Origin of the sequence: Lujinxingia litoralis (assembly GCF_003260125.1) — a bacterium.
GTDB lineage: Bacteria > Myxococcota_A > Bradymonadia > Bradymonadales > Bradymonadaceae > Lujinxingia > Lujinxingia litoralis.
Map to the genome: position 1 here is coordinate 1 of NZ_QHKO01000003.1, position 372,832 is coordinate 372,832.

265 protein-coding genes and 5 tRNA genes are annotated in these 372,832 nt (G+C 64.7%); 124 read left to right on the forward strand and 146 right to left on the reverse strand.

The annotated features are described in order from the left end of the window. Nucleotides 1-62: 62 nt before the first annotated feature. The 10 genes from DL240_RS07485 to DL240_RS07530 all read right to left on the reverse strand — a co-directional run bounded on the left by DL240_RS07485 (nt 63) and on the right by DL240_RS07530 (nt 13,437). Nucleotides 63-896, reverse strand: coding sequence for an AAC(3) family N-acetyltransferase (locus DL240_RS07485; protein ID WP_111729263.1), 834 nt, complete (start codon nt 894-896; stop codon nt 63-65). An 18-nt stretch (nt 897-914) separates the two neighbouring features. After that, nucleotides 915-3,407: a replication restart helicase PriA gene (gene priA / locus DL240_RS07490; protein WP_111729264.1), complete on the reverse strand. Its 2,493-nt coding sequence runs from the start codon at nt 3,405-3,407 to the stop codon at nt 915-917. Beyond that, complete coding sequence (gene recG, locus DL240_RS07495; RefSeq protein WP_111729265.1) at nt 3,404-5,482, reverse strand: ATP-dependent DNA helicase RecG; 2,079 nt, start codon at nt 5,480-5,482, stop codon at nt 3,404-3,406. The genes priA and recG overlap by 4 nt, the downstream gene beginning before the upstream one ends. Nucleotides 5,483-5,510: 28 nt before the next feature. Beyond that, nucleotides 5,511-6,554: a hypothetical protein gene (locus DL240_RS07500; protein WP_111729266.1), complete on the reverse strand. Its 1,044-nt coding sequence runs from the start codon at nt 6,552-6,554 to the stop codon at nt 5,511-5,513. A 15-nt stretch (nt 6,555-6,569) separates the two neighbouring features. After that, nucleotides 6,570-7,385: a hypothetical protein gene (locus DL240_RS07505; RefSeq protein ID WP_146618165.1), complete on the reverse strand. Its 816-nt coding sequence runs from the start codon at nt 7,383-7,385 to the stop codon at nt 6,570-6,572. Nucleotides 7,386-7,413: 28 nt separating this feature from the next. After that, entirely contained in the window at nt 7,414-9,063 is a 1,650-nt protein-coding gene (locus DL240_RS07510; RefSeq protein WP_111729268.1) for a serine/threonine protein kinase, read from the reverse strand. A 102-nt stretch (nt 9,064-9,165) separates the two neighbouring features. Next, complete coding sequence (gene tsaB, locus DL240_RS07515; protein WP_111729269.1) at nt 9,166-9,888, reverse strand: tRNA (adenosine(37)-N6)-threonylcarbamoyltransferase complex dimerization subunit type 1 TsaB; 723 nt, start codon at nt 9,886-9,888, stop codon at nt 9,166-9,168. A gap of 7 nt (nt 9,889-9,895) precedes the next feature. Next, complete coding sequence (locus DL240_RS07520; protein ID WP_111729270.1) at nt 9,896-11,614, reverse strand: site-2 protease family protein; 1,719 nt, start codon at nt 11,612-11,614, stop codon at nt 9,896-9,898. 45 nt (nt 11,615-11,659) lie between these two features. Next, complete coding sequence (locus tag DL240_RS07525) at nt 11,660-12,508, reverse strand: phosphatidate cytidylyltransferase (RefSeq protein ID WP_111729271.1); 849 nt, start codon at nt 12,506-12,508, stop codon at nt 11,660-11,662. 47 nt (nt 12,509-12,555) lie between these two features. Then, nucleotides 12,556-13,437: a DnaJ domain-containing protein gene (locus DL240_RS07530; protein ID WP_111729272.1), complete on the reverse strand. Its 882-nt coding sequence runs from the start codon at nt 13,435-13,437 to the stop codon at nt 12,556-12,558. Nucleotides 13,438-13,719: 282 nt separating this feature from the next. Between DL240_RS07530 and galU the strand changes: the two genes are divergently transcribed. Together galU and DL240_RS07540 are read left to right on the forward strand one after the other, a co-directional pair. Continuing rightward, a complete protein-coding gene (gene galU / locus DL240_RS07535) occupies nt 13,720-14,625 on the forward strand; it encodes a UTP--glucose-1-phosphate uridylyltransferase GalU (protein WP_111729273.1) in 906 nt (301 codons plus the stop codon). Then, nucleotides 14,609-15,184 carry a hypothetical protein gene (locus DL240_RS07540; protein ID WP_146618166.1) on the forward strand — a complete coding sequence of 192 codons (576 nt, stop codon included), beginning with the start codon at nt 14,609-14,611 and terminating at the stop codon, nt 15,182-15,184. The genes galU and DL240_RS07540 overlap by 17 nt, the downstream gene beginning before the upstream one ends. Here DL240_RS07540 and DL240_RS07545 read toward each other — a convergent pair. The 4 genes from DL240_RS07545 to DL240_RS07560 form a co-directional block, all read right to left on the reverse strand. Further along, nucleotides 15,181-18,024, reverse strand: a complete 2,844-nt coding sequence (locus DL240_RS07545; protein WP_111729275.1) for a heavy metal translocating P-type ATPase — start codon at nt 18,022-18,024, stop codon at nt 15,181-15,183. The genes DL240_RS07540 and DL240_RS07545 overlap by 4 nt on opposite strands. Before the next feature lie 47 nt (nt 18,025-18,071). Next, nucleotides 18,072-19,004: a prolipoprotein diacylglyceryl transferase gene (locus DL240_RS07550; RefSeq protein ID WP_111729276.1), complete on the reverse strand. Its 933-nt coding sequence runs from the start codon at nt 19,002-19,004 to the stop codon at nt 18,072-18,074. Nucleotides 19,005-19,462: 458 nt separating this feature from the next. Continuing rightward, nucleotides 19,463-20,497, reverse strand: coding sequence for a chorismate synthase (gene aroC, locus DL240_RS07555; protein WP_111729277.1), 1,035 nt, complete (start codon nt 20,495-20,497; stop codon nt 19,463-19,465). 3 nt (nt 20,498-20,500) lie between these two features. Then, nucleotides 20,501-22,357 carry a shikimate kinase gene (locus DL240_RS07560; protein ID WP_111729278.1) on the reverse strand — a complete coding sequence of 619 codons (1,857 nt, stop codon included), beginning with the start codon at nt 22,355-22,357 and terminating at the stop codon, nt 20,501-20,503. A 164-nt stretch (nt 22,358-22,521) separates the two neighbouring features. On the opposite strand from DL240_RS07560, the gene DL240_RS07565 reads away from it, so the two are divergent. Next, on the forward strand, nt 22,522-24,684 hold the full coding sequence (locus tag DL240_RS07565) for an OmpA family protein (RefSeq protein ID WP_158542426.1): 2,163 nt from the start codon (nt 22,522-22,524) through the stop codon (nt 24,682-24,684). Between the two features lie 9 nt (nt 24,685-24,693). Continuing rightward, complete coding sequence (gene radA, locus DL240_RS07570; RefSeq protein ID WP_111729280.1) at nt 24,694-26,124, forward strand: DNA repair protein RadA; 1,431 nt, start codon at nt 24,694-24,696, stop codon at nt 26,122-26,124. Between the two features lie 7 nt (nt 26,125-26,131). Here radA and DL240_RS07575 read toward each other — a convergent pair whose 3' ends face one another. The 3 genes from DL240_RS07575 to DL240_RS07585 all read right to left on the reverse strand — a co-directional run bounded on the left by DL240_RS07575 (nt 26,132) and on the right by DL240_RS07585 (nt 28,524). Then, nucleotides 26,132-26,530 (reverse strand): high-potential iron-sulfur protein, encoded by a 399-nt coding sequence (locus DL240_RS07575; protein ID WP_111729281.1) that lies wholly within the window; start codon nt 26,528-26,530, stop codon nt 26,132-26,134. 109 nt (nt 26,531-26,639) lie between these two features. Further along, nucleotides 26,640-27,182, reverse strand: coding sequence for a response regulator transcription factor (locus tag DL240_RS07580; protein WP_111729282.1), 543 nt, complete (start codon nt 27,180-27,182; stop codon nt 26,640-26,642). Continuing rightward, nucleotides 27,175-28,524 (reverse strand): ATP-binding protein, encoded by a 1,350-nt coding sequence (locus DL240_RS07585; RefSeq protein ID WP_111729283.1) that lies wholly within the window; start codon nt 28,522-28,524, stop codon nt 27,175-27,177. The genes DL240_RS07580 and DL240_RS07585 overlap by 8 nt, the downstream gene beginning before the upstream one ends. Nucleotides 28,525-28,726: 202 nt before the next feature. Here DL240_RS07585 and DL240_RS07590 point away from each other — a divergent pair, with 202 nt between their 5' ends. After that, the gene (locus DL240_RS07590; RefSeq protein WP_111729284.1) at nt 28,727-30,709 is read left to right on the forward strand and encodes an HD domain-containing phosphohydrolase; all 1,983 of its coding nucleotides are present in this window, start codon (nt 28,727-28,729) and stop codon (nt 30,707-30,709) included. Nucleotides 30,710-30,741: 32 nt separating this feature from the next. Here the strand turns inward: DL240_RS07590 and DL240_RS07595 are convergent, their stop codons facing one another. Together DL240_RS07595 and DL240_RS07600 are read right to left on the reverse strand one after the other, a co-directional pair. After that, complete coding sequence (locus tag DL240_RS07595) at nt 30,742-31,584, reverse strand: phosphotransferase family protein (RefSeq protein ID WP_111729285.1); 843 nt, start codon at nt 31,582-31,584, stop codon at nt 30,742-30,744. A gap of 35 nt (nt 31,585-31,619) precedes the next feature. Then, nucleotides 31,620-31,880, reverse strand: a complete 261-nt coding sequence (locus DL240_RS07600) for a hypothetical protein (RefSeq protein ID WP_111729286.1) — start codon at nt 31,878-31,880, stop codon at nt 31,620-31,622. Nucleotides 31,881-32,077: 197 nt separating this feature from the next. On the opposite strand from DL240_RS07600, the gene DL240_RS07605 reads away from it, so the two are divergent. After that, nucleotides 32,078-34,285 (forward strand): serine/threonine-protein kinase, encoded by a 2,208-nt coding sequence (locus tag DL240_RS07605; RefSeq protein ID WP_146618168.1) that lies wholly within the window; start codon nt 32,078-32,080, stop codon nt 34,283-34,285. 90 nt (nt 34,286-34,375) lie between these two features. Here the strand turns inward: DL240_RS07605 and DL240_RS07610 are convergent, their stop codons facing one another. Further along, entirely contained in the window at nt 34,376-35,857 is a 1,482-nt protein-coding gene (locus DL240_RS07610) for a caspase family protein (RefSeq protein WP_111729288.1), read from the reverse strand. Next, nucleotides 35,854-37,107: a hypothetical protein gene (locus tag DL240_RS07615; RefSeq protein WP_111729289.1), complete on the reverse strand. Its 1,254-nt coding sequence runs from the start codon at nt 37,105-37,107 to the stop codon at nt 35,854-35,856. Before DL240_RS07615 ends, DL240_RS07610 begins: the two co-directional genes overlap by 4 nt. 332 nt (nt 37,108-37,439) lie before the next feature. On the opposite strand from DL240_RS07615, the gene DL240_RS07620 reads away from it, so the two are divergent. Beyond that, nucleotides 37,440-38,723 carry a hypothetical protein gene (locus tag DL240_RS07620; RefSeq protein WP_111729290.1) on the forward strand — a complete coding sequence of 428 codons (1,284 nt, stop codon included), beginning with the start codon at nt 37,440-37,442 and terminating at the stop codon, nt 38,721-38,723. A gap of 64 nt (nt 38,724-38,787) precedes the next feature. Here the strand turns inward: DL240_RS07620 and DL240_RS07625 are convergent, their stop codons facing one another. From DL240_RS07625 to DL240_RS07635, 3 genes are all read right to left on the reverse strand, one after another. Next, nucleotides 38,788-40,005, reverse strand: a complete 1,218-nt coding sequence (locus DL240_RS07625) for a molybdopterin molybdotransferase MoeA (protein WP_158542427.1) — start codon at nt 40,003-40,005, stop codon at nt 38,788-38,790. Nucleotides 40,006-40,106: 101 nt separating this feature from the next. Beyond that, complete coding sequence (locus tag DL240_RS07630; protein ID WP_111729292.1) at nt 40,107-40,403, reverse strand: hypothetical protein; 297 nt, start codon at nt 40,401-40,403, stop codon at nt 40,107-40,109. A gap of 11 nt (nt 40,404-40,414) precedes the next feature. Further along, the gene (locus DL240_RS07635) at nt 40,415-42,148 is read right to left on the reverse strand and encodes an Ig-like domain-containing domain (RefSeq protein WP_158542428.1); all 1,734 of its coding nucleotides are present in this window, start codon (nt 42,146-42,148) and stop codon (nt 40,415-40,417) included. A 246-nt stretch (nt 42,149-42,394) separates the two neighbouring features. Between DL240_RS07635 and DL240_RS07640 the strand changes: the two genes are divergently transcribed. Beyond that, nucleotides 42,395-43,654 carry an ABC transporter permease gene (locus tag DL240_RS07640; RefSeq protein ID WP_111729294.1) on the forward strand — a complete coding sequence of 420 codons (1,260 nt, stop codon included), beginning with the start codon at nt 42,395-42,397 and terminating at the stop codon, nt 43,652-43,654. Between the two features lie 449 nt (nt 43,655-44,103). Here the strand turns inward: DL240_RS07640 and DL240_RS07645 are convergent, their stop codons facing one another. Beyond that, nucleotides 44,104-47,331 carry a protein kinase domain-containing protein gene (locus tag DL240_RS07645; RefSeq protein WP_111729295.1) on the reverse strand — a complete coding sequence of 1,076 codons (3,228 nt, stop codon included), beginning with the start codon at nt 47,329-47,331 and terminating at the stop codon, nt 44,104-44,106. Between the two features lie 257 nt (nt 47,332-47,588). Here DL240_RS07645 and DL240_RS07650 point away from each other — a divergent pair, with 257 nt between their 5' ends. From DL240_RS07650 to DL240_RS07660, 3 genes are all read left to right on the forward strand, one after another. Further along, the gene (locus DL240_RS07650) at nt 47,589-48,221 is read left to right on the forward strand and encodes a hypothetical protein (RefSeq protein ID WP_146618169.1); all 633 of its coding nucleotides are present in this window, start codon (nt 47,589-47,591) and stop codon (nt 48,219-48,221) included. 84 nt (nt 48,222-48,305) lie between these two features. After that, nucleotides 48,306-49,067 (forward strand): class I SAM-dependent methyltransferase, encoded by a 762-nt coding sequence (locus DL240_RS07655; protein ID WP_111729297.1) that lies wholly within the window; start codon nt 48,306-48,308, stop codon nt 49,065-49,067. 54 nt (nt 49,068-49,121) lie between these two features. Continuing rightward, nucleotides 49,122-51,854 (forward strand): AAA family ATPase, encoded by a 2,733-nt coding sequence (locus tag DL240_RS07660; RefSeq protein WP_111729298.1) that lies wholly within the window; start codon nt 49,122-49,124, stop codon nt 51,852-51,854. Between the two features lie 56 nt (nt 51,855-51,910). Here the strand turns inward: DL240_RS07660 and DL240_RS07665 are convergent, their stop codons facing one another. From DL240_RS07665 to DL240_RS07675, 3 genes are all read right to left on the reverse strand, one after another. Further along, nucleotides 51,911-52,162, reverse strand: coding sequence for a hypothetical protein (locus DL240_RS07665; protein ID WP_111729299.1), 252 nt, complete (start codon nt 52,160-52,162; stop codon nt 51,911-51,913). A gap of 96 nt (nt 52,163-52,258) precedes the next feature. Next, the gene (locus DL240_RS07670; RefSeq protein ID WP_158542429.1) at nt 52,259-53,251 is read right to left on the reverse strand and encodes a hypothetical protein; all 993 of its coding nucleotides are present in this window, start codon (nt 53,249-53,251) and stop codon (nt 52,259-52,261) included. A gap of 63 nt (nt 53,252-53,314) precedes the next feature. After that, entirely contained in the window at nt 53,315-53,803 is a 489-nt protein-coding gene (locus DL240_RS07675; RefSeq protein ID WP_199589765.1) for a septal ring lytic transglycosylase RlpA family protein, read from the reverse strand. Nucleotides 53,804-54,252: 449 nt separating this feature from the next. On the opposite strand from DL240_RS07675, the gene DL240_RS07680 reads away from it, so the two are divergent. Continuing rightward, nucleotides 54,253-58,440, forward strand: a complete 4,188-nt coding sequence (locus tag DL240_RS07680) for a zinc-dependent metalloprotease (protein WP_111729301.1) — start codon at nt 54,253-54,255, stop codon at nt 58,438-58,440. A 134-nt stretch (nt 58,441-58,574) separates the two neighbouring features. Here DL240_RS07680 and DL240_RS07685 read toward each other — a convergent pair whose 3' ends face one another. The 11 genes from DL240_RS07685 to pilB form a co-directional block, all read right to left on the reverse strand. Next, nucleotides 58,575-59,096, reverse strand: coding sequence for a hypothetical protein (locus tag DL240_RS07685; RefSeq protein ID WP_111729302.1), 522 nt, complete (start codon nt 59,094-59,096; stop codon nt 58,575-58,577). An 81-nt stretch (nt 59,097-59,177) separates the two neighbouring features. Further along, nucleotides 59,178-59,963 carry an ABC transporter permease gene (locus DL240_RS07690; RefSeq protein WP_111729303.1) on the reverse strand — a complete coding sequence of 262 codons (786 nt, stop codon included), beginning with the start codon at nt 59,961-59,963 and terminating at the stop codon, nt 59,178-59,180. Further along, nucleotides 59,960-60,907 carry an ABC transporter ATP-binding protein gene (locus DL240_RS07695; protein WP_111729304.1) on the reverse strand — a complete coding sequence of 316 codons (948 nt, stop codon included), beginning with the start codon at nt 60,905-60,907 and terminating at the stop codon, nt 59,960-59,962. Before DL240_RS07695 ends, DL240_RS07690 begins: the two co-directional genes overlap by 4 nt. A gap of 17 nt (nt 60,908-60,924) precedes the next feature. Beyond that, entirely contained in the window at nt 60,925-61,842 is a 918-nt protein-coding gene (locus DL240_RS07700) for a hypothetical protein (protein ID WP_146618171.1), read from the reverse strand. A 97-nt stretch (nt 61,843-61,939) separates the two neighbouring features. Continuing rightward, nucleotides 61,940-62,614, reverse strand: coding sequence for a type IV pilin protein (locus tag DL240_RS20685; protein WP_283808353.1), 675 nt, complete (start codon nt 62,612-62,614; stop codon nt 61,940-61,942). 245 nt (nt 62,615-62,859) lie between these two features. Beyond that, nucleotides 62,860-63,384, reverse strand: a complete 525-nt coding sequence (locus DL240_RS07710) for a type IV pilin protein (protein ID WP_111729306.1) — start codon at nt 63,382-63,384, stop codon at nt 62,860-62,862. A gap of 35 nt (nt 63,385-63,419) precedes the next feature. Next, a complete protein-coding gene (locus DL240_RS07715) occupies nt 63,420-64,832 on the reverse strand; it encodes a sigma-54-dependent transcriptional regulator (protein WP_111729307.1) in 1,413 nt (470 codons plus the stop codon). Between the two features lie 44 nt (nt 64,833-64,876). Then, entirely contained in the window at nt 64,877-66,598 is a 1,722-nt protein-coding gene (locus DL240_RS07720; protein ID WP_111729308.1) for a two-component system sensor histidine kinase NtrB, read from the reverse strand. Between the two features lie 28 nt (nt 66,599-66,626). Next, nucleotides 66,627-67,838 (reverse strand): type II secretion system F family protein, encoded by a 1,212-nt coding sequence (locus DL240_RS07725; RefSeq protein ID WP_111729309.1) that lies wholly within the window; start codon nt 67,836-67,838, stop codon nt 66,627-66,629. 68 nt (nt 67,839-67,906) lie between these two features. Next, on the reverse strand, nt 67,907-69,037 hold the full coding sequence (locus tag DL240_RS07730) for a type IV pilus twitching motility protein PilT (RefSeq protein ID WP_111729310.1): 1,131 nt from the start codon (nt 69,035-69,037) through the stop codon (nt 67,907-67,909). 84 nt (nt 69,038-69,121) lie between these two features. Continuing rightward, nucleotides 69,122-70,831 (reverse strand): type IV-A pilus assembly ATPase PilB, encoded by a 1,710-nt coding sequence (gene pilB / locus DL240_RS07735; RefSeq protein ID WP_111729311.1) that lies wholly within the window; start codon nt 70,829-70,831, stop codon nt 69,122-69,124. Between the two features lie 302 nt (nt 70,832-71,133). Between pilB and DL240_RS07740 the strand changes: the two genes are divergently transcribed. Continuing rightward, nucleotides 71,134-72,099: an ABC transporter ATP-binding protein gene (locus DL240_RS07740; RefSeq protein ID WP_199589766.1), complete on the forward strand. Its 966-nt coding sequence runs from the start codon at nt 71,134-71,136 to the stop codon at nt 72,097-72,099. Continuing rightward, nucleotides 72,096-72,941, forward strand: coding sequence for an ABC transporter permease (locus DL240_RS07745; RefSeq protein ID WP_111729312.1), 846 nt, complete (start codon nt 72,096-72,098; stop codon nt 72,939-72,941). The genes DL240_RS07740 and DL240_RS07745 overlap by 4 nt, the downstream gene beginning before the upstream one ends. A gap of 58 nt (nt 72,942-72,999) precedes the next feature. Here DL240_RS07745 and DL240_RS07750 read toward each other — a convergent pair. The 10 genes from DL240_RS07750 to DL240_RS07795 all read right to left on the reverse strand — a co-directional run bounded on the left by DL240_RS07750 (nt 73,000) and on the right by DL240_RS07795 (nt 79,854). Next, nucleotides 73,000-73,073, reverse strand: a tRNA-Met gene (locus tag DL240_RS07750). 42 nt (nt 73,074-73,115) lie between these two features. Then, nucleotides 73,116-73,189: transfer RNA gene (locus DL240_RS07755), tRNA-Met, on the reverse strand. Nucleotides 73,190-73,227: 38 nt separating this feature from the next. Further along, nucleotides 73,228-73,301, reverse strand: a tRNA-Met gene (locus tag DL240_RS07760). A gap of 38 nt (nt 73,302-73,339) precedes the next feature. After that, nucleotides 73,340-73,413 (reverse strand) — tRNA-Met (locus tag DL240_RS07765). 42 nt (nt 73,414-73,455) lie between these two features. Beyond that, nucleotides 73,456-73,529, reverse strand: a tRNA-Met gene (locus DL240_RS07770). A 105-nt stretch (nt 73,530-73,634) separates the two neighbouring features. Continuing rightward, nucleotides 73,635-74,486 carry a pseudouridine synthase gene (locus DL240_RS07775; protein ID WP_111729313.1) on the reverse strand — a complete coding sequence of 284 codons (852 nt, stop codon included), beginning with the start codon at nt 74,484-74,486 and terminating at the stop codon, nt 73,635-73,637. Between the two features lie 94 nt (nt 74,487-74,580). After that, the gene (scpB, locus tag DL240_RS07780; RefSeq protein ID WP_111729314.1) at nt 74,581-75,240 is read right to left on the reverse strand and encodes an SMC-Scp complex subunit ScpB; all 660 of its coding nucleotides are present in this window, start codon (nt 75,238-75,240) and stop codon (nt 74,581-74,583) included. Next, entirely contained in the window at nt 75,237-76,106 is an 870-nt protein-coding gene (locus tag DL240_RS07785; RefSeq protein WP_111729315.1) for a segregation and condensation protein A, read from the reverse strand. Before DL240_RS07785 ends, scpB begins: the two co-directional genes overlap by 4 nt. Continuing rightward, nucleotides 76,084-77,007, reverse strand: coding sequence for a site-specific tyrosine recombinase XerD (gene xerD, locus DL240_RS07790; RefSeq protein ID WP_111729316.1), 924 nt, complete (start codon nt 77,005-77,007; stop codon nt 76,084-76,086). Before xerD ends, DL240_RS07785 begins: the two co-directional genes overlap by 23 nt. 81 nt (nt 77,008-77,088) lie before the next feature. Continuing rightward, nucleotides 77,089-79,854, reverse strand: a complete 2,766-nt coding sequence (locus DL240_RS07795) for a [protein-PII] uridylyltransferase family protein (protein ID WP_111729317.1) — start codon at nt 79,852-79,854, stop codon at nt 77,089-77,091. 106 nt (nt 79,855-79,960) lie between these two features. On the opposite strand from DL240_RS07795, the gene truD reads away from it, so the two are divergent. The 4 genes from truD to DL240_RS07815 all read left to right on the forward strand — a co-directional run bounded on the left by truD (nt 79,961) and on the right by DL240_RS07815 (nt 86,481). Further along, nucleotides 79,961-81,085: a tRNA pseudouridine(13) synthase TruD gene (truD, locus tag DL240_RS07800; protein WP_111729318.1), complete on the forward strand. Its 1,125-nt coding sequence runs from the start codon at nt 79,961-79,963 to the stop codon at nt 81,083-81,085. Nucleotides 81,086-81,149: 64 nt separating this feature from the next. Further along, a complete protein-coding gene (locus DL240_RS07805; protein ID WP_111729319.1) occupies nt 81,150-82,898 on the forward strand; it encodes a hypothetical protein in 1,749 nt (582 codons plus the stop codon). Between the two features lie 206 nt (nt 82,899-83,104). Beyond that, nucleotides 83,105-85,150 carry a hypothetical protein gene (locus DL240_RS07810; protein ID WP_111729320.1) on the forward strand — a complete coding sequence of 682 codons (2,046 nt, stop codon included), beginning with the start codon at nt 83,105-83,107 and terminating at the stop codon, nt 85,148-85,150. Between the two features lie 83 nt (nt 85,151-85,233). Then, entirely contained in the window at nt 85,234-86,481 is a 1,248-nt protein-coding gene (locus DL240_RS07815) for an aspartate kinase (protein WP_199589767.1), read from the forward strand. A 40-nt stretch (nt 86,482-86,521) separates the two neighbouring features. Here the strand turns inward: DL240_RS07815 and DL240_RS07820 are convergent, their stop codons facing one another. The 3 genes from DL240_RS07820 to ggt form a co-directional block, all read right to left on the reverse strand. Further along, nucleotides 86,522-87,178, reverse strand: a complete 657-nt coding sequence (locus DL240_RS07820) for a hypothetical protein (RefSeq protein ID WP_111729322.1) — start codon at nt 87,176-87,178, stop codon at nt 86,522-86,524. A 538-nt stretch (nt 87,179-87,716) separates the two neighbouring features. After that, nucleotides 87,717-89,084 carry a serine/threonine protein kinase gene (locus DL240_RS07825; protein ID WP_111729323.1) on the reverse strand — a complete coding sequence of 456 codons (1,368 nt, stop codon included), beginning with the start codon at nt 89,082-89,084 and terminating at the stop codon, nt 87,717-87,719. Between the two features lie 3 nt (nt 89,085-89,087). Continuing rightward, on the reverse strand, nt 89,088-90,857 hold the full coding sequence (ggt, locus tag DL240_RS07830) for a gamma-glutamyltransferase (RefSeq protein ID WP_111729324.1): 1,770 nt from the start codon (nt 90,855-90,857) through the stop codon (nt 89,088-89,090). 152 nt (nt 90,858-91,009) lie between these two features. Between ggt and DL240_RS07835 the strand changes: the two genes are divergently transcribed. Together DL240_RS07835 and DL240_RS07840 are read left to right on the forward strand one after the other, a co-directional pair. Then, the gene (locus DL240_RS07835; protein ID WP_158542430.1) at nt 91,010-91,684 is read left to right on the forward strand and encodes a TIGR00153 family protein; all 675 of its coding nucleotides are present in this window, start codon (nt 91,010-91,012) and stop codon (nt 91,682-91,684) included. A gap of 125 nt (nt 91,685-91,809) precedes the next feature. Continuing rightward, nucleotides 91,810-93,108: an inorganic phosphate transporter gene (locus DL240_RS07840; protein WP_111729326.1), complete on the forward strand. Its 1,299-nt coding sequence runs from the start codon at nt 91,810-91,812 to the stop codon at nt 93,106-93,108. Nucleotides 93,109-93,133: 25 nt separating this feature from the next. Here the strand turns inward: DL240_RS07840 and DL240_RS07845 are convergent, their stop codons facing one another. The 3 genes from DL240_RS07845 to DL240_RS07855 form a co-directional block, all read right to left on the reverse strand. Continuing rightward, a complete protein-coding gene (locus DL240_RS07845; RefSeq protein WP_111729327.1) occupies nt 93,134-94,072 on the reverse strand; it encodes a hypothetical protein in 939 nt (312 codons plus the stop codon). A 138-nt stretch (nt 94,073-94,210) separates the two neighbouring features. Further along, the gene (locus DL240_RS07850; protein WP_146618172.1) at nt 94,211-94,975 is read right to left on the reverse strand and encodes a hypothetical protein; all 765 of its coding nucleotides are present in this window, start codon (nt 94,973-94,975) and stop codon (nt 94,211-94,213) included. Further along, entirely contained in the window at nt 94,963-97,053 is a 2,091-nt protein-coding gene (locus DL240_RS07855; RefSeq protein WP_146618173.1) for a hypothetical protein, read from the reverse strand. Before DL240_RS07855 ends, DL240_RS07850 begins: the two co-directional genes overlap by 13 nt. 179 nt (nt 97,054-97,232) lie before the next feature. Here DL240_RS07855 and DL240_RS07860 point away from each other — a divergent pair, with 179 nt between their 5' ends. Next, nucleotides 97,233-97,715, forward strand: a complete 483-nt coding sequence (locus DL240_RS07860; protein WP_111729330.1) for a hypothetical protein — start codon at nt 97,233-97,235, stop codon at nt 97,713-97,715. A 30-nt stretch (nt 97,716-97,745) separates the two neighbouring features. Here the strand turns inward: DL240_RS07860 and DL240_RS07865 are convergent, their stop codons facing one another. Further along, nucleotides 97,746-98,333 (reverse strand): LOG family protein, encoded by a 588-nt coding sequence (locus DL240_RS07865; protein ID WP_111729331.1) that lies wholly within the window; start codon nt 98,331-98,333, stop codon nt 97,746-97,748. A 330-nt stretch (nt 98,334-98,663) separates the two neighbouring features. Here DL240_RS07865 and DL240_RS07870 point away from each other — a divergent pair, with 330 nt between their 5' ends. From DL240_RS07870 to DL240_RS07880, 3 genes are all read left to right on the forward strand, one after another. Then, nucleotides 98,664-99,158: a Fur family transcriptional regulator gene (locus tag DL240_RS07870; protein ID WP_146618174.1), complete on the forward strand. Its 495-nt coding sequence runs from the start codon at nt 98,664-98,666 to the stop codon at nt 99,156-99,158. A gap of 149 nt (nt 99,159-99,307) precedes the next feature. Continuing rightward, nucleotides 99,308-100,525 carry an Mrp/NBP35 family ATP-binding protein gene (locus tag DL240_RS07875; protein WP_111729333.1) on the forward strand — a complete coding sequence of 406 codons (1,218 nt, stop codon included), beginning with the start codon at nt 99,308-99,310 and terminating at the stop codon, nt 100,523-100,525. 158 nt (nt 100,526-100,683) lie between these two features. Then, nucleotides 100,684-102,117 carry a patatin-like phospholipase family protein gene (locus DL240_RS07880; RefSeq protein WP_146618175.1) on the forward strand — a complete coding sequence of 478 codons (1,434 nt, stop codon included), beginning with the start codon at nt 100,684-100,686 and terminating at the stop codon, nt 102,115-102,117. On the opposite strand, the gene DL240_RS07885 is transcribed toward DL240_RS07880, so the two are convergent. The 4 genes from DL240_RS07885 to DL240_RS07900 all read right to left on the reverse strand — a co-directional run bounded on the left by DL240_RS07885 (nt 102,114) and on the right by DL240_RS07900 (nt 108,861). Further along, complete coding sequence (locus tag DL240_RS07885; RefSeq protein ID WP_111729335.1) at nt 102,114-104,243, reverse strand: glycoside hydrolase family 57 protein; 2,130 nt, start codon at nt 104,241-104,243, stop codon at nt 102,114-102,116. The two genes, DL240_RS07880 and DL240_RS07885, sit on opposite strands and share 4 nt — an antisense overlap. Continuing rightward, complete coding sequence (glgC, locus tag DL240_RS07890; protein ID WP_111729336.1) at nt 104,240-105,478, reverse strand: glucose-1-phosphate adenylyltransferase; 1,239 nt, start codon at nt 105,476-105,478, stop codon at nt 104,240-104,242. The genes DL240_RS07885 and glgC overlap by 4 nt, the downstream gene beginning before the upstream one ends. Before the next feature lie 91 nt (nt 105,479-105,569). Continuing rightward, the gene (locus tag DL240_RS07895) at nt 105,570-107,123 is read right to left on the reverse strand and encodes a serine/threonine-protein kinase (protein ID WP_146618176.1); all 1,554 of its coding nucleotides are present in this window, start codon (nt 107,121-107,123) and stop codon (nt 105,570-105,572) included. Nucleotides 107,124-107,238: 115 nt separating this feature from the next. Continuing rightward, nucleotides 107,239-108,861, reverse strand: coding sequence for an adenylate/guanylate cyclase domain-containing protein (locus tag DL240_RS07900; protein WP_111729338.1), 1,623 nt, complete (start codon nt 108,859-108,861; stop codon nt 107,239-107,241). A 201-nt stretch (nt 108,862-109,062) separates the two neighbouring features. Here DL240_RS07900 and DL240_RS07905 point away from each other — a divergent pair, with 201 nt between their 5' ends. The 18 genes from DL240_RS07905 to DL240_RS07990 all read left to right on the forward strand — a co-directional run bounded on the left by DL240_RS07905 (nt 109,063) and on the right by DL240_RS07990 (nt 132,328). Beyond that, on the forward strand, nt 109,063-110,403 hold the full coding sequence (locus DL240_RS07905; RefSeq protein WP_111729339.1) for a sigma-54-dependent transcriptional regulator: 1,341 nt from the start codon (nt 109,063-109,065) through the stop codon (nt 110,401-110,403). 293 nt (nt 110,404-110,696) lie between these two features. Continuing rightward, the gene (gene gspC, locus DL240_RS07910) at nt 110,697-111,722 is read left to right on the forward strand and encodes a type II secretion system protein GspC (RefSeq protein WP_111729340.1); all 1,026 of its coding nucleotides are present in this window, start codon (nt 110,697-110,699) and stop codon (nt 111,720-111,722) included. Between the two features lie 80 nt (nt 111,723-111,802). Then, nucleotides 111,803-114,436: a type II secretion system secretin GspD gene (gspD, locus tag DL240_RS07915; RefSeq protein WP_158542431.1), complete on the forward strand. Its 2,634-nt coding sequence runs from the start codon at nt 111,803-111,805 to the stop codon at nt 114,434-114,436. Nucleotides 114,437-114,439: 3 nt separating this feature from the next. Beyond that, on the forward strand, nt 114,440-116,176 hold the full coding sequence (gspE, locus tag DL240_RS07920; RefSeq protein WP_111729342.1) for a type II secretion system ATPase GspE: 1,737 nt from the start codon (nt 114,440-114,442) through the stop codon (nt 116,174-116,176). 24 nt (nt 116,177-116,200) lie between these two features. Further along, nucleotides 116,201-117,427, forward strand: coding sequence for a type II secretion system inner membrane protein GspF (gspF, locus tag DL240_RS07925; protein WP_111729343.1), 1,227 nt, complete (start codon nt 116,201-116,203; stop codon nt 117,425-117,427). A gap of 98 nt (nt 117,428-117,525) precedes the next feature. Beyond that, nucleotides 117,526-117,942 carry a type II secretion system protein GspG gene (locus DL240_RS07930; RefSeq protein WP_111729344.1) on the forward strand — a complete coding sequence of 139 codons (417 nt, stop codon included), beginning with the start codon at nt 117,526-117,528 and terminating at the stop codon, nt 117,940-117,942. 22 nt (nt 117,943-117,964) lie between these two features. Next, nucleotides 117,965-118,696 carry a pilus assembly FimT family protein gene (locus DL240_RS07935; RefSeq protein WP_111729345.1) on the forward strand — a complete coding sequence of 244 codons (732 nt, stop codon included), beginning with the start codon at nt 117,965-117,967 and terminating at the stop codon, nt 118,694-118,696. Next, nucleotides 118,689-119,300, forward strand: coding sequence for a type IV pilus modification PilV family protein (locus DL240_RS07940; protein WP_111729346.1), 612 nt, complete (start codon nt 118,689-118,691; stop codon nt 119,298-119,300). The genes DL240_RS07935 and DL240_RS07940 overlap by 8 nt, the downstream gene beginning before the upstream one ends. Next, nucleotides 119,297-120,073: a type II secretion system protein GspJ gene (locus DL240_RS07945; protein WP_111729665.1), complete on the forward strand. Its 777-nt coding sequence runs from the start codon at nt 119,297-119,299 to the stop codon at nt 120,071-120,073. Before DL240_RS07940 ends, DL240_RS07945 begins: the two co-directional genes overlap by 4 nt. Continuing rightward, nucleotides 120,073-121,665 (forward strand): type II secretion system protein GspK, encoded by a 1,593-nt coding sequence (locus tag DL240_RS07950; RefSeq protein ID WP_158542432.1) that lies wholly within the window; start codon nt 120,073-120,075, stop codon nt 121,663-121,665. The genes DL240_RS07945 and DL240_RS07950 overlap by 1 nt, the downstream gene beginning before the upstream one ends. Nucleotides 121,666-121,721: 56 nt before the next feature. Then, nucleotides 121,722-123,452 (forward strand): pilus assembly protein PilM, encoded by a 1,731-nt coding sequence (gene pilM, locus DL240_RS07955; protein WP_111729348.1) that lies wholly within the window; start codon nt 121,722-121,724, stop codon nt 123,450-123,452. Between the two features lie 17 nt (nt 123,453-123,469). Then, a complete protein-coding gene (locus tag DL240_RS07960) occupies nt 123,470-124,084 on the forward strand; it encodes a hypothetical protein (RefSeq protein WP_111729349.1) in 615 nt (204 codons plus the stop codon). Further along, on the forward strand, nt 124,084-125,118 hold the full coding sequence (gene gspN, locus DL240_RS07965; RefSeq protein WP_111729350.1) for a type II secretion system protein GspN: 1,035 nt from the start codon (nt 124,084-124,086) through the stop codon (nt 125,116-125,118). Before DL240_RS07960 ends, gspN begins: the two co-directional genes overlap by 1 nt. Nucleotides 125,119-125,259: 141 nt before the next feature. After that, nucleotides 125,260-128,145, forward strand: coding sequence for an excinuclease ABC subunit UvrA (gene uvrA, locus DL240_RS07970; protein ID WP_111729351.1), 2,886 nt, complete (start codon nt 125,260-125,262; stop codon nt 128,143-128,145). A gap of 21 nt (nt 128,146-128,166) precedes the next feature. Beyond that, nucleotides 128,167-128,910 (forward strand): tRNA (5-methylaminomethyl-2-thiouridine)(34)-methyltransferase MnmC2, encoded by a 744-nt coding sequence (gene mnmC2, locus DL240_RS07975; protein WP_111729352.1) that lies wholly within the window; start codon nt 128,167-128,169, stop codon nt 128,908-128,910. Further along, nucleotides 128,907-130,025 carry an NAD(P)/FAD-dependent oxidoreductase gene (locus DL240_RS07980; RefSeq protein WP_111729353.1) on the forward strand — a complete coding sequence of 373 codons (1,119 nt, stop codon included), beginning with the start codon at nt 128,907-128,909 and terminating at the stop codon, nt 130,023-130,025. Before mnmC2 ends, DL240_RS07980 begins: the two co-directional genes overlap by 4 nt. Before the next feature lie 126 nt (nt 130,026-130,151). After that, nucleotides 130,152-131,768: a serine/threonine-protein kinase gene (locus DL240_RS07985; RefSeq protein ID WP_111729354.1), complete on the forward strand. Its 1,617-nt coding sequence runs from the start codon at nt 130,152-130,154 to the stop codon at nt 131,766-131,768. Continuing rightward, nucleotides 131,768-132,328: a gamma carbonic anhydrase family protein gene (locus DL240_RS07990; RefSeq protein ID WP_111729355.1), complete on the forward strand. Its 561-nt coding sequence runs from the start codon at nt 131,768-131,770 to the stop codon at nt 132,326-132,328. Before DL240_RS07985 ends, DL240_RS07990 begins: the two co-directional genes overlap by 1 nt. Nucleotides 132,329-132,350: 22 nt before the next feature. Here DL240_RS07990 and DL240_RS07995 read toward each other — a convergent pair whose 3' ends face one another. From DL240_RS07995 to DL240_RS08010, 4 genes are all read right to left on the reverse strand, one after another. Beyond that, nucleotides 132,351-134,141, reverse strand: a complete 1,791-nt coding sequence (locus DL240_RS07995) for a DOMON domain-containing protein (RefSeq protein WP_158542433.1) — start codon at nt 134,139-134,141, stop codon at nt 132,351-132,353. Between the two features lie 96 nt (nt 134,142-134,237). Continuing rightward, complete coding sequence (gene mutS / locus DL240_RS08000) at nt 134,238-136,961, reverse strand: DNA mismatch repair protein MutS (protein ID WP_111729357.1); 2,724 nt, start codon at nt 136,959-136,961, stop codon at nt 134,238-134,240. Between the two features lie 384 nt (nt 136,962-137,345). Beyond that, on the reverse strand, nt 137,346-140,453 hold the full coding sequence (locus DL240_RS20690; RefSeq protein ID WP_146618177.1) for an IPT/TIG domain-containing protein: 3,108 nt from the start codon (nt 140,451-140,453) through the stop codon (nt 137,346-137,348). A 99-nt stretch (nt 140,454-140,552) separates the two neighbouring features. Beyond that, the gene (locus DL240_RS08010; protein WP_111729359.1) at nt 140,553-143,693 is read right to left on the reverse strand and encodes an IPT/TIG domain-containing protein; all 3,141 of its coding nucleotides are present in this window, start codon (nt 143,691-143,693) and stop codon (nt 140,553-140,555) included. A 214-nt stretch (nt 143,694-143,907) separates the two neighbouring features. On the opposite strand from DL240_RS08010, the gene DL240_RS08015 reads away from it, so the two are divergent. From DL240_RS08015 to DL240_RS08030, 4 genes are all read left to right on the forward strand, one after another. Then, nucleotides 143,908-145,455, forward strand: a complete 1,548-nt coding sequence (locus tag DL240_RS08015) for a hypothetical protein (RefSeq protein WP_146618178.1) — start codon at nt 143,908-143,910, stop codon at nt 145,453-145,455. 188 nt (nt 145,456-145,643) lie between these two features. Next, nucleotides 145,644-146,636 (forward strand): TadE/TadG family type IV pilus assembly protein, encoded by a 993-nt coding sequence (locus DL240_RS08020; RefSeq protein WP_111729361.1) that lies wholly within the window; start codon nt 145,644-145,646, stop codon nt 146,634-146,636. Between the two features lie 67 nt (nt 146,637-146,703). Continuing rightward, the gene (locus DL240_RS08025; RefSeq protein WP_158542434.1) at nt 146,704-147,987 is read left to right on the forward strand and encodes a Tad domain-containing protein; all 1,284 of its coding nucleotides are present in this window, start codon (nt 146,704-146,706) and stop codon (nt 147,985-147,987) included. Between the two features lie 2 nt (nt 147,988-147,989). Further along, entirely contained in the window at nt 147,990-148,853 is an 864-nt protein-coding gene (locus tag DL240_RS08030) for a TadE/TadG family type IV pilus assembly protein (RefSeq protein ID WP_111729363.1), read from the forward strand. Between the two features lie 41 nt (nt 148,854-148,894). Here the strand turns inward: DL240_RS08030 and DL240_RS08035 are convergent, their stop codons facing one another. Beyond that, on the reverse strand, nt 148,895-149,977 hold the full coding sequence (locus tag DL240_RS08035) for an SDR family oxidoreductase (RefSeq protein WP_111729364.1): 1,083 nt from the start codon (nt 149,975-149,977) through the stop codon (nt 148,895-148,897). Nucleotides 149,978-150,338: 361 nt separating this feature from the next. On the opposite strand from DL240_RS08035, the gene DL240_RS08040 reads away from it, so the two are divergent. The 4 genes from DL240_RS08040 to DL240_RS08055 all read left to right on the forward strand — a co-directional run bounded on the left by DL240_RS08040 (nt 150,339) and on the right by DL240_RS08055 (nt 156,036). After that, nucleotides 150,339-152,990 carry an N-acetylmuramoyl-L-alanine amidase gene (locus DL240_RS08040; RefSeq protein ID WP_158542435.1) on the forward strand — a complete coding sequence of 884 codons (2,652 nt, stop codon included), beginning with the start codon at nt 150,339-150,341 and terminating at the stop codon, nt 152,988-152,990. Nucleotides 152,991-153,009: 19 nt separating this feature from the next. Then, nucleotides 153,010-153,627, forward strand: coding sequence for a hypothetical protein (locus DL240_RS08045; RefSeq protein WP_111729366.1), 618 nt, complete (start codon nt 153,010-153,012; stop codon nt 153,625-153,627). A 130-nt stretch (nt 153,628-153,757) separates the two neighbouring features. Then, nucleotides 153,758-155,527: a M61 family metallopeptidase gene (locus DL240_RS08050; protein ID WP_111729367.1), complete on the forward strand. Its 1,770-nt coding sequence runs from the start codon at nt 153,758-153,760 to the stop codon at nt 155,525-155,527. Continuing rightward, nucleotides 155,524-156,036, forward strand: coding sequence for a cytochrome c-type biogenesis protein CcmH (locus DL240_RS08055; protein ID WP_111729368.1), 513 nt, complete (start codon nt 155,524-155,526; stop codon nt 156,034-156,036). The genes DL240_RS08050 and DL240_RS08055 overlap by 4 nt, the downstream gene beginning before the upstream one ends. Nucleotides 156,037-156,406: 370 nt before the next feature. Here DL240_RS08055 and DL240_RS08060 read toward each other — a convergent pair whose 3' ends face one another. From DL240_RS08060 to DL240_RS08070, 3 genes are all read right to left on the reverse strand, one after another. Then, on the reverse strand, nt 156,407-158,233 hold the full coding sequence (locus DL240_RS08060) for a 30S ribosomal protein S1 (protein WP_111729369.1): 1,827 nt from the start codon (nt 158,231-158,233) through the stop codon (nt 156,407-156,409). A 106-nt stretch (nt 158,234-158,339) separates the two neighbouring features. Beyond that, complete coding sequence (locus DL240_RS08065) at nt 158,340-158,870, reverse strand: hypothetical protein (protein ID WP_111729370.1); 531 nt, start codon at nt 158,868-158,870, stop codon at nt 158,340-158,342. 452 nt (nt 158,871-159,322) lie between these two features. After that, nucleotides 159,323-160,504 carry a PQQ-dependent sugar dehydrogenase gene (locus DL240_RS08070; protein ID WP_111729371.1) on the reverse strand — a complete coding sequence of 394 codons (1,182 nt, stop codon included), beginning with the start codon at nt 160,502-160,504 and terminating at the stop codon, nt 159,323-159,325. Between the two features lie 125 nt (nt 160,505-160,629). Between DL240_RS08070 and DL240_RS08075 the strand changes: the two genes are divergently transcribed. From DL240_RS08075 to DL240_RS08085, 3 genes are all read left to right on the forward strand, one after another. Continuing rightward, nucleotides 160,630-161,367 (forward strand): NRDE family protein, encoded by a 738-nt coding sequence (locus DL240_RS08075; RefSeq protein ID WP_111729372.1) that lies wholly within the window; start codon nt 160,630-160,632, stop codon nt 161,365-161,367. Nucleotides 161,368-162,145: 778 nt separating this feature from the next. Then, a complete protein-coding gene (locus DL240_RS08080) occupies nt 162,146-164,242 on the forward strand; it encodes a hybrid sensor histidine kinase/response regulator (protein WP_158542436.1) in 2,097 nt (698 codons plus the stop codon). Between the two features lie 95 nt (nt 164,243-164,337). Further along, nucleotides 164,338-164,895, forward strand: a complete 558-nt coding sequence (locus DL240_RS08085) for a ClpXP protease specificity-enhancing factor SspB (RefSeq protein ID WP_158542437.1) — start codon at nt 164,338-164,340, stop codon at nt 164,893-164,895. 425 nt (nt 164,896-165,320) lie between these two features. Here DL240_RS08085 and DL240_RS08090 read toward each other — a convergent pair whose 3' ends face one another. The 7 genes from DL240_RS08090 to DL240_RS08120 all read right to left on the reverse strand — a co-directional run bounded on the left by DL240_RS08090 (nt 165,321) and on the right by DL240_RS08120 (nt 174,301). Then, nucleotides 165,321-165,905 carry a hypothetical protein gene (locus DL240_RS08090; RefSeq protein WP_111729375.1) on the reverse strand — a complete coding sequence of 195 codons (585 nt, stop codon included), beginning with the start codon at nt 165,903-165,905 and terminating at the stop codon, nt 165,321-165,323. A gap of 29 nt (nt 165,906-165,934) precedes the next feature. Then, nucleotides 165,935-166,714, reverse strand: a complete 780-nt coding sequence (locus tag DL240_RS08095) for a type 1 glutamine amidotransferase (RefSeq protein ID WP_158542438.1) — start codon at nt 166,712-166,714, stop codon at nt 165,935-165,937. Between the two features lie 305 nt (nt 166,715-167,019). Further along, a complete protein-coding gene (locus DL240_RS08100; protein ID WP_199589768.1) occupies nt 167,020-168,402 on the reverse strand; it encodes a c-type cytochrome domain-containing protein in 1,383 nt (460 codons plus the stop codon). Nucleotides 168,403-168,411: 9 nt separating this feature from the next. Next, nucleotides 168,412-169,824 (reverse strand): DUF1501 domain-containing protein, encoded by a 1,413-nt coding sequence (locus tag DL240_RS08105; protein WP_111729377.1) that lies wholly within the window; start codon nt 169,822-169,824, stop codon nt 168,412-168,414. Nucleotides 169,825-169,853: 29 nt separating this feature from the next. Beyond that, nucleotides 169,854-171,674, reverse strand: coding sequence for a hypothetical protein (locus DL240_RS08110; protein WP_199589769.1), 1,821 nt, complete (start codon nt 171,672-171,674; stop codon nt 169,854-169,856). Nucleotides 171,675-171,775: 101 nt separating this feature from the next. After that, complete coding sequence (locus DL240_RS08115; protein ID WP_146618180.1) at nt 171,776-172,510, reverse strand: hypothetical protein; 735 nt, start codon at nt 172,508-172,510, stop codon at nt 171,776-171,778. Between the two features lie 72 nt (nt 172,511-172,582). Beyond that, nucleotides 172,583-174,301 (reverse strand): serine/threonine-protein kinase, encoded by a 1,719-nt coding sequence (locus tag DL240_RS08120; protein ID WP_111729379.1) that lies wholly within the window; start codon nt 174,299-174,301, stop codon nt 172,583-172,585. A gap of 212 nt (nt 174,302-174,513) precedes the next feature. On the opposite strand from DL240_RS08120, the gene DL240_RS08125 reads away from it, so the two are divergent. Further along, nucleotides 174,514-176,313, forward strand: coding sequence for an SEL1-like repeat protein (locus DL240_RS08125; RefSeq protein WP_146618181.1), 1,800 nt, complete (start codon nt 174,514-174,516; stop codon nt 176,311-176,313). On the opposite strand, the gene DL240_RS08130 is transcribed toward DL240_RS08125, so the two are convergent. Continuing rightward, the gene (locus DL240_RS08130) at nt 176,310-176,912 is read right to left on the reverse strand and encodes a DUF938 domain-containing protein (protein ID WP_111729381.1); all 603 of its coding nucleotides are present in this window, start codon (nt 176,910-176,912) and stop codon (nt 176,310-176,312) included. The two genes, DL240_RS08125 and DL240_RS08130, sit on opposite strands and share 4 nt — an antisense overlap. Before the next feature lie 129 nt (nt 176,913-177,041). On the opposite strand from DL240_RS08130, the gene DL240_RS08135 reads away from it, so the two are divergent. Next, on the forward strand, nt 177,042-178,430 hold the full coding sequence (locus DL240_RS08135) for an NAD(P)/FAD-dependent oxidoreductase (protein WP_111729382.1): 1,389 nt from the start codon (nt 177,042-177,044) through the stop codon (nt 178,428-178,430). A gap of 32 nt (nt 178,431-178,462) precedes the next feature. Then, complete coding sequence (gene otsB, locus DL240_RS08140) at nt 178,463-179,269, forward strand: trehalose-phosphatase (RefSeq protein ID WP_111729383.1); 807 nt, start codon at nt 178,463-178,465, stop codon at nt 179,267-179,269. 155 nt (nt 179,270-179,424) lie between these two features. On the opposite strand, the gene DL240_RS19600 is transcribed toward otsB, so the two are convergent. Beyond that, nucleotides 179,425-179,673: a hypothetical protein gene (locus DL240_RS19600; RefSeq protein WP_146618182.1), complete on the reverse strand. Its 249-nt coding sequence runs from the start codon at nt 179,671-179,673 to the stop codon at nt 179,425-179,427. A gap of 161 nt (nt 179,674-179,834) precedes the next feature. On the opposite strand from DL240_RS19600, the gene DL240_RS08145 reads away from it, so the two are divergent. Both DL240_RS08145 and DL240_RS08150 read left to right on the forward strand, forming a co-directional pair. After that, entirely contained in the window at nt 179,835-180,944 is a 1,110-nt protein-coding gene (locus tag DL240_RS08145; RefSeq protein WP_111729384.1) for a 6-phosphofructokinase, read from the forward strand. A 112-nt stretch (nt 180,945-181,056) separates the two neighbouring features. Beyond that, nucleotides 181,057-182,304, forward strand: coding sequence for a metallophosphoesterase (locus DL240_RS08150; protein WP_158542439.1), 1,248 nt, complete (start codon nt 181,057-181,059; stop codon nt 182,302-182,304). Here the strand turns inward: DL240_RS08150 and DL240_RS08155 are convergent. The 4 genes from DL240_RS08155 to DL240_RS08170 all read right to left on the reverse strand — a co-directional run bounded on the left by DL240_RS08155 (nt 182,295) and on the right by DL240_RS08170 (nt 187,494). Beyond that, on the reverse strand, nt 182,295-183,155 hold the full coding sequence (locus DL240_RS08155; protein WP_111729386.1) for an Hsp33 family molecular chaperone HslO: 861 nt from the start codon (nt 183,153-183,155) through the stop codon (nt 182,295-182,297). The genes DL240_RS08150 and DL240_RS08155 overlap by 10 nt on opposite strands. 681 nt (nt 183,156-183,836) lie before the next feature. Continuing rightward, nucleotides 183,837-185,024, reverse strand: a complete 1,188-nt coding sequence (locus DL240_RS08160; RefSeq protein WP_111729387.1) for a lipid-transfer protein — start codon at nt 185,022-185,024, stop codon at nt 183,837-183,839. A 56-nt stretch (nt 185,025-185,080) separates the two neighbouring features. Beyond that, nucleotides 185,081-186,640 (reverse strand): 1-acyl-sn-glycerol-3-phosphate acyltransferase, encoded by a 1,560-nt coding sequence (locus tag DL240_RS08165; RefSeq protein WP_111729388.1) that lies wholly within the window; start codon nt 186,638-186,640, stop codon nt 185,081-185,083. Nucleotides 186,641-186,660: 20 nt separating this feature from the next. After that, nucleotides 186,661-187,494, reverse strand: a complete 834-nt coding sequence (locus DL240_RS08170; RefSeq protein ID WP_111729389.1) for a hypothetical protein — start codon at nt 187,492-187,494, stop codon at nt 186,661-186,663. A gap of 300 nt (nt 187,495-187,794) precedes the next feature. On the opposite strand from DL240_RS08170, the gene DL240_RS08175 reads away from it, so the two are divergent. From DL240_RS08175 to DL240_RS08195, 5 genes are all read left to right on the forward strand, one after another. Further along, nucleotides 187,795-189,474, forward strand: coding sequence for a hypothetical protein (locus DL240_RS08175; RefSeq protein ID WP_146618183.1), 1,680 nt, complete (start codon nt 187,795-187,797; stop codon nt 189,472-189,474). Between the two features lie 459 nt (nt 189,475-189,933). Beyond that, nucleotides 189,934-191,883, forward strand: coding sequence for a hypothetical protein (locus DL240_RS08180; RefSeq protein ID WP_111729391.1), 1,950 nt, complete (start codon nt 189,934-189,936; stop codon nt 191,881-191,883). 455 nt (nt 191,884-192,338) lie between these two features. Next, nucleotides 192,339-193,310, forward strand: coding sequence for a hypothetical protein (locus DL240_RS08185; RefSeq protein WP_111729392.1), 972 nt, complete (start codon nt 192,339-192,341; stop codon nt 193,308-193,310). A gap of 153 nt (nt 193,311-193,463) precedes the next feature. Beyond that, nucleotides 193,464-194,417: a hypothetical protein gene (locus DL240_RS08190; protein ID WP_146618184.1), complete on the forward strand. Its 954-nt coding sequence runs from the start codon at nt 193,464-193,466 to the stop codon at nt 194,415-194,417. A gap of 233 nt (nt 194,418-194,650) precedes the next feature. Continuing rightward, complete coding sequence (locus DL240_RS08195; RefSeq protein WP_146618185.1) at nt 194,651-196,747, forward strand: hypothetical protein; 2,097 nt, start codon at nt 194,651-194,653, stop codon at nt 196,745-196,747. 244 nt (nt 196,748-196,991) lie between these two features. Here DL240_RS08195 and DL240_RS08200 read toward each other — a convergent pair whose 3' ends face one another. Then, entirely contained in the window at nt 196,992-197,294 is a 303-nt protein-coding gene (locus DL240_RS08200) for a hypothetical protein (RefSeq protein WP_111729395.1), read from the reverse strand. Nucleotides 197,295-197,486: 192 nt separating this feature from the next. Beyond that, the gene (locus tag DL240_RS08205; protein WP_111729396.1) at nt 197,487-197,951 is read right to left on the reverse strand and encodes a ferritin-like domain-containing protein; all 465 of its coding nucleotides are present in this window, start codon (nt 197,949-197,951) and stop codon (nt 197,487-197,489) included. 362 nt (nt 197,952-198,313) lie between these two features. On the opposite strand from DL240_RS08205, the gene DL240_RS08210 reads away from it, so the two are divergent. Beyond that, complete coding sequence (locus DL240_RS08210; protein ID WP_111729397.1) at nt 198,314-201,472, forward strand: ATP-binding protein; 3,159 nt, start codon at nt 198,314-198,316, stop codon at nt 201,470-201,472. A gap of 21 nt (nt 201,473-201,493) precedes the next feature. Here the strand turns inward: DL240_RS08210 and DL240_RS08215 are convergent, their stop codons facing one another. Continuing rightward, nucleotides 201,494-202,249 carry an RCC1 domain-containing protein gene (locus DL240_RS08215; protein ID WP_111729398.1) on the reverse strand — a complete coding sequence of 252 codons (756 nt, stop codon included), beginning with the start codon at nt 202,247-202,249 and terminating at the stop codon, nt 201,494-201,496. Nucleotides 202,250-202,359: 110 nt separating this feature from the next. Between DL240_RS08215 and DL240_RS08220 the strand changes: the two genes are divergently transcribed. After that, complete coding sequence (locus DL240_RS08220) at nt 202,360-203,112, forward strand: hypothetical protein (RefSeq protein ID WP_111729399.1); 753 nt, start codon at nt 202,360-202,362, stop codon at nt 203,110-203,112. A 28-nt stretch (nt 203,113-203,140) separates the two neighbouring features. Here the strand turns inward: DL240_RS08220 and DL240_RS08225 are convergent, their stop codons facing one another. Continuing rightward, on the reverse strand, nt 203,141-203,764 hold the full coding sequence (locus tag DL240_RS08225) for a DUF924 family protein (protein ID WP_111729400.1): 624 nt from the start codon (nt 203,762-203,764) through the stop codon (nt 203,141-203,143). Between the two features lie 127 nt (nt 203,765-203,891). Here DL240_RS08225 and DL240_RS08230 point away from each other — a divergent pair, with 127 nt between their 5' ends. Then, nucleotides 203,892-204,809, forward strand: a complete 918-nt coding sequence (locus DL240_RS08230; protein WP_146618186.1) for a class I SAM-dependent methyltransferase — start codon at nt 203,892-203,894, stop codon at nt 204,807-204,809. Between the two features lie 110 nt (nt 204,810-204,919). Here DL240_RS08230 and DL240_RS08235 read toward each other — a convergent pair whose 3' ends face one another. Together DL240_RS08235 and DL240_RS08240 are read right to left on the reverse strand one after the other, a co-directional pair. Continuing rightward, the gene (locus DL240_RS08235; protein ID WP_111729402.1) at nt 204,920-205,585 is read right to left on the reverse strand and encodes an O-methyltransferase; all 666 of its coding nucleotides are present in this window, start codon (nt 205,583-205,585) and stop codon (nt 204,920-204,922) included. Between the two features lie 92 nt (nt 205,586-205,677). Further along, nucleotides 205,678-206,664: a hypothetical protein gene (locus DL240_RS08240; RefSeq protein WP_111729403.1), complete on the reverse strand. Its 987-nt coding sequence runs from the start codon at nt 206,662-206,664 to the stop codon at nt 205,678-205,680. A gap of 132 nt (nt 206,665-206,796) precedes the next feature. Between DL240_RS08240 and DL240_RS08245 the strand changes: the two genes are divergently transcribed. Beyond that, on the forward strand, nt 206,797-207,810 hold the full coding sequence (locus tag DL240_RS08245) for a zinc-dependent alcohol dehydrogenase family protein (RefSeq protein WP_111729404.1): 1,014 nt from the start codon (nt 206,797-206,799) through the stop codon (nt 207,808-207,810). A 207-nt stretch (nt 207,811-208,017) separates the two neighbouring features. On the opposite strand, the gene DL240_RS08250 is transcribed toward DL240_RS08245, so the two are convergent. Beyond that, nucleotides 208,018-209,781: an SLC13 family permease gene (locus DL240_RS08250; protein WP_111729405.1), complete on the reverse strand. Its 1,764-nt coding sequence runs from the start codon at nt 209,779-209,781 to the stop codon at nt 208,018-208,020. A 142-nt stretch (nt 209,782-209,923) separates the two neighbouring features. Here DL240_RS08250 and DL240_RS08255 point away from each other — a divergent pair, with 142 nt between their 5' ends. The 7 genes from DL240_RS08255 (at nt 209,924) to DL240_RS08285 (ending at nt 217,810) form a co-directional block, all read left to right on the forward strand. Further along, nucleotides 209,924-211,174 carry a saccharopine dehydrogenase family protein gene (locus DL240_RS08255; RefSeq protein ID WP_199589770.1) on the forward strand — a complete coding sequence of 417 codons (1,251 nt, stop codon included), beginning with the start codon at nt 209,924-209,926 and terminating at the stop codon, nt 211,172-211,174. Between the two features lie 394 nt (nt 211,175-211,568). After that, entirely contained in the window at nt 211,569-212,387 is an 819-nt protein-coding gene (locus DL240_RS08260) for an outer membrane lipoprotein-sorting protein (RefSeq protein WP_111729407.1), read from the forward strand. Next, the gene (locus DL240_RS08265; RefSeq protein ID WP_111729408.1) at nt 212,384-213,643 is read left to right on the forward strand and encodes an ABC transporter permease; all 1,260 of its coding nucleotides are present in this window, start codon (nt 212,384-212,386) and stop codon (nt 213,641-213,643) included. Before DL240_RS08260 ends, DL240_RS08265 begins: the two co-directional genes overlap by 4 nt. 2 nt (nt 213,644-213,645) lie before the next feature. Next, nucleotides 213,646-214,878, forward strand: a complete 1,233-nt coding sequence (locus tag DL240_RS08270) for an ABC transporter permease (protein WP_111729409.1) — start codon at nt 213,646-213,648, stop codon at nt 214,876-214,878. Continuing rightward, nucleotides 214,875-215,588 carry an ABC transporter ATP-binding protein gene (locus DL240_RS08275; protein ID WP_111729410.1) on the forward strand — a complete coding sequence of 238 codons (714 nt, stop codon included), beginning with the start codon at nt 214,875-214,877 and terminating at the stop codon, nt 215,586-215,588. Before DL240_RS08270 ends, DL240_RS08275 begins: the two co-directional genes overlap by 4 nt. A gap of 152 nt (nt 215,589-215,740) precedes the next feature. Next, a complete protein-coding gene (locus DL240_RS08280; protein ID WP_111729411.1) occupies nt 215,741-216,994 on the forward strand; it encodes a hypothetical protein in 1,254 nt (417 codons plus the stop codon). A gap of 426 nt (nt 216,995-217,420) precedes the next feature. Beyond that, nucleotides 217,421-217,810 (forward strand): SpoIIAA family protein, encoded by a 390-nt coding sequence (locus tag DL240_RS08285; RefSeq protein ID WP_111729412.1) that lies wholly within the window; start codon nt 217,421-217,423, stop codon nt 217,808-217,810. 1,934 nt (nt 217,811-219,744) lie between these two features. On the opposite strand, the gene argH is transcribed toward DL240_RS08285, so the two are convergent. The 14 genes from argH to DL240_RS08355 all read right to left on the reverse strand — a co-directional run bounded on the left by argH (nt 219,745) and on the right by DL240_RS08355 (nt 240,305). Continuing rightward, a complete protein-coding gene (gene argH, locus DL240_RS08290) occupies nt 219,745-221,046 on the reverse strand; it encodes an argininosuccinate lyase (RefSeq protein WP_111729413.1) in 1,302 nt (433 codons plus the stop codon). Then, entirely contained in the window at nt 221,043-222,041 is a 999-nt protein-coding gene (locus tag DL240_RS08295) for an N-acetyl-gamma-glutamyl-phosphate reductase (protein WP_111729414.1), read from the reverse strand. The genes argH and DL240_RS08295 overlap by 4 nt, the downstream gene beginning before the upstream one ends. A 539-nt stretch (nt 222,042-222,580) precedes the next feature. Continuing rightward, on the reverse strand, nt 222,581-223,906 hold the full coding sequence (locus DL240_RS08300) for an acetylglutamate kinase (protein ID WP_111729415.1): 1,326 nt from the start codon (nt 223,904-223,906) through the stop codon (nt 222,581-222,583). A 526-nt stretch (nt 223,907-224,432) separates the two neighbouring features. Next, a complete protein-coding gene (locus DL240_RS08305; protein WP_158542440.1) occupies nt 224,433-225,812 on the reverse strand; it encodes a hypothetical protein in 1,380 nt (459 codons plus the stop codon). Nucleotides 225,813-225,910: 98 nt separating this feature from the next. Next, nucleotides 225,911-227,092 (reverse strand): M20/M25/M40 family metallo-hydrolase, encoded by a 1,182-nt coding sequence (locus DL240_RS08310; protein WP_111729417.1) that lies wholly within the window; start codon nt 227,090-227,092, stop codon nt 225,911-225,913. 4 nt (nt 227,093-227,096) lie between these two features. Further along, nucleotides 227,097-228,296: an argininosuccinate synthase gene (locus DL240_RS08315; RefSeq protein WP_111729418.1), complete on the reverse strand. Its 1,200-nt coding sequence runs from the start codon at nt 228,294-228,296 to the stop codon at nt 227,097-227,099. 46 nt (nt 228,297-228,342) lie between these two features. Further along, the gene (locus DL240_RS08320; RefSeq protein ID WP_111729419.1) at nt 228,343-229,341 is read right to left on the reverse strand and encodes an N-acetylornithine carbamoyltransferase; all 999 of its coding nucleotides are present in this window, start codon (nt 229,339-229,341) and stop codon (nt 228,343-228,345) included. A gap of 79 nt (nt 229,342-229,420) precedes the next feature. Then, a complete protein-coding gene (locus DL240_RS08325; RefSeq protein ID WP_158542441.1) occupies nt 229,421-230,254 on the reverse strand; it encodes a PP2C family protein-serine/threonine phosphatase in 834 nt (277 codons plus the stop codon). 934 nt (nt 230,255-231,188) lie between these two features. Beyond that, the gene (locus DL240_RS08330; protein ID WP_111729421.1) at nt 231,189-232,175 is read right to left on the reverse strand and encodes a malate dehydrogenase; all 987 of its coding nucleotides are present in this window, start codon (nt 232,173-232,175) and stop codon (nt 231,189-231,191) included. A gap of 346 nt (nt 232,176-232,521) precedes the next feature. Beyond that, the gene (locus tag DL240_RS08335) at nt 232,522-233,601 is read right to left on the reverse strand and encodes a peptidylprolyl isomerase (RefSeq protein ID WP_158542442.1); all 1,080 of its coding nucleotides are present in this window, start codon (nt 233,599-233,601) and stop codon (nt 232,522-232,524) included. Between the two features lie 660 nt (nt 233,602-234,261). After that, the gene (gene uvrC / locus DL240_RS08340) at nt 234,262-236,172 is read right to left on the reverse strand and encodes an excinuclease ABC subunit UvrC (RefSeq protein WP_111729423.1); all 1,911 of its coding nucleotides are present in this window, start codon (nt 236,170-236,172) and stop codon (nt 234,262-234,264) included. Between the two features lie 43 nt (nt 236,173-236,215). Beyond that, complete coding sequence (locus tag DL240_RS08345; protein ID WP_111729424.1) at nt 236,216-236,815, reverse strand: hypothetical protein; 600 nt, start codon at nt 236,813-236,815, stop codon at nt 236,216-236,218. A gap of 94 nt (nt 236,816-236,909) precedes the next feature. Beyond that, on the reverse strand, nt 236,910-238,664 hold the full coding sequence (locus DL240_RS08350; RefSeq protein ID WP_111729425.1) for an ArnT family glycosyltransferase: 1,755 nt from the start codon (nt 238,662-238,664) through the stop codon (nt 236,910-236,912). A gap of 21 nt (nt 238,665-238,685) precedes the next feature. Beyond that, nucleotides 238,686-240,305: a hypothetical protein gene (locus DL240_RS08355; protein WP_111729426.1), complete on the reverse strand. Its 1,620-nt coding sequence runs from the start codon at nt 240,303-240,305 to the stop codon at nt 238,686-238,688. A gap of 263 nt (nt 240,306-240,568) precedes the next feature. Between DL240_RS08355 and DL240_RS08360 the strand changes: the two genes are divergently transcribed. After that, on the forward strand, nt 240,569-240,841 hold the full coding sequence (locus DL240_RS08360; protein ID WP_111729427.1) for a hypothetical protein: 273 nt from the start codon (nt 240,569-240,571) through the stop codon (nt 240,839-240,841). A gap of 540 nt (nt 240,842-241,381) precedes the next feature. On the opposite strand, the gene fghA is transcribed toward DL240_RS08360, so the two are convergent. The 9 genes from fghA to DL240_RS08405 form a co-directional block, all read right to left on the reverse strand. Then, entirely contained in the window at nt 241,382-242,215 is an 834-nt protein-coding gene (gene fghA, locus DL240_RS08365) for an S-formylglutathione hydrolase (RefSeq protein ID WP_111729428.1), read from the reverse strand. Nucleotides 242,216-242,323: 108 nt separating this feature from the next. Continuing rightward, nucleotides 242,324-243,433 (reverse strand): S-(hydroxymethyl)glutathione dehydrogenase/class III alcohol dehydrogenase, encoded by a 1,110-nt coding sequence (locus tag DL240_RS08370; protein WP_111729429.1) that lies wholly within the window; start codon nt 243,431-243,433, stop codon nt 242,324-242,326. Between the two features lie 50 nt (nt 243,434-243,483). Further along, the gene (locus DL240_RS08375) at nt 243,484-243,762 is read right to left on the reverse strand and encodes a metal/formaldehyde-sensitive transcriptional repressor (RefSeq protein WP_111729430.1); all 279 of its coding nucleotides are present in this window, start codon (nt 243,760-243,762) and stop codon (nt 243,484-243,486) included. A gap of 531 nt (nt 243,763-244,293) precedes the next feature. Then, complete coding sequence (gene trmD, locus DL240_RS08380) at nt 244,294-245,007, reverse strand: tRNA (guanosine(37)-N1)-methyltransferase TrmD (RefSeq protein WP_111729668.1); 714 nt, start codon at nt 245,005-245,007, stop codon at nt 244,294-244,296. 7 nt (nt 245,008-245,014) lie between these two features. Then, on the reverse strand, nt 245,015-245,572 hold the full coding sequence (gene rimM / locus DL240_RS08385; protein WP_111729431.1) for a ribosome maturation factor RimM: 558 nt from the start codon (nt 245,570-245,572) through the stop codon (nt 245,015-245,017). A gap of 35 nt (nt 245,573-245,607) precedes the next feature. After that, nucleotides 245,608-245,874: a KH domain-containing protein gene (locus DL240_RS08390; RefSeq protein WP_111729432.1), complete on the reverse strand. Its 267-nt coding sequence runs from the start codon at nt 245,872-245,874 to the stop codon at nt 245,608-245,610. 83 nt (nt 245,875-245,957) lie between these two features. Further along, nucleotides 245,958-246,470 carry a 30S ribosomal protein S16 gene (gene rpsP, locus DL240_RS20880; protein ID WP_111729433.1) on the reverse strand — a complete coding sequence of 171 codons (513 nt, stop codon included), beginning with the start codon at nt 246,468-246,470 and terminating at the stop codon, nt 245,958-245,960. 178 nt (nt 246,471-246,648) lie between these two features. Further along, nucleotides 246,649-247,056, reverse strand: coding sequence for a Grx4 family monothiol glutaredoxin (gene grxD, locus DL240_RS08400; protein ID WP_111729434.1), 408 nt, complete (start codon nt 247,054-247,056; stop codon nt 246,649-246,651). A 107-nt stretch (nt 247,057-247,163) separates the two neighbouring features. Further along, nucleotides 247,164-247,412, reverse strand: coding sequence for a BolA family protein (locus tag DL240_RS08405; RefSeq protein WP_111729435.1), 249 nt, complete (start codon nt 247,410-247,412; stop codon nt 247,164-247,166). A gap of 314 nt (nt 247,413-247,726) precedes the next feature. Here DL240_RS08405 and DL240_RS08410 point away from each other — a divergent pair, with 314 nt between their 5' ends. From DL240_RS08410 to DL240_RS08430, 5 genes are all read left to right on the forward strand, one after another. Next, nucleotides 247,727-250,108, forward strand: a complete 2,382-nt coding sequence (locus DL240_RS08410) for a 3-hydroxyacyl-CoA dehydrogenase/enoyl-CoA hydratase family protein (RefSeq protein WP_111729436.1) — start codon at nt 247,727-247,729, stop codon at nt 250,106-250,108. A 115-nt stretch (nt 250,109-250,223) separates the two neighbouring features. Then, nucleotides 250,224-251,405 (forward strand): thiolase family protein, encoded by a 1,182-nt coding sequence (locus DL240_RS08415; protein ID WP_111729437.1) that lies wholly within the window; start codon nt 250,224-250,226, stop codon nt 251,403-251,405. A 1,122-nt stretch (nt 251,406-252,527) separates the two neighbouring features. Further along, a complete protein-coding gene (locus DL240_RS08420) occupies nt 252,528-253,001 on the forward strand; it encodes a septal ring lytic transglycosylase RlpA family protein (RefSeq protein ID WP_199589772.1) in 474 nt (157 codons plus the stop codon). Between the two features lie 35 nt (nt 253,002-253,036). Next, on the forward strand, nt 253,037-253,570 hold the full coding sequence (locus DL240_RS08425; protein ID WP_146618187.1) for a hypothetical protein: 534 nt from the start codon (nt 253,037-253,039) through the stop codon (nt 253,568-253,570). Beyond that, entirely contained in the window at nt 253,567-255,129 is a 1,563-nt protein-coding gene (locus tag DL240_RS08430) for a GMC family oxidoreductase N-terminal domain-containing protein (protein WP_111729439.1), read from the forward strand. The genes DL240_RS08425 and DL240_RS08430 overlap by 4 nt, the downstream gene beginning before the upstream one ends. Before the next feature lie 577 nt (nt 255,130-255,706). Here the strand turns inward: DL240_RS08430 and DL240_RS08435 are convergent. After that, nucleotides 255,707-256,486, reverse strand: coding sequence for a lysophospholipid acyltransferase family protein (locus tag DL240_RS08435; protein WP_111729440.1), 780 nt, complete (start codon nt 256,484-256,486; stop codon nt 255,707-255,709). Between the two features lie 155 nt (nt 256,487-256,641). On the opposite strand from DL240_RS08435, the gene DL240_RS08440 reads away from it, so the two are divergent. Further along, on the forward strand, nt 256,642-257,766 hold the full coding sequence (locus DL240_RS08440) for an alpha/beta hydrolase (RefSeq protein ID WP_111729441.1): 1,125 nt from the start codon (nt 256,642-256,644) through the stop codon (nt 257,764-257,766). Here DL240_RS08440 and DL240_RS08445 read toward each other — a convergent pair. Together DL240_RS08445 and DL240_RS08450 are read right to left on the reverse strand one after the other, a co-directional pair. Beyond that, a complete protein-coding gene (locus tag DL240_RS08445; RefSeq protein ID WP_199589773.1) occupies nt 257,670-258,875 on the reverse strand; it encodes a KamA family radical SAM protein in 1,206 nt (401 codons plus the stop codon). The two genes, DL240_RS08440 and DL240_RS08445, sit on opposite strands and share 97 nt — an antisense overlap. Beyond that, on the reverse strand, nt 258,872-260,440 hold the full coding sequence (locus DL240_RS08450; protein WP_158542443.1) for an NAD-dependent epimerase/dehydratase family protein: 1,569 nt from the start codon (nt 260,438-260,440) through the stop codon (nt 258,872-258,874). Before DL240_RS08450 ends, DL240_RS08445 begins: the two co-directional genes overlap by 4 nt. Nucleotides 260,441-260,752: 312 nt before the next feature. Between DL240_RS08450 and rplS the strand changes: the two genes are divergently transcribed. The 4 genes from rplS (at nt 260,753) to DL240_RS08470 (ending at nt 264,261) form a co-directional block, all read left to right on the forward strand. Continuing rightward, nucleotides 260,753-261,112 (forward strand): 50S ribosomal protein L19, encoded by a 360-nt coding sequence (gene rplS / locus DL240_RS08455; protein WP_111729444.1) that lies wholly within the window; start codon nt 260,753-260,755, stop codon nt 261,110-261,112. A gap of 196 nt (nt 261,113-261,308) precedes the next feature. Further along, entirely contained in the window at nt 261,309-263,072 is a 1,764-nt protein-coding gene (locus DL240_RS08460) for a coiled-coil domain-containing protein (protein ID WP_111729445.1), read from the forward strand. Continuing rightward, entirely contained in the window at nt 263,069-263,746 is a 678-nt protein-coding gene (gene rnhB / locus DL240_RS08465; protein WP_111729446.1) for a ribonuclease HII, read from the forward strand. The genes DL240_RS08460 and rnhB overlap by 4 nt, the downstream gene beginning before the upstream one ends. 95 nt (nt 263,747-263,841) lie before the next feature. Continuing rightward, a complete protein-coding gene (locus tag DL240_RS08470) occupies nt 263,842-264,261 on the forward strand; it encodes a YraN family protein (RefSeq protein WP_111729447.1) in 420 nt (139 codons plus the stop codon). Nucleotides 264,262-264,282: 21 nt separating this feature from the next. On the opposite strand, the gene DL240_RS08475 is transcribed toward DL240_RS08470, so the two are convergent. After that, entirely contained in the window at nt 264,283-265,857 is a 1,575-nt protein-coding gene (locus tag DL240_RS08475; protein WP_146618188.1) for a hypothetical protein, read from the reverse strand. 322 nt (nt 265,858-266,179) lie between these two features. Between DL240_RS08475 and DL240_RS08480 the strand changes: the two genes are divergently transcribed. The 11 genes from DL240_RS08480 to rsmI all read left to right on the forward strand — a co-directional run bounded on the left by DL240_RS08480 (nt 266,180) and on the right by rsmI (nt 291,902). Beyond that, on the forward strand, nt 266,180-266,461 hold the full coding sequence (locus DL240_RS08480; RefSeq protein WP_111729449.1) for a hypothetical protein: 282 nt from the start codon (nt 266,180-266,182) through the stop codon (nt 266,459-266,461). A gap of 192 nt (nt 266,462-266,653) precedes the next feature. Then, nucleotides 266,654-266,995 carry a hypothetical protein gene (locus tag DL240_RS08485; protein WP_146618189.1) on the forward strand — a complete coding sequence of 114 codons (342 nt, stop codon included), beginning with the start codon at nt 266,654-266,656 and terminating at the stop codon, nt 266,993-266,995. A 66-nt stretch (nt 266,996-267,061) separates the two neighbouring features. Then, nucleotides 267,062-268,666: a hypothetical protein gene (locus DL240_RS08490; protein ID WP_111729451.1), complete on the forward strand. Its 1,605-nt coding sequence runs from the start codon at nt 267,062-267,064 to the stop codon at nt 268,664-268,666. A gap of 88 nt (nt 268,667-268,754) precedes the next feature. Continuing rightward, nucleotides 268,755-272,072, forward strand: coding sequence for a tetratricopeptide repeat protein (locus tag DL240_RS08495; protein WP_111729452.1), 3,318 nt, complete (start codon nt 268,755-268,757; stop codon nt 272,070-272,072). Nucleotides 272,073-272,169: 97 nt separating this feature from the next. Then, nucleotides 272,170-273,582, forward strand: a complete 1,413-nt coding sequence (locus DL240_RS08500; protein WP_111729453.1) for a tetratricopeptide repeat protein — start codon at nt 272,170-272,172, stop codon at nt 273,580-273,582. Between the two features lie 144 nt (nt 273,583-273,726). Beyond that, complete coding sequence (locus DL240_RS08505) at nt 273,727-274,017, forward strand: hypothetical protein (RefSeq protein WP_111729454.1); 291 nt, start codon at nt 273,727-273,729, stop codon at nt 274,015-274,017. Nucleotides 274,018-274,074: 57 nt separating this feature from the next. After that, nucleotides 274,075-276,069: an AgmX/PglI C-terminal domain-containing protein gene (locus DL240_RS20695; protein ID WP_111729455.1), complete on the forward strand. Its 1,995-nt coding sequence runs from the start codon at nt 274,075-274,077 to the stop codon at nt 276,067-276,069. A 198-nt stretch (nt 276,070-276,267) separates the two neighbouring features. Continuing rightward, nucleotides 276,268-277,083: an AgmX/PglI C-terminal domain-containing protein gene (locus DL240_RS08515; protein WP_111729456.1), complete on the forward strand. Its 816-nt coding sequence runs from the start codon at nt 276,268-276,270 to the stop codon at nt 277,081-277,083. A gap of 313 nt (nt 277,084-277,396) precedes the next feature. Beyond that, nucleotides 277,397-278,326, forward strand: coding sequence for a tetratricopeptide repeat protein (locus DL240_RS08520; RefSeq protein WP_111729457.1), 930 nt, complete (start codon nt 277,397-277,399; stop codon nt 278,324-278,326). Between the two features lie 278 nt (nt 278,327-278,604). Then, nucleotides 278,605-290,934, forward strand: coding sequence for a tetratricopeptide repeat protein (locus DL240_RS08525; RefSeq protein ID WP_111729458.1), 12,330 nt, complete (start codon nt 278,605-278,607; stop codon nt 290,932-290,934). A gap of 116 nt (nt 290,935-291,050) precedes the next feature. Continuing rightward, the gene (gene rsmI, locus DL240_RS08530; RefSeq protein WP_111729459.1) at nt 291,051-291,902 is read left to right on the forward strand and encodes a 16S rRNA (cytidine(1402)-2'-O)-methyltransferase; all 852 of its coding nucleotides are present in this window, start codon (nt 291,051-291,053) and stop codon (nt 291,900-291,902) included. 528 nt (nt 291,903-292,430) lie between these two features. On the opposite strand, the gene DL240_RS08535 is transcribed toward rsmI, so the two are convergent. After that, a complete protein-coding gene (locus DL240_RS08535) occupies nt 292,431-294,035 on the reverse strand; it encodes a hypothetical protein (RefSeq protein ID WP_111729460.1) in 1,605 nt (534 codons plus the stop codon). A gap of 517 nt (nt 294,036-294,552) precedes the next feature. Here DL240_RS08535 and DL240_RS08540 point away from each other — a divergent pair. After that, nucleotides 294,553-295,134: a helix-turn-helix domain-containing protein gene (locus DL240_RS08540; protein ID WP_111729461.1), complete on the forward strand. Its 582-nt coding sequence runs from the start codon at nt 294,553-294,555 to the stop codon at nt 295,132-295,134. 87 nt (nt 295,135-295,221) lie between these two features. On the opposite strand, the gene DL240_RS08545 is transcribed toward DL240_RS08540, so the two are convergent. The 3 genes from DL240_RS08545 to DL240_RS08555 all read right to left on the reverse strand — a co-directional run bounded on the left by DL240_RS08545 (nt 295,222) and on the right by DL240_RS08555 (nt 299,254). After that, a complete protein-coding gene (locus DL240_RS08545) occupies nt 295,222-296,508 on the reverse strand; it encodes a protoporphyrinogen/coproporphyrinogen oxidase (RefSeq protein WP_111729462.1) in 1,287 nt (428 codons plus the stop codon). A 232-nt stretch (nt 296,509-296,740) separates the two neighbouring features. Continuing rightward, nucleotides 296,741-297,619 (reverse strand): hypothetical protein, encoded by an 879-nt coding sequence (locus tag DL240_RS08550; RefSeq protein ID WP_111729463.1) that lies wholly within the window; start codon nt 297,617-297,619, stop codon nt 296,741-296,743. 24 nt (nt 297,620-297,643) lie between these two features. Continuing rightward, entirely contained in the window at nt 297,644-299,254 is a 1,611-nt protein-coding gene (locus tag DL240_RS08555) for a serine/threonine-protein kinase (protein ID WP_158542444.1), read from the reverse strand. Between the two features lie 254 nt (nt 299,255-299,508). Here DL240_RS08555 and DL240_RS08560 point away from each other — a divergent pair, with 254 nt between their 5' ends. Both DL240_RS08560 and mutY read left to right on the forward strand, forming a co-directional pair. Continuing rightward, nucleotides 299,509-299,802, forward strand: a complete 294-nt coding sequence (locus DL240_RS08560) for a hypothetical protein (protein WP_111729465.1) — start codon at nt 299,509-299,511, stop codon at nt 299,800-299,802. Continuing rightward, on the forward strand, nt 299,799-300,908 hold the full coding sequence (gene mutY / locus DL240_RS08565) for an A/G-specific adenine glycosylase (protein WP_158542445.1): 1,110 nt from the start codon (nt 299,799-299,801) through the stop codon (nt 300,906-300,908). Before DL240_RS08560 ends, mutY begins: the two co-directional genes overlap by 4 nt. Nucleotides 300,909-300,917: 9 nt before the next feature. Here mutY and cls read toward each other — a convergent pair whose 3' ends face one another. The 5 genes from cls to DL240_RS08590 form a co-directional block, all read right to left on the reverse strand. After that, nucleotides 300,918-302,393: a cardiolipin synthase gene (gene cls, locus DL240_RS08570; protein ID WP_199589774.1), complete on the reverse strand. Its 1,476-nt coding sequence runs from the start codon at nt 302,391-302,393 to the stop codon at nt 300,918-300,920. 96 nt (nt 302,394-302,489) lie between these two features. Beyond that, the gene (locus DL240_RS08575) at nt 302,490-304,553 is read right to left on the reverse strand and encodes a DEAD/DEAH box helicase (RefSeq protein WP_111729467.1); all 2,064 of its coding nucleotides are present in this window, start codon (nt 304,551-304,553) and stop codon (nt 302,490-302,492) included. Between the two features lie 2 nt (nt 304,554-304,555). Further along, complete coding sequence (locus DL240_RS08580) at nt 304,556-306,064, reverse strand: BREX system ATP-binding domain-containing protein (protein ID WP_111729468.1); 1,509 nt, start codon at nt 306,062-306,064, stop codon at nt 304,556-304,558. 24 nt (nt 306,065-306,088) lie between these two features. Continuing rightward, nucleotides 306,089-307,411: a BREX system ATP-binding domain-containing protein gene (locus DL240_RS08585; RefSeq protein ID WP_111729469.1), complete on the reverse strand. Its 1,323-nt coding sequence runs from the start codon at nt 307,409-307,411 to the stop codon at nt 306,089-306,091. Nucleotides 307,412-307,551: 140 nt separating this feature from the next. Next, complete coding sequence (locus DL240_RS08590; RefSeq protein WP_111729470.1) at nt 307,552-308,418, reverse strand: hypothetical protein; 867 nt, start codon at nt 308,416-308,418, stop codon at nt 307,552-307,554. A gap of 220 nt (nt 308,419-308,638) precedes the next feature. Between DL240_RS08590 and DL240_RS08595 the strand changes: the two genes are divergently transcribed. Genes DL240_RS08595 through DL240_RS08620 form a run of 6 tightly spaced genes read left to right on the forward strand, consistent with a single transcriptional unit; the run spans nt 308,639 to nt 314,523 of the window. Next, nucleotides 308,639-310,459 (forward strand): M3 family oligoendopeptidase, encoded by a 1,821-nt coding sequence (locus DL240_RS08595; protein ID WP_111729471.1) that lies wholly within the window; start codon nt 308,639-308,641, stop codon nt 310,457-310,459. A gap of 21 nt (nt 310,460-310,480) precedes the next feature. Next, nucleotides 310,481-311,863, forward strand: coding sequence for an FAD-dependent oxidoreductase (locus DL240_RS08600; protein ID WP_111729472.1), 1,383 nt, complete (start codon nt 310,481-310,483; stop codon nt 311,861-311,863). Beyond that, nucleotides 311,860-312,423, forward strand: a complete 564-nt coding sequence (locus DL240_RS08605; protein WP_111729473.1) for a hypothetical protein — start codon at nt 311,860-311,862, stop codon at nt 312,421-312,423. The genes DL240_RS08600 and DL240_RS08605 overlap by 4 nt, the downstream gene beginning before the upstream one ends. A gap of 35 nt (nt 312,424-312,458) precedes the next feature. Continuing rightward, nucleotides 312,459-313,253 (forward strand): hypothetical protein, encoded by a 795-nt coding sequence (locus tag DL240_RS08610; protein WP_146618190.1) that lies wholly within the window; start codon nt 312,459-312,461, stop codon nt 313,251-313,253. A gap of 50 nt (nt 313,254-313,303) precedes the next feature. Next, entirely contained in the window at nt 313,304-313,498 is a 195-nt protein-coding gene (locus DL240_RS08615) for a hypothetical protein (protein ID WP_111729475.1), read from the forward strand. Continuing rightward, nucleotides 313,498-314,523, forward strand: a complete 1,026-nt coding sequence (locus DL240_RS08620; RefSeq protein WP_146618191.1) for a peptidylprolyl isomerase — start codon at nt 313,498-313,500, stop codon at nt 314,521-314,523. The genes DL240_RS08615 and DL240_RS08620 overlap by 1 nt, the downstream gene beginning before the upstream one ends. A gap of 22 nt (nt 314,524-314,545) precedes the next feature. On the opposite strand, the gene DL240_RS08625 is transcribed toward DL240_RS08620, so the two are convergent. Continuing rightward, complete coding sequence (locus DL240_RS08625; protein WP_111729477.1) at nt 314,546-315,100, reverse strand: nitroreductase family protein; 555 nt, start codon at nt 315,098-315,100, stop codon at nt 314,546-314,548. Between the two features lie 227 nt (nt 315,101-315,327). Between DL240_RS08625 and ald the strand changes: the two genes are divergently transcribed. The 8 genes from ald (at nt 315,328) to DL240_RS08665 (ending at nt 325,411) form a co-directional block, all read left to right on the forward strand. Next, nucleotides 315,328-316,440 (forward strand): alanine dehydrogenase, encoded by a 1,113-nt coding sequence (ald, locus tag DL240_RS08630; protein ID WP_111729478.1) that lies wholly within the window; start codon nt 315,328-315,330, stop codon nt 316,438-316,440. 274 nt (nt 316,441-316,714) lie between these two features. Then, nucleotides 316,715-317,389, forward strand: a complete 675-nt coding sequence (locus DL240_RS08635; protein ID WP_199589775.1) for a sigma-70 family RNA polymerase sigma factor — start codon at nt 316,715-316,717, stop codon at nt 317,387-317,389. A 47-nt stretch (nt 317,390-317,436) separates the two neighbouring features. Then, a complete protein-coding gene (locus tag DL240_RS08640; protein WP_146618192.1) occupies nt 317,437-318,255 on the forward strand; it encodes an anti-sigma factor family protein in 819 nt (272 codons plus the stop codon). Nucleotides 318,256-318,299: 44 nt separating this feature from the next. Continuing rightward, on the forward strand, nt 318,300-319,235 hold the full coding sequence (locus tag DL240_RS08645) for a hypothetical protein (protein ID WP_111729480.1): 936 nt from the start codon (nt 318,300-318,302) through the stop codon (nt 319,233-319,235). A gap of 94 nt (nt 319,236-319,329) precedes the next feature. After that, nucleotides 319,330-320,277 (forward strand): hypothetical protein, encoded by a 948-nt coding sequence (locus tag DL240_RS08650; protein WP_111729481.1) that lies wholly within the window; start codon nt 319,330-319,332, stop codon nt 320,275-320,277. 174 nt (nt 320,278-320,451) lie between these two features. Beyond that, on the forward strand, nt 320,452-321,789 hold the full coding sequence (locus DL240_RS08655) for a Glu/Leu/Phe/Val family dehydrogenase (RefSeq protein WP_111729482.1): 1,338 nt from the start codon (nt 320,452-320,454) through the stop codon (nt 321,787-321,789). A gap of 26 nt (nt 321,790-321,815) precedes the next feature. Beyond that, nucleotides 321,816-323,843: a hydantoinase/oxoprolinase family protein gene (locus tag DL240_RS08660; protein WP_146618193.1), complete on the forward strand. Its 2,028-nt coding sequence runs from the start codon at nt 321,816-321,818 to the stop codon at nt 323,841-323,843. Next, nucleotides 323,843-325,411, forward strand: coding sequence for a hydantoinase B/oxoprolinase family protein (locus DL240_RS08665; protein ID WP_111729484.1), 1,569 nt, complete (start codon nt 323,843-323,845; stop codon nt 325,409-325,411). The genes DL240_RS08660 and DL240_RS08665 overlap by 1 nt, the downstream gene beginning before the upstream one ends. A gap of 280 nt (nt 325,412-325,691) precedes the next feature. Here DL240_RS08665 and DL240_RS08670 read toward each other — a convergent pair whose 3' ends face one another. Further along, on the reverse strand, nt 325,692-326,666 hold the full coding sequence (locus tag DL240_RS08670; RefSeq protein WP_158542446.1) for a PEGA domain-containing protein: 975 nt from the start codon (nt 326,664-326,666) through the stop codon (nt 325,692-325,694). Between the two features lie 280 nt (nt 326,667-326,946). Here DL240_RS08670 and DL240_RS08675 point away from each other — a divergent pair, with 280 nt between their 5' ends. Both DL240_RS08675 and DL240_RS08680 read left to right on the forward strand, forming a co-directional pair. Next, nucleotides 326,947-328,704, forward strand: coding sequence for a serine/threonine protein kinase (locus tag DL240_RS08675; protein ID WP_111729486.1), 1,758 nt, complete (start codon nt 326,947-326,949; stop codon nt 328,702-328,704). Between the two features lie 132 nt (nt 328,705-328,836). Further along, nucleotides 328,837-330,147 carry a class I SAM-dependent RNA methyltransferase gene (locus tag DL240_RS08680; protein WP_111729487.1) on the forward strand — a complete coding sequence of 437 codons (1,311 nt, stop codon included), beginning with the start codon at nt 328,837-328,839 and terminating at the stop codon, nt 330,145-330,147. A 9-nt stretch (nt 330,148-330,156) separates the two neighbouring features. Here DL240_RS08680 and DL240_RS08685 read toward each other — a convergent pair whose 3' ends face one another. The 3 genes from DL240_RS08685 to DL240_RS08695 form a co-directional block, all read right to left on the reverse strand. Next, a complete protein-coding gene (locus DL240_RS08685; RefSeq protein WP_111729488.1) occupies nt 330,157-330,417 on the reverse strand; it encodes a hypothetical protein in 261 nt (86 codons plus the stop codon). Beyond that, nucleotides 330,417-330,899, reverse strand: a complete 483-nt coding sequence (locus DL240_RS08690; protein ID WP_111729489.1) for a hypothetical protein — start codon at nt 330,897-330,899, stop codon at nt 330,417-330,419. Before DL240_RS08690 ends, DL240_RS08685 begins: the two co-directional genes overlap by 1 nt. A gap of 113 nt (nt 330,900-331,012) precedes the next feature. After that, nucleotides 331,013-334,363 carry a PD40 domain-containing protein gene (locus DL240_RS08695; RefSeq protein ID WP_111729490.1) on the reverse strand — a complete coding sequence of 1,117 codons (3,351 nt, stop codon included), beginning with the start codon at nt 334,361-334,363 and terminating at the stop codon, nt 331,013-331,015. Between the two features lie 336 nt (nt 334,364-334,699). Between DL240_RS08695 and DL240_RS08700 the strand changes: the two genes are divergently transcribed. Beyond that, nucleotides 334,700-335,590 carry a ribose-phosphate pyrophosphokinase gene (locus DL240_RS08700; protein ID WP_111729491.1) on the forward strand — a complete coding sequence of 297 codons (891 nt, stop codon included), beginning with the start codon at nt 334,700-334,702 and terminating at the stop codon, nt 335,588-335,590. A gap of 16 nt (nt 335,591-335,606) precedes the next feature. On the opposite strand, the gene DL240_RS08705 is transcribed toward DL240_RS08700, so the two are convergent. The 6 genes from DL240_RS08705 to DL240_RS08725 form a co-directional block, all read right to left on the reverse strand. After that, a complete protein-coding gene (locus DL240_RS08705) occupies nt 335,607-336,395 on the reverse strand; it encodes a 16S rRNA (uracil(1498)-N(3))-methyltransferase (protein WP_111729492.1) in 789 nt (262 codons plus the stop codon). Further along, entirely contained in the window at nt 336,395-337,291 is an 897-nt protein-coding gene (prmA, locus tag DL240_RS08710; RefSeq protein WP_111729493.1) for a 50S ribosomal protein L11 methyltransferase, read from the reverse strand. The genes DL240_RS08705 and prmA overlap by 1 nt, the downstream gene beginning before the upstream one ends. A 254-nt stretch (nt 337,292-337,545) precedes the next feature. Further along, nucleotides 337,546-338,340, reverse strand: a complete 795-nt coding sequence (gene dapB / locus DL240_RS08715; protein WP_111729494.1) for a 4-hydroxy-tetrahydrodipicolinate reductase — start codon at nt 338,338-338,340, stop codon at nt 337,546-337,548. Beyond that, on the reverse strand, nt 338,337-339,236 hold the full coding sequence (gene dapA, locus DL240_RS08720) for a 4-hydroxy-tetrahydrodipicolinate synthase (RefSeq protein ID WP_111729495.1): 900 nt from the start codon (nt 339,234-339,236) through the stop codon (nt 338,337-338,339). The genes dapB and dapA overlap by 4 nt, the downstream gene beginning before the upstream one ends. Nucleotides 339,237-339,270: 34 nt before the next feature. Then, entirely contained in the window at nt 339,271-339,417 is a 147-nt protein-coding gene (locus DL240_RS19945; RefSeq protein WP_158542447.1) for a hypothetical protein, read from the reverse strand. A 106-nt stretch (nt 339,418-339,523) separates the two neighbouring features. Further along, the gene (locus DL240_RS08725; RefSeq protein ID WP_158542448.1) at nt 339,524-341,518 is read right to left on the reverse strand and encodes an ATP-dependent helicase; all 1,995 of its coding nucleotides are present in this window, start codon (nt 341,516-341,518) and stop codon (nt 339,524-339,526) included. Nucleotides 341,519-341,768: 250 nt separating this feature from the next. Here DL240_RS08725 and DL240_RS08730 point away from each other — a divergent pair, with 250 nt between their 5' ends. The 4 genes from DL240_RS08730 (at nt 341,769) to DL240_RS08745 (ending at nt 347,749) form a co-directional block, all read left to right on the forward strand. Beyond that, nucleotides 341,769-342,626, forward strand: a complete 858-nt coding sequence (locus DL240_RS08730; protein WP_111729497.1) for a hypothetical protein — start codon at nt 341,769-341,771, stop codon at nt 342,624-342,626. A gap of 72 nt (nt 342,627-342,698) precedes the next feature. Next, the gene (locus DL240_RS08735; protein ID WP_111729498.1) at nt 342,699-343,220 is read left to right on the forward strand and encodes a tetratricopeptide repeat protein; all 522 of its coding nucleotides are present in this window, start codon (nt 342,699-342,701) and stop codon (nt 343,218-343,220) included. A gap of 188 nt (nt 343,221-343,408) precedes the next feature. Then, entirely contained in the window at nt 343,409-345,493 is a 2,085-nt protein-coding gene (locus DL240_RS08740; RefSeq protein WP_158542449.1) for a choice-of-anchor D domain-containing protein, read from the forward strand. A 105-nt stretch (nt 345,494-345,598) separates the two neighbouring features. Next, nucleotides 345,599-347,749 (forward strand): bifunctional protein-serine/threonine kinase/phosphatase, encoded by a 2,151-nt coding sequence (locus DL240_RS08745; protein ID WP_111729500.1) that lies wholly within the window; start codon nt 345,599-345,601, stop codon nt 347,747-347,749. Between the two features lie 109 nt (nt 347,750-347,858). Here DL240_RS08745 and DL240_RS08750 read toward each other — a convergent pair whose 3' ends face one another. The 5 genes from DL240_RS08750 to DL240_RS08770 form a co-directional block, all read right to left on the reverse strand. After that, a complete protein-coding gene (locus tag DL240_RS08750; protein WP_111729501.1) occupies nt 347,859-348,956 on the reverse strand; it encodes an NAD-dependent epimerase/dehydratase family protein in 1,098 nt (365 codons plus the stop codon). 88 nt (nt 348,957-349,044) lie between these two features. Continuing rightward, a complete protein-coding gene (locus tag DL240_RS08755) occupies nt 349,045-353,913 on the reverse strand; it encodes an AMP-binding protein (protein WP_111729502.1) in 4,869 nt (1,622 codons plus the stop codon). A 92-nt stretch (nt 353,914-354,005) separates the two neighbouring features. Beyond that, nucleotides 354,006-355,601: an NPN-dependent hydroxyacid isomerase, LarAH14/15/16 family gene (gene larAH / locus DL240_RS08760; protein ID WP_111729503.1), complete on the reverse strand. Its 1,596-nt coding sequence runs from the start codon at nt 355,599-355,601 to the stop codon at nt 354,006-354,008. 78 nt (nt 355,602-355,679) lie between these two features. Next, nucleotides 355,680-356,363, reverse strand: coding sequence for an HAD family hydrolase (locus DL240_RS08765; RefSeq protein WP_111729504.1), 684 nt, complete (start codon nt 356,361-356,363; stop codon nt 355,680-355,682). Between the two features lie 206 nt (nt 356,364-356,569). Then, complete coding sequence (locus DL240_RS08770) at nt 356,570-357,265, reverse strand: PTS sugar transporter subunit IIA (protein ID WP_111729505.1); 696 nt, start codon at nt 357,263-357,265, stop codon at nt 356,570-356,572. Nucleotides 357,266-357,416: 151 nt separating this feature from the next. Here DL240_RS08770 and dauA point away from each other — a divergent pair, with 151 nt between their 5' ends. Beyond that, the gene (gene dauA / locus DL240_RS08775; RefSeq protein ID WP_111729506.1) at nt 357,417-359,177 is read left to right on the forward strand and encodes a C4-dicarboxylic acid transporter DauA; all 1,761 of its coding nucleotides are present in this window, start codon (nt 357,417-357,419) and stop codon (nt 359,175-359,177) included. Between the two features lie 134 nt (nt 359,178-359,311). Here the strand turns inward: dauA and DL240_RS08780 are convergent, their stop codons facing one another. The 5 genes from DL240_RS08780 to DL240_RS08800 all read right to left on the reverse strand — a co-directional run bounded on the left by DL240_RS08780 (nt 359,312) and on the right by DL240_RS08800 (nt 366,581). Further along, on the reverse strand, nt 359,312-360,610 hold the full coding sequence (locus DL240_RS08780) for a nitrilase-related carbon-nitrogen hydrolase (RefSeq protein ID WP_111729507.1): 1,299 nt from the start codon (nt 360,608-360,610) through the stop codon (nt 359,312-359,314). 323 nt (nt 360,611-360,933) lie between these two features. After that, nucleotides 360,934-361,302 (reverse strand): hypothetical protein, encoded by a 369-nt coding sequence (locus DL240_RS08785; RefSeq protein WP_111729508.1) that lies wholly within the window; start codon nt 361,300-361,302, stop codon nt 360,934-360,936. Nucleotides 361,303-362,071: 769 nt separating this feature from the next. Further along, nucleotides 362,072-362,788: a roadblock/LC7 domain-containing protein gene (locus DL240_RS20225; protein ID WP_199589776.1), complete on the reverse strand. Its 717-nt coding sequence runs from the start codon at nt 362,786-362,788 to the stop codon at nt 362,072-362,074. A gap of 460 nt (nt 362,789-363,248) precedes the next feature. Further along, nucleotides 363,249-364,790, reverse strand: coding sequence for an RCC1 domain-containing protein (locus DL240_RS08795; RefSeq protein ID WP_158542450.1), 1,542 nt, complete (start codon nt 364,788-364,790; stop codon nt 363,249-363,251). 165 nt (nt 364,791-364,955) lie between these two features. Then, on the reverse strand, nt 364,956-366,581 hold the full coding sequence (locus DL240_RS08800) for an RCC1 domain-containing protein (protein WP_111729510.1): 1,626 nt from the start codon (nt 366,579-366,581) through the stop codon (nt 364,956-364,958). A gap of 346 nt (nt 366,582-366,927) precedes the next feature. Between DL240_RS08800 and DL240_RS08805 the strand changes: the two genes are divergently transcribed. Both DL240_RS08805 and DL240_RS19950 read left to right on the forward strand, forming a co-directional pair. Beyond that, nucleotides 366,928-368,100 (forward strand): winged helix-turn-helix domain-containing protein, encoded by a 1,173-nt coding sequence (locus DL240_RS08805; protein WP_111729511.1) that lies wholly within the window; start codon nt 366,928-366,930, stop codon nt 368,098-368,100. 98 nt (nt 368,101-368,198) lie between these two features. Further along, entirely contained in the window at nt 368,199-369,620 is a 1,422-nt protein-coding gene (locus DL240_RS19950) for a hypothetical protein (protein ID WP_158542451.1), read from the forward strand. A 122-nt stretch (nt 369,621-369,742) separates the two neighbouring features. Here the strand turns inward: DL240_RS19950 and DL240_RS08820 are convergent, their stop codons facing one another. Further along, a complete protein-coding gene (locus DL240_RS08820; RefSeq protein WP_111729513.1) occupies nt 369,743-370,945 on the reverse strand; it encodes a right-handed parallel beta-helix repeat-containing protein in 1,203 nt (400 codons plus the stop codon). Between the two features lie 613 nt (nt 370,946-371,558). Between DL240_RS08820 and DL240_RS08825 the strand changes: the two genes are divergently transcribed. Continuing rightward, nucleotides 371,559-372,653 (forward strand): tetratricopeptide repeat protein, encoded by a 1,095-nt coding sequence (locus tag DL240_RS08825; RefSeq protein WP_146618196.1) that lies wholly within the window; start codon nt 371,559-371,561, stop codon nt 372,651-372,653. Nucleotides 372,654-372,832 lie beyond the last annotated feature (179 nt).

Below are 372,832 nucleotides of genomic sequence, written 5' to 3' on the forward strand. Positions count from 1 at the left end.
TTGGGGTATGTTGATTGGTAGAACCTGGTGAGGAGTGCGGCGGGAGGGAGAGGCGCCGGGGCTCAGTCCTCGTCGGGGTGACGGTGGAGCTCCATCCAGTCGGTGGCGAAGTCGACCAGGGTGGGTTGGTGGATGAGGCGCGCGGTGGCGCCGCCGATCGTCGCGATGTGGAGGGTAGGGGAGGCGTGGGCGGCTTCGAAGTCGCGGCCCAGACGCGGGAAGTCGTCGGTGTCCAGGGCCAGCATCGGGTAGGAGACCCAGGCGCGCTGGCCGTCGACGAGCATGGCGCAGCCCTCGGAGATGGTGGATTTGGCGGGGAAGTCGGCGCGGTGTTCGGCCAGGTGCAGCGAGGTGTTGCGCTCGTGGCCAACGCCCAGCAGGAGCACGTGGCCGTCGAGATCGTAGTGGCGAGCCAGGGGGGAGGTTTCGCCGAACTCGTGGAGGAGGGGGTGGTGGTCGACGAGCGTGGCGGCGGCCGGGCCCAGCGCGGCAAAGGAGCCCACCGGGTGGGGGCTGCGGCGGGCGTCGGGGCAGGTGCGTACCAGTTCGGCGAGCTGGCCCATGAGGTTGGAGGGGGTGCGTTGGGGGTCGAAAGCGGGGGTGTGGTCGCGGATGGTTTGAACCCAGTCGGCGGGGACGGGAGGGTTTTCCCAGCGGGCCGGGTCGGTGTTGAAGGAGGTGTGGGTGGGGACCATCAGGGTGCCCTGAGGGCCGATGGCGTCGAGGAGGGCCAGGAGCAGGGTCTGGGCGCCGCCGACGATGAAGCCGATGCGGCGCATGGAGCAGTGCACCAAGAGGTTCATGCCCGGGGTCAGGCCGAGGGCGCGCAGCTCGCTGGCGAGGGAGTCGCGGGTATGAGGGTGAGGGGTGCGACGGATGAGGGCGGCCTGGGACATCGCGGGGCTCGGGGTGGCTCAGAGCATGTTGAGGGGGTCGACGTCGATGATGATGCGGACGTTTCGGTGGTGGGGCTGTCCGGCGTCGAAGTGGCCGGCCAGCTCCAGGGTGCGGATGGTGAAGCGGCGCAGTAGGGCGCGGTCGGCGGCTTTGAGCAGGAGCTGCCAGCGGGATCGGTTTTTGATGCGGGCGATCGGGGCCATGGCCGGGCCGAGCATGGAGACGGCGTCTCCGAAGGCGCGCTCGGTGCGCAGGAGACGGCGGGCGGCGGTGGCGTAGTTGCGGGTGGCCTGGACGGTGGCGCCTTCGTTGGCGCCTTCGAATTTCAGGGCGATGAGGTGTCCGAAGGGCGGGTAGCCCATGGCCTGGCGCTGGGCGAGTTCGCGCTCGGCGAAGCTCTCAAAGTCGTGTTCGCGGGCGGTGAGCAGGCTGTAGTGCTCCGGGGTGTAGGTCTGGATGATGACCTTTCCGGGGCTGTCGGCGCGTCCGGCGCGTCCGGCGACCTGGGTCAAGAGCTGGAAGGTGCGCTCGGCGGCGCGGAAGTCGGGGAAGTTTAAGCTCATGTCGGCCAGGACCACGCCGACCAGGGTGACGTCGGGGAAGTCGTGGCCTTTGGTGACCATCTGGGTGCCGACCAGGATGTCGATCTCGCGGCGGCGGAAGCTGGTCAGGAGCTGTTGGAGTCGGGGGCCGGCGCCGGTGTCGCGGTCCAGGCGGGCGACGCGGGCGCGGGGGTAGAGTTCGCGCAGGTGGGCTTCGAGCTGCTCGGTGCCCACGCCCTTGCGGTCGATGCCGGTGTGCAGGCATTCGGGGCAGGATTCGGGCATGCGCAGCGAGAAGTCGCAGTGGTGGCAGCGCAGGGCCTCCATGCGGCGATGGTAGGTCAGGGAGACGTCGCAGTGGGGGCAGTGAAAGACGTGGCCGCAGGCCTCGCAGACGACGCAGGGGGAGAAGCCGCGGCGGTTGAGAAAGAGGATGGCCTGCTTCTGGTCGTGGAGGGTGTCGTCCAGGGCGCCGAGCAGGCGAGTGGAGAGCAGGGAGGAGGGGCCGGCGGTGGGGTTGTGGGGGCCGCGGCGCATGTCGACGATATCGACCGGGGGGAGCGCGCGGGCGGCCACGCGCTCGGGCATTGCCAGGTAGGTCAGGCGGCCCTGGCGAGCGTTGTAGAAGGACTCCAGGATGGGGGTGGCGCTGCCCAGGATGACCTGGGCCCTGGCGAGTTTGCCGCGCACCAGGGCCATGTCGCGGGCGTTGTAGCGGGTGCCCTCTTCCTGCTTGAAGCTGGGGTCGTGTTCTTCGTCGACGACGATGACGCCCAGGTCGTTGATGGGGGCAAAGAGCGCGGAGCGGGCGCCGATGACGATGTCGACCTCATCGCGGCGGATCTGGCGCCATTGATCGAATTTCTGGGCGGCGGTCAGGCCGGAGTGGAGCACGGCGATGCGCTCTCCGAAGTGGGAGCGGAAGACGCCGACGAACTGTGGGGTCAGGGCGATTTCGGGGAGGAGCACCAGGGCGCGGCGGCCGGCGGCCAGGGTGTCGCGGATGATGCGGACGTAGGTTTCGGTTTTGCCGCTGCCGGTGACCCCGTGGAGGACGAAGCCCTCGAAGCGGCCGGCCTGGCGGGCGCGGGCCACGGCGTCGACGGCGCGTTGCTGGGGCAGGGTGAGTTCGAACGAGGGGGCGGGCTCCACCGGGGCGTCGGCGAAGGGATCGCGGTAGACCTCTTCTTCCCAGGATTCGATCAGGCCGCGCTCCTCCAGGGCCTTGAGGCTGGAGTAGGGGCTGGCGATATGCTCGCGGATCTCGGGTAGGGAGAGCGAGGGCATGCCGTCGAGAAGTTTGAGGATCTGGAGTTGGTTGGCGCCCAGACGGCCGGTGAGGGTGCCCCGGGGGCGAGGGAGGAGCTTGAAGTAGCGCTCGGTTTTGGGCTTGAGGGAGGCCGATTCCTGGTAGGTGACCTCGACCAGGCCGCGGAGTTCGAGTTCGGCGAGGCGGTGGTAGGTGAGTTCGGCGTGGGACTCGCGCAGGGCGGCCACCGGGGTGGGCTCGGTGTCGCTTAAGGAGGCCAGGGCTCCGGCCAGCTCCAGGGAGAGCGGGGTCTGGGGGGCGTTGGGGGCCGGGGTGCGCTGATCTTCGGGCAGGCGGCGGTAGTGCTTAATGCCCTCCACGCGCACCGCCGAGGGAATTGCCAGGCGGACGACTTCGCCGATTGGCGAGAGGTAGTAGTCGGCGACAAAGGAGAGGAAGCGCACGTCGTGGGGGGAGAGCAGGGGCTCGGGGTCGACCAGGTCGTAGAGGTCGCGGATTTTGGGGGCCAGCGTCGGGTCGTCGAGCTCGGTGCTCAGGGCGACGATGAGGCCGGTTTTGGAGCGGTTGCGGAAGGGGACCTGGACGAGCTGGCCCGGCGCGATGTGGTCGCGCAGGTGCTCGGGCACGCGGTAGGAGAGCGCGGTGAAGAGGGGCACATCCAGGGCCACCTGGGCGTAGAGCGGGGAGGAGGAAGTCATCGGGAGGCGTCTCCCAGGAGCAGGCGTCGGGCGTCCTGACGGGCGGCCTGGAGCCAGTGCGCGTCGCGGAGCACATCACCGAAGCGAAATTCGGGGAGGCCGGCCTGTTTGACGCCCAGAAATTCGCCGGGGCCGCGGATGGAGAGGTCGGTTTCGGCGAGTTCGAAGCCGTCGTCGGTCTGGACAAAGGCGGCCAGGCGGCGTTCGGCGTCTTCGGTCAGGGTGAATCCGGCGATGAGGATGCACATGGAGTCGGCCGATCCGCGGCCGACGCGGCCGCGCAGCTGGTGGAGCTGGCTGAGGCCAAAGACTTCCGGGTTTTCGATGATCATCAAGGTGGCGTTGGGGACGTCGACGCCGACCTCGACCACGGTGGTGGCGCAGAGGACATCGATGTCGGCGTTGGCAAAGCGTTGCATCACGGCGTCTTTGGCGGCGCCGTCCATGCGGCCGTGGAGCACGCCCAGGCGCAGGCCTTTGAGGGGGCCGTTGGCCAGGCGTTCGGCCTCTTCGGTGACGGAGCGACGGTTTGCGGCGGCCTCGCTGGCTTCGACCAGGGGGTAGACGAAGTAGGCCTGTTCGCCGGTCTGCTGGATGCGCTCTTTGACGTAGTCGTAGATTTTGGGGGCGCGGGAGCGGTCGCGCAGTTCGGTGCGCACGGGTTTGCGGCCCGGGGGCTTTTCGCGGATGAGGGTCAGGTCGAGATCGCCGAAGACCGCGTGGGCCAGGGAGCGGGGGATGGGGGTGGCGGTCATGGCCAGGAGGTGCGGGTCCTGGCCTTTGGCCAGGAGGGAGTCGCGCTGGTCGACGCCGAATTTATGTTGTTCGTCGACGATGACGAGTGCCAGGGACTGGAAGCGGACCTCGTTTTGGAAGAGGGCGTGGGTGCCGATGACCAGGGGGAGATCTCCCTGGGCCAGGCGGGCCAGGGTGTCGCGGCGCTCGGCGGCCGGCTGGGAGCCGACCAGGAGCGCGTGGGGGATGTCCAGGGCTTCAAAGAGGGCGTGGGCGTTGCGGGCGTGCTGGCGGGCCAGGATCTCGGTGGGGGCGAGGATGGCGACCTGGTGGCCGTTGGCGATGGCGATGGCGGCGGAGAGCAGGGCGACGACGGTTTTTCCGCTGCCGACATCACCCTGGAGGAGGCGTCGCATGGGGACGCGGGTGGAGAGGTCGTCGGCGATGGTGGCGATGGCCTTTTTCTGGTCGCCGGTGAGTTCGAAGGGGATCTTTTTGAGGAGTTCTCGGCCCAGCGTGCGTTCGGTGAGGCGGGGGGCCTGGGCGGCACGGCGCTGGGCGATGTAGCGCTCGGTGAGCGCGAGTTGAAGGTCGAAGAACTCCTGGTAGATCAGGCGGTTGCGGGCGGTGATGAGCTCTTGGCGGAAGCGCTCCAGATCGTCGTAGGGGCGCAGCACATGGATCACGCGCAGGGCATCGGCCAGGGTGGGGAGTTGGTGCTCCTGGAGGAGGTGGGCGGGGAGTCCTTCCTGGAGGTCGGCGTGGAGGAGCTCGAAGGCCTGGGTGATGGCCGGGGGTAGCAGGGAGTCGCGGACCTCTTCCATGGAGCTGTAGATGGGGACGACTTCGGTGCGGGGGGCGCGGGTTTCTTCGCCGCGGAGGATCTCGAAGTTGGGGTGCACCATCTGGGGCGGGTCGCGCTCATGGTCGAGCTTGCCTTCGACGCGCATCCAGTCGCCGGGGCGGAAGCGTTTGACGAAGCCGGGGAAGGCCAGGTTGAACCAGATCAGCTTGAATTCGGCGTCGTCGACCTGGAGGCGCACCTCCAGGGGGGCGCGGCTGTGGCGCGCGGGCGGGAGGACGTGGGAGATCTGGCCGATGACCTCCACAAAGGAGGCGCGGCGTTCGAGCAAGGCCTGACCGGGCCAGAAGCGGTAGGTGGGCCGGTACTTGCGGGGCATGTGCAGCAGGAGGTGGAGCTGGTCGAGGATGCCCCGCTCGCGCATGCGGGCGGCGGTTTTGGGGCCGATGCCTTTGAGGCGCTCCAGCCCCAGGGGGTGCGGGTGCGCCAGGTGCAGGGTGAGACGGCCGGCGATGGCAGGGGGGGATGAGTCAGTCATGGGAGCGGCCGGTAGTGGCCCGGGGGAATCAGGAAGGCTGGCAGAAGCGCAGGTGGCTGTAGGGGGCCGGGGCTGGCAGGCAGGCGCGGCCCTGGCAGTCGGCCGGGGTGTCGCAGGGTTTGAGGCAGAGCTGGTTGTTCTGGGCGTCGGGGATGCAGCGCAGCTCGGCCGGGCAGCCGTTGGTGTGGAGGTTGGCCACCGCGCAGGGGCTGAACTCGGATTTGGAGGCGAAGCCGCCGTTGATCAGGCAGCGCGTGGCGGGCTGGCAGCTGAGTTGGGGGTAGTCTTTGTTGGGGGCGCAGGCCTGTCCGGCGGGGCAGGCGTTGCTGGCGAGGATGTCGCAGGTTGGCGAGCAGAAGCCCACGCCGTAGTAGTTGGCATCGCTGTCGTCGTTGACGCAGATTTCGTCTTCGGCGCAGCCCTGGCCCGTGGCGAGTTCGCACATGTTGACGCAGCGGGCCTGGCGCGGGTCGGGGGCTGCAAAGGAGTGGCAGTGCAGGCCGGGGCCGCAGCTGCTGGCGCCGCCCTCGGCGCAGCTATCGCCGAGCTGGCCGGTGCCCAGGGTCTCGGGGGCGGCGCAGGAGGGGGAGAATTCCACCGCGCCGGGCGGGGGGATAAAGCGCAGGTAGCAGGCCTGGTTGTCGGTGCAGCCGGTCTGGTCGACCGGGTTGCAGTCGCCGGAGAGCGGCGGCACGTCATCGGGGCAGCTCAGCGGAACGCACTGGCTGGCCACACAGGTCTCGGTGGTCTCGCAGGCGTTGTTGCAGGTGCCGCAGTGCTGCGGGTCGAGGTTGGTGTCGACGCAGCGCTGGTCGCAGCTCACCAGGCCGAGTTCGGCGCAGGTGGGGGGCTCCAGGGCATCGGCGTCGTTCGCATCGGCGTCGGGACCTTCGACATCGGCGTCGGATGGGTCGGCATCGGCATCGTGGACGTTGGAGGCGTCGCCGGCGTCGGGATCGACCTGGTCGACCGGGGCCGGGACCGAGTCGAGGTCGAAGTGAAGGTTGCAGCCGGCCGTGGCAAAGAGTGCCAGGCTGAGCGCGAAGAGGAGCGAGCGCGTAGAGGAGGTCATCGTGAGTATCAGGGCTTAAAAGGTGGAGGAGAAGCGGACCATGCCGGAGCCGTCGGGGGAGAAGGCCAGGTCGATTTCGGCGGGGCCCTCAGCGGCGGTGACACCGAAGACCCACATGCCCAGACCCAGGACGGCCGCGCCGGCCCCGGAGTAGAGCAGGATGCGCCCGGTGCTGGCGCGGCTCTCAATGTCGGAGCGCAGGCGGCGGTAGTCGTCGAGGCGGCCCTGGTCGGCGGCTTGCTGGTAGGCCTCCAAATCGGAGCTGAGGCCGCGGTCGATGAGGAGTGCGCCGGTGAGGAGGCCGGCGCCGACCACGGTGGTGCCGACACCGGCCCATCCCACCAGTCCCATGCCGGCGTTGGCGTGCTGGAGAGGGGGAGGTGCGGGCAGGGCGGCGCGCGCCTCTTCCGAGTGCTGGTCGGCCTCGGCTTTGCGGGCAAGGGCTTCGGCCATCTCCGGGGCGAGGGCTTCGGCGGTGACGACCACGTGGAGGGCGTCGACGCGGGCGTCGACCCGCACGCGGGCCTGGTCGGGGAGTCCCTCCATGCGCTGGGTGGCCAGGATGGTCTGGTAGGCCTCGCGGTGGTTGCCCAGGCGAGAGTGGGCCAGCGACATGTTGTAGAGGATCATGGGGTCGGGGCGCTGCTCGTAGGCCCGACGGAAGGAGAGGATCGCGCGCGCGTAGTTGCCCTCGATGAAGAAGCCGGCGCCCTCATCGAAGTACTGCTGGGCGAGTTCATCGGGGGTGTTCTGGGCTGCGGCGGGGCTGGCCAGGAGGCCGCAGAGCAGCAGGACGCTCAGGGGGATGAGGCGTCGGCGGAGCAAAGGCATGGTGCGATCCATCGTAGGTGAAAGCGGCTCAGTAAAGGGTGTCGAGCGCGGGGAAGCTGGGCTCGGCGGATTTGTGGGGCGCGGGTTCGGGCTCGGGCGCCGGCCCGGGCTCAGATTTCGGCGTGGGCGCGGGGTCGGCGCGTCGTGGCGCGGGTTTGGACGGCGTGGTCGCGGCCCGGCGCGGGGGTTCGGGCCGGGCTTCGGGTTCGGGGAGCGTCAGGTGCACGGGCTCGCTCAGGTCGACGAGCTCCGTGGAGACCTCGCGTCCGTCGGGGTGGCGCGCGCTGAGGGTCTGCGGCAGATTAAGGTCTTCGACAGGCAGACTCAGAGGTGCGTCGCCCAGGGGGCGGCCGTCGAGAAAGAGCGCCAGGCCGGCTGGTGAGGTGTCAATCTGGAGCGGAGGTTGCACCGCTGGCTCGGGGGCCACCTCGGGGGCGCTTTCCACCTCAAAGGTTAGTTCCGGGGCGCGCGCGACTTCCGGCTGCGGGGCCGTCTCCACCGAGGGCGCCGGCTGCGGGGCCGTCTCCACCGAGGACGCGGGGGAGGAGGTCAGGGCGAAGATACTCGCACCGATGGCGATGAGCATCACGAGGATGGCGATCAGCGGGGCGGCGATGCCTCGGCGGCGCGCCGGGGGCGGAGCGCCGGTGTCGCTCGGCGAATCGGGGGCCGCCAGCGCTGGCGAGTTTTCGTTAGCGGGGGCGTGGGGTGCCGGCTCGGGAGTGAGGGGGGCGGGCTCGGGAGTGTGGTCGGCCGGCGCCGGGCTCTGGGGGAGGGCGACCAGCGGGTGCTCGGCGTCCCAGTACTGAAGGTGTGCCACGATCTGGGAGGCGCTGTTTAAACGGGTGGCCAGATCCTTGGCGAGCATGCCCTGGATGATCGAGCGCAGGCCGATCGGGATGTTGAGTTCAGTGGGGAGAGTAAAATTCTGGGGCCCGAGCTGATGGGCGATGATGGTCATGGTGGTGGAGCCGGCCGCGGCCTTGGTGCCGGTGAGCAGCTCAAAGGCGACCAGCCCCATGCTGTAGATGTCGCAGGCCGGTCCGATGCTTTCGCCCATGAGCTGTTCGGGGGCCATGTAGCGGGGAGTGCCCACGAGCATGCCGGCCTGCGTGAGATCGGCGGAGGTCAGGTCGCCGGCTTCGGCCAGGGGTTTGGCGATGCCGAAGTCGAGCACCTTGACCCGGTCGGCTTTCCCCATGTGCTCGTAGAGCAGGATGTTGGCCGGTTTGATGTCGCGGTGAAGGACGCCGTACTGGTGGGCTTCGGCCAGGCTCTCCAGGGCCTGCGAGAGGATGGTGGCGACGCGGTGCGGGGCCAGCGGCCCCTCTTGCTTGAGGACCACATCCAGGGAGTTGCCGGAGACGAACTCAAAGGCCATGTAGGACATGCCCTGCGCGGTCCGGCCGTACTCGTACATGGTGATGGTGTGCGGGTCGCGCAGCTGGGCGACCAGGCGGGCCTCGCGCTGGAAGCGTTTGACCCAGATGGCTTCGGCGCCCTCAGTGTCGCTGGAGCTCGTGGACGCAAAGGGCTTGAGGACTTTGAGGGCGACCGGACGTCCCAGCTCGATCTGGGTGGCGCGGTACACGTGCGCAAACCCACCCACTCCAAGGACCGCGTCGATGCGGTACTTGCCTTCGAAGAGCTCGCCGGGTTGTGGCGGGTTCCAATCCATGAGGGGGCGTTCCAGACAGCAAAACCAGCGTTGAAGGGGCGCCTGCTCCTGGCGAAAGGAGCAGCCGAGGCAACCTAACAGGAGGGGGCCCGGGGCGCCAATTCAAGTCGTTGGGAGGCGTGCGTCGGAGGGGCGAATGTAGTTGGGTTCGAGCTGGACGAGGTCGTGGGGCCCGTGGGTGGCCAGATGCTGACGGGCCAGCAGAGCGACGCCCACCGCCGAGGGGGGGGCCAGGGGCGCCGGGGGGCGCAGGACGAGGTCGGCTGGAAGCTCCTGGAGGGCCGGGTAAGCCCGGATGCCGTCGCCGATGAGCGCGATGGGGTGGGGCGCGTCGAGTGTTTGGAGTTCGTCGGCCAGGAGCTCGGGGGCGCGGGTGTCTTCGGGGAGAAGCGTGAGGAGCCGGCCCTCCCGGGCGACGTAGGCCCCGGCGTAGACCTCGTGGCGGCGAGCGTCGAAGGCCACGCAGACCGGTTGACCGGGTGAGCTCAGCGCCAGGGGGAGGGCGGCGGCCGCCAGGCTGGAGACCCCGACGATCGGGCGTTGGTGGGCGCGCGCCAGGGCCTTGGACGCGGCCAGGGCTACCCGCAGGCCGGTGAAGGAGCCCGGACCCAGCCCCACGGCGAAGAGCTCCACCTGGGAGAGGTCCAGGCTCTGGGCGTTGAAGAGGGCCTCGATGTTGGCGAGCAGGGCGCTGCCGTGGTTGTAGCGCACCCGCTGGGCGCGGGTCTCCAGGAGCTGGTCGCCGTCGAGCAGCGCCAGCGCCTGGGTGCGGGTGGCGGCGTCGATGGCCAGCACCTTATCGGAGGGCAGGGAGGTCAGGGTCATGGCGGGCTCAGCGGGTTTCGAAGAATTCGACGGCTCGGTGCCAGTTGCGCTCAATGTCGTTCTTAAATGCCAGAATCATCAGCATCAAGATCAGCGTAAAGCCGATGTAGGCCGCGATCTGACGGGTGCGGAAGCTCAGCGGGCCGCGCTTGATGGCTTCCAGGGCAAAGAGCATCAGCTGCCCGCCGTCGAGCACCGGAATGGGCAGGAGGTTGAGGATGGCCAGGTTGATACTGATCAGGGCCATCATCTCCAGAAAAGGCTCCCAGCCGGCGCGTCCGGCCTCGGCGGCCAGCTCGCCGATCATGATCGGACCACCGATGCTCTTGGTGGAGACGCGCCCCTCGGCCATCCGCACCAGCCCCAGGGTGAGCATGCGGGAGAACTTCCAGGTCTGACTAAAGGCCTCGGAGGTGGCGTAGCCCAGGCGGCTGAAGAAGGGGTGGGGGATGTTCTCCGGGGTGACCGAGTTCCGCAGGGAGTCCCAGCCGTTGTAGATGCGGTAGCGGGTCTGCTCGGTGGCGTCGCTGTAGGCGGTGACCGAGGTGGTCAGGGTGGTGGTCAACGGCTTTCCGTCGCGCTCAAAGGCGATCTTAAAATCGGTCTGGAGCGGGGGGGCGTCTTCGCCGGCGGCGTCGCGATCGACGATGCGCTGGTTGATGGTGTTGTGAATGTGGCTGAGCATCAAGGACCAGCTGGAGAAGGCGCGGTCGTCGACGGAGAGGATGCGGTCGCCGGGCTTGAGGCCGGCTTCGGCCACCGGGCTCTCGGGTTTGACCTGGGCGATGACCATCTCGGCCGGCGTGATGCCGATGGCGTACTCCCCATCGACGAGCTCGGGGGTGACGTCGAGCTCGATGAGGCGCTGTTTGTAGAAGGTGCCGTAGTCGACGTGTACCGGATAGCGGCGCAGCGCCTTGATATGCAGGGGCTCTCCCTGGCTCTCGCGCACCAGCGATTCCACCTCGTGGAAGCGGGAGACCGGGGTCTCATCGACGGCGATGATGCGGTCGAAATAGGCCAGGCCGGCGCGGGCGGCCGGGCCCTGGTGGTCGGTCAGAGCGATGGTGGAGCCGGCGGTGCCCAGGTGGATACCGATGAGCCCGTAGGTGCGGCGGTCCAGCCCCAGGTGGTCGGTAGCCTCAAAGCGGGCCGGGGTCAGGTGGGTGGTGAAGCGCTCGCCATCGCGCTCGTAGACGACCTCCAGCTCCTGATCGTAGGCCGGGCGGGTGTAGTGGGCGACGTCGTGAAAGAAGCGTACCGGATGGCCCTCGATCTCCACGATGCGGTCGCCGGCCTGGATGCCGGCCTGGGCGGCCGGGGCCTCCGGGTAGGCCTGGCCGACCACCGCCGGCGGGGCGGTGGTCTGGAGCATGGCGAAGACGAAGTAGATGGCCACCGGGAGGATGAAGTTGGCCAGGGGGCCGGCCAGAATCACCAGGGAGCGCTGCCAGATGGGTTTGGCCATCAGCGCCCGCTTTTGCTCCTCTTCGGGCAGGTCTTCAATGGATTCCAGATCGGCGCCGAACAACTGCACGTACCCCCCCAGGGGGAGCGCGCAGAGGGCGAACTCGGTTTCACCGCGCTGGTAGGTGGCGATGGCCGGTCCAAAACCCAGCGCAAAGCGCAGGACTTTGACGTCGAAGAGGCGAGCGACCAGGTAGTGGCCGAGCTCATGGACGAAGACCAGGACGCCGATGAGGATGATGAAGTAGATGAGGCTCATGGGTGCCTGCGGGCGAGGGGCCAGGGGAGCGTCGAGGGATCGGGCTTAGAAGCCCCGGGTGGTGAAAATCATGAAGTAATAGACCCAGGGAGAGGCAAAAAACAACGCGTCGATGCGGTCGAGGATTCCACCGTGTCCGTAGATGATGGTCCCGCTATCTTTGACATCGTGCGCGCGTTTGACCAGGGATTCGGCCAGGTCACCGGTCTGCCCCAGGAGGTTCGCCGGGATGGCCAGTGCCAGGATCTGGAGGAACGAGAGGTCGGTCCAGGCCTCGGGGGCCAGCGCGACGAAGAGAGCGTTGAAGGCCATGGCAAAGAGCACGCTGGCGACCACGCCGCCGAGCGCGCCTTCGACCGATTTGTTGGGGCTGACCGAGGGGTAGAGCTTGTGCTTGCCCAGGGCCCGGCCGCTGAAATAGGCGCCGGTGTCCGAGGCCCAGACGATGGCCAGGGTCATCAGGATCCACATCGGGCCGGCCTGCTCACCATCGCGGCCCAGCAGGGCAATGAAGGTGATGAGGATGCCGCCGTAGAGGATCGCGGTGATGGCCGAGCCTATCTGGTGGGTGACGCGGCTCTGATCTTTGAAGGCAAAGAGAAAGTAGAGGAACACCGCCAGCGTGGTGCCGGCCAGCGCCGGCACAAAGAAGGCCGGGGCGAAGTAGAGCACGTTCATCAGGCCCACACCCAGGATCATGGCGACGACGCGCCCGCCGGGGTGCTCGGAGCTGAAGGTGATGCCGCAGAACTCCCAGATGGAGATCGCGCCCACCAGGGCGATGAAGGCAAAGAAGAGCCAGGCCGGGGCGTAGAGGATCAGCGCGATGAGCAGGGGCAACGCCACGATCGCGGTGATCAGGCGTGGTATCAGGTCAGATTTTTTCTTGGACATCGTCGGGGAGGGGTGCGGGCAAGCCCGGGCAGCGCCGGGAAGGGGATTCAGGAGCGCTGGAGCTCGGCGATTTTTTGCTCGATGGCCGAGTTATCGGGTTCCATGCTCAGGGCGAATTGGAGGTTCTGCAGGGCGGCGGCCGGGTTGCCGATGGCCAGATCGCGTTGGGCGAGCTTGAGAAAGCGGCGGGCCTGGGGGCCCCTGGCGAGCTCGTCGAGGGTGCGGGGACCGCGCTCGGCCATGTTGGTGGCCTCCGGGTCCAGGCGGAGCTGCCCCTGCTGGAGGGCGTCTTCGTAGATGGCGCGCAGCCGGCGGTCGGAGATGGCGGCGTAGGCCTCGGTTAACAACTTATAAAAGGTATTTACCTGGTCGTAGAGCGCCTTACCCCAACGCTCGCCGGTGTATTGCTCGTAGCGATCGGGGTGAAAGCGCAGGCTCAAGACGTCGAAGGCCTTGACGATGCGATGGTGAGGCGCGCCGTTGTTGAGGCCCAACAGCTGGAAGTAGCTCTGTTTGTCGGCCAGTTCGAGGCGCTTTTTGGTTTCGTTGTAAAAGGCGCGCCACTGCTCCAGGTCGGCGCTGGAGCGCTGCGGGGGGACCAGGGCCTGCAGGGCGTTGCGAAAGACCGGCCCGGGCACCGGGTAGCGTAGGACTCGGGTGACCGGGGCGCCGGCCGGGGCCTGGTCCGGGTAGAGGAGAAGGATGGGGAGCTCGGGCAGGTGCGTCTGCAGCTCACGTAAGAGCTGCCCGGTGGCCTGATCGGCCAGGTGGACGTGCACGATGGCCGCGGCCACCGGGCGTCCGACGAGCTTCTGGGCGATGCCGGCGCCTTTTTTGGTGGCGACCGGTTTGAAGTGCCCCGGAGGCAGGTCTGCCAGGATGCGTTTGAGAAGCCCGACATCACCGCAGGCCACAAGGAGCTGTTTCATGGGATACGTCCCTCTGGGAGCACGGATGAGCGGGGAGCAGCGTTACAGGGCGTGCCGGGGTCAAGGTACAGGTTGTGAGTACAAGATTTTGGGGGAAACGGAAAGCAGGGGCGGGCGCGGCGCCGGGCGCGACCCGTGCCCCGAAGGGCTAAGAGGCCGGGCTGGTTGACAGAAAAAGGGCGCGCGCGATAATCGCGGGCTGCGCGACGGCTGCGGCACGCGGGGTGAGGATGATGCGTGTGCCGTGGACACTTCCCCCCTTTTGATTTGAGGCGATGAGAGATGGTTCCGAACCCCGAGAAGAAGCAGGTTCGCAAGGCGGTGATCCCGGTGGCCGGGTTTGGTACGCGGCTCCTGCCGGTGACCAAGTCGGTGCCCAAGGAGTTGTTGCCGGTGGTCGATGTGCCGGCGATTCAGGTGGTGGTGGAAGAGTGCGTGGCCGCGGGGATCGAAGAGGTGATTTTGATCACCGGCCGGGGCAAGGGCGGGGTCGAGGATCATTTCGACTATAACTTCGAGCTTGAGAACATCCTGGAAGTACGCGGCAAGATCGAGGAGCTGGAGCGGGTGCGCTCGATCAGCCAGATGATCCGCACGATCGCGATTCGCCAGAAGAAGCCCCTGGGGCTGGGACACGCGATCCTGTGCGCGCGTGACGTGGTGGGGGATGAGCCCTTTTTGGTGGTGTTGCCCGACGACCTGATCGGCTCCAACCCGCCGGTGACCCGTCAGTTAATCGATGTGTACGAGCGCTACGGTCAGGCGGTGGTCAGCGTGATGCCGGTGAGCGACGAGGAGGTCTCGCGCTACGGAATCATCACCGGGGAGAACTGGGCGCCGGGGCTGCACCGGGTGCGGGGCATCGTGGAAAAACCCACGGTGGAACTGGCCCCCTCCAACCTGGCGGTGATCGGGCGTTATCTGCTGCCGCCGGTGATTTTTGACATGCTGGCCGAGGTGGAGCCGGACGCCTCTGGTGAGATTCAGCTCACCGATGCCCTGAGCCGCCTGAGCCGGGAGCGCGCGCTGGTGGGCTATGAGTTTAAGGGGCGTCGCCACGACATCGGCGATAAGCTGGGCTTTCTGACGGCGAACATCTCCTACGGGCTGCGCCATCCGGAGATGGGACCGCGGTTGCTGGAGTACCTGCGGCGCAAGGTTCGGGAGGCCGATGAGGCGGGCAAGTAAAGGGGCGGCGCGCGGGTGCGCGGCGGTGGCGGTGGCGGTGGTAGGGCTGGTCGGGAGGCCGGCGCCGGCCTCGCCGCCGCCTTTTTTGTGGGCGCTGGAGGGCGCCGGCCAGCGCGCCGGAGAGGGGGCGGCCGCCCCCTGGATGGTGCGCACGGTGGCGCCCACGCTGCGGGAGTACTGCGGGCAGCGGGTGCTGCGCGATGAGCGGGGGCGGCGCATCACCCTGAGCGAGCGCGCCGACTGGCCCTGGGGGATGGTGCATGCGCTGTGGTGGTCGACGGACGTGGCCGAGGCGCTCAGGGGCCAGGGCGTGCGGGTGGACAGCGCGCAGCGCGGGGTGGAAGTGGTGGAGGGGGCCCTGGCGTACTGCTATGGCGCGGAGGAGGCCCGGATCTGCGTGGACTCGCGGGTGGAGGCCCTGGTGTACGCCCGGGTGGAGCGCGCCGGGGAGCGCTGGGAGTTCTGGATGGAGCCCGCAGCGCAGGCCGCGCGGGTGAGTCGCGGGGGACAGCTGTGGGCGCGCCTGGAGCGCGCGACCTGCGGCGAGGATGAGGGCTAGTCCTTTGAGAAGTCTCGGCGTTTGAGGAGCAGGGCGTTGGTGACTACGCTGACGCTGGAGAAGGCCATGGCCATGGCCGCAAAGGCCGGGCGGAGCAGGCCCAGGGCGGCCACCGGGATGAGCACCGTGTTGTAGACAAAGGCCCAGAAGAGGTTCTGGCGGATCTTGGTGTAGGTGGCCGCCGAGAGCGAGATGGCTCGTCGCACCCCGTCGAGGGAGCTGGAGATCAGGGTGATGTCGGCCGACTCAATGGCCACGTCGGTGCCCGAGCCGATGGCGATGCCCAGGTCGGCCTGGGCCAGCGCCGGGGCGTCGTTGACGCCGTCGCCGATCATGGCGACTACGCGGCGTCCCTCCTGCTGGATCTCGCGCACCGCCGCGGCCTTATCGCCGGGGCGCACCTCGGCTTTGACGCGCTCGGGGGGGATGCCCACGCGCTCGGCCACCACGCGGGCGGTCTGGGGGTTGTCGCCGGTGATGAGCCAGGTCTCGGTGTCGCGGCCGTGGAGCCACGCGATCAGCTCGGTGGCGTCGTCGCGCAGGGTGTCTTCCAGGGCAAAGAGGGCCAGGGGCCGGCCGGTGGCAGCCATGGCGACCACGGTTTTTCCCTGGCTGCGTAGCGCGTCGATGGTGTCGGTGGGCAGCGTCACGCCGGCGAATTCGGCCAGCCAGGAGGGCTTGCCAATGGCCAGGGACTCGCCATCGATGGTGGCGGTGACGCCGTCGCCGGCGATGGTGTTGAACTCGCGGATCGCCGGCAGCGTGAGCTCGCGGCTGCGGGCGGCCCGGATGATGGCCAGGCCGATGGGGTGCTGGCCGGCCTCTTCGATGGCGGCGGCCCGGGCCAGCAGGTCGTCTTCGGCGCCGTGGAGGCTAACCACGTCGGTCAGGGCCATTTCGCCGTGGGTGAGCGTGCCGGTCTTATCAAAGACCACCGCGTGCAGGGCCCGGGCGCGCTCCAGGGCCTGGGCGTTGCGGATGAGCACGCCCATGGTGGCCCCTTTGCCCGAGCCCACCATCATGGCCGTGGGGGTGGCCAGGCCCAGGGCGCAGGGGCAGGCGATGACCAGCACGGCGACCGCCGGGAGGATGGCGTCGGCCGGGGACTCCACCAGGGCCCAGACGACGAAGGTGGCCATCGCGATGAGGATCACCGCCGGCACAAAGATCGAGGAGACCCGGTCGACCAGGCGCTGAATGTTGGCCCGGGATTCCTGGGCTTCTTCGACCTGGCGGGCGATGTGGGCCAGGGCCGTGTCGGCGCCCACGCGGGTGGCCTGCAAGATGAGCTGGCCGTCGGTGTTGATGGTGCCGCCGATGACCGTGTCGCCGGGGCCCCGGGTGACCGGGACGGATTCGCCGGTGATCATCGACTCGTTGACGTCGGAGCGCCCCTGAAGGACCCGGGCATCGGTGGGGATCTTTTCGCCGGCGCGGACCCGCAGAACATCGCCGGGCTGAAGCTCGGCGACGTCGACGGCGACCCATTGTTCGTCGCGGCGGACCTGGGCCTGTTTGGCTCCCAGGTCGAGCAGGGCCTCGATGGCTTCGCCGGCTTTGCCCTTGGCGCGGGCCTCCAGCCATTTGCCCAGGCCGATCAGCGTCAGGATCATCGCCGCGCTCTCATAATAGGTGTGCGCGTGCTCGACGACGCCCCCGATGAAGAGCAGACCCAACACGGTGGAGAAGATGTAGGCCGTGCCGGCACCCAGGGCCACCAGGGTATCCATGTTGACCGAGCGATGGCGCGCGGCGTTGAAGGCGCCCCTAAAGAAGCCCTGGCCGACGTAGGCCATGACCACGCCGGTGAGGTAGATCAGGGTGAGCTGGCGGGTGGCTTCGGCGTGGTAGTTGGCCTGCCAGTCGAGCCACATCGGCCCCATGTCCAGGAGCATGATCGGGAGGGTGAGGATGGCGCCGGCGATCCAGCGTTTTTGCCAGAACTCGGCCTCGGCCCGGCGGCGCTCACTGATGCGGGAGCCGGTGCGGGGCTCGGCGCCGGCGGTGGCGGTGGGGGCCGGGGGCTCCTCGATCTCGTAGCCGGCGCGGTGCACGGCGTCGATGAGGCGTTGGTGATCGCGGGGGGCGTCGGGCTTCCAGATCACCCGGGCCTGTTCGGTGGCGAAGTTGACGCGGGCCTCGGCCACGCCTTCGACCCTGCTTAGGGCGTCTTCCACGCGGGCCACGCACGAGGCGCAGGTCATGCCCCGGACCTCCAGGAGCTCGGAGGGGATGTCGATGGCGGGCAGCGCGTGGTCTGGCGGCTCCTCATCGCCTTGCGGTGCCCGGGGGGCTTCCTGAGGCTTTAGGGGCGCGCGATGGTCGGCGCCGGGGGCGCTATCCCCGTCGCCTTTCTCCGTAGTGGTCTCGCCACCCTCCTGAAGGAGGGTGGCGGGGTATCCGGCCTCGGAGATGGCGTGGGCGATGGTGTCGGCGTCGGGCCCCTCGGGGGCGGTGGTGACCCGGGCGCGGGCGTCGTCGCGATCGACCGTGTGGTCGAGCACGCCGGGGAGGGCGTTGAGGGCTTTTTCGACCCGCGCGACGCATTTGCCACAGGTCATGCCCTGGACCTCAAAGGTCCTGGCGAGCGGCTGACCCGCCTCGCCGGCCTCGCCAGCGCCACCCTCCTGAAGGAGGGTGGCGGGGTATCCGGCCTCGGAGATGGCGTGGGCGATGGTGTCGGCGTCGGGCCCCTCGGGGGCGGTGGTGACCCGGGCGCGGGCGTCGTCGCGATCGACCGTGTGGTCGAGCACGCCGGGGAGGTTGTTGAGGGCTTTTTCGACCCGCGCGACGCATTTGCCACAGGTCATGCCTTCGACGTTAAAGTGAACTACAGGCATGGAATCTCTCCCCGGTGTGGGTGGTGGATGGAGCTATGTCGTGCGTGTCATGAGGCCGGCGGCGCGGCGTCGTCCTTGCCCGCGCTCTCTTTGCCCGCGTCGTCGCTCTTCTGGCCTTCGACGCCTTTCCAGGTTTCCAGGGGCTCGTTGCGGAACTTCTGCCAGAGGTAGAGCCCCAGCACGAACATCCCGATGGCCACCCACTGGGCAGGGGTCAGGGCCAGGTAGCGGGTGTCGCCGTGCAGGCCGGCTTCGCCCGGGGCGACGCGCAAAAAGTCGAACAGGAAGCGGAAGGGGGCGTAGAGCAGCGGCAGCGTCCACAGGTAGAAGCCGCGGCGTCGGGGCTTGCGCCCGGTGGTGTAGACGAAGATGACCAGAAAGAACCAGACGATGGCCTCGTAGAAGCCCAGGTCGTGGCGCGGCACCCCGTCGGGGTACTGCAGAGCCAGGGGCCAGATCTCGGGCAGCGACTCCCCGAAGACCGAGCGGATGCCATCCCACAACGCGAAATGGGTCGCGTCGGCGCCGGGGTGGTCGTGAACCAGCGCGCAGCCGATGCGGCCAAAGAAAAACGCGATCGGGAGGCTGAACGCCGCCGCATTGGACCAGCCCACGTGGTCTTCATAGGGGTTGCGCGCGCGCCAGATCAAAAAGGCGATCACACCACCGATCAGACCACCCACGCTGGAGATGGAGCCCCAGACCTTAAAAAGGACCAGGGGGTCTTCCAGAATCAGGTGGGGCTGGTAGGCCACGACCTCAAACACGTGGGAGAAGCACCATCCGAAGATGAGCAGCCACATGCCGAAGTTCTGCATCCGGTCGCCGGAGACGCCCAGAATCTTCTGTCCGCGACTCCCCAGCGTGGAGAGGGCCAGGGCGACGCCGATGGCCACCGAGAGGCCGAAGGAGTGGAGGGTAAGCGGACCCAGCTCCCAGGGGCCGAGCTGCCAGTAGGGTAAGACCCCGAGCAGGTTCATGGTGAAACTCCAGTCATCCGGTGGCGGACCGGGGCCCGTCCACAAGAGTGTTCAGTCAATTAGAAATGGCAGAAACGGCGGGCCAACACTCGCCGGCCGGCATGCGTACCGCATAAATGGCAGGGGTTCAATTCGCGCCGGGGCACTCCCATTCCTGCTATTTTGATGTGCCGGAATGCCCCGATCTTGCACCCTTTTTCAAAGGGGGGCGGCGCCCGGGCGAACTCCGGGCCCGAGACTCGCCAGTGGAGGGCTTAAGTCGGGCTTCTACCGTCGACAGAACGCGAGGTGGAGGGCTCAAGTGGTGGATCTGGGCGTACAGAACGGGAGGTGGAGGGCTCAAGTGGCGGATCTGGGCGTGCAGAACGGGAGGTGGAGGGCTCAAGTGGTCGATCTGGGGGTGCAGAACGGGAGGTGGAGGGCTCAAGTGGTGGATCTGTACGTGCAGAACGCGCAACTCAGGGGAGTTGGTTGAGGCGTCTGGCGAGGAGGAGGTCGGCCAGGACCAGGTTGGCCATGGCTTCGACGACGGGGACGGCGCGGGGGACGATGCAGGGGTCGTGGCGGCCTTCGCGAGCCATGGAGCCGATGGTGGAGGCGGGTTTAAAGGCCACGCGCAGGGTGATGGGTTCTCCGTTGGAGATGCCCCCCTGGATGCCCTGGGCGGCCGGGGAGATGCCGGCGGCCGGGCCCTGGCCGTCGATGCCGGTGTGGAAGTCGATGCCGCAGGTGGTGGCATCGTGGAACCCGTCGCCCAGGCTGACGCCGACCACCGCGCCGATGCCCATCATCGCGTCGGCCAGGCGAGCCTTGAGCTTGGCGAAGACGGGCTCTCCGAGGCCGATGGGGCAGTTCAGGATGTGGAGCTCGATGATGCCGCCGCGGGAGTCGCCGCGGGCTTTGCATTCCAGCAGTTCTTGAGAGATGCGCTCGGCCACCGCCAGGTCGGGGCAGCGGGTGGGGTGGCGGTCGATGAGCTCGGTGGAGAGATCGCCGGGGACGTCCAGGGCGCGGTGTTCGCCAATCTGGCGGGTGAAGGCGACCACGCGGGTCTGCGGCGGGAGCAGGCGCGCGGCGAAGGCGCCCCCGATGACCCGGGCCAGGGTTTCGCGGCCGGAGGCGCGGCCGCCGCCGCGGTGGTCGCGGTGCCCGAATTTTTCCTGCCAGGTGCGGTCGGCGTGGCCCGGGCGGTAGTAGTCGGGGCGGTAATCGCTGGAGCGGGCGTTGGTGTTGCGTACGACTACGCAGATGGGGGTGCCCAGGGTTTTGCCATCAAAGACGCCGCTGAGGATTTCGGCGGCGTCGGCCTCGTTGCGGGCGGTGGTGATGGCGGACTGGCCCGGGCGGCGGCGGTTGAGCGAGGGCTGGATGTGGGTGGCCAGGTCGATGGCCACGCCGGCGGGCATGCCGTCGATCACAGCGCCCATGGCCGGGCCGTGGGATTCGCCAAAGGTGGTAAGGCGCAGGTGGGTACCAAAGGTGTTTGCAAACATCGCTTAACTCCAGAAGGTGCGTTGAGCGCGGGCCTGGGCTTCAAAGAAGGCGTCGCCGCCCTGGTGAATGCGGCCGGAAAGCGGGGGCTCGACGTTTTGGTAGTGGAGGTCGAGCCAGGCCAGGCATGGGGGCGGGGTGCCCGGGGCCTGGTGTGCGTAGGAGGATGCCGCGTTGATGATCAGCGTCAAGGGGGGCAGATCGTCGGGGGCCGAGTTCCAGCCCTGACGCGCGGAGAGGTGGGCGACGAGCTCAAAGGGCGACTCCTTAAGGGCTCTGAGCAGCGCCGGGCTGACGCCGCCCTGGCCAAAGATGAGCGTGGGACCGGGCATCACGCCCTGCTCCATGAGGGCGTCGAGGCTGGCGAGCAGGCCCAGGTGGTCGGTGTCAGTGCCGGTCCAGCCTGTGGGGGTGCGGCGCAGGGTGTTGAGGGCGTCGGCCGCGGGCTGGCCCGCGGGGGCGGCACTCAAGGCGGCGCGGCGCTTATGTGGCGAGGTCACCGAGAGGCCGCGGATGTGCAGGTCGTGGAGCAGGGAGAGGGTGGCCTCAAAATCGTCGTCGGGGGTGGGGATTTTGAGGTAGCCCCGCTCGGGCTCCTCGCTCAAGGCGGCGCGACGGTGCCAGAGGTCGCCCCGGGAGTGCTGGACCGGGTCGCCGATCAGGGCATCGAAGCGCGTGGGTGCTGGCGAGGTGAGGGCCGGGAGGAAGTTCTGAAGGTCGAGGGCCGAGGGGTGGTCGGGGTCGCGGCTGCCCAGGCCCACCGGCAGGTAGTGCAGGGCGTTGGTGGCCGCCAGGTAATGGCGCGTCCAGGCGGCGCGGTGGCCCTGGGGGATGAGCGCCACCGGGTGGCCGGTGCGTGCCAGGTGGGGCCGGGCGTCAAAGGCCGCGCGGAGCGCGCGGGCGTCGGGGGCCGGGGGGGCGTATTTGAGGGTGAGGCGCTCGGGGGGGAGGTCGAGGGCCCGGCAGAGGTCGTCGGCGCCCTGGATCATGGCGAGTAGGCCGGCCGGGGCGGGCTGACCGGGGTGGGCCGAGAGGATCAGCCGCGGGGGCCGAGCGTCCTTGAGGCGTGCGGCGGCCTGGAGGGCGTCGGGGAGGTGGTCGAGGTCGATGTCCCAGGCGCCGGCGCCAGGAAGCCCCAGCAGCCAGGTGGGGTCGGGGTGTCGCAGGGCGAGCAGGAGATGGTCGGCGTGGGGGCCCAGGTGTGGGAGGTCGGGGAGGTGGTCGAAGCGATCGCTGCGGATCTCCACGCGGCCCAGGCCCAGCAGGGCGCGGTCGCGCAGCGCGCGGGGGAGGTCGTCGGCCCGCAGCGGGACCAGCGCGGTGTGGGCGGCCTGTGGGGCGTGGGGGACCCGGGCGGCCCAGTCGAGCAGGGTGCTCAGGTCGTCGGCGGCGCGCGCCACGGTGCGGGTTCGGGGGATCGAGAGGTGCAGGTGGGCGCCGGCTCGCCAGCGGGGCTCACGGGTCTGGATCATCCAGCGGTGTTCGGCGTCGAGGGAGAGCTCGGGGCGCACGCGGGGGCGATCGCTCTGGGCCACGCTCTCTTGCCAGCCTTCGCGGTGCACCCAGACGATGAGGGCGTTGTCGGGGAGGCGCTCCAGGCCGGCGCCGGCGGCGATGATCGGGGCGTCGTCGCGCGCGGTGAGCTCGGCCAGGGTAGCGACTTCGCGGGCGCGGAATACCGGCAGGTCGCGGCGTACCAGCTCGGCGACGGGGGCGCCGGCGCCGGTGGCGATGGCCTCGTCGAGGTCGACGAAGGGGCGGCCGAGCGCGGCGGCGACCCGGCGGCCCAGGGTGGATTTGCCGACGCCGCGATGGCCGACCAGCAGGACCGCCGGCGAGGAAAAGGGGGCAGAGGGGCTCATGAGGGCTCAGATTGCCAGGAAACTTGCGGGGGAGACGATGGTGCGCGATGGTGAGCGCGCTACTACTTTCGCAAACCGGGTCTGGCGTGCCATACTTCGCCGCCTTAGGACAACCTAGAAGACCGTCGAGACGACGTTGGCGGCGTCACCCACGGGGTATCCCAGTGAAGAATACGAATAGAGAACGCGCGTTAGTTGCGCTTATTGCGATGGCGATGATGGTGTCGAGCCCGGCGGCTGCGCAGGGGCTCCCGAGCGCCGATGATGTGTGGGACCAGGCGCCGCCAAGCGCTCCCGAGCAGAGGGCGCCCCAGGCCGAGGTGGCTGCGGAGCCCGAGGCGGTGGTCGCCGAAGAGGTCGTCGCCGAAGAGGCGGTGGGCGCGCCGGAGGAAGAGCCCCAAGAGGGCGCGGAGGTGGCCGAGGCCGAGGCGTCTGCCGATGGAGACGACACCGAAGCGGAGTCGGTCGAGGCGCCGGTGGTGCGCGAGCGCATCTCGCCGGTGATGAACCTGGAGGGGGCGCCGGGCTTCCACGGGATCGCCTCAGCGATTAGCCCCGGGGCGCTGCAGTTCCAGGTGGGATTTCTGGGAGAGGCGTCGGGCGGCACCAACGTGATTCGCCTCAACGATGAGAACCGCAGCCTCACGGGTAACGTGGCGGTGAACGGGCAGTTCCTGGAGTATTTCGGATTCAACTTCCGGATGCAGGCGCGCAACAACGTCAACACCTACGGTCGACCGCAGGCGATGTTGTCGCAGGGCGACATGACCGCCGGTCTGATCGGGCGCTACGAGGTGTCGCCGGGGGTATGGTTGGGCGGAGACCTTAACTTCTTTTTGCCCTCGGGCTTTGGCGGGGTGGGCCTCTCGGGCTCGGCGCTGAGCCTGCGCCCCAGGCTGCTGGCGAGCTTCGATATCGAGGAGATGGCCGCGCAGTCGAGCGATGCCTGGGTGCCGGTGGTGGCGCACCTTAACGTGGGCTACCGCTTTGATCAGAGTGAGAACCTGGTTCCGGAGGGCGTGCAGCTCGACCGGATCGAGCGCTTCGCCTACGGCATCTCGGCCTACGACCTGGTGGAGTTCGGGGTGGGCGCGGAGGTGCCCCTTCCCTACGTGACGCCCTTTGTGGGCTGGAAGCTGGGCGTGCCGGTCAACGGGCGAGGCGGGGTCTGCGATGAGGATCGGGCGCTGCGCTGCGTGTCGGATATCGGCGGTGGAGCTTTCCCTCAGACCTTTAGTCTGGGGGCGAAGGCCGAGCCGCTGGAGAACCTGGGCCTGCACCTGGGTGTGGACCTGGGGCTGACGAGCTCCGATGCCGAGGGGCTCGGGGTGACGCTTCCCTACAATGTGATCTTTGGGATGAGCTGGAACATCGATGCCAGCGGTCCGAAGGTCATCATTGAAGAGCGCGAAGTGGAGACGATCGTGGAGGTGGAGCCGACCCTGGGCTATCTGGTGGGCCAGGTGGTCGATGCCGAGAGTGGCGAGCCGGTCGGTGGGGCGCAGATCTTCTACGAAGGGCGTGAACTCGCCGGTCAGATCAGCGACGGGGAAGGCGGCGCGTGGCGCTCGTACGGATTTGAGCCCGGGGAGGCTCTGGAGCTGCGCGTGGAGCACCCGCACTACGAGGCGGCCCTGGCGAGCTACACGGTGAGCGAAGGGGAGGGGACCCTGGAGGTGCAGCTGACCCCGCTGCCCCGGGAGGCCTGGGTGCGCGGTCAGGTGACCGACGCCGAGGGTAACGCGCTGGCCGATGCCCTGGTGCGTGTGAGCGGTCAGGATGGGCCGGTGGAGGTGCGCACCGATGAAGATGGTCGGTTTGAGGCTCAGGTGTCCGCGGGCGACTACACGGTGGCGGCGTCGGCCGAGGGCTTTTTGACCGCCGGTCAAGACGTGAGCCTGGAGCCCGACGGGGAGCTTCAGATGGTGCTCTCACTTTCGGAGGCCGGGGAGCAGCTGGTTGAGATCGATGAGGAGCGGATTCGCATCAACGAGCGGATCTACTTTGAGACCGGCGCAGCCACGATTCTGGACCGTTCGTTCAACGTGCTCAATCAGGTCGCGGCGGTGTTGCTGGAGAATCCGCAGGTGGAACGCCTGCAGATCGAAGGGCATACCGACGATGTGGGCAACGCCGATTTCAACATGGAGTTGTCGCAGGCCCGGGCCGAAGAGGTGCGGAATTATCTGGTCGAACGTGGTATTCGAAGCGAACGTCTGAGCGCGAAGGGATTCGGCTCGGAGCTTCCGTTGGTCCCGAATACATCAAATCGAAACCGCAGCCTGAATCGGCGAGTGGAGTTTAAGATCCTCGGTGAAGAGGAGTAAGGAGTAGGGATGGCAAAAGCGCGCACCCTCTACGTCTGCAGCAGCTGCGGGCATGAGTCACCCCGATGGATGGGGAAATGCCCAGGCTGCGAGGAGTGGAACACCCTGGAGGAGGAGGTGCGCGAGCGGCCTTCGGCCAGCGAGCAGGCCGCGGCCGCCAAGCGTGCCGGCTACGGGGCCGAAGGGGGCTCCAAGCCGGTGCGCCTCTCGTCGGTGGTCACCGAGCGCGGGGAGCGTGTTTTAAGCGGGGTGGAGGAGCTGGACCGCGTGCTGGGCGGGGGCTTTGTGCGGGGGGGCGTGGTGTTGCTGGGGGGCGATCCGGGGATCGGCAAGTCGACCCTTTCGCTGCAGGTGGCCGGAATTCTGGCCGAGCAGGGTAAGGAGGTGCTCTACGTCTCGGGCGAAGAGAGCATGGGACAGCTCAAGATGCGGGGGGCGCGTCTCAACGTGGAGGTGGGGCAGGTTCAGGTGGTCGGGGAGACGAGCCTGGAGCGGGTGGAGGCGCTTATCGAAGAGCATACGCCGGATTTGCTGGTGCTGGATTCGATCCAGACGCTGGCCACCGGGAGACTGACCTCATCGCCCGGGAGCGTGGCTCAGCTCAGGGAAGTGACCGGGGCGCTGACCCAGTTGGCCAAGGGGTTGCAGATGCCCACGATTCTGGTGGGTCATGTGACCAAGGAAGGGGCGATCGCCGGGCCCAAGGTGCTCGAGCATATGGTCGATACGGTGCTCTACTTTGAGGGGCAGGCCGGGTTGAACTTCCGGATCTTGAGGGCGGTGAAGAACCGCTACGGCTCGACCAATGAGATCGGGGTGTTCGAGATGCGGGGAGACGGTCTGCACGGGGTGGAGAACCCCTCGGCGATGTTTTTGGCCGAGCGACCGATGGGGGCGCCGGGAAGCGCCGTGGTGCCGGTGGTGGAGGGAACGCGGCCCCTGCTGGTGGAGGTGCAGGCGCTGGTGAGCGCGAATAATTATGGTCCGCCGCGCATCACCGCGATCGGGGTGGATCAGGGGCGAGTGATGCTGCTGCTCAACATTATCGAGAAGCGCGCCGGGCTGAAGGTGGGCGGCCATGATGTGTTTGTGAACGTGGCCGGCGGGGTCAAGGTGGTGGAGCCGGCCGCCGATTTGGGGATCGCCCTGGCGATCGTGTCGAGCTTTCGCAACCGGGCTCTGCCGCAGGATGCGGTGTACTTTGGGGAGCTGGGGTTGACCGGGGAGGTGCGCGCGGTCAGCCAGGCCGTGGGGCGCCTGGTGGAGGCGAAGAAGCTCGGCTTTATGCGGGCGCTCTCGCCCCGGGGCAACGCCCCGGGGATCGAGACTTTTGTCGACGCCCACGCCGATGCCCTGGGGGAGCTACGGGTGGAGACGGCGCGCACGCTGGGAGATGCGTTGAGAAGCACGCGTCTGGTGGAGGCGGTGGACGCCGAGTGATGCGCGATCAGGCCTTCTTGGCCCAGATGCGGCACCAGCCACCCGGGTTGATCGGGCCGGCGACGACCGTGCAGCCGCCGCAGGAGGCGCCGGCTTCCGGAGCGGTGTAGAGCGCGCAGTTGTCGCAGCGCTGGTCAGGCTTGGGCGTTTGCTCGACGTAGCCGTTGGCGGTGCGGGTGGCCACCTGAGCTTCGGAGAGGCCGGAGGTGTCGTCGCAGTTAACCTGCTGGGCCTGGCCTCCTTCCTGGGCGCCGGTGGCCTGGCCTTTGGGCTTGGAGCCGGAGGGCTGGCCCGAGCCGGAGGGCTGGCAGGCGGCCAGCAGGGAGACGCCCCCGGTGGCCAGGGCGCCCAGGAGCGCGGCGCGTTCAAGGAATTGACGGCGGTTCAACAGGGTCTTCTCATTCATCGGACACTCCTGGTGAAAAAAGGTAAAGGCCCCCACGCCACATGCGTATGGGGACCCGGTAATACTAAGCACCGAAGTGTACAGAGAATGGGGCAGAATGTCGCGGGGGCTATTCGCGCGGGGGGTATTTATCGAGTTTGCGCTGGAGGGTGCGCCGGTGGATGTCCAGGCGGCGTGCGGCCTCAGAGATGTTTCCCCCGCAGTCGGCCAGCACCCGCTGGATGTGCTCCCACTCGGCCCGGGCCAGGGAGGGGGCCTGGTAGTCGTGGTCGGCGCCGCTCATCGGGGGCTGTTCGCCGCGCTCGAAGGCGGCGATGATATCGTCGGCGTCGGCGGGCTTTTGCAGGTAGTTGATCGCGCCCAGGCGTACCGCGTCGATGGCCGTGGCGATGGAGCCGTAGCCGGTGAGCACCACGATTTTGGTGAGGGGATCGATGCCCTTGAGGTCGCGGACGACTTCCAGGCCGCTTTTGCCGGGCATTTTCATATCGACGATGGCCCATTCCGGGCTCTCGTCGCTGGCGAGTTCGATGGCCGCGGCGTGGCCCTCGGCGACGCGAACCTCGAAGCGACGGTCGCGGAAGGCGCGGGCCAGGCGTTCGCGAAAGATCTCGTTATCGTCGACGATCAGCAGGGTACGCTCTTCAGACATCTTCAGGCTCCCTGAGAGGAGGTGAGGTGGGCGTGGGGGAATGGACCGGGGTGTTGGCGCCCGGCGGCAAGAGCACCGTGATGACGGTGCCCCGGTGGAGCTCGGAGTCGATGAAGAGCTCGCCGCCGATTTTCTCGACCAGGGTGCGGGCCAAAAAGACGCCCAGGCCCATGCCTTTGCCGGTGGGCTTGGTGGTGAAGAAGGGCTCGCCGACGCGGGCAAGGATTTCGGGGGGCATGCCCGGACCGTGGTCCTGGATGCGCAGGCGCAGGTGGTCGCCGTCGTCGTAGGCGCTGAGCTCGACCGGTTGTGTGGGCGGCGAGGCGTCGAGCGCGTTGTTGAGCAGGCCACGCAGGGCCTGGGCCAGCGCGCTCACCGGCGCCCGCAGCGAGGCGGGGCGCTCGGTGTGGATGTGGACTTCGACCCGCTCCGGGGCCCTGCACCCATCGAGCATCAGAGCGACGAGCTCCTCGAGTTGGGCCGGGCGCGCCAGCTCGCCCATCGACTCGCCGGCGTCGGCGGACATCTGCTGAAGGATCTCGCGACAGCGTTCGACCTGTTCGCGGATCAGGCGAGCGTCGTCGAGGAAGTGGTCGGGGACGTCCTGGGATTCCAGGCCGCGGTGGAGTTCGCTGGCCACCAGCGCGATGGTCGAAAGCGGCGTGGAGAACTCGTGGGCGGCGCCGGCGGCCAGGGTGGCCAGCGAGGCCAGGCGCTCATTGCGCAACTCGGCTTCGCGGGCGCGGCGGAGCTCGTCTTCGCGGCGGTTGAGCGTCTGCTGGATCATGTTGATGAAGAAGGCCAGCACCACCGAGGAGACGACGAAGGCGGCCCATTTGCCCTGGATTTCCATTGAGCCGATGTCGGCGCGTAGCGCCCAGGGGAGGTGTTGGGAGGAGTAGAAAAAGTAGAGCCCGATGTAGCAGGCCACCGAGACGGCGGTCACCGCCCAGGTCCAGAGCGGACGCAGGAGCAGGGCGGCCAGGGCCACGTGAATGAAGTAGAGGAGGCTAAAGGGGTTATGAGCGCCCCCCGTCAAGAAGAGCAGGCCTGTGAGAAAGGCGATGTCGGCCAGGAGCACCAGCGTTACCAGGGCTTTGTGGCGTGGGCGGCCGGTGCGGGCCCAGGCGATGAGCGCCAGGTTAGAGAGGACCTCGAAAAAGAGGACCAGTGAGAGCATCGGGTAGGGGAATTCGACATCGAGAAAGGCGTTTGTGACCAGGACCACGGCGGTCTGGCCGATGATGGCCACCCAGCGCAGGCGAATGAGCCAGGCGAAGTTGATCCGGTGAACGTCTTCGACGCCAGCGGTGCGGGGGAGTGGGATGTCGGTGGCGCTCATCGCAGGCGTGCTCTCTGAGGGGGACTGGCCGGAAGAGGTACAGCGCGTCGTGCGTGGGTATTCCGTCTAAGGGCAACGTGTACAATGGTAAAGAGCTATGCGACAATGCGGCAACGCGTCGCGCTCTGGGGAGCCGGGGCGCGGTCTCGGGGGGCATGCGGCGCGCGCGAAGAACCATTTTTTGTGATCATGCAGGAAGGCGATGCAGCCCGGATCTCACTCCTTGAGCCCCCACATCTTGAGCCTGACCGTGTTGACCGGCCCCGACGCCGGGTTGACGCGTAACTTTCAGCAGGAACGCGTGCAGCTGGGGCGGGATCAGCGCAACGATTTCGTGCTGACCGATGGGTTTATCTCCAACCGTCATGGGGAACTCTGTGTGGAGGCCGGGCATCTGGTCTACCGGGACCTGTGCAGCCGTCACGGCTCGACGGTGATCGTCGATCAGGTCTCGATGCGCCTTCATGACAAGGAGCGCCAGACCCAGGTGCGCCTGCAGAGCGGGGCGGAGGTGCAGCTGGGCTCCAGCGTGATCCAGGTGACGATGCAGCGGGTTGGCGGTGGGGCGCAGGGGGAGACTGATGTCCGGCCGGAGGCCGAGTTTCTGGACGCGCCGAACGCCAGTGGGGAGCGTTTTATCACCACGGCGCATCAGCCGATGAAGACGATCGACCGACGGCTGCAGAGCGCCGACCAGCGGATGGCGGTGCTCTTTCGGCTGGCCGGTCAGCTCAACGGGCTGACGGCGCTCGATGAGGTGCTCAACCTGCTTGTGGAAGCGGTCTTCGACGCGTTTCCGGCGGCGAACTTCTTTGCGGTGACCCTGGCCAGCGATCCAGAGTCGGTGGTCAAGACCGAACCGATGATGACCAGGGTCCGCGGCGAGCAGGCGCTTCCGGGGGATGAAGAGGCGCCGATCTTGAGTAGCAGTATTCTCAAACGCGTGGCGCAGACGCGGGAGAGTGTGTTGTTTGTCAAAGATTCGCTGGGGGCGGAGGTCTCCCAGAGCATCATTGATGCGCAGATCACCGCCTGCCTGTGCGCGCCCCTGGTGGGGCAGCATGCGCTGCTGGGGGTGATGCAGGTGGATACGCGGGGACGAGGCAGCCTCTTCTCGCGCCACGACCTGGAACTCTTCAACATTCTGGCGTCCAACGCGGCCTTTGCCATTGAGCGGGCGCGGCTGACCGAGAGCATCGTGGAGATGTTCGAGGGGTTTGTGGCGGCGAGCGTCGACGCCATCGAAGCCCGTGACCCGATCACGGCCGGGCACTCCGAGCGGGTGGCGAGTTACACGCTGGCGTTGGCCGAGACGGTCAATGAGATCGAGACGGGGCGCTTGCGCGAGATTCATTTTGAGCCGACCGAACTCACCGAGTTGCGTTACGCCGCGCTGCTGCATGATTTTGGTAAGATCGCCGTCAGTGAGTCGGTGTTGCAGAAAGGGGCGCGCCTGCCGCCGGAGCAGATGCGGCTGATCGGTCAGCGTTTTGCCACGATCCGCGAGCTGGGCTACCGGCAGTGGTTGCGGGCGTATGTCCGGGAGTTGGAGTCTGGCCAGGCACGCCCCGATGGTCGGGGACTGGCCCGAATCGACGCGCAATTTGAGGCGTTTAGCGCCGAGCTCGAAGAGACCTTTGAGTGGCTGGGGTATGTGGCCACCAAGGGGTTTGTGGAGCCCGACGAGATGGCGCGGGTGCGGGCGCTGGGGGAACGCAGCTTTGTGGATCATCTCGGTCAGGCGCAGCCCTACCTGACGCGCTTTGAGGTGGAGAACCTCTGCATTCAGAAGGGCACGCTCAATGAGGCGGAGTGGATCGAGATGCGCAGCCACGCCGCGCTCAGCGAGAAGTATCTGGCGCGGATTCCGTGGAGCGCGGAGCTGCAGCGAGTGCCCTGCATTGCCGGGGCACACCACGAGAAGCTCGATGGGAGCGGCTATCCCAAGGGGCTGGGCGCCCGGGAGATCTTGCCCCAGGTGCGGATGTTGACGATCGCCGACATCTTCGATGCGCTCACCGCCAGCGACCGGCCTTATCGCAAGGCGGCGTCGGTGGAGCGAGCGTTGCAGATTCTGGAGATGGAAGCCGCCGAAGAGAAGTTGGACCGCGAGCTGGTCGAGCTCTTCGGCCAGCAGGTGGTGCGGCGCATCGCGCATATCATCCCGGGTGGTGGGCGGAGCTGAGCGGCGGCCGCCCGGGCCGGGCAGGTTCACGTTTAAGGGGAGGGGAGTTCGGCTTCGAGTTGGGCCAGGGTGCTGAAGAAGTGCACGCGTCGGCGTAGATCCATGGTGGGGGCGGCGCCGTAGCCGCTCCAGAAGGCGCGTTCGGTCCGGGGGCTGGCCGTGGCCAGTTCGGGGCGAAGGGCGTGGGCGAGGTCGTGTTCCGGGGGGCGAAGCGCGCAGTGGGAGAAGTCGAGGAAGGCCACGATCCGGTTGTGGTCGGCGCTGACCAGGATGCGTCCCGGGCTGAGCTGTCCCAGGGTCCAGACGCTGCGCGTCCGCGGGTGAAAGGCGCTCAGGCTCTGGCGAAGCCAGGCGAAGCGCTCGGTGAAGCGGGCGTGCGCTTCGGGGGCGTGGACGGCGTCAAGACGGCCGGCCAGGCGATCGAGGTGCGCGGCCATGGCGGCGTTGAAGGTCTGGAAGTACGAGGTCTGGGGCAGGTGGAGGCGTTCGGGGACGCCGAATCCGTCGGGGCAGGGGTGGTTGTGCAGCTGACGCAGGGCCTGGCCCAGCGAGCGCATCAGCGCCGGGGTATGCTCGGGCGTGGGGGCTTGAGCGAAGGGCGCGCCGTCGCGGGCGTCGGCCCAGTGGGCGGCGCTGAAGCGGGAAGGGGCTTCGGTGGGGATGGCGAGCGCGCCCCTGGCGAGCTCGTGGAGCAGGGTGTGATGACGGGAGGCCAGGGCCGCGCTCGGCCATCGAAAGTGCCATCTGGGAGTGGCGTCGACGCTGACCTCATCCCAGACCCAGCCGGGCTCGTCGGCCAGTCGGCGGGTGGTCTCGGGCAGGGGAGGAGACGCCTGCGCGCGGGGAGAGGTCTGGGGTTTGGAGTCGAGGCTCATGAGGCGGGTCCTGGGGGCGGGGCGCGACGAAGGGATCAGGGGCGCTGGCAGACCGCGGGGATCTCGGCGCCGCGATCTTCCAGCATGTAGCGCACCGTGCGGGTGACGGTGCGACAGGTCTGCGGGTCACGGGTGTCCATGGCCAGGCCTTTGCAGCTGGCGCCAACGCCCGGGAGGTCGGCGACCTCCTTGCAGCAGTCGACCATCTGGGTGCATTCGGCGGCTTTGCAGCCCAGCTGCGTCGTCGCGAGCGTCAGGGTGGTCAAGAGCATCAAGCAGGTGGCGAGTCGTTTCATCGAGAACTCCGGGTCAGGCAGTGGCAGCGGACGATCTCGGCGATCGTCGCGGAGGGCAGGATAAATGCATATGGATCCGGGGTAAACCTGGCAAGAGCGCCGCGATGTTACCGGGGCGTCACATCGGGGAGGATGGCGAGAGGTGACGCCGGGCGTAAAGCGCGTACAATGGGGGCGACTTTTTCTTAGAGGCGAATGTGCCCACGACTGACACTCCTCCGAAGATGATTGGACGCTATGAGCTTCTGACCCGGTTGGCCACCGGCGGCATGGCGGAGTTGTTTCTGGCGCGCGAGCGGGGGCTGGCCGGGCTGGAACGCCTGGTGGTGATCAAGCGGATCTTGCCGCATCTGGCCGACCAGGCCTCGTTTGTGGAGATGTTTTTGAGGGAGGCCCGCATTGTGGCGCGCCTCTCACACCCCAATGTGGTGCAGATCTACGAGTTGGGGCACGAGGAGCAGACCTACCATATTGCCATGGAGTACATTCATGGCTCGACGGTGCGGGAGCTCTTGTTGATGAGCCAGTCGGGGCGGGTGCAGGTGCCCTTTGAGGTGGTGGCCTCCATCGGAGAGCAGGCGTTGCGGGGGTTGCATGCCGCTCACGAGCTCCGCGATCTGGACGGGCAGGCGCTGGGGCTGGTGCACCGTGATATTTCGCCGCACAACCTGATGTGCACCAGTGACGGGCACGTGAAGTTGTTGGACTTCGGGGTGGCAAAGACCACAACGGCCACGGTGGAGGCGACGTATTCGGGGAACCTGAAGGGGAAGTTTGCGTACCTCTCGCCGGAGCAGTGCCTGCATGAGGATCTGGACCGGCGCTCGGATGTGTTTGCGATGGGCATTGTGCTCTGGGAGATGAGCGCGATGCGTCGGCTCTTTAAGAGGCGCACCGAGCTGGAGATGATGCAGGCGATCATCGGCGGGGATGTGCCTCGGCCCTCGCGTTTTCGGCCGGAGGTTCCCGCTGCGTTGGAGGCGGTGATCCTGCGTGCGCTCTCCGTCGATCGTGGCGAGCGTTACGAGAGCGCCGAGACGATGCGTCAGGCGCTGCAGGAGGCCGCCCGGGTCGAGGGGCTGGGGCTGGGGGAGCGCCCGGTGGCGGAGTATTTAAAGGAGGTCGCCGGGGAGAAGCTCGAAGAGCGCCGGGCGACGGTGGCTCAGGCCTTTGAGCGGGCGCTGACCCATGATGAGCGTCGACGGCTCTTGCATATGACCGGGTCGAGTTCGCGCTCGAAGTCGATGCTGGGCCACGACGATGATGATCTGCCCACGGTGGTGGAGCGTCCCACCGGGGTGAGTCGCTCCAGCGGGGGGCCGGGGCAGTCTTCCCGGGACTTCGGGCTGTCGGGCTCACTGGATTTATCGCTGGATCTGGACCGGGGCAGAGAGTTTCCGGCGTCGACGCCGGTGACTCCAGAAACGCCGACGAACGCTCCGGTCGCGGCCGAGGGGGGCGTGGAGGCGGCGAGGGCGCCCCGGGCTGGCCGCCGACGTCTGGGGGTGGCGCTGATGACGGTGGCTGGCGTGATGACGGCCGCGTCGTTGTGGTGGGTCTGGCAACGCCCGGAGGCGGTGGCCGTGAGCGGCGCGCCCCTGGCGATCGGGTGGGCACCGACGGTGGACCCGGAGGTGCTGCACGCAGAGCTTCTGCCGCTGCATCGCGAGTTGGAGCGGGCCACCGGCCGGCCGGTGCCCCTGGTGATCACCCGGGATTATGCCGACCTGGCCGATCGCCTCACCCGCGGGGAGGTGGCCGCGGCGGTGTTGCCGCCGATGCTCTACGTGGAGACCCAGCGCCGGGAGCCGGAGATCGCGTTGCTGGCGCTCAAGGAGTTCGACGGCGGAACTTCGTCGGATGCGCTGCTGCTGGTGCGGATGAATGCTCAGATCACGAAGATCGCGGATCTGGAGGGCAGGACCTTCTGCCTGGTGGATCGCTACTCGACGTCCGGCAACTTCCTGCCGCGCCATTACCTGCGCTCCCAGGGGCATGAGCCCGATCGCTTTATCGGGCAGATTCACTGGAGCGGGGATCATTTCCAGGGGATGCGCGATCTGATCGACGGCAAGTGTGATGCGGCGGCGACCTACTCCGGGGCTTTTTTGTCGGGCGCGGAGTACGACATTCCGACCGGTCAGATTCGCACCCTGGCGATCACCGGGCATATCCCGCAGGACACGGTGACGGCCGGTGCGGAGGTCTCGCCAGAGGATCGGGAGCTGTTGAGGCGGAGTCTGCTGGAGTTTGACCCTCGGGAGAGCATGGGGGTGCCGAGTCTGGGAGATAATCAGCGGATTACCGGGTTTTCGCCGGCCAGCGATCAGGCCTTTGAGACGCTGCGCGGGGTGATCGAGGCCGAGCGTCTGGAGGCCGGTCAGGCGTCGCCGGACGCGGAGTAGCGCTTCCGGGAAAAAGGAAGCGTCAACAAAGCGAAGCCCGCAGGCCTTAAGGCCTGCGGGCTTCGCTTTGTTTCGGGTGTGACCGCGGGCTTAATCCTGGTCGGAGTCCAGATCGACCAGGCGAAGCTCGGAGATGGATTGCGGCTCAAAGTGCGCGGTCGGGGTCTGGTCGCGGTTATCGCGGCGGGCTTCGTCGGGGACGCGCTCAGACACAAAGGTTGCGAGCTCCCCCAGGGCGATGTGGCCGTCGGTATTGGCGTCGGCCTGACCGCGAAGCCCCTCCAGCACGAAGTAGGAGAAGAGCCCGTGATCGGTGCCCTGCATCGTGCCGGTGACCTCGTCGGCGGCCGCGGCGCTTAAGAGCGCAAAGCGCGTGGGCTGGTCGTCGCGGGGGACGACCTCCAGGTCTTTGACCGGGACCAGGGGCCGGGTGCCCTCGGCCAGGACGCTGCGGCCTCCGGAGCCCGAGAAACAGGCATCGAGCATGACGATGACTTCCGCCGCATTAAGGTCGCGCAGACCTTCGGTGAGCGCGTCGATGCCCATGCCCTGGCGGTTGATGAAGCGGGGGTCGCCATCCCAGGGGACCAGGTAGCTGTCGCCGGTCTGGGGATCGGGGGCGCCGTGTCCGGCAAAAAAGACGTAGACCCGTCCGGTGGCGCGGGCGTTTTTGGGGAGCCACTCCTGGAGGTAGGCCTCCAGCGAGGAGCTGGTGGCCTGGTCATCGAGCAGGGTGATGATGTTGCGCCGCGACAGTCCCAGATGGGTCTCCGCCAGGTCGGCGAAGGCCTGGGCGTCGGCGCGGGCGCCGGTGGAGGCCGGAAGCCCGGAGCGGTAGTCCTCCACGCCGATAACCAGCGCGATATCGTCGGGGCGAGACGCCGGCGTGACCGGGCGCGGGGTCGGGCGCTCCGCGGTTGGCGGCGCGTCGGGGGCGGTCTCCCGCTGCGCGCCCAGGGAGAGGAACGCGCGCTGCGCGGCATCCTGCACCGCGGGGTTGGCATCGCTTTCGGCGACGCTCTGCAGGGCCAGGAGCACCTTGGCGTCGGGGACGGCGATGTTGCGCAGCGCGTCAATCGAGGCGCGGCGCACGGTGGGGAACTCCGAGCCCAGCGCCGAAACCAGGGTGGTGAGCCCGCCGGACCCCTGTGCCCCCAGCGCCCCCAGCCCCAGGGAGGCCGCGTAGGGGTTGGTTTTGGTCAGCGCCGGAACCGCGTCCCGGCCGAATTTGGTGGCCGTGGAGACCAGGGGCTCGCAGGTGGCGTCGCTTACCCACTCTTCGCTGTCTTCGGTGATGCCCTCTTCCACCATGCAGCCGGAGGCGTAGAGGGCGATCAGCTCCGCCATGACCGGGGCGGTGACCTCGGCATCGGCGTTGACCAGGTACATGGAGGCGGAGCGGGCGTCGGGCCCGCCCTGCTTAACGATCTCGACCATGCGGGCCTGGCCCTCGGGGGTGTAGAGGGCGTCGCGGGTCTCAAAGCCCTGTTTGACGTGCCAGGGGGTGCAGGCGCTCAAGCCCAGGCTCAGGCTCATGGCGAGCCCCAGGCCGCTGAGGTAAGAGGCCTTCATGGTGCGACCTCCTCACCGGTGGCGCCTTCTTCACCGGTGGCGTCGGCGCTTTCATCGGTGGCGTCGGCGGCGAGTTCGTCTTCCAGGGCCTGGACCTCCTGGTCACCGGTCTGGTCGGCGATGGATTTGACCATCTCGCGGCGCGCGCGCTCTTCTTCGCCGTAGGGGAAGAAGGCCAGCACGCGGGCGATGTATTTGAGCCCTTCGGGGCTTTCGACGGTTTCGGCCGGGCAGTAGCGCTCGTCTTTGACCCGGGAGGCGATGCCTTCGGCGGCGGTGGCCACGACCTGCTCGTCTTCCAGGTAACCCTGGAGGCTGGCGCGGGTGATCGATTCGCTGACGATGGCCTCTCCCAGGTACTGAACGACCTGCGTGCGGGCGTTGCGCATGGCCATGGTGCGGGCCATATCGCCGGTGGCCGCCGGCGGGCTGATGCCTACGAAGTACTGACCCTCATCGCTCTGCGGGGGACGATCCACCCAACCACAGCCGGTGATCTCGGCGTCGACGACGCGGAAGGCGAAGTACACATCTTCAAAGGTGATGGCGCGGCGCCAGGCCCAGCCGTCGGCGATCTCGACATCGCCGCCGACCTGATAGGCGGTGCCGCCGAGTTCCGGCCCGCCCTTGGCGCTGACGTCCACATCGGTGGAACGGCCGGTGTTCTGGAACAGGGTGCCCTCCCCGGACCAGAATTCACCGATGTACTGACCGGAGCAGGCGTCGGCGGAGGATTCACAGCAGGTGTTGTAGGCGTCGAAGTCTTCGATGTGGGCGACGAGCTTTTTCTTGAGGTTGTAGCGCACGCGCACGTTGGTGGTGCGCTCATTGCCCACCGAAGCGTCGCCGGAGGGCGCCGCGCTGATCGCGGGGGCCTGCAGGCCCAGGGAGGCTTTCACCGAGCTGGAGCTCTGGTAGTACTCATCGAACTGCCCGGCGGCGTTGACCTCGCGGTAGGTGATGTACTGGCTGCAGGAGGTCTGCACGCCGCGGTTCTCATCGATCTCGTCGGGGGAGACGCCCGGGCTGATGAAGCGACCGATGTACATGGAGGGGTCGGAGTCGAAGGAGGCGCGCAGGTAGACCCCTTCGCGGGCGCCGGCGACGTAGGGCCCCTGGGCCATGGCGCTGACATCGGGCTTGTCGGCGTGGGAGCTGCAGCCGGTGCCCAGCGAGGGGAGCAGCAGGGCGACCATTCCCAGAGCGGTCAGCGGACGATAAGCATTAAAGCAAGCGGGAAAAGATTTCATCGGGGGGGCTCCGTAAACAAGGTCGTACAAGTGAACACTTCGGGTCATCACCGGGTAGAGCACCGCGGCTTTGTAGGGTGGGCGGCAGACGGCCCTGTGACGAGCAATATTCATCGACGGATGGAACTTGCCACAAGTCAGCCCTCCTTGTCATGGTGCGGGCCCGGTGAAGAAGAGATGCAGCGTTTGAATGGTCCGGGGGCCGGCGGCGTCCGAAGCCCGCGACGAGCCTGGCCGCGAAGCCGGGGCGGCTCATAAAAAGTGAGATGAGAAGCGTTTGGATGGAATGTGAGGGAGCGCCGGGGCGGCCACCCTCCTCAGGAGCAGATGTGATGAGACGAGTAGCGACGTGGACCAAGTGGGCGGGGTGTCTGGCGGCGGCCGGGCTGTGGGGATGTGCGACACCGGCGGGTTCGGCCTCCACGCCGGGGCAGGCGCAGCAGGCCCAGGCCCCGGCCGACCCCCAGGCGTGCAGCGGCAACCTGGTGCCGCCTTCGGGCTATCATCAGGAGACGGCCTTTGCCGCGCTGAGTGTGGCCAACGCGCGGCAGGAGGCCTCCGAGAGTGCGCGCACGCGTTTGCGCGAACGCCTGTGTCAGGGGTATCGCTGCGGGCAGATCGAGGAGTTGATCTCGGTGTGGAAGAGCGCCGATGACGGGCGCCAGGCCTGTGTGATGGCGGTGGCCTCCCGCGAGAAGGTCGCGGCGGTGTACGCCGAGCCGCGGCGGGCGTTGGAGGCGGCGCTGGTGGAGGTGGCTGAGGCGATCGCCCGGGAGTCTCACGCTGAGGAGAGCGAGGAGCGTGCCGTGGCGCTCGATACGTTGAACGACGAAGGCGTCAACGGCGGGCCGCGCGCGGAGTGGCTCTTCGATCAGCTGCTCACCGCGTTGAGCACCACCGAGGTGCAGACCCGCACCCTGCCCGGGAAGTGGTCCGGGCTGGGGTTGCCGCCCTCGACCGCCGCGGTGGTGCGGGGCACGATTCGCCGACTGCCGGGGCAGGAGACGATGCTGGAGGCCAGTTTTCGGGTGGAGCGCGGCGACCAGATCCGGGGCGTGGGCACGGTGAGCTTTCCGCAGGCGATTGCGCCCCAGATCGATCCGAACACCTACATGCCCCCCCTGCCCACCGGCAATGGCAAGGTCGCTCTGCACCTGGACGCTCGCCCCGGTGGTGGTCTTTGCGACGGGCAGGAAACCGAGGTCTGGCTGGAGACGGCCGAGCCGCTGCATGTGCGGGTGATCAATCTCTACGGCAATGGAGAGGGCGGGCTGATGGTGTATTCCTCCGGGGCGGATCGTTTGCCGCCGCACCATCCGGTGAGCCTGGGCGAGTTTAAGGCCGTGCGCGCCAGTGACGTGCCGGTGGAGCGTTTTCTGGTGATCGCCGCGCCGACCGAAGAGGGGCTGGGGCGCTTTGGCGCCCTGGGAGAGGTGTGCCGGTTGCCGACGACGATGGCCCGGGCGCTCAATCAGGGCGACCAGGTGCCGGGCTCGGCGGCGACGTGGACGACCGGTCAGGATTTTCGGCTGATGTCTGGAGAGGCCTGTGAGGATGTGACGCCCGCCCCGGCGCAGGATCTGGCGATGCTTGAGCAGCTTCCCGGATGCTGGTGAGGTGAGCGTCGGCCCCGGCCTCCCGGCGTCTGGGAGCCCGGGGCCGACTCTTAAAGCGCGTGTTTTAGCTGCCCGGGAGCAGGAGCATGGGCAGGGAGGCACCGGCGCTCAGGCTATCGATGCCTTCCTCGACGATGCCCAGGGCGGTGGCGCCCGCAAAGAGCGCGGGGTTGCCGCTGCTCTGATCGCTTAAGGGCGCAAAGTGCATTACCCCGCGCTGCGCGTACCATTGACCGGCCAGGTAGGTGCGCCGCCGGCCGGCGCCCTGGACCGGGGCATCAAGCACCGCGTTGACTCGGGGCAGGCTGGCCTGGTCGCGGGGAACGCCCTGGGCGCAGGCCAGCAGCGGGCGCACAAAGAGTTGAAACCCCACAAAGCTCGATGCCGGGTTGCCCGGCAGCCCCACCAGGGCAGTGCCGCCTTCGGTGGTGCCAAAGGCCAGGGGCTTGCCCGGCTTCATGCGAATTTTCCAGAAGGTCATGCCGCTACTCCTCTCATCGAGGACCCGGCGCACGTGGTCGTGCTCGCCAACGGAGACGCCGCCGATGCTCAACACGAGATCGCTGGTGGCGCAGGCCTCTTCAAAGGCAGCCCGGACCGCTTCGTAGCGGTCCGGGGTGATGGGGAGCACCCGAGTGGTCGCGCCGCAGCGTTTGGCCAGGGCCTCGATCATATAAGCGTTGGAGTTGACGAGCTGGCCGGGCCCGGGCTCTTGACCGAGCTCCACAAGCTCGTCGCCGGTGGCGATGATGGTGACCCGGGGACGGCGCACCACGCTGAGGGCGGCGATGTTGAAGCTGGCCAGCAGCCCGATCGAGGCCGCGTCCAGGCGCTGGCCCGGGAAGAGCGCCGGCCGCCCCTGGCTCAGATAGTCTCCGGCGCGACGGATGTGGTCATGTGCGGGGAGCTCCCGCACGGTGACTTCGCCATCGCCAAAGTCGCAGAGCTCGCGGGGGATGACCTGGTCGGCGTGTTGGGGAATACGGGCGCCGGTGGAGATGCGCATGGCCTGGGCCGGGCCCAGCTCCCGGTCGGCCGGGTGGCCGGCGGCCGACTCCCCGACCAGCGGGAGGGTCCGGGGCAGAGCGGTGAGGTCGTCCCGGCGCACGACGATGCCGTCCATCGCCGAATTGTCAAACGCGGGCACGTCGGCCGGGGCGTTGATCGGTGCGGCCAGGTAGCGGCCCGGGGCGTCGCTCAGGCCGACGCGTTCGGTGCCCTGGCGAGGCGCGGCGTCGAGGATGTGGAGGAGGGCGTCTTCGACGCTGATGAAGTGACTCATGCTCATGTGTGGGTAAGGGGAGATATGACGATGGGCCGCCCTTAAGGAGCGGCCCATCTGGTGAGGCTCAAAAACGGAGGGGGCCGTCCCCCCCCCGGTGTTCAGGGCGCGAGATCCTGGCGCCGGGCCGGCTCCTCTTCCTTGCGGGGAGGCGCGGTCGGCTCGGCGTCGGAGAGCTGACCGACTTCCGGCGGGAGCTTCGCCCAGTCGGGGTTACCGCAGGGGTTACCCTCCAGCTCTTCGGCCGAGGGCTTCTCCATGGGGGACGCCGTCTGGAGGATGCGTCGCTCGCCAGAGCGCTGTTCATTGGACTCGGGGGCCGAGCGGCAGCCAACCGAGGCGACGCATAAGGTCGCGATGGTGAGGAGCGCCAGGTTCCGAACGTTCGCCAGGGTCATCTCAAAACTCCTTATTCGGCCGCGCACGCCGCCTCAGCGCGGCGGTCGACGTCGAAGTAGCGGTTGTAGCAGTAGTCCATGCTGAAGCCTTCCCCGAAGTTAAAGCGGGTGCTCAGCGCGAAGGCCGGATCCATGAACCAGGCCCCACCGCTGTAGGAGCTGCCCGAGAACCAGGAGAAGGGCGTTCTGCCGAAGGATTGCTCCGCCTCGCTGCACAGGGCCACCGGCAGGTAGAGCGGATTGTTGACCGTCGGACCGACCGGGCGGGGGTTGGAGGGGAGCTCTTCGGGGTTGTAGGAGAATCCCACGCCATCGAAGACGCCGCAGCTGAAGTCGGCGCGGCGAGACCAGATCTCGTTGACGAAGGGAACCAGCTCGTAGGTGAACTCACGCAGGCCGGTCTCCGGATTCTCGGTAGCCTGATCGAAGGTCTGGCCCTGGTCGCCCGGGCGCAGGATAAAGCCGGCGTCGATGCCGGTGGTGGCGAAGGACGCGTTGCCGTAGGGACATTCGGTGGTCCAACCCGAGGGGCGCACATACCAGTTGCAACCGGCGTGTTCCCCGCTGGGGACAAAGAGCGGGTAGCGCGCGCCCTCTTCCAACAGGGCGTCGGCGAAGGTGTCGGCGCTGTTGGTTCCTCGCCCCCGGACCGGCGAGCTGTCGGGGCGGTAGCTCAGGTGCTTGTCGTTGCTGGCGGCCGATTCGGCTTTGAGGCCTTCGACGAAATCCACGTCGCCGCTGGCACGGTTGACCGCCACGACCATGCTGGTGAAGTCGTGTTCGTAGTACCGTTGGCTCCCGTCGACCACGCGGCGGCGGGCCGGGTAGTAGAGGGAGTAGTGGATGTAGTGATGGGACTCGGTCTGGGTCACCGAGTAGTAGACCGAGGCGACCGGGCGTGTGGCCGAGGCCCGGGCGTTGGTCAGGTTGTTGTCGGTGTCGAAGTCCCCGTCGAAGTCGATGCGGGTGGGGATATCGATGTTGATCTCCGAGCCCTCCACCAGGCGGGTGTCCTGGTAGATGATCGGCGCGTAGGTGGCGGCGAGCTCGGTCAACTCGGCGGGTTCGCTGGAGTTGGTGACGAAGGTGCTCTCAAATCGGCGGAAGAGCGGATTGGAGGGCTGGGCCTGATCCTGGACGCCGGTGGTCACGATGATGGTGTATTGCGTGGCCGGGCGCAGGGGCTGACGAGGGGTGAGCACGGCCTGGCGTTCGTCTTCCAGGTACTCGATGTCGACCGGAATGGCACCCAGGCGGCTGTCCAGCGCGTCGGGGTCGGCGATGAAAAAGGACTGGATATTGAGCGTGCGGAACGCATCGATCGCTTTGCTGAAGGTCACCCGGACTTCGGTGTCGGTGGGGACATTGCGCGCGCCGTCGATGGGGATGACGTGGGTGACCCGGGGCTGTTCGGTGTCGGGGTCTTCGACGTCGGGATCGGTGTTGGTGTCGGGAACAAAGGCGTCGGGCTCTTCGTCGGCGTCGGGGGTGCCCGTGTCTTCGTCGGTGATGTCGGCGCGCTCACAGATGGAGGCCACGCACACAAAGCCCGGATCGCAGTCGCTCTCCGACGAGCAGGTGGGCTGGCTGACCATAGTGCAGGCGCCAGCGCGGCAGATCTGACCTTCTTCGGGGCAATCTTCGGTGGTGCCGCAGGCGGGACGTTCGTTACTGGCGCAGCCGCCCAGGGCCAGAGCCAGGGTGGCGCAGGCGACTAAGAGCTGCTGTCGGATTGAGGCGGGCATGAGAGACTCCATAAAATTCGGTGTTGTCGCAGTATCGGCGGGAAGTTAGCAAAAAGTCTGGCGAGTTTCTATCACGACGAAGGCCCGCGCGCGCAAGGCGCGCCCGGGGAATCTGCCGGGTGCGCCGGCCGGTTGTCACCGGTGGCGGGCTGGGCTAGTTGTGAGGCTGGCCCGTGCCGGGCGCCGCCGAAGTGGAGCGGCGCGCCGGCGGTGCGCCCGCTGACGACCACCGATCGACGAGCTCCGATGTCTTACGAACGCTTTATCGCCTGGCGCCACCTGCGCTCCAAGCGCACCTCGTTTTTGTCGACAATTACCCTGATCGCGATTCTCGGCGTCTTTCTGGGCGTGACCGCGCTGACCAGCGTGGTGGCGGTGACCGGCGGGTTTGAGGAGGCGTTCCGGGAGCGGGTGCTCGGGGTTAACAGCCACCTGATGGTGATCAAATACGGCGTGGATTTTCGCGACTATCGCGAGATTCAGGAAGAGATCGATGAGATCGAGGGGGTCAGCGCGACCAGCCCCTTTATTCTGCACGAGATGATTGCCACGCATGGCAATCTGAGCGCGGGTATTTTGATCAAGGGCATCGACCCGGCTACCGCCCAGAGTGTGAGCGATCTGCCCAAATACACGCTGGAGCCCGGGGTGGTCTCGGAGCTGGAGTTTGAGCGCTTCCCGGCCGACGGACAGGTCAAGCAGCCGCGCATCCTGATCGGTCACACCCTGGCCGAGCGCCTGGGCGCGGAGCGCGGCGATGTCATCCAGGTGACTAGCCCGCTGGAGAGCCTGGATCCGGGGAAGTGGAGCTCCAAATCGAGTGCCCCCTCCAGCCGTCAGTTTGAGGTGGCCGGGATCTATCGCAGCGGATTTCATCAGTACGACAACCGCATGGTGATGGTCGACTACCAGGCGCTGCAGGACTTTTTTAATCAGGGCGACACCGTCACCGGGGTCGACGTACGTGTCGATGACGTGTTCGGCGTGGGGGCGATCGCCAGCCAGCTGCGCCGGGATCTTCCCGAGGGGCGCTTTCGGGTGATGGACTGGCGTCAGCTCAATCACAACCTCTTTACCAGCCTGGGGCTGCAGCGCCTGGTACTGGCGGTGCTCTTCTGCTTCATCGTGCTGGTGGCCAGCTTCAACATCGTCTGCACGCTCATCATGATCGTGCTCGAGAAGAATAAGGATATCGCGATCCTCAAGTCGATGGGGGCCACGAACTGGGGCGTGATGAAGACCTTTATCTATCAGGGCGCGGTGGTCGGGTTTGTGGGTACGGCCAGCGGTCTGGTGGGCGGGCTGGCGGTCTGCTTGACGATCAAGCACACGAGCTTCGGGCTGGATCCCTCGATCTACATGATCGACCACCTGCCGGTGCGCATGCTGCCCCTGGAGTTCGCGATGGTGGGGCTGGTGTCGATGGCCATCAGCCTGCTGGCCACGGTGGGGCCCTCGTGGTGGGCGTCGCGGCTGAACCCGGTCGACGGGCTGCGCTACGACTGATCTGACAAAGCGGCGCGCGTTCCGAGTGGTTGCTCCAGGCGTCCAGAAGGGCAGCTAAGGGGGCTTAGTGGTTGCTCCAGGCGTCCAGAAGGGCAGCTAAGGGGGCTTAGTGGTTGCTCCAGGCGTCCAGAAGGGCAGCTAAGGGGGCTTAGTGGTTGCTCCAGGCGTCCAGAAGGGCAGCTAAGGGGGCTTAGTGGTTGATCTAGGCGTCCAGAAGGACAACTAAGGGGGGCTTAGTGGTTGCTCTAGGCGTCCAGAAGGGCAGCTAAGGGGGCTTAGCCGCGTCGCTCGGGGGGTGAGCGCGGCAGCTCGGGGAGCTAAGTCGTGTTACTCAGGCGGAGAGCCTGCGAACTCAGCGGGCCTGGCTGCGGCTCTCAGGGGGGAAGGGGCGCTTGCGGGAGGGGCCGACCTGAGGAAGGGCGGATCCACAGGTCGGCCTCCGAGGCGTTTTAGAGGGCCCGTGCCGGGCGAACGGAGCGGGCCAGGTCGAGGGCGTGGTGCTGATGGTGGGCGGCTTCGGCGTCGCGGCCCAGCGCGCTGAGTGCCTGCGCCAGAAAATCGTGGCCGCGGTAGACGTCTTTGGGGACCCCGCGCTCGGTGGCGCGTCGCAGGCTCTGGCGCAGCAGGGTCACGGCCTCGTCGGGCTCCTGGCCCAGGTAGCACATGGCCAGGGCGCGCAGGTCGTGGGCGCGCTGCTCGCTGTAGCGATCGTCATGGCGACCGGCCAGGCGGGCCGCTTCATCGGCCCAGTGCATGGCCAGCGCGTAGTCTCCGGCGTGGAGTTCCACCGAGATACGAATGCGTCGAATCTCGATGACGAGCGCCTGCAGGCCGTGGGCGGCGGCGAAGGAGAGGGCCTGATCCAGGAGCTCGCGCGCCGAGTCGATCTGCCCCTGAAAGCCGGCCAGGCGCCCCCGGGCGATCAGCGCCCGGCACCGGATCGCGGGCAGGGTGTGGGCGCGGGCCAGCTCATCGAGGTCCTGGAGCGGTGCCAGGGCCCGGCGGTTCATGCCGCGTTCGCCCCACATCTGGGCGCTGCGCTGGAGGAGGGCGGCGCGGGCGCGGGGCTCGGTGCGTCCGGCGTCCCAGCGGGCGTAGAGGTTTACCGCGCTCTCCACGCGCTCCAGCGCCGCGGCCGGGTCGCCGAAGCGCTCGTACCATCCGGCCATCGCAAGCGACGCGCGGGCGATGAGCTCGGGGTGTTCCAGACCGCAGGCGGTGCGCCAGGCGCGGTTGAAGTGGCCGCGAGCCTCGTCGAGGTCGTCCTGCTGCATGGCGAGCTGGCCCAGCAGGAGCTGGCTGCGGGCAAAGCCGCTCTCGTAGCGCGTGGCCTCGGTCAGCGCGCTGAGGGGATTGAGGATGTCGCGGCACTCCTCGATCATGGCGAGCTCCAGAGCGAGCTCGGCGGCCTGCAGGAGCAGATCCACGCGGGTCTGGGGCACGCCCAGGGCGTGGGCTCCCAGCAGGCCGGCCAGGTGGCGGTAGTAGCCCAGGGCCGTGCGCTGCCAGGCGTGTCGCTGGAGCCAGTCGCCAAACCGGGCGGCCAACGCCAGGAGGGCGCGGCGGTCCTGAGCAAAGGCGTAGAGGCGGATCAGCGTGGGGGTGATCCCGCCCTGCTCGCCAGGGGCGACGCGCTGGCAGAGGTAGCGGGCCAGGGCGGCGGCCCGGCGGTCGATGTCGCGGGAGCCCTGCTCGCCAAGACGCCAGGTCAGCCAGTTGGGGACGGCCAGGTGGTAGTGATCGGGCAGGGGCTGGCGCAGCGCACCGAGCTCCAGGAGCGAGGCCGCGGCCTGCTCGATGTCCCGGGCCGGCATTGCGGTGATGCCCGGCAGATCCGCGGCGGGCAGCGGGCGCTCGGCCAGCGCCAGAACGCTCATCAGGGCATCGGCCGCCGGGTTCGCCTGGCTGAGTTCTTCGGGGGAGAGGGGGCCGGGCCCGCGCACCCGGACCGCCTCCAAATTCTCGGGGGGGCCGGCGTTGAAGTGCGAGCGCATCGTGTCTTCGGAGGCCGTGCCCATGATCAGCAGCACGGGCCAGGCGCCGATGGAGGCAACCAGGTCGCGGAGCACGTCGAGCGAGGGGAGATCGAGGGCTTCGATGTGGTCGATGAGCCAGACGAAGGTGCCGCCGGCGGCCTGGTGCCCGATGAAGGCCGTGAGAATCTCGACCAGGTGGGCGCGCCGGGTTTCCCAGCCGGAGTCGGTGCCCTGGCCAAGCTGCCAGAGGCGCTGGAGGGTTTCAGTGGCGGCCCGGGAGACGCCCAGGTCGCGTAGGGTGTCGATGGCGATCCGGCGGCGCTCGGGGGCTCCGGCCGCGGGGGGGCCGGCCAAACACGCCAGAAGCATCTCGCTGAGCGCGCCGAAGGGGCGCAGGCGGTCGTCGTCGCCGATCACGAGCAGGTACGACGTGGTCTCGGAGCGCCGGGCCGTGGCCTGGGCCAGACGGTCGAGCAGGTGCTGGGGGCCGCGGCCCAGGCCGCCGGCCAGGAGCGCGGCTTTGCCGCGGCCGCGGTGCGCGGAACGCAGCAGCGACTCCAGCGCGCCGGGCAGCGGCGGGGCCTGGTGAGCTGCGTCGCGCCCGCCGAGGCGGCTGGTCGGCAGCCCCTGGGCGGCTCGCTCCAGGGGCGCGCTCGGGTGGAAGGCCCCCCCGCGGGCAAAGGCCGACTCCAGCTCATGAACACTGATCTCTTCGAGGCCCACTTCCTGGATGGGTTCGTCCGTGGCGCTTTCCTGCTCCCGACGCCGCAGCTCCTGCATGGCCATGGAGAGCAGGCGGTTGTCGGCCTGAAGGTTGTTGCCAAAGAGGTAGCCGATCAGCTCCTCGTAGAGTTGACCGGCGCTCTGGGCGCGACCGCTCGGATCGGGCACGAGCATCGACTCCAGGATCTGCTGGAGAGGGCGCGGGAGCTCAAGGCTCTCCGAGACCGCAGGAATCTGAGCGGCCCTGGCCCGGCGCCGGACCTCCTCGATGTCCGGGTGGGCGTAGGGGTGGGCCCCGGCGAGCATCTCGTAGAGCATCAACCCCAGTCCGAAGATGTCGCTCTGGCGGGTGTGGGGCTCGCCGCGCATTACCTCTGGCGAGGCGTAGAGCACGCGCTTGAGGACGTCGTGATCGTCGATGGGCTCGATCAACGCCATGGCTCGGGAGAGGCCGAAGTCGGTGATTTTGACCTCGCCATCGTAGGAGAGCATCACGTTTTCGGGGCGCAGCGAGCGGTGGAGGATGTTGAGGTTGTTGAAGTTGAAGTCTTTGCGTCGGTGCGCGTAGTCGAGCCCCTTGGCGACCTCGCTGGCGATGAAGACCGACATCTCCTGGGACCAGCGCTGCCCGCTGGCGCGCGAGAGCTTGAGCGCGCGGGCCAGGTCCATGCCGTTGATGTACTCGACGGCCACGTAGAACTGCTGGCGCTGCTCTTCGCGGCCGAGGTCCAGGACCTGGGCGATGTTGGCGTGGCTGAGCGCAACGGCGCGCTTGGCCTCCTCGATGAGGATGTTGACAAAGTCCGGGGCCGCGGCAAAGCCGGGGTGAATGACCTTGACGCACAAGATCTTCTCGAAGCCTTCGACACCAAGGCTTTTTGCTTTGTAGACGTCGCCCATATGGCCGTGGGCCAGGCGAGCGACGAGCTGATATTTGGCAAAGGCTTCGGGTTGAGCCAGGCGCTGGGTGCGTCCCATGAAGACCTCGGGCACGGGGGGGAGCGGGCGAGACGTGAACTGCCGGCGCGACGATAGCGCAAGGCCGTCGGGTTGTCATCGCGATGGGGAGACTTTTGGAGGCGGGTGTGTAGCTTTGAGTGCAGAGGTGTCGCGCCCGGTGTGCGGGGGCGTGGTCCGGCCGGGGCAGGGGAGCCCGGCTGCTCCCGGCGATGGTCCGGGAGCGGACCTACGAATCACGACATGGACGAGGGGGGGAAGCCATGCCAGAGGCGCGTGTGCTGAGGATGGTCATCGGCCTGGGGTTGGTGGCGTGCGTGGGGTGCCAGAGTGGTCCGCGGGGCGGCTACGGTGGTGGTCCGCCGCCGGGGAGCTCCGCGCAGGTGGTCGACGAGGAGTTTGGGCCCTTAAGCCAGGAGCAGATCGAGGGGTTTCATCGCGAGTTAATGAGCCAGTACTCGCAACTCGACCTCCAGTATGAGCGCTACGATGAGGCGATGGCCCGGGCCCAGCGCGACGGATTGATCGCGATGCCCGCCGAAATCGCCGAGCAACACGAGCGCCTGGGGCGGCGACATCTGGGGCTGGCGCGTCATCACGAAGATCGCCTGCTCCTGGAGCTGGGCGACGACGAGGCGCGCGGGGTGGACCGGGAGCTGGCCGAGATCAACCGGGCGCTGGGCAGCTGGCACCAGGGGCGAAGTACCGCCGCGCAGATCCCGACCGAAGAGGAGAGCGACCAGCTCTGGTTGCTGCGCGAGGAGTTGCTCTCGGCCCGGGATCGGATGCTCCAATTTTACACCCCCGGCGATGAGCTTGATGACACCCTCGACGATATCCCGCCTCAGGCGCCCGGTGAGCCGGCCGGGGACCCCTGGAGAGAGAGCCCGCCGCCGCCCGAGGAGTACTGAGGGCTCCGGCGTGTTGCATCGGCGTCTTCGTGCGTTTAAGACAGGGGCGACTTTGAACCAACGCCTCGACGCGCAGGAGACGCCATGGGCCGCAAAGATAACCAGAGTTACTACGACGAGTTCGCCGCCTGGTACGAGCGCGAGCGCCACGACGGTTACCACCGTCTCATCGACGACCTGGAGGTTGACCTGGTCAGCCGCTACGGCCGGGGCAAAGATTGCCTGGAGGTCGGCTGTGGCACCGGGTTGATTCTGGAGCGCGTCTCCCGCGTGGCCCGTCGGGCGGCCGGAATCGATCTGAGCCCCGGGATGCTGGAGCAGGCCCGGGCCCGCGGGCTGGAAGTGTCCGAAGGCTGCGCCACCGAACTCCCCTTCGAAGACGCCTCTTTCGATGTCGTCTACAGCTTTAAGGTGCTGGCGCACGTCGAAGATATTCGCAAGGCCGTGGCCGAGGCCGCTCGGGTGGTGCGCCCCGGCGGCGTGCTCCTGCTGGAGTTCTATAACCCCAAGAGCATCCGCTACCTGGCCAAGAATCTGGGCGGCCCGCAGAAAATCTCCGAAGAGACCCGGGAGTCGGCGGTCTACACCCGCTGGGATGACCCGGAGACGATCGCCGGTTACCTGCCCGAAGATGTCGAGTTGATGGAGTGGGCCGGGGTGCGTGTGTTTACCCCGGCGGCCTTCCTGCACAAGGTGCCGGTGGTGGGCTCCACGTTGCGCAAACTCGAATTTGTAGCGCGCGACAGTCCGCTGAGCCGCTTTGGTGGCTTCCTGGTGGCCGTGGCCCGTCGCAAGGCCGACGCCGAAGCCGACATTTCCTTTCGCAACGCCGAGGCAATCGGCTAAGCTCGGGGCGGAAGTCGTTCGCAGCCGGTAATCCCTGGCCAGGAACTCCGCCCGATGAAGACCCTCTATAAAGAGCCGCTCTTTGGCAGCGATGGGCTGCTGCGCATGGAGCGCTTCGCTCACGATAGCACGGAGCTCTTCGCGAGCCTGCTCGCTCATCTGGAGCGCCTGGGCCGGCGGATGTTTCTGCCGCTCGATCTGCTCATCGTCCTCATTGAGGCCGGGCAGCAGGAGCTGGCCCAGGCCGTAGTCGAGGGCGCCGAGGGCGCGCTTGCTCTCCCGGAGGTGTTGCCGCGCCTCAGGGTGCTCGCCGGGGAGTTGGATGAAGACGCCGACGGACAGGCCTGCTTTGATCAGGCCTGTTTTTCGCGCGGCTTTACCCGAATCCTGGAAGAAGCCTGGGAACTCGCCCTGGGGCGCGGGGCGACCACGATCTGCACCGCCGATCTGGCGCGCTGCGTAAGCTGGCGGGCCGAGGTGGTGGAGTCGGCGTCCATCCGGTGGGCGATCCGGAGGCTCGGCGAAGGCCACGGTGACGAGCTCTTTGATGAGCGCGGCCTTCTTCGCCTGGAATTCTTCGATGACGCCAGCCGGGGCATTCTCGAAGGGGCGATGAAGATCGCCGCCTCGCATGGAACGTCTTTTCTGGGGACCCCTCATCTGGTGGCCGTGCTCTGCTCGGTGCGTGAGTCCGTGCTCTGGCGTTCGGCTCACGCCCGGGGCATGGAGCCCTCGCGACTTCGCCAGGAGTTGTTGCGGTTGATCGGGAGTAAGCCCGAGGAGCTTCCGGTCTTCCTGATCGGTCGCAAAACCCTGACCCCGCGCATGATTCGGATGCTGCAGTACGCCCGTCAGCAGGGCAGCGAGCGCGTCAGCGAACACGATCTGGTGACGGCGTTTCTCACCGATGGCGGCTCCTCCCTGGAGCTGGTGCAGGCGCTGGGGCTGGAAGAGGAGATCCGCAGCGCGTTGGGGGAGCCGCGGGTGCTCGCCGGGGTGGCGCCGGTGGAAGCCGCGGTGCGCCTGGCCGCCCGACGGCACGCTTCGCCGACGCTCGATACCCTGGGCCGCGATCTGACGCAGGCCGCCAGCGAAGGGCGTCTGCCCGAAATCGTAGGGCGCGAGCGGGAGCTGGAGCGGGTGTTTCATGTGCTGATGCGGCGAGAGCAGCGCAACCCGCTTTTGACCGGCGAGGCCGGGGTCGGAAAAACCGCCCTGGCCACCGCACTTGCGCAGGCAATCGCCGAGGGCAAGGCCCCGCGCAGGCTCCGGGGCTGCCGTGTGGTCGAGATCAATGGTGCCAGCCTGATGAGCGGCACCAGTTACCGCGGCGATCTGGAGGCGCGCATCACAAGTTTGCTGGAGGAGGCCAGCCGGGATGTGATCCTCTTCATCGACGAGGCACACGCCGTCTTTGCTCCGCGCTCCGGGAGTAACGCCCCGGCAGAAGTTCCCAATCACTTTAAGAGCGCGCTGGCCAACGGCTCGATCGCCGTGGTCGGGGCGACCACCGAGGCGGAGTACCATCGCTGGTTTGAGCAGGACCCGGCACTCAAGCGGCGTTTTGAGCGCGTGGAGGTCGGGGAGCCCGATGCGGCGCTGGTGCGTGCGATTCTCGAGGCGCTGGTACCAACGCTTGAGGCAGACTACGACGTCGTCGTATCGCCCGCGGCGGTGGAGGCCGCCATCGAACTCTCGACGCGCTACATCCCCGAGCAGCGTCTGCCGGATAAGGCCAAGAAAATCTTGATGGACGCGGCGATCTCGTTGGCCACGCGTAGAAGCGAGGCTGCGGAGCTCACGCCGGAGGTCGGGCGTGCGGAGGTGGCCGAGCAGATCCACGTGAAAACCGGCGTGCCTACCGAGCGTCTCCTCTGTGGTGAGCGCCCCTGGTGGGTGGGTCTGGAGGAGCGGCTGGGCGAAGCAATTGTAGGCCAGGAGGGCGCGGTCGCGCAGATCGCGCGCGCGCTGGTTGGGAGCCGGCTAAAACACGCCCATCAGCGCCGTCCCCTGGCCACGCTGGCCTTTGTGGGCCCTGCGGGTGTCGGTAAATCGACGGCCGCCCGCGCCCTGGCACGGGAGATGGTCGCCGACGAGCGGGCGTTTATTCGTATCGATCTGGGAGACTTTCAGGAGCCTCATTCGCTGAGTCGGCTGATCGGCTCACCGCCGGGCTATGTGGGCTACGAAGACGCCGACGTCCTCGTTACGCCTCTGCGCCGACGTCCCAGCAGCGTGGTGCTCCTCGATGATTTTGATAAGGCCCACCCGCGCATCCAGGAGCGCCTGCTCCGCGTGATCGCTGAGGGCGAACTGGTCGATACGCGGGGGCGTAGTGCCGATGTCACCCAGGCGATCTTTGTGCTGAGCGTGTGCGTCAGTCCGGTCGCCGCCCGGCCGATTGGCTTTTCTCAGCGCTCCCCAGGGGCCCTGACCGGCATCGACGCGGAGCTCGCTGCGCGGATCGTCCATCGGGTCGATGCCGTCGCTCACTTTCTGGAGCTGTCGGGAGATGGAGCCACCGGGGCCCGGCGTTTACTCGCGCATCTGCTCAAACGCTTTTGTGCGCACGCCGCCAGCGAGTATCAGCTGGAGGTGGCGCTTGACGAGGACCTTCGCCAGATCCTGGAGCGTCGGGTGAGCTCGCTGGGAAGCGCCCGCGCCATCGAAGAGGCGGTGGATGAGGTGGTGTACCGGCCGCTCACCGAGCTTTTGCTACGAGGAGCCTCGGGCAGGCAGGTGACCCTGTGCTGGGACGCGGAGCAGGGCCGAGCGGTGGTGCGTTAGACGCGTCGCGCTTCTAAAACCAGGGGAGGGCGCACGGAGAACAGGCGGGAGCCAGATCAGCTACTGGTCGACGCCGTGTCGGATGCTTCGGTCTCCTCGGCGCCAATCGGGTGCAACGAGGTCGACGTGATCTGGCGTTCGCGATGGGAGGCTTGCTTGCGTTTTTGCGCCTCTTCTTCCATCGCCATCACCTCGGCCAGGAGGTTGGTATTGCAGCTGTGGCAGCGTGCGTGAATGATTGCGCGGCCTCCGAGAACCAGCCGCACATCGGGCGCCCCACACTTATAACAGCGAACATTAAATACCACGCTGGCCTCCGAGCCTGACGGTGCTCTCTGCTGAGCACCGGTTACGAATGTTAAAACTAGCGCAGAGCAAAGCGTCAGGGCAAGGCAGCGCTGTACTCAGGAGCGGGGGCGCGGCGCCGTGGGCGGAGGCACAGGTACGCGGAAGACGCCTTCCCAGTGATTCCATTGCAGCACTTCGGGCTCGGCGGTGTCGCCGTCAGCGGCGCTAAGCGGGGCCCAGCTGATCGCCGGGTGTTCATCGCCGTGCAAGAAGGTGATCGCGCCCAGTATCTGAACGTCCGCATCGGCGCTGGGTTGATGGGCAATGCGCTGTTCGAAGATCTTTCCGACGAAGTCTCCGATCACCTTGTAGATGCCCACATAATAGTCGCGTCCGCCCTCATCGCCCCGACTTACGGCGTAGGGGAGAAGGATCTGAAGCGTTCCGTCGTTGACGACGCGCAGCGCTCCGGCACGAAGCTCGGTAATGCCTTCCCAATCCACCTCCTCGCTCAGGGTATGATCGAGGTTGAGTCGGGCGTGAACGCGCCCCTCTTTGTAGAACTTCAGGTCTTGCCCCGGGGTGTAGATGGCGGCGCCACCTTCCTGATCGCGCACAAAAGACCCGGTAAAGGCCAGGGCCTCGGCATCTGGTGAGGTGCCGTACTGGGATGCAAAGCGCGAGCGTTCGGCGTCGCTTTCAAGATCGACGCGGGCCTGAGCCACGAAAGGGTCGATGGGCTCGCGTTCCCGGAGCGATGCCTGGGCATCGGGCTGCGGGGCTTTTCGCTCCAGACGACGGGTCTGAGCACTGGCCACGGCCTCGGGCTCCGCGGCCTCTTCACTCGCGTCGCCGACAGCTTCGTCGCCGACGACTTCCTCGTCGGTGCGCTCTTCGGGGAGGGTGTCCTCACTCTCGTGCATCGCCCAGAATTCATGGGCATCAAGCTCGGCCAGCGTGAGCGCCCGTTGGAGCTCATGCTCGACAATGATCTGCGCGCGCAGCTCGTTGGTGAGTGTAGGGGACGACTCGCAGACCATGGGACGCAGGGCGTCGCGGGTCATCGAGCAGCCGCTCGCTGACCACAGCGCGGCGCTGCTCACCAACACCAGGAGCGCTCGTCGGGTTCGCTTTGAAGACATAAGCAAAGGGGGCAAGAGGGGCGGATTGAGTCAGGGATTGAGCCCGGCCAGATGAAAGTTGGGCCGGCTGTTGCGGGTCCAGTAGCGCAGGTACACGTGTTGGAGGCCGACCTCGGTGGTGCCCAGCGCGCGAGCCGTTGCGATCGACATGTCGAGGATGCCGCGCCAATTTTTGTCGGGAGAGCTCGAGACTACAAAGTCCCATTCCCCATCGTCATTCACAAAGCCGTAGGGGCCACGATCGTTGATGCGGCACCAGACACGTCGTCGGTTCGCGCGGTTTTCGATGAGGACCATCGTATTAAAGGGCAGCGAACGATGAGCGCAGGTGTACTGCCACGGATCAAAGGGCTCGCCATTGGCGGTGACCTCACCGTGCCAGGCTCCATCACCGTACCAGGAGGCCAGTCCGGCCTGCTGCACCGGCGGCAGCTCTACTTCGCTCCACTCCATCGTTTCGCCGGAAGCGGCGAACTGCGAGTACATCGCGACAAGAACAAGCCAGTTGATCAGGGACATAAAAACGCTCTCGTAGAGGCAGTTTGCGTGCGTAGGCGACAAACATTTCGTTACGCACCCGGCGATGGCTCTAGTCGAAATGCAAGGGCTAGGCAAGCGTGGAACATTAGGCACCGGCGTGTGGTGCTCAACCCCGGTGGCGCCCGTAAGGTTGTTAACACCGGCGCCGCCCCGCGCCCGGGGGGGCGTGGCGTGTCCCCCGGCTGCGGAGCCGAACGGGAAGACGCAGGGAGACCTGCCTCTATAAAGGGGAAGCACGGGGTTAAGGGGGATTTCACCTTGACAGCAGGCGGGCGTTTTTGTGTTTTAGTCCACTACCTTATCGGCGCTGATGGAGGGGGTCGGCACGGATATTGAATAAAAACCCGTCAGTGTTAGCAGGTGAACGCTTGATAACATCAACTGACGGTTTGGTTCGGTGCTTCACCGAGATCTGACGGAGGACGGTAATGAGATTAGGAACGACCTGGCGACTGATGGCCGGGGCCGTAGCGACAGTAGCGGTTAGCAGCGCGGTGGGATGCGTCGAGCAAGTCGGCGATATCAACCGCGTGCAGCCCAATGTCGTGGAAAAGGCCCTCTTTCAAAACGACGACGAATGGTACATGCGCCAGACGGTGACCGACACCGACATGCAGGCGTCTGTGGTGTTCGCCGCCATGGAGAGCTCGCTGAAGCGGGTTCGCTGGACGGTGACCGAAAACGTCCTCTACGCCCACTCCACGGTGGAGCTGGCCGAAGGGCTGAATGACGGCCTTGATGAGGAAGAGTCGCGTCGTCTGGGAGTGGTCGCGGCCTATCCGATCCGGGGGCACTTCGACATCCAGCGCTCGTACAACCCCTCGACCGGGGAGCCGAACAACCAGATCGTCGAGAACGCCAGTGACCGTCCCTGGTACGAGCGCAAGTACATGCGCGTGGACTGGTCCAACAACAAGCTCGACGGTTTTGGGATGTTCCAGAACCAGCTGGGGCGTTTTGCCTCCGCCAGCTGGTCGGTGCCCCAGGATGACGGCAAGATCGATAAGGATCGCACCCGGATCTCGGAAGACTACATCGACACGGTCGCCGAGTACTCCTATGAGCCCGACCTCTACGCCTGTTACGGCGCGTACGGCTATGACACCATCTTCAACTGCGAAGGTGGTCGTGTTCGCGTGCGCTCCTCCTTCTTGAAGGTTCCCGAAGAGGAAACCTTCATTCCGATGCAGTACACCGACAACATGCAGCTCACTCGCGATGGCAGCGAGATGGGTGATCCGATGTTGGTGGCGTCGATCTACGACCAGGACCTCGGCTACGAGGTTGAGGTTGAGTGTAACGACCAGGTCAAGGGCTGGATGCTCCAGCGCTACGGCTATGAGTGGGAGCGTCTCTGCGCGCCGGCGACCTTCGATTACCACCAGCGCTACGGGTATTTCCGCACCGAGCGCGTAGCCTGGGATCGTTTCGTGGGCGCGGCCGACGATTCGCGCCTTTACTACGCGAACCGCTGGAACATCTGGCAGACGATGCTTGATGAGAGCGGCAACGAGCTTCCCTTTGAAGAGCGTACGCCGCAGCCGATCACCTACCACCTGAACGCGGAGTACCCCGAGTTCATGTTTGAGGCGGCTCAGGTCACCGCCGAAGAGTGGAACAAAGCCTTCCGTCACGCGGTCAAGGTTGCGCAGGGGATCGACGACGAAGCGCTCGACGCTGTTCTGATGGACGAGTACGGTCACACCCAGATGTACCGTATCGTCGAGAACAGCTGTCACCCGGGTCCGCTGGTCGAGTGGAAGAACACCTACGGCGCCGGGAAGGCCGCCGACCGCACCAGCCCCACGCAGCTCTTCCGCGAGTTCGTCGGGAACCCCGGCAGTGATGAGGCGCTGGAAGCTGCGCTGTGGGAGCTGCCCAACGCTTCGCGCGTTCAGCTCTGTGCCGAGCTGGAGTACGCCACCGAGGTGCGCGACGACGTAGACGCTCGCTTCAGCTGGGAGCGTGTCGGTGACCTGCGCTACAGCTTCTTCAACTGGGTGGAAACGGATGTGCCCTGGGCCGGTTATGGTCCTTCGGCGGCCGACCCGATCACCGGTCAAATCATCAGCGGTAACGCCAACTTTGCCGGCGGTTACATCCGTCGCTCGGCGCTCTACGCCGCGGACCTGATGCAGTACTTCAACGGTGAGCTCTCGGATACCGACATCATGTACGGGACCCAGATCCGCCGTGACCTGTTCCACAATAGCGACACCGCCAGCAACCGCTTCGGGTTGAGCCCGGAGGTCAAGAATGAGGTGGCACGTCGTTCCGGCGTCAGCCCCAACTCGACCAGCAAGGTCGGGCTGAGTGAGCGTCCCGAGTACCACGAGCTTCACGACTTCATTCTGGCGCACGGCAAAGATCGCATTCAGCGCGAAGCCGATATCGTCTCGATGGCCAGCGATAAGCTCGCCGCGCGCGACGAGCGGATGGTCGAGTTCCTTCAGAACCCCGACGTCAAGAACTTCCTGATGCGCGACGTGGAGACGGCCATGGCGATTGAAGCCACCGCCCGCGAGCGCTTCGGTCCGCAGTTCGGCGATGAGCAGCTGCACCAGGCCTACCTCGACGTGCACACTCCGCGTCAAACCTTCGCGCGCACGGAGCAGCGTGATCGTATGCTGGCAGAGCGCAGCATCATGACCTACGACACGCTGAACCGTTCGGCGGAAGTGCTGGTCACCTACCAGGGCGCCGCGGATTACTTCAAAGGCAAGAGTCGCACCGATATTATTGAGTACTTCATGAACAAAATGTTCATCGGTACTCAGCTCCACGAGATCGGTCACACGGTGGGTCTGCGCCACAACTTCGCGGCCAGCACCGATGCGCTGAACTTCCACGACGAGTACTGGCACATCGAGCAGGCGGTCGTCGACGGCACGATCACCCGCGAAGAGGCCTACAGCCTGCAGGGCGCGCTTGCCGAGCAGATCACCGGCAAAGAGATCGATTACGCCAGCCAGGCCGAGTACCAGCTTGCCAGCGTGATGGACTACACCGGCGATCTCACCGGCCGATTCAAGGGGCTGGGTAAGTACGACTATGCCGCGATCGCGTTTGCCTACGGCGAAGCCGTGGAAACCTGGGATGATTCGGTTCAGCTTCCCAACCTCCTGGAGCAGGACTCCTGGTTGAGTGACTACAAGCAGATGCCGCGCATCCTGGCCGGTGCTCCGGCCAGCGCGGAAATCGACCCGGCGACCTACGCGCAGGGGATCGACATCCTGATCAACGGCCGTACCTACAAGCCGATTCGGGAGGTGAAAGAGCGCCGTCGTCAGGGCATTCAGGCCAACACGGTCAACTGGGCCAACTTCGACCTGAGTGCTGAGAACCAGCCGAACCTGGATCGCACGGTCTCCTACGAGTTCTGCTCCGATGAGTACCGCGGCGGTATCCTGAACTGCTCGATCTGGGACTTCGGTGCGAACCAGCGCGAGATCGTCAACCACAGCTTCAACACCTATCGCGCGCTGCAGACCTTCTGGCGCTACCGCCGTCACCACATCAGCCGTGGCTACGAAAACTACGGCAACTACATCAACCGCGTGTACTCGACCTTCCAGATGGCGCAGGAACCCTTCCGTTACTACGGGCTCTACCGCTTCTATAACCTGGGCGACTACACCGATGACCTGCTGGCGGCGTCCATCGATACCTTCAACTTCTACAACGAAGTTATGGCGATGGCCGAGCCGGGCCGCTTCTGCAAGTACGAGCCGGCCAACTCGCGCGTCGATGAGGGATGGTACTTCGATCTGAACAACACCTACCTGCCGGCCGACTACCACGTCGACCTGGGTGAGTGTGATGACTACATCGACATCCCCAAAGGTATCGGTAATCACTACAACTTCTCGTTCACCGACGAGTACGAGTACCGCATTGACCGCGTGGGTACCTACATCGACAAGATGGTCGCTTCGCAGTCGATTTTCGACATCAACGCGAACTTCGCGCAGAGCACCTTCTTCACGGACTTCCGCGCCACGAACCTCTCGTTCTGGACGGTGTTCAAGGATGAGATGCTGGCGATGCTCGAAGGCGTGCTGCTCGGCGACTACAGCGAGTACGGCGGTGTGGTTTCCAACGGCAAGTACCAGGATCCGGTGCCGGTTAGTGCGGAAACCTTCGGTCTTGGCCTGAGCCACCCGCAGGAAGGGATGCCGCGCATCTTCACCCCGCAGTCCATCAACCATGAGTTCAACATGATGGTCGGCGGTCTGATCTACAACTCGACCTGGGAAGACCGTTACGTGGACTTCTCGCATTACCTGAAGATCGGTGTGACCAACGGTCAGAACCAGGCCTTCGGTGATGAAGTTGTGGTCAAAGAGTTCGTGCACCCGGTGACCGGCCAGATCTACCAGTCGGCCGATGTTGAGGGTCGCTCGGTGGCGGGACGGATGATCGATCGCGCCAACGAACTCAAGGCTGAGTACTACTACGGCCAGGAGCTTCTGGAAGGTGCGACCCCCGGGACGCCCTACTATGAAGATGCCCGTGAGTACTTTGAGACGCGTAACGAGCAGCTTCAGAACGTCGTGGCCAAGATGGACATGAGCCGCTTCGTGTTTGATGCCCTGGGTGCCAGCATCCAGCGCTGATTCTGGCATCCGCGACCGGGAAACCGGTCGCGGAGATAGCTGACGACGCAACAAAAAGCCCCGGCCGAGCGATGCTCGGCCGGGGCTTTTTGTTGTGTGGCCGTCGGCGGGAGGGGCCGGGGTGGAGGCCGCGCTCAGTCGCTCGTGGTGAAGTGCTCGCGAAGCACCTGGGCCTGGACTTCGAAGATGGTCTCGAGTTCGGAGCGGATGGCACGCGTGATGAACATCGAGAGCCCCGGCACCGAGATGGAGAACTCCATGGTCTGCACCACGCGGCTTGTCTGTCCGGTGGCCTCAGCGATGATCTTGAGCTCGCCGTGGTTGGAGTACACCTGATTCCAGCGCTCGGGTATCTCGGGCACGATCTGATAGGTCAGGCGATGGCCCGTGACATCCACCAGGGCGCGTTCTTCCCAGTGGACAAACTCAGGGGCCTTATCTTCAAAGCGCTTAAGAAAGCGGGGCAGCCGGGGGCGAGCGGTGTAGCGGGCGATGCGCTCGGTGCTGTGCGCGTCGAGCTCCCGGATGGTGAGCACCTCTACGTCGACCACCTGATCGAGGCGCGGCACCAGATCCTGGTAGTAGGTGGGATCTAAGATGTAGCTGAGGATGGCCTGGGGGAGGGCCGGAACAATGCTCTGATGTTCAACGTGCATGGTGGCCTTTCGTCGTAGGGGAGCAGTGAGCACACGTTAAGCACCACTTCGATGAGCGCAATATCTAGGAGGGCGTCGCGCTCAGGCAAAATCTCGGCGGGAGAAGATCAGGTAGGCCAGGCTCAGCAGCAGTGTGACGCAGACCCCGGTGTAGAGCAGGGCCTGGAGAAGGTAGGTAGAGCCGACCGCCATTGCGTTGGCGAGTTCGTAGGAGAGGTTGAGTTTTTCCAGGTCCGGGATCACCAGCAGAGCGGCCTGGAGAATCAGGTGAACCGGGTTGCCCTCCTGGGAGAACTGGCGTGCGGCATCGGCGAGTTGAGGCGTAAGACTGCCCAGTACAAAGAGCCCGAAGGTAAAGAGCGCACTGAGGAGGGGGCCAGAGAACGCGCTGAAGAAGAAGGCGGTGGCCAGCACGATCATCAGCTGCATCCAGGAGCCCAGGTACGTGGCCAGATGAAGTGCCCCGACGTCATAGCCCAGGGCGAGGGCGGCCAGGGCTTTGGCCCCAAACATCAACGCCCAGCAGAGGGTGAGGATGGCAGCGCTGGCCGCGTACTTTCCGACGAGAAAGGCGCCGCGGGTCACCGGTTTGGAGAGCACGGTGAAGATCGTTTTAGAGTCGATCTCGCGCCACAGCGCGTTGACGCCCTGGTAGATCGCCAGCGCTACCAGAAAGAGGTGTCCGATGACGAAGACTAGATTGTTGAAGAGGCGCTCTTCCTGATGGAGGCTCAAGGCACCAAACGCGCTGGCTGCACCCAGCGCTCCCAGGGCGGCCAGCAGAACGGCGTAGAGGACTTTGTTTCGCAAGCCTTCGAGGAGGGTGTTGAGCGAGAACGCGCTGATCTGTCGCAGAGTTCGCATCATGGCTGCGCCTCCCCGGCGTCGTTGGTATCGCGAATAAAGACGTCTTCCAGGCGCTGTTTCTGCGGTTGGAGGCTCTCGACGCGGGCGCCGGCCCGGGCGATGAGTTGCAGTGTCTCTTCGAGGTCGATGTCGCCCCGAAGATCGACACGAGCCACGTCACCGACGTCAAAGTGGTGGAGCAGGCGCGGGCCAAGCTGCTGGTTGAGTTCGTCGGACCAGCCCCGGGCGAAGAGTTCATAGCGCAGGATCTTCGGATCGAGGAGCTCGTGAATGAAGCCCGTTTCGCGCACCCGGCCGCGGTGGACCAGAGCGACGCGGTCGCAGATCTCTTCGACGTCGGGGAGGATGTGGCTGCAGAAGAGAATCGTCTTCCCACGGCGCCGAAGCTCGACCACCAGATCGCGGATCTCTCGCCGCCCGATGGGGTCCAGGCCGGACTGAGGCTCATCGAGTACCACAAATTCCGGGTCTCCCAGGAGGGCCTGGGCAATGCCGGCACGCTGCTTCATCCCCTTGGAGAACTTCGAGATCGGGCGGTCCAGGGCGTGGCTCAGGCCCACCTGGCCGAGGAGCTGTTCGGCGCGGCGGTCGCTCTCGGCCAGGCTCAATCCGAGGAGGCCGCCGTAGTAGCGCATCAGCTCGCGGGCTTTGAGGTGGGGATAGAGGTTGGGGTTTTCGGGCAAAAAGCCCATGCGCGCGCGGGCGGCCGTGTGGGTGACCGGCATCCCGAAGAGGCGCACCTGCCCCCGATCCGGACGCACCAGGCCGGTGATCATCTTGATGGTCGTGGACTTGCCGGCGCCGTTGGGGCCGACCAGCCCGAAGATTTCGCCGCGGCGGATCTGAAAACTCACGGAGCGCACGGCCTCGACCCGTTTACGAAAGAAGCCTACGCGGTAGGTTTTGGCGACGTCCTGAACATCGAGGACGAGATCTTCAGTCATAGGAACTGCTCGGTCGATCAGAGGGAGGTGTCTGGCGTAAGTCCGATGTCGTCGGGACGATACAGTCCGGGATCGCTGAGCGCAAAGACGTCGGGCGGCAGGTAGTCGCGGCGGCGATGATCGCGCTCAAAGGCCTGTTGGTAGGCTTCGATGCGGGCGACTAGCTCGCGTCCAGCGCCCAGCTCGTAGAGGCGCCGAAGTAAAAAGTTCTGCTGGTCGGGGTCGCCGGCGGCAAAATAGGCCTTCATTAAAAAAGCGATCTCTTCGGGCGAAGCCTGCAGCTCATGCTCTTCGAGGTCTCGGCCCTCGACCCGGGCTCGAGCTCGCACCACGCGGCGCTGGAAGCTGGTGGCCAGCAGGAGCATCTCCGGGGGGGCCTCGGGGATTTCGCTGGCCATTTTGGCATAGGTGTAGGCCTCTTCCATATCGGCCAGGTGCTCTTCGGGGGGGCGCTCGTAGGTATGGCCGATGTGATTGGCGGCGATGGCCCGGGCGAACTCCCACTCGTCGGGGAAGGTCTTCAGGCCGCGCTGGAGGATGACGTTTGCCTGGGCGATGTCGTCGGGTGTGACGCTGGGCGTGGAGAGCGTGCGGGCGGCGTTATGCCAGGTGTAGACCGGCTGAAAGCGTGGATCGAGATCGATGATTGTGTGGGCGAAGTCGGTGGCTTCGCTTGCGCTGCGCCGGCTGAGGTAGCGACTGGCGCCGTACTGAATGGCGTTGACCCAGATAAGGTCGGCGGCAGCGGCCCGGTGGTTGAGTGAGGCGACCGCGATGGTGGAAGCCGGCGGGAGCACGTAGCTCGCGGAGTGGGTGACCCGTCGAGTGGTGCTCTCGAGGGTGAGCGTCAGACCGAGATGCAAGAAGGCGAGGAGTGTCAGGACCAGAGCAGAGAGCCCGAGTGCTCGTCGAATTGGGGGGGAAAGGCGAGGCATGAGCGGAGGCCGGCGAAGGAGCAAAATAAAGAGAGCCACAGCTCCTTAAAGGAGCTGTGGCTCTCAGTCTAGCCTACATCAGGTCCAACGAGACATCTTAAAGGAACTCGTTGAGGGTGTAGGGGGGGAAGCAGGTGGCGCCCAGGTTGGTGCCATCTTCGATGTCGGCTTCGCAGTCCAGGATGACGGCGTGCGAGTCGGTGATGGCTTCGGTGCAGGTGGTGGTCGCAGCGGCGGTGCCCGTGAAGTCGTGGCAGGCGGCGACCTGGAAGGTCGCGGCGCCGCCGGTGCCGGTGCTCTGAATGTGGTAGCCGAAGTAGGTGGGCTCTTCGAGGACCAGATTCAGCTTATGCAGCGCCGCGGTGTTGAGGGCGGCGGAGTTGTCGGTATCCGGGACACCTTTGGCACCACCGACCGGGAAGTTGACGTGGGTCGTGAAGCTGCCAGCGTCGCCGCCGGGGAAGACCTTGTCCGTAAGCGGCACGGGCATGCCCGGGCGCTCCGCGCGAGCGGTGACTGCACCCGACACGTCAGCGAGGTGCCAGGGCTGGTCGCCGGTAGGAGGCGAGAAGACCTGGTCCCCTTCGAAGTAGCCTTTGGCCGCACCGGAGACGTTGGAGAGGATGTTGGAAGCCTCAGCCGTCTTGGAGCGGTTGATGTACTTGATGAAGGCCGGGATGGCCAGGGCGGCGAGGATACCGATGATCGCGACGACGATCATCAGCTCAACGAGGGTGAAGCCTTTTTTGTTGGTGCGGAGTTTCATCAACATGGTCGCTCCTTCGTAGCGTGGGGTTGGGGGTGCTGCTTGATGACGACACCAGGGTAGAGCAAGGACCCTGCCACTGCTTCACAAAAAGTAAAATAAAGTTCAGAAATCGCGTTTCTGCCCGTCAGCCGTGGCGATCCCGGAGGGGGATGTGCGGGAGGGTGGCGAGGCGATGCGGGCGGGCAGGGGCGGGGGGTGACGCTCTACGGCAGTCGGGGTGACAAAAATTGTCACCCCGGTTGGGTGCTTCAGGGGAGGATCTCGATGGGTTCGGGCATGTCGTTGGCAAAGAAGACCATCAGGGCGTCGTTGCCCAGCTCGGATTGGGTGACGAGCACGCCAAACCAGGGAGCGTTCTCGGCGCCGGCGCCGGTCGGGGTGACGCCGGCCGGGCAGATGGTGCAGGCGCCGCCGACGTTGGCTTCCACTTCGATGGTGACGCCGTGGCCGACGGTGGAGCTAAACTCCAGCAGGTTGGTCCATTCGGGGCGCTGGGCTTCGGCGAGCGAGGCCGAGTACATCGTCGTCGGCTCGTAGTAGCGGTTGTTGCGCGCGCGGAACTGCTCCTGCCCGCGGGCGATGTCCATGGCGTACTGTTTGAGCTGGGTGACTTTGCCTTTTTGAATGTATTTGCTGTAGCTCATGCCGCCCAGGGCAGCGAGCACCCCGACGATGGCCACAACGATCATCAACTCGACCAGAGTCATGCCGCGGCGATCGACGCGGGCGGCAGCGGGCAACAGGGAGGCGATGCGTAGAGCGAGCGTGTTCATGGGGGTCTCTCCTCGGTAGGGCGGGAAGTGGCGAATCAGTCGTCGTTAAGGCCGTACTTGTCCAGGCGGTAGCGCAGCGCCCGGAAGCTGATGTTGAGCAGGCGAGCGGCTTCGGTCTTGACGCCGCCGGCGCGTTCCAGGGCGCGGGTGATGAGGTTGCGCTCGAGTTCTTCGACGAGCTTTTCCAGGTCGACGCCGGCCTCGGGGACCTCGATCTCGCGGGCGACCCGGGAAAAGTTCTCCTCCTGGAGGTGGTAGGGGAGGCTCTCGGTGGAGACCAGGGAGCCGGTCTCCAGGGTGACGGCGCGCTCCATGATGTTTTGCAGCTCGCGCACGTTGCCCGGGTAGTCGTAGGTGGTGAGGATGCGCAGGGCGGGGGCGTCGATGCCCTCGATGGGGTTGCCGATCTCGGTGGCGTAGCGCTGCAGGAAGTGTTCCAGCAGGAGCTGCACATCGGAGCTGCGCTCACGAAGGGGGGGAACCTCAATGGGGATGACGCTGAGGCGGTAGTAGAGGTCTTCGCGAAAGCGTCCCTGGCGCACTTCGTCTCGGAGGTCGCGGTTGGTGGCAGCGACGATGCGGCAGTGAACGGGAAGCTCGCGGGATTCACCGACCGGGCGCACCTTTCGCTCCTGCAGAACGCGCAGCAGTTTGACCTGCACCGAGGGGGGGAGCTCGCCGATCTCATCGAGGAAGACGGTGCCCTGGCCGGCGGCGACGAAGAGCCCCTCTTTATCGGCCATGGCGCCGGTGAAGGCGCCTTTTCGGTGCCCGAAGAGTTCGCTTTCGATGAGATTTTCGGGGATGGCGCCGCAGTTGATGGGCAAAAAGGGCCCCTCGGCGTGCGCGCTGTGGGTGTGGATGGCCCGGGCGACGAGTTCTTTGCCCGTGCCCGATTCTCCGTGAATGAGCACGGTGGTGCGGGTGGGGGCGACGCGGGCGATCATCTGGAAGACGCGCTGCATGGCCGGAGAGCGGCCGATGAGCTCGCCCATGCCCTGGCGGTGGTCGAGGGCGTCGCGCAGGTAGAGGTTTTCGCTCAGAAGCAAGAACTTCTCGAGCGCGCGGTTCACGGCCGCGCGGGCCTGATCGAGCTTGAAGGGTTTTGTGATGTAGTCGTAGGCGCCCAGCTTGATGGCGGAGAGGGCGGTCTCGGCGGTGGCGTAGGCGGTCATCACGATGACCTGGCAGGCCGGCTGGTCGCGTTTGACGGCCTCGAGCACATCCAGGCCGCCGATGCCGGGCATCTTCAGGTCGGTCATCACCAGCTTGAAGCGCTCCCCGGCTTTCAGGCGTGCCAGTGCGTCTTCGCCGGTGGAAGCGACTTCGACGAGGTGGCCATCTTTGCGCAGCATGACCCCTAAGAACTCGCGCATGCTGCGCTCATCGTCGACCACAAGCACCGCGAGATCGGGGCGTGGCGAGGTGTCTGGTGTGGGATCGCTCATCGTAGAAGAGGTCCATTTTGTAAAAGTTCGAAGCGAAGCTGGCTCTAGGATGCCTCTTCCGCCGGCTCAGGGGAAGAGGCCGCGGGAGTGGGAGGCAGATCCTCGGCGGCAAGAGCCGGGAGCAGGAGCTCGAAGCGGGCGCCCTTCAGGTGTGCGGGGGGCTCCACCGCGATGCGGCCTTCGTGGGCTTCGGCCAGGCGAAAGTTCGTGGCCAAGCCAAGTCCGGTGCCCGTTTCTTTGGTGGTGAAAAAGGGATCGAAGATGCGTTCGCGCAGCTCGGGGGCGACGCCGGGACCGTTGTCTTCGACCGCGAAGCGCCAGGCGGGGGCGTTGCGAAGTCGGGCCGGGGAGAGCTCCAGGCGCAGGATGCGTTCGCCTTCTGGGAGGTTGGAGATGGCGTCGCCGGCGTTGATCAGCAGGTTCCAGACGATCTGGCGCAGGGCCTCGGCATCGATGGGCGCGAGCATCTGAGGATGGGCGGGATCGAAGTCCCGGATGAGGGAGAGGCGATCGCGTTCTGCCTGGGGGCAGTAGAGTTGCAGGAGTTCTTCGATGAGGGCGCGCAGATCGCGAGTCTCGGTACGCAGGGGGCGCGGCTGACTGTAGGCCAGAAAGTCAGTGATCAGCGCGTTGAGGCGGTCGACCTCCCGCAGGACGATGTCCATCAGGACTTGATTCTCCTGATCGATGGTCTCATCGGTCCGGAGCATCTCGACCGAACCGCTGATTGCGGCCAGGGGGTTGCGGATTTCGTGGGCGATGGCCGCGGAGAGTTGGCCGATGGCGGCCAGTCGCTCGGAGCGTTTCATTTGCGCTTCGAGTTTTCGGATCTCGCTTAAGTCCTGGAAGATGATGATCTTTCCCACCTCGTCAGACTCGGAGTTTCGCAGGGGAGAGATCGAGAACCCCAGGTGGAGTACGCGGCCATCGGGGCGGGTGAAGGGGCCTTCTAAGCGGGGGTTTTGGGAGGCGTCCGAGCGAAGCGCAGCGCTGGCCAGGCCGGGGAAGAGCTCGCGGAGCGAGCGTCCGAGCACCCGGGAGGCGGGCCAGGCGGTGATCTCTTCGGCGGCGCGGTTGATAAAGATCACGCGTCCGTCAGGCGCAATGGTCAGCAGCCCGCTGGAGAGGCTGGCGAGGATATGTTCGTTGAGTGCGCGAAGTTCTTGAAGATCGACGTGGCGTCGCGCGAGTTCTTCGGTGGCCTCTCCCAGGCGCCCGGCCAGGTGGCCGGCGAGCAGCGCGATCATGATGCCGCCCACGCTGTTGATGATGACCTCGTAGGCCAGCGTGCTCCAGGGCTGCGGGGAGAAGGGCGAGGGGAGGATGGGGTGGGGCAGGACTCCGGCGGTGATCAGCGCCAGGTATCCCAGGGAGATCACGGTCACCAGCGAGGCTACCAGCGCACCGGCGCGCCCTAGAACGATCGCGGCGTTGATGGTCGTCAGGTGAAAGAAGAAGAGAAAGAGGCTCTCAAACCCGCCGGAGACCAGTGCCAGGATGGCGGTGACCGCCAGATCTCCGGCGATCTGAGCCCAGGCCAGCCGCTGGGTGCGCGTTTGACGTCGCAGGGCCAGGGCATGGGCGATGGTGAGCAGGTAGGTGCCGACGATCAGCCCGAGCAGCGTCAGGTTGCGGGGCTCGGAGACGCTGGCGAAGGTGCGGACATCCAGGGCGACCGCGCTGCCCAGAAAGATGGTGACCAGGACCACCCGAAAGACCAGTAGGCCTTTGAGGCGGTCGCGCTGTCGGTCGCGCGATAACAACATAAGGAGAGGAGGGTCGCTTTAAGCGGGCTCAGGCGGAGATATTACCGGCCATTTCGAAGATCGGCAGGTACATGGAGATGAGCATCCCGCCGACGATGCCGCCCAGGCCGACCATCATGATGGGCTCAATCAGCGCGGTCATGCTCTCAACGGCCACGTCGACCTCGTCTTCGTAGAAGTCGGCGATCTTGTTGAGCATGGTATCGAGGGCGCCGGTGGCTTCACCGACGCCGATCATCTGCACGACCATTTTGGGGAAGATGCCGGTTTCCATCAGCGGGTCGACCATGTTCTGGCCTTCGCTGATGCGCTCGCGCACATAGTAGATGGCCTTCTGGATGGTCATGTTGCCGGCGGTCTTGGCCACGATATCCAGGCTGTCGACGATGGGCACGCCGGAGGAGACCATGGTGCCCAGGGTGCGGGTGAAGCGGGCCACGGCAGATTTTTGGAGGAGGTCGCCGATGACGGGGACTTTAAGCGCGACATCGTCGATGATGGCCCGGGTGGGCTTGTAATTCATCAGGGTGGAGACGGTGAAGCCAATGGCGACCATGCCGCCGGCGATGTAGAGGAAGTTGCCCTGGACGAACTCCGAGAGCGCCATCACAAAACGGGTCGGCGCCGGAAGTTGGGCACCGCCGCCCATATCGGCGAACATCGCGGCGAAGGTCGGGATGATCTTGTAGAGCATGCCGATGACGATCACGATCGCGATGACGATGACGATGGTCGGGTAGGTGAAGGCCCCTTTAATGCGCCGGCGCAGTTTCTGGGACTTCTCAATCTGCATCGCCAGGCGGTTCATGACGGCATCAAGGATACCGGCGACCTCGCCGGCGGCGACCAGGCTGACGTAGAGGTTGTCAAAGGCGCCCGGGTGCTTGGCCATGGCATCGGAGAGGGTGGACCCGGATTCGATGTCTTTGCGGATGTCGCCGATGATGCGCTGGAAGCCCTTATGAGGCTCGTTGCTGCCCAGGAGTTCCAGGCATTGCACCAGGGGAAGCCCGGCATCGATCATGGTGGCGAACTGCCGGGTGAAGATCACCAGGTTGTCATTGGGGACGCGGCTGCCGCCTTTGAAGCTGAAGCTCTTGGTGGCCTTCTTCTTTACCCTGGAGACATTGATCTCTTGCTGACGAAGCCGCTGCTCCACCTCTTCGGCGTTGCTGGCGTTCATCTGACCCTTGCGGGCCTCGCCGGAGCGGTTGGTTCCTTCCCAGACAAAGACAGGCATTGCTCACCTCAGACGCATATGAAGGGGCGGGCGGCACCCCAGGCCCCCCCGGGGAGGGGGGCGGAGGATCAGGTGTATCGAATGGACGAGCTTCGGTTGCGGGGGCCGGAGCCCTTGCCGGAGCTTCCCGGGCCGCCGCCTTGCTCGAGCATGGTGCGAAGTTCTTCGGGATCGTTGGAGCGGGCCAGGCCGTCTTCCACTGTGATCTGCCGGTCGCGGATAAGCAAGAAAAGAGACTGATTCATCGTCTGCATAAAGCTGCGCGACTGTCCGACCTGCATGGAGCTGTAGATCTGGTGAATCTTGTCTTCGCGGATCAGGTTGCGGATGGCCGGGGTGGGCACGAGCACCTCGGTGGCCAGCGCGCGTCCACGTCCGGAGGCATGGGGGATGAGCTGCTGGCTGATGATGCCTTCGAGCACGAAGGAGAGCTGCGCGCGAATCTGGGACTGCTGGTGGGCCGGGAAGACGTCGATGATGCGGTTGATGGTCTGCACGCAACCGTTGGTGTGCAGCGTGCCCAGCGCCAGGTGGCCGGTCTCGCTGATGGTGAGGGCGGCTTCGATCGTTTCGAGGTCGCGGAGCTCGCCGATGAGCACCACGTCGGGGTCCTGGCGCAGGACGTAGCGCAGAGCGCTCTTGAATCCGCCGGTGTCGGCGCCAACTTCACGCTGGTTGACCAGGCAGTTTTTGTGCGGGTGGAGGTACTCGATCGGGTCTTCGATCGTGAGGATGTGCATGCGCTTCTCGACGTTGATCTTGTCGATAAGCGCGGCCAGCGAGGTGGACTTTCCGCTGCCGGTGGGTCCGGTAACCAGCACCAGCCCGCGGGGTTTTTCGGCAAAGGAGCCGATGACCGGGGGAAGGCCCAGCTCTTTGAAGCTCAGGATCTCAAAGGGGATCTTGCGGAAGACGCCGGCCACCGCGCCGCGCTGCATGAAGACGTTTCCACGAAAGCGGCTCAGGCCTTTGACGCCAAAGGAGAGGTCGAGCTCGTTATCGGTTTCAAAGGCCTGCTTCTGCTTGTCGGTGAGCACGCTGTAGCAGAGCTGACGGGTCTCGGTTGGCGAGAGCCGGGAGGTCTTTAATGGGACCAGCGAACCGTCGATGCGCAGCTGGGGCGGAGCACCCACGGTGATATGAAGATCGCTGGCGTTTTTATCGACCATGATCTTGAGCAGCTGATGCAGATTAGCCATAGAGCTCTCGGAACAGAGGAGGGGAAACCAGTCATTGGGAAGGGTAGCCGGGCCGGGGCGGCCCGGCTACCGGAGCATTCAGGTTCAGCGGTCCGGGGCGCTGTTGCGCACGACCTCTTCGGGGGTGGTCACGCCTTCGAACATTTTGAGGATGCCGGCTCGGCGCAGGGTGTTCATCCCCAGGCGAATGGCTTCGGCTTTGAGTTCGGCGGTGGAGTAGCCCTGGAGGATGTAGTCCTTGATGGCGTCGTTCATCCCCAGGACCTCGTAGAGCGCGACGCGGCCGCGATACCCGGTGTCGCCACACGCGGAGCAGCCCTTGCCGTGGTAGACCGGTCGATCCAGCCACTCTTCGGGGACCTCCATCTCAATGAGAGTCTCCCGCGGGACGTTGTAGACCTCTTTGCAGTCGGGGCAGATGCGTCGTGCCAGGCGCTGAGCAACGACCACGTTGAGTGAGGCGGTGACCAGGAAGGGCTCAATGCCCATGTTGAGCAGGCGGCTGATGGTGCTGGGAGCGTCGTTGGTGTGCAGCGTGCTCAGCACCATGTGACCGGTAAGCGCGGCTTTGATGGCGATTTCGGCCGTTTCAAAGTCGCGGATCTCGCCGACCATGATGATGTCGGGGTCCTGACGCAAAAAGGAGCGCAGGGCGGCGGCGAAGTTCAGGCCGATCGATTCGTGCATCTGGCACTGGTTGATGCCGGCCAGGTTGAACTCCACCGGATCTTCGGCCGTGGAGATGTTTTCGCTGGTTTTGTTCAGGTCGCTGAGCGCGGAGTACAGCGTGGTGGTCTTCCCCGAACCGGTGGGGCCGGTGACCAGGCACATGCCGTAGGGGCGGTGAATGGCGTCGAGGAAGGTTTTGAGGGCGCCGGGGTCAAAGCCCAGCTTGGTCATGTCGAGCTGGAGGTTGGACTGATCGAGCAGACGCAGGACGACCTTCTCGCCAAAGAGCGTGGGGAGGACGCTGACGCGGAAGTCCATCTCTTTGTTACGTCCCATCTTCAGCTTGATGCGACCATCCTGGGGCAGGCGCCGCTCGGCGATATCCAGGTTGCTCATGATCTTGAGACGGGAGGTGATGGCGTTTTTGAGTTTGAGCGGCGGCCGCATCACTTCCTGGAGCACGCCATCGACGCGGAAGCGTACCCGGAACTCCTTTTCGTAGGGCTCGATGTGAATGTCGCTGGCGCCGCGTTTGATGGCATCGACCAGGATGTGGTTGACCAGGCGGATGACCGGGGCGTCTTCACTGGCGCGGGCCAGATCGTTGATGTCGGCGGCGTCCTCTTCGTCGACGTAGTCCACATCGTCGAGATCGAGTTCGCCGAGGATGGCGTCGTAGTCGACGCCGGCGCTGTCATCGCCGCCGTAGTAGCGGTAGATGGCCTGCTCAATGGCGGACTCACTGGCGACGACCACCTCGATGTTGTAGCCGGTCATGAACTTCAGGTCGTCGATGGCGTAGATGTTCGACGGGTCGGCCATGGCGACCACCAGGGTGGCGCCGCTGCGGTTGATCGGCAGGCATTGGTGGCGCACCGCGACTTCTTTGCGGATGAGCTCAATGATGGGGGCAGGGACCTCAATCTCGGCCAGGCTGACCGAGGGCACCCCGAAGTGTCGGCTCAGAAAGGAGGTGAGTTCGCCTTCTTCGACAAAGCCCAGGCGAGTGAGCTCGTAGCCCAGGCGGCTGCCATCGCGTCGCGAGCGATCCTGGGCCTGCTTGAGTTGGGATGGCGAGACGAGGTTCTCGCGGACGAGCAGCTCTCCGATACGTTCTTTGGACATGTGTCTTTGCCGTGCAGAGGGGGGTCTACCACCATCGGGGGGGGCAGCGGTGGCCTGCTGCCCGAATCGATCGCTGGTGCGCAAGACCCGGGGTATGAGGTCGGGCGATTGTCGTACGCCGGATTGTGGGAAGCAAATTCTCCGGAGGAGGGTACCAAGGAGGTCAAAATACTGTCAATTTGGCCAGCGAGCTTGCGTGGTTGGCGATGGTGAACACGATCGGCCGGGCGCCGCGCCGCGCAATTGAGATGCTAACACGAAGTGACGCGGGGGCCGACCCCGTGCGATGCCATGGTGATGATGTGACCAGCAAGGGTGCTTTGGAGGCGGTGGTTGAGCTCAAAGGGCTGACCAAGCGTTATGGTGAGTTAAAGGCGGTGGATGATGTGAGTCTGGCCATTGAGCCTGGCGAGATTTTTGCGTTGCTGGGGCCCAACGGGGCGGGCAAAACCACGATGATCGGGTGCGTGACCGGGATGATCACCGGATTTGAAGGCCGAGCGGCGGTGGCCGGGCTGGATGTGGTGGAGAATTACCGGGTCACCCGACGCATGGTGGGGCTGGTGCCCCAGGAGTTGAATTGGGACGCGTTTTTTACGGTGCGGCAGGTCTTGGAGTTTCAGGCTGGCTACTTCGGGGTCAAGCCCACCCGTGGTGAGATCGACGCGCTTCTGGACCAGTTCTCGTTGCTGGAGAAGGCCGATGCGAACACCCGTTGGCTTTCGGGAGGGATGAAGCGCCGGCTGATGATCTGCAAGGCGCTGATGCATGACCCGGTGGTCCTCTTCCTGGACGAGCCCACCGCCGGGGTGGATGTGGAGCTGCGCGATGAGCTCTGGGGGTATGTGGAGGCGTTGCGCGAGCGGGGGACCACGATCGTGCTGACCACGCACTACCTGGAGGAGGCCGAGAAGTTGGCCGACCGGGTGGGGATCATCAATCAGGGGAGGTTGTTAAGGGTAGATGATCGGGAGGCCTTGCTGGAGGCCTTCGGCCGCCGCCACGTCTCGGTGACCCTCTCGGAGATTCCCTCGCCCCAGGTGCTTGAGGCGCTGGGCCCGCATCAGGTGGAGGTAGAGGGGCGCACGCTCACCCTGAGTTACGGGCAGACCGAGGGTGACGAGGGGGGAGAGGTGGACTTCTTTCTGCGCGCGATCGTGGGGGCCGGCGCCCGGGTTGAGTCGGTGGAAGGAGGACGTAGTTCGCTGGAGACGATCTTCAGGGAGGTGCTCCACGGCGACCTCGCACAGAAGGAGGCGATGCGATGAGGACGTCGGAGGAGACACGCGCGAAAGCCCGAGAAGCCGCACTGGCCAAGATCGCGCGCTCCCGGGAGGTTGCCCGGGAGAAGCAGTACCTGGGGGTGTGGACGCTCTTTTATAAGGAGATTCTGCGCTTCTGGACGATCGCCGGGCAGACCGTGATCAGCCCGGTGATCACCACGATGCTCTACTTTCTGGTCTTCGGGTATTCGCTGGGCGATCGCCTGCAGGAGATTCAGGGGGTGCCTTATATGGACTTTCTGGTGCCGGGGCTGGTGATGTTGGCGCTGATTACCAACGCATATATCAACTCGGCGTTCAGTCTGTTTATCACCAAGGTGCACGGCACGATTGTCGATCTCCTGGTCACGCCGCTGACCTACGTGCAGTTTTTGAGTGCGTATGTGGCCGCGGCGGTGGTGCGGGCGATGCTCATCGGCACGATCATCTGGCTGGTCGCCTGGTTGATGGGGGCCTCTCCTTTTTACTCGGTGCCGATTGCGTTGGCCTTTATGATGTTGACCTCAACGGCCTTTGCGTTTGGCGGCGTCGTGGTGGCGATCCTGGCCGAGGATTTTGACCATATTAACCTCTTTCCGAGCTTCTTGATCACGCCGCTGACCTTTTTAGGCGGGGTGTTTTACTCGATCGGGATGTTGCCCGACTTCTGGCGTAGCGTGTCGCTCTTCAACCCGGTGCTCTACATGGTGAACGGGGTACGCTACGGGATGGTAGGCGTCTCGGATGTGCCGCTGTGGCAGGGGGCGCTGTTGCTGGTGGGGTTGAATGTGCTCTTCGGGGCGCTGGCGCTGTGGTTGCTCAAGACCGGCAAAAAGCTGCGCGACTGAGGGCGAAGAGGGGGGCATAAAAAAAGCGCGTCTCGAATGAGACGCGCTTTTTTTTGAGTAGCGGGGGCAGGATTCGAACCTGCGACCTTCGGGTTATGAGCCCGACGAGCTACCTGGCTGCTCCACCCCGCATCAAGGTCGATGCCCCGCGGCATCGACGACTAAATTGTAAAGTAGCGGGGGCAGGATTCGAACCTGCGACCTTCGGGTTATGAGCCCGACGAGCTACCTGGCTGCTCCACCCCGCAATAAGACTGACAAAGCATCTGTCAGTGTGCGTTTCGAGTAGCGGGGGCAGGATTCGAACCTGCGGCCTTCGGGTTATGAGCCCGACGAGCTACCTGGCTGCTCCACCCCGCAATAAGGCTGACAAAATGTCTGTCAGCGTGCGTTTTGAGTAGCGGGGGCAGGATTCGAACCTGCGACCTTCGGGTTATGAGCCCGACGAGCTACCTGGCTGCTCCACCCCGCATCAAGGTCGATGCCCCGCGGCATCGACGACTAAATTGTAAAGTAGCGGGGGCAGGATTCGAACCTGCGACCTTCGGGTTATGAGCCCGACGAGCTACCTGGCTGCTCCACCCCGCATCAATCGCGGCGGGCTGTGTTGCGCCGCTGCGTCTCAGGGAAGCGGAAGGTAGGGGGGGCGCCCGAAGGTGTCAAGGGGGTTCTAAGAACTTCTTAACAAAAGCGTTATTTCGAGCGATTTCGGCGCTTTTTCGCTCGATGATCGGGGAGAGCACCGCGATCGATGGCTTCGCGCTCTCGTTTCTGGGCGCGTTTGGAGAGTCGGGCGCGCTCGGGCATCACGGCTTCGACTTCTCCGTAGAGGTCGAGGACTTCGGCCTGGGTCAGGGAGCGGAAGGTGCCCGAGGCGATGCCATCGATGGTGAGCGGTCCGATGGAGATGCGGCGCAGCTTCATGACCGGTCGTTCGATGGCCTCGAGCATGCGGCGAATCTGGCGGTTTTTCCCCTCGCTGATCACGATCTCCAGCCAGGTGTTGCGGCCGTTGTCGCGAATCAGGCGGACTTGAGCCGGCGCGGTGACCTCGTCGGGGCCGATCTCCACGCCCTTGCGCAGCATCTCGAGCTCGGGGCTGGATTCGTTAAGCAGCCCGCGCACTTTGACGGCGTAGGTCTTGGGGACCTCGTGGGAGGGGTGGGTCAAAAGGTTGGTGAGCTTGCCGTCGTTGGTCATCAGCAAGAGGCCCTCAGAGTCCCAGTCCAGGCGTCCCACCGGCCAGATGCGGGGCATGCTCTCGGGGAGCAGGTCGACGACTACCGGGCGGCCCTCCGGATCGTTGAGCGAGGTGATGTAGTTGGTGGGTTTGTTGAGGAGCAGGTAGACGTAGCTCTCGGGCAGGCGGACGAGCGAGCCCTGGAACTCGACGGTGTCGCGAGCGGGGTCGATCTGGGTGCCGAGTTCTTTGCAGACTTTTCCGTTGATCTTGATGTGTCCGGCGAGCATGTGCTCCTCGGCCTTGCGCCGGGAGCAGACGCCGGCTTTGGAGAGGAACTTCTGGACGCGCATTTCCTGGGCCATGATAGGGATTCCGGTGTGGCAGGTCGTGTGAAACGAAGCGGTTAAATGGGGAGTGCGAGATTCGGGTGAGGGCGACGGGCGTCAGGCTCGCGCGTTAGGACGCGCCCGGGGAGTCGTCGGAGGAGGCGCTTGCCAGGCTGGCCTGTGTGCTCGGAGCCTGGTCTTGCTCATCGGCCGCTGGCGAGTCCTCGGGTTGGTCGAGCCCGGCGTGCATCTCAATGAGGGCGTGGAGCTCGCTGGCTTCCAGGGTGGGAAGTTCGGCGATGCTCTCCAGGCCGAAGAAATCCAAGAAGCGCGGAGTGGTGCCGTAGAGGTTGGGTTTACCGATGTCATCAAGGCGTCCGACCACCTCGATGAGTTGGACCTCCTGGAGGGTTTGGAGCACGCCGGAGGAGTTGACGCCGCGGATTTCGTCGATTTCGGCGCGGGTCAGGGGCTGTCGGTAGGCGATGATGGCCAGAGCCTCCATCGCGGCGCGGGAGATGCGTACGGGGCGGGTTTCAAAGAGCTTGCGAATGGCCTGGCCGATCTCGGGATCGGGGTTGGTGCGCAGCTGGTAGCCGCCGGACATGCGCACCAGGTGGATGCCGCGGGCCGGGCCGGCGTATTCGAGTTCCAGAGCGCGCAGGACCGTGTGCAGCGTTTCGGCGCTGGCCTCGGGCAGGGCGTCGCGGAAGCGATCCAGGGAGAGGGGCTCCTCGGCGGCCAGCAAGAGCGCCTCAACCCGGGCGCGGATGGTCTGTTCGTCGTTCATGGCGTGTCGTAGAACTCCAGGGTCTGGCTGACCTCGACGATGTCGATGACGGCGCGCTCAATGATGAGGGTATCCGGGCCGCCGAGCCGCTGTTGGAAGAGCTTGATCATGCGCAACTTGGTCATTTCCAAAAGCGCCAGAAAGGTTGTGACGACTCGGTGGCGGGTGATGCGACTCTCGCCGAAGAGCGACTCGAAGGGGATGCGCGGCTCGTCGCGCAGGATTGTGGAGATGTCCAGGATCATGCCGCGCAGGGTGAGTTTCTCCCGGGTGATTTCGTAGGCCCAGTGGGGCTCTTCGCGTTGCTTTTCGATCACGCGGCGCAGCGCGGCGACCAGATCGCTGATGTCGGCCTCGCGCAGCTTGGGGGGGCCAACCTGTTGGCGTTCTTCCTGGGCGCGGGGCGCCGGCAGGAAGAAGTCGCGCTGGAGCTGGGGGCGATCGTCGAGCTGTTCGGCGGCCCACTTAAAGACCTGATATTCGATCAGGCGGCGGACGAGTTCTTCGCGGGGATCGGGGCCGAGTTCATCGTCGTGTTCTTCGGGGTCGGGAGGCAGGAGGGTGCGCGACTTGATGTAGACCAGGGTCGCGGCCATCTCCAGCCATTCGCCGCCGACGGTGAGGTCGAGCGCCTGGAGCTGGTCGAGGTAGCGCAGGTACTCGGCGGTGATCAGAGCGATGGGGATGTCGAAGATGTCGACTTCGTGCTCGCGGATCAGATCGAGCAGAAGATCCATGGGGCCCTGATAGGTCGGCAGATCGAGGTTGAGCTCGGCGGGGACCTGGGCGTTGTCGACCGCGTGGCGGTCTTGGGAGGCGCTCTTCATGGGCGTAGGTGGCGAGTCATGCTCGCGGGTGGTGGTCATCGTAGAGGCGCTTGAGGCGCTCTCGGGCCACGTGGGTGTAGATCTGGGTGGTGTTGATGTCGGCGTGGCCCAGCAGTGCCTGGACGATGCGCAGGTCGGCACCGCGCTCTAAAAGGTGCGTGGCGAAGCTGTGGCGCAGCTTATGGGGACTGATGGGTTTATCGATGCCGGCGCGTTCGGCGTAGCGTTTGATGTTTTTCCAGAAAGCCTGGCGGGTCATCGCACCACCGCGGCGGGTGACAAAGAGCGCCGGTGAGGCGCCGGGACCGCCGGCGTTGGCCAGGAGTTGGCCGCGTGCCTGGTCCTCATACTCAGCGAGCGCGTCGATTGCAACCTCACCCAGGGGGACGACTCGCTGTTTGGATCCTTTGCCGACCACGCGCACGTATCCGGCGTGGAGATCGACCTCTTTGATGAGCAGGGTCACCAGCTCGGTGACGCGCAGGCCGGTGGCGTAGAGGACCTCCAGCATGGCCCAGTCGCGTAGCCCCTCGGGGCTGGAGCGGTCGGGGGCGTCCAGCAGCGATTCAACTTCGTCGAGGGAGAGCACGGTGGGCACGCGGGTGCCGTAGCCGGGGGCGTCGACGTGGGCGGTGGGATCGCGCTCGATGGTGTGGCTGCGGCGTAAAAACTTAAAGAGCCCGCGCACGCTGGAGAGTTTGCGGGAAATCGTGCGTGTTTTGACCGACTCGCCGAGTTGGTGGGCGAGAAAGGCGCTGATATCGGCGTCGGAGATGGCCTCAATCGCCGGGCTGGGGCGGGGGGTGTCGCTGTGGGCGTCGGTGAGGAAGTCGCTGAACTGGCTCAAGTCGTTGCTGTAGGCCAGGAGGGTGTTTTCGGCCAGGTGTCGCTCGACTTTGAGATGAAAGAGGTAGGCGTCGATGGCTTCGTCGAGCTTCATGGGGGCTCCGTGACAAAGGGAGTGGCCTGGCCGAGCCTAAGGGGGGGCGAGCCATAGAACAAGGTGCAGTCGGTGTGGGGATCAGCTCTCGGGGAGGCGGGCCAGGGCCTGGCTGATGGCGTCGATGACCTGGCCGGTGCGCCGGGCGTCGAGTTTACCACCGTGGGCTTCTTCGACGTAGAAGTTGTCGATGGCCTGGCTTCCCAGCGAGTCGATGCGGCTGACACGGGTTTCCACGCCGGCTTCCCAGAGGGCGCGGGTGATCTGGTAGAGGAGGCCCAGGCGATCGGGGGCGCGGACTTCGATGACGGTGAAGTGTTCGCTGGCGTGGTCGACCTCGCGCACTTCGGTGGGCATCTGGGGGATCGGTCGGGGCGAGAGGCGACTCTCCTCGAAGCGTTGCTGGAGGAGTTCATCGACGTTGAGGCGCTCTTCGAGGACGTCGACGATGCGGGAGGTGATCTTCTCGATGCGGCGGGGATCGTCGACGGCGCGGGGCTCGGCGACGGGCAGGGCGGCGGGGTTGAAGTGGGCGATGTGGAAGATGTCCAGGGTGCGGCCGCTGGCGGTGGAGACGATGTCGGCAGACATGATGTTGACCCCGGCGCTGGAGAGGGCGCCGGCGATGCGGGCCAGGGTGCCGGGGGTGTCGACGGTGGAGACGATGATCTCGGTGATGCCGCGATCGGGCAAGGGGGCGACCTCGACGGCGACGCCTTCGATGCGGGTTTCGACATCGTTGCGGCGGGCCCGGGTGTAAGCGGCGAGCTGGCGGGCCAGGGCGTCGGGCTCGGCGTGGAGCAGGTGTTCCTGGGGGAGATCGTGGAGGAAGGTGTCGATGTCGCGGGGTTCGACCGGCGCGTCGCTGAGATCGAGGACGCGGCGCTCCAGGCGCTGGCGGATTCGGCGCAGGCCGCGCGGGTCGGCCAGGTGGCGTAAATCCCCCTGTTCAAGCGCCTCGCGCACCCGGCGGTAGAGTTCCATGAGCAGCGTGGCGTTCCAGTCGTTCATCACGTCGGGGGCGACGGTGCTCATGTCGCAGAAGGTCAGGGCGGTCAGCAGGTTGAGGGTGGGGACGTCGCCCAGGCGTTCGGCCAGGTCGTCGATGACGTGGGGATCGGAGAGGTCTCGGCGGCGGGAGGTCAGGCTCAGGGCCAGGTGTTCGCGGACCAGCATCGCCAGCAGATCGACCTGGGGAGGCTCTAGTCCCAGGCGGGGGCCGATGGATTCCATGAGCAGGGCGCCCTTGCGGCTGTGGTCGCCGCCGCGGTTCTTGCCGATGTCGTGGAGGAGGCAGGCCAGCAGGAAGACTTCGCGTTCGGTGATGGTGCCGGCCACGTGTGCAAAGAAGGGCCAGCGCCCGGCGGCGTGCGGGTCACCGGCGAGGAGAGCGCGGCCCAGCTCCAGGCACTTCAGGGAGTGAACGTCGGTGGTGTAGACGTGGTAGACGTCGTGCTGGACGTGGCAGATCAGCGGGTCGAACTCGGGGAGGGTGCGAGTGAGCACGCCCAGGTCCAGGAGGCGCTGCGCGGTGCGGGCCGAGGTGGTGGGGGAGGTTAAGAGGGCGCGCAGGCGGGCGGCGCGTCGGGGGGAGGTTTCGTCGCCCATCGGCCAGGTGCCCACGGCGGCTTCGATGGCGGCTTCCAGGCGCGGGTCGAGCAGGGCGTCGTGATGACTGGCCAGGCTCAGCGCATCGAAGACCTCGTCGGCGTTGAGCACGTCGCTGTGTTCGGCGGGAAGTTGAAGTTGGTCCCCGAGCAACTCAAAACTTCCCAGAGACTGCACCGATGCCGGAGGGGTGGTAGTGGCCCAGCGGCGGAGCATGCGTTCACAGGACACGCTGACCGAGCGGGCCTGCCAGTAGTAGGCACGCATCAGCGACTCGACCTGGGGGGTGAGGCGCTGGCGATCCTGTTCGTCGCGGGGGCGAAAGCGCGCGACGATCTCGTCGGGATGGGTCTCTTCGAGGGCGTGTGGGGTCTGCAGGCGAAGTTCGTTGAGACGAACCAGAAGTTCCTGGTCGGCGAAGGTGAGGCGGTCGCTTTTGCGGCCGTGGATTAGGTGGAGGGTGTTGCGGGTGGCCAAGATGGCGTCGAGGCGCTCGACGTAGCGTCGGCGTTGCTCGGCGTCCCAGCCCACCTCGGCCCGGGTCTGGGTGCGGGCATCGAGTCGCCAACGCGTGCGGGCGGCCCAGCTGATGCAGTTGAGATCGCGCAGGCCGCCTTCGCCGTTTTTGGCGTCGGGCTCCAGCAGGTAGACGGTCTGGCCGTGGCGCGCCACGCGCTGGCGGTGTCCCTCGAAGAGTTGTTCGACGAAGGAGGCGCCCTGATCCCGGGCGCGCAGGTGGTCGATGGCGGCGTCGCGGTCGGCGGCCGCCGAAGGTGGGCCGCATAGGGGGCGCAGGTCGATCAGGGCGATGGCCGTGCGCGGATCTTCGGCCAGGGCTTCCGGGGTCTGCGCCGGGGTGCGCACCGCGTGGCTCAGGCGCAGTCGGGGGACCCGGGACCAGGCCATCAGGCGCTCGACGGCCAGGGCCAGCTCCGGGCGTTGGAGCCAGGCCTCGTCGTTGAGGGCGATGAGCACGTCGATGTCGCTGTGGTAGGCGAGCTCATCGCGCCCGTAGCCGCCGGTGGCGTGGAGTGAGGCGACCTCGCGCAGCTGGTCGCTGGAGGCGTGTCGCCACAGGGTGATCAGCCAGCGGTCGGTGACCCGTCGCAGACGGCGGGCGATGTTGAGGCCACCGGCGCCCATAACGATGGCGCGAGCGATGTTGTGGCGCGAGGCCATGACTTCGGCGTTGGCCTGAGCCACCGCCTCGGGTATGGCGAGGGGGCCGGGGTCGGTCACTATAGGTCTCCAGCAACGTTTGGCGTTTAAGACGCGGCGCGCACCCACCGGGCGCGCTGAAGTCTCGCTCCTAACACTCCCTATCCGTCGCACCCAGAGGAAGATGATGCCAGAGAGCCCCGCTGATCAAGCCGAAGTGCCCGTGGAATGTCTGCGGCTGACCCGAGATCTGCCCGGAGTCTCCGGGACGCTGAAGACGGTGCCCGAGGACTTCGTGGTGGAAGAGATTCCGGCGTATGAGCCCTGTGGAGAGGGAGATCATCTCTTTTTGTGGGTCGAGTCGCGTGATGTGGACGGCCGCAGCCTGCTGCGCAGGCTGGCGGCTGCCTTTGAGGTGGATGAGGGCGAGGTGGCCAGCGCCGGCACCAAGGATCGCTTCGCGATTACCCGCCAGTGGTTCTCGGTGCCGGCCTCGGCGCTTGGTGGGCGTGCGCCGGCGGAGGTGGTGGGGGAGATCGACGCGAAGGTGGCGATTTTAGATGCCCGGCGCCATACCAACAAACTTCGCACGGGGCATCTTCGCGGCAACCGCTTCGAGCTGCGGGTTCGGGAGCTGGCGGTCCTCGATGACGATCAGCCCGGGGATGTGGCCGCGCGCATCGAGGCGATCGCCGCCCGACTGCGGGATCAGGGGGTGCCCAACTACTATGGCGAGCAGCGCTTTGGGCGCGAGGGGCAGAACTTAAGCCGGGGGCTTGCCTGGCTCAAAGGGGGGCGCGGGCCCCGGGGGCGTTTTCAGCGTAAGATGGCTGTGAGCGCGGTGCAGAGTGAGGTCTTTAACCGCGTGCTGCGCCGGCGCCTGGAAGATGGAAGCTGGCGGCGAGCGCTGGCGGGCGATGTGTTTGAGAAGCTCGAGAGCGGTGGGCGCTTCTGGGTGACTCCCGAAGAACTGGCGGAGATTCAGGAGCGGATCGACGCCGGCGAGCTGGTGATCACCGGGCCGATGCCCGGCTATAAAGAGGGCCTGGTCGAGGGGGCGGCCGGGCAGATCGAGCAGGCCGTGCTCTCGGAGCTGGGGCTGACCTGTGAGATGTTTCGTACGGCCGGTAAAATGGGGCGCGGCGCCCGGCGCGCGCTCACCATCGCGATGCCTGAACTCCGGGTGACGCACGAAGAAGAGGGAAGCGCACGGGTGGCCTTTGAGCTGCCCTCGGGCTCGTATGCCACGGTGGTGATGCGCGAGTTTCTGGGAGGCAAAGAGGACTTGGACGACGCGCCCCCCGTGGTATGATGTCAACGGTCCAGAGCGCATCTTTTGCGCCCTTTAGGGGCGATTGCAGACGACGAGGAATGCGGTGATCCGAAGAGAACTTCAGGCGCTGTCGAGTCCGAACTTCCAACAACTGGCGGTCCATTGTGGGCTGGACATCAGCGAGCTCGATCTCTCGCAGCTCTCCCGGCGGCGGCTGGTGGCGCCGCTGGAGGTCAGTGGGGAGGTGGAGGGAGGGTACACTCGGCTGCATCTCTTTGTGCTGGCGCGTTATCTGGAGGCGGTGCGCCCGGTGCGTCACCCCTGGGGCTCGCGAGCGGCCGGGCATACGCTGGATGAGGTCGCGGAGCTGGGGCGCGAACTCGAGGCGATCTTTGAGGGGCTGGGGCAAGGGCGTGTGGGAGAAGATTTGCTCTCCCGGGCCGACCGGGTGCTGCGCGAGCTGGAGCGTTTTCTGGCCGGTTGCGATCCCTTCGGCCCGCTGGGAGAGGTGATCGATCTGCTGAATCCGGAGTTTGTCGCGCGCCTTCGCAACCAGGGCCGCCTCTACGCGGAACTTCGCGGGGCGTCGCGGGCGCTGGCCGACGCGCTTCAGGTCGGCGAATCCCGGCCGGCGCGGGAGCCGATGACGCGCCCGATGTTCCAGTTCGACGTCGAGGCTGCTGCTCGCCAGACGCCCACCGATGAGCTGCGCTCCACGCAGGTGATCGATGAGCCGATGGAGACCTCGGCCCGGGCGCGCGAGGCGATCGATGAGGTGTTTTCGGCGGCCTCCGAGGTCTCGGAGAGTGCCGAGGAGGAGCGAGTTCTGCCCCGTCAGGCGCGCCAGACTCCGGCGTCGATGACCCGCGATGAGCTGCGCTCCACGGCGGTGATCGAGGTCTCGCTGGAGGATATCGATGTGCTCGACGAAGATTCCTTCTCGGAGCCTGCGCCGGCGGAGGCATCGGCGCCCGAGGAGCTTCACGAGCAGGTGACGCAGGGCGATGAGGCTTGCGAGAAGGGGCAGCTGGCCGAGGAGAGCTCCGATCCGATCTTGCTCACCGAGGAGAAGCCGGAGGTGGAGGCGTCTCGGACGTTTCGCCGGGCCTCGCAGCCTACCGAGCGCACCCTGGAGCTCAATGAACGTCTGGCACGGCTGCGCGCCGATGACGGGGAGCGCAATCCGCCCACCGCGATTCAAGCCGATGCGACCGATGAGCCCACGGCGCCCACCCAGGATTTGAGTGCTCGCATCGAAGAGCTTAATCGCCGCCGGGAGACCTATCTCAAAGAACAGGCCTGGGAACCCCTGGCCGAGTTGTATGAGAGTGGCATTGAGCTCTTTGCCGATGCTGGCGAGCGTCAGCAGGTCTTTTTGGTGTTGGCGATGCTCTACGAGGTGAAGCTGCGCCAGAAAGAGAAAGCCTTTGACGCCTTTGCCCGGGCCTTTGGTGAGCGTCAGGCTCTGGCCGGCCGGGGCAAGGCGCTGGAAGGGCTGCAGCGTCTGGGACGTGCAGCGAGTCTGCATCAGGGCTACGTGGAGTGGCTGCAGATGCAGCTCTCCACGCCGCTGGACGAACAGGAGCGTGAAGGGATGCAAAAAGAGCTCGCTCTGGCCCTCTTCTCGGACCGTCAGTACCAGAAGGCGTTTCTGTGCTACGCTTCTTTTCTGGCCGATGCTCCGGAGCGCAACGTCACGGCAGAGAGTCTGGCTCAGCTGGCGCGCCTCGGGGAGTACATCGAGGCCGAAGAGGTGCAGAGCTTCTACGACGATCTGCTGGAACAGGAGCTTAGCCCTTCGATTGCCGGGTTGATTCGCGAGCAGATCGTCCAGGGCGAGCAGGCGCCCTGACCCGTTCAGGGGAGAGGGTTCAGGCTTTCTCTGGGAGGGGGCGCTGTGCTAACAATTCGATACTTGACAGGTGGGTTTAGGTCCTTTGGTTGTGCACGGGCTGGAGCCTGCGGAAGGAACCTCGGCCCCTGTCGTGTTTGTGACGTGCGGTGCACATCGGTAGGCCGCGCACAGCTTAACGCTCTGGCAACGCCCAGGAGATCCCGGTGAAGATCTGCCCCTCATGCAACGCACGTGTTCAGGAGCACGAGAGAACCTGTCCGAGTTGTGACCGGGTCTTTGAAGCGCTCGTTCCCCGGCAGACGATGATGGGGATTCCCGCCTTCGTCGATGAAGAGTCGGACGCTGCGGTAGGTCAGGGGCGCACTGTCGCGGCACCGCGGAGCACGCTCTTCGGGCTTCCGGCGATCACCGCCGAAGAGGGGGCGGGCGATGAGTACGACGCGCGCACGGCGATGGTTTCGGCAGCCGATCTTCCCTTCGGAATGCCGGAAGAATCCCTGGAAGAGGATGATTCGACGCGCCAGGTCGACGCCGCGAAGCTGCAGGCGGCGTTTCAGGCACAAAAGGGTGGTGCGAAAGCCACCGCGTTTGGTTTGCCCTCTCCGGTGCCGGCGCGGAGTCCCGCCCAGACCCCGGTGGCGTTTGAGCAGCCCGATGATCAGAGTGACGTGCTCTCGGCCTGGGGGCTTGCCGAGGAGAGCAGCGAGGAGCTGGCGACTCAGGTGATCTCGCCGGCAGATTTTTCAGATCCGGGAGCGGGTGGTGGCGACATGTCCGTCAAGGGGGCCGGTGCCCCACGTGGCGAGTCCCGGCGTCTGCATACGTTGATGGGGATGTCGCTCGAAGAGGAGAGCGATCTGATGGGTGGGGGCGCCATGCGGATGGGCGGTGCCCAGGCCGACGCCGACGGCGCCCCGACGCAGGCGATGAGCCTTCAGGAGCTGCGGGCCGGCGCTGAGAAGTTACAGAAAGGTAAGAGCCTGCGCGATCGTCTCAAAAAGGGCATGGAGAAAGCGCAGCGGGAACCCTTGCCCACGCCGAGCGATCTTCGCACCGATGTGATGCCCGGGCACGTGGTTGAGCCGCTGGTCGAAGAGCAAGTGACGAATCCCTTTGAGCGTTCTTCCAATCGCGACACCCCGCGCAGCGGGGTGTATCGCGTGGCGAGGCGCGCGCGCTCGGCGGGCACTTCGGAGGACGCATCGGCGGGGATGGCCGAGGACTCCGGGGTGCTGGGAAGTGCGGGGCCCTATCAGGTGGGCAGTCATACCAGCGAGGCGCCTTTTGGACAGCACGAGGCGTCGCGCACGGCGTTTCCGGCCGGTCCTGCGGGGGCTACGCCGCAGGGGGAGCGCAAGGACTTGACGCCGGGCTCGGGGGCGTCGGCGAGTAGCCCCTGGGAGAGGACCTCCGGTGGCACCGGACCCCGCTTTGGTATCACCCTGCCGGAACCGGGAAGCGTTGGAGATGTTGCCGGGCCGACAACGCCCGAGACGCCTGTGGCACCGGCGAGCCCCTCGTGGGGGGGCGGAGCGCCCGCGCCCGGCGCCGCTGCCTCCGGCACGTCGCCGCTGGCGAGCGCGCCCCACCAGGAGACGTCGAATACATCGGGCTTGGGTTCGCCATCGCACCATAGAGCGTCCCAGCCGCCGTCGGCTGCTGGCTTCGGGGAGACGGCCTCACCAGGTACGCAGCCCGCTGCGAATGCGCCGTTGGGCGGGGCGTTCGGGGCTCCTTCGACGGCGCCGGGAGGCCACCAGCCCTTCGGGGCGATGCCCGCCGGCGGTGCGCCGCCGATGGCGGCCCAGCCCCAACGGCTCACCACGCCCCGGCAGACCGAAGATTTTGGGCCGTCTCCGCAGGTCGCCCCTGTGGCGCCGGCGGCGGCCGGCGGCGCTGAGGCGCTGGTGGCGACCCTTCAAAAAGTCTGCGGCGTGATGGCCGGGCTCACGCTGGTGCTGGCCACGGGGATGGGCGTGATGGGAGGAGCGGCGCTCACCGGGCTGGCACTTGTGCCGGTGGTCATGGGGCTGGTGGCGTTGCTGCTGCCCTTCTTGCCGGTGTCGCGGCGTATCGCCTCGGTGGGTTTTGCGCTGGTGGCCTTGGGAAGCCTGAGCGTGGTTGTGACCAGCGTGATGGCCGGCGCCGCCGAACTGGCGCTCTTTGTGCAGTTTGGCGGCGGGTTGCTGGCGGCGTTTGCCGCGGCCTTTCCCCTGGTGCTTAAACTGGTCAAGCCCTCGAATGCGTGACGCGCTGCGGCGATCGCCGTGCAAGGCGTTAAAAACCTGCTAAAGTGGGTGCGCGCCGGCGCGTCGCGCCGGCTTGAGTTGAGGTGCGCCCCTGGCGAGCAGTCGTGGCTCGCCAGGGGCGCCAGCAGGCTGAGGTATGCGCTGTGAAGGTGATCGTTCAGAAGTTTGGGGGGTCGTCGCTGTCCGACCTCTCCCGGATCCGTAAGGTGGCCGAGGCTATCGTCGCCACCCGTGAGCGCGGCTACCAGGTGGTGGTCGTCGTCTCGGCCATGGGGGATACCACCGATGAGTTGCTGGGGATGGCCAATGAGCTCGCCCCCAGTCCGTCGCGTCGGGAGCTGGATATGCTCCTCTCGGTGGGGGAGCGCATTTCGATGGCGCTGATGTCCATTGCCATTCAGGCTCGGGGCCACGAGGCCGTGAGTTTGACCGGATCCCAGTGCGGTATCATCACCACGGCCAGCCATTCCAATGCCCGGATCATCGATGTGCGCCCTTTCCGGGTGCAGGACGAGCTCGCTCAGGGGCGGATTGTGATCGTGGCGGGATTTCAGGGCACCAGCTATCGCCGCGATGTGACGACCCTGGGACGAGGGGGCAGCGACACCACCGCGGTGGCGTTGGCCGCGGCGCTGAATGCCGAGGCCTGCGAGATCTACAGCGATGTCGATGGGGTGTTCAGCGCCGATCCTCGGGTGGTCTTAAGTGCCGCGCAGCTCGCCAGCCTGAGCTACGAAGAGATGCAGGAGATGGCACGCGCCGGCGCCCGGGTTCTTAACGAACAAGCCGTCGAGTTCGCTCGCCGCGCGCAGATCGCGCTCTACGCCCGCAGCACCGAGAAGCGGGGAGAGGGAGGCACGGTGGTGCGCGTGGATCTGCCGCAGGACGAACTCAAGCGTCTGGAGGATGGTCGCCCGGCGGTGGCGGTCAGCCACATTCGCAGCGGGCTCTGGCTGCGTGCTCAGGCCAGCGCCGATCGGGTGGCCGAGGCCATTGAGCGCCTGGCGGTGGTGACCTACGACTGGCAGGCCGGTCGGAGGTTAGAGGCATTTGTAGCGCTGGATGATGTGCACGGCGTCGATGCGCTGGAGCGCCGGCTCCGCGATCTGGGAGCCGATGTGGAGGTGGGGCGCCAGGGGCTGGTCAGCGTGGTGGGGCTGGGCGTCGGGGGCCAGGCGCGCTGGAGCCGCATGGGCCAGGCGGCGCTTAAAGAAGCCGGTGTGGTAACCCTGGCGATGAACGCCAGCCTGGCGCGCTTGAGCTGGGTGCTTCCGCAGGAAGCGGTCGAGGAGGGGGCCCGGGCGCTGCACCAGGCCTTTGTCGACGCTTAAAGGGCGTGAACGTTCGCAGGCGCCTGGCGTCCAGGGGGGATCAAGCCTGGTCGGCAGGCTCCAGCCAGTGGCTGAGCTCGGGCACCACCAGTTGTGACCAGCTCTCCAGAGCGTCGAAGTCTGCCTGAAGCTGCTCCAGGTTCACCCACTCGCCGGCCATTTTATCGGTTTCGCGCACGCGAATCTCGTCGGGAGCGCCCCGATGTCGGGCGCTGAAGACCACGCCCAGGTGCACCTGGCCGACCTCATTGGTGTCGTCGTTGATGAGGCCGCGGTAGGTCAGTTCCAGCGGATGAGCGATGTGCAACTCCTCGTAGAGCTCTTCGAGCATTCCCTGCCAGAGAGCGTCGCCGGGGCGGGCAGCCTCGGGAGGCGCATCGCCGGTTTTGCCCTGCGCGATGTGTCCGCCCACTCCGAGTGAGAGCTTGTCGTGGAGGCGTGCCTCTCCCTGGGTGCGCAGGCGTCGGAGCCGAAAGAGATGACGATCGTCGTGCACGATCACATAGGGGATGAGCTGCTTGTTGGTGGGGTCATGCTCCAGCGGTGCGCGCTGGCCAAACTGAGCGCTGCGGGCGATCGCGCTGTAGAGCTCGGCCTGGCGGTCGGGATAGAAGCCGTGGTGCAGTGCCCCCAGCGTCTCCAGGTGCTCTCGTGTCACATAGGCGATGATTTCGTCTTTGTACTGCGGGGCGCTCATGCTCTGTTCCTGCGTTCGAAAGCCAAATACTAAGGGGAGGGGAAGCGCGTGCCTGGAAGGGGCGCGCCGGCGGGGGCATGCTCCGGGGGAGGAGCGCTTCGGGCAAGAAAAAACCGAGGCCCCATTAAGGGGCCTCGGTTTAATGCCGCGTGTGCTCTCGTGTGCGAAGTAAGTAGGAGGGATTTTGGTAGGATTTCCAGGAAGGAAATGGGGTGGGATATCAGGAAGATATGGGGAAGGATGCAACCTACCTCGCACACGACAGAACACGCGGATTTTCAAAGAGCCTTCGTGCCGTACTCGATGCTTATAACCGGAGGTGCCGAACTTCTATTCCGTAGTGACTGTAAAGTATCAGTGCTACTGGAACTTGTCACGCAAAGTTGCTGCACTTCCTGCATCACGACCCTTAAATTACAGCGATATTGGAAAATGTCAACCACACTGTAATAATTTTTGTAAAAAAAGGCCGATTGCAGCCATTCAGGGGGCGTTATCGCCCCTGAATAGGCCGCGATCGGCGGATCGTCCGGTGGGGTTAGCGATCGCTGGGATGCAGAGTGACGTGAAGATCCTGGCCGGTGATCGACTCCTGCACCCGGAGGGACTGATCCTGGTAGCCTTCCAGGCGCAACACAAAGTCCACGCCGTGATCGCCTTCAAACACAAAATCGGTCAGCGATTGCGGGGTGGCGCCGAGCAGACGTTCCTCGTCGCTGTCGGGCACGCGGGTAAAGAGGCGCGCGCCCGGCGGATCGGAGTGAATCTGCAGCCCGGCGGAGAGGACCTGAGGGGCGGGGCTGGTCGCGGCGGGATCCTCGGAGGTGGCGAGCCGGTCCATGGTGAAGAAGAACCACCCCAGGTTGGAAAGGACCAGGATGGCCAGCGCCAGGGTGAGGAGGTAGCCGCTGGGGCGGGGGGGGATCGGTGCAGCCTGCGGTGGGACGGGCGGCCCTTCGTTGCGCGGCGCGATCGCCGGCGCGTCGGCCGGCTGGCTCGCGGGCAGCGGGGTGGGCAGGCTGGCGATCGGCTCCTCGTCGCGTTCGCCGTGTACCGCTACAGAGAGGGCCCGGGCGAAGTCGCCTGGCGAGGGGTAGCGCGCGCGGGGATCGCGCTCCAGGGCGCGCTCAATGGCCTGGGAGATGGCCTCTTCGACGCCGAGCTCGCGTAGCGTCGGCGCGGGCTGCGTCTTGATGCGCATCAGCCCTTCGCTGGCGTCGATGGGATCGTCAAAGTAGGGGTGCACACCGCTCAGGGCACGAAAGGCCAGGGCGCCCAGTGCCCACTGATCGGCGGCTGCCGGATCGCCGCCGAGCTCGGGGTCGAAGGCCTCCGGGGGGAAGGCGTCGACCAGATCGGTGGTCAGTGCAGCGTGGGGCAGGGCGAGGAGCTCTTCCAGGCTCAGCGAGACCCCGAAGAAGGAGAGGTGGGCCCGGGCAAAGGCGTCTTTCCCCTCGGGGAGGCGGACCCAGCGGGCGCTCAGGGCGCCGTGGTAGAGCTCGCGCGCGTGGGCGCGCTCCAGTACGTCGGCCAGGCGCTCCACCAGCGCGGCGACTTCCCCGGGGGGGAGGGTGCCGCGTCGCTCCAGGACCGCGGACAGGGAGGTGCCCGCCTGGCTCTGCTCGATCACAAAGGGAACGCCGCGATCGAGTTCGCCGAAGTCGACCACCGAGAGCACGCCGTCGAGGCGTCGGTGGCTGGCACGCTCGGCGCTGCTGCGGATGCGTTCCACAAGCGCGTCTTCGGCGCCGGCCTCCGGGAGGCCTTCGAAAATCACCACCTGGACCGGTAGCCCGAAGGGCTCCTGGGTGGCTGCGTAGCGAGAGAGCAGGCTGTCGGCGCTGATGCGTCGATCCAGATGGTAGCGATGCTCCAGCGCCAGGGTGCCGCCTTGAAGGTTCTCCACGCTTTACTCCGCTGCGGGCTGTTGGGGTGAGGTAGGGGCTTTGACCGGGGGCGCGGCGGGGATGCCGCCTTTACGCGGGTCGCTGACCGCGGCCCAGCTCCCATCGGGCTGGCGTTGAATGGCCTGTATCGCGTTGTAGGCGCGACGGGTCTGCAACTGATGGCCGCGCTCGTCGAGCCCGGGGGCGAAGCGAAGGTTATCAAACTCAATGAAGAGCTGCTCGGGCAGCCACTGGTGATGCAAACGGGGCTGAGCGACGGCTTCGAGCACGTCCATCCCGAAGATCAGGGTGCCCACCAGCGTGAAGTAGGTGCCGGTGATGATGGTGGGACCGCCGCTGCCGCCCACGCTCATGTAGGGCTCTCCGCGGCGCAACACAAGGGTGGGACTCATCGAACTTAAGGGACGCTTATCGGGCGCTACGGCGTTTTGCTCATTGCCCATCAGACCATAGAGGTTGGGCTGGCCGGGGGCGATGTTAAAGTCGGCCATCTCGTTGTTGAGGATCAGGCCGAAGCTCGGGTCGTAGACCATTGAGCCAAAGCGGGTGTTGATGGTGGTGGTGCAGGCGAGCATGTTGCCGGCGGCATCGACCACGCTTAAGTGCGAGGTGCCCGGGGGATCTTCGGAGGGCGCGGTGGAGCCGTAGGCTTCGGTGGGTTTCACGCTGTTGAGCTCGATGGTCTCTCGGAGCTCGGCGGCATAGGCCTTGGAGATCAGGCGCTCGACCGGGACGTCGACAAAGTCGGTATCGCCCAGGTACGTGGCGCGGTCGGCAAAGGCGTGTTTAATGGCCTCGACCACCAGGTGAATGGCCGGGGCGTCCCAGGCCTGAGATTCGAGTTCAAATCCCTCCAGGATGTTGAAGGCCTCGATCAAGGCCACGCCTCCGGAGGAGGGCGGGGGCATCGAGATGAGCTCGAAGTCCTGATAGGTGCCGGTCAGCGGCTCTCGCAGGCTGACCTGGTAGCGGCGCAGATCCTCCATCGTCAGGATGCCGCCGGCGGCCTGGACGCTTTCCACCATCGCCTCGGCCACCTCACCGCTATAGAAGGGCGCGACGCCCTCGTCGCGAAGAAGGGTCAGCGCCCGGGCCAGGTCCTCGCGCACCATCAGATCGCCTTCCTGAAGAAGGTTCCCCTCCGCGTCGCTGAAGACGGCCTTGAGTGCGGGCCACTCCTCCAGGGTGGGGGCCAGCGTCTGGAGGTGGCGAGCCAGGGTCGCGCCTACCGGGAACCCCTGCTCGGCCAGTCCGAGAGCGGGGGTGACGACCTGGTCCCAGGCGAGCTGGCCGAAGCGACCATGCAAGGACCAGATGCCGGCGGCCTCCCCGGGCACGCCCACCGCCAGGCCGCCGTGGCGAGCCAGGCCCGGCTGGACCTCGCCATCGACCACGTACATGTCGCGGTGGGCCGCGCTCGGGGCGCGCTCCCGGTAGTCGAGCACGGTGGTTTTGCCCTTTTCAACCTCGCGGTAGAGGCAAAATCCGCCGCCCCCCAGCCCCGAGGCAAAAGGATGGACCAGCCCCAGGGTCAGCATGGCGGCCGCGCCGGCGTCGGCTGCGTTGCCGCCGGCGGCCAGCACCGCGGCGCCGGCCTCCGAGGCCAGCTGATGATCGGCGGCGACCACCCCGTCAAACGACTGCACCCGGTGGGCCTGGTAAGTCGCGGACTCCGGCGGGGAATTCGGGGCTTGCTGGGCGTACGCCGGCAGGCCCAGTCCGGTGACCAGGGCGAATGTGACGGTGCTGAAACAATCAAGAGTTCGAGCCATGATCCATCCATGAGCTTGTTGACAGTAAGAGGCGACGCTCTATGCTTCGCCGCATCGCCTCCTGGCGAATTCACGGTTTTCAACGATGATCGCCAAGTGACGCGCACATAAGCGTTTTCGCCTGGTGAACCTCCCACCACAGGTCGTTCATGATGGTCCGTTCAATCTTTGGTCTCTTCGCCAAAAGTCCCTTCCCGTATATCCGAGAGATGGCCCACAAGGTCAAGGAGTGCGCCGACGAGATACCGGTGCTCTTCGACGCGGTCTTTGAGGGCGACCAGGACAAGGTCAAGGCCATCGCCGAGAACATCAGCCATCTGGAGCATGAGGTGGATGTGGTCAAGACCCGCATCCGCGACAGTCTGCCCAAGACGATCTTTATGTCGGTGGACCGTCGTGACCTCCTCGACGTGTTGGCCTCGCTCGACGCGATTGCCGACAACGCCGAAGACGTCGGCATTCTCTTTACGCTGCGTAAGATGGAGCCCCACCCCGAGCTTGTGCCGCAGCTCAAAAAGCTGGTGCGTCGGGTGATGACCACGGTGGATAAGGCCGTGGAGATCGTCGATGCGCTGGAGGTTTTGGCCGACGTCAGCTTCACCGGTCCGGAGGCCGAGCGGGTGCTCTTGATGATCGATGAGCTCAACCGCCTGGAGCACGAGGCGGACCTGGTGCAGGACGCCCTGGCCCGGCTGCTCTTTGCGATGGAGGATGACATCAAGCCGGGCAGCCTGATGCTGTGGAACAAGATCTTTAACAAGGTCGGCGACATGGCCAACGCCGCCGAGAAGATGGGCAACCGCCTGCGCCTGTTCATGTCGAAGTAAAGCCTGGAAGCATTGAGAACTGCCGTGCCCGTTTTCCGGGTGCGGCCCGCTGTCGCGCATCGGGTCTGCAGAAGGCCGAGCTGGCGGCAGTGATCAGCGAACCGTAGTACCGGGAGCATATCTCCATGGGTGTGGAACTGATCCTCTGGGTGGCCATCGCGTTTGGCTTTTATATGGCGTGGAGTATTGGCGCCAACGACGCGGCCAACGCCATGGGCACCAGCGTTGGCTCCAAGGCCATCTCGTTTAAAGAAGCGGTGATCATCGCCGCGATTTTTGAGTTCTCCGGCGCGTTCATCGCCGGCTCCTCGGTGACCGATACGATGCGCCGGGGCATCATCGATCCTCTTCTCTTCAACGATCCGGCGGTGGTGGGGACCACCGAGGGGTCCACGCTCTTTATGCTGGGGATGCTGGCGGCCTTGATCTCGGCGGCGCTCTGGCTGCACCTGGCGGCGATGCTGGGGTGGCCGGTCTCGACCACGCACTCCATCGTGGGCGCCATCACCGGGTTTGGGGTGGTGGCTGTGGGGCCCTCCTACATTCAGTGGGGCACGCTGGCCAAGATCGTGAGCAGCTGGGCGGTGAGCCCGCTGACGGGAGGGATTCTGGCCTTCCTGGTCTTTACCGTGGTGCGCAAAATGATCTTCGATGCGCCCAATCCGGTGGCGGCCGTCAAGCGCTGGAGTCCGGTGCTGGTCTTTCCGGTCTTTGTGGTGCTGGCGCTGGTGATCTTCCTTAAGGGAATGCCCGGCGTCGATCTGGAGTCCTACGGCATTGGCAACACCGAGATCTGGATGCTTTCGGCCCTGGTCGGGGTGGTGGGCTCGGCGATCAGTGCGTTCTTTGTGCGCAAGATCGATCCGCCCGAGGGCGATGACCCGCAGCTGCACGTGGCCAAAGTTGAGCGGGTCTTCCGCTACCTGCAGATCGCCACGGCCTGTTTTGTGGCCTTTGCTCACGGTTCCAACGACGTGGCCAACTCCATCGGACCGCTGGCCGCGATTGTGGGCACCTTCAATGAGGGCGCCATCACCGCGAAGGTGCCCGTGCCCACCTGGGTGCTCCTGCTGGGTGGCGCCGGCATCGTGGTGGGTCTGGCGACCTACGGTTACAAGGTCATCGAGACCATCGGGACGAAGATCACCGAGATCACGCCTTCGCGTGGGTTCGCCGCGGAGTTCGGGGCGGCGTCCACGATTTTGATGGGGAGTCAGCTGGGCCTGCCGATCTCGACCACGCATACGGTGGTCGGGGCGGTGATCGGCGTGGGTTTTGCCCGCGGGATGACGGCGCTCAACCTGGGCATCATCTGGAACATCGTGAAGTCGTGGGTCTACACCCTGCCGGTGGCCGCGGGCTCGACCATCGCCATCTACTTTGTCATGAAGACGGCCTGGTCGGCGTTTATCTCGCCGCTCTAAAGCTCTTACCGGACGGCGGCGTCGCTCAGACGTCGTCGATCCAGTCTTGAATGCGCTCGAGGTTCAGGGGAGAGATCCCCCGGGCCTCGAGCGTTTGTTTTAGGGGGCGAGTGTGCAGCTGAAACTCATGGTCGCTCAGCCCCTGTTGGACCTCTCGCTGGTAGTCCTGGGTTTCGAAGTAGTGCCGCAGGCGCTCGGAGATCGGGTAGACCATCAGCTGCTGAAACCACTGGAAAGGCTCTTTTCGGGGGGCGTTTTTGTTTTCGATCATCTCCCAGTAGAGCCCCCAGGAGGCGGCGGCCACCGAGGTTTCGGTCAGGGGGAGGACATCGCGGCATAACGCCAGAAACGCACCCTGCCAGTAGGGGTCGAAGTGGCGAAACTCCTCGCTGTAGAAGATCGCGTTGTGGAAGTAGGAGGGCACGGTGACCATGGCGGCCATGCCCAGACGCTGGCAGACGTTTCGCAGCAGCTCCAGTACCTGGGGGCCGACGCCCAGCCCGGGGTAGCGCTGGCCGGGCAGGGGCGGGCGCTCGGGGCTGAAGTCGGCGGCCGGGTTCTGCAGTTGCAGCCACTCGATGTTGAGCACGGGCACATGGGTGGTGGGTTGGTCGCCCAGGCCCGGGGCCTGGAGGAAGTCGCGCCGTACCAGCAACTCGACCAGGGGGGCCTCGCACTCGGGCTTCCCGCTCCAGATGCGCAGGAGGTGCTCGTCCGGATCGTCGGTGCGCAGCTCCAGGCGCTGATCGATAAAGCCGATGCGCTCTAAGTCGCGGATAAAGCCGTACTTCTCCAGCGCGATGCGCAGCCCCTCTTCGGTGTAGAATCCCAGCCAGAGCGACTCATCCTGGCCGAAGAGATCCGTGAGCAACGAGATGTCTTCGAGGCTTTCGCTGCCCTGCTGAAGCTCGCCGCGGGTGAGCAGCGTGTAGATCTCTTCATACCGTTCTCGAAAACGCGTCATCGTCGGGGCGCTCCGCGGCGGAGGGGGTCGGGTAGGGAAAGGCGCCAAAGTGCGCCCGGCGGGGAGACCCGGGGGCCAGAGGGAGTGAGGGCTGGCCGCAAGTATAGGTGCGCCCCGACGCGGTGCCAAGCCGGATGCTCAGGGGGCCGGGGGCTCGGATTGGGGCGGGGCGACGGCGTAGGTCGGGGGGCCGAAGGGGCCAAAATGAGGGGCGGGCGCGCGGTCATCGACGTGTTGAGCGATGTAGGCGTAGGCCTGTCCGGGCCGGGCGCTGCGATCGAGAAAGCGGGCGCCGGCCGCGGGCTCCAGGTCGGCCAGGGGCTCCCAGGGGGCGTCGCCTTCTGCGGGGTCAGCCGGGAGCGCCCGGCGCATCAGGCGAGTGCGCTGAGCGGGTCTGGCCTGCCAGTGGAGGAGGAGGCCTTCCGGGGTGCTGGTGACGTCGAATGTGGAGGGGGGAGCGGGGAGCGCTCGCGAAGACGTCTCCAGGGAAGCGGAGAGCTCCCAGCCCTCTGCGGAGGCATCCTGCGGGGAGGTCAGCAGGGTGTAGCGCAGGTTCTGGCGAGCGACGCCCTGCGGGTCCAGGAGCTCCAACGCGCCTTGTCGCCAGGCGTGTTGCTGCGGCTCGGAGAGGACCAGATCGTAGAGAGGGGTGGCCGGCTCGTCTCCCTGCTGGCGTTCCAGGCGCAGGCGTGCGGGGGCGGCGGTGGGGGAGGGGGGGATGCGCAGGTAGAGGCCGCGCTCACTGACGCGGCTGACCTCCAGGCGGGTCGCCGCGGCCGGGGCAGGTGCCACCACCGGCGGGCGCAGCGCCGGGCAGGCGCTCAGAAAGAGCGCCACGCCCGGGCCGAGGCAGAACATCAGCAGCGCGCGCCGGGCGCCGCTTATCGGCTTTAGAACTTCCACATCAGGCGGCCCTGCAGGGTCCAGGCCAGTTCGGCGTTGACCGAGTCTCCAAAGGGACCCAGGTCACCGTAGTGGTTAAAGCGGGGGCGATCGGGGCGCGCGCCCATGCCGGCGAAGGGGAAGAGCACACCGGCGTCGACGGCGGCCAGGAAGGTGTCGGTGGAGATGTAGCGCAGCGATGCGTCGAACTCCAGGCCCAGCCAGGGCTCTCCGGAGGGGGTGCCGGCGGCGTTGAGGGCCCGCGAGGCGATGGCGTCGAGCTGAAACTCCATGCGCTGGCTGTTGTTATCCAAAAAGCGGGCCACCGCGTAGGGGTTGGCGTAGGCGGCGTTGCTCACCGTGCCGATGACCTCGCGGAAGAGGATCAGGTCGACGTGGTAGTCGGGGCTAAAGCGCATGAAGTCGAGCTGGTCAGCGGCGCTGGCGCCCCAGCCCCAGTTGGGCGTCTCGCCACCGGAGGCCAGGCCGGCGTTGAGGCCAAAGCTGACCGGTCCGCCCAGATCGAACTCCGACTCCAGGGCCAGGCCGTACTGCAACACCGACTTGGAGGTGGGGTTGCCGTCGGCGTCGGTGGAGCAGGCCGAGGCGTTGTTGTCGCGCTGGGAGTCGTCGAAGCAGTTGGTCTGGCCGCCACGATCGGCATCAAAGCCCACCGCGCCGGCGGTGGTGTTATCCACGTTGCCAAAGGTGCCCAGCGCTTCGAGTTCCAGGCGGATCTTGCGGTCCTCGGCGGGCTCCCAGAGCATCTGGGCCCAGACGTCGGCGGTGTAGATGTTGAGGCCGCGGTAAATCAGGGTCGGGGCCGCCTCGGTGCTCAGCCCGCTCTCGTCGATGAGCGTCGTGGCGCGGTTGTGGCGGCCGGTGACGTAGAGGCCGCCGTTGAAGACCGGCCGGCGCGAATGGTGGAGGGCGTGGGCCTGACGCTCGCGGTCGGCGCGACTCAGCGGGCTGCGCCAGACCTGAGCCGTCCACTGGTGCGTGCCGTCCAGGCGGCTGAGTTCGTGGGGCGTGCCGTGATCATAGCCCAGACGATCGCTGACCACACCGGCGGAGGCGAAGTCGTAGGCGGCCATGATGTTGAAGTCCCAGGCCCGGGTACGCAGCGAGATGCGATCGACCTGGTCGCCGAAGTCGCAGTCATCGCAGGCGCCGTCGTTGGCCAGGATGCCCAGGCCCCAGTCGTTGAGCATGCGCCCGGCCGAGAGCGTTCCGAAGAAGGCGTCGACTTCGCCGTAGGCGCGGCGCAGGCGCAGCACCGGGGCGCCGGTGCTGGAGGTGTCCAGGAGCCGGCGGTCAGCAGCCGGCATGCCCGGCTCAAAGAAGCTGTGGCGAGGATCGGCGCCCAGGGCGACGTTGTCCAAAAGGTCGACCTCGGTGATCACCCGCAGGTTTTCTTTGATGTGGAAGGTCGGGGCGATGCGCAGGCGCAGGTCGCTGGTCCAGAGGTTTTTGGCCTCGGGGTTGGCCGGGGCGTCGCTCGGGCTGACCGTCTCCAGGGGCGGAAGCACCGCGGAGGTGCCCCCGGTGCCCAGGTCAAATCCGACCCGGGCCCGGCTGCGTACGCGCAGGTAGCCCTCAAGCTCCACGAAGGGGAAGTTCGAGAGGGGCGTCAGTCGGTCGAGCAGCGTGTCGTCAATGGCTGCAGCCGGTACAAAGTCGATGTCTTCGGCCAGATCGTCGAAGTCGGAGAAGTCATCCTGGGGCCAGTCGTCCTCGGCGGGCTCGGTGCTCTCGGGCGGGGCCTGCTGCACGAGCTGCGGGGCCGCCTCGGCGGGGGCCGGTGGCGGGAGGGGCTGACCCTCCTGGGCGGTGGTTTCCGCGTTCGGGTCGGCTTCCGCATCCCCATCTTCGGCGGGGGCCGCTGCTTCGGAGGTTTCGGAAGTCTCGGAAGTTTCGGCGACTTCGGCGGCTCCGAGTTCTTCGGAGGCCTGGGGTTGAGAGGCCTCGGGTTCCGGGGCCGAAGGTTCGGCTGAGGAGTCAGCAGCACCGGACGCGTTCTGGTCTTGAGCCAGGGCGTGGGTGGGGAGCGCCAGAGCCAGCACCAGGAGGACGCCAAACACAGAAGAAGAGCATTTCATGGGGAGCCTATCGAGCCGGGCGTAGAAAAATTCCACACAAAGGGGGGCGGACGCTAACACGCACCCCGGGGGGGGTCAAGGTGGCCGCTGGAGCGCCAAATTGAAGGTCGAAGTGCGGTGGTTACCTTTGTTTAGACGGTGCCACGCGATGGGGTTGTAACGCGACGACGAGGTGCGCGATGGAGATCTTCTGGAGGCAGGCCGTATTGGCCGGGGTGATGGGGGTGGCCCTGATGACCATGGCGATGGTCGCGGGCAGGGTCATGGGCCTGTCGACGGATATGGTGCGGGCGATCGGGTTGGTGGTGGTGCCGGATCGGGACCGACACCTGGTGTACCTGGTCGGGGGGATTGCGCACCTGATTATGGGGGCGCTCTTTGGCGTGGGATACGCGGTGCTGCTCACCCTGGTCGGGGCGGCGGCGATCCCGGGGGTGGCCGCGGCCTGGGGTGCGCTCTTTGGGGCGTTGCACGGCGTGGCGGTCGGGGCGGCGCTGGGCGCGCTACCGGCGGTGCACCCGCGGATGGGACCGGGGGAGGTGCTCAGTGCGCCGGGCTTCTTCGGGCGTTACATCGGGGTCGGGATGCCGGTGTTTCTGATCATTTTGCACGTGATCTACGGCGTGGTCGTGGCCGTGGTGTACAGCGCCGGGTTTGGGTGAGTTCGCCCCCCCGGGCGAGTCGCCTCGGGCTCAGATCTCGTCGCGGGCCATCCAGATTTGGGTGAGCGGCCAGGTAAAGCCCTCCATCCGGTCTAGGAGGCGCTCGGGATCATCTTCGACCAGCAGGAGTTCGCGGTGGGAGCGCTTGAGAAAGCCGCTCTCCACGGCGTGATCGAGGAAGGTCAAAAAGGGATCGAAGTAGCCGAGCAGGTTGTAGATGCCGATGGGGCGCTGGTGAATGCCGAGTTGAGACCAGGTCACCACCTCGCAGAGTTCCTCAAAGGTGCCCATGCCCCCGGGCATGGCGACAAAGCCCTGGCTCTTTTCGATCATCAGCGCTTTGCGCTGGTGCATGCTATCGACCATGTGCAGCTCATCGAGCCCCGGATGGCCGGCTTCTTTGGTGGAGAGACCGTGGGGGAGGATACCGATGGCGCGGCCACCGGCCTCCAGGACCGAGTCGGCGATTGCCCCCATCATTCCGAAGCGCGAACCTCCGTAGACCAGCGCACACTGGCGCCGGGCCATGGCGTTGCCCAGCGCGCGGGCCCCGTCGACGAAGCGAGGGTCATTTCCGGGGCTGGATCCGCAATACACACAGAGGGAGGCGAGGCTCATCGGGTACTCCTGGAGGTCTTAAGGGGGGGAGGGCATGGTGTGGGCGCGCGTTGATCGCGATCCACGGGGCCATTGAACTCTCTAGTAACGCGCCCTCTTAGAGGTGTCGAGGCTCGGGAGGAGCGCGTCGGGAAATGGGCGCCGGGGGATGTGTGTTGTCACCGTGGCCTGCATTGCGTAGATTGCGCGGGCAGACCGGCCGGCGCCGCGCCCATAAAGGGCTAAGTGCCCTCAGCGCCTTGAGGAATCTTCCCGGATGTCGGGGGAACCAGGGCCGCGCCTTCAACGGGGCGTCTGAATTCATATGGTCATTAACCCAGGCAGAGTATCGTGGCGGAACAGTCGTTAGAGGAGCGAGAGACACGCGTGGCCGAGGCCATGGAGGCCTTCTCCGAGCGCCTGCAGGAGGCCGGGCTGAAGTCGACCAAACAGCGCGACGTGATCGTCGAGCGCTTCTTCTGGCTCGACAAGCACATCAGCGCCGATGAGCTGCTGGAGGACGTGCGCGAGCATCAGCCGCGCATTGGCTACGCCACGGTCTACCGCACGCTGAAGCTGCTGGTGGAGCAGGGGTTTGCGCTGCCCAAGGATTTTGGCGACGGGCAAACGCGCTACGATCCGATTCACAACCAGGATCCCCAGCATGATCACCTGATCTGTGTGGACTGCCGCAAGATCATCGAGTTTAACGACGAGGGGCTCAACGAGCGCATCCAGGCCATTGCCGAGAAGATGCAGTATCAGGTGCGCCGAAAGAAGATCGAACTCTACGCCGAGTGTCAGATCCCGGCGTGCCCGAGTCACCCCGATCACCAGGGCGCGTAAGCGCTCTTTCACTTCCATGTATGGATAGCGGGCCGGCGATGGATGGTGTCATCGCGCAGCGCCTGTGTTGCGGCGTCTCTGGTGCTCTGACCTCACGGGGGAAGGGCGCCGGAGTAGGCCCCGGAACTACTTAACCGATTGAGGCACGCATGAAGGACGACTTTTCGATCAAGGGCGAGGTGATCGCGGCGCTGGAGGGCGTCGAGGATCCGGGCCAGGGCGGCAAAAACATTGTCGATACTCACCTGGTGGAGCAGGTCGAGGTAAAGGGCGGTGTGGCGGATATTACGCTGGTGATGCCGAAGGGGCGCGATCGCCAGGAGCGCTTTGCCATTGAAGATGCGGTGTACGACCGGGTCGAGAGCATCGACGGGGTGCTCGAGGTGAAGGTCAAGACGATGACGCCTCAGGCGCTGGAGCGTGAGCGCAATGGCGAGCCGGCGCCGGCCGTGCAACCCGGCCCGAGTGCCGGGGCGGCCCGGCCGGCGGGGCCGAAAGCGGCCCCGGCGTCGCCGGCGGCCGCAGCTCCCTCGGCTCCGATTGAGGGCGTGGGCAAGGTGATCGCGGTGTCCTCCGGTAAGGGAGGCGTGGGTAAATCCACGGTGGCGGTGAACCTGGCGCTGGCGCTTCAGAAGATCGGCCACCGCGTGGGCCTGCTGGACGTCGATATCTACGGACCCTCGTTGCCGACGCTGCTGGGGATCTCCGGGCGTCCGGCGGTCAGCAATCGCCGCATCCTCCCGATGGAGGCCGACGGGCTGCGGGTGATGAGCCTGGGGTTCTTGATGGATGAAGACACCCCGGTGATCTGGCGCGGGCCGATCGTCACCGGGATCATCCGCCAGTTCCTGCGTGACGTGGACTGGAGCGGGCTGGATTACCTGATCGTCGACATGCCTCCGGGCACCGGTGATGCTCAGCTGGCGCTGGCGCAGACGGTTCCGGTCGACGGGGCGGTGATCGTGACCACGCCTTCGGATCTCTCGCTGATCGATGCGGCCCGCGGGTTGCAGATGTTCAAGACGCTCAATGTCGAGGTGATGGGCATTGTGACCAACATGTCCAAGTTCATCGTGCCCTCGACCAAAGAGGAGTTCTTCATCTTTGGGAACCCCGCCGAGGTGGTCAAAGAAGCCGGGCGTCTGGAGACGCCGGTGCTCGGTGAGATTCCGCTCGACCTCAGCGTGCGCGAGGGCGGCGACGCCGGGCGACCGGTGGTTGTCAGCCAGCCGGAAAGCCCGGTGACGGCGGCGTTTGTGGAGCTGGCCAAAGCGGTCGCCGCACAGAAGCCGCCGCACGCCGAAGGCGCCACCGGAGAGCAGGATGCTCAACCGAAGAAGGGCCTCTTCTCCTTCTTGAAGAGTTGATCGACGCGTCGCGCTCGTCTCAGGGAGCTCCTGGCGAGCGCGACGCGTAAAATTACTTTGCCAGCATCGGTGTCAGCGCCGATAATCGGGCGCCGGTGTTTCGCACCGGCGCCGGGTTCGTTTAGGACCTGTGCATCACGAGCAGCAGCGAGTGGCGTTTGAGTCGATACGGCCGACATTTTGTGCGGGTGCGAGAGCTCAAGGATTTTGAGCAGCGTTTTATTCGACTGATCGTCGATGAACCCAACGTGTTGCATGCGCGCCATCAGGCGCTCTTTCGCTATGCGTCGGCGCTCGGGCAGATGAATCTCTTTCGGGCTCCCGAGGGGAACGACGTCTCGTTGAGTGAGGACGTCGACAGCCTGCGGCGGTGGATGGTCGAGTCGCTGGTGCCGCTCTTGCCCGAAAACGGGCAGGCCAGGGTGGACTCCCTGCGTGAAATCGCTCCGGTGCTGGCCATGCGGGTCGAGCAGACCCGCTCCCAACTTCTGACTCGCCACCTCAACAGTTTCGGGGCCGAACATCTCGACGCTGAATTGCGGCAGAAGCGCCTGGTTCTGGTGCTTGGTGGCGGAGGCGGCGCGGGGCTTGTGCACCTGGGGACCTTCGCCATGCTCAAGGAGCTGGGGCTGACCCCGGAGCTGATTGTGGGCAGCTCCATGGGGAGCTTGCTGGGATTGGTGCGCGCCATTGATCGCAGCTACGATCCGATTTCGGTCGCGCTGGCGATGCCCAGAAACCTCGACTACAACACGCTCTTTCGGCCCTTTACCGGGTATTCACGCTTTGGGTTTCCGGGGGCGTTCCACCTGAATATCATGCGCCTGGCGCGGGAGATGTTTCAGCAGCTTCTGGGCAGCGGGATGCCGCGTTTTGACGAGCTCCCGATCAAGCTGGAGATCGTGGCCACCGGGGTGCGCAAAGGCTTTCATTTTGACGACCGGGAGTACGAGCAGTCGAGCGACGAGGGGATGACCCCGCTGGCGCTCCGGCGCAAACTTAAGCTCTTCTTCGGAGCGGTGCGTCAGCTCTCCAAGAATCCACGTCTTCTCACGCAGGTGGTCTTCGGCGCGGAGCCCGGCACGGAACACTTCCCGGTGATCGAGGCAGCCGGGTTTAGCTGCTCGGTACCGGGGCTTTTGCATTTCGATGTGTTTCATGACGATCCGGAGACCATCGCACCGCTGGAGAGCGTGTTTTCCCGTCATCAACTCCTGCGCCTCTGCGATGGCGGCGTGGTCAACAACGTGCCCTCGAAAGTGGCCTGGGAGTCAGTGCAACGAGGTTCGGTGGGATCGCGTAACGCGCAGATTCTGTCGTATGACGCGTTTGCGCCGCTCTCCACCGGACGCAACCTTATCTGGATCCCGATTCAGCAGATTGCACGGCCGGCGGTGGTGGCGAATATGCCCTACGCCTCCTACCACAAGACGTTCCGCACGCCGCCCAGTCCTTTGCAGATCATCGTCAACAGCTACTCCAAGCTCAAACGCATCATTCAGTCGGCGCGCGATGAGCTGGAATCCGATGTGCCCTACATCCGCGAGTCGATGAAGGAACTCCCCCCGTACGGGACCTGGGAGATCGACTAGACGAGCCAGTCGGTGTTGCCCGGATCTTCGGCGGGCAGATGCAGCCTCAGCGGCCCGTCCACCGGCAGCGTGCGCAGCAGGCGCTCCCCCTCCAAAACCTTTACCTGAAGTTCAATCTCCGACTCGCCGGCGGCCTGGAGAGCTGCGCGATCCGTGGCCAACTCCCAGCACTGCGCGTAGGCGTGGTTTACAAGGATAGCCGGGGGCTCGGCGCTGGCAGCGTTGCCCGGGGAGGCGCCGGCGTGCAGGTGGATCCGGTGGAGGTGCGCGGTGTTGCTCAGCCCCAACTCCAGGCGATGCGCCGGAGTGAGGTCGGGGCCCGGGTCCAGACGCAGGTAGAGGTGTTGGGCGTCGCAGCCATACAGGAGCTGGTCGAGGTAGCGGGTGGTTTCAAACATCGAGCCGTAGCCGCTCTTGGGCAGGTAGCGGCCGGCGCCCTCCCAGTCAAAGAAGCCTCCGCGGCGCCCGTCGATGCGTGGCGAGATGAAGTGCTGTGGGAGGCGGTGAACAGCCTCCGCGTCGCCGTGTTTCCCGGTGTGGATGGGGCGGCGTAGCGCGTCGGGTGGGCGTTCTCCGAAGACCTCCCAGACGCGCCGAAGCAGGGCCCGGAAGAGGTCATCGAAGAGCGCGTCCTGCTCGGAGCTGAAGTCGTCGCCGTACCACCAGAACCAGTCGGAGCCCTGGGCCATCATCAGCGACTGGTGTGCCGCGCTGGCCGCGCGTTGCTCCGCTTCGTCGACGGGGGCCGGGCGGCGGCGAAGAAAGTCGCGGGCCTGTGCGAGGAGGGTCCAGGCCAGGTTGGTTTCCGGGTGGCCGATCCAGATCTGATAGTTCCCCAGGATCCAGGAGCCCGAGTGCAGTGTTTCGAGCGTTCCGGGCTGACCTCCCTCCTGGAGGTGCGTGCTGGGCGTGGTCGGGCGAAGCACGGGATGAGCGACCAGGCGCGTGTAGAGGGCCTCCAGAAAGGGGCGGCCGTCGTCGGGATAGTGCTCCCAGGGGTTCTCACCATCGAGGATGATCGCGACCACCGGGTGAGGGCAGCTCGCCGCGCGGGCGATGCCTTCAAGCGAGGAGACCAGGTCGTCGGCGGCCTCGGCCGCCGGGCGGCGAGCGTAGTCAAAGCCAATGCGATCGCTGAGACCGTGGTCTCGAAAGAAGATCGCCGGACCGAGTTCGGTCAAGCGCCAGGAGCGCCAGAGGTCGCGGTCGCGCTCAAACTCCAGGGAGTTCGCCAGGATGGCTTCATCGGTGGCGACCCAGCTCAGGTTGGCCTCCTCAAAAAGCGCCAGGGCTTCCGGAGACACCGAGCCCTCGGCGGGCCAGAGGCCGGTGGCACGTCGGCCAAAGATATGTTCGCCGAGTTCCAGAGCGCGATCGATATGCCAGCGGGCGTCGTCTGGTGCCTGAAGGCGCTCGGGGGTGGGGCGCTCAGGCGTGGCGCGTCGGGCGGAGTCGGTGTCGATCAGCAGGGGCATGATCGGATGGTACATCGGGGTGATGCTCACCTCGATCTGCTCGCGCTCCCAGAGGCGACGGTAGAGTGGGAGGACGCGCGCCATGATCGTGAGGTGCAACTCCAGGAGTTCCTGGCGATCGTTGAGGGAGAAGCCCCGTCCCTGGGCACGCCAGCGTCGGATGGCCTCATAGTCCCGGGTTGCCGCAAAGCCACACCAGGCCAGGTTAAAGAGCATCTGAAGATCGCCAAACTCCTCCTCGCCCCAGGTTTGGGCGCAGGCCTCCTCCCCGTGTTCAGTGCGCCTGGCGAGCAGCTCGGCGTAGCGCGGCAGCGACGCCACGCCATGGGTGTGATCGAGGCTGAAGAAGTGATGCACCAGCGCCTGGCGAGTCTCATCATCGAGGTCTTCGGGGGGCGTCAGCGACCAGCGCCACCAGCGATCGCGACGCCCTCCTTCGACCCACTCCTGGAGCTGGCGCAGCAGGCTGCCGGAGAAGTTAAAGGTGGCCCGCATCTGCGGGTGCCGCTCCATGAGCCAGGCCATGTCGAAGTAGGATTTGACCGCATGGAGTCGCACCCAGGGCAGCTCAAAGTCGCCCGCTTCGCCCGCGCCGTAGTAGGGCTGATGGAGGTGCCAGAGAAAGAGCACATCGAGTGGTGAGGAGCTCATTGCTCGAACTCGTAGCCTTTGGGAACCACCACCACGCCCTTATCGCTGACCGGGAAGCGGGCGCGATCCAACTCCTCGTCGTAGCCGATGACGGTGTCGGGCGGGATGACCACATCTTTTTCGATGATCGCCTTGCGAATGCGCGCGCGTCGCCCGACTTCGACCTGCTCAAAAAGCACGGAGTCTTCGATGGACGAGTAGGAGTTGACGCGCACGCGCTGAAAGAGCACCGAGTTGCGGATGGTGCCCCCCGAGACGATGCATCCCTCGGCCACACTGGAGTTGATGGCCTGACCGACGCGGTTGGTGGCCGGGTCGTCGTGCACGAACTTCGCCGGCGGGTAGTGCTGGTAGTGGGTGCGGATGGGCCAGCGTCGGTTGTAGAGATCGAACTGGGGCTCGGCGCTGATCAGATCCATCGATGCCTCCCAGTAGCTGTCGATGGTGCCCACGTCGCGCCAGTAGCTGCGTTCGCGCTCGGACTGCCCCGGGATGTCGTTGGTGGAAAAGTCGTATACGAAGCAGGCCTGGTGGCCGGAGCGCACCATGTTGGTGATGATGTTTTTGCCAAAATCGTGCGCGCTCTCATTATCGTGCGCGTCGCGGATGATCTCCTCGACCAGACCGGGGGTCTTGAAGATGTAATTGCCCATGCTCGCCAGGCACCACCCGGGACGGTTGGGAATGGGTTTGGGATGGGTAGGTTTTTCGGCAAAGCCGACGATGCGTTGCTCGTCGTCGATTTCCAGGATGCCAAAGGCCGAGCCCTGCTCCAGAGGCACCGGGATGGCGGCCACGCTCAGGTCGGCGTCGCGTTCCCGGTGTGTGGCAAGCATCTGGCCCACATCCATCTTGTAGATATTATCGCCCCCGAAGACGCAGACATCGCGGGGCTCCTCGTCGTAGATGAGGTTGAGATTCTGGAAGATGGCATCGGCGCTGCCCTGGAACCATTGCGGACCACGGCGCTGCTGGGCCGGCACCGGATCGATGTAGTGATCGATGAACTGCGCCAGATGCCAGCCGCGGCTGATGTGGTTTAACAGGGAGTCGCTCTTGTACTGGGTAAGCACTTTGATCTTGTAAAAGCCGCTGTTCACAAAGTTCGACAGCACAAAATCAATGATGCGGTAGCGCCCTCCGAAGGGTACCGCGGGTTTGGCGCGGTCGAGGGTCAGAGGTCGCAGGCGCTTACCTTCGCCGCCTGCCAGAATCATGACGAGAACGTCATTCATAGCGTGGTCCACCGGGTCAAAAGAGAGACGAGTGGAGCGAGACGGCGGCTCCGCGAGTAAAGGGTACGGCGCGGGACTGCGAATTGTAGGGCTAGCCGGGCGGAATCAAGCCCAAAAAGTAAGCGGCGCCGGCTCCCAGGAGGACGACGAGCAGGGCCACGATGAGTGCGGTTTTACCAACGCCTCCGGAAGCCGGGGCGGCGCCCGGACGATGTGCCGGAGGCTGAGGTTCCATAGGTGCCGGCGGGGCCGGTTGCGACGAAGGCATCGGCCCGGGTTGACCGGGCTGGACCACCGCATCAGCCGGCGAGGCCTGCGGCGCGCGCGCTGACCCGGGCAGGGTTGGCGGGCGTCCCTGGGAATGGGGCTTGCGGGACGCAGCAGTGCCCGGGCCTTTGATGGCCTGGAGGGCCGAGGTGGAGCGGCCCAGATCGGCCAGCCCGGCTTCCTGCCAGGAGCCTGACTCCCCGGAGGAGGGCTGCTCCGGAGGCGCGGCGACCTCGCCAACGCTGGTTTCGTTGCCAAATCCCAGATCGGCCCACATGCGCGGATCTTCAAACTCGCCGGTGCCACTACCCGGCTGGGAGGCTTCGCCCTGGTCGGGCAGGGAGTCGTAGTGCTGGGTGAGGTAGAGGTCGAGGTCCTGAATCTCTTCGAGGCTCTTGAGCTGGTTGAGCTGCTGCTGGATGGCCATATCCACGGCCATGTCCTGCACGGTGCGCGCGCGTTTGGGGCGCTTTTCAATCACGGCGCTGACCAGGTCGGAGAGGTCGTAGCTCGTTACCACCTGGCCATGAGCAAAGAGGAAGGTGGCCAGCTGACGACCGAGCTCCTCGGCGCTCTGAATGCGCCTGGCCGGATCGCGCTCCAGCGCCCGGGCCAGTACGGCTTCGAGTTCTGCCGGAACGTCGGGGCGCAGCTTGCGGATCGAGGGGATCTGAGCCTTGCGTACCAGCTGGAGCGTGCCGTAGTCCGATTCTCCCAAAAAGAGTCGGCGCCCGGCGAGCATCTCCCAGAGCAGGATGCCGACGGCGAAGATGTCGGTGCGCGCGTCGACTTCCTCGCCATGCGCGGCTTCGGGGGAGAGGTAGCCGAATTTGCCTTTGACGACGCCGGGGTCGGTGATTTCGGCCTGACTCTTGGCTTTGGCCAGACCGAAGTCGGTGATTTTGACCTCGCCGGCGCGCGAGATCAGCACGTTGGGCGGACTGATGTCGCGGTGCACGATCCCCAGGGGGCGGCCGCTCTGGTCGACCTTCTCGTGGGCGTGCGTGAGGCCTTTGCAGATCTCAATGGCCATGTGCACGGCCTGAGCCACGCTGATGCCCTGCCCCTGGCGGGCGATAAATTCGATGAGCTTTTTGAGGTTGGTGCCGTCGACGAACTCCATGACGATGAAGTAGGTGCCGTCGGCAATCCCCAGGTCGAAGACCTGCACACAGTTGGTGTGGTTGAGGTGCAGGCTGACCTTGGCCTCGTCCAGGAACATGCGCACAAAGCGCTCGTTCTGGGTGAGGTTGGGCAGGATGCGCTTGATCGCGACGAGCTTTTCAAAGCCCTGCAAGCTGGTGGAGTTGGCCTTGAAGACCTCGGCCATACCGCCGGCGTCGATGCGCTCGATGACTTGATATCTGGGTTGCGCCATGAAGGGCCACACGTCGCGTTCGAGGTAAAGTCGGAAAGGGAGGCGTGCGGAGTATAGCCCAGGGATCGCGCCGGGCCAACCGCATCTCGGGGGAGCAGGCGTCCGGGGGCAAAAATCAGGTCAGGTTACGCAGCGTGGGGTGGACCGGGCGAGTGCGAAGGCCGCGCAGCCGGTAGAGATCGACGTGTTCACGCTTACCCTTGAGGCGCGTTGGGGGCAGTTTCTCGCTGGTTACCAGGTTGGTGACTTCGGCAAAGGTCGATTGCCCCACGACCACCTCGCCGGGCCCGGCCGATGCGCAGATGCGGCTGGCGGTGTTCACCGCGTCGCCCATTACCGTGTAGTTCATGCTCTTGGTCGAGCCCATGTAGCCGGCGACGACCTCGCCGGTGTTGAGGCCGATGCCGATCGAGAGGGTATGCCCCTGGGCGTCCTGGCGGTTGGCGTTGAAGGTGTGCAGGATCTGCTGCATCTCCAGCGCGCAGCGCACCGCCCGCTCGGTGTCATCGGGGTGTGAGATGGGTGCGCCCCAGACGGCCATGATCTCATCGCCGATGAACTTATCGAGCGTGCCCTCGTATTTGAAGATCACATCGACCATCAGCTCAAAGTACTCGTTGAGCAGCTCGACGACCTGCTGGGGCTCGTGACGCTCGCTGTACGAGGTAAAGTTGCGGATGTCGGCGAACATCACCGTGGCCCGGCGCAGCTCGCCACCTTTTTTGAGTTCCAGGCGGCCGCTGACCACCTCCTCGACGAGCTGGGGAGAGAGCAGGCGATGGAGCTTCTCGCGGGCGAGGATCTCGCTCTCCATCTGCTTGAGCAGGCGGTGATGCTCAATGAGCATGGCAGCCTGACGGGCAAAGCCACTTAAGATCTCCAGATCCTTCTCGGTAAAGGCGCCGCTGGCCACCTTGGAGTCCAGATGGATCACGCCCAGGATCTGCTCATCCAGCAGCAGGGGCACGCTCATCGTGGAGCGGATGTTACCCAGGATGATGGAGTGCGCCCCGGAGAAGCGGCTGTCCATCATCGCGTCCGAGGAGAGCACGGCCTGCTTCTCTTCGATGACCTCGTTGAGGATGGTGCGCGAGATCCGGACATCGCCCACGTGGACCTGCTCGGTACGTCCGCGCACGACCATGGGGACCAGGCGATCGGTGCCCTCCAGGCGCAGCAAGATCACGCCGTGATCGGCCGGGAAGATCTCAAAGGCCTTCTCCAGGATCTTCTCGAGCAGGATGTCGAGATCGGTCTCCACGCCGATGGACTGGCCGAGCTCGTGGGCGATGCGCAGCTTCTCGTAATCCTGGCGCAGGGCGGTGGTGTCGCTGATCTGGCTCTCGGGCAAGAAGCGCGCGCTGATATTCTGGGCGATGCGGTTGCGTACGTGGCTCTCCAGCTCGTCGGTGTGAATCGTGACTTTGTTCTGGGAGCGACGGTCGGTGGGATCTTCCTGAAAGATCAGATCGGTGGCGCCCACGCTGATGGCGTCGCCGTTGTGCAGGAGCTGCGGCGCATCGAGAAGCTGGCCGTTGAGGTAGGTGCCGTTGCGGCTGCCGCCATCGCGCACCACAAAATGGCCCTCGATGTTGCGTTCGATCAGGGCGTGCTCTTTGGAAACCACCCGGTCGAGGATTTGAATATCCTGCTCGGGGTGGCGACCAATGCGCGTGATGTTGTTGAGGACCTGCGTGCGCTGAATGCCACGCGTGTCGCGATAGATGACCTTCGCCATAGCCGAGCTCGGTAAGAGGCAGTGCGTCAGATTTTCTATCGAAGTTTGCCTTCCCTTTCAACGCGCGTTCGCGTTACAAGCCGGCGCTCTCACGCCGAGCTAAGGGGTGGCGAGCGGGCGGCTCGCGGGGAATGTGGCCCGGGCTGCCAGCCGTTGTTTGCGCCCGGAGTCCTGCCGGCTGAGCCCACCTGTGGAGAAGAGATGGAGTCTGACGAAGCGCGGATCTTGTTGGTCGACGATGAGGTCGCCCACTTAAAGACCCTGGAGCGCCTGTTTAAGAAGGAGGGCTACCAGGTGGCCACGGCCGAGGGCGGTCAGCAGGCCCTGGATCTCTTGCGGGAGCAGCGTTTTGAGCTGGTGCTCACCGATCTGATGATGCCCGACATCGACGGCATGGATCTGCTCAAGCTGGTGCAGGCGCTTCAGCCCCAGGCCGAGGTCATTTTAATGACTGCGTTTGGCACCGTGGAGCGCGCGGTGCAGGGGATGAAAGAGGGGGCCTACGACTTTGTGGCCAAGCCGATCAAGCGGGCCACGATCTTAAAAGCGGTGCGTCAGGCCCTGGAGCGGCAGGCGCTGGTCGAGGAGAACCGTGAGCTCAAGGCCCGGCTGGCCGAGGTCGAGGAAGAGCGCAGCGTGGTCGGCCAGGCCCCGTTGATGCGTGAGGCCGTCGATCGGGTGCGTCAGGTAGCCCCCAGTGATGCCACCGTGCTGATTACCGGGGAGAGCGGCACCGGAAAGGAGCTCTTTGCCCGGATGATCGGAAGGCTCAGTCAGCGGGCCGACAAACCTTTTGTGGCCATTAACTGCGCAGCGCTGCCGGAGTCGATCCTGGAGAGCGAGCTCTTTGGCTACGAAAAGGGCGCGTTTACCGGCGCCACCCAGCGCAAGATCGGTCGCTTTGAGGCCGCCCACGGTGGGACCCTCTTTTTGGATGAAATCGGCGAGCTTTCGCCCCAGGTCCAGGTCAAGCTCCTGCGTGTGTTGCAGGAGGGGGCCTTTGAACGCCTGGGGTCGAATACGCCCACCGAGGTCGATGTGCGGGTGGTCGCTGCAACTCACAAAGATCTGGAGGCGGAGCTGCAGAAGGGCACGTTTCGCGAGGATCTTTATTACCGACTAAATGTCATCGACATCAAAATCCCCCCGTTGCGCCATCGGATCGAGGATGTGCCGCTGTTAAGTGAGCATTTTCTGAGGCGCTATAACTCCAAAAACCGGCGCGATATCAGCGGGTTTAGCACCGAGGCTCGGCGCGCCCTGGAGGGGTATCACTGGCCGGGGAACGTGCGGGAGTTGGAGAATGTCGTGGAGCGCGCGGTGGTGCTCGACCGCGATGGCCGTATCGATGTCGACGACCTTCCCTCACAGCTGGTAGAGCGTCCGGCGAAATCGCGTCACATCACCATCCCGCTGGGGACGTCGCTTGAAGAGATCGAAAAGCGCGTGCTGCACGAGACGCTGAAGATGACCCAGGGAGATAAAAAACTCGCGGCCAAGCTGCTGGGCATCGCCACGCGTACCGTGTACCGGAAGCTTTGAGCCAATCGAGATGACAAAATGTCATCGGGTGGGCGCAGATCCGGGGTCGATTGACAAAATGTCAATTTCGGGGGGCGGGCCGCCGAAGTTCGGCGGCGGGATACAAAAAGATGCGTCAAAAAAAGATGAAGAAAGGTCGCATAAATAAAGGTCGTGACGGTGTTGTGAAGCGTGGAGTGTGCCGGGTTGGGATGATGTGGCGTGGTTTTTGCATTTTGTTCGGCTGAAGTGCCGCTGAAAGACCTCCGCGGTGCGATGACGCCCTGCGGATAAGCCGCGACGAGACGAGAGCTATGGAAGCGTTTTTTCGAAAATATCAGACCGCCATTATTCTGGCCGTGCTCGGAACGGGCTCGCTGCTGTCGGCGCTGATGGTCAATAACTTCGTGGCCGCTCAGCTCGCGCCTTTTACGGTGCCCGAGGCTCCGGATTACGAGGCGATGCGGGAGCAGGGGGAGCGCCAGAGCGCGCGCCCTCGTCAGGAGAAAGGGTGGAAGAGCGCCATCACGGAACGCTGCCTGTTCGGGTGTGCCGAAGAGGTCGACCCCAACGTCTGTCCGGAAGGCTGCGGCGATGGCGAGGTCTGCGAGGCCGGGCAGTGTGTGCCGGCACCGGAGGACGGGGCCGGGGGCGATGATGTGCCCACGCTCAGCGACCTGAATCTGGTGCTGAGCGGGGTGATGGTGGCCCGCAACCCACGGTGGTCGATGGCCATGATCAAAGACAACACCCAGAACAAGACTTTGATGGTCGGGGTGGGTGACCTGGTGGCCGAGGGGGCCGAGATCGTGGAGATTCGTCGAGATCGGATTTTTGTGGAGCGCAACGGCAAGCTCGAATTTATCCGGATGGAGGGGGCCATTGGTGGCGACCCGAGTGCATCCGGGGCTCCGGCAAGCCGGGAAGGGGGCAGCGCCCGGGCTCGACGGGCTCCGGGGCAGGAGAAGGCGGCTAAGAGCGAGGCTGCGTCGGCCGCCGGCGGTGTGCAGCAGCAGGGGCCCAATGCCTACAAGGTGGATCGGGCCATGATCGAGCGTCAGCTGGCCGATCCCACCGCGTTGACGCGGCAGGCCCGGGTGATGCCGAACTACCGTGACGGGGAGCCCAGCGGGCTGCGTATGGTAGGCGTGACGCCGAGCAGCTTTTACTCCCAGATGGGCATCCGCAGTGGGGATATCCTCCAGTCGGTAAATGGCTCGGCGATCACCAACCAGCGTCAGGCCCTGGAGCTGCTCGAGAAGTTGCGCAACGAGAAGAAAGTGGTCATCGAAGTCGAGCGCCGTGGGCGGGTTGAGAAGCTCGAATACACCATTGAATGAACCCGGTGAGTTTGGTGGTGCGGTGGCGCCGCTGTGAGACCGGTTGTGATAGCCCGCGCAGGCGGGCGATTGAGAACACGATGCGAATGAACGTTTTGAACTCCCAACAGCAAGAGACGATCGTGACGAAGGCAGTCAATAAGAGCGCACGCCGGCAGCGGCGAGCTGCGGTGGTGGGCGCGTTGATATCGGCGATGTTTCTGGGCGCGGCGCCCTCGGCATTTGCGCAGGGAGCGGCCAGTTCGGATGAGCCGGCGGTGCTGAAGCGTGGGCAGCGCAGTCCGTCGGCCCAGAGCGACCAGGCGCAGGGCCAGCAGGACGCCCAGGGTGGCGAGCGCTCCGAGACGACCTGGCAGGAGCAGTTCAACCTGCCGCCGAACTTCGATCCCGGCTTTCGCGCGCGTCGCACTCCGGCGAACACCCGGGTGACACTCGACTTCCGGCAGTCCAGCCTGGAAGACGTGGTGAAGTTCTTTTCGGGGACGATGAACATTAACTTCATCATCGCCGACAGCCTTCAGGCCAATAAGACCATCACGATCATGGCGCCCGAGGAGGTCACGCTGGCCGAGGGGTATCGGGCCTTTTTGGCGGCGCTCAACATGAACGGTCTGACGGTGGTGCCGATGGGCAACTTCCTCAAGATCGTGGAGTCGGGTCAGGCCATCACCGAGCCGCAGCGGGCGTATGAGGCCGGCGATGCGATCCCCAATGAGGCCCGCATGGTCACCGCGATCGTGCCGGTGGAGCGCGGGGATGTGGCCGAGATTCAGGAGGTGATTTCTAACTTCCTCTCCTCCAGCGCCTCGGTGGTGCCCTACGGTTCCAGCCTGATCATTACCGAAAACGCGTCGAACCTGCGCCGGGTGCAGTCGCTGGTGGAGCGTCTGGATCAGGGGGAGTCGGCTTCAAACCTCTACGTGTATCGAGTGCTGCACGCCGATGCCACGGAGGTCTCGGAGCGACTTAAGGAGATCTTCGATACGAAAGATGGCACCACCAGCGCGGCGGCGCCGCAGACCGCGGCCCAGCGTCGGGCGGCGGCGCGGGCACGGCGCTCGGGGAGTCAGCCGGCCGAGGCCGAGAGTTCGGCCGAGAGCGGAACGCTGGATGTGCAGATCACCGAGATCATTGCCGATGAGCGCACCAACCAGCTGATCATCGTCTCCAATCAGCGCTCCTTTGAGCGTATCCGCGAGATGATCGAGATCCTGGATGTGCCGACTGCCGTGGGCGGTCAGGTGCATGTGAAGTTTCTGGAGTACGCTAACGCCGACGAGCTCTCCCAGACCCTGAGTCAGCTGGCCAGTGGAGTGCAGTCGCAGCAGGGGCGCGCTCAGGGGCAGCCGCGCGCCCAGACCACCGGCTCGGAGGGGGTGGGCTCGATTCTGCAGGGCGAAGTTCAGATCACCGCCTACAAGCCGACCAACGCGCTGGTGGTCGTGGCCTCGCCGCGGGACTACGTGGCGCTGGAGCGGGTCATCGACCAGCTCGATGCGCCGCGTCGTCAGGTGTATGTCGAGGCCGTGATCATGGAGATCGGTCTGGATATCGATCGCAAACTCCAGATCGGTGCCAATAGCCTGCTGACCCAGGATATGGCCTTCCTGCTTCCAGATGAGCTTGTAAGCTCGGGAGCGGTAGAGGACACCCGAGGTTATGGTACCTGGCAATCGAACTTTAGTGGGTCTACTGAGATGGATGGGCCGGGAGGAGGTTTGGGGTTGGTGGGGCCGATGTTGTCGGTACCCGGGACGTCGATCTCGCTGCCGACGTTCGCGCTCCTTTTGCAGGCCTCTCAGACCGATGATTCGGTGAACATCCTCTCGACCCCCTCGATCCTGACGATGGACAACGAAGAGGCCGAGATCGAGGTTGGGGAGCGCGTCCCGATCGCGCGCACGCTGGGAGTGGGTGGTGGCCTGGGGAGTAGCCTGTTGAACGCGGGAGTCGCGGCGGCCGGAGGGGCCAGCGGTGCGCTGAGTGGCCTGGGAAGTGCGGCCGGCTTGCTCGGTGGCGTGGGTGGCCTGTTGGGGGGGGGGACTCAGTTCGACTACGAAGATGTGGGCATTACGCTGCGCATTGTCCCCCAGGTAAATGAGAGCGACTACGTGCGTTTGGAAGTCGACCAGGAAGTCAGTGAGCTTAAGGGCGCCGGTGGCTTGAGCGCGGCCACGCCTACCCGGACTCGCCGCAACATCAGCACGACGGTGTTGGTGCGAGATCAGTCGACCATTGTGATCGGTGGTCTGATGCGGGACGTCGAAAACGAGACCATTAATAAGGTGCCCTTCCTGGGAGATATCCCGGTGGTCGGGCTGCTCTTCCGCAATACCAGCGTGCTGACCTTCAAGCAGAACCTGGTGTTGATGCTCACGCCCTACATCATCGAGAGCGAGGAAGACATGCAGAAGATCTACGAGCGCAAGATGGAAGAGCGCCGGGAACTGATGCGTCTCTTTGCCAGTCGCGACATGGAGTACATGGCGACGGTGAACTTCCAGAAGAAGAGCGGCCTGCTGGAGCGTATGCGCCAGCGTCTGAGCAGCGTGGTGACCGAGGAGGAGGCGCGTCGTCAGGCACTTGAGCAGTTCGATGACGAGGGGCCGCGTTATCGCATTCTGGGCGGTTCGGAGGCTGAGAGCGCCGAGCCGGCCGGTGAGCCGAGCGAGCAGCCCGCCCCCGAGGGTGCGCAGCCGCAGGGCGAGGAGTAAGGCATGTATAACCGTCAGCCTCTGGGCGAGATTCTGATGCAGATGGGCAAGCTGGAGCCTTCCGGGCTGCAGCGGGGCCTGAAGACGCAGGCCGAGAAGGGGGGGCGTATCGGCGAGCTGCTCGTGGAGATGGAGCTGGTCAGCGATGAGGATGTCGCGCTGGCGCTCTCCCGGCAGCTGGACTACCCCTTCGAGCCCAAGATCGAGGCGGATGCCATCGACCTGAGCCTGTTGGAGCGCCTGCAGCTGGGCTGGGCGCGCGACAACGGCGTGCTGCCCTTTGACGTGCGTCGCGGCTTTGTGATGGTGGCCACCGACGATCCGTTGGCGGTCGAGGTGCTCGATGAGGTGCGTTTTTTAAGCGGCATGGAGGCGATGCCGGTGGTGGTCCCCACCACGGCTTTGCAGGAAGCGATCAACAAGGCGTTTGATCGCAAGAGCCGTCAGCTGGGCGCCGGGCTCGATGAGCTCGACGAGGCCGAGAACCCACACGCCGAAGAGGCCAGCCTGGACATCAATGACCTGCTCGACGCAGGGGATGATGACGAGGCGCCGGTCATTCGCTTTGTGAACAGCCTCTTTGTGCAGTCGGTGCGAGAGCGGGCCAGTGATATTCATATCGAGGCGGGCGACAAAGAGATCACGGTGCGTTTCCGCATCGATGGGGTGCTCAAAGAGGTGGCCAGTCCGCCCAAGCGTTTTCACTCCTCGATCATCACGCGCATCAAGATCATGGCCGGGCTCAACATCGCCGAGAAGCGCCTGCCGCAGGATGGTCGTATCCGCATCAAGATGGCGGGCAAAGACATCGACATCCGTGTGGCGACGGCGCCGGCGGTGCACGGGGAGCGCATCACGATGCGTCTGCTCGACAAGTCGGCGGTGCTTTTGAACCTGCGCGACATCGGTATGGCTGAGGATCATCTGCGCGACATGATGCGGCTGATCTTCCGCCCGCACGGCATCATTCTGGTCACCGGTCCCACCGGTAGCGGTAAGACGACCACGCTCTACAGCGCGCTCAGCGAGATCAACAGCCCGGATAAGAACATCCTGACGATTGAGGACCCGGTCGAGTACCAGCTCGAGGGGATCAGTCAGATGCAGGTCAATCCCAAGATTCAGCTGACCTTTGCCGCGGGGCTCCGTAGCTATCTGCGCCACGACCCGGACGTGATCATGGTCGGGGAAATCCGCGATGTGGAGACGGCGGAGATGGCCATTCAGGCCTCCTTGACCGGTCACCTGGTGTTTTCGACGCTGCACACCAACGATGCGGCCGGGGCGTTCACTCGCCTGACGGACATGGGCGTGGAGCCTTTCCTGGTGAGTTCGACGGTGATCTGCTCGCTTGCCCAGCGCCTGGTGCGGCGGCTGTGCAGCGAGTGCAAGGTGGCGTATCAGCCGACCGCCGAGGAGCTGATGGAGGTGGGGCTGACGCCGGCGGTGGTGGCCGAGCGCACCGGTGGGCACCTGTTTAAGGCTGGTGAGGACTCCAGCTGCCCGAACTGTCTGGGGCTGGGCTACAAGGGCCGGATGGGCATCTACGAAATCATGCGGGTGGAGGATGAGGTGCGGCGGCTGGTGATGAACCGCGCTGACGCTTCGACCATCAAGCGGGAGGCCGGCCGTCAGGGCATGCGCAGCCTGCGGGATGATGGCGCGCTCAAGATTCTGGCCGGCAGCACCACGATTGAAGAGGTGATGCGGGTCACGCAAGAAGACTTTGTTGAGGCGTAAGCCCGGGCTTAAAGGCACAAAGGTATGCCGGTTTACGAATACAAAGGCCTGAATAAGGCCGGAAAGACGGTGAAGGGGATTCTCGACGCCGAGAGCCAGAACGCGCTGCGTCAGTCGCTCAAGGCCAAGGGGATCTTTGTGACCGAGGTCTTCGAGGGGCGCGGAGGGCGCGCCGGCGGAGGCAGCGGAGATGTGGAGCTGGGCAAGCTGCTGGAGCGGGTCTCACTGAGCGATATCGCGGTGCTCACCCGCCAGATGGCCACCCTGATCCGTGCGGGGATCCCGCTGGTCGAGGCGCTTAACGCGCTGACCGAGCAGGCGGAGAAGGAAGAGCTCAAGCGCACGCTCAGCGATGTGCGGCGCAAGGTCAACGAGGGTTCCAGTCTGGCCAATGCGTTGAGCGATCACCCCAAGCACTTCAGCAATCTCTACGTCAACATGGTCAAGGCCGGGGAGAGCTCGGGCAATCTTGATATGGTGTTGAGTCGCCTGACGGACTTTCTGGATGCGCAGATCGAACTGCGCGGCAAGGTCATCGGCGCCATGATTTACCCGCTCTTGATGATGGTGGTGGGGATCGTGGTGCTCGGGCTGATCTTCACGTTTGTGATTCCCAAGGTCACCGCGATTTTTGAGGACCAGGGCGCGGCGTTGCCCTGGATCACGTCGGTGCTCATCGGGATCAGCAATATGCTCAGCAGTTACTGGTTCATCGTGTTGCCGCTGATTGTGGGGGCGGTGGTGGGCTTTGTGCAGTGGAAGCGCACCGAGAAGGGCACGCGGACCTGGGATCGCTTTATTTTGAAGACGCCGGTGGTGGGGCCGCTGGTGCGGATGATCGCCATCTCGCGCTTTGCCAGCACGCTGGGCACCTTGCTGGCCAGCGGGGTGCCGCTGCTGACGGCGATGGACATCGTCAAAAACATCCTGGGGAACACCCGGCTGGTCGAGGTGATTGAAGATGCGCGGGTCAACATCCGCGAGGGTGAGAGCATTGCGCAGCCGCTGAAGCGCTCCGGGGAGTTTCCGCCCCTGGTCACCCATATGATCGCGGTGGGTGAGGCCTCCGGGCAGCTGGAGGAGATGCTGGAGAACGTGTCGATCAGCTACACCCAGCAGACCGACATCCGCATTCAGGCAATGACCAAGATTCTGGAGCCCTTGATGATCGTGGGGCTCGGTGTGGCGGTGGCGGTGATCGTGTTTGCCGTCATGATGCCGATTTTGAAGCTCAACCAGACGGTGATGTGACACGCTCTGGCCGAGAAAAGTCCACCTTTAGACGCGACACCTGTGTGGCGTCATCTGCACGCGAGGCCGCGTGCTTCAACAGCAAGAGGAGCAAGAAGATGAAGATGATGAAGCGACGCGAAGCGATGGTTCGGGCAGCGGCTAACATGAAGTCGGCCCGCGGGATGACGCTGGTGGAGATCATGATCGTGATCACGATCATGGCCTCGATCATGGGTGTGGTTGGCGTCTTTGTGTTCGGGGCGATTGACCGGGCCAACGAGCGCACCGCCACCATCGAGATTCAGCAGCTCAACCAGCTGGTGAACTCCTTTTACCTGACGACCTCGCCCAACCGCCTGCCCAACGAGCTGGAGGAGATGACTCAGGGGGCGGCGCCCTTGACCAAGGACATCCCCAGCGATCCCTGGGGCAGCCCCTACGTGTATGTCAAGAATGGCAACCGCGACTTTGAGATCTTCAGCGTGGGCCCGGATGGCAGCGAGGGCACCGAAGATGACGTGCGCCCCGAGTAAGGGCTGAGAGGCGGGAGACGCTATGAAGACTCTGCGAGCACGGCTGAAGCTGTGGCGCGCCTTACCAGGGCGCGGACGGCATCGGTGCGCGCGGGGGATGACCCTGATCGAGATCCTGGTGGTGCTGGTGATCGTCGCCGGGCTGATGGGCGCCGGGATCTCGATGATGGGCGTGCTCACCAAGAGCAAGCTTCGCGATGAGGCGATGCGACTGACCTCGGTGATCAAGTACGCGTACAACCAGGCCGCCTTAAACAACACGCAGTATCGTCTGGTGCTCAACCTGGAGACTGGCGAGTACTTCACCGAGATGAGCGAGGCGCCGGTGGTCGCGCCACAGCCCGATGATGACTTCGCCGAGGGGTTGCTCCCGGAGGAGGCGCGGGCGTTGGAGGAGGAGCATCGGCAGAACAAGCGCTCGCTTTTTGATGAGAGCGAGGACGATCCCTTCGGCGTGAGCCGCCGGGTGGGATACGAGCGGGCCGAGGAGGCGGTGGTCAAGCTCACCAGTCTGCGCAACGGCATCGAATTTGAGAGCGTGCGCCTGGCCGGGCGAGAGCTGCCCTTGACCCGGGGACGCGCGGCGTTGCGCTTTTTTCCCAACGGATTTCAGCAGGAGGCCGTGATCGTGCTGCGCGATGAGAGCGGCGGTCGCTACAGCCTGGTGACCGAGCCCTTGACCGGGCGGGTGCGTATCTACAGCGGCGACTGGGAGCCGGAGGGCGACTTCGGAGAGGTGGAGCGTGATGATTAACAGGCGTCGCACATCCCGGGGGTTTACGCTGGTGGAGGTGTTGATCGCGCTGGCGATTCTGGCCTCCGCCCTGACGATTCTGATGGGCACGGTCTCTCAGAGCGGTCAGCAGTCGGTGTATGCCAGTCGCCTGACCACCGCGAGCCTGCTGGCGCGCGGAAAGATGGTGGACCTGGAGTACGTGCTCAAAGAGGAGGGTTTCAACGCCAGTCAGCGGCAGTTCTCCGGGGACTTCTCGAGGGAGGGCTACCCGGATTTGCGCTGGGAGGCGACCGTGGACCCGGTGGAGATTCCGCCGGAGGTTGAAGAGACCTTCATGGCGCAGGTCAACAGCCAGCTCTTTGGCGGCGTGGACTCTCAGGGGGCGATGCAGGGCAACGCCGCGTTCAGCGCGGCGTTGCCGGTGTTGATGGCGCAGATTCCGGTCTTCGTTAACCAGGTTGGCGAGCGGGTGCGCCGGATCAATTTGAAAGTGTACTTCGACTACCTGGGGCGTGAGCAGCATATCGAGGTCGCCCAGTACGTGGCGGACCTGGAAAACAGCGAATTCCAGATGTTTGGCAGCCCGGATGAGTTCTCCAGCGAGGCGGAGGACCTGCGATGAGACCGGGCGCGCGCGCAGCCAGCGGGGCACGAGGCTTTACGCTCATTGAGGTGATGATCGCGATGGCGATCATGGCCGGTCTCACCGGGATCGTGTGGGTGAGCGTGTCGCAGATGTTTCAAACCCGCGATGCGGTCGACGCGCGCTTTGAGCGTTACCAGCTGGTGCGCCTGGCGATGAACCGCATGGCCAACGAGATCGCCATGGCCTACGTGGCCGGACCGCAACACGGCGGTGAGATCGTACCGGGGGAGGAGGCTCTTTATGAGAGTGAGGAAGAGCAGCTGAGCATGCAGCTTCGCGAGCCGGTGCAGTTCGGGATGATCGGTGGCGAGGACGAGATCAGTTTTACCGCCTTCGCCCATGTGCGGGTGCTCGAAGACGAGCGCGCCAGTCATCACACTCAGATCGGCTATGAGGTGCGCCGCGAGATCAACGAGGCAGGCGATGTGGTCAACCGTCTGGTGCGCCGCTCGCACGCGAACTACGTCGATGACATCACCCGTGGCGGGGTGGTGCACACGATGATCCCGGAGGTGGAGTCGCTGGAGTTTGAGTACTGGGATCCGGGTCCGGTGGATATCGGAAGCGAGCGTGAGATCGCCCAGGGGCGCTGGGTCAGCGAATGGGATACCACTCGCCGGGAGCACGCCGGGCGCCTGCCTACCCGGGTGCGTATCACTCTGGTGATGCCTGCCCAGGGCCCCCGCGGAGAGTCGGAGGTCTTCACGACTCAGACCACGTTGGGGATGACCGAGCTGCTGGAGTACTGATGCTACGTCTGATCGCAAAGAGTACACACCGGCTACTGCGGGTGATGGATCGCCCGGTGCCCACGCCTTTTGATGGACGCCCGCGGGGCGTGGCGTTGATGTTGGCGCTGGTCACGCTGGCGATCCTCTCCACGGCGGTGGTGGAGTTTGCCTACACCGCCCGGGTCAACACGGCGATGTCCACCAACGAGCGCGACAAGCTCAAAAGCTACTACCTGGCCAAGAGCGGGGTGAACCTCTCGCGCCTGCTCTTGAGCCTGCAGTACGCGCTCCAGGATGAGTCGCGCCAGACCGACGATGAGACCGGCCGGATGATCGGCCGAGCGATGCGGCGCAGCAACTTCCAGCTCTACCAGTACATGGACATTTTGCTCGGGCCCTTTAACTCCGGGAAGGTCGAGATTCCCCTGGCGAGCATCGATTTGAGTTCGATGGGCGTGAGCGGGTTCGGGGAGTTTACCGGCACCTTTGATGTGGATGTGGTCCCGGAGGAGGGACGTATCAACCTCAACCAGTTCGCCGGTGAAGAGCTCAACGAGGGCGATCTGCTGATGCTCTGCTCCATGATGCTCGATTCGCGCTACGACTCGATCTTTGAAGTGAAAGATGTGAACGGCGACACGATGAACCGGGCCCGGATGATGGAGCGCATCATCGACTTTGTGGACCTGGATCAGGAGCAGGTCACCCTGGGAGATGATTGCACCATTCGCGGCAGTGGGGGCGACGAACAACGCGTCTACGAGCGGGATGAGGCCAAGGTGGAGCCGCGTAACGCGCGCCTCACACATCTTGAGGATATTCACCGGGTGATGGGGGTGAGCGAAGCGTTTATGGAGGTGTTTGGCGACGCTTTTACCGTCTATGACGTCGACCGGCCGAATCCCAACGTGGCGAGCTTCCCGGTGTTTTACGCGATCCTCTGCCAGAACCTGGAGCTCGAAGGCGTGGACAGCGGCGGGCAGGGGCTGGGCAGCTTGTGCGCCAACAACCCGCAGGTGGGCCTTCAGGTGATGTATTTTGCGATGGCGCTTGACGGGGTGCGGGCCTTCTTTGAGAACCCGCTCTCGATGTTTATGGCCTACGTCGGTTCGAGCGAGAGTCGACTGCTGCCGGGGGCCGAGGTCGGCCAGCCGGTGGCGTTTTTGAGGCGGAGTCAGCTGCCGGAGTACATCGAGGGCTTTAAGACGAATCCGCAGCTGATGGCGCAGTTTATTAACTACTCGCCGGCCTATCAGGTCATGGCGATGGAGAACCCGCAGCTGGTGGTCGATCCGCTGGTGCCGGCGTTTCCGCAGTGGGCGGTGTCGTTTAATCGTTCGGGGTTGTTGCGTTCGATCAGCACCAGTCAGTCGTCGATTTATCGGATTAAAAGTACCGGGACTTATGGAAGTTCGAAGGCCGAGATCGAGGCGGTGGTGGACTTTGGTAAAACGCAGCGTCGCTTGCCCGACGAGCGTCTCTTTGAGGCGCTGCAAGGGGAGGAAGACGACGAGGAGGCCAACGAGGAGGTGGAGGAGCTTCGCTCGGCGTTGAAGTCCTCTCGTGAGGAGATGGCCAAGGGGCGCGTGTTGTATTGGCGGGTGCAATAAGGCAGTTAGCGAGGTGCTTCGGGGATAAGGCCCGGGCGCTTTCGGGAGATGGATAGATGGCAAATCGAATTGTAGGACTGGACATCGGGGCGTGGTCGCTCAAGGCGGTGGCGCTCGATGTGCTCCAGCGCCCGGTGGAGGTGGTGGGCTTTGCCGAGGTGGCGCTGGCGGCGCTGGCCGAGGAAGGTGCGCCGGTCTCCGAGGTGGAGCAGGCCGAGCTCGAAGGGGCTGGGTCTGAGGCTCCTGAGGATGCGGAAGCGGCCGGGGCTGAAGACGCGTCGCCCAAAGAGGGCGAGGAGGAAGAGCTGGAGGCGGTGGTCCCGCAAGCGCAGCCTTTGCAGGCCCCGTGGGTGCGGGCGCTTAAAGGGCTTATCGACCAGGGCTTCTTCGAAGGGGTGAGTCGGGTGGTGGCCACCATGCCCAACGGCGATGCGCTCACCCTGCGCCTGGAGGTGCCCTTTGAGGGCAAGGCGCAGGTGAGCTCGGTCTTGCCGCACCTTTTGATGGGCAGCCTGCCGATGCCGCTGCAGCGGGTCACCTACGACTTTGAGGTGATGGCGGGCAAGGGCGACGAGGAGTGGGAAGCGCTGGTGGCGTTTGTGGAGAGCGAGCGCCTGGGGGCGCTGCTCTCTCAGATGCAGTCGGTGGGGGTGGACCCGGCGATGATCGGCATTCCGGAGCTGGCGCTGCGCCTGGCTGCGGAGCGGGCGATGATGCTCGACGCGAGTGCCTACGCCGTGATCGATTTTGGTCATGCGCATACGCGTTTGCTCATTCAGGATGGCGAGCGCACGGTGGTCGCCCGCACCATCAAACAGGGCGGGGAGCACCTCAGTCAGGGGCTGTCCGAGGCGTTTAACCTGAGCCTGAGTGAGGCCGAGCGCCTCAAGCATCAGCGCGCGATGTTGGACGTGGATGCCACAGAGGCCGACGAGGCCCTGGTTCGGATCAGCCAGGTGTGCGGCGATGTGGTGGGACCGCTGGTCCGCGATCTGCGCAGAACGTTTCAGTCAGCCTACGCCCGGGATCGGGTGCAGGTTGAGGCGATCTTTATGTGCGGCGGCGCCAGCAGGCTCAAGGGACTCAAACCCCACCTGGAGCGCGAGTTTGGCGTGGCGGTCAGCCCCTTGAGTGTGGAGCTGGCGGTGGCCGAGGAGGCCGCGGTGGCGTTTGGGGGCCGCCAGCCAGAGGCGGCCCTGGCGCTGGGCGCGGCGCTGATGAGCGTGCGCGAGAAGGGGCAGCCCGAGCCCATCAACCTGCGCCAGGGGGCGTTTGAGTTCCGGGGCAAGTCGAGCTACGTGCGCGCGCAGTTCACACGGCTGGGAATCGCCGCCGCGGTGCTGGTGGTGCTGGGGCTGGGCGTGCTCTTGATGCAGCGCCTCGATCAGCGGGCTCAGCTCGACGCGATGAAAGACGCCGTCGCCGAACAGACCCAGGCCCTCTTTGGTGAACGCCTGACCTCACCGGCGGCCATTCGCGCGCGTCTGGGAGGGGCGGCGGGCCCGGAGCGGGGGTTTGTGCCTCTGATGAGCGCCTACGAGCTTCTGCACCTAATCACGCGTGGGACCGCGAGCGCCGGGGAACTCCAGCTGGATCGCATCGATATTGATACCGACCGTCAGCTGATTCAGATGGTCGGTGTGACCGACAGTCCGCAGTCGGTCGACCAGATCGCCGCCCAGCTGGAGCAAGAGGAATGCCTGCGCGATGCCCGCAAAGAGAAGGTGACCGTGCAGGGTGATAACCGCGTCCAGTTTGAAATTCACGTCACCAGTGATTGCTCCTGAAAGGCCTGAGACCGACGATGAGTGAAGAGCAAAAAGAATCCGGAAAAAAAGGTCTGGCCGAGTCGATCGCCAACCTCTCAGATCGGGAGCGCAAGCTTCTGGGGCTGATGTTTGCGACCTTTGCGGTGCTGGGCATCTTTGTGACCGTGATGTTGGTGCAGCGCTCGCTGGCCGATATTGAATCTGAGACCCAGACCTACGAAGACGTCCTGAACCTGTTGGCCACCGCCGCGCCGGATTACCTGGCGCAGGAGGCCGGCGGGGCGGTCGACCCGCGGGTGGAGCGCTTTAGCGACGAGGTGCTCGACAACAACACCGTGCAGCTGACCAGTCTGGTGGCCACGCACGCCACCGCCGCCAATATCTCGGTATCGAGCTACGATGAGGATCAGTCGCCGCTGGGTTCGACGCGCGGCAGCAAGGATGGGCCGATCATCGTCGAACGCACCCTGAGGGTGGACATCCGGCGCGCCGAGATGAACGCGCTGATCGATCTGCTCGATCGCATTGAGACGAGCGGCGATCCGGTGATCATCAAGCGTGTGGATGTCCGTTCGGTGGGCGGCGAAGGCATGGTGCGTGCGCAGGTGGTGGTGTCCACCTTCCAGCGTCGCGCACAGGAGGAGAGCTGATGCGAGAGCGACTGGCAGAACTGTGGGAACGCCCGGGCATTCGCCTGCTGGCTTACGTGGTCTTTGCGGTGTCGATGTTCGCCCTCTTCTTGCTGCTGACCTTTCCGGAGCGGCGAGTGCGCCAGATCGTGACGGTGCAGCTGGAGAAGGCGCTGGGGCATCAATATGATGTGACGATCGCCGAGCTGGGGATGTGGCGTCTGACCGGGGCGAAATTCGAAGGCGTGCAGCTCAAGGAGCGCGTCTCGGCCACCGAGCGCGTGGGCGTGGAAGGGGGACTGGCCAAGCAGATCTACATTGAGCGGATTTCGGCGCGTTTTGCTCCCCTGGGCAGCTTGCTGCGCCGGGGGGCCACGGTGAACTATCAAGTCGACATCGGTGGCGGAGTGCTCGAGGGCAGCTTCACGCAGTCGAGCAGCCGGAGGCTGGTCACCGTGCAGAGCGACGAGCTGGATCTGCGCCAGTCGACGTTGCTGGCCTCGTTGCTGGGCATCCCGGTCTTCGGGCAGCTCGATACCGACATTGAGCTGGAGCTCCATCCGAGCCGCCCGGTGCTGACCGGGGGAGAGATCGCGTTGACCGGGCGTCAGTTCACGGTGGGCCCGACCACGCTCAACGCCGATAGCCTTCCGGTGGCGCTGGATGTGCCGATGACCAACTTTGGCAACATCGTGGTTCGAGCGCATGTCGAGAGCGACGAGGGCGGGAAGGATCCTCGCCTGGTCATCGATGAGTTCCAGACTCGGGGGCGTGATATCAACACCGAGATCTGGGGTCATGTGGAGCTGGGCGCGCAGATGGGTCGGAGCCGCCCCCGCCTGGAGATGCGCCTTCAGGTCAACGAGGAGTACGTCACGGCCAACAGCCTGGGCGTGGTCTTTAACATGGCCGAGTTCCGCAAAGGGCGTCATCAGGACTGGTACGGTTTTACGCTCGGTGGCACCTTCCAGGACCTGGCGTTTCGGGGCGCGGCGACCGCCGCCCGCGGGCCTACGGAGCAGGCTGCCGAGCCGGCCGAAGAAGCCCAGGACTGACCCTCATAACGCTCGCCTGGCACGGGCCGGAATGTACGGGCAAAGCGCGGCGTTGGCCGCCCGTAGCCCGTGCTCTGGTATGGCCTGTGCCGGGCCACGAGCGTACTCAGGTATAACCTCTGCCCCCACGAAGTAGGTGCCATGGCGCAGTCCGCATCTCCGGGCATCAAACTGCCCCTGATCAGCCGGGACCGCGGTGAAATCGCGGTCAACGGTGCTCGCGAACACAACCTCAAAAACCTCGATTTGACGCTGCCCAAGCGCAAGCTGGTGGTGTTTACCGGCCCCAGTGGCTCGGGCAAGTCGTCGATGGCCTTTGATACGCTCTACGCCGAGGGGCGTCGCCGCTATGTGGAGAGCCTCTCGACCTATGCGCGGCAGTTTCTCGGGCAGATCGAAAAGCCCGACTTCGACCAGATCACCGGGTTGAGCCCGACGATCTCGATCGAGCAGAAGACCACCGGGAGCAATCCGCGCTCGACGGTGGGCACGATCACCGAGGTGCACGATCACCTGCGGGTGCTCTGGGCGCGTCTGGGCGAGCAGCGCTGCCATACCTGCGATGAGCCGGTGAGCGCGACCAGTGCCCAGGCCGTGGCCACCCAGCTGCTGGAGTTGCCGCGGGGCACCAAATTCATGTTGCTCGCCCCGCTGGTGCGAAACCGCAAGGGGGAGTACCGCGACCTCTTTGATGCGCTACGCAAGCAGGGGTTTGTGCGGGCGCGCATCGATGGCGAGTTCGTGGAGCTGGAGGGGTTGGAGAAGCTCAAAAAGAGCTACCGTCACGACATCGACGTGGTGGTCGACCGGCTCGTGGCCAAGCCGGAGGCGGCCTCCCGGGTGCAGGATAGCGTGGACCGCGCGCTGCATGTCGGCGAGGGCAAGTGCCTGGCGCTGGCGCCGGCCGGCCAGGACGTGGACTGGGAGGAGCGTCTCTTTAGCACCGAACGGGCCTGTGCCAGCTGCGGGACGGCCTTTCCGGAGCTGACCCACCAGAGCTTCTCGTTCAACAGCCCCCTGGGCATGTGTCCGGGGTGTCAGGGGATCGGCGCCACGCCGCAGGTGGACCGCGGGTTGCTGGTGGTCGATGAGGCGAAGAGCCTGGGCGAGGGAGCCATCGAGGCCATCGGCCCTCTGCCGGCGCCCGGTGGGCGCAAGTGGCGCTGGCATGCCGAGGTGGCAGACCTCTGGGAGAAGCTCCAGACGTCGGCGCAGGCTCAAAAGATCCCGCTGGACCGCCCCTGGGCAAAGCTAAGCGAGTCGGCCCGTCAGTACGTGTTAGAGGGGCCACAGGATGTAAAGCGGGGCTACAAAGGCTTTCGAGGGGTGGTGCCCTTTATTGAAAAGGCCCATGAAGGCGCGTCGAGCAAGGGGGCGCGAGACTTTTTCACCGAGTTCATGGGCTCGCGCACCTGCCCCGAGTGCGAGGGGCGCCGGCTGCGCCCGGAGAGCCGCGCGGTGGTGTTCCGTGGGGAGTCGCTGGCCGAGATCAATCAGCTCGATATCGATCAGGCCCGCGCTTTCTTTGAGCAGGTGGAGCTTCAGGGGCGCGAGGTGTTGATCGCCGAGGAGTTGCTCGCGGAGATCCGGCGCCGGTTGCGTTTTCTGAAAGACGTGGGGCTCTCCTACCTGACCTTGAATCGCGCGGCCGGGAGCCTGTCGGGCGGTGAGAGCCAGCGCATTCGCCTGGCCAGCCAGCTGGGCAGCGAACTCAGCGGGGTGCTCTACGTGCTGGACGAGCCCAGCATCGGGTTGCATCAGCGCGACCATAACCGGCTCTTGAGCACGCTGGAGGAGCTGCGCGACGCGGGCAACTCAGTGATCGTGGTTGAGCATGACCGCGAGACGATGGAGCGCGCCGATCTCCTGGTCGACTTCGGTCCGGGCGCCGGGCGCCTGGGGGGTGAGATCGTCGCGGTGGGCACCCCGGACGAGGTCTGCCAGGTCGAGGGCAGCGTGACCGGCGATTACCTCTCCGGGCGCCGGCGTCTGGGCTGGCCCGAGACGCGGCGAGCGCCCGCCGAGGGCGTCTGGATCCGCGGGGCGCGTGAGAACAATCTCAAAGATGTGGACGTGCACATCCCCTCGCGGGCCTTTGTGTGCGTGACCGGGGTGTCGGGGGCCGGAAAGAGTACCCTGGTCAACGACATTCTGTACCCGGCGATCGCCCGCAAGGTGTACTTCAAGCATCGCTCGGTGGGCGAGCATGACGCCATCGAGGGGCTGGAGCGCTACGATAAGGTCATCGAGATCGATCAGAGCCCGATCGGGCGCACCCCGCGCAGCAATCCGGCCACCTACACCAAGGTCTTCGATCATATTCGGGGGTTCTTTGCCGAGCTGCCCGAGTCGAAGATGTACGGCTTTGAGGCCGGGCGCTTCTCGTTCAACGTGGCCGGCGGGCGCTGCGAGGCCTGCAAGGGGGCGGGCGTCAACCGCGTGGAGATGAGCTTTCTGGCCGACGTGTACGTGCCCTGCAACCTGTGTCTGGGCAATCGTTTTAACGCCTCCACGCTGCGGGTGCGCTACCGGGGGCATTCGATCGCCGATGTGCTGGAGATGACGATTGCCGAGGCGGCCGATCTCTTTGAGGCCCACCCCAAGATCCGCCGCATCCTGCAGACCCTGCTCGATGTGGGGCTGGATTACATGAAGCTCGGGCAGGCCTCACCCACGCTCTCCGGCGGGGAGGCCCAGCGGGTGAAGCTGAGCCGGGAGCTGGCGAAGCTGGCCACTGGAGATACGCTCTACATTTTGGATGAGCCCAGCACCGGGCTGCACTTTGAGGACATTCGCAAGCTGCTCAAGGTCGTCGATCAGCTGGTCGATGCGGGCAATACGGTCGTGATGATCGAGCATAACACCGACATCATCGCCTATGCCGACCACGTGATTGACGTGGGGCCGGAGGGTGGCGTTGAGGGCGGCCATATCGTGGCGCAGGGGACACCCGAGGAGGTGGCTCAGGTGGAGGGGTCGTACACGGGCACATTTTTGCGCGAGCTCTTTGAGGCGGCTGCGGAGTGATTGGTTCGGGAGGATTCTGTCATGACATCAAAGGGTTGCGATGAGGGGGGGCTCCAGGGGGTGGTGCCCTTTGAGACTTCTGATGGTTCGCTGACGCTCTACGACCAGGAGCGTGACGTGCACTACCGTTCGCGCCACGGGGCGGTGAGTGAGTCGCGTCACGTGTTTTTGGAGGGGAGCGGGTTGGTGAGCCGCCCGGGTGAATGGCGCGTGTTGGAGCTGGGCTTCGGCGCGGCGGTCAACCTCACGCAGTGCGTGCAGGCGTTTCGCCAGAGCCCGAGGGCCACGCGTCTGATCTATCATACGGTGGACTGGCGGCCGGTGAGCGCTGAGCATCTGGCCTTTCATGAAGGGGAGGGCGGTGAGTTGGCCCGGGCGGTGGCGGACGCCGCGCAGGCCTGTGCCGGGGAGGCGGTGCGGGCGCTCTCGGAGGACGGGGCGATTGAGGTCGTGCTGCACGCCGCGCCCTGGCAGCAGGTGCGTCTGCCCGAAGGTTTCTGCGTCGATGCGGTGTTTCATGACCCCTTTGCCAAGGAGGTCAACCCGGAGGCCTGGAGTCCGGCGTGTTTTGCGTGGTCGCTGCGAGCCAGCAGTCCCGACGCGCGCCTGGCGACCTATTCGGCGGCGACGGCCGTACGTCAGGCGATGGTCGAGGCCGGCTGGGTGGTGGCTCGGGCCAGGGGGCCGGGGCGCAAGCGGGAGATGACGGTGGCCGCGCCCGCGGCTCCGGGGCTTGGCGAGTTGAAGATCTGGGGCGGGGCATGAGCGAGCGTGGTCTCCTGGTCGTCGGTGGCGGGCTCGCCGGGCTCTCGCTGATCGATGCGCTGCTGGCGCAGGGCGCCGATCCCGGCACTCTCACCCTGGTGGACGCTGCGCACCCGGAGCGCGGCTCCAGCTCGCCGGCTACCGTGTTGCACCCCTTTGCCGGGCGCACGATGGCGCCGGGCCGGGCGCACTGGCGGGCGTTTTTGATGAGCTGGTCGATCCTGCAAGGGTGGTGTGAGCGCCACGGCCAGGGTCTGTGGCGTCAGGCGCCGATGATGCGCCTGCTCTCCGGCGATAAGCTCAGCCACAAACTTGAGGAAAGCTGGGACGAGGGGCGCGCGGCGTATCCCGAAGGCGTGCAGGTGGAGCGGGTGCAGGGAGAGCGCAGCCGGGAGCTCCTGCCGAGCTGGGAGGGGCTCCCGGCGCTGCTCTATGAGCACGCCGCCGCGGTGGACTTGCCCGGCCTCTGCGAGGCCTTGCTCGCGCATGCGCTGGCCCGGGGCGTGCGTCTGGTGTCGGGTCAGGTGCAGGCCTTGCGAAAGGGCGATGAGGGGTGGGTGGCCGAGGTCTCAGGCCAGGCGCAGGCGCCTGGAGGCGCCCGGGTGGTGCTGGCCACCGGGGCGTTGCTCCCCGAGCTGATGACCGGCGCCGACCTGCGTGAGCGTCCTGGCGAGGTCGGGGTCTGGCCGGCGAGTGCCCCGCTCCACGACCTGAAGGTGATGATCAACAGCCACGCCAATATCTTCGAGCTCCCCGGGGGCCAGGTGGGCGTGGGGTCCACCTACCTGCGTGGTCCGGCCTGGCGAGCGCGCGACGCGGCGCAGGCTGCCGACGACCTGCGGGAGAAGATGGACGACGCGCTCGGCGGGCAGCGCCCGGGCCTGGCGAGCGCGATCTGGCGCGGGGTGCGCGGGGTGTACGGAAGCGATCATCGCCCCCTGGTCGGGGCGGTAGCCCGGGAGCCGGGGCTCTACGTGATGGCCGGGTTTGGCTCCAAGGGCCTGACCTGGGCCCCGGCGATGGGGCGCGTGTTGGCCGCCCATCTGCTGGCGGATGCGCCCCTCTGGGAGGTGATCGACGCGCGGCGAGCGGGGCGGCTGGAACTTCGCCGCTGAGGCCCACCTCCCACCTTGCGCCCTGGTTTCGCGCTGCGTTAAGCTCGCGGCGACCGTACCTTAAGCCCGCCTTTGCGGTCGTAGCGCCCTGTGCGCGCGATCGGCGACCTCTGTATCAGGAGCATCATGAGCGGTGATGAAACGCTAACGCTGGACGATGTGCTCGACGATATCGTGCTCATTCTGAGGACGGTGTGCGAGCGGGTCGAGCTGACCACAAGCGCGAGCTACGACGAGGTGCAACACGCACTCGGATCGCGTTTGAGTCTGCACCTGCTCAGCTACGTGCGACATCTCGAGCAGACCGGCAGTCTCACCTACGACCGTATCAGCGATGAGCTCCGGGTGAGCGAGGCTGGTCAGGCGATTCTCGACGACCCGAGCGAGTCGGCCTGGCGAGCGGACGCGCGTCAGGCCTTTGGAGAGCACTTCCCGGAGGAGGTGGAGGACTCGGCCGCCGATGCGTTGGACGACGCCGCTCAACCCCTGGAGGGCGCCTCGTTGGAGGCGAACTCCGCGCCCGAGGTCCTGGCAACGGAGCCAGGTGCATCTGAGCCGGCGGCGCCGGCCGTCGAAACGAACCCCCCGAACATCTCGAACATCCCTGCAGGTGGAGGATCTGTGAGTCAGGCCTATGAGCGACACGACGAGCTGGGCAGCGGCGGCATTGGTACGGTCTACCGGGGCACGCAGTCCCGGTTGAAGCGGGCGGTGGCCATCAAAGAGGTCCGCGAGATCTTTAATGTGTTTGCCGGTGTGCAGCGCGACGACATCCTGCGCCGCTTTGAGCAGATCGTGCAGACGCAGGCCGCGTTGATGCACCCCAACATCGTGCAAATCGTCGATATCTCCACCGATGGCGAGTATCCCTTTGTGGTGATGCAGCTGGCCCCGGGCGGCAACCTGCGCCGGTTGATCGAGGTGGAGAATCGCCCGCCCCTGGCGGTGGCGCTGAAGTACTTTTTCCAGATTTTGCACGCCCTTAACGCCGCGCACGACCAGGGCGTGGTGCACGGCTCGATCAAGCCGGAGAACGTGGTGCTGGACCATGCCGGCAACGCGCTGGTGACCGACTTCGGCATCTCGCGCGTGGTGGAGCGCGAGGGCGGACGTGGCAATCAGGTCTACGTGGGCGTGGGCACCGTGGCCTACATGAGCCCGGAGCAGTTCCAGGACCCCAACCGGGCCACCGTGCGCAGCGACATCTACTCGCTGGGCATCATGTTCTACGAGATGCTCACCGGCAAAGTGCCCGGTCGTCGGTCGCCGATGCCCTCGAGCTTCTTCCCCGACATTCCGCGGGCCCTCGACGATATCTTCGACCGCATGTCGATGGATCGGGAAGAAGATCGTTACGAGAGCGTCGACCAGATCATTGCCGACCTCTACGCGGCCGAAGATGTGATGGCGATCCTGGATAAGCGCAGCGGCGTGCTCTTTTTGCGCGACCCGCTGTTGCACGGCGAAGTGGGCATCGCCGGGGTGCCGGCGGCCGAGCCGGGGGCCAGCAGCGCGCCGGTGGCCTCCGTGTCGGTGGCGGCCTCGGGGCTGAGCGCGGCCATCAGCGATGCGATCGAAGAGGAGGTCCTGGGCCTTGGCGAGGACTCCTCCAGTGTGGGCGAAGACGACTCCAGCGTGGAGGAAGAGATCCCCGAAGAGCTGGCGTTCGATTCGGAGGTTGAAGACCCCTCCGACGTCCTCGGCAAACTCGACAAGTATGGCGAACTCTTTGAGGACGATTAATGACATCGCCCCGGCTGATCGACTTTGAGGGGACCTTTCCCAGGCTGGAGCCTTCGGTGTTTGTGGCACCGGGGGCCAAGGTCATCGGGGAGGTGAGTCTGGGGGGGGACTCCAGCGTCTGGTACAACGCGGTGGTGCGCGGAGATGTCTGCCCGATCACGATCGGGGCACGCACCAACCTTCAGGACCTGGCCATGGTGCACGTGACCGGGGGGAAGTTTGCCACGGTGATCGGCGACGATGTCACCGTGGGACACCGGGCCGTGATCCATGGTTGCACCATCGGCGACCGGGTGCTGGTAGGGATGGGGGCGATCATCCTGGACGGGGCGGTGATCGAGGATGAGTGCATCATCGCGGCCGGAGCGCTGGTGACACCGGGCACGCGCGTGCCCGGCGGCAGCATGGTGATGGGAGCGCCGGGCAAGGTGGTGCGCCCCTTGACCCAGGCCGAGCGCGCCGACCTCCTGCGCTCGGCTGCGCACTACGTGCAGATGGCTCGCCGACACGGCGGACCCACCACCGCGATGGGTGGGGGCGGCGTCGGCGGGTTGCCTTAAGAGCAGGGCAAGAGCGTGAGCTTCAGGGGGATTTCGGGGTCGGGAGGAGTCCCAGGCGGTTGCCAACCTGCAGGATCTTGAAGCCCTCGATGGTGTCGAAGCCGGTGGAGGCGCGGCAGTTGGGGTGATTGGTCAGCAGGTAGCGCTCAAAGCGGTGCGCCTCCGGGGCCCAGGTCTTGACGTGCGGGATGCGCTCGGAGCCGCGCGCGGTGGTCTCACAGCCCTGCTGGAATCCCTGGCATTGCTGATTGTCGAGCTCTTCGATCTCGCAGATGTCGTAGCCCTCAACGTCGTCGAGGTTGGCCAGGTACACGCGGCTGGAGGCCAGGGTGCGCGCGGTGTTGGCCGCGTCGACGCGCGCCAGCTGCACGTTGCCCACGTTGGGGGAGGAGGCCCGGGAGTCGATAAAGACGATGCCGGACTCGTGGCGCAGCTGCCGGGGTAGGTCGTGGCGCATCTGCCAGCCCACGGCCCACATGGCGGCGTCGATCACATTGAGGGGCAAGAGGGAGAAGTTGCTGTAGAGGGGGCCGTCACCCGCGCGCTCAAAGGGGCATTGGTTCAGCGGTGTCTCGAAGACCTCGAAGCTGCGGTCGATGCGCCACATCTGGTCGTCTTCGGGGCGCATATGCGCCCAGACCAGCTGGGTGGTGGCGTCGTTCGGGCAGCGCGCGTTGGTGGCCGCGGAGCCGCAGAGCACGAGGGCGATGCGGTTGTTGCGGGCGCGATCCTCGTAGACCTCGACCAGCCACATCTCGCGGTCGGCGGCGGTGCAGATGCGCGGGAGGGGATCTTTGTCGATGACCTGGCCGGCGACCTGGCGCAGATCCTCGATCACGCGCCAGGTCTGGGGGATGTACTCAAAGGGCTGAAAGCGCCAGCCCTGGTCGCCGCGGTGCCAGGCTCCCAGCGCGTCAAAGCGCGGGGGGCCCGCCTGAGGTGCCTCCCGGGGCAGGAGTCCGCCGGTATCAAAGACGGCAAAGAGGGGCGCCTGGTCGTCGCCCGAGGGGAACATGCTCAGGTGCTTCTCCGGGCGCGTGGCCCGGGCATCGTCGGTGTCGAGAACCTCGATGCGAAACGCGATGTCGCCCAGGGGCATGGCCGCGATGTAGGGAAGCGCGCCCATTCCCAGGGCGACTTCCAGTACGTAGCCGCCCTCGGTCTGGCGCGTGGCGGCCTGAACGTCGCGCGCGTCCAGGGGATGCGACGAGCGATAGCGGGCAATCTGGCCCGAGGGGGTGATGGCGAACGCGGCGTCGGCGCGGGCCTCCAGGGTGTTGCGCAGGGTGGCCGGCAAGGAGTTTAAGAGGGTGTCCAGCTGGGGATCGCGCAGCGAGATCACCACCCCGTCGAGAAGATCCTGGGGATGGGAGTCGACCAAGACGTCATCGCTGACCTCGACCCAGAAGTAGATAAAGCCCTCGTCGGCGTCGACGGTGGCCTTGAAGCTGGCGTCCTCGGGGCCGGTCCAGCGTCCGGAGCCGGCGATGAGGTTTGTGCGGGTGTCGAAGGCGCGCAGCTTGCTCAGATCCCAGCCTTCGGGCACCGCGTCGATGGTGCGGGAGGTCTGCGCCGAGGCCTCGGGGATCATGTAGAGCTCATCGGGCTCCGCGGTGGGGCGCTCCACGGCTCGACGGGGGGCCTGGGTGGGGGCATCGAGGATATCGGTGCGCTGGCGCTCGGACTCGGCGATCGCGAAGGGATCCACGCTCACCGGCGGCGCGCCGCCACAGGCGTTGAGAAGGGTGAGCGCGCCGGCGGCGAGGAGCAGCGCGCCGGTGGGGCGCAACGAGGAGACAGGCAGCGGATTCATCAAAGGGCCTCGGGGCCAGAGAGCCGGGAACACCCCTGAAACACGGGGAAAGCACGTCATGGTGGCGTCGACCTTAGCAGTCCGGAGCGCGCTGCTTCAACGCGCGCCTTCGGAGAGGGTTTGCACCAGGGCGTGCAGCGTGTTGAGGGCCTCCAGGGGGGTCAGGGCGTTGGTGTCGAGCTCGCGCAGGCGCTCCAGGGTCTGGCGCTCTTCGGGGCTCAACTCCGGGCCGGAGCCGGCGTGGAAGAGGGTCATCTGGTCGGGGTTATGGCGGCGAGTGGGGCGCGGGGAACTCTCGGGATCTCGCCCCGGGGTGGGGAGTCCCATCTCGTCGAACTGGCCAGCCTCCAGATTCTCCAGCACGCGGGTGGCGCGCTCCACAACCGCGGGGGGCAGGCCCGCCAGGCGGCCGACCTGCACGCCGTAGGAGCGGTTGGCCTGCCCCTCGACGAGTTTGCGCAGGAAGATGATGTCCTCCTGCCACTCTTTGACGGCGACGCTTAAGTTGACGACCCCGTCCAGGGTGCGCACCAGCTCGGTGAGCTCGTGGTAGTGGGTGGCAAACATGGTGCGGGCGCGGATGGTGTCGTGCAGATGTTCGGCCACCGCCCAGGCGATCGAGAGGCCATCGAAGGTGGCAGTTCCCCGGCCGATTTCATCGAGGATGATCAGCGAGCGCTCGGTGGCGTTGTTGAGGATGTGGGCGGTTTCGGTCATCTCCACCATGAAGGTGGACTGCCCGCGGGCCAGGTTGTCGCTGGCTCCCACCCGGCTAAAGAGCTTGTCGACCACGCCGATGTGCGCGCGCTTCGCCGGCACAAAACTGCCCATCTGGGCGAGCAGGGTGATGAGCGCGACCTGGCGGATGATGGTGGACTTGCCGGCCATGTTGGGGCCGGTGATCAGCAGCAGACGTCCCCCGGCGCTGTCGATGGTGACCGAGTTGGGCACAAAGCGCTCGCCAGCTTCCAGGGTCGTCTCGACCACCGGGTGCCGACCGTCTTCGATCTGAAGCAGGGTGCCGTGGTCCAGGGTCGGGCGCGTGTAGTCGCGGCGCTGCGCCAGCTCGGCCAGCCCGCTGAGCACGTCGAGGTCGGCCAGCATGTCGGCGCTCTTGAGCAGACGGCCCAGGTGGGTGCCGACCTCGTGGCGCAGGCGTTCAAAGAGCTGATACTCCAGCGTTTTACGGCGGTCGTTGGCGCCCAGGATGCGCTCTTCCTGCTCCTTGAGTTCGGGCACGAAGTAGCGCTCGGCGTTGGCCAGGGTCTGCTTGCGGATGTAGCGTTCGGGTACCAGGTCGAGGTTCGCCCGGGTGACCTCGATGTAGTAGCCGAAGACTTTGTTGTACTTGATCTTGAGGCTGGAGATGCCGGTGCGCTCGCGCTCCTCGCGCTCAAAGCGCAGCATCCAGTCTTTGCCGTTGTTGGAGAGATCGAGGAGCTCGTCGAGCTCGGCGTGATACCCCTTTTTGAAGAGGCCGCCCTCGGTGAGCTGGGTGGGAGGCTCGTCGACGAGCGCCCGGGCGATATGGGCGCAGAGCTCGGTGCAGGGATCAAGGCGGGTGGCCAGCGCTTGAATCAGGGGGGCCGGGGTGCCGGTGAGGAGTCGGGCGATGCCCGGGATCAGGGCCAGGGTGGCGTGGAGGCTCTTTAAGTCGCGGGCGTTGGCGGTGCCGGCGCTGACGCGGCCGCAGAGGCGCTCAATGTCATAGACCTCGTCGAGGGCCTGGCGCAGGTCGGCGCGCAGCGCCGGGCTGCGCACCAGGTGCTCGACCGCGTCCAGGCGCTCACCGATGCGCTTCGGGTCGACCAGGGGATAGTTCAGCCAGTGGCGCAGGCGCCGCCCGCCCATCGCGGTCATGGTGCGATCGATGATGCTGAGCAGGCTGCCGGTGCGCTTGCCGCCCATCAGGGTCTGGGTCAACTCCAGGTTGGCCTTGGTCGACTCGTCGATGACCAGAAAGGAGTGGGCCCGATAGGGGGAGAGGCGCTGGATGATCGAGCTGACGCCGCGCTGGGTGTCGATCAGGTAGTTGAGCAGGGCGCTGATCGCGCCCTCGATCAGGCCGGGGCTCATGAAGCCGAAGTCCCGCGCGCTTTTAAAGAAGACGTCGATGTCGTCGGCTGAGAGGAAGTAGCCGTCGGCGGCCAGATCGTCGGCCAGGCGCACGCCGGCGCCCAGGCGCTCTCGCAGGGCGTCGAGGGCGAAGGCGTCCGGGGTGCGGGGGCGCAGGAACACGCCTCCCAGGCGCTCGACGTGGGGGAGAAGGAGCGCGTGCCCGCTCTCGGGCACCAAGAGCTCCCGGGCCTCGGCGCGATCGAGCTCCGAGAGGAGCTCGCCGAGGTCTCGAAGCTCGGTGGCGCGAAAGTCCCCGGTGGTCACGTCGAGGTAGGCCAGGCCCACCGGTGAGGAGGCCGTGGCCTCGGGCGAAAAGAAGGCCGCCGCCAGGTAGTTGGGGGCGCGGGCGTCCAGGTTCTCCGAGTCGTGCTGCACGCCCGGGGTGACCACGCGGACCACGTCGCGTTTGACGATGCCGGAGGCGTCCTTCGGATCCTCGATCTGCTCGCAGATGGCCACCGAGAACCCCTTCTCGATGAGCTGCGTGATGTAGGTCTGCGAGGAGTGGTAGGGCATGCCGGCCATGGGCACGGCGTCGGGGCCCTTGGAGCGCGCGGTCAGCGTCAGACCGACCTCGCGGGCCACGACCTGGGCGTCTTCAAAAAACATCTCGTAGAAGTCGCCCAGCCTGAAAAAGAGGATCGCGTCAGGGTATCGGGCTTTGACGTCGAGATATTGTTGCAGCATCGGCGTCAGCTTCATCGGGTACTCTCATCCAGGGAAATCAGGGGTTCGCCAGCGGCGCGGACCATAGCAAGGCGCTCGCCAGACTCACAACCCGGACGATGGGAGATCGTGGCGATCACGTCGCGCGGGGGCTCAAAGCCCTCCCGAGCCCGGGCGAAGCGCCTTGGGAGCGTCGGGGGCCCTCATCGCATACCCCGAACGGGGCGTCGAGGGGGTCGAAAGCCTTTCGCGAAGGGCCCGGGGAGGGGGTCGAGGGGGTCGGAAGCGTTTCGCGAAGGGCCCGGGGAGGGGGTCGAGGGGGGCGGAAGCCTTTCGCGAAGGGCCCGGGGAGGGGGTCGAGGGGGTCGAAAGCCTTTCGCGAAGGGCCCGGGGAGGGGGTCGAGGGGGGCGGGAGGACTCTTAGTCGTCGCTCAGACGCATCTCCCAGGTGCTCACCGAGAAAGCCTTCCAGCGCTCGGAGCTGAAGTCGCGGTAGCTGAACTGATCGAAGTCAAAGCTCTGGGTACGAATGCCGTAGGCGACCACGTAGAGCGGCCCGGGCTGGTAGGGCTCGGGACGCTCCTCGGCCGGAAGGTCCGAGAAGTCGGGAAGCTGCGGCAGGCGCACCACCCGCTCGTGGCCGGGGACCACGAAGGTCCAGACCGGCAGGCCCAGGGCGTTGCGGGCCACGATGTAGAAGAAGTCCGGCGGGTTGACCCCGTCGAGGCCCAGGCGCAGCTCTCCGTTGGTGACCACCCCGCCGGGCGCTGGCGAGACGGGACGGGGCACGGCCACCAGGGGTTCGGTTGAGATGCTTCGCGCTTCGGGAGAGATGTCCTCGATGGCGGTCTGGGTGTAGGGCACGCCGCTGCTGCGGTAGGAGCCGGCGAGTACCGCGTAGGTGGCGTCGCTTAAGACGCCTTCGGCCGGCGGGAGGGCGCCCAGGGTGATGAAGTGATCGAGGGAGTACACGGGGTTGGGCATCTGAATAAAGCCCTCAAAGCCCAGATTGACGTAGCCCACGACGCGATTCTCGTTGGGACCGTCCGGGGCAAAGACCGGGTCGATCAGGTTCACGCCGAGTTCTTTGTTGAGGGGGATGTTGCACTCCAGGTCGACCTCCAGCGCGTCGCCGTCGGCCACAAAGAGGTAGCGCTCAATGCCCATGAAGAGGGGGGTGAAGATCTCGGCATCGGCGTCCCAGTGCCCGCAGAAGGCCACCAGCGCCATGTCTCCGGTGCGGGTGCGGATCTCGTAGCGTCCCTCGCCGCCGGTGATGGAGGCGAAGAGCCCGGGGTTGATCGTGGCGCCGGTCAGGGCGTTGCGGGTGGTGCGCACGCGGGTGAGGTTGACCTGGAGCGAGGCGTCGAGGTCGGAGTCTTTGCCGGTCACGCTCACCCGGCCCTTGATGTACCCCAGGGGCGGGAAAATGCCGCCCCCTTCGCCCTCGCCGGGGTCGATGGGGTTGAGGATCAGGGTGAGGTTCTCGGCGTCGACCTGGTGGACGGTGGTGGTGGAGAAGGTGGGCGCGGTGGCCGTGACGACCTGGGCGCCGAGCACGTCGGGGCCCGAGAGGGTGACCTGGCCGTTGGCGTTGGTGCGTCCGGAGTAGGGGGTGTCGGCGCGGGTGGAGAGCATCACAAAGGCGCCCGGGATCGGGTCGCCGCCCTGGGTGAGGACGGTGACGTTGACCGCGCCCTGGATCTCCGCCCCGCTGGCGCCACCGAAGTTGCTCAGGGGGTTGAAGTACCCAAAGGGGTAGGGGGCCGCGACGTTTTGACCGGCGGCGCGGAGCTCGATCGGGTGGGGGCCCGCGGCGTTGGGAGGCGTGCGGAAGGTCAGGGTGTTGGGGCCGACGCGTTGCAGGTCGAGGGCTTCGGCGTTGCCCACCCGCAGGGTGAGGTCCCCGTCGAAGCCCTGGCCCTGAAGGGTGACGAAGGTGCCGCCGGCGATGGCGCCACGGGCTGGCGAGAAGGACCAGATCTGGGGCTCACCCACAAAGGTGTAGGCGTCGGGCATCATGGCGCGGGTCTGCCCGTAGCGCACGCGCACGTCGACGGTGGCCGGGAGCGCCGCCGGTGTGGTGACGCGCAGCGTGGTGCTGTCGACGTGCTCAAAGCTGGCGGCCAGCCCACCGAAGTCGACCGAAGTGACCTGGTCGAGGCCTTCGCCGCGCAGCGTGACCGTGGTGCCCCCGGAGGCCGGGCCCCGGGCGGGCTCCACCGCGGTGAGGCCTAAGGCGGGAAGGTAGTCAAACGCCTCCACCAGGGTGTCGATCTCGGCGGTGCCGTGCAGGAGGGTGACGTCGGCTGCGCCCGGCGCACCGGGGGGCGTTGTGGCCAGGGCGTGGTGGGGGCCGGCGTCGATCAGGGTGGCGAGTTGGCCCCCGATGCGCAGGCGAGCGTCGGGATGATCGAGGCCGACGCCGGCCACGCTGATCAGGGTGCCGCCGGCGGTGCTTCCGGCGGCCGGGGAGAGGCCCAGCAGCGCGGGGGCGGTGGCGTCGGTGTAGTGGTAGGCGTCGGGTTGAAGGGCGGCGCTCAGGTCGTTGACCAGCAGAAGATCGGCCGGGCCCGCGCTGCTGGCCGCCGGGGTGCGCAGAGTCAGGGTGCCGGTGGTGAGATCGATGGACTCCACCAGGGCGGGGCGGCCTCCCAGGGTTGCCTCGGTGTCGGCGGTGAGTCCGTCGGCGTTGATGGCCACAAGCTGGCCGCCGGCGGTGGGGCCGCTGGCCGGGGCGAGCGAGGTGATCTCAAGCTCGTCGAAGTAGCGCAGTGTGTCGTCGAAGGTTGCCGAAGCATCCGGCCCCACAAGCTCGACCTCGGCCGAGCCGGCCGGGTGGGGCGGGGCGACAAAGCGCAGGTGGTCGCCGGAGAGAATCGTCACGCGCGGGGCGGGGCGTCCGCCGACGTTGACCCGCAGGCCTTCGGTGAAGCCCTGGCCGTGCGCGCTGATTTCGATCCCCCCGGTGGTGGGGAGCACCGAGGGGCTGACGCTCTCCAGGTGCAGGGGGTTGGCGTAGGTAAAGCCGTTGACCAGCTCCACCGAGGTGCCATCCAGGGCGAAGGCCCGCACGGTGACCGGGCCGGTGGCTTCTGCCGGGGGTGTGAGGGCGGTGAGCTGGCCGCCCTCAAAGGTGGTGTCCAGGGGGAGGTCATCGAAGAAGATCTGGACTTCGGGGCCCAGGCCGCTGCCTTCCAGGCGGATGGGGGTCCCCCCGGCCAGCGGGCCGCGGGCCGGGATGACCGCGGTGAGCCCGAGATCGTCCTCAAACTCCCAGTCGCCGCCATCGGTGGGAGGCGGTCGGCGGTCGGCGTCCTCTTCGGCGTCGGCGTCGGGGTCGTGGGTATCGCCGTCCGGAGCGCCGGCGTCGGGGTTCGGCAGGGAGGTGTCTTCCTCCTCATGGACCGAATCGGGATCCAGGTCCTCGCCACAGGCCACCGAGCCCAGCAAGACGCCAAGGAGCGTCAGGCTCAAGAACCAGCGGTGAGTGAGGTGAAGATGTCGGGTGCAAAGCTCAAGCTTCACGAAGCCTCCCGGGCCAGGTGCAGGATACGAAAAGACCGACCGCCGGGGCCGGTCCCCTCCCACCAACAGCAGGGTGGGGGGCGATTGTTTCCCGGGGGCCTAAAAGACCATCAGGAGTTCGTTGAGTGCGATGCCTTGCCAGTCGCCGCCGAGGTCGGAGTACGAGAAGTTGTCGGCGCTGAGGCCCTCTTGCTTAATGCCGTAGACCACCAGGAAGTAGGTGCCGCCGGGGTAGGGCACGGGCCGCTCGTCGGCGGGCAGGTGCGAGAAGTCGGGAAACTCCGGGAAGCGAAACCCGGTGGCGTCCCCCGGCAAGAAGGCCTCCCAGACCACCCGCCGCTGGAAATCTTCCAGAAAGACGTATTGCAGATCGGGGAGAGTGCTGCCGACGTGACTCCATTGCACGATGCCGTTGATCGGGCGGCTGCCCTGGCGCGGGGTTATGAAGGATACCGGGGCCGGGAGCGCATCGATGTCATGGATGCGATCAAGACGAGTGATGTCGTGGAGGTAGGCCTCGGACAGGGGCAGCGCGCCATTATTATCGACCCGGGCGCTGACGCTGTAGGAGGCGTCCTGCAATTCGCCGCGGAGGCGGGCCAGGCGGTCGGCCACGATGAGATGGTCTTCGGAGACGAAGGAGCGCATCGGGCCGAAGACGCCGTCGAAGCCCAGGTCCAGGTACACGTTGACCCGGTGTTTGGAGGGGCCGGGCTCAAACTGAGGCGGAGCGGTGAATTTGAAGTGGGTCGAGGCGGTGAGCGGGATGTTGAGCTCGATGTCCACCTCGTAGCGCTGGGCGTCGGAGGCAAAGAGGTAGCGGGCCAGGCCCATGCGTAGCGGGCGAAACTCCTGGGTGCGGGTGTTGTAGAGGCCGCCCATGGCCACGAGCGCCAGGTCGCCCACCCGGGTGTTGATGCTGTAGGTGCCCTCGCCAAAGACCACATTGTTGCCTCCGGGCTCCGGGATTCGCGCGTGCATGGAGGGGCGCGTGGAGAAAACCTGGGCCATCAGGATCTCGTCGGGGCCGGGGATGCCGACCTTGTCGAGCCCGAGGACCTCACCGGTGAAGACCGCGCCGGGCGGCGGGGGAGGAAGCTGGCCCTCGCCATCGGAGGAGGGGGGATGCAGGAAGAGGGTGATGTTTTCGGCGTCGATATGTTGCGCGGTCACGCTGGAGTGGCCGGCGGCGGTGGCGGTGATGGTCTGTTCGCCAAACACATCGGGGCCGGAGAGGGTGATCATGCCGGCGGCGTTGGTGTGACCGGAGTAGGGGGTATTGGCGTTGGTCGAGAGCATGACGAAGGCGTTTTCGACCGGTCCGCCGTTGTGGGTGAACACCGTGACGTTGACCGCCCCGTCTATCGGGTTGCCCCAGGCGCCGCCGAAGCGGGCCCCGGGGTTGAAGTAGGTGAAGGGTTCGGGGGCGCGGGCCTGCTGGGAGTCACGGGTGGCCCGGACCTCGACCTCCCCGGTGGCGCCGGGCGGGGTGGTAAGGGCCAGGGTGTGGGCGTCGAGCTGCGCGAGGACCTCGGCGGGCTGGCCGCCGAAGGTGATCTCGGTCTCGGGGCTCAGGCCCTGGCCGCGGACCACCACGTAGGTTCCGCCGGCGATGGCGCCACGGGTGGGGGACATCCCCCAGAGCTCCAGGTCCTGGGTGAAGGTGAAGGCATCGATAAGGGTGGCGCGGGTCTCGGCGCGGCGCACCTCCACGGTGGTCGGCCCGGGAGCGCCGGGGCCGACGCTGACCTCGATGGTGGTGTCGTCGAGGACGCTAAAATTCTGGAGCAGGCCGCCGAAGGTGACCTCGCTGACATCGGTGAAGCCCTGGCCGCGAAGGGTGACCAGCGTGCCGCCTTCGCTCGGCCCGGAGGTGGGAGCGAGTGTGTCGAGGCTCAGCGGAGGGTGGTAGGTGAAGGCGTCGGTCAGTGTGAGGTCAGGCTGGCCGTCGGCGGTGATATGAAGGGAGACGACACCCGGAGCGCCGGGGGGGGAGAGCACGCGCACCAGCCCCGGTTGTTGTTCCACGAGGGTGGCGGGAGCCGTGCCGAAGCGTACCTCCAGGGTGGCGGCGTCAAGTCCGCCGCCAAAGAGCGTTACTTCCTCGCCGCCGGCGCTGCTCCCGAAGCTCGGGCGCAGGGCGTCGAGTGACCAGGCCGGCGAGGTGCCCACATAGCGAAACCCCTGGCTCAAGAAGGCGCCGTCGTCGTTGAGTTCAAGACGCACATCGACCGGGCCCTCGGAGCCGGCGGGTGTGCGCAGGGTGGCGCTGCGGCCATCGGGGGCCACCGCTTCGATCGTGGCCGCCGTCGTGCCAAAGAAGACCTGCATCTGTGGCGCAAAGCCCTGGCCGAAGATCGTGACCAGCTCACCGCCACCTTCGGCGCCGTACTCCGGAAAGACGTGCGTCAGATCGAGGGCCGCGACATAGGTCAGCGCATCGTTGGCGAGCAGGGTGGCATCGGGATTGGTCAGCCGAAGGTCGGCCGGACCCACCGCGCCCGGGGGGGCGACGACGCGCAGCAGCTCGGCGTTGATGAAGGTGTGGCGCAGCGCGCTCTGCCCGCCAATGCTGGCGCGGGTCTCGGCGGTGAACCCTCGACCCCGCACGTTGATCTCCATGCCCCCGCTGGTCGGCAGTTGCGCCGGGGAGGCCGAGGTAAAGTGCAGCGCTTCGAAGTAGGTAAAGCCATTGACCAGCGCTTCTTCTCCCAGGGTGGGGTGGACGACGCGCACCGTGGCCGGGCCCACCGCATCGGCGGCGGGTGTGGTTCCGACCAGGGTGTCTTCGATCAGATCGACGTCGAGTTCTTCGATGCCGATGAAGACCCGGGTCTCGGCGTCAAAGCCCTCGCCCCGGAGCACAAAGGGCGTGTTCCCTTCCAGCGGACCGCGGGGCGGAGAGATGGTGTCGAGGCGAAGTTCAACCGGCTCGGCATCGACGTCGGGCGTGTCGGGCTGGGGCGTGGTGTCGGCGTCGGGGAGGTGGGTGTCGCCGGCATCATCAGGCACCTCCGTGTCACCGGTGTCGAGGTCGACGTCGGGTACCGGGCCGCTATCGCCCGGGTCGGTATCACCGGTATCACCGGTATCGCCAGCGTCGGTGAGGCCGAGGTCGGGCAGATCGGTGTCTCCCGGCTCAACGACGACGTCTTCGCCGCAGCCCGCCAGCATCGCGACCAGCAAGAGGAGCAGAACAAGGGGGAAACACAGGTCGTGGAAAGAGCGACGATGGCGCATGAGCTTGCAACCTTTTGAGTGCCGGGCCTGAGTCTTGCACAGCCTTGCCGGCGGCCGGGTGATAGAAGCTGTCGGAGTATAGGTGTCGGCCCCCTGGAGTTCAAACCGCTGACTCAGTGCGTCAAAGGCCGCGATCGACAAGGTTGAGGACCTCTGGCATTTTGTGCGCGCGAAGTACCCCAGGGCTGATAACCGTATGTGTTTGAGGCAAGTGATGAGCCAGGACAATAAGCGGTCAAGGCGTGTGAACGTGACGCTGATGTACGACACCGGTGCGCGCCCCGATGATGCGTGGGCGAGCGGGCGGTGGATCGTGCCGGCGGCGCTCTCCGGAGCGCTGGTCGTGGCGCTCTTCACGGTCAGCGAGTGGCTCGCGCCTACGGTGCCCCTGGCGGCGTACCTGCTGCTGGTGGCGGCCCCGGTGCTGGTCGTGGCCGCGGCTCAGCAGCGCGTGCGGCGGCTCCGCGAGTTGGCGCCGGTGGCGCTGGTGGTGCTGAGCTTTGCGCTGCCCTTTGTGGCGTGGAACGCCGGGCCCTACCGGATGGTGATGATGGGCTTTTCGGGGGACTTTCTGGGCGTCGACGCGCTGGTGCGCGGCGTCTCGGAGCGCTCGGAGTCGGTGGCTTCCATGGCCTGCGATTTCTTGATGGATGCCTCAAATACCGTGGTCGAAGATCGGCTCCAACCAGTGCTGGCGCTGCGGCCCGGGGTCGCGACCCGTTGTCTGGAGCGGGCCGAGGAGCGCCAGCCGCAGCGCGTGATTGGCCTGGGGCGATACCTCCACCGGGAATGGTCGCAGGGGTGGGCCAGCCCGGAGACGATCAGCGTCGAGATCAGCTGCGAGGCCGCCGACGCCTTTGAGGCAGTGTCGCGCCTAAGCCACTCGCCAGCCGCCCCGGAACTTTTGGGATGTGCGCTGGGCAGCGCCGAAGAAGCTGTTGCCGGCTGCTGCGCCCGAGCGCTCAGCGCCCCGGAGTTGGCAGCGGCGCGTGTGGAGGTCTCAAACGGGGTGCATCCAGATGTCGCCGAGGCGCTCTTTGAGCGACTGGTCGAGGTGGTGGATTTGCCGGCCGCCCGATTGATGGCGCCGGGAGCGTTTAGCGAGGACTTGAGCTGGGAGGCCGCCGATCTTTTCCACTGGACCACCCGGCTGGGCTGCGACCTGGTGCAGACCCATCGCCGCCCGGATGCGATTGCAACCATGCTCTCGACCAGCGTGCAGACACAATGCGGGCTGGAGATTGAGAGCCCCCTCTACTCCTATGCGGCTGTCGCCATGATCGAGCGCACCTGTCAGGGCGCGGCGCGCAGCGCTGAAGGAGGCCGCGTCGATGTGGTGCCCTGGTGCGAGGCTGCCCGGGAGTCCGTGCGTCAGTCGGTGATCGACAACGCGATGTTCGCGGTCAATAAGGCGCGTACCGCCTACCTGACCCGTGGGCTGGAGGGCGCGATTGTGCAGGGGAATGCTCAGGAGAAGGCGCGGTCGCGCCGACAGGGCCCGCTGACGGTCGACGAACTTTATGAGCCCTCCCCCGACGTCGGTGCGATGGTGGTGGGCCAGCGCGTAGGTAAGCCCGACTGGGCCTTGATGAGCCCCGAAGAAGAGCGCCAGTACCACGAACTGGAGAAGGCCGCCCCCCGGAGTCGGCGCGCGCTCTCCCGCGACCTGGAAGGGATGCGGGAACTTGGCGGTGGCTCCTCGAAGGGGAGTCGTCAGGCGCTGCGCAGCCTGGAGCGTCTGCAGCAGGAGCGACCGCGCTAGAGATGTGGTCTGGTGTCTGGTCGGGTGTGTCAGTGTGGCACAGTGTAGGACAGGCGAAGCTTTACAATCCCTTAAATGATTCACCCTTTCGGGTTGGCCCCGTCTTTGCAATGCTCCCTGGAGCAGGAGGCAGCCCGCCGGGGTGCCCCGGTGATGATGGTCGGCAATGTGTCTCGATTGAGGTGGAGATGAGTGTCCAAGAGCAACCCCGAGCAGAGGCGACGCGCCCCGGTGGGGTAGAGCGGGCGGTGCGCTTTGCCGGGCATCTGACCGCCGCGCTGCTGATCGCCGTACTGGGCTCGGTGGTGGTGCTGGGGCCAGGGCACCTGCGGGCGCTGCTGGAACTGGAGCTCGCCGGGCGCGGGGCGGAGGTCGCGCCACACGTCCTGCTGCATCTGGGGCTCTCGGCGGTGGTCTGGGCCCTGGTGGTGGTGATTGCCCGGGCGCTGCGAGGGGCGTTGGCGAGCGGTCGCCGGCCGCGTCTGGTGCGCGCTCGGGGAGCGGTGGTCACGGAGACCTTGATTGTGATGCCGGTTTTGTTGCTGCTGGTTTTTGGGCTGGCGCAGCTGGCCGTGGTGAACATCGCGGGGATGCTGGCGAACTACGCGGCGATTCAGGCCGGTCGCGCCGTCTGGGTATGGCAGCCAGAGACCCAGCCCCTTAACGATCAGAGCGCTCGCCGCGGAGTGAGTGAGGCTATGGTCATCGAGCACGCGCGCGCTCAGGCCGCCGCGGCCCTGGCTCCGGTGGCGCCAGGCGACCATCAGCTCTCCGGCGACCTCGGCTCAGGAGCGCTGACCCGGATGCGCGGGATGATGATGGCCAGTCAGGTCGACAACCCACCCAATGATTCCGGCCGGATGGTGGAGAACGTGAGCATGGACTCGGCCACCAACGAAGATGCCGCCTTCTGGCGAGCGCTGGATGGATCGAGTTTTCCGGAACGCACCGCGCGCAAAATCAGCTTTGCCTACCTGGCCACCGACGTGGAGATCGTCTCCCGGGGGGAGGAGGTCGGGGCGCGGCTGACCTATCGGCACTACGTGGCGTTCCCCCTGGTCGGCTCGATCTTTGGTGATTCCACTACGGTGGGCGGTCGTCAGGGGTACTACTCCGAGATTTCCCGCGAATTCATTCTCCCCGCTCAGGTGCAGCCCAATGCTGAAACGCCCGAACTCTAAAGAAGCGACCAGGGGGGCGCCTTGGATGAGGCGCCCGGCAGCGTTGCATGCTGAGGAGAGAGGAGCGGTGTTGCTGCTCTGCCTGGCGGCGGTGTTGATCCTGATGCTCATGGCCTGGGTGGTGATGGATGCCGGCCAGGTGACGCGCGATAAAATCGAGGCTCAGACCAGCGCGGATGTCGCGGCCTACAGTCAGGCCTCGGTCAAGGCGCGGGCGATGAATATGCTGGCCTTCTCCAACATCGCCAAGCGCTCCATCGTAGGCGTGCACGCGATCTACGAGAGTATGTTTGCCTCGTACGGCATCTGGGTGATGGCGCGCTACGCCGAGTGCCAGGCCCAGCTCCCCTCCTGCGATATGGAGGTGCTGGCCGAAAACCTGGAGATCTACTGGTCGGAGGCCGACAACGACTACGGGGCCTATGGAGATAATGCCGATTACTACCGCGCGGATATGCGGGCGTTGGATAACTACCAGCGCTACATCAGCGATATGGCGCCCTGGTGGGGATGGACCGAAGCCGTGGTGCGGGCGCAGCGCAACGGGGCGACGATGGCCTCGAGCTTTCCGGTCCCTCAGGGTACTCCGGTTGGGGGGATTGAGGGGCTGCCTCAGCAGGTGATCAACGCCTCGGGGCGGCAGGTGCCCTTTAACTTCCTGTCGACGGTGGACAGGCTCCCGGCTCGCCCGGGCGACTTCTGGGCGCATATGGTGGATGAGGGGATGTACGGACGCGAGACCTGGAAATGGGAGCATCGCCTCAACACTGACCGCCACCGCGACCGCTCGGAGGGCGGTGCGGCGTCGGCGGTCGTGCTGCAGCGCGGTGCGACCACCCTCTTTAGCTACGGACTCTCCCGGAGCGAAGAGGATATCGGGGAGTTCGGACGCCCCTGGCGCCTGGTCTACGATGGCAATGAGGCGCACTGGCTGCGCGATACCTCCAATATCACGCTGACCTACCACGCCGACGCGAGCTATTACGACGCGAAGCGCCGCAAGTACTCGGTGCCGGCCGACGATTATCACTACGACGATTCAATGCGCTCCTATCGCCCCGAGGGTTACTGGGGGATGGCGCGCGCGGAGATCTCGTTTCAGGGGGAAGGGGCTCCCACGATGTGGGAGTCGGCCTGGACGGCGCGGATGCGTCCGGTGGTGCTGCCCCGCGAGTTTGAGGAGGTGGGGTACGACTTTAACGCGCTCTACCACTCCAGCATGTTGCACCTGAGCGCGAGCTCGCGGATGCAGGGCGGCGGTGGAGGCAGCGAGTTCTTTGAGGACCTGGTCTACATGGAGAAAGTCAGTCGTGGCATGGGGCAGAGCACAATCGACGGGGTGAGCCGATGAGGATGGGACTGCGCGCGATGCTGCTCCGCCGTGGCGGCGCTCTCTGGCGAGATGAGCGGGCCACGACGCTGACCGAGTTTGTGATGACGCTGCCGATTTTTATCACAATCTTCATCGCCATCGGGCAGCTCGGCCTGGCCGGGCGCAGCTCGACGGAGGCCTGGGGGACGGCTTATCGGCAGCTCTGGTATGAGGTGGTACCGGTGACGCGGCAGATGGATGTGGCGCCCAGCGCCGGTGACCCGACGCAGGTGTACGTGCATCCCACGCCGGCCGGCGCGGATGCGCTGCAGAAAGTTAATGCGCAGCCCCCGGTCAACGATTACTCGGGGCTGGCGCCTCGGGTGCGCCTTCAGGAGACGCAGACCTACGGGGCGATGGCCGCCGGCGGAACCTTTGGAGAGTCCAACGCGCGCACCCAGCCCTCAGCCGGGCATTTCAACTTTGCGCGCACCGCCAGTCATCGAAGCGGGAGCGCCTCGGACATCGTGGGCAACAGCGGCTTTGCCCACGATATGGTCAACGACTCGCCATCCCGGGGGAACTTCCAGTTGGGGTTGGGGCAGGGGCCTGACGGCGCGCTGGGGCATGGCCTGGGATTGCGCGCGGTGCTCGGGGCCGGCAATCGCTACGGCACGGCGGCCGCCCTGGTGGATAGCGACTTTGAGATCATGGGCTGGCAGGTCCCCATGAAGGTGTATTTCAACACCCTGGTGCCGCCCTCGCCGGTTCAGGGCGACGGGGTCGCCACGGCGATCAGCCGGTTGTCGCTGGGAGCCTACGACCCCTATGGCGAGCTGCTGGGGATCGCCGTAGAGCAGCCCCTTCCCACGCCGGGAGCGCCCTCGGTGCCCGAGCTCGACTAGAGTCGAGAGGTGGGCCGAGGCGCTCGCCAGTCGCCGGCGCCTTAGTCGCGGTCGCGTTGCGCGAACGCATCGAGGAGGGTGGGCAGATAGACGCTTAAGTGGGGGAACTCGATGCCGTGTTGAGCCAACGCTTTTTGGGCGAGGGAGGTGTCGTAGTTGGCCGGGTGGTTGAAGTAGTCGAGCGCCTCTCGGGGCACGCCGATCCAGTCTTCGAGACGCTCGTTCCCCAGGGCTTTCTGAACCCAGGATTCCGGTACGCTGCCCGCCGGGGCTTTGCGCCCCATATGCTCCAGCGTGCGGCGGATGATCTCGCGGGCGCGCATCGGGTGAGGATCGGCCAGATGAAAGACCTGGCCCCGATGGGCGGGATCATGTCCGAGCACGGCCAGCGACTCCACCAGCACATCGATGGGGACGATGTTGACCCGGGCGTCGCCGCGCCCGACGTTGGGAATCGGCATCCATTCGGGAAGGCGCTCCAGCAGACCAAACACGTAATAGGGGCCGTCAAACTTGTCAGTGGCCCCGGTGTGGGAGTCGCCCACGGTGATGCCCGGGCGGAAAATGGTGGTGGGGATCGTGTCGGAGCGCCGTTGCACCTCGACCTCCGCCCAGAACTTTGTCTCTTCGTAGTGGTTTTTAAACCCCTGCCCGACATCGAGTTCATCTTCGCGGATGGTGCCGGTACGGTCGCCGGAGACGTAGCAGGTCGACACGTAATTAAGTCGCGCCAGGTCTTCACAGTCTTCGCAGAAGTCGAGCATCTGACGGGTGCCGCCGACGTTGACCTCAAAGGCCACGTCGCGGGGCACCGCCAGGTCGTAGATCGCCGCCAGGTGCCAGACCACGCCCACCGTGGTGCAGAGCTCCCGGTACGCGTCCGGGCTCAAGCCGAGTCGCTCCCGGGTGATGTCGCCGGTGAGCAAGCGCACGCGCTGGGGAAGGTCGGGGATATCCCGAGAGAGCTCGGTCAGGCGACGCTGCGCTGCGGCGCGCTCACCGGGAAGCACCAGCAGATGAAACTCCGCGGTGCCCCGACCGGCCAGTTCCCGGGCGAGGTGGGAGGCCAGAAAGCCGGGAAAGCCGGTCATGAGGATGGGGAGGTCGGTCAATGCGCGGGTCATGGCAACTCTCGGACGCGGGTTTTCGGCAAGGTACGCGCGATGAGGCGGCAACCTAGGTAAGTCAGGGGCGGAGTGTCAACGCGGGCGGCGCGTGCTGACCGCCGGGTAAGTCTGGGTGGCAGGGTGTGCGAAGTTGTCACACATGGTCCTACCCGCTGGGGGCTGGGGGCCACAGAACCGGGTCTAAAGACCCCGGTTATGCGAGAAGAATGATGAAATAAAGGGGTTTTGCGTTGTCGGTACGCTTCGTGCAGACTCAACGCGACGTGCCCGTGGGGCAGGGTTTGAATCAAAGTGGATACGACCTGAAACATGGCCCTTAAAAGAACTGGACTCAGCAGAGGACGACACGATGGCGAGGATGGTGAGAGAAATGTGGCCGGCGATGGGGCTGGCGCTGCTCGCGTCGCTGGTGGCCGCGGGTTGCGGTCTCAACGACGGGTTGGAACTCGATGATGATGTGGAGGTGCGTCTACAAGAACTCGACTCGTTCTGCACCGTCCAGGTGGAGGGCTACGGCGCGGTCGATGTCGAGGAGGACTACCTCCCCAGCGTGATTGCCTGTGAGAACGGCAACGCCCCCATGGAGGCACTCAAAGCTCAGGCGGTGGCCGCGCGTACCTACGCGGCCTTCATCGTCGCGGCGGAGCGTCGTCCGCTGATCCCAACCACGCGCGACCAGGTCTACGATTGCAGTCATGCCACGCCGGAGGCCAGGCACTACCAGGCGGTGCGGGAGACGGCCGGTCAGATGCTCACGCATCGGGGCCGTCTGGCCGCGGCCTTCTACGTGGCCGGCGCCATTCCCTCGACCAGCAGCTGCCGCCCGGCCGCAGGCGATCGCGATCCGACCGGTACCGAGAAGTGGGTGACCTACAACCAGGGGCGCACGGGATCGGATGTCCGGGGCACCCGGCTGGGAAGCCTGTCCAACCCCGCCAACCGCGGAGCGAAGAGCCAGAACGGCGCCGCCTGCCTGGCCAACGCCGGCTGGGGCTACGAACAGATTCTGCGAAGCTACTACGGTGACGACATCGGAATCGAGGTGCCGCCTAATAGTCAGTGTGCCGCCGGAGAGGGTACCCCTGGCGGGGGCGATGTCTGCTCACAGCTGAGCGCAGCTCCGAGTGGAGCCTCGGGTGGGGCCGGAGCCGGTGAGCCCAGCTGCACCGACAACAGCCAGGCGGTCGAGGTGTTGCCGCGCTCGGCCTGGAACGCGCGCCCCTCGCGCTACAACACGCCCACGCACACGCCCAACCGCATCTCGGTGCACCATACGGTGACCGCCAATAACGTCTCGGATGCCGCCGCGGCGGTGCGTCAGGTGCAGCAGATGCACTTTAATCGACGCTTCCACGACGTGGGCTATCACTTCCTGATCGGCTGGGACGGTCGCATCTTCCAGGGCACGCCCGAGAACAAGGTGGGCGCGCACGTCAAGAACCAGAACACCGGCAACCTGGGCATCGCGCTCCTGGGGAGTTTCCACCTGAGCACGCCTCCCTCCGAGGCGCAGCAGCAGAGCCTGGCTCGCCTGATCCGTCACCTGAGCGATAAGTACGACATCGAGATCAACCGCACCAACATCAAGGGGCACGGCGAGCGCATGGCCACGGCTTGCCCGGGTGGTCAGGTCTTGAGCCGCTTTGACGCGATTCTCGAGATGGCCCGCGCCGATGCAACCTGCTCGGGCGGTGACAGCGCGACGCCGGGCGAAGGCGAAGAGGACACCGAGGGGCAGGACGTGGCGTCGTATCGCTACGTGCGGGTCTCCGGTGTGGATCTGGAGCCGGTCAACAGCGAGAGCCCCCTGGATGGCTACGAGGTCGACGCGATCTATGTGGAGCGTCAGGACGGCTCGGTGGTCAACGCCGCGCGGGTGGCCTGCAGCCCCGGGGTGCAGAATCCGCAGGCTGCACTGGGCGCGCCGGATAACACCAGCTGCGACAATCGTGCGCAGACCGCTGCCGGCGTGGTGCCGGGCGCCGACCTGATCGTGGAGATGCAGGAGCCGGTGCGTCGTGGCGATATCCTCTACATCACCCAGGCGGCGTACCCGGTGGCGCTCTCGGAGTGCTCACCAAACGGAACCGCCAAGGTCAGCGTGTCGAACGACGGCTCGATCTGGAAGGTGTTGGACAACGCCGCCCAGGGCAACCAGCGCTGGACGCTGGGAACCGAGCACTTTGTCTACGATGAAGACGATGAGGCCGAGGGCCCCGGCGGTGGCATGGAGTTCATTTCGCCGCGTGCCGGCCACTGGTACCGCCGGGAGATGACGCTGAAGGTGGTGGCTTCGGACCCGAGCATCGTCAAGGTGCGCTACGAGGCCGAGCACGACAACTTCCACCTGGGGACCTCGGAGGACCGCTCCTCTAACTTTGAGATCGGATACACCTACCAGTTCCTCGGGGAGCGGGTGATCTTTGCCATCGGTCTGGACGCGGATGGTCAGGAAGTGGCACGTCGGGAGGTTCGCGTCACGATTACCGACTTTGACGGGACCATTCCCGAAGATAAGCGGGCCCTTCCGTACTACCCGGATGCCGAGATCAATTCGGCCAGCGCCGAGCGCATCGCCAGCGAAGGCGGCAAGTGTCTGAGCCCGCCGGCGGCCGCGCGTTGCTCCAACGGAAGCGGCGGGTACTCCACCGGTCATTGCTGGCGCTTTGTGAAGCGGGCGCTGGAGCGTGCCGGGGTGAACTACAACGCGCTTCAGGGCGCCGGCCCCTGCTCCAGCTACGAGTTCCAGCTGGCGGCGCGTGGCTTCCGCTGCAACGCTGACGCCAACCCCGACGTGTTGCGCCAGATCGGTCTGCAGAAGATCGACGTGCCTACCACCGAGGCCCCCCGCGGGGCGATCATCAGCTGGGAGAAGGGCTGTGCGGGCTACCACGCGCGCTACGGTCATATCGAAATCTCCCAGGGCAACGGCGTCGCCTGCTCCGACTACTGCGGTCGAATCCGGGCCAACGCTCCGACCTGCGCCAGCGTCTATGTGCCGATCAATTGAGCCTAAACGAGGTCTAGTGATGCATACTTCAAAGCAAAATAAGGCGTCCCGCAGCGTGATGGCGCTGCGGCGAATTCTGACCATCGCCGTGCTTCTGAGCCTGAGCGTGGGGTTCAGCGTGGGTTGTGAGCGGCAGACCTACACCCTCTCCGACGGCGATACGAAGGAGCCGGATGATGATCCCGACACCGGGGAGCCGGATCACGATCACGACGTGAACGGGCCCATCGATGAGGATGAGACGCACGGTCCGGATGATGACATGGAGCAGATTGAGGTTGGACTGCTCAATGGCTCCTGGCGTGCGGCGGTCTCCGAGGATGATCGCCCGATCGGGTATTTCGACATCTTCCACGACAAAGGCGCTACCACCGCCCAGGGCACCTTCTTGATGGCCAGCGGTCTCAGCGACATGCTCGATGGCACCAGCGGTGACCTGGCAAAGGTCGAACTCAACGGTGACGAGCTGGTGGTGAGCTTCAACCCGACCACCGACGAGGACGAGCTCTACACGATGGAGCTTACCAAGGCGTCGGCCGACCTCTTTACCGGGTCTCTCAGCGCGGCGCGCAACCCGGAGACCTTCGAGGTCACCCTGGGGCGGCGCGTGTTTGACGACGACGAGAGCGCTGAATAAGCCGGCGCGGCGTTTGCGCCGCTGACAGTGCTGTGAATAATGAGGGCCCTCTGGCGGTTTGTACGCGCCGAGGGCCCTTTTTTATGTCTTCCTCTCAACTCCCCCCTTCATTTTGAGCAAGTGAGCCTCTATGAGCGCGCCCGTTGCAATACAGATTCAAGTCCCCCGTCCCCAGACCCACCTTATCGAGGTGGAGATGCGCGTGATGGCGCTCTCCGAGGAGCAGGAGCTCGTGCTGCAGATGCCGGTGTGGAGTCCGGGCAGCTATCTGGTGCGTGAATACTCCCGGCACGTGCAGCGCTTTGCCGCCTTCGATCAAGACGGGGAACGCCTGGCCTTTGAGAAGATCGACAAAGCCAGCTGGAAGATCGATGCCTCCCGGGCCGAACAGGTGCGTGTGACCTATGAGGTGTATGCGCATGACCTGACGGTGCGGACCAACCACGTCGATACCAGCCACGCCTTCTTCAACTGTGTGGCGACCTGCATGTACCCTCAGGGGCGCTTACAGGATCCGGTGGAGTTGCATGTGGTCGCGCCCGAGGGCTGGCAGATCTTTTGCGGGTTGCCCCTGGCCGAGGGTTCCACAAGCTGCTTTGAGGCCGCAGACTTCGACGAACTCTTTGATACGCCGGTGGAGATAGGCCCCCATCCCTTCTTCGACTTTGAGATCGATGGCGTGCCGCACCGCTTCATGACCTGGGGGGAGAGCAACGCCGACTTTGATGCGCTCAAAGAGCACGTGCCTCGCCTGGTCAAGGTGAACACCGACATGTTTGGGGAGGTGCCCTACGAGCGCTACGTCTTTATCAACCACCTGGTCGACGGAAATTTCGGCGGGCTGGAGCATCGCCATAGCAGCGTCAACATGTTTGATGCGCGCGGCTTCGATCGAGTCAGCCAGGACGAGAAGGGCGACGTGGGCAAAAAGTACGGCAACTTTTTGCGCCTCTTATGCCACGAGCATTTTCACGCCTACCACGTTAAGCGATTGCGGCCGCAGGCGCTGGGGCCTTTTGACTACCAGAACGAGAACTACACCCACGATCTGTGGGCGGTCGAAGGCGTCACCAGCTACTACGATACCTACAACCTGATGCGGGCCGGGCTGCTCTCGCCAGCGGGCTACGTGGAGCTCTTGGAGAAGCGGGTGCTGGAGCTCTCGCAGTACCCGGGGCGCCTGCTGCATTCGCTGGAGATGGCGAGCTTCGATGCCTGGATCAAGTTTTACCGGCCCGATGAGAACACGCGAAACTCCACGGTCTCGTATTACCTCAAGGGAGAGCTGGTAAGTTGGGTGCTCGACCTGTGGATTCGGCTCAAGAGCGATGGCGAGCGCACGCTGGCCGATGTGCTTCGCAAGCTCTATCGAGAGCACTACCAGGCCCGCGACGAAGGCTACCCGCGCGGCGCGTTTGAGGCCGCCGTCGGTGAGATCAGTGGGGCCGATCCGACCGAGTTCTTCGATCGCTACATCCGCGGCACCGATGAAATCGCCTGGGAGGAGTTTCTGGCTCCGGTCGGCCTGCGTATCAGCGCGGTGTACGAGGAGCGAGGTGGGGCAAGCATCAAAGCGGTGACCCGGGCCGAAGACGACCGGCGAGTGGTGCGGGAGGTGCTGGGCGGAGGACCGGGGGAAGTGGCCGGATTGTGTGCGGGAGATGTCCTGGTGGCCATCGATCGCTGGGAGGTGGCCGAGCGCGACCCGGATGAACTCTTGATCGATTATAACGAGGGCGATGTGGTCGAAGTGCATGTGCTGCGCCGAGGGCGTCTGCACACGCTCACGATGACACTGGCCAAGCCCGGGCCGAAGTCTTACAAGCTGGAGGTGCGAGCGGACGCGTCGGAGCGCGCGCGCAACCTTCTCAAAGGCTGGCTGGGAGTGGAGACGTGGTGAAAAGAACGAACCAACTGGGAGCAGCGCTGCTCGTGGTCATGCTGGTGAGCATGCCGGGCTGGATGGTCGGGGCCCAAGAGCCGCAGGATCGCCTGCCCGATGACGTGTCTCGGGTGACCCGGGAGGTCTCCCAGGAGATCTACAGCCCCTATTGCCCGGGGAAAACGCTGGCGATGTGCCCCTCGGCCAACGCTGCCGTGGCCCGCATGGATATCCAGGAGATGGCCAGCCAGGGGATGGAGAAGGAGGCGATTAAAGCCGAGCTGATCGCGCGCTACGGAGAGGGCTTCGAAGTCGTCGAGCCGCCCCCCGAGGATAACGCCAAGCTCCTGGGCTCCATACTCGCCGGATTGCTGGTGGCGGTCGTCGCGGTGGTGGCGCTGGCGCGGCGCCGCCGCGGTGGGGACGGCTCTGCGGAGCTGGGCGCCGACGAAGGTAGCGCGCTGGAGGAGGGCGACGAGCTCGATGAGGACTATCTGGACGAGCTGCGTGAAGATTATCTGAGTTAAGCTCGGCGCCCAGCTGGTCCTCCGCCAGGTGGCAGAAAATCCGGGCGCTTCATCGGAATCAAGCGGTCGAAACGAAGCCCGGCGCAAAAGCGCCGGGCTTCGTTACTCTGGGACGCCCGGTTCGAAAGGGGGCTGATGGATGCTGACCCTCGGTCGTTCTAAGTGGTTGTACATAAAGCGTAAGTGGACGCTCTGGGGCCGGTGGGTTTGGCCGCCGGGGAGCGTCAGCCTCCCCGGGGGACGATGGAGAGAGCAGGCCCGTTAAGGTGAATCGAGCTGACCTCCGGTCCTTCGAGGGGAGCGAGTTTAAAAGAAAACCCCCGGCGCAAAGCGCCGGGGGTTCAGAGGTGCGATCGTTTGTAAGAGAGCCTCAGCCCTCGGAGGGGGTTTGCTCCGTGTCGCTCTCGGGAGCCGCGGTGTCACTTCCACCAGCGCTCTCGTCTTGCTGGACGGAGGCGTCGTCTTCGGCGCTGGCTGGTGCGGCGCTCGTTTCGACCTCGGGAGTAGCGGCGCGGGGGGAGGGCGCTTCGGCGGCGTCTTCGGTGCCCAGGCCCAGGCGATCGCGCAGAATATCACCGAGTGTGGCCGCCGAGGCCTCGTCCTCGGAGTAGTTGCGCATCTGGGAGGATTCGTCGTCGAGTTCGTCACGCTTGAGCGAGAGCCCGATGCGCTGGTTGGCGCGCTCAAAGCTCATGACCAGCGCTTCGACTTCCTGGCCCGGACGCACCACCTCGGAGGCGGCGTTGACCCGGTCGTTGCTCAGCTCCGAGATGTGAATGAGCCCCTCGACCCCTTCGGTCAGCTCGGCGAAGGCCCCGAAATCGGTGATGCGGGTGATGGTGGCTTTGACCTTCTGGCCGGGCTTGATCGTCTGTGCTGCCTGCTCCCAGGGATCGCCGGAGAGCTGCTTGATGCCCAGGCTAATGCGCTGGGTGTCGGCGTCGGCATCCAGGACGACGACCTCGACGTCCTGACCAACGTCGAAGTGCTCACGGGGGTTTTCGATCTTCTCAGTCCAGGAAAGATCGCTGACGTGGACCAGGCCCTCGACGCCCTCTTCCAGTTCGACGAAGAGTCCGAAGTCGGTGATGTTTTTAATCGGGCCTTGCTGGCGAGAACCCACCGGGTAGCGCTCGACCACCGCGTTCCACGGGTTCTCGGTGAGCGCCTTGACGCTCAGCGAGAGGCGCCGGTTTTCGGTGTCGATACTCAGGACCTTCACGGCGATGGTCTGCCCGATCTTGAGCACGTCCTGGGGATGGTTGATGCGCTCGGTCCAGCTGAGTTCTGTGACATGGACCAGCCCCTCAAGGCCCGGCTCCAGAGCCACAAACGCCCCGAAATCAGCCAGGCTCACCACCTCGCCCTCCAGCGTCTGTCCGGCGCTGTAGCGCTCCTCGATCTTGTCCCAGGGGTCGGCCAGGAGTTGCTTGCGGCCCAGTCCCAGGCGCTTCTTCGCCGGGTCCCAGGAGAGCACCACGACCTCGACCTCATCGCCCGGTCGCAGCAGCTCGGAGGGGTGATCGATGCGGCCCCAGCTCATGTTGGTCACGTGCAGCAGGCCGTCGATGCCGCCGATGTCCACAAAGGCGCCGAAGGGGGTGAGGTTGCGTACCGTGCCGGTGAAGCGTTGTCCCTCGGCCAGGCGTTCGATCAGCTCTTTGCGCTCGGCTTTGCGCTCGCGCTCCAGAATGGCTTTACGGCTGACGATGACGTTGCCGCGCTTTTTGTCGAATTCCGTGACCTGGAAAAGCGCGCGACGCCCGACGTAGGGCGTGACGTCGTTGACGCGGTGGAGGTCGACGTGACTCCGCGGCAAGAACGCTCGCAGTCCGATGTCGACCGAGAGGCCACCTTTGTTTTCGCCGGTGATGATGCCCTCGATCTCTTCGCCGGATGCGGCCAGGTGCTCAAGCCACTCCCAGGTCTGAAGTTTTTGGGCCTTGGTGTACGACGCGCTCCAGGCCTCGGCCTGAGGCTGCTCCACCAGGAGGGCAACCTCCTGGCCCGCGCTGAAGGGGAGTTCCTGGCCGAACTCTTCGCGCGCCACGTGGGCTTTGCGCTCCTGGCCGAGATCAAAAACCAGCGCCCGGTCGGTGGCGGCAATAAAGCTGGCGCGGACCACCGCGTTGTGCAGCGCGTCTTCGTCGAGGGTGCTTGCCAGTTGGGCGCGATCGAGGAGGGAGGGCTCGGACATAGCGAAGATCCGGGGTTGGACGAGTCAAAGGCCCGTCAACGGGGCTCGGAGGATGGCGGAAGACCGAAGGTTGTAGTGAGGGCTTCAGGTCGGTGTCAATAAGGGCTCAGGCGTTGTTCTTATCGCGCTTGCGAATAAAGACGCCACCGCCGGCTTTTTCGCGTCCGGCCAGGCGCTCTTTGGACGGGGTCTCCTGGTCCTGGTGGCAGCGCTTGCAGAAGAAGTCTTCGCCGGGACGAGGAGGGAAGGGCAGGAGGTCGGCGCGGCCGCACTCGGCACAGATGAAGTCCCAGGAGCTCTTGGCTTCCCGCTCTTTTTCACGCTGCTTGGCCTGCTCGGTGCGGGCCCAGGGAGAGTCCGATCCAAAGAGCGTGCGCGCGCAGCCAGTGCAGAGCACCTCTTCGAGCTTGGCACCTTTGGGCATGTAATCAAGCGTGTCTTTGCCCCCACATTCGCTACAGGTGATAGGCAGCATCACACGCGTGCCATGCTGGCGACGGGGGATGTGCTTCTTGGGGCCTCGCCGACGAGCGGCTCCGGCCTTACGGCAGGCCAGGCAGATCGCGCGCGTGCCGGGAGGTGGGGCCTGCGCGACGTCTTCGATCGCTTTACATTCGGCGCAGATTATCTTGGGCATGAGCGGATCCTATGAACTTGTAGGGGTGAGAAAGGTAGGAGGTCGGGCGAGTACCGAACGCGCCTGGTGGGGGGGGATGTTCCGGGCCAGGTGAGCTCCGACGCCAGCGTGCGCGCTCTGGGTAGGTTAGCGGCGCCGAGTTGTCAACGCCAGCGAGGTTCAAGAGGCATCACGTTGCCGCCGGGGCCGACGTGGTGGGGGGGCGCTGCACGCGCCTTGAGACCAGCGCCGCTGCGTGATCTGGCGTGCGGGAGCGCTCCTGGTTGTGGCCGTCGCGGAGGGGGGCTCGCGCGGCCCGAAGCTGGCATCGTGTGAGTGGGGGACTGCTGGTCACTCAGGGGGTGGGGCAAAGTGGCCCGGCGGTCGCGGCCCCGAAGGTGCTTGCCGGGCCACGTGCAGGTGTTCGGCCTCCGCGCTGTGTGAGGGGCAGAAGGGCGCCGGCCCCCTGGGACTCAGGGGTGAGCAAGCCGGTAGATATGGTCGTCGCCTTTGCGCGGGATGCCCCGTCCGTCGCGGTTGTTGGTGAGCACCCAGAGGGAGCCGTCGGCGGCTTGGACCACGGCGCGAAGTCGCCCCCACTCCTTCATGAAGAGCGCTTCGGAGTCGACGACCTCTTGCCCGTCGGGGCTCAGCTCCAGGCGCCAGAGGCGTTGGCCTCGAAGCGACGCGATGATGAGCTGGTCTTCCCACCCGGGGATGGCTCCCTGGACCAGGGCTGTCATTCCACTCCAGGACGCATCGGCGGGTTGCTGGACAAAGATCGGATCGCGAAAGCCCTCCTGGTTGGCCTGGCCGGTGACTTCGGGCCAGCCGTAGTTGTTTCCGGCTTCGATAAGGTTGATCTCGTCATCGCGACCCGGGCCGAACTCCGTGGCGTACATGCGGCCCTGGCTGTCCCAGGTCAGCCCCTGCACGTTGCGATGGCCCAGGGTGTAGACGTAGGAGTCCGGCGAAGGGTTGTCGTCGGGGATGCCGCCTTGCGAGGTCATGCGGAGAATTTTGCCGGCCAGGGAGTCGGGGGCCTGGGAGCGCTCCGGGACGGAGGCGTCACCGGTGCCCACGTAGAGCATGCCGTCGGGACCAAAGGCGATGCGCCCGCCGTTATGAATGCGGGCACGGGGAATGCCGCTGAAGATCACGTCGGCAGGGGCATCGGAGTCGGGGGCGAAGCGCGCGATGCGATTGTCGTCTTCGGTGGTGTAGTACACGTAGAGGAGGTTGTCGGTTTCAAACTCGGGAGAATGCGTGATGCCCAGCAGTCCGCCTTCGCCGGTGGCGTCGACGGGAAGGTTGCGGATGATCCGCACATGACCGTCGACGTATTCCACGACTCGGCCCCGGTCTCGCTCGGTCAAGAAGACGCGCTGGTCGGGGGGGATCGTGATCCCCCAGGGGGCTGCCAGGTCGGTGGCGACGACGGTGGCCTCCAGACGCTCAGAAGCACCGGACTCGCCTTCCTTAGAGTTCTCCTGGGTAGCGGACTCGGGTGTCCCGGATTCGGGGGCCGGGGTGGCGGGCTCCTCGGCCGATGGAAGGGAAGCGTCGTCGACCGGGACCGGGCGCTGTTTCGAGCAGGCCGCCGCGGCCGCGAGGAGCATCAGGGCGACGACGAAGACGCGAAGGTAGACAGACATCAAGGCCTCGATCGTTGCGGTGCCGCAGTGTTCGGAAGAGTGGCGCGCCGGTGAGGTTTATCCATGGGGTGATAGCGTAAGCAGGGAACGAGGAAGGGCCAGATCATGGCTGGCAGGAGGATACGATGTGCACGTTGATTGTGGCGACGCGATGCGCGCCAGATGTTCCACTCTTTGTCGTGGCGAATCGTGATGAGTCATTTGGTCGCCTGGCCGCGCCCCCAACCCTGCGTATCAGCGGCTCGATGCGGGTGCTCGCTCCGCGCGATGAGCAGGCCGGAGGTACCTGGCTGGGGCTCAACGAGGCCGGGCTCTTTGTGGCGATCACCAACCGCTTTGAAGTCGAGCGCCGCGATCACCATCGCTCCCGTGGTGAGCTGGTCTGGAACGCGCTGGCCCGCGAGGGTGTGGAGGGGGCGGTGGCGTACGCTCGCGCGCTCTCCCCTCGGGATTACGGTGGCTTTCATTTGATGATGGCCGATGCACAGGGGGCCGCCGTGGTCTGGAGCGATGGTGAGCGCTTGCAGCATCGTCGCTGGGCTCCTGGCTACTACGTCATCAGCGAACGAAGCTTCGGCGCCAGCCCCTCGATGCGTCTCGAGCGTCTGGAGGCTCGTCTTCATCCACTCCAGGCGCTTGATGCCGAGGTGCGCGATGAGCTTGTGCGGTGGATGGCCGAACGTGACGACGAGCATCCCTTTGAGGGCACCTGTGTTCATCTGCCGGAGTTCGATTACGGCACCCGCTCCTCGACGGTTGTTGCGCTGGGGGAGCAGGCGCGTTTTGAGTACTGTGAGGGGGCGCCATGTGACGGTGAATACCGGTCTTACGAGGCGTTGCTCCGGGAGCTCAGGCTGGCGTAACGCCGCGGACTAAAGGGGGGCGACACGTGAGCGCCGGTGAACTCCCGGGCGCCTGGATATGCACAGCACTGCGTCGGGCAGGGGCCGAGAAGGGTGAGGATTTTCGGTGGCCCCGTGCGACGAAAACCGTATCGGGTGAGGCTTTTCGGTGGCCGTGTGAGGCGACAACCGTATCGGTTGAGGTATTTCGGTCAGCGAGTGGGGTGCATACCCTGACGGGTGGGGGGTGTAGGCCTCAGTCTGCGCAAGAATGTCACGGTGACCAGGACTTTTGAGTCAGCGCGTGACGTGAAAACCATGTCGCCCAGGACTTTCAAGGCGCTGAGTGTGACAGTCTGTCACGGCAACCAGGACATTTGGGGTCGCCAGACCTGTTGAAAATCATGTCGGACATGGTTTTTCAGTCACTAAGTGTGACAGGTTGGCACAGGGGCAGGGGTGTTGGGGTCGGCAGACCCGTCGAATATCGTGTCGGGGATGGTTTTTCAGTCACGGAGTGGGGTGGATACGGTGTTCGGGAGGGTTTTTCGGCAGCTGAGTGTGCCAGGATGGCACCGTGAACGGTGATTGTAGGAGGGAGAGGGCGTCGATGAGGGGGGGAAGGTGTCGAGCGCCGGAGTTGTCCGGCAGCGAACACCGCCACGCGAGTGGAGACGGGGAGGTCGGGCGTTGTGTGAGGGGGAAGGGGCGTCGTGATGGGCGGCGCTTTAAATTTCTCCGCGAGCCGACTATACCTTCATCCTTACTCAAAGCGATCACGTCAGGTGAGGTAGGGCTTATGAACGAGTCAACCAGCGAGCTGGAGGGGCTGCGGAAGCTCCATGAGTTTACCCGGCATATGCTCTCGGGGGCGGAGCAGGGAGGGGCGCTGAATCGTCTGGTCGAAGCGACCCGCGAGTTGACCAACGCCGATCACGTCTACCTGTTTACCCACAGTGGGCGCGGGTTGGAGATTCGGGCCCGCGCGCTGAGTGAGCATGTTGAGGACGACGGCAAGGAAGAGGAGGGGTTTTCCTCTTCGATCGTCAACCGTGTCTGCGAGAGCGGTCAGCCGCTCTTGATCAATGATCTTCATAATCATCCAGTGCTGGGGCGAGCCCCGTCGATCATGGAGTTGAGCCTTCGGAGTGCGATTTGTGCGCCGTGTTATATGGGGCCGGCGATCAGCGGGGTGATTTACGCCTCGGTACATCGGATCACCGAGGCGTTTACGCCCTGGCACCTGGAGCTGCTCAAGGTTGCGGCCTCACAGGCCGGGCTTCTGCTAAACAGCGCGCTGGTCAGCGAGGCGCTTCGTGAGAGTGAGGCGCGTCATCGGGCGGTGGTGGAGATGTCGCGCTCGGCGATTGTGGTGGTGAGCCCCGAGAGGGTGCTTTTTGGCAATCGGGCCGCGCACCGGCTGTGGGGGATGAGTCCGCAGGCGTTTGCAGCGCGCGCACCCGGGGCGCTCTTTGATGGGTGGCGTTCGGGGGAGTTGCTGGAGGCGATGGAGGAGCGCCGGGCGGTGGAGAGCGCGGAGGCCTGGGCGGTGCGCGCTGACGGGAGCACGTTGAGCGTGGAGGCCAGCGCGCAGCCCATTGTGTTTGATGGGCGTCCGGCGGTGCAGTTGATGATCAGCGGGCTGGCCGAGAAGAAGGCGCTGCTGGCCGAGCGTCTGCGCATGGATCGCCTGGTAGTGATGGGGACGATGGCGGCCACGGTGGGCCATGAGATCAACAACCCGCTCTCTTACGTGCATGCCAACCTGGACTTCGCTCTGGAGGAGCTGGGCGACTGGCTGGAGCAGCGTGGTTATGCCGGGAAAAGCAGCGGTTTAGAGGAGGTCTTTGGGGGATTGCGCTCGGCGCTGGAGGGGGCCGAGAGGATTCGCGGGGTTGTGGAGAGCATTCAGAGTTTTTCGCGTTTGGAGCGTGGCGAGCGTACGGCCAGCTGGTTGGAGCAGCCGATGGAGTCTTCGTTGCGGATGGCGCGATCGGAGATGGGGCCGAAGGTCGAGGTGGGGTTAAGTCTCCTGGCGAGCGCTCCGGTGATGATGAGTCAGGCGCAGCTGGGGCAGATCTTCGTAAATCTGTTCATTAACGCGGCGCACGCGCTGCGGGAGTGCGCGGACGAAGCGCCCTGGATTGAGGTGCGATCCTGGCAGCAGGGCGACTGGGTCTGGGTGGAGTTTGAAGATAACGGCCCCGGTGTTGAGGAGGCGGTGCTTCCGCATATTTTTGAGCCCTTTGTCACGACCAAAGATGTCTCGGAGGGGACGGGGCTGGGGCTGGCGATCTGCCATCAGATCGTGGGGGATTGCGGCGGTTCGATCGAGGTGGGAGCCGGGGAGCGGGGGGGCTGTCTGGTGCGTCTGAAGTTGCCGGCGGCCAGTGAGCCGACCACGCAGATCTTCGAGGTGTTTGGTGACGAGGAGAGTCGGGTGCGTCGTGGTCGCGTGTTGGTGGTCGACCCTGATCCGGAGATGGTGGCGAGCCTGAAGCGCGTGCTTCAGACGCATCATGATGTGGATGTGGCCACCGAGGCTGAGGAGGCGCAGCGGGCGTTGGGGAGTGCGCATCCGGAGTATGATGTGGTGCTCTGCGACGTGCGTATTCGCGGCGGCGTGGGGCTGGAGACGGTGCAGTGGGTGCGTCGTCACGCGCCGCGCTACTGGGAACGTCTGGTGGCGATGAGTGCCAGCTCGTACCTGCGCTCGGAGCGTCTGTTACTCGACGAGCTGCCGAATCCCTGGTTACGCAAGCCCTTTGATCTGGCGCGTCTGCGGGGAACGGTGGCCAGCGTGATCGCGTCGGGCGAAGAGCGTAGTGCGCTGGCGTTGGCCTGTGAGACGCGTGGCAGGTCCGGGTTGAGCCTGGAAGAGCCCGGTGAGAGTTGACGCTGGCCGTCTTCGACGCCTAGCGTGAAGGTTTAGGTGCGAGGCGGCCGATGCGGGTATCGGACGTCCGCGAACCCTCGACGTGGAGAGAAAAGATGAGTGAGCGGGACGACGAACTCGCAGGGAAGGTCCGTCAGCTCTTTCCGGTGCGTGGCTCTGGTGGGGACGAGCGTGCCGAGGACGAGGAGACCGGAGAGCAGGGTGGGGCGTCGGAAAAAGAGCCCGCGGGGCTCGAAGAGGAGAGCCTCGAGGAGGTTGATAACGTCGTGCGCCTGCCTTTTGGCCGTCCGGAGCCGGTCACGTCGGTGGCTGAGAGCGTGGAGGTGCCCGTTGATCCGCAGGCCGGGGCGAAGTTAGCGCTCTTCACCCGGTTGATCGACGAGGGGATGGTCATGGTCATCCTGGATCCCCGGGTTGAGGGGGTTCAGGTTCCCCCGCAGTTTTACGGACAGCCCGAGCTTCGGCTCAATTTCTCCCATGACTTTCATCTGGTCGATTTTGACTACGATGTGCAGGGTGTGCGGGGCTCGCTCTCGTTTCAGGGGAAGCGGTTCTTCTGCAACATTCCCTGGGTGGCGATCCATATGCTCTACGCTCATGAGAGCGGTGAGGGGTATGTGTTTGAGCCGCGGGGGATGGGCCCCGAGCATTGAAGGGGGGCGCGTCGATGCCCTCGGGGGGGCTGCGTGTGTGGTCTGAGCGACGTGTGTGGTCTGACCGAGGGTCGGCATTTGGGGGATTTGGGGCTGGAATTACGCGAGCTTGAGCTGACCGAGGGTCGGCATTTGGGGCTGAAGTGGTCTGACCGAGGGTCGGCACATTTGACCGAAATTACGCGAATTTGAGCTGACCGAGGGTCGGCACATTTGACCGCATTCGGCATTCAGAGGGTCGGCGGATTTAGCCGAAATTACGCGAGCTTGAGCTGACCGAGGGTCGGCATTTGGGGCTGGAGTTACGCGAGCTTGAGCTGACCGAGGGTCGGCACATTTGACCGAAATTACGCGAGCTTGAACTGACCGAATGTCAGCACATTTGACCGAAATTACGCGAATTTGAGCTGACCGAGGGTCGGCATTCAGGGTTCTGGCGGAGGGGTGTTTTCGAAATGGTCGCGGATCTCCTGGCGCGCGTTTTCGTCGACCGGCGGGGTCATCGTGTAGCGCGTGCAAAGCGACATGGTTGCGCTGATCCCGACCAGGATCGCGGTGATCAGGGCGGCTTGCTTCCAGGACATCGTGTCGCGCTGCTCGATCATGCCCAGGGTGCGCAGGAGTTCGGCCGAAGGGGTGTGTTTTGGGGAGAGGGTCTGGCAGCGGATGGCCAGCTGACGAGCCTGTTGGCGGTGGGCGGTGTCGCCGCTGGATTCGAATTGCCCTGCGTAGTGTCGAGCCAGGAGCATGTGGGGCTCCAGGCGTACCGGAGAGAGCAGGACCGCCTGGCGCAGCAGGCCGACGGCTTCCTCGGTCTGCTGAGCATCCAGGAGTTCGCGGGCTTGGGCGGTGGCGTCCAGGGCGCGGCGATCGGCGGACTCGGAGTCGATCTGGGTCAGGCCGGTTTCGAGCGCGAGGGTGCGCAGGCGCTCGGCATCGGGGAGGACGCCCTCATCGCTCCAGAGGGCTTCGGCGCGCTCCAGATAGGGCTCGATCGTTTCAAGGGTCATAACGTGCTTGGAAAGGGGGGAAGGGAAGCTCAGCTCTTGGCGAGTTCCGGGGTGCGGTGAGCGGCTTTTTGCCGGGAGACCTCGGCGACAAAGGCCTGCAAGAGGCCGCAGGCGTGAGGGCTGGGGCGGTGGATGCGCTCGGCGTAGGCCATGGCTTCTTCAAAGGTCTGGCCCGGCGGTTTGTAATTCGTCAGGTAGTTGCGAAAGCGATCCAGGTTGCCCTCGCGTCCCAGCTCCGGATGGAACTGAGTGGCGATGACCGGTGTTCCGCGGAAACGCACCGCCTGATAAGGGCAGCGCTCGCTGGCGGCCAGATGCACGAGTTCGTCGGGCAGGGTGATCGCGCTGTCGTTATGGCCGAGCTGTGCGTCGAAGACCCGGGGAAGTTGGCCGAAGAGGGGATCGTGCTGGCCCTCGTCGGTCAACGTGATCGCAAAGGTTCCCAGCTCGGCGCGCGCCTCATCGTTGGCGAGGCGTCCGCCCAGGGCTTGAACCAGGGCCTGAAACCCGAAGCAGGAGGCGAACATCGGCATGCCCGAGGCGGCGATGTCTCGGGTCAGCGAGAGAAAGTCCTGGTGCCAATCAAAGCCGCCCTGGACCAGCGAGAAGGCGCCGGCGCCGCCGATCATGACCGCGTCGAAGCCGTTCAGGCTCAGGTCTGCGGCCGGGGCGGTGGCGATGTTGAACGTGCCAAAGTCCTCTCGCCCCAGCCCGCACTGGGAGGCAAAGGCGTCGAGCTCATGGAGCGCCATGGGATCGTCGGCGGTGCGGGCCTGCAGGAGCAGGATACGGAGCGGGGCGTTGGACATGGTGAGTCGGGGGGAGAGGTGCCGGAACACTGCCACGGCCACCGCAGCGAAGGCGCGAGGTGGCATCTTCGGGCGGCGCCCGTGGCGAACGAAGGGCCCGGTGGGCCCGGGCGTCGGTCGGAGGATAGCCGGGGGGAGGGTGGGAGCTCAAGCGCACATCGGGCGTATCGCTCGTATCGCCGTCGGGGGAGTGTGTCGGGTTGGTGAGGGGACGTAGCCCCCGGGTTGCGGGGGCTACGAGTAAGGCCAGCGTCGAGGAAGAAGGCCTCGGGGCCTGGCAAGCCGGGGGGGGTGAGGTCTAGGGGTTATTCGTCGCGAATCGCCCCGTTGGTGATCCAGGTCTGGATGTCTCCGAGTTCGCCCTCGCGCAGGCTGCCTTCGCCGGTCAGCGGGTTGTAGGGCATCGGGTAGCCCTCGATGCTCTCGTCGTTGATGAGCTTGAGCCAGAGGTAGCTCTGCTCGGGATTGCCGGGTTCGATCAGTTTGAGTCCGGGGCGTTGGACCGAGGCGTTGAAGAGGTGCTCGTAGGCATCTTCGCTGCGCAGGTCGAGGTCTTCGGCCGGGTTATTGCCGCCGTGGCACCCGCCGCAATTGGCCTGCAGCACTTTGGAGACTCGCCCCTTCCAGGTGACGCCCTCGCCGAGGAGGTTGAGGTTCTCGGGATCGTCGCTGTAGCTGCAGGAGGCGTAGTCGATGGCCGCGCTCATATCGGGCCAGGCCCCGTCGGCGGGGAGGCCTTCGACGAAGCAGAAGAGGGCCAGCATCTCGGGAATCGTCAGGGGCTGGTTGGCCAGGGGCATGCGCGAGCCGGCCACCGGCTGTCCCATCATGGTGCCGCGCATCCGCCCGATGAGGTAGCTACGCTCGGGGCTTCCCGGGGTGAGCAGCGAGACGGGACGCTCCTGGCGGGCGCCGTAGATGCCGTTGCGATTGAGATCGCCCTGGACGATGCCCACGGCGTTGAGCTCGTTGATTCGGTCGATCTGGTAGTTTCGGACCTCTCCGACCAGGTGTCGTCCTTCGTCGAGGATCCACCAGCGGGTGGTAAACGTGGCGTAGGGCAGGTCTTCGATGATGCCCTGGTCGTTGATGAAGGTGCGTACAAAGCGGCCGCCTCCCCAGATTTCTTCGCGGTCGATGGCAAGCGGCTCGCGCAGGAAGACGTGGAATCCCGGGCTGCCCACCTCGGGAAGGATGCCGGCCTCGCGGTAGTCCTGAATGTCGCCGGGGATGTACTCCACGTGGCCGATTTCGACCTCCGGGGCGTCGCGGTCCGCCATCATGAAGCGGTCGCCGGCCTGCTCGCAGCGGTCGTCGACCGAGGTCCAGTCGCCGGGTTGCACGTTGCAGGGGGCATTGATGGTGGCAAGGAAGTTTGCCGGCGTGCGTAGGTCCGGGTACTCGGACTGGTTATGGCAGACCCCGCCGTTGGGGCTGCAGGTGCGTGTGATCACCTTTTTGTGGAGATCGTTTCCGGTGCGGTAGAGCTCGATGGCTTCCAGCACCATGGCGTTGTCGCCCTGGTAGGTAGGGGCCTGGTCGGTGCTCTCATGACCGAAATTCGGGCGCTGGGGTTCGAAGGGGGAGAACTCACCAAGGGCCTGGTCGGAGAAGTCCGGGCCGCAGGCCGGGGCGCCTACCAGAAGGGCGGCGCAGGCAACAACAAAGGAGAGGCGTTGGGCAGACATCGGGGGCTCTCAGGCGAAGAGATCGTCAAAGGGGCGATCGGCCGGGAAGAACTCGCGGTGGTCGCAGCCCAGGGCGTCCATCAGGGTCTTGAGCAGCGAGCGGTAGGAGTAGACCTGACCCTCGGGGGCCAGGTCGGAGGGGCGGGTCATGCCCAGGGAGCGGCCGCCCTTGCCGGCGGCGGTGATCAGGCCGCCCATCACCGGCATCGACATCCAGCGGGTGGCGTAGTCTCCGGCGTGGTCGCTGCCGCGAGCGGAGTTAAAGCGGCTGCCGCGGGCGGTGCGACCGAACTCGCTGCCGCAGACCACCAGGGTGTGATCCCAGTAGGTGCCGCCTTCGGGGTGGCTCATGGCTTTGAGGGCGACCTCCAGGCCGCTCAACAGGTGGCCCAGCTCCTCGATGTGACGCGGGAGCCCGTTCTCCTCGCCGGAGTGCATGTCGTAGGAGCCCTGGTTGAAGTAGACCGCCGGGCAGCCGAAGTGGAAGAGGCGCAGTGCCAGACGTACGTTTCGGGCGGCGCGGCTGTTGCCGAAGATCGTGGCCAGATCCTGATTGCTCAGCCCGTCGATGGGTTCGTCGGAGCCGTTGCGAATCTTGAGGACGTCGTCGTTGAAGATCTCGGCGTAGAGTTCGGTGGCGGCGCGGGTCTGCATGTAGGCGTCGACCGGTGCGCGGTTCTGGGGGTGATGGACGTCGCGGTAGCGCTGGTCGACGGAGGCCGACATCATCTGAGCCCACTCCGGCAGGGTGTTAGCGGCCGAGAAACCAAAGCTCTCAAAGCCATCGCCCTGCATCACGGGGGGGCGGTGGGCGGCGTAGATACCCGAGCCCAGGGCCATCCCGGAGTCCCCCAGGGAGAAGGCCGGAAGGGCCACCTCTCCGCGCTGACGAGCGGCCTCAAAACGCTCGCGCAGCCCGTAATTGATCATGGTCAGAAAAGAGGTGCCCCCGCCGACATAGCCGGTGTTAAAGCGCTGCAATCCGGTGTTGTGGTTGCCGTCGGCCCGGGCCGAGAGGGGCTCGTGATCGATGCAGGGGAGCACGGCGATCTGGTCGGCCATCTCGGTGAGCGGACGCATGCCCAGGGCGGCGCGCTGGGCGCCCTGGTCGCCGTTGAGCCAGCCGGCAAGTTCGAAGAGTTTGCCCACCCCCCACTCGGCGCCGCTGGCGACGTTTTCGGCTTTGCCAAAGGGGTTGAACTCGGCGGCGGCGTCGCTGTTGAAGGCTGCGGTGAAGCGGAAGCCGCCGGAGAGGCGGATGTAGATCAGGTGTTTGGCCGCTCCCCGCGCTTCGGTTTGCGCGATGGCGCTGTTGGGGATCCAGATGTGAGGCATGGCGATGGAGGCCGCGGCTACGCCCAGGCCTTTTAAAAAGGAGCGCCGCCCGAACTTGATACCACTGGAGTCTGCGTTGTCTGACATCGTAAACCTCGTTGAAGTGGGTCGGGGGCTCAGTAAAAAAGCATCTCGGAGCTGGAGAGCAGCGCGAAGCAGGAGGGGCGGGCGAACTCGGCGGCCCGACACAGGGCGCGCTCACAGGTGTCGCCGTGGGTGGTGGCCATGGCGCGTTCGTCGTCGGTCATCGGTCGGCCGTAGAAGCGCTCGATTTGATGCTCCAGGATCGACTGGGCCAGGGCCGGGGTGACCGCGGCGTCGGGGTGGACGTCCGGGGGCAGGAGACCTTCGATCGCGGCGCCGTCTCCCCGGGCTCCGGCCGGGTCGCAGACCTGGTTGACGAAGTTGAGCTGGGTGGCGGTGGTCAGAATGCTCACGATTTTAAAGCGTCCACCGACCTCATTGGCCGGGCAGCCGCCCAGGTTGCGGGCCAGGTCGCTGTAGTCGCGGCGGACGTCTTCGCCATCGTCGCGCATCTCCCAGTCGGAGCTCTCCAGGAGTGCGATGGCGCTGATGGAGTCGGCGTTGAGCAGGTCGCGGGGGTCGCTGATGCGGTGATCGCAGCGGGAGAGGTCGTAATCCAGGGTGTGCTTGATGGAGTCGAGCCAGACCTCGGCGTCGACCTGCTTGAGAGGGCCGAAGGTCCAGCGGTGGTCGGTGTCGGTGAGTCCGCGGGCGGTCTGCAGGTAGGCCACCGAGGTGAGGATGGCGTGGTGCACCGCGCGGATGTCTCCGTTGTAGCGCAGTAGATGCCGGACCAGCGCCTGGCGCACTTCCGGGACCATGGTGCCAAGGTCGTAGCCCAGGTAGCGCTGGATCACCTGATCGACGGCTGTCTCCCAGAAGGCCTGCTGGCGGGCCAGCAGGCGGCCGGGGATCTGGAGTTTTTCCCACTCATCGGCGCGTAGCAGACCGCTCCACATCTGACCGTCTTCGCCGTCGGCGCGGACATCCGGGCTGAGGATGAGTTCGTTGTAGCCGTAGAGGATGCTGGTGCATTCTCCGCGGCTGTTCGGATCGATCTGCCCCTCATCGTCGACACAGCGGTAACGGATGTAGGCGTCGCTCAGGCGCATGCCCAGGGTGGGATGGTCGTAGTAGCCGTTGGTCCACAGGGCGTAGAGGCGCGCCAGGTCGCTGCGCTCGCTGCCCAGGGGCGGGCGGCCCATAAAGAGGTGGAAGAGGGCCTCGGCGCGGTCGCCGGCGGTGTCGTGACGGCGAGTGAGCACGGGGTGCGCGCTGGCGATGGCGGCGAAGTGATCGTAGGCGACCTGGCCGCGGTAGAGTTTGCCGACCAGCGCATCCATATCGTAGATGCGTTCAATGCTCAGGGCGCGGGTGTTGTAGAGGAACTTATCGGCCCACCAGCGCTGGTTGCCCTCGACAAAAGCCTCGGAGTCCAGGAGCGCGTTGACGACCTCATCCCAGCTTTTTCCGGCGCAGCTTCGGTTGACCTCGCCGCGGGTCGGGAAGCGACCGACGACATCGACGAAGAGTCTGCGACAGGCCTCGTTGGCGTAGATGGGTTGAGGTTCCAGGCCCACGCCCCACAGGCTGGTGCAGAGCCCCTGGTGGACGGGGTTCTCCAGGTTCTGGGCGTCGCAAAACGTTAAGCATTCGGCGCCACAGTCGGGCACTGCGCTGCCCTGGGGGGGCTCCACCGGGAGCGCGGCGGGCAAGGCGTCGGTGCCGCCGACGAACTCGCCAGTGCTGACCGCGCTGCCATCGCCGGCGGCCGAGCCGGGGCCGCGGGCCGGGTTGCGAGGGTCAAATTCACTCTCTGAGCAGGCAACAAGCGCCAGACTCAGCACCAGCGGCGTCAGCCAGGTGAACCAGCGTGGGCCGCGGCGGACAACAGTCGGGGAGGGGCTGCTCATGGCTCGTCCTGGGGTAGGAGGGCACCGGGATCGGGTCAGGGAGATCAGATGGGCTCAGAGTACTCGGGGAGGGTTCCCCCCGGGCAAATTGGCGGCGCTCTTCAGAGGCGGACTTCCAGAGCCAGGCCCACGCGGGTGCGCATGGTGCCGGCGGTCCATTTTTTTCGAAACGCGACGTCGTTGACGTTCTGCTCGGTGTTAAAGATCCAGATCGACTGCCACTGCACCCCGACATCGGCACGCAGGGCGAGTCGCTCATCAAAGCGATAGGTCGCCAGCACCTGGGGCGCCGCGCTCCAGCCCAGTCGGGGGAGCATGAAGGTGTTGACGTCTTGATCCTGAAGCTCGCGGATCTCCGCGCGAAGATCACCCCGGGGAAAGAGTCCTACCAGGCCCACCTGTGCTCCCAGGCCCAGGTCGATGCGCTCGGTGATGCCGATGTTCCACTCGGCGTGGGCCATCACCTCAAGCAGGGGGCCGAATTCGTAGACCTCAATGGGGTCTTCGGGCTGGCCATCCTCATCGAGCACGTTGGCGCGGTAGTTTCCGATGAAGTCGATGCCGCCGCCGATGCGGAAGTGCTCTTTAAAGGGGCGCAGGTAGAGGATGCGCGCGCTGAGGAAGTCGGCGTTTTCGTAGGCGAAGCTCTCGTCGCGCTCTTGAACGCTGATCTGCTGTTCGCCGGTGAGTTCGCCTTCTTCGCTGTAGGCGGTGCCGCCGAGGACCAGGCTGGACTGAGCAAGGGCAGGAGCGGCGGAGGTGAGGGTGAGCCCGGTCAGGGCGCACAGCGCGAGCAGGGGTGAGAGGTAGCGGGACATCGGCACCTTCATCGTCATCGGTCAGCGTCAGCGTCAGCGGGTTATGCGTAAGCAGGTGGGTAAGGAGTGAACGTTGTGTGAGCTTTCCTGTCAAGGTTGGGAGGCTTGCCGGGTCTGCTCGAAGACAAGCTCGCGGTAGCGGCTCAGATGCTCGACGAGCGCGAGGGCATCGTCGGTGTCGGAGGCGTCTCGGGGGTGAATGCGCGCGACGTGAAAGTCGAGTACCACATGAAGATCCGGTGGCGAGATGGCCGCGAGGATGTCATGGAGCGCTTGAGAGTCGTTGGCCCGGTAGACGGTCAACTCCAGGGTCGCGTCCTGGCGAGCGATCAGGGTGGCGTCGTAGCTCAGCCCCTCCAGGGTGACCGGGTCGCGGGCGTCGACCACTCGCCAACCTCCGGAGCGCGCGGCCAGTAAAATGCCGTCGGTGGTGAAGACCGAGGGGCGCGCGGTGGCGGGGGGCTGCGGTGCGGGAGCCGCGGCGGAGGGCTGCGGTGCGGGCTCTGTCAGCGTTCCGGGGCGCAGGAGGAGCGCGGCGGCAAGGGCGCCGGCGAGTGCCAGGACTCCCAGGGCCACTTTCATGCGGTGGCGACGTTGGGGGGGGCGTGGCGCCAGCGCTTCCTGGCGACCGGAGGAGGTGCGGTCGGAGGGGGCGCGGCGAGGGGCGGGGTTGGGAAGATCGAGCTCAAGCTCCTCCAGGTTCGGGCGGGGGTGCCCGCCGGAGGCAGCGCGATGCTGAGCGTGGGGGCCGGAGCGCGATGTGCGGGCCGGGCTGGGAGGAGGGGAGGTGCGCTGCTGGCGCGGCTGAGAGGCCCACAAAAAGTAGTTTTCGGATTGATCCGGGTCGAGCACGTTGGGGTCCATCACGGGGCCGCTGGTCCCGAGCCTGGACTCTTCTTCGCTGGTCGGATCGGGGAGAGCGTTGGAGGCTACGACCTCGCAGGCTTCCAACGCCCGGAGCATCTCACTGGCCGAGGCGTAGCGTTGCGCGGGGGCTTTGCTGACCGCGCGTTCGATTACCGCGGCCAGCGCGGGGCGCACCCGAAGGTGGGGAGGCAGGGTCCAGGCAGTGGTCGCCCGGGCCTCCAGAGCGCAATCGCGTAGCGTTGATGATTGAATCATCGGCTCGCCGACCAGCGCCTCATAGAAGAGCGCGCCCACGGCGAAGATGTCGGCGGCAAAGGTGAGTTCCTGGCCCTGAAGCTGCTCAGGCGGGGCGTAACGCGGGGTGCCAAGAAAGAGCTTGCGACCGTTGGGGCCAAGCTCCGGACCGGAGTCACCCATGATACGGGCGATTCCGAAGTCGAGCACTTTGACGACCTCTTCGCCCTTGAAGTTGGGGGCGAGCATGATGTTGGCGGGTTTTAAGTCGCGGTGGAGCATGTTGCGGTGGTGGGCCTCCTCCAGACTGCTCAGAATCTGGAGAAAGGTGGACACCGCCTGGTGTTCATCGAAGGGGCCCCGGTCGGCCAGAGCGCGTTTGAGCGTGACGCCGTCGATGTACTCCATCACCAGGTAGAGCACGCCGTTGTGATCGACGCCGTAGTCGTAGATCGTCACGGTGTTGGGATGGGTGAGTTGACTGACCAGCCGGGCTTCGCGCTCAAAGCGCTCAGCCCGGCGTCGGGCGCGCTCCGGATCCTGGTTGGCCGGGAGCGTGGGGTCGAAGACTTTGACGGCCACGCGCCGATCCATGCTCATGTGCACGCCGCGGTAGACGTTGCTAAAGCCGCCTCGCCCGATCAGCTCCTCCAGGCAGTACTTCCCCCCGATGATTTTGCCCTGCTCTAAGACGTCCCCGGCATCCATAGCGTCTCAAGGCTCCTGCCGCAGCATGCACCCGAACACGGCGTGAGGGCACCGCGCTTAAAGGGTGAGGCAGCGCGTGCCCGTGAACCTCTTCGGGGGCGGTTTTCGGCGTGGGTAGGTGGTTGCTCGCTCAACGCGCCTGAAGGTAACATAGGGGGGCGGAGGTTAGAATAGACGTGGATGTAAGGGTTCGTAATCTCGGGGGACTCTGGGTGGCGCTGCTGCTGAGCGGGCTCCTGGCGGGCTGCGCCAGCGTGGGCAGCGTCGCCGAGCCTGAAGCGCTTGGCGAGGCGTCGCCGGTGGTGCCGGAGGGCGGGAGCACGGATGCTCCGGGGCTCTGCGCCGAGGTGTCTGCGGCCTGCGCCGGCCTGGATCGCTACCTGTGGGATGGCACGCCGATCCCCGAAGTGCTCGATGAGGCGGTGGTGGTGCTTCAGGAGCGCTGCCAGGCCGGGGTGGGATCGGGGTGCACGGCGCTGGCCTCGTTGCGAGTGCTCGGCCGCGGGGTAGAACTCGATCTGGAGCGGGCGCGGACGCTTTACGTGCGCGCCTGTGAGCTGGGTGCGGGGCCGGGGTGTCTGGGGGCCGGCTGGATGCGCTTCCACGGCCAGGGTGCCCCGGCCACGCCGCAGCTGGCCGTGGCCGACTGGCGACGCGGATGCGACCTGGGAGACGCGCCGAGCTGTCGCCAGATCGCGGGGCTCTACCATTTTGGTAACGTGCTGGAGCCTTCGCCCGAGCTGGCGGTAACCTACTTTACGCGCGCCTGTGCCGGAGGCGATCCGCAGGGCTGCGAGGACCTGCTCACGCATTACAACCTTCGGCTCGCCGAGAGGGATGACGCAGAGGATGACTCGGTACGCGTGCTGCCCTTCTTAGAGGCGGGCTGCGACGGGGGGCATCCACTCTCCTGCGTGCTCGCCGGTGCATTTGCCGAGGAGGGGCGCGGACGCGGCGTCGACGCCGGACGTGCCGCGGCGCTCTACCGTCGGGGCTGTGAGGAGGGCGAGCAGTACGGCTGCACGCTGCTCGGAATGCTCTATGAGCGCGGTGCCGGCGTGAGTGAAAACCATCGTCGCGCGGCCGAGTACTATGTCAAAGCCTGCGAGGAGGGGAACGCCCAGGGATGTGTCAGTCTGGGCGTGGTGCGACTTCGGGGGCGGGGCATCGCCGGCGATCCGGAGCTGGCCAGAGAGGCCTTTGAGACGGCCTGTGAGATGGGCAATAGCCGGGGGTGTTATAACCTGGGCGTGATGCTGCGTGATGGGCGCAGCGGGGAGCCCGAGGAGGCACAGGCCGCGGTGCGCTTCTGGATCGGGTGCGAACTGGGCAACGGGCAGGCCTGTGATGCGCTGGCGCTCTTATACGATGAGGGGCGTGGTGTGCCTGAAGATAAGGCGTTGGCCGAGGCGCTGCATCAGCGGGCCTGTGAGGCCGGCTGGGCCAAGGGCTGCTACAACGTGGCGGTGAGCTTTGAGATGGCCGGTGAAGAGCGGGCCGGGAGTCCGGAGGCCCTGGAGGCGTATCGGCGTGGCTGCCAGGGGGGCTTCGGGCGCTCCTGCTGGCACCTGGGGCACCGGCTCTACGCCGAGGCGAGCGAGAGTGCCGAGGTCGTGGAAGCGCTGGAGGCCTTTGAGCGCGGCTGCCGGCTGGAGCCGGGGCGCGCGTGCAGTCGCGCAGCAGCCATTCTCATGGACGATGTTCGAGTGCCCCGCAGCCCCCAGCGTGCGCGTCGGGTGATGGCCTCGGGGTGTGAGGCCGATGATGCGGAGAGCTGTCTGCGACTGGGGCACCTTTACGAGATTGGGGAGGTGGTCCGCGAAGATCGCCAACGGGCCCGGGTGCTCTACGCCCGGGCTTGCGGTCTGGGGGAGGCTCATGGTTGCAGCCGACGAGGCGCGATGTTGCTGGACGATCCCCGGCGTCGCGACGATGGTCGCCGCCTGCTTGAGCAGGGCTGTGCGCGGGGCGACGACTGGGCCTGTGAGCGTCTGGAGGGCGCTCGCGACTAGCGTGTGCGGCGGTACACCAGGAGATCGTTGTTGGCGGGCAGGCGTCGGGTGATCACGCGTTCAAAGCCCCGGGCCCGGGCGCAGGCATCGATCTTCTCGAGCTCGCGGATCCCGCTACGGAGGTCGCGTTCGCGCAGCCATTGATCAAAGCGTTGATTGCTCGGTTCGAGCGGGCGTTGGGGGTGGATGTAGGGGCCGTAGAGGATCACCTGTCCGTCGTCTCGTAGAGCAGTGTCGGCGTGGGCAAAGAGGCGAGCCGTGGCCTCCCAGGGCGCGATGTGGATGACGTTGATGGCCAGGAGTGCATCGGCCTCATCGACGGGGGGCTCCAGATCAAAGAGATCGAAGGTGCGTACGGGCTCAACGTTGGGGAGCGCGGCCTCGTTGCGCCAGGCTTCGATGCCCGGGTGATGTTCGGGGCGGTCCGAGGGCATCCAGGTCAGGTGGGGGAGCGCGCGGCCGAAGAACACGGCGTGCTGACCGGTGCCGCTGCCGATCTCCCAGACGCGGGAGGCGTCCCGCAGGAGGTCGCGAAGTTCGTGGAGGATCGGTTCCTGGTTGCGCAGGCAGGAGGGCGAGTGGGGCTTGTCGTGGGGCATGGCATCGCTCGGCGTGGGGCTTCTATTGGGGGCGAGGGGGCTTAACTTTGCCGCACCCTGGGAAGGCTCCGGGATGTGCGGCGTTGTGCTTTGCTCACCGGGCCTTATTCAAATGCACCCGGAGCCAACATGCCAGTTGAAACCCCTTCGGACGCCAGCGAAGTTCCTCTTGTAGCCAGTGACATTCTCTCCCCCGTCGGCCGCCGGGAAGGGAGCGCGCGCCCCTGTGTGGTGATCGTGGGCGGCGGGTTCGGTGGTCTCAATGTCGCCCGAGCGCTCAAGCGGGCGCCGGTCGATGTGGTGTTGATCGATCGCCATAACCATCACCTTTTTCAGCCTCTGCTCTACCAGGTGGCCACCGCCGGGCTCTCGGCCGACGACATCGCCTCCCCGATCCGCGAGGTGGTCCGCGGACAGGAGAACGTGCAGGTGCTGCTGGGAGAGGTGTTGGCCATCGATCGGGAGCGTCAGGTGGTGAGCTATGACGGTGGTGAGGTCCGCTATGACTTTGTGGTGGTGGCCACCGGGATGCAGACCAACTATTTCGGCAATGAGGGGTGGGCGGACCAGGCCACCGGGCTCAAGACCCTGCGCGACGCGTTGACCTGCCGCCGCCAGATTCTCAAGGTGTTTGAGCAGGCCGAGCGCGAGGGCCCGGGCTCTGAGGGGCGGGGGTTGCTGACCTTTGTGGTGGTGGGGGCCGGCGCCACCGGCGTGGAGATGGCCGGGGCGATTAAGGAGATCGCCTATCAGGTGATGGTCAAAGATTTTCGGCGGATCGATCCCAAGCGCGCCCGGGTGATGCTTCTGGATGCCGGGTCACGGGTGCTGGCCGGATACGACGAGAGCCTCTCGGAGCGGGCCCTTCACGATCTGGAGAAGATGGGCGTGGAGGTTCGTCTGCACGCAAAAGTCGAGGAGATCGACGAGGAGGGTGTGACGGTCAATGGCGAGCGTATTCTCACCCGGACCGTTATCTGGGCTGCCGGCGTTAAGGCCTCGCCGCTGGTCCAGACCCTGGACGTGGAGCTCGACCGGATGGGGCGCGTCTCGATCGTGCCGGAGCTGCACATGCCCGAAGATCCGCGCGTGTACGTGATCGGCGATCTGGCTCGCCTGAAGACCGCCGATGGCGAGGTGTTGCCCGGACTGGCGCCGGTGGCGGTGCAGCAGGGGAAGCACGCGGCCCAAAATATCGTGCGGGCGGTCAAGGGGCAGGAACTCAAGCCCTTTGTGTATTGGGATCGAGGCAAAATGGCCACGATCGGGCGAGCCCGGGCGATTGCCGAGGTGGGAACTCTGAAGTTCGGCGGACTGATGGCCTGGCTGGCCTGGCTCTTTGTACACCTGCTTTTCTTAATCGGGTTTCGAAACCGTGTTTACGTGCTCATCGGATGGATTTTTGCCTATGTCGGGATGCGTCGAAGTGCTCGTCTGATTGTGGATCCCCCGCGTGAGCGCGCTATGTTCACAGAGGTGTGGGAGGGGAGTCGGGAGCGGGAAGTTCGGGCGGAGTAGGGCGCTAAAAGCGACAGCACTGAGGAGGGGATATGAAGATGCTACAAGATGTGGAGGTCGAAGTTGGGGGGGCGCTGGCACGAGGACGCGCGCTGGTGGTGATGTTAGATTTCGACGGGACGCTCGCTCCCATCACGGAGCATTACGATCAGGCTCGCGCGCTGCCGGGAGCGTTGGAGGCGGTGAGCGCGCTGGTAGAGGCGGGCGTTGAGGTTGCCATCATCAGCGGGCGATCGCTGCACGATGTGCGGGCGCGGCTGCCGGTGGTCGGGGTGAGTTACCTGGGAAGCCACGGGTTGGAGATGGCCTGGAAAGGGGGCGATGTGGAGGTGGTTCCCGGGGCCGAAGAGGCACGGTGGGCGCTACAACGTCTGGAGGAGCGCTGGGGACAGGAGTTTGGGGAGCTGGAGGGCGTGGTGTTGGAGCGCAAGCCTTTTGGGGTGGCGCTCCATTACCGGATGCTCGCGGAGGGGGAGGAGGGGCTGGTCGAGCGTGCGCGGGAGCTTGCCGAGACGGGCGACGGGTTGCGCTGCAAGGCGGGCAAAAAGGTGCTGGAGGCGGTGCCGGCGATCGACTGGCATAAGGGACGGGCGACGGATCTGGTGGTTCGCAGGGCGGAGTCTCGGGCTCCAGGGGGCGTGTATGCGATGTATGTGGGGGACGATGTCACTGACGAGGATGCCTTCGCGGTGCTTGATGGCGAGTCCTGCGGGGTGTTGGTGGCGCCCGAGGATCGCGCGAGCGCAGCGAGCGCGCGGGTGGACGGCCCGGAGCAGGTCCTTCGTTTGCTGGAGCGACTTGTCGCACTCGGAAGTCAGCAGCGATCTGCCGGGCTTTAGTGTCGAGCGGTGGAGCGTGTTCGAGGGGGGTATAAGGGAGGAGGATGAATGGCGAGGCCAGCGTGGGGCGACGCCGTGTGGCCAGGGGACGCTCGAAGGGGGCCTCTCATCATGCCGGCTTTGCGGGGGCGGGAAGCGCCTGGTGAGGCGTCTGGTCAGTCGAGGAAATCTTCCGTACAAGGCGGGATGAGAGCGCGCCGCGTCGTGTGAGCAGGCAGACGCAGTACCGGACGTTGTGCCTCAATGACGTGGGCGCTGGTCGACGCCGATCCGAGGTGCCCCGGCAGAGAGCTTCGCGGGTTATCGGAAGCGAAGTCGTCCATGGGGCGTGCTGCACCGTAGGAGGGGTGTGCGAGCGCTTTGAGGCTGGCGATGAAGCCGGGCCGACGGTTGGGCGAATTCATACGCGCCGCTCCGGGGGTTGCGTTGCCGGTGATGAAGGCCCTTTCAGACGCTCTGATGAGATGGCTAAGGCGTGGAGTGGGCTTGATGAAACATCGCCGTGGGCGCATGTTGAAGGCCGTAGATCGTGAAGACCTGCAGACGTGATGATTAAGGAGATACAATGCGAATTGGTGTGCTCACCGGTGGCGGAGACTGCCCCGGACTCAATGCGGTGATTCGAGCGGTGACCAAGAGCCTGTTGCTCAAATGCGACGCTACGGTGATCGGGTTTGAAGAGGGGTTTCTGGGGATGATCGAGGGGCGCAGCCGCGAACTCGATCTGGTGGCGCTCAAAGGGATTCTGGCGCGTGGCGGTACGATTCTGGGCACGCATAATAAAGCCAACCCCTTCAATCACTACCTGGCCGGTGGGGCCGATGTGAGCGACCAGCTCGTGGAGAACTATCACCGTCTCAAGCTCGACGGCGTGGTGGTCATCGGCGGCGACGGCACCATGAGCATCGCGCATCGACTCAGCGAGAAGGGCGTGAAGTGTGTGGGTGTGCCCAAGACCATCGACAACGATCTGATGCATACCGACCGGACCTTCGGGTTTGATACAGCGGTGGCCGTGGCCACCGAAGCCGTCGATCGCCTGCAGACCACTGGCGAGAGCCATAGTCGGGTGATGATTCTGGAGACGATGGGGCGTTACGCCGGATGGCTGGCGCTGCACAGCGGACTGGCCGGCGGGGCGGATGTAATCCTGGTGCCGGAGCTTCCCTTTGATGTGGAGGAGGTTGCCCGGGTGTGCCGCAAGCGTAAGAAACGCCAGCGATTTACGATGATCGTGGTCGCCGAAGGAGCCACCATGCTCGATGGCGAGCAGGTGGTGCGGGAGCGAATTGATGATAGCCCGGATCCCATTCGACTGGGGGGAGTCGGGAACCTCCTGGCCGAGAAGCTCAAGCCGCTGGTCGACAGCGAAATCCGGACCACGATTTTGGGGCATATTCAGCGTGGCGGCACGCCCACAGCGTTTGATCGGGTGTTGTCGACGGCGTTCGGGGCGCACGCGGCCTCGCTGGTGGCCGGTGGACGCTGGGGACGGATGGTGGCGCTGCAGAATGGACAGATGACCAGCGTGGAGATTGCCGAGGTCGCCGACCAGACGCGGTTGGTGCCGGTGGATTCGCTGTTGGTCCATGCGGCTGCGGCGGTGGGCACCTCCTTTGGCCGGGCGGATTTTGAGGTGGATTTAAGCCGAATGCCTCAGAATCGCGTGATCTGAGGGCTTGTGAGGCTGGCCGCGAAACGGTGGCGGGGCTGTTCGGTTGGCCGGGATGGACAAAGGGCGGGCGCCGCAAAGGCGGCGTCCGCATGCGGTGCCGAGGCTGGTGACGATGGTGATGATCCTGCTCTTTCTCGTTGTGGTTTCGGTGCTCTGGCTGGGGGCACACTACTATGTGTGGCGTCGGCTACACGGTCCGCTTGCGGAGGCGAGTCGTCTGCGGGTGTGGGTCACGGTGGCGGTGGTGGGGCACCTGGCGCTGAGCATGGTCACGATGGGGCTTCGCTCGATGCCTCGGGTAGAGCCGCTCTACTCGATCATGCACTGGGCAACTTATGTGGGGGTGGGGTTCTTTTCGCTGCTGCTGATTTTGATGCTGCTCAAAGATCTGGGCTACTGGATCTCGACGCGCTTCGGTCGTGTGCCGGCGGTGCCGGAGCCTGGTGAGGCGTCTTCCGGGGAGGCGGTGGCGGCTGACCCTTCAAGGCGGCTCTTTATGAGCAATGCGCTTAATGCCTCGGTGGTGGGTGGCGCGGCGCTGGCTTCCAAGTGGGGCATGTATCAGGCGCTGCGTGTGCCGGATGTGGTCGAGGTGGGGGTGCCTTTGGCGCATCTTCCCGAGACGTTGGAGGGGTTTCGCATCGTGCAGATCTCCGACGTTCATGTCGGGCCCACGGTGCGGCGAGGCCATGTGCAGGCGATCGTCGAGCGGGTGATGGCGCTAAAGCCCGACGTGATTGTCATCACCGGCGACCTGATCGAGGGGATGGTCGAGCATATCTGGCAGGATGTGGAGCCGATCTTCGATCTGCGCGCGCCGCACGGCGTGTACTACTGCACGGGGAATCACGAGTACTACTGGGACGCGCCCGGGTGGTGTGAAGCGCTGGCGGCCAGGGGGATTCGGGTGCTCAACAATGCTCATGACCTGATTGACCATCAGGGGGGGCGAGTGCTGATGGCCGGTTGTACCGACTACTCAGCGGCGCGGCATCGTCCGGAGGACGCTTCCGATCCGGAGGCGGCCAAAGCCGGGGCCCCGGAGCATGATGTGAGTGTGTTGCTCGCGCATCAGCCCAAGAGCATTCATCAGGCCGCCCGTGCCGGGTTTGATCTGCAACTCTCCGGGCATACGCACGGAGGGCAGATGTGGCCCTGGAATCTCATCATCGGCTGGTTTCACCCCTACGCGATCGGTCTGGCACGGGAGGAGAAGACCTGGATCTATGTCAGCCGTGGTACCTGCTACTGGGGGCCGCCGATGCGCATCGGGGCTCCGGCCGAGATCACGCAGATCGAGCTTTTGGCCGGAGGCCCCGAGCGGGCCTATCGCCGCCGGGTGGGGGCGCCTCAGTCCTGAGGGCGCAGCCGTGCCGGGTCGATATGGTAGGTGATGTTGCAATAGTCGCAGGCGATCTCCAGGGGCTCCGGCGAGCTGGCGAGTTCAGCGATTTCGGCGGGGCTTAAGGTGGCCAGGGCGCTCAGGATGCGCTCCTCACCACAGTTGCATCCGAAGCGGAACTGATCCTCTCCGAGGATGCGGTAGGGCACCTCGCCGTAGATCTCTTTGATGATGCTTTCGCTCTCGAAGCTGCCGTCGACAAAGATCTGCTGCGTGCCGGTCTTCTCCAGGTGCTCGGTCACCGTGGCCAGCGTCTCCACGTGGGCGTCGGGGAGGAGCTGTACCAGGTAGCCTCCGGCGTAGCTGAGCTCTCCGGCATCATCAAAGAGGGTGCGCAGGCCGACCACCGAGTGGATCTGTTCGCTCTGCTTGAGGTAGCCGGCGATCGACTCGCTCAGGCCGTAGCCCTCCAGGGTTTCGACCACGCCCTGGTGGAGCTTTCCGGTGTAGGTATCGCGGTGCACGCTCAGCAGAGTCGGGGGCCCCAGGGGAATGGTGGCCTCATGCGACTGCTGCACCAGCGCTCGGGTCACACCGTCGGGGTGACTGTCGGCGACGATGGAGCCGTGGTCGGGATGCTTGAGCACGGTCTGCAGGCGGTAGTCCGGGCTCATGGCCAGACGCAGCAGCACGGTGGCGGTGGCCTGCTCGGCCAGGCGGCTGGCGACCTCGGAGCCGGCGGCCTGCTGCGCGTTGAGGATCGCGCGAGCGGTGGCGGTGGCGTTGAGGGCGATCACGCGAAGGCTTCCATCTTCGCTCATCGCGCGCAGTCCCAGATCGTGAGAGAGGGTCGGGTCGGTGAGGCTCATGAGGTCTTCCTTTGAGGATCAGGTCGAGGCGCGTGCGCTCGTCCGGGGTGGTCCTGGTTCAAGTCGTGTGGGTTTGGATTTAGCCGGGCCATCACATGGCGCATGGTGGGCTCGACTGCAAGGAGCGTTTACGCGTGAGGCAGGAACAACATTCCAGAGCAAGGGGACGACTCCCGGGGTGGGGCTCCGGGAAGCCGGATCTCCAGGTCCTCGAAATGCTGACCCTTGGTCAGTGGAGAAGCTGACCCTCGGTCAGTCGAAGGTGTTGAAATCTAAGGTGGAAATTCTGATCGAGGGTCAGTCGGTAGGCCGACCCTCGGTCAGTCGAAGGTGTTGAAATCTAAGGTGGAAATTCTGACCGAGGGTTAGTCGGTAGGCCGACCCTCGGTCAGACGAAGGTATTGAAATCTAAGGTGGAAATTCTGCCCGAGGGTCAGTCGGGAGGCCGACCCTCGGTCAGACGAAGGTGTTGAAGTCTAAGGTGGAAATTCTGACCGAGGGTCAGTCGGGGAAGGCTGACCCTCGGTCAGTCGAAGGTGTTGAAATCTAAGGCGGAAATTCTGCCCGAGGGTCAGTCGGGAAGCTGCCCCTCGGTCCGACGAGAAGCCGACCCTCGGTCAGACGAAGGTATTGAAATCTAAGGGGGAAATTCTGCCCGAGGGTCAGCGAAGTGGGACGTGCTCAGCTGCGACGGTAGAGCGTGACGACGGCGGCGCCACCGAGTCCCAGGTTGTGCTGCAGCGCGATTTCGGCGCCGTCAACCTGGCGGCGTTCGGCCTGACCGCGCAGCTGCCAGGTTAGCTCGGCGCATTGGGCGAGGCCTGTGGCGCCCAGAGGATGTCCCTTGGAGATTAGTCCGCCGGAGGGGTTGACTACCCACTTCCCACCGTAGGTTACCTGTCCCTCGTCGATCAGTCGGCCGGCCTGACCGAGGTCGCAGAGGCCGAGAGCTTCGTAGGTGATGAGTTCGTTGGTGGAGAAGCAGTCGTGCAGCTCGATCACGTCGACGTCTTCGGGGGTGATGCCGGCACTCTGGTAGACCTGACGGGCGGCCTTCTGGCTCATCTCAAAGCCCACCAGATCGATGGCGCTTTTGCCAAAGGAGCTCGGCATGTCGGTGGTCATGCTCATCGCGGCGATTTCGATGGCCTGGTCCTGCAGGCCCAGCTCGCGCACCTTGGCCTCGCTCATCAGCACCGCGGCGGCCGAGCCGTCGGAGGTCGGGCAGCACTGCAGCATGGTCAGGGGATGGTGGACCGGGCGCGACTCCAGGATTTGTTCGAGGGTGTACTCATCCTGAAATTGGCTGCGGGGGTTGTTGGTGGAGTGCAGGTGGTTCTTGTGGGCGATCTTTGCAAAGTGCTCGGCCGTGGTGCCGTAGCGTTCCATATGTTCGAGGCCGGCGTTGCCAAAGATCTGTGGGGCGGCCGGGGCGCGGGCAAATCCCCGTTGCGAAGCCATCGTCTCGAAGTGGCGTCCCAGGGGGTTGGCGCGATCTTCCTGTCCGTCGGTCTTGAGGGAGCCGCGCTGCATTTTCTCAAATCCCAGGGCCAGAGCGGTGTCGATGATGCCTCCGGCGATGAGCTGGCGGGCCATAAAAAGTGCGGTCGAGCCGGTGGAGCAGTTGTTGTTGACGTTATAGATCGGCACGCCGGTCAGGCCGAGTTCGTAGGCGGCGCGTTGACCGCTGGTGGAGTCGCCGTAGACGTAGCCACAGAAGACCTGTTCGATCGCGCTGTAGTCGATGCCGGCGTCTTCCAGGGCCTGCGTACCGGCTTCTTTGACCATATCGGGGTAGTCCCAGTCTCGCCGACCGGGTTTTTCGAATGGGGTCATACCGACGCCAACGACATAGACTTTTTGGCTCATCTGAAGCTCCTTTAAGTGGGGAAGATGATGAAACAGGGAAGAGGCCGGATCTGCTGCTAGGAGGCGTGTTCTTCGGCCGGCACGGCGCGGCTCTCTTTGGCCTCGGTGGTGAGCATGTCCGAGGGCAGGGCGTAGTCGGCGTCGGCATCAAAGAGGTGGCCGAAGCGCGCGATCAGATACTCAAACTTGATATTTTCAAAGGTGTCGATGAGCTGGCGTCGTTCCAGGTCCAGGGTGTCGAGCAGGTTTTTACGTGTCCGGAAGAGGGTGCGCGAGAGGATGCGGTCGCGGTAGGCGAGGATCTTTCGCCACCAGCTCAAAAAGAAGAAGGCGCTCAGGGGCAGGCTCAGGGCGAAGAGGGCCATGGCCCAGAGCGGAGGTCGGACGTTGTGCCAGAGGTACCAGCACTGCAGCCCGTAGAAGAGCGGGAACATGTAGAAGCTGTTGATCAGTACAATGAAGGCGCGTTTGGCCTCTTCGGGGTGGTGGCTGACGATGGCGCGCATCAGCAGGTAGGGCACCAGGCTGGTGAGCATGCCGTAGATGGCCAGCGGTCCCAGGCCCAGTGCGTAGGCGGTGAGCTTGAGGGCTTCACGACGGCTGCTGAGGTTGCCGGGGCTGTGTTCGTGGAGGATGTCGTGGCGCAGGCGGACCTGGCGCAGGTGATCCTTGTAGCGACGGATGTCCATGCGCACCCGGGCGACCATCGCCGGGTTGCGCTCTTCGTAGAAGTCGACGGCGTCGGCGATGGCCTGCTCAATGGTGAAGCGATCGTCGAGATCGGGGCGCGGGCCGTCGGCGGCGCGGATGCGGTCGAAGAGGCGGTGCGTCAGGGGGCGGAGGTCGATGCTGTGGTCGCCCATAAACTCCGAGAGGAGCTCGTTGCCGTAGATGCGATGGATATCGATGACGAGCTGTCGGTTGCGGTCATCGTGGATGTGGGTGGCGACGTCGCGCAGGCTCTGAAGGATCACCTGGGTCAGGTCGTAGACGGCCTGGCGGGGATTGGCGCGGTACTGGTCGGCGAAGTCGCGCACTTCGATGGGGCGTCCGTAACGAATGAGCACGCTGGAGAGAAAGCGATCGCGTTCGGCGAAGTTCAGTCCGACGGGTTGAATCTGGATGCCGAGTTGGAAGTCATTGCGGGCTTCGGCTTCCAGGGCCAGGCGAGCGGTGCCGGTTTTGATCTCCCGGACATGGCGGTCGGGGGAGTTGGTGCCCTCGGGGAACATACCGATGCAGCCGCCGGCCTCCAGGAGTTCGAAGGCGCGGTAGAAGCTGTTGCGATTGCGTTCGGGTTGGTTGGAGACTTCGTGGGCCCGGTAGATCGGGATGACACCGACCCCGTTGAGGACCGCCCGGACCACCGGATGCTCGAAGACACCGCTTCGCGCCATGTAGTTGATGCGAAAGGGGCTCTCCGTGCTCAGGAGTACCGTGTCCATGATGGAATTCGGGTGGTTTGCCGCGAGAATCATCGGTTGATTCTCGGGGATGTTCTCCAGCCCGACGACCTGGATGTCGTAGAAGTAGAGGCGCACGGTCCAGTGCGCCAGAAAGCGTACCCCCCGGTAGAAAGGGGGCATGGCGGTGGCATGTTTGGAGAGTTCAGCCACGGTCTGGGACTCCTGAAGGGTTAGGCTCCGGGAGACTCAGCGCGCTCGGCGACGGTGTGGGCGTCGACGATCGACCAGATCGAGACGATCCAGCCCATCCAAAAAAGCCACAACATCGCGCTGGTCGCCAACATCAGCCCACCTTTGAGCGGCTCGCCGTTATAGACCTGACCCAGGCCGGTGCAAAGAAAACTGAGGAGTCCCGCGGTAAAAGGCTTTCGGGAGGGGGCCTTATAGGGCGTGGGCAGGTTTGGGCGGTGGCGTACCATCTCGGTGGAGGGAGCCGGATAGGGCGCGGGCTGCCGGGAGTTGGCGGGCTGCCGGGAGGGGGCAGGCTGGCTGTGGGGGCGTGGCGAGGCGCCCGGGTGTGAGGCTGGCGCCAGGGGCGCGGCGGTGGCAAAGCGCGCACGAGTCGGCCCGACTGAGCCATCGGTGCCATCAGGCCCGGAAGGAGCGTGGGGCGGCCGGTGGTGGGGCGCGGCGGCGCGCGCCTGCGGCCAGGGGGACTGTGGGGCGGCGCGGCGATGCGCGGCGCGGGAGGCGACCGGCGCGTGTGTGGCGGTCTGAGGTTCGGACCAGGCTGTGGCCGCCTGGTGGTGCGTTGCGACCGTCGCGTGGGAGGCGACCGCCGGCGGAAGAGGTTCGGGAGGAAGCGTGCCCGGAGGCAGACGGTAAGCGAAGTCGGCGTCGGAGGAGAAGTCCAGCGCGAGCAGATCGTCTCGAACCATGTCGTCGAGAAGAGCCTCGGCCTCGCGCACCGGCACGCCCATGCGATAGGCGAGCGCGGGAGGAGAGAGCGTGGTCAGGCCCTCTTCAAAGAAGATGGCAAGTACGGCTTGGTGGCGACTGGACATCGTAAAGTAAAGCTCCGCGACGAGGGTGGGGGGATCGGCGCCCGGTGGCGCAGTGCAACAAGGCGCCAGTGCGGGCGGGCATTCCCCATCGTGGGCCTATCGTAGCCTGTGGGGACAAGGCTTGTAAATGTGGCGGGCAGCGGCACCGGGCGGGTTGTAAGGGGGGGACGGCTGTTTACGTTTAGTTGCGAGTACGATCCCCGGAAGATGGGAGCGAGGTCCGGGGGGGGGGCGCCCGACGCAACCAGCGTTGGGGGTCATAACAACGCGATGTAGCCGACAATTTAACGGGGGGAATGCATGCAGAGAATCACACCGCTGTGGTGTGCGCTGGTGTTGTGTGGTGCGCTTATGGGTTGCGATGAGGTTGGGGAGCGCGAGCGTAGCGAGCGCGAGGGCACTCGGGATGACGTCACCGGGTTAAGTATGACCCTCGACCTGCGGGGAGGATCCGAGATCGAGGCGATGCGATACGATGTGCGGCGTTGCGGGACCCAGGACCTGGTGCATCAGGACATACGCTCGATGGAGGATTTGGTATTGCCCGGAGGCATTCCCGCCTTTGAGGGGGAGCCCCTTGATGAGGACTCCGAACACCGCTTTGCCGACTATTTCCGGGTGCTGGAGCCCGGGTGTTACGATGTGACGATTACCCCGATGTCCGGGCCCTCCCGGGCCTCGGAACGCTGCGAGCCGGCCCGGGCCGAAGGGGTGGAGGTTGTGGAGGGCAAGACCACCGAGATTCTTCTGGTCAGCCAGTGTGATGGGGAGTCCGGCGGGGCCATCGATGTGATTGCCACGCTTAACCATCCTCCGGAGATCCTGAAGCTGAGCTATCATCCGGGCAAATTTCTGAGTTGTCCGGCCGAAGTGAAGTTCTGTGCCACGGTGCGCGATCCCGACCGCGATCCGGTACGTATGAAGTGGGTACAGCTCTCGGGGCCGGATGCGACCAGCGGTCCGGAGGTCGTGCATCGCTATACCTTCCACGGCAAGACGGTGGAGTGCGTGCGCTACACCCTGCCCGATGAGTCGGCGAATTACTTCTTCGGGTTGAAGGTCTTCGACCTCTTTCACCTGGAGGATGAGCTGGTCACCGCCGAGGAATGGTATGAGGCCGGGGGCTACGGGCAGGTACGCTCGCGGGCGACGCTTAAGATTCCGGCGTACGTCAGCTGTCCCGGGGATGTGGATGCGGGCGCTGATGCGGGCAGCGATGTCGGCGGCGAGTTGGACGGGGGCGATGACTCCGGGGGAGAGCCCGATGTCGGGGAGGATGCGGGGAGTGACGTCGGCGGTGAGCTCGATGGCGGAGAGCCTTCGGAGGCCTGTCCGCGCGGCCAGGGGTACTGGAAGAACCACAATCGCTTTGGGCAGGGCAATCAGTACTATCCCTGGCCCATCGACGAGGACATGGTGCTCTGTGGAGAGACCTGGTTGGAGATTTTGAACACTCCGCCCGAGGGTGATGCCTGGTACATCCTGGCGGTGCAGTACATCGCTGCGCGTCTGAATGCGGCGGACGGCGTCGAGGTACCGATTGCGATCAGTCTGGCACTGGACCAGGTGGCGACCCTGCTCGGCGGCTGTCCGGTGTTGACTCCGGGGCAGCCCGGCCGGGATGTTGCCCTTGGTCTGGCTACCCTTCTGGAAGCCTTCAACGAGGGGCAGATGGGGCCGGAGTCGTGTCAAGACGACGACCAGGATGGTGAAAACGACGAAGCTGATGAAGACGCGGAAGACGATTGCGATCAGGACCACGAGCATGACGAGGACTGCGATGGCGACGACGATGACGACGATTGCGATCGGGACCACGAGCATGACGAGGACTGCGATGACGACGACGATGACGACGATTGCGATCGGGACCACGAGCATGACGAGGACTGCGATGGCGACGACGATGATGACGATTGCGATCGGGACCACGAGCATGACGAGGATTGCGACGGCGATGACGACGACGAGCGTGATTGAATGAACCCGTGCGAGTTCGATGGCCCGCGCGATGGTTGATCTGAGTTGGTGTTCAGGTGCCTCGCATTTGAGCGGGTGATGTAAAGCCGCCTCCAGGTCTGGAGGCGGCTTTTTTTATGGCCGATTTAATGTGTGGATTCTGTGATTAATGAGTTTTCTTTGAGATCCATGGCTGCTGATTACATTCGGTACTCGAAAGCGCGAAGTTGACACGTTGAATCTGGTGCAAAGCGGTTCGCGTTACATGTCCTGCCTGATGTCCTCGCGAGGATGCCCGGGTCGCCGTCCACACAGGGAGTGGGGCGCGTGACCAGATGTCGCCCGAAGTCGATGCATTGACTGCTGCCGAGCCCCCGTAGGTCCGGCATGCAGTGGAGTGCATGCTCGCAGAGGACTCTCCCTCAGACTGCATTCATGGAGTCCTCTGCCTGTCCGTCGAGCCCTACGAGGAGGTAGAGGATGAAAGGTACGATCAGGCTAACCCTGGCGCTCTTGGGCGCCGGTTTGCTCGCCAGCTGTGGGATGGAAACACTCGATCCCGAGGCTCCCGATCCATCTCAAGAGACGGGAGAAACCGGTCTGGCGCTGACCATCGATCTCAGCGAGGTGGAGACCGTCGCCGGCGTTCGCTTCCTGGTCGAGACCTGCGATGGGGAAGAGGTCATCGTCGATGAGCGCGATCTCTCCGAGCTGGATTTCCCCGATGATGATGCCTTTGAGGAGCTGGGTGTCGCCGGACAAGAAGGTGTGATCTTTGCCGACTACTTCGTGGTGCTGGATGCCGGGTGCTACGACGTGGAACTCGTGCCTATCGATGAATCAGGGGCGGAGGTGGAGCAGTGCGAACCCTCCATTGCTACCGATGTTGAGGTGCGCCCTGGGCTGACCACCGAGATTGCAATGGTCAGTCAATGCGGTGGAGACAACACCGGTGCGATGGACGTGCTCGGCGTGCTCAACTTCTCGCCGGCGCTGACGCAGCTGAGTTTTGACCCCTCCAAAATGGTGGCGTGCGAAGAACTCACCATCTGTGCAACAGGCGTCGACAGTGACGCCGATGACCTCGAATTTGAGTGGGAGCAGCTGGCCGGGCCGACTCCCAGCGAGGCACTTCGTGTGGTGTCGACTACCGAGCCCGACGATGAGGGGCGTGTTACCGAGTGCGTGAGTCTGACGCCCGGAAATACCGGCGCCTACGCCTATGAGGTGCGAGCCTATGATGTGCTTGTAGACACCGATGGCGAGCGCGTGCGCGTCGAAGACCTTCTTCGTCAGGCTGGTGATGATGAGACTCGCTCACACGCTCGCCTGAGTTTCCCGGTTTATGCCACGTGCGACGGGGCGGAGGAAGGTGTCCTTGGTGAGGTGGAGGATGAACGTCCGCGCGAGAAGGAGCATCGTGACGAGGAGCCGGAAGGTGTCCTTGGCGAGGTGGAAGAAGACCGTCCTCGCGAGAAAGAGCATCGCGATGAGGTACCCGAAGAAGTGCTCGGCGAGGTGGAAGAGCCCGAAGAAGAGCACAAGAAGAAGGGGCACCGCGATGAGGAGCCGGAAGAGGTCCTTGGCGAGGTGGAAGAGGACCGTCCTCGCGAGAAAGAGCATCGCGATGAGGAACCCGAAGAAGTGCTCGGCGAAGTAGAAGAGCCGGAAGAAGAGCACAAGAAGAAGACACACCGTGACGAGGAGCCGGAAGAGGTCCTTGGCGAGGTGGAAGAGGACCGTCCTCGCGAGAAAGAGCATCGCGATGAGGAACCCGAAGAAGTGCTCGGCGAAGTAGAAGAGCCGGAAGAAGAGCACAAGAAGAAGACACACCGTGACGAGGAGCCGGAAGAGGTCCTTGGCGAGGTGGAAGAGGACCGTCCTCGCGAGAAAGAGCATCGTGATGAGGAACCCGAAGAAGTGCTCGGCGAAGTAGAAGAGCCCGAAGAAGAGCACAAGAAGAAGACACACCGTGATGAGGAACCCGAAGAAGTGCTCGGCGAAGTAGAAGAGCCGGAAGAAGAGCACAAGAAGAAGACGCATCGCGATGAGGTCGAAGAAGAGCCGGAGGATGTGCTTGGCGAGGTGGAAGAGCCCGAAGAGGAGCACAAGAAGAAGACGCATCGCGATGAGGTCGAAGAAGAGCCGGAGGATGTGCTTGGCGAGGTGGAAGAGCCGGAAGAGGAGCACAAGAAGAAGACACACCGCGATGAGGTCGAAGAAGAGCCGGAGGATGTGCTTGGCGAGGTGGAGGAAGAACTCCCCCGTGAGAAAGAGCACCGTGATGAGGAGTCTGAAGACGTGCTCGGTGAGGTAGAAGACGTCGACGACAGTGCCGGTGAGGAGGTGGCGAGCGATGATGGTGCTGATGAGGAGGAAGGGCTTGAGGCAGGGCATCGGAAGAAGGCGCATCGCAACGATGAGGAGTAAGTGAGCCTTCGGAGTTTTCTTACCAGGATGAGATAGCGAGAAGCCCGGGCGCGTCTGTCGCGTCCGGGCTTTTTTGATAGGGGTAAGTTTAGAATTCTCAGTATTTTCGATTTAGTGAGAATTGTTATTGCTGGCGCCGCAGTGAGCCTTACGTTTTATATAAGTCCCAGGAAGGCAGGTTGAGGCAGGGAGCGGTCTGGATCGAGAGCAAGGGTGACATGCCCCGGGTGTGTCACCTTTGAGCAGGCCGCCGCCGGTCCTGATTCGGGGCCGAGATGCGGGCTCAGGGAAGAGCGTAGCGTTGCCGCATTGAGGTGCCGGGGCAGGATGGATTGTGACGAGGGGGAGACGCGATGAGGATACATCGGCACAGTTGGGGTCTGGTTTTAGCGGCGGGTTGTCTTGCCGGATGTGGCGTGCTCCAGGAGCCGGTTCCGGGCCCGGGCGGCGCGTCGATGGAACTTACCGTGGATTTCCAGGGAGGCAGCGACGTTGCCGGGTTTCTCTTTGAGATTGAGCCCTGCGGCGGCGGGGAGCGGGTGGTGGCAGAACGCTCGCTCGAAGATCTGCGCATCCCCGGGATGATCCCGAGTCTGGACGACAACCCGCTGGATCGGGGGTCGTCCCATCTCTTCTCGGACTTTTTTACGGTGGCAGAGCCGGGGTGCTACGACGTGCGGGCCCGGCCGCTGCAGGAGAACGGAGAGCCTTCTCAGGAGTGTTACGACGCAGCGGTGAGCGGGGTGCAGGTACGTGCGAAGCAGACCACCGAGGTGTTGCTGCTGAGCCAGTGCGAAGGGGACTCCACCGGGTCACTCGATGTGATTGCGGGGTTGAATCACCCGCCGGTGATTGTGTCGATCGAGTACAGCCCCTCGAAGTTCATCTTTGAGTGTGAGCTGGTGGAAGTGTGCGTGAGTGCCCGCGATCCCAACGCCGATCCGCTGAGCTTTGAGTTTGAGCAGGTTGGTGGGCAGCAGCTCTTTATGGGGCCTGTGGAAGTGGAGGTGGAGCAGGACGGAGAGCAGGCCCGGGCGTGCATGCAGGCCGCTCCCCTGTGGAATGGCACCTATGAGTTCCGGGTCCGGGTCTACGACATGCTTCACGAGAACGGTGGCCTGGCGCGGATCGAAGATTATGTGGGGCATCCCTCCCACGCGGAGATGGTGTTCCCGGTGCATACCAACTGGGATATCGAGCTGGAGTGTTACGACGCGTCCACCCGGGAGTTCCATTTGTTGCCCGGGGTGCGAGAGATTGTCCGGGCGCCGGGGTGCAATCCCATCTGGCCGGCGCAGTTCTACTGCAGCCCGTATAAGTGGGATGATGTGGAGACGACGTGTCCCGACGGACGCTTCCGTCCGGAGACGGTCTACCCCAGCTGCGATGAGATTTACCCCGATGGGGTGCCGGAGAATGGTGAGTAGTGTCCGGTAATGCGGAGGTCTATACGGCGGAATCTGAAGCGCCGTAGACATAGCTGACGCGGCCAGCGTCAGCAGCTGTACCACCTGTACCTCCTCCGGTGCCGTGGGGGCCCGGGGGAGGGTTCATCGACCCGAGATATGAGGGGAATGCACATGAAGCGTCACTCAATGGTGTGGCTGGCGGCGGGTTTGTTTGCGATGAGCGGTTGTGGTGTGGATCTGGTCGAGGATGGACCCTCTGATTCGGGGGAAGTGAGCTCGACGGGGATCGCCCTCTCGTTTGATTACCAGGGGAACTCCGATGTGAAGAAGATCAAGTTTCTGATCAAGACGTGTCACGGGTATCCGGTACTGGAGGAGGTGCGAAGCCTGGAGGATATGCAGCTTCCGGGGATGATCCCCGAGTTCATGGATTCGCCCCTTGATGGCGACTCGCATCACTCCTTTGCGGACATGTTCTCGGTGCTTCGGGAGGGCTGTTATCACGTCAAGATCGTGCCGCTGAACAAGTACGGCCGGCCCTCGCGAGTCTGTGACGAGGCCTATATGAACCACGTCAAGGTCTTTGCGGGGCAGACAACCGAGGTGATGTTGATCAGCCAGTGTGAGCCGAAGAAGGAGAACGGCGCGATCGACGTGATCGGGGTGCTCAACCACCCGCCGGTGATCCGTGGGGTGTACTTCAAGAAGTTCAATACGGAGTGTGATGAGGTCAAAGTCTGCATTGCAGCGTATGACCCGGATGGCGACCCGCTGAAGTTCAAGTTGGAGAAGAAGAGCGGTCCGAAGCTGCTGAGCGAGCCGCGCAAGATCGACTACCCCAACGGCGACACCAATGGTGAGCCGGACTCCATGGAGAGTTACGGCGGGGATCACAACGGTGGGGATAATGGCAACAACGTCGGTGAGGTGCAGTGCTTCAAGATGCGCCTGGGTGAGGCAGGAGACTACGAGTTCAAGGCCAGCGTCTACGACTTGCTCTGGGAGGGTGATCACCTCAAGCCCTTCGGTTACGACTCCAAGGCCTCGTTGCGCTTCCCGATTTACGCCGGTGAAGGCGAGGATGGTTGTTGCAAGCCGAAGAAGGGAAGTCACGATGACGACTGAGCTTGTCCGATGAATGAGAGGGCGTCTCTCGGGGCGCGCTTTCCGAAGGGCATCTGAAAACGAAAGGGCCTCCGCATATGTGGAGGCCCTTTCGTTTTTGGTGGGACATCGCCGGTTCGCCGGGGGGCTGTACAGCAGGGAGCGTGCTGGCCATAGTAGGGCACGTTGTCAGCGGGTAAGTACGTCTGAGCGTGTGACGTCTACGATGAGAATTTGAAGGTAGGAGTGCGGTGATGAGAGAGCGCAGATGGTGGTGGATGGGAGCGGCGGCGCTGGCGCTGGCGGTCAGCGTAGGATGTTCGGGCGACGCCGCGGACGTGCCCGGCGACGATGTCGGGGGGGATGCGCTCGACGGTGGCGACTCGCAGATTGAAGGAAGGCAGATGCGCTTTGATGTGGATTCATCGGCGTATTTCGACCTTCCTTTCCCCAGCGATGTTCGCAGTCGGGAGGGGTTTGAAGGCGTGTTCACGGCCTGGCCGGAGGCGACGCGTCGCAACATTCTTAAGGAATGGTTCGAAGCTGCCGATAGCCGCCTGGAAGGGTGGGGGCTTATCGGCGGGATGTTCGCGCATTTTGACGGGCCGCTGGATGCGAGCACGTTGGTCGGCGGGTACGAGGCGTCGATGGAGATGGAGGGTGGTTGGCCCTCGGTGTTTTTGGTCGACGTGGACGCGTCGAGTCCTGAGAAGGGGCGCGTGCTGCCGATTGAGTGTGAGTATCGTCCGGAGGCGGGAACCTACCATGAGGCTCATATGGTGGGGTGCATCTCGCCATACGGGGTGGTTCGGCGCGCGACGACGCGTTACGCGCTGATCTTTACCGATGAACTCAAGGACGACGCGGGCGAGGCGATTGTCCGCTCGGCGGATCTGGTGCGCCTGCTTGCGGGGGAGGATGTTGGCGCGGTTGCGGCGGCTCCCTACGTGGAAGCGCTGGAGGTTGTGGAGGGGTTGGGTGTGGCGCCCGACGCGGTGCGCGGGATGGCGGTGTTTACCACGCATGACCCGAGTGTACGCCTGCGTAAGATCAACGACTGGTTCAATGCGCAGCCGGAGCCGCAGGTCAACGAGGACCCCGGGTTTGAGCTGGTGGAGGTGTTTGATGACTACGTGCTTCTGAAGGCGACCTACGATGTGCCCACGGTTCAGCAGGGGTCGCGCCCGTACTCCAGCGCTCCGGCCGGAGCGCTGGCGTTGGATGAAAGTGGGGAGTTGATGCAGGTCGACACTCAGACGATCCGCTTCTTTGTGACGGTGCCCCGCCAGGCGATGCCCGAGGGAGGGTTTCCGGTCCTGATGTACATGCATGGCTCCGGGGGGCGGGCCGATGAACTCTACATGCGGGGACCGAAGCCCGATCTGGAGACGGATGCTCCGGCGGGGAGTGGCCCGGCCGGGGTGGTGGCGCCCTACGGGGTGGCGGGCTTTGCGGCGGATTTCAATCTTCATGGCACGCGTTACAGCCCGCCGGATACCACCGGGTTGATGCTCTACAACCTGATCGGCAACCCCGGGGCGGCGGTGGACAACTTCAATGTGGCAGCCAGCGAAGTGACGCTGCACGCGCGACTCCTGGGGCAGATGGCGATCGATCCGGCGGTGGCGCCGGAGTACCTGGATGCCGGGGCGTCAGAGGACGGGTTGATTCGCTTTAATAGCGAGCGCATCTCGGCGATGGGTCAGTCGATGGGGTCGACGATCGGGCTTCCGGCGTTGACCGTTGATCGCACCATTGCCGCCGGGATCTTTTCGGGATCTGGTGGCGTCCTCATCGAGGTCGCGCTGAAGTCGGTTAAGCCGGTCAACGTGGGGCAGGCGCTGCGGGTTGCGATTGGCCTGCGCTCCGATGAAGAGCTTAATCGCTTCGACCCGATCCTCAGCGCGGTGCAGAATGTCTGGGATCTGGTCGACCCGGTGGCGCACGGTCGCCATCTGATCGAGGAGCCTCATGCCGGAGTGCCGGCCAAGCAGGCATTGCAGCACTCGGGGCTGGATGACAGCTATTTTAGTCCCGGGTCGCGGGCGGCCTTCTCGGCGGCAGTGGGCGCGGAGGTGGTGGCACCGCTGCTGGAAGAAGATGCGCTGGAATGGATGCGCTGGGTGGGGCGCGACCAGGTGTTGGAGCTTCCGGTCGTAGGCAACCGCGATGGCGTCACGGCGGTGGTCACGCAGTACGAGCCCCAGGTGCTCGACGGTCATAACGTCGCTTATCAGCGCGCCGATGCCCAGGCGCAGTACGGCTGCTTCGTGGCCCGCGCCCGGGCCGGAGAGGCTACCGAGTTGAGCAGTGTGGAGGCGTCGTCGGTGGAGGCCTGCGCGCCTCGTTGAGCCTGTTCTTTGTGTGTGAAGGCTCCGGCGTCCGGAGGTTGCAAGACCTGACCTACGGACGTCTCGGAGCTCCTGAAAAGTCTGACCTACGGACGTCGCGGAGCTCCTGAAAAGTCTGACCTACGGACGTCGCGGAGCTCCTGAAAAGTCTGACCTACGGACGTCGCTAAGATGCAGAAAGCCCCCTGAAGAGCGTGCTCCTCAGGGGGCTTTTTGTGTGTGCACAACGTTGCGGCCGGTGATTTCAGCTGGAGCGGCGCAGATCGGCCATGGAGATGACCTTGTCCTGGCGGCGCATCGGATGGACGCGTGGCGCCGGGGCATCTCGTCCGTCAGCATCCATCAGATTGAGCGCATCTCGCAGGGCGCCGATTTGACCGGCGCAGAGGCGGATGCGGCGCTGGGTGAGCCAACCCAACTCGTGGCCATCCCGTTGAAGGCGCAGCTCCAGGGTCGGGGTCTCGCCAGGTTCGCTGACCTGGACCAGCTCCACACGGGTGTCTGCTTCAAAGCCCAGAAGATCGCCGAGATGTTTTTCGAAGGTCATGTCGTTGGGTCCGCCGTGGGGGGAACGCTGGAGTACACACCGTCATTGATAATGACTTTCAATATTCGGTCAAGGCGAAAATGAAATCGATTCTCAATTCATTTCCCGCCCCCCGGTTGGACCCACCAAAAAAAAGCCCCTCGCCGGTGGGCGAGGGGCTTAAGAAGGGAGGCTACGTTCTTTTCAAGCGGCTCAGGCGGTGGTGCCCTTACCTTTCTTGATGTCGCCCGCGGCGAAGGTCACCTTGCCGGTAAGCTTGCGCAGGTGATCAACGTGGTCCTGTTCTTCAGCGACGTGCTCTTCGATCCAGTACAGGGTGCCGTTGTTCGCGGCGCCGGCAACCTCGTGGGCCGCCTCCCAGGCTTGGAGCGCGTCTTCTTCCAGGGCCAGAGCAGCTTCGAGCATGCCCTGGACGTCAGCGGCCTGGCGGATGGTGGCCGGCTCTACGGTCGGGATGCCTCCGAGCACGGCGATCTTTTCGCCCAGGGCTTCGGCGTGGTCACGCGCCTCTTCGCTGGATTCGTGGAAGAACTCACGGAAGATCTCGCGTTCGTATCCGGTGACCATCACCGCAGCCTGCATGTACTGGATGACGCCGGCAAGTTCCCAGGCCATCGCGGTGTTAAGGCGTTTGATCAGCTCTTCTTTCGAACTCATAGGGTGCTCCAGGGTAATGATCGGTGAGCGGACATAAAATCAGCCAGCAATTGGCTCTCAAGGTATAAGGGCCGAACACAAAAGGTCAACATCCGGGCAAAGAACGCGCGATGACGCGGAGTCAAAGGGTGTGTTAGGGTGCGCGTTACTAGAGACAGACGCCCGGTGATTCGGGAGGCGTACCGGTGGCGATTCAGAGGGCGACCAAGTGCGTAAGGGGAGAACACGTGCGAGTTCGGAATTACCGGCTTGAGAGAGCTCGGGAGACGGGGTTGGGGGGGCGTTTGTGGGAGGTGTTTGACGAGGCTTCCGGGCGGTGGCGTACGCTGCGAGCAGCGCATACGGCCCACGAGCCGGCGGGGATGTCTGAGCTTTATCGTCGGCAGGCTCAGGGGGCGGCGGTGATTTTTCACCCGGGTGTGGCGCCGCTGTATGACTTTGGTGAGATCAGCCTGGACGAGGCCGGCAGCAGCCAGGGGGCGATGCTGGCCGGCGATGTGTTCTGGGTGAGCACACCGCTGGAGGGTGGGCAGCCCCTGCAGGGGTGCATGGAACGACTGGAGTGGCCGCAGTTTCGCCGGGTGCTTCTGGGAGTGTTGGAGGCGTTGGCGTTCGGGCACGCCCGTGGGGTGGTGCACCGCCGGCTGAGCCCCGAGCTGGTGTGGGTCGCGCTTAGCCCTGGCCGGGAGGACGTGGAAGCGGTGCAGCTGCTGGAATTCGGGCTCTTGCCGCCCCGTCGACTCGACGGTCTGGAGGTGGCGAGTTCGGGGTATCAGGCGCCGGAGGTGGTGGAAGGGCGCTGGCGAGAGCAGGGAGCCTGGAGCGATTTGTACAGTGTGGGGGTGATGGCGTTTCGCTGGCTCTACGGGCGCATGCCCGATGATGAGCAGGGAAGACCCACGCGTGGGGAGCAACATCACTTTGTGCCCTCGGGGTTTGCCAGCTGGGTGCTTAGCTGCCTGGACGAATCGCCCATCGATCGTTTTCGGTTTGCGGCCGATGCTCATGAGCATTTAAGCCGCCTGGACGTTCATTTCTGGGGACCGAAGCAGCCGGAGAAGCGGCGACCGCCGAGCTGGCGTCGCGATGGCGAGGTGGACTGGGACGCCTTTCGCGAGCTGTGGCGATCGTCGGAGCTGTACCGTTTTCGGGAAGTGCCGCTGGTGGGGAGGACCGAGGTCCGTGACGGGCTGTGGCGGGCGTTGATGGAATTGCACGAGGGAGGACGCGCCCGGGTTGTGGTGGTGCGGGGGCCTTCCGGGGTGGGCAAAACCCGGCTGGTGGAGTGGCTAACCCGTCGGGCTCACGAGCTGGGGCTGGCCGACGTGATGAGGGCATCGCATCATGCGGTGGCGAACTCCGCCGACGGGCTCACGCGCATGCTCGCACGCTACTTTCGGGCGACCGGGCTCTCGGTGGAGGGGGCGGAGCGGCGCGTGTATGAGGAACTCAGCGGCCGGGGGCTCGACGAGTTGCAGGCACGGGCATCGGCTCAGGCGCTGGCGGCCTGGATGCTTCCCTGGGGGGAGCGCGCGCAGGCTCAAGCCAGCGCCGAACGCAGCGCGGCGATGCAGCTGGCGTTTAATGAGCTCAGTCGGGAGCGCCCGCTGATCGTCTGTGTGGAAGACGGACAGTGGGCCAGCGAGACGCTCGACTGGGTAGAGGGGCTGTTGGACTCGCCGGTGCGCGCCTCGGTGCTGGTTGTGATCACGGTTAATGATGAAGCGTTGGTGGATCGACCGCTCGAGAGGGTGCAGCTCGATCAGTTGCTTGAAAAGTCGTCGGTCAGTGAGCTGGTTGTGCCACCGCTGACGCTTCATGAGCAGCTCTCGTTCATCTCGCTGCTGGCACCGCTGGAGGAAGAGCTGGCCTATGAACTGGCCCAGCGTGCCGGGGGCAATCCGCTCTTCATTGTGCGGGTGCTCAAGCGCTGGGTGCATGAAGATTTGCTGGTCCCTTCGGAGCGCGATCCTGAACGTCTGACCGTTGGTGAGGCGGAGCGCGAGCGTCTTCCGGAGGGGATGCTCGAATCGTGGGATGGGGCGGTGGAGCAGCTCATTGAGCAGTTTGATGATGAGGTGCGCCAGGCCGCGCTGCAGGCCATGGAGATCGCGGCTGCCTTGGGACTCACGGTGTTGACTGAGGAGTGGGAGGATGTGTGCGAGCGGTGTGAGGTGAGGCTCCCCGATCATCTTCTGGCGGCGCTCTTTGCCAACTGTCTGGCCAGTGAACTTTATGAGGAGCGCTCCTTCGAGTTTGTGCACCCGATGTTGCGGGAATCGTTGGCGCGTCGCGCGATGCAGGAAGGACGGTACAAGGCGATTCACCGCGCGTGTGCCGACGCGCTTGCCGCCCGCTACTCTGAGGACGATCTTACGGTGGCCGAGCGCCTGGGGGTTCATCTTTTTGAGGCCGGTGATAACGACCGGGCTATGGCACATCTGTTAAAGGGGGGGACTCACGCCGGAAATATGGGGGAGTCGCGGCGGGCGTTGGGATTGATTGCGCGTTATGACCAGGCCTGCGATCGGCTGGAGCTCGATGCGCGGGATGTGCGGCGCGTGCGAGGTATGCTTCGTCAGTGCTGGGCGCTTCATGCAGCCGGTCAGGTCGATGCGGCGCAGCCCGTGATCGAGCAAGCCCGTCAACTGCTTCGTGAAGAGGATGAAGCCGAACTCCTGGTGCCGCTGATCTGGCTGGACGCCGGGCTTAACTTCACCCACGGAAATCTCGAGCAGGTCGAAGTGCTGCTTGGCGAGGCTCGTCGCGTCAGCGAGCTTCATAGCGATCGCCATGGGCTGGCCGGTACGCTGTTGCGGCTGGGCAGTACCTGGAAGGAGAAGGGCAACTACGAGAAGGCGGTGGATGCCTATGAACAGGCTCGCCAGCTCTGGGCTCAGGCCCGGGAGTTGGGCGGCCAGGCCGCGGCGACTCTCGGGTTAGTATCGGCCTGTCTGGAGTCTGGGGAACTTCTTCGCGCGCGGGCGCTGCTCGACGAGGTGCGGGACGAGGAAGAGCTCTTCGAGCGGGTTTCGGGCGGGGACTATTACAATGCCTATGGCGAACTCTGCCGCCGGGAGGAGCGCTGGGAAGAAGCCGAGGTGATGTACCGGCGCTCGATTGCGAGTTGGGAGGCCGTGGGTGGGGTCGATGCCAACCTGGTTCGGTGCAACCTGGGGATGATGATGGTGACTCAGGGGCGCTATGGCGAGGCGATGGAGCTGCTTGGTGATGTGGAGTCGGCGTGGAGTCGGGCGGGGATGGTGCGCGAGCAGGTCTATACGTTGGCGGCGATGATGCCCTGCCTGGCGGCCAGCAGTAGCTGGGCGGTGTGGCGTGAGTACGCCGTCACGGTTGAAGGGTATGTGCGCGAGAAGGGGATGCGTTCGCGAGATCTGCGGGAGATGTTTGAAATCAATGCGGAGCTGGCAGAGGCGGCGGGCGATGGCGAGGTGGTGGCGCTCTCGCGAAAGATTCTGCAAACGCAATGTGAGTCGGTCGGGGAAGGGGTTGTGTCCTGAGTGCCGACGCGCGCTGAGCGTTCAGGGGGTGGGAGCCGGCGCGTGCTGGGCGCCCCAGCACTGTGTGTGTCCCCGGGAGGTGACGCCGCAGACCTGTGGGGGGCGAGTTTGGAGCAAGACAAATCGCTCCGCGGGCGCGTCGAGATTTCCCGGCAGGTTTGCCCCCCAGCACAGGGGTTTGCCGGCGGTTGATAGCGCACAGGCGAATTGCGGGGTGGCGACGACCTGCGAAAAAGTGCCTTCGGGGGCGCGCATGGGGCCCTGAACATGGGTGCCAGCGCAGCGTAGCTGGCCGCGCGAGGTCAGTGCGCAGGTGAAGCGGTCGCCGGCGGCAAGGTCGATGTAGGTCTCAGTGGGCAAGGCTGTCTGGGCGTGGGTGTTGTCGCCGATGCAGAGAAGTTGGCCGAGGATGTCGAGCGCGCAGATATGACGCAGGCCACTGACGAGGCGGGCGATGGGTGCACGCGTGAGGTCGCGGTCAACGCCGGGGCCCTGGCAGGAGAGGGCCGCGCTTTCATCCAGACGACAACTCCAGTCGGCGGCCACCACCAGCGTAGGGGTGGGGGCGGGAAAAAGGAGGTGCGGTGAGAGAGGGGTGTAGGGGTTCTGACGCGTGAAGTCTTCGGCAGCGGGCGGGGTGACACCTTCGGGGACCAGCGCCACAGCCCGGGGGCTGAAGAGTAGAGCAAGCAGGGCGAGGATCAGCAACGGGCGGGGGCCCGCCCATTGCTGCATGCGGAGGATGGTACGCCAGGTCGAGGGGGGCGGGATCTTCATGGACACCTCCCAATGTGGGGTACATCATCAAAGAAAGCTGCATTAAAGGTAAACGCATCTTGATGATGAACGATGCCCGCGCAGGCGGGGTGACCTGAAGAGGAATCTGAATGAATACGATGAACTGGATGCGCGCACTGGTGATGGTGTTGGCCATCGGCGCGTGGGGAGGATGTACCGACGACCCTCACGTGCCTGCGCCGGTGGACGCCGGTTGTGGAGCGGCGTGCGACGATGGTGGCCAGAGCGACGCGTCGGACGTTGGAGACGGGGGATTGATCGGGGGCGGCGGGGACACTCAACAACCTGACGATGCTGGAGAAGACGTGACCCAGGGTCAGCAGGATGCCGAGGAAGATGCGACCCAGGGTCAGCCGGATGCCGAGGAAGATGCGACCCAGGGTCAGCCGGATGTCGAGGAGGGAGATGTCGATTCGGGCGATGATGCCGGTGGAGATGTCGGAGGCGATCCGCACGAAGGGCGGCCGCTCGGGCAGTGCAATTCGAGCACGAACTGCCCGCCGGATGCTCCCGGCGGTCCGCTGTGCACGCGGAGTGCTCCCGGCGGGATCTGTTCGGGGTGTGGGGAGTTCGCGGGGTGCGCTGCGGGTTACGAATGCTTCGCTGGTTCCTGTGTGGCGGACTGCTCCGCGGATTCGGATTGCCCCCCGGGGATGGCATGTAGCTCCCGGGGGCAATGCGCCATTCAGAGGTGCGTAGAAGACGTCTGCCCGGACCCGATGTTTGGCTGCAACGCCAGCGATATGTGTGAGCGCCGTAGCTGTGAGGAGCAGGTAGATTGCCCGGCACGCACCACCTGTCAGGGAGGCGTGTGCATTGAGGACCGCCAGTTGGTTCTCTGATTTTAGGCGTCCGGGCCGGGGGCGCTGCTTAGCTGGAGGCTTTCTGGCCGAAGTGTACGTCGGTGGCCTCCAGATAGGCGAGTTCTTCGGCGGTGGACTCGCGCCCCAGGATGGCGTTGCGGTGGGGGAAGCGTCCGAAGCGGGCGATGATGTCACGGTGCTGGACGGCGTAGTCCAGAAAGCCCTGGAAGAGCTCCACGTGGGCGTCGGGAGCCTGGTGGGTCAGGGACTCGAAGAGTTCTACGCAGCGATCCTGGTGTTCGAGTGATTCGTCGTGTTCCAACGGCATATAGAAGAAGGCGCGGGCGATGGGGGCGAGTTCCTGATCGTGGCCGCATTCGATGGCCTGGAGGGCGTATTTGAGCGCCAGATGATCGGCGGCAAAGGCCTGGTCGGTGCCGCGGTAGATGTTGCGGGTGAACTGATCGAGGAGAAGTATCAGGGCCAGGCGGCTATCGGCGCTCTGAAGCCAGTCTTCGAGTTCGGCGTTGCGGGCCTGGATGACCAGTTCGGCAAAACGTTCGCGGATCTCGCGGTCTACCTGCTCACCGCCGGCAAACCAGATGCGATACTTTTCGGGGGGGAAGTTTCCGTCGCGGATCGCGTCGGTGGTGCCAAACCAGTATTGAAGTACGTCTTGGTAAGAGGTCACAGGTTGCCTCCGGGGCAAAAGGTGTTCAACGTCGGGGTGATGTTTGTGCTGTGGCGGTCTGCGATGGTACCAGATCAGCCCGCAGCCGAGGTTAGAACAGTCGAAATCGATTCGTGAAGGAGCAGATGTGAATCTGAAGACTCGTATGTTGATGGTGTCGCTGGCATTGGTCGTGGCCGCGTGTTCGTCGAATGAGCCCAAAGCCGATGACGTGCCGGTAGAAGAGGTGGTCGCCGAGGCAAATTCCGGCGATGAGCAGGCAGAGGCAGGCGCGGAGACGGCCGAGATGTCGGTCGAGGCGAAGTTGGAAGCGGCGGCCAATGGTGCGCATCGCTCCGAGAAGAACCGCGCCCGCAATGCGTATCGTCATCCGGTGGAGACGCTGCTCTTCTTCGGGTTGGAAGACGATATGCAGGTTGTGGAGCTGTGGCCCGGAGGGGGCTGGTACAGTGAGGTGCTGGCACCGGTGCTCGCCGACCAGGGCAAGCTGGTCGCCGGGAACATGCTCGATGACCCGGAAGATCCCGAGCATTACTACAGCCGCATTGCCCGTTCGTACGAAGCCTGGGTTGGTGAGCATACCGATACGCTTGGCGAAGTGGAGGTCGGGACTTTCTGGCCGCCGAGCCAGGTGGAGGTTGGTGGACCGGAGAGTGCCGATATGGTGCTGACCTTCCGCAGCATGCACGGCTGGTACCGCAACGGCATTCTTAACGATGTGCTGGCGGCGGCCTACGACACGCTCAAGCCCGGCGGGATTTTCGGCGTGGTGCAGCATCGCGCGGCTCCGGGAAGCAATCCCGATGAGACGGCTCCCCTGGGGTATCTGCCGCAGGACTTTGTGATTGAGCAGGTGGAGGCAGCGGGCTTTGAGCTTGTGGAGAGCTCGGAGATCAATGCGAACCCGAAGGATACCCGGGACTATGAGGAGGGCGTCTGGGCGCTGCCTCCGTCGCTGCGTGGTGGGGAAGAGGGGGCTGAGCGCTTTTTGGAGATCGGAGAAAGCGACCGCATGACCCTGAAGTTTGTCAAAAAGGCCGATTGAGCCCGATGAGCTTCGGCTAAGGGAGCTGCCCGTCGTAGAGATAAAAAAAGCCCGCGCCCCCGGAGAGGGGGCGCGGGCTTTTTTATGACGTATTTGGGGGGAGGCGTGGGTTAGCCGCGTTTTCTGCAGAGGGCCACGCCATCCCCGATGGGGACGACGCTGAGATCGATGCGGTCGTCGGCGTGGATTTTCTCGTTGAGGGCGCGAATGGCCTGGGTGTCGGGGTCGTGGGCCGAGGAGTCGGCGACCTTGCCCCCCCAGAGGACGTTGTCGATGGCGGCGACACCGCCGGTGCGCAAGAGCTTGAGGGCGGCCTCGTAGTAGGTGTCGACCGGTTCCTTATCGGCGTCGACAAAGATGAAGTCGAAGCTGTTGTGAGCTTCGCGCTCCAGGAGGCGATCGAGGGTCTGCTGCGCGGGTTCGACGTGAAGTTCAATGCGCTTCATCAGTCCGGCTTCCTCCCAGCAGTGGCGTGCCTGGGACGCCCATTTTTCATTGATCTCACAGGCGATCAGGCAGCCGTCATCGGGCAGGGCGCTTGCCAGCCACAGAGCGCTGTAGCCGGTAAAACTGCCGATTTCGATGACTCGTTTGGCCCCCATGAGTTTGAGGAGCATGTGCAGAAACTGGCCCTGCTCCGGCGCGATCTGCATGCTGCCCATGGGCAGCTCGGAGGTGTCCTGACGACAGCGCATAAAGCGACTGGGTTCGCGCACTGAGAAGTGGCGAAGGTAGGAGAGAATGTTGTCGTCGAGGAAGATCGTAGAGCGGCTCATGTGTCGACTCCCTGGGTGAGGTGATGACAAAGCAACATCACAAAAGGTTCACACCGAGGGAGGCAGGGGCAAGCACGAGAGGGGGAGCGTGATTACCGGGAGCGCGAGGCATGGATCAGGTTCTGACCGCTGCGCAGATCGTGTTCGAAGACGAGCGTCAGTTCGAGGTCGTCTGCCCGGCGATAGCGGCGAGTCTGGGCGGACGAGGGGAGTTCGAAGAGCTCGGAGGCACGGGCGATGGCGTCGCCAGAGTCGGCGAGTTGCCAGCCCCGGGATGGAAGCGCGCGATCGTAGAAGGCGATGAGTTCGGAGGTAGACGCCGGGGAGATGAAGGTCATGTCGACCTGGTGTGCCCCGGGGTTGTCGTCGGCGAAGCGGCTTAAGCGCGTGCATCCCGGACAGGAGGGGACCTCGGCGTCGAAGCTCTGGTCGATGCGGTTGCCGGGGACCATGCGCCGATAGTCAAAGGCCTCATCGCTCCAGGAGGCCGTGATTTCGGTGTGTCGGCGCGAAGGGTCGCGCGAGATCTCGATGTAGCGGTGGGCCCGGAAGAGTTCGTGAGGGTTTTCGGACTTCAGGAACTCGTCGCGCAGGGCCTCGGGAGCGTCGGCACGGTTGCGGGTCAGCACGCCGGCCAGCGCGATGTGGTTCTTGCTGATGGCGATCGGGCTGAGGCCGCCTTTAAGGGCGTTGAGCAGGCGCGCCTCGTGATGCTGTGGGGAGGAAGAGGTGAAGACGTCGTCGTTGACCCCCTGACGGACGAATTCCTCCTGGTAGTCGCGCAGGAGTTCTTCGGGAGTTTTGAGCGAGGTGGTGGTCGAGAAAAAGACCGTGTTGCCGTTGAGGTCGTAGCGGCGCGGGGCCGGATGACCGAGCTTTTCGAGGGCGGTGGAGAAGCGCTCGGTGTTGGTTCGCTCAAAGGGGCTGAACCAGGCCACATCGGCATGGGAGGAGGCAACTTCGCCGGTGGGAGTGAAGACACCTGCGACAGCGGCGATGCCTAAGACCGTCAGCGCGCCGCCGCCGATCTTGAGAGCATTCCACAGCGCACCGGGGATGGGGGTGGGGGCAATTGCCATCTCGTCCTCGCCAGGTCAGAAGGTGGACCTTAAGATGTAGGAGAGTGTAGTCATTGCAGAGCGAGTGTGCAACGGCGGGGGGAGCCTGAAAACGTAAGGGTTTGCAATGTAGACCCGTCTGACGAGGTGATGATGAAGGCGTGGCGGATTGAGGGAGAGTTCGGGCTGGAGCGGCTTCGCCAGGTTGAGATGGCGTCGGTTCCGGTGGCGCGGGGGCAGGTGCGTCTGAAGATGCGGGCGGTGGGGTTGAATTATCGAGATCTGATGATGATTCAAGGGCGCTACAATCCGCGTCAGCCGCTGCCGCTGGTGCCCTGTTCCGATGGGGTTGGCGAGGTGGTGGAGGTGGGGCCGGAGGTGGACGGCGCCTGGCTGGGGCGGCGAGTGTCGCCGATCTTTGCGCAGGGCTGGCAAAGCGGAGAACCTACCCGAGAGAAGTTGCGTACCACGCTGGGCGGACCGCTTGCGGGGACGTTGCGTGAGGAGATGGTGTGCGATGTATCGTCGGTGGTGGCGGTGCCCGATCATCTGAGCGATGCAGAGGCTGCGTCGCTGGGGTGTGCCGGTGTGACGGCCTGGCACGCCGTGGTGGAGCAGGGGAACGTAGGCGCCGGTGATGTGGTGGTGTGCCTGGGTACCGGCGGCGTGTCGGTGTTTGCGATGCAGTTTGCCACGATGATGGGGGCGGAGGTGATCATGACTTCCAGCAGCGACGCGAAACTTGCGCGGGTGCGCGAGCTGGGGGCGGCACATGTGATCAATTACCGCCAGGAGCCGCAGTGGGGCAGGGCGGTCAAGGCGCTGACCGGGGGGCGAGGCGCTGACCTGGTGGTGGAGGTCGGCGGTGCGGGCACGCTGCAGGAGTCGATCGGTGCGGTGCGGGTGGGCGGGACGATTGCGTTGATCGGGGTGCTGGCTGGAGGGATGCAGCCGCTCAATGTGGTGCCGGTGCTGATGCAGAATATTCGGGTGCAGGGGGTGCTGGTAGGCTCCGGAGAGATGTTTGAGCGCATGAATCGCGCGATCGGCGCGCATCGGATGCGTCCGGTGATTGATCGTGTCGTGGGGTTTGATGATGTGGTCAGCGGGTTTGAAGCGATGCGAGAGGGGGCGCATCTAGGGAAGATTTGTGTGGAGGTGAGCTGACCGGGGGACGTCGTTTGGAGTGGTTTGGGGCTGACCGGGGGACGTTGTTATTGGTGGTTTGGGGCTGACCGGGGGACGTCGTTTGGAGTGGTTTGGGGCTGACCGGGGGACGTCGTTTTGAGTGGTTTGGAACTGACCGAGGGACGTTGTTTTGGGTGGTTTGGAACTGACCGGGGGACGTTGTTTTTGGTGGTTTGGGGCTCGAACTCAGAGTGGCCAGTACCAGGGGATCAGGACCAGGGCGATAATGAGGAAGAGCAGGGATAGCGGAACCCCGACGCGCACAAAGTCCATGTAGCGATAGCCACCGGCGCTGTAGATCATCACGTTGGTGTGGTAGCCGACCGGAGAGGCAAAGCTGGCGGAGGCGCCGTAGACAATCGCGAAGATAAAGGGGCGCGGATCGACACCCAGGCTGAGGGCGGCGCTGACCGCTACCGGCGTGATCAGCACGGCGGTGGCCTGGTTGGAGATGATGGCGGTCATGACGGTGGTGATCAGATAAAAAGCGCCCAGGAGCACCCAGGGGCCGAAATCGCCGAAGAGGGAGAGGGTGGCGTTGGAGAGGAGCGCGACGCCGCCGGTCTTTTGAAGGGCGATGCCGAGCGGGATCAGACCTCCCAGAAGGAAGATGACCTGCCAGTCGATGGCCTCGTAGGCTTCTTCGATGGAGATGACGCCCAGGAGCACAACCAGGACGGCGGCGGCGCTGGCCAGGGTGACGATCGGAGCGACCCCGAAGGCCGCAAGGGAGACCACTGCGATCAGGGCAGCGAGCACCGGCAGGGTGTAAATGTGCTTGAACTCCCACAGCCCGATTTCGGAGACGACGATAAAGTCGGGGCTCTCCTGAAGCAGTGGTATCTGGGAGGGAAGGGCCTGAATGAGGAGGACGTCACCTCCCTGGATCGGCACGTCGAGGAGGTGTTCGACGACGGTGTCGGCGGCGCGTCGCAGGGCGAGCACGCGGGCGGGGTGGTAGCGGGCAAAGCGCGATTCGCCCAGGGTGCGTCCGACCACCGAGGCGTCCGGGGCGATGACGACCTCCAGCAGTTCCATGGGCGGTTGGTCGTCGGGCTCGGGCTGGGGATCGGCCAGGGAGGTGATGCCCGGGGTGTCGAGGAGGTCGCGCATGACCGCGGCCGGGGCCGAGATTCGCAGGATATCATCGGCCCTCAGGAGTGGGTCTTCGTCAAGCTCAAGGGGGACCTCCTTGCGGATCATGGCCAGCAGACGAGCCTCGGAGCCGGCCACAAAGAGGCTGGCGGGTTTGCCGATGTCGGGGTGTTCGGAGCCGAATTGTAGTTCGGTAAGGTAGGGCTGGGTCTCGGAGCCGGGGCGCTGGTAGTCCGGGTTATCGCGTTGGGGCAGCAGTGCGCGGCCAATGGTGAGCATGTAGACGGTGCCGACGACCAAAAAAGCCAGGCCGACCACGGTGGTTTCAAACATTCCGATGCGGGCTTGATTGAGGTCGGTAAGAAGACCGCTGATCAGGATGTTGGTGGAGGTGCCGACCAGGGTGCAGGTGCCTCCGAAGATGGCCGCAAAGGACAGGGGCATCATGACCCGGGAGGGGCTCAAATTGTTGGCGCGGCAGACGCCCAAAAGCACCGGGAGCATGATGGCGACGACGGCCACGTTGTTGATGAACGCCGACATGGCGGCCACGCCGATCATCATGGTGGCCGTGGCCAGACGCTCATTGTAGGCGTAGAGCCGGCCCAGGTGCGTGGCGATGTGTTTGAGCGCCCCGGTGCGGTGGAGGGCTCGGCTGAGGACGAACATCGCGGCGATGGTAACGGTGGCTTCGTTGCTAAATCCGCTCAGGCCTTCGGCCGGGGTGATGATGCCGGTGGGGAGGAGGGCGGCCATGGTCAGCAGGGCGACCAGATCGACGCGCATTCGCTCGGTGACAAAGAGCACCAGCGCGATCAACGTCAACAAAAAGACGAAGCTCAGCTCAAAGTTCATACGCGTGCCCGACACCTGTAGATGAAGGCGGTACGGCTGGCCTGGCCTGGAAGTTTTGCGCTGTGTGGGCAAAGGTGGTCTCAGGGCCCATGAAGACAAGGCTGATGGGTGATGGATGGCGCGTGGTTTCGGGAGGTGAATGATGGGAGAGGGACGCGAATTTGATGTGATTGTGTTCGGGGCAACCGGATTTACCGGAAGGCTGGTGGCGAGGTATCTGGCCAGGCACGCCCGGGCCGGAAGCTGGGCGATTGCCGGGCGCTCCGAGGAGAAGCTCATGGAGCTGCGGGCCGATTTGGCCGGGGAGTCGCTGGAGGCTGGCGGGCTGAGCATGATTCAGGCCGATGTGAGCGACGGGGGAAGTCTCCGGGCGCTGGCGCGCCGCGCGCGGGTGGTCTGCTCGACGGTGGGGCCCTACGCGCTTTACGGGGAGCCGGTGGTGGAGGCCTGCATTGAGGAGGGGGCGGATTATTGTGATTTGACTGGCGAGATGGACTGGGTGGCGGAGATGATTGAGCGCCACCATGAGGCCGCGCGCCACAAGGGGGTGCGCGTGGTGCACAGCTGCGGGTTCGACTCGGTGCCCAGCGATCTGGGAGTCTTGTTGATGCAGCAAGAGGCCATCGCGCGTTGGGGACGCCCGGCCGGCCAGGGAAAGTACTACCTGTGGCAAGCGCGTGGCGGATTTAGCGGGGGGACGATCGCCAGCGCGGCCGAGACAGTGGAGCGGGCAGCGGGCGATGCCCGGGTGCGCGCGCGTCTCTCCGACCCTTACGCGCTCTACCCGTCGGGGGAGTTGCCCGGCCCGGATGGTCAGCCGCAGGACCTGGTGAAGTACGATCGGGAGATTGGCGCCTGGACGGGGCCATTCATGATGGCGCGGGTCAACGAAAAGGTGGTCCGGCGAAGCAATGCGCTGCGCGGCTTTGAGTACGGTCGTGAGTTTACCTATGGCGAGGTGGTGCGGATGGGGCCCGGGGTGGGGGGAGCACTGGGCGGGTGGGCGATGACGCTGGGGTTGGGAGGGATGGTGGCGGGGCTGGCATTTCGTCCCGGTCGGTGGCTTCTGAAGCGCTTCGTACTGCCGAAGCCGGGCGAGGGGCCCTCGGAGCAGGTCCGGAAGCGGGGCTGCTTCCGCACGCGGGTGTACGGCTGGAAGGAGGTTGGTTTAAGGGGCGGCGAACGCGTGGAAGTGGAGATCGGGGCCGATCAGGATCCGGGCTACGGGGCGACGTCCCTGATGCTCGCCGAATCGGCGATGCTTCTGGCGGAGGGGAGAGAGGCCGTGAGCGGTGGGCTTCCGAGAGGCGGGGTGCTGACGCCGGCATCGGCGCTGGGGGAGACGTTGATCGAGCGGCTACGATCGGCCGGGATGATCTTCCGGGTACTCTGAAGTCGGGGAGGGGGGGCGCGGGCTTGACAGGTGGGGCTTCGGCACTATTCCTGCCTGGATAAAGGTAGCTTGAGGTTTTTGTCGCGCTGGTCTGTGACCACCGGCGGTGGTGTATCTGCAGTGACGTCGCCGACCCTCGGATGACGCTGACCCTCGGATGACGCTGACCCTCGGATGACGCTGACCCTCGGATGACGCTGACCCTCGGATGACGTGTCTGTGGTGAGCAAGCAGGCCATTCGGATGGACTGTCTGAGATAAGGGAGGTGGTCTGGAAGGCTTTGGGCGAGGTGAAGAGCATGAACCTGTCAGCGCCCGGGAGGCGTTGGCATCAGATGAGCTTCTGTACGGATGCGATTGGAGGTTCGGCGAATCCAGCCGGCCAGGAGGAGTCATGAGACGAGTTCGAGCCCTATTTGCGATGCTTCTGATGCTGCTGGGGACGTCTATGTACGCGAGCGCCCAGATGCCGGATACGAGTGCGGGAGCTGAGGCGGAGCCCTCGGGGGATCATCAGCCGGCGCTCCCCGAGCTTTCCGAGGTTCTCCGGAAGCTCGACCGGTTGTACCTGGCGGAGAGTTCGCAGGGTCGACTTAAAATGAGGGTGGTGAACGACCGGGGGACGCGGGAGCTGGAGGTGGAACAGTGGAGTCGGGGCCGTGATCAGGCGCTGATGGTGATTCGCTCGCCGGCCCGGGAGTCCGGGACCGCGACGCTGCGCTCGGAGCAGGGCCTGTGGAACTATGCTCCGCGCGCCGACCGGCTGATCAGGGTGCCTTCGGGGATGCTCAGTGATGCCTGGATGGGGAGTCATTTTTCTAACGACGACCTGATGCGGGAGACCAGCCTGGAGGAGGACTACCGCGCGGATCTGCGCTGGGGTGTCTACGATGGCGAGCGGGTGCTGGAGGTGGAGTTGACCCCGCGCCCGGGCGCGCCGGTGGTCTGGGATAAGGTGGTCTATGAGCTCGGCGCGGCGCGGTGGTTGCCTCGTCGCGCGCGATTTTTTTCGGGCGACAGAGTCGAGAGGACCATGGAGTTTTCGGAGGTTCGGGAGATGGGGGGGCGGTACCTGCCTACGGTGCTGACCGTGCGTCCTCGGGCTGCCGGGGAGTACACCCGGATGGAGTATGTGGAGATTAACTTTGATGTGCCGATCGATGCGACGCTCTTTACCCGGCAGGGGCTTCGCCGGCTGGCGAGGTCGCGATGATCGTGAAGTTGGCCCTGCGAAATCTGCTGCGCAACCGCTGGCGCAGTGTGTTGACGGCCGGCGGGGTTGCGCTGGCCGTGGCGATGATGATCTGGACGGTGAGTTTTCTGGACGGGTGGATGGGGGCCATGGTCCGGGGGACGACGGCGCTGGAGTCGCTGCAGGTCAAGATCGAGCGGGCCGATTATGTGGAGGAGCCCCGGATCGATCGGGCATTTGAGCTGACCGAAGGACTGGTGGAGTCGCTGGAGAGGGATCCCGAGGTCAGCGCGATCAGCGCGCGGGCGCGCCTCTTCGGGTTGCTGGGGGATGAGCGGCGTTCCCGGGTCGCCCAGGTCATCGGTGTGAACGCCGTCCGTGAGGCCGGGGCGACTCCGATCGAGGAGGCGATTGTCCAGGGGCGGTGGCTGTCGGCGCAGGACCGGGCACAGGGCCCGGGGGAGGTTGTGCTGGGGGAGACGTTGGCGCGCCAGCTGGAGACCGGCGTGGGCGCGGAGCTGGTGGTGTTTTTAGAGGCGGCTGATGGCTCGCTGGGAAACGACGTGTTTGAGGTCGTAGGGGTGGTGCATACCGGGACGAGCACGGTGGACCGTCAGGCGGCGTATGTGCATCTGGAACGCGCGCAGTATCTGGGGGCGCTGGAGGGGCGAGTGCATGAGGTTGCGGTGGGCGCCCGGGACTTGTCGGCGGCCCCGGCGCTGGCGCAGCGTCTGGAGCCGGTTGTCGCGCGGGCGTTGCCCGAGGAGGTGATGGCGGTGCGTCCCTGGCAGAAGGTTCTGCCTTCGGTCGCGGAGTTGGTGGAGCTTTCGGGCGGATCGAACGCGGTGATGTACCTGATCATCTACCTGGTGGCGAGTCTGGGGATTATGAACACCCAGCGGATGAGCGCGCTGGAGCGACGTCGGGAGTTCGGGGTGTTGATGGCCATCGGGGTAAGTCCTCGACGATTGTTCTGGGTGGTGATGGTGGAGACCGTGGTGTTGGGCGTGTTGGGAGCGGTGTTCGGGGTGGTGATCGGGACGGCGGTAAGCCTCTATCACGCCCGTGCGGGCATCGATCTGTCGGTGTTTTCTGCCCAGACATCGTTCAGTTATATGGGGGTCTCATTCAGCGAGCGGATCTATACCGTGGTCGGGGCAGGCACCGTCCTGGAGCCGCCGCTGGTCATGATCTTGGTGAGTCTGTTGTGTGGGCTCTGGCCGGCCACGCAGAGCGCCCGGGTGGAGATCGCGCCGGCGATTTCAGGGAGGAGCTGAGGATGTGGAAGATCGCCTGGCGTAATCTGTGGCGCAATCGCACAAGGACGCTGATCATCGCCTCGGCGATCGCGTTTTCTTACGGCTTGATGCTGATCTCGATGGGGGTCAATGCCGATAGCTACGCCAAGATGGAGACCTTGGCCCAAGAGGCAGTCGGCGGGAGCGTGCTGGTGCATGCGCGGGGGTGGTGGGAATCCCAGGGAAGTGATCGGGTGCTGGAGGATCCGCGGCCGTTGGTAGAGGAGGCCGGGGCGTTGGAGGGGGTTGAGGAAGCGATTCCGCGGGTGATCATTCAGGGATTGCTCTCCAGTGCCCGGGGCAATGAAGCGGTTCGTCTCAGTGGCGTGGTGCCGGAGCGGGAGGTTGCGCTAAACGATGTGCGCGAGGACCTGGTGGCGGGGGCGTTTTTTGATCCGGAGCTGGAGGCGCCGCTGGTGTTGAGTCAGGGGCTGGCAGAAAAGCTCAATCTGGAGTTGGGGGACAAGGCGGTTCTTACCGCGTCGATGCGCAATGGGGAGGTGACGCGGGCGCTCTTCTGGGTGTCGGGGTTGACGAAGACCGGAGCCGCCGGGGAGGCAGAGCTCCAGGCGTATACGACGCTGGCAGCGGCGCAGCAGGCGTTGCAAATGGGGGATGCGCTGACGCAGATCGGGGTCGTGGCCCGGGATTCCGCCGCGCAGGCGATGATTGTGGAGGCGCTGCGCGCGCGCGTTGACCCGCAGGCTGTGGAAGTTCTCAACTGGCAGGACGCCATCCCGGAGTTGAGTGGGCTGCTGGAGTTCGACGCGGCGGTCAACTGGATTTACTTCGCGGTGATCTTTCTGATCGTGCTCTTTGCGATCGCCAATACGTTTTTGATGGCGGTGATGGAGCGAGTTCGAGAGTACGGTCTTTTGAGCGCGCTGGGGGTAGGGCCTCGAAGCGTGGGGTGGCTGGTGGTGTGGGAGGCGTTTTTCCTGGCGCTGGTGGGGCTTGCGGTGGGGTTCGTGATCGGAATTTCGGGGCATCTGACGATTGCATATATCGGCATTGATATGGCGGCTCTGGGCGCTGGAGATATTGAGATGGCCGGGGTGGGGATGAGCGAGCTGGTGGTGCGGAGCCATCTGGAGCCGGGGCGCTGGCTGGTGGCGACCCTGATGGTGCTGGCGGTGGTGATGATCAGCGCGGTGTATCCGGCGGTGCGGGCCATGCGCCTGGCGCCGTCGCAGGCAATGAGGTTTTACGAATGAGTCAGGAACAGAGCGGGAAGGCGCCGCTGATTGAGGTGCGGGATGTGGAGCGAGTCTATCACCAGGGCGAGGTGGAGGTACGCGCCCTGCGTGGAGTGAATTTGCGGATTGAGGCCGGTGAGTTTAGCGCGCTGGCCGGGCCCTCGGGCTCGGGAAAGACGACGTTGCTCAACATGGTCGGGTGTCTTGATTCACCGACTTCTGGCGAGGTGCTGGTGGAGGGGGAGGCGATCAGCGGCATGACGCGCAGTGAAGCTGCGGAGTATCGGCTGGGGCATATCGGGTTTGTGTTTCAGGCCTACAATCTGATCCCGGTGCTGACCGCGTGGGAAAACGCTGAATTCGTGCTTCTGATGCAGGGGGTGGGGTTAGAGGAGAGGCACTCGATTCTCGACCCGCTTTTTGAGCGTGTGGGGCTGGCGGACTATAAAGATCGCAAGCCGCATGAGATGAGCGGAGGTCAGCAGCAACGGGTCGCGGTGGTCCGTGCGCTGGGGAGCCGCCCGAAGATCGTGCTGGCGGATGAGCCCACGGCAAACCTTGACAGTGCTACGAGTGCGTCGTTGCTTGAGCTGATGGCCGAACTCAATGAGGAGCGGGGGGTGACCTTTGTATTCTCGACGCATGACGAGATGGTGATTGAGCGGGCTCATCGCGTGGTGCGACTCGATAGCGGTTGTGTGGTGGGTGACGAGCGTCGAGACGTTTGAGGGGGCGGGGCGCCCGGAGATTCTGACCGAGGGTCGGCAAAAAATACTAACCGGGGGTCGGCGAACCCCCGCTCCGCCAACCTCGGAAACGTCTGACCGAGGGTCGGCGACATCAGAGGATCGGCGAAATCACTGACCGAGGAGAGCTTCAGATGGGTGATATGAAGCTGGTATTGCGCAAGTGGCTGCTTGCTCTGGGGGGCACGGCCTTGCTCTGGGGGGTAGGAGAAGCGCGAGCATACGGATGGGAACTTATCGATGGGGAGGGCTTCGGGCTGGAGCTGGGGGGGTATGCGCAGAGTGCCGGAGGGCTGGTACGACCGGGAGTCGATTGGCCTGATGAGAGTATCCCGGAGTACGGGGGGCTTCACGGGCAGGTATTTCGGCTGCAGTGGCGAGCGCATCTGGGGGAGAGTTTGATGGTGGAACTCGACCAGCGTTTACTGGCCCAGATGACCAGTGGGGCGGCGCTCCAGAGTGGCGAGGGGTATGGTCTGGGGGCGAGTGTAACGCCGGAGCGAAGTGTCGACTGGGAGTGGCGCTGGGTTGATGAGGAGGGGGTAGGTCTCAGCCATGATGTCGAGCGTCTTATCCTGCGATATTTCGCATCCTGGGGCGAAGTCGTGGTTGGACGGCAGGCGATTACCTGGGGAAGTTCGGCATTGTTTCCGGTTGTGGATGTATGGGCGCAGTTCAGTCCGCTGGAGCTCGATCAGACGGAGAAGCCCGGCGTCGATGCTGTGCGGGCGCTCCTCTATCCCGGAGGCGGCATTGAGTTAGACGTGGTGGTCGCTGATCGAGGAGGTTGGGATGATATCGCCTATGGGTTAAGAGCGAGCCGATCTTTTGGGGCGGCTGATATTGTGGTGGGAGGAGGGCGGTTCTGGCGACGTGGGGCTTTGTTGTTGGGCGCGGCGTATGACTTTTCTTCGTGGAAGGGGCGAGCCGATGTGTACGTCCCGCTTGCCGAATTTGAGAGTGAGGCGGTGGGGCCCCGAGCCACGCTTGGGGTTGATATATTAAGGGGGAGATGGCTGTTCAGTGTAGAGCAGCACTTTAATGGCGGCGGGGCGAGCGATGCCCGGGGATATCAGATGCCGGCTCGTCAGGATGCGTTGTCACGCGGAGAGACGTATTACTCGGGAAGGCACTATACGGGAGGCGTGCTGAGCGTTGAGGGCCAGGGGCGGTTTCGGGGCACGGTGAGTGCCCAGGTTAATTGGAGTGACGGAAGCGTGCTGGTAGGGCCGTCCGTGTACTACGCCCTGTCGGATGCATCTGATTTGACCGTGGGATTTTTCGAAGGGATCGGGGACCGGGCCGTGCTGGTGCCGCAACCGGAGCTAAGGAGTGAGTTTGGGGCGTATGGCGGGTTTTATTACGCGCAGTTTCGGGGCTTCTTTTAAGCGGTAGGGGTGATCCCGGAGGCAGCCGCGCCTGGTCCGGAGGCCAGAGTAGGCGGCGTGGCAAGTGCGGCTGGCGCGGGGAGTTGAGCTGTCGGTCTAACCGTAGGTCGGTGTGAATAGGGGAGTGTCTTGGTCCAACCGTAGGTCGGTCAGTCCGAACAGGAGTGAGGCGAGGGGGGAACGGGGCGGTGAGTAGGTCAGTTTCCCAACCGTAGGTCAGAGCGTGGTGAGTAGCGGCTTTTGGTTGTTTGGAACGAACGGGAACCGGTGAACGTGGCGCCGGGTAGGCATGGGTGATGGCGCTCTACGAAAGTTGCGTCGGGGGCCTACATTTGAAGAGGTGCGGGAGTTTGTGAGCCGCTGACCTTGAGACGTCGGGTCAGTTAGATAGACAACACTCATGGTGCTTGCTTCGAGGAGGGGGAAATGTACGAGCTCGATAATCCTAAGCGCGGCAATTTTGTAATTCTTCGAGTTGATGGTCGGGTACAGGGGGAAGATTATGATCGCGTTGTCCCGAGGTTGAAGCGCTACTTCGAAGAGCACGGCCAACTCAACATGTTGGTTGTGATCGAGTCTACGGAGGGAATAGACGCTGCCGGTGTTTGGGATGATATCGGGGTCAGCGCTCGTCAACTCAACAGTGTGATGAGATTTGGGGTTGTCGGGGATGCGCGCGAGGACGCCTGGATCGGTAAGCTGAGTGCGCCCTTGATGGGAAGTGAGGTGCGCTACTTCGATTCGGGAGAGGAGGAAGCCGCGCAGAGATGGGTGCGTGCGGGGCGGCCGGCCAGTGCTCCTGGCGCGCAACTCTAGTTCTAGGGTGAGGATGAGAAGAGGCCGGATACCGAAGGCGGATACTTGTAAATCGTAGTGGAGGAGTCCGCGGGGAGGTGGCTGGCGCTCCGGATGAGAAGGAGGAGCGTAGGCATTCCCGTTCGTGGGGAGGTGTGCCTGACAGGAATAGGGGCGGGAGGGCTGACCGAGGTAGACGTCTGACCGAGGTGGATATCTGACCGAAGGTCGTCATAGGCGATGGATTTCGCTGGATGTCTGACCGATGGATGTCTGACCGAAGGTCGTCATAGGCGATGGATTTTGCCGCAGATATTGGGGTGCTTTCCGACGGGAAGCGGTCGCCGCGTGGAGAAAAAGTTGTGACGACAGGCAAAGGGAGGGGCTTTTCAGCGATAATTGAGTGGATGGGGACTTGAGAGCCTACACTTAACTTCGCTGGGGGGACGCATGACGTTACCTAGATATCATGTGCCGGGACAAACCGTTGAACTTACGCGTCGCACGTTGGAGAGGCGCTTTATGCTTCGCCCGGACCGGCCGATGATGGCGATCGCGGGATATGAGCTGGCGCGAATGAGCGCTCGACATGGTCTGGACGTACACGCGTTCGTTTTGATGTCCAACCATTTTCATCTGCTAGCAACGGATGAACGAGCCACGCGCAGCGATGCGATGAGAGACTTTTGTTCGGGCGTGGCCAGGGCGAGGAATCGTCAGCTGGAGCGGTGCGGATATGTCTGGGACGGACGGGGCTATCACGAGACCGTGGTGCTGGATCGAGAGGCTTTAGAGCGAAAGCTGGTCTATGTATGGATGAACCCGGTGCGCGCGGGCCTGGTTCGTTGTGTGCGAGATTGGCCTGGATTTACCGTGCTTCCTGAGGACTGGGGAAAGCCCGTACGAGTGAAGCGACCTCAGTGGTACGGCCGGAAGTCTGAGGAGGAGGTAACATTTACCCCCCAACCGCCGCCTGGCTACGAGCATATGGAGTTGGAAGAAGTACGTGCGCACTTCAATCGTCTGATTGAGAAGGCAGAAGCTGAAGAGGCCAGGCAGCGTGGTGTAAGACGTGTGCTTGGTTCGACGCGTGCTGCCTTGGTTGGTGTGTTGTCCGGACCCAAAACCAGGGCAGCTTGTGAGCGTGCTCCGAGGTATATGGCTTCGGCGTCAGCGGATGTCACTCAGGCCGGAGAGCGTTGGCGGGCATTTCAGAATGCATACGCGCATCAGCGAAGGCGCTGGAAACGTGGACGGCGCGGAGGAAAGTTTCCTGCTGGTACGGTCTGGATGCCCCGCCATACGGCGGCTCAGTGCGAGGAGTATCGGGGGCGTGTGGGGTGTATTGCCCGGGAAGGGGTACGCGGTGGTCAGGAAGTCGATTTCAAGACTATGTGTCGGCACACTGCGTAGTGCGCTTGGTGAGACTCAGTAGATAGCAAGGTTCCCGCTCTCGCTCCCACGTGGCATGAGACGATGGTTAGAATGCCAGAGAGCGATTTCCTCGGATTGTGTGGCAGTGAACGGGAGCGGGTGTGTCTGCGCTTGTAAGACGAGCGAGTGGGAAGTGTTTACTTGCGGGGGGGCAGGTGGTCCGTTGTCGACCTATCTGACGATGATGAACGTCCCTCGACGATGATGAACGTCCCTCGGACGGTTAACGTCCTTCGGATAGTTACGCCAGTCTTGCATTTCTCGATGAGACAGGCAGGGAATCGCGTCTGAGGTTGTGGCGCTGTGCTGGGGGATACCGGCCGGTACAATCCTGTCCTGCCGGTATTCAGGCTACTTCGCTCAAGTGGAGCACTGCGCTGCGTTCTGACTTTCGGTTTTCTCGGAGTCCTGACCCTCCGGGCGTCCTGACCCTCGGTTGTTTGGGCGTCCTGACCCTCGGTTGTTTAGCTCTTCGGACGTTCAGTTCGTCGAGTGCCTTAGGCGTTCCGGTTATCACACGATTAGAGGGCCTGGGTAAGTTGCTGCAGGCGGCTCTGAAGCTGCTCCAGAAGAAGGTTGGCACAGCCGCCTGGTGAGATACGAGCCTGCAGGCTGTCCTCCGGTTTTCGATTGGCGAACTGATCGAGTGACGCCGCTACCTGGCGGTAGGCGTCGCGAAAGGGGACGCCCTGGCCGGTTAAGTCTACGGCATGATCGGTGGCATGCATCGGGCCGGAGATCGCGTTACGTAGCGCGTCCGGTGAGAAACGCAAGGCGTCAAGCAGTGGGGCTATCAGTTCGATTGCCGTCAGGCCGCGGTTGAGGGCTCGTAGAACCGGGCCCTTCGTATTCTGGAGGTCGCGATGGTACCCACTGGGCAGTGAGAGCAGGGAGATGAGCTCATTTATGGCGCCGACCGCCGGGCTGGTAGCCGCACGAAGCAATTCCACGACGTCGGGATTCCTCTTGTTCGGCATGATGGATGAGCCCGTGGTATAGGCATCGGGTAACTCGACAAAGGCAAATTCCTCCGTCGTAAAAAGGCTCAGGTCCCAGGCCAGGCGACGCGTGTCGAGCAGTGCCTGGAGAAGGGCGGTGAGCGCCTGAAACTCAAACTTTCCGCGGCTGTTTTGAGCGTAGATAGGATTGACCTGAAGACGCTCAAAGGCCAACTCGGCACTTACCTGGTCACGGGGCAGTGGCAGATTTACTCCGTAGCCGGCAGCGGTTCCCAGCGGGTTTGAGTTGAGCCAGCTGGCGGTGGAGCGCGCGAGGTTGCCGTTGTCGATAAACGCTTCGGCGAAGGCGGCAAACCACATTCCGAGAGAGGAGGGGACGGCACGCTGAAGGTGGGTGTAGCCCGGCATGGGTATGTCGCGTTCCTGGCGGGCCCGGTGCAACGCGACGTCAGCGATCGCCGCGCAGTTTCGTGCCAGTCGGTGGAGGGCATCGCGCAGGAAGAGGCGCTGGGCAACGAGTACCTGGTCGTTACGGCTGCGGCCGGTGTGTACTTTTTTTCCGAGTTCGCCGAGGGCCTGGGTCAGATAGAATTCGATGGCGGAGTGCCCATCTTCAAAGCGCTCATCGAGTTGAAAAGAGCCGCTGGAGAATGCTTCCCGGAGCGATGTAAGGGATTCAACCAGTCGAGTGACCTCGTCTTGGCTGAGCACGGTGATAGTGCCCAGCCCCCGGACGTGCGCGATGCTTGCGGCGATATCATAGATGAAGAGCTGGCGGTCGAGGATGACATCCTCCCCGGCAGTAAATTCCATGAGCCGGCGATCGACATCGGTGTTGCCTTTGTCCCAGAGGGGAGAGGTCATTGCGGGACTCCTTCCAGTTCGTCAAATCCGAGAGTCAGGTTGAGATTCTGAAGCGCCTGGGTTGCGGCGCCTTTAAGGAGGTTGTCGAGGGTGGCGACCAGCGTGAGCTGACCTTTGGTCGTGGGGCCGGCGGGCTGACCTTCGGTCGTTTTGCGGGGCCGCCGACCTTCGGGGGACGTGTGAAAGCCGCCGATATGAACCTGGTGGCTGCCGGCTGCATCGCGGACCAGCGGAATTGTTTTGCTGATCTGGATCAGCGGCTCGTCGCCGAAGAGGCGCTCGGTGCGCTCCAGCGCCTCCTCCGGGGTGATATCCCGAGTCAGGTCACAGGTGATGGTCAGTGTGATTCCGCGGAAGAATGAAGCGACATGCGGTATGAAACAGATCTCCTGTCCGAGTTGCTCGCTGACTTCACGCTCGTGGATGTGCCCGGTGAGCGCGTAGGGCAGGAGGTTGTCGCGCAATACCTCCGGATCGTTTTTGGGCGAAGGGGTCGTGCCGGCACCACTGTAGCCCGATACGCCGAAGACGTGCGGCATATTCGCGAGCAAATCGAGGAAGGGAAGAAGTGCCAGTTGCATGCCGGTGGCGTAGCACCCGGGGTTGGCAATGCGGGTGGCCCGGGCAATGGCTTCGCGGTTGCGTTCAGGCTGGCCGTAAGTCCAGGCTGCGTCGAAGCGGTGGTCCGCGCTCAGATCGATGATCACCGTGGTTGGCGAGGCGTTATCGAGCGCTGTGACAAAGGTCTCGGAGACGCCGTTGGGCAGTGCCAGGATGACGGCATCCAGGCCGCGGGCGGCGACATCGGCAGGGGACAGGGCTTCAAAGGTCAGTCCTTCGGGGCCCCCCTGGACATGGTCGGAGACCCGTTCGCCGGCGAGTTCACGGGAGCTGACACAGGCGAGTTCGATGCCCGGGTGTCGAGCGAGCAGGGGAATGAGCTCGCTTCCTGTATGGCCACGAGCTCCGATGAGTCCGACAGTTTTTTTGTTCATAGGAGGGATCCGATGCGTGGAATGGTATCCTGAGCGTCAACGCTGGTGGAGCATCGAGCTCCGTAAGGGGCCGATGGGAGAGGGCGCCTTAAGGGGCCCTCTCCAGGCGCTATAGAGTGCGCCATTTATGGTTCTGGCGTTTCGATGCGAAAACCTGCCCCTGGGGCTGTGTAAGAACCGGGCGTTTGGGTGCGAAAACCTGACCCTGGGTCGGCGTAAGGGCCTGTGTTGCCAGTGGAGTTTCTGACCGAGGGTCGGCAGTACATCACATGTGCTTGTGTCAGAACTATTGACCGAGGGTCGGCAAAGCGTCAACGGTGTGTGCCGGCGCAAGGTCTGTAAAGTTAGGTGACCAGGTTACTTGTGGGGTACGTGCGCGTTCCACGAAGGCGCTGGGGAGCGGTCTGATCAGGGGGGCAGCGCACGGCCCTGAGGGCCGGCGCAGGAACCTGTGTGCGAGATATGGGAGTAAGTGCTTGGTTTGGAAGCACGTAAGACTTCGGCGTGCGCCGGCTGAGCGGGGGCGTCGTGACAAGGTTTTAGGCGTCAGCAACGGCATGCTCATAAAAGGTGGCCGGCATCGCCAGAGCGATCTCCACGCAGCGCTTCATCTCCTCAAAACTCTCCATTCCGTACCAGAATACCGTCCAGCGGCCCGCCGAGTAGGTTCCGTCAGACTCTTGAAAGTACCAGTTGTTAATGGGGTTCTCGGAGCGCGCACGCCAGAAGAGTTTACTGTTCTCACGCTTCATCCGGGCCCAGAGGGATTGCCCCAGACCTTCGCCCTGGGCTTTGCGGGTGACTCCGAATTTATCCAGGTAGGGGAGCCCGTCTTCCAGAGTCAGGATGGCGGTGGCGCGGTAGGAATCGGTCAGATAGATGCGATGGAAGGGCTTGAGTTCGAAGTAGTCGTCGGCGAGCTGTCGCTGAAAGCAGGCTTCCAGGAGTTCGCGGATGCGCGTGCGGTCGAGTTTTTCCATGCTCGGATGACACTGGACCGACTCGCCACGACGCACCAGCGTTCCGGAGCCGCGGTGGGTGAAGAGCTCGCGGGCGAGCTGACCGGGGGTCGTAATGGAGACCGAGGATGAGAGGGGGAGCTGATCGAGCAGCTCCTTGATCTGTTGGAGCTTGAGGCGCATCCCCGAATGCACCCAGTCCTGTTGCATCAACTCGTCGTAGTCTTCGGTCAGGTTCACCGAGGGGATCAGACGTTCGTACTGGTCGAGGAGTCCACCGGTGGGCGTGAGGAAGACGATTTTGAAGGGTTGGATGCGCAACGCGAGTTCGCGGGCGGCGACATCGGCGTTGATGTTGACGATCTGGCCCGTCGGGGTCTCGCCAAGGCTGGAGAGGATGGGCAGGCAGCCGCTTCGAATGGCCGAGACGATGCCTTCGGTGTGTATTCCGCGCACTTCGCCGACCAGTCCCAGGCGGTCGTGATCGAGGAGCTCGGCTTCGAAGACTCCGCTGGTAATGGGGCGGGCATGGGTGCCCAGCGCTTCCAGCGCATCGACAAGCTGGAGGTTCACGTTCTGGAAGACCTTTCGGGCCACCTCCAGAGCGTCGGGGGTGGTCACGCGCATGCCATCAATGCGCGGCGTTTCAATGCCGGCTTCTTCCAGAGCCTCGTTAAGCTGGGGGCCCCCGCCGAGCACGACGATCGGAAAGAGTCCAACCTTGTGCAGAAAGCTTAGCGAGCTGGCCAGTGCTTCCAGATCGTCGCGGAGCACGCCGCCGCCAACTTTAATCACGGCGAACTGTTTGGACTCCATGCTGGCAAACTGCTTGAGGTACTGCTCGACCTCTTTGCGGCTGCCAATGTTCTGGAGAAGGCGGATGATCGTGTTGCGGGTATCAAGCATGGGCATGCCTTGCGATGCGGGGGAGGAGCGCGGCCGGCAGGGAGGGTAATGTTCGCGGGGTGTGGATGCAACAGCGCTGAATGAAGATGTGAGGCATAAGAGCTTCATCAGGTGGAATGGTCAGAGTTGAAGCTCGGTGGGCGGAGGGGGCGCTGTTGTGTGGCCGGTGAAGGATGGGCGGGAGTGCCAGGTCCTGAGGTGACCTGCGGGAGAGGATGAATACATCCGAACGTGGTCAATACGAGCGAGGGTTAGCACGCGATGCGTGGGCAACGCTGCGTGCGGCACCGGAGTAACCTGGAAAATCTGTAGAAATTACGGTGAGAACTGCTGACCGAGGGTCGGAACCCCGTGGTGAGAATTGCTGACCGAGGGTCGGAAATCCAGGGTTTGGAATCTGTGTGTTGGGCAGGGGGAAAGAACTGACCGAGGGTCGGCTTCAGGGCGCAGAATGGTCGGCATGTGTCGACAGGGCCGTGCGGCTGAGCAGGTAGTAGTTCTGTGGCTCCGGGGCGCGCACGTCGTCTTAATTCAGCGGGTAGGACGTCCAGCCCTCGGTCCAGGGGGAGGCGCTCGGAGAGAACGCGCCCAGGTAGACCGCGGTCGGATCGAAGCCCTCCGGTGGGCGTTCCAGATCGCGGTCGGTGGTGTGCTCGCTTAGTGGGACCCAGCTCGGGTTACTCAGGTTGTAAGGGGAGCTAAAGCCCGGATCGAGACCGAATCGGTTGTGGGTGCTCGGGTCCTGAAACATGGAGTAGTCCCCCAGCGAGGGGTTCTCGCCGGCCTGGTCGGCTTCGAAGTAGGATTCGCCGTCTTCTCCCTGATTAAAAAAGAGGGTGTTTTCGACCAGGAGGCGGCCCTGTTGAGCGTGGTCGATGGCGTGGGGGCCTTCGATGTGGAGACCGGAGGCGTCCTGGCCGATGACGATACCGTGGGAGAGCAGTCCCTGGCCGCCGAGCTTAAAGTAAATGCCGCGCTGGCGGTCGCCGCGGCGGTCGAAGCCAAGCACCGTGTAGTTGAAGATGCGGGCATCGGTCTGAGGCAGGGCGTCGGGGGCTTCGGAGAGGTTCTCGATCTCGATGGCCTCATGGCTGTTGATGTCCTGCTGGATGGCCAGGAACTGAGCGGTGCCTCGCCAGCCGGTGTCGATGTCGATGCCGTCGTCCTGGGCCCGGGTGCTTACTGCGTAGCGCAGGTCGACGCTGCCGCCGAAGATCGCGATTCCGTCGTCATCGCTCAGGTGGGTCTGGACATACTCCACGGTCGTGTCGCTGCCGCACCCGGCCAGGGTGATGCCGTTGAGTGCTTTGTTGCCGTTGACCTCCGCGCCACCGAACTCAACGCGCACGTAGCGCAACGTGCCACAGTCCCAGGTTTCATCGGTGCCACCGACGCTGGTGTCCTGGTCACTCTGGATTCGCAGGTTGAAGGGAGTTCGGTTGGTGGGCGCCCGTCCGACCAGCGCCAGACCGGCCCAGTCGCCGGCCAGGCGTTGTCCCGGTGGCTTGGCGCTGGTGAACACGATCGGGGCGTCGCGACGCCCGTCGGCGATGAGTTTTGCGCCGTTGAGCGAGACCAGACCGGCGTTTCGTTCGGCGAGTATCTGGGTGCCAGGCTCAATCGTGAGGGTAGCCGGGGCCACCACCATGACGATGTCGGTGAGCATGTAGACGGTGTCGGCGCGCCAGACGGTGTCTTCAACGATGTGGTTGGTCACGCGAACGACATCGTTTTCTTTGCAGAGGCCGTCGATGCACTGTGAGGCGGCGCCGCAATCTTCGGCGCTGACGCACTGGTTTAGCTCCAGGGCCAGCGAGCAGCTCCCGGAGAAGAGGAGCGCCAGGGGAATGATGGCGAGTCGCGCGAGTGCGGGAACGAAGGGCAACGAGGTCACGAGCAGGCTCACGGCAGGAGTGTCATACCATTGACGCCCGGCCACGTTAGCGCTGGAGGGGAAGGCTGGCAACAAAAGCGCCCGATGTTGTTCGGCAGGCGCTTCGGTGGTCAGGTTTCGGCGCCAAAACAGCGGGCGTAGTGGGCTGCAACCCGCAAAAGATCGTGGAGCGTCACGAACTCGTCGGCGGTATGGGCCTGTGCGATATCGCCGGGGCCAAAGACGAGGGCAGGCCAGCCGGCCTGAGAGAAGAGGGCCGCTTCGGTCCAGAAGTCGACCGCCGGCGCTTCGGGCAGCCCCAGGCGTTGAGCCTCGGCTCGGGCGCTCTCGAGAAGCCCCTGGCCCCGGGGGCCGAAGTCTGCGGGGAGAGAGGGGCCGACAAAGCCCGGTGTCCAGCTTACGCGCTCTTCGGTGGCGAGGCGCATGAACTGGTGGGCGACCGCCTCCGGGTTGTCGCCGGGGCGCGGGCGGATGCCCCAGCGCACCGAGGCTGATGGCGCGACGATGTTGGGTTTTTTGCCGCCTTCAATCACGCCCACATTGAAGCAATGGCCGCGCAGGTGGTGGCCGATGTCTGACCCAGGGTCAGCATCGGAGGGCGTAAAATGCGGGGAAATGTCTGACCCAGGGTCAGCGCCGTCCCGCGCCCGGTGGGCGTGGGCAACGGCGTCGGTGACCCACTGCGCGGCGGCGTGAATCGCGCTTTCTTCCAGGGCGCGAGGTCCCGAAGAGTGTCCGGCGCGGCCGTGGAAGGTGCCGCTAAAGGTGCGGATTCCCCGGTGCGCCAGCACGGCCCGGGCGCCGGTGGGTTCGGCGACGAGAACCACCCGGAAGTTGTGCGTGGTGCGGGCGCAGAACTCGCGGACACAGCGGGACTGCCCGGCCTCTTCATCGCTGGTGAAGAGAAGGGCGCAGGGACCATGCGTGGTCTGGGCGGCGGCGAGCATGGCGGCCGCAGCCCCCTTGATGTCGCAGGCGCCCAGACCGATGGCCCGGTCGTCGGTGATGCGCAGCGTCCAGGGATCGGCCGAGTACCCCTCGGCCGCCGGGACCGTATCCAGGTGAACGTTGACCAGGACCTCGGGCTGGCCTCGCCGGGCGTAAAGCCAGACGTGGCCCTGGCCCAGATCGACCTCCTCGAACTCAAACTCCCCGGGAGCGTCTGCGAGCGCCCGGCGCACGTAGGCGAAGATCCCCTGGCCACCTTCCAGGGCGCGCGGCGGGTTGGTGGTGTTGAAGCTCACCAGCTCTCGAAGGTGGGCGAGTGTGATGTCGAGGAGGTCCTGGGCCATGGTGTTAGTCCTCGCTGTTAACGAGCGCGTGCAGCGTGGAGCTCTGACCGAGCAGCTTGATGAAGCCTTCGGCCTCGGTCACGTTCCAGTCAGCCGACTGCGCGTAGACCGCTCCCTGACGACGCAGAATGTGCGGGGAGTCGACTTTGATGACGTTGACCTTTCCGCCCCAGGTTTCCAGGGTGATGGTGCCGTTGACACAGCTCTGAGAGCTTTCGATGTAGGCTTCCAGGTCGAATTTAAGCGGTTCGTAGAAGAAGCCCTTGTAGACGAGCTCCACCCATTTCTGGGCGACCACCGGTTTGAACTGGTTCTGATACCCGGTGGAGACGGCCTCTTCCAGCGCGCGGTGAGCGCTCAGCAGGCAGGTCAGCCCGGGGGCCTCGAAGACGATACGTCCTTTAAGTCCCACGGTGGTGTCACCGGTGTAGTAGCCGCGCCCCACGCCGTAGGCACCAAAGCGCTTGTTGAGCGTGGAGATGAGCTCCGGGCCGGCGATGGGCTGGCCATCAAGCGCCACAGCGACGCCCTGCTCAAAGGTGATCTCCGCCCGCAGTGCTTCCCGCGGCCACTGGGAGGGGTGCGCCGTCAGCTGGTAGGTCTCCTCGCCGGGGGCTTCCCACTCGTCGACTTCGGAGCCGGAGGTGGTGACGCCGAGCAGGTTCTCGTTGATCGTGTAGCGGGAGGCCTTGGCGCGGGTGCTAAAGCCCCGCTCCTCGAGGAAGGCCTTTTCGTAGTCGCGCACATTGGTGTGGGCCTGCTGGATGTCGCGGATGGGCGCCAGGATCTCGAAATCTCCCAGAGTTTTGACGGTCAGGTCAAAGCGTACCTGGTCGTTGCCCATGCCGGTGCAGCCGTGGGCGAACTTGTCGGTCCCGAGCTCGCGGCAGAGCTGCAGGGCCTTGCGCACGATGATGTAGCGGTCCGAGCAGAGCAGCGGGTACTGGTTCTGGTAGATTTCGCCGCCCTGGACCAGAGGCACCACGACCTCTTCCCAGATGTCGTCGCCGCCGTCGACCGTGTGGTGGGCGACCGCCCCCAACTCCAGGGCGCGCTTCTCGATGTAGGTGCGTTCCTCGTCGTCGACCCCGCCGGTATCGACAAAGAGGGTGACCACATCGAGGCCTTTTTCTTTGAGGTAGGGGACACAGAAGCTGGTATCGAGGCCTCCAGAGAAGGCAAGTACGACGGTGTTGCTGGACATCTTGGGACTCCGTGGGGGAGGGCGCGCCGGCGCCCGGGGGGCTGATTCAGGGGGTGATGAGCTCGCTCATCAGGGCTTTTTGCACGTGGAGGCGGTTTTCGGCCTCCTCGATCACGAGCGAATTGGGGCCGTCGATCACCTCGTCGGTGACTTTGACGTTGCGACGGCAGGGCAAGCAGTGGCTGAAGAAGGCGTTGTCGGTGAGCGCCATCTTCTCGGCATCGACGATAAAGTGCTTGTGAGCGTCGCGCACCGGTTTTTCCTCGTCCCAGCGTCCGAAGTAGGGCAGTGCCCCCCAGGATTTCGCGTAGACGACGTGGGCGCCGGAGTAGGCCTCTTCAATGTTATGGGTCACCGTGAGGCTTCGGCCCTGGGAGGAGGTGTACTCCTGGGCCAGGCCCATGTAGCGCTCGTCGAGGCGGTAGTCTTCGTTGGGGCACAGGAGGGTGACATCCATGCCGAACTTGGCGGCGATCATAAGGGCGGAGTTGGCCACCGCGGTGTTGAGGGGCTTGGGATGGTAGGTCCAGGTGAGCACGAACTTCATGCCATCGACCATGCCCAGGCGCTCCTGAAGGGTGAGCATCAGGGCGAGTTCCTGGCAGGGGTGGGTGATGGTCTCCATGTTGATGACCGGCACGGTGGCGTGTTCGGCAAAGGCATGGATGATCTTGTCCTGGCGGTCCACCGACCAGTCCTGGAACTTTGGAAAGGCCCGCACCGCGATCAGATCGCAGTAACGCGAGAGCACCCGGGCGGCTTCGCGCACGTGCTCCTCGGCGTTTTGATCCATCACCGAGCCGAGTTCAAACTCCATCGGCCAGGAACCCTTTCCGGGCTCCAGTACCACCGCGTGGGCACCGAGCTGGTGGGCGCCAATATCGAAGGAGGAACGGGTGCGCAGGGAGGGGTTGAAAAAGATCAGCGCGATCGTCTTGTTGCGCAGCCGGGCCTGATAGGGCTCGGCCTTAAGGTCGCGGGCGTCATCGAGGATGGACTGGAGGCGGGAGCGGCTCCAGTCGGCGGTGGTCAGAAAATGCTGCATGGTCGCTCCATCATCGGCCGGGGGGCGGCTGAATGCGCCCGTCAAGGTGGCGGATGGTAGGAGCAAAGCAGGGGCCGGGTCAACGCCGGGGACCGTGAGCCTGCACCAGAAGGGCGGTGAGGTTATCGGGGGCGCCGCGGCTTAGGGTGAGCTGGGCGATGGCCTGGCAGGCGGCGCTCAGGTCGGTCGGATGGTCGCGCAGCAATCCGGCCATCTCTTCGTCATCAAGCGCGTTATGGACGCCGTCGGTTGTGGCCAAAAAAACATCGCCGGCTTCGAGTTCGGAGAAGGCGACGCTGACATCGACGCTGTACTGATTGCCGACCGCGCGGGTGAGCACGTGCTTGTAAGGGAAGCTCGCGACGAATTCCGCTGCATCACGGTGGGTGATATTGTGTCGCTCCAGGGTCTCTTCCAGCAGAGAGTGGTCGCGGGTGAGGCGCTCCAGTTGGCCGCGACGAAAGCGGTAGAGGCGGCTGTCGCCCACGTGTGACCAGTAAGCACGGGTTTCGTCGAAGGTCAGCGCCACCAGGGTGGTGCCCATGCCGCGTCGGCTGCCGCGTTCGGCGGCCTCCTGAAACACGGCGGCGTTTGCGAGCTTGGTGCCGGCGATCAGGTTGTGTTGCAGCGATCGTCGGTCGGCCGGGGTGCGCTCGATCATGTCGCCAACTTCATCGAAGTAAGCTGCCAGGGTTTCGATCGCCAGAATCGCCGCCAGCTCGCCGCCTTCATGTCCGCCCATGCCGTCGGCGATGGCAAAGAGGCGGCGGCTGGGGTGCAGGAGGTACACGTCCTGGTTGACGGTACGGCGCTTACCGATATCGGTGATGGCGGCAAAGCGCAGCTCCCAGCCTGCGGAGTGGGCGTAGTCCTCAATGGAGGCGGCGTGAGCGGCGGACTGGGAGGTATGCATTGCGGTCTCCGGCGTGCCCGGAAGGCGCAACACCGCCATCGCCTGAATCTGCGGCGCGCGATGAAACCTCCCCCCCGGGATCTGAGTCTTAGGATGGGTGCTAACTTCAAAAAAAGTAGGCGCCCGAAGTCAGAGGGCCAGGGGATGTCCGCAATGTTTTGAGGGGGGACAGGAGCGGGTTCAACGTCGCCGGTTGTAGGTGGAGGCGCGCGGAGGATTGCTGCGGAGGGAAAGCTATCTTCGAGTCGTATGCGAACCGGGGTCCTACTTGCGCTCGGGATATCAGGCCTCCGGGCCCGGAGAGGGCATGTGCCGAGTCATCGAAGAGGCTGATATTCGCCCTCCGTGGGGCGTAGATTGCTGGCAAATGAGCGGGGGAGAGTCTGATTCCGGTGGAGTCTGACCCCCCGGTGGAGTCTGACCCCGGGTCAGCATAAATGCGTGATAAATTGAGAGGAAAGTCTGACCCCGGGTCAGTTTAAGTGCTTGATGAATCGCGGATTTTTGACGGTCGAAGTCTGACCCTGGGTCAGGATAGGTGGCGGTCGAAGTCTGACCCCGGGCCAGCGTAAAGGGGGGATTGTATGGTGAGCGAAGTCTGACCCCGGGTCAGCGGCTTGCGGCGAGCGAAGTCTGACCACGAGCCAGCGGCTTGCAGCATAAATGCGTGATAAATTGAGAGGAAAGTCTGACCCCGGGTCAGTTTAAGTGCTTGATGAATCGCGGATTTTTGACGGTCGAAGTCTGACCCTGGGTCAGGATAGGTGGCGGTCGAAGTCTGACCCCGGGTCAGCGTAAAGTGTTGATTGTGGGGTGTTTTTTGGGGGAGTGTCGCGAATTGATTGCAACAAAAAGCCCCCGGCACCATGGGAGGTGTCGGGGGCATCCGCCTCTCGGCGCCGGGGGCGCGGTGAGCGGCGAGGGTGTTGCGAAATTACTTGAGAAGGTCAGCGACGACGGCGCGCTCCTCAAGGAGCTGCTTCTCGGTGACTTTCATCTTCTCGCGGGAGAAGTCGTTGAGCTCAATGCCCTGGACGATCTCGTAGCCGCCCTTACCGTCGCAGCGGACGGGGAAGGAGTAGATCAGCCCTTCTTCAATGCCGTAGGAGCCGTCGGAGGGAACGGCCATCGCGTGGTATTCGCCTTCGGGCGTGACGGTGAACCAGTCGCGCACATGGTCGATCAGCGCGTTGGCGGCGCTGGCGGCCGAGGAGGAGCCGCGGGCCTTGATGATGGCCGCGCCGCGCTGCTGAACCGTCGAGATGAAATCACCCTTGAGCCACTCGTGGTCGTCGATGACCTCGGTGACCGGCTTGCCCTGGATCGTGGCGTTGAAGAAATCCGGGTACATGGTGTTGGAGTGGTTGCCCCAGATGCCCATGTTTTTGACGGCCGAGACCGGCACACCGGCTTTGGCGGCAAGCTGGCTCTTGGCGCGGTTCTCATCAAGACGCGTCATGGCGGTGAAACGCTCATTGGGCACGTCGGGAGCGCTGTGCATGGCGATCAGGGCGTTGGTGTTGCAGGGGTTGGCCACGACGGCCACGCGTACGTCATCGGCGGCGTTGTCGTTGATCGCTTTGCCCTGGCCGGTGAAGATCGGGCCGTTGGCCTTGATCAGGTCGGCGCGCTCCATGCCCTGCTTGCGGGGCATACCACCGACGAGCAGCGCGATGTTGGCGCCGTCGAAGCCCGTCTTCAGATCGTCGGTAAGCACCATGTCCTGCAGCAGCGGGAAGGCGCAGTCGTTGATCTCCATGGCCACGCCTTCAAGCGCCTGGAGGGCCGGGGTGATCTCGATGAGCTGGAGAATGACCGGGGTGTCTTTGCCCAGCAGGTCGCCCGAGGCGATGCGGAAGAGCAGGGAGTAGTCAATGGAACCGGCAGCACCGGTGACAGCAACGCGGACAGGCTTCGTCATACATGCGCTCCTAAATCAAGCAGGTCGGGGTGGAGTGGCGAGCTAGAAAGACGCCGAAGGGGTAAGTCCTGGGCCCGGCAGTGTCAAGGGGCCGGGAGGAAGTTTGCGCCGGATGGCGCGAGATGAGCGGGCCGGCCACAGGAGCCGCCGCAAGGCCGCAGAGCCTGCGCGGTAGTGGTGGAGGCGGGGCATGCCTAACACCGCGTGGCCTGGCCGGGGGCGGGGAGGGCCGGTGAGGAGCCAGAGCAGACGCGGCGCGTCCGAGGATTCGGGACGCGCCGCGCAACGAGCAGAATTCGAGCCTGGGAACTCAGCGTTTTAAACGAGGGCTGAGGCCGGCGGAACCTTACTTGATATTTTCCGGCATGGTTTCGATCTCGGCGCTTTCGCGGAGTTGGGCAACGTACTCGCCGAGCGACTGCTGGAGGGCCTGGTTGCGCAGCTCGCGGGTCAGCTGATCCTGAACCGACTCAAAGCTCATCGTTTCTTCATCGCTGCGCTCGGTCACCTGGATGATGTGCCAGCCGAAGTCGGTGCGCACCGGCTCCGAGATCTCGTCGACCTGCATCGAAAAGGCTGCTTCTTCGAACTCCGGGACCATGCGGCCGCGGCCAAAGGAGCCGAGATCGCCGCCGGCCTGGGCCGAGCCGTCATCGGAGTTGTCCCGCGCGACCTGGGCGAAGTCGGCGCCCCCGGTGATCTGGTCGTGAAGGGCCTGGGCCTCCTGGCGAGCGCTCTCCCAGTCTTCGGGGGATTCGGAATCCACCCGCACCAGGATGTGTCGGGCGCGCACCTCTTCGCCGCGGGTAAAGGCTTCGGGGTTGTCGTCGTAGAACTGCCGGGCGTCGTCCTCGTTGGGTAAGGAGAGGCCATCGGCTAGCAGGATCTGCTCAATGGCCACGGCCTGGTAGACCGACTCGCGGATCTCTTCGGGGCTGATGCCGGTCTGGGCGATGTACTCATCGAAATCGATGGACTCGCCATACATTTCGAGAGCGCTGGCCTCGAACTCTTCGCGGTATTCCTGGAGACGAGCGTCGATTTCTTCGGGGCTGGGATCGACCCCGGAGTTGGCGATGGCCTGGTCGACCAGGTGCTGATCGATCAGGTTTTCGATGATCTGGGAGGACATCTGGCGCAGGAGTTCCGGGGGCAGCTGCGCCTGGGCCTGGAGCATTTCGACCTGGGAGTTGAATTCTTCGGCGCTGATCTCCTCGCCGTTGACCCGGGCGACCGGTCCGACGGCGGCGATGCCACCGGTTTCGCCTTCGGTCTGCTCCTGAGCGCCTTCTTCGGAGTCGAGGCTTGCCGAGCGGTACTGCGGCGCCTCGGTCCCGGTCGGCTCGTCGGGTACGGCGTTGCCTGAAGAGCAGGCAGCCAGAAGCAACCCGAGCAGGGCGATCAGGGTGGAGGATTTCAAAGGCATGGTGGTCTCCGTGGGATGCTCCGAGGCAAAAGTTGGAGCGATCATAAGCGTCATTATCAAGGGTGCGAGTCGGCCCGATGCAGCTGCCTCACGTAGAAGGGCAGCGTTCATAACACAGGCTGGTGTTCGGCGCACGCCGCCGGGGCCTGCCTTGATCCGTCAGCACGCACTCCGTAGCCGCGACCCGATGCGGAGTGTTGAAAGGTAGACGCCGCGCCGGTCTGTTCCAGGCTACCGGTGGCGAGGCGCCGGACAGGAGGTGTGCAGGTAAAACGTAGGAATGGCGGGGCGATGAGCTGACCGAGGGTCGGCAGTTTCGATGAGTTGTTGAGCGTCAAGCTGTGACCGAGGGGCGTCAAATCGAACGCTTTCTTCGTGCCAAAATCTGACCGAGGGTCGGAAATTTTTGAGAGTTTTCGGGCGTCAGAATCTGACCGAGGGTCGGTAAGATTGGGTCGTCAGAGTCTGACCGAGGGTCGGTAAGATTGGAGCGTCAGGCTGTGACCGAAGGTCGTCAAATTGGACGTTTTCTTCGTGCAAAGAACTGACCGAAGGTCGGCAGTTTTGATGAAGTTTCGAGCGTCATAGTCTGACCGAGGGTTGGCGCGCTCCGGAAGGGGCGGCGCGCTCCGGGGAACTGAAGGTCGGTGCGCTCCGCATTCATTCGACTGAATTTGGGGTGTCGGGGCGGGAGCCCGGGGGGTGAAAAACGTCAAAAATAGCCCGGGCGGTAGAAGGACCTACCCCCTCGACGTCCTGGAGCGCGGCGAGCGAGGCGGCCTTGATTTTGGTCAGGCTGCCGAAATGGCGCAGCAGTGCGCGTTTGGTCTTGGGGCCGATTCCGGGAATGTCATCCAGACTGGAGCGCAGGGTGGCTTTGCGGCGCAGCTGCTTGTGGAAGCCGATGGCGAAGTCGTGGGCCTCATCGCGCAGGCGTTGCAGGAGGTAGAGTTCGGCGGAGTTCTGACGCAGCACCACCGGGTTTTTTCGTCCGGGCAAGAAGACGCGTTCCGGGCTGCGGGTGACCTCCGGATCGTCAAACCCCACGTCATCCACGCGGCTTTTGGCCAGCGACACGACGTCGATGTGATGCAGGCCCAGATCTTCGAGCACTGCGGTTGCCTGTCCGAGCTGTCCTTTGCCGCCGTCGACCACGATCAGGTCGGGACCCTCGTCGTCGCCGTCGGCGACTTTGCGCAGGCGTCGGGTGAGCATCTCGTGCATGGATGCGAAGTCGTCCTGCCCCTGGACCAGACGCATTTTGTAGTGGCGGTACTCGTTTTTGGCCGGCTCCCCCTCGACAAAGCTCACCAGCGAACCGACCACCTGGGTGCCCTGCAGGTTGCTGATGTCGTAGCACTCAATGCGCCGGGGGAGGTTTTTGAGTTTGAGGCGAGCCTGGAGCTTCTCCAGCAGGTCGCGGGCGCGCTCCTCGCGGGCATGCTCCTCTTCGAAGCTATGGCGAGCGTTGGTCTGGGCGGTCTCAATAAGCGCCCGCTTAGCGCCGCGCTGCGGGGTCTGGACGTACACCTTATGACCGGCCAACTCGCCGAGAAGCTCCTCAAATGCTGCGACCTCCGCGGGGTCCAGGGTGATGGGCAGGAGCACCTCGTTGGGGACGTGGTTGCCAGCGTTGTAGTAGAGGTTCAGAAAGCTGGAGAAGAGCTCTTCGTCGGGAAATTCCTGGTCGGTATAAGAGAAGGACTGGGCGCCCTCCAGGCGTCCGCGGCGAATGAAGAGGATCTGAAACGTGAGGCGATCGCCCTGACGGTAGAAGCCAAACGCGTCGCGGTCGACCTCACGATGGCCCACGGCGACCTGGCGTTCGAGCACCTTTTCAATGGCCCGGATCTGATCGCGGTAGCGCGCGGCCAGCTCAAATTCGAGCGCTTCGCTGGCGTGTTCCATTTTGCTGCGCAGGCGCTCCACGAGCTCATCGCCGCGGCCCTCGAGAAACATCACCGTCTGGTTGACGTCCTGCTCGTAGCGCTCCCGGTCGACCGGGAGGACACAGGGGCCGGGACAGCGCTTGATCTGGTACTGCAGGCAGGGGCGAGATCGGTTGTGGAGCACGTGATCGGGGCAGGTGCGCAGCATGAAGTGCTTGTTAAGCACCTGCAGCGTCTGGCGCAGTGCGTGGGCGGAGGAGTAGGGGCCAAACTGGCGTTGACCGGGCCGCGCTTTGCCGGAGCCCTTGCTGCGGATGACCTCCACTCGTGGCCAGCGCTGGTTGCGATCGATGCGCAACGAGAGGAAGGATTTATCGTCTTTGAGCAGGACGTTGTAGCGGGGCTTATGCGCCTTGATCAGGGTGTTCTCGAGGATCAGCGCCTCTTTTTCGGAGGCGGTGATGATCGTCTCGATATCGCCCAGGATTCGGGGGAGCCGGCGCACAAAAGGGCGCGGATCGCCGTGGACCTGAAAGTAGTTGCGGACCCGGTTTTTAAGGTCTTTGGCCTTGCCGATGTAGATGATTCGGCCGCGGCGGTCGCGCATCAGGTAACACCCCGGCTCGTGCGGGATGGTCGCCAGGCGGGCCTGGATGTCGAAGAGTTCTTCGGAGGCTGCCATAGGTGGAGGAGCCTGGGTATGGGGAGGGGAACGAACGAGGGGATCAGGGGTCGACGCGGACCAGGGCGAACCAGGCGTTCATGGGATTGGCTTTGAACGCGCGACCGATGGTCACGTGCGTGGAGACGCCGCGCAGGCGGTCGACCATGCCGGCATAGACAAAGCGGCCCAGACGCGCGCGGTTGTCCAGGATCGCCGGCCAACTCCCAGGGCGTTCGGGCGGGAGTTCGCGGTAGTCGATGACCAGTTCGCCGTGCCGGTCATCATCGTAGGCAACGAAGTACCCGGGGCCGGTAATCCCCGAGAAGGTCTGATGGTTGTAGCCCCAGAGGACGCGGCGATTATCCGGGGTATGTTCGGCCGAGGGGAGGCAGAAACGTTTTTGAAAGTTGCGGAACACCGGCAGGGTGTTGCGCCCCTCGCAGATCACCTCGGCGAGCGGGGCAACGCCCTCGGGCACGATATCCCGGGTCGTCACGGGCCGGGAGCAGGCGTCGAAGAGGCGGCGTTGCAGCAATGGGGTCAGGCTGCGGACAAAGGCCAGGCGGGTGTCGTGATTGGCGGCATCCAGCCCCCGGGCCAGCGCGTCGGTGTCGATGGGGGAGGTTCTCACCATGGCAAGCAGTTCATTCACAGGCGTCATGACGTCTCCGGCGGCACAGGAGCAAGGGGCTCCGGTGTCGGGGGGTAGAAAGCGTGGGTGAGCGATGAGCATACGCTCGCCCCGATAAGGTTGGCTAGCGTCGGACCTGGGGGAACTTGAGTTGTTCGGGTTCGGAGCGCTCGTAGACGCTCAGGAGGGGGACCCCCTGGAGCTCCACGACGTGGGAGGGGGCCATGGTGCCGTACTCCTCCCAGAGCTCCAGCTGCAGGTAGTTGAAGGCCTTTTGCTGAAAGTAGAGCGCCTTATCACTGGCGTTCATACGGGTGGCGCGCAGGTCCTGGCGAGCGAGGCCTTCGCGCTGGTAGGTGTTCCAGGCGGTGTTGACGGTGTTGTGGATCCAGATTCGGTCGTTTGGATTGGCGTGTTCATTGAGCCAGGGCAGCGCATCGCGCGAGGCGTAGCCCCAGAACTGTCGGAACATGCGACGGTCGGCCGCGCCGGGGTGCCCACCGATGAGTTCGTTGTAGTACGAGGTTCCAAAGGGGTGGTTGTTGCGGGTGGCCAGTGCCGCCGGCGCCAGGGTGGTCAGGAAGAGCAGGCCGGCCAGGGTCGCATAAATAAAGGGTTTTGTCTGACCGGGGGTCGGCAGCGCGCGGGCGGCCTCTCTGGCGAGCCAGGCCACGCCGATGCCGGCGACGATCGCCAGAAAGGGCATCGCCGGCATCCAGTGTTTGGTGCCGCCGAAAATGGGGGTTTCGGGTCGGGCGATCAGGGCGATGGGGAAGAGGAAGTTGATGAGGAAGAGCATCGCCGTTCCACGTGGATCGCCGGGCGGGGGCAGACGACGCTGGCGTAGCGCATCGAGCCAGGCCCGCATGCGCGCGGTGCCTCCGAAGTGGTAAAACCACACATAGCAGCCCAGGGCTGCGGCCAGCAGCAGCGTCGCCGGCACCGTCACCAGGGTCATGACCCAGGGATAACTCACCGGGAAGGGCGGGTTCTGGAGGTTTTCGCCAAAGTAGTAGACGAAGTAGTGCTCATGCTTGAGGTGGAAGTTCATGTACCAGCGCACGCGGGCGAAGGTATCGAACCAGTGCCGGGGCCAGAGCGCGAAGAAGAGCAGGGGCCCCAGCGTGAGCATCGCCCAGAAGGCCGCCGGGATGCGCGGGATGCGTATCCCGCCGTTGCGCCAGTCTCCCACCCGGCGAAAGCCCGTGGGGTGCGTGATCAGCCAGTGGAGCACCAGGGTGATCGGCAGGAAGAAGGCGTTGAGTTTGGTGGAGAGCGCCAGACCGAAGAGCAGGCCCGTGGTCACCGCCCAGCCCCGGGAGGCCAGGCTGCGCCAGTAGGCGTAGACCACCCAGAAGTTCATCGCCACCACGGCCACATCGAAGCAGGCCAGGTGAGCATGGAAGAAGAAGCGCGGCTGCAGCAGGAGCGCGCCCACGGCCACCAGCCCGGCGAGTCGGCCGGCGAGCTGGCGTCCGAAGAGGTAGACGCCACTTAAGAGCCAGCCGGCGGTCACCATGGTGGGGAAGCGCCAGGCGGTGGAATGGCTCATCCACCCGAGCTCTTCGTGAAAGATCTTATGCGAGAGGGCGAAGGCCGCCTTCATCAGCACCGGGTGTTCGGGGTTGTAGCTCCAGTGGCGGTCGACATTGGCCTGGGTGAAGCTCTCGGCCAGGGTGCCGGCGTGGAGGTTGCGCCAGAGGTCTTCAAACCAGCCGATGTATTGCGAGGCGGCGTGAAAGTAGAATCCCTCGTCGCGGGTAAAGCCCATCTGGGCGGTGGCCAGCAGGAGGAGGACGCTGCCAACAAAAATCAGCAGGGCGATGAGCCAGTCGACCCCGGAAGTCGGGGCGCTTTTAGGGCCGGAGGGAGAGGGCATGTTGCGAATGCTCACGGAGCCTTACCAGAGGGCGGTGATGTGCGCGCGAAGAAGGGCGGTGCGGGCATCGGGGCGGCCGGCGTGGTCGCGGAAGGCCTCCCCGGGCCAGAACATCGCGGCCAGAGCGCGGTACTGGAGCGCGAGTCCGGGGCTTACCAGATGTTGGTAGCTCGCGCCCAGCAGGGCTTCGGTGCCCAGGTAACTTCCCGGATCGGGTGCGCCGCGCGGGCCCACGGGCTGGCCGCCGGCTTCCACGCTGGCGGCCAGATCTCGCCAGGGGCGATGGGACCAGGCCAGCAGTGCGCCGGCGGCAACTTCCAGCCCGGCGGGGCCGGCGTAGGTAAGGGTGGGCAAGGCGAAGATCGTGTTGGTCACCGCGCCGGTTTCCACCAGATTGTCGATGCCGCGGGGGGGCGCGGCGGCGCGGAGCGGGTCGTCGGCGCCGGCGACGCTGGCCGCGGTATAGGCGGGCAGGTGTTGATCAAAGAGGAGGACGCCGGCCTGGTAGTTCGGGTCGAAGCGAAAGCGGTGCAGGTTGTCCGAGCGCGGGTCGGAGTCACCGGAGGCAAAGCCCGAGCGCAGCGCCAGGCTCAGTGCGCTGGGGCGATGGCGGACCTCCAGGTGCGCGGCGGCGCCGGCCGCATCGATGGCCACCGGAAGCTCCGGGGTGGCGCCATCGGCGCGGGTCGTCTCGCCACGCAGGTAGGCGGCTTCGGCGGCCACTTTAAATCGGAACGTGCCCCCCGGGGTATAGAACTGGTGGTTTCCGGCGAGGTCGAAGGCGGCCACGTTGAGGGTGGAGCCGTCGCGATCGCTTTGATCGCGATAGGCCAAATAGATCCCGACCTCGCTCGGAGCCGGGCGCCACAGAACCGAGGCGATGGCCTGGGTGGCGCGGTCGCCGGCGTTGATGTCGGCGTTTTCGTCGCGGATGACGACATCGGCGCCCACCGCCACCAGAAGATCATCAAGGGGGCTGCGGGAGTTCATCGCGCGGAAGGGCGCGGTGGCAAAGAGTAGTCGCGCTACGCGATCGCCGCCCACCTGCTGGGTGAACATCGTCTCGTGGTCGATATCGCCGTCGTTGGCCAGCAGACCCAGGCCCCAGTGGCTGGTCTGGAGGCCGGCCTGAAGCCGACCCACGGGGCTCTCCCAGCGTAGGAAGAGTTCTCGCGGGGCCAGGGTCTGGTCGGCGCCTCCGAGGACCGGATGGAAGTAGCGAGCGCCGTGGTCGCCAATCGCTGGTGGCGGCGGGTAGGCCCCGCCCAGGAGCGTTCCTGTGAGCAGGTCGGCGGAGGCCACGGCCTGGACCTCTCCCAGATCGATCGTCGCGCCCAGGCGGAGCTGTTGATAGAGACCCGAGCGCAGCCCCTCTTGAAGCGGTCGCTCCAGAGCGTCGGCGCTCAGTCGGTAGTGTCCCTCAACGCGAACCCCGGAGGTGGGGCGATCGTCGATGGGGATCAGGCGCGGTGGGGCCAGTTCCACGACCCGGGGCTCTTGGGAGGGCTGGCCGTCGGTGAGCCCGACACCGGGGAGCTGCGCGGCGGCGATGGACGAGCCCAGCGTGATGCCCAGCAGCGCGATCAGGGCGGAGGTCCGGGAAAGCGAGCCTCGCTCACAGAGAATATGAGTTCTTCGCATCGCGGGCGCTCCTGAAGCCATCACCGCACAGAAAATAACCATCAGCCAGAGACCATCTGGCGGCATCCTGTCACGGAGGACCGGGCCTCGCAACGCCTGCAGGGGAGGGCAGGCCTCGGCGCAGGGGTGTTCGATGCATGGAGGGAAGAAGGATTCGGGAAGATTGAGACTCTCTCTTGACCGCGCGGCGATACTTCATAATAGAGGAGTTGGTCCGTACCGCGTGAGACTCGTTTTCAAGGTTCCCCCGCAGAGGTAGAGCAATGAAGGCAGTTATTTACCGCTGGCTCGACGCGCTTTCGTACAAATGGATCCTCCCCCTGGCGCTCTTATTGGCGCTGGCTCCCGGTCTCCCCGAACCTCATCTTGTTGAGACAAGCCGCATGTTAGTGGGCGGCGAATTGACCAGGGCTGCCTACATCTTCGACTTTGTGATGCACAGTGCCGGGCTCTCGATTCTGGCGTTGAAGGTATTCGCAGACCTTTTTCGCTGGCTGCGCTCCACGACGCCCGCGCCCGCTCAGGCGGCGAGTTAGTCGGGGGCGTATTGAGCGTGAGCTTCGCGTCATCGTCCTGTGAGTTGGGCGCCGGAAGTCTCCCCAGGTCTGACCTACGGTCACGCAGTCTCCGGATACATCTGACCTAGGGACGTCGCAGAGTCTGACCTGCGGTCATGCTATGAGCTGACCTAGGGACGTCGCAAAGTCTGACCTGCGGTCATGCCATGAGCTGACCTAGGGACGTCGCAAAGTCTGACCTACGGTCACGCAGTCTCCCAGGTCTGACCTACGGTCACGCAGTCTCCCAGGTCTGCCCTACGGTCACGCAGTCTCCCAGGTCTGACCTACGGTCACGCAGTCTCCCAGGTCTGACCTACGGTCACGCAGTCTCCGGATACATCTGACCTAGGGACGTCGCAGAGTCTGACCTGCGGTCATGCCATGAGCTGACGTAGGGACGTCGCAAAGTCTGACTCTCGGTCGTTTCTCCGCCCCGGAGTTCCGGGGCGGAGAAACGACCGAGAGTGCTCGGAACGTGGAGGCTCGCTAAGTTCCCTGCCGCCGAGTACGCGGGCCTTAGGCCGGGTGCAGGGCTCGGGCGTGGTGGTGAATATGTTCGCCGATATACGTGGCGATGAAGTAGTAGGAGTGATCGTGGCCCGGACGCCTGCGCACATCGATCGGGTGGTTGACCTCTTCACAGGCACTCACCAGCAGCTCCGGCCGAAGCTGCTCCTCCAGAAACTGATCGTCTTCGCCCTGGTCAATGAGCAGTAAGAGGCGCTCGCTGGCCCCACGTACAAGCTCGGTAGCATCCCAGGACTTCCAGGTGTCGCGATCGTCGCCCAGATACGCGCTCAGTGCTTTCTCTCCCCAGGGCACACGGGTGGGGGCGACGATCGGTGAAAACGCCGATACGCTGCGGAAGCGTCCCGGGTTGCGCAGCGCCAGCACCAGCGCACCATGGCCCCCCATGGAATGGCCCGAGATGGCGCGCGCGTCGTTGGCCGGGAAGTTGGCCTCGATCAGCGCCGGTAACTCCTCGACCACATAGTCGTGCATCTGGTAGTGCGCCGCCCAGGGCGCGCGGGTGGCGTTGACGTAGAATCCGGCTCCTTTCCCCAGGTCATAGCCCTCGGCATCAGCCACGTCTTCACCGCGCGGGCTGGTATCGGGGGCGACCAGGATCACACCTTCCTCGGCCGCGTAGCGCTGGGCACCGGCCTTGGTGATGAAGTTCTGTTCGGTGCAGGTCAGGCCGCTAAGCCAGTAGAGCACCGGACAGGCCTGCGTCTCGGCCGCTGGGGGCAGGTACACCGCGAACTTCATCTCGCAGTTCAGGGTCGCGGAGTGATGCTTCCAGACCTCCTGACGTCCTCCAAAGCTGGCATAACTCTCTACACGTTCCATGACGTCTTCTCCGTAAAAGTCTCTGGCACCTGCGTGCGTGTATCGGTGACTTCGCTACTTGTGAGAAAGGGGCGCCGAGAAGGGCGCCCCTTTCTCCCGAAGCCCGGTTCAGAAGTGAATGACCGTACGGATCGACTCACCGGCGTGCATCAGGTCAAAGGCCTCATTGATGCGCTCCAGCGGCAGGGTGTGGGTGATAAAGGGATCCAGATCGAGCTTCCCACTCATGGCTTTTTCAACCATGCCCGGAAGCTCCGTGCGACCGCGCACGCCTCCAAAGGCCGAGCCCCGCCAGACCCGGCCGGTGACCAGCTGGAAGGGGCGCGTGCTGATCTCCTGACCGGCGCCGGCCACGCCGATGATCACCGACTCTCCCCACCCCTTGTGGCAGCATTCCAGGGCTGAGCGCATCACCTCGACGTTGCCGATGCACTCAAAGCTGTAATCGACGCCGCCGTCGGTCATCTCTACGAGCACTTCCTGAATCGGCTGCGAATGATCCTTCGGGTTGACCACGTCGGTGGCGCCGAGCTTCTGGGCCAGCTCAAACTTCTCCGGGTTCAGGTCCACGCCGATGATGCGCGAGGCGCCGGCTTCTTTGGCGCCCATGACCACCGCCAGGCCGATGCCGCCCAGACCAAACACCGCCACGGTGTCGCCGGGCTGCACCTTGGCCGTGTTGTGCACGGCTCCAATGCCCGTGGTCACGCCGCAGCCCAGCAGGCAGACCTTCTCCAGGGGGGCATTAGCATCGATCTTGGCCAGCGAGATCTCCGGCACGACCGTGTACTCGCTAAAGGTGCTCGTACCCATGTAGTGGTAGAGCGGCTTGCCCTGGTACGAGAATCGCGTGGTGCCGTCTGGCATCAGCCCCTTGCCCTGGGTGGCCCGTACGGCCTGGCAGAGGTTGGTTTTGCCCGACGTGCAGAACTTACACTGGCGACACTCCGCGGTGTAGAGCGGGATCACCCGGTCTCCCACCGAGAGTCCGGTCACGCCTTCGCCGACTTCCACCACGATACCGGCCCCCTCGTGCCCGAGCACCGAGGGGAAGATGCCCTCCGGGTCCTCGCCACTGAGCGTAAAGGCGTCGGTGTGGCACACGCCGGTATGCGTGATCTGCACCAGTACTTCGCCCGCGCGGGGCCCTTCCACATCGATCTCAACGATCTCCAGGGGCTTATTCACTTCAAATGCAACGGCGGCACGGCTCTTCATAGACTCTTCTCTCAGGTGGGGGGACACGCACGTTCGGGGGGATGAGGCTGCTACTTCAGATACGAGCGGATCAGCTCGTTGAGCTCTTCGACGTCTTCATCGCGTTGCTCGGGGGGGAGATCGGCGCCACTGCCGAAGGTCTCGCGCACATGGGACTCCATGACCTGGCGCATTACACCGGTGACCGCGCCGCGAATCGCGGCGATCTGCTGGAGCACCGCACGGCACTCCGTACCCTCTTCCAGGGCGTTTTCCAGCGCCGCGATCTGGCCCTTAACACGCCGCACGCGCGCCAGAACTCGTTTCTTTTCACGTTCGGTATAGGGCATGGTGTCTCTCCAGGGGGTATACTGGGGTATAGTATATAGAAGGTTGTCCCGCTGACAAGGAAGAGAGTCGCGAACTATCCGAGGAGAGCCGGGCATCTGGCCTGGCTATGAACCTTCTGCGGATGGTCTAAAATCCTCGAAGCTGACCCTCGAAGCTGACCCTCGGTTAGTGCAAGGTGTTGAAGATTAAGTGTTTTTTTGTGGAGGTGGTTTTTTGGGGGGGAGGCTCGGAATCTGCTCCGAAGATATCTCGGGAGCTGACCCACGGATGTCTCGGGAGCTGACCTGGGGACGTCACAAAGTCTGCCCCTCGGACGTCCACGGACGTCTCAAAAGGCTGACCCTCGGATGTCCCGATGTCTGACCTTCGGACATCTCAAAATCCGACCTTCGGTCAGGACAAGGTGTTGAATATTTGGTCTTTTATCCGAGACTCGGGTTGCTCTCCGGCGGGCGCAAACACACACCTCGGGAAGTCTTCGTCCTTGGTCTGGGATGACCCAGGGTCCCCCCCCGCTGGTCGCGACTCGGTTAGTCGTGGTCCTCGTCTGAGGGCCACCGCTCCAGCAGATCTGGTCTGCGAGCCCGGGTGCGTGCTTCGGCTTGTTCCCGACGCCACTGGGCAACGCGTCCGTGATCGCCGCTAAGCAGGATCGGGGGCACTTCGTGGCCCCGAAACTCCCGGGGACGCGTGTACTGAGGATATTCCAGCATCGGCGCCGAGAAGCTCTCCTCGGTGATAGACTCCTGATTGCCCAGCACACCGGGAAGCAGGCGAGTCACGGCGTCGATCACGACCATAGCGGCGACCTCACCGCCGGTGAGCACGTAGTCGCCGATCGAGATCTCGCGATCGATCCAGTGCTCGCGTACCCGCTCGTCAACGCCTTCGTAGCGGCCGCACACCAGGATCATGCCCGGGCCCTGGGCCAGCTCTCGAGCGATCTTCTGGGAGAAGGGCTCGCCCTGCGGCGACATCAGAATGCGGGGCACGCCCGGGTGGCGTGCGCGGGCGGCTTCCAGTCCGGCGACCAGAGGCTCGGGTTTCATTACCATCCCGGCGCCACCGCCGTAGGGAACATCATCGCAGGTGCGATGCTTGTCGGTCGTGAAGTCGCGGATGTCAGTGCAACGCACCGAGAAATGTCCCCGCTCAATGGCCTTGCCCGTCAGGCTGATCTGCAGCGGGCTGGTAAAAAAGTCCGGGAAGAGCGTCAGGATTTCGACAGGGTAGGGCGTGCTCACGTCGTCCTCATTCATCGGCCGGGGTCCAGATCTCCAGCGGCTGCAACACAACGGCCGGCGCTTCCACATCCACGTAGCTTACGGCGTGTTCGACGTAAGGCACAAAGAGCTCGCTCCCGTCGTGACGCTTGACCACCAGCACATCGTTGGCGCCGGTCTCAAAGAAGCGGTCGATCGTGCCGATCGCCGGCGCGTCCGCGGCCGGGTCGCCGTCTTCCTCCGCGGCCACGTAGACCGGATAGCCGATGGCCTCAATCAGGTAAAACTCATCGTCATCAAGCTCCGGAAGAAGGTCGAAATCAACCTCCACAATCCCGTGCTTAATCGACTCGGCGCCTTCCCGTCCCTGAATGCCCTTGAACTTCACCATGGCGAATTTGGGGCCCTGGCGATAGCGCTCGATTTTGAGCTCGTGCACCTGGCGTTCGGTGCGAACATACACCGTCAGCCCTTCCTCCAGGATCTCGGAGTCGGCGTTGAAAAGGTAGAGGCGCACATCGCCGTAGACCCCGTGCGGACGGCCGACCTTGGCCAGCTCCACGCGCTCGGTGGATGTCTTACTCATGGTTACGAACTCTCGGTGGGAGCAGGGGGGCCGACTCAGTCGACGATGTCGATGACCACCGGCAGGTGGTTGGGTACCGCCGCGGCTTCGACCAGCGTACGCATCGCGCGGGCGATGCGACCACCCCGACCGATCACGCGGCCGCGGTGACTCTCTTCAACGGCCAGTTCAATACGGAGCTGGTCGCGTAGCGTCTGCCCGCGAACTTCAAACTCCACGTCTTCATCGAGCAGCGAACTCGCCAGAAAGCGTACCAGGTCGACGTAGCTGTTGAGCGCGTCTTCGGGGGTGTGGTTGCTCATCGCAGGAGATCCTTATGCTGGAAATGCAACGAGCCCGTCATAAAAACGGGCTCGTCACGTGTACCTTCGAAGCTCAGAGGTGCTTAGCCCTCTTCGCCTTCGGCTTTGGTTTCGGCGTCGCCTTCGGCGGCCTCACCTTCAGCCGATTCGCCCTGAGCAGCCGCTTCTTCAGCAGCTTTCTTGGCGGCTTCTTCGGCTTTCTTGGCAGCTTCTTCCTCGGCCTTCTTGGCTTCAGCGGCCTTGGCCTCTTCAGCGATCTTGGCGCGAGCAGCTTCCAGAGCTTCTTTCTTGGCCAGCGCGGCGGCTTCCTTGGCGGCCTTCTCGGCACCTTCGGCGGCCAGGTCGATGCCCAGCTCGCCGCGGCGAAGCTTGCGGATCAGCGAACGGACGGTGTCGCTGGGCTGCGCGCCCACGCTCAACCAGTAGTCGACGCGCTCGCCATTGAGGCGAAGGGCGGCCGGCTCCTGCATCGGGTCATAGGTGCCCAGCACCTCAATAAAACGACCATCGCGAGGGGAGCGCTGGTCGGCGGCGACCACGCGGTAGAAGGGGCGCTTCTTGGCGCCGTGGCGTTGAAGTCGAAGTCGGACAGTCATGTGCGTTTCATCTCCGCTTTAATAAAGCTGGTTCGTACTGTGATTTCACTATGATTTCGAGCGCGCGGACCTGCAGCCAACAGTCCACGCATTTAGAGGACCGTGTAAAGGTGTGGCAACTTAAGGCGCTCCTTCGGTGCTGTCAAGAGCCCAGAGGGCCTTGCCAAAGCCGGCGTTCTCACTCGCCGACCGCCGCCGTGATGAGCGCGGCAAGTTCGCCGTTTTCGTGGAGCTGCATCAGGATGTCGGAGCCGCCGACAAATTCCCCGCCGACGTAGACCTGGGGGATGGTCGGCCAGCTGGAAAACTCCTTGATCCCCTGGCGCTTGGCCGGGTCGACCAGGATGTCGACCGCGTAAAAGGGCTTGTTGTAGCTGGCCAGAATCGCCGCGGCGCGCGCCGAAAACCCGCACATCGGCTGCTCGGGCTGCCCCTTCATGTACAGGACGACGGCGTGGTCGGCGACCTCGCGGGCGATCTCCGAGAGGACGTCGCCGCCTTCCTCGCGAGTGCGCGGGCGAGCGGCCTCAACGGACTTCTCCGGGTTAGCCAGGGGGAGAGAGATGGACTTCTTTTCGTCGCTCATAGGGGGTGCCTCGTGGTCCGATAAGTTTAGATGCTGAACGCTTGCGTTGATCCGGGCGTAAAATCCGCCCCTCAAAACGACCGGGGGACCGACTGCATTCCAGTCGGTTAGCCCCGGGCGTCCCACTCCTCGGGAGTGAATACTTCCAGGGTCAGCGCGTGAATCGGGCCTTTCATCTCTTCGGCCAGCGCCTGATAGATCGCCCGATGGCGCGCCACCAGCGTCTTGCCGGCGAAGTGCTCCGAGACCACCACGGCTTTGTAGTGATCCATCGTTCCGGTGAGATCCTGGACCTGAACCCGGGCGTCGGGCAGTGCGGCCTGAATCCGCTCCACGATTGTTTGCGCTTCGATCATATCTGGCCTCGTCTGGCGGCGTCGCTTTCAAAGGGAAAGGGCCCCCGCGCAACGCGTTTGGGAAGGGGGCCGGGACAAAGGCCTATTAGCTGCTCCCGGAGTCCGGCGCAAGCCACCGAGGGTTTGGAGGAGAGTGGGCGAGGCGCCGCCGGCGAGATCTTATTTGGTTCCCGCGCAACGGTGCTTACAGCTGCGCTGGGCCCGGTCCGAGGGACGTCCGGGGGTTTGTCTTGACCCCCAAAAGACCTTCTCACTATAAGGCAGGGCGCTCTTAGAGAGTTGATTTACCGCAACCACTATCAGGAAGGAGTTTCATGGCCACGAAGCGCATTCGAAAGGCTGCCGTCATCGGTTCTGGCGTCATGGGCAGCGGCATCGCCGCACATCTTGCCAACGCCGGCATCGAGGTCTATCTGCTTGATATCGTGCCCTTTAATCCGGGCGAGAAAGACGATGTCAACGACCCGGCGTTCCGCAACAGCATCGCGACCCGCAACAAGGCGCTGCTGGCCAAGACCAAGCCCTCGCCGATCTACAGCAAGCGCGATCTGGATCGGATCACCGTCGGCAACATGGACGACAACCTCGACTGGTTCGCCGAGGTCGACTGGATCGTTGAGGCCGTGCCCGAGACGATGGCGATCAAAAAGGCGACCTTCGATAAGGTCGAAGCCCACGTCAACGACCACGCCATCATCTCCTCGAACACCTCCGGCCTCTCTATTGAGGGCATGCTGGAAGGTCGCTCCGAGAGCTTTAAGAAGCGCTTTATCGTGACGCACTTCTTCAACCCGGTGCGCTACATGAAGCTCCTCGAGCTGGTCGAGGGCCCCGACACCGCGCCGGAAGTTGTGGACGCGATGGTGGAATTCGGCAGCGACGTGCTCGGCAAGGGTATCGTCTTTGGCAAGGACACCACCAACTTCATCGCCAACCGCATCGGCGTGCATGGCATGATGACCATCATGCACCTGATGAAGAAGTACGAGATGAGCATCGAAGGCGTCGATACCGTCTTCGGCAAAGCCATGGGTCGCCCGAAGTCGGCCGTCTTCCGCACCGCCGATATGGTCGGTCTGGATACCTTCGTGCACGTGGCTAAAAACTGCTACGACACGCTCACCGAAGATGAAGAGCGCGAGATCTTCCAGGTTCCCGACTTCATGGGCACCCTGGTCGAGAAGGGCCTCACCGGGCAGAAGGCTGGTGGTGGTTTCTACAAAAAGGGTAAGGGCGGCATCCAGACCCTGGATCTCAACACCCTTGCGTACCGCGACCGCGAAAAGCCCGAGTTTGCCTCCATCGGCAAAGCCAAGGGCGCGCCGGCGCAGCGTATCAAGAAGGTCGTGGTCGACGGCGACGATAAAGCCGCTGAATTCGCCCGCGAAGTCACCCTGCGCTCGCTCGCCTACACCGCGCGCCGCATGGGCGAGATCGCCGACGATGTGGTGAACATCGACCGCGGTATGCGCTGGGGCTTCAACTGGGATCTGGGTCCCTTCGAGACCTGGGACGCCCTGGGTCTTCAGTGGGCCTACGACCAGATGAAGGCGCACGACATTGAAGTTCCCGCCTGGATCGACGAGATGATCGCCTCGGGTGCCGAGAGCTTCTACAAGCAGGACGGAGCCACCGACCTCTACTACGACGTCGCCTCCAAGAGCTACAAGGCGATCGAGCGCAGCGAGAAGGCTATTAGCGTCGGTCTGCTTAAGCGTCAGGGCGCTACCAAGATCCTCGGCAACTCCTCGGCCTCGCTCCACGATATGGGCGACGGCGTGGCGCTGCTTGAGTTCCACACCAAGATGAACGCCATCGATCCTGAGCTCATCGAGATGATGCACCAGGCGATCGACGAAGTTGAGGCTAACTGGGAAGGTCTGGTCATCGGCAACGATGCCACCAACTTCTCGGCCGGTGCCAACCTGGTCCTGGTGTACATGAACGCGCAGTCTGGTCAGTGGGAGCCCATCGAGTCGATGGTCAAGTCCTTCCAGGATGCCAACCAGCGTATGCGTTACAGCTGGAAGCCGGTTGTCTCCGCGCCCAAGGGCCTGACGCTCGGTGGTGGCGCCGAGGTGACCATGGGCGCCAACGCCATTCAGGCGGCCGGCGAACTCTACATGGGCCTGGTGGAAGTCGGCGTGGGTCTGATTCCCGGCGGCGGCGGTAACCTGCAGCTGATGCGTAACGTCTTCGGGCCGCACTCCGACAACAAAGAGTTCGATCCCTTCCCCTTCCTGCGCAAGGTCTTCATGGCCATCGGGATGGGCGAGGTGGCCACGAGCGCCGAAGCTGCCCGGGAGTATGGTTTCCTCAACGCCAGCGATGGCGTGACCATCAACGCCGAGAACCTCCTCTTCGACGCCAAGCAGCGCGTTTTGGGGATGGCCCGTGCCGGCTTTAAGCCGCCGCGCCCCTCTAAGTTCCGTCTGCTCGGTCCGGACGGCGCCGCCACCATCGACATGCTCCTCTACAGCATGCAGGAAAACGGCGTGATCTCGGCCCACGATCGCCTCATCGGGCGTAAGCTCGCCAACGTGCTTTGCGGCGGTGAGACCAACCCCGCGACTCTGGTCGACGAGCAGACGCTGCTCGACCTGGAGCGCGAAGCCTTCATGTCGCTCTGTGGCGAAGAGAAGAGCCAGGCGCGTATGCAGTACATGGTGCTGAACAACAAGCCGCTGCGTAACTAAGCGCGATGGGTCTGCGGCCGGAATGGTCGGCCGCAGACCTCGGTTTGTTTTCCCGAACGAGTACCCCGGCGAGCGCCTCAAGCTGTGATGCCCGCCGAATCAGGAGATATACCTTATGACTTCTCTTCGTGACGTTGTGGTCGCCTCGTATGTGCGCACCCCCTTTACCCGTGCTTACAAAGGCGGCCTCAAAGATACCCGCCCCGACACCATGGCTGCGCTCGTGATCAAAGAAGCGGTCGCCAAGGTGAAAGGTCTTGACCCCGAAGACATTGGTGATGTGGCCATGGGCTGCGCGATGCCGGAGGCTGAGCAGGGCATGAACGTGGCCCGCATCGCCTCGGTGATGGCCGGTCTCCCCAACAGCGTCCCCGGGTTGACCGTCAACCGTTTCTGCTCCTCGGGTGTGCAGACCATCTCGCAGATGGCCGAGCGCATCATGGTGGGAGCGATGGACGTGGCCGTGGCCGGTGGCACCGAGTCGATGACCATGATCCCCATGGGCGGCAACAAGGTCTCGGCCAACCCGCAGACCATGGAAGAGTACCCCGAGATCTACATCCCGATGGGCACCACCGCTGAGAACGTGGCGAGTCGCTTTGAGGTTGCCCGCGAAGATCAGGACGCCTTCGCCCTGGCCAGCCACGAAAAAGCTCTCGCCGCATGGGAAGATGGCTTCCTCGCCGGCGAAGTGCTCCCGGTGAAGACCCAGGTGGTCGGCCCCGACGGCAAGCGCCACGATGTGACCGTTGATAAAGACGATGGTCCGCGTCCGGGCTCCTCGGTGGAAGCCCTGGCGAAGCTGCGCCCGGCCTTCAACCCGAAGGGTAGCGTCACTGCCGGTAACGCCTCGCCGCTCACCGATGGCGCGGCCGCCGTCGTGCTGATGAGCAAAGAGAAAGCCGACGAACTCGGTGTGAAGCCCATGGGCTACTACCGTGCCTTCCAGGTCGCCGGTGTGGACCCGGATATCATGGGTATTGGTCCGGTCCCGGCCATCCGCAAGCTTCTCAAGGCTACCGGCCTGAGCATCGAAGACATCGATCTTTTCGAGATCAACGAGGCGTTCGCCAGCCAGGCTGTTTACTGCGCCCGCGAGTTGGGCGTGGACCCGGCCAAGCTCAACATCCATGGTGGCGCCATCGCCCTGGGTCACCCCCTGGGTGTGAGCGGTACGCGTATGGCCGGAACGCTTCTTCGCTCGCTGGAGAAGACCGGCGGTCGCTACGGCATCGTCTCGATGTGCATCGGTGGTGGCATGGGCGCGGCTGCGCTCTTTGAGCGCGTCGAAGACTGAGGCACATGCCTGAGCCTCACAGCTGCCGTTGAGCGGCGGGAATGAGGTGAAAGCCGAAGCTCGCTGAGCCGGGCCCCGTGAAGGGGCCCGGCTTTTTTGTGCCTGGTAGCCAGCAGGTCCGATAGAAGTCGGAAAGGGGACCGGGGGACGTCGAAAATTCTGACCGAGGGGCGTCGTGCGAGTCCGACCCCGGGACGAGCCGTCTGACCCTCGGTTATCTTAAGTCATGAACGAAATGTCTGACCCTCGGTCGTCTTAAGTTATGGACGAACTGTCTGACCCTGACGAACTGTCTGACCCTCGGTCGTCTTAAGTTGTTGCTAAGTAAGGGGATTTGAGTGTTTGTGTGATTTCGACGAGGAGAGGGGGTGGCGTCGAAAAGTCTGACCTACGGACGTTGGGAGTTCCGACCCTCGTCGGAGTTCCAACCCTCGGTCGTTCTAAGTTGTTGTGAAATAAAGGGTGTTTGAGTCTTTGCGTGTTTCCGGTGAGAGGCATGCCAGGCGCGTAAATGTCCGACTCGGGCCCGTAGAACCGTCCGACCGAGGGACGTCTTAGCGCCAGTAATCTGACACCGCTGCTCACGATGGGCCCTCTCCTTGTGTCGCCTCGCCGCGGCTGGCACCATCCGAGCGTTCGCCGGAGTGCCCGGGCGACGTGGTGGAGGTAAAGTGCTGGCCCCGATGTAGAAGTGCCAATGAGGTAGTCCATGTGAACGAAATGTCTGACCCTCGGTCGGCTTAAGTTATTGCTAAGTAAGGGGATTTGAGTGTTTGTGTGATTTCGACGAGGAGAGGGTGTGGCGTCGAAAAGTCTGACCTACGGACGTTGGGAGTTCCGACCCTCGGTCGTTCTAAGTTGTTGTGAAATAAAGGGTGTTTGAGTCTTTGCGTGTTTCCGGTGAGAGGCATGCCAGGCGCGTAAATGTCCGACTCGGGCCCGTAGAACCGTCCGACCGAGGGACGTCTTAGCGCCAGTAATCTGACACCGCTGCTCACGATGGGCCCTCTCCTTGTGTCGCCTCGCCGCGGCTGGCACCATCCGAGCGTTCGCCGGAGTGCCCGGGCGACGTGGTGGAGGTAAAGTGCTGGCCCCGATGTAGAAGTGCCAATGAGGTAGTCCATGTGGAAGCGGTATGAACTCCTGGCGATTGTTCGCCAATTTATGCTGGGCACCATCGCCATCTGGATTTCTGCTTGCGCGACCGCTCCGGGGGCGGGCGATCCACACCGCGATCTCGTTACTCACCGGCAAGGCTCTCCTGACGGTAAGGAGCACGCGCTGCGAGGTATCGCCAGCTGGTACGGGGATCGATTCCACGGTCGCCAGACCGCCAGTGGGGAACTCTATGATATGGAAGGCTTTACGGCGGCCCATAAGACCTTACCCTTCCACACGATTGTACGGGTGATTGAGCCGGAGAGCCGTCGCTCGGTGGTGGTGCGTATTACGGACCGTGGGCCCTTTATCCAGGGGCGCATCATCGATCTTTCTCGTGCCGCCGCACGCGACCTGGGGATGCTGGAGGCCGGGACGGTCCCGGTGATTCTGCAGATCGAGGCCTGGGGCGACGGCTCGTACGTTTCCAATCCCTGATGCACTTTTCGACCCCGGGGGCCTTCGTGCGTTCTATGCTGCGTCGTCTATCGGGCCAGGCACCCGAACTGGTGTTCGCTCGCCTTCAGACCGTGGGGCTTGTGCGCTCCGCTCGTTTGCTTGCACAGCTGGCTCGGGAGCCCGCGCCAAATCCGGCCGGGATGCCGCCCTGGCTGGAGGAGGTTCTGGCCCGTGCACTGGAGCGCCTCTGCGTACCGGATCACGGTGATCTTCCTGCACCCGCTGAGAGTGGTGCGCTGGAGGCGGCGCTCGGGTTCATCTCCGGGATGCCGCCGGCGACTCGGGAGGAGTTTCAGGCGATGCTGGCCCTGCTGGAGTACTCGCCATATGCGTTCGGGCCACGCCGGCAGAGATTTTCCCGATTGGGGGATGACGATGTGGATCGTCTGCTGGTCACACTGGAGAGCTCTTCGCTCCTCTCGGCGAACGCGATGTTTAAGGCGCTTAAGGCGGCGAGCATGATGGGATACTGGTCGCGCCCCGGGACCTGGGGAGGGATTGGGTACAGCCTGGACGAAAACCCGGGGGTTCCGGAGGACAGACGATGAGCGAGCTTCGGCACCCGCAGCATGATTTACCAGAAGGCATGCGTTCGGCTACCGCAAGTGACGAGGCCATTCGCCTTTCGGCAGACGTTGTGGTGGTGGGGCTGGGCGCTGGCGGATGCATGGCCTTTCATGACCTGGCCCGAGCCGGGGTCGATGTCATCGCCGTAGAGCTGGGCGGCTACTTTCCGCCTGAAGCGATGCGCTGCCGAGAAGAGCTGATGATCCCACAGCTTTTTATGGAGGGCGCTTCCCGGGCCACGGTCGATCAGGCCATCACCGTCATGCAGGGCCGCGGGGTAGGGGGCTCGACCTTGCACAACACCAACCTGTGCAAGCGGCTTCCAGACGAGATTCTGGAGATCTGGAAAGAGCAGGGCGTCGAAGACCTCGATGAGTCCTTGCGCCGCGACTTCGAGACGGTCGAAGAGCTCCTGGGCGTGCATCGGGTCCCGGCTGACCGGGTCAACGCCAACAATCAGGCGTTACTCCGGGGCGCCCGTGCTCTGAACTACCGCCACGGGATACTCGCCCACAACCGTCAGGGATGCCAGCAATCCGGCATGTGCGAGCTCGGTTGCCCGAACAACGGAAAGCAGAACGCCGCCAAGGTGCTTGTTCCGCCGGCGCTTAAGGCGGGCGGGCGAGCGCTGATTCACGCCCGCGTCGATCGTTTGCTCACCCGAGGCTCCCGTATGTGCGGGGTGGCCGGGCACGCCGTCGACCCGCGGACCGGCACCGAGCTTCACCCCTTTGAGGTGCGCGCACAGCGCGTGGTCCTCGGAGCAAGCGCAACCAACTCCGCTTCGCTGGTCATCAGGAGCGGGCTTAAGGACCCGCAGGGCCTGGCCGGCCGCCGGCTTCATATCCACCCCGGGGCCTTTGTCATGGGGGTTTTTGACGAGCGGGTGGATGGATGGAAGGGCGTGCCCCAGTCCGCGGAATGCACCCAGTTTCTGCAGTTCGGACAGGGGGCCCGAGAGCGGGTCTGGCTTGTCTCGGGGTTTGCTCACCCGGGAGCTGCGGCCGGGTTGATGCCCGGGTTTGGCGCCTCTCATGCGGCGATGATGCGCAGCTACCCGCACGTCGCTGCGATCATCGCAATGGTACATGACCACTACAGCGGTCAGGTGCGTCCCCGAGATGGCGAGCGTGTTGGCATTCATTATCGTCCCGACCGCGGAGAGCTGGAGCAGATCGCGTTGGGGCTACGTGAAGCCGCCCGTATCCTCTTTGCAGCCGGGGCCCGGCAGGTGATCTTACCCACATCTCCGCCGCGTGTACTTGATTCTCCTGCCTCCCTCGACGAACTCAGTGCCACCGAACTCGGGCCATTTAATCCCTCTCTGGTCGCTGTGCACCCGATGTCCACGCTCTGGATGGGGCAAGACCCGGCCTCCAGTGTCACCACCAGCCATGGGGCCTATCACCATGTCCGGGGGCTTTTTGTCGCCGACGGCTCGCTCTTTCCGACCTCCATCGGCGGTCCGCCCCAGATTCCCATCTATGCCTTCGGTCGTCGGGTCGCCCGGGCGGTGAGGGAGAGTCTGCCCGCACGCTGAGATGCGCGCATTCACCACGTTAGGGTTCAGGATCGCAGGCTCAGGATGTCTTTCTAAAGCCGCCCGAACTCGCGGACATTAAGCATCAGGGAGAGGAGTAAGTATGCCGACCCTTGGACCGTTTTTCGGGGCCGGGATGCCGACCCCCGAACATGCATTTTTCTTAGATTTCGGTGCCTTCGGCTGACCCAGGGTCAGTTCCTCGACCGACCCCCGGTCAGGTTTTTTTCCAAGATTTCGGCAACTTCGCCTGACCGAGGGTCAGCTCCGACGCCCCGCTCCGCCTGACCCAGGGTCAGCTCCGACGCCCCCGCTCCGCCTGACCGAGGGTCAGCTCCGACGCCCCCGCTCCGCCTGACCGAGGGTCAGCTCCGACGCCCCGCTCCGCCTGACCGAGGGTCAGCTCCGACGCCCCCGCTTCGCCTGACCGAGGGTCAGCTCCGACGCCCCCGCTTCGCCCCCGCTTCGCCCCGCTTCGCCTGACCGAGGGGCAGCTCCGACGCCCCCGCTTCGCCTGCCCCCCCGCTTCGCCTGACCGAGGGTCAGCTCCAACGCCCCCGCTTCGGCTGACCGAGGGTCAGCTCCCCGGCAGGCGAAAGCGACGCCGCTGCGGGTGATCGTCCAGCGTCTCGCGGATCAGACGATCCAGCGCGCCCTCCACCTGGCGGGCATAGGCCTGACATGCCGGTTCCAGGTCGGTGGGGAGCTCGCGGGCTGCGTCAAACTCAGCGGCAATCTCGGGCAGGGGGACGGGCTCGCCGAAGCGGAACACGCAACGCACCGGTCGAGCCACCGGTAAAAACGCCGGCGCGCGCTCCCGGTGATCGCCCAGAAAGCTCACCGGAAAGATCCCGCGGCGGCTCAAGATCGGGAAAATCTCATCGGGGCCCACCGCCGCCACCGGAGTCACCGGGACCCCGGAGCGCAACGCCACATGTGCAAATCCACTGCGATTGCGCCACTGCAGGGTGTAGCGCTGATGCCGGCCCTTGACTGAGTCTGACATGCCTCCGGGGTAGGTCACCACGAGCTGGCCGTTACCCAGCAGAGCAACCCCGCTGGTGCGTGAGCCCGGGACGATGCCCACATCGTGCAGCAACCGCCCCATCACCGGATTGTCGAAGAGGCTGCGCAGCGCCAGGCCACGGGGAACCCGCTCAAACTCGCGCATCAACGCCGGGAAGAGCACGAAGCTGTCGATGCCCAGCAGCGCGTGATTGCCCACCAGAAACGCCGGCCCCTGACGCGGAACATGCTCCACGCCTTCCAGTTGCACATCGAAGTAACGATGCAATGGCGAGAGCGCTCGCCGCACGGCTTTCACGCTCCAACTGTCGATCGGGATGGAGGGTTTCATATCGTCTCGAAGGCTAGTGCCGTTGCGTCATGTTCATAAGGTGTTCGTTTTTGCTGTGTTTCGCTTTTCTTTGTCGTAAATGTCGCTAGGTTTTGTTTGCACTGCTTTTGAATGGCTTTGCTGAACTCTTCCAGAACCCTTTCTAAGGAACGCACATGGCCTCCGACACGTCCGCAACCCGAACGCCGCACCGCTGGATGCGACGCCTTCAGGGCCGCGTGATGCCGGTGGAGTTGGAGCGACGCCTGGCGGACGTCGCGATCCGCAGCGCGTTCGCCGGTCTGGACACATTGGGGTTAATCGACATTGATCTCGGGCGGACTCGCTACCCGGTCAAGATTCAACGCGATCTCAGATATGGCGACCGCGAACACAGCGGGCGCGCCGACTTCTATCGGCCCGACGGTCAACGCCCGCGGGCCATCATTCTCTACATTCACGGCGGCGGCTTCCGCATCGGCTCCAAAGACAGCCACTGGCCCATGCCCTGGATTCTGGCGCGTCATGGCTACGCGGTGCTGGCCATCGACTATCGCCTGGCACCGGAGCATCCCTATCCGGCCGCCGTGGAAGACGCCCGGGCGGCCCGCGTCTGGATGAGCGCGCAGGCCCCCGAGCTGGGCATTGAGAACCTTCCCTGGGTGGTGGCCGGAGAGTCATCCGGGGCGAATGTGGCGCTCGCGCTGGGGCTGGCGCATCTGGTCGCGTCGGATGAGCCCTGGGCCCGGGGCCTCTCCGAGAATTACGCGGCACCCCGGGCGATCATTCCCACCTGTGGCTACCTGCAGGTCTCCAACCCCCGGCGCTTTGAGCATCGCCGTCGGCTCCCCGCGTTTGTAACCGACCGGCTCTACGAGGCTTCCGAGGCCTACCTGCGCACCCGCGACCCCGAGTCCTGCCCGCTGGTCGATCCCCTGGTGGTACTTGAGCAACTGGAGCGGCTCGACGCGGAGTTACCGGCGTTTTTTACCGCAGTGGGCACCGCCGACCCGCTTTTAGACGATACGCGTCGCCTGGAGCGGGCCGCCAATCGCCTGGGGGCACGGATCTGCGCCCACTATTTCACCGGTGAGTTTCACAGCTTTCACGCCTTCCCCTGGCGCCCGGCCAGCCGGACCTACTGGCAGAAGTTGCTGGGCTTTCTCGACGCCATCTGCCCCCCCGAGGGCGGTCGTCGTCCTGATCAACGCTCATCGTCACCGTGCGCATCAAGCCGGGGAGGGTCGACATCGACAAACTCAAAGCGCTCGCCAGCGAAGTTGCGAAAGGTCACGACCTGACCCCATGGCGAGTCGTGGCGGCCTTCAATCTGATCGGGAACCAGTTCGACCTTGCCTCCGCCCCCGGGCAGATCGACCACAAAATGAGGCACGCCCATCCCGCCGATGCGCCCGCGTAAATGATCCATGATCTGCAGACCGGTCGTCAGCGGCGTGCGAAAATGCGAGATCCCCGCGGCCATGTCGCACTGCAACATGTAGTAGGGGCGACATCCCAGGCGCAGCAGTTGGCGGTTGAGCTCCATCACCGTCTCCGGCTGGTCGTTGACGCCGCGCAAGAGCACCATCTGATTGCCAAGCACGCAGCCCGCATCCAGGAGCATCCTCAGCGCCCGGGCGCTCTCCTGGCTGAGTTCGTCCGGGTGATTGAAGTGCGTATGCACAAAGACCGGGCTCGCCGCCCGCAGGATCTCGCATAACTCCGGGGTGATGCGCTGCGGAAGAGTCACCGGGTTACGGGTGCCCAGGCGAATCACTTCCACATGCTCGATGGACCGCAATGCCTCCAGAATCTCGCGCAGACGGGCGTCCGAGAGCGTGAGGGGATCGCCCCCGCTGATCACCACGTCGCGGGCCGTGGGGGTGGTGCGGATGTAATGCAGTCCGGCCTCAATTTGATCGCGGGCCGCAGCCGTGGTCGGATCCGAGACTTTGCGCTTGCGAGTACAATGACGGCAGTACACCGGACAGTGGTGCGACACATAGAAGAGGACCCGGTCGGGATAACGATGCGTGATCCCGGGCACCGGCATATGCGCCTCTTCGGCCAGGGGATCCTCCAGCTCAAAATCGTAGTGGCGGAGTTCGCCAGGCTGGGGAAGTCCCTGCTGGCGCACCGGACAGCCCGGATTGGCCGTGGCCATCAATGCCGCGTAATGCGGTGTCACCGCCACCCGAAAGCGAGCCGCACTTTGCTCAAAGGCCCGGCGTTCGGCATCGCTCAGCGTGAGCACCTCCTCAAAGTGCTCGAGCTTGCGCAGACGGTTCTGATGTTGCCAGTGCCAGCTCTCCCAGCTGGCCCGGTCTACGTCCGAAAAACGCGCCGGGCGCCGCTCATATGAGGAGCGCAGTGAGGGGAGGGGGCCGGGATCAAAGTCGATACGTGTCACGCGCGCACTCCCAGCCAGGCGTTGGGTTTTCCGGCGGGTTCATCACAGAGCTGCACTCGCCCGGCGTCTTCGCCGTAGCGATCGATGAGCGTTCCGCGGCAGGTGCTCCAGGAGCAGAGCGGCCGCGGAAGGCGCATCTCACGTACCAGACTCATGCGGTGGGCTTGCCCCAGCTCGTCGTTAAATCCGAATTCGTAGCGCATCGTCGGCAGCGGCTCCCAGCGCAGCTCAACCGTCCCCTCCAGGGGGGCTTCCCGCACCAGCCCGGGGATCGTGATCGAACCCTCCACGCACCCCTCCATGGGCATCATCGGCGCCGGCCACTGCCCCAGCGTCACCTCCATGTCCAGCGTCAACGAGGTTGCCCGGCGGCTGCCTGTGATCTCACCGAGGCCGCGCTCGGTGAAGCTGTACTGACTCTTGACCCGACCGTCCCGACGCTCCTGGAGCGCTTCGGTGTCAAAGCGCGGCACCCATCCAGCCTGCTGATACCAGCGGATGGTGGGCACGATCCCCTGGCGAAAGTCCGTCCAGACCGGCGCCCAGCCCATCTGGCGCAACTTCTCGGAGACGACTACCGCGTCTTCGCGCACGTAGAACAGGGCGTTGCGATCGAGTCGGGGCCGCAGCGGGCTGCTGAGCCCGTGTTCGCGTTGCACCCGCTTCCACAAGAGCCGCAAGAGCCCGCGCATGCGGCCAAAGGCAAATTCGTTGTCGATCAAGGGGCTGATCATCGCCCAGAAGGTCACCGTGGGCATCGGTACCGAGGGGCCCAGATCGATGCCGTAGCCCTCGGCGATCGAGGTGAGTACTTCGCCAAAACTCAGCGTGGTGTCGTCGCCCACGTTCAGCGTGGTATCGCGCGCGTCGGCATGCTCCAGCGCCACGGCCACCGCGCTGGCGGCATCACCCGCGTGGCACCAGTTGGTGCGGGGGCCTCCGCTTAACCCCGGAAGGTAGCTGGCCAGATCGCGCAACATCGCGACCAGGGTGACCAGCCCCGCGCTCATCTCGGTGCACCCGGGCCCGTAGAGCAGCCCGGGACGCAGGATGGTCAGCGCGGGCCCCTCCTCGTGTTGGGCGCGGAGTCGGCGCAGGAGGTCTTCGGCTTCGACCTTGGTCCGCTCATAGTCATTATAAGGATCGGCGGGCGACTCTTCGGTGCGCACGCCGCGCTCCCCATCGTAGATCGAGGCGCAGCTGATCTGGATCATCTGCTCGACCCCGGCGTCGGCGGCCAGAAGGTAGAGCTGGCGAGGCAACTCGACGTTGTCCAGCATCAGTGCCTGGTAGGGCTCCGAGAGGCTCACGGTAGCCGCGGCGTTGACCAACGCCGTGCACCCCTTCATCAACTCCGCCAGCGAATCGGGCTCATCATCAAGCACGTGCCAGCTGGCCCCGGCGCCCTCGACCAGGCTCTCGCGGCCGGTCTCCGCCAGGCGGCGTCGATCGGCGGCGACCACCTCCCAGCCAGCCTCCGAAAGCGCTGCCACGACATGAACCCCCAGCCCCCCGGCAGCGCCGAGCACCAGAGCGCGCTTTGTTCGTTTGTTCTTGCTTGCCATCGTCGTCTCTTCTCCACGATAAAGTATGGCTTCGCCCCGGCCTTTATGGCTGAATCGCCCCGGGGCGACAAGGTCGGCTCGCGATCGCGGCTTCGCGACGCAGGCACACCGGGTCAAAAGGACTTGAAGTCTCGCCAATTCGGTGTTAGTTCTCCCCGACTCTAAAGGGCCGGTGAAATTCTCCCGCCCCGAAGGCCGGCTCGCCAGGCGCGCTGGTTTCATAGCTTGATACACGGTACGGCCACGGCCTAAAGCACGCGCACACGTCGCGCCTTGAGGCGGCCTTTTGATTTCGAACGATGGAGAAGCATCATGGAATTGCTTAAGAAAATCGCCGCAGCTCACCTGCGTGAAGACCACCCGGACTTCCGCCCTGGCGACACCGTTCGCGTTCACCTGCGTATTCGTGAAGGTGAAAAAGAGCGCGTTCAGGTGTACGAAGGCGTTGTCCTTGGCCGCAGTGGCGCGGGCGTCGAAGAGACCGTCACCGTGCGCAAGATCTCGAACGGCGTCGGCGTGGAGCGTATCTTCCCGGTCCACAGCCCCCGCATCGAAAAGATCGAAGTGGCGGCGATCGGTCGCGTGCGTCGTGCCAAGCTCTACTACCTGCGTGAACTCTCCGGTAAGAAGGCGCGTATTCGCTCCAAGCGCGCGCGCAAGGGCGGCCTTTGAGTTTGCCTTGCTGTCGTAGGTCTTCGGGCCTGCGCAGCGCCTGGTGTCATCCTGCGCCCACGGCGAAAGCCGTGGGCGCAGGCGTTTCTTGGCCCCCTCTCCGCGGGGGTTGTGCCTTTACCCGCTTTGCCTGCCCGGCGTATCATGGCCGCGACCTTGCCAGCGGTGTTCATCCTCGGGACTGTCGAGCCAGCGCATGCAACTTCAGGAGCTAATCTTTCAGGGCCTCCTCGGCCAGAGCCGCCCGGCGCGAATTCGCGTGGAGGAGGCCTTTCAGAGCCTGGAGTTGCCCTCGGGCGTGAGCGCCGCCGACGTCCAGGATCTGGTGGTGCTCTGCCTCTATCCGGCCCAGAGCCGGGAACTCGCCGAGCGCCTCTTTGAGCCGGGCGCCAGCATCAAACTCGCCTGCGCGTTTTCCTTTCGCGGCACGCCCCTTCGTGTGGTGCGACAGGCCCAGGGCGACTCGGTGCGGCTGCAGCGCCGGAGTGCCTCGGGCTACGAAGAGCTCGCCAGGGGCGCCTCCCAGGTCCAGCGGGCGCTTCAGGAGAAGCTGAATCTGCCCGACCTGGCCACCTTTTACACCGTGCATCTGTGGCGCTTTGACTTCGATGTGGAAGCGGTCATCAACGCCGCGAACTTTGGTGATGATCCGCGCATCCCGGAACTCGCCGAACTCTACCTGACCTCGCTGGAGGTCGAGTCCCTCGAAGATCAGATCAAAGAGTTGGAACTTCGCGTCGATGAAGGACAGCGGGCGTTAGGTGAGGGGGCTGAACTCGAAGAAAAGCTCTCCCGGGCCCATGAGCGTCTGGCCGAGGTGGAGCTCGCCGAGCTCAGCGACGGGGAGCTCGAACTTCTGCGTGAGCGCGACGCTCGGATGGACGACTACGACACGCAGCTCGGCAGGTTGCAGGCGCAACAGGATACCGAGCGTCGTCAGATCGAACTCTCCGTACCCGATTCTCCCACCCAAATGCCGCTCTTCTGGGGCGCGGTGGCCCTGGCGCTGACCGCGTTCATCGCCAGTTTTGTGTTCCATCAGACGCACCGAATTCTGGCCCTGGGAAGCATTCCCGGGCTGGCGCTGGGGGCGTTTGTCCTGCTGCGCTATTACAACAACCTGAGCAAGGCCAGTGTGCACCAGGTGCGCCTGGACTCCATCCGTCGTCGCATCTCTCAGGTGCGCGAAGATCAGATCATGCTCCTGGAGCGTGTCGAGCACATCCTGCTCCACGCCGGTGTGGAGCGTGAAGAAGAGCTTCAGACACGCATTCCCATGGCGCAGAAGTTGCGCGACGTGATTGAACGCATTGAAAAGCAGCTGGAAACCGTACGCACTAACCCCGAGTACCGGCGAGCGCGCCGGGAGCTGGACTCCCTTCAGGCGGAGCTTACTGAAACGCGGAGTCGACGCGCCGAGCTGCCTGCCTTTGTGATGAACTCGTTTCAGCTGGAAAATGACCTGCAGACGCTGGGCGCCGATCCGGTGGAAATTCGTACGATGGCCGACCAGAAACAGGCCGCGGCACAGGCGGAAGACCTGCCTCAGGAGCCGCTGGAGATGCTCCGGTGGGTCGCCGAGAAAGGCGGGCTCTGGGCGCAGGGCCAGCTTGATGCAGGCACGCAGGCGATGTGGTCAAAGGTCTGCAGCCACGTGCTCTCGGAGCGATTCAACGGTGTAGCGCTCTCGGCGCAGGGGCAGCTTCAGGTTGAAGCGCTCACTGGTGAGCAGCTCGAACTCTGGCAGCGCACACGGTCGGCGGAGGTCCAGGTGGTGATCTGCGCGCTGGCGCTGGCGCTCTTTGTCAGTACAAGTCGTCGGGGCACGGGGGGGCTGGAGTCGGTCTGGATCAGCGATCCCGCCCAACGGATGACCCCCTCGCACGCCGGGCGCTTCGCTTCGGTCTTTAAAAGCGCGGCACGTCAGGCGCAGATCGCGATTATGGGAGCAAACGCATGAGTCAGCAGTTCCTTTTTACGGCCTCGGAGCCCCGCATCGGTGAGCTTGAGGAGCTGATGCGCTCGCGAGGGCATCTCCACATCATTGGCGTGGATGAGGCCGGACGCGGGCCCCTGGCCGGTCCGGTGCATGCCGCGGCGTACTGGTGGTCGTTGGAGCCCGGTCAGGAGGCGCGTTGGTCGGGGCTTAACGACTCCAAAAAAATGCGTGAAAGTCAGCGCGAGGCACTCTTTGATGCTCTCTGCGCCGAGCCCGCCCGTTTCGAGCTGGCCACCAGCAGCGCCGAGCGGATCGACGCGATCAACATCCTTCAGGCCACCTTCGAGGCGATGCGTTCCGCAGTGGAAACGCTCGTCCGACAACGGGGGCAGCGCCCGGATCTGGTGGTGGTTGATGGCAATATGATCATCCCGGAGTTGGACCTACCGCAGCAGGCCATCGTCAAAGGAGACGGACGAAGCCTGGCGATCGCGGCGGCCAGCGTGATCGCTAAGGTCTCCCGCGATCGTGTGATGCGTCAGGCCGAAGAGCGGTGGCCCGGATATGGTTTCTCCGGTCATAAGGGCTACGGGACCGCCGCCCACCGAGAGGCCATTGCCACGCTGGGGCCGACTCCGCTTCACCGAAAGAGCTTTAAAGGGGTGCGAGAACACCTTGAAAAAAGTCTCGAGTAACCCTTGTCGCACGGGAACGGGTGTTCAGTTTGTGCGTGCGAGAGCGTTTCGTCGGCATCGCGAGTCATCTGACTGAGAGCAGGGGAGGGGGGGCGATGAATGCAGGGCAATGTGATTGGATCCACACCGGAGATCGCGAGCAACTCGGCGCGGCCGGTGAAGACCTGGCCAGACGTCATCTGGAGCGCAGCGGCTGGACCATCGAAGCCCAGAATGTGCGCTTCCGTCATGGCGAGCTCGATCTTGTCGCCTGCCAGGAGCTTGCGTGTGGCGAGCTCCTGGTGGCTTTTATCGAGGTGAAGAGCAGGCGTCGCTGCGACCGCTATAGCCCGGCGCTGGCCGTTGGCTTTCGCAAGCGCCGCACCATCGCTCGCCTGGCTCAAGAGTACATCCGAGCGCGGGGGCGTAGGCAAGCGCGCTACCGCTTCGACGTCATCACCGTGGACTACAGTTCTCGGCCGGCGTCGCTGCAGCATATCCAGGGGGCCTTTGACGCTTCGGGCAACACCTGCTGAGAGGCCGACAGGACGCCGCGTTTAGGGGCTGGGGTCGTCAGCGCCCGGGTGTGGGTTCGGCGAGGAGGTGGCGTCTTCGGCAATGTCCTCTCGGGCGGCGGCTTCACGATCGCGGAGTGTGCCTTCAAAGGGCATTCGGGAGAGCGAAGACCAAACTGCCTGACGCGCCAGGTAGGTGGTCGGATCGATCTCTGCTCCCTCTTCGTCGAGCGTCGACGGGGCCCCTTCGATCAACAACACCAGTTCGCCCCACCGCTCCACATAGACGCGGTGTCCGTCGGTCTCGGGTCCGTGACGCAGACACCACGACTCGCCATGGGTGCCGGTCTGGTGGCTTGTGCTGGTGCCGTAGCGGGCTTCGGCAATCTGAGCCTGATACTGCGCGAACTCCCGAGCGTCGTCTTCGCTCTCCCAGCTGCTGACATGCACGGCAACAACCTGGTCTTGCTCGTTTCGGTAGCCCAGGAGGCGGTCACCACGCCAGCCCTCGGCGGCGGGGCCGGGCTCCGGAAGATGTGTATAGACATCGGCGTGCGTGGCCAACCAGGACCGGAGCTGCAGTTCACCGAGCACCGAATCAAACATCGGTTCATATTCGGCCAGTGCTTCCGAGGCATCGAAGCGCACATCCAGCGGAAGTTCACCGGCGAAGTAGCGTTCCGGGTGGAGGATCTGCGAGGTTGAGACGGGGGCATTGGTGTAGATGGCGTCGACGTCGGTCCAGGTGCGGTTGGCACGGGCGCGTAGCACAAAACGCATGCCTTCGACGTAGGGAAAGAGCAGCAGATCGCGCACGATTCGCGGGGCGCTTCCCAGGACCGAGTCAGTCAATGAGGGCACGCCATCGGTGTTGACCCCGATCATCGCCGAGCCGCCTAGTTGCTCGGCGGCAGCCAGCTGTTCGGTATCCATCTCCAGAAGCATCGCGGCGATCATGGGGATGTCGGCTGCGCTCAACGCGCGTCCGGCGGGAAGCGTCTTCTCCTCATAGAGCACGTAGTCGATCATGAGCACCGTGGCATCCCCCTCGATCAGGGCCATGCGGGCCAGGGCAAAATCGCCGTTCTCTTGGGAGGAGAAGGGGGCGAGCAAGGCGCCAATATCAAAATGCTGATCCTGGATGGCGTGGAAGATCTCGTGGGCCATGGCCGAGTGCTGGAGCTGCTCGGGGAGGCCCACCATAATGTAGAGCTCTTTGGCGCTCTGATCGTAGAATCCGGCGATCTGCTCGGTAAGCAGGTCGAGCATCAGCTGACGGTAGTTCACCTCCGGGCCGAAGAGTCCCAGACGTTTAAACATCTGTTCCTCGGCCACGAAGATCGCCTCTGGGATCTCGTCGTGGAGCTGCTCAATGAGCATCGTGCGCAGCTCTTCGCGGTCTTTGACCCCGCGGGGAATCTCATTCAGGAGCGGCAAACCGCGAATTCGGGAAACCTGCTCGGCGATCGAGTCGGCCGCGTCGAGTAGCGCCTGGTCCCGGGCTTCTTCGCCGGCCAGGGGCTCCGGTGGAGAGGTCTCCTGGGCGAAGGCGGGCGCCACCGCAGTGGCCAAAAACAGAGCCACCACACACATCATCCATAAGCGTCGAAGGGCCATCAAAACAGACTCCTGCGTAAGGTTCGCCCCGGTGGTCTGGTGTCTCGGGGGGAACTCCATCGTGCGAAACAATCTCAGTCGGCACTCATCCTAGCGTCCGCCGGCGTTCGGGCCAACGGTACCCCGGGCGCGCTCCAGCTTCACTAAAAGTTTCGGTCTTGAAATTGACGCCCTCTCGGAATAAAGCTAAAGCCCTCCACAAATGATCCCGCTACGTTCGTTTTTTTCCGTTCTTAGCGGGGGTCGGCCTGGGCCGACATTGGCGGGCGGCGATGTGCGTTGCCTGCGCTTGTATGAACCCCGACACCGTTAAGGAGTTACCATGCTGAACAAGATCCTTGTTGCTTTCTTCGCCCTGGGTATGGCTTTCACCACCGCTTGCTCCGGCGGCGAAGCGACCCCCGATGAGGCTCCGGCCGAAACCACCGTGACCGAAGAGGCCGCCGTGGAAGAAGAAGCCGAAGAAGAAGTGGTCGCTGAAGAAGCCACCGAAGAAGTTGCCGAAGAAGAAGCCACCGAAGAAGTGGTCGCTGAAGAAGGCACCGAAGAAGAAGCCACCGAAGAAGTGGCGACCGACGAAGCGCCTGCCGAAGACGCGATGTAAGTTCGCGACGCTGAGACGCATGGCCTTCGGGTCGCGTTTAAGGCATAAGGCCGCCATGCATGTTGCGTGGCGGCCTTTTTTGTCGCGGCGATCGCGGCACATCCCGCAACATCTCCCGCCTTGACGCGCCCTCTGGGGCGAAGGCATCCTTACCCCGAATTCGGTTCGACCCCATCGATTTGGAGGAGTGACGTGAAATCGCGATCGGCACACGTGGTCCGGCTTGTCGGCGTGTTCGTTCTGGCTCTTTGGTTTAGCGGCTGTACCGACGATCTGTATGCTGCGTGCACCATCGATCCGGATGACCCAAACTTAAGTGCGTGCGTACAGGGCGGTGGCGGTGACTCCCAGGCCAGCTGCGTGGACAAAGAGCAGCTGCAATGCCAGACCCGCACCTGCGGCAAGTACCAGGGAAGCGAGCCCTTCTGTACGATCGAATGTAGTAGCGACGAGGACTGTCCTGACGGCGTCTGTCGCGAGTTTGTGATGCTCAGTGGTGTGAGCCACTGCGTCTCCAACACCGTTGTTCAGTGAAGTGAGTCGCGCCGCGCGCTCTGGCCTCGGAGTGCGTCAAGCCTGGCGTCATTGTCTGGAGTTGAAATGAACTGGAAGCTAAACGCGTGCGCCGCTTTTTCCGCCGGTCTGCTCAGCCTGGGGGCCAGTCACAGCGCCCTGGCGCAGGATGGGTTTACTTTCGATGTCGATGAGGTCGAGACCATCGACGAGCTGCCCCATCTGATCGAGCTTATCGACGAGGGCAAGCGCCTCTACGAAGATCGCAAGTACGCCGAGGCGAGCCTTCGCTTCTACGATGTACTCGCCGACACGACCGCCGGGGCGGAGAACTACCATCCGGAAGCCGAGTACGAGCTGGCCAAGACCCTCTTTCGGTTGGAACTCTACCAGGGCTCGCTGGCGTATTTCTCGCGCATCGTGGAAGCCGGGGAGTTTCATCCCTTCTATGAGGCGTCGTTGCGAGGGCTGCTCCTGCTCAGTGAGGTGATCCCGGGCGATGCGATGCTCGTGGAGCTGCTGGCCGGCTACGCGCCTCTCTTCCCGGAAGTCGTCCCCGACGAGTACCGCGATCGCTATGCTTATCTGGTCGGGCGCCACTTCTATGAGACCCTCAACATCGAGGAGTCTCTGCGCATGCTTAACAACGTAAGTACCCGCAGCGATGTGTACGCCCGGGCGCGTTACATCGCCGGTATCACGCACGTGGCTAACTACGATGCGCGCGCCGCGGTCGATGCGTTCCGCGATGTCCTGCGTTATCTGACCCGAAATGCCACCCCGGAAGAACTCACCGGGGAAGAGCGGCGTCTTCTGGACCTGACCCACCTGGGGATGGCGCGCGTCTACTACTCGACGGGCGATTACGATACGAGCCTGAGCTACTACGAGCGCATCAAGCGCGATAGCCCGCGCTGGCCCGACGCGCTCTTTGAGTCAAGTTGGGGCTTTTTCCAGGTCGATAAGTTCAACCAGGCTCTGGGCAATCTCCACACCATCAACTCCCCCTTCTTCCGCAATGAGTACTTTCCGGAAGGGCCGATCCTGGCGGCAGTGATCTATTTCTACAACTGCAACTACGCCCGGGTTCGCGACGTGCTCGATGACTTCGATTACGTCTACGAAGGGGTCAAAGGTGAGCTTGAGTCGATTATCAGCGCCAACAACGATCCTGCACTGATGTATGAGTGGAGCGAGAAGTGGCGCTCTGGCGAGGTGGAGGTCGACGCCGAGGTGCGTAGTGCGCTGCGTGCCGCGCTTAATGACCGCCAGGTGGAGCAGCGTTTCAATCTGGTAAAAGCCATTGAGGCCGAAGCCGAGAAGATGGAGCGTCTCCCTGCGAGTTGGAAGACCAGTGCGCTGGGCGATAGCCTGCTTCAGGAATCAGCGATTGCCCATAGTTTTGCAGTCTCCGACGCCGGGCAGCTCTCTCAGCAACGTCTGGAGCGCGTGATCGGCGAACTCGAAGGTCTTGTCAGCCAGCAGAAGCGAATTTTGTTTGAGGTTGCGCGCTCCGAGCGCGGTGAAATCGAGGCGGAGCTGCGGGCTGGAATGCAGATTGATGGTGGCGCTGGCGATGGGCCCTCGCTGGATATCTCCGACGAGCATCTCTACTGGGAGTTCGACGGAGAGTACTGGAAAGATGAGTTAGGGTTCTACTTCTTCAACGTCAAATCGGAATGCCGACGCTGAACGGACACACGTCTCAGGGGGGAGGGGTGTGGCCATTGAGGCCGTTGGCAAGCAGGTCGCCTGAACGCGTCGCGGTAAGGAGCGGGTCATGAAGAGCATCTACGGTCACCAATCACCCCGGAGCTGGCGCGCGTTGCTGGCCGCCTCGGCGCTATGGCTTAGCCTGGCGCCGCTGGAAGCTACCGCCCAGCCGGAAGAAGAAGAGAAGGTCGAGCATCAAATCGAGGTGCAGGCCACTTCCCAGCAGACCGATCGCCCTACGCTGGAAAACGAACAACTGGGGCCGCGCTTTAGCGCTACTCAGTTTGTGACGGAGCGTAGCCTGGCGAGTCTCCAGCGTCAGGATGAGGCGATCGTGCAGCTGCGCGACCTCATCCGATCCACGCCTAAAAACGACCCGCAGCGCGCGGAGTACCTCTTCAATCTCTCGGAGATCTTCTGGGAGCGTTCGCGCTACTACGACGATACCGCCGTGGAGCGTCAGGACGAGTGTTACCGCTACGACGACCAGGGGGATGAGCAGGGCGCCCGACGCTGTCGTGCTCAGATGGAAGATATGCAGTCCGAGGCCAAGCGCCTGCGCGAGGAGTCGGTTCAGCTCTATGTCGATATTGTCCGCGACTACCCGGGCTTCGGCGAACTCGATAAAGTCTACTTCTACCTGGGCTCCAACCTGATGGAGACCGGTCGCCAGGCCGAGGCTCTGGACATCTTCCGGGAGCTCATCGCAAACTTCCCGCAAACCAAATTTGGCCCCCAGGTCCTGCTCTACTTCGGCGAGTACGCCTTTGATCAGGGGGAGATGTTCGAGGCGCTCACGGCCTACCAGAAGGTTGCTGAGTATCCCGATTCCCCGGTGTACCCCTACGGCCTCTACAAGTTGGCCTGGACCTACTACAACCTGGAGAATTACGATCGCTCCGTTGAGGTCTTTTTGACCGTGGTCGATGCGGCGCGCGAGCGGCCCGATGACGGCACGATGGTCGCGCTGATGCGCCAGGTGCGCCAGGATGTCGTGCGTGCCTACGCCCAGATGGGTTCGCCGGATCAGGCCGTGTCCTTCTTCCAGGACATCGCTCCCGAACGGGAAGATTGGCTTAAGATGACCGAGCGTCTGGCGGTGTTCTACGGTGATCAGGTTCAGTTAAGTGATTCCAACCGGATGTACCGCGAACTCATCACGCTTAATCAGGAAAGCGTGAAGACGGTCGATTATCAGTACGAAATCGTGCGTAACCAGACGACCAACAACGCTTACTCCGAAGAGAGTATTCAGGAGTTGGTGCGTATGATGCGTCTGGTGCAACTGGCCGACGGCGGACAATTCGCAGACACCGAAGAACAGAACTACCCGAAGATTCGTGCCAAGGTCGAGGAGGCGGCCCGCAACTGGTCGACCACCTACCATCGTGAGGCTCAGCGTACCAAGAACGCCGACCTCTACGCGATGGCGTACTACCTCTACAAGTTCTACCTGGAGACCTTCCAGGATACCGAACATGAATACATGATGACCTTCTTCTACGGGGAGCTTCTTTACCAGCTTGAGAACTGGGAAGAGGCGGCCGCTGCCTATGAGCGCGTCCTGGAGTTGGATCCCGAGGGGGAGTACACCAAAGAGGCGGTGCTGGCGACGGTATTGGCCTACTTCTACATCGTCGACACCTCCGAAGAGCGCGCGGTGATTGAAGCGACCTTCGATGAGGAGAAGGATGGTGAGGAGACGCCGGCGGTCCCCGAAGCTCAAGAGCTTCCGGAGGTCTACGTCAAGTTGATGACGGCCTGCGAGAACTACATTGAGTACGTGCCCGATGGCGATCGCATGGTCGATGTCAAGTACACGATGGCGCGCACCTACTATGACTTCAATCATCTGGAGAAGGCCTACACCGTCTTTGAAGATATTGCATTTAGTCATAGTGACCACCGCCTGGCGGTGATTTCGGCTAACCTTCACCTGGATTCGCTGAACCTTCTTCAAGAGTTCGACGGCCTCAACGCGGCGGTGGAGCGCTACATTGAGGAAGAGCCTATCGCTGACGCCGATTTCCGCGACGACGTCACCAATCTGCACATGGCGATTCGCTTCAAAATCTGCACGGTGCACGACGACAACGAAGAGTGGCGGGAGGCTGCGGAGTGCTTTGTGGCCTACGCCAGTGATTTCCCCGAGTCGGAGTTTGTGGACAAGGCTCTCTACAACGCGGCGCTGGACTTTGAGCGGCTGCGCGAAATCGGCCCGGCGATCCAGGTGCGCCTGCACCTGTTGCGGGTGCGACCCAGCTCGGAACTCGCCCCCGAAACGCTCTTCAACATCGGTGGCAACTACCACGCGCTGGCCGTCTACAGTGAAGCGTCGCGCTTCTATGAAGCGTTTGTGCGTAACTTCCCCGACCACGAGAAAGCAGAGGATGCTCTCTCCAACGCGTCGACCTTCCGCCAGGGACTCGGGCAGTACGATGAGGCGATCGCGAATTACGAGCGCTACCTGGAGCTCTTTGCCAGCGGCAATCGTCAGGAGTCCGCGGAGGTCTTCTTCCAGATTGCCCAGATCTACGAAGAGCAGGGCAAGCAAGAGGAAGCCTTCCGTCAGTACCGTCAGTACCTGCGTAAGCATGCTGAGCACGGCACCAACGACCGTCTGTTGGAAGCCCGCGTGAAGCTGGGGCTGCATTACTGGAACAGCGGCGGACGAAGCGGGCGACGGGACGCGCTCCAGGAGTTTGAGCGTACCCTGCGACTTTATGAGCGCATGAGTGAGGAGGAGCGCGCCGATATGACCACCGGTCGTGATGCCGCGGCTCAGGCCAAGTTTATGATCGGCGAAGACATCTTTGAGCGCGCCGCTGCCATCAGCATCAACTCTCCCAACGCCAAGGTGCTGCAGCGGAAGGCTACAGAGAAGATCGAGGCCATTGAAGAGGCCCGAAAGGCCTACGAAGAGGTGATTCTCTTTGGCCGCCCCGACTGGGCCATTGCCGCGCTTTATCGGATTGGCAGCGGGTTTCAGAACTTCGCAGAGAGTTTCCGAGAGAGCCCCGTGCCATCTCAACTCACCTACGAACAGCAGGAGATCTACCGGGGCATCCTGGAAGACAGGGCCTCCGCAATCGAGGATCAGGCGGTGGTGATGTACCGCGAGGCGCTGAATACGGCGCGTCGGGCCAACTGGTTCAACGAGTACAGCCGCAACGCCGAGGTCGCGCTGGCGGAGCTGCGTCCACGAGAGTTCCGCAAGCCCTCCGAGATGCGCGCACAGCCGGTATTTTTCCGCGACGGGTTTATGCAGTCGGGCTTCATTCTGGATGTTGAGGATGACGACATTCTGGGTGGGCTTGGCGATGAGGAGCAGGCGGCCGAAGCGGCGCCGGCGCCCGAAGAGGTCGAGAGCGAGCCGGCCTCTTGAGGTCGGCGCGGCGCCCGGGCGCCGCGTGTTATCGGAGCAATCCCCGCCCCGGGGCGACAGCGCGCCCCGGGAGCATCGGTTCCAAGGATAGAAAGCTATGCGATTGGCTCATACGAAAGTCCTCACGCTCTGCGCGCTCGTCGCGCTCACTCTGGCCACTGCCTGCGGCGGTGCCGCAAAACCCGATGAGATGACCCAGGCGACTGCGACCGGCGGCACCAACAACGCCGAGGCCATCGTGGAATTCGAGAAGGCCGTCGAAGTCTGGGAGGAGGGCGGGGAAGCCCGCATCGGCGAGGTCAAAGATTTGCTGCGGAGAGCCCTCAAAGAAGACCGCGGCTTTGGTAAGGCCTGGTTCAATCTGGGCGTGATCCTCGAACTCGAAGGCGATCTTGATGAGGCCCGTGAGGCCTACGAGAAAGCCGCCGAATTTGCGCCGAAACTTGGCGAAGCCTACGTCAACATGGGCATGCTGGAGATGACTTCCGGCAACCGGGACCAGGCCTGGGAGTATTTTCAGCGTGCCGTTGAGGTGCAGCCTTACAACCCGGCCGCGCATAACAACATCGCCGTGATGTTGCGAGAGCGTGGCGAGTATGCCGAGGCGGTGAACCACGCTCGCCGTTCGCTGGCAGGGGACAGTCAAAACACGCGCGCTTATGGCAACCTGGCCCGCATCTACTTTGATCGTGGCAACTTCCAGGTGGCGCGACTGGTGATGTTCAATGCCATTCAGATCGATGAAAACGATCCGGACCTCTACAACATCCTGGGGCATATCGAGCTGAAGCGAAACGATGTGACCTCGGCGATCGCCTACTTCCAGAAAACGCTGGAGATTGCGCCCGCGCATGTGCCGGCGTTGATGAACATGGGGGCGATTGTGCTTAATGTTCGCGATTTTGAGCGTGCCATTGAGTTCTTTGGGAACGTGCTTGAGCACGAACCGCAGAACCTTGATGCCATCCTCTCCATGGGCGTTGCTCGACGAGGGATGGGCGACCTTGAGGGGGCCCGGGAGGCATATGAACGCATCCTGGCGATGGACGAGCAAAACGCGCTGGTGCAGTACAACCTGGGCGTGCTGGAGCATGAGCACCTGGCGCAGAACGCGCAGCTCGGTGGCGATCGCGAAGCTCCCTCGCCCGACGACATGGTCGCGCAGATGGACTGGACCATCGCCAACCTGGAAGCAGCGATCGCGCACTACGAAACATCCATCGAGCACTACAACAACTTCTTGCACTACGAGCAGGGCGCGCATGTGGAGCAGCGCGAAGATGTCACCGCCCGGATCGACCAGGTTCGTCAGATCGTCGAGATGACCCGGGAGCAGATTCCGATGCTTGTGGAGCAGCGTGAGATGCTTGCTGAAGAAGTCGCGCAGGCCGAAGCGGCAGCGGCCGCCGAGGCTGCGGCGGCCGAGGAGGCTCCCGTGGACGAGAGTGGCGCAGAAGGCGAAGAGAGTCTGGCCGATGATTCGGATCAGGGGCTGGAAGAGGCGCCCTGAGGCGATCGGACGTAAAACTTTACGCGCCTTTACCTGAGTGGCGTTTGGCAGCTTTTTGTGGGCTATGTTAGCCTGTGGTTAGCACATTGAGGCGAACAATCAGGTGATCGGCGTTATGACGGCGACGATCAAGGAGACGAAGCGATGAAACGCGCGTTCTTAACAGGTTTGATGGCGGTTGGATTCTTGCTTCCGGCATCGGCAATGGCCCAGTCTCTGCCCGAGGCCGGCGCAGCCAGCGGTGGCACCAGCGATGAAGGCGTGGTGTACCAGCAGGAGACCACCTACGATTTCGACGGCGAAGATCTTACGGGGAACCTGATTCGACCCGACGGTGAGAACATCACCGGCGATCAGCGCGGTAAGACCAGCAGCCTGATCAATATTCGTCAGGACTTCATTCCGGAAATGCTCAAGAGCGTTGAGACCCTCTAAGCCCCTGTCTGCATCGGTGGGTTAGCCGTCGAGTGCTGCGCCACGAGTGGAGATTTCATGATGCTTCAAGCCGAGATTATTCAGTCGGGACAGGTGGTTTCGACGGTCAAGCTCGAACAGGATAACGTCAAAGTAGGCAAGCTCTCGAGCTCGCACATCCGCCTGGATGACGACCGTGTTTCGCGCATTCATGCCGTTCTGGAGCGGCAGCCCGATAGTAGCTTTGTCGCCATTGACCTGGGCAGCGCTTCGGGCACGTACGTCAACGGTGAGAAGATCACAAAAGCTGCGGTAGGCGCCGGTGACGAGCTGCAGTTCGGCGATACGGTGGTGCGTCTCTCCGAGGTGGTCGAAGTCGTAGCCGCCCCGGCGGCGGTCGCGGCGGCCGGTGGCGCGCTGCCCGAAGGCTATATTCGGCTTGAGGATGGGTCGGTGGTTCAGCCCTATGCGATGGAGGGCTATTACGACGACGCGGGCAACTACATCCCGGGCTACTACGACGCGGAGGGCGCCTACCACTACGGTTACGGCTACCACGACGATGAGGGTGCCTGGCAGGTGGCGCATGGCTTCTACGACCCCCAGGGGGAGTGGGTTGCCACGCCCGATCCGAATGCTCCGGCCGGCCCCAGCGATACCGAGCTCTACACCGAGAGCTTCTTCGACCCGGCCGGTGGTCAGACCCTGGAGGTGGCCTTCCTGTGGACGGACCACGTGCTGGCGGTCAACGCCTACGAAGACCCTCAGTCAGTGACGATCGGGCCGGATGAAGCCAATGACTTTGTGGTCGAAGATCCCCTGGTCAATCAGGAGAAGTTCCCGCTGGTCAGCTATCGGGATGGCGGGTATCGCGTCAACGTATCCGCGCAGATGGAAGGTCTTGTGCAGCAAGATGGCCAGCAATATACGCTGGCTGAAGCCATTCAGCGGGGAATCGCCACGGCAAGCGCCGAAGTGGGGGGAGGCTACAGCCTGACCCTGACGCCGCGCACCAGCGTGCGTGTGGAGTTCGGGGCCAATACCTTCCTGATTCACTTCACCACGATGCCCGCGCTTGGCGGGGGGATGCTGGCGATCGACCGTCAGCCGATTCCCTACCAGGCGACCAGTGCGCTCTTGCATATCCTCTTTCTCGTGATGGTGTTCTCGTGGCCGGAGAATCACGGCGCATTTGAACTCCACGAGTTCAGCGCGGAGGACCGCTTCGTTCAGCTCCTGGCTCCGGCGGAGCAGGAGGAACTCGAGGAAGAGGTTCCGGACTGGCTGGAAGGTGGTAACGAGCAGGAAGAGGCCGCGGCCCATAAAGGTGACGAGGGCGAGGCAGGCGACCAGATGGCGGAAGAAGCCGATAACCACCTCGCGGTGAAGGGCCCGGCAGACAACACCGACATTGAGCTTCGCAAGGCCTACGACACCGAAGTGGCCATGAACACCGGTGCACTTGCCGCGTTTAATGATTCGTCGCTCGGCAGCATGTGGGGTTCTGGTGATGTTTCGGTCGGAGGCGATGCGATGCATGCGCTGGGTAACATGACCGGGAGTCAGGCTGGCGCGGCGGCCGGTGTGGGTGGTCTCGGGCTGGCCGGCGCCGGTCGTGGGGGCGGCGGTGTCTCGGAGCGCGGGATTGGCATGGCTGCGGTCGGTACCGCAGGTCGTGGCGGCGGTGGCAAGGGCGGCGGGAACTACGGAAAAGGTGGTGCGAATCTGGGTGATCGCGAGGTTCGTCAGCCCAAGATTGTTCCCGGGCGCCCCGCCGTGCAGGGCTCGCTGGACCGCGAAATCATTCAGCGCGTGGTTCGCCAGCACCGCCGGGAGATGCAGCACTGCTATGAGCAGGAACTGCAGCGTAACCCCAACCTGGCCGGTCGCGTCACCGTACGTTGGGTGATCTCGCCGACTGGGTCGGTTACTGTGGCCTCGATCGCCGAGACCTCGCTGAACAACTCCGGGGTTGAGCAGTGCATGACGCAGCGCATTCGCCGCTGGGTCTTCCCGGAGCCTAAGGGTGGTGGAATTGTCAACGTGAACTACCCCTTCAACTTCAGCTCTTAATGCGCAAGACCGCCTGATGCGGTAGCAAGAAGACAAACAAAGGCCCCCTTTATGGGGGCCTTTGTTTGTTTAGCCGAGGGTGAACGTTCGCCCTGGATGCCTGGGGCTGAGAAGATGTGTGTGTTATCAATGTAATATTGTTCTCAGATTTGTTTGATGATTTTTCTTAGCGGGGCGACGTGAGGGTATGGAGTCTGAATGATGAATGAAGCTATGGACTGGCCGCGCAGTGTGTGTCGGTATGGTGCAAGCATCGTGGTCTGCATGATGCTTATCGGGCAGGCGTCGTGGTCGATGGCTTCGCCGCCAGATGAGCCTGGCTCTCCTGTAGAAAATGAGGGCGTCACAGAGCCTCGCGAGACACCCGCCGAGCAGGCTTCGGACAACGCGAGCCAGCCTCGCCGTTTACTATCCGATGCCGAATGGGACGCGGCGCATTCTGGAGATATGCTGGAGCTTCCGTCCTGCGAGGAGGAAGCCCGTCTGTCGAATGACTCGTTCGATGATAAACTGCTTTTTCGGCTGGAGATTGAAGTCGACGGAGAGGTTTCGCGGGTTGAATTGTTGAGGGGCCCGGCGGAACCTTCCGAGCTGCGGACCTGTCTGAACGCGTCTTTGCTCGGGCTAAGATTTGGGGCGCTTGAGGTGTCCGCGTATGTCCTGATCGAAAATGTGCGTCGATCGGATGGTACGCGACTTAGCCGGCGCGCTACTGCCCCGTATTCGTCAGATAGAAGAGAGGTGATTCAGCGTGTGGTTCGCCAGCACCGCCGGGAGATGCAGCACTGCTATGAGCATGAGCTGAGGCATCAGCCCGACCTGGCCGGGAGCGTGACGGTTCGCTGGACGATTGCGCCCTCGGGGGCAGCCACACAGGTGTCGATCGTCGAGACCTCACTGAACAACTCCGAGCTTGAACAGTGCATGGTTCAGAACATTCGCCGCTGGGTTTTCCCGAAGCCCAAGGGGGGCGGGATTGTCAAGGTGATCTACCCCTTCAACTTCAGCTTTTAATGCACAAGGCCGTCTGATGCGGTCCTAAGAAGGCAGGCAAAGGCCCACCCTTTTTTGGGGGGGGCTTTTTTGTGTCCGGGCGATAACGTGCCCTGAATGCGTTGGTCGATGTAGGGGGAGGCTCGGTCGACGTCATTTTTCAAAATGGATGCGGCCAGCATCGTGTGAGGCCGCAAAAAGGGCAGAAAAACGATCGAAACGCAACACTTGGCCGGTTGTCAGAATTTTGACCTCGGGGGTACGATGAGGGTGCCTGTTGTGCGCGCGTGGCGCCAACGCAACTGATCCGAGTCTATACCGGAGGAGCCAAGCCATGAGCCTGCCGAGTCGTGTGAATGCGATCCGTGTTACTGGGAAGGGGAGGGCGACGCTGGGCGCGCTCCTGATGCTGGTGTTGCTCGCGCTGGGAAGTACGGGGTGCGATGCCGATCGCACCGCGGCGGTGCGAGAGCTGAACCTGGGCATGGCGGCCTTTCAGGCCGGGCAGTCCTCGACAGCGGCCGAGCATATGGAAGAGGCATTGCGCATTGATCCGACCTTCACCGATGCGGCCTACCTGCTCGGGCAGGTCTATCAGATGCGCTCCAAGAACTATGAGGAAGCCGCCCGCGCCTATCGGCGCGCGCTCGACATTGAGCCGACCAATGCACAGTACGCCTACCGTCTGGGCACGGCGCTGGTCGACCTCGGAAAACTCGACGAGGCGGCCACTCATTTTGAGCGGGCCGTGGCCAACGATGATGGGTTCTCGCGAGCCTGGTTCCGGCTGGGGCTGACGCAGGACAAGCTGGGGCGCCACCATCAGGCCGTCGCCAGCTACACTCGCGCCATTGAGACCAACCCCCGGCTGCGGATGAGCAAAGAGGATCCCGGCGGCGAGCATTATCACGCGCTGGCCGACCTCTACCTGCGCTTCGGGCTGAGCGATCATGCCGTGCGCGTGTACGAGAACGGGGTGCGCAACAACGCCACCTCGACGCGTTTGCTGCACGGGCTGGGGGTGGCGCGCATGGAGATCGGGCGCTTCGAGGAGGCCGCTCAGAGTTTTGTGGCCACCATGGAGCAGGACCCCGGTCACGCTTCGGCGAACTTCAACCTGGCGGTTGCGCACCATGAGCGCGGTGATAGCGCCGGGGCGGTGGCTCAGCTCGAGCGTTTCCTGGGAAGTGGCGCGGCCACCGAAGACCCCGCTCGGCAGGCGGCAGCTCAGGCGCTCTTGGCCGAACTCAGCGACGGGGATTGAACGCCGGCACCCTGCTCTTACTCCCGGAAAGCGGTGCGTTGCCGGGCTTCTTCGCGCTGTGGTATACCCCCGGTAACGATTTTCGATGGACAGCTAGAAGTGTGATGAACAGACCTTTCCCTCCTTAGAGGTCGTGGTGATGGTGGCGCGCTGGCGCCGTGGTTACGACTTCTTTCTCCGAGCCGGGCGGTTGACGTCGACGCCCTGAGTGAGCGCTTCTTTTAGGGGGCGCTCTGGATGCTCCTTTTATTACCCCCTCCAGGCCGACCAAAGAGCACATGAATCGCGAAAACAAGGTTCAGGAATACGTCGCCCAGCTGGAAGCTAACCCCTACGATCTTGCGCCTGTGGGCCGTCTGGAGGAGGCCTTCGGGTCGACCGAGGAGCTGGCCGAGTTGGTGGCGATCTTTGAAGAGCGGGCTCAGGGCTCGTCTTCAAACGATGCGGCTGCGCGCCTCTATCTAGAGGCGGCGCGGATGGCCGGCGGTCGTCTCAACGATCTGGAGCGGAGCGTCGACCTTTTGAGTCGCTCGCTGACGGTCGGCGAAGACACGCTGGTGAGCGTGGAGGCCTACCTCTTCCAGCTGGCGCTGCAGGATGACGCCGATCAGCTTCAGCAGTTCTTTGCCGAGGCGCTGGAGCACGATACCGATGGGGGCTACCAGAGCCGGCTTTACCAGCGTATGGGAAGCATTCTGGAAGACTTCGTCGGTGATCTGGAGCAGGCTGATACCGCCTACAAGTGGGCCCTGGATCTGGACCCCGACAACGTCATCGCTTTGTGGTCGCGTCAGGTGCTCGCGCGCAAGCAAGCCGCCTGGGAGCGGCTCGCCGGCCTGATGATCGAGGAGATCGAGCAGACCGAAGACGCCGTGCGCCAGTCGACGCTCTCGCTGACCGTTGGCGAAATTTACCGGGATTACCTGAACAACCCGGAGAGCGCCTGCCAGTGCTTTGTGTTTGCCTACGAGCAGGACCCGACCAACACCGAAGCGCTGGAAGCGGCTGTGGAGCTTGGTTACGAGCTCGAAGCGGAGGTGCTTGAGGAGGGCGGCGAGGTTGAGCCGGCACCGGTGGATGAGACGCCGATGACCATGGAACTCGATGATTCGCTGATGATCGAGGAACTTGAGGCCGAGCCGGCGGCGGATGCGCTCCCCGAGCTTCCGGGCGAGGCTGCCGAGGCGGCGCCGATGACCATGGAACTCGACGATGCCCTGGTGCTTGATGAGCTGGAATCCGAGGCTGTTGAGGATGCGCCTCCGGAACTTCCGGTCGAAGTGCTTGCCGAGGCCGAAGCGCTCGAGGAGCTATCGGAAGAGTCGGACGTTTCTGACGCGGAAGAGGTGCTCGAGGAGCTATCGGAAGAGTCGGACGTTTCTGACGCGGAAGAGGTGCTCGAGGAGCTATCGGAAGAGTCGGACGTTTCTGACGCGGAAGAGGTGCTTGAGGAGCTTGACGCCATCGAAGTGCTCGACGAGGGGGAGGACGAGGTCGCCTCGTCGCGTGATTGGAGCGATCGCTTTGAGGAGATGGTCAGCCGAGCCGAATCTGTCGGAGGTGAGGAAGGGCTTCGCCTTCTGGTGCGAGCCGCGCGCTTGCAGTCACGTCATAGCACCGATGCTACTGACGGCGTGGCGCTCTTTGAGCGTGCGTTGGCGGCCGACCAGGGCCTCGATTACTACCAGCGCGTTGCATATCTCTACTCGGAAGAATCCTACTGGCGAGGCGTCCTGGCGGCCGTTGAGGCCACTGAGGTGGAGGGCAGCGGGGCGCTTCGGGCGCGTATCGCGCTGTACGAGCTAGGCGACATTGATAGGGCCCGGGCGATCGCTGAAGAGGCGGGGGATGAGGCTGTCCTCGGAGCCCTGGAGGATCTGGAAGAGGCGCAGGCGAACTGGCGCAAGTTCCAGCGTTCGTTGGAGCAGCGCTACAGCGATCTTGATGCCGATGCGCGGGCCATGAAGGTCTACCTGCGAATGGCCGATCTGGCCGCCGCGCTCAACGAGCCTGATAAAGAGATCGATGCGCTGCGCCGTCTGGAGCGCCAGGTCGATGCCGAACAGGTCAAGAACCGACTGAAGATTCTGTATAAGCGCGCCGGCAAGTGGCCGATGTACGTCGACCTCGTCAAGCAGGAGGTCGAAACCCTTGGCGAGGACCGGGTCGAAGATAAGGTCGACCTGCTCTACGAGGTGATTCGGGTCTACCGCGGTGAGATGAACCAAGATCGTATGGCGATCAATGTCTACAAAGAGATCCTGAGCCTGGCGCCAGAAGATCTCGACGCCATCGACCAGCTCATCGAACTCTACGGCGATATGAACATGTCGTCGGATCTCATCAACATGCTGCAGTCCAAGGCCGAGATCGTCCCGACCTCGGCTCAGAAGGTTGAGATTTACAGCCAGATTGCGACGCTCTTCATTGAGAAGTTCCGCAATCAGGCCGAGGCCATTAAGGCCTACGAGCAGGTCCTGGAAATCGAGCCTTTCAATGCCGATGCCATCACCTTCCTGAAGGAGATGTACGAGAAGCGTCGGGATTGGGAGAGCCTCATCGACGTGTCCAAGCGTGAGATCGAGACGCTGGAGAGCGATGAGGCCCGGGCCGAGGGGCTCAAAGAGGTCGCGCGCCTGGCAACCGATAAGTTGCGCAAGCCCGAGGTGGCCACCGAACTGTGGTTGGAGGTGCGCGCGGTCGTGCCTCAGGACGCCGACGCGCTTGATGCGCTGGAGACGCTTTACGAGAAGAACCGCGACTACGAGGCACTAGCCGAGATTCTCGAGCAGAAGGTCGGTCTCAGCGGCGATGATGCGGAGACGATGAAGCTCTACCAGAAGCTGGGCATGCTCTATGCCGACCGTCTGGAAGACAGCCAACGCGCCATCGAAGCCTGGAAGGGGGCGTTGGAGCTCGACGCCACCGATCTTAAGGCGCGCAAGTCGCTGGAACGCCTCTACATCGACAACCGCCAGTGGGATGAGCTCGAGGCGTTTTATGCTGAGAGCGAGGCGTATGCTGACCTGGTGCGAATTCTCGGGACGCTCAGCGGCACGATGAAGGAGGACGATGTCAAAATCGAACTCCTGCTGCGCTCGGCACGCATCTGGCGCGAAGAACTTGGCGACACCAACCGCGCTGAGCGCGAGTTGGAGCGTGTGCTGCAGCTTGACGCGCAGAATGAAGCAGCGGCCGGCCAGCTGGTGCCCATCTACGAGGAGGCCGGCGACGCCGAGAAGCTGAAGTCCGCCCTGGAGATCGTGCTCTCCCATCGCGAGGCGCCCGCGGAGCGCAAGGCTTACCAGCTCAAACTCGCGCGCCTGCATCGTGAGCAGCTCGGCGATGTCGACGGCGCGTTCGCGCGCTTTAGCCAGGCCTTCCTGGAGATGCCCGCGGAACTCGACGTCGTTGCCGAACTAGAGGCCACCGCCGGAGACGCGGGTGAGTGGTCCACGCTGGTGGAGCATTATCGTCGAGCGCTTGACGCAGACCTTGAGCAAGCCGAAGTGCTGGAGCTGCGTGCTCTGCTCGGACGCGTCCTCTCGGAAGAACTCGGAGATCTCGAGGCGGCGCTGGAGCAGTTCCAGGCCGTGCTGGCGGTGGAGGAAAACAACCTGCGTGCACTGGAGGCGATGGAGCGCATCTACTTCTCCAGCGCGCGTTGGGATGACCTGATGCAGGTCTACCGTCATCGCCTGGAATTGGAAGAGGACCGAGATGCCCGCGTGCAGATCCTCCAGGGGATGGCCCGCATCGCCGAGATCGAAGCGCAGGACGTGGTCACCGCGATCGCTCGCCTCAACGAAGCGTTGGAACTCGACGCCTATAACTTCGCCACCCTGGCCGAGCTGCACAGGCTCTACGCGCAGGAGGAGGAGTTTGCTGACCTCGCCGATGTGATTCGCCGCGAGATCGATCTGGTCGAGCGCCGGGCGCGCCTCTCCAGCCGCATCGTGTCCACCGGGCTGGTGGATGTCGCCGCGCTGGTGGGAGAGGGCGCCCCCCCGGAACGCTCGATGTTCGGCGAGGGCTTCAGTGGCGGAGATGATGTCGATGACATGCTCGCCGACCTTTCCGAAGATGTGGATGCGCCGGGATACGTTGTCGATGCCGCGGACGACGTGGTGGAGGATGACGAGTCGCTGGCGGGCGAAGGGGCGCAGGCCGAGGAGGCCCGGGAGGCTCTTGAAGAGCTCGCCGACGTCGACCTGAGTGCGCAGGCCTACTACACCGAAGAGGATGTGGAGCTGTTGACGGCGCTGCGCTTTGAGCTTGGTGTGGTCTGCATGGACCACCTGGGCGAGGTCGAAGAGGCGGTCGCGGCGCTGGCGAAAGTGGTGTCGTGGCGTCCCGATCACGCCGAGGCCTGTCAGGCCCTGGAGCGTCTGCTCGACGATGAACTCTTCAAGGCGACGGTCGCTACCCTCCTGGAGCCGGTCTACGAAGTGCACGGGCGCTGGGAAGACCTGGTCGGGGTGTTGACCGTGCAGGCTGCGGCCGCCGAAGAGAGCGCGGTCGCGCGTGAGCTGGAGCGTCGGGCCGGTGACGTGCTCCTGGAAGAGCTTGGTCAGGGCGCGCGAGCCTTTGAGCGTTACGCCCGCATTCTGCGGAGCGATGCATCCGATGCGTCGGCTCGCGAGCAGCTCTACCGCATCGCCTATGAGCTGGAGCTGTGGACCGAACTCGTGGATGCCTGTGAAGTGGTGCTTCCGGAGATCGAGGATGACGCCCTGCGCATCGACTACTTCTTCACCCTGGCCGAGGTGAATGCCGAGCGCCTTCATGCCTACGACGACGCTCGTCGTAACCTCGAAGAAGTGCTTCTGCTGGATGCCGGCTCAAGTCGCGCACTTGATGATCTGGAAGAGCTCTTCATCACGACGGAAGCCTGGCAAGAACTTCTGGAAGTCTTCGATCGTAAGATCGAGCTGGCCGACGAAGACGATGCCCGCGAGGCGCTGAAGTTCCGCAAGGCGCAGGTCTGGGAGATGCTCCTCGGGGATGCGCACCAGGCGATTGCCATCTACCGCGAGATTTTGGAGGTGGCTCCGCAGAACCTGCGCGCTTATGCGGAACTCGAACGGATTTTCGAAGCCGAATCGATGTGGAACGAACTCGCTCAGAACCTCGAGCAGGAACTGGAGCTGGTGGACTCCGCGGATCGCCTGCCGATTAAAAACCGCCTGGCCGCGCTCCTCGAGGCACAGCTTGGCGACGCCGAGCGGGCGGTCAGTCTCTATGAAGAGGTTCTTGAGGCCGACGCCGATGATCGGAGTGCCAATGCGGCCATGGAAGCCCTGATGATGCAGGAAGGGGCGCCGCGCAATCGCATCTCCAAGATTCTGGAGCCGATCTACACCACTCGCGGCGACGCCTCTCGTCTGGTGGCCGCGCTCGAAGTTCAGATCGAGGTCAGCCAGGATGCCGACGAGCGCGTGGCGCTCTTGCACCGGGTAGCGGCGCTGCATGAAGTGGAACTCGGGGACATTGCCTCGGCGTTTGTGACTTACGCCCGGGCGTTGCGCGACGATGTGGCCAACACCGAGACGCTGGACAACCTCTACCGCCTGGCCGAGGCCACACAGAGTTTTGAAGAGCTGGTTCAGGTCTTTGAGCAAGAGGCCGACTATCAGAGCGATCCCGATGTGAAGCGCGACCTGATGCGCCGTGCGGCGGCCATCTACATTGAGCCGCTTGGCGAGCTCGCCAGCGCGTCGGGGCACCTGCACGCGGTTCTCGAACTCTTCCCGGCCGACCTGGAGACGGTGGAGGAGCTGGAAGCCATCTATCGCCACACGCAGGAATGGCAGGAGTTGGTGCAGATCCTGGTGACGAAGGCCGAACTTGTCGACGACCTCGACGACAAAAAAGACCTGCTTCACCAGGCCGGTACGCTCTATGAGGACATCCTTTCCGGTCCTGATGAAGCCGTCGGGGTCTACCACCGCGCGCTGGCCATTGATGAAGCGGACCGCCATGCCATCGATCGCCTGGAGGTGCTCTACACCGAGATGGAGCGCTGGCACGATCTGCTCGATGTGTACCAGCGCAAGCTGGACCTTGCCGACGATGACGCCGGACGCAAAGATCTGCTCTACGTCATGGGCGCCATTTATCAGGAGCACCTGCAGCAGGCCGACGACGCGATCGATACCTACCGCCGGGTCCTCGACCTGGATGCGGGGGAGAAGAGCGCCCTGGAGAAGCTCGACGAGCTCTTTGAGGCGACCGAGCAGTGGCACGAACTCCTGGAGACGCTGGAGCAGCAGCTGCAGCTCTCGCCATATCCCGAAGAGATCGAGACCCTGAAGTACCGGATGGGGCGACTCTGGGAAGTTCGGTTGGGCGATGCGCTGCGCGCGGTGGAGGTTTTCCAAGAGGTGCTCGCGCAGAACGCGGAGCATCAGCCCTCGATCGAGGCGCTGGAAGGCCTTGTGGAGCGTGGCGAGCAACGGGAGGAGGCGGCGCAAGTTCTGGTGCCTCTCTACCGCAACGGCGCGCAGTGGGAGCGGCTCGTCTGGGCCTGGCGTCTGCTCATTGAAACCAGTGAGGATCCCGAGCGCCGCATTGAACTCTACAAAGAGATCGCGCAGGTCGTGGAAGTGCGCATGGGGGACGTGGCCGAAGCGTTTACCACTTATGTGGAGGCTCTCAATGTCGATGCGGGACGCGTGGAAATCGTCGACACCCTGGAGCGCCTGGCCGAGCAGCTCGGCGCCTGGGATGTGCTTATCGAGCAGATCGATCAGCGTCTGGTGTCGGTGACGGACTTCGAGATCGCCACGGCCCTGCACCTGCGAGTGGCCCGGATCTTTGAAGAGGAGCTGGATCAGCCTCAGCAGGCCATCACCCGCTTTAATCGCGTGCTGGAAATCGAGCCCGAGCAGCCCAACGCCATCCTGGCGCTGGACCGCCTCTACCAGCGCGAAGGAGAGTGGGCCAATCTTGCCGAGGTTCTGCGCACGCGCATCTACAGCTGCGAAGACCCGGGTGAGGCGCTGACGCTACGCTTGCGTCTGGGGCTGCTCTATCAGAGCGCGCTCGACGACGCCGAGAACGCCATCACCACCTACCAGGAGGTGCTGCTCGAAGAGCCGGACAACGCGCAGGCCATCGAGAATCTCGAACAGATGTTTATGGAGGGGCGCGAGGTCCAGCGAATCAGCGACATTCTGGAGCCCCACTACCTGGAGAAGGGGCAGCACGAGAAGTTGGTCGAGATTTACCTGCAGCGTCTGGACATGCTCAACGACCCGCTGGAGCGCTACGAGCTTCTGACCCAGGTCGCGCGCATCTTCCTGGACCCGCTTCAGGACGTTCCGCGTGCGTTGCAGGCCTACGGGGCCGCGCTGGTGGAGCGTCCCGATGATGAGATGGTCATCGCGGAGATCGAGCGCCTGGCCGAGCAGACCCTGGACTGGGGTACGGCAGCCTCGTTCTATGCCGATGCGCTGGAGAGCCCGCAGATCACCGACGACGCCGCGCTCGACTTGTGGCTGCGTGTGGCGGTGATTCTCGACCAGCGTCTGGAGCAGTTTGACGACGCTGAGATGGCCTACCTCAAGGCCCTGGAGTTGGAGCCCACGCACGGCGGGGCGCTGGCCGCGCTCGATCGCATCTATCTTTCCCAGGCGCGATGGGCTGAGCTGGCCTCGGTGCTGGAGCGGCGAGTGGAGGGCACCTACGACGAAGTCGAGGTGGTGGAGCTTAACTTCCGTTTGGCCCGGGTCTTTGCCGAGCAGCTCGCCGATTACGGTCAGGCCGTGGCCACCTATGAGCGCATGCTCACGATTGAGCCCGACCACGAGCAGGCGCTGGCCAATCTGGAGCAGATTCACACGGCGCTGCAGAGCTGGGAGCCGCTCTTTGATGTGCTGGAGCGTCGCGCGCAGCTGACCCACGATCCGGATGAGCAGGCCGATTACCTGGCGCGGATGGCGCGTATCGCCGAAGACATGCTCAGCCGCACCGAGGATGCGGTCGACCTGTGGGTTCGCGCCAGTGAGCTGCGACCGGATGACCGCATGGCGCTGGGAGAGCTACGTCGCCTCTATCTGGATGGCGAGCGCTGGGACGATTTGGTGGGTGTGCTCCGTCGGGAGGTTGAACTCAGCCAAGATCCCGCCGAGAAGCTCAACCTCTTTGAGTCTCTGGGAACCATCTATGGTGAGTACCTCAACGACGAGATTCAGGCACAGGATGCCTGGATGGCCGTTCTGGAACTCGATGGTGAACATCTTCCCGCGCTGGAATCGCTGCGTGAGATTACGATCCATCAGGCCGACTACCAGCAGCAGGCGGCCATGGTCGAACGCCTCATCGCTCACCAGGATGTGGCGCAAGAGCGCAAGCTCGACCTGTGGGTGGAGCTTGGTCGGGTGCATGGCGAGCTTTTGATGAACCCCGAAGAGGCCATCCACGCCTGGAAGAACGTGCTGGGGCTTGCTCCGGACCACGGCCAGGCGCTCGATGAGCTCGAGGGGCTCTACCTCCAGGAGAGTCGCTGGGAGGAAGCCGCTCAGGTGCTGGAGCTGAAGGCCGACCGCGTGGCCGATGGCGAAACGCAGATCGAGCTTTTGACGCGTGTGGCCGAGATCTGGGAGACCAAACTCCTGGATCGCGATCAGGCCGTGCAGTTCCATCGCGCGGTGCTCGAGATCGACCCGATGCGCATGTCTGCCAGCCGCGCGCTGGAGGGCATCTTCATCGAGCAGGGGACCTCGGAGGGCTTTGAGCAGCTCGCCGGGGTGTATCTGGATCGCGCCGAGATGGTGGGAGACGATATCTTCGAGCGCGTGGAGAACCTGCGAAACGCTGCGCGAATCTTCGAAGAGAACCTGATGCAGCCGGAAAACGCGCTGGTGGTGCTCCTCTCGGCCTTTGGGCCGGAGACCATGAGCGACGAGGCGCTGATCGCGGATATTGAGCGTCTGGCGCGGCAGACCGGGTTGTGGGAGGAGGCCGTCGGCCGCTTCGGCGATGTGCTCCGGGTCATTGACGATTCACCGGAAGCCTCGGAGTTGCACCGCCAGGTGGGGCAGTGGCGAGCGCAGGAACTCAATCAGCCTGACGAGGCCGTCTATCATCTGCAGCGTGCGCTTGCGATGAATCCGGACAGCCTGGAGATCCTCGAGATGCTCGAGGGGCTCTACCGCCGTTTGGCCGCCTGGCCGGAGCTGGCGCAGGTGATTCGCACTCAGGTGGAGTTGGTTGGCGAGCCTGAGTCGCGCATCGAACTCTGGCGCAAGCTCGGCGAACTCAGCGAGATGCAGCTCGGCGAGGTGGATCAGGCCGTGGAGGCCTACCGCGAGATTCTGGTAATCGACCCGAGCGATATCCTGGCGATGGAAAGCCTGGAGCGCGTCTTTGAAACCTTCGAACGCTGGGAAGAGCTGGTGGCGGTCCTGGAGCAGAAGGCCGGGGCGACCTACGACCCGGATGCTATTGTGGCCATCAAGAGCCGTGCCGCCGAGCTCTGGGAGAGCCGACTCGGGGACATCGGCCAGGCCATCATGGCCTACCGTGATGTGCTCACCGTCGATCAGACCCATCTGGAAACGCTCGACGCTCTGGAGCGTCTCTACACCCAGAGCGCGCAGTGGGATGAGCTGGTCGACGTGCTTGAACAGCGCCTGGCGCTGACCCATGAGCCCGGCGCTCAGGTGGTGATCTACGGTAAGATGGCCGGGGTCTTCGAAGGGCAGTTTGGCGACCTGGAGCGCGCCGTCGAGAGCTACAACCACGTCTTGATGGTCGACGTGGAGAATGTCACCGCGATCGAGAACCTGGAGCGTCTCTACCGGGAGTTGGAGCGCTGGTTCGAGCTGGTTGATGTGCTCCAGCGTCATATCGAACTCTCGCAGCGCGGCGATGAGAAGGTGGCGCTCTACACCGAACTTGGTCACGTGCAACGCGACCAGGTGCGCGATCCGCACTCGGCGATCGAAGCGTTCAACGCGGCGCTGACCCTGGAGTCCATCAACCCCGGGCTGTGGGCGGAGCTGGCCGATCTCCATGAAGCGACCAATAACTGGGAAAGCGCCGTGGAGGCCTATGGCCGCCTGGCCGACCAGCTGGAGAATCCCGACCAGCGGGTCGAGGTCTTCTTCCGCGCCGGGCAGCTCATGGAGACCCAACTTCATGACCATGCCAACGCCGAAGATGCCTACCTCTCGGCGCTGCGCCTGGAGCCCACCCACCAGGGGGTGCTCGATGCAATCCGCAAGCTACTCGCCATGCAGATGGAGTGGCAGAGCCTGATTCGGGTGCTCAAGGCCGCGGAAGAAGCCACGCGGGACTTGAGTCAGAAGGCGCAGCTGCAGTGTGAAATCGGCAAGCTCTATGGCGAGCAGGTTGGCGATGAGGTCAGCGCGCTGCGCTACTTTGAGTCCGCCCTGGAGTTGGAGCCCCGTATCACCGATGCCGCCGAGCCGCTGATTGATGTCTACGTGCGGGAGCGCCGCTTTGAGCGGGCCATTCCGCTCCTGGAGATGGTCATCGAGGTCTTTGGACAGGGCTCGGTGGCGGCCAGCGACCTGCATCGTCGTCAGTTGCAGCTGGCCCAGGCCTATCATGAGCTCGCGCAGCCGGAGCGGGCGCTCCAGGCGTACCGCAATGCCTATGAACTCGACCCCTCCGACCTGGAGACACTCAAGGGCCTGGGGCAGTTGCTCTATGCTCGCGAGGAGTGGGAGCAGGCCTCCCGGGTGCTGCAGGCGCTTCAGCTGCATCACGCCGATAAGCTCGAGACGCCGGAGCTGGCCGAGATCTACTTCCGCCTGGGCTCCGTCCGCAAAACGCTCGGGGAGATGCGCAAGGCCAGTCAGTACTTCGAGAAGGCGCTGGAGCTCGATCCGCAGCATCGTCCCACGCTGCAGAATCTGGTGGAGGTGAACGAAGCCCAGAGCAAGTGGGAAGACGTGGTTCACTACACCCGCTGGCTCCTGGATGCCGAGACCGACGCCACCGCGCGCTTCGCTCAGCTCTCCCGGATGGGGGACCTGCTGGCCGGCAAGCTCAATCAGCCGCCGGCGGCGGTCGAGGCCTATGAACAGGCGCTGGAACTCGATCCCAAGAGCGTGGTGATGTTGCGCAAGTTGCTCGACCTCTACACCCGCACGCGTCAGTGGCATCAGGCGGTCGATATCCTCAAACGGATCATTGAGCAGGAGCAGGATCCGGGTCGCATCGCCAAGTACTACTACACGGCGGCGGTGATCTATCGCGATGAGATCGACGACCCGATGCAGGCCGTGGAGCTCTTCGACGAGACGCTGGATGTCGATGTGAAGATGCTCAAGGCCTTTGAGGCCATCGACCGCATCCTCACCAAGCAGAAAGAGTGGAAGGAGCTCTCGCGGGCCTACCGTCGGATGCTGCATCGCATCAGCGAGCATGACGACGGGCAGATGGAGAGCGTCAAGACCCTGCTCTGGCAGAACCTCGGTGAGATCTATCGCACGCGTCTGGGGGACATGGAGACGGCCATTGAGGCGTACAAGATCGCGGTGGGGCTCAATCCCACCGATGAGAAGTTGCGCCTGATTCTGGCGGAGCTCTACGAGAAGACCGGCAGCGATCCGGAAGGCGCGATTGAGCAGCATCGCGCGCTGATCGAGCTCGACCAGTTCCGGGTCGAGAGCTACCGCGTGCTGTTCAAGAGCTACATTCAGACCAAGCAGTACGACAAAGCCTGGTGCATGGCCGGGGCGTTGAGCTTCCTGCAGAGCGCCTCGGAGCAGGAAGAGACCTTCTACCGCAAGTACCTGGGCGCCCATATGCAGCCGGCGCGCGGGGCCTTCAACGAGGAGATGTACAAGCGTCTCTACCACCCCCGTCAGGATGTGCTCATTACCTACATCATGACGGTGCTCGGTCAGGGGTTGCGCCAGATGTACTCCCTGGGCTCGATCAAGGACTGGGGCGTACACCGCAAGCGTGACCTGGTGAACCTGGAGGAGCAGACGCCCTTTAACAACGTGTACCGCTACGTGGCGCAGACGATGCAGCTCCTGCCCGCGCCCCGGGTCTACCTCAAGGGTGACCAGGCCATGGGGATGCGCAACGCCAACGTCGATCCGGCAGCGGTGATCATCGGCGGGGATGTGCGTCAGAAGAGCGGCGACCGCGAGCTGGCCTTCATCATTGCCAAGTCGCTGACCTGGATGATGCCGCGCCATTACGTGGGCTCGATCGGGCAGCCGACCGAGTTCCTCAAGCTGCTCTTCATGGCGTTGATGGACATCACCGACCCGAGCCTGGGCATCGGTGCCACGCTCGGTGAGCAGGGCGCGGTCATCAAGCAGGAGCTGATGGCGCTGCCCGGGCCGATGTTGATGCAGGCCCAGAAGGCGATGAAGCAGTTCCTGAGCAAGGGGGAGAACCCCAACCTCTCGGAATGGGTGCTGGCGGTGGAGCATACCGCGATTCGAATGGGCCTGCTGATCTGCGGGGACATTCACAGCGCGGCGAGCTGCATCAAGAGCGACCTGGTCCCGATGGGCAAGGCCAGCATCAAGGAGAAGATCCGCGAGCTGGTGCTCTTCTCCATCAGCGAGGAGTACTTCCAGTTGCGTGAGGAGTTGGGGCTGGCCATCGGTAAGTAAGGTTTCATTCGAGGCGTTGGCTTGACGGCTGGCGCCTTCGATTGAGAGAGAAGGGCGGCCCCCGCAGATTGCGGAGGCCGCCCTTATTACGTCTGAGACTTTTGTGAGAGTTGGTCATGCTGGTGGTCTGTCCCACGCCGATCGGAAACCTCGAAGACCTGAGCCCGCGTCAGCGCACCGCGCTGGCCGGAGCGGACATCATCGCCTGCGAGGATACACGCCAGGCCGGCAAGCTCCTGGAGCTGGCGGGCATTGACCGCAGTGAGGGTAGGCCCCGGCTGTGGCGTTATGACGATCACAGCGCCCGGGAGCAGGCCGAACGCCTGGTCCGCGAGCTCGAAGCGGGACTGGAGGTGGTGCTGATCAGCGACGCCGGAACCCCGGCCATCTCGGACCCGGGCTACCGGCTGGTACGAGCCGCGCGTCAGGCTGGCGTGGAGGTGCGGGCGTTGCCCGGGCCGGTGGCGGCTACCGTGGCGTTGAGCGCCTCGGGGCTGCCCAGCGACACCTTCTTCTTCGAGGGCTTTCTGCCCCCTAAATCCCAGGCTCGCCGGGCTCGCCTGGAGGCGCTGGAGGACGTCGGGACGACGACCCTGTATTATGAGTCTCCCCGGCGCCTGGAAGCCATGCTGAGCGATGTGGAGGCAGTCTGTGGACCCGAGCGTCAGGTATGTGTGGGGCGAGAGCTGACAAAGCGTTTTGAGGAGTACTACTGGGGGCCGGTCTCCCGGGTCCTGGAGCGGATCCGGAGTAGCGAGGAGGTCCGCGGCGAGCTGGTCGTTGTGGTAGCGCCGGGGGAGGGGAAGCAGGCGGCAGACGAGGGAGAGGTCGAGCGTCTGATCCACGCGTTGCTCGATCAGGAGATGAGTTCTCGGGGCATTAAAGAGGTCGTCAGTCAGATGTATGCACTGCCGCGATCGGCGATCTACGAGCGGATCTCGGTGGTCCAGAAGCAACGGGAAGGCTGACCCTGGGACGTGTTTTGGAGGGGGCAGGTTTCTGACCTGGGGACATCTGATTGTCTGACCCAGGGTCAGGTTTTCGGGGTCAGGGTTTCTGACCCAGGGTCAGGTTTTCGGGGTCAGGGTTTCTGACCCAGGGTCAGGTTTTCTGGGGTTTTCCGGGGTCAATTTTCTGACCTGGGGACATCTGATTTTCCGACCCAGGGGGACATCTGATTGTCTGACCCAGGGTCAGGTTTTCGGGGTCAGGGTTTCTGACCCAGGGTCAGGTTTTCGGGGTCAGGGTTTCTGACCCAGGGTCAGGTTTTCTGGGGTTTTCCGGGGTCAATTTTCTGACCTGGGGACATCTGATTTTCCGACCCAGGGTCAGGTTTTCGGGGTCAGGATTTCTGACCTGGGGACATCTGATTGTCTGACCCAGGGGCAGGCGAATGACTCCGCTGCTTCTGCGCTCATCGTCGTTAAGTTACTGAGCACAAGAACAAAAAAAGCCCCTCATCACGAGGGGCTTTTTTTAGTCCGGGGAGTACGGGCTCAGAACTGCAGCGCCGCGGTCACCGCGAAGTGCCAGATGTTGTAGTTTTCGATGCGGAAGCGGGCCCCGGAGTTATCGTAGCTCGGGTTGTAGGCCGGGTTCCGCTCGTAGCGGGCATCGGGGCCGGTGAGCGCGACGGTGTCGTCGTTGCTTCGGTTGGAGTTGCGTCCGGTGCGCGCGTTGGTCAGAAGGTGGGTCTGGTGGTGGGTGATGCCGCCGACGGCTTTGACCTGGAAGTAGTGCGAGGGCTGCAGGTTCAGGCCCAGCTGGCCGGCGAAGGTGCCGTAGCTGCCGACAGTGGCCAGGTCGCGGAAGGCGTACTCCGAGGTATCTCCGCCTTCCAGGGCGTCGCGCAGGTCGTAGATCGGCAGGGGCCGGGCGTTGGAGGGCTGGCGAACCACCCAGGCGCAGGCGACATCTTCAGGGTTGCTCAGTCGGCCGTTGGCATCGAACTTCGGGCGCACCGACTCCAGGGTGCGGTTGTTACATTCGTTGTTTTTGCTGGTCATGTGGTCGAAGAGCGCCGTGTAGTCGCGGCCCTCGCTGGTGTAACCAAAGCGGAAGCGCAGATCGATGCCGTAGCGGGCGCCGGTTTCGGGGTCTTCGTAGGGGATGAATTCGCTGCCCACGGTGAACATGCCGCTCATTGGCGCGTTGAGGATGACCTGGCCCTGGCTGTCGGCGTTGGGGTCGGTGCGGCCGTAGAGGGAGTCGGTCGAGGCCAGGGGCAGGTTGTACTCCATGCCGAAGTAGGGCGCGATCCAGTCGAAGCGCTTGGAGGCATCCACCGAGAAATTGAGGTTATGCAGCCCGCGGCCCACCGCGGTGTTATCAAAACGCTCTACCTCGGTAATGGGCATGGTGTAGTCGAGCCCGAGTGCCAAAGTGGCCTTGGTCGGGTCGCGCTGGTCGTTCCAGGGCGCCCAGTGCAGCCCGATGGTCGGATCGGCCAGCCCGCGGCGCGTGGTCTCGGTGCGGTAATTATCATCGAGGTCGAAGTAGCGGTAGAGCTGGAACTCATCGAGTCCGGCCACAAACTGCGAGGCGCTCTGGCCGGGCTGGAAGATGGTTTCAGCATGGCGCGTGATGCGCTCGTTGCTGGGGTCGACCGAGGAGTTGGCCGCATTGACGATCCGCTGATCATCATCGGCGTACTTAAGCGCCCGGCTCGATTCGAAGACGTAGGGCAACGTTGCCCGGAACTCGAGATCCTTATAGATGCCGGCACGCAGGGTGATGTCGAGTGCGCTGCGCGTCTGGCGGTAGAGCATCTCTTTGTTGTTTACGATCGACGCCTCGCGGCAGCGTCCGGAGTCGCGAACCAGACGAGGATTCTCATCGACGGTGTCGGTCGAACCGCCGGTGGGCACGCAGGGCGCTTCGCGGCTGATACGGGCAGTTCCGTAGTCAAAGCGAAAGGTTGGCTCGAGATGGAAGTCGAAGGGATCGTAGGTGGCCTCGTCGAGGTCGTCGAAGTCATCGGCGGCGTCGACAAGGTCCGTAAATTCCGCGCCGGTGGCGGTGGCGGGCAGTGCCATACTTGCGGCAGCCAGGGCGAACACAAGGGGGCCTGCGGTCAGTCGATCCAGAACACGCACCAGCATAGGATACTCCTCGATCCGACCAGAGTTTGGCGTCGCTTCCATGGGCCGGGGCCTCTGCCGGACAAGGGGCGGTGTAGGGCGAACGCGCACCAGTCATTTGGGCGGATATTTGAACGCAAAAACCATCTTTGAGGCACCCTGCATAGCTAGCAGTGAGGCTTGGAGGTGTCAAGACAGGGGGGCGGTGGGAGCATGGTCGGTAGGTTGGGCGAATCACAAGACTTTACGGAGCGTATCATTGACGACCGCGGAGGGCCTTGGGATATTGAAGTATCCCTTTAAGGATTATGTGGGTGATTCGGAACGTCATTATGGGGGTGAAAAACTTTCCCCAGCACGTGATTCGTGCCAGAACTATGATGGCTAAATTCTTATCCAACTTGCGGTTGCAATCCGTGGGGAATGATGTATCAACGCAGCATACGTCGCAGAGCGGGCGATCTGGAGCAGGACCGCAGCGCGCTGCTGACTGGAAGTAAGACGAAGTCTGTCGAGCCGTAACGCGTAAGGAAGTCGTATGAAATCGCCCGGAATGATGCTCCGCGAAGCTCGCGAAGAAAGGGGGCTGGCGCTCGGGGATGTGGCAGCCATGACCCGCATCCCGCGTCAGATGCTTGAGCATCTTGAGAATGATCGCTTTGAAGAGTACGTGGCCGAAGTCTTTTTGCGCGGCCATCTGCGCAACTACTCGCGTGAACTGGGGCTGGAAAGCGAGCAGGTGATCCAGGCCTACGAGCGGTTCACCGGGCGCACGCGCCAGGCGCTCCTGGTGCCCGAAGAAAAGCGAGCCACTCCGGAGCCCCGCGCGGTGGTCCAGTCGGCAGCCCGCGTGGCCACCGCCCCGAGTGCGGCGGCGACGGCGACCGCCCCGATGGGATTCGATCTGCAACGCTATTTTGAGACGGTGCGCCCCAGCCATATGGTGGCGGTGGTGCTGGTGCTCTTTGGCATCTTTGTGATGTTCAGCTTTCTGAGCACGAATCGCGCCAGCGCCAGCGACGCGGCCGGGTTCCCGCAGGCGGAGAGTTCGGCCTGGGAGCTGGAGCAGGAGTTGGAGCAGACCCGCTGGTTGCTCGAGCAGCCCGGCGAGTCTCGCTAAACAGGGCGCACGCGTTTACGACGACAAAAAAGCCAACCTCATCTGAGGTTGGCTTTTTTTATGCCGCGCGCATGCGCCGCCTGCATCTTAAGCTCGGGCCAGGGTATTGAAGCGCTCGGCCAGGGCGCGGGCCTCGACGATGTTGTCTTCGATCGAGCAGTAGGTCCATCCGCCGTAGCGTCCGACCGAGTAGACGCCGGCCTGCTTTAGGATCGATGAGAGCTCGGCGAAGTGGTCCCGGGAGCGGGAGGTGATGTGCACGTAGGCCGGATCCAGGACCACGCTGTGGTGGGAGAGCAGGGTGTGGTCGTCGATGATGCCCGTGCGCTTGAGATCCTGGAGAACACGCTCGCGCGCGGCCGCCACGTCGACTTCGGCGTCGGTGCTCATGCCGACCTCGACGTACAGGCTCATGCGATCGGTGTTCATGATGTTGTCGTAGAAGCCCACCCGGTAAAAGGAGAGCTCTCGCTCGGGGAAGTAGATCCAGTGCACATCTTCCGGACCTTTTTTGTCGAACCCCAGATTAAAGACGAGCACCTTGTTGGAGGTGAAAACATCCGGATCGTGGGGGAGCGAGCTCATGTTCAGCAGACGGTCAAAGGGGGCCGACGAGATCAGGTGGCGATAGCGCACCTTTTGGCCGCTTTGAAGTGTGGCAACCTTTGCATTTAAATCGATGCTTTCGACGCCGTCGCCCAGACGAATCTTCTCTGGAGGGAGCTCGCCGGCCAGGGCCTCCACGTAGCGGATCGCGCCGTTGATCGGGTAGGTAAACGTGGCGTTGTACGAGGCGTTGTCGGGGCGGCGCATGTTGCGAACGATGCTTTTGACGTCTGCGTAGGGGAAGAAGCGACCCATGGCGTCGCGGTCGAGTTCTTCGAGATCGCAGGCGTAGAGCTTTTCGTTGTAGGGGATCAGAAAGAGTTCCGAAATGGAGCAACCGAACTTCTCGTAGAGCATGCCTTTAAACGAATCATTCTCCACCTGCGGGGCGGCCTCCTCCCGGAAGAAGAGGTCGTAGAGGCAGTCGATGAACTGCTCTTTAGGAAGCTGGTGAATGTTCTTTTGGAAGGGGAAGTCGATGCGATCTTGCCCGATCTGAATCAGGGACTTCTTGACGACCGTGATGACTTCATCGGGAAGCATCCGCTCGCGGAGGTAGGCTTCAATGTCGGGATGTTTGAAGTGAAAGAAGTGTCCGGAGTAGTCCCAGACGAAGCCATCCTGGTGAACGGTTTTACACCAGCCGCCGATCTCCTGATCGCGCTCGACGACGAGGACATCATCGCTCTCCAGGAAGTTGGCAAAGGCCAGGCCGGTCATGCCGGCACCGACGACGAGAAAGGATGTTTCGAGCAGGGGTTGAGACATAGGTCATACTCTCAAGATGCGATGACGGGCGGTAGGATGTGCAGTTGGCTCAGGGGGGCCGCGGGGCCTTGTGCCAAGGTTACGTCCCGGGCGGCGTTTGCACGACGGAAAAGCAATGAGGGACATCGCTCGGCGAACCGTGCCGACGAAGGTAACGGAAGCGTCTGGCCGAGGGTGTTCGGGAGGCTGACGTCCGAAGGGTGAGGCAAGCTTAGAGGGAAAGGCGCAGCGATTAAAAGAGAAGCTGCAGGCTCGCGCCGCTAAGGCCGGGGCCGAGGACCGGGGTCAGTCGCAGTGCCTGGGCGTCTTCGCTTCGGCGGTCGACGATGGAGAGGTAGACACCGGCGCCAAGGGCAGCGGCGCTCAGGGTGTAGAGGGTGGGGACCATCCAGCGGGCGCTGCGTTGGTAGTCGCTCCACGCTCGGCGGCGGATGATCAGGCGTTCGGCGTCGGCGGGATCCTCGGATCGGGAGAGGGCATCGAGCTCGCTCTGACGTTGCAGGGCGATGATGTGCAGGCTGATGCCGGTGATGGCTGTGGCGCTCCCACCGCCGAGGAAGGCCCAGGCCAGCGGCGTGGGCGCAAAGTCAAACCCGCCGACTGAGGCCACCGGGGCTTCCGGAGCGAGCGCATCACGTTGGGCTTGCAGCCTGGTCAGACGCTCGCTGGATTCGGTGGAAAGGTGTAGGCGCTCCAACTCGCCAAGATGGTAGTTGGCCAGCGGGAGGTCGTCGTCGTTCAGGGCTTCTTCGGCCAGGTTGAGGTGGCAGTCGCGTTCTACGGTGCGCACATCGGCCAGGTCTTCGGGCAAGGCCTGGTCGCTCTTTAAGAAGTCCCGCACCGGGGCCAGGGCGCTTCGGCAGTCACCGGCGCGGTACCAGGCGATCATCTCGTTTTTGAGGAGCACCGGATCGGCGTAGGCGCGATAGGCAGCGCGAAAGGTAATGGCGCCGGCTTCGAAGTTACCGTCGAGAACCTCGCGGGTGGCTTCATCGCTGAGTTCGAGCATGCGCTCGTAGTTCGGGTCCTCGCCCTGAGCGGCGGCCGTAGCGCTGAAGCAAAGGACCAGCCAGGCGATCGAGATGGCGAGCGTGCGGGGGAAGAAACTCACAGGCAAGCTCCGCAAAAAGAGGGTTCAAAGACCCAGACGCGCCGGTCGGCGCGGTGCATTTTCGTTCTGCTCATCGTAGTGCAGGCGCACCGGGGCGTCTTCCTCGGTAGTGGATTTCGAGGAGGCGGTGCGCCGGGTGCTTCGCGGGCGTGAAGGCTTCGAAGAGTCGGACTCGGCGCGGCGCTGCGTGGCCGGGCGAGTAGGCGGAGGGGGAGGAGGGAACTCCGGCGCGGCGGCGTCTTGAAGGTCAGTGGGGGCTTCGGGGGTGGGCGTCTCGGGCTCGGCGACGCTGACTTCGCGCGGAGCGGGGCCGTCGGCTGTGGGGAGGCTCCGGGGGGGCATGGGGGGAGGTTCGGGAGTCGAGGAGGCGGCCGCGGGGCTGTCTTGAGGTGCGGCGGCGGGCGTGTTGGCGTCTGTTTTGGCTCCGACCCACCAGAGGAGGGAGGCAAACATCGCTACGAGCACGAGGGCCAGGCCCAGCACGCGGCCGCGGTGCCTGTCTGTCTGCGCGCGCGGGTAGGGACCGGCATCGGTGGGCGGAGGCAGGTGCCGTGGTGCGGGCTCGTGGGCGCCGAGCATGGTCGGGATCGTCGTAGGTCTGGCGTCGCCGGGAGCTTCGACGATGGAAGAGGTGTGTGGAGAGGGGAGGTCCAGTGGGATGTTGAGCGAGGGATCGCTCTCATCGATGTTGAGCAGGGTGGGCTCTTGCTCGCGAGTTGCGGATCCCTCGGACGGGCTGACTCCGGCCAGCGGGACCTGGAGTTCTTTGTGCGAGATCTGCGCGAGTCGATCGTGAACAACTTTGCCACTGCTCGGGCGAGCGGTCGGATCTTTGGCGAGCAGATCCGCGATCACCTGGCGCAGCTCCGCGGGGAGACCGGGGCGACGCAGGGGTGGGGGATCTTGATGAATGTGCATCATCAAGATGTCGAGCGGGGTGTCGGCAAAGAAGGGAAGCCGGTTTTCGAGGAGTTCGTAGCCGATCACCCCTAGAGAGTAGAGATCGGTGGCCGGGGTCAGGTTGCGGGAGGATTGCGCCTGTTCCGGGCTCATGTAGGGGGGCGTCCCAAAGAGTTCGCCGGCGCGTGTGAGGCGGTCGGCCTCGAAATCGTCCTCGTCGCTGCTCTCTCCGGTCACGATCTGGGCGATGCCAAAGTCGAGGACTTTGACCGCCCGGCTGCCGTCGGTCTGACGGGCGAGCATGATGTTTTCTGGCTTCAGATCGCGATGGAGGATGCCGTGATGGTGGGCGTGATCCAGGGCCGACGCGATCTGCTTGAGAATGGAGACGACTTCGGCCAGCTCCAGGCGTTGGTGCACCAGCTGGTCCAGGGCGGTGCCATCAATGAACTCCACCACCGTGTAGAGCGCGTTCAGATCTTCGGAGTAGCCAAAATCGTAGAGCGTGATGCAGTTGGGGTGGTTGAGCCGGCCGATGGCCCGGGCCTCGACCTCGAAACGCGCCTGGACGCTTTGCTGTTGGGCAAAGTTGGGGTGCAGCAGCTTCACAGCCACCGGTCGGTCTACCATCAGCTGTGTGCCGCGGTAGACCGCTCCCATGCCGCCGTGACCGATCTGCTCGTCAAGGCGGTACTTATTGTCGATGACCGTCCCGACGCGGGCGCCTGCTGCCATGCTTGGACCGAGGAGAGCGGAGATTCGAAGGTCGATGAACGCTAGAGCTGAAGTTGAAGCGCTCGTGGTTCGCCAGGGTGCCATTGAAAGGCAGCGGTAAATCTGGCGGCGAGCGTTCAACATACCGTAACAAAGGCCGGGGGGATGCGCAATTGACGCCCGGGCGCTCGGGCGGGCTTTTCACCGGGGGATGAGGCTGTTAGGTAGAGGTCGGGCAGCAGCGCTGTCCGTGACCGCCATGCAGTGAGGACACGATGAAGAAGTGGATATTGGCCGCGGGATTCCTGTTTGCGATGGGCTGCGGTTCGGAGGCGACTGATCGGCCTGAGGATTGCCATCAGGGCGAGTATTATGATGAGGCCGGCGAGAAGTGTATCAGCTGTCCGGCGGTGCAGGAACCACAGTGCCGTGAAGGCTGTGGGCTGGAGATCGTTCAGGACCAGCGCGGGTGTCCGTTGGCGCGTTGCGAGTCGGGATGCGAAGGCTGCGCTGATGGCGAGGTCTATGACGAGAGCTCCCTTCAGTGTGTGGCGCCGGAGCCGCAGTGAGGCAGGTGCTTGCGGAGTATGGGTGGGGCGAGGAGCTCGTATCGTTTCGCACGCAGCTGCTGAGTTGGTTTCGGCAGGCCCGACGTGAGCTGCCCTGGCGCGGGGTGGGGAACCCCTATGCGACCTGGGTCTCCGAGATCATGCTGCAGCAGACTCAGGTCGTAACGGTCATTGGCTACTTTGAGCGCTGGATGGAGGCGTTTCCCACGGTGGAGGCGCTGGCGGCGGCCGATGAGGAGCAGGTCCTGGAGCTGTGGTCGGGGCTGGGCTACTACCGGCGCGCGCGATTTTTGCATCGCGCAGCTCGGCAGGTGGTGGAGGAGCATCAGGGGAGGATCCCCTCGACGGTCAAGGGGCTGCGGGAGCTTCCCGGCGTGGGGCCCTACACGGCCGGGGCGATCGCGTCGATTGCGTACGGGCGGCCGGCGGCGATCGTGGATGGCAACGTGATTCGGGTGCTGTCGCGGGTCTTTGAGCTGCGCGGCGACCCGCGAAGTACCGAGAACCATAAGAAGCACTGGGCGCTGGCCGAGGCGCTGGTCGATCCGGTGTCACCGGGCGACTTCAATGAGGCGCTCATGGAGCTGGGCTCTCAGGTGTGCACGCCGCGCTCGCCGGCGTGTCTGATCTGTCCGGTGCGTGAGTTCTGTGCGGGATTTGCCGGGGGAGAGCCCGAGGCGTTGCCCGAGGTGACTCGTCGAAGTGCGCCAAAACCAATGCGTGCGGTCGCGGTCGTGGTCTGGCGTGTCGGTCCGGAGGGGCGGGAGTTGCTGGTGGGTCCCCGCCAGGCCGGGGGCTTGCTTGCTGGTTTGCTGGAGTTTCCGACGGTGGAGCGTGAGGGCAAGCGCTGGCCTGGTGTCGGCGAGGTCGCGTCGATGCTGGGGATCGAGGGGGAGCCCGTCGAAGTTGGAGAGCTGACACATATCTTCTCCCATCGCCGACTTCAGACGCGCATTTTATCGCTGGAGCTTTCGGAGACGCCCGAATGGAGCGATCCTGAGCGTTGGCGCTGGCTTCGGGAGGGCGAGGTTGAGGGGGCTGCCATCTCGGCGCTGACGCGCAAAATACTGCGGCGCTGGGTCGAGGCCGAGGTCCTTGAGGCGTGAGAAGCGGCCTCAGAGGTAGGGCGAGAGGAGGGCGGCGGCACCGTCGCGAAGTCGCTTCCAGCGGGGACGTTCCTGCCATTGTTCCAGGGTGATCGGGGTGGCTTCGCTGATGCGGTCGCTGAGCATCTGGTCGAGGTGTCCTCCCAGCGTGGGGTCCCAGCACTCCAGGTTGAACTCAAAGTTCAGGCGGAGGCTGCGCGGGTCCATGTTGGCGGAGCCCAGGGTGAACCAGGTGCCATCGACGACCATGAGCTTGGAGTGATGAAAGGGCGGAGGGCTGAAGTAGATGTTGCAGCCCCACTCCAGCAAGGCTCCCAGGTGCGCCATGGAGGCCCACTGCACGTAGACGAGGTTGTTGACCGAGGGCAGCAGGATGTCGACCTGCACTCCGCGCAACGCGGCCAGGTTGAGTGCGGTGATCAGAGAATCATCGGGGATGAAATAAGGGGTCATGATGCGGACGCGCTCGCGGGCCGAGGCGATCGCGCCCACCATCGTCCAGCGCAGACGGTCGAGATCTTCGTCGGGGCCATCGGCGATGCCTCGGGCCATTGCCTGACCGGCGGTCGTAGGCTCGGGGAAGAAGGCGTCGCCCTTAAGATGCTCGCCGGTGGTGAATTCCCAGTCTTCGGCGAAGACCTCCTGGAGGTGGGTGACCACGGGGCCCTGGACCTTGAAGTGAAGGTCGTGAACCGGGAAGGATGGATGCGTGCTGAGGCGGTGAGCGTCGCGGATGTTGATGCCGCCGGTGAACCCCAGGTGACCGTCGATGACCATGATCTTGCGGTGGTTGCGAAGATTGACAGTCATGATGTGTGGCGGGAGCACGGAAGGCAGAAAGCGCGCCGCGGGGATACGGGCACGTTTGAGTCGTCTGAGAATTGAGGGAAAGGAGTAGCGCAGGCCGGCGGCGTCGATGAGCACGCGGACGTGGACGCCGCGTGTGTGGGCCCGCGCCAGCGCGTCGACGATCTGGCGTCCGATTTCGTCGTTATCGAAGATGTAGGTGACCAGGGTGACGGAGGACTTCGCCTCGTCGATGGCGCGGAGCATTTCTGGGTAGGCGCCGTCGCCGTCAAAGAGGGGGGTGATGGCGTTGCCGATCACTAGGGGACGACGCACCACGCGATCGATCAGGGCGCGCAGGGGCACCAGGTGGACAGCGCGCGGGGTCAGATGAAAGGTCAGCGCGTCATCGTCGACGCGATAGCGTTCCAGGGTATCTCGCCGCTGATGGTGGGGGATGCCCAGCGATTCCGCGCGGCGTTGGATGCGGTTGATGCCAAGCATCAGGTAGGCTGCCGAGCCCAGCAGCGGCGCCAGCCACACCAGGGCCATCCAGGCAATGGTTGAGCCCGGGGCACGGCGAGAGAGCAGAATATGACCTGATGAGAGGAGCGCGGCGACCAGCGCGAGCGCGGTCAGCGTCATCGGGAGATAAGGGCCGATGGAGGCCTGCACAAGCTCTGAGATCGTGTCGAACACAAGCGCGCCTTCGGATCAAATCAATCAAGTCAGAGCACCTCGCTCCGCGCCCGACCATACGTGGCAGGAGCACCCGAGGCAAAGACGTCCGGGGGCTTAGTTCGGGGGAAGCGGGAGGATGGGACCTTCGGTCCAGGCGCACTGGCTCAGGTTGTGGGCAAAACCGGCCGGATCGAGCGCTTCGTCCAGCCAGGTGCGCAACATTGAGGGGGGGAGCGCGTCGACAAAGGGGCCGATGTCCAGGCGCCGGGCCAGGCGCTCGCTTTCGCGGGCGATGAACGCGCGGGCGTCGCGCTCCAGGCGCTCGAAGTCGTCGAGGCCATCGCTGTTTCGGGGCTCTCGTTTGAGCGTCTGGAAGAAGGCGTTGCCGGGGCGAGCGGCCAGGCTACGATCGCGCAGGATGCCCTCAAAGAGCAGGCCCCAGCGGGTGCCCAGGAAGTGGCCTACCATGGGGCCGCTCTTCCAGCGTTCGACCCGCAACTCGTGGTGCCCGATCCCCAGGAAGGCTGCCAGGTCGCGGGCCAGCTCGAACGCGTAGCGGGGGGCCTGGCGGGCGAAGAAGGCGCTGGGAGCTTCGCCTTGAGCGCTGTCGACGAAGACCTGGTCTTGAGTCACCCGTACGACTTCGCGGCGGCGTCCGGCCAGCGAGAGCCCCACCTCACCGCCGCCCTGAATCGACTCTCGTTGTTTGCGGCTCAAGGCCACGCGACCCAGAAGCTCGCCGGTGGATTCGTCGAAGACTTCGATCTCGGGGGTGTCGTCGATGTTGGCGTGCATCAGGCCGTGGTCATACATTTTGAGGGCACGCTCTCCGGCGGCGAAGCGTTGTCCGTTGAGGGGGGTGAGGTAGCCGACGTCGGACATCTTCTGAAGAAGTTCAAGAAGATCATGCGCGCGGAAGTACTGTGCGAGGTCGGGAGGCAGGCGCTGATGAAGTACCTCGGCTCCGATCCATTTGTGGCGGCTCTGGAAGAGCAGGGAGATGGCCTGTTGCGCAAGGACCGAAGGTCGGAAGGGGACCGGATCGTCGAAGAGGCGGCCATCGTCGGCGCGGGCGAGGAGGTGCTCAAGGCGAAGGGCCTCAAAGTCGCCGGCAGCCAGGCAGGTGACGTGGGCTACCTGGCCGCGACGGTTGGCGCGGCCCACCCGTTGAACCAGGGAGCCGACATCGGGAGGAGGCCCCACCAGCACGACGCGGTCGACGTCGCCAATGTCGATGCCCAACTCCAGGGTCATGGTGGCCACGCAGATGGCTGCGGGGGCGTCGAGGAAGCGGCGCTCGGTGCGCAGGCGCACCGAGCGCGAGAGCGAGCCGTGGTGCGCAAACACGCGTCCGGCCAGGCGGGGATGGCCGGCCAGGCAGGCCACCAGGGATTCGACCTGCGCGCGGGCGTTGGCGAAGACCAGGATCTTGCGCGACTCGCCAGAGAGGAAGGTGTCGGCGATGTCGGTGGCGGCGTCGGCCAGTTCGGGGGTGTGCACCAGGCGGGCGTCGACGCCGCGTCCGGCGCTGTCTGCCAGGATGAGGTCGGCGTCGGTGAGGTAGCGCCCGGCGAGCGTGGCGGCATGGGGAAGGGTGGCCGACGCGGCGCAGCGCTGGGGGCGAGTGTGGCAGATGCGCTCCAGGCGGTGGAGGAGCACCCGGAGCTGGTCGCCGCGCGCGCTGCCATCGAGCAGGTGAATCTCGTCGAGGAGCAGGGCTTCGACCGAGCGCAGCGCGGCCGGCCAGCGCGAGAGCATGGAGTCGAGGGACTCCGGGGTGGTGATGACTACCGGTGGCGCGTTGCGGGTGATGTCCAGGCTGTGGTCGCCGGTGCGCACGGCTGCGCGCAGATGGCAGCGGCGCAGCGGAGGTTCGATGCGGCGGAGGAGATCATTGCAGAGGGCGCGGGTCGGGCTGATGACCAGCAGACGCACCTGACCATCGGGAGCGTTACGACGGCTGAGCAAACGCTGCGCCAGGGGGGCCATCAGAGCTTCAGTTTTGCCCGAGGCGGTCGGGGCGCCCACCAGGGTGTCTCGGCCGGCGACCACCGGGGCGACGGCCTGGCGCTGGGCCGGGCGCAGATTGCCAAAGCGCGCATAGAATGCGTGCCAGGTGTGTGGGAGCGCGGCGCGCGCCTGGCGAAGTTGTTCGACCGTGTCGTCTGCAAAGGTCATGATCAGAAGATGTCGAAGTGGCTGACGCGGGAGAGGTTGTCGACGACACCGTCGGCGCGCTCGGGAAAGTGGCGGTGCACGTCGAGGAGCTCCACCAGGGTTTTCATCACCTGGCGCATGGTCAGCAGAGTGCCCCGGTTACTGAGCCGTTCAATGGTCTGTGCGATGGCTTCCACGCGAGGGGAACTCAGCGGGGAGCCGCCCCGGGCTTCGCAGTAAAAGGCGGCGACCCGGCGTGCCAGTTCGGCGTAGTGGTGCGGCTGTGGGGATGCAAGAGGGATACGAGCCTCGTCGGGGAAAAGTCCGTTGAGGAGAGCATCGTCGTCGTAGTCGGGGGTGAGCGCAAAGAGCACACCCAGGCCCCCGGCGGGTTCGAATCGGCAGGGAAGTTCGCGCAGTCGGCCTGCTCCGCCGAGCTCCAGGGTGGCGTCTGCCGGGTGTGTGCCCAGGCGTTCGCCAATCGCAGCGCGGCTCAGCGCGCGCAGGGTCGCGGCGGCGTGTTCGCGGTTCTCGCGTGAGAGGAGCGCAAAGCGCTCGGCTTCATCCACCAGGAGGATCAGGCCTGCGTAGCCGCAGCAGGTGGCCAGTGAGGCGATGCCGCTGAGGATATAGGCGTAGATGCGCGCCCAGGGGCGATAGTCTTTGAGGCTGTAGAGCCAGGGGTAGGAGCCGGGAAGTTCTCGGAGACCCGCATTTAGGTCCTGGTTGGAGCGCGTGCGTTGACCTTCGAGCCAGTCCAGCACCGCGCGTCGTGTCCGGGGCTGCTGCGGGGCGTCTTGCAGCTCGGACGTGTTGAGCGCGTCGAACCAGCGTAAAGCAGCACTTAAGTAGAGGTGAGAGCCATGACCGCGCTGGTCAACTTCGAAGCGAGCGCGAGCCGAGTCGGAGAGCAGCGCGCGTTCCAGCAGCGGAGTCAGGCCGAGGGCGAGTTCGTCGGGGCGGTCCGGGTAACGCAGGGAACTTATCAGGGCTCTGTACACACGCTGCGGATGCGCCGGAGAGGTTTCGTCGGCATCCAGGGTGACCCGGGCCACGAGGAAGTTGTCGGCGAGCGCGCGCTGGCCGGCCCACTCCAAAAGATGGGTTTTGCCGGCGCCGTAGTCGCCCTCGATCACGCGTAACGCGCCCTGAGCCGGGGCTTCGCAAAGGGCGTCGTTCAGGCTGGTGAAGGCCTGTTCGCGAGCGACCGTGAACGCCTCAATGCCCTGGGCCGGGACGACTCCCAGGCGCATGGCCTCCAGGGCGCGGTCAGCGTCGGTCGGGTTCAGGGCGTAGCGCGCCAGGGCGGAGGGCTCGGGGGGCGGGGGGGCGGCCCCGGGGGCCTTCATAGCCTGGGGAGGGCTTGCCACCGATTCAGCGCGTGGTTGATCGAGGCGATGAAGTTCCCGGGTGGGCACCAGAGTGGGCAGCGGGAGGCTGTCAAAGTCCACCAGGGCCAGACGGCCGTTGCGCCTCAGGCCTACCAGACGACCTTCGCCGTGAACCGGATGTTCGACCACTTCGCTGATCATGATCCCCCCTGAAGCGCGGCGCGCTTAAAAGTCGGCGAAGTCATCCTGGGCCGGTGTCTGAGAGAGAGCATCGTAGCCCGAAAGTACCAGATCGGTGGCGGCGCTTTGATCGAGCTCCAGTTCACCATCGACGAGCTGTCGGTGCAGGAAGTCGACCCAGGTTTTGACGAAGAGGCGGCGGTGGTTGACCTCGAAGTAGCTGTACACACAGGCGCTGGCCAGCGCATGGGCGTTGGCAGCCTGCAGCGAGCGATCAAAGGCGCAGTCGCGGGCGGACTCAAAGACACCCACGAGTCTGTCGCCCAGCGTTGAGAGGAGTTCCACCGGCTCCAGATCGAGGCGCTCCAGGTCGATAAGCACGGCCTGGGGGCTGCGCACGCTCAGGGGCACCGGGCTTTTGAGGCGTTGGTAAAGGGCGGGGTAGTCCGGCACCACGTTGCGCATGAACTCCGGCGGGACGGCGTACATAAAAAGCGTGTTGGGGAGTTGGTGACGGCCGCAGAGGTCGATGACCTGGCGGAGGTTGTCGCCGATGATCTGGCTGCGTTTCACACTTACCGAGAGGTTGCGATCGACCTCATCGAAGAGCAGGACGGTGCCGGGGAGTTCCAGGCCCACGATCATCTGTGTGAGGCAGCGGAGCATCACAAAGCCATTGCTCTTGCCAATATCCTCATACACGCCCAGCTCGCGGACCTCGCTGGCCGGGATCGACTCGCCGGTGAGCCAGGCCTCCAGGCGCTGTTCATCTTCAAAGCGCCCGTCCAAAAACGCCGCGGCAAATTCGACGATGGCGCGGCGGTAGGAGTGGCTCTCGCAGGCCGCGCGGGCCACCGACGTGCGCAGCCAATGCAACACCGCCTGGCGTGCGGCATCGACATCGGGCACCGAGGGGCTCTGAAGCGCCGCGTCGACGCGGTCATCCATCAGGTTGCGCAGCAGATCGGGTAGCCCGTAGCTCGGGGAGCCCAGCGTGGTGCGCGGGCGCTGGCCGATACGACGGACCACGGCCTGATAGACCCTGAAGCTATCGTCGTAGGGGCATTCGTTGGGGGAGAGTTCGACCACGGCGGTGGCGAAACCTCGGTCCCAGGCCAGCTCGCGCACGCAGTACAGAAAGTGGGTTTTGCCACCGCCAAAGTAGCCTTGAACCAGCTTAAAGCTGGCGCCAAAGCGCAGGTGGTAGTCGAAGTACTCGTGCTCGAGCACCTTCAGGTAGCTCTCATTGCCCACGTTGATGCGGCGCACACCATGCTGCGGGGGTTGTCCCCCCTCGCCCAGGCGCTGGAGGATGTGGCGGGCGACAAGCGCATCTTCGAGAGCGGCGTTGGGTTCGGAGGGGCGCATAGGTGGTTCCGTGGAAAACTGAAGGGCTCGCCAGGAGCACTTCGGAATGAGACGTCGGAGATGGGGTGAGGCGAGCACGCACGCAGGCTGCGCGCACCTCAGGGGCGATCGATGGCGTTAGCGCCCCACAACATCACAGCTCACTGGAAACGGAGCGATAAGTAATACTGCCCATCTGTGCCGTGTCCAGGGATAAAGAGCACATTTTGTTTGTTTTTGGTGGAGCCACCGGTGGCTGTGCCCAGGTCCAGCCGCCGTCCCTGCTGTTCGAGAAGGCCGTCGCGGCGCAGCCGCTGGAGCTGGTAGGCCAGCAGGTAACGCGGCCAGGGGGTTAGTGCGTCGAGGCCTTTTTTGCGGCGCTGCTCGGCGTCGGTGTCCACCAGCGCCAGGGGGACCAGAAGATCGACCAGATCGACGCGTTCCCCCTCGGGCAGGCCACTCATGGCCAGCTGCACGCGGTAGGCGTGCTGGAGTCGCTCAAAGAAGAGATCGCTGGGAAGCGCGCGCTTCTGGATGGCGTCTCGGGTCTGGCGCACGGCTTTGAGGATGGCCTCGGTGCTGGCTTCGACCTCGGCGATGTCTTCGCGGGCGTAGCTCAGTGTGGCGCGCCTGGCGAGCAGATCGAGGGTCAGGGTGAGCTGACCAATGCCCAGGGTCAGGGGATGATCGCCCAGGTGTTCCAGCCGTCCCCCTTCTTCGGTCAGGGCGCGGTTGAGCTCGCCCAGGAGCGTCATCCGCTGCCGTGTTTTTTCGCGCTCAAAGTAGGCTTCGAGCTCGCCGACCAGGGCCAGGCGCTCATCTTCGAGGCCCAGCGCTTGGAGCGAAGAGCGGCGCAGGTCGCGAAAGGCCGTGGCGACTTTTTCGGGATCGGCGGCCAGGTTTCCGGCGCGCGTCATCGACTCTAAAGCGCTTCGGGCGCGGCTGAGCTCGCGCATGGCAGTCTGAACGTCTTTTTTAAGGGCATCAACTTTGCCGGCGATGTCGTGGGAAGAGGCGGGGCTTGTCATGATCGAATCGGGGCTGAGGAAATGTGCAGTCCACCGGCAGGTTTAGAAGATCGAGGTGTGAGGCGTCAATCGCGCGCGTTGGTGAAGCATCGAACCTGCGGGTTGCGGCCATTGTTTCAATGCCTCGGCGGTACTATGGTCTGCCCGATTTCATCCGGCGAGCGCGTAACGCGCGTTGCATCGTCTCATCGTTTTTAGCGTACTGGCTTGAGGAGCTGATATGTCGCGACCCTTTCCGACCACCGACCCCACCTGGGATATGGAGAGCGTCTTCTCCGGAGGCGTTCAGTCTGAGACTTTTGAGGTTGAGCGCGGCTGGCTTCAGGAGCGCGCCGACGAACTGGCGGCGCAGCTCAGTGGGTTGGCGCTGCCGGGCTCGGCGCCAATTGAGGAGGCGATGTTGCAGGGGTGGCGGAGCTTCTTTGACAAGAACTTTGAGATGCACGATCGGCTCAGCCAGGCCTTCTGTTTTGCTACAGGGATGGCTGCGGCTCATGCCGATGATCCCCGGGCGCTACGCATGCCTCAGAAGCTGGTGGGCGTGAATACCGCCAGCAGTAAGCTGGACGTCGCGCTTAAAAGTAGATTCCGGGGGCTGGACGATGAGGTGTTTGAGGCGCTGCTCCAGGATGCGCGCTTTGGCGACATGCAGCTCTACCTCAAGGAGCTGCGGCGCGACGCCGATGCCCAGCTTGAGCCGGAGCTGGAAGAGCTGGCCGTGGAGTTAAATCGCGACGGTTTGCACGCCTGGGGCACGCTCTATCGACAGGTGAGCGGTCGGCTTAAGGTCTCCATGGAGCTTGACGGAGAACGCCAGGAGATGTCGGTGGGGCAGGCCAAAAACCTGCACGATCACGCCGACCGCCAGGTGCGAAAGGCGTCGTTTGAGAGTCTTAATGAGGCCTGGGCAACCATTGCGCCCACCTGTGCCGCGACGCTCAACTCGATCGTGGGCGCCCAGCAGACCCTCTATGAGCGGCGCGGGCAAGACTGCCTGACCTATTCGTTGAATGCCAACCGGGTGGAGCGCGCCACGGTCGACGCGATGTTTGAAGCGGCGCGCGCGGTGCAGCCTCTCCTTCATCGCTACCTCAAGGCCAAGCAGCGCCTGCTCGGGCTTGAGGAGTTGCACTGGTACGATATTCATGCTCCGGTGGGCCAGGAAGCGCCCACGTTTAGCTATGAAGAGGCTCAGCTCTTTATCGTGGAGCAGGTGGGCTCGTTTGCCGAGCGGGTGGCCGACTTCTGCAAAATGGCGCTTCGCGATCAGTGGGTCGAGGTGGAAGATCGTGCCGGCAAAGCCCAGGGAGGCTACTGCTCGGGGCTTCCGGTGAGCGGTCAGACCCGCATCTTCATGACCTTTGGCGGATCGACCACCGGGGTGACCACGCTGGCGCATGAGCTCGGTCACGCCTACCACGGGTGGGTCATGCGGGATTTGCCGGCCAGCGAGCGCGACCTGGGCATGGGCGTGGCCGAGACGGCCAGCACCTTGCTGGAGGTGATTGTGGAGCAGGGCGCGCTCTCCCAGGCCGATGATTCTCAGCGCCTGGGGCTGCTCGATCAGCGGCTGGCGCGCTCGGTGGCTTTTCTTATGGATATCCCGGCGCGCTACGACCTTGAGTTGGCCATGCATGAGGCCCGGGCCGAGGGGCCGCTCAACGAAGATCAGCTCACCGAGATGACCGAGACGATCTTTTCTCGGTACTTCGGGGAGAGTCTGGCCTCGGTCGACCCCCTCTTCTGGGCCTCCAAGCTGCATTTCTATCTGACCGGGCTGCCTTTTTATAACTTCCCCTACACCTTTGGTTTCCTCTTCTCACGGGCGGTTTATGCGCAAGCTCGCCAGGAGGGTGAGGGCTTCATCGATACGATCGATGCGCTGCTGATGGATTCGGGGCGGATGACCTCCGAAGAGTTGGCCAGCCGCTACCTGGGCGGCGACCTGGGGGATTCGAAGTTCTGGAGCGCGGCGATGGACGATCTGGCCTCGGATGTGGCCGAGTACGAAACCATGGTCGACGCGGCGCTCCGCGCGTAACCAAAGCAAGTGAGAGGACGTATGACGACGCAATCCACCCATACTGTGGCCATGATCGGCGCCGGCCCGGCCAGCATTTATGCGGCCGAGGTGCTGGCGAAGGCGGGGCATCGCGTAGTGATGCTCAATCGCGACATTAAGCCTGGAGGGCTTGCCGAATTCGGCATCTACCCGACGAAGTACAAGATGAAGCGAGGCCTGCGCCGCTACTTCGACCGGGTGCTCTCCCACGACAACATCACCTACCTGGGCAATGTGAGCGTGGGCCAAGAGGCCGATGTCTCGCTCGAAGAGCTGCGCGAGCTGGGCTTTGATGCGCTGGTAGTCGCCGTGGGGGCTCAGGGGACCAAATGGCTGGGCTTGCCCGGCGAAGACGCCGAGGCCTGCTTCCACGCCAAGGATCTGGTGTACCATTACAACGGGCTTCCCCCCTTTAGTGAGCGGGAGTTTCCGGTGGGGCAAGACGTGGTGGTGGTCGGCATGGGCAACGTCTGCCTGGACATCGTGCACTGGATGGTGTGCGAGCGTCAGGTGCGTTCGGTCACCGCGGTGGCCCGGCGCGGGCCCGGTGAGCGTGCGTTTACCGATAAGGAGTTCAAACTGGTGAGCCAGGCGCTCGATACCGAGGCGTTGCGCGCCGAGTTTGACGGCATCTCCGAGGTGCTCTCGGCGGTGGGGCAGGACCCCGAGGCGCTGCACCAGGAGTATCTGCGCTACATCGAGGAGCCGCTGGAGTCGCCCAGTGAGACGTCGCTGAAGATGCGCTTTTTGCGCTCGCCGGCCCGGGTGGAGGTCGATGCGTCGGGGCGAGTGACCGGGTTGACCTGTGAGAAAACCCGCCTGAAGCCGCCGGGAGAGAAGGGTCGCGTGGGCGTGGAGCGCACCGGAGAGTTTGAGACGCTCGCCTGCGACACGGTAGTCTTTGCCATTGGCGATGCGATTGAACCCACGCTGGGGTTGCCGCTCTCACCGGCGTGGTCCGGGGAGTTCGCCACGGTGCCCGAGCCCTGGGAGGCGCACCCGGATCGCCCGCGCTACATGGTCTACAATCCGCAGACGGAGACCCCGATCTGGGATACCTTTGTGGTGGGATGGGCTCGCAAGGCCTCCGACGGATTGGTCGGGAAAGCGCGGGCCGACGCGGTTCAGGGATGCGATGAGATCCTGGGTTACCTGCAAGGGGCGTTCGCGGAGCGCCCCTCGGAAGTGCGTCCGGCCGAGGACGTGGTCCAAGGGCTGGATCAGATGCTCCGGGAGCGAAACGTCCGCCTGGTAGGTTACGATGAAGTTAAATATCTCGATGAGCTCGCTGCCCGGGAGGCCGAGTCTCGAGGCCTGGTGGAGTACAAGTTTGCGACCCGAGCGGAAATGTTTCAAAAACTTGATGAGGAGCCCAGCGCATGAAGCGAGTTAACGTCATGCAGAGCGCGCTCAGCGTCCTCTTGCTCGCCGGGCTGATGCTGGCAGCCGTGGGGTGTGCGACGGCTCCTGATCAGCGCCGCGCTGCGGAGCGCGGGCCCGACCACTCTGTCGGTGCGCCTCCCAGCGGCGACGAGGCGGCGGTGGCGCCATTGCCCGAGAACCCGGCCTCTCGGCCTGCCCGGACGCTTGCGCCGCGCGAGCCGATGGTCGGCCCCGATGGCGCCAGTCTTGTCTCTCGCGGTGAGGTTGAGGCGCTGCTCGAACGCGGGCCGGCGGTGGTGTTTCAGCATGTGGATACCGAGCCGACGCACCAGGGCGAAGCCTTTGTCGGGTTCATGATTGTCGACATCTCCACGGCCGCGCACGCCTTTGTGGCACCCCAGCTTCGGGTGGGCGATGTGGTCACGCACATCAACCTGGTGAAGTTGGAGCGGCCCGACCACTACCTCGATGCCTGGTCATCCCTGGCCGACGCCGGTGAGATTCGGGTGGACTTTGTGCGCGATGGGGAGCCCATGCACGCCATCTGGCGCGTGGAGTGAGAGGGAGAGCCCGCAGGCCCGTGATGGATGAGCCCATGACCGAAGGTACCAGCGCACACGCCAGGGTGTCGGGTGGACGGGCCCGTGCCGGCGCGTTGAAGTGGGCTCTGCTGGCATTTCTGATGCTCAACCTGTGGGCGCAGTGGTTAGGCGCCGGGCTCTTCGCCGAGCTGCGCAGCGCTGATGGATCGGGGTTGCGTATTCTGGCGATGATGGTGCCGCTGGTGGTCGGGGTGGTGGGGCTGGTGCATGCCCACCCGGCGCTGCGCCTGCTCATCTTTCCCGTGAGTTTTCTTCCCGGCATGGCGCTGCTTGCCGAGCGTGAGTGGGAGGCGATGTCGGAGCCTGTAGCGTTGCTGATGGCCGTGGCGAGTTTTGTGCTCTACCTCATTGTCGCGGCGATCAGCGGCGAAGAGGGGGAGCTTCCCGCGCAGCAGCCCGCCGATGTTCATCCGGGAGACGGGCGCGCGGGAGACTATCGCTTCTTTGTGCGCAGCAGGGTGCTGGCGGTAAGCGCGGTGCTGGCCGCGATCCTCGGCGCACTGTATGTCAGCCCGGCCATCAAAACCTCGCTGGTCGCCCAGGCTGCCGAACGCGCGCCTCTTCACCTGACGTTTATGGCGGTGGTGATGCTCTTTGCCTGGGTGGTCATGGCCTATATTTCGGCGGTGTTGCCCGCGCTCAACTGGGAGTATGATCGTCGTCAGCCGGTGTTTAGCCAGTCACTGGCGCGTCTGATGAGTTCGCCCCGGACGCTCGCGCGTCGCGTGATGTGGCGAGTGGTCGCCGCCGGAGCTGTGATCATGGTGGCATTTCAGACGATGAGGTAATGCGCTCGGGGCCGGCAACTTGGCCGCGCCCTGGCCAGAGACGGGACGCTATGCGGGCAAAGCTCTATGACATCCTCGGGCTGGGGTTTCTGCTGGGGAGCGCGTACTTTTTTGTGCGGACGATCGAGTTCCTGGCGCAGGCTGATTACGTGGCCGCGATGATCGCGCTGACCGTCGGGTTTCTGGTGGTGCGGGCCGGTGTGGACCTTGCTCGCCTGGCGCTTGCGGCCAGTCGGGAGGATTGATGCGGCGATGGTTGCAAGTTCTGATGCCGATGGCGCTAGGGAGCCTGGGTGTGGTCGGGTGTGCGGAACCCGAGTATGAAGTCACTCACCCGCGGGCCGCGCAGGTCTTTGAGCGCAGCTTTGCGCAGGCGTCCCCCGAGGCGTCGGTGGTCGCCAGCGTGGATGGCATCGCGCTCGGAGCCGAGGAGCTTGAGAGCTTCTGGAAGCTGCATCCCGAACTCGATCGGGAGGCGGCACTGCGTGGGCTTATCGAGGAGACGTTGCTGGCGCGAGAAGCCCACCGCCGAGGTCTGACGGACACACCGGATGCCGACTTCGCCCGCAAGCAGGGGCTGGTCAATGCTTTCCTGCATCAGGAGGTGGAGGTGCCGGTGGGAGACGTGGAGCCCGACGAGAACTTTGTGGGCGTGCTCCAGCGCCACGCAAATGCTCCGGCCGGCTTTCGCGCAAGCCATCTGGTGATCGTGGTGCCCCAATCGCTGGAGGGAGAGGCCAACCTCAGGGCCGAGCGTCGCAGAGAGCTGTACGAAGCGCGTTATGACGAGGCGCGCCCCTGGATTGAGGCCAGCGCCGAGCGCCTTGGCGAGCGTCCCTCGCTCGACGCCCTGTGGGAGGAGGCCGCCCGCCTTAATGCCGGGGAGCTTCCCGAGGGCTTTGAGGCGGTGGTGAACCCGCATCTGCGCTTTGCGCGCGTGGAAGAAGGCGATGTGAGCCAGCGCCTGCCCTCGGGGTGGATTCAGGTGATCCCGGAGTTTGCCCGGGCCGCCGGAGCGCTGGTTAAAGATCGGGGCATCGGCGCGCTCAGTGACCCGGTGCGCTCTGCGGTGGGCTGGCACCTGATTCGCGTGGATGAAGTGATGCCCGAGGTTCCCGCTCAGCCCGACGAGGTGGAGCGCTTTGCGGCGCGGGAGATCACCCGGGAGCATCGCGCTCAGGCCTACCGCGAGCAGCTCGAGGCGCTGATTGAACAGGCGCAGATCGAACTAAGGCCCGAGCTGCTGCGCGACGAGGGCGTGCCTCAGTGACCCCGCGGTCGCTGACGCCTCTTCACTCCGTGGTGCGGACCACCTCAGCGAGCGGGCGTCGCGGGGTGTCCGGGATCACCTCGGCGTAGCCCACCCAGACAAATCCCACGATTTCTTCGACCTGCGGGTCGATGCCCACCGCCTTGTAGGTGTCCGGGGCGTGGGTCATCGCCCCGCTGGCCCATTTTGAGCCGATGCCCTCGCTCCACAGCGAGAGGTGCAGGTTCTGAATGGCGCAGGCGATGGCGGCATAGTCTTCGCGGCGGCGGTGCGGGTCGGCGTCCAGGACCTGGCTGACCACGATAAGTTCGGGAGGGTTGCCGAACTTCTTGCGCAGCGTGGCCTGGGCCGCGTCACTGAGTTCGCCGCGCTTTTTTCGCTTCTCTTCCAGGCCGATCTCCACGATCAGCGGACGAGTCGCCGCGCCCACCCGGGTGAAGCGCCAGGGGTTGGTCAGCTTATGGTTCGGGGCGCGAATGGCGGCTTCCAGCGCGCGCTCCACCGCGCCTTCAGGCAGCGGGGCGGTGGTGAAGTCGTGAATGGTGCGGCGAGTTAAAAGAGCGGTGCGGGTATCCATAGGCACGGGCCTCCGGGGGATGCGTCGTTCAGTCTCACCGGGAGCGAGGTTGCCCCGGTGTCAGGCGCATTCCTAGCGGCTCTGAGGCCCTTGCGCAACGGGAGCAACGCCACGGTCTCGCTTCGTTGCGGGGCTGATCGCGGCCCGCTATAGTCGCTGCGGGCGTCGTCCGAAGTTAGGGGGGCTACCCGGGAGCGACTCACCTTGCCATCACCCGGAGAGAGGCCATGCATATTGGAGTTCCGAAGGAGATCAAAAACCATGAATATCGCGTAGGGCTGGTGCCCGCCGGGGTGGCCGAGTACGTGCGTCACGGCCACCGGGTTGTGGTGGAGGCCGGTGCTGGCGAGGGCAGCGCGATTTCGGATGAACGCTATGTAGAGGCCGGGGCCACGATTGTGCCGACGGCGGAAGAGGTCTGGGCGTCGGCCGAGATGATCGTCAAGGTCAAAGAGCCGGTCGCCCCGGAGTATGAGCTGATGAAGAAGGGCCAGCTCATCTACACCTACTTTCACCTGGCGGCGGTGCCGGAGCTGGCCCGGGTGCTTCTGGAGCGGGAGGTGTCGGCGGTTGCCTACGAGACGATCCAGCTGCCCGACGGACGCCTGCCGCTGCTGGAGCCGATGAGCGAGGTGGCCGGGCGCATGGCCATCCAGGTGGGCGCGCGCTGTCTGGAGCGCGAGTACGGCGGCAAGGGCGTGCTCCTGGGGGGAGTGCCCGGGGTAGCCCGCGGGAAGGTCGTGATTCTGGGAGGGGGAGTCGTCGGCACTCATGCCGCGAAGATGGCCGTGGGCATGGGCGCTCAGGTCACCATCATCGATCTCAACCTCAACCGCCTGCGTTACCTGGATGACATCTTCGGAAGTGAGATTCAGACGATGCATTCCAATGTGGGGACGATCGCCGAGCAGGTGCTCCACGCCGACCTGGTGGTCGGGGCGGTGCTCATCCCCGGGGCGCGGGCGCCGCGTCTGGTGACCCGCGAGCATATCAGCCAGATGCAGGAGGGCAGTGTGGTGGTCGACGTCAGCGTGGACCAGGGCGGTTGCATCGCGACCTGCCATCCGACCACGCACGCCGACCCCACCTACGTGGTCGATGGCGTGGTGCACTACTGTGTGGCCAATATGCCCGGGGCGGTGGCGCGCACCTCGACCTTTGCGCTCAACAACACCACCTTGCGCTACGGGCTGGCACTGGCCAACAAGGGGCTGGAGCAGGCGGTGCGCGAGGACGCCGCGCTGGCCCTGGGAGTCAATACCTACCAGGGAGCCTGTGTGTACAAGGCGGTCGCCGACGATTTGAACCTGGAGTACACCCCGCTTCGAGAGCTGCTCTAAGGCAGGGAGCCCGGGCACGCCGGGAGCGTGCTCGGGCCCCCGCCTGGCTCGCCGGGAGGCCGGGCTTTGCGCTCGACGCTTCTTTTCTGGCACCCTGCTCGCAAGAAGGTGTGAGGTCTGCGGCGTGCCCTGAAAGCCGCTGAGACTGAAAGATTGCAAACTGAATGAAATAGAAATGCGCGCGTCTCAAGTTACACCGAACGCGTCGGCCTGCGTGCCGCGCCCCTCGTCAGAGTCTGGCGAGGTGATGACTCGAGAGCAGGGGAAGGTGCCCATGTTTAAGAAGAACAAAAAGTCGATGGACGCTCAGGAGCGGCGAGCGTTTGAGCAGGAAGCGATTCCTCACCTGGATGCGCTCTATGGTACCGCGCTGCGTCTGACCAAAAGTGAGAGCGACGCCGAGGACCTGATTCAGGAGACGATGCTCAAGGCTTATCGCTACTTCGATAAGTACGAGCAGGGCACCAACTGCAAGGCCTGGCTCTTCAAGATCATGACCAACACCTTCATCAACCGCTACCGCAAGCAGCAGAAGCGCCGCGAGTACCTGGTCGATGATGATTTTCGCCCGCTGCAGGAGCGCGCGGAGGCCCCCGAGCTGACGCCCTTCCACGAGAGCTTCGAGACCGAAGAACATCTCTACTTCAAGATGTTCGGCGATGAGGTCAAAACGGCGCTGGAGCAGGTGCCGGTCGATTTCCGGATGGTCGTACTTTTGGCCGACCTTCAAGATTTTGCGTACAAAGAGATCGCCGAGATCATGGATTGCCCGATCGGCACCGTGATGAGTCGCCTCTACCGGGGTCGGCGTCTGTTGCAGGCCCAGCTCAAAGAGTACGCGCTTAAAAATGGCTACATTCCGTCGCCCGAAGAGGAAGAGAAGGAGGCCGAAGGTGCGCCGACCGATCTTCAAGCCTACCGCGAACGCAAAGCCGCCCAGGCCAGCTGAGAGCCGTCTGAGACGGGTTTGGTTCAACTTCGATTGAGGTGAAGAGCGTGGGATATCTGGTGCAAAAGATGGCGCCCGGCTGTGAAGATTTTGAGCCCTTTATCGATACGTACGTCGATGAGGAGTTCGACGAGCGGGAACGTGCGGATATGGAAGCGCACCTTGCCGGCTGCGATCAGTGCCGGGCCCGGGTGCAGACCCAGGCTCAGTTTAAGGCGCGCTTTCGCGAACAGCTCTCCGGGGAACGCGCGCCGCAGGCGCTGCTGGAACGCATCAGTGGGGAGTTGGCCACGCTGGAGATGGAGGGAGAGCAGAGTGCTGCTGTGAGGCGTCCGCTCTATGTGCGTCTGGGCTGGGTGGCCGGGCCGCTGGCGGCGATGCTCGCGCTGGTGATCTTGCTGCCCGAGATGACGATCGCGCCGGCGGCCAGCAGTCAGGCCCCGGTGGTGGACCAGACCGTGGAGTGGCATAAGGGCAATTTCCCGCTGGAGATCACGACCTCCGATCCTCAGGAGGCCAGCGCCTGGTTTGAGAATAAGGTGGATTTTTCGGTGCGTCTGCCGCACTTCGATAATCACCGGGTCAACCTGCTGGGCGGGCGTATCGCCCATATCGAGGATCGCCGCGCCGCGCTGGTGCTCTATGAGGTCGACGGGGCTCGCCTCAGTGTGCTGCTCTTCGATGGGGAGGGGCTCAGGGTGCCGCGAGAGTCGATTCGCAATGTGGAAGACCGCGACATCGTCTGGCTCAATCAGAAGGGATTTGGCGTGGCGGTGGTCCAGGACCATGGCGTGACCTACGCGATGACCAGCGATCTCAATGAAGATCGCTTCCTGGGGCTAGTCGCCGGCACGATGAAGCGCTAAGAAGGTGCCATCATTGAAGATGGCCCTTCAAGGTTGAGTGAGACATGGTGGAAACGAGTGTGGCCGTCCTTTCGGGCGGCTTTTTTTTGGATGACGCGCGCGCGCACTTCGGAGCTGAGCGGGTGAGTCTGCTGGCCGACGACCTTCAGGAAGTCGCCGCGCAGCTCGGCGAGCTGGTGGAGCAGGGCGTGCAAGTCGCCGTGATCTATGGTGATGACGTGCTGCTGGGGCGCGTGGTGAGCGCGTGTCTGCGCGAGGTGGAGCTGGCGGCCAGTGGGCTGCGTCTGTGGCCCTGCGCGCCGGCCGGAGTGTCGACGGTGGCCGATGCCATCGGCGCCGCGCTCAAGCCTGGCCGAGCGGCCAGGCTCCTGGAGCAGGCCGCGGGCTGGCAGGCCGAGATGGTGCCCACTCTCAAGGTCAGCGCGAGCACCGAGGCCGGCGCGCTCTATGGGTTTAGCTTCGGGGCGGGCTGGGTCTACCGGGCTCAACAGGCCCGCAAACAGTCGCAGCAGGGGGCCAGCGAGCTGGTCAGCGCCATGGTCGGGTTGGCCTCCGATACGCTGCGCGAAACGCAGGGGACGGATGTGGCCGCGCGCATGCGGGTGGACCAGAGCGTGGTGGAGATGCATCAGGGCTCGGTGGTCGCGACCACCCTGGGGCGCACCTGGTTCGGGCTGCGCCATGGTGGTCCGGGTCCGGCCGTCTGGCCACACATTCCCACCCGCGCGCTGGTGCGCCAGGGGCTCAAACCCGAGCTCCTAGAGGCAGTGGGAGAGGGCGCCGGCAAGCCCCGGGAGCTGGGCTCGCTGGTGCTCGATGCCCCGGCCGGGTGGACGCTCGATGGGGCGCTTCATGCTCCCGACCCGGGCTGCGCGCTCCGGGTGAGCCCCGGGCCGAAGGTGGCGCTGGTGCGACCGCCGGGGCGCATCGGAAAGTGGGTTTCACGTGTGCTGGACGCGACGGCCCCCGACGCGCGATGATGGCGCCACGGCCGCCGGTCAACATGGGGTGGTAGGGCTGCGAATGGTGAGTTCAGGCGACGCCGAGCGCGCGCCGTGGAGCGAGGGAGAGGAGATGGACGTGGATAACGTCGATTCCGGGCAGGGATCAGGCAAAGGTGCGAAGTTTTTGAAGATCGCGGGCATTGGCTGTGCCGCGGTGATTCTTATAGGGGCGCTCTTTGCCGGTCTGGGGGTCTTTAAGGCTGTGTCATGCGTGGAGGATTTTGTCGGCATCGCTGAGTCCGCGCAGGAAGGGCAGTCTTTTGCGTATGAGTTTGTGGAGGCCGCGCGTCGGGGCGACTACCAGGGGGTCTACGATCGTCTCGACCCCGAGGCGCAGGCCGAGCTCAGCGTCGCCGAGGTGGAGCAGATGTTTGAGCCTCGCCGCGAGGCTCTGAATCGGGGAGAGCCTTTCCCGGTGGGGGTACGCCTGATCAGCAATGATACCGACCAGGGCACGACCTCCTGGGAGATGACCACGCGCATTGCCCGGCCGACCGATACCGAGGCGGTGCTCATGAGCATGGAGGTCGTCTACCGCGATGGCGCCGCCGGAGACGGGCGCTTTGGGGTCCTGGGCTGGGAGGTGCGTGAAGTGCTCCGGGAGATGGCCGAGGAGCCCGCGGCTCAGATGGCGATGCGTTTTCATCGCGAGGTGGTCAATGAGCGTGTCGAGGAGGCCCGGCGCTTCGTGGACAGGGAATCCCGCCTTTACAGCGAGTCGCTGGAGACCTTCGCGACGAACCTGGACGCGCTGCAGGAGTTGCCGGTGGTGGCTCCCAGGGTGGTGGCGGTCGGCTCGCTCGGGGCCTTTGCCTCCGATGTGACCCTGGAGATGGAGCGCGCCGGGCAGACGACGCAGGTGACGTACACGGTGTCGAACCTCGGGAAAATCCTCGACTTTAAGGGGCCGAACCTCGTGGATGCCACCGGTGAAACGGGAGCAGAAAGCGGCGCGGCGGAGGCTTCGGGGGAAGAGGCGGAAGTCCGCACCGATGCAGGAGATGAGGCGCCTGAATAGGCGGGTTTTGAGCGCCCGGCCAGCGCTTGACGCTGGCCCCGCAGCGCTGTTAATTCGAACGATGCCCATGCGTGACCCCCTCAGGTACACCCTGGGTTTTTACTTGCCGCCGGGCTTGACGCCTGCCAGCGCCAGCGCGGCTTTTCACCCACGTTCCAGATCAAGGCCGACGCGATGAGCAAGAAACCCGACGCACCTGACGTTGTCGAGGCGACGGAGACCGGCGCGGAGCAGGCGTCTCCGACTCCCCACTCCGCCGTGGAGAGCTTTTACAACGTGCACATCGCGCAGCTTCAGCGGGCGTTGGCGGTGGCCGGGCTCGAGGAGCATGTGCGCCTGATCCTGAGCCAGCCCAAAAACGAAGTCATCGTGAACTTTCCGGTGCGCATGGATGACGGGCACTTTGAGCTCTTCACCGGATATCGCATTCAGCACAACGATGTGATGGGGCCTTACAAAGGTGGCATTCGTTTTCATCACGAAGTCACGCTGGACGAGGTCAAAGCGCTGGCCGCGCTGATGACCTACAAATGCGCGCTGCTCAACGTGCCTTTTGGTGGGGCCAAGGGCGGGATTCGCATGAACCCGCGTCAGTACAGCGAGCGGGAGCTGGAGCGCATCACGCGCCGCTTTACCCACGATCTGGGCAATAATATCGGCCCCGAATACGACATCCCGGCCCCGGATGTGGGGACCAACAGCCAGATCATGGTCTGGATGATGGACACCTACATGAACATGCATAACGCCCATGACAAAAACGCCCAGCGGCGCATCGTCACCGGTAAGAGTCTGACCTCGGGAGGCAGCCGCGGTCGGGAGAAGGCCACCGGCCAGGGCGTCGTCTACTGCATTCAAGAGTGGGCTGAAGAGCAGGGCTTCCGGCTGGATGGCTGCACCTACACCTTGCAGGGCTTTGGCAACGTGGGCAGCCACACCGCGCAGATTCTCTCGCGGCTGGGGGCGGTGCTGGTGGCCGTGCAGGACCACACCGGCACCATCGCCAACCCCGACGGGATTTACCCGGGCAAGCTGAACCACCACGTGGAGAAGCACGGCGGCGTGGGCGGGTACAAGGGGGCTCGGCCCATCTATGACGAAGCGTTCTGGGAGGTGGAGTGCGATATCTGCATTCCGGCCGCGCTGGAGCTGCAGATCACCGAAGAGGTGGCCCGTAAGCTCAAAGCCCGGGTGGTGGTGGAGGCGGCCAATGGGCCCACCACCCTGGCCGGCGAAGAGGTGATGATGGAGCGCGGCATCGAGGTGATCCCGGACATGATGGCCAACGCCGGCGGGGTGGTCGTGTCGTATTTTGAGTGGATTCAGAATAAGCGCTCGGAATCCTGGCAGCTCCAGGAAGTCGACAGCCGCCTGCACTTCATGATGAAGAACGCCTACCACGAGATGCGCGCGTTTGCGCGTGAGCGCAACGTGGATAACCGCACCGCCGCCCTGGCGGTGGCGATCGCCCGTATCAACGCGGTTTACGTGGAGCGCGGCGTTTTCCCCTGAACATGTCCTGAGCACTCGGAGGCAGTGTGAGTAGCAGGCCACCTGTGGCCCGGCGAATCGGAGTCGATACCGGCGGCACCTTTACCGACGTGGTGATGCCCCGGGAGCAGGGCCGCCTCCGAGTGCACAAACTTCTGTCGACCCCGGCCGACCCTTCGGAGGCGATCGGTGCGGGGGTTGCCGCGCTTGCCGGCGCGTCGCCAGCGGGCTTCGAGCTGGTTCACGGCACCACCGTGGCGACCAACGCGCTGCTGGAGCGCCGCGGCGCGCGCCTGGCGCTGGTGATCACCGCGGGCTTCGAGGATGTGCTCTGGCTGGGGCGACAGGCGCGGCCCGACCTCTATGCGTTGCACGTGAAGATGCCCGAGCCCGTGCTGGCGCGCCCCGATGTGATCGGGGTGCGGGAGCGCCTGGGAGCCGCCGGAGAGGTGATCGAGGCGCTGAGCCCGGCGGAGGTCGCCCGGGTGGTCGAGGAGGTCGCGTCTCTGGGAGTGGATGCCGTGGCGGTGTGCACGCTGCACGCCTGGGCCAACCCGGCGCATGAGCAGCAGTTGGCCCGGGCGCTGCGCGAGCATCCGGCGGGCTGGCACGTGAGCGCAAGTCACGAGATCAGCGGGGCGTTCAGGGAGTTTGAGCGCGCCAGTACGGCCAGCATCAATGCCTATGTGGGGCCCCTGATGGCGCGCTACCTCGAACGCCTGCGCCGGCGAGTGCCGGGGGCCCGCACGCTGGAGGTGTTGCTCTCGCATGGGGGGCGTGCCGATGTGAGTTTTGCGGCGGCGCAGCCGGTGCACACCGTGCTTTCGGGGCCGGCCGGCGGGGTGGTAGGCGCCCTGGACGCCGCCCGCGAGGTGGGGATTGAGCGGATCATGACCCTGGATATGGGCGGCACCTCCAGCGACGTCTGTCTGGTCGATGGCGAGCTGGAAGTGCGCGAGGACGCCGTGATCGACGGGCTCTCGATGGTGGTGCCGGTCATCGACATCGTGACGGTGGGGGCCGGTGGGGGCTCGATCGCCTACCGCGACGCCGGCGGCGCGTTGCGTGTGGGGCCGCGCAGCGCCGGCGCCTCCCCCGGGCCGGCCTGTTACGGCCGGGGTGGCAGCGAACCCACGGTCACCGACGCTCATCTGGCGCTGGGCACGCTGCGCTCCGACCGCTTCCTGGGCGGGGAAATGGCACTCGATACCCGGGCGGCCCGGGAAGCACTCGCGGCCCTGGCCGCCGAACTCGATACCGATGGCGAGGTCCTGGCCCGGGGCGTGCTGGCGATCGCCGACGCGGCGATGGCCCGCGCGCTCAAGGTGGTGAGCCTGGAGCGCGGCCACGACCCCCGCGACTTTACGCTCGTGGGCTTTGGCGGGGCGGGAGGATTGCACGCCTGCCGCCTGGCCGAGGCCCTCTCGATGCGCCGGGTGCTCATTCCGCAACACCCCGGGCTCCTCTCGGCCCGGGGGATGCTCGGCGCTCGCCGGCGCCGCTTCTACCGCCGCACGCTGCTCGCTTCGCTGGACAGGGTGCTCGCCAGTGAAGCCGCCCTGCGGGAGATGCTTCAACGTCTGGAGGCGCGCGCCCGAGACGATTTGGGCAGCTCGCCAGACGAGGGGCTGGAGCTCGGCTGGGAGGCCGGCCTTCGTTATCAGGGCCAGAGCTTTGAGATCGTGGTGCCGGTGAGCTGGTGTGCCGATGCCCGCGTGCTGGACGATCCGCGAGAGGCTTTTGAGGCCGAGCATGAGCGCCTTTACGGGTATCGGGCCGCGCGGGAAATTGAGCTGGTGGGTCTGCGTCTGGGCGCCAGCCTCGGGGCCCCCGCCTGGCCTGAAGAACTCGCCAGCGCGGGGGATGCCCGCGCGCTGGCCGCGGCTACAACCACCGGGGTGGATTTCGGGCAGGGCCCAGAGGAGACCCGGATCGTGGAGCGTGAGTGGTTGAAGGAGGGGCAACGCCTCAAAGGACCGGTGATCATCACCGAGTACAGCGCCACCACCGTGGTGCCCCGGGGCTGGGAGCTCCGGGTGCAGCGATCGCATCTGGTGCTGGAACGGGAGGAATGATGGACGCGATCACTCTGGAGATTGAGCGCCACCGCTTTGCCTCGATCGCCGAGGAGATGGGTGTGGTGCTGATGCGCTCGGCCTTTTCCCCCAACATCAAGGAGCGCCGGGATTACTCGTGCGCCATCTTCGATGCCGCCGGGGATATGGTCGCCCAGGCCGCGCATATCCCGGTGCACCTGGGGTCGGCGCCGATGAGCGTGGCCGCGGCGCTGGCCGCCGGGCCGATGACGCCCGGGGAGTCGATCGTGCTCAACGATCCTTACGCCGGCGGCACCCATCTGCCCGACATCACCCTGGTCTCGCCAGTGTTCGATGCCCGTGGAGAGCTGGCCTTTGTGGTGGCCAACCGCGCGCATCACGCCGACGTGGGAGGACGCTGGCCCGGGAGCATGGGGCTCTCCACGCATATCGACGAGGAGGGGCTGCGCCTGGGGCCGACCCGGCTGAGTGACGCGGTGATCGAGCGCATCGTGGGTGCCAGTCGCACGCCCGAGGAGCGGCGAGGAGACCTGCAGGCCCAGCTGGCCGCGAACCTGCGGGGCGTGGAGCGGCTGCGCTCGGAGCTGGATCGGCGCGGCTCGTCGGTGCTCCTGGCGAGTCGGGCGCTCCAGGACCATAGCGAGCGCTACATGCGTAAGGTGCTCGGGGAGCTGGGGCAGGGCTGCTGGAGCTTTGAGGATGTGCTCGACGACGACGGGATGGGCAGCGGGCCGGTGCGCATTCACTGTGAGCTGACCTTGAGTCAGGGGCGGGCCCGGGTTGACCTGCGCGGCAGCGCCGACCAGGTGGCCGGGCCCCTCAACGTGCCACGGGCGGTGGCGGTCTCGGCGGCGCTCTACGCGTTTCGCTGTCTGGCGCCCCCCGAACTCCCGTCCAATGCGGGGTACATGCGCTGTGTGGAGGTACTCACCGAGCCGGGCTCCGTGGTCGATGCCCGGTGGCCGGCGCCGGTGGCGTTGGGCAATGTGGAGACGAGTCAGCGGGTGGTCGACGTGATCTTCGGAGCGCTGGCGCAGGCGCTTCCCGACCGAATTCCGGCGGCCTCCTGTGGGTCGATGAATAACCTGACCATCGGCGGTGAAGATCCCCGCCACGGGGGGCGCCCCTTTGCGTACTACGAGACGATCGGCGGCGGGGCCGGGGCCGGGCCCGGGTGGCACGGGCAATCGGCGGTGCACACGCATATGACCAACACGCTCAACACCCCGGTCGAGGCCCTGGAGCACGCCTATCCCCTGCGCATGATGCGCTATGAGCGCCGCCGGGGCTCGGGCGGGGCCGGGCGTTTTGTGGGCGGAGAGGGCGTGGTGCGCGAGTATGTGTTTGATGCGCCGGCGACCGTGAGTGTGATGGCCGAACGTCGGGTTCACGCGCCCTACGGGCTGGAGGGAGGCGCCCCCGGAAGATGCGGTCGCACCACCCTGATCCGGGCGGCCACCGGCCGTGAAGAAGTGCTGGCTGGCAAAATTTGCGTTGAAGTGCTGCCCGGCGATCGCCTCCTTGTAGAGACGCCGGGAGGGGGAGGGTTCGGTACCCCCGGGACGCCCGACGCGGCAGAGGCTTAGCCCCCTGGGGCGAAGGTCTGCGTCTTCGTACACCCTCGCCCCCTTCGCGAGAGGCAAGGTGCGCGTCTTTAGACCCCCTCGCCCCCCTCGCAAGAGGCAGGGTGTGCGTCTTTAGACCCCCTCGACCCCCTCGCAAGAGGCAGGGTGTGCGTCTTTTGACCCCCTTTATGCCCCCTTTGGGGTATGTGTCTGGCGAGCGAGGGGCCCTTGAGTGAGGCCGACGGAGCCAGGGCCCGGGTTTGAGGCCCGGCAGAGGTCTCGGGGCGCGGGTGAGCGCGCTTTAGAAGGCGATGCGTAGGCCGGCGTAGTTCGGGCCGAGCTCGGGGAGGAGGGTGGCCGCGGTGTCCTCGGCGCCGCGGCCCGGGTTGGCCAGGCGGTTGGCGCTCAGGTAGAGGACCAGTCCGGTGAGCACGCCGGCCGCGCCCACGGCGGCGCCGGTGGTGCCCCAGGCGCGGTAGCGGTCGCCGCGGGCCAGGAGCTCGGTCTGGCGGCGCTCCAGGGCGTCGGAGTCTTCGATCTGATATTCGGCGTCCCGGGCTGCCGCGGCGTTTTGCGATGCGAGGATCAGCATGGCGGTGCCGGCCACAGCCACCGGCGCCGACGCCGCCATGGTCCAGGTGCCTCCCCGGCGCCAGCTCGCCGCGCTGACATCAAAGGCCGCGGCCTCGGAGACCAGCGTCTCTTCCAGGCGGGCGTTTCGACCGGCGCCGACCGAGACCTTCTCGCGGCGAGTTTTGTAGCCGGGGTGGGTGAGCACCACCTGGTAGCGTCCCGGCCGTACCCGGGTGTTGACCGGGGTGGGGCCGAGATCGACCCAGGCGCCATGCTCCAGCTCCAGGTGCGCGGTGGCTCCCGCCGGCTCGCTTCGCACCTCCAGGGTCGCGGCGTCGTCCCGAAGCGCGGATTCAAGCTGGGCGACACGCTCGCGAATGCGCTCGGCGCTGGGAGAGTCGGCGTCAGGGGTGGCCAGGTAGCCCAGATAGAAGTGGCGTGCCGGCCCCCAGACCCCGAGCTCATGAAGCGAGCGGCCGATGGCGCCGCGCAAAAGCGGGTCGGGCGCCAGCTTGTAGGCCTGCAGGTAGTAGCGCAGGGCCGCTTCGTAGTGGCCGGCCTCAAAGCAGGCGACGCCAACCATGGTCAGCGAGCGCGGGTCGTGGCGCAGGTCCGGAGTGAGGTAGTCGGGGCACTCCTGCGGCGGCGTCTGGGCCCGAGCCGTGGGGCTCCACAGGCACAGGGCCAGGAGCATGGCGAGCATCGCGCCGCTACGTCGGTTCCCCCGACAGATGTTTGAAAGGAATGATGGAGACATCAGCAACTGTATTAAGCCATTGCAGGGTACGGCAGCCTCAGCGTCCGGGCTGAAAAAACTCTACGAGGTGCGGGCTGATCTGACAACCGCACAGACCCGATTCCGGGGCGTGGATGGGTGATTGCTCCGGGGGGGGGCTTCTCCTATATTGCATCGCCGACCAGGCTCCGGGATTTGCCCGAAGCGGCCGTTTTTCGGGCCGAGCACCCGTCTTTTTGAGTAGCGCGTGGTATCTACCGACGAACATGATCCGACAGGCTCCACGCGCGAGAAGGTGTGCTGGCAATGCGGACGCACCTTTAGCACGGCGCTGGAGGTATGCCCGGATGATGGCGCGCGGCTGATTGAGACCGGGCTCGAGGATCTTGAGGACCCGCTGATCGGCTCGATCTTCGACGGGCGTTTTCAGATCTACCACAAGCTGGGGGAAGGGGGGATGGGCGCGGTCTACAGCGCGCGCCGCCTGGATTTTGAGACCGACGTGGCGCTCAAGCTCCTCAAGCTCGACTTTGCCCGGGATGAGGGGATCCGTAAGCGCTTTATGTACGAGGCGCGGGTCATCTCCAATCTGCGGCACCCGCACGCGGTACGCCTCTTTGATTTCGGTCAGACCTCCGAGGGCCATTTCTACATGGTCATGGAGCTTTTGACTGGCGAGAGCCTGGCCGACCGGCTGGCGTATCGTTTTGTGAGCTATCGGGAGGTCTTCGACATCATCCCGCCGATCTGTGGGGTGCTTGGCGAGGCGCATGCGCAGGACGTGATCCACCGCGATCTTAAGCCCGAGAATATCTACCTGCTCAAGGTCGAGGAGAACCGGGAGTTTCCCAAGCTGCTCGATTTTGGCATCGCCAAGCATCATCGCGCCGAGACGATGACGCAGTCGGGCACGCTCTGGGGTACGCCGGCGTACATGAGCCCGGAGCAGGCCCGGGGCGACGTGGTCGGCGCGGCGGCCGATATCTACGGCGTCGGGGTCATGCTCTATGAGCTGATCAGCGGGAATCTGCCTTTTCAGGCCTCCACGCAGATGGGGTTCGCGGTCAAGCACCTCAATGAGCCGGCGCGAGCGCTCTCATCGATTCCCGGGCTCAAGAGTGTGCCCGCCTCGCTCGATGCGCTGGTGTTGAGCATGTTGGCCAAGCGTCCCGAGGACCGGCCGCGCTCCATGGAAGAAGTCGTGGCGCGGCTGGAGGCGATTCGGGAGCGGGACTTTTCGGCGGACCTGCTCTCATCGGTGCCCGCCGAGGAGGTCGACCCGATTGCGCTGCAGGCGTGGATGAAGGAGGGCTCCGGCGCGAGCACCGTGCAGGAGAGTGGCGAGGGGGTGGTGGTTTCGACCTCGCCAGTGGGCGCGGCGCGGGAGGTCGATGTGTTTGGTCAGACCAGCGCGATTGGGGCGTTCCCGATGTTTGGGGGAAGCAGCGCGCGGGAGTTTGAGGAGACACTGCCCGGGCCGGCCTTGCCCTATCCCGGCGACGCGGTGGGGCAGGCGGCGGCGGAAGGGACCCCGGAGGCGGTTGTCCCCGCTGTGGAAGAGGACCGCTCGAATCAGGCGGAGCAGGACGCTGCCGCCGGGGAGCGCGTCGCCGGTGGGGAGGCACGTCGGCGTATGGTTCTGGTGTTTGCCGCCGGCGCGGTGATGATGGCGCTGGCGGTGGCCCTGCTCTTTTTCGGGGGAGGCGTGCCGGAGGGCGGCAGCGAGGCGTTGGCGCCGCCGCCGGCGCTGCCCTCGGTGCCCCTGGATATGGGGAATGTGGCGAGCGCCGCGGCACTGCACGGAGCCCACGTCACCTTTGAGGTTCGCGAGCTCGTGCGGCAACTCGCCGAAGCCCAGCGCCTGGGGGAGGCGCAGGATTTTGAGTTCGTGAATGAGGAGCCCGCGTCGACGGATGCGCCGGCGGGCGGGGACGGGAAGCGCGGCAAAGGGGCGCCGGCGGTCAACGACCGCGACCTGCGAAAGGCGCTGGAGAGCACGTTTTAATGGATGCAGCGGAGCTTGAGCGTCGACGCCAGGGGCGTCGGGGCCGGCTCGCTAAGAGGGCTTCTACCACCGCGGGAGGCGTCGCCGCGTTGCGGTGTGGCTCCGCAGGGTAAGTCGTAAGAGGTAGGTCGTATGGCCAGAGCTCGGTATCAGGGGATGAACATTCGTGAGATCGCTCAGGGCGGGGACGGGGTGGCGGAGCTGCCCGATGGGCGCGTGTGTTTTGTGCCCGGTGCGCTCCCGGGTGATGTGGTTGAGGTGGAGTTAACCCGCGACAAAAAGCGGTGGGCGCGAGCCCGTGTGCTTGAGCTGGAGACGCCCTCGCCCTGGCGAGTCAAGCCTGAGTGCTCGTATGCCGAGCGGGGCTGTGGGGGGTGTCAGTTCTGGCATGTGGAGCCGGCGCAAGAGCTTCGCTGGAAGGCGCAGGCCGCGTTTGAGGCGATGCAGCGCATCGCCGGGGCGCCCTTGCCCGAACCCGGGCTCCACCCGGCGCCCGCGCCCCGGGGCTATCGCACTCGGGTGAGTTTTCATCAACGCCGCTCGCGGGAGGGCCGGGTTGAGCTGGGGTTCTTCAAGACCGAGAGTCACCGCGTGATCCCGGTCGAGAGGTGTGCGGTCGCGATCCCGCTGCTTAACGAGGTGCTGGAGAGCTGGCGCGCGCCCCTGGCGCTCCTGGGGGAGGCGGAGATTCTGGTGGAAAGCGCCGGGGCTGGCGAGGCCGTGATCAGCGCGACGCTCACCGGCGCCGAGGCGCCGACGGCGGCCGCACTGGACGCCATTGAGAAACGCGTGCAGGAGGGCGGGGCGTTGCGAGGCCTCCAGATCGAAGGCAGCCGGGGAGAGCGTTGGCAGTTTGGACGGCCGGAGATCGACGCGGACCAGATTCTGGCGCGTCCGGCGGCGGAGCGCGCGATGGCGCCGGGGCAGTTTCGCCAGAGTAACGCCGGGGTGAATCAGCAGTTGGTCACCCGCGCCAGTGAGCTTCTCCACGAGGTCGGAGCCCGACGGGTGCTTGAACTCTTTTGCGGGGCCGGGAACTTCTCCTTTGCGCTGGACGGGCAGGTGGAAGCGTTGCACGGGCTCGAAGGCAGCCGCGAGGCCATCGCCGATGCCCGCGCGATGGCGGATGCGGCCGGTCTGGAGACGCTGAGTTTTGAAGGGGCCGACCTCTTTGATGAGAGGGTCTATCAGGCGCTCGAGCCCGGGGCGTTTGATGCGGTGCTCCTGGATCCACCACGTGACGGTGCGCAGGCGGCGGCCACCTGGCTCGCCGCGCCTGGTCACACGATAAGGTCGGTGGTGTACGTGGCCTGTGACCCGGCCTGCATGGCTCGCGACCTGGGGACGCTGGTCGGCGGTGGCTGGCGAGTGGAGGGGCTGGAGTTCTTCGATCTCTTTCCGCGCACGCGCCACATTGAGACCATCGCCTGGCTCCGGCGCTGAGTCGCGCGCTCAGTCTTCGAACTCAAAGGTGGCTTCGTCGATGTCGTCGGCCTCTTCGATCGCTTCGCGGACCTGGTCGGCGGCGTCGTCGAGCGCGCCGGTGACCCGGGTGTCGAGGGCTTCGCGGGCTTCGGTGAGCGCCTGATGTTCGACCTGTGCTTGCTGCGTCAGAGCGTCGCGGTCCACCGCTGGCTCCGGGCGCTTTTCGCAGCCGGCCAGCAGACTCGCCACAAAAAGGCTGCCTGCGATGATGGCCAGGTGTCGTCGCATTACGCCGTCGCGGCCGTTAAATCGTCCAGATCGATCTCGCCATCGCTGACACGATCGATGATTCGGCAGATGCGGCCGGTCAGGGTGCGCAAGATCGGAAACTCCTTCAGATCGCCGGTCCAGAATTGCACGCCTTTGTAGGTGGCAACGGTCTGGTCACAGATGCGCAGGTGCACGTTGGTCTCATCCTCGCGTCGTTGGCGACGCGCCGGAGATACCGTCCAGAAGGGGTGCGCGATCAAAAGCTCGATAAAACGACGGGTGTCCTGCTCGGAGAGGGTGAGGCTCCAGAGTTCGGGGCTCTCGTCGTCGAAGCGCCAGCTCAACAGAAGGCGGCCGGCTCCAGAGATCTGGAGGGTGACGATGCCGAGATCGTCATAGTTACCACCGATCTGACAGAAGAAGTGGAGCCCGGCTGTGTCCTGCTCACGATCGAGGACCGCCTTGAGCCGACGCTCCAAGATCTCGATAGGGTCTGACAAGGATAAACCTCCGCACAGGACAAGACGAAAACCGCGTGTCAAGTTTTAGCTTCAGAGCGCGAAGAGCGTCAAGCCCGACCATGGGAAGAGGGCCCCCCGGGGGGCGGGGAGGTTTACCAGTAACGCCAGCCCAACGAGAAGTTGGTGATCCACTGGCCGTCGCGAGGGAGCCGGGGAGCGCCGATGTCGATGGGTTTGGCAAAGTGCAGTCGGAAGACCAGGGGGCCCAGGCCGAAGTTCAGACCGGCCACCGGGGAGAAGGCGCGCCACCGCCAGAGATCTTCAAGGTCGTTGCCGGTGCCGCCGAAGTCGGCGCCCACCAGACCCTCGATGTCGATCAGGGGCACGCGCAACAGGAAGTTCAGCGGGAAGCGGAGCTCGGTTTTGATGAAGCCGAAGTTGCGTCCCAGCAGGTAATCGATGTCGCCGAACTCCACGCCCCGGAGTGTGTCGAAGCTCGAGAGGTAGAACTGTCGGGAGAGCGTGCCGCCGTAGGTGGTGCCCGCCGCGCCGCGAAGGGAGAGGTTGATGCGGCCGTAAATCGGAAAGTAGCGCTCGGCGTCCAGACGCACCGACCCGTGGACTTCCTGGCGGAAGGGCTGGGCGTCGACCGTCGTCTCGATGATGGCGGAGGTCCCGTCGATGGGGCCGGTGCCCGGATGGTAACGAATGGTGTTGTAGCCCAGGCTTAACGATGGTGAGGCTTGAAAGCGGGGCCCCTCATGCGCTCCCGCCCACTGCTCCAGACGCCCGACGTCGGGGGTGGCGAGGTCTTCGCGCAAGAGCATGTTCTCGGAGCCTTCCGGCAGAAAGTAGGAGACGCCTCCCAGGGCCAGGTCGCCCTGGATGAAGGCAAAGCGGTTCAGCGGATAGCGAAGCGTGGCGCGTCCGCCGTAGAAGCGTTCACCGGAGAGGAAACGCGGGGTGTCGGGGAGGGTGTCCTCAATGCGGTAGCGCACGTCCTGGAAGAGGCCGGTGCCCCAGATCAGGCGGCTCTCCTGGTTGAGGTACATGATGTCGGCCAGGGTGTTGTCGAGATCGCCGAAGGCCAGGACGTTGATAAAGAGGGCGTGATTACGCAGCCGGTCGTTGGTCAAAAGCATCAGCTGACCGTAGACCCCGGAGGAGCTGGCACCGAGCAGGCCAAAGACGTTTGCCAGCTCCCAGTTCCGAAAGCTCGCCGCGCTGTAGGCTTTGGCGCCGTTGAGGTCTCGGGCCGGGAGGAGCGCCGGGGCGGCGGAGTTCGGGGGTTCGTCGACCGGAGATTGGGCCACGACGTCCAGGAGGCGCTTCTCCTGGAGGCGAGCCGGGCGTCGCTGGCCGCGGTGGTGAAAGAGGGCCCAGAGGGTGTTGCCCGGGCCCGGCGCCAGATCAAAGAGCCCGGTGACGATGTCGGTGCGGCGTGTCATCCCCTGGTCGCGAACCTCGTAGAGGTTGGCGCGGGCGGCACGATAGGCGGTGAAGAAGATGCGGCCATCGGCCAGCGCTCGGGGCCCCAGATGATCGCGATCTTCAAAGGTCAGTCGGCGGGGCTCGCCGCCCTCTTCGGGATCGAGTTGAAAGAGGTTGTAGTAGCGGTGCTCGGTGGCGTCGGAGGTGTAAACCAGGCCTTCGGGCCCCCAGCTCAGGCCGCGTTCGGCGTAGAGGTCGTGGGTGAGGCGGCGCAGGGTAAAGTCGCGTTTTTGGTGCGCCTCAAAGAGGTAGAGGTCTTTCTGGCCTTCGTCGTCCAGACCGACAAAGGCGATCTTGGTGCCATCTGGCGAGAAGGCAGGGGTCTCGGCGGCCAGCAGCCCCCGGGTCCCCAGATCGAAGGCGCGTTTTTTGCCCAGCTCCAGGTCAATGTCCCAGCCTTCAGCGGTGCCCCGGGAGTTCTGCTTGCGCTCGGCGCGGTGCTCGATCTCCTGGAGGTAGAGCATGTCGCGCCCGTTGGCGCTGGCAATAAAGACCAGCTGGTCGTTGCGCACGTCGAAGGTGCGCGGGCCCACGGGATGCAGCGATTCCACGCCGGGGGTGCCGTCGGCCGCCACCCGGAGGTGACGTTTCGGGGCGCGCACATCGCTGAGGTAGAGACGCACCTGCCCGGTGTCCGGGATGATGGCGCGGTAGAGCATCAAAAAGCCGTCTGGCGAGGTGGTCATGGTCTGCATGACGCCCTCGGTGTCGGTGAAGATGCTCAGATCGGGGGCGTCTTGCCCGCTGTCCAGAAAGCTGGTGTAGGAGCGTTGCTTGAGCCAGCCTTCAAAGCGCGCGGCGATGGTGCGTGAGTCATCGCCGGTGACGTCTGCCAGGAGCCCGCGGAAGGTGATGGGTTCGACCTCGGCGTTGCGTCCGCCGAGGAGGCGGTAGGAGTTTTCCAGGATGTTCTGGAGGGTGCCAGCGCCGTAGGTTTCTTCCAGAAAGGCAACCCGCGTCTGGCCGATCTTGTAGGTCCACAGCCCGCTGTAGGGGCGGTCCTCGAAGAAGTCGAGCATCACGTAGCCGCGATGTGGATCGGGATTAAGTAGGAGGTCACGCGCGAGCATTTCGGTCTCGGCGTCGAGGCCTTCCAGAGAATAGAACTCGGCGATGCCCTCAATGAACCACAGGGGAATCCGGTCGAGGGGATCTCCACTGACGCCGGCGCTTCGGGCTACATCCTGGGCTTTTTGAATGGTGAACTGGTGGACCATCTCGTGGGATGAGACGTGCTCAAAGAGGCGATGGTCGCCGAAGTAAGGCAGCACGAGTTTGAGATCGCCACGGCGGCTGGTCACCCCGAGGACGCCTTCCTGGAGGGGGAAGATATTGGTCTGCAAAAACTCCTGGTAGGAGTTGTAGAGGATGTAGGGGAGGGTGCGCGTGGGCACGTAGCGGAAGTCTTCGGCGAGTTTGCGGTAGGTGTGTTCGATGTAGGCGGCCGCGCGTTCGGCGACGGCTCTCTCGCGCTCGTAGAAGTAGAGGCGTACCCCGCCGGAGCGATCATCCAGGGAAGAGGGCTTGAAGGGGCTTTCCGGCTCGTTTGTGGCCTCATCCTTCGCCTGGCGCTGGGCGGGGAGTTCGATCTCGGGGGGCTCGGAGGCCGTATCTTCGGCCGGGTCGGGGAATTCGTCGACGTTGGTCGAGCTGGCCTGGTAGCCGCGGGGAGGCCCGGATATGCCGGAGCCACGGACACCTCCCGGGCGGAGTTGGACTTCCAGGGCCGGGGACTGTTGGGTGTGGGGCGCTCCCAGTTGCAGGGGGCCATCGTGGGGGCCGCGTGGGGAGTCGAGGTGGTCGGCGTCTGTGGTGTCGGCTTTGGGCCCTACCAGGATGTCGACATGATGCCATTCGAAGTCGAAATAGCGCACGTTCGACTGGTTAGGGCGTCGGGGGTAGACGTAGATCTGGGCGTCGGCGGGCGCGGGCCAGACGCAGGCCACAATGGCGAGTGCCGCCACGACGATGCAAGCCAGGGGGAGGGGGCGCCGGTGGTTGTATTCAAACATGCATGTTCCAAAGTAGAGGGCGCACCGGGGTATCAAGGAGGGGACCGGCAAGGCTCCGGGGGCCGCCGGTACCGGAGTGGCGCGCCGCCATCAAAGATGGTCTGAAGGGGGACTTTGGCAAGCGCGATGGACAGTATAGTGATCCGGGCGGCTGAACACATCTGGTCTGCGTTACCGGATTGAGGGTTGGGCGAGGGCCGGGGCGGTGTTAGAGTCGCCGACGGTTTTTCTCAGTGGAGTCATTAACCTCTGGTGCCACCCTCGGCGGTGGGCCTTTTGCATCGACGGGTCTGTCCCCTGGTGAAGGCGGCATAGGGACCCGGGGAGAGCTCAGAGATGAAAGCCTTGATCGTTTCCGCGCCAGCCGATCGCCCTCTGGCCGAGCAGATCGCCGCGCACCTGGACGCGGAGCTCGCCGTGGCCGAGGTGCGCGCCTTTCCGGACGAAGAGACTTATGTGCGGATCGACTCGGAGGTCTCCGGTCGTCAGGTCGTGGTGGTTGCTAATCTGGTTCGGCCCAATGCCAAGGTGTTGCCGGCGCTCTTTCTGGCCGAGACGGCACGCGAGCTTGATGCGGCCAGCATCGGATTGGCCACGCCCTATCTTCCCTACATGCGTCAGGATGCGCGCTTTGCGCCGGGAGAGGGGCTGACGAGCCGATATTTTGGCGCGTTGATTTCGCGGAGTTTTGACTGGTTGGCCACCATCGACCCGCATCTGCACCGCTACCACAGCCTGGACGAGTGCTATGCCATTCCCAGTCGGGTGGCGGAGTCGGCGACGCCGATCGCGCGATGGCTGGTGGAGAATATTGAGCGCCCGCTGATCGTGGGGCCGGATGAGGAGAGTTACCAGTGGGTGGCGGCCGTGGCGCAGAAAGCCGGGCTCCCCTCGGTGATCATGGATAAGATCCGCCACGGCGATCGCGAGGTGAAGGTCACCGGCAGTGGGCTTCCTCCCTGGACCGATCAGACGCCGGTGATTCTGGATGACATCATCTCGACGGGGCGCACGATGGTCGAGACGGTGCGGCATCTGCGTGAGGCCGGGTTGAAGCCGCCGGTATGTGTGGGAGTGCACGCGTTATTTGTGGGGGATGCCTACCAGATTCTTCGCGGCTCGGGGGTCGAGCGGGTGGTAACCTGTAATACGATCAGTCACCTGTCCAATGCGATTGACGTGATCGGAGAGTTGGCCGCGGCGGTGGGGACCTTCATCGAGGACTGACTGGCGAGCGGAGGGGTTAGAACTCGCCAAGGGCGTTTTGAACCAGCGTCAGCAGGGCGACGCCGGCGGTCTCGGCGCGCAGTACGCGCGGGCCCAGGGTGACGCAGCGCGCGCCGGCCTGGAGGAGGGTGTTGATTTCGGCGTCTTCAAAGCCGCCCTCTGGCCCCACCCAGAGCCCGATGGGGCGAGGGGCGTCTCCGAGTGGCATGTCGCCCCGGTGCTCCGCGGCGTGGAGGGCGCGATGGACGGAGGTGAGATCGTCGCTCAGGTGCGCCACCAGGTGGAGGGCGTTGGGATAGGCCTGGAAGGCCTCGGTCGGGGAGTGTGGCGCGCGGAGTTCGGGGATGCAGGCGCGGCGGCACTGGCGAGCGGCACCTGCGAGGATTTTCTCCCAGCGGGGACGTTTTTTCTCGAAGCGCTCGGATGAGAGCTGGACGACGCCGCGGCGCGTAGTCAGGGGAACCAGGGTGGTCACGCCGAGTTCGGTGGCTTTTTCCAGGAGCCACTCCCAGCGATCGCCTTTGGGGATGGCCTGAAAGAGGATGAGTTCAACCGGCGGTTCACCGCGCTGGCTGCTGCGAGGAGCTTCGACCTCCGCGATGACCATCGAGGCGTCGATGGTGGTGAGCGTGGCGCGGGCCAGGCGTCCGCTGCCGTCGAAGAGTTCGACGGGGCTGCCTTCGTCGAGGCGGAGCACCGTGCGCACGTAGTGGGCAGCCTCGTCGGGGAGCGCGAAGGCATGACGCGCCGAAGCGTTGCGCTCCAGAAGGTCGAAGAGCGCGGCGGGCAGTGGTACGCGTCGCATCAATCCTCCCGGCTTAGATGCAAGGCCACCCACTCGCCGCGCCGGGTGTCGGCAACCAGCGTGAAGCCAGGCTCGGTGAAGGCGTCGATGAGTTTGTCGCGCTCGATGTGGGGGATGCCGCTGAGGAGGAGATCGCCGCCGGGGGCGACGTGGCTGAGGAGATCGTCGCGGAGCCCGAGAAGGATATGCGCCAGGATGTTGGCGACTACGATGTCGAAGGTGCCCTCAACCCTGGCGAGAGGGGTGGTGGAGAGGGCGATTTCCTCGGCGGTGAAGCCGTTGGAGCGCAGGTTGTCTTTTGCGACTTCGACGGCGGTGGCATCGACGTCGACACCGACGACTCTGGAGGCTCCCAGGCCGCTGGCGAGCATGGAGAGGATGGCCGAACCGCAGCCGACGTCGAGGACCGAGGGGGCCTGCTGGCGAGCGGCCAGCAGATCGTCGAGGAGTGCGCTGCAGAGCTGCGTCGTCTCATGGGTGCCGGTGCCAAAGGCCATGCCGGGCTCAATGACGATGACCAGGCCATCCTCCGGAGCCTGCATCTCCTCCCAGGGCGGGCCGGCGATGCCCCGGCGGGAGAGTTGTACCGGGTGGAAGAAGCGCATCCAGGCGGTTTCCCAGCTGCGGTCGTTGTAGGAGGCGATCGAGACGACCTCGACGCCGGTGAGCTGCTCCACGATGGCGGATTGCAGGCCGGTGATCTGATCGTCGTCGGCCTCGAAGAAGGCGATGAGGCGAGCCTTGCCGTCGGGAAGGGGCGCGAAGGGCGCGTCGTCCATGAAGGTGTCGCGGTCCTGAACTTCGACGCCCAGAGCGCCGAGGTTCCAGAGCACGTGGGAGTCGGTTTGAGCGGTCGGCACCAGCAGTTCGGCGCGAATCCAGGAAGCGTTTTCCATCGTATATCCGGGGGGCAAGGGTCGGGGAGCGGAAAAGTGAGGGCCGCAGATGGCACCTTACCTGGCACATGGCCGACACAACACGAAGCGATGCAAAGGGCTCAGTAAGAAAGCCCGGAGGGCTGAAGGAGAAGTGAAGGGGGGCGTGGCCTGTGGAGCGATCGGCACGAGGAGCGTAGTTCGGCGCCGCCGAGAGGGGGCGGGCATCTCTGGTGAAGCTCGTGTCGGCGAGGCAAGCACGTTGGCGCACGCTGTCAGTGAGGGCCGAAGAGCAGGTCACGCATGTGGTAGCGGCCGGCCGGTCTGGAGGCCAGCCAGAGAGCGGCACGGAGCGCGCCTCGGGCGAAGATAGCGCGATCGGTGGCACGATGGGTCAGTTCCAGGCGTTCGCCGGCTGCGCAGAGGTAGGCGGTATGTTCGCCGACGATGTCGGCGCCGCGCAGCACCTGGAAGCCGATTTCATCGTCGGGGCGCGGGCCCACCTGGCCCTGTCGGGCCCAGGTGGCGACGTCTTCGAGCTGCCAGTCGCGACCTCTGGCGGCGGCCCGTCCGAGCAGGAGCGCGGTGCCCGAGGGGGCGTCGACCTTGCGTCGGTGGTGGGCCTCGAAGATCTCGATGTCGGCGTCGGCCCCAAAGCCACGGGCGGCCAGCTCCAGGAGATGTTCAAGCAGGTTGACGCCGACCGAGAAGTTGGCCGCGTGCAAGAGGGGGATCGTTTCAGCCGCGGCGTCCAGCGTGCGTAGCTGAGCGCTGTCCAGGCCGGTGGTGCCGCTGACCAGGGCCAGGCCGCGGCGTGCGCACTCGGTGGCGAGCGTGGCGCAGGCTGCGGGCGTGGAGAAGTCGATCACGACGTCGGCGGCGCTCAGGGTGTCGAGGTCGCAGGTTGCCGTGAGCGCGTCGGGCCCCAGCGGGGTGCCCAGGAGCGGGCTGGTCGGCGCGACCAGCGCCGCAGAGATGGCGGCCCCGGCGAAGCCGGGGGCCTCGTTTAAGAGTTGGGTGCCCATGCGTCCGGCGGCGCCGAAGATGGCCACGCGTACCTGTTCACTCATGAGAGACCGAAGTCGGCAAGGGCCTGGCGCAGCCTGGCGATGAAGGTCTCATCCGGAGCATAAAGCGGGCCGCGCATGGTGGGGCTGCACCAGCCCAGCGCCGCGGCGGCGGCTTTCACCGGGATGGGGTTGCTGCGTTCAAAGAGCACCTGCGCCAGCGGCTGGAGTTTGCGATGCATGGCGAGTGCCGTTGCCAGATCGCCGCTGTTCACAGCGTTGCAGAGCCCGCTCATCGTTTCCGGGCTGAGGTTGGAGACGACCGAGATGCAGCCGTGTCCGCCGACCATCATCAGGGGGAAGGTGGTGAAGTCGTCGCCGGAGAGAAGTGCGAAGTCGGCGGGGACGTGGGCGGCGATCTGGGTGCCGAGCACCATGTCGGCGCTGGCGTCTTTGATGCCGATGATGTTCGGGTGGGCCGAGAGTGTGATGATGGATTCGGCTGTCAGGGAGACACCGGTTCGCCCGGGCACGTTGTAGAGGATGACCGGGAGCGTGCCTTCGTTGGCCACTTCCTGGAAGTGGCGGATCATGTCCTCCTGGCCGGGCTTGTTGTAGTAGGGCGTGACGACCAGGGCGGCGGCGATTTTGCCGGGGTTTTCCCGGGCGACGCGCTGCGTGAAGGCGATGGTGTCGGCGGTGCAATTGCTGCCGGTGCCGGCGACGACGGGGACCCGTCCGTCGACATGCGCCACCACCGCTTTGATCACTTCCGCGCGTTCGTCCTCCGTCATCGTGGCCGCTTCGCCGGTGGTGCCGCAGGGAACCAGCCCGTTAATGCCGCCGGCGATCTGTCGGTCAACCAGGGCGCGGAGCGCGTCGAAGTCGACGGAACCGGAGTCGGTAAAGGGGGTGATCAGGGCGGTCAGGGCGCCGCGAAGCGCGGGGGTGCTGGACATGGCAAATCTCCCGGTCGAAGGCGTGCGGGGGAAGTTAGTCGATCGTCGTTCCCGACGATCCTGGTGCGGAGAGCTGCTTGGAGGCCGGTTGAATCAGGAGCAACACGGCACGAAGTGACAACAACGTGAGAAGCGTGCCCAGCGCGACGCTGGTGAGGAGTGCGGCGAGGAAGATGAACATAAGAGGGGTGTCGGCGAGTAAAAATAAGGAGCGTGAGATGCGCTTGGCGCGCAGATGAAATGCAGCGCCAGAGGTTGTAGCCGGGAGAGGGAAGGTGTCAAGCGGCTCAGGCCTCGATCTTCCAGTCTTCCCAGGGGAGTGCGGCGTCTTCGTGGCGGAGTTCGTCGATAAAGGGGGACTCTCGTAGGACCACGGGGGTGCGATCGCGGGTGGTCTTAATGAGAGGATGGCAGAGGTAGAGTTCGTCTCGGGCGCGGGTGGTGGCCACGTAGAAGAGGCGACGTTCTTCTTCGAGCTGGGCGCTATCCATGCTGGCGCTCTGGTGGGGGAACTCGGCGTCGCTGACCCAGAGGGTGAAGACCGCCCCCCATTCCAGTCCCTTGGCCTGGTGGACGGAGCTCAGGCAGACGAAGTGATCGTCGTGGGATTCGCCCACGCCGATTTCCTGGCCGCTGATGCCCGAGAGCAGGGTGATTTCGCCCAGCAGGTGATCGAGGGTTTCGTACTGCGCGGCGTAGTTGGCGAGTTGTTCCAGATCGGCCAGGCGGTTGTCGGCCTGGTCGTAGACCGAGTGAATGTGGTCTTTGAAGTCACTCTGGAGCAGGGTGAGCAGCAGCTGGTCGGGAGTGGTCGCCAGGCGCTGGCCGCGCATCCGGGTGAGGAGTTGACTGGCGCGCGCCCAGGAGTTGCGGGCGCGCCCGCCGAGACTGGCGATGAGGTCGGGGTGGTCGACGGCGGCCAGGGCGTCGTCCTGGGCCGAGAGGAACATCCAGATCTGCTGGGCGCGCTTCTGTCCGATGCCGTGCCACTGGCGCACCAGGCGCAGGAAGGCCAGTTCATCGAGGGGGTTGTAGAGAAAGCGCAGGTAGCTGAGGGCGTCTTTGATGTGCGCCTGCTCAAAGAAGCGCAGTCCGGAGCGTACGATGAAGGGGATCTCGCAGCGGGTCATTTCGAGCTGCAGCTCCAGGGAGTGGTGGTGGGAGCGGTAGAGCACGGCGATGTTGTCGAGTTCGTAGCCCTCGTCGACAAGCTCCAGGATGCGCTGGCAGACGAAGGCCGCCTGCTGGTTGGCGTCGCGCAGGTGGACGTGCGCCGGCAGCGGGCCCCGGGGGCGGTGGGCGCGCAGGGTTTTCTGGAACTGGTGGACGTTGTGACGAATCGAGCGGTTTGCCAGCTCCAGGATCTGGGGGGTGGAGCGGTAGTTGGTCTCCAGTCGGAACTGGCGAGCGTCGGGGTAGCGCTCGGGAAACTCCAGGATGTTGCGGTAGTCGGCGCCGCGAAAGGCGTAGATCGACTGGCAGTCGTCGCCCACGACCATGAGGTTTCCGTGGACCGAGGCCATCAGGTCTACGATCGCTCCCTGGAGGTGGTTGGTGTCCTGGTATTCGTCGACCAGGATGTGTTCGAAGCGCGCGGCGTAGCGCTGGCGGACCTCGGGGTGTTCGATGAGCAGGCGGTACCAGTTGGCGAGGAGGTCATCGAAGTCCATCAGGCCCATTTCTTTTTTGCGGGCCTGGTAGAGGTTGAGGATCGCGGCGATGGGCTCGTGGAGGTGTGCGAAGTAGGGGTAGCGCTCGAAGAGCGCATCGGCCAGTGAGGCGCCGGTGTTGAGGGTGGTGCTGAGCAGGCGGGTGAGCATGCTGGCGCGGGGGAGTTTGCGGTCGAGGTGGCCCACGCCGGCGTCGGCGATGCAGGCCTTCATCAGGGTTTTGGCGTCTTCGCCGTCGATGATGGTGTAGTCTTTGGGGTAGCCCAGCAGCGGGGCGTTTTCTCGGAGGATGCGGTTGGCCACGGAGTGGAAGGTGCCGCCCCAGAGACGCGTGACGTCGCTGGTGATCAGGGCGCTGGCGCGGGTGGTCATGGCGCGGGCGGCCCGGTTGGTAAAGGTCAAAAGGAGGATGTTTTCGGGGGGCACGCCACGGGCGACCAGAGCGGCGACGCGGTAGGTCAGGGTGTGGGTTTTTCCGGTGCCGGCGCCCGCGATGACCAGCAGAGGGCCGGAGCCGGCTTTGACGACCTGGCGTTGTTCCTGGTTGAGGTCGCGGTCGAAGTCGAGGCCGCCGGTGCTGCCGGTCGGGGTGTTGAGTTTGTAGGTCTTCATGGGGTGCTCCAGGCCGTCGGGGGCAGGGGGCCGAACAGGGACTCCATACATAAAGGTTGGCGTGCGCGCTGGCCAGTGCATCCACCGGGGCTGGCGCGGGTGGACGGGCGCCGGGAGCGAAGAATTTCGAAAAAAAGGAGGGAGTGACGCAAAAGTCGGCTGCGGGCCACGACAATAGAGAGGCAAGCATCCTCTCGGAGCGCTCTCCGAGAAGGACTGGAGCAACCCCAACCTCAGTGAGGAGGCCCGTATGACGAGCATCAATGGAAGTGGAGGAGTGCAGACGCAGCCGGCGAATTATGAGCCCATCGACATGGATCGGGTGAAGTCTGATGTGGTGGCCCACGTGGAGACGGCGGAGCAGGCGTATCTGGGTCGTGTTGCGGATCTGGAGGCCCAGATTGCGGCCAATCCGAGGAGCAGCGAAGCCATCCAGATGAAGCGAGAGATCATGCAGTTGGAGGAAGCGTTTAAGGCGATGTCGTATGAGGTGACCAACTACAATACGACGCATGGCGAGCTGACGCATATCCGGGAGTCGTCGCATCAGCGCCCGATCGGGGAGCTGCTGACGATCATCGATCGCTTCCTTCAGGAGATCGAAGTTAGCTACGTCGAGCATGGCGCGATGTCGGGGGCCGAGGGGGAGAGTGGTGACCGGCTGGATTTATCGAAGCTCAAGTTGCGGGCGCCCTTTTACGAGGGGACGGTGACGCGGGCAGACGGGTTTGACTTCCCGCGAGCCTCGCTCATTGGCGCCGGGTCGAAGACCGGAGGGGCCGAGTCGCCTGCTGCGGATGCCGGAGGAGTCAAAGAGCCGGGCGATACCGGAGGAGTCAAAGAGCCGGGCGATACCGAAGAGGCGAAGGGCTCCGGTGGGGCGGAAGGGGCCTATGACTACGACCGGATGGTGACGTTGCTCGCCAACGACCCCCAGGGGTTTATGGAGGAACTCAGATCGATTGAGGATCCGAAGGAGCGGGCGGCGATTATGAGTCTGGTGCAGAACGAACTTCAGCAGATCAACCAGCTCTTCTCGATTGTTTCGCAGTTCTCGCAGGTGATGCACGACACGTCTAAGGCGATTATCGGCAACCTTCGGGTGTAAATGGCATGTGGGGAGTCTTGAATCGGTGCAACTCAATAGCGGGTGTTCGATAACGATGAGGGAGGAGGGGACATGAGTGAGCAAGAGCGAGGGAAGTACGAAGAGGAGAAAGGGCTGCTCTATAAGATGGCCGAGCGTGTGACGGCCGGGGAGTCGCTGGCGAGCATTTTAGAAATTGAGTCGGCGGAGATGGCGTATTTCGAGGGGTGCGCGTACGAGTTTCATCGTCAGGGGGAGTTTGAGCGCGCCGAGGAGGTGGCTCTGGGGGTGTTGGCGCTAGATGAGCGCCGAGCGTATGCGTTGCTGGTGATGGGGGACGTGGCGTTGAAGCGACGGGATTCGGAGCAGGCGGTGATGTGGCTGGAGCGGGCTGCCGGGCTGGCGCCGGATGATATCGGGGTGTTGATTCGGCTGGGGGAGGCGCTGATGCGCACGGGGCGTTTTGAGCGCGCGCGCAAGGTGCTTGACCAGGTGATTTCCGATGGTGGGGGGCGCGACGATATCTATCTGCGCCGGGCGTACGCGTTGAAGCGGGTGATCCGGGATCGCCAGCACGAGGAGGAGGTCATGGCGAACGCGCTGCCCTCGGGATGAGCCGTGCGGGACGTTCGGGGGGCTAGGACGTTCGGGGGGGGCGTAGATAACGTTGCTTCGCGAGGGGGGGCCTGGCGATGTGGGGGGGCATTTCAAAGAGGGAGGGCATTCGGTATGTTGTCTGCTCTTGTGCGCTCGTGTGGCCGGCGAGTTGCCTTCGTAGACAAAACCTCAAGTCGGTGAGACGTATGCAGAGCCTCTGGTACATGGGAAAGGGATGGACAGGCGCGCAACTGGTGCTTGTAGCGGCGATGATGCTCGGGCTTCTGGCCTGCGGCGATCGCGGGATCGGGGGGACCGGAGCGGGAGTCATTGAGGTTTCTCCAACGCAGATTGGTTTTGCGCAGGTGAACCTTGGTGACTCCGAGACGCAGTTTCTGACGATCAGCAACCGCTCCGATGAGGAGCTTCAGCTTTTTGAGGTGACGCTGGAAGCGGTTGAGGGAGGCACGACGGCAGGGCTCTCGCTGGGGGCTTTGCCGGAGCTGCCCTACACGATTGGTCCACAGCAGGATGCGGTCGTAGAGGTTACTTACACGCCTGATGGGCAGGGGGCAGCCAGTGGGCGGGTCAGGATTTTGTCGAGCGACCCGCGTTATTCGGAGGAGTCACCGCTCTATGTGAACGTGAGTACTCTGGGCAACACCCCGGAGTTGTTGGTGGATCCGCCGATTGTGCGTTTTGCGCGGGCGACGCCCGGCGCGTTTGAGCGTCGGGAGGTTCGCCTTATCAATATCGGGACGGCGCCGCTGACGATTTACGAGGAGCCGGTCTACGGAGGGGGAGAAGACTTCAGTATCGAGATTCCGGAGCGCGCCTACCCGCTGACGCTGCAGCCTTTTGACTCGGAACAGAGCCTGGAGGAGCCCGAGCGATATGAGCTTGTGATCGGGATCTTGTATCAGCCGACCGGACAGGGTGGCGATACCGGGGAAATTGCGATTGAGACCGATGATGTGCGCGACCCGCATCCGGTGCGAGAGGGGAGAGGGCTTACGCGTATCGACGTGCTGGCGAATGCGGATGCGCCCTGTATCGAAGTCGATAGTCGAAACCGCAATCTTGGGCAGGTGCCGATTGGTAGTGTGGCCCGCGATCGTGTGCGTGTGACCAACTGTGGGACGAAGACGCTGTCGCTGGAGAATATCTTGCTCGATCAGCAAGGTGACTCCTTTGAGCTTGACCTGGGGAGCTGGGATAGCAACGGCGACGGTCAGATGGACAGGGCGGTGAGTGTCGCGCGGGATACGACGGTGGAGTTCGGCGTGCGTTATGTCCCGCTGGTTGAGGGGACGGAACGAGCGCAGATTGTCATTGTGAATGACGACCCGATTCAGCCGGAATTACCCGTGGATCTGGTGGCTCGCGGGGCGGATGGGGAATGTCCTGTCGCCAGCGCGCTGGGGCGAGTGCGCGGGGTGAGCGGGACGGGGAGACCGTCGCTGTCGGCGATTCCTTTGCAGTATGTGATTCTGGATGGTTCGCAGAGCAGCGACCCGGACGGCGCGGTGGTGGACTATGAATGGGAGGTCCTGCAAGGCCCACCGGGGACTCTGGTGCAACTGGGGCCGACGCAGGATGACCCGCTGGACACGGACGGGTCTCGACGGGAGTTTCGTCTGCTGACAGCGGGCACCTACCGCATCGGGTTGAATGTCATTGATAACGACGGGTTTCGCTCCTGCGAGCAGGCGGTGGTCGAGATTACGTCGGTTCCCGACCAGGATATTCATATCGAGTTGACCTGGACGAACCCGGAGGACCCCGACGAAGGGGATTCTGAGGGGAGTGACGTGGACCTGCATCTGACGAAGATGGGGCCCGGGCGCTGGGCGGAGGAGCCCTACAGCATCTACTTCCAATATCCGAACCGTTCGGAGGAGCCGATCTGGAATCCGGAGGACCCGAGCCTGGACATCGATGTGCGGGACGGGGCGGGGCCGGAGAATATTACGATGCGCACGCCCTCGGGCTGTGAGTGGTACGCGGTGGGAGTGCACTACTATCGCCAGCTCTTTGGGACGGCGTATGCGACGGTGCGCATCTATATTCAGGGAAGTTTGCGTTATGAGTCGACGCTGCAGCCGCTGGAGCGCACCGGAGAGTTCTGGGACGTGGCACGCATTCACTGGAGTGCCGAAGGGCAGGCTACGATTGTAGAGACCAACGCGCTGTACCCGGCGCTGCCGGAGGGGCAGGCTCCGGAGGTCACCAACGCGATGGTGGATGAGGCTGCAGCGCTGGGGTTGTGCAGCACACAGCAACTCTACTGAAGGGGGGGGGGAGCGGCGGGCTGGGCGCTTGCCGCTCCGCCCCCGGCTGTGGCAGGCTGCGCGCCGAGAAGACGAGCTGCCTGCGAGAACCCCAGGACGATTGGTATGCCCCTGAGCGAAACGGTCTGCCCCGAATGTGGTGAGCTGACCAAGGATGAAGAGTGGTGCCCAAGGTGTGAGCGGGCTGTAAGTGACACGACGTCGGCCGAGGTTGGGTTTGCTGAACCGGGGCAGACGCTGGACGTGGTCGTGCACGGGGAACATTTCGGACATGCGTGCCATCACGAGGTGATGTTGGTGCTGCGTGTCGAAGAGGTGCTCGAGGAGTTTGCGGCCCGTCGGGTGCTGGTCGCCCGAGCGCTGAGTGCGTTGGTCAACGGGGAAGTGTTGGAGGGGGATGACGCGCTGGCTTTCGTGCATCCGACGTATTTGATCGAAGAAACCACCCGTCATCGTCCCCCTCACGACTCCTGGCCGACCGAGGTGCAGACGCTGGTGCGCGCGCCGGTTTGTGTTCAGCAATGGGGGGCGCATACCCGTTCGGTGTTTGTCGACAATGTGGGGGTGTCGGTCGGCGACCTTGTGGACCTGATGCGACGGGAGCTGGAGTTTGATCAGGTCAAGGCCATTTTTGGTTCGGTGGCGGAACTCTTTCGGAAGTTGCATGCCGCGGGGTGGGTGCATCTGGGACTGACCCCCTGGAATGTACGCGTCTTTGATCGTGGCAGTGAGGACGGGTTTCCTCGTCTCTTTCTTTCGAGTTCGTTAGGTCAAGATTTTGACGCGCCGGTCGAGGCACTGTCGGGCGAAGCACTGGGGCCCAATCCCTTTGAGGGGCGGGGAGAAACGGTGTTGGAGCTGACGCCGCTGACGTTTGCTGAGGAAGATCTGGCCGACGCGGGTGACACATACGATCAGGGCGAAGCATCCTACGAAGATCATGGTTTCTATCAGCCCACGTATGAGTCTTCGTCGATCTCGGACGTCATTGAAGACGTGGAGGAGGAGGTCGCGCCGGAGGCCAATCTGCTTAAGATCGAGTCGGTGCTTGATGGCATCGACCGGCTCTTTCGCAAGGGGCAGATCGACGACGATATCCCGGTCATCCCGGGGTTCTCGGCGCCCGAATTGCTCAGTGGAAAGGGGAGCCAGGATGGCGAGTCTGCAGATGTCTTTGCGCTGGGGATGTTGCTCTATTTTCTGGTAGCAGGAGTGGTGCCACCGGCCTCGCTGTACACCCGTTATGTTCCGGCAATCCCGCCGCGCAACCTTCGTCCGGGGTTTCCCCCCGGTCTGCAGGCGGTGATTTCGCGTGCGACGCGGCCGCATGCCACGGAGCGTTTTGACAGCGTGGCGACGATGCTGACGGCGTTTTACGAGGCCTGTCAGGCGATCGAAGCCCGGGGTCGCGCTCACGAGCGTGCGCCGGCGGTCGTTCGTCTGGCCAGTGATACGCATATCGGCATCGGTAAGCGGCGCCGCAATCCTGTGAATCAGGACTGCGTGTTTTCGGCCTCCTCAGAAGACGGGCGTTTTGCGTTGATCGTGGTGGCCGATGGGGTGTCGACGGCGAGTTATGGTTCCGGGGACCTGGCGAGTCGCGCGCTGGGGGAGGAGGCCGCACAGATCTGGGAGGATGTGCTGCCGACGTATCTGCTGGACGGCCGGGTTGATGAAGTTCGGATCATTCAGACGATTCTGCGGCGTGCGAACCATCGTATTGTTGATTACGTCAATCGCACCTACTCGCCCTTCCGGGGAAGTCCGCATGAGGTGATGGGGTCGACGGCGCTGGTGGCGGTGATATGCGATGGGGTGGTGACGCTGGCGTCACTGGGAGATAGCCGGGTGTATTTGCAGCGGGGCGCCGGGCTGGAGCAGATGACCGTCGATCATAATCTGTGGACTCTGTCGATTCTGGAAGGCGTGTCGGCCGACCACGCGTTGGCCATGTCGCATAGCGAGGCATTGGCCCGCTGCATGGGCTCGTTTGTGATCGAGGACGCGCAGCTCGTTGCGGTGGAGCCGCAGCCGGATCTCTTTCGTTTTCGGGTGATCGAGGGGGATTCGTTGCTGCTGACGACCGATGGACTCGTGGATTTTGGCGGGGCGAACCAGCTGGCCGCCGAGGATAATATTCTGGCGATTATGCAGGCTGAGCCTGACCCGGCGCTGGCGTGCCTGGAGTTGATTTTGCTGGCGAACCGTGGGGGTGGGGGCGACAATATCGGGCTATCGATCGCGCGTTTTTATTAGTGCGCCACCCACGTTTGCTCCCGGCGTCGTAAGGCAGACTTAAGCGTGAGCATAAAAAAGCGCGCCCCGGTTTGGGGCGCGCTTTTTTATGCTTGCCGGTGAGAGGTGGTTAGCTCTCGGCGCCGGAGCGTCGTCGAAGTTCGCGGGCAAAATCGCGGGTTTCCTGAGGCACCCAGTTCGCAGGAGGCTCGGGGCGCGGGCGCCGCTGGCCGGCAAAATCCGGGTGGTGCTCGCGAATCCACTGCACGGTGTCGCGGAGCGTCAGGGAGACGGGGCGGGGAGAGAAGTCGAGTTCGCGTTCGGCCCGGGAGCTGTCGATGTACCAGAAGTAGCGGGCCATCTCGAGGCTGGCCGGGTCGATGTCACCCAGGGGGGCGCCGGCATCCTGGAGGGCGTCGAGGAGCTTGCCGCCGAGCTTTGCGAGCTTGCCCGGAACGGGCAGGCGAGGGGAGCGCTGGCCGGTGATGTCGGCCAGGTGCTCGAAGAAGGACGCCAGGGTCATGTTCCCCGCACCGAGCAGGTAGGTGGCACCGGGTTCGGCGCGTTCCATGGCGGTGATGAAGGCCTCGGCGGTGTCGCGGACATCGACCACCGAGATGCCTCCCGGGAGCACCCCCGGGACCTTATTCTTCATGAAGAGGATGACATCGCCGGTGGAGCTTTCGCGCCAGTCACCCGGGCCCAGGAGCAGGGTGGGGCGCATCAGCACGATCGGGAGGTCGTGGCGCTGCAGGTACTCAAGGCAGACGCGTTCGGCGTAAATCTTGGAGAGGTAGTAGGGCCAGTCGCGGACGGTATGCTCGGCGTAGGGGCTGGCGTCGGTGGCCACGAAATCGGCGTCGGAGCTGACGCCTACGGTGCCGCTGGTAGAGGCGACGACGATTTTTTGGACGGGGGTGTCGCTGGCTACCAGCGCGTCGAAGAGCTTACGGCTGGCTTCGACGTGCAACTCGTACATGCGATGGGCCTGGGTCCGGTCACGTTCGACGAGTCCGGCCAGGTGGTAGACGTGGCTGACGCCCTCGACGGCACGGGCCAGGTCGTCGGCGTCGGTGAGGCTGCCCTCCATCTGCTCGACGCCCAGGGCCTCGAGTTCGGCGTTGTGCCGGCGGGTCAGCACGCGCAGGTCGGTCTGGCCGCGGGCAATGAGCTGGTCGATGAGGTGTCGGCCTAAGAACCCGGTCCCGCCGGTGATGAGGGTGGTCATGTGCGTCTCCAGGGGCAAGCGATGATTCGGGACATGACCAGGGCGCGACCCGCGTTGGAGGCCGCGCCCTGGTGGGGCGAGCGGTGGCTTAGAGACCGAAGACCGCCGAGAAGCGCATCAGAAGATCGGGGTCGTTGGTTTTGATGACGCCGCTCATAAACTCGTCCATTGAGGGAACGTAGCTCTCCTGGACGATTTTGCGGAAGATCTCGGGGCTCGTTTTCACCACGCAGTCGGCTCGCCCGGAGGGTTTGGCGTTCTGGATGTTGCAGGTCTTGGGGTCGACGGTGATCGTCCACTTGTGAGAGTCGAAGTTCCCCAGGCTAAAGTAGAAGCTGACCGGGCTGTCGACCTGATTTTCGGCGAACTTATGGTTGAGTTCGTGGAAGATCGGCGAGAGGCGGTCGGCCTGGGCCTTGGCCTTCTCGGGGTTGCCGCCCCCGCGGGTGGCGAGTCCGAGTTCGGCCACCGCGTCGTGCGCGCGGAGGCTGATGGCATCGTAGCGCGCGGTGGGGGAGTCCTGGTCCAGGCCGGCACGAAGCTGCGAGGCCTTAAGAAGCGGGCCGATGGTGACTTTGAGCTTACGCGCGGTCGGCGAGGGCAGGGCCTGGCCCTTGGGCAGGGCGCGGTGGGTGCCTTCGATCCACAGGGGCAGGACGTCGACCTTGTGGGTATCGACCAGGTAGCCCAGTCCGCGGCGGAAGGGCTGGAGCTTGCCGTCGCGAGAGCGCGTGCCTTCGGGGAAGAGCAGGAGCATCTCGCCCTGCTGGAGCGCCTCGGAGGCCCGTCCCAGCGAGTTCTCCAGGGTGCCGGAGCGCTCGACCGGGAGCAGGTTGGTGAAGTTGCCGAAGTAGGTTTTGCGGGCCGTATTTTTGAAGAAGTAGTCCGCGGCGGCCAGCGCCCGGATGTCGGTGCCGAAGTCGCCCAGCGCGTACTTGACCAGCCCCATGTCCAGGTGGCTGGAGTGGTTGGCGACCACGATGACGTTGGGGTTGTGGTAGGGGATGTGAGCCCGGCCGAAGACGTCGACGTCGAAGAGCTTTCCGTAGGCGTTCATCTGGCCGTTGTAGAGCGCGCGCTTGACGGCGCGCTGGACGGCCGGGGGAACTTCGTAGGCTTCGACACGCTCCAGCGTCGACTTGGGCTGGACCACCAGTTCGGTGGAGTGGTGGCCGCCGTCGAGCATTTCCTGGAGCTCGCCGACGGTTTCGATGAGCGCGAGAGTCTCAGCGCTGACGTGGTGGTCGCGGGCTTCCAGGATGGAGGCCAGCTCCACGAACATCAGGCTGTCAAAGCCCAGGTCGTCGAGGAGGTGGGTGTTGTTGTGAATGCGCGCCGCCTCGTAGTCCGCCAGCCTGCTCAACACCTTGTCGAGCCAGGACCAGGTGGTGTCTTCGACCTCGCCGCGGTCGACGGCCTCGAGTTCGGCGGCCATCAGGCGTTCCAGAATCTTGACGACGTCTTTGCGCTTGATCTTGCGGGTGGCCGTGCGGGGGAACTCGTCGTTCCAGAAGCGCAACACCTGAATGCGGCTGTGGGAGGGGACGCGGGAGCCTTCGACGCGGATCCATTCGCGGATGGCCGATTGCATCGTGGCGATCTGGGCGGCGGTGGCGTTCTCGGGGAGGTCAGGGCGCACCAGGCAGGCCACGCGTTCGGAGCCTTTGCCGTCGGGCAGGCCGACGATGGAGATCTCCAGGGCGTCGGGGCAGTGGGCGTAGAGGTCTTCGAGTTCGTCGGGGTAGCAGTTTTTGCCGCCGGCGGTGACGATGACTTCCTTTTCGCGGCCGACGATCATGAGGTTGCCGCGCTCATCGAATTTGCCCAGGTCGCCGGTGTGGAGCCAGCCGTCTTGCAGCGCCTGGGTGGTCTCTTCCGCTCGCCCCAGGTAGCCGCGCATGACGTTGGGGCCACGGGCGATGACCTCGCCGACGCCCTGATTGTCGGGGGCTTTGATGTCGATTTCGATGCCGTCGAGGGCGCGTCCGACGGTGCCCGGGGCCAGGCCGCGCTCGGGGCTGTTGACGGTGAGCACCGGGGCGGCCTCGGTCAGGCCGTAGCCCTCGTAGAGGCTGAAGCCCAGACCGTAGAAGGTCTCCAGGATGTTGACGGGCAGGGCGGCGGCGCCGCTGATCATGTAGCGCAGTCTCCCACCGAAGGCGGCGTGCACCGGTGCGAAGAAGGTGGTGCCCAGGTTGATGCCGAAGCGCTCACGCAGGGTGGTGTTGGCCTTGAGCAGCGATTCCAGCGTGACGCGGATCGCCGGCGGGGCGTCGTTGAGGCGCTGGTCGATCCGGCGGTGCAGGAGTTGCCAGAGGGCCGGCACGCCGATCAGGGCGGTGATGCGGGAGGAGGTCAGCGCAGTGGTGAGTTCGTCGGCGTTGACTTCCTCCAGGTAGGTGATCGAGGCGCCGCGGGAGAGGGGCATAAGGAAGCCGCAGGCAAACTCAAAGGTGTGATGGAGCGGGAGGACGCTTAAGAAGCCGTCGCGCTCGGTGATCTGGAAGGTTTTCTGCAGGCTGTTGAGCAGGTGGGCGAAGTTCTGATGCGTGAGCATCACGCCCTTGGGAGCGCCGGTGGTTCCGGAGGTGAAGATGAGGCTGGCCAGGGGCTGGCCGTCGTCTTCGGCGCGCATCAGCTCGGCCAGGAGGGGATCGTTGTCGTCGGCGGGCAGCAGTTCGACGCTCTCGGCGGTGCTGGCCACCTCGGCGAGGTGGCCCGGGTCGGGGAGCCCCAGGCTGTAGATCTGGGCAAAGGTCAGCGTGCGCGCGGGGATGGCCTCTTTGAGGAGGGCCTCTCGGAGCTCGGCGCCCAGGCGCTCATCGACGGCCTGGCTGAGCACGATGGCGCGGGCGCGGGCGGAGCGGGCGACGTTGATGAGCTGCTCGGTGGTGCTGTCGCAGTCGACGGGAACGGCGATGCCGCCGGTCTTGAGGATGCCGAAGTAGGTCATGCCCCACTGCGGACGGTTCTCGGAGACGAGCAGGCAGGTGTGGCCGGGGCCCACGCCGACGCCACTGAGGACGGCACAGGCGCGCTCGGCACGCTCTTTGAGCTCGCCGTAGGTGTAGCGCTCGACGATCGAGCCGGACTGGTGCTGCAGGGCCAGGCGGCGCGCGAAGTTGGAGGTCGAGGCGTCGAAGAGCTCCACCAGGTCATCGTAGGTGTAGACCTCGCGATTGCGCTCGGAGAGCTTGGCTTCCAGGGCCGGGTAGCTGTGGCGAGCCAGCCCCGGGATGTGGGTCTGAATCCAGTACTCGCGCCAGTCCAGGTCGGCAATGCGGCAGCCGTAGGTCGGGCGTTCGGCCGGCCCCAGCAGGCGGTCGAGTTTGACGACATTTTGGGACTTAAAGGTCAGGCGGTTGTCGTAGATGAAGGGTAAGAAGAGCTCAAAAATCTTCTCGGTGGTGGTGGCCATCGATTCGACGCTTTTGAGCGTCTTCTGGACGCCTTCAATGGCTTTGCCCATGCCCCCGAGCTGGCGGGTGGGGAGCCGTCCCAGGAGTCGGCGCATGCCGCCGGCGGCCCGTTTGAGCCCCGGGGCCGACTGGCGGTCGAACTCCCGCTTCTCCACGACGACGGAGTCCATGGACTTGAGCACGAGCTTTTTCCAGCCCGGGGTCTTGACCTCGCGGTCGATGACCCGGCGGTTGCCCAGGGTGGAGAGCTCGACCAGGCGCGCCACCGAGATCGGGTTTAAGTCGGAGGAGCCCAGGTGGTAGACGTCGTCGTGAAGGTCGTTGAGCAGCGCCGCGGCGATCGCGAGCATCGCGCCGGCGACGTGATCCACCGGGATGACGTCGAGGTTGACGCCCTCGCGGGTGGGCACGAAGCGGTGCCCCTTGTACATCATAAAGCAGATGGGGGCGGTGGTGTTGATGCCTTCGTTCCAGCCCTGCTGGGGGAAGTTGACGGCGCTCTCGATGATGGCCGGGCGAGCGATGGTGACCTTGACGCCGCGCGCGGCGGCGTCGGCCAGGATGCGTTCGCCCAGGCTCTTGGTGTAGGTGTAGATGTTGGGCCAGCCCCAGAACGCGGCGCGCTTGCGGCCTTCCTGGGAGAGGGTCTTGTTGACCCAGTTGCGTCGGGCGCGTTCGCAGGCTGTGTCCATCGCGCCGGCGTCGCCCGGGTTGAGGTTATGCTTTTTGAGGAAGTCGCGGGCTTCCTGAACAAAGCGAACCTGATGCTCCTGATCCCGGGAGATGGCTTCGAAGTGTTCGATGAGCTTGAGGCAATCGTCGATCTCGCGCTCGTGCTCGTAGTCCAGGCCCAGCTCGTCGACCCGGGGGTAGACGCGGGGGCCGGGGAAGACCTCGGGGCTGGGTTTCTGGGAGTTGCCGGCCACGAAGCAGGTGGAGACGTGCATCAGGCGGGCGTGGTTGTCGCCCAGGGCCAGAAAGTCCAGGGTGAGGCGCTGGGAGAGGGTGTTGATCTCCAGCGCGTTGCGCAGGTTGGGGTTGAAGTTGGTCAGACCGGCGGAGTTGATGAAGACGTCCAGGCGGCTGGAGAGTTCGCGGGCGTGCTCGAGTTCCAGCCCCAGGTTCTCGCGGCAGATATCGCCGTCGATGACGGTGACTTTCTCGCGCAAAAAGTCCAGGTAGCCCTGATCGCCGTAGACCTGGCGTAGCGGATCGAGGGCGCCGGAGGGGACGACTTCGTCGTAGAAGCGCTCGGTGGCATTGTGGTCGCGGCGGCTGCGCACGAGCACGTAGAGCTGCTCAATGTCGGGGTGGTTGCGCAGGAGCATGACCATGACGACCTTGCCCAGGAACCCGGTGGTTCCGGTGAGCAAGATCTCTTTGCCGCGCAGCGATTCACCGACCTTGAGGGTGCCCTCCAGGGTGGGGGCCGGCGCGGTTGCGGGCAGCGCCAGAGCGTGGGCGCCCGCGGTGCCATTGATGTGGCCATTGCCGGGCGCGGTGGCGCCGGCGTGGGAAGTGTCATGGGAGTGCGTCATGGCAAAAACCTGGGTCGACAAAGACAGCGGTGCTTCATCTAAAGCCGCGCAGAGCGCGCCGGCCCCCCGGCGAAGGGGGGCAGGGGCTCTGATTAACGGACGTCGGCAATCACAAAGGGCGGGTGGTGCATGACGGTGAGGTCGTGGTCGGGGCCGTGGTGTTCGGCGGCCATTTCCAGGGCCTCGTCCATGGTTTTGGCGCTGAGCCAGCCCATGCGCGCCGGGACGTGGTCGTTTTCGGCGCCGACCACAATGACGCGGCCCACGTGATGCTGTCCGTTTTCGGCCCAGTACCACATGTAGAAGGGGTGCACGCCGTGGTAGGCGTTGCCGCGCCGGAACATCTCAATGTAGTTGGGGTTCTCGGCGAACTCTTTTTCCCAGCGCTTGCCCAGGGTCTTGGAGCAGCGGGTCTCGGGCAGGCAGCGGTTGAAGAACTCGATGTAGCTGGGGTGGTGATCCGGGTCGAACTGGTCGTAGCAGGGGTGGGTGATGATGAGCGTGCCGCCCTTCTTCACGATGGGTTTGCCCCGGTACATGTTGAAGAAGTAGCCCAGCGCCATCACGCGAACCAAAAGCGGGTTCATGATGGAGTTGACGTTGTAGGGGCTCTCAAAGGGGATGCCCCAGACCACCACGTCGGACTGGCCTTCGACGGGCACGGCGTGCTGCTGCCAGCACTTCTCCAGGGTCTTTTCGTGGACGGCTTCGGTGGCGCCGGCGAACACGCCGACGAGGCCGTAGTCGGCGGGCACCTTGTGGAAGAAGTTGCGCTTGGCCGCGCGCGGGAGCTTTTTGAGCGTCCACTGCATCGACTTAAACTTGAGCTCATCGGCCGCGGACCAGTCGTCTTCGGGGTCGGCCAGAAACTGAAGCTGGTCGTCGTACATCTTGTTGTTGAGCGCGGTCTCGATGTGGAAGACGTTGAGCTTCTCGTTGATCATCCGCCCCATGCGCTCGTTGGAGTTGTAGAGCGCGCTGTTCTTGGGGTCCATGTAGGAGTCAGACTTCAGGATGGTCTGCGGGTTGTGGTGGTACTGAATCGACTGGTAGCCCGACAAACCGGTGCCAATCGATTTAAAGCCCCCGTTCATCGGGACGTAGTTGACGTTGACGTAGATCAACAGGTCGCTCTCGGCGGCGCGGCGCACGATCTGGACCTTTTCGCCATGGTCGGTTTCACCGAGGAAGACCATGTTGTCTTCGTCCTCGGCGTCCATGTTGTAGAGGCGCTCGGGGTAGTACTCGTTGAAGATCTCGGGGCCGACCATGCGCTTGATTTCGCTCCCGGTCATGCGGCGATGCAGGGCCAGGGCGACGACCATCTCGACGTCTTCCACGCCGTGGTCGGCGAGCATCTGCAGGACGATCTCGAGGACCTTCTGGCGGATGTCGGGGGTCTTCATCGGGGGCAGGGGCACCGAGATATCGTCGATGGCGATGGTGACCTTCATCCCCGGTTTGAGCTGCGCGTAGAGGGGCTTGACGTCGCCCTCGGGGTGATTGAGTGCGTAGCGGATGGCCGCGCCCTGGTTGTCGATGGGCTTCATCGGCTTGTTGGCGTAGACCACCCGGGTGCCGGCGGGGAACTTATGGGTCAAAAAGTCTTCGCCGTAGTGCAGGTAGATGGGGCGGGAGTCTTCGGTGAGGTAGCGAACCGGGTTGTAAGACGTGGTGCTATCGGACATGCCAGGACCTTCCGCAATAAAGATGTATGAGGAGCGCTGCCTGTCAGGGGATGACGCGGCGGGCGTTTTTAATCGAGATCAGTCGAGGTTGAGCACCGGCCAGTCGTACGCGCGGGCGGTGGTGCGCATCTTGAAATCGGGGTTGATGGCGCAGGGGTTGCCCACCACCGAGAGGAGCGGGATGTCGGAGCCGCTGTCGGCGTAGGCAAAGGAGCGGTCAAGGTCGTAGCCGTGCTCCTCGGCGTAGCGGCGTACCCAGAGGGCCTTGTTGGCGCCGGCGATCATGGGCTTGAGCAGCCGGCCGGTCGCCTTGCCCTCTTTGATCTCCAGGCGGTTGGCCACGAAGTCTTTGCAGCCCAGAAAGTCGGCCAGTGGTTTGGTGATCACGTCGAGGGCGCCGGTGACCAGGATCTGGTCATGGCCCTGGCGCTTGCTGCGATCCACCAGGCTGAACGCGCCCTTGAAGATGTTGGGCTTGATGACCTTCTCAAAGATCTCTTCGCCGATGAGGACCAGGCGGTCTTCGGTGAAGCCGGCGTAGTTCTTGTAGAAGGCCTCGTTGAATACGCGGCGGTCGAATTTATCGGCGATCCAGTAGAGGGGCAGGCTGGCGAGGAGGCCGGCGGTTTTGCCGATCTTATCGCCCATCGCCGGGCTGTTGATCGCGTAGTAGGCATAGGCGTGCACTACGTTGGTGCGGATAAGCGTACCGTCGACATCGTAGAACGCGGCGGTACGGCGCGTGTCGCTGAGGGTTTCCATCTGCAGCCACCTGGCTTCGGGTCCAAAGTGCTCACGGAGACCGGTCGCCGAGGGATAGTAGGGCGCATTACCGGTTGTCGGGACGTGGGCTTTAGGGTGCGCTCAGAGGGTTGTCAAGACGGGGGTTGGTCTGACTGGTGAGTCATGACGCGACCCCCGGGATATGACGCGCTGCGGCGAAGATGGGGCGTGTTGGCGCCCGGGTCTTACAGGCCGGCAATCGGGGCTTCGGCGCTCAGCAGGGCCTGGTAGATGGTCGGGGCATCGGGGGCGTGGAGGAGGGTGTCGACGAGCTCGGCGTTGGCCAGCATCTGCACCTGGCGCGCGAGCCAGGGGAGGTGAAGCTCTTCGTAGCGAAGGCCCAGCACGAAGAAGAGGTGGGTGGGCTGGCCATCGAGGGCATCGAAGTCGACTCCGGCCCGGGAGCGTCCCACCACCATGAAGGGGCGCGTGATCTGCTCGGGGTGGCGTCGCAGGGTGTGCGGGAAGGCCAGGCCCTGCCCGATGGCGCTGGGCATGACGTTTTCGCGTTTGATTAGCGCGCCGACAAACCAGGTGTCATCGCGCACCAGGCCCAGCCCGGCGGCAAAGGCGGCGAGCTCGCTGATCACGCCGGTTTTGGTGGTGGCGACCAGGTCGGCCAGCACGTGGGAGGGTTCAAAACAGCTCTGAAGCTCCAGCATTTTTCGGGGCGCCGGGTGGGGGGCGGGTTCGACCACGCGCGGGGTCAGCCCGAGCATCTGATCGTCGAGCCAGGTGTCGATCATGGCCTTTCGGAAGCGCCACTGGTTGCCGACTTTGACGCCGGGGAGCGCGCCCTCCTGGACGAGATTAAGCACGGTACGCTCGCTGACGCTGAGGTAGGCGGCGAGCTGCTTGACGGTCATCAGGCGGTCTTCCATGGGGGCTCCAGGGGTGAGTTGGGTGATTGACGGGGTGCGTTGTTTTACGTAGGGGTGCGTTAAATTGCAAAGGGTGACGTTGGTTGCGTCTCTTTTGCGTTGTTCGGGCGTCGTGGAGCGACGCCTGCACCCTGGACGACGAGAGTTCAAGATGGGACGTACGCGCTATACATCACTGAAAGAGGGGCGGAGAACGTCGGAACTGCCCGCGGCGGCCCTGCGCGCCGTGTGGCGCGAGGGGTACGGAGCAGGCGATCTCCGGGCCGATGTGATGGCCGGGCTGGTGGTCGGGGTGGTGGCGCTTCCCCTGGCGATGGCGCTGGCCATCGGCGTGGGCGTGGCACCGCAGTACGGGCTTTATACCTCGATTGTCGCGGGATTTGTGATCGCGGCGCTGGGAGGTTCGCGCACCCAGGTCAGTGGACCGACGGCGGCGTTTATCGTGATTTTGGCGCCGATTTACACGAGCTTTGGTCTGGCCGGGTTGCTGATTTCGGGGCTTCTCGGCGGGCTGATCCTGATTGCGATGGGGCTTTTTCGGCTGGGGGGGCTCACGCGCTTTATCCCGCACCCGGTGACCACGGGGTTTACCGCGGGGATTGCCACGGTGATCGCCACCTTGCAGCTCAAGGATATGCTGGGGCTGGAGTTGGGGCGGGAGCCGGAGCACTTTTTTGAACGGGTGATGGTGATGTGGGAAGCGCGCGCCAGCGTGATTCCCGGGGAGCTGGCGATCGGGCTGCTGACGCTGGCGATGTTGGTGATGTTGCCCCGGGTGACCAAACGCGTGCCGGCCCCGCTGGTGGCGCTGCCGGTGGCGGCGCTGGTCGCCGCCGGGGCCTCCCTGATCTGGGAGGGGTTTGAGGTGGCGACCATTGCCAGCCGCTTTCAGACCACGGTGGGCGACCAGGTGTACGCCGGGATTCCGCCCTTGCCCCCTTTGCCGATGCTTCCCTGGGAGGCGGCCGGACCCGGGGGGGAGCCCTTTGAGCTGAGTTTTTCGACGGTGCGGGCGCTGCTGGGTGGGGCGCTGGCCATCGCGATGCTCGGGGCCATTGAGTCGTTGCTCTCGGCGGTGGTGGCCGATGGCATGGCGCGCACGCGCCATGATCCCGACTCCGAACTCATCGCCCAGGGGGTGGGCAATGTGGTGGCGCCCTTCTTTGGCGGGATTCCCGCCACCGGGGCCATCGCCCGCACCGCCACCAACATCAAGGCCGGGGCGCGCTCGCCGGTGGCCTCAATGGTGCACGCCTTGAGCATCGTGGTGGCGGTGGTGGTGGGGGCGCCGCTCCTGGGGTTTTTGCCGATGGCGTCGCTGGCCGCGCTCCTCTTGCTGGTGGCCTGGAACATGTCGGAGGCCCGCCACTTTGTGCATATCGTGCGGGTGGCGCCGGCCAGTGACGTGGCGGTGCTGCTGACCTGTTTCGGGCTGACGGTGGCCGTGGACATGGTCATCGGGGTCTCGGTGGGGGTGGTGCTGGCCGCCCTGATCTTTATGCGGCGCATGGCCGAGGTCACCGAAGGGGCCCCGGCGCCCACGGGGCCGGCGGGCACCGTCGAAGAGGTGCCCGCGGGGGTGGTGGTGTACGCCATCCGCGGCCCGCTCTTTTTTGGGGCGGCCCAGAAAGCGATGGCCGCGCTGGAGATCGTGAGCCGGGAGACCGAGGCGGTGGTCCTGGAGTTGGATGGGGTGCAGGCGATGGACGCCACCGGGCTGGTGGCGCTGGAGAGCGCGCTGGAGACGCTGCAGGACCACGAGGTGCACGCGGTGGTCGCCGGTGCCCGTGGGCAGACGCTGGCGCTTTTGAAGCGGGCGGGCGTGGCCGAGCGCGAGGGCGTGCACCTCTGTGAGAACACCGCGGTGGCGTTGGCGTGGCTGCGGGAGCACTCGCCGCGGGCCGCAGGCTGAGCTCGCGGGCCACACGCTGCCCTCGGGAGGGGGGAGGGCATAAAAAACGCGCCCGGGCATCGTGCCCGGGCGCGTTTTTTATGCGTTGTGACAGGCCGAGCCGGGCTCGGTCCGCCACCTGGCCCCGGGCCGGGTTACTCCTCGGAGGAGCGATCCGGGCTGGTGTAGGTCAGCGTCGGGGAGTGGATCGCGCTGCCGGGAAGCGCGTTTTGCTGCCCGGCGCCCACCTGGCGCGGCGCCGCCGAGCCCGCCGCGCGGCTGAGTCGGCTGACGTCGATGCCGGGATCGGCGATGATCTGCGGCTCAAAGTCGGCCGAGGCCGCCACCCGGAGCCACTCGGCGTACTCGTCCAGGCGCTGCGTCATCTGGAAGCCCCAGCGGTCGCGCACCTGGCGGCAGTGGTTCAAGTCGATCTCGCTCACCAGCAGCCCGTCGCGCACCCGGGAGAGCCCCGGGGTGCGGCTGCCGTCGGGGGCGGTCACGTAGCTGGAGCCGTAGAAGTGTCCGAAGTCGTGGTGAGCCGCGCGGCCGTCGCCGGAGGTGAACTCGTTGGGGAAGTGCTCGGTGCCCAGGCGGTTGATCGCCACGGTGAAGTAGTTGTTGGCGATCGCGGCGTTGCGGGCCTCAATCGGCCACAGCGGCTCGGAGAGACCGCCGACGGTGGCCGAGGGGTTAAACACGATCTCGGCCCCGTTGAGCCCGAACATCAACCAGTTCAGCGGGTGGTGACGCCCGTAGCAGATGTTGATGCCGATCTTGCCAAACTCGGTGGCGAAGACCGGATGCCCGGTGTTGCCCTCGATGTAGTAGGAGGACTCGTTAAAATCGCCGACCCGCGGGATGTGATTTTTGCGGTGGCTGCCGATGATGTTGCCGCGGTTGCCGATGACCACCGTGGTGTTGTGGAGGGTGTCGCCGTGGCGCTCATCGCGCTCCAGAATCGAGGAGAGGATGACCATGTTGTAGCGCCGCGCCAGCTCGGAGAGGAACGCGGTGGTGGGGCCGTCGATGGGCTCGGCGAACTCCGTCCAGGGTTGCTTCTCGCGGGTGCAGAAGACAAAGGGCATGTTCCAGGCCTCCTGCGTGCAGAGCACGTTGGTGCCCATGGCGCCGGCGGCGTGGATGATCGTCTCGACCCGATCGCGAATCGCCCGGTACTGCTGCTCGATCGGCGCGTCAGTGGGTTCGACGATTTGCGTCTGGATCGCGCCGACCCGCACCCGGCGCGGGGCGCGGCGCTCCTCGGGGGCACACTCAAAGCGGTAGCCGGCCACGTCGAAGTCGTGCTCGGTGGCCAGGCGCCGGGCCTCCGGGGGCACCTCCAGCGCCTGGGGCAGTCGGCCGTAGAGGATGCGGAAGGCCTCGGCCTGATCCTCGGCCGGGAGTTTGCGAAGGATGCCTTCCAGACTGTCGATTTCGGGATGGTCACTCATACAATCACCTCAGTTCAGGGGAACGCGGGTGGATAGAAGGCGCCCGATACGGTCGGGGCGCATGCTCAGGACTGATGTGCGGCGCGTGGGCACAAAAAGCCGACTCAACAGGCGCGCGGCCCGGCTACCCTAGCGCATGGCGCGCCGGATGCTAAGGGCCCGCTGGCATTTGAGAAGTTCGGATCGCCGGCGGGGCTGTGATGCCCCTCTTGGGCCGGGCATACAGGGCGGCAGAAACGGGGCTGCGAGGGGCAAAAAAAAGGCCGCCGCCCTACAGGGCGACGGCCTTAACAGCGAGCAGAGGCGCGGGATGCGCGCCGGGGTCAGAGCTTCATCGCGCTCTCGGCTTCGCTCAGGGTAAAGCGGGCCATCGCCAGGTTGGCGCGGCTGCGATCGACGGCCAGGTAAAGAAAGATCTCCGGGTGGCTCTTGAGCGGGCGGATCAGGTGGTACTGCTCGGTGAGCGTGATGAGGATATCCTCGATTCCGCCGTTGAGCTTTAGCGCCTTCATGGCCCGATTCTTGGCTTTGACCACCTCGGTATTGGCGGCGACGGCGACCTCGACGTTGAACTTGTCGGAGCCTCCGCGAGAGCCCATGACCATACCGCTGGCGCTGTTGCCGATGGCTCCAGCGATGAATCCGTCGACGCTGGCGAGTTGTTCGAGAGCGTTGTTGACCGGGTTTGACATCGTTACTTCCTCTGGGTCAGGGGCGACCGGAGGGTCGCCGGGGGTGGTGAGGGCCGCTGACCATCCCCGAACCGGGGTCTGGTGTAGGGGCCGGGGTGCGCTCTGGCGAGCGCGTCGGTGCGGCTTCGGACGAAGGCGCACAGCGGGGAGTGTGGTGTGGCGAGGGTCATCCTGTTCAGGAGTTGGGGGGATGACCCCGGTCTCCCCGAGGGGGCGTCCGTGCTCCGTTTCGACAGGAGAGGTGACATCCTGGATGCCGGGATCGGCGTTGTCTGGTGATGAACTCATGGCACCCGGTCCTCCCGGACTTCATAAAACACAGGACAAGGGAGCTTCCCGAATTCATGTCTCCTATGAATAGGGCGTCTCCCCAGATTGCGCAGGATGTACTCCAGAGATGCCTCTCCTGATGGGAGCGGGAGTTGCCTCAATGGAGTATGAGTGGTTGTAGCGATCTGGCGAGCGTAGCTCAAGAGGCCGTATGGGGTTTTGTCGTTGTGAGGACTTCCGGGGCACCCCCGAAATCCCTTGTCGTTGGGAGGGCGAGGGCCCGCAAGGTCGCATGAAAATTCGCGGATCGCCAAAGTTGACGGGGGTCACATCCCCTCGCCGCATGCCTCGCCGAACTTTACCTTCGGAAGGGGCTTAGAAGACGGGGGGATGTGCATTTATTGAATTCTGTGAATTCTACCGAGGAAGGGGCGCTTTAGATGAGATCGCCCGGCGACAAAAGGGCGCACTATCCTGCAAATTCGCCTCGGTGGAAGCCTCAGAGTTTGAGGATGCTCTCAGCTTCGCCCAGGGCGAAGCGCGCCATGCCCAGGTTGGCCTGGCTGCGATCGACGGCCAGGTAGAGGAAGATTTCCGGGCGCTCGGTGAGCGGGCGGATCAGGTGGTACTGGTTGGAGAGGGTGATGAGGATGTCTTCCACGCCCCCCTTCAACTCCAGGGAGGCCATCGCGCGCTGCTTGGCCTTGACCACCTCGGTGTTGGCGGCCACGGCCAGCTCCACGTTGAAGTCGTCGGAGCCGCCCAGCGAGCCCATGACCATGCCGCTGGTGCTGTTGCCGACGGCTCCGGCGATGAAGCCAGCGGTGGTTGCGAGTTGTTCGAGGGCTGTGGTGAGGGTGCTGCTCATGATGGCTTCCTTGGATGGGGTTTGAACGGGTTTTGAATCGTTTAAGGGGGCCGGAATGGCCGCGATGGCGTCAATCGGGGTCAGAGCCCGGGACCATCCCGATGTAGGGGTGTTCAGGCGCTGGCGCCGAAAGCGGGTGGCGAGCGGCTGAACAGGGCTTTTGGGCGCCGACGCCGGCTCGCTGGCCTCGGCGTCGCTGGTGACGCCGGGGATGCCGTCGAGGGTGGAGGAGGGCTGCGGAGGAGCCGGGATTGTCAATGTTTCCAGAGTGATGTCAGCCCGTGCAGGGGCCACTTTGCGTCGGGGAGGCAGAGGCGGTGGAGAGGGGCTGTCAGGGGGGCGCTTCATGGCGAGGTCCTGGTCAGATCGGGCGATCGGAGGGATGCCGGCGGGGAGAGGCGGCAGGAGGGGGGAGGGCCGCGGGTCGTGATAGGGGGCGTGGAGCGCTGCGGCGACCCTGTGTAGCGATTTGTTGGTTTATGTACAAGGGTTGAGTTATCTGCCGGAACTTAAAGGGAAACTCGGACGTCGAGTCGAGGTCTCGGGCGCCAGGTCGTCGGCCCGGGCTGAGAAGAGATGTAACCACCTGTTCAGAACACGTCCAGTTGTTTTGAACACCTTTTGAATGGTTTTCGCCCGGGCAGTATTCCGGAAGCCGGTCTGCGCGGCGCCCTCCCGCGGTGCCGCGATGGGGCGCGGGAGCCATCGGCGCCCCGACGGGGCAAAAAAAAGCCCCCCGGGGCGCGACCCCGGGAGGAGGTCGCACCCCGGGGGGCGCGCGCAGTCGGGCAGCCTCGGCTGCGCCCCCTCAGGGGAGCGTCACGCTCATCGGGGTGGCCGTCGAGGTGGTGGTGCCGATGCCGAGCTGCCCACCGGCGTTGGCTCCCCAGCAACGGAGAATCTGATCCGAGGTGATCGAGCAGGTGTGGTAGCCCCCGGTGTCAAAGACGAGGGTCCCGGCGCTATGGCCGGGAACGTCCCGGGGCCTGAAGGTTCGGGGTTCGGTGTCGGCGGTCTGTCCTTCCGAGTTACTGCCCCAGCATCTCAGCCCCCCGGTGTCCATGCGGGCGCAGGTATGGTTCTCTCCGGCCCGCACCTCCTCCACGCCAGCCAGAAGGGTGACTTCGGTGGGCGGATCAATGGTCGCGGAGCCCGAGCGGTTACCCAGCTGTCCGGAGCCGTTGTGGCCCCAGCAGATGACCTGGCCGCTGCCGTCCATCGAGCAGGTATGCAGTCCCCCGGCTGCCAGGCCAGCGGACTCCACGTTGCGCGAGAGCTCCGTCAGGGTGTGGCGCGTGGTCTGAGTGCCATCGCCGAGCTGGCCGACGGAGTTGTTACCCACGCACAGGGTCTTCGTCGTTGCCGTGTCGTCGATCACCACACAGGTGTGGGCGGTGCCGGCGGCGATGTTCACCACGTCCCCGCTCGGGACGTTGAGCATCGGGGTGGGGGTGGCCCGGTGGGCGGTGGTGCCATCGCCCAGCTGGCCCTCGGCGTTGCGGCCCCAGCAATGAGGAGTCCCCCCGGCGGTGATCGCGCAGGTATGGTCACCCCGCGCCCCGATCGCCAGGGAGAGCACCGGCTCGCTCAGACCGGTGACCGGGGTGGGGACCAGGCGGTCCACAGTCGTTCCGTCGCCGAGCTGGCCCTCAGCGTTGCCTCCCCAGCAGTACACCTGACCGGCGTCGCTGAGCCCGCAGGTATGACTGCTCCCGGCGTAGAGCGCGTTCAGGACGATGCTCTCCAGTCCCTGGACCGCCACCGGTACCAGGCGGCGCTCGGTCGTGCCGTCGCCCAGCCGACCGTCGGGGTTGCTTCCCCAGCAATACGCTCGTCCCTCGGCGTTCAGCGCGCAGGTATGGCCCGAACCCAGGGCCAGGCGTCGAGCATCGCGGCACCCGTCGGCGGCGGGCTGGCTGCTCGCCAGGCACACGTAGTTGCAGGTGCCTTCGATGCACGCCGTGAGCTCGGCGTCGCTTCCATAGGCGGCGCAGCTTCCACACTGGAGCGTCTGGCCGCAGCCGTCATCGACCGGACCGCATTGCGCCGCCAGATCGGCACAGCTCAGCGGGATGCACGTTTCAGCGGCATCGGGGATGTCTGTGTCCCCAGTACCCGCATCGTCGGCATCGGGGATGTCAGTATCGCCCGTATCGTCTGGAGCGCCCGTATCGTCCGGAGCGCCCGTATCGTCTGGAGCGCCCGTATCGTCAGCGTCGGAGATGTCCCCGGCGCCGGCGTCGATCGTGGCATGGCCCGCAGTGTCGGAGCAGGCCGTCAGCAGGGCCAGGCTGGCGAGCAGCACGATGAGGTGGCGAGCCCTGCGGGATAGGGAGGGGGGCAAGTGCATGGCGTGTCCTTGTCTGGCGAGAACGGAGTCAGGAGCGGCATCCCTTCGGTGCGGGCGAAAACAATGCCCCCCTGAGACGCCCATCAGGTAAGCAAGCGGCGGCAGGGGGGAACCCGAGGTGGCCCGTCATGCCTATGCATCGACGGGCCGGCCAGCATGCGACGCTCAGGGGAGCGTCACCTCCACCGGGGTGGCCGTCGCGGTGGTGCTGCCGTTGCCGAGCTGGCCCGAGCCGTTGCTTCCCCAGCAGCGCACGATCTGATCCGACTGGATCGAGCAGGTGTGGTTGGCGCCCGTATCAAAGAAGAGGGTCCCAAAGGTATGGCCCGCGACGTCCCGGGGCGTATCGGTGTTGGGCTGGGCGTCGGTGGTCTGTCCGGAGGTGTTTTTGCCCCAGCATGTCAGGCCGCCGTTATCCATCTGCGCGCAGGTGTGGGCCTCTCCGGCCCGTACCCGCACCGCGCCAGCGGGGATGGTCCGCTCGGTGGGCGGATTGAAATACACGTCGCCCGAGACGTTGCCGAGCTGACGCGTATCGTTGCGGCCCCAGCAGATGACACGGCCGTCGTAGGCGTTGAGCGAGCAGGTGTGGTGGCCCCCGGCCCCCAGATCAAAGGAGCGCACGTTGCGCGAGGTCTCCGTCAGGGAGTGGCGCGTGGTCTGGGTGCCATCGCCCAGCTGGCCGATGGCGTTGTCGCCCACACAGAAGGTCTTCGTCATCCAGGTGTCGCTGTGCCCCAGGCAGGTGTGGGCGGTGCCGGCGGCGATAGCGACCACGCCTTCGCTCGGAGCGTTGAGCAGGGTGGTGGGCGTGGCCCGGTGGGCGGTGGTGCCGTCGCCCAGCTGGCCCTTATCGTTGCGGCCCCAGCAGCGGGGGGCGCCCCCGGCGGTGATCGCGCAGGTATGGTCTCCCCGCGCCCCGATCGCCAGGGAGAGCACCGGCTCGCTCAGATCGGTGAGCGCGGTGGGAACCAGGCGGTCCACGGCCGTACCGTCGCCGAGCTGGCCGTACGCGTTACCTCCCCAGCAGTACACCTGACCGGCGTCGCTGAGCCCGCAGGTATGGCTCTCCCCGGCGTAGATCGCGCTCAGGACGATGCCCTCCAGCCCCTGGACCGCCACCGGTACCAGGCTGCGCTCGGTGGTGCCGTCGCCCAGCTGACCCTGAGCGTTCGCCCCCCAACAGTAGGCTTGCCCCTGGGCGTCCAGCGCACAGCTGTGGGTGCTTCCGGCGGCCACGCGCAGGTGATCACGACACCCCTCGGCGCTCGCCAGGCTGCCCGGGCGGCAGGCGTATTCACAGGTGCCCTCGATGCATCCGGTGAGCCCGGCGTTGGTCTGGTACGAGGCGCAGCTTCCACACTGGAGAGGCTCTCCGCAGCCGTTGTCGACCGGACCGCATTGGGCCCCCAGATCGGCACAGGTCAGCGGGATGCACGTTTCATCGGCATCGTCGGGCTCGGAGATATCTGTGTCGTCGGGCTCGGAGATATCTGTGTCGTCGGGCTCGGAGATGTCTGTGTCGTCGGCGTCGGAGATGCCCGTATCGTCGGCGTCGGAGATGTCCGTATCGCCGGCGTCGATATCCTCCAGCGGCTGCACGCAGACGCCTTGCTCGCTACAGATGTAGGGCACGTCGCAGGTGTCGTTGGGGTAGCAGGCCTCGGCGAGTCCGCCGGCCGCACGGGTGGGATCGCTGTCGGTGTCGGAGCAGGCCGTCAGCAGGGCCAGGCTGGCGAGCAGCACCAGGGCGTGGCGAGCCTGACGAGAGAGGGCGAAGGGCAAATGCATGGCGTGTCCTTGTCTGGCGAGAATGGAGCCATGAGAGGCATTCATTCAGGGGGCGTCGCGGTGCCCCCCCTGACGCGTCCACCCGGAAAGCGGTGGCAGGGGGGAGAACCGGGGTTGTAGAGATAGGTATAGAAGAGCGTTAACCGATAGGTCAGTCAAGAGGTGGACGCACAGGAGAAGGCACCGGGGGGGCGCGCTATGGAATTCGGCGGCCGACCCGAGGTCAGGCTTCGACAGCGTGGCGCCCCCGTGTAAGCTCCCCCACCGCGCCCGGCGGCCCACGCGAAATCCGAGCGAGGCCTTTGTGCGGCTGCCCAATCCCTTTCCCTACCGACCGAGTCCCCCTATGACATCCGAGTTAAGACACCTGGCCCTGGCCCATCAGGGGCTGACCTCGCCAGGGACTTTTGGCACTGGCGAGTCGGGAGCGCTGCGCGCCATGGAACATCTGGGCTACGTGCAAATCGATACGCTCGCTGTGGTCGAGAGGGCCCATCACCACGTGCTCTGGAGCCGGGTGCCGGGCTACGAGCAGGACCACCTGAACCAGCTGGTGAGCAAAGGGCAGATCTTTGACTACTGGTTTCATGCCGCGTCCTACCTGCCGATGCGCGACTACCGCTTTGCGCTTCGCCGCATGACGACGATTCGTCAGGGGGAGAATCGCTACTACAAAAACCTCGATACCCCGCTGATGCGCGAGATTCTGGCGCGGGTGCGCGCCGAGGGCCCCACCCGCGCGCGGGATTTCGAGCGCCGGGCCGCGAGCTCCGGCAAGGCCTGGGGCGGCCGCCCGGTGCGCGCCGCGCTGGATACGCTCTTTATGATGGGCGAGCTGATGATCTGCCGCCGCGATGGCATGGAAAAGGTGTACGAGCTGAGCGAGCGCATGCTGCCCGAGGGCCTCGACCTGAGCGTACCCACCTTGCCCGACGTCGCCGCCTACCTCTTCAAAACCACTCGCCGCGCCCATGGCGTGTTCACCTGGAAGCAGCTCCTGCACCTGCAAAAGGGCAAGGCGATGCGCGAGGCCATGCGCGCGATTCTCGACGCACATCTCGACGCGGGGGAGGTGGAGGAGGTTGTCCTCAACGATGGGTCGAGCGTTTACGTCGACCTCAAGGCGCAGGAGCGCGCGCGTTCGCTGGAGTCCGCGTTTAAACCCGAGCCGGCGCTCCAGATCCTCTCGCCATTCGACAACGCGGTGATTCACCGCGACCGTCTGAGCTCGCTCTTCGGGTTCGACTACCGGCTGGAGAGTTATGTCACGGCGTCCAAACGGCAGTTTGGTTACTTCTGCCTGCCCGTTCTCTTCGGCGACGCCTTTGTGGCGCGCATCGACGCGAAGGCGCATCGGGCCGAGGGGCGGCTGGAGGTGTTGAGTGTGCACCTGGAAGATGTCGCCTTTGAGAGGGAGCGCTTCTTCGTTGCGTTAAACGATGAGCTTCGGCGATTCGCGACGTTCAACGGGTGTTCAACGCTCGATGTCCGGGTGGTGGAAGAGGCCCGTCGAGGGTGATGCCCGCAACGGGGGGGCCTTGATCTCTACCAGCCGAGGGGCCAGAGTCAGACCCATGCGAAGCATGGCTTTGAGCTCACCCTAACGAGGGGGATTTAATGAATGTTTGGACGCAGCGCATGGTGATGGTCGGACTGTTCGCCCTGAGCCTTCAGCTTGGCTCCTGTTCTTTTGGCGACGCTCCCCTGGAGGACGATCTCTGCACGAACACCTGCCCCTATGCGGGCGACGGGCAGTGCGATGATGGCGGTGAGGGGGCGTTGTATGGCATCTGCGCCCTGGGAACCGACTGCCGCGACTGTGGCACCCGGTATTCGGAGGGGGAGCCGGACCCGGGTCCTTTCCCGACGCCGAATCCCCTTCCAGAGCCCGAACCCGAGCCCTGGCAGCCGCCCCAGCTTGAGCCCGGGGAGCTCTGCACCAACACCTGTCGCTACGCCGGCGATGGCCAATGCGATGACGGTGGCCCGGCCTCGCAGTTCAGCCTGTGTGAGTTGGGCTCCGACTGCGAGGACTGCGGGATTCGGGTCGAGGGTGGCGCCCCGGAGTGTGAGCCCCGCTGCCCGGAGGGGTTTTGTGGCGCCGACGGCTGCGGGCAGACGTGCCCGGCGTGCGACGAACCGGCGTTTGGCGAGGACGAGGCGCGCCTGCGCCTTATCGTCGGCGATCACCGGGGGCGAAGCTCGACGCGCAAGGTCTGTCTTTATCGCGCGGGCGACTCGCAGCCCTTTAAGGTGCTGACCCGCGCGGCGGTGACCGAAAGCCGCATCGCGATGGTGTATGCCGAGTACGTCGCCGTGCCAGCGATCGAGGATCTACAGGTGGTGCACCTGGCCTGGGCGGACGTCGACGACGAGAGCGTCGAGGGTTGCGACGCGTCGCAGGCCCGGCCCCTGGGGGACGAGGGGCTGGTGGCTGGCGAGTATCACACACTGGTCATCGCGGCGTATGAGCAGGACGCAAGCGGGAGCTGCGCCACCCATGCGGAGGTGGAAGGGTGCGGGTTCTATCCGGCCAGCAATGAGACGTCGGGGAGCGCCGCGGCGTGTCCGGCGCCGGCGGCGATGCTGGTGCGCGACGGGCAGCGCGTCGACGGCAGCTATCAGGCCGGCTGGCGCGTGGTGAACGTCACCGCCAACGCCCAGATCATCGCCGCGAGTGGCGAGGACAACCTCTGGAACCGGCACGCCAGTCTTCTCAGCGCTCAGGGCGCGGCCGAGGCGCAGTTCTACAACACGCTGGCGTTCACGAGCACGATGCGGGTGTGCCCGTCCTATATTCTCTGTGAGCCCGGCGTAGATGAGGAGCACCAGAGAGCGGCCGTAGCCGCCTGCACCCGTGGCGAGGCCTCCTGGCTGCTGGCCGAGCTCAACCACGCCCGACTCAGCGCCCCCGACCAGGCCACCACGGTGTATGTGTTTGGCAACGCCGGGCACCTCAACGCGACGGGCGATGGCATCATCGGGCAGGAGATCAGCCTGGTGGTGGCCCATGATGTGAGTGATGGAGAGCTGCCCTGAGCTAAGGGGGGAGGGGGCTAGAGGGGCCGGATGCCACCTCGCACCACAAAAAAACGCCGCGCCCCGGGACAAGGGGGCGCGGCGTTTTTTTTACGCGCGTAACACCGCGGATGGCTCAGGCCTCAGGGGTAGAGGACATCGGCGGCGGCGTTGTCGATGAAGCTGTTCACCGCTTCCACGTCCCCGTTCACCGTGGAGCCTTCTCCCAGCGCGATCCCCGCGCCGGTGGAGTAGGCAAAGGTGCTGTCGAGCACGACCATGGTGCTGGTGCCCTCGCTGCCGCCGATGGTCAGGTTGGCCTTGGGGTTGCCGTCGTAGCCCGAGAAGCCGGCGTACTCGATCGTGGTGTACTCCAGGCGGCTCTCGTTGGAGGTGACGCCGTCGAGGTAGACCCCCTTCCAGACGACATCGCCCAGGCGGCTCATCACGACGTTGTCCGCGTCGGTGCCCAGCGAGACCAGCACGCCGCCGCTTTCGCCGTCGACGGTCATCCCGATGAACTCATCAAAGAGGATCCGGACGCCGGGCTCCAGATCGAGGCGGTTCTTCACGGTGACGGTGTCGGTCACGGCGATGGGCGCGTCGTTGGAGAGCTTTTTCCAGGTCGCGCTGGTGCGGATCTCCCCGCCGTAGGTCTCCACGCCGGCCTCAAAGGTGCTGCCGGCAAAGGTTGAGAGGCGATCGATCTTGCCCACCTCCTGGGCCGGCAGGCGCATGGCAAAGTCGAAGTTGTTCTCAAAGGTGTTTTGCGAGAACCCCGTCAGGGAGCTCTCCGGGGTGAGCTCGATGCCGTAACGCGCGGACTCCCGAATGGTGCTGTTGGAGATGAAGACCGAGGAGCCGCCGTCCAGCGCCAGGTTGGCCGCGCGCAGCCCTTCGCGGAAGGCGTCGTCGCCGGCGTACTCAATCGTCGTCCAGCGCAGGTTGTTCTGCGAGGAGGTGGAGTTCACAAAGTGAACGCCGTGCCAGGAGCCCTTGGCCTTGTCTTGACCCGTAAAGATGACCGGCGCCTCCTGACTGCCGCGGCTATCCAGCGCGCCGCCCTGCTCGCCATCAATGGTCAGGCGAGTGGTGCGCGCAAAGCGGATGGTGACCCCGGGCTCCACGCGCAGCGTGGCGCGCACGGCCACCGACTCCACCACCACGTAATCCGGCAGGGTGGGGTCGGGCACGATGTCGCTCAACACCATGTCTTCGCTGATGATCGCCGGCAGCACCTCCGGCTCGGTGTTGGTGGGAGGTGGTTCGTCGCCGCCGCAGGCGACCAGGGCCAGGGAAAGCGAGAGCGCGAGCGCGCCGTGGGTCCGGGGGTGTACTTTCATCATGATTTACTCCTTAAAGTGAGCGCCGAGGCGGTGGGGATCCGCTGGCGAGTCCCGATATCGCGCATCTTACATGGCAGTGAAAGGGCTGGCGACTCGGGCCAGCCACGCTGAAGTCTGGCGTCGAACCTACCACGGGGATCTCTAGCAGGGCACCGACGCCGCTTCCAACATTTGGTGTTCGGGCGACGTGGGCCGCGCTTAAGGTGGCGAGCTCCAAACCACGAGCTCCGCGGTGGTGCCGAAGCAATGCGCTGTGCCAAACTGTCGCGCTCTACGCGATTCAAGACGATGCCAGGTCGGTGTGACCTGAAAAGCGGCAGCCAACTCGCTGCCCATGAACGAAAAAACGCCGGTTTCGGCGGCCTGTAGAAGACAGGATTGAGGGGGGTCAGTGGTGTTACGCTCCGTGCTGGCCGCTGTCATGGTTTGGTGTTGGGGATGCTCTCTTTTCCTGCAAATATGTGTCATCGCCTGGATAAAACATGGTGTGATGGCCGCGATAGCGTCTGCATGTCTCGACATCGGCGCGGACTTCCTTCCCGGCGTTGTAGGTTTAATTAGGTTTTGTGAGGGTTGTGTCGGGTTTTAATGTGGATTTTTTCCAGGGGGTAAGGTGCTGAAATCGTTGCGTATGTCTTATGTGTTGAGCTTTTGTTCGGGGTTCTTCGTGGCCGTGGTGCTCACGATAGCTCTCTTTTTTATGTGGGGAGTCAGGGGGGGGCAGGATGCCGGCGCTGAGCATGAAACGTTGGCCCATCACAACGACCTGCCCAGATGTGAGCCAGGCGAAGCATTAACGCAGGCGCTCCCGGACGACGAGCAGCTTCTCGCCTGTCAGGCGAGTCTGGAGAGCGTGCGGGCGTCGCATGAAGAGGCATTGGAGACCTTTCAGGAGCATGAAGATCTGACGGATTACTTAACCGGCTTGCTCAATGAGATGTCTCCCGATCGTCCCGTGGCGTTTCCCGAAGAGCTTGATGAGGCCTACCAGCCCGAACAATTTGAGGCGTCGGTGGAGGCTCTTAAAGGGGCATGTCCCGAGGTGTTTGGTGAAGAGGCCCGGGCGGATTGCTCCGAGTATCCATGTATGATCGAGTTTCCTTACCAGTCAGCGCGTGATGAACGTGTGCAAGAGGTAAGTGTAAAAGAGTTATGTCCTGCCCTGAGTACGTTTTTTCCGGGGCGCATGTCTCAGGAGTTTGTTACCGAGGTCGGCGATGAAACCTGGGTGCAATACATGCCGCACGGAACCGGCATTGGTCTTCAAGAAAGGCTGGCAGGCCAGGAGATGAGGCTTATGCAACGCGCGAGGATGCGGTGGGAAGAGAAAGAAAGAAGTCTTGCCGTTGAGAAGTACGAAGATACCTGTGTGCGGGCGCAGGACGTGGACGCTTGTAGACATTTGGCCTATGCGTTCGGCAGTGGACACCCAGAGCGAGATATTTATACCCAGATTGGATGCGATGCGGGGGATGCGCGGGCGTGTTACGCCTATGCGAATGATCGTTGTGAGAAATCTGGGCGCTGTGATGCGGAGGCCGAGCACTTCGCGCGGCGCTCCGTCACGATGGCGCCGGAATCGGGGTATATGCACGAGAATCTTGGGATTGTGCTCTGTACACGCGGTGCGCTTCGTGAGGCGCGACGCAGCTTTGAGCAGGCGTGTGCGCTGGGATGGGAGCGGGCGTGCGGGCGAGCGTGTGGGTGAGACGCCAATCGTTGGGTGGGGGCGAAGCAATGTGCTGTGCCAAACTGTCGCGCTCTACGCGATTCAAGACGATGCCAGGTCGCCTCCAGCCTCGGAGCGGCAGCCAACTCCCAATCCATGATTGAAAAAAATGCCGGTTTCGGGGCGGGTAGTGCGGTGGGGGGGCGAGGGCAGGTCGG

Bases quoted from the DNA above. Each gene is read 5' to 3' on its own strand.
- DL240_RS07640 (WP_111729294.1), top strand. From the start codon at position 42,395: ATGTCTTACGAACGCTTTATCGCCTGGCGCCACCTGCGCTCCAAGCGC.
- DL240_RS08050 (WP_111729367.1), top strand. From the start codon at position 153,758: ATGAGCGCGCCCGTTGCAATACAGATTCAAGTCCCCCGTCCCCAGACC.
- DL240_RS07960 (WP_111729349.1), top strand. From the start codon at position 123,470: ATGAGTGAAGAGCAAAAAGAATCCGGAAAAAAAGGTCTGGCCGAGTCG.
- DL240_RS08470 (WP_111729447.1), top strand. From the start codon at position 263,842: ATGAATGCAGGGCAATGTGATTGGATCCACACCGGAGATCGCGAGCAA.
- DL240_RS07885 (WP_111729335.1), bottom strand. From the start codon at position 104,243: ATGAGCTCCTCACCACTCGATGTGCTCTTTCTCTGGCACCTCCATCAG.
- galU (WP_111729273.1), top strand. From the start codon at position 13,720: ATGGTTCCGAACCCCGAGAAGAAGCAGGTTCGCAAGGCGGTGATCCCG.
- DL240_RS08280 (WP_111729411.1), top strand. From the start codon at position 215,741: ATGGGTGATATGAAGCTGGTATTGCGCAAGTGGCTGCTTGCTCTGGGG.
- DL240_RS07860 (WP_111729330.1), top strand. From the start codon at position 97,233: ATGGAGATCTTCTGGAGGCAGGCCGTATTGGCCGGGGTGATGGGGGTG.
- rsmI (WP_111729459.1), top strand. From the start codon at position 291,051: ATGCTGGTGGTCTGTCCCACGCCGATCGGAAACCTCGAAGACCTGAGC.
- DL240_RS08695 (WP_111729490.1), bottom strand. From the start codon at position 334,363: ATGTTTGAATACAACCACCGGCGCCCCCTCCCCCTGGCTTGCATCGTC.
- DL240_RS07675 (WP_199589765.1), bottom strand. From the start codon at position 53,803: ATGTCCCTGATCAACTGGCTTGTTCTTGTCGCGATGTACTCGCAGTTC.
- DL240_RS08180 (WP_111729391.1), top strand. From the start codon at position 189,934: ATGAAAGGTACGATCAGGCTAACCCTGGCGCTCTTGGGCGCCGGTTTG.
- uvrA (WP_111729351.1), top strand. From the start codon at position 125,260: ATGGCGCAGTCCGCATCTCCGGGCATCAAACTGCCCCTGATCAGCCGG.
- DL240_RS07610 (WP_111729288.1), bottom strand. From the start codon at position 35,857: ATGAAGGCCTCTTACCTCAGCGGCCTGGGGCTCGCCATGAGCCTGAGC.
- DL240_RS07855 (WP_146618173.1), bottom strand. From the start codon at position 97,053: ATGAAATGCTCTTCTTCTGTGTTTGGCGTCCTCCTGGTGCTGGCTCTG.
- DL240_RS08460 (WP_111729445.1), top strand. From the start codon at position 261,309: ATGCAACTTCAGGAGCTAATCTTTCAGGGCCTCCTCGGCCAGAGCCGC.
- scpB (WP_111729314.1), bottom strand. From the start codon at position 75,240: ATGAACGACGAACAGACCATCCGCGCCCGGGTTGAGGCGCTCTTGCTG.
- DL240_RS07615 (WP_111729289.1), bottom strand. From the start codon at position 37,107: ATGAAATCTTTTCCCGCTTGCTTTAATGCTTATCGTCCGCTGACCGCT.
- DL240_RS08155 (WP_111729386.1), bottom strand. From the start codon at position 183,155: ATGAGCCTCACCGACCCGACCCTCTCTCACGATCTGGGACTGCGCGCG.
- truD (WP_111729318.1), top strand. From the start codon at position 79,961: ATGCCAGAGAGCCCCGCTGATCAAGCCGAAGTGCCCGTGGAATGTCTG.
- DL240_RS07720 (WP_111729308.1), bottom strand. From the start codon at position 66,598: ATGTTGTTATCGCGCGACCGACAGCGCGACCGCCTCAAAGGCCTACTG.
- DL240_RS07625 (WP_158542427.1), bottom strand. From the start codon at position 40,005: ATGAGTCACTTCATCAGCGTCGAAGACGCCCTCCTCCACATCCTCGAC.
- prmA (WP_111729493.1), bottom strand. From the start codon at position 337,291: ATGGAAAACGCTTCCTGGATTCGCGCCGAACTGCTGGTGCCGACCGCT.
- DL240_RS08275 (WP_111729410.1), top strand. From the start codon at position 214,875: ATGAGTCAGGAACAGAGCGGGAAGGCGCCGCTGATTGAGGTGCGGGAT.
- DL240_RS08430 (WP_111729439.1), top strand. From the start codon at position 253,567: ATGAGCGAGCTTCGGCACCCGCAGCATGATTTACCAGAAGGCATGCGT.
- DL240_RS07685 (WP_111729302.1), bottom strand. From the start codon at position 59,096: ATGCACGTTGAACATCAGAGCATTGTTCCGGCCCTCCCCCAGGCCATC.
- DL240_RS08090 (WP_111729375.1), bottom strand. From the start codon at position 165,905: ATGACCCTTGAAACGATCGAGCCCTATCTGGAGCGCGCCGAAGCCCTC.
- DL240_RS08535 (WP_111729460.1), bottom strand. From the start codon at position 294,035: ATGCTGGTGCGTGTTCTGGATCGACTGACCGCAGGCCCCCTTGTGTTC.
- larAH (WP_111729503.1), bottom strand. From the start codon at position 355,601: ATGTCCGATAGCACCACGTCTTACAACCCGGTTCGCTACCTCACCGAA.
- DL240_RS08735 (WP_111729498.1), top strand. From the start codon at position 342,699: ATGAGTGAGCAAGAGCGAGGGAAGTACGAAGAGGAGAAAGGGCTGCTC.
- DL240_RS08475 (WP_146618188.1), bottom strand. From the start codon at position 265,857: ATGGCCCTTCGACGCTTATGGATGATGTGTGTGGTGGCTCTGTTTTTG.
- DL240_RS08730 (WP_111729497.1), top strand. From the start codon at position 341,769: ATGACGAGCATCAATGGAAGTGGAGGAGTGCAGACGCAGCCGGCGAAT.
- DL240_RS07905 (WP_111729339.1), top strand. From the start codon at position 109,063: ATGGAGTCTGACGAAGCGCGGATCTTGTTGGTCGACGATGAGGTCGCC.
- DL240_RS07820 (WP_111729322.1), bottom strand. From the start codon at position 87,178: ATGAGCGCCCCGCAGTACAAAGACGAAATCATCGCCTATGTGACACGA.
- DL240_RS08755 (WP_111729502.1), bottom strand. From the start codon at position 353,913: ATGACGCACTCCCATGACACTTCCCACGCCGGCGCCACCGCGCCCGGC.
- DL240_RS08220 (WP_111729399.1), top strand. From the start codon at position 202,360: ATGAATACGATGAACTGGATGCGCGCACTGGTGATGGTGTTGGCCATC.
- DL240_RS07900 (WP_111729338.1), bottom strand. From the start codon at position 108,861: ATGGCGAAGGTCATCTATCGCGACACGCGTGGCATTCAGCGCACGCAG.
- DL240_RS08615 (WP_111729475.1), top strand. From the start codon at position 313,304: ATGCGGGCAAAGCTCTATGACATCCTCGGGCTGGGGTTTCTGCTGGGG.
- DL240_RS08110 (WP_199589769.1), bottom strand. From the start codon at position 171,674: ATGAGCAGCCCCTCCCCGACTGTTGTCCGCCGCGGCCCACGCTGGTTC.
- DL240_RS07600 (WP_111729286.1), bottom strand. From the start codon at position 31,880: ATGAAACGACTCGCCACCTGCTTGATGCTCTTGACCACCCTGACGCTC.
- DL240_RS08300 (WP_111729415.1), bottom strand. From the start codon at position 223,906: ATGCTTGATACCCGCAACACGATCATCCGCCTTCTCCAGAACATTGGC.
- DL240_RS08415 (WP_111729437.1), top strand. From the start codon at position 250,224: ATGACTTCTCTTCGTGACGTTGTGGTCGCCTCGTATGTGCGCACCCCC.
- DL240_RS08495 (WP_111729452.1), top strand. From the start codon at position 268,755: ATGAAGAGCATCTACGGTCACCAATCACCCCGGAGCTGGCGCGCGTTG.
- DL240_RS07700 (WP_146618171.1), bottom strand. From the start codon at position 61,842: ATGCCTCGCCTTTCCCCCCCAATTCGACGAGCACTCGGGCTCTCTGCT.
- DL240_RS07560 (WP_111729278.1), bottom strand. From the start codon at position 22,357: ATGAGCCCCTCTGCCCCCTTTTCCTCGCCGGCGGTCCTGCTGGTCGGC.
- DL240_RS07715 (WP_111729307.1), bottom strand. From the start codon at position 64,832: ATGAGCGATCCCACACCAGACACCTCGCCACGCCCCGATCTCGCGGTG.
- DL240_RS07730 (WP_111729310.1), bottom strand. From the start codon at position 69,037: ATGGCTAATCTGCATCAGCTGCTCAAGATCATGGTCGATAAAAACGCC.
- DL240_RS08575 (WP_111729467.1), bottom strand. From the start codon at position 304,553: ATGACCTTTGCAGACGACACGGTCGAACAACTTCGCCAGGCGCGCGCC.
- DL240_RS08650 (WP_111729481.1), top strand. From the start codon at position 319,330: ATGGACGTGGATAACGTCGATTCCGGGCAGGGATCAGGCAAAGGTGCG.
- DL240_RS07895 (WP_146618176.1), bottom strand. From the start codon at position 107,123: ATGGCGCAACCCAGATATCAAGTCATCGAGCGCATCGACGCCGGCGGT.
- DL240_RS07575 (WP_111729281.1), bottom strand. From the start codon at position 26,530: ATGAATGAGAAGACCCTGTTGAACCGCCGTCAATTCCTTGAACGCGCC.
- DL240_RS08560 (WP_111729465.1), top strand. From the start codon at position 299,509: ATGAAGAAGTGGATATTGGCCGCGGGATTCCTGTTTGCGATGGGCTGC.
- priA (WP_111729264.1), bottom strand. From the start codon at position 3,407: ATGACTTCCTCCTCCCCGCTCTACGCCCAGGTGGCCCTGGATGTGCCC.
- DL240_RS08160 (WP_111729387.1), bottom strand. From the start codon at position 185,024: ATGAGCCAAAAAGTCTATGTCGTTGGCGTCGGTATGACCCCATTCGAA.
- dauA (WP_111729506.1), top strand. From the start codon at position 357,417: ATGGGACGTACGCGCTATACATCACTGAAAGAGGGGCGGAGAACGTCG.
- DL240_RS07520 (WP_111729270.1), bottom strand. From the start codon at position 11,614: ATGAGCCTCATCTACTTCATCATCCTCATCGGCGTCCTGGTCTTCGTC.
- ald (WP_111729478.1), top strand. From the start codon at position 315,328: ATGCATATTGGAGTTCCGAAGGAGATCAAAAACCATGAATATCGCGTA.
- DL240_RS08655 (WP_111729482.1), top strand. From the start codon at position 320,452: ATGAGCAAGAAACCCGACGCACCTGACGTTGTCGAGGCGACGGAGACC.
- DL240_RS08620 (WP_146618191.1), top strand. From the start codon at position 313,498: ATGCGGCGATGGTTGCAAGTTCTGATGCCGATGGCGCTAGGGAGCCTG.
- DL240_RS08635 (WP_199589775.1), top strand. From the start codon at position 316,715: ATGTTTAAGAAGAACAAAAAGTCGATGGACGCTCAGGAGCGGCGAGCG.
- DL240_RS08785 (WP_111729508.1), bottom strand. From the start codon at position 361,302: ATGTCAAACCCGGTCAACAACGCTCTCGAACAACTCGCCAGCGTCGAC.
- DL240_RS07590 (WP_111729284.1), top strand. From the start codon at position 28,727: ATGCAGCCCGGATCTCACTCCTTGAGCCCCCACATCTTGAGCCTGACC.
- DL240_RS08480 (WP_111729449.1), top strand. From the start codon at position 266,180: ATGCTGAACAAGATCCTTGTTGCTTTCTTCGCCCTGGGTATGGCTTTC.
- glgC (WP_111729336.1), bottom strand. From the start codon at position 105,478: ATGAATGACGTTCTCGTCATGATTCTGGCAGGCGGCGAAGGTAAGCGC.
- DL240_RS08390 (WP_111729432.1), bottom strand. From the start codon at position 245,874: ATGAGCAACCACACCCCCGAAGACGCGCTCAACAGCTACGTCGACCTG.
- DL240_RS08060 (WP_111729369.1), bottom strand. From the start codon at position 158,233: ATGTCCGAGCCCTCCCTCCTCGATCGCGCCCAACTGGCAAGCACCCTC.
- dapA (WP_111729495.1), bottom strand. From the start codon at position 339,236: ATGTCCAGCACCCCCGCGCTTCGCGGCGCCCTGACCGCCCTGATCACC.
- DL240_RS07680 (WP_111729301.1), top strand. From the start codon at position 54,253: ATGAGATTAGGAACGACCTGGCGACTGATGGCCGGGGCCGTAGCGACA.
- DL240_RS07835 (WP_158542430.1), top strand. From the start codon at position 91,010: ATGGTCCGTTCAATCTTTGGTCTCTTCGCCAAAAGTCCCTTCCCGTAT.
- DL240_RS08170 (WP_111729389.1), bottom strand. From the start codon at position 187,494: ATGTCCAGTCGCCACCAAGCCGTACTTGCCATCTTCTTTGAAGAGGGC.
- pilB (WP_111729311.1), bottom strand. From the start codon at position 70,831: ATGTCCAAAGAACGTATCGGAGAGCTGCTCGTCCGCGAGAACCTCGTC.
- DL240_RS08680 (WP_111729487.1), top strand. From the start codon at position 328,837: ATGGCCAGAGCTCGGTATCAGGGGATGAACATTCGTGAGATCGCTCAG.
- argH (WP_111729413.1), bottom strand. From the start codon at position 221,046: ATGACCTCTCCCCTCTGGGACAAAGGCAACACCGATGTCGATCGCCGG.
- ggt (WP_111729324.1), bottom strand. From the start codon at position 90,857: ATGGCTCGAACTCTTGATTGTTTCAGCACCGTCACATTCGCCCTGGTC.
- rpsP (WP_111729433.1), bottom strand. From the start codon at position 246,470: ATGACTGTCCGACTTCGACTTCAACGCCACGGCGCCAAGAAGCGCCCC.
- DL240_RS07940 (WP_111729346.1), top strand. From the start codon at position 118,689: ATGATTAACAGGCGTCGCACATCCCGGGGGTTTACGCTGGTGGAGGTG.
- DL240_RS08515 (WP_111729456.1), top strand. From the start codon at position 276,268: ATGATGAATGAAGCTATGGACTGGCCGCGCAGTGTGTGTCGGTATGGT.
- xerD (WP_111729316.1), bottom strand. From the start codon at position 77,007: ATGAAGCTCGACGAAGCCATCGACGCCTACCTCTTTCATCTCAAAGTC.
- DL240_RS08095 (WP_158542438.1), bottom strand. From the start codon at position 166,714: ATGTCCAACGCCCCGCTCCGTATCCTGCTCCTGCAGGCCCGCACCGCC.
- DL240_RS07935 (WP_111729345.1), top strand. From the start codon at position 117,965: ATGAAGACTCTGCGAGCACGGCTGAAGCTGTGGCGCGCCTTACCAGGG.
- DL240_RS08700 (WP_111729491.1), top strand. From the start codon at position 334,700: ATGAAAGCCTTGATCGTTTCCGCGCCAGCCGATCGCCCTCTGGCCGAG.
- DL240_RS08490 (WP_111729451.1), top strand. From the start codon at position 267,062: ATGAACTGGAAGCTAAACGCGTGCGCCGCTTTTTCCGCCGGTCTGCTC.
- gspN (WP_111729350.1), top strand. From the start codon at position 124,084: ATGCGAGAGCGACTGGCAGAACTGTGGGAACGCCCGGGCATTCGCCTG.
- DL240_RS08195 (WP_146618185.1), top strand. From the start codon at position 194,651: ATGAGAGAGCGCAGATGGTGGTGGATGGGAGCGGCGGCGCTGGCGCTG.
- DL240_RS08330 (WP_111729421.1), bottom strand. From the start codon at position 232,175: ATGACGAAGCCTGTCCGCGTTGCTGTCACCGGTGCTGCCGGTTCCATT.
- DL240_RS08780 (WP_111729507.1), bottom strand. From the start codon at position 360,610: ATGAGTGACCATCCCGAAATCGACAGTCTGGAAGGCATCCTTCGCAAA.
- DL240_RS08070 (WP_111729371.1), bottom strand. From the start codon at position 160,504: ATGTCTGTCTACCTTCGCGTCTTCGTCGTCGCCCTGATGCTCCTCGCG.
- DL240_RS08770 (WP_111729505.1), bottom strand. From the start codon at position 357,265: ATGGAAGACCGCCTGATGACCGTCAAGCAGCTCGCCGCCTACCTCAGC.
- DL240_RS08605 (WP_111729473.1), top strand. From the start codon at position 311,860: ATGAAGCGAGTTAACGTCATGCAGAGCGCGCTCAGCGTCCTCTTGCTC.
- DL240_RS08205 (WP_111729396.1), bottom strand. From the start codon at position 197,951: ATGAGTTCGAAAGAAGAGCTGATCAAACGCCTTAACACCGCGATGGCC.
- DL240_RS08240 (WP_111729403.1), bottom strand. From the start codon at position 206,664: ATGGCAATTGCCCCCACCCCCATCCCCGGTGCGCTGTGGAATGCTCTC.
- gspF (WP_111729343.1), top strand. From the start codon at position 116,201: ATGCCGGTTTACGAATACAAAGGCCTGAATAAGGCCGGAAAGACGGTG.
- DL240_RS07710 (WP_111729306.1), bottom strand. From the start codon at position 63,384: ATGAACACGCTCGCTCTACGCATCGCCTCCCTGTTGCCCGCTGCCGCC.
- DL240_RS07690 (WP_111729303.1), bottom strand. From the start codon at position 59,963: ATGATGCGAACTCTGCGACAGATCAGCGCGTTCTCGCTCAACACCCTC.
- DL240_RS07995 (WP_158542433.1), bottom strand. From the start codon at position 134,141: ATGAATCCGCTGCCTGTCTCCTCGTTGCGCCCCACCGGCGCGCTGCTC.
- DL240_RS08725 (WP_158542448.1), bottom strand. From the start codon at position 341,518: ATGAAGACCTACAAACTCAACACCCCGACCGGCAGCACCGGCGGCCTC.
- DL240_RS08410 (WP_111729436.1), top strand. From the start codon at position 247,727: ATGGCCACGAAGCGCATTCGAAAGGCTGCCGTCATCGGTTCTGGCGTC.
- rnhB (WP_111729446.1), top strand. From the start codon at position 263,069: ATGAGTCAGCAGTTCCTTTTTACGGCCTCGGAGCCCCGCATCGGTGAG.
- DL240_RS08270 (WP_111729409.1), top strand. From the start codon at position 213,646: ATGTGGAAGATCGCCTGGCGTAATCTGTGGCGCAATCGCACAAGGACG.
- DL240_RS07500 (WP_111729266.1), bottom strand. From the start codon at position 6,554: ATGACCTCCTCTACGCGCTCGCTCCTCTTCGCGCTCAGCCTGGCACTC.
- DL240_RS08185 (WP_111729392.1), top strand. From the start codon at position 192,339: ATGGAACTTACCGTGGATTTCCAGGGAGGCAGCGACGTTGCCGGGTTT.
- DL240_RS07505 (WP_146618165.1), bottom strand. From the start codon at position 7,385: ATGCCTTTGCTCCGCCGACGCCTCATCCCCCTGAGCGTCCTGCTGCTC.
- mutS (WP_111729357.1), bottom strand. From the start codon at position 136,961: ATGAAGCTGACGCCGATGCTGCAACAATATCTCGACGTCAAAGCCCGA.
- DL240_RS08200 (WP_111729395.1), bottom strand. From the start codon at position 197,294: ATGACCTTCGAAAAACATCTCGGCGATCTTCTGGGCTTTGAAGCAGAC.
- DL240_RS07745 (WP_111729312.1), top strand. From the start codon at position 72,096: ATGAGGACGTCGGAGGAGACACGCGCGAAAGCCCGAGAAGCCGCACTG.
- DL240_RS08820 (WP_111729513.1), bottom strand. From the start codon at position 370,945: ATGATGAAAGTACACCCCCGGACCCACGGCGCGCTCGCGCTCTCGCTT.
- DL240_RS07645 (WP_111729295.1), bottom strand. From the start codon at position 47,331: ATGGGACGCACCCAGCGCCTGGCTCAACCCGAAGCCTTTGCCAAATAT.
- DL240_RS08325 (WP_158542441.1), bottom strand. From the start codon at position 230,254: ATGCATACCTCCCAGTCCGCCGCTCACGCCGCCTCCATTGAGGACTAC.
- DL240_RS08360 (WP_111729427.1), top strand. From the start codon at position 240,569: ATGAAGGCAGTTATTTACCGCTGGCTCGACGCGCTTTCGTACAAATGG.
- DL240_RS08545 (WP_111729462.1), bottom strand. From the start codon at position 296,508: ATGTCTCAACCCCTGCTCGAAACATCCTTTCTCGTCGTCGGTGCCGGC.
- DL240_RS07775 (WP_111729313.1), bottom strand. From the start codon at position 74,486: ATGGCCCAGGAAATGCGCGTCCAGAAGTTCCTCTCCAAAGCCGGCGTC.
- DL240_RS08285 (WP_111729412.1), top strand. From the start codon at position 217,421: ATGTACGAGCTCGATAATCCTAAGCGCGGCAATTTTGTAATTCTTCGA.
- DL240_RS08310 (WP_111729417.1), bottom strand. From the start codon at position 227,092: ATGGCCCAGGACCTCCTCGACATCACACTCGCCCACCTTCGAGAGCTG.
- DL240_RS08150 (WP_158542439.1), top strand. From the start codon at position 181,057: ATGGTGATGATCCTGCTCTTTCTCGTTGTGGTTTCGGTGCTCTGGCTG.
- DL240_RS08030 (WP_111729363.1), top strand. From the start codon at position 147,990: ATGGGACTGCGCGCGATGCTGCTCCGCCGTGGCGGCGCTCTCTGGCGA.
- DL240_RS08440 (WP_111729441.1), top strand. From the start codon at position 256,642: ATGGCCTCCGACACGTCCGCAACCCGAACGCCGCACCGCTGGATGCGA.
- DL240_RS08315 (WP_111729418.1), bottom strand. From the start codon at position 228,296: ATGTCCAGCAACACCGTCGTACTTGCCTTCTCTGGAGGCCTCGATACC.
- DL240_RS07725 (WP_111729309.1), bottom strand. From the start codon at position 67,838: ATGCCTGTCTTTGTCTGGGAAGGAACCAACCGCTCCGGCGAGGCCCGC.
- DL240_RS07585 (WP_111729283.1), bottom strand. From the start codon at position 28,524: ATGAGCGCCACCGACATCCCACTCCCCCGCACCGCTGGCGTCGAAGAC.
- DL240_RS07530 (WP_111729272.1), bottom strand. From the start codon at position 13,437: ATGAAACAGCTCCTTGTGGCCTGCGGTGATGTCGGGCTTCTCAAACGC.
- DL240_RS08420 (WP_199589772.1), top strand. From the start codon at position 252,528: ATGTGGAAGCGGTATGAACTCCTGGCGATTGTTCGCCAATTTATGCTG.
- DL240_RS08010 (WP_111729359.1), bottom strand. From the start codon at position 143,693: ATGCGCCATCGTCGCTCTTTCCACGACCTGTGTTTCCCCCTTGTTCTG.
- gspE (WP_111729342.1), top strand. From the start codon at position 114,440: ATGTATAACCGTCAGCCTCTGGGCGAGATTCTGATGCAGATGGGCAAG.
- DL240_RS08500 (WP_111729453.1), top strand. From the start codon at position 272,170: ATGCGATTGGCTCATACGAAAGTCCTCACGCTCTGCGCGCTCGTCGCG.
- DL240_RS08085 (WP_158542437.1), top strand. From the start codon at position 164,338: ATGAGTGAGCGGGACGACGAACTCGCAGGGAAGGTCCGTCAGCTCTTT.
- recG (WP_111729265.1), bottom strand. From the start codon at position 5,482: ATGACTGACTCATCCCCCCCTGCCATCGCCGGCCGTCTCACCCTGCAC.
- aroC (WP_111729277.1), bottom strand. From the start codon at position 20,497: ATGTTTGCAAACACCTTTGGTACCCACCTGCGCCTTACCACCTTTGGC.
- DL240_RS07845 (WP_111729327.1), bottom strand. From the start codon at position 94,072: ATGACGCGTTTTCGAGAACGGTATGAAGAGATCTACACGCTGCTCACC.
- DL240_RS07660 (WP_111729298.1), top strand. From the start codon at position 49,122: ATGAAGACCCTCTATAAAGAGCCGCTCTTTGGCAGCGATGGGCTGCTG.
- DL240_RS08190 (WP_146618184.1), top strand. From the start codon at position 193,464: ATGAAGCGTCACTCAATGGTGTGGCTGGCGGCGGGTTTGTTTGCGATG.
- gspD (WP_158542431.1), top strand. From the start codon at position 111,803: ATGCGAATGAACGTTTTGAACTCCCAACAGCAAGAGACGATCGTGACG.
- DL240_RS08435 (WP_111729440.1), bottom strand. From the start codon at position 256,486: ATGAAACCCTCCATCCCGATCGACAGTTGGAGCGTGAAAGCCGTGCGG.
- DL240_RS08600 (WP_111729472.1), top strand. From the start codon at position 310,481: ATGACGACGCAATCCACCCATACTGTGGCCATGATCGGCGCCGGCCCG.
- DL240_RS08405 (WP_111729435.1), bottom strand. From the start codon at position 247,412: ATGATCGAAGCGCAAACAATCGTGGAGCGGATTCAGGCCGCACTGCCC.
- DL240_RS08100 (WP_199589768.1), bottom strand. From the start codon at position 168,402: ATGTCTGCCCAACGCCTCTCCTTTGTTGTTGCCTGCGCCGCCCTTCTG.
- DL240_RS07510 (WP_111729268.1), bottom strand. From the start codon at position 9,063: ATGGATTGGAACCCGCCACAACCCGGCGAGCTCTTCGAAGGCAAGTAC.
- DL240_RS08805 (WP_111729511.1), top strand. From the start codon at position 366,928: ATGACATCCGAGTTAAGACACCTGGCCCTGGCCCATCAGGGGCTGACC.
- DL240_RS08245 (WP_111729404.1), top strand. From the start codon at position 206,797: ATGAAGGCGTGGCGGATTGAGGGAGAGTTCGGGCTGGAGCGGCTTCGC.
- DL240_RS08035 (WP_111729364.1), bottom strand. From the start codon at position 149,977: ATGACCCGCGCATTGACCGACCTCCCCATCCTCATGACCGGCTTTCCC.
- grxD (WP_111729434.1), bottom strand. From the start codon at position 247,056: ATGAGCGACGAAAAGAAGTCCATCTCTCTCCCCCTGGCTAACCCGGAG.
- DL240_RS08175 (WP_146618183.1), top strand. From the start codon at position 187,795: ATGCAGAGAATCACACCGCTGTGGTGTGCGCTGGTGTTGTGTGGTGCG.
- DL240_RS07630 (WP_111729292.1), bottom strand. From the start codon at position 40,403: ATGACCCTGGCGAACGTTCGGAACCTGGCGCTCCTCACCATCGCGACC.
- DL240_RS07635 (WP_158542428.1), bottom strand. From the start codon at position 42,148: ATGCCCGCCTCAATCCGACAGCAGCTCTTAGTCGCCTGCGCCACCCTG.
- DL240_RS08080 (WP_158542436.1), top strand. From the start codon at position 162,146: ATGAACGAGTCAACCAGCGAGCTGGAGGGGCTGCGGAAGCTCCATGAG.
- DL240_RS08610 (WP_146618190.1), top strand. From the start codon at position 312,459: ATGACCGAAGGTACCAGCGCACACGCCAGGGTGTCGGGTGGACGGGCC.
- DL240_RS19945 (WP_158542447.1), bottom strand. From the start codon at position 339,417: ATGTTCATCTTCCTCGCCGCACTCCTCACCAGCGTCGCGCTGGGCACG.
- gspC (WP_111729340.1), top strand. From the start codon at position 110,697: ATGGAAGCGTTTTTTCGAAAATATCAGACCGCCATTATTCTGGCCGTG.
- DL240_RS07875 (WP_111729333.1), top strand. From the start codon at position 99,308: ATGAAGGACGACTTTTCGATCAAGGGCGAGGTGATCGCGGCGCTGGAG.
- DL240_RS08255 (WP_199589770.1), top strand. From the start codon at position 209,924: ATGGGAGAGGGACGCGAATTTGATGTGATTGTGTTCGGGGCAACCGGA.
- DL240_RS08765 (WP_111729504.1), bottom strand. From the start codon at position 356,363: ATGGAAACCCTCAGCGACACGCGCCGTACCGCCGCGTTCTACGATGTC.
- DL240_RS07485 (WP_111729263.1), bottom strand. From the start codon at position 896: ATGTCCCAGGCCGCCCTCATCCGTCGCACCCCTCACCCTCATACCCGC.
- DL240_RS07695 (WP_111729304.1), bottom strand. From the start codon at position 60,907: ATGACTGAAGATCTCGTCCTCGATGTTCAGGACGTCGCCAAAACCTAC.
- DL240_RS08370 (WP_111729429.1), bottom strand. From the start codon at position 243,433: ATGAAGAGCCGTGCCGCCGTTGCATTTGAAGTGAATAAGCCCCTGGAG.
- DL240_RS08335 (WP_158542442.1), bottom strand. From the start codon at position 233,601: ATGCCTTTGAAATCCTCCACCCTGATCGCCCTGCTCGGGTTGCTTCTG.
- DL240_RS08215 (WP_111729398.1), bottom strand. From the start codon at position 202,249: ATGAAGATCCCGCCCCCCTCGACCTGGCGTACCATCCTCCGCATGCAG.
- DL240_RS07990 (WP_111729355.1), top strand. From the start codon at position 131,768: ATGACATCGCCCCGGCTGATCGACTTTGAGGGGACCTTTCCCAGGCTG.
- DL240_RS07785 (WP_111729315.1), bottom strand. From the start codon at position 76,106: ATGACCACCACCCGCGAGCATGACTCGCCACCTACGCCCATGAAGAGC.
- DL240_RS08105 (WP_111729377.1), bottom strand. From the start codon at position 169,824: ATGTCAGACAACGCAGACTCCAGTGGTATCAAGTTCGGGCGGCGCTCC.
- DL240_RS08795 (WP_158542450.1), bottom strand. From the start codon at position 364,790: ATGCACTTGCCCCCCTCCCTATCCCGCAGGGCTCGCCACCTCATCGTG.
- DL240_RS08520 (WP_111729457.1), top strand. From the start codon at position 277,397: ATGAGCCTGCCGAGTCGTGTGAATGCGATCCGTGTTACTGGGAAGGGG.
- tsaB (WP_111729269.1), bottom strand. From the start codon at position 9,888: ATGACCCTGACCTCCCTGCCCTCCGATAAGGTGCTGGCCATCGACGCC.
- DL240_RS08525 (WP_111729458.1), top strand. From the start codon at position 278,605: ATGAATCGCGAAAACAAGGTTCAGGAATACGTCGCCCAGCTGGAAGCT.
- DL240_RS08115 (WP_146618180.1), bottom strand. From the start codon at position 172,510: ATGACGATGAAGGTGCCGATGTCCCGCTACCTCTCACCCCTGCTCGCG.
- otsB (WP_111729383.1), top strand. From the start codon at position 178,463: ATGAAGATGCTACAAGATGTGGAGGTCGAAGTTGGGGGGGCGCTGGCA.
- DL240_RS08625 (WP_111729477.1), bottom strand. From the start codon at position 315,100: ATGGATACCCGCACCGCTCTTTTAACTCGCCGCACCATTCACGACTTC.
- pilM (WP_111729348.1), top strand. From the start codon at position 121,722: ATGGCAAATCGAATTGTAGGACTGGACATCGGGGCGTGGTCGCTCAAG.
- DL240_RS07930 (WP_111729344.1), top strand. From the start codon at position 117,526: ATGAAGATGATGAAGCGACGCGAAGCGATGGTTCGGGCAGCGGCTAAC.
- DL240_RS08685 (WP_111729488.1), bottom strand. From the start codon at position 330,417: ATGCGACGACACCTGGCCATCATCGCAGGCAGCCTTTTTGTGGCGAGT.
- mnmC2 (WP_111729352.1), top strand. From the start codon at position 128,167: ATGACATCAAAGGGTTGCGATGAGGGGGGGCTCCAGGGGGTGGTGCCC.
- DL240_RS07945 (WP_111729665.1), top strand. From the start codon at position 119,297: ATGAGACCGGGCGCGCGCGCAGCCAGCGGGGCACGAGGCTTTACGCTC.
- DL240_RS08320 (WP_111729419.1), bottom strand. From the start codon at position 229,341: ATGCAGCATTTTCTGACCACCGCCGACTGGAGCCGCTCCCGCCTCCAG.
- DL240_RS08345 (WP_111729424.1), bottom strand. From the start codon at position 236,815: ATGACGCCTGTGAATGAACTGCTTGCCATGGTGAGAACCTCCCCCATC.
- DL240_RS08065 (WP_111729370.1), bottom strand. From the start codon at position 158,870: ATGCCCAAGATAATCTGCGCCGAATGTAAAGCGATCGAAGACGTCGCG.
- DL240_RS07620 (WP_111729290.1), top strand. From the start codon at position 37,440: ATGAGACGAGTAGCGACGTGGACCAAGTGGGCGGGGTGTCTGGCGGCG.
- DL240_RS08595 (WP_111729471.1), top strand. From the start codon at position 308,639: ATGTCGCGACCCTTTCCGACCACCGACCCCACCTGGGATATGGAGAGC.
- DL240_RS07540 (WP_146618166.1), top strand. From the start codon at position 14,609: ATGAGGCGGGCAAGTAAAGGGGCGGCGCGCGGGTGCGCGGCGGTGGCG.
- DL240_RS08585 (WP_111729469.1), bottom strand. From the start codon at position 307,411: ATGCGCCCCTCCGAACCCAACGCCGCTCTCGAAGATGCGCTTGTCGCC.
- DL240_RS07985 (WP_111729354.1), top strand. From the start codon at position 130,152: ATGAGCGGTGATGAAACGCTAACGCTGGACGATGTGCTCGACGATATC.
- DL240_RS07865 (WP_111729331.1), bottom strand. From the start codon at position 98,333: ATGAGCCTCGCCTCCCTCTGTGTGTATTGCGGATCCAGCCCCGGAAAT.
- DL240_RS08355 (WP_111729426.1), bottom strand. From the start codon at position 240,305: ATGCGAAGAACTCATATTCTCTGTGAGCGAGGCTCGCTTTCCCGGACC.
- DL240_RS20225 (WP_199589776.1), bottom strand. From the start codon at position 362,788: ATGAAGCGCCCCCCTGACAGCCCCTCTCCACCGCCTCTGCCTCCCCGA.
- DL240_RS08045 (WP_111729366.1), top strand. From the start codon at position 153,010: ATGCATACTTCAAAGCAAAATAAGGCGTCCCGCAGCGTGATGGCGCTG.
- rimM (WP_111729431.1), bottom strand. From the start codon at position 245,572: ATGAGTAAGACATCCACCGAGCGCGTGGAGCTGGCCAAGGTCGGCCGT.
- DL240_RS08135 (WP_111729382.1), top strand. From the start codon at position 177,042: ATGCCAGTTGAAACCCCTTCGGACGCCAGCGAAGTTCCTCTTGTAGCC.
- DL240_RS08590 (WP_111729470.1), bottom strand. From the start codon at position 308,418: ATGACAAGCCCCGCCTCTTCCCACGACATCGCCGGCAAAGTTGATGCC.
- DL240_RS08425 (WP_146618187.1), top strand. From the start codon at position 253,037: ATGCTGCGTCGTCTATCGGGCCAGGCACCCGAACTGGTGTTCGCTCGC.
- DL240_RS08020 (WP_111729361.1), top strand. From the start codon at position 145,644: ATGAGTGTCCAAGAGCAACCCCGAGCAGAGGCGACGCGCCCCGGTGGG.
- DL240_RS19600 (WP_146618182.1), bottom strand. From the start codon at position 179,673: ATGAATTCGCCCAACCGTCGGCCCGGCTTCATCGCCAGCCTCAAAGCG.
- DL240_RS08250 (WP_111729405.1), bottom strand. From the start codon at position 209,781: ATGAACTTTGAGCTGAGCTTCGTCTTTTTGTTGACGTTGATCGCGCTG.
- DL240_RS08260 (WP_111729407.1), top strand. From the start codon at position 211,569: ATGAGACGAGTTCGAGCCCTATTTGCGATGCTTCTGATGCTGCTGGGG.
- rplS (WP_111729444.1), top strand. From the start codon at position 260,753: ATGGAATTGCTTAAGAAAATCGCCGCAGCTCACCTGCGTGAAGACCAC.
- uvrC (WP_111729423.1), bottom strand. From the start codon at position 236,172: ATGGCAGCCTCCGAAGAACTCTTCGACATCCAGGCCCGCCTGGCGACC.
- DL240_RS08800 (WP_111729510.1), bottom strand. From the start codon at position 366,581: ATGCATTTGCCCTTCGCCCTCTCTCGTCAGGCTCGCCACGCCCTGGTG.
- DL240_RS07840 (WP_111729326.1), top strand. From the start codon at position 91,810: ATGGGTGTGGAACTGATCCTCTGGGTGGCCATCGCGTTTGGCTTTTAT.
- DL240_RS07545 (WP_111729275.1), bottom strand. From the start codon at position 18,024: ATGCCTGTAGTTCACTTTAACGTCGAAGGCATGACCTGTGGCAAATGC.
- DL240_RS08670 (WP_158542446.1), bottom strand. From the start codon at position 326,666: ATGCTCGCCATGCTCCTGGCCCTGTGCCTGTGGAGCCCCACGGCTCGG.
- DL240_RS08075 (WP_111729372.1), top strand. From the start codon at position 160,630: ATGTGCACGTTGATTGTGGCGACGCGATGCGCGCCAGATGTTCCACTC.
- DL240_RS08745 (WP_111729500.1), top strand. From the start codon at position 345,599: ATGCCCCTGAGCGAAACGGTCTGCCCCGAATGTGGTGAGCTGACCAAG.
- DL240_RS08120 (WP_111729379.1), bottom strand. From the start codon at position 174,301: ATGGATGCCGGGGACGTCTTAGAGCAGGGCAAAATCATCGGGGGGAAG.
- radA (WP_111729280.1), top strand. From the start codon at position 24,694: ATGGCAAAAGCGCGCACCCTCTACGTCTGCAGCAGCTGCGGGCATGAG.
- DL240_RS07525 (WP_111729271.1), bottom strand. From the start codon at position 12,508: ATGTCCAAGAAAAAATCTGACCTGATACCACGCCTGATCACCGCGATC.
- dapB (WP_111729494.1), bottom strand. From the start codon at position 338,340: ATGAGTGAACAGGTACGCGTGGCCATCTTCGGCGCCGCCGGACGCATG.
- DL240_RS08235 (WP_111729402.1), bottom strand. From the start codon at position 205,585: ATGAGCCGCTCTACGATCTTCCTCGACGACAACATTCTCTCCTACCTT.
- DL240_RS19950 (WP_158542451.1), top strand. From the start codon at position 368,199: ATGAATGTTTGGACGCAGCGCATGGTGATGGTCGGACTGTTCGCCCTG.
- DL240_RS08265 (WP_111729408.1), top strand. From the start codon at position 212,384: ATGATCGTGAAGTTGGCCCTGCGAAATCTGCTGCGCAACCGCTGGCGC.
- DL240_RS08450 (WP_158542443.1), bottom strand. From the start codon at position 260,440: ATGGCAAGCAAGAACAAACGAACAAAGCGCGCTCTGGTGCTCGGCGCT.
- DL240_RS08505 (WP_111729454.1), top strand. From the start codon at position 273,727: ATGAAACGCGCGTTCTTAACAGGTTTGATGGCGGTTGGATTCTTGCTT.
- DL240_RS07655 (WP_111729297.1), top strand. From the start codon at position 48,306: ATGGGCCGCAAAGATAACCAGAGTTACTACGACGAGTTCGCCGCCTGG.
- DL240_RS08375 (WP_111729430.1), bottom strand. From the start codon at position 243,762: ATGCCCTATACCGAACGTGAAAAGAAACGAGTTCTGGCGCGCGTGCGG.
- DL240_RS08210 (WP_111729397.1), top strand. From the start codon at position 198,314: ATGTCTGAGCTTTATCGTCGGCAGGCTCAGGGGGCGGCGGTGATTTTT.
- DL240_RS08665 (WP_111729484.1), top strand. From the start codon at position 323,843: ATGGACGCGATCACTCTGGAGATTGAGCGCCACCGCTTTGCCTCGATC.
- DL240_RS07950 (WP_158542432.1), top strand. From the start codon at position 120,073: ATGCTACGTCTGATCGCAAAGAGTACACACCGGCTACTGCGGGTGATG.
- DL240_RS08645 (WP_111729480.1), top strand. From the start codon at position 318,300: ATGGTGGAAACGAGTGTGGCCGTCCTTTCGGGCGGCTTTTTTTTGGAT.
- DL240_RS08040 (WP_158542435.1), top strand. From the start codon at position 150,339: ATGGTGAGAGAAATGTGGCCGGCGATGGGGCTGGCGCTGCTCGCGTCG.
- DL240_RS08705 (WP_111729492.1), bottom strand. From the start codon at position 336,395: ATGCGACGCGTACCACTGCCCGCCGCGCTCTTCGACCTTCTGGAGCGC.
- DL240_RS08750 (WP_111729501.1), bottom strand. From the start codon at position 348,956: ATGACCACCCTCATCACCGGCGGGACCGGGTTCTTAGGCCGACACCTC.
- DL240_RS07580 (WP_111729282.1), bottom strand. From the start codon at position 27,182: ATGTCTGAAGAGCGTACCCTGCTGATCGTCGACGATAACGAGATCTTT.
- DL240_RS08015 (WP_146618178.1), top strand. From the start codon at position 143,908: ATGAGCCAGGACAATAAGCGGTCAAGGCGTGTGAACGTGACGCTGATG.
- DL240_RS08145 (WP_111729384.1), top strand. From the start codon at position 179,835: ATGCGAATTGGTGTGCTCACCGGTGGCGGAGACTGCCCCGGACTCAAT.
- DL240_RS07550 (WP_111729276.1), bottom strand. From the start codon at position 19,004: ATGAACCTGCTCGGGGTCTTACCCTACTGGCAGCTCGGCCCCTGGGAG.
- DL240_RS08540 (WP_111729461.1), top strand. From the start codon at position 294,553: ATGAAATCGCCCGGAATGATGCTCCGCGAAGCTCGCGAAGAAAGGGGG.
- DL240_RS08580 (WP_111729468.1), bottom strand. From the start codon at position 306,064: ATGATCAGCGAAGTGGTCGAACATCCGGTTCACGGCGAAGGTCGTCTG.
- DL240_RS08740 (WP_158542449.1), top strand. From the start codon at position 343,409: ATGCAGAGCCTCTGGTACATGGGAAAGGGATGGACAGGCGCGCAACTG.
- DL240_RS07595 (WP_111729285.1), bottom strand. From the start codon at position 31,584: ATGAGCCTCGACTCCAAACCCCAGACCTCTCCCCGCGCGCAGGCGTCT.
- DL240_RS20685 (WP_283808353.1), bottom strand. From the start codon at position 62,614: ATGTTGATGAAACTCCGCACCAACAAAAAAGGCTTCACCCTCGTTGAG.
- DL240_RS07980 (WP_111729353.1), top strand. From the start codon at position 128,907: ATGAGCGAGCGTGGTCTCCTGGTCGTCGGTGGCGGGCTCGCCGGGCTC.
- fghA (WP_111729428.1), bottom strand. From the start codon at position 242,215: ATGGAACGTGTAGAGAGTTATGCCAGCTTTGGAGGACGTCAGGAGGTC.
- DL240_RS08130 (WP_111729381.1), bottom strand. From the start codon at position 176,912: ATGCCCCACGACAAGCCCCACTCGCCCTCCTGCCTGCGCAACCAGGAA.
- DL240_RS08350 (WP_111729425.1), bottom strand. From the start codon at position 238,664: ATGCCCTCTCCCTCCGGCCCTAAAAGCGCCCCGACTTCCGGGGTCGAC.
- DL240_RS08295 (WP_111729414.1), bottom strand. From the start codon at position 222,041: ATGAACAAAAAAACTGTCGGACTCATCGGAGCTCGTGGCCATACAGGA.
- DL240_RS08555 (WP_158542444.1), bottom strand. From the start codon at position 299,254: ATGGCAGCAGGCGCCCGCGTCGGGACGGTCATCGACAATAAGTACCGC.
- DL240_RS20695 (WP_111729455.1), top strand. From the start codon at position 274,075: ATGATGCTTCAAGCCGAGATTATTCAGTCGGGACAGGTGGTTTCGACG.